This is a genomic window from Tardiphaga sp. OK246, from assembly GCF_900188215.1.
GTDB lineage: Bacteria > Pseudomonadota > Alphaproteobacteria > Rhizobiales > Xanthobacteraceae > Tardiphaga > Tardiphaga robiniae.
Map to the genome: position 1 here is coordinate 55692 of NZ_FZOX01000003.1, position 461373 is coordinate 517064.

General features: G+C 61.1%; 424 protein-coding genes, 4 tRNA genes, 10 pseudogenes and 1 riboswitch. Of the genes and pseudogenes, 181 read left to right on the plus strand and 257 right to left on the minus strand.

The window, feature by feature from the left end; translation table 11 throughout:
• The 21 genes and pseudogenes from CHC01_RS13200 to soxY form a co-directional block, all read right to left on the minus strand.
• A complete protein-coding gene (locus tag CHC01_RS13200) occupies nt 1-1830 on the minus strand; it encodes a putative porin (RefSeq protein ID WP_089264779.1) in 1830 nt (609 codons plus the stop codon).
• Nucleotides 1831-1891: 61 nt separating this feature from the next.
• Nucleotides 1892-2614, minus strand: coding sequence for a TonB C-terminal domain-containing protein (locus CHC01_RS13205; protein WP_089264780.1), 723 nt, complete (start codon nt 2612-2614; stop codon nt 1892-1894).
• A complete protein-coding gene (locus tag CHC01_RS13210) occupies nt 2611-3096 on the minus strand; it encodes a hypothetical protein (protein ID WP_244558350.1) in 486 nt (161 codons plus the stop codon). Before CHC01_RS13210 ends, CHC01_RS13205 begins: the two co-directional genes overlap by 4 nt.
• Before the next feature lie 7 nt (nt 3097-3103).
• Entirely contained in the window at nt 3104-3508 is a 405-nt protein-coding gene (locus CHC01_RS13215) for an ExbD/TolR family protein (RefSeq protein WP_089264781.1), read from the minus strand.
• A gap of 5 nt (nt 3509-3513) precedes the next feature.
• Complete coding sequence (locus CHC01_RS13220) at nt 3514-5484, minus strand: DUF2341 domain-containing protein (RefSeq protein WP_089264782.1); 1971 nt, start codon at nt 5482-5484, stop codon at nt 3514-3516.
• A 20-nt stretch (nt 5485-5504) separates the two neighbouring features.
• Nucleotides 5505-7196 (minus strand): ShlB/FhaC/HecB family hemolysin secretion/activation protein, encoded by a 1692-nt coding sequence (locus CHC01_RS13225; RefSeq protein WP_244558351.1) that lies wholly within the window; start codon nt 7194-7196, stop codon nt 5505-5507.
• A gap of 333 nt (nt 7197-7529) precedes the next feature.
• Entirely contained in the window at nt 7530-8165 is a 636-nt protein-coding gene (locus tag CHC01_RS13230) for a FecR family protein (protein ID WP_244558402.1), read from the minus strand.
• A gap of 195 nt (nt 8166-8360) precedes the next feature.
• Nucleotides 8361-8468: pseudogene (locus CHC01_RS33320) on the minus strand (FecR/PupR family sigma factor regulator); the annotation flags it as partial.
• Between the two features lie 318 nt (nt 8469-8786).
• Nucleotides 8787-9332, minus strand: coding sequence for an RNA polymerase sigma factor (locus CHC01_RS13235; RefSeq protein WP_349636616.1), 546 nt, complete (start codon nt 9330-9332; stop codon nt 8787-8789).
• Nucleotides 9333-9462: 130 nt separating this feature from the next.
• Nucleotides 9463-10152, minus strand: coding sequence for an energy transducer TonB (locus CHC01_RS13240; protein ID WP_176454580.1), 690 nt, complete (start codon nt 10150-10152; stop codon nt 9463-9465).
• A 26-nt stretch (nt 10153-10178) separates the two neighbouring features.
• Nucleotides 10179-10964, minus strand: coding sequence for an STN domain-containing protein (locus CHC01_RS13245; RefSeq protein ID WP_089264787.1), 786 nt, complete (start codon nt 10962-10964; stop codon nt 10179-10181).
• Nucleotides 10965-11420: 456 nt separating this feature from the next.
• Nucleotides 11421-22478: a filamentous hemagglutinin family protein gene (locus CHC01_RS13250; RefSeq protein WP_089264788.1), complete on the minus strand. Its 11058-nt coding sequence runs from the start codon at nt 22476-22478 to the stop codon at nt 11421-11423.
• A 161-nt stretch (nt 22479-22639) separates the two neighbouring features.
• Nucleotides 22640-23614 (minus strand): FecR family protein, encoded by a 975-nt coding sequence (locus tag CHC01_RS13255; protein ID WP_244558352.1) that lies wholly within the window; start codon nt 23612-23614, stop codon nt 22640-22642.
• A gap of 1 nt (nt 23615) precedes the next feature.
• Complete coding sequence (locus CHC01_RS13260) at nt 23616-24176, minus strand: RNA polymerase sigma factor (protein WP_089264789.1); 561 nt, start codon at nt 24174-24176, stop codon at nt 23616-23618.
• A complete protein-coding gene (locus tag CHC01_RS13265) occupies nt 24169-24864 on the minus strand; it encodes a TonB C-terminal domain-containing protein (RefSeq protein ID WP_089264790.1) in 696 nt (231 codons plus the stop codon). Before CHC01_RS13265 ends, CHC01_RS13260 begins: the two co-directional genes overlap by 8 nt.
• 344 nt (nt 24865-25208) lie before the next feature.
• The gene (locus CHC01_RS13275) at nt 25209-25598 is read right to left on the minus strand and encodes a c-type cytochrome (RefSeq protein WP_089264792.1); all 390 of its coding nucleotides are present in this window, start codon (nt 25596-25598) and stop codon (nt 25209-25211) included.
• A gap of 73 nt (nt 25599-25671) precedes the next feature.
• The gene (locus CHC01_RS13280) at nt 25672-26373 is read right to left on the minus strand and encodes a c-type cytochrome (protein ID WP_089264793.1); all 702 of its coding nucleotides are present in this window, start codon (nt 26371-26373) and stop codon (nt 25672-25674) included.
• Complete coding sequence (soxC, locus tag CHC01_RS13285) at nt 26357-27637, minus strand: sulfite dehydrogenase (protein WP_089264794.1); 1281 nt, start codon at nt 27635-27637, stop codon at nt 26357-26359. Before soxC ends, CHC01_RS13280 begins: the two co-directional genes overlap by 17 nt.
• 40 nt (nt 27638-27677) lie before the next feature.
• A complete protein-coding gene (gene soxB, locus CHC01_RS13290; RefSeq protein ID WP_089264795.1) occupies nt 27678-29375 on the minus strand; it encodes a thiosulfohydrolase SoxB in 1698 nt (565 codons plus the stop codon).
• A 102-nt stretch (nt 29376-29477) separates the two neighbouring features.
• Nucleotides 29478-29807 carry a thiosulfate oxidation carrier complex protein SoxZ gene (gene soxZ / locus CHC01_RS13295; RefSeq protein WP_089264796.1) on the minus strand — a complete coding sequence of 110 codons (330 nt, stop codon included), beginning with the start codon at nt 29805-29807 and terminating at the stop codon, nt 29478-29480.
• Between the two features lie 48 nt (nt 29808-29855).
• Entirely contained in the window at nt 29856-30320 is a 465-nt protein-coding gene (gene soxY / locus CHC01_RS13300) for a thiosulfate oxidation carrier protein SoxY (RefSeq protein WP_068732003.1), read from the minus strand.
• A 165-nt stretch (nt 30321-30485) separates the two neighbouring features.
• Between soxY and soxA the strand changes: the two genes are divergently transcribed.
• The 3 genes from soxA to CHC01_RS13315 are packed head-to-tail and all read left to right on the plus strand — an operon-like array spanning nt 30486 to nt 32470.
• On the plus strand, nt 30486-31310 hold the full coding sequence (gene soxA / locus CHC01_RS13305) for a sulfur oxidation c-type cytochrome SoxA (protein ID WP_089264797.1): 825 nt from the start codon (nt 30486-30488) through the stop codon (nt 31308-31310).
• A gap of 10 nt (nt 31311-31320) precedes the next feature.
• The gene (soxX, locus tag CHC01_RS13310; RefSeq protein ID WP_089264798.1) at nt 31321-31947 is read left to right on the plus strand and encodes a sulfur oxidation c-type cytochrome SoxX; all 627 of its coding nucleotides are present in this window, start codon (nt 31321-31323) and stop codon (nt 31945-31947) included.
• 22 nt (nt 31948-31969) lie between these two features.
• Complete coding sequence (locus CHC01_RS13315) at nt 31970-32470, plus strand: GlcG/HbpS family heme-binding protein (RefSeq protein WP_089264799.1); 501 nt, start codon at nt 31970-31972, stop codon at nt 32468-32470.
• Nucleotides 32471-32483: 13 nt separating this feature from the next.
• On the opposite strand, the gene CHC01_RS13320 is transcribed toward CHC01_RS13315, so the two are convergent.
• Entirely contained in the window at nt 32484-33080 is a 597-nt protein-coding gene (locus CHC01_RS13320; protein WP_089264800.1) for a SoxW family protein, read from the minus strand.
• Between the two features lie 20 nt (nt 33081-33100).
• Complete coding sequence (locus tag CHC01_RS13325) at nt 33101-33895, minus strand: cytochrome c biogenesis CcdA family protein (RefSeq protein ID WP_176454581.1); 795 nt, start codon at nt 33893-33895, stop codon at nt 33101-33103.
• Here CHC01_RS13325 and CHC01_RS13330 point away from each other — a divergent pair.
• The 3 genes from CHC01_RS13330 (at nt 33894) to CHC01_RS13340 (ending at nt 35884) form a co-directional block, all read left to right on the plus strand.
• Nucleotides 33894-34292, plus strand: a complete 399-nt coding sequence (locus tag CHC01_RS13330) for a thioredoxin fold domain-containing protein (protein ID WP_176454582.1) — start codon at nt 33894-33896, stop codon at nt 34290-34292. The genes CHC01_RS13325 and CHC01_RS13330 overlap by 2 nt on opposite strands.
• 35 nt (nt 34293-34327) lie before the next feature.
• Nucleotides 34328-34705: an ArsR/SmtB family transcription factor gene (locus tag CHC01_RS13335; RefSeq protein WP_068731992.1), complete on the plus strand. Its 378-nt coding sequence runs from the start codon at nt 34328-34330 to the stop codon at nt 34703-34705.
• A 69-nt stretch (nt 34706-34774) separates the two neighbouring features.
• Nucleotides 34775-35884 carry a YeeE/YedE family protein gene (locus tag CHC01_RS13340; protein WP_089264801.1) on the plus strand — a complete coding sequence of 370 codons (1110 nt, stop codon included), beginning with the start codon at nt 34775-34777 and terminating at the stop codon, nt 35882-35884.
• 6 nt (nt 35885-35890) lie between these two features.
• Here CHC01_RS13340 and CHC01_RS13345 read toward each other — a convergent pair whose 3' ends face one another.
• From CHC01_RS13345 to CHC01_RS13355, 3 genes are all read right to left on the minus strand, one after another.
• Complete coding sequence (locus tag CHC01_RS13345) at nt 35891-36343, minus strand: DsrE family protein (RefSeq protein WP_089264802.1); 453 nt, start codon at nt 36341-36343, stop codon at nt 35891-35893.
• A gap of 30 nt (nt 36344-36373) precedes the next feature.
• On the minus strand, nt 36374-36802 hold the full coding sequence (locus CHC01_RS13350; protein WP_244558353.1) for a DsrE family protein: 429 nt from the start codon (nt 36800-36802) through the stop codon (nt 36374-36376).
• 133 nt (nt 36803-36935) lie between these two features.
• Nucleotides 36936-37985 (minus strand): YeeE/YedE family protein, encoded by a 1050-nt coding sequence (locus CHC01_RS13355; protein WP_089264804.1) that lies wholly within the window; start codon nt 37983-37985, stop codon nt 36936-36938.
• 468 nt (nt 37986-38453) lie between these two features.
• Between CHC01_RS13355 and CHC01_RS13360 the strand changes: the two genes are divergently transcribed.
• The 4 genes and pseudogenes from CHC01_RS13360 to CHC01_RS13380 all read left to right on the plus strand — a co-directional run bounded on the left by CHC01_RS13360 (nt 38454) and on the right by CHC01_RS13380 (nt 42214).
• Nucleotides 38454-38819 (plus strand): hypothetical protein, encoded by a 366-nt coding sequence (locus CHC01_RS13360; RefSeq protein WP_089264805.1) that lies wholly within the window; start codon nt 38454-38456, stop codon nt 38817-38819.
• Between the two features lie 729 nt (nt 38820-39548).
• On the plus strand, nt 39549-41096 hold the full coding sequence (locus CHC01_RS33065) for a site-specific integrase family protein (RefSeq protein WP_244558354.1): 1548 nt from the start codon (nt 39549-39551) through the stop codon (nt 41094-41096).
• Nucleotides 41097-41148: 52 nt separating this feature from the next.
• Nucleotides 41149-41325: pseudogene (locus CHC01_RS33070) on the plus strand (IS630 family transposase); the annotation flags it as partial.
• Nucleotides 41326-41818: 493 nt separating this feature from the next.
• Nucleotides 41819-42214 carry a cupin domain-containing protein gene (locus tag CHC01_RS13380; RefSeq protein ID WP_089264807.1) on the plus strand — a complete coding sequence of 132 codons (396 nt, stop codon included), beginning with the start codon at nt 41819-41821 and terminating at the stop codon, nt 42212-42214.
• Between the two features lie 381 nt (nt 42215-42595).
• Here CHC01_RS13380 and CHC01_RS13385 read toward each other — a convergent pair whose 3' ends face one another.
• The 6 genes from CHC01_RS13385 to CHC01_RS13410 are packed head-to-tail and all read right to left on the minus strand — an operon-like array spanning nt 42596 to nt 49246.
• Nucleotides 42596-44578: a flavin-containing monooxygenase gene (locus tag CHC01_RS13385; RefSeq protein ID WP_089264808.1), complete on the minus strand. Its 1983-nt coding sequence runs from the start codon at nt 44576-44578 to the stop codon at nt 42596-42598.
• Nucleotides 44579-44626: 48 nt separating this feature from the next.
• Complete coding sequence (locus tag CHC01_RS13390) at nt 44627-45376, minus strand: ABC transporter ATP-binding protein (RefSeq protein WP_089265647.1); 750 nt, start codon at nt 45374-45376, stop codon at nt 44627-44629.
• Entirely contained in the window at nt 45369-46136 is a 768-nt protein-coding gene (locus CHC01_RS13395; protein WP_089264809.1) for an ABC transporter ATP-binding protein, read from the minus strand. Before CHC01_RS13395 ends, CHC01_RS13390 begins: the two co-directional genes overlap by 8 nt.
• Nucleotides 46126-47157, minus strand: a complete 1032-nt coding sequence (locus tag CHC01_RS13400; protein WP_089264810.1) for a branched-chain amino acid ABC transporter permease — start codon at nt 47155-47157, stop codon at nt 46126-46128. The genes CHC01_RS13395 and CHC01_RS13400 overlap by 11 nt, the downstream gene beginning before the upstream one ends.
• Entirely contained in the window at nt 47154-48020 is an 867-nt protein-coding gene (locus CHC01_RS13405) for a branched-chain amino acid ABC transporter permease (RefSeq protein WP_089264811.1), read from the minus strand. The genes CHC01_RS13400 and CHC01_RS13405 overlap by 4 nt, the downstream gene beginning before the upstream one ends.
• 35 nt (nt 48021-48055) lie before the next feature.
• Nucleotides 48056-49246, minus strand: a complete 1191-nt coding sequence (locus CHC01_RS13410) for an ABC transporter substrate-binding protein (RefSeq protein WP_176454583.1) — start codon at nt 49244-49246, stop codon at nt 48056-48058.
• Nucleotides 49247-49481: 235 nt separating this feature from the next.
• On the opposite strand from CHC01_RS13410, the gene CHC01_RS13415 reads away from it, so the two are divergent.
• Nucleotides 49482-50249, plus strand: a complete 768-nt coding sequence (locus CHC01_RS13415) for an alpha/beta fold hydrolase (protein WP_176454584.1) — start codon at nt 49482-49484, stop codon at nt 50247-50249.
• 76 nt (nt 50250-50325) lie between these two features.
• Here the strand turns inward: CHC01_RS13415 and CHC01_RS13420 are convergent, their stop codons facing one another.
• Nucleotides 50326-51225, minus strand: coding sequence for a dihydrodipicolinate synthase family protein (locus tag CHC01_RS13420; RefSeq protein ID WP_089264814.1), 900 nt, complete (start codon nt 51223-51225; stop codon nt 50326-50328).
• A gap of 234 nt (nt 51226-51459) precedes the next feature.
• Here CHC01_RS13420 and CHC01_RS13425 point away from each other — a divergent pair, with 234 nt between their 5' ends.
• The 3 genes from CHC01_RS13425 to CHC01_RS13435 all read left to right on the plus strand — a co-directional run bounded on the left by CHC01_RS13425 (nt 51460) and on the right by CHC01_RS13435 (nt 53980).
• Nucleotides 51460-52245, plus strand: coding sequence for an SDR family NAD(P)-dependent oxidoreductase (locus CHC01_RS13425; protein WP_089264815.1), 786 nt, complete (start codon nt 51460-51462; stop codon nt 52243-52245).
• A gap of 20 nt (nt 52246-52265) precedes the next feature.
• Nucleotides 52266-53027, plus strand: a complete 762-nt coding sequence (locus tag CHC01_RS13430) for an SDR family NAD(P)-dependent oxidoreductase (protein WP_089264816.1) — start codon at nt 52266-52268, stop codon at nt 53025-53027.
• 83 nt (nt 53028-53110) lie between these two features.
• A complete protein-coding gene (locus tag CHC01_RS13435) occupies nt 53111-53980 on the plus strand; it encodes a LysR family transcriptional regulator (RefSeq protein WP_089264817.1) in 870 nt (289 codons plus the stop codon).
• 210 nt (nt 53981-54190) lie between these two features.
• Here CHC01_RS13435 and CHC01_RS13440 read toward each other — a convergent pair whose 3' ends face one another.
• The 13 genes from CHC01_RS13440 to CHC01_RS13505 all read right to left on the minus strand — a co-directional run bounded on the left by CHC01_RS13440 (nt 54191) and on the right by CHC01_RS13505 (nt 68269).
• Nucleotides 54191-54433: a DUF4403 family protein gene (locus tag CHC01_RS13440; RefSeq protein WP_089264818.1), complete on the minus strand. Its 243-nt coding sequence runs from the start codon at nt 54431-54433 to the stop codon at nt 54191-54193.
• Nucleotides 54434-55262: 829 nt separating this feature from the next.
• Nucleotides 55263-55730, minus strand: coding sequence for an SRPBCC family protein (locus CHC01_RS13450; RefSeq protein WP_089264820.1), 468 nt, complete (start codon nt 55728-55730; stop codon nt 55263-55265).
• Between the two features lie 120 nt (nt 55731-55850).
• Nucleotides 55851-57050: an ABC transporter substrate-binding protein gene (locus CHC01_RS13455; protein ID WP_089264821.1), complete on the minus strand. Its 1200-nt coding sequence runs from the start codon at nt 57048-57050 to the stop codon at nt 55851-55853.
• A 30-nt stretch (nt 57051-57080) separates the two neighbouring features.
• Nucleotides 57081-58064, minus strand: a complete 984-nt coding sequence (locus CHC01_RS13460) for a zinc-dependent alcohol dehydrogenase family protein (protein ID WP_089264822.1) — start codon at nt 58062-58064, stop codon at nt 57081-57083.
• 14 nt (nt 58065-58078) lie between these two features.
• Nucleotides 58079-59047: a polysaccharide deacetylase family protein gene (locus CHC01_RS13465; RefSeq protein WP_089264823.1), complete on the minus strand. Its 969-nt coding sequence runs from the start codon at nt 59045-59047 to the stop codon at nt 58079-58081.
• A 73-nt stretch (nt 59048-59120) separates the two neighbouring features.
• A complete protein-coding gene (locus CHC01_RS13470; RefSeq protein WP_089264824.1) occupies nt 59121-61595 on the minus strand; it encodes a xanthine dehydrogenase family protein molybdopterin-binding subunit in 2475 nt (824 codons plus the stop codon).
• Nucleotides 61592-62074: a (2Fe-2S)-binding protein gene (locus CHC01_RS13475; RefSeq protein ID WP_141137099.1), complete on the minus strand. Its 483-nt coding sequence runs from the start codon at nt 62072-62074 to the stop codon at nt 61592-61594. The genes CHC01_RS13470 and CHC01_RS13475 overlap by 4 nt, the downstream gene beginning before the upstream one ends.
• Complete coding sequence (locus CHC01_RS13480) at nt 62071-62949, minus strand: FAD binding domain-containing protein (protein ID WP_089264825.1); 879 nt, start codon at nt 62947-62949, stop codon at nt 62071-62073. The genes CHC01_RS13475 and CHC01_RS13480 overlap by 4 nt, the downstream gene beginning before the upstream one ends.
• A gap of 10 nt (nt 62950-62959) precedes the next feature.
• Nucleotides 62960-63658 (minus strand): ABC transporter ATP-binding protein, encoded by a 699-nt coding sequence (locus CHC01_RS13485; RefSeq protein ID WP_089264826.1) that lies wholly within the window; start codon nt 63656-63658, stop codon nt 62960-62962.
• The gene (locus CHC01_RS13490) at nt 63651-65405 is read right to left on the minus strand and encodes a branched-chain amino acid ABC transporter ATP-binding protein/permease (protein WP_089264827.1); all 1755 of its coding nucleotides are present in this window, start codon (nt 65403-65405) and stop codon (nt 63651-63653) included. The genes CHC01_RS13485 and CHC01_RS13490 overlap by 8 nt, the downstream gene beginning before the upstream one ends.
• Entirely contained in the window at nt 65402-66271 is an 870-nt protein-coding gene (locus tag CHC01_RS13495; protein WP_141137100.1) for a branched-chain amino acid ABC transporter permease, read from the minus strand. The genes CHC01_RS13490 and CHC01_RS13495 overlap by 4 nt, the downstream gene beginning before the upstream one ends.
• Nucleotides 66272-66299: 28 nt before the next feature.
• Nucleotides 66300-67424 (minus strand): ABC transporter substrate-binding protein, encoded by a 1125-nt coding sequence (locus tag CHC01_RS13500; protein ID WP_176454586.1) that lies wholly within the window; start codon nt 67422-67424, stop codon nt 66300-66302.
• Between the two features lie 56 nt (nt 67425-67480).
• A complete protein-coding gene (locus CHC01_RS13505; RefSeq protein ID WP_089264830.1) occupies nt 67481-68269 on the minus strand; it encodes a cyclase family protein in 789 nt (262 codons plus the stop codon).
• A 114-nt stretch (nt 68270-68383) separates the two neighbouring features.
• Here CHC01_RS13505 and CHC01_RS13510 point away from each other — a divergent pair, with 114 nt between their 5' ends.
• From CHC01_RS13510 to CHC01_RS13535, 5 genes are all read left to right on the plus strand, one after another.
• Entirely contained in the window at nt 68384-69088 is a 705-nt protein-coding gene (locus tag CHC01_RS13510; protein ID WP_089264831.1) for a TetR/AcrR family transcriptional regulator, read from the plus strand.
• Between the two features lie 40 nt (nt 69089-69128).
• Entirely contained in the window at nt 69129-70391 is a 1263-nt protein-coding gene (gene fahA / locus CHC01_RS13515; RefSeq protein WP_089264832.1) for a fumarylacetoacetase, read from the plus strand.
• Between the two features lie 1093 nt (nt 70392-71484).
• The gene (locus CHC01_RS13525) at nt 71485-71799 is read left to right on the plus strand and encodes a DUF3817 domain-containing protein (RefSeq protein WP_089264834.1); all 315 of its coding nucleotides are present in this window, start codon (nt 71485-71487) and stop codon (nt 71797-71799) included.
• On the plus strand, nt 71796-72203 hold the full coding sequence (locus CHC01_RS13530; protein WP_089264835.1) for a CopD family protein: 408 nt from the start codon (nt 71796-71798) through the stop codon (nt 72201-72203). The genes CHC01_RS13525 and CHC01_RS13530 overlap by 4 nt, the downstream gene beginning before the upstream one ends.
• A 125-nt stretch (nt 72204-72328) precedes the next feature.
• Complete coding sequence (locus CHC01_RS13535; RefSeq protein WP_089264836.1) at nt 72329-72604, plus strand: DUF1467 family protein; 276 nt, start codon at nt 72329-72331, stop codon at nt 72602-72604.
• 599 nt (nt 72605-73203) lie between these two features.
• Here the strand turns inward: CHC01_RS13535 and CHC01_RS32560 are convergent.
• The 12 genes and pseudogenes from CHC01_RS32560 to CHC01_RS33075 all read right to left on the minus strand — a co-directional run bounded on the left by CHC01_RS32560 (nt 73204) and on the right by CHC01_RS33075 (nt 87507).
• Complete coding sequence (locus CHC01_RS32560; RefSeq protein ID WP_176454587.1) at nt 73204-73353, minus strand: hypothetical protein; 150 nt, start codon at nt 73351-73353, stop codon at nt 73204-73206.
• A 129-nt stretch (nt 73354-73482) separates the two neighbouring features.
• On the minus strand, nt 73483-74808 hold the full coding sequence (locus CHC01_RS13545; RefSeq protein WP_210421669.1) for an MFS transporter: 1326 nt from the start codon (nt 74806-74808) through the stop codon (nt 73483-73485).
• A gap of 105 nt (nt 74809-74913) precedes the next feature.
• On the minus strand, nt 74914-75924 hold the full coding sequence (locus tag CHC01_RS13550; RefSeq protein WP_210421670.1) for a GlxA family transcriptional regulator: 1011 nt from the start codon (nt 75922-75924) through the stop codon (nt 74914-74916).
• A 1101-nt stretch (nt 75925-77025) separates the two neighbouring features.
• Nucleotides 77026-77481, minus strand: a complete 456-nt coding sequence (locus tag CHC01_RS13555) for an acyl-CoA thioesterase (RefSeq protein ID WP_089264839.1) — start codon at nt 77479-77481, stop codon at nt 77026-77028.
• Nucleotides 77482-77511: 30 nt separating this feature from the next.
• Nucleotides 77512-78213: pseudogene (locus tag CHC01_RS13560) on the minus strand (SDR family oxidoreductase).
• A 148-nt stretch (nt 78214-78361) separates the two neighbouring features.
• The gene (locus tag CHC01_RS13565; RefSeq protein WP_089264840.1) at nt 78362-78979 is read right to left on the minus strand and encodes a MarR family winged helix-turn-helix transcriptional regulator; all 618 of its coding nucleotides are present in this window, start codon (nt 78977-78979) and stop codon (nt 78362-78364) included.
• On the minus strand, nt 78979-79293 hold the full coding sequence (locus tag CHC01_RS13570; protein WP_502695653.1) for an XdhC family protein: 315 nt from the start codon (nt 79291-79293) through the stop codon (nt 78979-78981). The genes CHC01_RS13565 and CHC01_RS13570 overlap by 1 nt, the downstream gene beginning before the upstream one ends.
• A gap of 105 nt (nt 79294-79398) precedes the next feature.
• Complete coding sequence (locus tag CHC01_RS13575; protein WP_089264842.1) at nt 79399-82569, minus strand: efflux RND transporter permease subunit; 3171 nt, start codon at nt 82567-82569, stop codon at nt 79399-79401.
• Nucleotides 82570-82601: 32 nt separating this feature from the next.
• Entirely contained in the window at nt 82602-83852 is a 1251-nt protein-coding gene (locus CHC01_RS13580) for an efflux RND transporter periplasmic adaptor subunit (RefSeq protein WP_089264843.1), read from the minus strand.
• Nucleotides 83853-84708: 856 nt separating this feature from the next.
• Nucleotides 84709-85056, minus strand: coding sequence for a DJ-1/PfpI family protein (locus tag CHC01_RS13585; protein ID WP_089264844.1), 348 nt, complete (start codon nt 85054-85056; stop codon nt 84709-84711).
• Between the two features lie 279 nt (nt 85057-85335).
• Entirely contained in the window at nt 85336-86076 is a 741-nt protein-coding gene (locus CHC01_RS13590) for an SDR family NAD(P)-dependent oxidoreductase (protein WP_089264845.1), read from the minus strand.
• Between the two features lie 1092 nt (nt 86077-87168).
• The gene (locus CHC01_RS33075; RefSeq protein ID WP_244558355.1) at nt 87169-87507 is read right to left on the minus strand and encodes an NO-inducible flavohemoprotein; all 339 of its coding nucleotides are present in this window, start codon (nt 87505-87507) and stop codon (nt 87169-87171) included.
• A gap of 531 nt (nt 87508-88038) precedes the next feature.
• On the opposite strand from CHC01_RS33075, the gene CHC01_RS13605 reads away from it, so the two are divergent.
• On the plus strand, nt 88039-88638 hold the full coding sequence (locus CHC01_RS13605) for a cytochrome c oxidase assembly protein (RefSeq protein ID WP_089264847.1): 600 nt from the start codon (nt 88039-88041) through the stop codon (nt 88636-88638).
• Nucleotides 88639-88792: 154 nt separating this feature from the next.
• Here the strand turns inward: CHC01_RS13605 and CHC01_RS33495 are convergent.
• Nucleotides 88793-89379: pseudogene (locus CHC01_RS33495) on the minus strand (SCO family protein).
• 1257 nt (nt 89380-90636) lie between these two features.
• On the opposite strand from CHC01_RS33495, the gene CHC01_RS13620 reads away from it, so the two are divergent.
• Nucleotides 90637-92313 (plus strand): hypothetical protein, encoded by a 1677-nt coding sequence (locus CHC01_RS13620; protein ID WP_089264848.1) that lies wholly within the window; start codon nt 90637-90639, stop codon nt 92311-92313.
• Nucleotides 92314-92353: 40 nt separating this feature from the next.
• Here the strand turns inward: CHC01_RS13620 and CHC01_RS13625 are convergent, their stop codons facing one another.
• The 4 genes from CHC01_RS13625 to mobF all read right to left on the minus strand — a co-directional run bounded on the left by CHC01_RS13625 (nt 92354) and on the right by mobF (nt 98236).
• Nucleotides 92354-94075, minus strand: coding sequence for a type IV secretion system DNA-binding domain-containing protein (locus tag CHC01_RS13625; RefSeq protein WP_089264849.1), 1722 nt, complete (start codon nt 94073-94075; stop codon nt 92354-92356).
• A gap of 37 nt (nt 94076-94112) precedes the next feature.
• Complete coding sequence (locus tag CHC01_RS13630) at nt 94113-94592, minus strand: hypothetical protein (RefSeq protein ID WP_089264850.1); 480 nt, start codon at nt 94590-94592, stop codon at nt 94113-94115.
• Complete coding sequence (locus tag CHC01_RS13635) at nt 94592-95413, minus strand: nucleotide-binding protein (protein WP_089264851.1); 822 nt, start codon at nt 95411-95413, stop codon at nt 94592-94594. Before CHC01_RS13635 ends, CHC01_RS13630 begins: the two co-directional genes overlap by 1 nt.
• A 189-nt stretch (nt 95414-95602) precedes the next feature.
• Nucleotides 95603-98236, minus strand: coding sequence for a MobF family relaxase (mobF, locus tag CHC01_RS13640; protein ID WP_089264852.1), 2634 nt, complete (start codon nt 98234-98236; stop codon nt 95603-95605).
• A gap of 191 nt (nt 98237-98427) precedes the next feature.
• Here mobF and CHC01_RS13645 point away from each other — a divergent pair, with 191 nt between their 5' ends.
• On the plus strand, nt 98428-98814 hold the full coding sequence (locus CHC01_RS13645; protein ID WP_141137101.1) for a hypothetical protein: 387 nt from the start codon (nt 98428-98430) through the stop codon (nt 98812-98814).
• 455 nt (nt 98815-99269) lie between these two features.
• Here the strand turns inward: CHC01_RS13645 and CHC01_RS13655 are convergent, their stop codons facing one another.
• Together CHC01_RS13655 and CHC01_RS13660 are read right to left on the minus strand one after the other, a co-directional pair.
• Nucleotides 99270-100046 (minus strand): HNH endonuclease, encoded by a 777-nt coding sequence (locus CHC01_RS13655; protein ID WP_089264855.1) that lies wholly within the window; start codon nt 100044-100046, stop codon nt 99270-99272.
• The gene (locus tag CHC01_RS13660) at nt 100043-100372 is read right to left on the minus strand and encodes a hypothetical protein (protein WP_210421672.1); all 330 of its coding nucleotides are present in this window, start codon (nt 100370-100372) and stop codon (nt 100043-100045) included. The genes CHC01_RS13655 and CHC01_RS13660 overlap by 4 nt, the downstream gene beginning before the upstream one ends.
• A gap of 379 nt (nt 100373-100751) precedes the next feature.
• Between CHC01_RS13660 and CHC01_RS13665 the strand changes: the two are divergent.
• Nucleotides 100752-101243, plus strand: a pseudogene (locus CHC01_RS13665) (efflux RND transporter permease subunit); the annotation flags it as partial.
• A 232-nt stretch (nt 101244-101475) separates the two neighbouring features.
• On the opposite strand, the gene CHC01_RS13670 reads toward CHC01_RS13665, so the two are convergent.
• Together CHC01_RS13670 and CHC01_RS13675 are read right to left on the minus strand one after the other, a co-directional pair.
• On the minus strand, nt 101476-102201 hold the full coding sequence (locus CHC01_RS13670; protein WP_089264856.1) for an aspartate/glutamate racemase family protein: 726 nt from the start codon (nt 102199-102201) through the stop codon (nt 101476-101478).
• Nucleotides 102202-102222: 21 nt separating this feature from the next.
• Nucleotides 102223-102855, minus strand: coding sequence for a VOC family protein (locus tag CHC01_RS13675; protein ID WP_089264857.1), 633 nt, complete (start codon nt 102853-102855; stop codon nt 102223-102225).
• A gap of 466 nt (nt 102856-103321) precedes the next feature.
• On the opposite strand from CHC01_RS13675, the gene CHC01_RS13680 reads away from it, so the two are divergent.
• A complete protein-coding gene (locus CHC01_RS13680) occupies nt 103322-103774 on the plus strand; it encodes an Lrp/AsnC family transcriptional regulator (RefSeq protein WP_176454588.1) in 453 nt (150 codons plus the stop codon).
• 295 nt (nt 103775-104069) lie between these two features.
• Here the strand turns inward: CHC01_RS13680 and CHC01_RS13685 are convergent, their stop codons facing one another.
• The 23 genes and pseudogenes from CHC01_RS13685 to CHC01_RS13795 form a co-directional block, all read right to left on the minus strand.
• Nucleotides 104070-105599 (minus strand): porin, encoded by a 1530-nt coding sequence (locus tag CHC01_RS13685; RefSeq protein ID WP_089264859.1) that lies wholly within the window; start codon nt 105597-105599, stop codon nt 104070-104072.
• A 284-nt stretch (nt 105600-105883) separates the two neighbouring features.
• Nucleotides 105884-106072 carry a hypothetical protein gene (locus tag CHC01_RS13690; RefSeq protein ID WP_089264860.1) on the minus strand — a complete coding sequence of 63 codons (189 nt, stop codon included), beginning with the start codon at nt 106070-106072 and terminating at the stop codon, nt 105884-105886.
• Nucleotides 106073-106410: 338 nt separating this feature from the next.
• Nucleotides 106411-107382, minus strand: a complete 972-nt coding sequence (locus CHC01_RS13695) for a quinone oxidoreductase family protein (protein ID WP_089265649.1) — start codon at nt 107380-107382, stop codon at nt 106411-106413.
• Nucleotides 107383-107420: 38 nt separating this feature from the next.
• The gene (locus tag CHC01_RS13700; protein ID WP_089264861.1) at nt 107421-108947 is read right to left on the minus strand and encodes a class I adenylate-forming enzyme family protein; all 1527 of its coding nucleotides are present in this window, start codon (nt 108945-108947) and stop codon (nt 107421-107423) included.
• An 8-nt stretch (nt 108948-108955) separates the two neighbouring features.
• Nucleotides 108956-110191: a thiolase family protein gene (locus tag CHC01_RS13705; RefSeq protein ID WP_089264862.1), complete on the minus strand. Its 1236-nt coding sequence runs from the start codon at nt 110189-110191 to the stop codon at nt 108956-108958.
• Nucleotides 110192-110599: 408 nt separating this feature from the next.
• Nucleotides 110600-111355 (minus strand): SDR family NAD(P)-dependent oxidoreductase, encoded by a 756-nt coding sequence (locus CHC01_RS13710; protein ID WP_089264863.1) that lies wholly within the window; start codon nt 111353-111355, stop codon nt 110600-110602.
• Nucleotides 111356-111913: 558 nt separating this feature from the next.
• Complete coding sequence (locus CHC01_RS33500) at nt 111914-112135, minus strand: VOC family protein (protein WP_502695665.1); 222 nt, start codon at nt 112133-112135, stop codon at nt 111914-111916.
• Nucleotides 112122-112421: pseudogene (locus CHC01_RS13720) on the minus strand (Re/Si-specific NAD(P)(+) transhydrogenase subunit alpha); the annotation flags it as partial. The gene CHC01_RS33500 and the pseudogene CHC01_RS13720, both read right to left, overlap by 14 nt.
• Nucleotides 112422-112586: 165 nt before the next feature.
• Nucleotides 112587-113003 carry a PaaI family thioesterase gene (locus tag CHC01_RS13725; RefSeq protein WP_089264865.1) on the minus strand — a complete coding sequence of 139 codons (417 nt, stop codon included), beginning with the start codon at nt 113001-113003 and terminating at the stop codon, nt 112587-112589.
• Nucleotides 113004-113034: 31 nt separating this feature from the next.
• Nucleotides 113035-114045 (minus strand): zinc-binding dehydrogenase, encoded by a 1011-nt coding sequence (locus CHC01_RS13730; RefSeq protein ID WP_089264866.1) that lies wholly within the window; start codon nt 114043-114045, stop codon nt 113035-113037.
• A gap of 242 nt (nt 114046-114287) precedes the next feature.
• Entirely contained in the window at nt 114288-115319 is a 1032-nt protein-coding gene (locus CHC01_RS13735; RefSeq protein ID WP_089264867.1) for a helix-turn-helix transcriptional regulator, read from the minus strand.
• A 288-nt stretch (nt 115320-115607) separates the two neighbouring features.
• Nucleotides 115608-116486 (minus strand): NAD(P)-dependent oxidoreductase, encoded by an 879-nt coding sequence (locus tag CHC01_RS13740; protein ID WP_141137102.1) that lies wholly within the window; start codon nt 116484-116486, stop codon nt 115608-115610.
• Between the two features lie 116 nt (nt 116487-116602).
• Nucleotides 116603-117667, minus strand: a complete 1065-nt coding sequence (locus CHC01_RS13745) for an ABC transporter substrate-binding protein (protein WP_176454589.1) — start codon at nt 117665-117667, stop codon at nt 116603-116605.
• 95 nt (nt 117668-117762) lie between these two features.
• Nucleotides 117763-118470, minus strand: a complete 708-nt coding sequence (locus CHC01_RS13750; protein ID WP_089264870.1) for an ABC transporter ATP-binding protein — start codon at nt 118468-118470, stop codon at nt 117763-117765.
• Between the two features lie 3 nt (nt 118471-118473).
• Entirely contained in the window at nt 118474-119229 is a 756-nt protein-coding gene (locus tag CHC01_RS13755) for an ABC transporter ATP-binding protein (protein WP_089264871.1), read from the minus strand.
• The gene (locus tag CHC01_RS13760) at nt 119226-120122 is read right to left on the minus strand and encodes a branched-chain amino acid ABC transporter permease (RefSeq protein ID WP_089264872.1); all 897 of its coding nucleotides are present in this window, start codon (nt 120120-120122) and stop codon (nt 119226-119228) included. Before CHC01_RS13760 ends, CHC01_RS13755 begins: the two co-directional genes overlap by 4 nt.
• On the minus strand, nt 120119-121054 hold the full coding sequence (locus CHC01_RS13765; RefSeq protein WP_210421673.1) for a branched-chain amino acid ABC transporter permease: 936 nt from the start codon (nt 121052-121054) through the stop codon (nt 120119-120121). Before CHC01_RS13765 ends, CHC01_RS13760 begins: the two co-directional genes overlap by 4 nt.
• Before the next feature lie 60 nt (nt 121055-121114).
• Nucleotides 121115-122908, minus strand: a complete 1794-nt coding sequence (locus CHC01_RS13770) for an acyl-CoA dehydrogenase family protein (protein ID WP_089264874.1) — start codon at nt 122906-122908, stop codon at nt 121115-121117.
• A gap of 7 nt (nt 122909-122915) precedes the next feature.
• Nucleotides 122916-125270, minus strand: coding sequence for a 3-hydroxyacyl-CoA dehydrogenase/enoyl-CoA hydratase family protein (locus CHC01_RS13775; RefSeq protein ID WP_210421674.1), 2355 nt, complete (start codon nt 125268-125270; stop codon nt 122916-122918).
• Between the two features lie 10 nt (nt 125271-125280).
• Nucleotides 125281-126462, minus strand: a complete 1182-nt coding sequence (bktB, locus tag CHC01_RS13780) for a beta-ketothiolase BktB (protein ID WP_089264875.1) — start codon at nt 126460-126462, stop codon at nt 125281-125283.
• 458 nt (nt 126463-126920) lie between these two features.
• Nucleotides 126921-127370, minus strand: a complete 450-nt coding sequence (locus CHC01_RS13785) for a hypothetical protein (RefSeq protein WP_089264876.1) — start codon at nt 127368-127370, stop codon at nt 126921-126923.
• 43 nt (nt 127371-127413) lie between these two features.
• Nucleotides 127414-127605 (minus strand): hypothetical protein, encoded by a 192-nt coding sequence (locus CHC01_RS13790; protein WP_089264877.1) that lies wholly within the window; start codon nt 127603-127605, stop codon nt 127414-127416.
• Nucleotides 127602-128093 (minus strand): hypothetical protein, encoded by a 492-nt coding sequence (locus CHC01_RS13795; protein WP_176454590.1) that lies wholly within the window; start codon nt 128091-128093, stop codon nt 127602-127604. Before CHC01_RS13795 ends, CHC01_RS13790 begins: the two co-directional genes overlap by 4 nt.
• A gap of 383 nt (nt 128094-128476) precedes the next feature.
• On the opposite strand from CHC01_RS13795, the gene CHC01_RS13805 reads away from it, so the two are divergent.
• The gene (locus CHC01_RS13805) at nt 128477-129046 is read left to right on the plus strand and encodes a hypothetical protein (RefSeq protein WP_089264879.1); all 570 of its coding nucleotides are present in this window, start codon (nt 128477-128479) and stop codon (nt 129044-129046) included.
• A gap of 69 nt (nt 129047-129115) precedes the next feature.
• Nucleotides 129116-129709, plus strand: a complete 594-nt coding sequence (locus tag CHC01_RS13810) for an AbiU2 domain-containing protein (RefSeq protein WP_089264880.1) — start codon at nt 129116-129118, stop codon at nt 129707-129709.
• 338 nt (nt 129710-130047) lie between these two features.
• Here the strand turns inward: CHC01_RS13810 and CHC01_RS13815 are convergent.
• Nucleotides 130048-130133: transfer RNA gene (locus CHC01_RS13815), tRNA-Tyr, on the minus strand.
• 244 nt (nt 130134-130377) lie between these two features.
• Between CHC01_RS13815 and rlmB the strand changes: the two genes are divergently transcribed.
• On the plus strand, nt 130378-131229 hold the full coding sequence (rlmB, locus tag CHC01_RS13820; RefSeq protein WP_141137103.1) for a 23S rRNA (guanosine(2251)-2'-O)-methyltransferase RlmB: 852 nt from the start codon (nt 130378-130380) through the stop codon (nt 131227-131229).
• A gap of 123 nt (nt 131230-131352) precedes the next feature.
• Here rlmB and CHC01_RS13825 read toward each other — a convergent pair whose 3' ends face one another.
• Complete coding sequence (locus tag CHC01_RS13825) at nt 131353-131985, minus strand: hypothetical protein (RefSeq protein WP_089264881.1); 633 nt, start codon at nt 131983-131985, stop codon at nt 131353-131355.
• A gap of 49 nt (nt 131986-132034) precedes the next feature.
• On the minus strand, nt 132035-132460 hold the full coding sequence (locus CHC01_RS13830; RefSeq protein WP_089265651.1) for a hypothetical protein: 426 nt from the start codon (nt 132458-132460) through the stop codon (nt 132035-132037).
• A 290-nt stretch (nt 132461-132750) separates the two neighbouring features.
• Here CHC01_RS13830 and CHC01_RS13835 point away from each other — a divergent pair, with 290 nt between their 5' ends.
• Both CHC01_RS13835 and CHC01_RS13840 read left to right on the plus strand, forming a co-directional pair.
• A complete protein-coding gene (locus CHC01_RS13835; protein WP_089264882.1) occupies nt 132751-133014 on the plus strand; it encodes a hypothetical protein in 264 nt (87 codons plus the stop codon).
• Between the two features lie 93 nt (nt 133015-133107).
• Nucleotides 133108-133311: a hypothetical protein gene (locus CHC01_RS13840; protein WP_089264883.1), complete on the plus strand. Its 204-nt coding sequence runs from the start codon at nt 133108-133110 to the stop codon at nt 133309-133311.
• 9 nt (nt 133312-133320) lie between these two features.
• On the opposite strand, the gene CHC01_RS31930 is transcribed toward CHC01_RS13840, so the two are convergent.
• The gene (locus tag CHC01_RS31930; RefSeq protein ID WP_141137104.1) at nt 133321-133542 is read right to left on the minus strand and encodes a hypothetical protein; all 222 of its coding nucleotides are present in this window, start codon (nt 133540-133542) and stop codon (nt 133321-133323) included.
• A gap of 150 nt (nt 133543-133692) precedes the next feature.
• Between CHC01_RS31930 and CHC01_RS32565 the strand changes: the two genes are divergently transcribed.
• Both CHC01_RS32565 and CHC01_RS13850 read left to right on the plus strand, forming a co-directional pair.
• On the plus strand, nt 133693-133836 hold the full coding sequence (locus CHC01_RS32565; protein ID WP_175367983.1) for a hypothetical protein: 144 nt from the start codon (nt 133693-133695) through the stop codon (nt 133834-133836).
• A 174-nt stretch (nt 133837-134010) separates the two neighbouring features.
• Nucleotides 134011-134322, plus strand: a complete 312-nt coding sequence (locus CHC01_RS13850) for a hypothetical protein (protein WP_089264885.1) — start codon at nt 134011-134013, stop codon at nt 134320-134322.
• A gap of 60 nt (nt 134323-134382) precedes the next feature.
• Here CHC01_RS13850 and CHC01_RS13855 read toward each other — a convergent pair.
• The 4 genes from CHC01_RS13855 to CHC01_RS33080 all read right to left on the minus strand — a co-directional run bounded on the left by CHC01_RS13855 (nt 134383) and on the right by CHC01_RS33080 (nt 138109).
• A tRNA-Thr gene (locus CHC01_RS13855) sits at nt 134383-134457 on the minus strand.
• A gap of 1448 nt (nt 134458-135905) precedes the next feature.
• A complete protein-coding gene (locus CHC01_RS13860) occupies nt 135906-136625 on the minus strand; it encodes an outer membrane protein (protein WP_089264886.1) in 720 nt (239 codons plus the stop codon).
• Nucleotides 136626-136946: 321 nt separating this feature from the next.
• Nucleotides 136947-137378 (minus strand): hypothetical protein, encoded by a 432-nt coding sequence (locus tag CHC01_RS13865; RefSeq protein WP_244528494.1) that lies wholly within the window; start codon nt 137376-137378, stop codon nt 136947-136949.
• Nucleotides 137379-137599: 221 nt separating this feature from the next.
• Nucleotides 137600-138109: a His-rich protein BRANT gene (locus CHC01_RS33080; RefSeq protein WP_244558357.1), complete on the minus strand. Its 510-nt coding sequence runs from the start codon at nt 138107-138109 to the stop codon at nt 137600-137602.
• 67 nt (nt 138110-138176) lie between these two features.
• Between CHC01_RS33080 and CHC01_RS13875 the strand changes: the two genes are divergently transcribed.
• The 5 genes and pseudogenes from CHC01_RS13875 to CHC01_RS13900 all read left to right on the plus strand — a co-directional run bounded on the left by CHC01_RS13875 (nt 138177) and on the right by CHC01_RS13900 (nt 143129).
• Nucleotides 138177-138737: a tetratricopeptide repeat protein gene (locus CHC01_RS13875; protein ID WP_089264889.1), complete on the plus strand. Its 561-nt coding sequence runs from the start codon at nt 138177-138179 to the stop codon at nt 138735-138737.
• Nucleotides 138738-138852: 115 nt separating this feature from the next.
• Nucleotides 138853-140240, plus strand: a pseudogene (locus tag CHC01_RS13880) (serine hydrolase domain-containing protein).
• Nucleotides 140241-140362: 122 nt separating this feature from the next.
• A complete protein-coding gene (locus tag CHC01_RS13885; RefSeq protein ID WP_089264890.1) occupies nt 140363-141142 on the plus strand; it encodes an NAD kinase in 780 nt (259 codons plus the stop codon).
• Nucleotides 141143-141979: 837 nt separating this feature from the next.
• Nucleotides 141980-142525: a response regulator gene (locus CHC01_RS13895; protein WP_068731951.1), complete on the plus strand. Its 546-nt coding sequence runs from the start codon at nt 141980-141982 to the stop codon at nt 142523-142525.
• A 22-nt stretch (nt 142526-142547) separates the two neighbouring features.
• Nucleotides 142548-143129 carry an Hpt domain-containing protein gene (locus tag CHC01_RS13900; RefSeq protein WP_089264892.1) on the plus strand — a complete coding sequence of 194 codons (582 nt, stop codon included), beginning with the start codon at nt 142548-142550 and terminating at the stop codon, nt 143127-143129.
• Between the two features lie 114 nt (nt 143130-143243).
• Here CHC01_RS13900 and CHC01_RS13905 read toward each other — a convergent pair whose 3' ends face one another.
• A complete protein-coding gene (locus CHC01_RS13905) occupies nt 143244-144416 on the minus strand; it encodes a DUF2336 domain-containing protein (RefSeq protein ID WP_089264893.1) in 1173 nt (390 codons plus the stop codon).
• 296 nt (nt 144417-144712) lie between these two features.
• The gene (locus tag CHC01_RS13910; protein WP_089264894.1) at nt 144713-145702 is read right to left on the minus strand and encodes a transglycosylase SLT domain-containing protein; all 990 of its coding nucleotides are present in this window, start codon (nt 145700-145702) and stop codon (nt 144713-144715) included.
• A gap of 226 nt (nt 145703-145928) precedes the next feature.
• On the opposite strand from CHC01_RS13910, the gene CHC01_RS13915 reads away from it, so the two are divergent.
• Nucleotides 145929-146738 (plus strand): hypothetical protein, encoded by an 810-nt coding sequence (locus tag CHC01_RS13915; RefSeq protein ID WP_176454591.1) that lies wholly within the window; start codon nt 145929-145931, stop codon nt 146736-146738.
• Here CHC01_RS13915 and hisI read toward each other — a convergent pair.
• Nucleotides 146634-147074: a phosphoribosyl-AMP cyclohydrolase gene (gene hisI / locus CHC01_RS13920; RefSeq protein WP_089264895.1), complete on the minus strand. Its 441-nt coding sequence runs from the start codon at nt 147072-147074 to the stop codon at nt 146634-146636. The genes CHC01_RS13915 and hisI overlap by 105 nt on opposite strands.
• Nucleotides 147075-147177: 103 nt before the next feature.
• On the minus strand, nt 147178-147900 hold the full coding sequence (folE, locus tag CHC01_RS13925) for a GTP cyclohydrolase I FolE (protein ID WP_089264896.1): 723 nt from the start codon (nt 147898-147900) through the stop codon (nt 147178-147180).
• A gap of 487 nt (nt 147901-148387) precedes the next feature.
• On the opposite strand from folE, the gene CHC01_RS13930 reads away from it, so the two are divergent.
• Together CHC01_RS13930 and CHC01_RS13935 are read left to right on the plus strand one after the other, a co-directional pair.
• Entirely contained in the window at nt 148388-148918 is a 531-nt protein-coding gene (locus tag CHC01_RS13930; RefSeq protein ID WP_089265652.1) for a hypothetical protein, read from the plus strand.
• 337 nt (nt 148919-149255) lie between these two features.
• Complete coding sequence (locus CHC01_RS13935) at nt 149256-149720, plus strand: iron-sulfur cluster assembly scaffold protein (protein ID WP_089264897.1); 465 nt, start codon at nt 149256-149258, stop codon at nt 149718-149720.
• An 11-nt stretch (nt 149721-149731) separates the two neighbouring features.
• Here the strand turns inward: CHC01_RS13935 and CHC01_RS13940 are convergent, their stop codons facing one another.
• Nucleotides 149732-150670 (minus strand): COG3904 family protein, encoded by a 939-nt coding sequence (locus CHC01_RS13940; RefSeq protein WP_244558404.1) that lies wholly within the window; start codon nt 150668-150670, stop codon nt 149732-149734.
• Nucleotides 150671-150907: 237 nt separating this feature from the next.
• Here CHC01_RS13940 and yidD point away from each other — a divergent pair, with 237 nt between their 5' ends.
• Nucleotides 150908-151246 carry a membrane protein insertion efficiency factor YidD gene (gene yidD / locus CHC01_RS13945; protein WP_089264898.1) on the plus strand — a complete coding sequence of 113 codons (339 nt, stop codon included), beginning with the start codon at nt 150908-150910 and terminating at the stop codon, nt 151244-151246.
• On the opposite strand, the gene CHC01_RS13950 is transcribed toward yidD, so the two are convergent.
• Complete coding sequence (locus tag CHC01_RS13950; RefSeq protein WP_244558358.1) at nt 151243-151677, minus strand: DUF3574 domain-containing protein; 435 nt, start codon at nt 151675-151677, stop codon at nt 151243-151245. The two genes, yidD and CHC01_RS13950, sit on opposite strands and share 4 nt — an antisense overlap.
• A 139-nt stretch (nt 151678-151816) precedes the next feature.
• Between CHC01_RS13950 and CHC01_RS13955 the strand changes: the two genes are divergently transcribed.
• A complete protein-coding gene (locus CHC01_RS13955; protein WP_089264900.1) occupies nt 151817-152143 on the plus strand; it encodes a GrlR family regulatory protein in 327 nt (108 codons plus the stop codon).
• Here the strand turns inward: CHC01_RS13955 and CHC01_RS13960 are convergent.
• Nucleotides 152140-153264 carry an MFS transporter gene (locus CHC01_RS13960; protein WP_089264901.1) on the minus strand — a complete coding sequence of 375 codons (1125 nt, stop codon included), beginning with the start codon at nt 153262-153264 and terminating at the stop codon, nt 152140-152142. The genes CHC01_RS13955 and CHC01_RS13960 overlap by 4 nt on opposite strands.
• Before the next feature lie 197 nt (nt 153265-153461).
• Here CHC01_RS13960 and thrS point away from each other — a divergent pair, with 197 nt between their 5' ends.
• The 3 genes from thrS (at nt 153462) to CHC01_RS13975 (ending at nt 156403) form a co-directional block, all read left to right on the plus strand.
• A complete protein-coding gene (gene thrS, locus CHC01_RS13965; protein ID WP_089264902.1) occupies nt 153462-155495 on the plus strand; it encodes a threonine--tRNA ligase in 2034 nt (677 codons plus the stop codon).
• A 4-nt stretch (nt 155496-155499) separates the two neighbouring features.
• On the plus strand, nt 155500-155712 hold the full coding sequence (locus tag CHC01_RS13970; protein WP_068731927.1) for a hypothetical protein: 213 nt from the start codon (nt 155500-155502) through the stop codon (nt 155710-155712).
• Nucleotides 155713-155836: 124 nt separating this feature from the next.
• A complete protein-coding gene (locus CHC01_RS13975) occupies nt 155837-156403 on the plus strand; it encodes a nitroreductase family protein (RefSeq protein ID WP_089264903.1) in 567 nt (188 codons plus the stop codon).
• 7 nt (nt 156404-156410) lie between these two features.
• Here CHC01_RS13975 and CHC01_RS13980 read toward each other — a convergent pair whose 3' ends face one another.
• Both CHC01_RS13980 and CHC01_RS13985 read right to left on the minus strand, forming a co-directional pair.
• Complete coding sequence (locus tag CHC01_RS13980; RefSeq protein WP_089264904.1) at nt 156411-158879, minus strand: putative bifunctional diguanylate cyclase/phosphodiesterase; 2469 nt, start codon at nt 158877-158879, stop codon at nt 156411-156413.
• Nucleotides 158880-159118: 239 nt separating this feature from the next.
• On the minus strand, nt 159119-160189 hold the full coding sequence (locus CHC01_RS13985; RefSeq protein ID WP_502695654.1) for an RgsD C-terminal domain-containing protein: 1071 nt from the start codon (nt 160187-160189) through the stop codon (nt 159119-159121).
• A 226-nt stretch (nt 160190-160415) separates the two neighbouring features.
• On the opposite strand from CHC01_RS13985, the gene CHC01_RS13990 reads away from it, so the two are divergent.
• The gene (locus CHC01_RS13990; RefSeq protein WP_170849844.1) at nt 160416-161468 is read left to right on the plus strand and encodes a patatin-like phospholipase family protein; all 1053 of its coding nucleotides are present in this window, start codon (nt 160416-160418) and stop codon (nt 161466-161468) included.
• An 11-nt stretch (nt 161469-161479) separates the two neighbouring features.
• Here the strand turns inward: CHC01_RS13990 and CHC01_RS13995 are convergent, their stop codons facing one another.
• Complete coding sequence (locus CHC01_RS13995; protein WP_089264906.1) at nt 161480-161908, minus strand: CBS domain-containing protein; 429 nt, start codon at nt 161906-161908, stop codon at nt 161480-161482.
• Between the two features lie 237 nt (nt 161909-162145).
• Nucleotides 162146-162922, minus strand: coding sequence for a rhomboid family intramembrane serine protease (locus CHC01_RS14000; protein ID WP_502695655.1), 777 nt, complete (start codon nt 162920-162922; stop codon nt 162146-162148).
• Nucleotides 162923-163501: 579 nt separating this feature from the next.
• On the opposite strand from CHC01_RS14000, the gene CHC01_RS14005 reads away from it, so the two are divergent.
• From CHC01_RS14005 to CHC01_RS14015, 3 genes are all read left to right on the plus strand, one after another.
• A complete protein-coding gene (locus CHC01_RS14005; RefSeq protein WP_089264908.1) occupies nt 163502-164059 on the plus strand; it encodes a PAS domain-containing protein in 558 nt (185 codons plus the stop codon).
• A 149-nt stretch (nt 164060-164208) separates the two neighbouring features.
• On the plus strand, nt 164209-164823 hold the full coding sequence (locus CHC01_RS14010; RefSeq protein WP_089264909.1) for a PilZ domain-containing protein: 615 nt from the start codon (nt 164209-164211) through the stop codon (nt 164821-164823).
• A 331-nt stretch (nt 164824-165154) separates the two neighbouring features.
• Nucleotides 165155-165778, plus strand: a complete 624-nt coding sequence (locus CHC01_RS14015) for a transglutaminase-like cysteine peptidase (RefSeq protein ID WP_089264910.1) — start codon at nt 165155-165157, stop codon at nt 165776-165778.
• Between the two features lie 247 nt (nt 165779-166025).
• On the opposite strand, the gene CHC01_RS14020 is transcribed toward CHC01_RS14015, so the two are convergent.
• From CHC01_RS14020 to CHC01_RS14030, 3 genes are all read right to left on the minus strand, one after another.
• Entirely contained in the window at nt 166026-166265 is a 240-nt protein-coding gene (locus tag CHC01_RS14020) for a hypothetical protein (protein WP_089264911.1), read from the minus strand.
• A gap of 65 nt (nt 166266-166330) precedes the next feature.
• On the minus strand, nt 166331-166702 hold the full coding sequence (locus CHC01_RS14025) for a hypothetical protein (protein WP_089264912.1): 372 nt from the start codon (nt 166700-166702) through the stop codon (nt 166331-166333).
• 155 nt (nt 166703-166857) lie between these two features.
• Nucleotides 166858-167154: a hypothetical protein gene (locus CHC01_RS14030; protein WP_089264913.1), complete on the minus strand. Its 297-nt coding sequence runs from the start codon at nt 167152-167154 to the stop codon at nt 166858-166860.
• A gap of 108 nt (nt 167155-167262) precedes the next feature.
• Between CHC01_RS14030 and CHC01_RS14035 the strand changes: the two genes are divergently transcribed.
• The 3 genes from CHC01_RS14035 to CHC01_RS32570 are packed head-to-tail and all read left to right on the plus strand — an operon-like array spanning nt 167263 to nt 167973.
• On the plus strand, nt 167263-167544 hold the full coding sequence (locus CHC01_RS14035; RefSeq protein WP_089264914.1) for a hypothetical protein: 282 nt from the start codon (nt 167263-167265) through the stop codon (nt 167542-167544).
• 8 nt (nt 167545-167552) lie between these two features.
• Nucleotides 167553-167831: a hypothetical protein gene (locus tag CHC01_RS14040; RefSeq protein WP_089264915.1), complete on the plus strand. Its 279-nt coding sequence runs from the start codon at nt 167553-167555 to the stop codon at nt 167829-167831.
• Nucleotides 167800-167973 (plus strand): hypothetical protein, encoded by a 174-nt coding sequence (locus CHC01_RS32570; RefSeq protein ID WP_170849843.1) that lies wholly within the window; start codon nt 167800-167802, stop codon nt 167971-167973. Before CHC01_RS14040 ends, CHC01_RS32570 begins: the two co-directional genes overlap by 32 nt.
• Nucleotides 167974-168097: 124 nt before the next feature.
• Here CHC01_RS32570 and CHC01_RS14045 read toward each other — a convergent pair whose 3' ends face one another.
• Entirely contained in the window at nt 168098-168628 is a 531-nt protein-coding gene (locus tag CHC01_RS14045) for a gamma carbonic anhydrase family protein (protein WP_089264916.1), read from the minus strand.
• Nucleotides 168629-168676: 48 nt separating this feature from the next.
• Entirely contained in the window at nt 168677-169006 is a 330-nt protein-coding gene (locus CHC01_RS14050) for a DUF6949 family protein (RefSeq protein WP_089264917.1), read from the minus strand.
• 229 nt (nt 169007-169235) lie between these two features.
• On the opposite strand from CHC01_RS14050, the gene CHC01_RS14055 reads away from it, so the two are divergent.
• Nucleotides 169236-169943, plus strand: coding sequence for a hypothetical protein (locus CHC01_RS14055; RefSeq protein WP_089264918.1), 708 nt, complete (start codon nt 169236-169238; stop codon nt 169941-169943).
• Between the two features lie 780 nt (nt 169944-170723).
• On the opposite strand, the gene CHC01_RS14065 is transcribed toward CHC01_RS14055, so the two are convergent.
• Genes CHC01_RS14065 through CHC01_RS14075 form a run of 3 tightly spaced genes read right to left on the minus strand, consistent with a single transcriptional unit; the run spans nt 170724 to nt 172730 of the window.
• Nucleotides 170724-171329: a hypothetical protein gene (locus CHC01_RS14065; protein ID WP_089264920.1), complete on the minus strand. Its 606-nt coding sequence runs from the start codon at nt 171327-171329 to the stop codon at nt 170724-170726.
• A 4-nt stretch (nt 171330-171333) separates the two neighbouring features.
• A complete protein-coding gene (locus CHC01_RS14070) occupies nt 171334-171972 on the minus strand; it encodes a hypothetical protein (RefSeq protein WP_089264921.1) in 639 nt (212 codons plus the stop codon).
• Entirely contained in the window at nt 171969-172730 is a 762-nt protein-coding gene (locus tag CHC01_RS14075) for a MotA/TolQ/ExbB proton channel family protein (protein ID WP_231080120.1), read from the minus strand. The genes CHC01_RS14070 and CHC01_RS14075 overlap by 4 nt, the downstream gene beginning before the upstream one ends.
• A gap of 194 nt (nt 172731-172924) precedes the next feature.
• On the opposite strand from CHC01_RS14075, the gene CHC01_RS14080 reads away from it, so the two are divergent.
• Both CHC01_RS14080 and CHC01_RS14085 read left to right on the plus strand, forming a co-directional pair.
• Nucleotides 172925-174304 carry a sensor histidine kinase gene (locus CHC01_RS14080; protein WP_089264923.1) on the plus strand — a complete coding sequence of 460 codons (1380 nt, stop codon included), beginning with the start codon at nt 172925-172927 and terminating at the stop codon, nt 174302-174304.
• Nucleotides 174301-174951, plus strand: a complete 651-nt coding sequence (locus tag CHC01_RS14085) for a response regulator (RefSeq protein WP_089264924.1) — start codon at nt 174301-174303, stop codon at nt 174949-174951. The genes CHC01_RS14080 and CHC01_RS14085 overlap by 4 nt, the downstream gene beginning before the upstream one ends.
• Before the next feature lie 78 nt (nt 174952-175029).
• On the opposite strand, the gene CHC01_RS14090 is transcribed toward CHC01_RS14085, so the two are convergent.
• The 4 genes from CHC01_RS14090 to CHC01_RS14105 all read right to left on the minus strand — a co-directional run bounded on the left by CHC01_RS14090 (nt 175030) and on the right by CHC01_RS14105 (nt 178505).
• Nucleotides 175030-175248, minus strand: coding sequence for a DUF3126 family protein (locus CHC01_RS14090; RefSeq protein WP_068736180.1), 219 nt, complete (start codon nt 175246-175248; stop codon nt 175030-175032).
• A 174-nt stretch (nt 175249-175422) separates the two neighbouring features.
• Nucleotides 175423-176250, minus strand: a complete 828-nt coding sequence (cysE, locus tag CHC01_RS14095; RefSeq protein ID WP_068736178.1) for a serine O-acetyltransferase — start codon at nt 176248-176250, stop codon at nt 175423-175425.
• 226 nt (nt 176251-176476) lie between these two features.
• Complete coding sequence (locus tag CHC01_RS14100; protein ID WP_089264925.1) at nt 176477-177229, minus strand: alpha/beta fold hydrolase; 753 nt, start codon at nt 177227-177229, stop codon at nt 176477-176479.
• Between the two features lie 67 nt (nt 177230-177296).
• Nucleotides 177297-178505 (minus strand): hypothetical protein, encoded by a 1209-nt coding sequence (locus CHC01_RS14105; RefSeq protein ID WP_244558361.1) that lies wholly within the window; start codon nt 178503-178505, stop codon nt 177297-177299.
• Nucleotides 178506-178734: 229 nt separating this feature from the next.
• Between CHC01_RS14105 and CHC01_RS14110 the strand changes: the two genes are divergently transcribed.
• Nucleotides 178735-178980 (plus strand): zinc-finger domain-containing protein, encoded by a 246-nt coding sequence (locus CHC01_RS14110; protein WP_089265655.1) that lies wholly within the window; start codon nt 178735-178737, stop codon nt 178978-178980.
• 9 nt (nt 178981-178989) lie between these two features.
• Complete coding sequence (locus CHC01_RS14115; RefSeq protein ID WP_089264926.1) at nt 178990-180156, plus strand: FAD-dependent monooxygenase; 1167 nt, start codon at nt 178990-178992, stop codon at nt 180154-180156.
• 11 nt (nt 180157-180167) lie between these two features.
• Here the strand turns inward: CHC01_RS14115 and CHC01_RS14120 are convergent, their stop codons facing one another.
• The 10 genes from CHC01_RS14120 to CHC01_RS14165 form a co-directional block, all read right to left on the minus strand.
• Entirely contained in the window at nt 180168-180584 is a 417-nt protein-coding gene (locus CHC01_RS14120) for a twin-arginine translocation pathway signal (protein ID WP_244558362.1), read from the minus strand.
• Nucleotides 180585-180666: 82 nt separating this feature from the next.
• Nucleotides 180667-180753 (minus strand) — tRNA-Leu (locus CHC01_RS14125).
• 77 nt (nt 180754-180830) lie between these two features.
• A complete protein-coding gene (locus CHC01_RS14130; RefSeq protein ID WP_089264928.1) occupies nt 180831-181595 on the minus strand; it encodes a DeoR/GlpR family DNA-binding transcription regulator in 765 nt (254 codons plus the stop codon).
• Nucleotides 181596-181743: 148 nt separating this feature from the next.
• Nucleotides 181744-182745 carry a 4-hydroxythreonine-4-phosphate dehydrogenase PdxA gene (gene pdxA, locus CHC01_RS14135; RefSeq protein ID WP_089264929.1) on the minus strand — a complete coding sequence of 334 codons (1002 nt, stop codon included), beginning with the start codon at nt 182743-182745 and terminating at the stop codon, nt 181744-181746.
• Entirely contained in the window at nt 182742-184004 is a 1263-nt protein-coding gene (locus CHC01_RS14140; RefSeq protein ID WP_089264930.1) for a four-carbon acid sugar kinase family protein, read from the minus strand. The genes pdxA and CHC01_RS14140 overlap by 4 nt, the downstream gene beginning before the upstream one ends.
• Nucleotide 184005: 1 nt before the next feature.
• Complete coding sequence (locus tag CHC01_RS14145) at nt 184006-185034, minus strand: 2-keto-3-deoxygluconate permease (protein ID WP_089264931.1); 1029 nt, start codon at nt 185032-185034, stop codon at nt 184006-184008.
• 286 nt (nt 185035-185320) lie between these two features.
• Complete coding sequence (locus CHC01_RS14150; protein WP_089264932.1) at nt 185321-186277, minus strand: PDR/VanB family oxidoreductase; 957 nt, start codon at nt 186275-186277, stop codon at nt 185321-185323.
• Nucleotides 186274-186789 (minus strand): MOSC domain-containing protein, encoded by a 516-nt coding sequence (locus tag CHC01_RS14155; RefSeq protein WP_089264933.1) that lies wholly within the window; start codon nt 186787-186789, stop codon nt 186274-186276. The genes CHC01_RS14150 and CHC01_RS14155 overlap by 4 nt, the downstream gene beginning before the upstream one ends.
• Nucleotides 186790-186944: 155 nt before the next feature.
• Nucleotides 186945-188201: an MFS transporter gene (locus CHC01_RS14160; RefSeq protein WP_502695666.1), complete on the minus strand. Its 1257-nt coding sequence runs from the start codon at nt 188199-188201 to the stop codon at nt 186945-186947.
• A gap of 221 nt (nt 188202-188422) precedes the next feature.
• Nucleotides 188423-188770, minus strand: coding sequence for a RidA family protein (locus CHC01_RS14165; protein ID WP_089264935.1), 348 nt, complete (start codon nt 188768-188770; stop codon nt 188423-188425).
• 329 nt (nt 188771-189099) lie between these two features.
• Here CHC01_RS14165 and CHC01_RS14170 point away from each other — a divergent pair, with 329 nt between their 5' ends.
• A complete protein-coding gene (locus tag CHC01_RS14170) occupies nt 189100-189663 on the plus strand; it encodes a helix-turn-helix domain-containing protein (RefSeq protein ID WP_089264936.1) in 564 nt (187 codons plus the stop codon).
• 5 nt (nt 189664-189668) lie between these two features.
• Here the strand turns inward: CHC01_RS14170 and CHC01_RS14175 are convergent, their stop codons facing one another.
• Nucleotides 189669-189866 (minus strand): hypothetical protein, encoded by a 198-nt coding sequence (locus CHC01_RS14175; protein ID WP_089264937.1) that lies wholly within the window; start codon nt 189864-189866, stop codon nt 189669-189671.
• Nucleotides 189867-190078: 212 nt separating this feature from the next.
• Nucleotides 190079-191704: an ABC transporter substrate-binding protein gene (locus CHC01_RS14180; RefSeq protein ID WP_089264938.1), complete on the minus strand. Its 1626-nt coding sequence runs from the start codon at nt 191702-191704 to the stop codon at nt 190079-190081.
• A 169-nt stretch (nt 191705-191873) separates the two neighbouring features.
• Here CHC01_RS14180 and CHC01_RS14185 point away from each other — a divergent pair, with 169 nt between their 5' ends.
• The gene (locus CHC01_RS14185) at nt 191874-192104 is read left to right on the plus strand and encodes a hypothetical protein (protein WP_089264939.1); all 231 of its coding nucleotides are present in this window, start codon (nt 191874-191876) and stop codon (nt 192102-192104) included.
• Here CHC01_RS14185 and CHC01_RS14190 read toward each other — a convergent pair.
• Nucleotides 192101-193720, minus strand: a complete 1620-nt coding sequence (locus CHC01_RS14190; RefSeq protein ID WP_089264940.1) for an ABC transporter substrate-binding protein — start codon at nt 193718-193720, stop codon at nt 192101-192103. The genes CHC01_RS14185 and CHC01_RS14190 overlap by 4 nt on opposite strands.
• A gap of 330 nt (nt 193721-194050) precedes the next feature.
• On the opposite strand from CHC01_RS14190, the gene CHC01_RS14195 reads away from it, so the two are divergent.
• The 8 genes from CHC01_RS14195 (at nt 194051) to CHC01_RS14230 (ending at nt 203523) form a co-directional block, all read left to right on the plus strand.
• Nucleotides 194051-195184: a M20/M25/M40 family metallo-hydrolase gene (locus CHC01_RS14195; protein ID WP_089264941.1), complete on the plus strand. Its 1134-nt coding sequence runs from the start codon at nt 194051-194053 to the stop codon at nt 195182-195184.
• 246 nt (nt 195185-195430) lie between these two features.
• A complete protein-coding gene (locus tag CHC01_RS14200) occupies nt 195431-196372 on the plus strand; it encodes an ABC transporter permease (RefSeq protein ID WP_089264942.1) in 942 nt (313 codons plus the stop codon).
• Nucleotides 196373-196385: 13 nt separating this feature from the next.
• Nucleotides 196386-197270 (plus strand): ABC transporter permease, encoded by an 885-nt coding sequence (locus CHC01_RS14205; RefSeq protein ID WP_089264943.1) that lies wholly within the window; start codon nt 196386-196388, stop codon nt 197268-197270.
• Entirely contained in the window at nt 197267-198952 is a 1686-nt protein-coding gene (locus CHC01_RS14210) for an ABC transporter ATP-binding protein (RefSeq protein WP_414716872.1), read from the plus strand. The genes CHC01_RS14205 and CHC01_RS14210 overlap by 4 nt, the downstream gene beginning before the upstream one ends.
• A gap of 30 nt (nt 198953-198982) precedes the next feature.
• A complete protein-coding gene (locus CHC01_RS14215; RefSeq protein WP_089264944.1) occupies nt 198983-200506 on the plus strand; it encodes a M81 family metallopeptidase in 1524 nt (507 codons plus the stop codon).
• Between the two features lie 11 nt (nt 200507-200517).
• A complete protein-coding gene (locus CHC01_RS14220) occupies nt 200518-201678 on the plus strand; it encodes a M20 aminoacylase family protein (RefSeq protein ID WP_089264945.1) in 1161 nt (386 codons plus the stop codon).
• Between the two features lie 274 nt (nt 201679-201952).
• On the plus strand, nt 201953-202843 hold the full coding sequence (locus CHC01_RS14225; protein WP_089264946.1) for a crotonase/enoyl-CoA hydratase family protein: 891 nt from the start codon (nt 201953-201955) through the stop codon (nt 202841-202843).
• Nucleotides 202844-202851: 8 nt separating this feature from the next.
• Nucleotides 202852-203523: an alpha/beta fold hydrolase gene (locus tag CHC01_RS14230; protein WP_089264947.1), complete on the plus strand. Its 672-nt coding sequence runs from the start codon at nt 202852-202854 to the stop codon at nt 203521-203523.
• Nucleotides 203524-203527: 4 nt separating this feature from the next.
• On the opposite strand, the gene CHC01_RS14235 is transcribed toward CHC01_RS14230, so the two are convergent.
• The 3 genes from CHC01_RS14235 to CHC01_RS14245 form a co-directional block, all read right to left on the minus strand.
• Nucleotides 203528-204505, minus strand: a complete 978-nt coding sequence (locus CHC01_RS14235) for an NADPH:quinone oxidoreductase family protein (RefSeq protein WP_089264948.1) — start codon at nt 204503-204505, stop codon at nt 203528-203530.
• A complete protein-coding gene (locus CHC01_RS14240; RefSeq protein WP_089264949.1) occupies nt 204505-205134 on the minus strand; it encodes a 2-hydroxychromene-2-carboxylate isomerase in 630 nt (209 codons plus the stop codon). The genes CHC01_RS14235 and CHC01_RS14240 overlap by 1 nt, the downstream gene beginning before the upstream one ends.
• Nucleotides 205135-205195: 61 nt before the next feature.
• The gene (locus CHC01_RS14245) at nt 205196-205900 is read right to left on the minus strand and encodes a glutathione S-transferase N-terminal domain-containing protein (RefSeq protein WP_089264950.1); all 705 of its coding nucleotides are present in this window, start codon (nt 205898-205900) and stop codon (nt 205196-205198) included.
• A 134-nt stretch (nt 205901-206034) separates the two neighbouring features.
• Between CHC01_RS14245 and CHC01_RS14250 the strand changes: the two genes are divergently transcribed.
• A complete protein-coding gene (locus CHC01_RS14250) occupies nt 206035-207057 on the plus strand; it encodes a methionine synthase (protein WP_089264951.1) in 1023 nt (340 codons plus the stop codon).
• Nucleotides 207058-207113: 56 nt separating this feature from the next.
• Here the strand turns inward: CHC01_RS14250 and CHC01_RS14255 are convergent, their stop codons facing one another.
• The 3 genes from CHC01_RS14255 to CHC01_RS14265 form a co-directional block, all read right to left on the minus strand.
• Nucleotides 207114-207737 carry a hypothetical protein gene (locus CHC01_RS14255; RefSeq protein ID WP_089264952.1) on the minus strand — a complete coding sequence of 208 codons (624 nt, stop codon included), beginning with the start codon at nt 207735-207737 and terminating at the stop codon, nt 207114-207116.
• A gap of 116 nt (nt 207738-207853) precedes the next feature.
• Complete coding sequence (gene gpt, locus CHC01_RS14260; RefSeq protein ID WP_068736116.1) at nt 207854-208378, minus strand: xanthine phosphoribosyltransferase; 525 nt, start codon at nt 208376-208378, stop codon at nt 207854-207856.
• 73 nt (nt 208379-208451) lie between these two features.
• A complete protein-coding gene (locus tag CHC01_RS14265) occupies nt 208452-209186 on the minus strand; it encodes a competence/damage-inducible protein A (RefSeq protein ID WP_089264953.1) in 735 nt (244 codons plus the stop codon).
• Nucleotides 209187-209407: 221 nt separating this feature from the next.
• On the opposite strand from CHC01_RS14265, the gene CHC01_RS14270 reads away from it, so the two are divergent.
• From CHC01_RS14270 to CHC01_RS14300, 7 genes are all read left to right on the plus strand, one after another.
• Entirely contained in the window at nt 209408-210826 is a 1419-nt protein-coding gene (locus CHC01_RS14270; protein ID WP_089264954.1) for a circularly permuted type 2 ATP-grasp protein, read from the plus strand.
• A gap of 156 nt (nt 210827-210982) precedes the next feature.
• Nucleotides 210983-211927, plus strand: a complete 945-nt coding sequence (locus CHC01_RS14275; RefSeq protein ID WP_068736110.1) for an alpha-E domain-containing protein — start codon at nt 210983-210985, stop codon at nt 211925-211927.
• 40 nt (nt 211928-211967) lie between these two features.
• On the plus strand, nt 211968-212810 hold the full coding sequence (locus tag CHC01_RS14280; protein WP_089264955.1) for a transglutaminase family protein: 843 nt from the start codon (nt 211968-211970) through the stop codon (nt 212808-212810).
• A 78-nt stretch (nt 212811-212888) separates the two neighbouring features.
• Complete coding sequence (locus tag CHC01_RS14285) at nt 212889-213635, plus strand: proteasome-type protease (RefSeq protein ID WP_089264956.1); 747 nt, start codon at nt 212889-212891, stop codon at nt 213633-213635.
• Nucleotides 213636-213646: 11 nt separating this feature from the next.
• The gene (locus CHC01_RS14290) at nt 213647-214165 is read left to right on the plus strand and encodes a GNAT family N-acetyltransferase (RefSeq protein WP_089265657.1); all 519 of its coding nucleotides are present in this window, start codon (nt 213647-213649) and stop codon (nt 214163-214165) included.
• A 21-nt stretch (nt 214166-214186) separates the two neighbouring features.
• The gene (locus tag CHC01_RS14295) at nt 214187-214945 is read left to right on the plus strand and encodes an SDR family oxidoreductase (protein ID WP_089264957.1); all 759 of its coding nucleotides are present in this window, start codon (nt 214187-214189) and stop codon (nt 214943-214945) included.
• Between the two features lie 78 nt (nt 214946-215023).
• Entirely contained in the window at nt 215024-216274 is a 1251-nt protein-coding gene (locus tag CHC01_RS14300; RefSeq protein WP_089264958.1) for a NupC/NupG family nucleoside CNT transporter, read from the plus strand.
• 19 nt (nt 216275-216293) lie between these two features.
• Here CHC01_RS14300 and CHC01_RS33395 read toward each other — a convergent pair whose 3' ends face one another.
• The 4 genes and pseudogenes from CHC01_RS33395 to CHC01_RS14315 form a co-directional block, all read right to left on the minus strand.
• The gene (locus tag CHC01_RS33395; RefSeq protein WP_349636618.1) at nt 216294-216431 is read right to left on the minus strand and encodes a hypothetical protein; all 138 of its coding nucleotides are present in this window, start codon (nt 216429-216431) and stop codon (nt 216294-216296) included.
• 74 nt (nt 216432-216505) lie between these two features.
• Nucleotides 216506-217354: pseudogene (locus CHC01_RS14305) on the minus strand (dipeptidase); the annotation flags it as partial.
• Between the two features lie 101 nt (nt 217355-217455).
• Nucleotides 217456-218004 (minus strand): cupin domain-containing protein, encoded by a 549-nt coding sequence (locus tag CHC01_RS14310; RefSeq protein ID WP_089264959.1) that lies wholly within the window; start codon nt 218002-218004, stop codon nt 217456-217458.
• A 107-nt stretch (nt 218005-218111) separates the two neighbouring features.
• Nucleotides 218112-218396, minus strand: coding sequence for an usg protein (locus CHC01_RS14315; protein WP_089265658.1), 285 nt, complete (start codon nt 218394-218396; stop codon nt 218112-218114).
• Nucleotides 218397-218815: 419 nt separating this feature from the next.
• On the opposite strand from CHC01_RS14315, the gene CHC01_RS14320 reads away from it, so the two are divergent.
• The 3 genes from CHC01_RS14320 to CHC01_RS14330 all read left to right on the plus strand — a co-directional run bounded on the left by CHC01_RS14320 (nt 218816) and on the right by CHC01_RS14330 (nt 221463).
• Complete coding sequence (locus tag CHC01_RS14320; RefSeq protein ID WP_089264960.1) at nt 218816-219133, plus strand: co-chaperone GroES; 318 nt, start codon at nt 218816-218818, stop codon at nt 219131-219133.
• Nucleotides 219134-219175: 42 nt separating this feature from the next.
• Nucleotides 219176-220819, plus strand: coding sequence for a chaperonin GroEL (groL, locus tag CHC01_RS14325; protein ID WP_089264961.1), 1644 nt, complete (start codon nt 219176-219178; stop codon nt 220817-220819).
• 152 nt (nt 220820-220971) lie between these two features.
• Nucleotides 220972-221463 (plus strand): hypothetical protein, encoded by a 492-nt coding sequence (locus CHC01_RS14330; RefSeq protein WP_089264962.1) that lies wholly within the window; start codon nt 220972-220974, stop codon nt 221461-221463.
• 291 nt (nt 221464-221754) lie between these two features.
• Here the strand turns inward: CHC01_RS14330 and CHC01_RS14335 are convergent, their stop codons facing one another.
• The gene (locus tag CHC01_RS14335; RefSeq protein WP_089264963.1) at nt 221755-222090 is read right to left on the minus strand and encodes an ArsR/SmtB family transcription factor; all 336 of its coding nucleotides are present in this window, start codon (nt 222088-222090) and stop codon (nt 221755-221757) included.
• Between the two features lie 83 nt (nt 222091-222173).
• Here CHC01_RS14335 and CHC01_RS14340 point away from each other — a divergent pair, with 83 nt between their 5' ends.
• Entirely contained in the window at nt 222174-222926 is a 753-nt protein-coding gene (locus CHC01_RS14340) for an SDR family NAD(P)-dependent oxidoreductase (RefSeq protein ID WP_089264964.1), read from the plus strand.
• A gap of 88 nt (nt 222927-223014) precedes the next feature.
• Here the strand turns inward: CHC01_RS14340 and CHC01_RS14345 are convergent, their stop codons facing one another.
• Nucleotides 223015-223440, minus strand: coding sequence for a hypothetical protein (locus CHC01_RS14345; RefSeq protein ID WP_141137105.1), 426 nt, complete (start codon nt 223438-223440; stop codon nt 223015-223017).
• Between the two features lie 55 nt (nt 223441-223495).
• Nucleotides 223496-224323, minus strand: coding sequence for a transglutaminase domain-containing protein (locus tag CHC01_RS14350; protein ID WP_089264966.1), 828 nt, complete (start codon nt 224321-224323; stop codon nt 223496-223498).
• Nucleotides 224324-224600: 277 nt separating this feature from the next.
• Here CHC01_RS14350 and CHC01_RS14355 point away from each other — a divergent pair, with 277 nt between their 5' ends.
• From CHC01_RS14355 to CHC01_RS14375, 4 genes are all read left to right on the plus strand, one after another.
• Nucleotides 224601-224864: a hypothetical protein gene (locus tag CHC01_RS14355; protein WP_089265659.1), complete on the plus strand. Its 264-nt coding sequence runs from the start codon at nt 224601-224603 to the stop codon at nt 224862-224864.
• Nucleotides 224861-225157 carry a hypothetical protein gene (locus CHC01_RS14360; RefSeq protein WP_068736086.1) on the plus strand — a complete coding sequence of 99 codons (297 nt, stop codon included), beginning with the start codon at nt 224861-224863 and terminating at the stop codon, nt 225155-225157. Before CHC01_RS14355 ends, CHC01_RS14360 begins: the two co-directional genes overlap by 4 nt.
• 257 nt (nt 225158-225414) lie before the next feature.
• Complete coding sequence (locus CHC01_RS14370) at nt 225415-225690, plus strand: DUF1488 family protein (protein ID WP_089264967.1); 276 nt, start codon at nt 225415-225417, stop codon at nt 225688-225690.
• Between the two features lie 69 nt (nt 225691-225759).
• Nucleotides 225760-226674, plus strand: coding sequence for a tetratricopeptide repeat protein (locus tag CHC01_RS14375; protein WP_089264968.1), 915 nt, complete (start codon nt 225760-225762; stop codon nt 226672-226674).
• Between the two features lie 47 nt (nt 226675-226721).
• Here CHC01_RS14375 and CHC01_RS14380 read toward each other — a convergent pair whose 3' ends face one another.
• Nucleotides 226722-227858 carry a DUF2778 domain-containing protein gene (locus tag CHC01_RS14380; RefSeq protein WP_244558363.1) on the minus strand — a complete coding sequence of 379 codons (1137 nt, stop codon included), beginning with the start codon at nt 227856-227858 and terminating at the stop codon, nt 226722-226724.
• Nucleotides 227859-228335: 477 nt separating this feature from the next.
• A complete protein-coding gene (locus tag CHC01_RS14385; protein ID WP_089264970.1) occupies nt 228336-229037 on the minus strand; it encodes a DUF899 family protein in 702 nt (233 codons plus the stop codon).
• A gap of 167 nt (nt 229038-229204) precedes the next feature.
• Between CHC01_RS14385 and CHC01_RS14390 the strand changes: the two genes are divergently transcribed.
• Entirely contained in the window at nt 229205-229732 is a 528-nt protein-coding gene (locus CHC01_RS14390) for a DUF6886 family protein (RefSeq protein ID WP_089265660.1), read from the plus strand.
• 163 nt (nt 229733-229895) lie between these two features.
• Here CHC01_RS14390 and CHC01_RS14395 read toward each other — a convergent pair whose 3' ends face one another.
• The gene (locus CHC01_RS14395) at nt 229896-232445 is read right to left on the minus strand and encodes a diguanylate cyclase (RefSeq protein WP_089264971.1); all 2550 of its coding nucleotides are present in this window, start codon (nt 232443-232445) and stop codon (nt 229896-229898) included.
• 180 nt (nt 232446-232625) lie between these two features.
• Here CHC01_RS14395 and CHC01_RS14400 point away from each other — a divergent pair, with 180 nt between their 5' ends.
• On the plus strand, nt 232626-233129 hold the full coding sequence (locus tag CHC01_RS14400; protein ID WP_089264972.1) for an RrF2 family transcriptional regulator: 504 nt from the start codon (nt 232626-232628) through the stop codon (nt 233127-233129).
• Between the two features lie 31 nt (nt 233130-233160).
• On the plus strand, nt 233161-233625 hold the full coding sequence (locus tag CHC01_RS14405; RefSeq protein ID WP_089264973.1) for a carboxymuconolactone decarboxylase family protein: 465 nt from the start codon (nt 233161-233163) through the stop codon (nt 233623-233625).
• 111 nt (nt 233626-233736) lie between these two features.
• On the opposite strand, the gene CHC01_RS14410 is transcribed toward CHC01_RS14405, so the two are convergent.
• Nucleotides 233737-234711: a Bug family tripartite tricarboxylate transporter substrate binding protein gene (locus tag CHC01_RS14410; RefSeq protein ID WP_089264974.1), complete on the minus strand. Its 975-nt coding sequence runs from the start codon at nt 234709-234711 to the stop codon at nt 233737-233739.
• Between the two features lie 294 nt (nt 234712-235005).
• Here CHC01_RS14410 and phhA point away from each other — a divergent pair, with 294 nt between their 5' ends.
• On the plus strand, nt 235006-235893 hold the full coding sequence (gene phhA, locus CHC01_RS14415; protein WP_089264975.1) for a phenylalanine 4-monooxygenase: 888 nt from the start codon (nt 235006-235008) through the stop codon (nt 235891-235893).
• Here phhA and CHC01_RS14420 read toward each other — a convergent pair.
• Nucleotides 235879-236328, minus strand: coding sequence for a helix-turn-helix transcriptional regulator (locus CHC01_RS14420; RefSeq protein WP_068736063.1), 450 nt, complete (start codon nt 236326-236328; stop codon nt 235879-235881). The two genes, phhA and CHC01_RS14420, sit on opposite strands and share 15 nt — an antisense overlap.
• 369 nt (nt 236329-236697) lie before the next feature.
• Between CHC01_RS14420 and CHC01_RS14425 the strand changes: the two genes are divergently transcribed.
• Entirely contained in the window at nt 236698-238074 is a 1377-nt protein-coding gene (locus tag CHC01_RS14425; RefSeq protein WP_176454593.1) for an outer membrane protein, read from the plus strand.
• 51 nt (nt 238075-238125) lie between these two features.
• Here CHC01_RS14425 and CHC01_RS14430 read toward each other — a convergent pair whose 3' ends face one another.
• Nucleotides 238126-239634 carry a glycosyltransferase family 39 protein gene (locus tag CHC01_RS14430; protein ID WP_089264977.1) on the minus strand — a complete coding sequence of 503 codons (1509 nt, stop codon included), beginning with the start codon at nt 239632-239634 and terminating at the stop codon, nt 238126-238128.
• A 7-nt stretch (nt 239635-239641) separates the two neighbouring features.
• The gene (locus CHC01_RS14435) at nt 239642-240775 is read right to left on the minus strand and encodes a glycosyltransferase (protein WP_089264978.1); all 1134 of its coding nucleotides are present in this window, start codon (nt 240773-240775) and stop codon (nt 239642-239644) included.
• A gap of 455 nt (nt 240776-241230) precedes the next feature.
• On the opposite strand from CHC01_RS14435, the gene CHC01_RS14440 reads away from it, so the two are divergent.
• Nucleotides 241231-242538: a M20/M25/M40 family metallo-hydrolase gene (locus CHC01_RS14440; protein WP_089264979.1), complete on the plus strand. Its 1308-nt coding sequence runs from the start codon at nt 241231-241233 to the stop codon at nt 242536-242538.
• 35 nt (nt 242539-242573) lie between these two features.
• Nucleotides 242574-243377, plus strand: a complete 804-nt coding sequence (locus CHC01_RS14445; RefSeq protein WP_089264980.1) for a DUF72 domain-containing protein — start codon at nt 242574-242576, stop codon at nt 243375-243377.
• Between the two features lie 16 nt (nt 243378-243393).
• Here CHC01_RS14445 and CHC01_RS14450 read toward each other — a convergent pair whose 3' ends face one another.
• Complete coding sequence (locus tag CHC01_RS14450) at nt 243394-244356, minus strand: Bug family tripartite tricarboxylate transporter substrate binding protein (RefSeq protein WP_176454594.1); 963 nt, start codon at nt 244354-244356, stop codon at nt 243394-243396.
• Nucleotides 244357-244501: 145 nt separating this feature from the next.
• On the opposite strand from CHC01_RS14450, the gene CHC01_RS14455 reads away from it, so the two are divergent.
• Both CHC01_RS14455 and bcsS read left to right on the plus strand, forming a co-directional pair.
• Nucleotides 244502-244966: a DUF488 domain-containing protein gene (locus tag CHC01_RS14455; RefSeq protein WP_089264982.1), complete on the plus strand. Its 465-nt coding sequence runs from the start codon at nt 244502-244504 to the stop codon at nt 244964-244966.
• A gap of 194 nt (nt 244967-245160) precedes the next feature.
• Nucleotides 245161-245943 carry a cellulose biosynthesis protein BcsS gene (gene bcsS / locus CHC01_RS14460; protein WP_176454595.1) on the plus strand — a complete coding sequence of 261 codons (783 nt, stop codon included), beginning with the start codon at nt 245161-245163 and terminating at the stop codon, nt 245941-245943.
• Nucleotides 245944-245951: 8 nt separating this feature from the next.
• Here bcsS and CHC01_RS14465 read toward each other — a convergent pair whose 3' ends face one another.
• From CHC01_RS14465 to CHC01_RS14510, 10 genes are all read right to left on the minus strand, one after another.
• The gene (locus CHC01_RS14465) at nt 245952-247271 is read right to left on the minus strand and encodes an adenylate/guanylate cyclase domain-containing protein (protein ID WP_089264984.1); all 1320 of its coding nucleotides are present in this window, start codon (nt 247269-247271) and stop codon (nt 245952-245954) included.
• 53 nt (nt 247272-247324) lie between these two features.
• Nucleotides 247325-247651: a DUF4189 domain-containing protein gene (locus CHC01_RS14470; protein ID WP_089265661.1), complete on the minus strand. Its 327-nt coding sequence runs from the start codon at nt 247649-247651 to the stop codon at nt 247325-247327.
• A 154-nt stretch (nt 247652-247805) separates the two neighbouring features.
• A complete protein-coding gene (locus tag CHC01_RS14475) occupies nt 247806-249410 on the minus strand; it encodes an NTP transferase domain-containing protein (RefSeq protein WP_089264985.1) in 1605 nt (534 codons plus the stop codon).
• Nucleotides 249407-250123 carry an XdhC family protein gene (locus CHC01_RS14480; RefSeq protein WP_089264986.1) on the minus strand — a complete coding sequence of 239 codons (717 nt, stop codon included), beginning with the start codon at nt 250121-250123 and terminating at the stop codon, nt 249407-249409. Before CHC01_RS14480 ends, CHC01_RS14475 begins: the two co-directional genes overlap by 4 nt.
• Complete coding sequence (locus CHC01_RS14485; protein WP_068736040.1) at nt 250120-250449, minus strand: XdhC family protein; 330 nt, start codon at nt 250447-250449, stop codon at nt 250120-250122. The genes CHC01_RS14480 and CHC01_RS14485 overlap by 4 nt, the downstream gene beginning before the upstream one ends.
• An 11-nt stretch (nt 250450-250460) precedes the next feature.
• A complete protein-coding gene (locus CHC01_RS14490) occupies nt 250461-251678 on the minus strand; it encodes a vWA domain-containing protein (protein WP_502695656.1) in 1218 nt (405 codons plus the stop codon).
• 139 nt (nt 251679-251817) lie between these two features.
• Nucleotides 251818-252726 (minus strand): AAA family ATPase, encoded by a 909-nt coding sequence (locus tag CHC01_RS14495; protein WP_089264988.1) that lies wholly within the window; start codon nt 252724-252726, stop codon nt 251818-251820.
• Nucleotides 252727-252764: 38 nt separating this feature from the next.
• Complete coding sequence (locus CHC01_RS14500; RefSeq protein WP_089264989.1) at nt 252765-253571, minus strand: FAD binding domain-containing protein; 807 nt, start codon at nt 253569-253571, stop codon at nt 252765-252767.
• A gap of 46 nt (nt 253572-253617) precedes the next feature.
• Entirely contained in the window at nt 253618-254103 is a 486-nt protein-coding gene (locus tag CHC01_RS14505) for a (2Fe-2S)-binding protein (protein WP_089264990.1), read from the minus strand.
• Nucleotides 254104-254274: 171 nt separating this feature from the next.
• Nucleotides 254275-254721, minus strand: coding sequence for an SRPBCC family protein (locus tag CHC01_RS14510; RefSeq protein ID WP_089264991.1), 447 nt, complete (start codon nt 254719-254721; stop codon nt 254275-254277).
• 210 nt (nt 254722-254931) lie between these two features.
• Between CHC01_RS14510 and CHC01_RS14515 the strand changes: the two genes are divergently transcribed.
• The 3 genes from CHC01_RS14515 to CHC01_RS14525 are packed head-to-tail and all read left to right on the plus strand — an operon-like array spanning nt 254932 to nt 257486.
• Entirely contained in the window at nt 254932-256281 is a 1350-nt protein-coding gene (locus CHC01_RS14515) for a 3-carboxy-cis,cis-muconate cycloisomerase (RefSeq protein ID WP_089264992.1), read from the plus strand.
• A gap of 22 nt (nt 256282-256303) precedes the next feature.
• Entirely contained in the window at nt 256304-257083 is a 780-nt protein-coding gene (pcaD, locus tag CHC01_RS14520) for a 3-oxoadipate enol-lactonase (protein WP_089264993.1), read from the plus strand.
• A 13-nt stretch (nt 257084-257096) separates the two neighbouring features.
• The gene (locus CHC01_RS14525) at nt 257097-257486 is read left to right on the plus strand and encodes a carboxymuconolactone decarboxylase family protein (protein WP_089264994.1); all 390 of its coding nucleotides are present in this window, start codon (nt 257097-257099) and stop codon (nt 257484-257486) included.
• A gap of 12 nt (nt 257487-257498) precedes the next feature.
• Here CHC01_RS14525 and CHC01_RS14530 read toward each other — a convergent pair whose 3' ends face one another.
• Together CHC01_RS14530 and CHC01_RS32575 are read right to left on the minus strand one after the other, a co-directional pair.
• Entirely contained in the window at nt 257499-258110 is a 612-nt protein-coding gene (locus CHC01_RS14530) for a hypothetical protein (protein ID WP_244558364.1), read from the minus strand.
• A 237-nt stretch (nt 258111-258347) separates the two neighbouring features.
• Complete coding sequence (locus CHC01_RS32575; protein ID WP_170849538.1) at nt 258348-258500, minus strand: hypothetical protein; 153 nt, start codon at nt 258498-258500, stop codon at nt 258348-258350.
• A 318-nt stretch (nt 258501-258818) separates the two neighbouring features.
• Here CHC01_RS32575 and CHC01_RS14535 point away from each other — a divergent pair, with 318 nt between their 5' ends.
• The 6 genes from CHC01_RS14535 to CHC01_RS14560 all read left to right on the plus strand — a co-directional run bounded on the left by CHC01_RS14535 (nt 258819) and on the right by CHC01_RS14560 (nt 265213).
• Nucleotides 258819-259736 carry an ABC transporter permease subunit gene (locus CHC01_RS14535; RefSeq protein ID WP_089264995.1) on the plus strand — a complete coding sequence of 306 codons (918 nt, stop codon included), beginning with the start codon at nt 258819-258821 and terminating at the stop codon, nt 259734-259736.
• A gap of 10 nt (nt 259737-259746) precedes the next feature.
• The gene (gene livM / locus CHC01_RS14540) at nt 259747-261069 is read left to right on the plus strand and encodes a high-affinity branched-chain amino acid ABC transporter permease LivM (RefSeq protein ID WP_089264996.1); all 1323 of its coding nucleotides are present in this window, start codon (nt 259747-259749) and stop codon (nt 261067-261069) included.
• Nucleotides 261066-261896: an ABC transporter ATP-binding protein gene (locus CHC01_RS14545; protein WP_089264997.1), complete on the plus strand. Its 831-nt coding sequence runs from the start codon at nt 261066-261068 to the stop codon at nt 261894-261896. The genes livM and CHC01_RS14545 overlap by 4 nt, the downstream gene beginning before the upstream one ends.
• 11 nt (nt 261897-261907) lie before the next feature.
• Nucleotides 261908-262630: an ABC transporter ATP-binding protein gene (locus CHC01_RS14550; RefSeq protein ID WP_089264998.1), complete on the plus strand. Its 723-nt coding sequence runs from the start codon at nt 261908-261910 to the stop codon at nt 262628-262630.
• A gap of 147 nt (nt 262631-262777) precedes the next feature.
• Entirely contained in the window at nt 262778-263887 is a 1110-nt protein-coding gene (locus tag CHC01_RS14555) for a branched-chain amino acid ABC transporter substrate-binding protein (RefSeq protein WP_089264999.1), read from the plus strand.
• 210 nt (nt 263888-264097) lie between these two features.
• Nucleotides 264098-265213, plus strand: a complete 1116-nt coding sequence (locus CHC01_RS14560) for a branched-chain amino acid ABC transporter substrate-binding protein (protein WP_089265000.1) — start codon at nt 264098-264100, stop codon at nt 265211-265213.
• 154 nt (nt 265214-265367) lie between these two features.
• Here CHC01_RS14560 and CHC01_RS14565 read toward each other — a convergent pair whose 3' ends face one another.
• Nucleotides 265368-266042, minus strand: coding sequence for a TetR/AcrR family transcriptional regulator (locus CHC01_RS14565; protein WP_068736006.1), 675 nt, complete (start codon nt 266040-266042; stop codon nt 265368-265370).
• A 230-nt stretch (nt 266043-266272) separates the two neighbouring features.
• On the opposite strand from CHC01_RS14565, the gene CHC01_RS14570 reads away from it, so the two are divergent.
• Nucleotides 266273-266842: a DUF2147 domain-containing protein gene (locus tag CHC01_RS14570; protein WP_089265001.1), complete on the plus strand. Its 570-nt coding sequence runs from the start codon at nt 266273-266275 to the stop codon at nt 266840-266842.
• Nucleotides 266843-266926: 84 nt separating this feature from the next.
• Complete coding sequence (locus CHC01_RS14575; RefSeq protein ID WP_089265002.1) at nt 266927-267589, plus strand: DUF3313 domain-containing protein; 663 nt, start codon at nt 266927-266929, stop codon at nt 267587-267589.
• A 205-nt stretch (nt 267590-267794) separates the two neighbouring features.
• Here CHC01_RS14575 and CHC01_RS14580 read toward each other — a convergent pair whose 3' ends face one another.
• A complete protein-coding gene (locus CHC01_RS14580) occupies nt 267795-268460 on the minus strand; it encodes an outer membrane protein (protein WP_244558365.1) in 666 nt (221 codons plus the stop codon).
• Between the two features lie 196 nt (nt 268461-268656).
• Here CHC01_RS14580 and CHC01_RS32580 point away from each other — a divergent pair, with 196 nt between their 5' ends.
• Nucleotides 268657-268797, plus strand: a complete 141-nt coding sequence (locus CHC01_RS32580) for a hypothetical protein (RefSeq protein WP_176454597.1) — start codon at nt 268657-268659, stop codon at nt 268795-268797.
• Nucleotides 268798-268857: 60 nt separating this feature from the next.
• Here CHC01_RS32580 and CHC01_RS14585 read toward each other — a convergent pair whose 3' ends face one another.
• The gene (locus CHC01_RS14585; RefSeq protein ID WP_176454598.1) at nt 268858-269592 is read right to left on the minus strand and encodes a cytochrome c biogenesis CcdA family protein; all 735 of its coding nucleotides are present in this window, start codon (nt 269590-269592) and stop codon (nt 268858-268860) included.
• 138 nt (nt 269593-269730) lie between these two features.
• Here CHC01_RS14585 and CHC01_RS14590 point away from each other — a divergent pair, with 138 nt between their 5' ends.
• Together CHC01_RS14590 and CHC01_RS14595 are read left to right on the plus strand one after the other, a co-directional pair.
• Nucleotides 269731-270723, plus strand: coding sequence for a P1 family peptidase (locus tag CHC01_RS14590; protein WP_089265003.1), 993 nt, complete (start codon nt 269731-269733; stop codon nt 270721-270723).
• A 65-nt stretch (nt 270724-270788) separates the two neighbouring features.
• Nucleotides 270789-271040, plus strand: a complete 252-nt coding sequence (locus CHC01_RS14595; RefSeq protein WP_089265004.1) for a KTSC domain-containing protein — start codon at nt 270789-270791, stop codon at nt 271038-271040.
• On the opposite strand, the gene CHC01_RS14600 is transcribed toward CHC01_RS14595, so the two are convergent.
• On the minus strand, nt 271005-271754 hold the full coding sequence (locus CHC01_RS14600; RefSeq protein WP_089265664.1) for an EF-hand domain-containing protein: 750 nt from the start codon (nt 271752-271754) through the stop codon (nt 271005-271007). The two genes, CHC01_RS14595 and CHC01_RS14600, sit on opposite strands and share 36 nt — an antisense overlap.
• Before the next feature lie 278 nt (nt 271755-272032).
• Between CHC01_RS14600 and rpe the strand changes: the two genes are divergently transcribed.
• The 3 genes and pseudogenes from rpe to CHC01_RS33090 all read left to right on the plus strand — a co-directional run.
• On the plus strand, nt 272033-272734 hold the full coding sequence (rpe, locus tag CHC01_RS14610) for a ribulose-phosphate 3-epimerase (RefSeq protein ID WP_089265006.1): 702 nt from the start codon (nt 272033-272035) through the stop codon (nt 272732-272734).
• A 541-nt stretch (nt 272735-273275) separates the two neighbouring features.
• The gene (locus CHC01_RS14615) at nt 273276-274064 is read left to right on the plus strand and encodes a DUF2259 domain-containing protein (protein ID WP_089265007.1); all 789 of its coding nucleotides are present in this window, start codon (nt 273276-273278) and stop codon (nt 274062-274064) included.
• A pseudogene (locus CHC01_RS33090) lies at nt 274064-274245 on the plus strand (ribulose-phosphate 3-epimerase); the annotation flags it as partial. The gene CHC01_RS14615 and the pseudogene CHC01_RS33090, both read left to right, overlap by 1 nt.
• Nucleotides 274246-274325: 80 nt before the next feature.
• Here CHC01_RS33090 and CHC01_RS14620 read toward each other — a convergent pair.
• The gene (locus CHC01_RS14620) at nt 274326-275084 is read right to left on the minus strand and encodes a DUF3800 domain-containing protein (protein ID WP_089265008.1); all 759 of its coding nucleotides are present in this window, start codon (nt 275082-275084) and stop codon (nt 274326-274328) included.
• A gap of 206 nt (nt 275085-275290) precedes the next feature.
• On the opposite strand from CHC01_RS14620, the gene purB reads away from it, so the two are divergent.
• The 7 genes from purB to CHC01_RS14655 all read left to right on the plus strand — a co-directional run bounded on the left by purB (nt 275291) and on the right by CHC01_RS14655 (nt 281687).
• Nucleotides 275291-276601, plus strand: a complete 1311-nt coding sequence (purB, locus tag CHC01_RS14625) for an adenylosuccinate lyase (RefSeq protein ID WP_089265009.1) — start codon at nt 275291-275293, stop codon at nt 276599-276601.
• Between the two features lie 82 nt (nt 276602-276683).
• On the plus strand, nt 276684-277238 hold the full coding sequence (locus CHC01_RS14630; protein WP_089265010.1) for an MOSC domain-containing protein: 555 nt from the start codon (nt 276684-276686) through the stop codon (nt 277236-277238).
• 309 nt (nt 277239-277547) lie between these two features.
• Nucleotides 277548-278339 carry a glutamate racemase gene (murI, locus tag CHC01_RS14635; protein ID WP_089265665.1) on the plus strand — a complete coding sequence of 264 codons (792 nt, stop codon included), beginning with the start codon at nt 277548-277550 and terminating at the stop codon, nt 278337-278339.
• A 79-nt stretch (nt 278340-278418) separates the two neighbouring features.
• Nucleotides 278419-278826, plus strand: coding sequence for a cupin domain-containing protein (locus CHC01_RS14640; RefSeq protein ID WP_089265011.1), 408 nt, complete (start codon nt 278419-278421; stop codon nt 278824-278826).
• 17 nt (nt 278827-278843) lie between these two features.
• Entirely contained in the window at nt 278844-279614 is a 771-nt protein-coding gene (locus CHC01_RS14645; RefSeq protein ID WP_089265012.1) for an HpcH/HpaI aldolase family protein, read from the plus strand.
• A 284-nt stretch (nt 279615-279898) separates the two neighbouring features.
• Nucleotides 279899-280516 carry a 30S ribosomal protein S4 gene (gene rpsD, locus CHC01_RS14650; RefSeq protein WP_089265666.1) on the plus strand — a complete coding sequence of 206 codons (618 nt, stop codon included), beginning with the start codon at nt 279899-279901 and terminating at the stop codon, nt 280514-280516.
• 103 nt (nt 280517-280619) lie between these two features.
• Nucleotides 280620-281687 (plus strand): threonine aldolase family protein, encoded by a 1068-nt coding sequence (locus tag CHC01_RS14655; RefSeq protein ID WP_089265013.1) that lies wholly within the window; start codon nt 280620-280622, stop codon nt 281685-281687.
• Between the two features lie 161 nt (nt 281688-281848).
• On the opposite strand, the gene CHC01_RS14660 is transcribed toward CHC01_RS14655, so the two are convergent.
• The 4 genes from CHC01_RS14660 to grxD are packed head-to-tail and all read right to left on the minus strand — an operon-like array spanning nt 281849 to nt 285332.
• On the minus strand, nt 281849-283129 hold the full coding sequence (locus tag CHC01_RS14660; RefSeq protein ID WP_089265014.1) for a serine hydrolase domain-containing protein: 1281 nt from the start codon (nt 283127-283129) through the stop codon (nt 281849-281851).
• Entirely contained in the window at nt 283110-284408 is a 1299-nt protein-coding gene (locus CHC01_RS14665; RefSeq protein WP_089265015.1) for a serine hydrolase domain-containing protein, read from the minus strand. The genes CHC01_RS14660 and CHC01_RS14665 overlap by 20 nt, the downstream gene beginning before the upstream one ends.
• A 46-nt stretch (nt 284409-284454) precedes the next feature.
• On the minus strand, nt 284455-284997 hold the full coding sequence (locus CHC01_RS14670) for an O-acetyl-ADP-ribose deacetylase (RefSeq protein ID WP_089265667.1): 543 nt from the start codon (nt 284995-284997) through the stop codon (nt 284455-284457).
• Entirely contained in the window at nt 284997-285332 is a 336-nt protein-coding gene (gene grxD, locus CHC01_RS14675) for a Grx4 family monothiol glutaredoxin (RefSeq protein WP_068736311.1), read from the minus strand. The genes CHC01_RS14670 and grxD overlap by 1 nt, the downstream gene beginning before the upstream one ends.
• Before the next feature lie 359 nt (nt 285333-285691).
• On the opposite strand from grxD, the gene egtB reads away from it, so the two are divergent.
• Together egtB and egtD are read left to right on the plus strand one after the other, a co-directional pair.
• On the plus strand, nt 285692-286927 hold the full coding sequence (egtB, locus tag CHC01_RS14680; RefSeq protein WP_089265016.1) for an ergothioneine biosynthesis protein EgtB: 1236 nt from the start codon (nt 285692-285694) through the stop codon (nt 286925-286927).
• Nucleotides 286928-286970: 43 nt separating this feature from the next.
• On the plus strand, nt 286971-287936 hold the full coding sequence (egtD, locus tag CHC01_RS14685; RefSeq protein WP_089265017.1) for an L-histidine N(alpha)-methyltransferase: 966 nt from the start codon (nt 286971-286973) through the stop codon (nt 287934-287936).
• A gap of 160 nt (nt 287937-288096) precedes the next feature.
• On the opposite strand, the gene CHC01_RS14690 is transcribed toward egtD, so the two are convergent.
• Together CHC01_RS14690 and CHC01_RS14695 are read right to left on the minus strand one after the other, a co-directional pair.
• Nucleotides 288097-288408 (minus strand): endonuclease domain-containing protein, encoded by a 312-nt coding sequence (locus tag CHC01_RS14690; RefSeq protein WP_349636619.1) that lies wholly within the window; start codon nt 288406-288408, stop codon nt 288097-288099.
• Nucleotides 288409-288472: 64 nt separating this feature from the next.
• A complete protein-coding gene (locus CHC01_RS14695) occupies nt 288473-288709 on the minus strand; it encodes a BolA family protein (protein WP_068735968.1) in 237 nt (78 codons plus the stop codon).
• A gap of 181 nt (nt 288710-288890) precedes the next feature.
• Between CHC01_RS14695 and CHC01_RS14700 the strand changes: the two genes are divergently transcribed.
• From CHC01_RS14700 to CHC01_RS14710, 3 genes are all read left to right on the plus strand, one after another.
• Nucleotides 288891-289253 (plus strand): DUF427 domain-containing protein, encoded by a 363-nt coding sequence (locus CHC01_RS14700; protein ID WP_089265668.1) that lies wholly within the window; start codon nt 288891-288893, stop codon nt 289251-289253.
• Nucleotides 289254-289362: 109 nt separating this feature from the next.
• Entirely contained in the window at nt 289363-290535 is a 1173-nt protein-coding gene (locus CHC01_RS14705) for an acyltransferase family protein (protein WP_089265018.1), read from the plus strand.
• A gap of 58 nt (nt 290536-290593) precedes the next feature.
• Nucleotides 290594-291553 (plus strand): 2-hydroxyacid dehydrogenase, encoded by a 960-nt coding sequence (locus tag CHC01_RS14710; RefSeq protein WP_089265669.1) that lies wholly within the window; start codon nt 290594-290596, stop codon nt 291551-291553.
• A gap of 175 nt (nt 291554-291728) precedes the next feature.
• On the opposite strand, the gene purL is transcribed toward CHC01_RS14710, so the two are convergent.
• Nucleotides 291729-293936 carry a phosphoribosylformylglycinamidine synthase subunit PurL gene (gene purL, locus CHC01_RS14715; protein WP_089265019.1) on the minus strand — a complete coding sequence of 736 codons (2208 nt, stop codon included), beginning with the start codon at nt 293934-293936 and terminating at the stop codon, nt 291729-291731.
• 222 nt (nt 293937-294158) lie between these two features.
• Between purL and CHC01_RS14720 the strand changes: the two genes are divergently transcribed.
• The 4 genes from CHC01_RS14720 (at nt 294159) to CHC01_RS14735 (ending at nt 297796) form a co-directional block, all read left to right on the plus strand.
• On the plus strand, nt 294159-294638 hold the full coding sequence (locus CHC01_RS14720; protein WP_371419948.1) for a PaaI family thioesterase: 480 nt from the start codon (nt 294159-294161) through the stop codon (nt 294636-294638).
• 196 nt (nt 294639-294834) lie between these two features.
• The gene (locus tag CHC01_RS14725) at nt 294835-295581 is read left to right on the plus strand and encodes a helix-turn-helix domain-containing protein (RefSeq protein ID WP_176454599.1); all 747 of its coding nucleotides are present in this window, start codon (nt 294835-294837) and stop codon (nt 295579-295581) included.
• Nucleotides 295582-295694: 113 nt separating this feature from the next.
• Nucleotides 295695-296603 (plus strand): PhzF family phenazine biosynthesis protein, encoded by a 909-nt coding sequence (locus CHC01_RS14730; RefSeq protein WP_244558366.1) that lies wholly within the window; start codon nt 295695-295697, stop codon nt 296601-296603.
• Complete coding sequence (locus tag CHC01_RS14735) at nt 296600-297796, plus strand: serine hydrolase domain-containing protein (RefSeq protein ID WP_089265023.1); 1197 nt, start codon at nt 296600-296602, stop codon at nt 297794-297796. The genes CHC01_RS14730 and CHC01_RS14735 overlap by 4 nt, the downstream gene beginning before the upstream one ends.
• A 63-nt stretch (nt 297797-297859) precedes the next feature.
• Here the strand turns inward: CHC01_RS14735 and catC are convergent, their stop codons facing one another.
• From catC to CHC01_RS14755, 4 genes are all read right to left on the minus strand, one after another.
• Entirely contained in the window at nt 297860-298150 is a 291-nt protein-coding gene (gene catC / locus CHC01_RS14740; protein WP_089265024.1) for a muconolactone Delta-isomerase, read from the minus strand.
• 3 nt (nt 298151-298153) lie between these two features.
• On the minus strand, nt 298154-299329 hold the full coding sequence (locus tag CHC01_RS14745; RefSeq protein ID WP_089265670.1) for a muconate/chloromuconate family cycloisomerase: 1176 nt from the start codon (nt 299327-299329) through the stop codon (nt 298154-298156).
• A 91-nt stretch (nt 299330-299420) separates the two neighbouring features.
• Entirely contained in the window at nt 299421-300626 is a 1206-nt protein-coding gene (locus tag CHC01_RS14750; RefSeq protein WP_089265671.1) for an ABC transporter substrate-binding protein, read from the minus strand.
• A gap of 91 nt (nt 300627-300717) precedes the next feature.
• The gene (locus tag CHC01_RS14755) at nt 300718-301716 is read right to left on the minus strand and encodes a Bug family tripartite tricarboxylate transporter substrate binding protein (RefSeq protein ID WP_089265025.1); all 999 of its coding nucleotides are present in this window, start codon (nt 301714-301716) and stop codon (nt 300718-300720) included.
• A 145-nt stretch (nt 301717-301861) separates the two neighbouring features.
• On the opposite strand from CHC01_RS14755, the gene CHC01_RS14760 reads away from it, so the two are divergent.
• Complete coding sequence (locus CHC01_RS14760) at nt 301862-302758, plus strand: LysR substrate-binding domain-containing protein (RefSeq protein ID WP_089265026.1); 897 nt, start codon at nt 301862-301864, stop codon at nt 302756-302758.
• Nucleotides 302759-302868: 110 nt separating this feature from the next.
• Here CHC01_RS14760 and CHC01_RS14765 read toward each other — a convergent pair whose 3' ends face one another.
• The 7 genes from CHC01_RS14765 to purC form a co-directional block, all read right to left on the minus strand.
• Nucleotides 302869-304413 carry a L,D-transpeptidase gene (locus CHC01_RS14765; protein ID WP_089265027.1) on the minus strand — a complete coding sequence of 515 codons (1545 nt, stop codon included), beginning with the start codon at nt 304411-304413 and terminating at the stop codon, nt 302869-302871.
• 224 nt (nt 304414-304637) lie between these two features.
• Nucleotides 304638-306092 carry a GntP family permease gene (locus CHC01_RS14770; RefSeq protein WP_089265028.1) on the minus strand — a complete coding sequence of 485 codons (1455 nt, stop codon included), beginning with the start codon at nt 306090-306092 and terminating at the stop codon, nt 304638-304640.
• Nucleotides 306093-306096: 4 nt separating this feature from the next.
• Nucleotides 306097-307116: a patatin-like phospholipase family protein gene (locus CHC01_RS14775; protein ID WP_089265029.1), complete on the minus strand. Its 1020-nt coding sequence runs from the start codon at nt 307114-307116 to the stop codon at nt 306097-306099.
• A gap of 346 nt (nt 307117-307462) precedes the next feature.
• Nucleotides 307463-308422, minus strand: coding sequence for a tripartite tricarboxylate transporter substrate-binding protein (locus CHC01_RS14785; RefSeq protein ID WP_502695667.1), 960 nt, complete (start codon nt 308420-308422; stop codon nt 307463-307465).
• A gap of 8 nt (nt 308423-308430) precedes the next feature.
• Complete coding sequence (gene purQ, locus CHC01_RS14790; RefSeq protein ID WP_089265032.1) at nt 308431-309132, minus strand: phosphoribosylformylglycinamidine synthase subunit PurQ; 702 nt, start codon at nt 309130-309132, stop codon at nt 308431-308433.
• 14 nt (nt 309133-309146) lie between these two features.
• Nucleotides 309147-309386, minus strand: a complete 240-nt coding sequence (gene purS / locus CHC01_RS14795) for a phosphoribosylformylglycinamidine synthase subunit PurS (RefSeq protein ID WP_089265033.1) — start codon at nt 309384-309386, stop codon at nt 309147-309149.
• A gap of 9 nt (nt 309387-309395) precedes the next feature.
• The gene (purC, locus tag CHC01_RS14800) at nt 309396-310163 is read right to left on the minus strand and encodes a phosphoribosylaminoimidazolesuccinocarboxamide synthase (RefSeq protein ID WP_170849540.1); all 768 of its coding nucleotides are present in this window, start codon (nt 310161-310163) and stop codon (nt 309396-309398) included.
• Between the two features lie 347 nt (nt 310164-310510).
• Between purC and CHC01_RS14805 the strand changes: the two genes are divergently transcribed.
• From CHC01_RS14805 to CHC01_RS14815, 3 genes are all read left to right on the plus strand, one after another.
• Complete coding sequence (locus CHC01_RS14805) at nt 310511-310834, plus strand: DUF1476 domain-containing protein (protein WP_089265035.1); 324 nt, start codon at nt 310511-310513, stop codon at nt 310832-310834.
• 502 nt (nt 310835-311336) lie between these two features.
• On the plus strand, nt 311337-313577 hold the full coding sequence (locus CHC01_RS14810; protein WP_089265672.1) for a TonB-dependent siderophore receptor: 2241 nt from the start codon (nt 311337-311339) through the stop codon (nt 313575-313577).
• Between the two features lie 23 nt (nt 313578-313600).
• Nucleotides 313601-314632: an extracellular solute-binding protein gene (locus CHC01_RS14815; protein ID WP_089265036.1), complete on the plus strand. Its 1032-nt coding sequence runs from the start codon at nt 313601-313603 to the stop codon at nt 314630-314632.
• A 194-nt stretch (nt 314633-314826) separates the two neighbouring features.
• On the opposite strand, the gene CHC01_RS14820 is transcribed toward CHC01_RS14815, so the two are convergent.
• Nucleotides 314827-315849: an LLM class flavin-dependent oxidoreductase gene (locus tag CHC01_RS14820; RefSeq protein ID WP_089265037.1), complete on the minus strand. Its 1023-nt coding sequence runs from the start codon at nt 315847-315849 to the stop codon at nt 314827-314829.
• A gap of 271 nt (nt 315850-316120) precedes the next feature.
• On the opposite strand from CHC01_RS14820, the gene CHC01_RS14825 reads away from it, so the two are divergent.
• Nucleotides 316121-318145 carry a phospholipase D-like domain-containing protein gene (locus CHC01_RS14825; protein WP_089265038.1) on the plus strand — a complete coding sequence of 675 codons (2025 nt, stop codon included), beginning with the start codon at nt 316121-316123 and terminating at the stop codon, nt 318143-318145.
• Nucleotides 318146-318181: 36 nt separating this feature from the next.
• Here the strand turns inward: CHC01_RS14825 and CHC01_RS14830 are convergent, their stop codons facing one another.
• Complete coding sequence (locus tag CHC01_RS14830; RefSeq protein WP_089265039.1) at nt 318182-319246, minus strand: alpha/beta fold hydrolase; 1065 nt, start codon at nt 319244-319246, stop codon at nt 318182-318184.
• Nucleotides 319247-319366: 120 nt separating this feature from the next.
• On the opposite strand from CHC01_RS14830, the gene CHC01_RS14835 reads away from it, so the two are divergent.
• Complete coding sequence (locus tag CHC01_RS14835; RefSeq protein WP_244558368.1) at nt 319367-320131, plus strand: hypothetical protein; 765 nt, start codon at nt 319367-319369, stop codon at nt 320129-320131.
• A 12-nt stretch (nt 320132-320143) separates the two neighbouring features.
• Here the strand turns inward: CHC01_RS14835 and CHC01_RS14840 are convergent, their stop codons facing one another.
• A complete protein-coding gene (locus CHC01_RS14840) occupies nt 320144-321022 on the minus strand; it encodes an AraC family transcriptional regulator (protein WP_089265041.1) in 879 nt (292 codons plus the stop codon).
• Between the two features lie 133 nt (nt 321023-321155).
• Nucleotides 321156-321563, minus strand: coding sequence for a hypothetical protein (locus tag CHC01_RS14845; protein WP_141137106.1), 408 nt, complete (start codon nt 321561-321563; stop codon nt 321156-321158).
• 269 nt (nt 321564-321832) lie between these two features.
• On the opposite strand from CHC01_RS14845, the gene CHC01_RS14855 reads away from it, so the two are divergent.
• A complete protein-coding gene (locus CHC01_RS14855; RefSeq protein ID WP_210421675.1) occupies nt 321833-323470 on the plus strand; it encodes an RNA/DNA-binding domain-containing protein in 1638 nt (545 codons plus the stop codon).
• A gap of 91 nt (nt 323471-323561) precedes the next feature.
• Here the strand turns inward: CHC01_RS14855 and cynS are convergent, their stop codons facing one another.
• The 4 genes from cynS to CHC01_RS14875 form a co-directional block, all read right to left on the minus strand.
• Nucleotides 323562-324050 (minus strand): cyanase, encoded by a 489-nt coding sequence (gene cynS, locus CHC01_RS14860; protein WP_089265045.1) that lies wholly within the window; start codon nt 324048-324050, stop codon nt 323562-323564.
• 40 nt (nt 324051-324090) lie between these two features.
• A complete protein-coding gene (locus CHC01_RS14865; RefSeq protein WP_089265046.1) occupies nt 324091-324993 on the minus strand; it encodes an ABC transporter ATP-binding protein in 903 nt (300 codons plus the stop codon).
• A 226-nt stretch (nt 324994-325219) separates the two neighbouring features.
• Nucleotides 325220-326059 (minus strand): nitrate ABC transporter permease, encoded by an 840-nt coding sequence (gene ntrB / locus CHC01_RS14870; RefSeq protein WP_089265047.1) that lies wholly within the window; start codon nt 326057-326059, stop codon nt 325220-325222.
• A gap of 196 nt (nt 326060-326255) precedes the next feature.
• Nucleotides 326256-327641, minus strand: a complete 1386-nt coding sequence (locus CHC01_RS14875) for a CmpA/NrtA family ABC transporter substrate-binding protein (RefSeq protein WP_089265048.1) — start codon at nt 327639-327641, stop codon at nt 326256-326258.
• Between the two features lie 166 nt (nt 327642-327807).
• On the opposite strand from CHC01_RS14875, the gene CHC01_RS14880 reads away from it, so the two are divergent.
• Nucleotides 327808-329712, plus strand: coding sequence for a sigma 54-interacting transcriptional regulator (locus tag CHC01_RS14880; RefSeq protein ID WP_089265049.1), 1905 nt, complete (start codon nt 327808-327810; stop codon nt 329710-329712).
• Nucleotides 329713-329999: 287 nt separating this feature from the next.
• Nucleotides 330000-330707 (plus strand): hypothetical protein, encoded by a 708-nt coding sequence (locus tag CHC01_RS14885; protein ID WP_089265050.1) that lies wholly within the window; start codon nt 330000-330002, stop codon nt 330705-330707.
• A gap of 77 nt (nt 330708-330784) precedes the next feature.
• Here the strand turns inward: CHC01_RS14885 and CHC01_RS14890 are convergent, their stop codons facing one another.
• The 5 genes from CHC01_RS14890 to CHC01_RS14905 all read right to left on the minus strand — a co-directional run bounded on the left by CHC01_RS14890 (nt 330785) and on the right by CHC01_RS14905 (nt 335247).
• Nucleotides 330785-331735: a restriction endonuclease gene (locus tag CHC01_RS14890; protein WP_244558405.1), complete on the minus strand. Its 951-nt coding sequence runs from the start codon at nt 331733-331735 to the stop codon at nt 330785-330787.
• 61 nt (nt 331736-331796) lie between these two features.
• Nucleotides 331797-332552, minus strand: coding sequence for a reverse transcriptase domain-containing protein (locus tag CHC01_RS14895; RefSeq protein ID WP_089265051.1), 756 nt, complete (start codon nt 332550-332552; stop codon nt 331797-331799).
• A complete protein-coding gene (locus CHC01_RS32870) occupies nt 332476-332670 on the minus strand; it encodes a hypothetical protein (protein WP_210421686.1) in 195 nt (64 codons plus the stop codon). The genes CHC01_RS14895 and CHC01_RS32870 overlap by 77 nt, the downstream gene beginning before the upstream one ends.
• Before the next feature lie 327 nt (nt 332671-332997).
• On the minus strand, nt 332998-333828 hold the full coding sequence (locus CHC01_RS14900; protein ID WP_089265052.1) for an isocitrate lyase/PEP mutase family protein: 831 nt from the start codon (nt 333826-333828) through the stop codon (nt 332998-333000).
• 204 nt (nt 333829-334032) lie between these two features.
• Nucleotides 334033-335247, minus strand: coding sequence for a TrmJ/YjtD family RNA methyltransferase (locus tag CHC01_RS14905; protein WP_089265053.1), 1215 nt, complete (start codon nt 335245-335247; stop codon nt 334033-334035).
• Between the two features lie 312 nt (nt 335248-335559).
• Between CHC01_RS14905 and CHC01_RS14910 the strand changes: the two genes are divergently transcribed.
• The 5 genes from CHC01_RS14910 (at nt 335560) to CHC01_RS14930 (ending at nt 342285) form a co-directional block, all read left to right on the plus strand.
• A complete protein-coding gene (locus CHC01_RS14910) occupies nt 335560-337284 on the plus strand; it encodes a carbamoyltransferase C-terminal domain-containing protein (protein ID WP_089265054.1) in 1725 nt (574 codons plus the stop codon).
• Between the two features lie 206 nt (nt 337285-337490).
• Nucleotides 337491-338705 (plus strand): NADP-dependent isocitrate dehydrogenase, encoded by a 1215-nt coding sequence (locus tag CHC01_RS14915; RefSeq protein WP_068735892.1) that lies wholly within the window; start codon nt 337491-337493, stop codon nt 338703-338705.
• A gap of 95 nt (nt 338706-338800) precedes the next feature.
• A complete protein-coding gene (locus tag CHC01_RS14920) occupies nt 338801-340867 on the plus strand; it encodes a prolyl oligopeptidase family serine peptidase (protein WP_089265055.1) in 2067 nt (688 codons plus the stop codon).
• Nucleotides 340868-340912: 45 nt separating this feature from the next.
• A complete protein-coding gene (locus CHC01_RS14925; RefSeq protein WP_089265056.1) occupies nt 340913-341440 on the plus strand; it encodes a DUF3455 domain-containing protein in 528 nt (175 codons plus the stop codon).
• 140 nt (nt 341441-341580) lie between these two features.
• Nucleotides 341581-342285 (plus strand): SDR family oxidoreductase, encoded by a 705-nt coding sequence (locus CHC01_RS14930; RefSeq protein WP_089265057.1) that lies wholly within the window; start codon nt 341581-341583, stop codon nt 342283-342285.
• 22 nt (nt 342286-342307) lie between these two features.
• On the opposite strand, the gene ybaL is transcribed toward CHC01_RS14930, so the two are convergent.
• Both ybaL and alaS read right to left on the minus strand, forming a co-directional pair.
• A complete protein-coding gene (gene ybaL, locus CHC01_RS14935; protein ID WP_089265058.1) occupies nt 342308-343999 on the minus strand; it encodes a YbaL family putative K(+) efflux transporter in 1692 nt (563 codons plus the stop codon).
• A gap of 258 nt (nt 344000-344257) precedes the next feature.
• Nucleotides 344258-346939, minus strand: coding sequence for an alanine--tRNA ligase (gene alaS / locus CHC01_RS14940; protein WP_089265059.1), 2682 nt, complete (start codon nt 346937-346939; stop codon nt 344258-344260).
• A 271-nt stretch (nt 346940-347210) separates the two neighbouring features.
• Nucleotides 347211-347304, plus strand: a riboswitch (glycine riboswitch).
• 140 nt (nt 347305-347444) lie between these two features.
• Here alaS and gcvT point away from each other — a divergent pair.
• The 3 genes from gcvT to gcvP all read left to right on the plus strand — a co-directional run bounded on the left by gcvT (nt 347445) and on the right by gcvP (nt 351911).
• A complete protein-coding gene (gene gcvT / locus CHC01_RS14945) occupies nt 347445-348608 on the plus strand; it encodes a glycine cleavage system aminomethyltransferase GcvT (RefSeq protein WP_502695657.1) in 1164 nt (387 codons plus the stop codon).
• Between the two features lie 11 nt (nt 348609-348619).
• Complete coding sequence (gene gcvH, locus CHC01_RS14950; protein ID WP_089265060.1) at nt 348620-348985, plus strand: glycine cleavage system protein GcvH; 366 nt, start codon at nt 348620-348622, stop codon at nt 348983-348985.
• Nucleotides 348986-349046: 61 nt separating this feature from the next.
• A complete protein-coding gene (gene gcvP, locus CHC01_RS14955) occupies nt 349047-351911 on the plus strand; it encodes an aminomethyl-transferring glycine dehydrogenase (RefSeq protein ID WP_089265061.1) in 2865 nt (954 codons plus the stop codon).
• Nucleotides 351912-352111: 200 nt separating this feature from the next.
• On the opposite strand, the gene CHC01_RS14960 is transcribed toward gcvP, so the two are convergent.
• On the minus strand, nt 352112-352609 hold the full coding sequence (locus CHC01_RS14960; protein WP_089265675.1) for a YciE/YciF ferroxidase family protein: 498 nt from the start codon (nt 352607-352609) through the stop codon (nt 352112-352114).
• Between the two features lie 113 nt (nt 352610-352722).
• Nucleotides 352723-353895, minus strand: coding sequence for a M20 aminoacylase family protein (locus CHC01_RS14965; protein WP_089265062.1), 1173 nt, complete (start codon nt 353893-353895; stop codon nt 352723-352725).
• A gap of 165 nt (nt 353896-354060) precedes the next feature.
• Between CHC01_RS14965 and CHC01_RS14970 the strand changes: the two genes are divergently transcribed.
• From CHC01_RS14970 to CHC01_RS14990, 5 genes are all read left to right on the plus strand, one after another.
• Nucleotides 354061-355677 (plus strand): GMC family oxidoreductase, encoded by a 1617-nt coding sequence (locus CHC01_RS14970; protein WP_089265063.1) that lies wholly within the window; start codon nt 354061-354063, stop codon nt 355675-355677.
• 77 nt (nt 355678-355754) lie between these two features.
• Complete coding sequence (locus CHC01_RS14975; RefSeq protein WP_089265064.1) at nt 355755-356705, plus strand: metallophosphoesterase family protein; 951 nt, start codon at nt 355755-355757, stop codon at nt 356703-356705.
• A 12-nt stretch (nt 356706-356717) separates the two neighbouring features.
• Nucleotides 356718-357047: a cupredoxin domain-containing protein gene (locus CHC01_RS14980; protein ID WP_089265065.1), complete on the plus strand. Its 330-nt coding sequence runs from the start codon at nt 356718-356720 to the stop codon at nt 357045-357047.
• 79 nt (nt 357048-357126) lie between these two features.
• Nucleotides 357127-357690, plus strand: coding sequence for a sigma-70 family RNA polymerase sigma factor (locus tag CHC01_RS14985; RefSeq protein WP_089265676.1), 564 nt, complete (start codon nt 357127-357129; stop codon nt 357688-357690).
• Nucleotides 357687-358439 (plus strand): anti-sigma factor family protein, encoded by a 753-nt coding sequence (locus tag CHC01_RS14990; RefSeq protein WP_089265066.1) that lies wholly within the window; start codon nt 357687-357689, stop codon nt 358437-358439. Before CHC01_RS14985 ends, CHC01_RS14990 begins: the two co-directional genes overlap by 4 nt.
• Nucleotides 358440-358442: 3 nt before the next feature.
• Here CHC01_RS14990 and hpnO read toward each other — a convergent pair whose 3' ends face one another.
• A complete protein-coding gene (hpnO, locus tag CHC01_RS14995) occupies nt 358443-359834 on the minus strand; it encodes an aminobacteriohopanetriol synthase HpnO (protein ID WP_089265067.1) in 1392 nt (463 codons plus the stop codon).
• Nucleotides 359835-359933: 99 nt separating this feature from the next.
• On the opposite strand from hpnO, the gene CHC01_RS15000 reads away from it, so the two are divergent.
• The gene (locus tag CHC01_RS15000; protein ID WP_089265068.1) at nt 359934-360641 is read left to right on the plus strand and encodes a DUF2147 domain-containing protein; all 708 of its coding nucleotides are present in this window, start codon (nt 359934-359936) and stop codon (nt 360639-360641) included.
• On the opposite strand, the gene hpnN is transcribed toward CHC01_RS15000, so the two are convergent.
• Nucleotides 360631-363219 carry a hopanoid transporter HpnN gene (gene hpnN / locus CHC01_RS15005; RefSeq protein WP_089265069.1) on the minus strand — a complete coding sequence of 863 codons (2589 nt, stop codon included), beginning with the start codon at nt 363217-363219 and terminating at the stop codon, nt 360631-360633. The two genes, CHC01_RS15000 and hpnN, sit on opposite strands and share 11 nt — an antisense overlap.
• 393 nt (nt 363220-363612) lie before the next feature.
• On the opposite strand from hpnN, the gene ispH reads away from it, so the two are divergent.
• Both ispH and hpnH read left to right on the plus strand, forming a co-directional pair.
• Nucleotides 363613-364578 (plus strand): 4-hydroxy-3-methylbut-2-enyl diphosphate reductase, encoded by a 966-nt coding sequence (gene ispH, locus CHC01_RS15010; RefSeq protein WP_175367947.1) that lies wholly within the window; start codon nt 363613-363615, stop codon nt 364576-364578.
• Between the two features lie 21 nt (nt 364579-364599).
• On the plus strand, nt 364600-365769 hold the full coding sequence (gene hpnH, locus CHC01_RS15015; protein ID WP_089265071.1) for an adenosyl-hopene transferase HpnH: 1170 nt from the start codon (nt 364600-364602) through the stop codon (nt 365767-365769).
• A 199-nt stretch (nt 365770-365968) separates the two neighbouring features.
• Here the strand turns inward: hpnH and CHC01_RS15020 are convergent, their stop codons facing one another.
• From CHC01_RS15020 to CHC01_RS15045, 6 genes are all read right to left on the minus strand, one after another.
• Nucleotides 365969-366703 (minus strand): phosphorylase, encoded by a 735-nt coding sequence (locus tag CHC01_RS15020; protein ID WP_089265072.1) that lies wholly within the window; start codon nt 366701-366703, stop codon nt 365969-365971.
• On the minus strand, nt 366700-368673 hold the full coding sequence (gene shc, locus CHC01_RS15025; RefSeq protein ID WP_502695658.1) for a squalene--hopene cyclase: 1974 nt from the start codon (nt 368671-368673) through the stop codon (nt 366700-366702). The genes CHC01_RS15020 and shc overlap by 4 nt, the downstream gene beginning before the upstream one ends.
• 42 nt (nt 368674-368715) lie before the next feature.
• Complete coding sequence (hpnE, locus tag CHC01_RS15030; RefSeq protein WP_089265073.1) at nt 368716-369966, minus strand: hydroxysqualene dehydroxylase HpnE; 1251 nt, start codon at nt 369964-369966, stop codon at nt 368716-368718.
• Entirely contained in the window at nt 369966-370820 is an 855-nt protein-coding gene (gene hpnD / locus CHC01_RS15035; RefSeq protein WP_439066587.1) for a presqualene diphosphate synthase HpnD, read from the minus strand. The genes hpnE and hpnD overlap by 1 nt, the downstream gene beginning before the upstream one ends.
• On the minus strand, nt 370817-371698 hold the full coding sequence (gene hpnC, locus CHC01_RS15040) for a squalene synthase HpnC (protein ID WP_089265074.1): 882 nt from the start codon (nt 371696-371698) through the stop codon (nt 370817-370819). Before hpnC ends, hpnD begins: the two co-directional genes overlap by 4 nt.
• Before the next feature lie 231 nt (nt 371699-371929).
• Nucleotides 371930-372172 (minus strand): cysteine rich repeat-containing protein, encoded by a 243-nt coding sequence (locus tag CHC01_RS15045; RefSeq protein WP_068735855.1) that lies wholly within the window; start codon nt 372170-372172, stop codon nt 371930-371932.
• 439 nt (nt 372173-372611) lie between these two features.
• On the opposite strand from CHC01_RS15045, the gene CHC01_RS15050 reads away from it, so the two are divergent.
• A complete protein-coding gene (locus tag CHC01_RS15050) occupies nt 372612-373112 on the plus strand; it encodes a hypothetical protein (protein WP_089265075.1) in 501 nt (166 codons plus the stop codon).
• An 85-nt stretch (nt 373113-373197) separates the two neighbouring features.
• Here CHC01_RS15050 and CHC01_RS15055 read toward each other — a convergent pair whose 3' ends face one another.
• From CHC01_RS15055 to CHC01_RS15110, 12 genes are all read right to left on the minus strand, one after another.
• A complete protein-coding gene (locus CHC01_RS15055) occupies nt 373198-375537 on the minus strand; it encodes an efflux RND transporter permease subunit (protein ID WP_244558369.1) in 2340 nt (779 codons plus the stop codon).
• Between the two features lie 213 nt (nt 375538-375750).
• Nucleotides 375751-376569, minus strand: a complete 819-nt coding sequence (gene eutC / locus CHC01_RS15060; protein WP_089265077.1) for an ethanolamine ammonia-lyase subunit EutC — start codon at nt 376567-376569, stop codon at nt 375751-375753.
• A gap of 16 nt (nt 376570-376585) precedes the next feature.
• On the minus strand, nt 376586-378169 hold the full coding sequence (locus tag CHC01_RS15065; protein WP_089265078.1) for a B12-binding domain-containing radical SAM protein: 1584 nt from the start codon (nt 378167-378169) through the stop codon (nt 376586-376588).
• 225 nt (nt 378170-378394) lie between these two features.
• Nucleotides 378395-379777 (minus strand): ethanolamine ammonia-lyase subunit EutB, encoded by a 1383-nt coding sequence (locus tag CHC01_RS15070; protein ID WP_089265079.1) that lies wholly within the window; start codon nt 379775-379777, stop codon nt 378395-378397.
• Nucleotides 379778-379809: 32 nt separating this feature from the next.
• Nucleotides 379810-381009, minus strand: coding sequence for a BaiN/RdsA family NAD(P)/FAD-dependent oxidoreductase (locus CHC01_RS15075; protein ID WP_089265080.1), 1200 nt, complete (start codon nt 381007-381009; stop codon nt 379810-379812).
• Nucleotides 381006-381884 carry a transglutaminase family protein gene (locus tag CHC01_RS15080; RefSeq protein ID WP_089265081.1) on the minus strand — a complete coding sequence of 293 codons (879 nt, stop codon included), beginning with the start codon at nt 381882-381884 and terminating at the stop codon, nt 381006-381008. Before CHC01_RS15080 ends, CHC01_RS15075 begins: the two co-directional genes overlap by 4 nt.
• A complete protein-coding gene (locus tag CHC01_RS15085; RefSeq protein ID WP_089265082.1) occupies nt 381881-384388 on the minus strand; it encodes a circularly permuted type 2 ATP-grasp protein in 2508 nt (835 codons plus the stop codon). Before CHC01_RS15085 ends, CHC01_RS15080 begins: the two co-directional genes overlap by 4 nt.
• A 31-nt stretch (nt 384389-384419) precedes the next feature.
• Nucleotides 384420-387707, minus strand: a complete 3288-nt coding sequence (locus tag CHC01_RS15090) for a transglutaminase family protein (protein ID WP_089265083.1) — start codon at nt 387705-387707, stop codon at nt 384420-384422.
• Nucleotides 387708-387941: 234 nt separating this feature from the next.
• Nucleotides 387942-389465, minus strand: coding sequence for a UxaA family hydrolase (locus tag CHC01_RS15095; protein WP_089265084.1), 1524 nt, complete (start codon nt 389463-389465; stop codon nt 387942-387944).
• Nucleotides 389466-390368: 903 nt separating this feature from the next.
• Nucleotides 390369-391367, minus strand: a complete 999-nt coding sequence (locus CHC01_RS15100) for a Bug family tripartite tricarboxylate transporter substrate binding protein (RefSeq protein WP_244499825.1) — start codon at nt 391365-391367, stop codon at nt 390369-390371.
• Between the two features lie 175 nt (nt 391368-391542).
• A complete protein-coding gene (locus tag CHC01_RS15105) occupies nt 391543-392493 on the minus strand; it encodes a polysaccharide deacetylase family protein (RefSeq protein WP_244558370.1) in 951 nt (316 codons plus the stop codon).
• Nucleotides 392472-393632, minus strand: coding sequence for an FAD-dependent oxidoreductase (locus CHC01_RS15110; protein WP_089265085.1), 1161 nt, complete (start codon nt 393630-393632; stop codon nt 392472-392474). Before CHC01_RS15110 ends, CHC01_RS15105 begins: the two co-directional genes overlap by 22 nt.
• A 297-nt stretch (nt 393633-393929) precedes the next feature.
• On the opposite strand from CHC01_RS15110, the gene CHC01_RS15115 reads away from it, so the two are divergent.
• Genes CHC01_RS15115 through CHC01_RS15130 form a run of 4 tightly spaced genes read left to right on the plus strand, consistent with a single transcriptional unit; the run spans nt 393930 to nt 397072 of the window.
• Complete coding sequence (locus tag CHC01_RS15115) at nt 393930-394898, plus strand: ABC transporter substrate-binding protein (protein WP_089265680.1); 969 nt, start codon at nt 393930-393932, stop codon at nt 394896-394898.
• Nucleotides 394898-395719 (plus strand): ABC transporter ATP-binding protein, encoded by an 822-nt coding sequence (locus CHC01_RS15120; protein ID WP_089265086.1) that lies wholly within the window; start codon nt 394898-394900, stop codon nt 395717-395719. Before CHC01_RS15115 ends, CHC01_RS15120 begins: the two co-directional genes overlap by 1 nt.
• A gap of 2 nt (nt 395720-395721) precedes the next feature.
• Nucleotides 395722-396474 (plus strand): ABC transporter permease, encoded by a 753-nt coding sequence (locus CHC01_RS15125; RefSeq protein WP_089265087.1) that lies wholly within the window; start codon nt 395722-395724, stop codon nt 396472-396474.
• Nucleotides 396475-396478: 4 nt separating this feature from the next.
• Complete coding sequence (locus CHC01_RS15130) at nt 396479-397072, plus strand: MarR family winged helix-turn-helix transcriptional regulator (RefSeq protein ID WP_089265088.1); 594 nt, start codon at nt 396479-396481, stop codon at nt 397070-397072.
• A 162-nt stretch (nt 397073-397234) separates the two neighbouring features.
• On the opposite strand, the gene CHC01_RS15135 is transcribed toward CHC01_RS15130, so the two are convergent.
• The 7 genes from CHC01_RS15135 to hpaR form a co-directional block, all read right to left on the minus strand.
• Entirely contained in the window at nt 397235-398011 is a 777-nt protein-coding gene (locus tag CHC01_RS15135; protein WP_068735824.1) for an HpcH/HpaI aldolase family protein, read from the minus strand.
• Between the two features lie 140 nt (nt 398012-398151).
• Nucleotides 398152-399237, minus strand: a complete 1086-nt coding sequence (locus CHC01_RS15140; RefSeq protein ID WP_089265089.1) for a malate/lactate/ureidoglycolate dehydrogenase — start codon at nt 399235-399237, stop codon at nt 398152-398154.
• Between the two features lie 51 nt (nt 399238-399288).
• Nucleotides 399289-400032 (minus strand): ABC transporter ATP-binding protein, encoded by a 744-nt coding sequence (locus CHC01_RS15145; RefSeq protein ID WP_089265090.1) that lies wholly within the window; start codon nt 400030-400032, stop codon nt 399289-399291.
• Nucleotides 400032-401810, minus strand: a complete 1779-nt coding sequence (locus CHC01_RS15150; protein ID WP_089265091.1) for a branched-chain amino acid ABC transporter ATP-binding protein/permease — start codon at nt 401808-401810, stop codon at nt 400032-400034. The genes CHC01_RS15145 and CHC01_RS15150 overlap by 1 nt, the downstream gene beginning before the upstream one ends.
• Nucleotides 401807-402682, minus strand: a complete 876-nt coding sequence (locus CHC01_RS15155) for a branched-chain amino acid ABC transporter permease (protein WP_089265092.1) — start codon at nt 402680-402682, stop codon at nt 401807-401809. The genes CHC01_RS15150 and CHC01_RS15155 overlap by 4 nt, the downstream gene beginning before the upstream one ends.
• 220 nt (nt 402683-402902) lie before the next feature.
• Nucleotides 402903-404051, minus strand: a complete 1149-nt coding sequence (locus CHC01_RS15160) for an ABC transporter substrate-binding protein (protein ID WP_089265093.1) — start codon at nt 404049-404051, stop codon at nt 402903-402905.
• Nucleotides 404052-404210: 159 nt separating this feature from the next.
• A complete protein-coding gene (gene hpaR / locus CHC01_RS15165) occupies nt 404211-404732 on the minus strand; it encodes a homoprotocatechuate degradation operon regulator HpaR (RefSeq protein ID WP_244558371.1) in 522 nt (173 codons plus the stop codon).
• 137 nt (nt 404733-404869) lie between these two features.
• Here hpaR and hpaH point away from each other — a divergent pair, with 137 nt between their 5' ends.
• The 6 genes from hpaH (at nt 404870) to CHC01_RS15195 (ending at nt 411325) form a co-directional block, all read left to right on the plus strand.
• Nucleotides 404870-405676: a 2-oxo-hept-4-ene-1,7-dioate hydratase gene (gene hpaH, locus CHC01_RS15170; RefSeq protein ID WP_089265681.1), complete on the plus strand. Its 807-nt coding sequence runs from the start codon at nt 404870-404872 to the stop codon at nt 405674-405676.
• A 16-nt stretch (nt 405677-405692) separates the two neighbouring features.
• The gene (locus CHC01_RS15175) at nt 405693-406091 is read left to right on the plus strand and encodes a 5-carboxymethyl-2-hydroxymuconate Delta-isomerase (RefSeq protein WP_089265095.1); all 399 of its coding nucleotides are present in this window, start codon (nt 405693-405695) and stop codon (nt 406089-406091) included.
• Nucleotides 406084-407625, plus strand: a complete 1542-nt coding sequence (gene hpaE / locus CHC01_RS15180; protein WP_089265096.1) for a 5-carboxymethyl-2-hydroxymuconate semialdehyde dehydrogenase — start codon at nt 406084-406086, stop codon at nt 407623-407625. The genes CHC01_RS15175 and hpaE overlap by 8 nt, the downstream gene beginning before the upstream one ends.
• A gap of 174 nt (nt 407626-407799) precedes the next feature.
• Nucleotides 407800-408783 (plus strand): 3,4-dihydroxyphenylacetate 2,3-dioxygenase, encoded by a 984-nt coding sequence (gene hpaD / locus CHC01_RS15185; RefSeq protein ID WP_089265097.1) that lies wholly within the window; start codon nt 407800-407802, stop codon nt 408781-408783.
• 28 nt (nt 408784-408811) lie between these two features.
• A complete protein-coding gene (locus tag CHC01_RS15190; RefSeq protein WP_089265098.1) occupies nt 408812-409681 on the plus strand; it encodes a fumarylacetoacetate hydrolase family protein in 870 nt (289 codons plus the stop codon).
• A 15-nt stretch (nt 409682-409696) separates the two neighbouring features.
• Nucleotides 409697-411325: a thiamine pyrophosphate-dependent enzyme gene (locus CHC01_RS15195; protein WP_089265099.1), complete on the plus strand. Its 1629-nt coding sequence runs from the start codon at nt 409697-409699 to the stop codon at nt 411323-411325.
• A gap of 236 nt (nt 411326-411561) precedes the next feature.
• On the opposite strand, the gene CHC01_RS15200 is transcribed toward CHC01_RS15195, so the two are convergent.
• The 7 genes from CHC01_RS15200 to CHC01_RS15230 form a co-directional block, all read right to left on the minus strand.
• Entirely contained in the window at nt 411562-412779 is a 1218-nt protein-coding gene (locus CHC01_RS15200) for an ABC transporter substrate-binding protein (RefSeq protein WP_089265100.1), read from the minus strand.
• A gap of 203 nt (nt 412780-412982) precedes the next feature.
• Entirely contained in the window at nt 412983-414230 is a 1248-nt protein-coding gene (locus CHC01_RS15205) for an MFS transporter (protein WP_089265101.1), read from the minus strand.
• 81 nt (nt 414231-414311) lie between these two features.
• Nucleotides 414312-414962 (minus strand): DNA oxidative demethylase AlkB, encoded by a 651-nt coding sequence (gene alkB, locus CHC01_RS15210; RefSeq protein WP_089265102.1) that lies wholly within the window; start codon nt 414960-414962, stop codon nt 414312-414314.
• A gap of 21 nt (nt 414963-414983) precedes the next feature.
• Nucleotides 414984-415730: a 2OG-Fe(II) oxygenase gene (locus CHC01_RS15215; protein ID WP_089265103.1), complete on the minus strand. Its 747-nt coding sequence runs from the start codon at nt 415728-415730 to the stop codon at nt 414984-414986.
• Nucleotides 415731-415989: 259 nt separating this feature from the next.
• Nucleotides 415990-416679, minus strand: a complete 690-nt coding sequence (locus CHC01_RS15220) for a DUF2848 domain-containing protein (protein ID WP_089265104.1) — start codon at nt 416677-416679, stop codon at nt 415990-415992.
• An 82-nt stretch (nt 416680-416761) separates the two neighbouring features.
• A complete protein-coding gene (locus tag CHC01_RS15225) occupies nt 416762-418126 on the minus strand; it encodes an amidase (protein WP_089265105.1) in 1365 nt (454 codons plus the stop codon).
• Nucleotides 418127-418166: 40 nt separating this feature from the next.
• Nucleotides 418167-418499, minus strand: a complete 333-nt coding sequence (locus CHC01_RS15230; RefSeq protein WP_068735784.1) for an AtuA-related protein — start codon at nt 418497-418499, stop codon at nt 418167-418169.
• 213 nt (nt 418500-418712) lie between these two features.
• On the opposite strand from CHC01_RS15230, the gene CHC01_RS15235 reads away from it, so the two are divergent.
• The 4 genes from CHC01_RS15235 to CHC01_RS15250 all read left to right on the plus strand — a co-directional run bounded on the left by CHC01_RS15235 (nt 418713) and on the right by CHC01_RS15250 (nt 422952).
• Complete coding sequence (locus CHC01_RS15235; RefSeq protein WP_089265106.1) at nt 418713-419126, plus strand: Zn-ribbon domain-containing OB-fold protein; 414 nt, start codon at nt 418713-418715, stop codon at nt 419124-419126.
• A 4-nt stretch (nt 419127-419130) separates the two neighbouring features.
• A complete protein-coding gene (locus tag CHC01_RS15240; protein ID WP_089265107.1) occupies nt 419131-420270 on the plus strand; it encodes a thiolase C-terminal domain-containing protein in 1140 nt (379 codons plus the stop codon).
• Nucleotides 420271-420491: 221 nt separating this feature from the next.
• Nucleotides 420492-421415, plus strand: a complete 924-nt coding sequence (locus CHC01_RS15245; RefSeq protein ID WP_089265108.1) for an SDR family NAD(P)-dependent oxidoreductase — start codon at nt 420492-420494, stop codon at nt 421413-421415.
• A 235-nt stretch (nt 421416-421650) separates the two neighbouring features.
• Nucleotides 421651-422952, plus strand: coding sequence for an MFS transporter (locus CHC01_RS15250; RefSeq protein ID WP_089265109.1), 1302 nt, complete (start codon nt 421651-421653; stop codon nt 422950-422952).
• Nucleotides 422953-423009: 57 nt separating this feature from the next.
• Here the strand turns inward: CHC01_RS15250 and CHC01_RS15255 are convergent, their stop codons facing one another.
• Nucleotides 423010-424242 (minus strand): tetratricopeptide repeat protein, encoded by a 1233-nt coding sequence (locus CHC01_RS15255; RefSeq protein ID WP_176454600.1) that lies wholly within the window; start codon nt 424240-424242, stop codon nt 423010-423012.
• Nucleotides 424243-424548: 306 nt separating this feature from the next.
• On the opposite strand from CHC01_RS15255, the gene CHC01_RS15260 reads away from it, so the two are divergent.
• Nucleotides 424549-425664, plus strand: coding sequence for an SMP-30/gluconolactonase/LRE family protein (locus CHC01_RS15260; RefSeq protein ID WP_089265111.1), 1116 nt, complete (start codon nt 424549-424551; stop codon nt 425662-425664).
• 201 nt (nt 425665-425865) lie between these two features.
• Here CHC01_RS15260 and ppc read toward each other — a convergent pair whose 3' ends face one another.
• The 6 genes from ppc to CHC01_RS15290 all read right to left on the minus strand — a co-directional run bounded on the left by ppc (nt 425866) and on the right by CHC01_RS15290 (nt 434222).
• Nucleotides 425866-428643, minus strand: a complete 2778-nt coding sequence (gene ppc / locus CHC01_RS15265) for a phosphoenolpyruvate carboxylase (RefSeq protein WP_439064662.1) — start codon at nt 428641-428643, stop codon at nt 425866-425868.
• A 266-nt stretch (nt 428644-428909) separates the two neighbouring features.
• Nucleotides 428910-429833 (minus strand): NAD(P)-dependent oxidoreductase, encoded by a 924-nt coding sequence (locus CHC01_RS15270; RefSeq protein WP_089265113.1) that lies wholly within the window; start codon nt 429831-429833, stop codon nt 428910-428912.
• A 5-nt stretch (nt 429834-429838) separates the two neighbouring features.
• Entirely contained in the window at nt 429839-430813 is a 975-nt protein-coding gene (locus tag CHC01_RS15275) for a tripartite tricarboxylate transporter substrate binding protein (RefSeq protein WP_089265114.1), read from the minus strand.
• 60 nt (nt 430814-430873) lie between these two features.
• A complete protein-coding gene (locus CHC01_RS15280) occupies nt 430874-431680 on the minus strand; it encodes a transporter substrate-binding domain-containing protein (protein ID WP_244558372.1) in 807 nt (268 codons plus the stop codon).
• 10 nt (nt 431681-431690) lie between these two features.
• Nucleotides 431691-433235 carry an acyl-CoA synthetase gene (locus CHC01_RS15285; RefSeq protein WP_089265115.1) on the minus strand — a complete coding sequence of 515 codons (1545 nt, stop codon included), beginning with the start codon at nt 433233-433235 and terminating at the stop codon, nt 431691-431693.
• Nucleotides 433236-433412: 177 nt separating this feature from the next.
• Complete coding sequence (locus tag CHC01_RS15290) at nt 433413-434222, minus strand: crotonase/enoyl-CoA hydratase family protein (RefSeq protein ID WP_089265116.1); 810 nt, start codon at nt 434220-434222, stop codon at nt 433413-433415.
• Nucleotides 434223-434334: 112 nt separating this feature from the next.
• Here CHC01_RS15290 and CHC01_RS15295 point away from each other — a divergent pair, with 112 nt between their 5' ends.
• Complete coding sequence (locus tag CHC01_RS15295) at nt 434335-435207, plus strand: SDR family oxidoreductase (RefSeq protein WP_089265117.1); 873 nt, start codon at nt 434335-434337, stop codon at nt 435205-435207.
• A gap of 66 nt (nt 435208-435273) precedes the next feature.
• On the opposite strand, the gene CHC01_RS15300 is transcribed toward CHC01_RS15295, so the two are convergent.
• A complete protein-coding gene (locus CHC01_RS15300) occupies nt 435274-435678 on the minus strand; it encodes a hypothetical protein (protein WP_089265118.1) in 405 nt (134 codons plus the stop codon).
• 129 nt (nt 435679-435807) lie between these two features.
• Here CHC01_RS15300 and CHC01_RS15305 point away from each other — a divergent pair, with 129 nt between their 5' ends.
• The 4 genes from CHC01_RS15305 (at nt 435808) to CHC01_RS15320 (ending at nt 440497) form a co-directional block, all read left to right on the plus strand.
• The gene (locus tag CHC01_RS15305) at nt 435808-436611 is read left to right on the plus strand and encodes an AraC family transcriptional regulator (protein WP_089265119.1); all 804 of its coding nucleotides are present in this window, start codon (nt 435808-435810) and stop codon (nt 436609-436611) included.
• Between the two features lie 109 nt (nt 436612-436720).
• Nucleotides 436721-438298 (plus strand): fatty acid--CoA ligase, encoded by a 1578-nt coding sequence (locus CHC01_RS15310; protein ID WP_089265120.1) that lies wholly within the window; start codon nt 436721-436723, stop codon nt 438296-438298.
• Between the two features lie 213 nt (nt 438299-438511).
• Nucleotides 438512-440044 (plus strand): SUMF1/EgtB/PvdO family nonheme iron enzyme, encoded by a 1533-nt coding sequence (locus CHC01_RS15315; protein ID WP_089265121.1) that lies wholly within the window; start codon nt 438512-438514, stop codon nt 440042-440044.
• Between the two features lie 27 nt (nt 440045-440071).
• Nucleotides 440072-440497, plus strand: coding sequence for a DUF4399 domain-containing protein (locus CHC01_RS15320; protein ID WP_089265122.1), 426 nt, complete (start codon nt 440072-440074; stop codon nt 440495-440497).
• A gap of 104 nt (nt 440498-440601) precedes the next feature.
• On the opposite strand, the gene CHC01_RS15325 is transcribed toward CHC01_RS15320, so the two are convergent.
• On the minus strand, nt 440602-441090 hold the full coding sequence (locus tag CHC01_RS15325; RefSeq protein ID WP_231079957.1) for a phasin family protein: 489 nt from the start codon (nt 441088-441090) through the stop codon (nt 440602-440604).
• 491 nt (nt 441091-441581) lie between these two features.
• On the opposite strand from CHC01_RS15325, the gene CHC01_RS15330 reads away from it, so the two are divergent.
• The 4 genes from CHC01_RS15330 (at nt 441582) to CHC01_RS15345 (ending at nt 448615) form a co-directional block, all read left to right on the plus strand.
• Entirely contained in the window at nt 441582-443123 is a 1542-nt protein-coding gene (locus CHC01_RS15330) for a WS/DGAT/MGAT family O-acyltransferase (RefSeq protein ID WP_089265124.1), read from the plus strand.
• A 9-nt stretch (nt 443124-443132) separates the two neighbouring features.
• The gene (locus CHC01_RS15335) at nt 443133-444128 is read left to right on the plus strand and encodes an alpha/beta fold hydrolase (RefSeq protein WP_089265125.1); all 996 of its coding nucleotides are present in this window, start codon (nt 443133-443135) and stop codon (nt 444126-444128) included.
• Nucleotides 444129-444237: 109 nt separating this feature from the next.
• Nucleotides 444238-447471, plus strand: coding sequence for a bifunctional cytochrome P450/NADPH--P450 reductase (locus tag CHC01_RS15340; protein WP_089265126.1), 3234 nt, complete (start codon nt 444238-444240; stop codon nt 447469-447471).
• A 166-nt stretch (nt 447472-447637) separates the two neighbouring features.
• The gene (locus CHC01_RS15345; RefSeq protein ID WP_089265683.1) at nt 447638-448615 is read left to right on the plus strand and encodes an alpha/beta fold hydrolase; all 978 of its coding nucleotides are present in this window, start codon (nt 447638-447640) and stop codon (nt 448613-448615) included.
• A gap of 8 nt (nt 448616-448623) precedes the next feature.
• Here the strand turns inward: CHC01_RS15345 and CHC01_RS15350 are convergent, their stop codons facing one another.
• On the minus strand, nt 448624-448878 hold the full coding sequence (locus CHC01_RS15350) for a DUF6489 family protein (RefSeq protein ID WP_089265127.1): 255 nt from the start codon (nt 448876-448878) through the stop codon (nt 448624-448626).
• A gap of 116 nt (nt 448879-448994) precedes the next feature.
• Nucleotides 448995-450248, minus strand: a complete 1254-nt coding sequence (locus CHC01_RS15355) for an NAD(P)/FAD-dependent oxidoreductase (RefSeq protein WP_089265128.1) — start codon at nt 450246-450248, stop codon at nt 448995-448997.
• Between the two features lie 253 nt (nt 450249-450501).
• On the opposite strand from CHC01_RS15355, the gene CHC01_RS15360 reads away from it, so the two are divergent.
• The 5 genes from CHC01_RS15360 to CHC01_RS15380 are packed head-to-tail and all read left to right on the plus strand — an operon-like array spanning nt 450502 to nt 456112.
• Entirely contained in the window at nt 450502-452109 is a 1608-nt protein-coding gene (locus CHC01_RS15360) for an ABC transporter substrate-binding protein (protein ID WP_089265684.1), read from the plus strand.
• A gap of 31 nt (nt 452110-452140) precedes the next feature.
• Nucleotides 452141-453121 carry an ABC transporter permease gene (locus tag CHC01_RS15365; RefSeq protein WP_089265129.1) on the plus strand — a complete coding sequence of 327 codons (981 nt, stop codon included), beginning with the start codon at nt 452141-452143 and terminating at the stop codon, nt 453119-453121.
• A gap of 9 nt (nt 453122-453130) precedes the next feature.
• The gene (locus CHC01_RS15370; protein WP_089265130.1) at nt 453131-454069 is read left to right on the plus strand and encodes an ABC transporter permease; all 939 of its coding nucleotides are present in this window, start codon (nt 453131-453133) and stop codon (nt 454067-454069) included.
• A 25-nt stretch (nt 454070-454094) separates the two neighbouring features.
• Entirely contained in the window at nt 454095-455102 is a 1008-nt protein-coding gene (locus CHC01_RS15375) for an ABC transporter ATP-binding protein (protein WP_089265131.1), read from the plus strand.
• The gene (locus CHC01_RS15380) at nt 455099-456112 is read left to right on the plus strand and encodes an ABC transporter ATP-binding protein (RefSeq protein ID WP_089265132.1); all 1014 of its coding nucleotides are present in this window, start codon (nt 455099-455101) and stop codon (nt 456110-456112) included. Before CHC01_RS15375 ends, CHC01_RS15380 begins: the two co-directional genes overlap by 4 nt.
• 182 nt (nt 456113-456294) lie before the next feature.
• Here CHC01_RS15380 and recA read toward each other — a convergent pair whose 3' ends face one another.
• The 3 genes from recA to CHC01_RS15395 all read right to left on the minus strand — a co-directional run bounded on the left by recA (nt 456295) and on the right by CHC01_RS15395 (nt 458961).
• Nucleotides 456295-457398 (minus strand): recombinase RecA, encoded by a 1104-nt coding sequence (gene recA / locus CHC01_RS15385; RefSeq protein WP_089265133.1) that lies wholly within the window; start codon nt 457396-457398, stop codon nt 456295-456297.
• 332 nt (nt 457399-457730) lie between these two features.
• Nucleotides 457731-457925, minus strand: coding sequence for a hypothetical protein (locus CHC01_RS15390; protein WP_089265134.1), 195 nt, complete (start codon nt 457923-457925; stop codon nt 457731-457733).
• Nucleotide 457926: 1 nt separating this feature from the next.
• Nucleotides 457927-458961 (minus strand): P63C domain-containing protein, encoded by a 1035-nt coding sequence (locus CHC01_RS15395; RefSeq protein WP_210421677.1) that lies wholly within the window; start codon nt 458959-458961, stop codon nt 457927-457929.
• Nucleotides 458962-459124: 163 nt separating this feature from the next.
• On the opposite strand from CHC01_RS15395, the gene CHC01_RS32585 reads away from it, so the two are divergent.
• Nucleotides 459125-459232 (plus strand) — tRNA-Val (locus tag CHC01_RS32585).
• Nucleotides 459233-459393: 161 nt separating this feature from the next.
• Nucleotides 459394-460297 (plus strand): annotated as a pseudogene (locus CHC01_RS15400) (IS1 family transposase).
• Here the strand turns inward: CHC01_RS15400 and CHC01_RS15405 are convergent.
• On the minus strand, nt 460298-460741 hold the full coding sequence (locus CHC01_RS15405; protein ID WP_089265136.1) for a hypothetical protein: 444 nt from the start codon (nt 460739-460741) through the stop codon (nt 460298-460300).
• Nucleotides 460738-461319: a Panacea domain-containing protein gene (locus CHC01_RS15410; RefSeq protein ID WP_089265137.1), complete on the minus strand. Its 582-nt coding sequence runs from the start codon at nt 461317-461319 to the stop codon at nt 460738-460740. Before CHC01_RS15410 ends, CHC01_RS15405 begins: the two co-directional genes overlap by 4 nt.
• Between the last annotated feature and the right edge of the window lie 54 nt (nt 461320-461373).

A 461373-nucleotide genomic window follows, 5' to 3' on the forward strand; every position in this document is an offset into this window, starting at 1 on the left:
TCAGAACCTTGCATTCAGATCGAACTGAACCACATCGACGCTATACGGCGAGCCGGCGATGTTGTTAGCGCTCATCCAGCGCAGCGACGCCCAGACATTGTCCGAAATACCGAGATTGCCGCCAATGAAATAGCCCTTGAGGTTGGTACCGCCGAGGCCGAAATCGGAATCGACGAAGGCATCCACGGTCGCGTCGGATTCAAGATACTTGTATCCGGCGTGAACATTCCAATCCCACAGTCGTTTGACTTCCTTATGACCAACCGTCACACGGCCCATCCAGCCCTGGTTTCCGCCGTCATATACACCCGGAGGGCCACCGGCGACGCTGGGGCCGATGTTGTTCTGAGCTACTGCAGCGATCGATGCCCGATCGAAGGCTGTGTTGTTGACATACTCGCCATCGAGAACGACGTGCACGGGATGGAACTCACCGAGGTCCAATTGACCACTGACAACGACCGGCCGAAACTGGCTCGCCAGACCGAAATACTGATATCGGGTACCGTCAATATTCGAGGCATCCACGAAAATATTACGCAACGTCCTGTAGGTATTGCCCTTCTGAGCGAAAGATGGTCGGGTCATATCCGTATCGCAAATGTCGCTGCTGCTCACGACGACGCAAAGTGAAGACTGCCGACCCTGGGTGTTGGTGAAATCATAATAGGCAGCGCTCAACCGCAAGGCCGAGTACGGCGCAAACTTTGCTCCAACGCCAATCTGGGCACCAAACAGCCACTTATCGTTGCTCGGGACCTTCTCGTACTGCCCGCTATTTACATTTACGAGATTGATACCCGCGTTCAAATCGCTGTTGTAGGTCGGGAATGCACCGGCGACGATGAACGGCGTGATACCTTCGGCAACCTCGTGCTTCGCCTGCACAGCAAATCCGTCGAAGCCAAGATCCTTGTGCCAGGCAAGATCCGTCGGCGACCAGAACGGATTGTCGAAGCGGCCGATCGAAAACGTCAACTCATTCCACGGCTCATAACGTGCATAGGCACGATCGATCCAGAGCGCATATTTAGAAAAATTGCCGCCAGTTGTTCCAAGTGACTGGTTCGTCGAAACCGGCGAATTGCTGTCACCGCTCGCCAGGCGAATTCCAGCCGTGAACTGATCGTTGATATCGATGTCGGCACCCAGCCGCATACGGAGACGCGCGCGATCCCGGTTTTGCGACGCGTTATAAGTCGGTGCATTGTAGGAGGAGTTGGTCTGGTCCGAGATATCGTAGGGCGAACCAGTATTGATCGCGTTGAAATTGTAAGCGCCCCCCTGATCGTTTCCGGTCGGATAGAATTGGCCCTCGTAACGTGCCCGCAGATCGCCGTAGAAACGGATGCGCTGGGCCCATTCAGGATACTTCCCAGGCGATGCCCAGTTCTCCGTCTGCGCCTTCGCCATCACGTCGCGCTTTATCTCTTCGCGTAGCTGACGCTTCACGACCTCCGGCACATAGGTGACGTGCTTGGTGCCGGGCGGAGATGCCGCCGCTGCGGCGGCGCCGGCAGTCTTTGCCGCTTCCTCGGCGCGCATCGTGGCGCCCTTGGCTGCTTCGCGAGCGACATAGGCTTCGTCGTCGGCTTGCTTGATCAGTGCCTCGGCCTGCTCTTCCTTCAGCACACCCTGCTTGACCAGCATGTTGACGAGGTTGATCGTCGCGTTCGGCGACGTCGCCTTCACACGCGAGACCGTGGGACGCTTGGCATCGGCGCGGTTGCCAGCATCCTGCGCCAGCGCAGGAACGCTACAGACAAGTGCGCACATCGATACAGCGAGCGGCGTCAGGCGCCAGGCGGTATCGGATTTCTGGTGAAACATCGGTCTCAAGTCCCCTACTGATCAATATTCGTCGTGTCTCATTGGCCCGTTAAGCGCGGGCCTAACTCGGTCGTCGCATGGTGACGCGTGTCACCATCGGCATCGGCATGTCATTGGGTGGTGGCTCGCGCAGCGTCAGCCGCCCGAGCACGTCGTTACGGATCGTGGCGTCGAGTTCAGCACTCCCGGTCGACGATGCCAGTTCGACCCGGTTGATGCGGCCGGTTCCGTCGGCCCAGATTCGCAGCTGCACCTGCGTCGCGGCATTCCTGGTCTTCTCGTTGGCGCGCAGCGCGGCCTCGATCTGCGTCTGCACCATGGACGCGTACCAACCCCAACGACTGCCACCGCCGCCACGACCGCCATACGGGCTGCCTCCAACCTTGCTGCCCAAATTGAAGAGATCTCCAGGACCTGTCGCCTTGGCGTCGAGCGCCAGCGGGCCCGGAGGCTCCTCATTCTTGGCGTCCTTGACCGGCTCGTCCGTCGGCTTCTCCACCGGCTTGTCTTCGAGCATCTCCTGCTCGACCATCTTCGGCTGATCAATCACCTTCGGCTGTTCGATCATCGGAGGTGGCGGTGGCGGCGGAGGTGGTGGCACAATGTTGACGACGGTCATTTCGCGCACCTGGCGCGGTGGCGGCGTATCGCTGCCGCCGGACAACATGAACCAGGCGCCTCCGAACAGTGCAGCGATGACCACGAATGCGCCGCCGTAACGCAACAGCGACTTGCGCTCGCTACCACGCCCCGATGGCTTGCCGTTTTCGGAATCCATCGTCATGACGCGACCTCGAGAGGCGCGCTGTCGGAGAGCCGTTCGATCACATATTGCAGTACGAAGGTGACGAGGGAATCGAAGTCCGTGGTCTGAATGATCATTCGCGTGCCACTCGGCGCTTCAATCACCAGATCGTATTCCGACGTATGAGCATCGAACTCGATATACGCATCGTCATCGAGTGACAGGCGCAAATAGGGAGTGTGCGACAATAGCAACGTCAAGCTGTCCGATGGTGAATCGAGCTCCGCGATCCGGCGGCGCAGCAATTCTGCGAGTTTCACCAGCAGCGCCTCTCCGCGGATCGGGAATGGCAAGACGATACCGGGCTCACGCGGACCTGTATCGATCGCCGTCCCGCCATCGATAGCTGGGCCCCTCGCGGGTGCCGCTGCCCCTGCGCCCTCACCTGTCCGGCGCAGCCATGACCACAAGGTCTTGAACGCCTTCTTGGTATCGTCCTGAATTTGCCCGGGGGTGTGCATCGGCCCGTTACTTCACGAGAGGTTTGGTCGCGAGACCGACTTGTGTGACACCGATTCGACCCAGTAGATCGAGCACATCCATCACGCTCTGGTACTGCGTCTGCGCATCACCGCGCAGAACCACCGGAAACTCCGGCGTCAGCGCCTTCTGCTGCACCAACCGCTGCTCAAGTTCCGGCAGCGTGACGGGTATGGTGTCGAGGAAGATCTTGCCGTCATTGGCGACGGTGATCGCCTTGGTGGTCTGCGTCGCCAGACTTGGCGCCGCAGACGCTTTCGGCAGATTGACCTTCTGTCCCTGCACCGTCGCTGTGGTCATCACGATGAAGATGATGAGCAGCACGTAAGCCAGGTCCAACATCGGCGTGATGTTGATATCGTCATAGGGCTTGGATTTGCTCTGAACCTGCATCGTTCTTACTCCGCAGCCTGGCGGTGTTCAGCCGGCAGATCGGACGAATAGAACTCAGCCATCTTGGTGACGAATTCGTCGATGAAGACCTGCATGTCGCTGGTCAATTCGCCGATACGCGTCACCAGATAGTTGTAGGCAAACAGCGCCGGGATAGCGACGACCAGACCAGCCACGGTGGCGACCAAGGCCGCCGCAATACCCGGTGCGATTGCGTTGACGTTGACGTCGCCGCTTTCAGCGATAGCCGCGAAGGTGATCATGACGCCGACCACCGTGCCGAGCAGGCCGAGGAAGGGGCCGCCGGAGATCGCGATGGTCAGGACGACCATCAAGCGGTTGAGACGCTGGGTTTCCTTGACATAGGCGCTGTCAAGCGCTGCACGGATCGCCGCGATGGCGGCGCCGCTCAGGCGGATCGCATCGCCGTTGCCGAAACGATGGCTAATCTGTTCGGCACCCACATGATAGATGCGGTACAGAGACGAGGCGCGAACCATCTGGGCTTCGTCATCGCTCAGCTTGCTGCCGAGGACCGCGGAGGCATCGTCTGCTTCGCCACGATCGAGCGCCGTCAAATTCGCCGCCAGCTTGCGGAAGCTCTTCATGAAGCGATCGTTGGCCTTGGCCTGCTTGTTCAGGTAGCTGACGCGATCGACCGTCACCATCCAGCTCGCAATCGCCATGATGATCAGCAACCCGATGACGACCCAGCCGTCGATCGTGACCGACTTCAGAATGATGGCGAAGTAGCCCGAGAGCCAGCTCGCGGTCTCCTCGTCGGCGCTGAACGAGATCAGCTTCGTGGGCTGTCCACCTTGCGTAACTGCGGCATATTTGATGAAGCCGGCCGGGCGAGCGACCTTGGAGATCTGCAATTCATCGATATCGCCGACATAGCCAGCCATCGCAGCCGCGGCGACCGGTGCAGGTGCTGCTTCGACAGGAGCTGCAGTCCCGTCGGCTGCAGGAGCCGCAGGGTCAGCGGCGGGAGCGACAGCCGCCGGCGCGGCGGCAACGACATCGCCACCGAGGCGGGCAACGCTGTTCAGCGCGGGAAGCGTCGCATTCAGAACCGCATACGACACGCCATCGAGATACACCGTCACGGTGCCGGCATTGGCGACTACGGCCAGGTGGTGCCAGGAATTGACTGCGACCGGCGCGCCAGCGCCACTGCGCTGGGTGCCAGCCGCATTGCTCACCTCGACGAACGGGGCACCGTTGTCGAGACCGATAATGACTGCATTCGCGGCGTCGCGGCGGCTGTACAGCGCAGCGTTTGGCTGCAGGGCGGCCGGCTTGATCCAAGCGGACCAGGTGAACGGCGCACTGTCGGCCATCGCAAGCGAGGACGATGCGGGCAACGTGACCGGCAGGCGGCCATCGAGGCGCAAGCCGGTCCCGATCAACGAACCATCCGCGGGCTGCCCGACGCTCTGCGCATTGCCGGCCCAGACCGTCGAGTCGATCGCCGGCGTACCGCGTTCATTGAAGTGATAGACCAGCGCCGTATCCGGGTCGTAGGTCCCCTTGGCGTCGTTGGTGGCGACGGCTTTCTTGTTGCCGTAATAGAGCCAGAACTCGGACTTCGCGCCAGGCGCGACGTTTGGAAGCGCAACCCACACCAGAGCTTCACCAAGCAGCGAATCCCACTTCTCGATGTGATGCTTCAACGGAGTCTTGTCGTCCGACGCCACGAAGCGCAGATCGCTGCCGTCATCTTTCGCAAGACTGAAGCGGAAGTTGCCGACGTGCAAACGAACCAGGGTTGGCGCAGTGCCGATTGGATCGGTGATATTCGCTCCCGTCGCGCTGGAATCGATATTGATTTTCTTGCGCAGCTGCCACTCGTCATTCCACCACGCCTGCGCCGACGATGGGAACAGTGTCACCGCTGCAGCAAAACCCAGCAGAAGTCCTGCGACCGCATTCTTTGCGCGTCGTCGCAATGTCGAATGGCGTTCGCCGTTCATGTGCCCACACCCCATAGCCATCAGAATTCACCCCAAAGTCGGAAATTGACGCGGCCAGCCCCGGCCTGCGAATAAGTTTGGCTGATCATCGGCACCGAATAGGCGACCATGCCGTTGACGCCATCGAACACCTTGAAACGCGTTCCCGCGCCGTAGCTCCAGACGTCGAACTTGGACTGCTGTTCGGGCAGCGGACGCTGGATGCTCACATGACCTGCGTCGGCGAAGCCGAAGAAACGCCATTCGTTGAATGTGACGAAGCGCGGCGTCCCCTGCCCGGTCTCGTCTTTCATCTCCTTCTGCAGCATCGGACCGAGATCCGGCGTGCGCAGTTCGAGATTGCCGACGATGCCGTCGTCGCCGAGGACCTCGGATTCGAGATAGCCGCGCACGGTATCGAGGCCGCCGATGCTGAACTGTTCGCTGGACACAAGCGGTCCGTCCGAAACCTGCCCCTGCATCTTGCCGTAGAGCTGGAAGCCCTCCGGCAATTCCTGAGTATGGGCGACGTCGACATTCAGATGGGCAAAGCTCGCCGATGCGTAGGCGCGCTTGTTATCGAATGCGACCCAGTCGCTGCTGGGCGTCCGCATGTTGTAGGTCACCGAAGCGTTGAGCTGGGTGGTCGATTTCTCCAACTGGAATGTCGCGCCGTAACTGGCAACGAACGGATAGTAGGTGACCGGTGACGAGAACCCGGTCGCCGCACTCTGTACCGTCTGATCGAAGTGCTTGTAATCGAGACCAGCCGAGATGGTGTGGAACAGATTCTCGCGGGCTGGCAGCGTGATCACGGCGCGGCCGCCGAGAATCTCACCGGGGCCGACGACGTTCATACCGCCGATGCTGGCGACATTGCTGCTCGACTTCACGGCATAGAACAGCACGGTCAGCCAGTCGACATCCGGCACACGCGCCATGTACGATCCCGAGAACACCTGCGCATGATCGGGATTTTCCGGAGCGACCTGATAGCTGAAGCTGAACGAATGACCGAGCTGCCACAGGTTATCGTAGCGCACCGTACTCAGCAAACGCGTCGCCGTAGTGTTTGGAGACTGCCGGTTATTGACCTCGATGCTGGCATGCAAAGGCGCCTTGTCCTCGACATTCAGATCGACATCGACAGTGCCGGGCGTCACGCCAGCCCGCAGTGCGGGCGTGACGCGACGATCGGGCCACTGGTTGAGACTAACGATATCCTTCGTCACGTCATTGAAGTTAGGAACGGTGCCCTGCTTCAGCGAAGGCGCCCGCCCCGTGATATTGTTGAGATCGAAGTAGCGCGAATTTTTCACACGCAACTGACCGACCTTCAGCTCCGAGACCTTCAGGACGACCCTGCCTGTCAAGGCATTCTGCTGCGGAACCGAAACACTGACGGTCTGGAAGCCCTTGTCGTGATAGGCCTTCTCGAGCGCGGCACGCGCCTTCTCGACGTCGTCGGCAGATTTGTTTGGTCCGAGAAACGGATAGATGGCTTCTTCGACCTCGATTTGCGGCAGCGTATCGGCCCCCTGCACGGCAAAATCGTCGATGTCGAAACGCTGAAGCGGCGCGCTTGGCGCTGGCTTCGCTTCGGCTGCAGGCTTTGCGGCAGCCGACTGGCCAGCATCGGAAGACTTGCCATCCGCCTGCTTCTGCGCGCCCTGCTGGGCCGCCTTGGCCTGCGCTGAACTTGTTGCGCCACAGAAGCTACCAATTGCCAGCATGAGCGCTGCTGGAGCTACACAACGAAGCAAATTCAATCGGATACGAGCTGTGCCGACATCATCGCGATAACCAAGAAGCATGTTTCAAGCCCATAAGAGGGCACACCGAACGCAGGCCGCTTGCCTCCGATCAGGTCCCTATGTCTTGAAGACGTTTGGAAGCGGTCCAACCCGCAAAAGAAAATTAAGGGATCGGTGCAAGCCGAATCACTGGCAACTTGTTCCGCAATAATGATTGGGCAAACAGAGTGTCCTGCGAGCACGCCCGAAATCATTGACGGCGCTCAAGACGAAACGCCAGGCTCTCTGAGATAAGCTCTCTGAGGCGTGTGATCAGCTCAGCAGAACGATGCCGCCAGGCAATGAGCGCACATCGGCGCTGAACAATTGCCGGACCTGGGCAACAAAATCATCAAGCTTGTCAGTATGGAAGGTGCCATTGACCAGTCGCTGGCCGAGATCGGAATTGGTCACAACGATCTTGCCGGGTCGATAGCGGTTGACCTCACTCACCACGCTCGCGAGCGGCTGATCACGGAAAATCAGCAATTTTTCCCGCCACGCAGTTACACGCTCCGCATCAGTGACAAGCGTCGGCACACCGATCGCTTCTGTAGATGAATAGGCAACCTGCTGGCCGCGCAAAAGCTGAACGCTGCGGCCATTTTGCGAGACGGTCATGGCCCCGTCCATGCAGATCGCAAGAACCGCACCGTCGATACAACGAACATTAAATTCGGCATAGGCCGATGAAATCTGCCCGTTGGCGGCGGTGAGGATCAAGGGATCCGATGCCTGCCGTTTCGCGGTGATCGCGGCCTCGCCGGTGATCAACTCGACACGCGGAGTGTTTCCCTCCGACCGCACCGACAGGCTGGTCTGGGTATTCAGCTTGGCGGACACATTCTCGGCCAGCAGGACATCGCGCTGCTCGCCTTTGGCGGTGCGATAGTCGGCCGACAATTCCACCAGCGACGGCCACATACCCAAAGGTGGGTTGACCAGCATATAGCCGGCTGCGGATGCCGCGATGGCGCCTCCGATGAAGCCGCGCCGGCTGACCATCTGGCGCGCACCGCTGGAGATGTGCGCAGCGACTGGCCGCACGTTGCGGCCCTCCAGTTGCGCGCCTATGGCACCAAGATCGCGGAACATTCTTGCGGCTTGAACAAAAGCCTGCTCGTGCAAGTCGCTCTGGTGACGCCATCGCTGCAGTGCCTCGGCATCATCCGTCGTCGCCTGGCCAGACCTCAACAAGAGGACCCAATCCATGGCGCGATCGTGCAAGGCAGGATCAACTAGTCCGGGATCATTGATCGGCTCGGTCACGCCACAGGCACCCGTCTCGCAGACGCGACAAGGCTACCGGTTGCGCCAATAAAAGCCTGGATATGTCGCAAGAGATAAATCATGTGCGGGACAGATCTACAATTCTGATGAATGCAAGCCAATGCAACACCTTCTAGATATCTAGACGGTTGAGGCAAGGCTATCCCGCAATTCATTCTGAGAAAAATGCAACAAAGGGGAGTCTTTAGCTGACGGCCATCGATAGAAACACGCTCGAAATACTCGAATGGCCAAATCGGCTCACGATTTTGGCCGCGGTCCCCCGGCACGCCGGATCAGGGTGCGGCCCAAACGTTCGGCGCAATGTTTCAAAGCATTTTTGAGATCGATCTCGACCGTACGCACGCTCACCCCAAGAAGCGTGGCGATCTCGTGATCCGGCATCTTCTTGACGACAGCGGCCATAAAAACCTGCCGCGATCGGGACGGAAGCTCCGCCAGCGCCCGATCCAGCGCTTCAATCTCCTGACGGCCCTCGACAATGGTCGATGCATCCGGCGTGTCGTCCGGAATATTGAGCAGGGCATCGACGGCATCCAGACTCAAATGGCGGCGTTCGACCCGCCTGCGGTCCGTTGCGACGTTGAGCGCGATACGAAACAGGAAGTCATTGGGACTGTGTACCAGAGTCGCATCGGAGACGCGTTCGACGCGCAAGAATGTCTCCTGCAACGCTTCGCCGGCAAGCTCGGCGGACCCCAGACGGCGGGTCAGACGCTTGAAAAGGCCGCCGTAATCAGCAGCGAGAACAGAGCGCAACGTTGTGCGATTAGACCCGGTCAACACTTACAGCCCTTGTACGCACAGTGGCGAACTCAACAACCCGTGATGCTAGTTACCGGTAGCCCGTGACAGATTAATTACAGACATCGTGACGACGAAGCCGAACTCTCCCGGACCGTAGTTCGGCCGTGCATCAGAAATCGACCGGGAATAGAACCGTGAGCAACTCCGGCATGTCCGCCGGGATTCGCGGCAAAGGCTGGGCTCGGCGGATCAATTCAACGGCTTCTTGATCGAGAACGGGCCGCCCTGAACTTGCCTTGACGCCAACATGGACCAGACTGCCGTCACGCCGCATCGAAAACGCGACGAGCACTCGCTCCCGCTGTCCATCGCGATTGGCCGCTTTGGGAAAGCGCTGATAGCGCTCGATATGCGCATTCAGCATTTTCTGGAAACGAAATGTTGCTCCGGCTGGAACGGGCTGCGCCTGGCCGGAGCTTGCCGGCTTCTGTTGCGGCGAAGACGCTGGACGCGGTGGAAGCACAGGCTCAATCGGCTGAGCCTCTTCTTTATATGACGGCTGGGATGGCGCTGCGATACTGGGCACAGTCTGGAAATCCGCGATTGGCGGACTGGTCTGAACTGATGCCTGCTTGAACTCCGCAGTTGGCCCCGGCGTCTGAATGAGTTCGACATGGATTGTCGCTTCACCGCTATGAAGTGCCGAGCCGCTAGGCTGCTGATGCAGCCAATAGACACCAGCGGCAAGCAATATGGGCACCAGCACAATGGTGCCAGCGAACCAGCGCCACTGCCCGGAGAATCCGGCAACCGCCTCGCCCTGAGGATCTACCTGGGCGGCCGCCTTGATCTGATCCATCCCCTTCCAAATGATCGGTAATCCCATCACATCGACCGAACATTGATGATAATCGTCACAGGCTGCGGTGTGTTGGCCGGAGGCGCCTGACTGATCTGAAGTCCATCGAGCAGCCGCGAAATGGCATCGTCTCTTTCTTGGTCGCCTGACGAACGGAACAACTCGGTCTTCTGCACAGTGCGCGGTCCATCGATCCACAATTTGATGCCGGCGCTATAGCTGCCGCTTCGCGTTTTGGCGTCCTTACGGAGCGCCTGCTGGATATCCGCCCTGATGATCCCGTTATAGGCCTGCAATTGCGAGCCGTCATTGCGATCCGTGGGACGGCGGATCCGCAGGGGTTCAAGAATGAGATCCGCCTTGTTGAACAGAGCTGCGGGCGGGTCGTCAGGATTGCTCAAAGCCGGCGCCAGCGTAACCGAATTGACGCGCGTGTAATGAATGGTCAGGTCGGTCTCGGACAGCAGAATCCGCAAAGCCGCATCGCGCGTCATGTCGCCCTCGACGCCGGTCGAATAGCGGCCGTTTGCGACGCCGCTCTCGTAGAGCAGTTGGACTCCCGTAGCTGTACTATAGGCCTGCAACGCCGACGCCAGCGGCTGGCTTGGAATGCTGAATCGCAGCGGCGCGAGATACTGCGGGTCGTCGTTCGCCGCCATGGCAGAGACCATCGCGCCAAGCGCTGCAACGATAGCGGCGACAATCATCAATCGGCGCGGAAATCCGCAGCGATACGTCCTCAGCCATGACGCCCTGGCGCCAAGGCGCTGTTCCGGACCCAGTTCGCTCCATTGCTGGCTGATACGCATCATACAGACCTTGATTGGCTCTGATCGTTACGAACTCGTGTCACGAGGCGCGTGCATCGACCCCGTCGGCATGTCTTATCCGGGAGCCATGTCGATCAGCAAGCCCGCTTGGAAATCAGACGACCGCCGCCATCGATTTCCCGATACGTGTTACCCGCATGCCGCTTTATGAATTTTTTGCGACAAACATCTTTCGGGCCGATGGTGATCGTGACGGCGACGATAACTGATTGTTGCGTCGTTCGCAGCAAATAGCGCATCGACCGCGCGCCGACGATCGATGCCTGCTTTCGCCCTTCAATCAGCGTTCAACGTCCGAGCTTTCTGTCCTGGCAGATCCGTGCCTCGATCCGAACATCGGACAACCGACCGGTCCTGAACTCCACCGGCCAGCGAACGACGCCCTGCCCGAATTCGCCGTGACAGAACGAGCATTCCTCCTGAAACCGCTCGCCGCAGCTAGCGACCCGCAAGTTTCAGCCTCTCCTCCTCGGTGAGCGCCTGCTTCTGCGTGTCGTTCAGCGCACCATTGCCAACAAGCTGAATGACACTGTTCATATTGTAGCTGCGCTGTTCATTGGGCTTACGACGGTCTTCATTGGAGCCGCCGCCATAGCCCAGAACTTCGACGATGATGACCGAAGGTCGATCGCCGGGGCCAGTCTGAGTCGCTTCCTTGACGGCGTCGGCAGCGGATTTGTCCTTGGTTTCCACCGTGAGATTGACCGGCGGGGCGGCGACCTTCGGGACGCCCTTGGATTCGCCGCCGACCTTGATGTTCTCGGCGTTGAGCACGACCAGCGCCGCTACTGTGAAGTTGCCGCTGACGCGAATGCCGGCGTCACCGGCGTCCACCGTACCGAACGGAGCGATCAGCGTTACATCGCCCTCCTTCACGCCACCGAAACCAATGATGGTACCGATGCCGCTACCTGAGATGTCCGGCCGCTCGGTTACTCTCGTCACAGCGTCCGTGTCGGTCATGACATCTGGCGCCGAGGGAACGCGCGCGGTCTTGGAGCCACGACCGGCGTCAATATCGCCCAAGGTGGACCAGATCACTTCGTCGCCGCCGCCAAATGTCAGGATGCGCGAGCGATTCACCGTCACGCTATCCCGGGCGAAGATGTTAATATCGCCGTCTCTAAAGGTGACGAGGCCCGCCCCGTCCGGCACCACTGCACCGAGCGCCGCAACCTGCAAGCCGCCACCGGGCGTCAACGTCTCGATGCTGCCGCCCGCCATGGTGCGGAAGGTCGCGTTGCCGATCTTGACGTCACCGCTCCAGTCCTTGCCCGGAAACAATGTCTCGATCGCTGTGTAGCCGCGGCGGTAACCGCCATTGATCGGCCGATCATTGGCATCCAGCGTGAGTTGGTTATCGCCGGCAGCCTTGAGTTCCTGGCTGTAGACGTCGCGCAGGAAACGCTGCTGCGTGAACGACGGCGACGATTTGAAGCGCGACCACGCATCGAGCGGCGACAGGTTTTCTCCGGTGATGCCCTTCATGAACGACACCAGGCCGGAGCGTGCCGTGTGCTCCTCGCCACGGCGCATCTCAACGAGATCGAACAGATAGATCGGCAGAACCTTCCCATCGACGGTGGTCTTCAGATAGTCAGGCATCGCGGACACGTTGGCCGGGTCAAGATAAGCGGCAATCATCGCGTCATAGGATGGCTGCTTGCCTTTCAATCCCGCCATGACCGAGATCGATGCGCCATCCCGGGGAAGTCCCTGCACTTCGCTGAGGGCGTCGGCCCGGACACGATCCGTGGCTTCGGGCGTGCTACCATCATACTTATCGAAATTGCCGCCACTGAAGATCTGAAACGCAGTGCCATAGACGTCGCGCCCCGCGGCGAGCGCGACGGCGCCCGGCCCCTGGATGTCGATGTCGCCGCCGATGATATCGGTGCCGGATTCCAGCAAGGAGACATCGGTGCGATGCAGGTTGCGCAGATTGTAGTTGATGTTGCGGATGTCCGTCCCGGCGCGGAACCAGGTCTGTTCGTTGGTTGTGACCCTTCCGAGGATTGGACCCTGCGGGCTATCAATCAATGATCCAACGATCGAGCCGCTCCGCGCGAAAATGCGGCTGGGCTCGGCGTCGCTCTCATTAACTAACTGCTGCGGATTGCGCACGCCAGCAAGATAGTTGCGCAATACAGCACTCGTGCTGGGCGCCCATCTACCCTCCAGTTGATTGAGCAACAGAGCCGCAAAGCCGCTTTCCTCGAGGGATTGAAAATCCCTCGTTAAACTTGGCTCGCGCAGTTGCAACGCGCCGTTACCCCCTCCACCGAAGGGCCGCAACGGGGTCGGCATCATCTCGGGATTGGCCCGCGACATGGTGATCTCGCCGAGCACGACATCCCGCTCGGCCAGGATGCGCAGTTCCGGCTTCGCTCCCGTCGAGGTGAACATGCGGTTCTGATTGGTCACCGATCCGTTCAGCGCGGCAATGCGCGTGACCGATGGATAGAGATTTGTCGCCAACAGGCCGATCACCGAATAGTCTTGATCACTGTCAATGGTGACGCCGGACACATCGAGCTGCTTGGAAAGGAAGCGCCCCTGGTTGGTCAGCGAAACGCTTCCGCCGACGGAGACCAGTTCGAGAGAGGTCCGGTCCGTGTACCCACTCATGTAAGCGTTGTAGCGCCCAATGCCGCCCGACTGATAGGTGTCGGAATTCAGCAGCAGCGGGTCCATCACGGTCTGCAGGACCAGGTCGCCTGCGGTTTTCACCGTCATAGCGGCATCGCCCAGCGCAAGCACAGGTGCGATATTGTAGACGACATTGCCTTGGGCAAATTGCGCGGAGACCGTGCGGCCATTGGCGAACTCGCCTGCGTTGATGAGACCTTCACCGCGGCCGACATAATAGTAGCCCGCACGAACGGTGCCGCCCGCTTCGACCTGCATCAGGCCACCATTGCGCATTTCGAGACGCATCGCTTCGCCGCTCGATCGCCCGCCCCGGACGCGACCGTTGGTCGGCAGTGCGACCAGCATGTTGACGAGGTCGCCGCCGGTCTTCACGACCACATTGCCGCCGCCGAGAGCGCCGACGCCTTGCTGGAACTTGCTGTAGTCGATCCACCACGAGCTTTGCCGGTCGGTCTCGAAGACGAAATTCGCATCGAGCGAGCCAACCTTCTTCAGCCATTCCATGAAAAGCTGATTGTCATCGGGATCGGCAGGCAGCACCGACGTGGCGTTGCCCTGCGCCGCGATCCGCAGATTGCCGCCGCCGATGCCATAGGCCGCGTCGGTCGGCGTGACGAAGTCCGCATAGACGGTCGGATCCGCACGACCTGCGGTGTAGACGGCCGATGTGTTGTGCGCGAGCAGCAGGTCGCGGCCGGCAACGATATCGATGTCGCCGGTGCCGGTGCGGACAACCTTGCCGGACGTGCTGTTGCCGATGGACAGCGTACCGCTGCCCGCCGCGAGCGGCTTGACGGTAAGCGCACTCGCCGAGGTCAGGTCTGTGCCCGAGACGAGGCGCAGATCCCACGATGCCGTGTTTTGCAGCAATCCGGCGCTCGTCGCGGACGAGAAGCCGTCGCTGATATTGCCGAGGATGGTGAGATTTCCGGCGGCACGCAGCGTGAGACTGCCCATGCGGGCGGACGCGAAATCCGCGGCCAGATTCCAGTCGGTCGCCGCAACGAGATCGCCGGTGCTGCGAATTTCGATGCCGGGCATCACGGCGATGCCGGGACCGGCATTGAGCCGCGCCGCAATCGCCGCTGCATGGCCAGCAAACGTATTGGCGTCGGTGATCGCATCGCCGCGAACGGCATCGACCGACCCGTTGGTGTAGGTGCTGACGCCCTCCAGAACGCTGGAGCCCGCGCCGACGATGCCGACCTGCAGGCTGGTGACCTTGATCTCGTCGTGTCCCGCTGCTTGCTGCGCGCGGAACCGGACGCGACCACCGTCCGCGCCGGCAACGTCGATCACGCCGCCACGAATATCGAGCTGGCCGTCGCTGGCCTCCAAGATAACCCGACCGCTGCCGAACTCGCCGGTCGCGCCGGCCTGCAGCAACGCCGAGCCCAGCATCGTCAGACCATTGCCGGCACTGACCGATATCCTGCCGCCATATCCGGAGTGAGCATCGATCGTGCCTGCCAAAGTCACGGAGCCCTGGTCTGCGACCAGCGTGAAATCCGCGACCTGCGTCAAGCCATCGATCATCACATTGCCGGAGCGAATGCGGAATTGACGCGATGCCGAGAAACCGGCGGCGTTCAGCAACTGGCTCTGTGCCGCAAAGTCCGGAAGTGCTGCGATATCCAGTGCAAAGGAGCCGCCCGTCTGGCCAGCACCGGCATGTGCCTCGATGCGTCCGCCGAGCACGACGGTACCGCCATTCGACGCCACCAGAGACAGCTTGCCCGCAGCGCCGCCATCCGCATGGGCGGACAGATTGAGATACCCGCCCGGCGCCACGACGACCGACCCCGCCGCCGTCAAACCGATACTGCCTGCATCGGCATATTGCGCGACATCGAAGAACTGCTTCCTGAAGCCACCGACATCGATCGCGCCGGTCTGGTCGATCACCACATCGCCGGCCGTCGCCGCGAGATTGACCGAACCGCCGAGGACCACGATCCGCCCGCCGAGTTCGACACGGGTGCCGGTGAAATTAAAACGTGAACCGAGGCTGGCTTCCGGATTGTCCAGAGGCGTATCGCCGCCCCCGAGAACGCGGATCGTATTCTGCGCCGTCAGCGATTGCGACGCGCCGCCGCGCCCGGTCACCACCGGGCTCGCCAGCGTGACCGCCGCGGTCCCCGCATCGATCGAACCACTGCCCTCGCCGGTGATCTGACGGTTTGCAGTCAACGTGACGGTATCGAAGCCGCGCAGCGCCTTGGCGCCGCTGCCCAGCACGATTTCATCGGCATTCAGCGCCAACTGGACCGTGCCGACCATACCGGGATTGCCGAAACTGCCGCCGCTGTTCTGCAAGGCGATGGTCTTGCCGGCGACGCTGATCGTGCCCGTACCGTAACCGACAAAACCGGCGGCATCGAACACGACCTTGTCGAGACCGGCGCTGACCAGATTGAGGGACGTGTAGAAGTCCATCGTGCTGTAGCTGCGCAATGTCAGCGCCTGGGTGTTGGCGAGCTGTGCCAGCGACGTGGCATCAAGCACGAGGCCGCTGCTGCCACCGCCAAATCCGATACGACCGCTCGCCAGCGACATCGCCGCGCCGGACAGCCGCGCGCTGCCGGCGACGACGGTGTTCCGCGTGGCATCCAGCAACAAAGCATTGCCGCCGGAAATGGTCGCGTTGGCACCGACAGTGATGACGCCGCCCGTCGATGTGTCGACATTCTGGCGCAACACGTTCACGGCGTTACTCACCGACACCCGGAGCAGCGCGCCATAGTCGCGCATGGGGACGAGCAGGACGTCGTTGCTTGGATCGTAGTCATTGTTGCCGTCAGCATCGCCATAGACCGCCGCTTGCTGGGGCGCGATCACGAGATCGACACCGCTGCCCGGTGAATGGCCCGCAGCCACGATGACGCTGCCTTCGGCGAGACGGACCTCGCCGCTCGCGGCAAGCAGGATCTCCGGTCCGCTGAGGCTGCTGGATGCGTCGTTGCGAACCAGAACGTCGGTCGCCGTGACATCGATGCGCAGACCGCGCAGATCACCGCTGCGCACGCCGCCAATCAACAGGCTCCCCGCGCCGAAATTGCTCAGCGACGTGGCATCGATGATCAGGTAGCCCGACAGATCGGAGCGATCCTGCCCTGCACCGACGATCGCGATCTTGTTGCCGGCAATATCGACGAGCCCGCCGCGTCCGCCTGCTGCGGGTTGAGATTGCAGCGTACCGTCGAGAACGAGGGTCGACGTGGCCTTGAAAACCACCGATCCACCATCCACCGGCATGCGCGGCGTTACGACATCGACGCCCGTGAGGCGATACTGGCTGAGCTTGAATGCGTCCGATGCGAAATATGTATTGGCGTAGGCCTCGTTATACTCACTGTAGCTGCGCAGCGTCGTTCCCGACATCACCCGCCACGACGACCAGAGCTGGTCGAAGCCGCCGCCATAGCTGTCGGCCAGACGACCGGCCATGGTTGTCGCGCCATCCGGCATCGCCATCGTATTCGGCGTGCGAGCGTTTGCGGATCCTTTGACCATCGACACGGCGAAGGCACCGGGCAGCAATGCGTAGCGCGCCGGAAGCAGCGCGTACCAGCCGGCGGCAAGCCCGTTGCCGCCCGCCAGCCAGACCTTCTGCTGTGATGCTGCCGAGACATTCTGCCCCGGCATGACGGCGTACATACCCGACTGGGCAAGCACATCGTGCGAACCGCCGGGACCCGGTACATGCTCCCATGCATAGAGATCGCCACCACCACGAATATCGACCACCGATCCCGCAGCAAGCACCACTTTCGGGCCTTGCAGAACGATGTTTTTCTCCGGCAGCCGGCTCAGCGGAGGCGTCTCCGCCGTCAGAGACTGCGTTACGGCCGGACCGTTCCAGAATTCATTATTGCCCAGCGTGCCGTATGGCACGATCAAGCCGTCGCCCGAGACCGACGTGATGCTGCCGGCGCCGAGCGTGAGACTGTCGGTTGCCGTCATCGTGATGCTGCCAAATGGTGCGCGCACCACACCGCCCTGCACGATGACAGGAGCCAGAAGCTTCAAGGTACCGGCAGCGGACAGCGGCAAGCCACTATCGCCATTGCCCAGAATATCGAGTTCCGGGCCCGCCTTGATCGATGCGACGATGCCCGTCGCGGGATAGACCTGGGCAGCTTTGAGCGTCAGCTTGCCGTCTGCAGTCAGATAGGAGCTGCGATCCGCGTTGATGTCGGCGTCGGCGATGAACGCGCCAAGACGTAGATCGCCGGTTACCAGCGTCGTCTCGGCAAAGCCGGAAAATGTCGCGCGGGTGACGTCGATCATGTCCGCCGTCAGGGTGAGCTTGCCACTGCCCGCTACACCCGCGGCGCCGTTGCCGGACAGCATTTTGATGTAAGGCGCGGTGATGCTCGCAGCACCGGCACCACCGCTGACGATCGGGCTTCCGATCGAGATGGATTTTCCGACCGTGAGATCGACGCCCGGCCCGACCATGAACACCGAAGAATTGGTGGTGAGCGTCCCGAAGCCGCCGCCATTGACGGCATCGGCGGACATCTTGGTCATCTTCACGGAAAGATTGGGCAACTCCCGAGACAGTGGAATCGTGGCGGCGGGATCGACGTAGAAATGTTTCCTGAGCAGATCGAGCTGATCGATCAAGTCCGGCGAGAGCAATTCCAGCGGCTGGTTCACAGACGAGGGAGTGGTATCGGATTTGAGATTTACCAATGCGAGGCCGCCGGTGCGGCTCAGGCCGATCAATCTCTCGATTTTCGAAAGGACATTGTAAAATTCAAACGCAAGATCTCCGCCTGCACTGTACTCATGATAGATGTCCAGATCGAGATAATAGCCCAGATTGAGATCGAGGGCCTTGATCACACCGTCCCGGCGATCGCGATAGTACAGCGTGTAGGGCAGCGAATAGAAGTTGTCGTCTTTGGAGACCGACGCGACGCTGATATTCAGATGGCCGCCGCTCGCCCCGGCGCCACCGGCCTGCGCGAGCAAGGTGGCATCGACAATGTCTCTCGCTTCACCGCTGAATTTCAGAGAAATGCTGCCGCCATTGCTCGCCAGCGTGTAAGCCTCGGCGCCATTGCGTCCACGGTCGATATCGAACGTCCCACTCGCGCCGGAGACATCTATGAGCGACCCGCTTTCGAGCGTCATCTTCACAGCCTTGTCGAGGCTCACGGCACCACCGGCCAGAACGGTTCCCGAGCGCACACCACGGGTGTCGGTCTCGCCCACCGCAAGGCCGCGCGCGAGAAGCTGCGCATTTGCAGCGAGTTTCAATTCACCATTGGCGCTGAGCGAGATCGTGCCGGCCGGCGCTTCGAGCGTGCCGCGAACGGTCAGATTGCCCGACACGGGTATCGTTGACGTACCTGGATCGCCCGTGGCGACCAGAGTGATCGCGCCGAGCACGTCGGTCTTCAGGACTGCGCCGGCACCGATCGAGACATTGGCGCCGGTGAGGCTCAACGTCGTTGACTTGAAATTCACTCGCTGTTCCAGCGGCAGAACCGTCAACGGAGCGATGTCGCCGATCCGGGCACCGGACGCGATACCGGCCAGATTGACACCGCGCAGATCAACGCTCAGCGGAGTCTGCGAGATCATCGTGCCGTCTGCTACGATGACGTCACCTGTCGTCGTCAGCGCAAATCCACGGAAACCGCGCTCGCCGAACAACGAATTTGGCAGCCAGCCGATGGCCGGATTGGTCGGCATTTCTCCGCCGATCCGTATCGATCCGGTGGACACGACGGTGATGGTGCCGCCCGAGGCGGCGGAATAGCCGCGCAGGTCGAGGGCCGCCAATTGCGCGGTCGTCGTCGGCGAGATCGTCAGCGCGCCCGCGTCGCCGAGCTTCAGCTTTCGCTTGTTGCCCACGGTGTCGTACGAGCCACCGCCGGACACATCGAGCGTGACGCCCGGCTTGAAATCGCCATCGACCGTGATGGCGCCGCCCTTGATGACGGGTGGCAGTTCACCATGCGGCCCGTTGAACCACACGCCGCTGACATCGATCCTGGCCGTGGAGCCGTAAGTGGCCTTTTCTGTACCTCCCAACCAGACGGAGCCGCCCGCGATGCGGATGCTGCCGTCGATCTCGAAACTGGCTGGATTGAGCGCACTGACATTGGCAAAGACGCTGAAATTAGTGGCTGGCGCCAGCTCGAGCTTCTCGTCCTTCGCCAGTCTAAAGCCGGTCGAGACATAGAAAGTGAGATTGGACATGCCTGCGTCGGCAAGAATGTCGGAGTCAAGATAAGTAGTTTTCTGACGTACAGACGGATCGTTGGCCGGAAGTTCGACATACCAGATAGGGTCGAGGGCGCTCCTGGAGGTGAAGCTGGTCGGCAGCAGTTTCGGCTTGTCGACGATGATCAGATCGCCGATCAGCCACTGGCGGTGTTCGTCGCTGCCGCCACCGATGGTGAACGATCCTGCGGTCGCAAGCTTGCCCGACGCCGCCTGACGCTCTCCCGCAATCGTACCGCCCCAGTAGCCGCCCTCGAGCACCATAGCTTCGGCGGCAAAAAACTTGATCGAGCCTGCCGCTCGGCCTTCGGTATAGCCGCGCTCGAACCGCCGCGTCACGTTGCGGTCAAGGGCGGTCGTCCAGGTCTCGGTCAGCCGCGGATCGATGTTTCCCTGAACGTTGTGCGTTCGCGAGAACGAGCCGGCGAAACCGACATAGAGCTGGTTCGGCATCGCCTGGCCGATATCGTAAATGCGACCATCGGCGCCACGCAGCTTTGTGGTGGTGATCCAACCGTCCTGGTAGCGCACAGAACCACCGGAGACGTCGAGCAGCGAACCTTGCCGCGTGATGATCGACCCACTCGACTTGATTGCAATCGACGCTTTCGCCGCATTGGCAGACAACTCTCCCAACGTAGTTTTTCCGACTCCGATCCAGCCCGAGAAGTCGCCGAGCGGCGTACCCACCCAGGCGCCCGGCGATCCGGAGATCCATTGCACGTCGGACATCGGAGCATCGGTGAATAGACCAGCAACGCGCTTGTCGACGCTAACGGTTTTGCCGCGCAGCCAGGAATCCCGGTACAGCGGCGAATCGCGCAATTCGTTCAGACGAAACTCGCCGGTGACAGTATTGCTCTCCATTGTCAGCAACATGTCTTGCAAGCCGCCGACGCTCAGAAAGGCGTCTTCGCCGATATAGACGCGGCTGCCGTCGCGCTTGGCCGGCTCGCCGACGATCGGCGTCTCGCCGGAAAGCGTCGATGTGCTGGCGACGATGCTGATGGTGCCCGTCGGCACGATGACACTGGCCTGGGCTTCGATGTCGATCAGCTTCCCGCGCATTTCAATGCGGCCGGGATTGTAGCGTGTCGCCAGCGACGTCTGTTCGATCTCGCTGGTATCCGTCAGGTCGGGCATCGCCGTAGTAACGCTGCCCGAGCCGAGCGTCAGCGAACCTGCCGTCCAGTAGCGCAGCGAACCCGGCTGTATATCGCCGCCATAGGAGGCCATGCCGTTCTCCCACGCGCGCAGCCGGATCGAGCCGTCGCGATTGTTCAGCGCGGTCGAGGCCTCGAGTGCACCGTTCTGGGTGACGGCACGCGAGATCAACGTGATATTGCCGTGATCGGCTTTCACCAAGCCGTCATTGACGACGCTGTAGCCGACCGTCGCTGCACGCGCAGCCATTTCGGGGAATACGATTGCATTCAGGCCGTCCTGAAAGGCACCGAAATTGCCCGGGGTCGAACTGGCCCAGCGTTCCACCTGGAAATAGGTGAACACCCAGCGCATCGGCGCCGACACGGCGACATCCAGGCCGCGAATGCCGGAAGTATCGGTCGCCAAATAAACCTGCTCGCCGGCCCCCATGATCACCTGACCGTCGACCGCGGAGATGCGGCCGCTGTTGACGACATGCGGCGCAAACACCAGCGCCTTGCCGCCGGAGGCCATGGTCAGTTGCGCGCCCGCCTCGATTCGCACATCGCCCGGCACGTCGCCGGGCGCGACGCCCGCGACCTGACCCGGGTCATTCAGGCCGATATACCGGTTCGGGTTTTCCTGGCCGTTATAGCCGAACTGCGGCTTGGCGATGCTGCCACCCGACGGATCGTCGAAGATCAGGAGTTGCTTGTTGATACCGGCACGGAATTGCTCGTCCGACAGGCTCAGCGACGACGCAACGAACGTGTTGACGTTGACCTGGCTGGCGCCGCCGAAGATGATGCCGTTCTTGTTGATGACATAGACCTGTCCGTCGGCCTTGATGGTGCCGAGGATCCGGCTGGGGGCAAGACTCGGGTCGGTGATGCGATTGAGCGCGATCCAGTTGGAGGCGTCGGCGCCGCCCGCCTTTTGATTGAAGTACAGGTCGGTCTCGCGGCCGACATTGAAGCTCGACCAGTTGAGGATAGCCTTCTGTTCGGTCTGCTTGATTTCAACCTGGGTCCGGCCGTCGTTCTTGCTTTCGGTCGGCAGATTGGCGCCGGTCCAGACACCCGGCGTCGTCCCGCCCCCCGGCGCGACAACCAACCCGCCGGATGTCAGGCCATTGGGAACGAGATTGTTCTGAGTCGCGAGTGCCGAGCCGCGGGCTGCGCCTTGTAACGATCTCATACTCTCGAGCGCGCGCGCCGCACGCGACATCGACTCCAGCGCCTGTCTTGCGGTTGCCGACGACTGCTGCGCACTCAACGCCGCGGCCGTCGCTGCGATCGTCGCCGGGTTCGTCGTTGCCGCAGCATTCCCAAGACTCTTTGCCTCTGCCACCCCGAAGGAGCCGAGCAATGCCATGACACTCACGCCGACAAGGAGCTTGCTGCGATCAAGAGACTTGCGGGAATACGACAGGCACGAAGCGACGGAACGAACGACCATGAGGGCTCTCTACATCCAGGGCACGCACGACGATGTCAGGCCATGCCTGACGATCGCGAGCTCACTGCTGAGACACCCGGGTACTGCCCTGCCCTCAATGGATTTTTGTGAATGTTTCATGTCAGCTTGTGCGGTGACGCGATTACAACCGCGCCGTCCCATCAGCTGAGCAGGATCAATCCGCCCGGCAAGGTTCGTCGGCGCACGCCGAAGCCCAGCTCGATCTGCGCCAATGCGTCATCGGGGCGGTCGATCTTGAACTGGCCGTTGACCGGGCTTTGTGCCAGGCTCGCATTCATCAGAACGATCCGGCCGGAACGATAACGGTTCAGCTCGTCGATGACTTCAGCGAGGGGGGTCATGTTGAAGATCATCAATCCGCGTTGCCAGGCCGAAGCCACCGCGGGGTCGATCGTCACCACATCTTCAATCGCATCGGGGCGATAGTTCACCTGCTGTCGTGGCCCGAGCATGACGGTGCGGTCGGGATGTTCGACCTGAACCTCATTTGCCAGACATGTCACGCGGATCATCGCGCCCGTATGGCGAACATCGAAATGAGCATTGACCGCTGAGGTTCTGCCTGTCCCCGCCACGACGCTGAATCGCTTTGAGCTGTCGTCGGGCATGGCGAATGATGCTTCACCGGCAATCAATTCGATCGCATCGGCGGCGATGGAAATGCTGGTTCGGGCATTCATGTCGATCGACAATCCGTCGGTGACGGAAATCTGGCGCCGTTCGCCGGCACCGGTCCGAAAATCAGCCTGCAGTTCGGAATAAGACGGCCATAGCCCCAGTGGAGGACGGGCGATCAGCACCCCGGCCGCAGAGGCAGCCAGCGCGCCGCTAATGAATGCGCGGCGTCCCATAATCCCGGGGCGCGCGAACCGCGGCCGCGCGAGTGCGGCTCGTTCATCCGCAGCCAGACTCTCACCGACAGGACCCAAGGCTTGCCAGAACTGGCTCGCCGCTGAAAACGCTGCCGCATGTGCGGCGCTCCGGCCGCACCACTGCCGAAGCGCCGTTGCATCCGTAGCAGTGGCCTCCCCCGACGTCAGTCGCCTGACCCAGGCGTGAGCCTCACGATCCAGCGGCGACAGTTCGCCCGCGTCCTGTTCGGTCTCGACCATCATCTCAGGCCTTCTTCCGGCCAAAGCGCGTGGCGCAATATTCCTGTGCCTGTCTCAATTCCTTCTCGACCATGCTGGTCGAAATTCCAAAACGCTCCGCGATTTGCTGTCGGGACAAACCTTCCAGGCGCACCGCCAGGAGGATGGCGCGCTGGCGCGGCGGCAATGTCGCGATGACGCCCTTGAGCCGCAGCATGTCGGCCCTGCCCTCGAATATCTGCAATGCGTTCGGCGCATCGTCTGCGATGTGAAGCAGGTCTTCGACGTCAGATGCCGAAAGACGACGATTTTCGGCGCGCAGGCGGTTGACGGCAATATTGAATGCCGTGCGAAACAGATAGGCTGTCGGATTCCGGATCGTGCCGACAATCTCGGCGGCGCCGAGCCGCAGATAAGTGTCCTGCAGCGCCTCCTCCGCCCACTCTTGCGAGCCGAGACGACGCGCGAGGCGCATTTTCAGATCGCCATAACGGTCGATCAGAAGCGTCTGCAACCCCGCCAACGCAGACACGTTCTGCCCGGAGGGAAGCTCGTCATCACCAAGCGGATCCGGCCTCTCACCCATGGCGTTGACCGGCTTCGACCGAACGACATTCCACTGTGCCGCCTGCCGACCGTGGCAGAATGATCATCGTGAACGGCTGCGCCATCGGCGCTGGCGGCGCTTCGCCGACAACCATTCCTTGCAAGGCGCCCACGATGGCACGGTCGCGCCGGTCGGTACCGGAAGATCCAAGCAGCCTCAACTGCAGGATATTTCCTTCCGTGCCGATTCGGAAGCTGAACGCAATGCGATAGTCGCCGGGCCGGGTTTCCGTTTGTGCGCACAATGAATCATTGATCTTTGCCTGCAACAGCCCGGAATAGCGCTGCTGCAGGGTGTCCTGCTGTGATAGCGCAGCATAGGCGATGGACGACGCTGCTTTCATCACCGGGGCTTCATCTCGCGCTGGAACAATCACAAAGGCATTGGGCGCTGCATATTCAACAATGAGATTGCTGTCCTGCAACAGTAACAAGAGAGCGGCGGCAGGGGTAAACTGGCCCGCGACCGCCTTCGACATGCGCCCTATAGCAAGATTGCCGCGATAAAGACCAACGATACCTGTCGCCGCGCTGTATTTTTCGAGCGCAGACCCAAGTGGCTGTGACGGAATATCGAACCATAATTCGGTGTCCCGCGCAGGCGTATCCGACAACGCCGCACTGGGGAGAATGATCGAAGCCAGGATATTGAACCAGAGAGCGAGCACCCGGAACTGCCGTAAGGGTTTCGGGCAGACATTTCGCGTTGTCGCCTTGCGCGAACACACCTCGCAACACCCCAAAACGCGCAACTTCGTTCAACCCCACGATCGGGCGCCCCCGATCATCCCGTACCTTACTATTGTTTTTGTGATGGATTGGTGACGCCAGATGCAAGGCATCATTTCGGATCGGGCACGACGAAGCGTGACGTCGGGCATTCCACGACCGGCTCTGCTGCGCAGGAGGTGCTGGGCTCAGCGACAAAACTCCCGTCGCAATCGGAAGTGCTGCGCAACGAAGTCGACCGCTTCCTGGCGAGCATCAGGGCCGCTTAAGAAGTGACAGCGCTTTAGCTGCCCTTCTTGCCATCCGCCGCGAACTGCTTCAGGAACGCGGTGAGATCCTTGATCTCCTGCTCGTTCTTGATGCCGGCAAAGCTCATCTTGGTGCCGGGGATCTTGCCCTTCGGGTCCTTGATGTAGTCGGTGAACACCTGCTCATCCCAGGTCAGGCCGGAATTCTTGTTGGCGTCGGAATAATTATAGCCCGCAATAGTGCCGGATTTACGCCCGAACAACCCGTTCAGGATCGGCCCCACGGTGTTCTTCGCGGTCTCGCCGACCTGATGACAGGCGCGGCACTTGTTGAAGGACTTCTCCCCGGCTGCAACATCCTGCGCCATGGCATCCGTTGTCATCAGTACGAGCGACAGAGCGAGCAGCGGAAAGCGGAACGTCATCCTGGTCAAACCTCAAATGTAGTGATGGTTATGGTGTGTGAGCCATCGTGCCAAAGACGAGTGCCCTCGCCTGCTACTCGACCTTGGGGCCGGACTTGCCGTCGGGCGTGACGTCGATGGCCATGGCCCGCCCGGTGACCTTCGGCGCCGGCCGGCAATCCTTCATGCACGGGTTCTTGTTCCAGAAATGTTTCTCGGACGTCTCGCGGTCGTCCTCGAAAAATGCTGCAGCATTCGGCATCTTGATCGACGTAAAATTCTTCTCGTTGAGTTCGAATTTCTCGTTCTTGACGATATCGTTCATGCTGAGAATGTAAGCCGTCAGCGCATAGACCTCATCATTGGTCAGCGACTGCGCATTGCCATAGGGCATCGCGCGCTTGATGTAGTCGAACACGGTGGACAGATCGGGCCAGAACGAGCCGACGGTCTTGTCCGGCCGATCCGCCTTCAATGTCCCGGCGCCGCCGGCAAGCACCGGCCATCGACCGACGCCCTGTCCGAATTCGCCGTGACAGGACGCGCACTTCTCCTGAAACAGATCGTCACCCTGCTTCACAGTGCCCTTGCCGACCGGAAGACCGCGCCCGTCCGGCCGCACGTCGGTGTCCCAAGCCGCGATTTCCTCAGCAGTGGCCGCCCGCCCCAGCCCGAGCTTCGCAGAGGGCTTGACCACGTCGCGGCCCGCCATCTGCTGGGCAGCGCTTGGCGCACTCGTGCCGCCGAGCAGACATGCCGCCAGCACCAGTGTCAGGGCATTAGCCGATTTCGACATTTTCAGTCTCCCCGCCCGAACGCACCAGCCAGGTCTGAATGCCGTTATTGTGGTAGATCGAATTGACGCCGCGCACCTTGCGCAGATCGTCCTTCGACGGCTGCACATAGCCGGTGGAGTCGATGGCGCGGGACTGGATCATCAGCTCCTGTCCGGTCCAGTCGAAATCCACATAGAAGCGCACGACGGACTTGTCGAAGACCGGCCCATCGATGCGCGCGGTCTGCCAGTTGCGCCCGCCATCCATCGAAACATCGACGCGCTTCACGGTGCCGCGCCCGGACCACGCGAGCCCGCTCAGCACGTTGCGGCCCTTGTGCTTCAATGGCGCCTGCGGCGACGGATTGGTCACCACCGATTTCGCATCCATCACGAATGTATGCTTGCGGGAATTTCCATCGGCCAGCAGATCCGTATATTTCGACGTCTCCTCGCGAGTCTGCCACGGCTGGTCGCCGGCCTCGATACGACGCAACCACTTGACCCACAGATTGCCTTCCCAGCCGGGAATGACCGCGCGTAGCGGATAGCCCTGTTCCGGACGCAGCGCCTCGCCGTTCATCGCGAAAGCGATCATGACATCGCTCAGCGCCTTCTCGATCGGCAGCGAACGGTTCATGCCGGCGGAATCGGCGCCTTCCAGCATCAGCCACTTGGCATTCGGCTTCAGCCCGGCCTCATCCAGCAACACTTTCAGCGGCACGCCGGTATACATCACGTTGTGGATCATGCCGTGGGTGAACTGACAGCCATTGAGCTGGCTGCCGCGCCATTCCATGCCGGTATTGGCGGCGCATTCGAGGAAGTACACCTTGTTGACGCGCGGCATCCGCTTGATGTCATCCATGGTGAACACCAGCGGCTTGTCCACCAGCCCATTGATCATCAGGCGATGATCTGCCGGATTGATCTCGGCGACGCCGCCATGATGCCGCTCGAAGCACAGACCGGATGGCGTGATGATGCCGTCGAGGTCGTGCAGTGGCGTAAAGTTCACCGACGATTCAGCAGACGCCGTCAGCCACGGTACGTCGCGGCGGATCACATTCTTCTCGAATTTCGAGGGAGTGCCGTAGGGATGCTTGTCGACGCCATCGCCGAGATAGCGCTGCCAGTCCTGCACGTCCGTAATAAGCGCTTCGGATTTCGCCGTCTCACCCGCGAGCGCCGGAATCGCCGACAATGCCGCGCCGGCACCGGCCAGGCCTGCCGCGCCGAGAAAGCGGCGGCGATTGAGCGTTTCGGTTGAGGTTCGATCAGTCATGCGACCAGCTTTCGTATCTCTGCAATGCAAGGGCCTGCGATCAGGCCCCGGTCACCTTGACGGCGGTGTTGGGTTCGATTCTGACGGTTGAGACCTTCGCCACATGCGCCGCGACCACGTCCCAGATCGGCGGTCCCTGCGTGTTCTCGTTGATGCTGGCCCAGCCCGAGACCGTGTAGGTCTTGCTGGCCTCGATCGGCTTGCCCGACTTCAGGTGGGTCATCCCGGAAATGCGCGATCCCATCGGTTTGGAAATATCGATCGCGTAGCCCATGCCGCCCATGCGGACCATGTCGCCGCCACCCTGGAAATAAGGATCGGGGTGGAAGATGTTGTCGGCGACATCCTCCAGCACTTCCTTGATCTGGGTGCCGGTCATCTGGTTGCGATAACAGTTCGGATAGGTGATCGCGGTGGCGTTGGTGATCTGCTCCCAGGTGATCGCATCGCCGGGGATCAGCGTGCCGCCCCAGCGGAAGCCGGGCGACAGCACGATCTCCGCATCGCGCTCGGACATCATCGCGTTGCAGATCAGATCGTCGAAGGTGCCGTTGAAATTGCCGCGGCGATACAGCAGCGAATCCGTCTTGCCGATCTCGCGCGCCAGATCCCCCGCGAAAGGTGCCCTCACCTTCTCCACCAGCGCAGTCATCGCCGCATCAGGTTTGATGGCATCGGCAAAGACCGGCATCAGCTTGAAGCGGACATCCGAGACCTTCTTGTCCTTCACCTCGATATCGAGGCGCGACACGAACTTGCCGTGCGAGCCGGTGGCGACGAGCACCGTATTGCCGACCTTGATCAGGCCGGGCATCGCGTCATGGGTGTGCGCCGTCAGGATAACGTCGAGCCCCTTCACGCGGCCAGCCAGCTTGCGATCGACATCGAAACCGTTATGCGACAGCAGCACCACGATGGAGGCGCCGGCAGCGCGGGCTTCATCCACCTGCTTCTGGATATCCTCTTCGCGAATGCCGAATTCCCAATTCGGGAACATCCAGCGCGGATTGGCGACGGCCGTGCGCGGCAGCGCCTGACCGATCACCGCGATAGTAGCGCCGCCGCGCTCGAACATCTTGCGCGCCTCGAACACCGGCTCCTGCCATTCGTTGTCGCGAATGTTCTGCGCGAGGAAGGCGAACGGCGCGCTATCGGCGATCTGCTTGACGCGCTCGGCGCCGTAGGTGAATTCCCAGTGCCCGACCATGGCGTCGAGCTTCAGCGCCGACATGACGTCGACCATGTCCTGCGCCTTGGTCTGTAGTGACGTCCAGCTTCCCTGCCAGCTGTCGCCGCCATCCAGCAGCAGCACCTTGTCGTCGCCGCGCTCGGCGCGGACCGCGCCGATCAATGTCGCGATACGGTCCATGCCACCCATGCGGCCGTAGTTTTTGGCGAGTGCCACGAAATCATCGGCGGTCAGCGCGAAGGCATCGGCGGAACCGGCTGCAATCTTGAAGTAGTTGCGAAACTCGGCATCCGTGAGATGCGGCGGCATGCCTTTCACTTCGCCGACGCCGAGATTGACCGACGGCTCGCGGAAGTGCAGCGGCATCAGCTGCGCGTGTGTATCGGCAACATAGAGGATCGTCACCGTGCCCAGCGGATCGAACCGCAGGATGTCGGCCTGTGTCAGGCGTTGCTGTGCCGCCGCGCGGCCGAGCGGGCCAAGGCCGCTTCCGATCGTGAGCGCAGACGCAGCCGCCGTCGCTTGCAGGAAATCCCGCCTCGATATCATGATCCACCTATGATCCCTTCCGGTATGGAAGGGTGAATGTTCAGAAGAACGTCAGATCCAGGATCTTCAATTCAGGATCTGCAATACAAAGTCTGCAATCCGTCAGGCCACGGTCAGCTTGTTGGTCGCAACATAATCGGAGCCGTCGTCATCCTTCCAGGTGAAGGTGAATTCGCCGGACTCGGCAGCCTTGTAGAAAAACGACTGATAGGGATTGGCCGAGATCGCAGGATTCCAGTCGGCCTCGAACACCGTCTTGCCGTTGAAGGCGGCGGTGAACTTGTTGATGATCTTGCGCGGCACGACCTTGCCGGCCGCATCCTTGCGCTGGCCGGATTCCATTTCGTGAGAGATCAGCGTCTTGATCTCGATCAGTTCACCCGGCTTGGCCTGGGTCGGAACGCGAACGCGCGGGGTTGGTTTGGTTGCCATGGGAAAGTCCTCGCCTGATAAATCTGTTCTGTGAACGAAGCTGCGCGACTAGCCGCCGCAACCGCCGATCGTGACTTTCACATTGGCCTTCGCCATGTGCAGCTTGCCGTTGGACATTTCGGCGATGCAGACGATGTTCTGGGTTTCCGCAAGACGCATGCGCGTCGAGGCCGAGGCCTTGCCGCAAGCCGGCGTGAAACGGTAGCTGACGACGGCCGGCAACGGATTGCCTTCGGCAAACACATGCACCGACTTGACGTAGTCGGCATCGGTCATCGGGCTTTCAATATCGACATTGACCGGGACCACGAGGCCGTTTTCGGCGATCTCGGGCACGTCGAGCTTGATCTTGCCGCTTTCGAATTTCTTGTCGCCGTATAGCTTCTTGATTTCGGCGGCGACGGCCTGCTCATCGGCCAGCGATAGTCTGGGAGCAAGGATTGCTGCGAGACCAGCGATCGCGGCCATGGCCAGCGTTTCGCGACGGGTCTTCTCGACCGACTTCAAAATCATGAGTGCTTCCTCCTGCGGGATTTGAGCAATCCCTTTACAATAGTATCGCTTGACGATTCCAAGTCTGATCTATCTTATCTGGGACATATCATTATATTCTTTTTCTTGAATGTAAAGATCTGAAATGCACAAGTGCCGCAGAGACGGCGATGTGGGAGGGGACAGATGAGGAAGACCGTCATTCGGTCAGCAGCAGCGGCCATTCTGGTACTCTGCGCGGGGAGCTTCGGCAGTCATGCGCAAGACGCCAGCGAGAAAGAGATCGAACGCTATCGCGAGATGATCTCGGACCCGATGTCCAATCCCGGTTATCTCGCCGTCGATCGCGGCGAAGCGCTGTGGGGCGAAGCCCGCGGCAGCAAGAACGTCTCGCTGGAAACCTGCAATCTCGGTCTCGGCGCCGGCAAGCTCGAAGGCGCCTTCGCGCAATTGCCGCGCTACTTTGCAGATGCCGACAAGGTCATGGACCTTGAGCAGCGCCTGTTGTGGTGCATGCAGAACATTCAGGGACTCGATACCAAGGATGTCGTCGCGCGGCGCTTTTCAGGCCCGGGCCGTGCGTCGGACATGGAAGACCTCGTCGCTTACATCGCCAACAAATCGAATGGCATGAAGATCGACATTCCGCTGAGTCATCCCAAGGAGCAGGAGATGGTGGCGGTCGGCGAAGCGCTGTTCTACCGCCGCGGCGGCGTCAATGATTTCTCCTGCGCCACCTGCCATGCCGACGAAGGCAAGCGCATCCGGCTGCAGGGACTGCCGAACTTCTCCAAGCCCGGCAAGCCGGCGCAGGAAACCATGGGCGGCTGGCCGACCTATCGCGTCTCGCAGGGCGCGCTGCGCACCATGCAGCATCGTCTGTGGGATTGCTTCCGCCAGCAGCGCTGGCCCGTGCCGGAATACGGCTCGGACGCACTGACCGCCCTCACCTCTTTCCTGCAAAAACAAGCGGCGGCCGGCGAACTCAACGTTCCGTCGATCAAGCGATAAGGAGCCCGGGATGAAACGCGTTTTGACACTCGCCGCGCTCGTTCTCGCAGCAGGCTCGCTCACCACGACCACATACGCGCAGACCGCCGCCAAGGCGCCGGATCCAGCGCTCGTCGATGCCTATATGAAATCCACCTTCGGCAAGGCGCCGCCGGAGTGGCAGGCGCGCATCGAGCCGGACGAAACGCTGAAGACTTGCAATGCCTATCACAACGAGGTGCCCAGCGCCGAGGCCGAGAAGATCATCGCGCGCGAAATGGCGCGGGTGGTCTATCCCGCCGACGGCAAATTCCTTGGCAACTGGAAGGAAGGCGCGAAGATCGCCAATAACGGCCGCGGCGGCCAGTTCTCGGATCCGCCTGACACCGTTGCCGGCGGCAACTGCTACGCCTGTCACCAGATGGAACAGAAGGAAGTCAGCTACGGCACGCTCGGCCCGAGCCTGACCAATTACGGCAAGGACCGCAAATACGATCCGCAGGAAATCAAGAACGCCTTCACCAAGGTCTACGACTCGCAAGCCATGTTCGCCTGCTCGAACATGCCGCGCTTCGGCGTCAACAAGGTGCTGAGCGAACAGCAGATCAAGGATATCGTGGCCTTCCTGTTCGATCCGGAATCGCCGGTGAACAAGTAACGCGAACCGGGAGTGGATCGATATGACGAAGAGAAACGTGTGGTTTGCCGTCGTCCTGTCGATGCTCGCATCATCTGCAGTGAGAGCCGAGGAACCTGTCGTCGGTTACAAGTCCCTCGGACTTGAGCTGGCGCTCGACGCCGCCCGTGCGGCGCTGAGCGACTGCCAGAAGCGCGGCTATCAGGTGGCGGTTGCCGTGGTTGATCGCTTTGGCACGCCGCAAGTCCTGTTGCGCGACCGCTTTGCCGGGCCGCACACGCCACCGACGGCGACCGGCAAGGCATGGACCTCCGCGACCTTTCGCAACAGCACCACCGAACTCAATGCGATCAGCCAGCCCGGCATGATGCAGGCCGGACTGCGCAACCTGCCTAGTGTCGTGATCATCGGTGGCGGTATGATGATCGAAGGCGGCGGCGCGATGCTGGGCGCCATCGGCGTCTCGGGCGCGCCGGGTGGCGATGCCGACGAGGCCTGCGCCAAGGCGGGCATTGCCGCGATCCAGGACAAGCTGGATTTCTAGTTCGACAGCGCGCCTACGCCTGCTTCTTCAGCCACTCCGGGAACGTCGCGGTCTCGTAGCCCTTCTGGCGCACGTAGCGGAACATCGCCAGAAACTCGTTCGGCTCCAGCAGCCCGGGCATGCGCGCGACTTCCCGCGCCTGTCCGCTTTTCAATGCCAGTCCCGCGACGGTCTCCGGAAAGAACTGGATCGTCGGCGTGAAGCGAATGCCGTAGGATTCGCCGAACGATTTCTCGCCACGCTTGCGACCGTCGAAATCGGTTACCTCACGTGAGCCGATATGATTGAGATGCAGGATCTCGAAATTGTCGCGGACATAGGTCTCGATCTTCGGATCGGTCATGTAGCTTTCATGCATGCGCTTGCAGGCGGGACAGCCTTTGAGCCCCCACATGATGGCGAAGCGCTTGCCCTTGGCACTCGCACCCGCCAGATCCTCGGAGAGATCGAGGAAGCTCTCCAGATACCAGTCCATCTGATAGAGCCCGTCATCGCCGAGCGTTGCTTTTGCCGATGCAGATGCAGCGCGTAACCCGACCACACCGAGGCCGATAGCCGCGAGCGCATGCCGTCTGGTGATCACGCCAGTTATGGACTCTCGCTTGGACATTCGATCCTCCCGATCCCGCGTCATCCGATGGTGCCGAAGGCCGGAAAGGTCTCCAGCATCCAACCTGAAATGCGCGGCATTGCGCCAGTCAAAAACAGAACACCAGTCAGGACAAGGCCGGCGCCGATCACCTTCTCGATAGCCAGCATATGCTGACGCAGCCGCGCCATCAGCCGCATGAACGGCCCCGAAAACAGCGAAGCCAGCATGAAGGGAATGCCGATCCCCATCGCATAGGCCGCGAGCAGAAGTGCACCCTGCGCCGGTGCGCCTTCAGCACCTGCGACCATCAGAATAGCCGCCAGCACCGGCCCGACACAGGGCGTCCAGCCGAAGGCGAATGCGAGGCCGACCAGATAGGCGCCAAGAAAGCCCGCCGGTCTGCGCACCGCCTGAAAGCGCGCTTCGCGAAACAACAGCCCGATCCGGAAGACGCCGAGAAAGTGAAGTCCGAGAATGACGATCAGCAGACCGGCGATGACGGCCAGCGTATCGAAATAGGCAGTGATCGCCTTGCCGATCAGCGACGCTGACGCCCCCAGCGCGACAAAGACCGTGGCGAAACCCAGCACGAACGCGAAGGACAATGCGACCACGCGTCCGTTCGGGCGCCAGCCGGTCTGACCACCGCGATCGTCGAGTTCGTCCAGGCTGACGCCTGCCAGAAAGCAGAGATACGGCGGCACCAGCGGCAGAACGCATGGCGACAGGAACGACAACAGCCCTGCGCCCAGCGCACCAAGGAACGAGATTGAGGACACGACGGCGGATCCGGTTCTGGCATAAATATTCGAATTCGTGTATATGTAACACATGACGTGGAAATTGCCTCTGAAAACCTCGTTGATCGCGACTTTGTTGGTGATGACTGCGGCGCTGTCGCCGCGCATCGCTGATGCGTCCGAGCTACTGATGTTCGAGCGTGACGGCTGCGTCTGGTGCGCGCGCTGGAATCGCGAGATCGCGCCGGTCTATGACAGGACCGACGAAGGCAAGCTTCTACCGCTGCGCCGCATCGATATGGACCGCGACAAATCGCCGGGCGTCGCACTGGCGTCGCCTGTGCGTTTCACGCCGACCTTTCTGATCGTCGACAACGGCCGCGAGATCGGCCGCATCACCGGTTACATGAACGACGAATCCTTCTGGAGCCTGCTCGGAAAGTATGCGGCCAGACTGACTACCTCACAGCCCAACGCCAATCGTTCCTGATCCTCTTCAAACATTCGCGGGACACGCACGCTGCCATGGCTTCTATCATCCCATCCGAACTCGAAGACGAACTGCGCGACGGCGCGGAGTATTCGCCCGAACTCGACCAGTTGATGCGCAAGGCCCGCAAGGCCAGCAATTTCCTCAAAGCGATCTCGCACGAAAACCGCCTGCTGCTGCTGTGCCTGCTAGCGGAGCGGGAGCGGTCGGTGTCCGAACTGGAAAACATCCTGTCGCTGCGCCAGTCGGCCGTATCGCAGCAGCTCGCGCGTCTGCGCTACGACGGCATGGTGGAGACCCGCCGCGACGGCAAGACGATCTATTACAGCCTGGCCAATGACGACGTGCGAAGCGTCATCTCGGTCATCTACGATATCTTCTGCGCCACACCGGCGCCGACCAAGAAAAAATAACGCCGCCGATCCGGCAGGCGGAGGCGCGCGGCCCGTAAGGCCAGCGCTCCTCACATCGGGAGGAAATCCATGCAGAACATGTCTGCCTGGTTATCGGCGCTGGCTGGCTTTGCCATCGGCGTTGCTGCGGGATTTGCCGTGCGACGCGCGCGCCTTTGCACATTTGGCGCGATCGAAGATGCGTTGATGGGCGGTGACAATCGCCGCCTGAAGATCTTTGGGCTGGCGCTGGGTATCGCCGTGCTCGGCACGCAGGCGCTGATCCTGTCCGGCTTTCTCGCGCCCGAACACACCACTTACGTTCCCATTGCATTGCCCCTCATTGCGATCGTCATCGGCAGCATCATGTTCGGCACCGGCATGGCGATGGTCGGCACTTGCGGCTTCGGCTCGCTGGTCCGGGTCGGCACCGGCGATCTCAGGAGCCTGATCGTGATCCTCGTGCTGGGCGCGACGGCCTATGCCACTCTGCGCGGACTGTTCGCCGATCTTCGCATTAGCGTGCTTGAGCAGCTAGCGATCCGGATGCCAGACGGCATACGCTCCGACTTTGCATCGCTGCTGACGCAAGCGACCGGCCGCGATCTGCGCGTGCCGCTCGCCATCATTATCGGCAGCGGCCTTTGTTGGCTGGCACTCAGCGACAAACGCCTGCGCCGCGCGCCGCGCCTGCTCACTGCCGGTGTCGCACTCGGATTACTCACGATTGCCGGCTGGATTGTCACGGTGGGATTGAACGACGATTTCGCTGGCCCGCCCCGCCCACAAAGCCTGACATTCGTATCGACGATCGGAAAAGCACTGTATGCCGGGGTTCTGAATGTCGCGAACTTCGCCGATTTCGGCGTCGGCAGCGTGTTCGGCGTCATTGCTGGTGCATGGGCCGCAGCGTGGTTGGCCGCAGAACTGCGCTGGGAAGCCTTCGACGACGATCACGAAATGCGCCGCCATCTTATCGGCGCCTGCCTGATGGGCGTCGGCGGCATTCTGGCGGGCGGCTGCACCATCGGTCAGGGCATCACCGCGGGATCGATGCTGGCGCTGTCCTGGCCGATTGCCGTCGGCGGCATGATACTTGGCGCGCGCATCGGCATTGCGATCCTGGTCGATGGCTCGCCGCGCGACCTCATCCAGCGCAACTGGATGCTGCTGGCGTGGAAAGCGCCGCCGTCGAAGTGATCAAACTCAAGGCTTGAGATAGCTCCAGCCGGCTTCCTGCAATTCGATCAGCCGAACCGCGCCCGATGGCACCACCGTCGCCTCGGATACGACACTGATAGCCTTGCCCTCGCGCTTCTCCATGCCCTCTTTGGTATTTCCGCAGGCGATGAATTTGACGCTGGACGGAAAGCTGGCATCGACGATCTGCTTGATGCGGTCCTTCACCGGCGACGTGTCGTCGCGCAGCATGTGCAGACCTGGCCCATAAGTGACGATCTCGATCTGAACGTCCTCGCCCTTCGCCTTGTAGAATTCCATGACATTGGTTGCGTTGTTCAAAGCCAGATTCATCAGCGCGGGATCGTTCTGACTGACCTGAATGGCGACGCGATGCTCCTTCGCGCCTGCTGCATAAGCGGACAACGTGATCAGCGACAACAGGACGGCTCCGGCAATCGATCTCAACAATGATCGCATCTCAAAACTCCTTTTCAGGGACATACAATTTCAGGGACGCACGATCGTAAAACCGCGCTCTGTCAAATCCAGCAGATGGCCGACGCCGACCTGCACTTCCACCGCATGTGGATTGATCGCCGGCCGCTTGCCGGTGTCCCGCTCGATCGTATCCAGCGTGTTGCCACAGACGCTGAAGCGCACGCCTTGAGTGACCAGACTATCGACCAGTGCGCGGTGTTCGTTGGTGTCGCGCAACAGATCGATGCCGGGACCGAAGGTGACGACTTCAACCGCCACCTTGTCCGGTCCATAGGCTTTCAGGAGATTGCTGGCGACGCTGAGAACGAGGCGTTCTTTCTTCGGATCGGAATCGGACAGCTGCAAGGCGATGAAATGCTCGGCGAAGGGCTTGTCCGGCGCGGCATCCTGCTTGGCGGGCCGTGTCTGCGCAGTGACCGCGCCCGTTGCAAATGACATCAGCGCAAGGACCGACAAACAGAAAAACAGTCCTCGCTTTTTCATTGCGCACAAAACCTCTGACGATCAGGGGATTGATTAGCAATCGCCCTGCGCCGGTGCAATCAAACTAACGAAGCGGACTAGAGAGGATTTATTGCGTCGCAAACACAGGACGCAGTGCCAGGCCGCGGATCGCAACTGCAGCGCCCGCAAAGATACCCGCAGCCGCAACGAAGGATGGCAGTGCGAGCGTGGACACACCTGTCAGCCCCTGCCCGATCGAGCAGCCATAGGCCATCGCGCCGCCGATCCCCATCAGCGCGGCACCTGCCATCGAACGGCCCGTATGGCGCGCCGACGTATAGCCCTCAAGCTCAAAGCGTCCGGTTAGCAAGGCCGTGAGAAGACTGCCGACGAACACACCCGCTACCAGCGCGATGCCGAAATTCAGCGTCATGCCGGTCGACAGCATGATGAATTGCAGCGTATCGGCAGCCGGCGACACGAATGTCAGCGACGCCACCGGAATCGGATCGAACTCATCGGCACCAAGCCAACCGGTCGTCAGCCAGCCGGCGATCACCAGGAGGCCCATCACAAGACCGGCCGCGAGTTGCCCCGGCGAACGTCGGAACGCACGATGCGACAGTGCGAAGACCAACAGCGCAACGCCGACAATCAAAGTTGCTACGACGCGCGCCGTCGCGTCAGACAGGCCGAGCGTTCCGAACAGCGACGGGAGAGAATTCACCCCAGGCGTCGTCTGCGTCCATTGCAGGATCGACAGCCGCATCGGCGCGAGCAGGCCCTTCAATGTCATCTGCGCGGTAACGCCAATGATCGCGATCACGACCAGCGATCGTAGATTGCCTTTGCCCAGCAGCACCAGCGCACGCGACGCGCAGCCATTCGACAACACCATGCCCAAGCCGAACAACAGCCCGCCGACGAAGATCAACGGCGCCGAGAATGATGGTTGCAGATAAAGCGACTTCGCGATCTCGACCACGCCGGTGCCGGCGATGAACTGCGTGCCGAACACGGCAACGGCAACCGCCAGCGCGTAGCTGCGGATCTTCCGCCCATCATCATGCGTCCACCAGTCGCGCAGGCTGCTCATGAGGCAGAACCCGCTCAGCAGACCGACCACGCCGAAAACGGCGCCAATCGCAAAACCCGCGATAACCGGGAGCGCAAACATCGAATGATCCGAACGTGATTTTGAGGTGATGACGCCGGATTACTACTGGCAGTTTCAGAAGCGGTCCAGTTGACGCATGATTTAAGGAGGAAGTTCTACGGACGCTGAAAAACGGGAAACATAATTCCATAAGATCCGGAAACACGATGCAGAATGACTATCGCTCTGGGAGCGGCAGAGATCGCCACACGCGTGTTTCGCACCCAATTTTCGAAACGGCATTTTCGATCTTGCCCGGCTCAACACGGGGCATAGCGCTCAGTTCTTTGGAGGACGCGGCAAGCGGATCTGAAGCTTCATCGATCAAAGCAACATCAAGGGCTAGGCTCCCGCGCTCCCGAATAAGGATGGCGGGGCTCGGCGGTGCACGCCACCGGTCGCACGGCCGTGCAACGCTGAGTTCATGCGACTGAGAAAGTTGAACGAAAACTTCTCCAAGTCAGACGAAAAGATCTTGGAGATGATTTTATGAAGCGACTACTCGTTTTCACGACGCTGTTTCCGCCACTCGTGCTGTTCGTCTACATCACAGCCGATCAGTTGTTGCGCGATGGTTTTCCCGACATCGGGTTCCTGGCGTGGCTGGTGGGAATTGCGTATGTGCTCGCCGTCATTCCTGCTTGGTTGACGGCAGGAGTGGACTGGGCGCTTTCCGGCCAGCCGCTTTACGTGCGGCTCATCGCGACGATGCCGGTAGCGGCTATCCTGGCCGAGCTTGTCGCACGCAACATGGGCCAACCACATTTCGATGTGTCCGTTGCGATAGCCGGAGCAGTTCCAGCCGCGGTGTGTTCGTGGCTGTCAGACGAACCAATGAGAAGCGTGCATGCGTGAGCGAGCTTAGCACCACCACGGTCATGACCCATCTGCGCAAGTCTTCGGCCACACGTGTTGATGCAGCCGCCCGCCAACAAGTTGTCTATTTTTATAGACAACAAGCCAATGACTGCGGTAGCGTTTGCAAACCTTTCGCAGCAATCACGGGGTGTGCTTCAGTCGTGGCCTACAGTATCTACGGGACCCCTCACGGGCAGCCGGAGAAGGTCTGCTACGGAACCGTACAGACCCTCGATCAGACGGCGAGCGAGCTACGGAAGCTGCGTGAAGCTGGCGTCTTGGACGTCTACGCTATTGGCTTCGATCCCGAGACCGCCAGCCTGCGGAAGCCACCGTCGGACCCCAAATCGAATTAGGCAGGCGCGTTCGGAACCAGGCAAATATGCGCTGCTTGAAGCGAACAACACCGAAAATGGAATTGCTTACAGGATTGCTGACAAGCCGCCGCCCCGCAGGGCCAATTCGTCAATGATGTGAAGATGGTGGGGGAAGAAGGACTCGAACCTTCGAAGTCATAAGACGGCTGATTTACAGTTAGCGCGCTTGGCAAGAATCAGTTCCTCGGAACAGTATTCTAGAGAAGCTAAAGCCAGTTAACTTCCCAGAAAATCCAACGTTTTAAGCATATTTCCTCGATTTCCACAGCAGCGGCGGGCCTCCGCTTGCCGATTGCGCGGTTTGCGGCGACTGTGACCCAGTTGTGACCCAGTTAACCGTGTGACCCAGATGCCGAAGACTATCACCGCCGTTGTCCTCAAAGCCGCCTTCCGTAAGCACCGCGACGGTGGCCGGGAGGACATCAGAGACGCGAAGGTGACGGGATTGGAGTTACGCGTGAAACCGCGGGCGGTCCGATGGTCGGTCCGCTGTCGCCTTCAGGGCCGTCAGGTCCGGTTCGACCTCGGCCCAGCCATCGAGGGCGACGAGGACATTGAAGGCGTTTCCCTTCAGACAGCCCGAGAGCGGGCAACGCGCGTGATCGAGATGGCCCGCCGGGGGCACAATCCCGAATCCTTCGTGCGCGCGCTCTCGACGGGCTTGTCACCGGTGGCGCAGGAGAAGGCCGATGCGGCGCGTCCCAAGGCATCGTGGACCTGGGAGGACGCAAGGACTCGATTTCTGGCTGAGGTCGAGCGGACGAACCGCGGCGACACCCTGCGCGACTACCGCGGAAAGCTGCAGCCCGCCGAATTGAAGCGGTTCGAGGGTCGGATGGTGGCCACTATCAAGCGCAACGAGATGGCCGCTGCGATCGAGGATATCCACCGGCGAGGCAAAGAATCGATGGCCGCCGGCGTGGCACGTGTCGTCAAGCGGTTCTTCGCCTGGCTGTCGGAGCCGGCCCAGCAGGACAAGTCGAACGTCGCGGACGGCGTCATGGTCAAGCTAAAGGCTCCGCCCCCTACCCGCGCCGAAATCGGTCAGCCGACCAAGAAGGGCGAGGCACTTGACGAGGACGACGAGAACGGAGATGCCCCGCCCGAGATCGAGATCGGCCGCGCCCTCCTCATCGCCCGCTCCGGCTTCCTCCCGGAACGCATTGGCCTCGGCCTGCAGCTGCTCATCGGCACGTGCCAGCGCCGGCGCACCGTCACCGGCGCCCACGACAGCCGCTTCCGGACGATGCCGATGTACACCAGCGAGCATGCTTGGCTGATCCCGCCCTACTTCCGAAAATCCGGGACGAAGCGTGGCCGTCGATCGCATCTGGTCCCCGTCGTAGGCTTCGCAGCCGAGGCCGTGACACGTCTCGAAGCGCTGGTGAACGCGGAGGGCGGCGACGGCTGGCTGTTTCCCGTCGGCAAGACGGCCCGAGCCGACCGGCCGCATGCGGCGTCGGATCTGTTCAACGATTATTTGGATGTGATGCCCGGCGTGAACTGGACACCGCATGCCATCCGGTACGCACTGGCGACCTACGGCGAGAGAGACCTGGGCTTCGCCAAAAGCGAGGCAAAGATCATTCTGGACCACATGGAAGGAACCGAGACAACCGATGTCACTGGAGCATTCTACAGTTCCGATCCCGCCATCGCTCGCAAGCGCGCGATGTTGCGCGCCTGGACGAGTTGGTGCGACGGATGGGCCGCCAAGGCGTCCGCTGCCGACGTGACGCTGCTCGACCGCGAACACATGATGGCGACGATGTTCGCCGCCCGGTACGGCGAGGAGCAGCTCGAAAAGCGGATCGCCTATCGGGCAGCGCGCCGGTGGCCCCTATGGGGGCCCAACGAAGCCCTGATCGTCGAGGAGGAGCTGCAGGCAGGGCAGTGATCCGCGTTCACCAGACGCGGGGACGAGCCGACCAGACCTTCTGCGCACGCCTCATAGTCCGGACCTCAACCCGATCGAGCAGATGTTCGCCAAGCTGAAAACCCTCCTCCGCAAAGCGGCCGAGCGAACCGTCGAAGCGACATGGCGCAGGGTCGGAACCCTTTTCAACACCTTCAATCCGCAAGAATGCGCGAACTATCTCGCCAACTCAGGATACGCTTCAAAATAGAACGATCACGCTCTGGTGTCATCGGAACCGGTTGGCGCTCACAATGAGCAATGAGGCTCGATGGCTTGAGATTGAAATCGATCGCCATCGATTGACTCATCATCAGCGGTCGCGAACAGCTGCAGGCCCTCACTACTTCGCTCTTTACTGCAGAATTGAGATCACCTCTCAGCAAGGGGGCGGGCGCATAGTCCCGGCAATCGATACTACCGACGGCGAGGTTGATCTCCCCTCAAAGGCCGCAATGAAATCCCACATGGGAAGATAACTCATGCTGAAGTTAGAGATATTACTTCACGAGCGCACTCTACCGGACTGCATTCTAGTTTACGCCGCCTCTGACGCGGGTACCCTGACGATGAGAATATCTCACGAGCCACCGTGATTATTTTTTGCGTTGCCGCGCATAAACGAGTGGAGCATTTTGTCCATTCCGGTCGAAGTGACACGACTTTGCTTCGCCGCAATTGTCACCCACCCAAAGGCGAATTGAATGTCAGTTTTAATCCACGACGAACAACCTCTCGAAAAGTGGCGCGATGGCGTCATGACCCGCATGCGCATGTCGGCGATTCTTGACGGAAAACAGCTATGCATCTTCGATCAATTCTGCGATTTTGACCTCGGCGCTCCCACACACATTCATGCTGTTGAGGAAGTTCTTGAGGTAATCGACGGAACTGCCGAAATTTGGTTGGACGATGAGAAGATGATCGTCAAATCGAACCAATCCGTTCTAATTCCAGCAGGCGCAAAGCACGGTTTTCGTAATTTGGAGCAGAAGGTTCTGCACGTCCGTGCGACACTTGCGGCTTGCATTTTTGAAGCCTCGTATGAGAATCGTGCCGAATTGTCGCGCCGGTGGTCGCCCGACTTTAGGAAGGTATAACGCATAAGAAAGACGGAGAGCGTCACGCGTGTCTGCATAGAAAAACGGGCGGTTACTGCTCTCGGGTGACCGCCCTTTTTCTATCGAATTGACGGAGTGGCCCGCTTCAGAACCGAACTAACGGTCAAAGAATAGAACCCGCCTTTGGCCTTATTGGGCTCTGCATATCGACAAAATCGACTACGAAGCTTCCGGCGCGACATTATAATGCATAGTGCCGCGCAACATCACGCGTGATATCCTTCGCAGCGCTCGCTTTTGGCGATCGAACGCCCCTCAATTGCGTAACGTATATCTCTGTCGTTCATACATCACTTTTCGACGTCTTGTTCTCATCGATTACTAGTTGAGTTCAATCGGGTTAAATGGCAACACCCAACTCTAGCCCCACACATATTCATCTGGATTCAACTTCTTCGTCATCGCCCAGTAGTCCGCGATACGCCAGGGCGAGTTTGCAACGACCCTCCCCTTGCTGTTCCGGTACCAGTTCTTCATGCCTTTATGGGTCCAAACCATACGACTATGCGCTTCATCGACACGGTCATTATACTGCATGAACGGCTCCGACTTGCACTCGACCGTGTCATGGCCATTTTCGACCATCTCCCTTAAAATCTGCATGATGTACCGGGTTTGACACTCGGCGTAGAAGAACAGTCCTCCACCGTGGGCAAGATTAGTATTCGGGCCATACAGCACAAACATATTCGGAAATTTTGGCGCGGTCATACCCATGTAGGCGCGCGGATCGTCCTCGCCCCAGCTCTTGCGAATGGTATGCCCGTCGCGTCCCTCAATATCCATCGGCCACAACATCCGACCTGCTTGAAAGCCGGTTGCCAGGATGATGACATCTGCTTCGTGGCGTACACCATCGGAATCAATAACCTCCTTCCCTTCGATCTTGTCAGCTCCTGCGTCGATCAGTTCGACGTTGTCTCGCGTCAGCATCCTGTACCAGTAATTGTCGCGCAACATCCGCTTACCGTAGGGAGGATAAGACGGTATGATCTTCGGCAGCAAATCCTGCCGATCACCAATTTCTCGCTTGATGTATGCGATCAGGTTTTCGCGGAGCGCGTGGTTGGCAGCGTTCAGTGAAATATCCGGTGTGGGCCAATTCGGGTCAACCTGTATGGAGGTGTGCATAACATCACCAGAGGCCCAAAACAGTAAGAAGCGATACCACTTTGAGAGGAACGGCACATTATCAAGCGCCCATTTCATGCCCGGCTTCACTACGCGATGGTAGTTAGGGTTCTCTCCCGCCCAGTTGGGTGAGCGCTGAAATACCATCAGCTTCGCAACGTGATCAACGATAGTGGGCCCAACTTGCATGCTGCTCGCGCCAGTACCGATCATAGCCACGCGCTTGCCTGACAGATCGACCTTGTCATCCCACTTGGCGGTGTGGAACATCGGACCTTCGAAACTCTCAAGACCCGGGATATTCGGAATGGAGGGCCTATTGAGCTGCCCGACCGCACTCACGAAAATTTTCGACGATAGTATTTCCTCGTGGCCTCCTGGCGTTCGCAACCGGACATTCCATGTAGATTTTTCTGCGTCGAATGTGGATGACATAACCTCAGTGGAGAACCGTATAGAACGGCGTACATCATATTTGTCAGCGCACAGATTGAGGTAGGTCCACAACTCACGTTGCTTGGCGAAGTCATCCGCCCAGTCATGTTTCGGCTCAAAGCTAAATGAGTAGACATGATTGGGAATATCCACCCCGCTTCCCGGGTAACGGTTCTCATACCAGGTCCCGCCGACTGCATCGTTCTTCTCAACGATCGTGAAGGGGATGCCTGCCTCCCGCAACTTGATCCCAAGACATAGCCCGAACAAGCCCGCTCCCACGATTAGGACCGAGCACCGTTGCTTCTCTTGGTCCGACACATCGCGTCGCCACGGAACACTCCGGGTATCGAGCTCGGGCAACGATAATTCTTCGCGCAGAAGGTCAACATAGTCGTCTGGTGCGGCCTGCCCGATTCCAGCAGTTAGAATCCGCTTAAACTCGTCGCGGCTGATCTCTGAGACGCTTGGCGGGGTTGTATGCTCCGCCCTCATCCGAAGCGCTTCTACAAGTCGCTCGCGAATCTCCGCTCTCAGGTGGTCTGGGATGGCTTCCAGAAAGCTCCATCCACCCTTGATGAATGGTGATGCCCTCTCCAACAAATTCATATCACCGGTCAAATGCCCGATGACCAATAGCTGCGGTACGATATCGGCCTGCTCCAGCGCGCCTCGCAACATATCCTCATCTGCCAATGCCCGGCGACAAGCAGTACGCACTGCGTCTTTTGACAACAGGCCATTCCTACCGATTTTCTCACTCAATTTCGGTTCCATTATCTCTTATCCCATCTAAAGCGCTAAGTTTCCGAGCTGCGTGGAGCGTCATCCAGCAATTTTGTCGATGCCAACCATCGCTTTGATCATCTCTCGATCGACTGCACCCGATCCGTCAGACCCGTCGAATATGATCGCGCCCCGGTCGAGAACGATCATTCTGTGCGTAAGATCGAGCGCGATATCGACGTGTTGCTCAACCATCAGGACGGTCATGCTGGCTTCTCTCAAGACCTTCTGAACCGCCGCGAGAATGATATCGACGATGACCGGCGCGAGACCTTCAAACGGCTCATCCATGAGCAACAACGTTGGATTTCCCATCAGCGCCCTTCCAAGGCTCAACATCTGCTGCTCGCCGCCAGAAAGTTGCGTTCCCCCCAAATCGCGACGTTCGTACAGGCGAGGAAACAGCTCGTAAATGCGTTGCAGCGTCCATTGCTCAGCACTCCTGCTGTCCTTCCTCTCGGCGACGAGTAGGTTCTCTTGCACGGTCAACGAGGGAAAGATCTCTCGCTCCTGAGGAACGTATCCTATTCCCATCCTTGCCCGGGCGAAGCCAGGCAGCCGAACAATGTCGCTTCCGTCGTAACTAATTCTCCCTTTATGCAACCGGGCACGGCCCGCAATTGTCGAAAGCAAAGTCGATTTTCCCACGCCGTTCCGCCCGAGTACGGCAAGCGCCTGGTTTTTCGGCAAGCTGAAAGTAATGTCAGAAAGAACGTGCGTTTCGTCCCAGCCAGCGTTAATCGCCTCACATAACAAGCCCGCACTGTCTCCAATTGATACGTCAACCATTGCGGCCATGCCCCAAATAAACCTCGCGAACGTACGGATCCTTCGCAATCTCCTCGGGACTTCCTTCTCGCATGATCTCACCCGCGACCAAGACACTGATGCGTTGCGCAAAACGCGCTACCAGCTTCATGTCGTGCTCGATGAACAAAACTGAGATTGACGATGGAAGAGCCTCGATCAGGTCAAAAACCAGATAGGAATCTGCTGGCGGCACACCAGCAGCAGGCTCGTCCAGCAGCAGGATCGTCGGTTCACGCGCCAGTGCAATCGCTATCTCGACCAATCGTTGTCGTCCGTAAGGGAGCCGCTGGACAAAAGAACTGGCGTCAGAAGCAAGACCTAAGCGTTCAAGAAGATCGTAAGCACTCTCCGCGGCCGCACGCTGCGCCTTTCGTCCACTGAGCAGCAAACTTCCTTGAGTACGCCGCTCGAGTACCGAGAGTTGCACGTTCTCTAGAACTGTCATCTCCCTTAGTAGAGAGTTTATCTGAAAGGTCCTCGCGATTCCCTGTCGCACGCGCTCATTAACTGAAAGAGCGGTGACGTCCTTGTTTGCAAAGTGCACAGTGCCCGACGAGGGAGAGAGATTGCCAGTTAACAGATTGATAAAGGTCGTCTTACCCGCACCGTTAGGCCCGATCAGAGCGTGCCGCGCGCCCTGCGGCAGCCGAAAGTTAACATCTGACGAGACTCTCACCGCGCCGAAATAGCGATTGAGGCCTCGCGTCTCAAGAGCGAGCACCGGATTCTCAGTCTGCATGTGAGGTTGCTCCCTTGACCGGAGCGGCCGCAGGCGCACCCAACCGGCGTCGAAGCAGAGCGGTAATTTGGTCCAAGAGCCCGAGAAGTCCGTTGGGCGCGAACAGCACAACCACAATCAAGATCAAGCCAAGCCAGAAGAGCCAGTACACGGGATCATCTTTTGCCAGCATGTCTTGCACGATCATATAAGCAGGCGCACCGATAAAGGCGCCGTAAAGCCGACCTCGGCCGCCGATCACCAGGATGAGGAGAATTGCTCCCGCCAGTTCAAGCCCGAAGACATTCAATGAAACGAATTGCGAAGTCTGCGCCGTCAGTCCGCCTGCCAGGCCAGCAATAGCCGCGCTGATCGTGAATGCCGCCAGTTTGCGATTACGGACGCTTACGCCCAGTGCTTCCATGCGAGTGGGATTTTGCCGGATACCTATCAGGCTTCTGCCAAATGGAGCGCCTAGCATCTCACGTAGAAAAAGCCACGCGATAAACAAGACGGCGATCGAATAGGCAAAAGCCACGCGACCATATAGATCAAATGAGAATGCGCCCAGGATTGGTGACGATACGATCCCTTGAAGCCCGTCCGCTCCTCCGGTTATCGAGGAGAATCGGTTCATGACCTCGCCCATCAATAAGGTGAGCGCCATTCCGAGCACAACCAATGGAAGGCCTGATGTTCGAAGTATCACTATGCCTGCTACAGCGCCGATGACCCCGGCCACGATTGTCGCGATAAGCAATCCCAAAAGTGGATCGGTCCAGCCCGCCACGGCCAGCAAGCCTGCGGCATAGGCCCCAGCCCCGTAGAATGCGGTGTGGCCGAGGATAACGATGCCAGTGTAACCGACGACGATATCGTATGACATGGTCAAGAGAACCATGATGACGATCTGGGTAGCAAACGGCAAATAGCTCGGAAGAAGGAGCCATACAGCTCCTGCGGCCAGCCACGGCGTCAATTCCCAAACCTTGAAGCGCCGCTCTCGCAGCACAGTGGCAATCGTATCCTTCTTGGTCATCATTTGCGTTGTCCAGCAAAGAGGCCAGCTGGACGAACCAGCAAAACAGCAAAAAGTGCGACGTAAATAAAGAAGGCACCGAACTGGGGAGCCAATATCTTGCAAGCGCTGTCGCCCAAACCGAGCAATAGGGCTGCTGCGAACGGCCCCTTAACGGAACCCATCCCTCCAACAGCGACGACAATCAAAAAGTAGGTCAAGTGCTCAAGTGGATAACCGGGCACGAGCGGCACCAAATTCGCACCCAACGCTCCTCCCGCCGCCGCCAGAGCGCTGCCAAACGCGAACACCACCATGAAGAGCCGATTGGTATCGATTCCCACAGCTTCGGCCATAGGGCGGCTGTCAACAGCTGCCCTTATCTTCATTCCGATCCGCGAGCGTTCGATTGAAAGCCAGAGGGAGATAAAAGTTACGACCCCAAACGCAATGAGAAATAAGCGATAAGCCGGAAACTTCCTTGAGCCAACGCTTACCTGAGCCAACAACGAGCTCGGAAGCTCTACCGCTCGAGGCAACGGTCCGTAGACGGAGTGAGCAATCGCAGTAGAGACAAAGATAATTCCGACGCTCAAGAGAATCTGATCGAACTCTCCCCTTTTGTAGATCCTTCGGTAGAGCGTGCGTTCCAAAATAACGCTGAATGCACCAACCACCAGAGCCGCTGCTGCCAATCCCAAACCATAGGGCAAGCTCAGCCGTGCCATGAGTTCGATGAGAAGGTATCCCCCAGCCATCGCAAACGCGCCGTGCGCGAGGTTCATCACTCCAAGAAGGCCCATAGTCACAGACAAGCCGACCGAAATAATGTAAAGCACCATGCCGTAAGCTAGGCCAGTGAAGATAATACTGATCGCTATGTCCATCGGTGCTCTCGAATATCCGGTCGGCGATCGATTGATTACTGTGGATTCGCGTCTTTCCAGGGATCCTTCACAGCCGGAATTGACTGCTGGATCACATTGGTCTGTTTGCCGTTCACAACTTCGACGCGGGTGATGTAAATCGTCGGCACGATATCCCGGGTCGCCGGATCGATCGCGATAGCCCCGCGAGGGCTGCTATCTGTCTTATAGTTGGAGAGGAATGACATCGCCTTCTCTCCGTCGAACTTGCCCTTGGTTTCTTTTATCAGAGCAAAGATGGCCGCCATTCCGTCCCATCCGTCGGCAGCGAGTGTGTTCGGCAGAGTGTTTTCGCCGTACTCTGCTTTCCAGGCTTTAACGAACTCGACATTTGCCGGAGCAGGGTTACTGGACGCATAAACACCCGCTGCCGTTGCACCTACGATTGTCTTTGGCATGTTCAGAAGTTCGTCATCCTGAAGGTTGTCGCCGGGCAAGATCAACTTCACCCCGGCTTCCTTCAACCCTGCTTCGTCATAGGCTTTCATAAGACTGCCCATCCGCCCTGCATTGATAAAGATGAACAGCGCGTCTGGCTTTGCTGCTTTGATCTGCTCCATGAATGGCAAATAGTCAGTCGTTGCCATCGGAACACGAATGGCGCCGACCAGCTGACCGCCGGACCTCTCTACAGCTTGCTTCACCGCGGCCTCAGAGTCTTGACCGGCCGAGTAATCGGCGACCATCGAGAAGACCTTTTTCATTCCATTTTCGCCGGCCCATTTGCCGATGGAAGACGCCATATGCCACTGCGTGTAGGAGACTCGCACGAAATAAGCCGAGGCACGGGTCAAGCTCGCTGTCGTCGCATTCATAATGACAACGGGAATCTTCGCTTCCGTCGCGATTGGCGCAATAGCGAAGCCTTGTGGGGACAGCGCAACGCCTGTGATCAGCTGCACTTTGTCCCGAACGATCATCTCTTGAACGATACGACGCGTATTGTCCGGACTTCCCGCATCATCGCGCCGTACGATATCAACCTGCAGGCCAGGCAGATCTTTCTTGTGAAGCTTTTCGAAAAGGCGTGCGCCTTTGTCGATTCCCTCACCGTTGGCCGCCTGAGGTCCAGAAAGAGGAAGAACCATTCCCACGCGAACGGTCTGAGCGGAAGCCATTGTGGATATTATCGAAAGCGGAATCGAACAAGCAAGTCCGAGCGACAAACGCAGCGTATGCAATCGCATAATCGTCCCCATAGCTGACGGGCTGCCGCATCATCGCGGTTACCGCTTTATGACGAGCAGGTTACGAATAAGAATGCTTTTAACAACACTCAAAAACTCACGATTATCTGTGCGGGAAACTTGTGACCGCGTTCGTGAGATCACCGAATGGACACTCGTGACATTATTATAGCTTTCGCAATCTCTTTCCGCCTTGTACCCGTGCATGAGGTACTACTGTCGCGAGCACAAGCCTATGCCTTACGCCGATAATAATGGATTTTCACTCTTCTACGACGACAACGAAGCCGGATCAAATCCGCTTATCTTTGTACCCGGCTTCGGCGGCGTTGGCTCTTTCTGGAAGGCGCAGCAGAAGGAATTCTCGACCCGAAATAGGGTAATACTGGTCGATCATCGTGGAACAGGATCGAGCAGTAAACAACAGTCCGAGTATTCGATCGAACAGATGGGTCAGGACGTGATTGCCGTCATGGATCACGCGGGCATCGCGCAGGCAACGATTGTTGGGCACTCAACGGGCGGCGCGATCGCGCAACTCATCGGGACGAAATGGCCGACCCGCGTTAATAAGCTCGTTTTATCTTCCACATGGTGCAGGCCTGGAAACTACTTCCGTCGTGTCTTTGAATTTCGTCGATCACTGCTCGTGCTTGGTGACTTGGATGGATATCATAAAGCGGGCATTGTTTTCCGGTATCAGCCTGAGTTCGTGGAAACGAATGATCATCTGTGGGAAGTGTCCGGGCCGGTTGATATTGACATCACCATTCGGCGGATCAATGCGGTGCTCGACTCAGATCAGTTTGATCAGTCAGCGTCATTGCGGCAGCCAACTTTAATCGTGGCGACAAAGGATGACCTCCTCGTACCAAAATTCTTGAGCGATGAGTTGGCTTCGGTCATTAAAGGATCAAACTATATTGCCCTCGAAAGCGGCGGGCATTTTCATCCGGAGACGCGAAGCAACGCATTCAATAATGCAATTCGCTCGTTCGTGTAGTAAACGACGCCGCCTGTCAGTTCCATTGGTTCCTGACGGGCGGCTCTTCGCTTGCCGCGCGGATGCAGCTGGATCGCTAGGCGACATTGCGTCCACTGGCGATTGGCATCGATCGGAGCGCCTCGATTATCTCCAAGCGCGCCTGTGGCGAGACTGGACCCTGCGGGGGGATCGGGTCTCCCACGTCGTACCCTTGCGACTCCAGAGCCGCTTTCACGCAGGCAGCCAAGTTATACCTTGCGAAGACCTCGTTGAATCTCCACACGCCTTTCTGAAGAACCGCCGCTTCATCCCATTTGCCGCGCGAACACAGATCGTAGAGCGCAACTAGCTGTCGCGGTATCACGCAGCCCGGTCCAGCAAACCATCCCTTCCCTCCAAGCATTAGGACACTTAGTGCAATATGGGAGGACGCAGCGAAAACATTTAGAGTGGAACCACATCTGTTTATGATCGATAACAAGCGACCAGTATTCGTGGACGCATCTTTCAGACCGATGATATTTGCGTGCTTGCCCAAACGCTCGATAGCATCGATCGAGAGCTCAAACCTTTGGAAATTTGGATTCGTGTAAATGATCACCGGGACAGTGACTGCATCGGCTATGGAGAGAAAATAGCGCTCTGCCTCCTGCTCCGTTAGGGGGAAATATGCTTCGAGTACAGCGACAATTCCTGAAGCCCCAGCCTCCTCGTAGCGCTTTGCCTTATCAATGGCGTCTGCGACAGATGTACTTGCTACACCTGGAACCACCGGCACTTGACGGTTTGCGGCATCGACAACAGTCTCCACCACTCTCATTCGCTGTCGGTCGTTCAAATAGGCGACTTCGCCGGTGCTACCCAATGGGGTCAATCCATGAACCCCAGCCTTAACGAGATCCTCACAGAGTGACTTCAGAACCCCCGAACGGATCATGCCTGCAGCGTCAATCGGTGTCACAACATATGGAAAGATGCCGGCGAACTCAGTCATACGTTTCTCCTAGCGAGCATGCCGCGTCTGCGACTTAGTCTCCTTTTAGACGCCTATAGCGTCAGCGATAACGCCGAAAAAGATCACGAATATTCATTAGTATTCACGCGGCGGTGCAGATTTGCGGCATGTCCGTAAAAGCAATGCCTTTCGTGAGCTTTTCAGTATTGTGTCCACCTGGGCGGGATGTTCTATGAATACGGTCAAGGTTTGCAACACGGTTAGGACGAGCTCATGTCGACGTTATTCGATCTTTCTGATCAGGTCGCCTTTATCACTGGGGCCGCCAAGGGCTTGGGCTTTGCAATGGCAGAGGTCGCGGCTGAGCATGGAGCAGTTGTTGTAATGGCTGACAACGACATGCCAAATCTAGCCAGGGCATCAGAAAGCCTCTCGGCGCGTAAATTGAGAGTGCACACTCGGCAACTTGACGTGACTGATCTAGATGCTTTGAAGCGCTCGATCGACGCTTCGGCTAAGGAATTTGGTCGCCTGGACATTCTCTTTGCGAATGCAGGCCTCTCCGCAGGACCGGGGCCATTGTCGGACGTCGGCGGCATGGACGATGTCGACCTCACCCAATGGAATGCTGTTCTGCATGCCAACTTGACAAGCACATTCGTCGCGATCAGGACTGCCGCGAACCACATGCGCCCGCGCAAACAAGGTCGAATTGTTGTCACCGCATCGATAGCTGGAATCCGCGCGGAGCCAATGTGCGGCTACGCCTACGCGGCGACAAAAGCAGGCATCATCAACCTTGTGCGACAATTCGTGATTGAGTTGTCGCCGGACAACATCATGATAAATGCCATTGCTCCCGGCCCGTTCAAGACGCACTTCGGAAGCGGCAGAATGCAACGAGATGACGTTGCCGTGGAATTTTCCGAAACGGTTCCGCTTGGACGCATCGGAACTCCGAACGAGATCAAAGGCGCGGCTTTGTTGCTGGCGTCGCCAGCTGCCAGCTTCATGACAGGCGCAATTATTGCGGTCGATGGCGGCGCCACTTCGCACTAGCGGGACACCGGAGCACATTGATGCCAGACAGTTTGAAAGGCAAAGTCGCCCTCATTACCGGCGCGGCGCAAGGTTTGGGAGCGTTGTTCGCCACGTCTCTCGCTGAAGTCGGCGTGGCGGTAATTCTTGGTGACGTGGCTCCCACAGACGACACGTGTGCTAAGATCTTGGCGAAAGGTGGATCAGCAGTGGGCACGCAGCTTGATGTAACAGACAGCGCATCGCTCCGCGCCGCGGTTGCCCTCGCCTCCGATCGTTTCGGAAGCTTGGATATCCTTGTGAACAATGCGGCAATCGCAGCGCAGATCGCATTCACGCGGATCACAGATCTCAGCACGGAAGATTGGGATCGTGTCATGACCGTCAACGCGCGCGGAACGTTCGAGGCAATTAAAGCGTCAGTGCCTATCATGAAAAGAAATGGCTACGGAAAAATCGTTAACCTTGCTTCAGGGACGGCAATCAAGGGATCGCCCGGCCTTCCCCATTATGTTGCCTCGAAGGGCGCAATCATCTCTCTCACGCGTGCGGCCGCCCGTGAGCTCGGCGCGGAGGGTATTCGAGTGAATGCTTTGGCACCCGGCTTGACGATGAGCGAGGGCTTTCGGGATCATCCGAGCTGGTCTGGCGACGCTTCTACGCTCAATATCGCCAGCCGATCGCTGAAGCGCGAAGCGCTGCCAGAGGACCTGGTCGGAGCTTTATTGTTCCTTTGTTCTCCCGCAAGCGACTTCATGACCGGGCAGACCGTTTGCGTGGATGGTGGCTCAGTTATGATTTAACACGGTGCTGGCGCGCCAGCGGCGCGTTGATATTGTAGCCGACGGCGACCAATATTGGTCGGTGTGATCGGAACAGAGGCACTATGGCGACCGAACTTGAGATCTTCGTTCTCGTTGCTGAAAGTGGTGGGTTCGCCAGTACGGCTCGCGTCCTTCGCCTGACACCGTCCGCGATCAGCCGTCGTATTGCGATATTGGAAGACCGAGTTGGGGTCCAATTGCTCTCCCGGACTACCCGCAAGGTTGAATTGACCACGGCCGGCGAAGTGTATTTTCAGAAAATCAAGCCGTTGCTGGCGGCCATTTCTGCTGCAACACGTAATTTAGAGCAATTCTCGCCGGTTCCGTCCGGGCAACTACGCATAGGCGCGCCCGCCGCGCTTCTCGAACGCCGTTTAGTCGCACTTGTTAGTCGGTACCTTGACGATTACCCTCAAATTCGCGTCGAGATGTTGCCGACTGAGATCGGCATCAACGGTGAAGAATTCGACTTCGTCATTCAATCATTGCCGTCGTCAGACAAAGGCAAAGTTTCCATTAAGCTCGCTGAAAATCCGTGGATAATTTGCGCAGCTCCTTCGTACCTGGAGGAGAATGGTATTCCCGAGCATCCGCTCGACCTTCAAAACCATCGCTGCCTTGCGATAACGACCCATCAACACTGGCAATTTCTAGTTGACGGACATGAGCTGGCTCTCGTTCCGCCAGCGCGCTTTCTCAGCTTCGGCGGTGCCGTTTACAAAGCGGCGATTGACGGCCTTGGAATCGCTCAACTCGCCGCCTTTTTGGTGAACGAGGACCTTCGGACCGGCAAGCTAATTCGCGTACTCGAGCAGTTCAAAAACTCGAGCGAGAGATATCTATATCTCATAGCCGATAAAGAGAAGTTGGATCTGGTCAAGCATTCTAGCTTTGCCGACTTCCTACAGCAGAGTTTTGAAGCTGGCTTCTAGGAACGGTGCTGCCCTCGGAAGTTCAAATTGGATATGTATTTGAGATGCATATTCTCCGCTTGTGCGCCGACTTTGCCGCGCTCAAAGTCCGTAACTGAGACGAAGGTCAGAGGCGGCGAGGAAGTCGATGCGGACTTGATCGGCGAGCAGGTTTACGCTCGAAACTCCTGCAGTTGACAACTGACCCTCGCTGCAAAAGCCATCGGCGAGCTATCGATTCATTTTCGCATTTACTGAGGCCATAATTACCTGCACCCTGTTCTGCACCGACAAGCGGATCTTTTGCTGCAATGCCTGCAGCAAGCCGGGATCGTTGGCGAGCGAGGTCAGGGCGTCGCCTGCGGCAGACTGGCTATCCGTCGTAACAGCGATGTTAGCGAGCAACAGCACCTGCGCGTTCGCGTCGATCTGCGGAGTCGCCGTGACATAGATTTTAAACGGTCTGTTCGGCATATTCAGACCAGCACGATCTGCCGGCAGATGGATAAACGCTCACTTCGGCCGTGTGGGCTCCGCTAGGCGGCAGCCGCGCAGCCAGCACATCCTGTACATTCATGATCGCAGTAGCCCGGCAGGTCGTCGAACAGCACCTGCTCCTCACCCAGCGCACGGATGCCGAGCAGCGGCATCAGGACGAACAGTCCGAACAGGCCCAAGCGCGATAAGGAGCGGCGCCGCCCCGACGATCAGCGTGACCGCGTAACCGTAGATGGGGTGACGCACGACGGCGTAGGGGCCAGTGGAAATCGCCGTCTGGCCGCGGACCTTCTGCACGCGCACTTCCGCCGAACGAAGCTGTTCTAGCGCATGATGCCGATCCAGCCGACGATCGTGCCGATGATCAAGGTGGCGCCGATCGCCTGCACTCAGAGCGGCGTGCCGGTTCAGTGAAACCGCTTAGGATATATCGAGACGGCATCAAAAACTTCGGCCAATTTGATTCTATGATCGATTTGCATGAGACCCTCGTGGCTGAGCAATGGCGCTTATTGACGAATGGCAATTTTGCGCCAGAGGCACAGATTCTTGGCTCACGCAGGCAATGCTTGCCCGACGGCAAACGGATCAACTTGTTTCTCATTACATCGTTGCTGCTTAGATTGCGGTGGGGCTCTATGGAATTTCTTACTTGATGCGGTTTTTGGGCAGCTGCGCACTTGGCGAGGAGCCATTAATAATGAGCAGCCTGCCGGGCTATCGCGCATACGCAGAGAAATTCAAGTATCGGTTCATTCCAAGCCTCTGGTGAACGGCCGCCCCTGCGCCAGGAGCGGTCGTCGTACTATGCGGTTGGGGGTCGTCGGTCTTCACTAACTGCTTTAGCGAAATTGTCGAAGAATTCGTCGGCAATTTTCTTGGCGGAGCCATTAATGAGGCGCTGACCGAGTTGGGCTATTTTTCCGCCAATCTGGGCCTCCACATCGTAGGTCAGGACCGTGCCGTCTCCGTCCTCCTGCAGGACAACCACAGCCCCGCCCTTGGCGAAGCCGGCGATGCCGCCCTCCCCCACGCCCGTTATGCGGTATCCATTGGGCGGATCGAGATCACTTAGGGCAACCCTCCCTTTGAAACGCGCTGATACGGGTCCGACTTTGATCTTTGCAGTCGCACGAAAGCCGCCGTCCTCCGTCTGCTCCAACTCTTCGCAACCGGGGATGCAAGCCTTAAGTACTGCCGGGTCGTTGAGCTTTGCCCATACCGCTTCTCGCCCTGCCCCTAAGCGAACCGAGCCGTTCATCGTCATTGCCATCAGTTTCTCCAGATTATTCGGTCTATAAATTGCGAGAGTTCGCCATGGCCGTCGATTGATCGTCACAACGGGCTGTGTCCAACTACCTCGACCACGATCGAGCGATGCAAGGTCTTCAGGCTACTTCTTCACGAGTGGGCATCTCGAAAGCGACAGCGGTTGGAAGGCTGTCTCGCCGGGTATCGTCGCCAGAAGTCTGTAATTGTCCCATCGGCCCTTAGACTCCGAAGGTTTTTTGACTTCGAATAAGTACATGTCGTGGATCAACCGGCCGTCTTCCCGGATATAGCCGCCCTTGACGAACATGTCGTCGATGCGGGTTTTCTTCATCTCTCCCATAACGGCAGCGGCTTCGGTGCTCTTCGCGGCCTTCACAGCTTTCAAATAGGTTAGGACGGACGAATAGATGGAGGCCTGTGCTGAGGTCGGCATGCGGTTTATTTTTGTTTGGAAACGCTTCGAGAAAGCGCGCGTTTCATCGTTCAAGTCCCAATAAAATCCTTCGGTCAAAATCAAACCTTGTGCCGTGTTCAACCCCAAAGTGTCGATATCGGTAATGAAAGCGAGAAGCGTCACAAGGCGCTGCTTTCCTGTAATGCCGAATTCCGCTGACTGCTTGATTGCGTTCACAGTATCGCTGCCTGCATTTGCCAGCCCGATTACCTTCGCGCCCGACGCCTGTGCTTGCAGCAGGAAGGAGGAGAAATCCGATGTGTTCAGCGGATGTCTCACGCTGCCGAGCACCCGTCCGCCCGTCGCCTTCACGACATTCGTCGTATCCTTTTCGAGATCGAGGCCGAACGCATAATCGGCCGTCAGGAAAAACCAGCTGTCAAATCCCTGCTTAACGGCGGCAAGACCAGTGCCGTTCGCCAGCGCGAACGTGTCGTAGTTATAGTGGACAGTGTAAGGACCACACGCCTCGTTCGTCAGCCTAGTCGCGCCCGGACCACTCAGCATGATAATTTTGCCGCGGGCCTTCGCGACTTCATTGGCCGCGAGTGCGGTAGCGGAGGCAGCGACGTCGATAAGCGCTTCGACGTTCTGATTGTCGATCCATTCACGTGCGATATTGCTGGCGAGATCGGCCTTGTTCAGATGGTCCGCCGACAGAATTTCGATTCTGCGGCCGAGCACTTCACCGCCGAAATCTTCGACCGCCATCTTCGCCGCATATACGCTGCCTTCACCCGTAATATCGGCATATGTCCCCGACATGTCGAGGATCGCACCGAGTTTCAGAGGTGCGGTGTTTTGCGCCCATGCCACCGGCGCGAAGAGTATTGCGGCGACCGCAGTCGCAAGTCGTAGCGTGTTCATGATGATGAATCCTTGGTGCTTTGCAACGCGTCAATGATCGCTGGGGGCGACCAGTATTTTTCCGCTATGAGCAGCCCGCTGGGCATGCGTCAGCGCGGCCTTGATGTCGTTGATCGGATAGACCCTTTCGATCACCGCATGGGATTGTCCGCGCATTATTCGCCGAGTGATGGCGTCGTAGATGGCGCCAATCTCCCCGGTCGACCGGCGGTCCAGGAAGCGGCCAAGCAGGAACCCTTCATAACGAAGGCCGCGATAGACCAAATCGGACGGCGGAATGACGATGCTTTCGCCAGACATTGACCCGTAGGTGCAGACCGTACCGCCGTCCATGACGCACGACGCAATGCGGTGGGTCGCTTCACCGGCTACGGCATCGATGCCGAGCTTGACCCGGGCGCCGCCGGTCGCTTCGGCGACCACCGTGTCCAGGCCGGGTTGATCGACGACACAGACATCCGCGCCGAGCGCTTTGAGCTCGTCGAAGACTTCCGGACGACGAACAACATTCACGGTTTTGACGCCCTTCTCGACTGCGAGAGCGACGATCAGCTTGCCGACGGCGGAGTTCGCCACGTTCTGGATGATCCAATCCCCCGGTCCCGTATCCACCAGATCGAGCAGCAACATCGCAGTCGGGGGATTGATCCGAATCATCGCTGCCTGGTGGATATCGATCTCCGCAGGAAGGACAATGACACGATCGCCCTTCACTTTTCTCCGCTGCGCCCAGTTCTCGCGATCGAGATTGATGACGAGATCGCCGGGACTGACTCGCGAGACCGAGGCCCCCACGGCTGCAACACGGCCGACGCATTCAGCGCCCGGTGTCGCGGGCAGCGGAGGCTTCAGCCGATAGTTTCCCTTGCAGAAGGAAATGTCAGCAGGATTGATCGGAAATGCCAGTACGTCGAAAACAACTTCATCCGAAGCTGGCTCCCCAACATCTGGCGCCTCGGCGCAGCGCGCGACCTGAGCGGGATCGCCGTAGCTATCGAGCAGGATCTTCTTCAATTGTGCGTCCCCAATCAGTACATCTTCGGAAAAAACACGCCTTCGGCCTCGTCCGAGATCGCCTTGAAGACCCGGTACATAAATTCAGGCGTGGCGAGCCCGGGCATCGGATGGATCTTTTCGATCTCGGTGATCGCGGCAGGCGGACAATCCTCGATTCCCACGGAGCGGAGATCCGCCCATTTCTGGATATGATTCAGGAAACGTGGCGTGATCAGTGGCACAGGCTGGCTGTTGAATGGATCCCGCATCGCCTCTTCAAGGCCGATGAACTCCACCCCCGCGCGCTCGAACTCCTCAAGGATCCGATCGATGCAGTCCGCTGCGAGGGGGGTGCCATGGATGAGCCAAATGTATGCTGGGTCCCGCCCGAACATGGTCCGGGCCGCTGCCGACTGGTGTCTCAGTTGGTTTACGGCTGTCTGGACGAACGTGTCGCGCAATCCACTCAGGGCCATCTGGTCTCCGGCCAGCACGGCGCGATAATGGGCACCGATGAATTCGGTGTCGTAGAACCAGACATTGATTGGCGCGGCCGTGTAGTTGTTCAACTTCAAATACGTCGCGACGGCATCAAACTTCTGCTGGGTGTTGCCCCAATTATCCATCGCGTAACGGAAGTATTTCACCGGCGAACAAGCCGACCATCGGTCTATGACGGCCTCGGTCCGCTCGATGTCTTCGACATAATGGTGCTCATCGAGCCAATTCAGGTTCGCGTGATAATGGGTATGGTTGGATATCCAGTGCCCCTCCTCTGCCCAGTGATCGAAGACGCGCAACAGAGCGGGGTCGTCGGTCGCGGGCGCGGTTCCGGAGAATGCATAAACGCCCTTGAGGCCGAAGCGCGCAAATGCTGACGTCAGTGATCTGGTGACCGACAACGGATTATAGCCTGTTGCCCAGGGTATCCCCTTCCAAAGCAACAAATCGTCGACCGTGACGGCCAGCTTCACTTTCCCGAGGGGAGAGATTGGGCGCATCGCAAGCGTTTCCTCGACTTCGCCTCGACGATCCACGGCCGTCAGGGTCGTTATTTAATTCGTCCGCCGTCGCCTATATCGCTGGTGGATACATCGCACCTGGCTCGTAGTACCGCGTGGTTGGCTTCGGCGACGGGGCGCTGACCCGTCCCCTCAACTCATGCAAGAACGAGGGAGTGACCGGTAATTCATCGACGAATATCCGTTCTTCGGAGAACGCGTCGTCGATGGCCGAGGCGATGGCGGGCATCGCTGCCAGTCTGCCGCCCTCCCCGCACCCCTTGATACCAAATTCTGTGAAGGGCGATGGCGTCTCCACGTGATCTACAACGATGTCCGGCACCTCGTGTGAGGTCGGCACCGCATAATCACCAAGGGTAGCCGTTACGAGCTGCCCTTGTTCGTCGTAGTGATACTTCTCGTAGAGTGCCGTCCCGATGCCCTGCGCGATGCCGCCCCGGATCTGGCCATCCACTGTTTTCGGATTGACGATCGTGCCAGCGTCATGGACGGCTACATAATGCAGGATCTCGGTCTTGTTGGTCGCCTCGTCGATCTCGACGACGACGACGTGGCAGGCATGGCCGACGATCGGATAGAAGACGCCGAGGTCCGAGCGATCCGCGTTCGGCATCGTGGTGTACGGGTGGTCGTATGTGTATTGCGCGACCAGCCCACTCCGGAAACTCTCATCGGCCGGAAATAGAAGTCGGAAGCTGTGCGCGGCCCGCGAGACCTCGGCGAATGAAAGACCCTTTGTCGGCTCATTTCGCGCGAAAATCCGCTCGTCGTAACATTCCAGCTCCTCGACCGCGACACCGGTGCGATGAGATGCATAACGGAACATCTTCGCCTTCAGCTCGCGGCACGCGCCTGCGATCGCGCCAGCCAACATGACGGTGTAGCGGCTGCCAACCGGCCCTTTCGAGATCAGTCCGTTATCTGTTGCAGCGTAGTTGATCGTGATGCGCTGCGGATCGATGGACAGGTTTTCCGCAACAAGCTGAGTAGCCATCGTCTCTGGATTGTTGCCCCAGTGCGGAGCGTAGAGCGTTACAATCGCGACACCGTCCGGATTAAGTTTAATCTGGACGCTTTCAGGGCTGCTGGACTGCGGCAGGATCGGATTCTTGTCGAGAAACCACAACTCGGTCACGCTGAGCACGCTGCGCTCGTTCACCGTCGAGATGCCTATCCCGATGCGCTTGCCGCGTTTACTGGCAGCAGCCTTCTTGGCGCGCCAGCGCGGAATATCCGCGAGGCTCAGCGCGCGGTCGAGGACCCGCGCGTAATCGCCACTGTCATAGATGTTGCCGTTCGGAATGCGATACGGAAACTGCTCTTTGGCAATGAAATTCTGACGCCGGAGCTCGATCGGATCCCGCCCGAGCCTCCGCGCCGCTTCATCGACTAACCGTTCGATGACGAAGTTTCCGACCTCGCCGCCGAAGCCGCGATACGGCGCCTGCTGCGTCTTGTTCGTGACGACCGCGGTCAGGTCGTATTCAAGGGCCTCTATCCGGTACGGACCGGTGGCCTGGGCCAGCGCGTTACCGTGCGAGCCCGTGTTCATCATGAAATAGGCCCCGTAGTCGTCGAGCACCTTGAGGCTGAGACCGGTGAACCTGCCGTCCTCATCGACCGCAAGCGCAGCGTCGTAGACGCGGTCCGACGCGTGCTGGTTCCCGTTGGCCATGTGTTCGAGGCGGTCTTCCAGATATTTCACGGGACGGCGGACCTTGCGTGCCAAGGCGGCGGCGATCAACGGCACGTGATATAGTGAGGACTTACCTCCGAAACTTCCACCCACGTCGCGGATGTGGAAGTTCATCTGGTACGGCTCGACACCAAGCGCGCGGGCCAGCCTTGCACCGATCACGCTCTGCTGAGACATATTGGAGTAGACGGTGAACTTGCGTTCCGCCGGATCGTATTCGACGACGGCGCCGCACGTTTCGATCGGCTGCGGCGACACACGGGGCCAGCGGAAGCGGCGGCGAATGACGTGTTTGGCATTCCCGAAGGTCTCGTCCACCGGTCCCCACTTATAGTGGCTCCGATGAACGACATTGCTGCCGAATTCCTCGTGAAGCACCGCGTCTCCGGTCGCGGAGACCGCCTGCTCGGGATCCACGACTGCCGGAAGCGCCTCGTAATCGACCTGGATCAGCGCCACCGCATCTTCGGCGATGTACCTGCTCTCGGCGACAACCGCGACAACCGGTTCACCGACGTGACGGACCTTGTCAATGGCGATGCAATGCTGAATGACGGGCGGATTGCTGAGCGTTGGCAGAGGACCGGTGGTTTCCGCCAATTCGCGGCCGGTGACAACCGCGAGTACCCCCGGCAGGCGGCGCGCTTCTTCAACATCGATCGACACGATATGCGCGTGGGCGTGCGGGCTCGCAAGAATGGCCACATGAGCCATCCTCGGCAGCGCAACGTCATCGACATATTTGCCGCGCCCCATCAAGAAGCGCGCGTCTTCCGGACGCTTGATGCTCTGGCCGATCCACCGAAAATTCCGTCCCGAAGGGCTATTCATGGCTGATCTCCTCCCGCAGCCCGGCCAGCGGCCTCTACTGCATCGATGATGGTCTCGTAACCGGTGCAGCGGCACAGATTTCCGGAAAGAGCTTCGCGGACTTGCTCGCGGCCAGGGGACCTGACGGCCCGCAACAATTCTGTCGCGGTCATCAGGAAGCCTGGCGTACAGAACCCGCACTGAAGACCATACGCATCACGAAACGCGTTCTGCAGCGGCGAAAGGGCATCGTCTTGTGCGAGACTTTCTACGGTCTCGATCACGCATCCGTCCGCCTGGACGGCGAAAGTCAGGCAAGAACGGACCGAGACACCGTCGAGCAGGACCGTGCATGCACCGCAGACGCCGTGCTCGCAACCGACATGTGTTCCGGTAAGTCCGAGATCACCCCGTATGAAATCCGAGAGAAGCAGCCTGGGTTCCACACTGTGGGTCATGGCCTCGCCGTTAACGGTGAGCTCAATGGTCTTTTTGGTCACGAGGCATCCTCCGACGAACGGTCCCGGGCATTTGTGAGCGCGCGCACGATCAGGGCCCGGGTCAAATCCTTGCGGTAGGTGGCGCTCACACTTGCGGTGGAATGAAACTCCACCTCCCTCACAACGGCTTCTGAGGCGGCGGCAATCTCTTCCGTCGATAGTCGTGTACCTTCGAGCTTCCGGTCCGCGCGCGCGATCCTGACGGGCTGGTCCGAGACCCCAGTCAGATATACAACCGCGTCGTCACACCTGCCGTTCGACATGCGGAGCTTGGCCGCGACGGCCGCCATCGCGAAGTCGCCCTTTCGCAGATTCATCTCTTCGAAAGCGCACCATTCTCCAGCGGTCCGCTTCGGTATCCTGATTTCGACAAGTAGCTCATCTGCCTCCAGCGCCGTCGTGAACACCCCCAGAAAGAAGTCGCGGGCTCGGACGGCCCGGCCTCCTCCATGGCTGCGCAGCACCATCGTGGCGTCCAAAGCGCACATGACCGCTGGCATTTCCGAGGCAGCGTCCGCATGCGCAAGGTTTCCGCCGATCGTGCCGCGGTTGCGGATGGTCGCGTGCGCAACATGTTCGTACGCCGCGGTAATCATCGGGGCGTGCTTCGCAATCACCTCGCTCGACTTGAGCGCAGCATGCCGGGTCATCGCGCCGACGACGAGCTCGTCGTCGCTCTCGCGGATATATGCTAGATCATGAAGTCGGTTGATGTCGATGATGATTGCAGGCCGAAGCACCCGGAAATTCATCATCGGCACGAGGCTTTGCCCCCCCGCAAGAAGCTTCGCATCGTCGTTGAGGTGGGCGCGCAAGGCCTGCAACGCCTCGTCCACGGTCGCTGGACGCACATATTCGAACGGAGCAGGTTTCATTTTTGCTTCCTCAGAATCCGAGATAGGCTTTTTGAATCGCCGGATCGGCAGCGATCGTCGCGCTCGGTCCCTCTTTCACAATAGCACCTGTCTCCATCACATACGCCCTGTCAGCCATCTCAAGCGCCATTTCAGCGTTCTGCTCCGCTAACAGAAGCCCGAGTTTGCGCTGCCGAAGCTTGACCAAAAGCTCCGCTATCTGATCGACGATGATCGGGGCCAAGCCAAGGGTGGGTTCGTCAAGGATGAAGATCTTCGGCTCGGACATCAGCGCCCTGGCGATCGCGAGCATCTGCTGCTCTCCACCCGACATGCTACCCGCCCGCTGCGTAGATCGCTCGCGCAGCCTCGGGAACAGCTCGAACATCTCCTCCACCAGCGCAGCCTGCCGGGACTGGGTCCGGGCGACCGTACCCAACTGCAGATTCTCGAGAACGCTCATCTGTGCGAAGACGTGACGGCCTTCCGGAGACAGCGCGATACCGTCACCGACGCGCTGCGTGCTCGACGTCTCGGAGATGTCCTTGCCGTCAAAGCGGATGCTGCCCGTCGCCTCAGCCAGGCCGACGATGGCCTTCATGGTGGAGGACTTGCCTGCCCCGTTCGCCCCGACCAGCGCGACGATCTCGCCGGCGCCGACCGTGAGGGATATCTCGTTGACGGCGCGTACCGGGCCGTAATTCACCGATAGCTTTTCGAGCTCAAGCATGGGCGACCTCCTTCTTTAGCCGCTTTTCGCCGAGATACGCCTTCACCACATCGGGCATGTTGCGCACGGCGACAGGATCACCCTCCGCCAGTTTCTTCCCGTGATGCAGAACTACGAGTCGATCGCAGAAGCTCATCAACATGCGCAAGTTGTGATCGACGACGGCGAGCGTCATTCCCTCGTCACGGAGCTTGCGCAGCACATCCGCGAGCCGCAGGGCCTCGGTGTGATTCAATCCGGCCGCAGGTTCGTCAAGAAAAAGGGTGTCAGGACGCGCCGCGATGGCGACCGCAATGGACAACATCCTCTGTTCTCCGTAGGCCATCGTGCCCGCCGGTTCGTCAGCGCGCGCCGAGAGCCCGACCTTGTCAAGACATGCTGTCGCCCAAGCAGCCCGGGCCCGCTCCCGTGTGACGAAACCTCCGGAACGAAAAAGCGCAGCAAATAAGGTCTCCTTGAAGAGGAGATGGCTGGCAATCATTACGTTTTCGAATGCGGACAAGCCCGGGCATAGCGCGGTGTGCTGGAAGGTCCGGACGAGACCGAGCGCAGCAATCTCGTGCGGAGGCAGGCCGCCGATCTGGTGTGCGCCGTAGGTGACGCTTCCCGACGTCGGACTGACAAAGCCGGAAATCAGGCTGAGGCTAGTCGTCTTGCCAGCGCCATTGGGTCCAATGATCCCAACAATCTCGCCGGGCGTGATGGAGAAGGATACGTCCTGCACAGCCTTCAGGCCACCGAAGCTCCGCGACAGCCCTTTGATCGCCAAGGTCTGCCGTTTCGGTTCGGATGCGGGAATGGCGACATCTGACTTCCCACGGGGATTGCCCGCCGGAGACCGCACGGGAAGCAACGACAGCAGGCCTTCGGGCCGTAGGCGGACGACGAGAAGCAGGATGAGCGCGAAGATCGCGATCCTGTATTCATCGACGAAGCGCAGCGTTTCCGGAAGAATGGCAAAGATAATGCCACCGACGACCGGCCCCAGGAGCATGCCGCGGCCCCCGAGAATCGCAGCCAGAAGTCCCGTTGACGACTGCGACAGGCCAAACAGATCGGGGCTAAGAACGAGGATCTTTGGCACCAGAAGCGCACCTGCGAGCGCCGCGATTCCGCCAGAAAGTGCTATGGCAAGGATTCTGAACTTGAGTCCGGCGATCCCGATGCTCTCCGCAAGATTGGGCTGGTCGCGCAAAGCGAACCAGGCTCTGCCATAGGGACTGTTGACGAGCCGCTTCAACGCCAGCAGCACGAACGCCACCACGATCAGGCAGATGATCAGGTGATATTGCGCGAAGGTCAGACCGGCCGCTTCGAAAGCCGGTATCCGTGGACGCGGCACGATGATGCCCAGAGGGCCACGCGTCAGACTGACCCAATTAAGCGCGACGAGGCGGAAGATCTCGGCCGTGGCGAGCGTGGCGATAGCGAAATACGGCCCAGCCAGGCGCAGCGAGGCGAAGCCGACGAAAACGCCAAGGATCACGCCGGGAATGATCGCGATTGGAATCGCCGCCCAGTAATTCAGGCCCAGATTGACCGAAAGCAGCCCGGCCGCGTAAGCGCCAACGCCGAAGAACGCCGCATGTCCAAACGAGATCAGACCAAGATAACCCAGCGTGACATTCACCGACAGACCGAGAAGAGCGAGCACCGCGGCATACGTCGCAAGCCCTGCATAATAGGTCGGCGTCAGACCTGCAGCGATGACAAGGCCGACAAGTACGAGTGCTGGAATGAATTTCATGAGAGACCGCCTGAGAAGAGCCCGCGTGGCCTGACCAGCAACGTCACCAGCAGCAGACCGTAGATAAACGCGGACGCGACTTCCTGTGGGAGCCAAATGCTCGACACTGACTCGACGATACCGAGCAGCAGGCCGCAGACAACTGCGCCCGACACACTGCCCATGCCACCTACGACGACCACGACGAAAGCATTGATAATGGCATGCTGGCCCATAGCCGGACTGAAGGCGACCGTGGGTGCGAGAAGAGCGCCTGCGAGGCTGGCGAGTGCGGCCGCGATGATGAAGGTCGCCGTCCTTATCTTCGGCACGTCGATACCGACCACCTTGGCAGCGAAAGCGCTCTGCGCCACGGCGCGGAGCTTTCTTCCAAAGGCGGTGCGCCGGAGCGACCATTCGAGAATAGCCAGCAGGCATATGCCCACTACGATCGCAAACATACGCTGGTAGGTCAGCGTCACCGACCCGAGCACGAATGTGCCGGGCACACCATCGACGCGGATAGGCTGTGGTCCGTAGGTCGCCAGTATCGTTTGATAGACAAGTATCCCGATTGCGAAGGTGCTTATCAGCACGATCGAGTCACCGTCCGGCCCGTCGAGGACCGGTCGTACCGCGATCCGGTCAACAAGTAGTGCGAGCAGGACTACCGCCACGACCGCCGCCGGGAGCGACAGGAGGTAAGGAAGGCCGAAGTAAGAGGTCAGGATGGCGGCGACAAAGCCGCCGATCATGTAGAATTCGCCGTGCGAGAAATTAATCACGTGCAGCACGCCGAATATCAGCGTCAGGCCCAGCGCCAGTAACGCATACGCCATCCCGACTGAAAGGCCGTTCGCCATCTGTTGGAAGATAAGAGTGCTCACGCTAATTCCCCGTCCTTACGATCGCGCGTCAGGATTTCACTTCCACGACCCTGCCACCGCGCACTTCGACCCGGACAACATTGTCGCCGGAGGCCTGGCCTGAGGCGTCGAACCGCACGCTGCCTCGCGGGGTTTCCCACGTGCCTGCACGGATGGTCTCGGCGACCTTATTTGCATCCTTGTCACTGGCCGCCGCCTGGATCGCGTTAGCGGTGACCCAGACCGTCTCGAAGCCCAGGACCTCGACCTTGCCGGGCGTCTCGCCATACTTCTTCTCGTAGGCGGCCACGAACTTCTGGTTGAGCTCGTTCTTGAGCGTCGGGCTGTAAACGTCCTCCGAGAACACGCCTTCCGCTGCCGCGCCGCCGATCTTGGGGGTGTCGTTGTTGAGCAGCCCGGGCGTGATACAGCGCTTGGGATTGTATCCGAGGTCCTTCATGCCACGCAGGATGTTGCCTGACTGCTCTGGATTGCTCGCGACGATGCAGACCAGATCCGCACCCGATCCGCGCAGGTTGCTGGCCATCGCCGAGAAGTCACTCTGCGTCATGGAGAAGAGGTCCGAGTAGACCAGCTTGTCTCCGAATAGGGCCTTGAAGTTCGCGACGTTCAGCCTGCCGTAGTCGTTGTTCTCGGCGACAAGTGCCACCTTCGAGGGCGCGACAGTATCAATGAGATATCGATCAAACGATTTTGCATCCATTGCCGAGGTCGTGTTCAGCCGGAAGATGTTTCCGCCGCCTTGCTTGGTGACATCGGGATGCTTCGGCACTGCCAGCATGAGGAGCGCATCTTCCGACTTAATCACCGGGATCACGGCCAAAGCGACCGTGCTGCTGATCTCGCCGACGACGAACTTCACATCATCCTGTGTCAGCAGCTTCTGGACGGCCGAAACACCTTCGACCGGTGCGTAATTTGTATCGTAGGTGACCAGCGAAACCGGGCGGCCCAGGATGCCACCCGCCGCATTCAACATCTCGACAGCGATATTACTGCCCTGCACGCCCTGCTTTCCGATTACAGACTTCGTCGGATAAATCACGCCGATCTTCACAGGCTTTCCGGACTGTGCACACACTTCGATCGAGTGACTTGCCGTCAGCAAAGCACCGACAGCCAACGCGGCAAGCCCTCTACGAAAAACTACCATTTCAATCTCCCTAAACATTCTTATTGCGGGACGTCTTCGTTCCCGTGTCGCTCGATTTACTGGTCGTCAAAAATCGCAACGGCTCGTGTCCAGCCCGCCGAAGCGGCGCGAATTTTCACCGGGAAACAGGCAATGCGAAAACCGGATGGGGGCAGCTTCTCGAGATTATGGAGCTTCTCGATGTGGCAGTATGCGCGCTCGCGTCCAGCCTTATGGCCCTCCCACACCAGACCGTAATCCTGTGTCTCTGCGACGCGCTTGGCTGTATATTCGAACGGCGCATCCCAGCTCCAGGCATCCGTACCGGTGATCTTGACCCCTCGCTCGGTCAAGAACAACGTCGCCTCTCGTCCTACACCACAACCGGCTGACACGTAGTCAGCCTGTCCGAGACGCTCGCCCGCGCGCGTATTGACTACAACAATGTCCAAGGGCTGAAGGTCGTGACCGATACGCCGCAGTTCGGTTTCAACGTCGTCCGCTGTGGCAACGTAGCCGTCGGCCAGCGACCTGAAGTCGAGCTTCACCCCACGCTGGAAGCACCATTCGAGCGGCACCTCGTCGATCGTGAGAGACCTCTCTCCACCATCCTTCAGCGCATGGTTCATTGTTGGATGGAAGTGATAAGGCGCATCGAGATGCGTCCCGTTGTGCGTGGTGAGCTCGACCTTCTCCATCGCCCAAGCAGCTCCATCCGGAAGCTTGCTGTTGTCGAGGTCGGGAAAGAACGCCTGCATCCGGTCGATGGTCATCGAATGATCGAGATAGGCGATGCGCGGCCGCGCGAACGGGGGGTCACTCGCCACATCGTTCTCGATAGGCACCGATATATCCATCACCCGCATCTGGTCGCTTCCCGTGTTTCCCTGCCCTCCCCATTACTCATGCAAAGCCGTCCAGTCAATCGCTTGCTTGAAACAGCTGCTTGACTGAATTGGATTGTTCGGCAATGGTCGGTCATGAGCACAAAAACAGATGCACTTACCGCCCAACTGCCTGCCGACACGGCCGACAAACTTCTCGATGCTGCCGAGAGGCTCTTTGCAGAACGGGGCTTCAACGGCGTATCGACTCGGGCAATCACGGAAGCAGCCGGGGTAAACAATGCCGCCGCGCACTATCACTTTGGTTCGAAGGCTGCTCTCATCTCCGCGGTCTTCGAAAGGCGCCTGGGTCCAATCAACCGCCACCGAGAAGAACTAATTGCTCACGTGCTGAACGCTGGCGGCTCCGCCCCGGATATCTCGGCGATCCTGAAGGCGTTCATCGGTCCTACGCTCGGAATCGGCAACTCACCTGGAGAACAGAGTTTCAAGATTCTGGCTGCCCGTTCCTCGATGGATCCATCACCAGAAGTCAGAAAAACAGTATTCAGTTTCTACCACTCCGTCGGAAAGGCTTTCATCGACGCAGTCACCAAGGCTTGCTCGCATATAGACCGAAAGGAACTCGCCTGGCGCCTCGCCTGTGTCTACGGCGCAATGCTGTACATCCGCGGCGACAACGGGCGGATCCAGGAAATTCTGGGGGATGACATCTCATTTTCAGACCCGGACGAAGCCCTCGAACACGTCATTCCATTTCTCACCGCCGGGCTGTCGTTGCCTCCGGTGAAATCCGGAAGTCCCATAAAGCCCGCACGAACTTCGAAGAAGACACGCTAGGAGAGCGAAGTTCGCGGACTCCGCCTCATCAGGAAACATCATGCATCCTAACGATCCCTCACTACGATCCTTTATCGACGTCTCGCCCACTTCAGACTTTCCGATTCAAAATCTCCCTTATGGCGTGTTCTCAACAGAAACGTCCCCCTCGCGGAGGGTGTGCGTTGCGATTGGCGATTTCGTTCTAGATCTTCACGCGTTGAAAGTCGCAGGCTTGATCGGCCCCGCGGACGTCTTCTCCGAACCGACGATCAACGCGTTCATGGCATTGGGTCCCGACGTTTGGTCCGCAACGCGAGCCCGGATCAGTAAGCTTTTGCGGCACGATAATCCAGTTCTTCGCGACGACGAGAGCCTGAGGGCCCGCGCCCTCTTCGCCCGCAGCGAGGCGAAATTACATCTTCCGATCCGCGTGTCCGGTTTCACCGATTTCTATTCCTCGCGCGAGCACGCTACTAACGTCGGCATGATGTTCCGCGACAAAGAGAACGCACTCTCACCCAACTGGCTCCACATCCCGATCGGCTACAACGGGAGAGCATCGACAGTCGTTGTGAGCGGGACCAAAATTAGGCGGCCACGAGGTCAGATGAAGCGTCCATCCGATTCGGCACCGAGCCACGGCCCCTGCCAACGATTGGACTTCGAACTTGAGATCGGAACGGTGATCGGACAGCCCTCGGCTATGGGCACCACTTTGAGTGAAAAGCAGGCTGAAGCGATGATATTTGGCTTTGTCCTGTTGAATGACTGGAGCGCGCGAGACATCCAGCAATGGGAATACGTGCCGCTGGGTCCATTCCAGGCGAAAGCTTTCGCCACTTCATTGGGGCCTTGGGTCGTCTCTCGGGAAGCGCTCGAACCATTCCGGGTTCACGGGCCAACGCAGTCCCCGGAGCCACTTCCATATCTGCACCAAACCGTTGCAAATAATTACGATCTCGCTCTCGACGTAACGCTTTTAGGATCAGGGATGAAAGATCCTGTAGATATCTGCAGCACTAACTTCAAATATATGTACTGGTCACCCATCCAGCAGCTTGTGCATCACGCGTCTTCCGGATGCGCCATGGAAATCGGCGACTTGCTCGGCTCCGGCACGATCAGCGGTCACGGCCCAAACGAGCGCGGCAGCTTTTTGGAACTCAGCTGGAACGGTACAGCTCCCATCAAACTCACCCCTTGGGTTAAGCGATCATTCCTCAACGACGGAGATTCGCTCAGCATCCGGGGACATTGTTCCGGCGAGGGTTACAAGATCGGGTTCGGAGAAGTCGAGGGAACAATTCTGCCAAGCATCTAATCGCGGGACGCAGTAGCGTACTGCGATGCTCGCTCTCTTATCGCAACGTCACTCCTTACATCGCTGGCACACACGCCAATAGTCTTTTCGATTCTCCTAGTCCGCACCATCGACCTGCAAAACAAGCCCGATATCGGCGATGTCCGGTTCCCACCAGATGCGGCCAATCAGAGCTGATAGCAAAGTTTAGGGCCTACAAGCTCACGCAGCGCCTGTTCGATCACTTCACAGACCCTGTTTCTCTATCGCAAAGATCTAGACAATTGAGTCGCCAATCTCGTACGCGCGATCGGACACTCGACCAAGCGACGTCGAGCGAGAACAGCCGGCCCTAGCAACCGTCGCGCCGTTTATGTACCGTACGCAGCTACGCACCGAATCTCGATCTTCAGTTCCGGCAACGCGAGCCCTTCGACACCGATGAGCGACCAGGCGGCATAGGGCGCTCGGTGTATACTTTTTCTACCGGCATGAAGTCGGCTGGATTTTTCTTGATATCGACGTGGTAGCTAACGACCTCAACGAGATCGACCATGGCAAGGCCTTCGAGCTTGAGCAGCTCGATTGTTCGACGCAGCGCCCATTCGGCCTATTATGTGATTGTGTCGGCCGCCTTCGATCATTACCCAGCGAAAAAACAGGTTGCCGCTGCGGACGCAGGCCAATAGCCGTAGTTGCCATAATTTTCGTGATCCGTTCCGAAGAGCGGATGATCCTTGGGTGGGATAATGGAACGCTTCGAGAGCGGCGCCGCCGAACTCGTATCGGAGTCTCCGCCCTGTGCTGGTGCAACGCCGCTCATTGCGATGCTCGCCGCTCCTGCAAGCGCAAGTGAGGCCCAGCGGCTAATCTGGGCGACACTTTCATCGAGTCATCAGGCTAGAGAACGACCTCGCTCGGACAACGACGTATATCCCTCGAATCTAACCGGCCAGAAACTGTTAGGGCTGCAATTTTATCGCGCAACATCCTCGCACCGAAGAACGACGTGAAATGAGGCATGTCTGTCGCTCCCTTACAATCCAAATCGGCTACGGTTGGCCGAAGTTTACGCAGCTCATAGGCTCTAATCATTGTGCCTGACGTCACTGAAATGGATGCCGCCGCGCTCCGCCGGGTGAAACTGGCATCGGCAACGGAGGCTTCAACCTTGGTTCTTCTGGTTTGCATCGCGATGCCAATAAAGTATATCGCGGGTCTCCCGGAAGCCGTCCGCATTGCGGGACCGATTCACGGATTGGCATTCCTCTACTATGCATGGTGTCTGCTAACCACCTTTTCTGCTGGACTGTGGAGCCGACGACAGGCCGCGCTACTTGCGTTAGCTGCCTTCCTCCCGTTTGCAGGCTTTTTCAGCTGTCGTTTCCTTAAACGCCGGATGAGCCGGATCGGCAGTGGCGAGCGATGAGCGATCTCTATCCTTGGATCAAGGCAATCCATGTTGCGGCGGCGTTGCTGTTCGTCGGCGGACTTCTGGCATCTTCAATGGTGCTTTTGTCGCTGAAGGCTGCTCCAGAGCGAGCCATCGGATTCATCTCGGTATACGCGAGGTATGAGCGTCTAATCACGGTTCCGTCGATGCTCATCGTGTGGGGCCTCGGCCTCATGCTTGCTTCATCGGGGGCTTGGTTCGTCCACGGATGGCTGCAGATCAAGTTGATAATCGTCGTTCTGCTCTCGGGGCTTCACGGGATCCAATCCGGACAGATGCGCAACGTAGAGGCCGGCAACGACATCGCGCGGGTCCGAACGCTGCCTATTATAGTGCTGGGATCTATCGCGATTGCGATACTTGTTATTGTAAAGCCTTAACATTGCGCGTTTCACACATTTCGCAAGGTCGTCGCCTGCAGTAGATTTTGAAACTCATTTTCTGTGTTTGGACGCGGCACTGATGACAGCGTGAACTGAAATCCTGAATCTATGGCGATGGACAGATGGCCTATACGATCTCAACATCACTCGCCATATACTTCGTGTTTTGGTGGGTAACGCTATTCTTGACGCTGCCGTTCGGCGTTCGTAGCCAGCATGAAGACGGATACTTCATGGACGGCACCGATCCCGGTGCGCCCGTGGTATCGAGAATGGGTAGCAAACTGATGTGGACGACGCTGATCTCTGCAATTTTGTTTGCCGGCGCAAATGTTGCTCATCAGATTGGCCTGCTCAACATCAATCAAATCGCCACGGTCGTGGGTCTTCCGATTTGATCTCGCATCATTGTCAGGCCGCCCGCCACGAGCAGCCCCATTCTTGAAACAGTATTCCACACAACAGCCGCGCTTACGTGCAAAAGTCGGCAATTCATGAGCACTACCAGATTTGTCGATGACTACCTGGCAATCATGGCCGTCATCGACAAATACAACGAGGGATGCGCAGAAGGCGACAGCTCGATCATGACATCTTCGTTCCCCAAAGGAGTGAATATCTTCGGCGAGAGGACGGTCGACCTTCGGTGGCCCGATACAGATGTCTTTTGATGCCACCGACGCCCTCGAACCATCTCCGGATGTGAGGGCAGGCGTGGGCCAGCTCGATATCGTTGGAAGCGCTGCGAGCGCGCGCATTGATACAGACGGTCTTGCCTATCTCGATACACTGACTTCCTTAATCTCGTGAAGGTCGGAGATCAGTGGACCATTTATCAGCAAGGTTTGGAACTCCAATCCAGCCGACTAGAACGATCGGGTTGCCTGCGAATTAAGACACAGGCTTGCCGACCCCGTCGTCGAGTGCTTGCGCATTTTTGAGAAGCGCCAGCCCATGTCCTAGATCTAGCGGCATACAGTCGTCGGCCGAGGCGAAACTATTGCGGCGCCGCCTCACGTGGAGCATTGACCGCGGGCTCGAAATGATCGGGCGTCTTCCCATCATTTTTGTAAATTAAAACCAGCGCAAACGTAAGACAGACCAGCATCGCTACGACGACGTTGAGACCGCGCCGAAAGGCTTCCATGCGATTTCCTATCTTTTCTGTGTGTTCGAACGCATCGACGGCGATGCATGTGAGTGAGGAATAGCGACGGGCTCAGTGAGCGCTCACGTGCAGATTGCCCAAATCACTGCAACTCTGGTGCAAAAGCGGCTACGCCGGCGCGATCCGTGCGCCTGTCCGTACCCATAGATAGGTCAGCAGCGCGGCGACGATGATCAGAGGAATGATCGCTAGGTTCAGCTCGGCCCAACCAAAGCCTTCAAGAACGGGCCCGGCAGCGAGGGTCGCGATCGCGGTGAAGAAACCTCGGATTAGTTCTGATGTGCCTTGGACGGAAGCGCGTTCGTGCGGAAGATGAGAGGCAGCGAGCAACGTCGTCCCGCCTACGAACATGAAATTCCATCCGATTCCGAGGCAAAGCAAAGCGATGTAAAAGGCAAGCAGGCTCGTGGACAGAGCCGCCACCACGCCGCATGCGGCGCTCAGGAGCATCCCGGTGTAGAGCACTGCGGGCATGCCAAAGCGTGTTATAAGCCGGCCAGCGACGAAGGACGGCGCGAACATCCCAACCAGATGCCATTGAATGATATTGGCGCCGTCATCGATCGAGTGACTGCAAGCGACCGCAGCCAGAGGAGCGGCCGTCATGACGAACATCATGACCACGCTTCCGATCACATTGTTAGCAAGCGCCGCGAGCGAGATTGGACGCGAAAAAACGACCGCCAGACTGCGCGGCGCGGCATTGGGAATCACTGTCGATGGATGCCAATCCTGCGTATCGCGATAAGCGACGCCAAGCAAAAGAGCGCTCGCGACGCACAGCACAAAGACGACGAGATAGGAGCCGGCGAATAGCGGAGGGAACAGGTCCTTGCTCCAGGCGGCGATGGCCGGTCCGATGACTGCGGCGATAACTCCGCCTGCAAGCACCAGCGAGATAACCGTTGCCTTGTTGTCTGCGTCCACAGCATCTGCCGCCGCCAGACGATAGAACGAAGCAAACGACTGAAAGATGCCGACACCGGCAGTTCCGATGCAGAACAGCCAGAAATTGGCATGGATCACCGCCCAAACGGAGACCAACCCGCCTGCGGCACCTACGATTGCGCCAAATGTAAAACCGGCACGGCGTCCGACGCGCTCCATCATGAGTGAGGCGAATAGCGACGTGATTGCGCCAGCGACAGTGATCATTGCAAACGGAAGCGTGGCGAGCGATTTGTCGGGCGCAAGTTGATATCCGGTCAATCCGGTAAGCGTTAGGTCAATCGCGAGTGCCCCCGTGAAGAGTCCCTGCGCAACCGCCAGCACAAGCGGGTTACGGCGTCCAGCGGTTAAGGCGGAGGATATACGTGACGCACTTTGATCGTCGATGTGCCCGCTCATCCGGAATTCCAGCAAAAAAGGCGGACAAAATGTCTTGCCATGTATGCTGGTGTAGCTCGGTCGCCGGCTTCGACGAATGACGAACATCCCACGAATCCGGACATCGCACAGCCAACGTCAACTTGCCTCCCGACGAACGCCTTCGCGTGTCAGAAATCCGAAACGACTCAATCGAATCGTACAAACAGGCGTTCAGGCGTCCGTCATGATTGACTGAGACGGTGTCCGCCACTTCTGTGTAATGTTCCCAGTGATGTCATGGGCTGTCATCCGGCGCATGCTTTGTGGAGGATGACCGAATATACGAACAAAGGCGCGGCGCATCCTCTCAGGATCGATGAAGCCGACATTGCGGGCAATCACCTCGAGCGGCTCGCTCCCGTTTTCAACTCGATCCCGAGCGACTTCGGCGCGGACTCGCTCGACCGCCTTGGCCGGCGTCTCTCCTGTTTCTGCTAAAAACGCGCGTCCGAATTGCCGCGGACTGAGGCACGCCACGTCCGCCAGCCTGTCGATCGACAGAGGCTCGGTAAGATGCTCGCGTATATAAGTTAGGACGTTACGGATGCGATCAGAGCCCGGCTCCATTTCCAACAATGCGGAGAACTGCGACTGCCCACCAGGGCGGCGATGATAGACGACCAACATCTGGGCCGCAGCGCGCGCGATGTCGGGGCCGAAGTCTTCCTCGATCATGGCAAGCGCCAAGTCCAGCCCGGCGCTAACTCCCGCGGAAGTCCAAGTGTCGCCGTCCTTGATGAAAATCCGATCGCTGTCTACTTTGATCTTCGGATACGAACGCTGAAGTTGTGCCGCATGCTTCCAATGGGTGGTCGCTGACCGTCCGTCCAACAAGCCCGCAGCGGCGAGGACGAACGCGCCGGTGCAAACGCTCGCGGTGCGCCTCGCCCTCTTGGCTCCGATCTTCGCAATTTCAGCTAAGTCATCCAGTTGGGCGAAGCTCGTACTCGGCACGCTCCCACCGACAACTAGAAAAGTGTCGTACCGATGCGGGATATAGGCATCTGTCGCCACGCCGACCCCGACGGCGCTCGGAACCGTTCCGCCTTTCTCCGAGACCAAAGTCACTTTGTAGAGTTCGCGACCACTCGCTTGATTAGCCATATGGAAGGCATCGGCGGGTCCGCTCATATCAAGCAACTGGAACTGGGGATAAACGAGAATTCCGATCTGGCGCGTCATTCTGGACAACCTTACTGCGCCGCTGTTGGCTACCGGGCGCAGCGGCATAATCCCTCATATAAAGCCGCACGGTAAGCCTACGCCACGATCACATAATCCGGCGGATGGCGCAATTCGAGGCTTATGCGTCGACTTTTGAGGCCTGGGCCCGGTCAGGCCAAAAAAATCCACAAGCTTGTCGACGGCATTGTGTCACGTCGGTGAGGTAGCCGACGGCGCCTCCGATCGGCGCCGCCCAAATGGTAACGTGCACCATCATGCCGTCACCGGGGCGCGCCTCCATCGCTCGGCATTAATCCGGGCCGCCTCAAGCGAAATCGGCCGCGCCACGTTGACGAGCGTCATGCGATCTCCGCGCTGATTGTCGTTCGCCGATGTCCCGACTTCGCCGATCGCGATGCTAGACCGCTCGCCGCCAAGCACGTCATGCGCGGGGTACGCGCTCCAGATAGTTGCGATAATTTTCTGGTACTATCACGCGGTCTTCGAATTTGACCCTCAAACCGTTGGCCGCGCTTAAGCCGACAATAAACCCTCGCGGCCTGCATATTTTGGGTGGCGTCGCAGGCCGACAGAGTTCATTCTCACGCGGTCTCCATATGTAATCTGGTCGGGATCGACCTCTCTGTCGCGAAAGCGCGGAGCTCGAGAAGTGTGTTCGAGCGGGCATTTCTGTGCGTATTGCCAGGCATTTCAGTTTTTTGGCGGATGCGACTCGCGGGGAGCCGAGGTTCATCGTGATTGGACGGATGTCGTCTACGCAATTTCTTGCAACAGTCGGCGTAATCACAAAAGGTATTCCGGTCCTCATAACACGCCATCAGTCCGTTACGACGTCGCCGACGGTCGATCCGCCTACCACAAGGCTTCTGTTCTCGAGAGCAGAGGCAGCAAGCGAGATGCGCCGGCAAGCTGTCACGCCCGCAGATGCAATGTTCACTCCGGCAACCTCTGCGCTGAGACGAGCACCGCCAAGATAACGATCCTGCTATAGCTCTTTTCGCGTCCCTCGACCCAGCGAGAACCGAAGTACACACAAGCCGATATTCGGGTGCTTGGCGAAACGTGGTGCACAGCGCCTCGCGGCCATCGCCAACCGCTTTATTCGTCTCCAGCGGGTGGCATCTGCGCCTCCGCAAGCACCTCAAGGAGCCTGCCAGAAATGGGCTTCGGCCGTCTCGTTACCCGGTCGACATAAACATGCACGAAATACCCCTCCGCGGCGGCATTGCTGTCTTCATTACGAAACGAACCGACCTCGTAGCGTGCGGACGAGCTCCCTATTCTTTCGACCCTAATGCCGACGGCCACCTCATCGGGAAACGCGATCTCGGCGGAATAGCGGCAGCCCGTCTCAACCACAAGACCGATACGGTCGCCTTTTAATATATCGAGCGCGCCTGTCTCAATCAGCCAGCCGTTGACCGCAGTGTCGAACAGCGAGTAGTAGACTACGTTGTTAAGGTGACCATAGATGTCGTTGTCCATCCATCGCGTTGTTATCTTCCGCCACACGCGATAAGCCGATCTGTGAGAAGGTAACCGTCGTTCGGTCATGGCGTTTTCTTTCGTTCGCCCACAATGGCATCAGAGTTGGTGGTAGCCATTTATATGGATTTCAGTGCCGTTCAAGTAAGATGCTGTTTCCGTGCAAAGGACGTAGACAATTTTGGCGACCTCATCGGGTGCCAAGCCGATGCATGGGAATTTGCTGATCGACGATGGTCTGCGTGCCCGGCGACAGGATCGACGTGTCGATCTCGCCCGGCGCGATCGCATTCACGCGCACGCCGACAGCAACTAAGTCGAATGCCATCTCGCGGGTAAGCGCTGCGCGCGCGGCCTTCGATGTCGCGTAAGCCGCCCCAGCAAACGGATGCATGCGCGACCGGCGATCGAGGTGACATTTACCACCGAGCCTTAACGGCCTCGAGTTGTTCGATCAGTCCGCGCGCGATCATAATCGGCGCAAAGAATTGACATTGAAAACATGAATTCAGGTATCGACGTCTGTGTCGATAGACTCCATGCGTTTGCCGCCTTCGAGCTTCGGCAAGATGGCGGCATTATTCACAAGTGCATGCAGCGCTCCGCCATCAAGACGTTCCTTGATGGCGGCGATGGCACGCGCGGTGTCATTATGATCGGCGAGATCGATCTGGATGTGATCTTCCGGTCCAGCATCCCACGGACAGACTTCTGGAAACGGATGACGCGAGCAGGTCAGCACGCGCCAGAAACGCATCACGGTGGCATGCTCGATGCCACGGCTTGCGCCGTAAGTCGCATCGTTCGCTTGGGCTCGCTCTATCCGTGACTCGTCATGACGTGCTCCGCATTTAATACCAAGATATTACATCGGTCTACTTGCTTCCGATGGCGCTTCTCTTGCGCTGAAGTTGGACCTACCCAGAATTTCCAATCTGGGTCAGTGCCCTTAGCCACCAGGCTGATAGAGCGACACCAGGCGGGAAGCTTTCGAGATATTATCCCTCACCTGCGCCAGACTTTCAAAAAACTTCTGAAGAGCTTCGTCGTCGAATTGCCCGAACATGAAATTCCTTATCAATTCGCGCTCACCGGCAATCGCCTTGATTCCTGCCAATGCCGTTTCTGACAACGACATCAGGATCACACGCGCATCAGTGGGAGATTGAACCCTGCGTACCAACCCTTTTACTTCAAGCATCTTCGATTGAGTTGTCACGAACGAAGCATCCACTGCCATACATTTCGAAACGTCGCGCACGGAGACGCCCTGCCCATTGTCGCGGTCTTCCAGAACCGACATCAATACCCATTGCGGCACGCTGACTTTCAGCTTCGATGCCAGATGAGCGCGGATCTCGGCGAGGTGCGCATCAATGGTGATCATATCCCAGCAGAAGCGCTCTGCCTCTAGCGAGCGCGACACATTGGTTTGCGAATCCATACCGACAATCCACATGACCGCTTCGAATGAACCGATCGCGAAAGGGGCGATGTTTAGATCTCGTTCGGCGGAAACAACCGCCTCGGCTTCCATTTTAGCGATTGATCGTCGAGGTTTTGTCATTATCCCACCTTTTCAACGAACACGCGGATCGTACCTCCACATGTAAGTCCCACCTTCCATGCGGTCTCGTCCGCAACGCCGAATTCAAGAAGGCGAGGAGCTCCTGTTGCGATCACTTCGAGCGCCTCAGCGACGACCGCCCCTTCGACGCAACCTCCGGACACGGATCCGAGGAACGCCCCTTCATCGTTGATGGCGAGGTTTGATCCGGCTGGCCTCGGTGCCGACCCCCATGTCTCCACCACCGTGGCAATCGCAACGCCATTCCCCGCAGCTACCCAGTCCTCAGCGGCTTTCAGAGCATCCTGCTGCATTTTCATCCTCCTATCTATGCGCGCTCAAAAGGGCACGATGTTCCGCAACACCGGACGATCCGATGATAAATTGCGGCGTGTCGGGGTGGAGCGTCGTTCGCGTGCCTACTCCGCCGGTGCGATAACAGGGACCGAGCGCGAACGACGCGCAAGGCGATCACCCAGCGACCGGCACACAACGTAGAACACGGGCGTGAAGATCAGACCGAATCCGGTCACGCCGATCATGCCGAAGAACACCGCGGTCCCAAGCGCCTGGCGCAGCTCGGCACCGGCTCCGGTCGCCACGAGCAGCGGAACGGCGCCAAGAATGAAAGCGAAGCTCGTCATTAGTATCGGGCGCAAGCGCGTCACCGCGGCCTGAACTGCTGCCTCAGCGGCACTCAAGCCGTCGCGCTCCTCGGCCTGCTTGGCAAATTCAATGACGAGGATGGCGTTCTTGGCCGCCAGGGCGATGAGCACCACGAGTCCAATCTGGGTAAGGACATTGTTGTCCATTCCACGGAGATTCACGCCCGCCATCGCAGCGAGGATACACATCGGCACGATGAGGATGATTGCAAGCGGCATGGTCAGGCTTTCGTACTGTGCCGCAAGCACCAGAAACACCAGGACGACAGCGAGCGCGAAGACCAAAGCGGCAGTATTGCCCGCGATCTTCTGCTGAAACGCAATGGCGGTCCATTCGAAGCCGTAACCGGGAGGAAGAGCTTCGGTCGCCAACGTTTCCATTGTGGCCAGCGATCGGCCGGTCGAGTATCCCGGTGCGGTGTCTCCATCGACTTCCACCGCGGGGAAGAGATTGTATCGCACGACGCGATAGGGACCGGTTTCATCAAGAAAGGTTGCAACCGAACCGATTGGCACCATGGCGCCGCTTGCCGATCTCGTTTTTAGATTGGCTATGTCGGATTCCGTGCGCCGGTTTGACTGATCGGCTTGCGCGATGACCTGAAACGTTCGCCCGAGGAGATTAAAGTCGTTCACGTAGGCTGAGCCAAGATAAACCTGCAGCGCTTCAAAAACGCGCTCCGGAGGCACGCCGAGCATGTCGGCCTTTGGCCTGTCGATGTCGGCGTAGATCCGGGGAGTTGCTGTATTGAAGAACGTGAAGACCTGCGCCAGTCCGGGCGTTGCGTTCGCCTGAGAGATCAGCTTTTCGGCCTGCACCCCGAGGGGCTTGTAACCGTGTCCGCCGCGATCCTGGACCATCATGCGGTAGCCACCCGCCGAACCAATACCGTCAATCAAAGGTGGCGGGATCACAAGCACACGGGCGTCGTCGATGTCGGTGACGCGCTTGCGCGCTTCTGCGAGGATGTAATTTGCGGAAAGTTCGTGCCCCTTGCGTTGATCGAAGGGATTCAACGGAATGAATATCGTGGCCGAGTTGGGCGCGCTCGAGTCCGAAGCCGCGTTGTAACCGGCGAGCATAATGGTGCCCCTCACCCCAGGTATCGAGAGCAGGCGCTTGGAGACCTGCTGAAGGACGTCATCCGACCGCGCGAGCGACGCGCCGGGCGGCAACTGGATGATCGTGATGAGATAACTTTGGTCCTGAGCCGGTACAAAGCCGGTCGGCGTGACCCAAAGGATGGCACCCGTTGCGACGATCAAAGCGCCGTACACGACCATCATCGTACGCCAGCGCTCTATCAGCCGCCTTGTCAGGCGCCCATATCTTTCACTCATGAGATCGAATTGTCTGTTGAAGGCGTCGCCGGCTGCGGACAGCGCGCGACCCGCGCGCCCTTTCGATTGGGAGGACGTTTCATGCCGGAGCAGGAGCGCGGCCAAGGCGGGCGAGAGTGTCAGCGACACGATCAGGGATACGACCGTCGCCGCGGAGATCGTGAGGGCGAACTGCTTGTAGAAGGCGCCAGACAAGCCTGTCAGGAAGAAGGTCGGCACGAACACGGCGCATAACACTAGCATGATCGCGACAAGCGCCCCCGACACCTCGTCCATGGACACGCGGGCCGCCTCGATTGGTGGAAGGCCGCGCTCAAGGTTGCGCTCGACATTCTCGACGACGACGATGGCGTCATCAACGACAATGCCGATGGCGAGTACCAGGCCGAACAAGGATAGGCTGTTCAGGCTGTATCCGACGATCGCCATGGCTGCGAACGTGCCCACGAGAGATACCGGGATGGCCACAACCGGAATAATGGCTGCCCGCCAATTCTGCAGGAATACGAAAATCACGATGACTACAAGGCCCGCTGCCTCGAACAACGTGTTGCGGACGGCCTCGGTCGACTGCGCGATGAATTTGGTCGAATTCCACATGATCCGAAATTCGAGGCCCTTCGGAAAGTTCTTTGCTGCCTCTTCCATCTCCTTTTCGACCGTGAGGCCGGTCTCCAACGCATTGGTGCCGGGGCGTTGGAAGATGCCGATCATGATCGATGGATCACCGGACAGGTAGGCGTTGGTTCCGTAGTCTGCCGCTCCTAGCTCGACGCGGGCAACATCGCGGATGCGTACCTGGTGCCCGTCCGCATCGGTCCGCACGATGACGTCAGCGAACTGGCCCGGTTCGGTCAGGCGCCCCTGCGTCCGGATATTGAGCTGGAACGCGTCGCCAACCTCTGTCGGAGGCTGGCTCAGCGCTCCGGAAGCAACCTGGACGTTCTGCGCCCGCAGCGCCGCGACGATCTCGCCAGCGGTCAGATTGAGCGTGGACGCCTTCCCGGGATCGATCCATACACGCATGGCGAGCTCGCGGCTGCCGAAGATGCGCGCGTCTCCCACACCCTCAATGCGGCTCAGCCGATCGCGAATCTGGGTGAGCGCGTAATTGGATAAGTAGCTCTGGTCGAGAGACCCGTCGGATGAAACAAGATTCACCGCCATCAATGCACTTGGCGCTGTCTTGCGCGTAGTCACACCCAGCCGTTGAACGGTCTCGGGGAGACGCGGTACCGCGGTCGCGACTCGGTTCTGCACGAGCATCTGGGCAGCGTCGAGATTGGTCCCGACCCTGAACACGACCGATATCGCGACCCTGCCGTCCGCGGTCGACTGGCTCGTCTGGTAGAGCATGTTGTCGACGCCGTTGATCTCCTGCTCGATCGGCGACGCGACCGTCTCGGCGACAGTCTCGGCCGAAGCGCCAGGATAGGTGGCGGAAATCACGACCGTGGGCGGAATGATGTCGGGATACTGCGCCACCGGCAGCTTAAAGTAAGAAATTGCGCCGGCAATCGTGATGACGATGGCGATAACTGCGGCGAAGATCGGCCGGGTTATGAAGAACCGCGAGAAGCGCATGCGTAACTATCCTGACTGTCTACGGAGGTTGTTCAGCGCGCGAAGGTAACTTCGCCGCTTGTGGCGAGCACCGGGGCCTTCGGCGCGGAGGTGATCGGAGCGATCTCTCCTGGCTTCGTTGCCACTTGCGCGCCTGGCACGGCCGAGAGTATCCCCCCGATGATGACGCGGTCGTTGCCGTCTAGGCCGCTCCTGACGATCCGAAGTCCGTCTACCACCGCTCCGAGTTGGACGGGTTTGGCGACGACGGTCCCGTCGGCGCCGACAGTCAGCACCGTCTTGCGGGCCTGATCCGTCTGCACGGCTGAATCGGGAACGAGCAGTGCGGTCGACGCCGAGCCGTTCGCAAGGCGCATGTTTCCAAACATCCCAGGTGTCAGGAAAAAGTCAGAATTTTTGAGCACCGCGCGCGCCCGGATCGTTCCGGATCGCGGGTCAAGCCCAGTATCGATGAAGTCGAGCTGCCCGCTCCAAAGATATTCCGCTTCGTCCTGAAGGCGCACCTCGACGCGTGATGACTCCGCGCCGGTCTGTTGAGCGCGCTTGGTCTTCAGGAATACCGCTTCGGAAGCATCGAAGTTGAAGTAGATCGGATCCAGTGCGTTGACCGTCGTGAGCAGGGTGCTGCTGCCGCCGTCACCTGCCATGACAAGATTGCCTGGGTCGACGCGGCGATCGGACACGCGACCTTCGATAGGCGCCCGGACATCAGTGAATTCCATGTCGAGGGATCGGGATTGCACCCGCGCTTCCGCAGCGGCGACCGATGCGACAGCAGCCTGCATTTTCGCGCGGCGTCGGTCGACCTCGCTTTTCGAGATCGCTGCGTCGCTGAGTTGATCAGCTCGCGCGACGTCGGTTCGAGCCAGCGAGAGATCGCTCCTCGCGCTTTCCAGGCCAGCCTGCGCCTCGGCCAATGCGGCCTCGAAAGGACGCTTGTCGATGGTGAATAACAATTGCCCCTGCTTCACGATCGCGCCGTCCGTGAAATGAAGCGAAGTGATCTGGCCCGAGACACGCGGGCGAACATCGACGCTCTTGCTCGGCGCGAAACGGCCGACATAGGCGTCCCATTCGTTAACTGTGCGCGACATCGGCGCAGCAATTGACACCGTAGGTGGGGGCGAAGCCGCAACTGCGGTCTTGGGGCCGCGACCAAGGAGCATGTAAGCGACGGGCATTCCCACAACAGCAAGAGCCGTGAATGCGGTTAAAATCTTGCGACCGCTGCGGCTGTTCGATGATGTCTGTGTCTCGAGGTTTTGCGTGAATGCACTCATCATCGTTGTGTCTCTCGTATCGGACCGATTGAATGGAGGAGCGTCGCCAATCTCTGACGGCGTTGTTCATAGTTGCCATGGCTGGCGGACTTGTTCGAATGGACATGCGAAATCTGCACTCGAAACGCCGTTGGCAGGTCGTCTACGCTGGCCGGCGCGCGATTTCGCATTTTGATCGGGATCGACATTTCTGTTGGCTGCTATGGCAATCGACGCGATCGATTCTTTTCACAAATGTGAGCGAACGCGCGACCACTCGGCAGATAGGGGAGCAGTCATGCTTCCAACATCGGGATTTCGTTTTCGTAACATGCGAGAACAATCGATCGCCGCGCTGCACAAGTCCATGACAGAGATACCTCGAATTCCGCCACTACAAGACTCGTGGACCGGTGCGTCTCCACGATGTGCCGGACAACGTCCGGATGCGCCTAGTCGCACGTTAAGGTTTTTAAATCACCTACTCGCCGACGGAGCGAGCACCGACCGCATGATCGGCTCGTCGATCGCCGCAATCGAACGGACGCAAAGTGGCCGCGTCGTGCATGCGTTCATCGGACGATACGTCAGGTAAGCGATGCGAAGATCGGACACGACACGGACAACCAGATCGATACGCAACATCTGATTGCTCCCGCCATGTCGATGACGAGCAACACCGTGCCGATGAGCAACGTTTTCCTGCGAGAGCGGAGTGCCGCCTTTTGGAGTCGCATTGCTGCTACTTTGGTGCTTCTCCAAAGTGTTCGAGAGACGAAGATGGCCTAGAAATCTCTACGATCATCAAGCTCAATTACGGAATTCGAATAAGCGAGGTTCGACAGAATATCGAGGCTAAACATCCCTCAAATCTCGACATTCATTGCTTCTGGACCGCCTCGGAGCGCTCCGCGCCGGCTTCGGCGGGCGTCCCGTTTCTGAAGGGCGGAGTTGGAGAATATTCCATGAATAGCTGCACGTATCGCGCGGAATCCTCGCCTTTCAGTAATGCAGCAAGAGTAAGCCCGAAATCCGGTCCTGCCGTGACTCCGCCGCCGGTGAGGCGATTGCGTTCGTGTACGACCCGCCGATCGACGTACTTCGCGCCCGTCATCGGAAGCAAGTCCGCCACGGGCCAATACGCCGTCGCTTCGTGACCTCGGAGCAAGCCTGCGGCTCCGATTAGCAATCCACCACCCAACACCGAAAGCGTGTCCGCGAATGCCATGCCAGAAAAGGCGGGTTGCCGCGGTTTGTTGGAGATCCGACGCGGTCGGCACGCCGAGCAGGTTCGGCGCGGAAACCTGGGATAGACGGTCGATGTTCGAGGGAAACGCAGGAACGAATTGGACGAGACCCTGAGGTTCTGGTCCCAGACGGTGCCAGAAAGCGAGCGCGATCGTCCACGACCTTTCCGAAAGGCTATCTTGAGCTCTCACTCCTCGCACGGGACGTCCGATGCCGCTGGCGCATCATGGAAGGTGTCTGTGAGGAAATGATCCGGTGCTCAGGCGTTCATGCCGCCATCGATCGTGAGGCCGGTGCCGGTGATGTGCCTGCCCGCCGGGCCCACGAGAAACGCCACCGACTTAGCGACGTCCTCCACAGCGCCGAACCTACCAAGCGCCATCTGAGCCCGCAAGCCTTCTGCACCTTCAGCTTCGGCGGGGTTCATGTCCGTGTCGGTCGGACCAGGGTGGACGAGATTAACCGTGATCCCGCGCGGACCCAATTCCCGCGCCAACCCCCTCGTGAAGGAGAGCAAGGCGGACTTCGACATCGAATAGACCACTACATTCGCGATGGCGACACGTTCCGCGAGACACGAGCCGACCGAGACGATGCGGCCGCCGTCACTCAGCAGAGGAATGGCTGCTTTCGTCGCCAGCACCGTGGCCCGCACATTCACTGCGAGCAATTCGTCGATCAGCTCCGTCGGCATCTCGGCGAGAGGCCCGTAGTGAAGGACGCCCGCATTGTTGACGAGAATGTCCAAGCCACCGAGCTGGTCTGCCGCAATGTCGATGGATCGCGATACCGCTTGCGCGTCGGCGCTGTCTGCTTGAGCAGCAAGCGCCCTCCGACCCAACCCCTGAATGGTCCTCACGACTTCATCGGCGCGATCGACCGAATTTTTATAGGTGATCGCGACGTCTGCGCCACGTCGCGCTAGTTCGACCGCGATGGCAGCTCCGATTCCTCTGGCGGCACCGGTGACAAGAGCTTTCTTGCCGGCGAGATCTTGCATAAACGAAGTCCTTTACCAAGCGCCTTAGGCTGCCTTGTCGCCATCGGTGGGTATCCAGCAACAACCGATCGGCATGCGTGAGAACGAACCAGTTGATGACCCAGCTGACTCACATATTCTCCGACCGAATAGGAGGACGTATCTCCCTCGTTTCAAGACAAGTAGAGGGGCCACAACGGCCTATCGTTACGCACCATCAAATGCGGCGAGGGACCGAGGCGTTACGTCACGCGAACGCCTCGACTTTTCTATCACGCCACTAGTAGCTCGTCGGCCAGGCCGAAAGATTCATATTGGATGCGATTGGCCTGCTGCACACCGTGAAAGGCAAGCCCGCTCACGAAGGTGCGGAGGAAAGGCTTCGGACCGCATAGAAGCACGTCCGCCTCCAACAACGGCGTATGTTCTGCCAGCCGGTTGACGGAATAACTCCCTCGCCGAGGTGCATTTCGCCGAGTATGTCAGTAATCAAGGGCTCGTGCTGTAACAAGTCGTCACTTTGACGTTCGAAGCCTGTGAAGCGCGTGTGGGTACATGCACACATCCATCGCGTGCGTGTCGCTGCTGATATTGCAGTGAATGTAGTAGGCTTCGCGACTTGAGTGCTCGCGCGCGATCGTCTCCGCCATGCTTCATTGGCGCGAGTTCAACACCGCCAGACAACATGATAAATAGCCGTGCCTGGGTTTGGGGAGGGAGAAATCGCTCGACGGCGGTGTCGTTTCCGGAACCGTTCCTACTTGCACCTCGTTATGCGGGAAGCGAGATCCGCCATTCCATCCGCTTCGCGCTTGACTGAGATGCGATAGAATTTGCCATTTGGTGCGCATGAAATTGAGTAATTCCGTTACAGCTCCTCCTGCACCGACGGTCGAAGGCGGAACGTGAGATATTGCTCAGATTTGTGCCGCAGTACCGCACCGCGATCTTCAGGACGAAGCACGAGTGAGTGATCATGCTGCTTTCGCGGATCTTTTCAGCAACTCTTAATCGTCGCCAGCCGCTCCAGCTGCCATCGGGCATTCTGATGTCATCGCAAAGTACCGCTTCCCTCGCTTTCAGTATCTCGGCCAGGAACCAGTATGCTCCGGTTCACGCAACGATCGCCTCGTCATTCGCGGTGTCTCCCAAGACCTGTCGAAGCTCTGGAGGAATGTGGAGACCGGTGTGTTTGTGCGCGATGCGCTCGACGGTCGGAGCGAGCGCATCGAGCGTCTTGGGGTTCCTTGCGTAAGCCACGATCGCGGTCGCCAGCTCGCCCACCTGCGCGCCGCTTTCGCCAAGATCTGCACGATTAAAAAGCGCCCGGATGTGATAGTCTTCCTTAAGAAGCTCATACATGATTTTCGTGATCTTAGGCCCATGTCGCTGCAGTGCGGGCACGGTAGATTTCACGATCGCGGTCACTGTTGGGCTCAGCGGTTTAGGCATTGCCTTCAATCTCCTATCGAACTTGTTCGAGCCGCCTTTCTGCGACCGACAAGTACTCCTCTCACAGCGGCGCTCCGAAACAAATTGTGCAGATTAACCGCTGAAACGATGCATTCTGGGCTTAAGCTCTCCCAAATACACTCGACTGCTGCGTTCAAACGCCCCCACAGCGTGCAGTAATGGCTTCTTCCTTGTTCGCCGATATGACGCGAAGTCGTAGCATCCCTCGCATACGGACTTTGCTCGGTTATGAAGCGCTGTCACATTGCGATCATTGTACCCGTCACCTACCATGCGGGAAGTTCGGATACGTCATCTTGCTGATGACGTCGTAGTCGAAAGAATAAATGCTATGAGCGATATCACCGGCCGACAATGGGCGCAGAGGCAACCCAAGCGGTCCGTTTGGACAGCTCTCATGATCTTAGCCGCCGTCTTGATTATCTCGCAGTCACTTTGCAGAAGGGCCATCCGTAATCATGAGGCCGCTGTGAACGTAGCAAACATGTTTGCAGTCGATGGGAGAAAGCGATGAGCAAAGAAAGCCACGGAAAGCTCGGGAGAGACACTGTCGTCGCGTCCATCTGTGGCGTAGCCGTCGCGGCGATGCTTGGAGCGTCGTACGCGGCGGTGCCCTTGTATAATTGGTTCTGCCGCGCCACGGGTTTCGGCGGGACAACGCAAGTGGCGACCGCGGTTCCCGCAAACGAACCGCTTGGCCGAAAAATCGCCGTACGGTTCGATTCAAACGTAGGACCTGGGCTGCCGTGGAAGTTCGTGCCTGAGCAACGTGAGATCGATGTTCGTATCGGCGAGGTGGTCACGGTCTTCTACACAGTAACCAATCTTTCCGCTCGCATGACCACTGCTCTTGCATCCTACAACGTCGCACCAATGACGACGGGAGCATATTTCCAGAAGATCAACTGTTTCTGCTTTACCGATCAGACGCTCGCTCCTGGTGAAAAGCGCGAGATGCCGGTTGTGTTCTACGTCGACCCGGCGTTACTCCAAGACAAGGAAACGGCAAATCTCAAGTCCATCACGTTGTCCTATACATTCCACTTGCAGCGAGATCCTCCGAAATCCACGGCCGCGAGCGCAATTGAAAAATCTAAGAGCAACCTGTGATCGGCGATCGAGAGCCTTCCGATCGATTAAAGCACGACAAAGCTTCTCGTGGAGCCGCGGGGCCTATTGGTTTCTTCGTGTTCCAAAAACAGCTCATGGTGTTCCAAGCTCGTTCCTATCGAAGACCTCACACGCTCGCAATAAAACGAATAAATTAGAGGTACCGACGCAAATCAAGCAGCGGATTCGTCCGCGCTTGGGCTTGATATTGAAGGACGACACGAACTTTCCGTCCTTACTCACGAGATAAATGAGAGTGGTATGGCATATCGTATAGTCGCCGTCCCTAGTTGGCCCTGTTTTGATGAGTACGCGGTATCCCGAAACAATTTCAGCGACCTTTTCGGGCGATCCAGTTAGGCTCTTTAGATGAGGATCCAATCTTGAAAGATCGTCTTTCATAACAGATGCCGTATCACGCTCCGGATCTACTGACCAAAGAAGGCATTCAAACGACTAGCGTCAGGACCGAGCGCGTTTGGTATTTCCGAAATTTACAGCGATGTGGGACAGATGTCCGGGCAGTGCGTAAATCCGAAGAAGATGAGAGTCGGCTTTCCGAGAATGCTTTTCTCGGTCACCATTTCTCGGACTTATCCAAAACTCGGAAAGGCCACCGATCTCGGCTTGTGCAGCGACGCTGCTTATCCCGCCGGACAACGAGACTACTAGGACGGCACCGAAAGACACGATTGCTAAGAATGCTGCGATCAACGTGATCGGGAAGAGCTTGGCCTTCATAGCTGATCTCCAACTGTTGAGCGCCAGCCAACCGATGAAACTCGCCCCGAGCGACTGGAAAGATCTACTGCACTTTCAGTCCCTATCTCAAAGCCTTACCCGCATCAATTTCAGACATCTCAGCGTTTAAAGGAGGTCGCATGGCCGTAGATCGTCGGCGAACCCCAATCCAATTGAGCGATGTACCGGACCTACTGTATATCAAGACAGCCTTGGCTTTGCAGCCACGACCAACCCACAGAATCTATCAACCTTTTCTGTTCTGATCGGCTCCTAATCGGCACTATCGTCAGCAAGCGCGGATCACCGTACTGGAGACCTCAACCGCGAAACCATAGTCACTCGCCACTCGTGATCTGGGGCCGAGTACACGCGGGGCGCAAGCGAGCAGATTAACAAGCACAAGCGATACGAGCGGAGCGCGCTCGATATCCCAATTTCTTCTGGATGCATCACAACATATTCACCACTTATGGTCACCAATGAGTACGTAAGTAGCGACTGTTGCTAGTCGGGCCACAGTTGCGCGATGCGTTGAGATAATCGATTTCAAGGCAAGTGAAGAAGTAAAATGCGCTCGTTTCCACTTGGAGAGTACATTACTCTCAAGCTGAAACACCGCATTGAGATGCATAGGTGTGAGAAGAATAACCTGTACCTTCCTGTAGCAACACAGAGCATTTTGTATTCGCTTCAAATTGCTCGGTTCTGCTTCAAATTCTGGCAGGTTCCAGTCGCTAACCTGCCCTCATGGGAATTGATCCGAAATCTTGGGCGGAGACGTTTGCGGCTGAGCTCACGGTTGCAGGCGAGCGCGTGCCGTTCGACCGCGTATTGGCCCGCCATCTCGATACTGTAACGACGCTCCGGACGGAATCGGGTTTGACGTGGCGGAGCCTCTCTTCGCTTCTGTCTCGCGCCGGCGTTCGACGTGCGGACGGGCGTCTCATTTCTCTCGACCAAATCCGGGTTAGCTATGCCCGCTTGACCCGCGTAGCCTCGGCAAAGGACGCCCGAGCGGTTGCATCATCCTCCGAGCAACCAGGACGGTCGATCCCACAGGAAAAACCTTCTGAGCCACTCGCGAAGGCACGCACGCCGCGTCTCCGGCTACGTCCAGACAACACGGTTCGATCTGCGGCCGTGACAACTCGATTGCTTTCCAACATCGATGACGACGAAGTCTCCAGCGACGATATTGCTGTAGCTCTTGCGCGCCTTAACAAACTCCCGACCGGAAAATAGGGAATTCTTGAGATGACAGATGCCTATATGCCGGAAGAAGAACCGGCACCTCAGCCACGTCAGGGCGGCTTTGCGGCCCTCCAACGGCTGGCTCAGTTGCAAGACGAACGGCAGTTTGGAGATCCGTTTGAGTATCCAAAATTCGACTTACCTGCTCCTTCTGTAGAGCCCATCATATATCCGTCCGACCTGCGCTACTGCGTCACGGTTTATTACAATCCGGAAGTCTTTGCGGACGATGCCGCTGTGCATGCCCTTTATGATCGCATGGAGCGTGAATACGGCCACCGAGGGATTTATCTGAGCAAGCTGACAACGCGTTCGCTCGATTACAGGCGACTTTCGTCGTTTCCCGAGACCGAAGCGCGGTTCATGCGTCGAGGATACGTCACCGACGTCGAAGGGCGTCGTTTTGACCGGGGTGGCATTGCACGATCACGCTATGTCAGACGCAACATCGCAGGTCTGAACATGAATGCGATGATGATGGCGACGTTTCTCCAGAAAGCCCCCCTCAATATCGCGCACGCACGGCTCTCCGCGCCTGAGCGCTGGCAGCAAACCTGGCAAACAATGGCAGCAGTTCTCGGCAAAGAGACGGTTGGCCGCGATGAACGTGACGGGCGCCTGCTTCAGCCGTTCGAAGACAATGGTAACGATATGGATGACGATATTGTTGTCGATTCTCGTATCTACCCTTTGGTGGAGCATGGTCGTCTTCTGCTCGGTACACGCTCCACCACGGCGATCCGAAAGATCCATTGGGCGTATGCGACGAGCCCGAAATTTTCCTGGGACGGTGCACATGACCGCTTCGCTCGCGATGCCATGTTCGGCTGCCATCCGACCGAGGTCAAAAAGCAGATCACGTTTGAAGCCCGTTACGCCTATAGGTTATTTCAGCCACGGCTCATTCAGCCGGAAATCGGGTTTGTCGACATTACGCCACACATGATCTCGACCTGGTATAGCCAGGTGATCGCAGCCATTCGGAAGATCTGCTGGCTGGTTGAGACAGAAGAGGAACCATCACTGGCCGCTCATCGGCTACGTCAGGAACAACTGGTTCATGATCTTGTGCTCGGCGCAGATCGTATTCCGGATAATCGGACGACGTGGGATGATCTGCTGAGACAGCGAGAGGTAGAGCTCGAGGAGACTCTGCTGGAACAGGATGCGCCGGTCCATCTTGAGCGCACTTACTCGCATAAGATTCCATTTGGGGACGAGATTTTGGCCGGACTGATGGGCAGCACCTACGATTCGCATGATGAGCCAAATGAAAGCCCCTATTCCAACCCGGATATTTTCACGGCCAGCCTCGCGCGCTGGATCGGCAGCCTGAAGCGTAATCGCCAAGAAGTCCTGGATACCTGGACGGCCGACGCAATCCTGTCTTTCTGGCGCTACTCCCGGGATCAAGAATCCCTCCTCCTGAGTCAGTTTCCGCTGGAAACTTGGTGGCACCTGGTCGGGATTGCCGAGGCCATGGAAGCAAACTCATCCCTGCCACCTATTCCGGTGACCTACCGATGGACACGGGATCTCCTGCAACCTTACAAATGCAACGAAGAGGGCGACACGCTTGCGCTGGAAGGACCCCTGCTTGGCTTTCCAAGTCTGCAAGCTGAGCTGTGGCGCGAGAAGTCAAACACGATCCTGGCTCTCGGCGGTTTCGAAGCCCGATAGCGAAAGTGCCTTGGCGGCGTGCTGCCGCCACGGCACTTTCTCACGTCTGCGGCGGCCCGCTTTTAGAAACGTATTGCGTCCACTTAGCAGGGACAAAGCCTTCCCCGACCTTCTTCCAGACAGTTAGAGGCCAGTCGAAACGGTAGACGGCGCCGGAATAGTGGATCATGGCTCGGACATATTCCTTGCCTTCATCATTCTCGAAGACGCCGAGGTCACGCGTCAACTGCACCGCCGAGACGACCGGAACCTTCTCCTCCCGCTTCAAGAACTTACGGACATCATCCTTGCCAGGATGTCGGTTGGGCACTGACCAGATGATGTCACGCTGGCCCATCGTCTTTTCCGCAAGCTCAGCACTCGGTCCTGCAACAAGGCCGGTGTAGATTTTCATCTGGAACATGTCCATCAGAAGCTCCGCCTCGTCGCCGTAGAGATCGTTGAGCTGATACTGGGTCTGGAGTGCTGCAACACACACCAATCCTTTTTCACGGCCTACCGACAGTGAACGCGCCAGATCCTCGACGCGGCCCAAGGAGTACATCTCGTCCAGCACCAGGTTGACGCGCCGGTTCGGGTCGATATGCATGGACGGATCGGACATTGCGGTACAGATGCGGCGCAGAATGCCGCCACACACCGTGGTGGACATCTCAGCGAAGTTGGGCGATGTCTGAACGATCAGGATCCTCGACAAGAGGCCGTCATCCCGCAACCACGCCTTGATGGAAAAGCGCTTCTCGGGCGGTATATTGGCCCAGGCATAAGCCATCGGCCGCAGTGCATAAGTCGCTGCCGAAAACAGTGTCGACATGATGCTCTTAACGGTCCGATCAAGCGCATCACTGTCGTCGCCCTGCCCAAACAAAGGACTGACGTTGAGGTCGATCTGCGAGATCTGCGCGCGTAGTTTCTGGGGATCGCCGTACAACGCGAGCAGTAGATCACCAGGGCTCCAGCTTGTTCCTCTCTCTGCATTCATGGCCGAGATGGTGTCGGCGAGTATAAGGCGCGCCGAGTCCGACCAGAACGGCTGATCGGATGCGGGGATGACGTCCTTGGCAAATTCGGCTGCAGCAGCCGGCCCGTCGATATCCGCCGCAATGTCCCAAGCCCACCCGTTGCGATGGGCTGGCGAGATCAGGATGACGTCGTTCAAATCGAAGGATTGTGTTACATCGCCCTTGTTGCAATGGAGACCAACGAGGTCGCCACGCCGGATCATTTGATCCGCATGTGCCCGGACAATGTTGGACTTGCCGTGCCCGCTCGCGCCGACAACCATGATGTTGCGCGTTTCCAGCCGGAACGGCATGTTCAGATGCGGGGCAAGCCAAATACCATCACCAGCGCGGCGACCGGCTTCGCGTTCGAAACGCGCGCGCAGCTTGAGGCGCGCATCCTCATCATAGTAGATGCGTCCATCGGCAGGGTTCGGCGTGTCGAAGGGCTCGATCAGAGGAGCCTGTACCCACGCATCGTATGCAGCATAAGCCCCTGCCGCGATGCTGCTGGCAATTGTGGCGATAAGCACGATCCAACGCTCCTGCAACAACGAGAGAGACTTTCGATAGTCAAGCAACCGCGTCACGCCGCTTATCCAGCGGTTTGCAACAAAAAAATCGGCACGCGGTGGCGCGACCAGTACAAACAGCATGCAGGCGAACATTGCGAGCAGCGTCACCGTCACGCCGGTGTAGACGGCCTGCGCCTTCATCGGACGGGGGGTGAGACCGGGATCTGTTGCGAGTAGGTCAGTCATAGCGCATGCCTTTTTTGAGAAGAAGTGAGAGCTGTGGTTAGTGCTGGAATACTGTGACGGCGAGGAGCAGGAACGCCGTGGCTGCCATTAAGCCGCGGACCATGGCGCCCTTTGTAATCGACCAGCGGTCACGCTCACGGTCGATCCAGTCCATCTCGGTCGTGATGATCGGCTTAGCGACTTTCGCTGACTTAGCAGACGTTGAGTTGCCGCTCACCGGCTGGGCTCGCTTCCATTTCTTGACCGCCTTGGTGATAGGCGCCGTCATGACCGTGCGATCTGGAGCGTGCGGTAATAGTTCGCCGAGCAGTCGTCTCGCGAAGTATTTTTCCCCGGCCTGCCCCCATTTGCGTACCCGGGCGGGGTCGACCGGAACGCCCGAAGCCACGACCTCGGTGACGGCGGCATCGATCTGGCGGATAATCTCCTCGTTGCCTTCATCGATGATGCTTCGCAGGCTCGGGATCAAAATCGAGCGTTTGCCCGGGCGGCCGCCATCTTTTGTCGGAGCCGCCATTACACGCCTCCCTTGGGCAGAGCGATCAACTGCGACAGTGCGGCGTGCATCTTCGCGAAATACACAGCGACTGCCCGCCGCGCGATTTTGACATCTCCGACTTCCATCTGGAGGCGCTTTGCCCCCTCCCTCGGATCCATCGCGAGTGCGCGCAAAAATCGCAGGCCGGCATTTTCATACGGTTCCCAGAAATCGGACAAGATCGCCGGCATCGTGATGCAGGTGACATCCACCAGCAGCGGCTTGAGATCCTTCTCCCACTGCTGACGTGCAGGACCAGCGGCCCGCAATGAAGACAGCGCTCCACGCTCGAACTGGTTCTCGACGAGGACCAGCCGCGCACTCGGCACTGCCGCACGGAATCGGCGGATCGTCTCCGCAGCGGACGCAATTGCATCCGTCTCGGCCTGGACCAAAACGAACACGATCATCGGCAAATGCCAAGCGACGAGATCTTCGTCCATTTCGACGTCGGTCAGGAAGTTCGCGACATTCTCAACTTCGTCGGCACCGATATCGAAGAGCACAGACTTCTGGCTATCGATCGCCTGGCTGCAGGCGGTATGGAGCGGCGTGAATGCCTTGCGGACAAGCGCGGGATCGCCCATCAACAAGTCGGGATTGGGCCGCAAGTCGACGACCTTTGTCCCGAGTAACGAGGCGAGCCGTCGCTTGTCATCGGCCTGGAAAACGCTATATGCGTATCCATTCACGGCCAGCATATCCGCGATCGTGGCCATCAGGAACGTCTTTCCCGTCCCGCCTTTCTTTGACGTGGTGATACATGCAAGCGGCGGGTTAACAGGTGTCGTTGTGGTCATCTGTGGATCCTCACTTCGAGACGGCGCCAATCACCGACGTGATGTGAGAAAGCATGCTTCCGGGTCTGTGAGTTCAAGGCCGGAAAGTCCGCCAATTCACTCACTGAAAAATAGATCGAGTTTGAATAGAAACCCGATTAGCTATTCAACGAAGCCGAGCGAGCGCACGTTCATCTGCGCTCAAGCTAGCTATCGTCCCGGCATAGATCGCTGCTTTTGCTCGCGGATCCGTTCGCTCCTTCGTTCGACGTGACCGAACGCCAGCGTAGACGTCTTCAAGTTGGCACGGCCGATGCTGTTTGCGAGGAAGGTAAGGCGTTGCTGCTCGGTCGGAACACTCTTCGCGGCATTCAACTCCTGCGCGCCGGCAAGCTTGGCGGCGAGCAAATCCCCGTCGTAAAACACGCTTGTGTCGCCACGGGAGCGGCTCATGGCGACATAAGTGTCATGACGATCGAATCCGGTATCCAGAACGACAGTGGCGGTCTCTGCCGTCAGCCCCTGGCAACTGTAGGCCGTCACCGCGTAATTGTGACCAAGGCGAACATAACCCGACTTGTCCCGGAGCGCCGCGGTGGAGAACGCCACCTGCTTGCCATCGATCTGAGCCCTGACCTGGAGATTGCCATCATCGGCCTGGGTCACCTGCAGCACATGGCCGACCGTTCCGTTGATGACACCAGCGCCGATATTGTCCTGCCGGACACCGAAACGGATGTCGTCGCCGACAGCCAGCGCAAGCTGGAACGGACGTCCGGAAGCGTCGCCGGCCTTGACCACGAAGTCCGGGCCTTGCAAGAGACCTTCGTCTCTCCGGCGCTTGCGGAGTTCCGCGTTAAGCGCGCGAACGACCTTGTTAGATTTCGCGATCAGCAGATGTTTGTGACCCGGTAGCGCACGCTTCGCGGAGAGATGCTGATCCACAGCCGCAATCACAGTTGCCTCGCCGCCCGCGCAGGGCTGCAATCGGTCCCGTTGGTCATAGGCATCCAAGCCTTCGGCCGCGAGGCCAGCGGCAAATGACCGCGCGGCATCGCGGGCCCACTGCTCGCGCTGGCGGATAATCTTGTCAATGCGGTTGGGCTCGATGACGCTCGACAGGATTTTCAGTGCCGGTCCTGCAGAGATGGGCTGCAACTGTTGCGCGTCGCCGACGAGAACGACCTTCGCCCCAGCTTTTGCGGATGCTTGCAGCAACTCGTGCATACTGCGCGAACCGATCTGACCGCATTCGTCGATCAGAAGAACCGTGTTCTTGTCGAGGAGCGGTTGCCCTATCCTGATCCGCGCGAGCAGACTGTCGATCGCAAATGCTGGGACGTTCAGTTCTTCATTCAACATCCGGGCCGTACGCCAGGCAGTTGCACTCGCTAGGATTTTCTTATCTTTGTAGCAATTGACGACGATCTTCAACGCCGTCGTCTTGCCCGATCCGGCCGCGCCGGACACGATCGTTAGCGCGTCCGCGGACGTCGCAGCAAGTACGGCGCTACGCTGCTCGCCCGACAAACCTCGGCGGATACATTCCTGCTCGATAACGGCGGGATCCACGCCCGCCCATCGTCGCTTTGCCTCGCGTCGGCCGATTTTCAGAAGATCACGCTCAATGGCGACCATCTCCGGCGTGGAATAAAGGCCATGTCCGTAGATGTCGGAGCTCAACTCAAGAATCGCTTTCGACTCCAACAAACGATCCGTCTCGAATTCGATCCGATTTACATCGGCGCCGGTGCCGACCAGAGCACTTGCGATCGCAGCAAGTAGCGTGCGTCGTTCGAATACCGACTCATGCTCGGTGAGCTCGCGCGGAAGCGCCGCCAACCTTTCTTCGATGAGCTTCTTAGCCTCACGCTTGGTGCGCCGGCGACCCACCTTCAATATGACCGAAAGATCGGCGATTTCGATGCCCTGCTCGGCGGCCCGTTCGGCCCACATCTCAAAACGATCTTGCGTGACATCCGCCTTCGATAGACGGGTGGCGCGCCCAACCGCAGCAGCGAGTTGCTGAGCACTAGCGCTATCGACATCGTATTCTGCGAGCCGCCTCTCGATCTGGCTACGGCGCGCTGAGAAATAGCGAGCGGCGTGTTCGGCGATGACCGGATTGCCGTCGGGGTGGCGTAGCTCGAAAATGCCGTTCTTTCCGCTCACCTCGGTGCGAAATCCCAGCCGTTCGAGCCCAGATGACAGTGCGAGGTGATAGACGCTGCCGGCGACCATCTTGTGTGCGAACAGCGCGCGCCCGTCCAATGCCCCCCAGGAAATGCCATCGTCTGGCCCACGTCGCGGCCGCTCAGCAAGATTTGCGATACATAAATGTGTATGCAAATCCATATCGGAAAATAAACGACCATCCGCATGCGGCGCGGGCCGCGATTCACTGTGCTGGAAGGCCGCAACGATCAGTGACGCCTTTTCCAAGATTAGGCCATCTTTGCCGCGACGTGTGAATGCCGCTTCACGGATCAACGCCGCGACCACGGCCTCGCTCGCCTCCAGTTGCACATTCTCGATCGCCTTGCGCGTCGCAGGATCTGCAAGCGCATACAAAACGCTGACCGACTTTGGCGCACTCAGGGTAATGTCGTAACCCGACACGCGCCCTTTTCTGCCGCCATCGTTGGTCAGCAGCAACTTGCCGTCCGGCCCCAGCCCCTCGTGAACACGTTCAAACAAGCCTGCTTCGACCGTCTGACCGGCAACGATGCCAAGGGGGGACGACGAGCTCAGCCAGACCCCGTCGGGCTCTTGTCCAGAGAGATAGTATTCGGTCCGCCGCAGATAATAGCCGGCAGAAATGCCCTTCCCAATACTCGCAACCACGACAGCCTCCTCGAAAGGAGGTTGTTCTGCGCTGGTTTCGGGTCATGGATTTAAGGGAGTGAACCGGCCTTCTTCCGGCCCCTAAACTGGGGGGCCGATCCAGTCCTATTGGGTAAGGCGTGCTGCAAATGACGTTTCAACTTGAAGGTCATCGGTAGCACGCAAACGCAACCAGTAGAAGGAACGGACCCATGAAGTCCATCAAACTCCTCACCTCTCTCTGCCAGAGGCCTGACCTCGCCAACCAGTTGATCGGCGGTGCTATTGCCTCCGTGAGGCACATGCCCACACCGGTCAACGGCCAAATGATCCCGGCCAAGGTCGCGATCATGGATCATGATCTGGTGGTGGTCTCGCTCTTCGTCAAGATCGAAGACCGGGCCGCCGCCGAAGAGACGTACCGCCTCTACGATCTGGGGCGGATCGCTCTGCGGCCCGGCGCGATCGTGAACCTCTCGAACGGTCACACCCGTCTGGCTGTCTTGGGTGTCACGGGTGAGCGAGTGGGCGTCGAAGTCACTGCCGATCCCGGTGGTGACAGGCTGCGGCTCTCGTTCCGCAACGAGGCGATGGTCTAACGAGAAAGCCGGCGCGATCGCAATGATCGCGCCGGAAAATCGTCAATTCATTTTCAAAAAAGGTCTTCGTCACTTGCCGCCAACAATGCAGTTCGACGCGCGCCTTCACATCGGGGGGTCCGATCATACACGCGAGATTTCAAATTTTCTCGGATCGCATCACGTCCCATGGATCCAAGCGTTCTAGCGTTCGAACGGGCTGATACGCTGAGCGTGACGTTTCTAGACGTCATAGCGCTCGGATGACTCGATTTGAGCGATGATGGCCTTAGACATCTGCTCGATCGTATCGCGACCCCTGACACCGCAGCACGCGTAGCGCAACGTCTCGCGTATAATCGCGGATACGATGGTCGCTGGGATAGGGTCGAAGGTCTGGCGAATCACTTCGATGGAGGTGGAAGCGGTCAATTCATCCGGAGAAGATTGATCGGCATTTCTAGCGGTGCTTCAGACTATACATGTTTCCAGACGTATCTCCGATGATAGGCCAAATATCCCTTCTGCTCGTTACGAAGATCGATCTTCCGCACTTGAGTACCGTCAAGCGCATAACGCGCAGCTAGGTCTAAATGGGGCGAGAACAAAACGTTGCCATCGTCATTGAAAGACACCAGGCCTGCATCGAAAGCTGCGTCCCATAGCGCTGACAATAAAAGCCCGTTATGTACGTCGAGTCGCTGCGCATCGGTCGCACAGTCAGACCACGGCATCATATGGGAGGCTCTCAACAAAGCTGGGGTCGCAATGCCACTCAGCGGGCACATTCCGTTCCAGTATTGAATTAGCGCATCTCGAAATATGTTCTGCCCAATCCTAAATTTTTCAGCACGCTCGCCTTCGGTCTGGCCAATCCCCGCGACCGCCCTTTCATATTTTTCAAGAGGATAATCGGGCAAGCTCACCGATAAGCGATACACCGCCTGGACTCCGATATGTAGGTCATTAAGCGTAGCAAACAGGAAGGCTCCTGCATGGCCCCTGGCGCACGGGGTTGCTGGTTGGAAGTCTATCGTCCTAACTACGCTCGCCAACATCAGGGAAAGAAAGAACGGACCGGACGCATTCGAGGCGGCCAATCCGATCTCTCCTGGCGCGCTGGCCGATCGGAAAAAGATCCATCCACCGGCCTCTTCGGGACCGATGCGATAGCCATGCTCATTCGCGGCATCTCGCAGCTCAGAGAGAAGGACGAATGGATAAGCAGCGAGACGGCCTTCCGTGCGAGTCACAAGTCCACCCCAAGCAAGCGTTGCGCAGGCGGATCGCCATGCAGCTTGAGCTGCAGGTACGGACGTTCCCTGAACTCGGCTGGAGGCGCTGTCGTCGTCGTTACGATGTACTGAAACAGAGGCTTTCCACCCACACGCTCCAGCTCCTGACCGATATCGAAGAGCCTTCCATAGATTGACAAGCCAAGGTCGGCCTCACGGGGGCTGTCATGAAGCAGGAATGAAGGCACGCGAGTCGCGCCCTCAATGCTGACGCACATCGCTGCAAGGTCGAAAGCAAGGATCTTGAGCGAGTCGATCGCGGCCGTCCTGCGGTCTCCGCCCATGTCTACCGACAGATCAATACCATTCCCGGTAAGGATAATCCGTCCCCTTGCATCGTGCCCAACCAACCGTCGAATGATCGGGTCGAACTTCTCGCTTATGCGGCTAAAAGCACGGGCCTGTCTGTCGCGAAACGCGCCTATCCGTCTTTTCGAACGTTAGGAAAGATTCTGGGCTCTCGCGACGCTTCAATACAGAGATGGCGCCGTTCCCGGCGGGGACCCGGATGCGATGAGAGGCATCCTGGGTGTTAAACGGCATTGGACGCCGGGCAACAAGTCATTGCCTCTCGATTTTACTCTCATATCCCGCCAGAGCGAACTGGGTGGCCTTGGCGCGTACCTGTCATCGCTGCGGGATACGGTCTGATCGTCGAGGGTTATCATCTACGACTCGACCGATTTCGTAAACGCCACGATCGAGGCCGTCATTCACACCCTCGTCGAGGCGTTCGTCCTCGTCGCCCTGGTCGTATTCATCTTCCTCGGCAATCTCCGCGCCACGATCATTCCCATCGTGGCGGTGCGGTCAGCCTCATCGCCACCTTCGCGTTGCTGCTGGCCCTCGGCCATTCGGCGAACCCCGTGTCGCTGCTCGCGCTGGTCCTTGCGATCGGCATCGTCGCCGACGACGCGATCTTCGTCGTCGAGAACGTCGAACGCGTCACGGTAAAGGAGCCTGGCCTATGGTCGGCGCAGGCGACGAATCGGCTTCATTCCAGGCATATCAGGCGAACTATTCCGCCAGTTCGCCGTGACGATCAGTGTCGCGACGCTGATGTCCGCGATCAACGCACTGCCGCTGTCTCCTGCGCTTTGCGCCGTCATCCTGCGACAGGCCGGGCCGGAGCGCCGCCTGATGGGTTGGATAATCGAGCGACGTATGGTCGCACTTCAGGCGCATTAATCCATGAACGGGGCATGACGAGATGACATGGACATACAAGAGAAACTGAGCTGACCAAGCCTCAGGGCTTTGCATTCTGATTTGAGCTGTTTTTTACCTTAGTCGCGCTGGATCGGGCTCGGGCCAAGCGTGTCCCTCATCCACAACAGCTCGCATATTCAATTTACTCTAAGTACGCCCTATGGCTCGACAGCCATCGTCAATAGTACGTTCGGTCTGATGACTTTGCATCGTCTCCGAGCATGAAGTTTAGGCACATTTCGATATGGAGGGCAGTTGAGTCGAGCAGCGGGATCGGAGAGGAGCTATCGAGCGCCAGCATCGGCAATTCCGTGCAACCGAGGATCACGGCTCCGGCCCCTTGGCGATGAAGGTCGCCGATCATATCCAGAACGCGCGAGCGGGCTTTGTCATTGACGACACCTTTGCTCAACTCATCATAGATGATCTGATTGAGATCGGCCGCCACCTGCTTCTCAGGAACCAGAACACCTCCGCCGGCCGCATCCTCGAGATGGCTGCGGTAGAAGTCTTCCTGCATCACATAGCCCGTTCCGAGGAGGCCGCTGACCACGATGTTTTTCGACCGCAAGTCTTTGGCGATTGCATCGCGGATATCTAGAAACGGGACTTTCACGGCTGCGGCGACGGCGGGCGCAACTTTGTGCATTGTGTTGACGGCGAGAGCAATCCCCTCAGCGCCCGCTGCAACCAGCTTCGTTGCGATGTCGGCGAGAAAGATACCCGCCTCATCCCAGTGCCCGCTTTGCTGAAATTCCACGATCTCTTGGAAATCTACGTTCGCAAGGACCATCTTCGCGGAATGCAGTCCGCCTAACCTCGCTGAGACTCCGCGATTCAACCCGCTGTAGTAAAGCGCCGTTGACTCCCAACTCATGCCGCCGATTAAACCTAGCGTCTTCATTATGTCGCCTCTGAACTCTAACTATGAAAGGGTGCGCTGTCCGACCGGTGTCCTAATTGTCGCCAGAAGGCGCGACTCGCCCGACGCGTAACTCAGCCGTGCGTCGCCGAAATTCAAGCTATTAAGCGCATCTGTGATGCGGTTCGCTTGTGGATGAGACACCTCAAGCCGCTCGAGCGAGCAACCGCAATCGCCCATTTTTTCCGCGGGATGCGGGCCGTGCGGCCATTGAATAAACGTCGGAAACGCTCCGCCTAACGGCATCGATCCATCTGGAGCAACCGATATCAACCAACTAAGCGTACCGCGCGAAACGCGTACGGCTTCTGCGTCTTTGTCATTAAGCTGCTTAATCACCCTGGCAACATCATCCGTCCGGATGACCCAGGTGATAAGCCGTGGCGATCGCTCCAGCTGAGCTCGAAGCTCTTTGCCATCAAGACCGAACCAACGAGGTCGTTGAGGGGTCAATGCTGGGTCCGGAGCGATCACTTCGAGGAAGAGGCCTTTCCCCAATTGCATGAGGTGATTGTGCGTTCCCATGAGCGCGTGCGAGCCCCCCTGCGGCACTTTGATACCCAAGGCTTTCTCGACGTAATCAAGACCGTCCTCGAGCGTGAGCGCTCCGACGGTAATGTGATCCAATGCAAACATAGTTCCTCGGTGTCTTTGGCGGGGTGCGATATTTGGCGCGAACAATCGCCTCGGTGAGCCCAAGTTAGGGTGTCTTTGCTTCACATTTCCAGTTAGTTTTTCCAATCAGGGGATGATCGGAAAATCGATTATTGCACTACCCGCAGTGACGCGCTCCGATTGAACGAGTCCACTGTTGAGCAGTCACGTCGCCTCCCGACTCATACCTTCAGGTCTGGATCTTTAAAGACACGTGCTCATCCACTCGCATCAAATGATCTATTGCTCCATCAACGGATGGGCTCCACGCCGCGGCACACGAACAGTTACCTCTCGGTGACCCCCCCGCATCGACCGTGAGCCCGGCAACAGTTAGCTTTTCCGGTGAGTTCAGCACCTCCTTGCTGCCACTATTTAATCAATGCTCACACGATATTTCTTAGCTATAATAGCTTTGGTTGGGCCACATTCGCTAGGAACGCACGCGATGGACGAGATGGATAAAAAGATTCTTCGCATCCTGCAGGACGAAGGAGACCTCACCGTCGCTGAGTTAGGAACGCGTGTTGGTCTTTCGCAAATGCCTGCTTGGCGTCGATTGCGCCGTTTAAAGGAAACGGGCGTTATCTCCCGTATTGTTGCGATTGTGGACAAGCGGCTCGTCGGATACACAACGATCGCGTTCGTCATGTTAAGGACCCGTCAACACGACAAAGCCTGGTTCGCGAAACTTCGCACTTTCGTCGAGCGCGAAACAATCGTTGTTGAATTTCACAGACTCAGCGGAGAAATTGACTTCTTGCTAAAGGTCGTGCTGCGCGACATGGACGATTATCGCGGTTTCTATGATCGACTCACGTCTGCTGTTGAGTTGCTTGATGTATCGACGGCCTTCGCCTTTGAAGGATTGAAGGAGCAAACACGCGTACCAATCTCTTGAGCGCATCCTCGATGGAAGCGCCACATGAAGTCCACGTTCGCTTCGGTTCATTTTGCGCGGTCTGCATGCGATAAGGCATAGCCGCCCAGATCAGCGACATCGCATCCGGTCCAGAAGTTTCCAGGCGGCTCACCTCATCACGGCGCCTTTTCAAATAACGCGCGGGGCCTCCACCGCATTGAGCTGCAACTCTCACCCGAGGGCGGCAGCGTGCTCCGTAGAGCACGCTTTCAGGAATGGACGATGGAGCCATCCCGGGCTCGGTTGGCGGCAATCGCCATACTTCCTGTTACATTCAGAACGAGCGCAGAATTTGCATTGTTCCATTAAACAAGTTCTGGTCCCGGAGCACGTACGTGCCATTTGCCTTCGCAGCACCGGCCGTCTGTGTATAGGCGCCAGTCAGGTTTTGATCCAACCGACTGAACATGACTGATGCAGATAGGGTGAGATTGCGCACGGGCGTCCAGGCGGTTCGCGTGCCCACCTGAGCGACTGCAAAATCAAAGCTACCAGTTGTCCCGGGCACCAGAAAACCCGCGCTTGTTCCAGCAGGAAGTGCCGTCGAGCTCGTTCCAAAACCGGCGGAAGTCCCGCCGAAAGCTGCCGCAAGAAGCGCATTCCCGGCTGCACCGTAAGAAATCGCCGTATAACTACCAAATAAAGAGGTTCGCCAGGCCGTATTCCAGTAGTGCTCGTAGAAGGCGCTTACTTCCCAAGATTTGCTCTTTTGTATCTGGCCGCCGTTGTTGAAAACGCCATCCAATACGTAACCGAACGCGAGCGAATTGCCATCAAACTTTGCATATCGGCCGGCGCCGATCGTATCGATCGTACCACCCCACACATATTTCGCCGCGCCCTCCGCATAGGTTGCGGAAATCTTAAGAGTGTCGCCGTTACCAGTTGGTAGGTTCTTGAACTCGGCTGCGCCATTAAATGCGAACCCATAACTTGCATCCGGGTGGCCCGATGTCTCAGTACTGCCGTAGAAGTTTGGATTAGCCGAATGCATTGCCGCAGCAACGTGGAGCGTACCCCACGCTCGGTCGACCCGAACATTTGCAACAACGTCCGGAATATGATCCCCCGCAGCCGCGTTGCCTAAGAAGGTGTTTGAATTCGAGCCGTAAAAGGTACCGGTGAACGAACTAGAAGCTGGTCCGACAATGTAAGTGTTCGTGTTGTAAAGACCCGCGTTGCGATACGGCGATGCATTCTCAAATCCGAAAGTCGTCGAGATTCCGTTCTCAAAGGACGCGGTATAAGCGAGTTGAGGAATACCAGATAGGTTGTTAGATCCCGCCTGCACCCCAGACGAGATAATCGGCTTGGAGAGCGCCCATTGCGGATCGAACTGTGATACGGCCTTTCCAAACGTGAAACCTGCGAACTGAATGAATGCGTAGTCTACTTCAACAACCCCGCCTGCGATTGATTCGCGGTTCTGAAAGAAGTCAAACTGCATATTGGCGTATGTGCGAAGCACTCCCCATTCAGTCGCGGTTCGCGTGTCGGTCGTTGCGTTTACGCGCTCTCTCGTGGCGAAATAATCTTTTGTCCATAGGTCTTGTCCACCCGCTCCGCCGCTCCAGTACGGAACTTCGTAACCATTCGAGTTAATTGAGAGATCTAGGCGAATCGCACCCCCGATTTTTATGCAAGTGTCCGTACCCGGCACGTAATAGAACCCGGCGCCGTATAACGAGCAGACCTTTACGTACTCGACCCCCTTCGCTTTTACCGGAAGGTCGGACGCCCTCGCCGCACTAACAACAGTCAGACTTGCGATAGAGCTTAGCAGAACACTTACTATTCTCACCATTTAAGCACCCCCCATGTTTTGGAGAGATCTACGCCTCGTTGCGCTCTCTCTCGCGCACCAACGTAGTTGGCAACGCGAGATATTTTTTATCTAAGATGACGTTCGCATAGGTCAAATCGTTAAATCTTCTCGTTTTGCGATTGTCAAACGTCTCATTCCTTTACGTGCGCTTGTGGGCTCCATGGCGCTCGAGACGCCTACGCGGCACTTACTGTTGGAAGCCTCGATTCAGTCCACGCAGTTCTAGCGGTCGCACAGCCAGCTGCTCAACCATCGCGTGACGGTCAGGATGCTGACGAGCCCTTGCAGTACACGACCGCAACCGCACCGACGGTGGCTGACCCACCGGAGCCGGCAGCGCGATCGGCGCGGCCGATGCCGCCGAACTCGGGAAATATCACGAACTGCTGAAGGCCGAGGAGTTCAACAGAGTAGAGTGCTTTGCCACTTTCGGACACGACGATACGCCGCAATTGGCAATCTTTGGTCGAAACTGCGGATTTCTAATCAGCTTACGCCGGCTTTGATATCTCAACGTGGCCGCATCGCAAGCATTTGAAAATAGAGGCTGGCGTTGTCATACCACGACGGCCACGCTTGATCGTCCAGATTCACATTTCGCACAGACGACAGGGAGGCCTCTCGGCTTCGCTAGGAAGCAACGGCCTGTCAGATGCCATCAGAAGGCGCCGTCGGCGAATTTTTCACCGTATCTGAAAAAAACTCGAAAATTCAGCATTCGGTAATTTGTGCAGATCCTCGCTATTTATCGTCATCGGCCGACGCTACTCTGTTGGGGGAAGCCTTCCGCTTATATGTTGATGATAATTTTGCCAAAATGCAGATTCTTCGCCATGATATCGAGGGCGGAAACGGCATCGTCGATGCGGAATTGCGAATAGATTGGAATTGTAATTTTTCCGGCCTCGACAAAGGACCATAGATCCTTTCGCATGAGACTATTTACTTCCCTAATCTCATCGAGGCCTCGCGTCCGAAATGTCACACCGATATAGTCTATTCGTCGCTCAGCGTGTAAATCGAAGTTAAAATCGCCAGTGAAGCCGCCGAGGCGGCCCACATTGACAATGCGTCCCAGTACCTTAGTGGCCCTCAGATTTCCGTTGGCAACTCCACCGGAGATCTGATCGATAATGAGGTCAACCCCCGCTCCTCCAGTTGCATTGAGAACGCGATCTACCCACTGAGGGTCCCTCGTACTGATCGCAATGTCGGCTCCGAAATTAGCGAGTTTCGCCAGTTTTCCGGCATTGGTTGACGTGCCTATCACAAGCGCCGCTCTGGAAAGCTTTGCGATTTGCAACGCCGCCAAACCGACCCCCGACGACGCGCCCTGAACCAAAATCGTTTCGCCTGGCTTGAGCCGTCCTGCGGTCACAACGGCATTATGCATCGTTTGCAACGCAACTGGCAGTGTGGCGGCGCTGGCATATGTGACCCGATCGCTGACGATCTGATGAACGCGGCCCATATCGGCCACCGCGTATTCTGCGAATGCGGCTTTACATGAGCACATCACGCGATCACCGGTTTTGATTCCGGTGACCGCGTGACCCACAGCAATCACGTCGCCGGCGCATTCTGCGCCGAGGATTGTCCCCGGTCCGCCAGTTTCACCATGTTTATGGCCGGCTGCCATCAAAACATCAGTGCGGTTAAGCGCCGCTGCGCGCACACGGATGAGAACTTCCTCAGGCCCGAAATTCGGTGTCGCGACCACACGGAGTTCGGCGCCGGCCTCGCCAACGACCACAGCTTTCATTTTCGGCTTCCTCGTCTCAACGGACATTGCCGGGATAGTTACTTGCTGAAGTGCCGACGCAGTTCCGATTTCAAGATTTTTCCGTAGGCGCTCTTGGGAAGAGCTTCCAAGAAAACGTAGTCTTTTGGCCGCTTGAACCTAGCGATATGATCGAGGCAGATTTTGTCCAGCTCGTCGGCCGCTATATCGGCCCCACCGCGCGGAACAACGAAGGCAACAACTTCCTCTCCCCAATCCGGGTGTTTCCGCCCGACGATGGAGACTTCCAGGACATTTGGGTGGAGGAGCAAAACCTCCTCGACCTCTCGTGGGTAGATATTGGATCCGCCGGAGATGATGAGGTCTTTAGATCTGTCCTTTAAGGTGAGATAACCATCATCGGAAAGAACACCCAGATCGCCAGTGTATAACCAGCCATCGCGCAGAGCTCTCGCTGTAGCTTCACTGTCCCCCCAATATCCGCTCATGGTGATATCGGAACGAACGATGACTTCTCCGATTGTGTTGGGACCGACAGCTTTACCATCATCCCCGACTATACGGACTTCAAGTCCGGTGCGCGGTATGCCTACCGACGAGAGTCTCTCCTCGTAGCGCGGATGATTAACGGCTTTATGCTGAGACTTGGAAAGATAGCTGATTGTATTCGGTGTTTCACCTTGGCCGTAAAGACCGATTAGCCTTTGGCCCATAACGGAAAGAGCACGCTTTAGATCCTCAACATACATGGGCGCGCCTGCATAAAAGACCGACTTGATCGCATCGAGCCGAGCTGAGGCGACGTTCGGGTGGTCAACAAGCCGCATCAACATCGTTGGCGCTGTAAAGAATGACAAGTTATTAAACGTGTGCGTGAGTTCGAAGACTTCATCGGGATCGAAACCTTGGCTTTTCGGAACGATCTGGTGAGAGGCATGCGCAACATGCGACAAGGAGAACAGCCCACTAGCATGCGAAAGCGGCGCGCAATGGAGAATAGCATCTTCTTCCGAAATTGAATCGATATCGGCGTAATAGCGCAGAGACATAGCGAGCAAATTTTGATGCGAAATCGTTGCTCCTTTCGGCCGCCCGGTTGTACCACTTGTATAGAAGAGCCAAGCGGGATCGGTCGCAGCGACCTCTGCGACCGCGAGCGGATCAGCCAAGAAGAGCCCCTCGAATTCAGCACTTTCGGCCGAAAGAACATGTTGCAAGATGCCTACGCCGGTGGCGTAGGAATTCACCGCATCGTTAATCTCGTCAGATACCCAGCAGAGCTTTGCCCCAGAGTTCTCTAATATGAAGGCGATTTCCCGGGCATGCAGCTTGACGTTGATCGGCACCGCGCAAAGTCCCGCGTGCCAGATCGCATAGAGTGCTTCGATGTAAGCTGGCGAATTTTTCATCGCGAGTGCGACCCTGTCACCAGGTTGTAGGCCAAACTTATCCCGATAGGTCGTCGCCAGGCTGGCGACGCGGTGAAGGAACTGCCCGTAATTGGCGTGCAGTTCCGTTCCGAAGGAGATTGCAGGCCGATCCGCGAATGACCGAGCAGCCGCACTGAGGAGATTTGCAATGTTCATCGTTTTTCTCAGCGACCTAGAATGGTGATGCAGGCAACGGCTTCTTCATATCCGTAGAGACCACCGCCGTTTTCAGCGATGGCGAAGCGCGCGTCAGTCACTTGACGGTTTCCAGCCTCATGCCGAAGCTGAACAGTGAGTTCGTAGATCTGTGCCAAACCGGTCGCCCCGATAGGATGTCCCTTAGAGACGAGACCTCCCGAGGGATTGACTGGAATCCTGCCACCAAGCTTGGTGTCGCCGTTCTCCGCGAGGCGTCCGCCTTCCCCAAAATCGCAGAAGCCGAGGTTCTCGACCTGTAGAATCTCACCAAACGACGAAGCGTCGTGAACCTCTGCAACAGAAATATCTTCTGGCCCTATTGAGGCCTGCTCATAAGCTTTAAGAGCGGCGATCCTACACATATGCTTGTCATATTGCTCAGGTTGTCGATTGGTGCCGGTTCCCATGACGCTTGCGCAGACCTTCACGGCGCGGGTGCGGTCAAAGCGATCTAGCGCCTCTTCACGCACTAGAATGGCGGCAGCGGCTCCATCGCTGATGGGTGCGCACATTGGAAGCGTCAGCGGCCAAGCAATCATCCGAGCTGCCAGTACTTCGTCTACCGACATGTCAAAGCGATACTGAGACAGCGGATTGAACGTCGAGTGAAAATGGTTCTTGGCAGCCGCAGCGGCGATTTGCCTCTCCGTCGTCCCGAACGTCCTCATATGAAATTTTGCGAAGGCTGCGTAAACATCCATGAACACGCTATAAGGACCGGAGGACGTAGGTCGCCCCGGGGGTGGGAACACACCTTCGCCCATCTTGGCCAACCGCTGGCTTGTTTCCACAACTGTATGAACGTCCCAGGCACCATCGAATACTGACATACTCCTTACCTTGTCGGGGTGCGTCATCTTCTCGGCGCCTACAGCAAGCGCCACGTCGCTTAGTCCCGCTTTAAGGTGAGCATATGCAAGGTGAAAGGCTGTGCTGGCACTGGCGCACGCATTTTCTACGTTTACCACCGGAATTCCGGTAATGCCCATTTCGCGCAGGGCGATTTCGCCGCCAATCATATATTGGGATTCAAGCGGAGACTGTGAAGTGTTAGAGAAAAAGGCTGAAGAGAGGTCCTGCCGGCTCGCATTCGCGTCCGTCAAAGCCTGCGAGACGGCCTGGTTCGTTAGAGCCTTGACACTTGACTCAGGCATTTTTCCAAAAGGCGTCATACCAACGCCGACGATGTAGATGTCGCTCATCTCGTTTCTCCGCTTATCTATCGGTTCGCCCGCAAAATGACCGCATGCCCAGCTCTCACAGAAGCGTTTGAGCGATCCAATCGTTGTATACTTCGGCGTCAACGTTGCCTCTCGTCAGAAGCACACTGACCTTCTTTCCCCGGTTTGCATCACGGTATTTGCACGCATGCTGGCATTCGTCTCGCGACGTCTTCCGACCGGGACCGCGATTGTCACATGTCTTTGGTAGAGCGCCACAGCGAATACGATGCTTCGTCCTTGGTTTCGGCGGGTGGCCGTGACCAACCGCCTATGAGGCCGTCGCTCTACGAGGCGATCGACATCACCACTGACGTTGAAAACTCTCCGCCTCGCACAAGCTCGCCGGTCAACAGCAATGACCAACGCGTTGTGAGATTCTGCGAGAAGTCAGGAAATCAGCAGACCACTATCGACGGTCAGTACATGACCCGTGGTTCGGGCCGACTCGTCCGACGCGAGGAAAACGACAGCCATGGCGACATCGTCCGTCTCAGCCAGTCCCAACAGATGCTGATCGGCGAACTTCCGTACCGATTCCAGTTTGTCGATTTGTTCGACGAGGCGCGGGGTGCGGGTAATACAGGGCGCTACAGCGTTCACGCGCACCTTTTTCGGGGCGAACTCCACAGCCATTGAACGCGTAAGTGCCGTCACCGCTCCTTTTGCAGCAGTGTAAGCGTCTTTGCCCGGAAAACCCAGGAAAGCGTCAACTGAAGACGCATTGATCACTGATCCGCCCCCTGCCGAGATGATCGCAGGAATTCCATACTTGCAGATATTCCAAGTTCCGAAAAGATCCAGCTTGATGGCACGCCAGAATTCGTCCGTCGGGCATTCGGTCACCGGTCCATCAGCCAAAGTCGAACCGCCCGCGTTATTGAACAGAATGTGCAAAGCTCCATACGTGCTGAGCGCCTTCTCAACACACCCACGAACACTTGCTTCATCGGTCACATCAGTGGCGACGAACAGCGCAGACCCTCCGACGCCCTCGATAAGCCGCACCGTTTCGGCGCCGGCTTCTTCGTTGCGCTCAGCGACAACGACCTTGGCACCCTCGCGCGCGAAGATTTCGGCAGTCCGACGACCGATGCCCGATCCAGCTCCTGTAATCAAAGCCACTTTGCCGGCAAGTCTTCCCATTTCCGTCTCCAACTTTGCTTCACCTGTCCCACACGATTGCGCTGGCGCGCTTGAGTACAGAACAGATCCACCATCCGCCTGGATTGGCATCGCAGACATGTCTTCTGGTACTCCAGTTTAGCGTCTTGAGCTGCCAGTGGAAAAGGCACGAACGGCTAAAAGAATGTCAGAATTCGGGAGTCGCGGCGAAAAGGAACGGCTCAATAGAGAACCCGTAATCCCCGTGGGCTATCGATGACAGCACGATAGCGAAACACTGGTCCGTGGATAACCGTTGGGTGGGCGGAGATCTGGAACGCGCTATACATCTCTATCACGCTGGTCGGATCTGGATCCTCGATCCCGAATGTATGCAATCTGGCTTCGACATCGGCATGCTGCTGCCAGGATTCCCGCGTGCTTGCCAATCGATGACCGAGGGCGCGACGACACCTGACGGCAAAGATCCACCCGACGGGACGGCAAACAGCCAACTCCGATCTCCACGCGATATGCGCTTAGCCTCTCCTACGGTCTCTCGGCGCCCCGCAATGGCCTGGGCCATATCGTTTGTTCGTGCTACCCTGGCCCCATTCGCCGGCCCTCGTCCCATAACCTCTCCAGCAGCTCCTTATTGTCCAACCCAAACCAGCGCGGATGTGTCACTGGCCCAACGTCTGGATCTACCGAAATCACTTCCAGAAACACATCTTCACCCAGCCGCATCAAGAGGTTGTGAGTGCTCATCTGCGGTGTTGCTGCCTTTGGCTTGTTCGAGCAAGTGTTAGTTTTGCGCCGGATAGACTAGCGAAATTAGCGTCTTGCCCGACGTAAGCAGCGCCTCTTCGGCACGTTTCGGCGGCCGCACTTTAGCGATGATGTCGGAAGTCGCCCAAAGAGCCTCGGCGGACGGCACCAGTTCGACGCCGGCCTTGGCATCAGCTTCATCAGAGAAGCCTGCGGCCCGTCCCGCGCCGGACTGGATAGCGCAGGAGTAACTTAGCTTCCTCAATTGCAACGCGCTGTCGGGCGTCATAGCGACACGCGCCTCGCCCGCAAACGCCTCCTTGGGAGTACCGACCTTCACGCTGTTTCCCTTCATGGTGACCGCAGTAAGCTCACGGGCGACACAATGATCTGGGACGCCGCACACTGGGCCGGTGCGACAACACAGAAGAATGTCGTGCTTCAGCGGGACAGATCGATAGATCGTGGTGGGCTTGCAGATTACGGCGGCTCGGATCCCTCCACGCTAACCCTTAATGGCGCTGTAGCAGCCACGCCCGATGGCGCACAGCTTACCCCCGCTATCGAAGACGTCCACATCGGCGATGCCGACTGTTCTCCCATTTTTCCGAGAAGTTGCCACAGCCTTCAAGAAAGCCCCCCGCGCCGGCCTCAAAAAATCCACGCTGAAGTTGATAGTCGGGACGATGCCTCCCGCATGCAACGCTATCGCCAGATCCCCCGTTGTGTCGATGAGCGCCGCAATAGGGCCGCCGTGAAACATATCGTCGCCTTCGGTCCTCATCAGTTCTCCCCGTTTCGGCATCAACACGATTACGCGGCCCAGATTCAGATCGACAGATTGGATCTCCAAACCCATGAATCGAATTAGCGGAGACGTCTCGATGCTTGCGGTCAGCATGTGGAGTAGTTGATCAGTCATTACGTCCGTCCTGTTTCAGCTCAGATACTCGTCATGCAATAGTGAGGACCGCTTTTCCGAAATTCTTGCGGTCAATCATATCCTGCAACGACGTCGCGAGCTCTTGATATGGGCGAAGGGATGCAATCTCGGGCTTCAACTGGCCTCGCGCTGTCAAATCCAACAGACTTTCGATGTCCGAACGATCCCAGCAGTTCGAGCCCATAATGTTAAGCTCGAAAGACCATATGTATCGAATATCCGTTTTCGGGTCGTACCCATTGGTGGCCCCGCATGTCAGCATTTTTCCACCACGCTTTACGCAGCGCAATGCCTTGGCCCAATCGTCGCCGCCGACAAAATTAATTACGATGTCAGCGCCGCCGCTCTCGTCAAAGACTCGTGGCTTCCCCCAGACTTTATGAATCTGCTTTACGAAATCGCCTTCACTCGTATTGATAATATGATCGGCACCAAGATTTCGCAGCTTCTCGGCTTTTTCGCCGGAGCTTGTGCATGCAGCGACTTCGGCGCCTGCTAGTTTAGCCAGTTGTACGCAACAGGTTCCCACCCCACCCGTGGCGCCGAGGATCAACACGCGGTCTCCCGATCGCACTTCCGCGCGCTTGATTAGCATGCGGTGGGCCGTACCGTAAGCGATGGGCAAGGCGGCGGCGTCCTCGAATGACACAGCTGCTGGCATGGATACGATATTTTCCAGTGGAGCGCAGACAAACTCGCAGGCGCCCCCGCTAATCGTCTCTCCATAAATTCCCTTCCCGACAACCAGCGGATTTATAACGACGCGGTCGCCGATCTCCAGCGTAGAGCTTCGCGCTCCCTCGCCAAACGCCACGATCTCGCCAGCGATGTCGCCGCCCGGAACCATCGGTAGTGGTGTCTTCAAGCCAGGAATACTAGCGAGCACCATTGGATCGAAGCCGTTCAGGGAAATCGCCCGGACTTTCACCATTGCTTCTCCGACCTGCGGGACAGGCTCGGGCAAATCACCAAATTTGATGTTGGTGACAGGTCCATGATCGTTAAAAAAAACGGCTTTCATATTTGGCCATACCTCAATGTCGAGTAGCGGACAGGTAGACCATTATTAGTTGGAGCATGGACCATGCAGGAAGGCGCGAATGGTCAAAAGATTGGCACTTCGGTAGACCCGAGTCACTTTAATGCGAATATTGGTCGCACGACATGATGACGCCTCCGGCTCGACACGCTCCGGAATGCACCTGCATTCGCTATGTGATTTTTGTTGACGAGATCGTCGCCGGACGTCCGAAGATTGGTTCGTTATCGCGGGACGCGCTTCGTAACGACATCAGACACGTCGTCGCTATGGCGAGGCCGTCCGCGGTCGCGGCGAAACTCGTGCGGCGAAACCTGGTACATCTCACGGAAAACGCGGGCGAAATATCCTCCATGAGCGTACCCGACCCCAAGCGCCACCTCGCCGACGTCATAAGACGCCGCCAGAAGATCCGCCGCCTTACGAAGCCGTTCTACACGCACAAAGTCGCCGATGTTCAGCCCCGTGACCTCCTTGAACACGCTCTTGAACTTGCCTTGGCTCATTCCCGCGTTCCTTGCCAGGCTTTCGGTCCGAAGCGACAAGCCCAGGTTTCGCTTCACAAACGATTCCACCTCGCGGATGCGATTCACATCGCGTGGGTGGATTTGGCGCATCGCTCTTTTAGCACTCCAGGCCTGGCCCACCATCGAAAGACTGCTGGCCAAAACATCCAGCAGTCGCGCTTCGCGCACAATGCTTTCAATCCCCCGATCGTCATAGGAGAACACATCGTCGATCAGGGACGCAAGCGGCGGTGTAATCTGCATCCTTTGATGGTCTCCGGCCCTGAAGGCGGCGCTCGATAACTCGATCGCGCGCTCACCTAGAAACAACGTCGCCGCCTCTGGAGGGATCCCGAACAGGATGCTGCGGGCGTCCGCGCCTTCATCCTCAAAGACTTCCTTGAGCCAGGGCTGCTCAAAGCAGTACACCTGCATTTCAACGTTGCCGCCGTTTATGAGATCGCGCTTGTTGATGGCGTAGCGCCCCGTTCCACGGCGACGAAGGTGAATATGCATCCCCTTGCGCCCTGCGAAGCTCAATCGCGATGGCTCTTGCGCTTTGTAGTCTACGAAGTAAGCGTGAACACCACGCACGCTTGTATGCTGCAATTTGTTTATATTCACAAAGGTCTGATTGCCGAATCCATGGCTCGCTCCATCACCAGGACAGTCCTCGGGCCTGAAGTGCGGCTGCGGCCCGTCGAACTGACGAGACACGGCGACAAGCTCGGACGCGATGAATTCTCTCATACTTTTGACCCTTCACGATGCGCTCAAGTTGCGTCCGTGCAGTCGCATTCTGCACAAAGCTGGACCTAATGTCTTAGCACTCCGGCTTGGCCCGACGGACCACGGGCATGCGTCCTTTCTGTTATTGCCTGTTTAAAAGGATAGATATACTCTGGCGGGTGCGCAAGCGGAACTCATCCGACATGCGTTGTCTCGCTTGCCTTCATTGGAGTAGAAGGCCGCCAGTCACAGCAAGCCTCACCGGCACTCATGGGGCGCCAACAAGGTAGCGGCTAAAAAACCTAGGCTTCAATACGAGCCGGAAGCAGCAATCTCCTGCCAGCGTTCGAAAACATTATTGTCGAGGCTACTGACGCTTTGCGCCAAGGCGCCCAACACCGGCAAAGACAGTCCGACGTCTTTCGACAATTGCTGACCGAGGCTTAAATCCTTGCGAATGATGTCGCCAAGCGAATCAAAATTCGCTCGCTCGTCCGCCCAGACACCGAACTCTTGTGCTATGTTCGTTCCCTCGACAGTGAAAAAATTGCGACCGGAGCTGACCTCCAGGACCGGAGCAATTCGTTCCAGTGATAAGCCGTGCCGCAAGGCAAGCTGAAACGCCTCCGCGCCGAGATAGTATATCGCAACACTGATTACATTATTTATCACCTTGACCAACGCGCCGCTGCCTGTCCCACCACACCGGAATATGCGCCGGCCCATTATCTCAAAAATGGGAGTGACGGCGTTTATGGCCGCATCGTCGCCTCCTGCCATGATGGTTAGCCGCCCGTCCTCCGCTCTGATGAGGCCTCCGCTAACAGGAGCGTCGATGACTTGCACGCCCGCACTTGCGAGTGCGCTTTGTACATCCCGGACGATATCGGGCGTGACAGTGCTCATGAGTACAACGATCGGCGGATTGTCCAAATCAACACCCGTCAGAAATCCACCCGTCGCCAGTAGCGCATCTTTTATCTGTTGGCCTGTGGCGACCATCACGATCACGACTTCGCAATCGGCGCAATCTCGCGGTTCCGCAGTTACTTGAGCCGTGTGGCGCGCGAACTGATTGCGAACCATCGGATTCAGATCACAGATTTTTACCGAGAGGCCCGCGTCTATCACACGCCTTGCCATTCTCCCCCCGATGTTTCCGGCGCCGATAAAAGCAATTTTATTCACGACCCTTCTCCGTCATGAAATCCAGATTGGTTTATGGGATCGTCATCTCGCCGGAATGCCGGGCCGCTGCTTCCACCTGAACCGCAGCGGCCGAAACCTATGCGAATTTGCAGTCTTTAGTTAGGCTTTACCGCTTTACCGTTTTTCAACTGAAGGATGACGGGAGCGAAGTGAGGAACGCGATCCTTGTCGACTGAATAGCGCCCGAACTCGCCGATGACGACCGGAACATCCTTCGCGTTGGCCATGGCCTCGCGGACTTGATCCCGGGTCGGCCTTCCACCCGCATCATTGGCCGCCTTTCGGATAGAATGGGCCGCAACTTTCAGCATGGAGTAACCTATTGCTGCCCACGTATCTGGAGGATTTCCGTAGCTTTTCGTATACTTCGTGATGAAATCCGAGGTGACCTCATTCGGCGTGAATGGAGAGAACTCCGCGATGAAATAGGTCCCCTCCACGGCGGCGCCGCCCGTTTTTATGAACGGCGCACCTGCCGCGTTCTGTGTGCTGACAATGATAGCGTCATCGGGAAGGCCGGCCTGGCGCAATTGGATAATGAAGTTCGCGCCGGGCTCCGGCAATGTCGAGACGTAGACGCAATCGGCGCCGGAATCGACGATCTTAGTCGCCAGTGAGGTAAAATCACTTTCCGTCGTTACGATCGTATCGTTGCCGTTGACCCTCGTCGCTCCCGCCTTGAGGCCCTCCGCGAACGCTTCTGCATATTCTTTGTACGCGACATTATCGCGGATAGAGACCAGATAGCAGGACTTCGGCTTCAGCTTTCTTGCGATGTATTCGCCTAGGGGCTTGACGAAATTCTTGGCATTTTCGGAGGATTTGAACGACCACGGCCCGGCGGCTAAAATTCCCGAGTGAGTGCCGTTGCTGTAAAGCGGGATTTTTAGTTCATTTGCCGCAGGTGCCGCTGCCAGCGCCTCGGCTGTTGAAGTCGGGCCGATAAAGATCAGTGTCGAAGGATCCTGCGCGAATTTGTTGAGCAGGGTGATGGCCTCCTGCTTGTCCGAGCGATTATCCTGATAGCTGACCTCGAACTTGTTGCTCCCCCAATAGCCTTCTTTCTCGAGGTCTTCCTGGGCGATCTTCATGCCATTCACGATGGGCACGCCCGCAAAGGCATAGGAGCCGGTCAGGCTCATCACGACAGCTGCCTTCATCTCTGCTGCACTAACCAGACATGGAGCTAGGCCTATCGAAATCGAGGCGACGGCGGCAACGCAACGTAAATTCATAAAACCTCCTAATTGGCTTGTCAGTGAACGTCCCCAAGGTAATGCGCGACCATCTGTGGGCTATCCGCGAGCGACTTGCTGTCTCCCTCAAAGACTATTCTTCCACGATCGAGAACATAGGCACGCGCTGTCATCTCAAGTGCCTTGCGTGCATTCTGCTCTACAAGGAGTATGGTCACCCCATTCTCGTTGATGCGCCTCAATGCATCGAAAACTTGCGTAATCACAATCGGCGCCAGTCCAAGGCTGGGTTCGTCGAGCAATAGCATCTGTGGCGATCCCATCAGGCCGCGGCCGATCGCCAACATCTGCTGCTGTCCACCGGAAAGCGAACCGGCGAACTGGCTGCTCCGCTCCTTCAGGATGGGAAACAGGTCGAAGACGTAGCCGAGCGAGTAGTTACGACTGCGCCCGTGCAACGCGGTTTCGCCGATTTCGAGATTTTCAAGCACAGTCATGTCGGCAAGTATCTGTCGGCCTTCTGGAACCTGGAGCAGGCCGCATCCTGCCGTCGTCCAGGGGTTGTTACTAGCGATGTCCCTGCCACCAAACTCAATCTTTCCGGATCGACTTTTTACGATCCCGCTGATGCTGTTCAGTAGTGTCGACTTTCCGGCGCCGTTCGAACCGATCAGCGCGACCATCTCGCCTTCCCCGACGTCAAGGCTGACATCCTTGAGCGCTTCGATTCCGCGGTAGGACGTGTAGAGATTTTGAACCTTCAACATCGTTCACGCACCCAGGTAAGCAGCAATCACATCTGGATTGCCAAGAACGTTTTTTGGACTGCCTTCGGCGATGATCTTTCCGCGGTCGAGGACGTAGAGGTAATCTGAGATGGAGGAGATGAATCGCATATTATGCTCGATAATAAGCACCGCTGCCCCACGGTCGGCCCAGCCACGGAAGACCTTCGCCATTTCGTCGGACTCAACCTCGTTCATCCCCGCCACCGGTTCGTCCAGCAGGATGACTTTCGGATCGGATGCAATCGCCCGCATCATCTCGACGCGCCGCTGGTGCCCGTAAGAAAGCGAGCCTGCTGGATGGTAAGCCAGGCCGCCCATGCCAAATTTCTCAAGCAAAGACATCGTCCGGTTGCGCGTTTCGTGCGTTTCTTTGCGGGATGCCGGCAATCCGAGCAAGTCGCTGACGATGGACGACCGTTCGAGGCGGTTGAAACCGACCATAACGTTGTCGATGACGGTTTCATCCGGCAACAGGCGAATATTTTGGAAAGTCCTCGCGACACCGCGCTCACCGACCACTGCTGCCGGGGCTTTTCCGAGGTTTTCTCCATCGAGAAGAATCTCGCCACTGGGAAGCGTCAGCATACCGGTGATCAGATTGATCAGCGTGGTCTTCCCGGCACCATTCGGGCCGATCACCCCGGTCACTCTCCCGGGCGGAACGTCCATGCTCACCTTGTCAGCTGCGACGACACCGCCAAACGCCTTGCTGACGTCCTTGAGTAAGAGTCCGCTCATGGCCGCGCCTCACTTGTTCCTGGCGATACCCGAGATGCTTGTGCAGCACGTCCGACGCGGCGGTGATGCAGGTAGTGCAACGCGCTGTCGACGACGCCACGCGGCAGGTAGCCGATCACGACGATCAGCAGCGCCCCGTAGATTAGCATACGGTACTCAGCCAAAGGCCGGGCGATCTCGGGAAGCGAAACGAGGATGACGGCGCCGGCGATAGGCCCCCATAGAGAACGCCTGCCGCCGAGAACCACGTAGGAAAGAACCGCAACCACCAGATGAAATCCGAACTGGTTCGGGTCAAGCGCGTAACCATGAAAGGCTTCGAGGGAGCCGAAGAGTGCGCCGATCGCTCCGGAAAGGGCGAAGGCGATTGATTGCTGGCGGATGGCAGAGATGCCTAGCGACGCTGCAACCGCCTCGTTCTCACGGACCACATTCGCAGAGCGCCCGAGTCGGCTCGATCTCCACGAAAGGATGACATAGCCCACTGCAACGAAGGCGAGTGCCAAATGGTGCAGTTCGACGACCTTCGGAATGCCGTTGAAACCATTAGCGCCACCCGTAACTCCTTCGAGAAAGAAGTTGAGCGAAAGCACGACCTGGACAAATGCGAGGGTGGCGATCGCCTGATAGACGCCGCGCAAACGCGCCAGCGGCACCGCCAGCAAAAGACCTAGCGCACAACCAGCGACCAGCGCGATCAGGATTGAGGCCAGAGGCGGGAACCGGTAGGTTACGGTCAAAATTGCCGCGCCGTAGCCGCCGACGGCGGCAAAGCCGGCGGTTGCGACTGAAAATACGCCCGTTCGCAGCACAACATACTGACTGAGCGCGTATCCGGCGTGCAGGATCATAAATTCGAACAGCGGACGGTAGGCGGTAAAGAAGTCGATCATCTCGCGTCTCGCAGGGCACCGGCCTCGTCCCGACCGAACAAGCCATTCGGCCTAACAAGCAGGATGAGAAAGAGGGAAGAGAAGATGACCACATCGGTCAGCGAAGTCGGAAGGTAAGCCGTGCTAAGCGTTTGTACCACGCCCAAAAGGAGCGCAGCCACGAGTGCGCCGGGGATGCTGCCTAGACCGCCGAGTATGATTACGATAACGGCGCGCAGGAGATACCCCTCACCCATCATGAAATGTATGGAGTTGAAAGCCAGTCCGACGAGGACGCCGGCCGCGCCCGCAAGCGCCCCGGCGAGAAAGAAGGTTTGCAGGTAGATCAACTTCGGATTGATGCCCACTAGTGTCGCTGCGCGCTCGTTACCTGCAACGGCTCTGATTTGTTTGCCGAAGCGGGTGCGCTTTAAATACCACGCAAGCAGTCCAACAAGTACGACCGCACAAACGGTTATGAATAGTTGCAGAGCCGACAGCCGCAGCCCAAAGAAGCGATATATCTCGACCGGAAACGTTCCGAAGCGAAACCTGAGAATTTGCGTTTGGGTCAGCTGCTGAGCAATTGTAACGAGGATGAGATTGGCACCAATTGAGGATACAATCGCCCCAAACTCCTCTTCCCCAGTGTTGCGAAGCGGCCGAAAGCAGATTTGCTCAACGACGACCGAAAGAAGGCCTCCGGCCACGATTGCGAGGAGGACGCCAAGCCATAGGGGCAAGCCGCTTTCAACAGCGTACAGCGCCACAAAGGTTGACGCCATGAAGACGCCCCCATGAGCCAGATTGAGAATTTTGTGAATACCAAAGATGAGGGTCAGTCCAACAGCAAACAGCGCGTATACGCCGCCGACAACGATCCCATTCAGCAATTGCTGTAGAAACATTCTTTCCCGCCTGTCCTGCGCCTTGCGCCAATGCGAGTTGGCCACGGCATTTTGCTGACATTATTATCAGGGAAGCAGCTTCCCTTAAGCAAGAAACGAAGTGCGTCACGCGACCGACCGCGAAATGGACTCTCCTGCCGGAAAGAAACTTCGCGCGACCGAAGTCAGCGTTTCCCCCGATGCGACGAGGTGCTCGAGAGCCTGGCATTCGGGCAGTAGCGATTGGGCGAAGAAGATGAAGCAGGAGGCAAAATGCCCCTTCAGAGGTGCTTCGTTTGGACAGTCGTAATAAGCACGACCGAGCAGCGCGCAGCTCGCAATCAACGCAAACAATTTGAGATAGTGGGTTGCACCGAAAAGAGCTGCTGAAGGATCCCGTTGGAACAACCGCAAGGTGGTCTCGGTCGCGCGGTCCAGCATCGCACACGTATCGGCAAGGGTTTTGCCTGAATTTGCCGCTTCAACATTGTCAGACTGCCCGACGCGTGTTGCAGTGTCTCGAAACTCTGCCGTCATCCGTCGCGCGATTTTGCCATCATCGGCCCTAAGTTTGCGCGATATGAGGTCTATTGCTTGAATGCCGTTCGTTCCCTCGTAGATGCTCGCAATTCTGACATCTCGCCATAGCCTCGCAACGCCGGTTTCTTCGACATACCCGCTTCCGCCGTGTATCTGGATGGCAAGCGATGACACCTCTATGCCGACTTCAGTGCAAAAGGATTTTGCCACTGGTGTAAGAATGTCAGCTTCCAAGGAAGCCGAGGCACGGGATTCTTCATCATGACCGGTCCTAGATCGATCAATCGCGTCAGCCGTGGCGAGTGCAAGTGCTCTTGCGCCGGAGGTTAACGATCGCATCGTCATCAGCATTCTCATCACGTCTGGATGATAGGCAATCGGCGACATTTTGATCTGGCTTTCACCTTGCGCCCTGCCCTGACGACGATCCATCGCGTGTGCGTAAGAAGCTTGGCAGGCTCTCTCAGCGGCTGCGACGCCCTGAGTAGCCACCGCCAACCTCGCCCGGTTCATCATAGTGAACATTGCGGCGAGACCTTTGTTGGGCTCACCGACCATCCAGCCGACCGCGCCCTCATGTTCTCCAAATGACATGACACAGGTGGGCGAACCATGCTGCCCAAGCTTCTTTTCAACGCCGCGACACCAGACATCATTTCGGTGTGGCAGAAGACCGTTGTGCAACATTTTAGGCACAAGAAAGAGGGAGATACCGCGGCTTCCCGGCGGCGCGTCGGGAAGCCTCGCCAATACGAGATGAATGATGTTCTCCGATAAATCGTGTTCGCCGTACGAAATGAACATCTTTGTACCGAACAGGCGAAAACTGTTGCCTTCTGCGGGTTCGGCGCGCGTCCTGAGACTGCCAAGGTCTGATCCAGATTGGGCCTCGGTCAATGCCATCGTTGCAGGCCATTCCCCGGAAACTATTTTAGCAAGATACCGCTCTTTCAGCTCGGCTGAAGCATGAGCCTGTAAAGTTTCGGCGGCGCCCATGGTGAGAAGCGTTCCCATTGCGAACGCCATCGAACCCGAATGCCAGAATTCGAGGCAAGCGGCGTTAACCGCGAGAGGGAGTTCTTGCCCGCCCCATTCGCCGGGCAATGCCAGCCCCATCCAGCCCCCCGCAATGAATTCGGCATAAGCTTCGCGGTGCCCGGGCGCTGTCCTAACCACTCCATCAGCGAAGTGCGTACCTACAGAGTCTAGTGCGTCATCAAGTGGAAGCAAAGTATCGGCGGCTAACTTGCCTGCTTGCGTGAGAATGACCCGTATCGTTTCCGCATCCACGACATTGCCGTCGACTGCACCTATCGACGAGCGCGCGGCGAATGCAGAAAGATGATATGCCGCCTCGTCCACCGGAGCTGTGTAAGCCATCTGTGCCTCAATTTCGCAGAGGTTTGTTTGTGGCCCGCATGTGCTCTAACCGTGCGAGTGTCACGGGTTCGCGCATGAGCTCCATAAAGGCCTGGAGTTCGAGGCGCATAAGCTCTTCCTCAGACAGCGCATCGGCCGATTGTTTTCCGCCAGAGATGACCCACGCTAATTTGCGCGCGATGATGATGTCTGTTTCGGTAAAACCCTCTAAACCCGAGAGGATCGATATGTTTTCCTCGAGCCGCTCGCGGACCTCGCTCCCGCCCGTTGGAATAGATACGATGGCTGGTGGCGCGTAAGCGCGTGACGCCGCAATGGCGCGCTCGCGCGCTACGGTAAAAACCCTATCGCGGTTCATTGCAATCGCATCTTTAGGACGAAGTATCCCTCGTGCTTTTGCGATTATCGCCGAACTCGTGACATCCGCTCTAGCAATCGTGTCGAATGCCAACTGAGCAGCTTCCGAAGCTTTCCCTGTGCGTTCGTACCCACGCAACAGCATTTGCGTAATGCCTCCCCAGCCTGGAATGATGCCGACGTGGCGTTCAGGAAATCCGGCATTGAGCTCGGAGTGAGCGACGATCTCGTCGGAATGCATCATGAGTTCGCAGCCGCCACCCAACGCCAGCCCCCCAGCCGCCGCAATCACAGGGAATGGCGCGTACTTAAGTCCGAGCCAAGCCTTCTGGCCTCGCGCAACGAACTGTTCCAAAGCATTCCAGTTGCCGTTTGAGGCGTGTTCGATGAAAACGTCAAGCTTGGCGCCGGCTGAAAATGCCCGACGGTTATCCGAGCCAATGACCAGCGCGGTGAACCCCTCCGGAATGCGAGCTAGTGCGATTTCAACCTGCTCAACGACGCCAAGGTCACACGCATTCATTTTGGTATGAATTTCAAATCCAGCAACACCGTTACCGAGATCCCAGATTGATGCTGATCCGTTGCCTGAGATGAGCGCGCCCGCTTTCTTGACCGCAGCGAAGCTTAATTGATCGACCTCTTCCCCAGATTCATACAGGTTGCCATCGGATCCGAGCGGTATACCTCCTGGATAAAAACCACCAAGCTCATTTGCACGCGTCAACAGAGCCGGAACCGTCCACCCTTGCGCATTAAAGCGATCAATTAACCAAGACAGTCCCACCTTGTCGGCAAGTTGGAACGGACCTAGCTTCCAGTTGTAACCAAGCCGCATCGACAAATCGATCGCAGCAACATCGTCGCTGATTTCGGGAGCCATCTCGGCTGAGTAGTGAATGAGGTGGGACAGCACGGCCCATGCGTATCGCCCAGCCTCATCTTCGCTCTCACAAAGCGCACGAAGATCACCACCACGCGCTTTGATATCGAACTGCGGTTTGGCTCTGCTACGATAACTCCGAGACGGCAGATCGAGAACTTCATCGATGCGACTGCCGTCAGCAGCTTTACGGCGATAGAACCCACCGGGTCCGAAGCGCCCGATCAACCCACGACTTAACAAGTCCATGAAGAGGGGCTCGACTGTTATATCATGTTTGCGGTGCGCATCCTCGGGCGCGAGCGTCCGCATTAGACTTCCCCATACAAGCGGCACGAGGTTGATACCGACGTAGTCGAAGAGCCCGAAGATTCCGGTCCGTGGAATGCCGAAAGGCTCGCCCATGACGGCGTCGGCTTCTTCCACTGACAGTTTTCGTCGCTCTGCCTCTACGGCAGCGACAGACATCCAGTAGTTGCCGATGCGGTTTGCGATGAAGCCAGGGGTGTCGCGGCATATGACGGTATTCTTGCCAAGAACAATCTCGCCGATTTCCTTAGCTCGGGCGAAAAGGTCGATTGCAGTCGCCGGGCTCGATACCAGCTCGAGAAGAAGCATATGTCGTGGTGGATTGAAGAAATGCGTGATGATGAAATCGCGCTGAAACGCTTTAGACGCGCCTTCGATAAGCTGCGACAATGGAATAGTTGACGTATTCGAAGATACGATCGACCCCTGTCGTCTAACTGCGTCGACCTTTCTATAGAGTAGCTGCTTAACTTTGAGGTCTTCGAAAACTGCTTCAACAATCCAATCAGCTTCAGCGAGTCTCGACAAATCATCTTCAATGTTGCCGGTCTCGACAAGGTTCGACAGGTCGGAGTGCATGAACCCACCTGCTTTAAGCTGTCTTTCGACGCCGTCTTTGGCAAGTGCGCTACGATCGGAAGCTCCTTCAGGCACAACGTCCAGCAAAAGCACAGGAATTCCGGCGTTTGCGAATTGAGCAGCGATACCCGACCCCATTGAACCTGCACCGATTACTGCAGCCTTCTGGATCAATGGAGTTCGGTTCATTTCTGCATAAGAGATGATCTGGGAAATTGGCTTGTTTTTGGTCATCGTGCTCAACTCAGTTTACTCGCTCTATAACCAACGCGATACCTTGACCGCCGCCGATACACATCGTTACGACGCCGTACCGCCCGCCGATGCGGCGAAGTTCGCTTAGCGCCTTTACTGTAAGAATAGTTCCCGTCGCGCCCAACGGATGTCCAAGCGCTATAGCACCGCCATTCGGATTAACCTTTTCAGTGGGAAGACCAAGAATGTCATTCACCGCTATCGCCTGTGCGGCGAACGCTTCGTTAGATTCGAATACATCAATGTCCTTGATTGTGAGCCCGGCCCGCTCTAATGCCAACGGAACTGCCTTGGTCGGGCCGATGCCCATGATCTCCGGTGGCACCCCTGCCACGCCCCACGAGACTACACGGCCAAGGGGTTCGAGGTTGCGACGCGCTACCTCTTCCCCCGAAGCAAGGACCACAGCGGCGGCGCCGTCATTAATGCCGGAGGCATTTCCTGGCGTAACGATGCCATTCTTGCGGAACGCGGGCTTCAGTTGCGACAAATCCTCAAGACTTGTGTTGCGGGGATGCTCGTCGGTATCGAAGACCCTGGTACCGCCTCGTACCTTCACGTTCACAGAAACAATTTGATCCTTGAAGCGTCCTTCGGCAATCGCCTTCGCTGCCTTTTGCTGACTGGCGAGAGCAAATTCATCAAGCCGTTGGCGGGTGATTTGATACTTTTCCGCGACATTTTCCGCCGTATCGCCCATCGCGCCATGGCCAAACGGGTCGGCCAACGTGTTTAGCAGCCAGTCATAGACCTGCCCGTTCCCCATCTTTCGGCCAAAACGCAGACCGTCAATCGAAAATGGTGCACGGCTCATCACCTCAGACCCACCCGCCACACAGACGCGAGAGTCTCCGGACTGGATCATCATTGCCGCCGAAATAATTGCTTGCGCACCTGAACCACACAGCCGGTTCAAAGTGAGCCCCTGCGCTTCCACAGGCAGGCCTGCTTCAATAGCAATTGTGCGGCCCAAAAACAGGTCTGCCGCTTCTGTTGGAATAACTGTACCGAAAACAGAATTATCGACGTCTTCAGCCGCGAGCCCGGCGCGCTCTATTGCGGCTTTTGTCACAACCGCGCCTAGTTGAGTGGGAGATAGCTCTTTCAGGCTTCCGCCGAAGCCACCAATTGCGGTCCTGGCTCCAGATAAAATGAAAACGTTAGTGCTCACTGTCAAACCTCATAACTTGATTGCCCATGACGGGCCGCTGATTATTTGCACGCGCACCGCCATAAAGCGGCGATCTGGCGTGCTTAGCTTCTGCAAACTAGTTCTGATGGTATCGAATGTCGGATGATCGGGGAAAGGCACGAACGGTTAAAAAACTGTCATAAACAGACAGCTTAACATTCGACTTCGTTGACGTTTTTTTTCGGCCACACTTATCAAAACGGAGTTTCGTCAAGCGGTGTGCTCTAATCGATCTTTCAAATGATCTGGTGCCGAACATGCGACGACCGGAATTGCTCTACCGCTACCGAAAAGCGGCCATCTACGGCTCGTCGGCGAGTCGCCGCAGACCGGCGTTCTTATGCTTCGACGTCGGCACCCGCAGGTCTTGAAGTTGATGACGAAGAATTCGAGCTGGGATCCGACGATGTCCTGCTCCTCGATGGCCAGGATCTTCCCTAACCATGCTCCGGATAGACGACGTGCTCGCCGACGGTGAAGCCGTAGGCCGCGGACTTCGGCTTCGGCGGCGCAGGCCGCGGTGCCGGCGGCGGCGGTGCGGGACCGGGCTCAGGCGCTCTCCCGCGCCTCTCGACGTGGACGCTCGTCGCATGGTGCCCGTTCGGCGATTGCGTGTTCGCCGGCAGCTTCATGCCCAAATCGATAAGGAACGTGATCGGCATCGACCATGGGCCGCGCTCGTTCAGTAGGACGTAGGTGTCCTCACCCTCCTTGCGGTGCGCCGTGCACTCGTAGGACAGCCCGCCGATGGTCTCGCCGAACAACTGGATGAACTCTTCGCGCCGCTTTTGCTTGTTCAGGAATTGGAAGTAGTTGCGATGCCAGTCGTCCTTGGACGGGATCGCCACGAAATGCTGTAGCCGCCATCCCAGCAGAGGGTTCATCATCTCCTCGATCTCGAGGGACCGCGCTTGAACCTGTCGAACCAGCTCATGACGCTTTCTCCCGGTTAGGTGACAGGAAGTCCTCCCAGACCAGGTAGAGTCCGAAGAGCGCCGGAAAGGCGCCGAGCTTGAGTGCGATGCCCTTGCCGCCGTTGACCAGCCACTCGAAGGTGGCCCAGCCACCGCCGACGATCAGGATGAGATAGAAACCGAGCGCGACCTGTCTTCGCGTGGTCATCTGCTGACGATCCCCTTGGCCGCCGAGATGCCCCATTTAAAGTTCTGTTTCTTGACGTCGATGTTCGTCTGCGGCGAGACGCGCCGGAAGAGGACAGAGCCGTGCCGCGGGATCTGCATCGTCTGCGTAGGGTCCGGAGGCAGCCCGGTGTAGATGACGCCCGGCGTCGGCGACCAGAAATCGTCGATCTGGATGAACTGGTTGTCGCCGACCCCGGCATGCACGTCGATCGTCACGGAAGTGATGATGTAGGCTGTCTTGTTCTCGATTTGGAAAAGGAAGCCCTTGCCGTACTTCTCGCCGAAGTTGGCATATTCGGCCCGTCCCCTGATTCCTACGAGATCGTCCTTCGGGATGTCCACCGACGACGTCCGGAGGCAGGCGACCTTGATGGATTTGGCGGCCAGGTCGGAGGTGACGCCTTTCATGTTCGTCAGAACGCAGTCGTCGAATGCCGTGGCACGCGCCTGCCCGGCCGCGCACGGCATCATGGCTCCGGCCCCGTTTCGGTACGTCCATCCCCTCGATTCCCACCCTTGAACCGGCAGTATGGCTGCAACCTGGGGAAGAGTCATGGGGTGGCAATGGCCAAGAGGACGAGCCGTACCGGTATTGCATCGTCGAGAGCTACTACCCGGCCAACACGGCCGGGCTCCATGGTCCGGTCCATATCAGACCGATTGCCGGCCAGCCTTTCCCCCCGCACCTGCACTGCACGTCGAGTGCTCCAAGGAGCTGTCGGACACTTACCGCTATAAGGTCGGCACCCGGTTTCGGATCGAGCCAAGCTGACCGATCGGCACGGCAGCGGCGATTTCGTCTATTCTTACTTCGGATGGCCCCTCGACGTCGTTGGGACGAACGAGACCTGATGTCGGTGACGCTGGCTCACATGGGCATGACGGTCCGGCCGGCTCTCCGCGCCTACATAGCCGCCGAACAAGGCTATACGCACGCCCAGATCGCCGTGACGCGCTTGCCTGTCGACGTAGAGACCGAGCGGGCCGACGCCATGCGCACCGCCCGCACAGCCGCCATGGAGCTGCACCACCTCTGCGACGTCGCCGCCCACGACCAGACGCTCGCCCTGGCCGATCCGGCGTCGGTCCGGACCGCGGTGCAGTCGCGCGTGCTCTTCCTCCGAGAGCCCAAGGCGCCGGTCCCCGACGACTTCCAGCTGCTCCGGGACGTGGTCGAAGCGTTCAAGCATTTCAAGATCGATAGACCCAGGGCCACGGTGACGTCGGCCGACGACATGGCAACCATCGGCACTGGGTGGGGCGTCGCACGGTATGGCGAAGGCAAGTACGGCGGGATCGATCAGGTAATGGTGACGAGGAAGGCCGGCGACAAGCGAGCGCTGTCGTCTATTCTGCAGAACGTTCACGACGCCTGGACGACGTTGCTCGGCGAACCGCTCCTGAAGATCGGCGAATACTGACCTTCCGACGCCGGGTCTTCATTTCTCGGGGGCGCATCATACGTTGAGTTGTAAAGAGAATGATGATTGATGAGCGATTTCGCCGACGAGCTCGAGCTGTTCCGGACCGAAGAGGAAGTCGCACAGCAGTATTTTTTCGGATACCTGGCGCTTCAAAGCATCCCGGGCCGAAATCCCGCCGTCCTCGACCGCATGAACGACCACCCGCTGTTCTGGATCACGACCCGTCACGCCCTCCTACTGTCGGCGTTCGTGGCTCTCTGGAGGATCTTCGACCAGGACCCTCGGTCGATCCACCACAGCGACAAGCTCCTGCGCTCGGTCTGGCACAACATCGGCGAATTCACGCGCGCGGAGCTGGCGAAGCGGAAGATCACCGGCGGTCTCGATCCCGCCGCCGCCTACGTGGTCGCCAAGTGCGACCTGACGCCGAAGGACGTCGGCGCAATGCGGAAGGAAGTAGCCGCCTGGCGGAAGGTCTATGAGGCCCGGTACCGCGAGATCCGCCACGGCGTCTTCGCTCACAAGGGCCTCATCAGCGCCGACTCGAACCTCCTGATGGCCCAGACGAACATCGAAGAGATGAAGCCGATGTTGGGGTCCTGCACGCCCTCCGCAGCGCGCTATGGGAGCTCTACAACAACGGTAGGCCGCCGGACCTGACGCCGGTCGCCTTCGCGACGCATCCGCAGATCCGATACCCAAGCAGCCACATGAAGCCGGGGGAAACGCGTCTTCCACAACGGTGTCGAAGTGCTGTTCGAAATGATTCCGCCGGACCGCCTTTGGACGGCCGTGCCCGGTCACCGTCGGGCATGCCTGGAACGCAGGCTCGATCTTGCACGGCACAACCTGGGTCTCCGGCACCCGGGAGAGATTCGCCGCCGGGGTGTGACCCAGTTGTGACCCACCCTATTTTGTGACCCAGTTCCACGCGAAACGCCGGTAAAAAAATACTCCCTGCCGGGAGTTTTCTCTACTCAGATCAGTGCCTTGCGGGATGGTGGGGGAAGAAGGACTCGAACCTTCGAAGTCATAAGACGGCTGATTTACAGTCAGCTCCCTTTGCCACTCGGGACACTCCCCCGCCTGACGCCATCGGAACCAAGCCCAACAAGACCTTGGCCCAACACGGCAGTCCCACCAAATCAGTGGCTGGACGGCCATGGATGACGTTAAAACGCGCGCCCGTAAACGGGCTCCCGGTTGGCGCGTTTATGACGGAAGCCATGGGGCAAAGTCAACCGACCCTGGCAGGAATATCCGCCCTTCCCGACCTCTTTCCGGGGCCCCAAATTGCCATTATTCGGCATGCGTGAGACAAGCCAGCCATGAGCGATCGAGAACGAAAACAGCGATTCCAGCGTGGACCTGACAAGGGACGCGACGGCCAAAGCAGTCAAAACCGGGATAAACCGCGCGATCAGGGCCGGCGGCCGCCCCGGCGGGGCCGGGAATCCGGCGGCGATGGCCCGGCCATCCTCTATGGATGGCATACCGTCACCATGGCGCTGGCCAATCCGCAGCGGATCATTCGCAAGCTGATTCTGACCGAGAACGCCGCCCGGCGCCTCGCCGAGGAGAAGATCGACACCCGCGTGGCACCGGTCCTGGTCCGTCCGGACGAGATCGATCGCCGGTTGGGGCCCGATGCCGTGCATCAGGGCCTCTTGGCCGAGGTCGAACCGCTGGAATCGCCGGATCTGGACAGCCTGTCCCAGGACGGCATCGTGCTGGTGCTCGACCAGATCACCGATCCGCACAATGTCGGCGCCATCCTGCGCTCCGCCGCCGCCTTCGCGGTCAAGGCGATCATCACCACGGCCCGGCACAGCCCGGAGGCCACCGGCGTGCTGGCGAAATCCGCCTCGGGCGCACTGGAACTGGTGCCGATGATCACGGTGCCCAATCTGGCGCGGGCGCTGAACGAATTGAACGACCTCGGTTTCATGACCGTCGGTCTCGACAGCGAAGGCACCGAGAACATCAGCGCGATCCCGCTGCAGCAACCGCTGGCGCTGGTGCTCGGTGCCGAAGGCAGCGGATTGCGACGGCTGACGCGAGAGACCTGCAGCGTCGTCGCGCGGCTCGACATGCCCGGCGAGATCAAGAGCCTCAACGTGTCGAACGCCGCCGTGCTCGCGCTCTATGTCGGCGCCAGCAAGCTCGGCCTGATGGGCTAGAGCGTTTTCGAGCGAAGTGGGTCCCGGTTCGCGTCAAGAAAACGCGTCAAATCAAGAATCCCTCTATCCAAACGAAAACGCCCGCCCGCATTGCTGCGAGCGGGCGTTCTTCGTTCGATCAGATCAGTACGCGCGGCGATGCTGCTGCGACTGGTGATAACCACGCTGCGGTCCTGCGGCGCGCGGCGCATACATCACCTTCGGCGCGCCATAGCGATGCGCCTGATGATAACCGGTGCGCGACACGTAGCTGCGCTGCGTAGTGCCGTAACGCGTGCGCGGCTGCATGCTGTAGCCGTAGCGATAGCTCGGGCGCGCACGATACTGGCTGCGCGACGGATAGCTGTAGATCGCCGGCGCGCGATAGGCCGGACCATAGGAGTAGTTCACCGGATTGGCATAGGGGCCGCCGTAATAGCCGCGACGATAGCCGTAACCGTAACCTTGACCGTAACCCTGGCCATAGCCGCGCCAGCCGATCGCGGTTTCCTGATAGGTCGGAACCGGCGCGAACATGCCCGGGCCGCTGAAGGTCGGGCCCTGGTTGGCGTAATAATACTGACGCGTCACCGGCGTCGGATCGGGCAGCCGCTCATAACCGGCGCCGTAGCCGCAGGGGCTGACATAGGCCTGGCCGCAAGGCGAGCAGCCGTTTGAGGTGAACAGGCCGCCGCCGCAGGCCATTGCGGGCGCAGCGCCGGCCGTGGCGGTGACAACGGCAAATGCCGCAACCCATTTTGAAATCACGTTACGCATGAAACTCTCTCCTGTCGGATATCTTTTTTCGTTGTTGGTGATTGGTCGGTCAGCGTCGGAATTCCGGCGGTGCGACGATGACCTCAGGTGGATTGAACGGCACTTCATTATGCCGCTCCATCGGCGCGGATTTCGCCGACCAGTGCTCGTGGAAGCTCTCGGCCGGCTGCGGCAATTTGCGATTGGCCGGCGGCTCGATCTCCAGACGCCCGTAGCCGGGCTTGTGGCCGAGGCTCGGATAGTAGTGGCCGACATTCGGAACCGGATCGACGTAACGACCGCCATAGACTGTCGGTTGAATATGAATGCCGCGCTGCAAGCCCCAATCGCCTTCGATCACGCGATAGGACGCATCGACGCCGTTGATGATGATCGGCACGCCGGGACGACCGGGCACGACGATGTTGAAACCATCGGCGGCTGCAGCCGGAAGCGTGGTCGCGATCACGAAAAGCACTGCTGAAAGGGTTCGCATGGCCATGTCCTGCATCTGGGCGGCACGATATTCGAACGCCTGGCAGGATGGGTTAAGGGCGCGGTCTAAACTGCCGGTAAGCCTAACGCGCAAGCATCAGGCGAAGTTCAAATGCGCGGGATCGCAGCGTGGATTCGTTAACGCAACGCGCTCGCACGGCGACCTGATCCCGGTCGAAAGACGTCAAGCGCGCGCCGCACACATCTTGCGCGTTGCCTTGGCAACGTGGTCTGATCCCTTCAGCCGTCGTTGTCGCAGACATCTGCAGTCGTCATGTCCGGAGAGCCCCGATGAAGTTCCTCAGTGCAGCCATCATCCTGTCGACGCTGGGCGCGACCCCTGCTTTCGCGCGCCACTGGAAACATCATCACAGCGCCGAAACCTTCGTCTTTGCCGCACCCGGCCAGCCCTACCGGATCCAGTTCGGGCACAATTACGGTCCGGGTCTGCAGCCGGGCACCTTCGCCTATTACGACGGTCCCCTCGCCGCCCGCTGCAAGCAATCGGCCGCGGCCTATCGCGGCCAGGACGGCCGGGCGTATCCCTGCTTCTGATTGAGGTTCCACAGGCCGGTTGACGGGTGGGCAGATTGGCCACTGCGATCGAACTACTCAACCTCTGCCGCGTTGCCGCGCCGGAGGTGGCACATGCCCTACGCGCTATTCGAAGACGACCAGAAGCTCAGCCAGGAATTCCCGACCGAGGAGGACGTCTGGCAACATGCCGACGAAGCCGGGCTCGTTGATGTTGTGGACGGCAAGACGGTGCTGGAGGACGGCTACACTATTCAGCCGTGCAGCACCGAAGAGGACACGGGCAAGCCGATCGCGGTACCGCCGGCAGTGACCTAGGAACGACTCTCACAATCCTTGGTTGGAAGACTGAGCGTCCTGAGCGCAGGATGGACGTTCCGAAAGTCCTGCCACCTCTCCAGGGGTGGTGGGGCTTTTGCTGTCGTAGCCATTGGTATGCAGTAGCCGCACGAACTCATCCATGGACGCGTTCAGTCGCCTGGCGCGCTCTTCAGATTCGGGCGTTGAGGTGCTGCCGAAAAGCCGGGTGATGGATTCGCGAAAAGTCATGCGATTCCCCTTACTCATTGAGACGCGCTTTGGTCGCGCGAACGGCAAATTGGTTCAACTCGCCGCGGGGCTTATTTAACAGTTTAACACACACGCCGCTTGACGGCGAATCACATGAAGGATTCTCTATCCCCGTTCAGGGAGGCGGAGATGGAAGACCACTTCACTCACCAGTATTTCAGCCGGCAGTGCTTCGAGCGACATCACGCACGCGAGGTTTGGGAGCGCGCCCTCTGCGCAGGCGCCCTGCTCTTCGGCCTGACGGCCTCGTTCGCAGCCTGTCTGTTTATTTGACGCCCGTTCGCCTTCGGCGAACCTCCCACAGCCAGCCGCCCAAAGGCGTCAGCAGGCCGCTTGGAGACGCATGGGCGCTGACACGACGACGGAGCCAGATTCTGCACTGTGCCCCGTTAGGCTTAACCCGCTGACGCGCTTGCACTAACGTCGCTCAATCTAAATGATGACGCCATGAATTGGGTCGAAGAGCGCGATCGTTTAATCGCGGAGACATTGGCATTTGTAAAAGAGGTCTCGGGCAACCAGCCCGAGCTGGCCGCGAAGTTGACCGTTGCGGTAGACGCCGAGATGAAAGCTGCTGAAAATCCGAAGCAGATCGTCCCGGAACCTGCGCAGCCGATGAAGCTGACTGATCTCCGGGAAGACATCCGCAATCGCGTGGCATCATTCAAGGCACGGCAGCAGGAAATGCAGGACAAGCGGGAGGCCGATTATCAGGAGGTCATCGCAAAAGTCCGGGCTACCTTGGAACAACGTTCATAGGTTGAACCCACCGATGGCGAGCCGGTGCGAAAAGACCGTTTTGACAAGTTATTGAAATGGTGGTGCCGGTTGAGAGGATTGAACTCCCGACCTTCGGTTTACAAAACCGCTGCTCTACCGCTGAGCTAAACCGGCAACAAGATCAATGGGTTAATTGATTACCCGAGATCGAAATAGGACGTCCGGATCAGTCGCCTGCCCGCGTCGCGCAGTCAGATATCAGAGTTGCCCGGCAAGGGCTACTCCCGCGCGCGCCAAACCGGCGCATGCGCTTACAGCCACGCGTAAAGCAGCAGCAGATTGACCGCACAGGCGGCCATCAGGGCGACCGTCAGTGCCACCTGCACCCCGTCGCTGCGGATATTGTCGATCATTCTCATCGCCCGACAACCATCAAGCGATTCTGGCAAGGGAGTCTCGAACCTTATTTTTCCCGGGATTCAGGACTCGTTTACTTTCGATTCCTGGTGCGGGGGCAGCGGAGAGCTCGACTGTCTAATGCCCCGCGCTCGTCATTCCGGGGCGCGCGTCGCCGGCGAAGCCGGCAGAGCGCGAACCCGGAATCCCGCTGTGTTTGGCGCGATCGTAGACTCCCACGCTGAGATTCCGGGTTCGCGTCCGGCAAGTGCCGGCCGCGCCCCGGAATGACAATTTGTGGCCGGGGACGCGCTAAACATTTTTTCCTATCTAGTGTTGACAATATCCCCGTCAGGTTTATATTCCCCTCTGTCCTGCCCCACCGAGAGGGGCGATCGCGATCGTCACGTTCGCGGGGTGGGATGCGGTGGACGCCGGAGATGCGGCGTTACGCGGTTTGGGGGTGACGTCTGTCTTCGGGCAGGACGGATCTGCGCCAGCACTGCCACTGGCAAGGAGACGGCCGACCTTGGGATGGAAAGAGCCCTGGACAGTGTGACGGACGACCAAATCGAAACGCGTTCGGCCAAGTGCTTTGCGGCTACCCTGTCCCTCCGCCCTGGGACATTAATTTTGGCGATGGGACCGTTCGCCATGGCAGATGTGCAGGCAACCGAAAAAACACCGCAGGCGGAACGTCGGGCACTTGCTCGGCGCCTCCGAAAGTCCTGATGCACACTAGATTGCGGAAGACCGCATCGCATCAGGCCCAAGGGTGCAACGGGCACCCGGCGTTCCGCACGCCCTCTCACAAGGGGGCGGGAATGCAAGCGACGACGGCGCCCCCGCGCCGCAAACAATGGGGGCGATGACGCATGTCTGAAGGGCCGTGGCTGTTTGACAGTTGAATCCGCGATGGCGCGCAGGCGCCGGAGGCATCCCTCCCTCAAGCATTGCGTAGCAATGCGCAGTGGGGTCTGGCGGACGAACTCGTCCGCCATGGGTCGGCCGAGCGAGGCGATGCGAAGCATCGACGAAGTGGAGGCCGGGGTGGGGTGCCTCCGCAAGCGCTGAGCCAGTGGAAGCACCCCACCCGTTTGGCCTTCGGCCAGCCACCCTCCCCACTGCGCGGCTTGAGGGAGGGAAAGAAAGACAACGACCCCCAAACAAAAAGGCCGGCGTGATGCCGGCCTTTCCGTCGAAGATTGAAGCGGCTTCGTACTTGCTCAGTACTTGGCGACCACCGGGCCGCCCCAGCCGAAGCGATAGTTCAGACCGGCCTTGATGGTGTGCTCGTCGTTGTTGAAGCTGGTCGAGCCGCCGGGAATGGCCGTCGAGGTGATCGTGGTGTTGCCGAAGTTGTAGTACTGATATTCGACCTTGCCCGACCAGTTCGGCGAGAACATGTATTCGAGACCGCCACCGACCGTGTAGCCGTCCTTCTTGTTGCCATCGATGACAGCAACCGCGGGAGCCACGGCGGCAATGGTCAGATTGTTGTTATCCTTCCAGGCGTAACCGCCCTTGGCGTAAAGCAGTGCCGGACCCCAGGTGTAACCGAGACGACCGGTGACCGAGCCGAGCTGATCGTTACCGCCGCCCGTGATGGTCGTGCCATTCGGGAAGACGAGGCTGGTATTGCTGCTCGCCAGCCAGCTGTACTGGGCTTCGACACCGACCACCCAGTTGGTGGCGAACTGATAGTCGAAGCCGCCCTGCACACCGCCCATGAACCGGCCGCTATCGCCGACGAGGCTGTTGCCGTCACCGAAGGCGCCGCCGAGATGGCCGCCGATGTAGAAACCGGTCCAATTGTAGACCAAAGCCGGCGCCGTATAGGCCGGGGCCTTGGTATAGGTCCGCGCCGGAAGGTCGGCAGCGAAGGCTGAAGACGAGATCGCGGCCACGGCAACGATGGCCGACGCGCTGAGCAAAAGCTTCTTCATGGTTGTTCCCCTGTGTTGCGTAATGACCATCGAAAAACAACGTGGCGGCAGTTTGGTTGCTTCACGGCAGGCGTTGCCACATCGATGTTTGCCGACTGCGACAAAGCAGCAACACTTTTGGATTTATTCATTTTCAGGCGGTGCGAAATGGCTTTTGGTTCAGCGCTCACGTGAACTTGATCGGGTTTTTCAGTGTCCAGATACCCACGTCGGGCTGCGGCAATCTTGTGGCGACGTTGCGGTCAGTTGAGGGCGCCAACGCCGGCATCGTGCGTGCTCGCATCGAGCACCGACAGCAGATCTAAAGAGCTGCCAACAACGCTACCGCGTCATCTTTTCCATTTCGGGGAACGGCGCGTAGGTGGCGCCGGCGCAGGCTTCGGTGACATTCTCGACAATGCGATCGAGGCGCTTGTCGACATAGGATACCGCCCGCTCCTGCGGCGCGGTGTATTTGCCGTCGAAATCCTTCGCCGTGTAGCGCACGCAGCTGACATAGCGCAGCCGGCCGCCCACGGTGCGTTGCACCGGCTCCGCCATCATGGCGTCACGAACGCCGACCGGATTGTTCAGATAGGTCTTGAAGAACGCCAGAAGGTCCACGCGATAATTGGTCGGAAATGGCTGCGCGGCAACGCCCTGGTCATCCGTGAAGCTGATGCCACCGGCGCCGCCTCCTCCGCATGCTGCAAGCCACAGCGGCAACAGCACCGCTGCTGCCTGTTTCGCCGATATTCCCAAATGCCGTCTCATCCGTCGTGCCGTCTCAATTACGCAGGCGTGTCCCCGTCATGCCTGTCCTAGACGGTTCGCCCGGGAATTGGAATTCGCATCTCGGTGACGGACACGCGCGAACGAACCAGCCTGCTGCACCTCAGGGATGTTATGCATCCCAGGGGATAGGCGCAGCAGGCCGGCCGTTGAAACTCCGCGATCGCGGCTGGGCAATATGAGGCCGCGACCGCGGAGCCCCCTCAGCCGCGCTTGTGCACGACTGTGGTCTGGATGGCGGTGTGCTTGTGAACTTTGTGAACGCTCATCTTCTTGTGGAAGCGATGATGAGGACGGGCATGGCGGTGATGATGGCGGACCATTTTCGCATTTGCGTTCAGCACGCCCGGCTTGGCCTGCACCTTGTTATCGGCCGACGTCACCGGCTTGGTGATCGGCGCCGGCGTGGTCTTGGCGATACCGGCAGCCATCGCGGGAGCGGCAAGCATGGAAACTACGATCAACGCGGTGGAAATTTTCTTCAACATGGTCGTCTCCTGTCGGTCTCGATCACGAAGTTGACCGGTCGGTTGGCCGGGCTTGTCGATCAATGCAGTCAGACTAGCGACGCTGTGCTGAACCCACTCTGAGGAAGCCGGACAGGCTTCGTTCATCTCGGTGACATCCTCGTCATGATCGGCTGGGTCAGGCGTCCTGCCCCAAGTCTGCTGCCACAAGTCTGCTCCCATGCCGGCAAAGGCGGGAATGAACACCCACGCCCGGTGTTCACAACCTGAGACTTCCGTGTCAGATTATTGCTGTTGCAAACAGGAGCGCTGCATGACCCACCTCGCGATCAGGCTGACGACGCTGGCAATGTTTTCCGTGGCCGTTGCCGCCACGCCCTTCATGACCTCGGCCTATGCCGCAGGCGGCGATACGCCTTCCGCACCGCCGGCGTCCGACACCAAGGGCACCAAGGACAAGAAGAAGAAAACCGAGACCAGGAATCCGAACAGCGAGAATGCCGCGTTCCTCGCCGACTATCGCGCCGCCTATGCCACAGTCTATGACAAGCAGGACTACACGGCCGCCATCGCGCAGCTCAAGGCGCTCAGCCAGGACGATCGCGCCGATGTCGCCAATCTGATCGGCTACTCCTATCGCAAGCTCGGCGACTACAAGGTCTCGCAGATCTGGTACGAGCGCGCGTTGAAGGCCGACCCCGCCCATGTCCGCACCTGGCAGTATTACGGATTGTGGCAGGTCGAACAGGGCAACCGCGATCAGGCGCAGTATCATCTCAACAAGATTGCTTCGCTGAGCGGCAAGGACTCCGCCGAATATAAATCGCTCGCTGCTGCGCTTGAAAAGGCGCCCGGCTCCGGTCCCACCTACTGATCCCATTCGCGGATCAGTCAGCCGGTGCAATCCTTCGGATTGTGCCGGCTTTGTTATGGCTGAGAGATCTGTTCATATTCGCGGCTGCGACGCTCTCCTCACATTGAGACCTCTGATGGATCCTTGGCTGAAGCCCGCGCTCGACTACATCCACGACTGGCTCTCATTCCAGATGGCAACGACGCAGCAACCCGGCTGCCTCGTGGCCATCGCGCATCGCGGCAAGATCGTCGCTGAATATGCCTTCGGTCACGCCGACCTCGCGACCGGCGAGAAGCTGACGCCGCGGCATCGCTTCCGGATCGCCTCGCATTCGAAAAGCTTCACATCTGCCGGACTGATGAAGCTCCGCGAGCAACGCAAATTGCGCCTCGACGATCCCGTTGGCGACCATGTGAAAGGCCTGCATCCGCAGGTCGCTGCAACGACTATCGGACAATTACTGTCGCATAGCGCCGGCCTCACGCGCGACGGCGTCGATGCCGGACAGTTCATCGACAGCCGCCCCTATCTCGACAAGAAGGAGCTATTGTCCGAGCTGCAGCAACCGCCCGCGATTGCGCCCGGCACGCGGCTGAAATATTCCAACCATGGCTTTGGCTTGCTCGGCCTCGTCATCGAAGCTGTCACCGGCGAGCCCTATCGCGACTGGATCAGGCGCGAGATCATTGATGCGGTCGGCCTGCGCGAGACCCAGCCCGACATGCCGCTGACAAAGGGCGCGCCCCTCGCGCAAGGTCATACGCCGCGGCTTCCGCTCGACCGCCGTCTGGTCATTCCCGGCGACACGCAGTGCCACGCCATCACGCCTGCTGCGGGCTTCGTCAGCACCGCAGCCGACGTCGCGCGGTTCTTCGCGCAGCTTGCACCCAATGCAAAGCACAGCGTGCTGTCTGCGGCGGGCCGGCGTGAGATGACGCGGCGGCACTGGCGCAATCCGCACGCAACTATCGAGAGCTATTACGGCCTCGGCACCATGAACGGCACCACCGCCGGCTGGGACTGGTTCGGACACAATGGCGGATTTCATGGCTATATCTCGCGCACCGCCGTGATCCCGGCCTGCGAGCTGACGATCTCGGTTTTCACCAATGCCACCGACGGCTGGGCGCCCATCTGGGTTGATGGCGCCATGCATATCCTGCGTGCATTCGCCCAGCGCGGTGCACCGCAGAAGCGCGTCCGCGACTGGACGGGACGCATGTGGACCTCAGGGAGCGCGTTTGATCTGGTGCCCATCGGAGACCGGGTGCTGGTCGCCACGCCTCGGCGATCAATCCCTTCATGGACGTCGCCGAGATCGAGGTGACCGGCAAGGACAAGGGCACGATCGCCGCGGCCGCAGGTTATTCCAGTTATGGGGAAGCAGTCCGGAGAGTTCGTGGCAAGACCGGGAAAGTGACCGAGGTTTGGCTCGCCGGCAGCAAATTAAGGCCCGAAAAGGCGGTCGCGGAGGAGCTGACCCGCAAATATGGAGCAACCGGGCGCCGCTCGCCCCGTTAACGATGCGGCGCTCCCTGCAGCCCGGCCGTCTCAAAGACCTGCTATCCTTTCGCTCGACAAGCCCCAGCGAGGTCGGCTAGACGACCCCGCGCAATCACGCAGCATGAGCCGGCGATCCCCTGATGAACCCGTCCAAGCGCTATGACCGGATCGCCTTCGTGGCCAGTACCAGCGGTGAAGCGCAGGCAGCGCTCGACCAGCTGACGCAGCTCTATGGCAATGCCGATCCGGAAACCGCCGATATCATCGTAGCCCTCGGCGGCGACGGGTTGATGCTGAAGACGCTGCACGACTTCATGCGCACCGGCAAACCGATCTACGGCATGCATCGCGGCACCGTCGGTTTCCTGATGAACGAGTTCTCGACGCTTGATCTGCATGCGCGCCTCGCTGCGGCGCGCGAGACGTTGATCAATCCCCTGCTGATGCGCGCCACGGACGTCCATGGCGGCGTGCACATCCATCACGCCATCAACGAGGTCTCGCTGTTTCGCCAGACGCATCAACTGGCGCGCCTGCGCATCCTCATCGATGAACGCGAACGGATGGCCGAACTTGCCGCCGATGGCATCCTCGTGGCGACGCCGGCCGGCTCGACCGCCTATAACCTGTCGGCGCAGGGTCCGATCCTGCCGATCAATGCCGCGCTGCTAGCCCTGACGCCGATCAGTGCGTTCCGCCCGCGGCGCTGGCGCGGCGCGCTACTTCCCAATACGGCGATCGTCGCAATCGAGGTGCTGGAAGGCGAAAAGCGCCCGGTGGCCGCCGTCGCCGACAACGAGGAAGCCCGCGACGTCCGGCGGGTCGAAATCATCTCCGACAAGTCGATCTCGATGCGCATGATGTTCGACCCCGGCCACAGCCTGGAAGAACGCATCCTGAGCGAACAGTTCGGATACTAGAATTCATCCAACTGATACCGCCGAGGGACTTATGCCGTTCGATTTCGTCCTTGTGGCAGGCCCCTTGGTCCGAGGATCAAGTTGGGAGTCGACGGCCGAACATCTGCGGGGGGCAGGATGCCATGTCCAAGTACCGGACATATTGGCTTACCATGCCTCGCCACCTGCATGGAACGCGTGGACCCAAAGTCTTCTCGATCATATCGTGCCGAGCAGCCAACTGATTGTGGTGGGACATAGTTCTGCAAGTCATCTTGCTGTCGATCTGGCGACCAGGCTGCCCATGCGTGGCGTCATCATTGTCGATGGCGATGTGCCCCCATCGCATGGCGCAGCCTCACCCATCAGACCCGCCTTGCACGACCACGTGAAAAGCCTCGCCGGTGCCGACGGGACGCTTCCGATTTGGTCACAATGGTTTTTTGGGGATGCCCGTCGCGCATCTCTGGTTGGCATTGATATCTTGGCCAGAGATCCCGTAGCCTTCGCGCAATTCGAAAGTGAACTTCCCAAAATGCACGTCGATTGGTTCGATGACACGATCGAACTCCCGCGCTGGGATCATGTGCCTGCCGGCTTCATCCAGACTTCAACAATTTACGATCATGCAGCCGCAGAAGCTCAGCGACGCGCCTGGCCAGTTACGAGGCTAAATGGCACGCATTTGCATCCCATGCTCCGCCCCGCAGAGACCGCGGACGCGATTCTTGGAATATCGCGTCGACTTGGGACGTCCCCATAGCGGACTGGGCTCCTGCAGTGCCTCAACCATTCGTTAAGACGCAACGCGGTATGGTTAACGTCGGGTAACGGTCCCAGCCCGGTTCGAGCCGCATCATGTTCCGTATCGACTTCAACAAGCTGCGTTTTCTGGTCTGCGACGACAATCCGCACATGCGGCGCATCCTGCGCACGCTGCTGCATTCGTTCGGCGCCCGCGAAGTCTACGAAGCCGAGGACGGCGCCACGGCGCTGGAAATGTACAGCCACTACGTGCCTGACATCGTGATCGCCGACTGGGCGATGCCGATTTTCGACGGGCTGGAACTGGCGCAGATGATCCGGCAGCCGGATTCCAAGGGCAATCCCTACGCGCCGATCATCATGCTGACCGGCCACTCAGAGAAGCGCCGCATCACCATGGCGCGCGATGCCGGCGTCACCGAATTTCTGGCGAAACCAATTTCGGCCAAGGGTCTCTATCTGCGCATCATGAGCGTGGTCGCGCATCCCCGCCCCTTCATCAAGACGAAGAATTATTTCGGGCCCGACCGCCGCCGCAACACCACCGTCGCCTATATCGGACCGGAACGCCGCAACGGCGGCGAAGCCGAGGTTCTGCAGCAGCCGTCGCTGCTGGATAAAGCCCGTGTCACTGGCTAGCGCAATGTTCGGAGAAACGACCATGGCCAAGAACAAAGCGCCGGCGCCGCCGAAGGTGCAGGCTTTCGCCGATCACCAAGTCATCACGCCGCCGAACACACTGAAGCACGCGATCCGCCGCGTGATCGATCGCGAGCTCGACGATCCCGTCGCGCGCGCCGAACAGGCTCTGGCCAATCTCTCCGGCGAGTTCAAGACCTGGATGCGCAGCGAATGCGACCGCCTTGCCGCAGCACATGCCGCGATCCTGAAGAAGGGCTTCGATACGCACACCCGCGGCGAGCTGTTTCGTGCGGCTCACGACATCAAGGGCGACGCCTCGACCTTCGGCTTTCCCGCAGCTGGCGCGGCCGCCGAGAGTCTGTGCCGGATTCTCGAACACGCACCCGATCTCGATGCGGTGCCGCCGGATCTGATCCAGCACCATATCGATGCGATCCAGGCCATCGTGCGCGAGCACAACACCATCGAGAAGGCCGGCGTGGCCAACGAACTCAGCGCCCGCCTGCGTGCCGTCGCGGATGATTATCTGACGGTAGTCAATCGCGATCGGCCAGACCATCTCGAGATGATCTCGGCGCCGAGCATCGTGCCGAAAGAATAGCTGCTTTCGTAGGATGGGTAGAGCGCAGCGAAACCCATCACAGCAATTCCAGAAGATGATGGGTTTCGCGAAGACGCTCTACCCATCCTACGGCTTCATGGCGATTTTGGATACTTACGCCGCGATCAGCTGATACTCGTCGCGCGCATTCGCCTGTTCGGCCAGTTCATCGCAGAACACCCGCGCTTCCTCGCGGGCCGATTCCGTTGCGAAACGCCGCAGCAGGATCAACAGCGGCTCGGACGCCGCCTCGTCGGTTTCGCAAACCGTCAGCACACGCTCAACCATGCGACGACGCAGCCGCACGGCGCCGCCGACAGAGCCGATGAAACCGATTTCATTGCGCGCAGCCAGCGCGGCGCGGAAGGCAGGGAATGTCGACTCCGGCAGGCCTGCGCGGGCAAGCAATGCGTTCAGCCCGGCACCGACGCCGTCATAGACCAGCGCGGCCACGCGGCTCTGCGGCAGGCCGGACAGCTCCACCAGCGCCTGGTCGAACAGGTCGAGATTGCCCGACAGCAGGGCGCGGAGGATCAGGCCGACGGTCAACTGCCCGGCTTCGCGCAGGTGATGGACGAGATCGCGCATCTCGTCGCCGCGCGAACGCGACGCAATATTGACCGTGGAGCGCGCCATCGCCTCGTCGGCAATGCGCTCGGCACGATCCGGCGACAGCCAGTTGCGCGCAACGACGAAGCGGGTCAGTGTTTCGGAGAGCTTGGCCACCAGCGCGAGACGCGTCGTCGCCGGCAGGTCGCTAAGGGCCAGCATCGCTTCGCGGATGGCGGCGAGATGACCGTGACGCTCGACGATACGGTCCCAGGAGAATTGCGCCAGTTCGGCATACGGATTTTCAATGAGTTCGAGCGCCGCAGCGGCAGAGCCGACTTCGGCAATGGCGGCGCAGATCGAAATCGGCAGATTGATGCGGCGCGCGACCGCGCATTGCAGTTCGCTGTTTCCCGTCGCGACGATGTCGACCAGATCGGCATCGATCAGCAGCGGCGAATATTCGAGCACTGGAAGCGACACACAGGGCTGATCCACCGACAGCGCCTGCACGATGGCCGGGGGCGCCGACGGCGCGCGGGCAAAAACCTGCGCCATGGCCTGGCGCACCAGCGGCGATGCGTCATCAAGCAGCATCAGCAGCGCGCCTTCGGCGGCGGCACGGTCGTCGTCTGAAAGATCAGAAAAAATCCAGGCCCGCGCCAAAGAGCGCGTTGCCTCTGCCCGCTCGCTGGCTGGAGCGGTCCGTACCCAACTGATGAACTGCCGAACAATCATGGTTCTGCCAGCCTACGCAACAAGATCAACACCGAAACGCGATGCCACTGTCAGAGAAAATAAACCATCCCACTTAACAAACGGTTCACCATAAGCTTATGGGTTTGTTGAGGTTTTATTAAGGGATCGGACACGCGGGGAAATCTGTGGCTCCCGGTGAATATCACACACTCCGCCCTCATCCTGAGGAGCGCGCCCTTGCGCGCGTCTCGAAGGATGGCCACTAGCGGCGATGCCTGCCAACAGCTCATGGTTCGAGACGGCGCTGCGCGCCTCCTCACCATGAGGGGACGGAGCTAACTACTAAAGGTCCCGGCGCGATCGCTGAACAGATCGAGCGGCTTGGGCACGCCGACTTCAGGTGCCTTCGGCAGCGACGTGGACGTCAGTGACGTGCGGTTGCCCCACAATTCCTGAACGGCCGGCGAAACAGGTTGCGCACGATCACCGCCCTGGAAGAGCGACCGGAATATTGGCTGTTCCTGCACGGCCGTCGATGACTGATCGGACGCAAAGCTTGCGACCTGCGCCGTGCTCAGATCCGGGAAGCGCGACAGGAACGTCGCATTGCTGGCAGGCGTCAGTGGCGAGACTGCCTGCGCCGTCACCACACCCGCGGATGCCATCGCCGTCCGCGTCGCCGTGGAATTCGCGGCACTATCATAGCGCGCCGACAGCACCGAATAGACCTGCGACACGCTGCGCGCACTGCCGCTCTGATCGTAGAAGATTGGCCGGTTCGCTGCGGCGGCATTCGGAAACAGTGCAGCGCCCGATGCGCTCGGATTGTTCGCCGCATTGTTGATCAGCTTGGAGGCGCCGCTGACGCCCATGAAATGCGCCATGTATAGTTCGGAGTCGCTGGGACGGCGCCCGATCTCACCGGTGAGCTTGAAACTGTTGGACTGCGTCAGCACACCGGCCATCGCTGAACTCGCGACGGGATCGTCACGCAGTTTCAGGATCTCAGCCTTCGCAGCGGGATCGCTCACCGAATAACTGCCCGACGGCGACTTGGTGATGGCGTCGGCATATTTGCCGTAGCCGAGCTGGGTGCCGGCTTCCTTCACGGTGCCGAGCCAGGTCTGCTCGATGAACTGGAACAGGCCCTTGGCCGAGGATGTCGAAGCCGTGGCCGAGGGATTGAAATTGGATTCCATCTTGGCGGTGGCGAGCAGATATTCGAAGCTCGTGCCCGTGGTGCCGGCAGCATTCTTGATCGCGCCAGTCACCTGACTGCGCGTTGACGAGAGTGCTGATGCGAGGTTGGTCGCGTCGACCGCCATAGTGAGGTGCCCCGCTGCCGCGACATGACCACCGGGAATCGTGCCCTGTCAGCCCTGCGGAAGCCGCGGACACAGTGGGACATTCATGGTTAACGAAACGCTAAGGCGATTTTGGCGCCCAACACCTCCATCCGTGGTTGAATATTTTACAGAGCATTAACGCGAGGGTGTTTCCGTATGTGTCTGACGGAGATTCGCTCTGTCGGCAGCGGGAATGGAGCTCACGATGGTTGCGGTCGCAAACGCGAATTCGACGTCGACCCAACCGCGGGACAAAGCGGCCCCCGCCGCCGTTGCGCCCGCCAAGCCATCCGTCTCATCCGACAAGCCTGCATCTGCGCCGACAGCCCCTGCCGCCTTCGTATCGCTGTCAGACCGCGCCAAGGCGATTATCGAAAAGGCCAAGGCCGATCAGGCCGCGACCGAGGGACTCACCGATACATTCGACGAAATGCTGACGAAGCGGACCGACGCCCTGGCCGACCGCCTCTCCAAAGCGTTCGAGAAAATGAACATCCCGCCGGAGTATGCGACGCATATGAAGGTCGACAAATTCGGCAACGTGACTGCCGAAGGCCCCTGGAAGGCCAAGATAGAGAAGATGTTCAGCGACGATCCGGCGCTCGCCAAGGAGATGAAGGAAGTCTCGGGCCTGAATGCCCTGAAGGCGGCGCAAGCTTCGCTCGATCTCTATAACGAGCAGAAAAAATCGACCAATAGTGAAGCGAAACAGGCGGAAGCCTGGAAGAACTACAATATCCGTTCGATGAACATCCAGACCCTGTCTGGCGTCATGACCATGAAGGATGGCAAGCTCCGGTCGGCGGCTGTCGATTACATGGACATGATCGCCGATCCGACCGGCATCAACGCCGCCGAATCCCGGCAGGATTTTGCCAGCCGGCTGGCGTACACCAAGATCGGAGCCAGTTCAGCTTCCGTAGACCGACGCCGGATCGAACACCTTGTCCGCATCGATGAACGAGACCTTCGCCGCCCCAGCCTCGCCCCTGGTGATCGCGCGGTAGAAGCATGAGCGACGGCCGGTGTGGCAGGCAGCTCCGCCGATCTGCTCGACCTTGATCCAGATCGCATCCTGGTCGCAATCCATCCGCATCTCGACCACGCGCTGGGTCTTGCCTGAGCTCTCGCCCTTGCGCCATAGCGCCTTGCGCGAACGGCTGTAATACCAGGCATCGCCGGTTTCGATAGTGTTGCGCAGCGCCTCTTCATTCATATGCGCCACCATCAACACGTCGCCATTCGCCACGTCGGTCGTCACGACGGTAACGAGACCGGCAGCGTCGAATTTCGGCGTGAGCACGAGGCCTTCTTCGAGATCATGGCTGTGCGCGTGCGATGTATTGGACACGGGAAAATCTCTCGCTGTGGTCGTCAAACGAAAATCGGGCGCCTGATGCGCCCGACACTCTAGCAACAAATCGCGATCGTCGCGCGATCAGCGCGACAATCGTTTAACGAGACATGGACTGGATCATCGACATGAACCGCGCCTGCTCGGCAGGATTGTCGCGGAAGTTGCCGGTGAAACGCGTGGTGAAGGTGCGCGAGCCTTCCTTGCGGATGCCGCGGGCCGACATGCAGGTGTGCTCGGCTTCAACCATCACGGCAACGCCGCGCGGCTTCAGCACTTCATCGACCGCGGCAGCAAGCTGCGCGGTCAGATGCTCCTGGGTCTGCAGCCGATGGCCAAAGATATCCACGAGACGCGCCAGCTTGGAGAGACCGACGACGCGCTCCACCGGCGTATAGGCAATATGCGCCTTGCCGTAGAACGGCATCATGTGATGCTCGCAATGGGAGACGAAGGCCATGTCGCGGATCAGCACGAAATCGTCATAGCCCGCGGTCTCGCCGAAGGTTCGATTCAGAACCTCGGCCGGGCACTGATGATAGCCCTGGAACAGCTCGTCATAGGCCTCGACCACGCGGCGCGGGGTGTCCATGAGGCCTTCGCGCTGCGGATTCTCGCCGATATAGGCGAGCAACGTCTGCACGGCCTGCTCTGCCTCGGCGCGCGAGGGCCGCAGCTGGTCGGGATTAACCGCCGCAGCCAGAAATTCGGCGGGATCGAGCTCCGCCGGCCGGAATTCCTGCACTTTGCTCTCGGCAGATCTGACTTCAGAAGATTTGCCATCCGGGGATTTGCCGCGAAGCGGCTTGATCACAGCGTCCATCTTTACTCCGTTCGACCGGCCCCACGGGAGGCCGGAGTGTCACCGGGCAGACGGGGCGGCAAGGCCGCCGGACGCCTGAGTCCGTCAATAAAACATCGTCTTGCGACAATAACACCGAGGCCGCCGAACTGAATTCTCAAATTCCGGCGATCTGGAGAACGCCCGGCGCTCTGTTCGCCGGGCTCCGCCCTATATAGTGGACCATTACGACTGTTGCCAGCCATCAGGCTACCCACTCATCACATTTAAATCGTTGGTCTTTTTCCTATTATTCCCAGCACGCCATTCAAGGGCAATGCGGGCAGTTCCCATGTGAGCCTAGGGTGATGACCCGATACTTCAGAACGGCACGGAGGAACAATCTTGGCAGCGCGCATCGCGTCAAACAGCTCCCCGCGCGACTCTTTTGGAGGACGCTGGTTCGGAGGGAGGTGCGAGAAACAGCGCGAACGATCCGTAACCCAGGCATTGGTTGGAGGAAAAGGCGATGGCGGCATCCTGCAAGTATGAAATCAGCATTCTGAAACACGACGAGCAAGAAATCGTTCTTGCTACTCATCATCCCGCCATCGGCGAATTAACGCGCGACAAGCTGGAGAGCCTTCGTTCGAGGCTACGGGATTTTCATGGCAAGGAGCACACCCTAGCGCGGCATCGACAGCGCGAAGCAAGAGGAAAAGCCGAACCGAGGGGCAGCAGCTTTTCGGGAACAGCCGAGCATGCAACTCAGCGCAAGCAAGTCTTCGTCGCTGCCATAAAACGCGTTAGCAAGGAGCTAAAGCGCCTGCAGAACTTCGAAGTGAAAAAGGAACTCGGAGAGGCCGCCAGGCGCGCATTGGCCCTGCGACGGGCACAGCAATTCTCTCGACCGCAGAATGATCTTCGCCCTGGTGAAGGAATGCGCTCCATCCCTAGCCGGCGCCGGAATATCAAGATTCCGCCTTCACGGATTGGGAGGGTGTCGCAGGCGAACAAGCGCGCGCAGGTTCGGCGCGACGTCAGCCGCGGAAGCGATTAAGCGGCGCGGAGGATCCGAGATTCTTTCTGTCTGTCCCAAGGATGAGCGCCGGCTGATCGGAGGCATCGAGCCTTTGGATCTGTTGCCCTCACGGATCGCATGTGACCCGATCGGCGCGCCTTCCTTCTGAAGATGTTGGGCGGTCGCTCAAGTGTCCCTACATGAGGGGGACGGCTGCGACGGGCAAAATCCGTGCATCACCAAAAACATAACTGCTCACAGACCATTGAAACTGCTGATCTTTTATTTCATGGAATGGACGCTATATAGACTCCAGTTCCTCGCGCGCCAAGGACGTGATCCCGGTGACCGATGGCACAGTTAAGGTCCGAACCAGATGCTGAACGACATCTATAACAAGCGCATCATCGAGCTCGCCGGTAACATTCCCCGGCTGGGCCGCCTCCCTGCCCCCGATGCGTCAGCCACCGCCCATTCCAAGCTTTGCGGATCGACCGTCAAGATCGACCTCACGATGGATGCCGATGTGGTCACCGACTTCGCCCATGACGTGAAGGCTTGCGCGCTTGGCCAAGCCTCGTCGTCGATCATGGCGCGTCATGTGGTGGGCTCGACTGCCGAAGAATTGCGTGCGCTGCGCGAGACCGTGCGCAAGATGCTGAAGGAAAACGGCGCACCGCCATCGGATGGAAAATGGGCGGATATCGCCCTGCTCGAACCGGTCCGCGACTACAAGGCGCGCCATGCCTCGACGCTTCTCACATTCGATGCGGTCGTGGACGCCATCGGGCAGATTGAAGCCAAGTCAAACACCGGGGCCAGCCAGCCGACGCCGGCGTAACGCCAGCGTGGCTATTTCCCTGACGGTGCCGATGCGACGCCGCCAGTCGGCACCGAGGCCTCGGCCGTCTTGGTTGACTTCGTCGAAGACACGACAGGCGCCGAAGCGACCGGGGTGTTTTCATTCTCTGGCCCGCTCACGAAACGATCCTGTACCGACTTCGGCACCAGTGATGCGACCGGCGCCTGCTGCTCGCGAGGCTCGGGCAACACATCATCGACACTATGGCTGGTGACCAGATTGGTCAGCTTCAATTCGGCTTCCGTAAGCCGATGTAGATCGTCCCACGGCGGCACGCTGAGCGACAATGACAAGAGATCGCCCGTGCCTCCCATGTCGAAGGTGTATTTGGCAAGACGGCCGATATCCCGCTCGACGATCATCAGATCATTTGCCGTATAGCTCGCAGCCTTCGGGTCGTCGGCGCGGTCGCCCATCCAGATTTGATGGACGCGCACAAGGGATTCTTCGGCCACATAGCGGGTCTTGCCCGCCAGCAGCAGGAACACGCACATGGATTCGCAATAGGCCTGCGGCACGACCGCCGGCTTCATGACGCCCGAGGTTGATTGCAGGTCGACCGTGATACCGACTGTGGTGCGCAGACCAAGCTTGCGCCAGCGCCGGCCCATGGTGATGGCGTCATTGACCGAGCCGCCGCTGGAATCCAGCACCACTGTCGCGTCAGTCAGATCGCGGCCTTTGGAAAACTCGTCGAAATCCCTGACGGTGTCGCCGGTGACAATCCCCACCGCGCCGATCCAGCCACGGCAATTCGGCTCGCAGGCCACCCAGGTGAAGCGCATCGGGAGTTTGCGTTCTTCGAGAACGGCTGCAGCTTGGGCAGAGGACACGGCCGAAGCCAGCAGGCCCGCCGCGAGTCCGGGAAGAACGATGCAAAAGGCCGCGGCGCGAAACAGCGCCGAACTACCTGATCGAAGCGACCTCATACGTCCCAAGTCGGTTCCTTCCCCGCACTCTCATGAGCAATGGCAACGGCCCCAAACAACGCTCATGATTCTGTCACACGGGCGTTAAGTGAAAACCTAACGAGCTTCGCCGCAGCGTCCAGTTACTTTTGCTGCACTGCATGCAATAAATTGGCAGGTGTGTCTCCAATGCATAAGTAGATGGGTTCCATGCAAAGGAACCGGGCAAAACCCGACTGATCTGATAGCAATCCGACCATGAAACATTCATCCATGTGCCCGAACTGCGTCGGTACTATTCAACGGCTGCCGCGCAATGCCGGTCGCGGCATGATCTGGATATACCGCCACACGCTGTCTCCGCTGGTCGGATACAATTGCCGTCATCTCCCGACCTGCTCGGTCTATGGCGACGAAGCGATCGAGCGCTACGGATTGTGGGCCGGCGGCTGGATGACACTGGCCCGACTGCTCCGCTGCCAGCCATGGGGCACTTCGGGTATCGATAACGTGCCGGCCAAGCTGTCGCCTGATGTCCGTTGGTACACACCGTGGCGCTACGCGCGCTGGCGCGGCGTCAATGACGACGCAAACTAGAAGCTTACGCAGGCATTGCCGACCTTCGTGAGCACCGACTGCTGACTGAACTGCCACTTATAGCTTTCCGCGATGGCAACGAGGTCGGCACGTTTCTGAGCGTCGTCGGAGAAAGTGATCAGAACGACCTTTGCCCTTTCGCGAACATCAACATTACGCACGCCATCGCGCCACTGCCCGTCTCCATCGATGACGGTGAGACCATCGGGAAAGCGGGGCGTGATTTCCCTTGCGACGAAATTTGCAAATGCAGATTCGCTGATACCAGGCCGATCGCCAATGTTGCGGCCGAAGATCATCTCCGCAGACACCATGATGCGCGACGGCGGCAGACACGCTTGCGGCGGCAGCCATGCACAGCCGCTCATCAGCACACTGACTGTTAATGTAGCAAGGCATGCGGAGAACAGTTGGCGGATATGTCGCGGCACACCGAACCTCAAATTATCAAAGCTATTTTTACAAAATGCCTACTGGTGGGATTGTTGAATAACATTTGATACCATAGGGTGCCGCCACTTCATCTCGCCAAATTCATCTTCACTTAACATCACTGCCCGGGGCACTCAGGTGGAAGACGGCCTATACGAAGTACATTTTCATACTATTCATGGCACCGGGACCGGCGTCGTCTATGCAATCGGCGGAAAGCTGCGCGGCGGCAACTCCGCTTTCGCCTTCATGGGCAACTATCAAAACAGAGGCGAGACCATCTCTGCCAAGGTGTCATCGAAACGCTACAACCCGGATCAGAGCTTCAAGTCGGTGTTCGGCTTTGAAGGTGTCACACTGGCATTGACCGGCCGCGTCAATGGCGACCTGCTCGATTTCGAAGGCAGTGCGCTGCAATTGCCCGGCGTGCCGTTCAAAGCGCAACTGACCCGCATCTGCGACTAAGCGACACGTCCCGACATTTTACGGCTGAACGCGATGGCCACCAGTGCCGTCGTCAGGAAACCCATGGCGACAAACCCCGACGCGTGGAAGTATCCGCCGGCGAACAGCGCGCCACCGATGCCCGATCCAATCGCCTGGCCGACATAGAGCATCGATGTATTGAGCGAGACCGACGCCGCTCCGGCCGACGGTGCCGCCATGATCAAGCGGACCTGCTGCATCGACGTGATGGCGCCGAAGCCGAGCCCCCAGATCGCGACGCCGAGCGCCATCACGGGCAGATGGCCTGCGCTGAAACTCCACACCGTTATGCCCGCAAGCGCCAGCGACGTAGACAGGATAGACGTATTGAGCGGGCCCCAGCCGTCGACAATCCGCGTCGCGGTCATGATGCCGAGAAAGCCGCAGGCGCCATAGATCGCGAAGACCGACGCTGCCGCATCGTGCCCTGCCCCGGCGAGCCGCTCGAGGAGCGGCGCCATGAATGTGAAAATCGCAAACTGCCCGGAAAGCTGTAGCGTCGTGATAATTAGCAGCAGCACGACCAGACGATTTCGGGCCAGTGAAGACCAGGTGCCGAGATCGACAGGCGCGCCGAACAGCCCGCGCGGCAATCGCCATGCCAGCAGCATGAAGCTCAGACAGCTCATCACACAGACGGACGCGTAAACTTCGCGCCAGCCATAGCGGCTGGCAATGAAGGTCACCAGCGGCAGACCGACCGCAGCTGCCAGCGTCCAGCCGAGAAACACATAGGCGACGCTGCTGCCACGCTTGTCCGGAGGCACCAGCATCCCGACCGCGCCCGCGGCCTGCGGTGTGTAGGGCGCGGCAGCGATGCACATCACCAGGCGGATCGCCAGCAGCACGGCAAAATTCGGCGCGAAGGCCGATGCGAGATTGGCCGCCGCGACCACTGCGATGATACACAGCAACAGATGCCGCCGCTCGATCCGGCTGGTCAGCCACGACATCAGTGGCGAGCAGATGCACAGCATCACTGCGCCGAAGGTGATCAAAAGCCCCGCCTCGCGGATGGTGACACCCAGCCCCGCCGACAACTCGCCGAGCATCGCCGTCGGCCCTATCAGGCCAATGCCGGTGACGAAATTGCCGATCATGAGTGCGGTGGGGGTGTAGGGGCGAGCGACTGTCAAGATGTCGCATCTTATGGATGCAATTGCATGCAAGTCAAACCTGCCCGCCAGGCATGCAAATCCGGTCAGCCAGACTGGTGTTGCAACGCCCGAATCGGCTGCTATACCGCTCGTCCGCTTACCTGCGCCCGTGTGCAGGAGTGAGCCACAGGAGAGAAGACATGACTGAGAATGAAGGCTCGGGATTCAAGTTCGGCCTCGCCAACCTCACCCCCGCCGAAACCAACAACATCACCGTGACTTTCCCGGACGGCGCCAAGCGCGAATTCGCGAAGGGCACGACCGGTTTCGAGATTGCCAAGGGCATCTCGCCGTCGCTGGCCAAGCGCACCGTTGCTATGGCGCTGGATGGCACCGTCTCGGATCTCTCCGATCCGATCGACGACGACGCCAAGATCGATTTCATCAACCGCGACGACCCCCGCGCGCTGGAGCTGATCCGGCATGACGCGGCGCATGTGCTGGCCGAAGCCGTGCAGACGCTGTGGCCGGGCACCCAGGTGACCATCGGTCCGGTGATCGAGAACGGTTTCTATTACGACTTCTTCCGCAACGAGCCATTCACGCCCGAGGACTTCGGCGCGATTGAGAAGAAGATGCGCGAGATCATCGCGCGCGACAAACCGTTCACCAAGGACGTCTGGGATCGCGAGAAGACCAAGCAGGTATTCCGCGACAAGGGCGAAGCCTTCAAGGTCGAGCTGGTCGACGCCATTCCCGGCAACGAGCCGATCAAGATCTACTACCAGGGCGACTGGTTCGACCTCTGCCGCGGCCCGCATATGACGTCGGTCGGCAAGGTCGGCAACGCCTTCAAACTGATGAAGGTGGCCGGCGCCTATTGGCGTGGCGACAGCAACAATCCGATGCTGACACGGATCTACGGCACGGCCTTCGCCAAACAGGAAGACCTCGACGCGTACCTCAAGCAGATCGAGGAAGCGGAGAAGCGCGACCACCGTAAACTGGGTCGCGAACTCGACCTCTTCCACTTCCAGGAAGAAGGCCCGGGCGTCGTGTTCTGGCACCCCAAGGGCTGGACCATCTTCCAAGCGCTGATCGCCTATATGCGGCGTCGCCTCAATGGCGACTACAGCGAAGTCAATGCGCCGCAGATCCTCGACAAGGTCCTGTGGGAGACCTCAGGCCACTGGGAATGGTACCGCGAGAACATGTTCGCAGCGCAATCCGCTGGCGATGAGGCCGAGGACAAGCGCTGGTTCGCATTGAAGCCGATGAACTGCCCCGGCCATGTGCAGATCTTCAAGCACGGGTTGAAGAGCTATCGCGACCTGCCGCTGCGCCTCGCCGAATTTGGCGTCGTGCATCGCTATGAGCCGTCGGGCGCCATGCACGGCTTGATGCGCGTGCGCGGCTTCACCCAGGACGACGCCCATGTGTTCTGCACGGAAGCTCAGCTCGCCGAAGAATGCCTCAAGATCAACGATCTGATCCTGTCGACCTATTCCGACTTCGGCTTCGGCGACATCGTGGTCAAGCTGTCGACGCGGCCGGAGAAGCGCGTCGGCACCGACGAGATGTGGGATCACGCCGAACGCGTGATGGCCACCGTGTTGTCGGTGATCGAGAGCCAGTCCGGCGGTCGCATCAAGACCGAGATCTCGCCTGGCGAGGGCGCGTTCTACGGACCGAAGTTCGAATACGTGCTGCGCGACGCCATCGGCCGCGACTGGCAGTGCGGCACCACCCAGGTCGATTTCAACCTGCCGGAGCGTTTCGGTGCGTTCTATATCGACGCCGACGGATCGAAGAAGGCGCCGGTGATGGTGCATCGCGCGATCTGCGGTTCGATGGAGCGCTTCATCGGTATCCTGATCGAGCACTTCGCCGGCAACTTCCCGCTCTGGCTGTCGCCGGTACAGGTGGTGGTCACCACGATCACCTCGGAAGGCGACGAATATGCCAAGGTCGTCGCCGCAGCCGCGCGCAAGGCTGGCCTCCGCGTCGAGATCGATCTGCGCAACGAAAAGATCAACTACAAGGTCCGCGAACACTCGCTGGCCAAGATCCCTGCCCTGCTCGTGGTCGGCAAGAAGGAAGCCGAAACCGGCCAGGTCTCGGTGCGCCGCCTCGGCAGCGACGGCCAGAAGGTCAGTTCGCTCGAGGAAGCCCTTGCCGCACTGGTCGATGAGGCGACACCGCCCGACGTGAAGCGCACACTGGCGGAGGGCTGAGCCGATGAGCGACGATGAAGAGATCGAGATCGAAGCCTATCCGCTTCGGTCCTATCAGCTGATCGCCGATCCCAACCGGCCGGACGTGGTCGCGCTGGCATTCGAGACGGAGCGTGGCCATAGCCTCTATCTGGCCTCGCGGGCGGTGCTGGAGGATCTGGGCCGGGATCTGCTGGACCGCGCCTCCAAGATGCCGGAGCACAAAACGGTCAGCTGAGCGGATGCGCGCGGTCACAATCCGTCTAAATCAGCAAGGCTCGCCTCGTGGCGGGCCTTTTCGCGTGGTAAGCGGTCATTCAATTCCTGCAAATTCTGTGCATCCTCATCTGTGAGAACTGCCCGTGCCCGACATCATCGACTTCCTGAAGACCCGTCGCTCCGTCAAGCCGCGCGAAATGACCGGCTCCGGCCCCTCATCCGCCGAACTCGAAACCATCCTGACCATTGGGGCACGCGTGCCGGACCACGGCAAGCTGGCGCCATGGCGCTTCATCATTTTCGAGGGTGACGCCCGCAAACGCGCGGGCAACGTCATCGCCACCGTGTTCGCACGGAAGAATCCCGATGCACCGGTCGAGGAGATCGAGGCACAGAAACACAAGCTGACGGAAGCGCCGCTGGTGATCGGCGTGGTGAGCATCATCAAGCCGCATCCGAAGATTCCGCCATGGGAGCAGGAACTGTCCGCAGGTGCGAGCTGCTTGAATATTGTGTCGGCCGCCACAGCCATGGGTTATGGCGCCAACTGGTTGACCGGCTGGATGGCCTATGACCGCGACGTGCTCGAAGGTCTCGGCCTCGCCGCCAATGAAAAACTGGCGGGCTTCATCCATATTGGCGGCAAACCTGACAAGGTGATCGAGGACCGGCCGCGGCCAGAACTCAAGGACGTCGTGACCCGGTTCTGAACCGGATTTACGCAGCCTGCGACGCTTGGCTACCAAACCGGCGCAGCAGGTTCTCGATTTCCGACGCCGGTTTGGCAGGGCTGAACAGAAAACCCTGCACCTCGTTGCAGCCTTCCGCGCGCAGCCAGTCCAGCTGATCGATCGTCTCGACGCCCTCAGCCGTCGTGGTGATGTTCATGCTGCGACCAAGCCCGGAGATCGCGCGCACGATGGCAACGCAATCCGGCCGCTCGATCAGATCCTTCACGAATGACCGATCGATCTTGATCTTGTCGAACGGAAAACTCCGGAGATAGCTCAGGCTGGAATAGCCGGTGCCGAAATCGTCCATCGAGATGCGGACGCCCAGCGCGCGTAGCTGATGCAGGATAGCCAGGTTGGCCTCGGTTTCCGCAAGAAAGACCGACTCGGTGATTTCCAGCTCAAGACGATGCGGCGACAGGCCGGAATAGGCCAGCGCAGCGACCACGACCTGCACCAGGTTGCGGCTGCGGAACTGCACCGGCGAGAGATTGACCGCGACCTTGATATCGTCCGGCCACTTGGCAGCTTCGGCGCAGGCCTTGCGCAGCACCCACTCGCCGAGCGTGACGATGAGGCCGATATCCTCGGCGACCGGGATGAAATCCGCCGGCGAGATCATGCCCTTCTCGGGATGTTTCCAGCGCAGCAGCGCTTCGAATCCAGTGATGCGATCGGCGGCCAGATCGACCAGCGGCTGGTAGTGCAATTCAAAGTCACCATCAGCGAAAGCGCTACGCAGATCGAGCTCCATGTCGCGGCGCTTCTGCGCCTGACGATCCATCTCGCGCTCGAAGAAGCGATGCACACCGCCACCTTCGGACTTGGCCCGGTACAATGCCATGTCGGCATTGCGCATCAGCTCTTCGCTGGTATCGCCATCGCCAGGTGACATGGCGATACCGATGCTGGCGCCGATCACAACCTCGACGCCGTTCATGTCATAGGGCGCGCTGATGATCTCGATCAGCCGCGCGGCAAAATCGTTGGCTTCGTTGGGTGTGATATCGGCTGCCAACACCACGGCAAATTCGTCGCCGCCGAGCCGGGCTGCGAGATTGTTGCCGCGGACCTCGGCGCGCATCCGCGCGGCGACCATCTTCAGCAGCCGATCCCCCATCGGATGACCGAATGAGTCATTCACGTTCTTGAACAGATCGAGATCAATGCAGAGAACCGCGACATGTTTGGTCGGATTGTCGTGATCCAGCGCCTGGGCCAAACGCTCCTGATAAAAAACACGATTCGGCAAATCCGTCAGCGCATCGTGATGCGCCATATGCGCCACACGCGCCTCGGCCTTGCGACGCTCGGTAATGTCGACGACAGCCACGAGGAAGCCGTCACGGCCTTCGAACATCACGCGGCGGCCATAGGTCAGCACTTCGATCTCGCTTCCGTCGGCCTTCAGGTGGCGCCAGTTGCGATCCGACTGATAGATATCTCCGAGCTGCATCAGCGCACGCGTGTGGAGCTCCCATTCATCGCGCGGCCAGATTTCCTTGAGTTGCATGCGCAGGAAAGTGGCGCGATCGTATCCGTAATGCGCGACAGCCGCGTCATTGACGCTGAGAAAATCCATCGTCTCGGCATCGAACACCCACATCGGCATCGGATTGCTGTCGAACAGCAGCCGGAACGAGGCCTCGCGGCGCTTAATGTCGGTGACGTCAGACACAGTCAGCGACACCAAGTCGCCGAAAGCGGTGGCGCTGAGCCGAAGGTTGCGATCATCGCTGTCGATTTCAAGCTGACCGCTCTGGCCATTGGCGATCATGGACAGCAGCCATTTCGTCACGCTCGGCAGCGACAATGCGTGGCCGCCTGCACTCAGCTTGCGCCACTGAAGGTCGGCGGGTGATACTTTCAGCAGGCGCGAAGCGCCCTGATTATGATGCACGATCTGGAAGTCGAAAGCCTGGCTTGCGGAATCCCGGATTGCCGCAAGCGACACGATGCCTTCGTCCGTCGACGAGAAGATCGCATCGACCAGATTGTAACGGGTGCCCTGCTCGTTGACATAGACGCCGACCAACCGGCCACCCCAGCGTGACGCTGTCGGCAGCGCCAGAATGTCATAGGTGTGGACGAGACCGTCACGCACGCAATGCGCCACCATCAGATGCGGCCTGTTGGCCTGCAACGCGCAGTTTGCGGCTTCCGTTAGCGCACGCACGCAATCAGGTGCCAGCACGTCGAGCGGAATGCCCCAGCGATCGTCACCCAACCACTGTTGCACATAGCGGCCGCTGCGTGACACTTCGAGCGTCTCACCTTCGACCTTCAGCAGGACGATGTGATCGGCCATCCGCCCAAGACTGCCGAGCATCACTTCTTCATAGCCGGGCAGAATCTGGCCGGGACGAACGGCCGCCCGCCATTTGCGTTGCAAGGCGGGAATGTCGTCGAACAACTTGACGTCCGGGCTTCCGGATAACTGTCTGGCCGCGATCACGACATCCCCTTCGGAACACTTGTAGCGATACTTGCTATTCGGACTATGGGGATTAACGTCATGTAAACGTTCCGCGGCCGCGGACGGCAACGACCTGTTATAACGCGACAAACTGGCACGATGGTTAGTTGGCGATTCAGGACCATGACACGCGCATGACAATTCATTCGCGTTTGAAGCGTGTTGTCTGCAACGAGATCTTTGTTCTGGAAGATTGTTGAGTAGCTTGCGAGCAGTAGTTAGCGCGCGACGACTTCGATCTCGCCGTCGACACCGTTCACAACGTTGAAGGGGCGCTCGAACACCTTGCCTTCGTTCTTGGCGATGGCGCGGTACTCGCCTTCCGCCAGTGTGACGCGCGGGAAGGCGCCGATCGATTCCTTGATGACGTCGCCGGCCGGCGTGATCACCGACCATGCGGTGTTGGCCAGGGCCTCACCACCCTTGTCGCTCACCAGCTTCATGGTGATGACTGCCGCACGATGCGTGATCGTCACGTCGGTGAGTTTGCTCGCCTGCACGCGGATGTCGGAGCGCACCACCGAATTGGCGTCACCATAATTCGAGATGATGTAGTAGGTGCCTTCCTGCAGCAGCACGACATCGCCGGCGGGAACGCTCGGCAGCAGCGGCGTGCGCTCGCCGCCTTCGAACTGGCTGCCTTTGTAGATCGAGAACGAGATCTGGTTTTGCGGAATCTTCGTGGTGCCGACGCGGCCCTCGATCCGCAATCCGCCGGCGGGCAGCACAAACGCTTCACGATCGGTCTCTGACTTGATGGTCACCGGACGAACGGCGCTCACAAGGCCGAGCGCCACATGCACCACATAGCTGCCCGGCGGCAGCACGATGTTGGGTGTCGCGCCGCGATCCTCGCGGATCAGCTTGAAGGCACCGGTCTCGTCCGGCCGATCCGAATAGACCCGCCAGACCAGCCCGCTATTGATGACCGGCATATCCTTGCCATAGCGCGCCGTCAGTGCCAGCACGCCCTGCGCGGGCCCCGTTGGAGCAGCCTGGACCGGCGACGGCACAGGCGGGGCGACATTGGCAACCGGCGGCTGCGTCAGCGGCGCCGGCAACAAGGGGGTGGAAGCAGGACCGGACGGCGGCGCGAGGCTGATGGCCGGACCCGACGGGACATCCGGGATCGAGCCCGGCGGAACCGGTGCCGGACGGTCCGAAAAGAACTGCGCAGATGCGGTTTGGGGCAAGGCAACAGCCTGCAGCAGAGCGAGGGCCAGCACCATAGCCAGCCGTCCGCTCCGGCCGGATGTTCGCAAATCATGGCCCCGTGCAGTCATGGTCATGCTTTTCACCCAAAACGCGACAAATTCAAGCCTTGACGCGGCTGTCTCGCCGCCAGACCCACAATCGCGTGAGGCCCCCAGGAACCGGTGCGCCGTGCGGTAACGGGTCGCTCTGCAGTCACATTTGGTGCCTAAACCTCGCAAACGCGACATAAATCATGAATTAGCTACCGTCTGGAATGATGGCGCAGCTGCATTTAATATCGGCGGCGTCGAGGAGCTTAGTGTGCTGGAGATTTTGATGGGGCGCGGCCAGAATGGCGCGAACGGTCGCGACAAGCCTGGTTTGGGAAGCGTTCGACGTCCGATCATCGGTCTGGCGCTGGGCGGCGGTGCCGCGCGCGGTTTCGCCCATATCGGGATCCTCCGCACTTTGCTCGCCCATGGCATCGTCCCGAACGTCGTGGTGGGCACCTCGATCGGTGCCGTAGTTGGCGGATCCTACGCCGCCGGCCACCTCGATACGCTCGAGGAATGGGCGCGCAGTCTGCAGCCCCGCAATATTCTCAGCTATCTCGACATTCGCCTGAACGGCTCAGGCCTGATCGGCGGCAACAAGCTGGCCGCACAGCTCGAAGCGTCGCTGGGCCATACACTGATCGAAGATCTCCCGCTGAAATTCGCCAGCGTCGCCACTGAAGTTCGCACCGGTCATGAAATCTGGCTGACTCATGGTCGCCTGGTCGATGCAATGCGTGCGTCCTATGCGCTGCCGGGCATCTTCTCTCCGGTACTGGTCGGTGATCGCTGGCTGGTCGATGGCGCGCTGGTCAATCCGGTGCCGGTATCGGCGGCGCGCGCGCTGGGCGCTGAGATTGTCATCGCAGCCAATCTCAGCAATGACGTGTTTGGCCATTCGACCACGATTTTCGACCATGGCACGGGACCTGAAATGGCCGAGCCCATCATCGAAGTCGAAGAGCCGAAGCGCGGTTTCAGCAAGTTCTTCTCGGCCGAGCGCACCATGAAGCGCGAGTTCTTCGGCGGCGGCGGACGGCCGGGCATCTCTACCGTAATGGTCGATGCCTTCAACATCATGCAGGATCGGATCACCCGCGCGCGCCTTGCCGGCGATCCGCCGGATCTCCTGATCGCACCGCGCGTTGGTCGCATCGGCTGGTTCGATTTCCACCGCGCCGAAGAAATGATCACGCTCGGCGCGCGCGCCGCAGAACGCGCCGTCGAGTCTATTCAAGAGGCGATCGAAATCCTCGCCCCCGAAGTGGCAAACTCGCCTGCGCCCGTCGTTGCGCAGAAGCCGACCACTTCGCAGAGTTGAGCGCGGCGGGCTCAGGCCGTCGCAATATATTCGCGCAGCGCTTCCTGTTCGCGTTCGAATTCGCGCAAGCGAAATTTGACGACGTCACCGATCGAGATCAGGCCAACGACCTTCTCGTCCTCGATAACGGGCAGATGCCTGAATTTTCCGGTCGTCATCTTTTCCATGATTGCACCGACCGTATCAGCCGGTTTGCAGCCAATGACCTTGCGCGTCATCACGGCGCTCACGTCTTCATCCAGCGCCGCGGCGCCGCGTTCTCCGATCACCCGCACGATATCACGCTCAGACAGGATACCATCGATGTGGTGATGGCTCATCACCAGCACGGCACCTATTCTTCGCTGTGACAGCATCTGCACTACCGACGAGACCTTATCGTTCGGCGAGACGCTGATGATCTGGTGGCCTTTGGAATCGAGAATTGCACGTACCGTCATTGTCGCCTCCTAAGTCGACCATGCCCTTTGTCGGGCGTGGTCTTTCATTCTAGGGTCGTCAGACAGATGCAGTGTAACAGCGCAGTTCAATAGTCGTTCAGATGTGGTGATCGCACTGAAACACCGTTCGCGCCGGGAACGGGATCGACCTCAAGGGCCGAACCTGCCAACGTGGGTCACCTGTCGAATACATAAGATGGATCAAATGCGTCGGCCTCGCAAGAAGCCGGTACGCCCTTAATGCAGGTCGGAGATGTCCGGAGACGACGTTTGCGAGCCCGTGCGCTGCAACCTCGGAATAGGATCGAACAGCGAGAACAGCAGCAGCCCGGCGAAGAAGCCGCCGATATGCGCCTGCCACGCAACGCTCGCCCCTTCCGCGCCGATCGCAATCGAGCCGACGCCGAAGATGATATTGACGCCGAACCAGACCGCCAGAAATCCGATCACGCGCGGATCGCGCAACGAACGCAGCAGCGGAAGCGCCGGCACACGTGCCGCTTCATCGGCATCGCCGCGGTTGAATGACAGGAAGCTGCCGCGCACGAAGGCAAAACGGATGGCCGCGGCCATGGCGCCGGAGACCGAAGCCGAGGCGCCGATCATCGGTGCGAGCGCGTGTTCATGGGTAACCAGATGGGCAGCGGCGCCAGCCACAGCCGTCACCGCCATGAAGGTGAAGAAGCGGACCGCGCCGAAGCGCCGCGCCAGCGCGCTGCCGAACGGCAGCAGCCACAACACGTTGAAGCCGATATGGCTGAGATTGGCGTGCAACAGGGAGTAAGTGACGAAACTCCATACCTTGGCGCCATTGCCGCCGGGAAACGGCATCGACAGCAGCGTCTGGTCGTAGCGCTTCGGAATGAAACCGAAGACCTCAATGGTCCAGTATTCCAGATCCACCGGCAGCAACATGCGGATAATGTGGATCACGGCAAGCAACCCGACATAGGCCGTCAGCGCCCCCGGCAGGGTCAGGATCGGTTCGCGCGGGGGGGAATCCAAGGTGTCCAAGGGGATAACGGCCTGTCAGCGGCTCTGGCGAGCGATGCCCCAGATAGTCGGCTTTGCCGGTACCGCGCAAGCTCAGGATCGCCGCAGGACAGCAAACCCGCTTGAAAAGAAAAAGGGAGAGCCTCTGAGAAAGGCTCTCCCGGGTCCGTCTTGATCTTTTCCCGCGGATGGATGTCCCGGTGTGCCGGACGAGCCGACATCCCCACCCCTCCCCGCGTGACGACCAATTCTGTTTTCAGCCACCTGTTTATCGAAGCGCGTCACGAACTGCTGGAGACAGTCCGCTCCGCTCTGGAGTGAGCAGGAGACTACCGGCAATCCCCGCGTTGCCAAGCGCATGCTTAACTTAGAGTTAACGGCGAACCGGCCCATTCGCTCCGAAACCGGATGGTTAATGAGATCCTAACAATCATAGTAAACTTAACCTTAACGGCGGATACCCGCCCGAACGCGGTGGAAAACGCGCCTTCGGCATGGACGCTGCAATGACTGATCTGCACAACATGTAGCGGCGAGCGATGGATGGATTCGGGACAGAAATGTCCCCGATCCACTGCAAGCCGGGTCAGGATCAGGCGAATGAAACATCCATCCAGCCGCGCGTTCTTCGCCTATTGGGACGACAAACGCGGTTTTGCGCGCGCCCCCGATCGGAGTGAGCTGGAACCCGGCCCCGTCCGGGAGCTGCTCGGCGACATCTTCGTGCTGTCCTATGACCAGCCCGTCGAATTCCCGTTTCGCGTGGCCGGCACAAGAGTTTGTGCCCTGCTCGGCCGCGACCTGAAGAACCAGCCGTTTCCGTTGCTGTTCGCGCCCGAGTGTCGCGACGAGATCCGGGACATGATCACCGTCGTATCCGAGGAGCAGCTCGTTGCCGTCGCTGGCGTCACCGCCATGACCGAATTCGGTCAGAAGGCGCATCTGGAACTGCTGTTGCTGCCATTCGCGACGCGCGCGCATTCCCCTATCAGCCTGACCGGCCTGCTGGCGCCCATGTATGAAGTCCGCGGCCGGCTCGGCGCATTCCAGCTGACGTCGTTTCGCTATCTCGCCCACCAGCCGCAGCGCTTTGCGCCGCGCGCCCTGCGCAAACTGCAGGTTGCCCGCGGCCTGATGGTCTATGAAGGGCTGCGCTGAGCAGCCTTCTACGGACGCTGCTCATTATAAGTGTCGCGCAGAATAATCACGCCAACTGGTTGCGCCAGTTCGGTATTTGCTAACGCGGCGTTAACCCTACGGGCCGTAGGGTCGGTCGAAACTCGACCAGCATGACCGGCACGACACTGATGGCGTTCGCGCAAACAAAATCGATTCTTCCGTCTGCAGAAGAACGCCGTCGCTTTCAGCGGGTGAAAGTGCACCTGCTTGGCCGCTATATGCTGCCGGATCGCCGCGAATTTCCGTGCCAGGTCATCAATATGTCGCCCGGCGGCCTCGCGCTGCTCGGTCCCGGCATCGGCAATGTGGGCGACCGCGTCATCGCCTATCTCGACCATATCGGCCGCGTCGAAGGTAAAATCACCCGGATCATCGACAACGGGTTCGCCATGACCGTGGGTGCGACACCGCGCAAACGCGACAAGCTGGCAGCCCAGCTGACCTGGCTGGCCAACCGCGACATTCTCAATCTGCCGGAAGACCGCCGCCACGACCGTATCGTGCCGCGCAACCCGATGGTGCTCCTCACCCTCGAGGATGGCGTCCAGATGAACGGCCGCATTATCGACCTGTCGCTGTCCGGCGCCGCCATTGCAGCAGAGAAGCGCCCGCTGCTGAATTCGATTGTCATGCTCGGCCGAATCCAGTCCCGCGTGGTCCGCCATCTCGAAGAAGGCTTCGCGCTGGAGTTCTTCCACGAGCAGTTGGCAGAGACGCTCGAAGACAGCGTCAACGCCCGGTAAACGGCCGAACGCCCCCGATCCTCGTTTTTCAATGTCCTGAAGGCGCTATGCGCGTCAGCGGATACCGTTGCGCGTCATCTGCACGCGGTCGCGAGGGGTTAATTTCACGCCGCTTTGCGCACGCAAGTTCCTGAATTGCAGCATTCAAGCCATTAACGCGTAAAATTTGAATCAAATACAATTAGCTAAAATTTGAATCGCATTCGATTCAAGTATAGTTCGAATTCGCCGCGCCTTTTACTTGTAATCGCTTCAATTGTACTTGAGCGATTTAGCGGCGACGAAAATCCTTTGTGCGAAACATGGTCCCAACAAGAAAACGGGGGCCACAATGTTTGGTAACAAGGGGCGATACTTCGGACTGGCCGTTTTAGCAGTCCTTCTTGGAGTGACTTCGTCGGCACGTGCCGGCAACGAAAAACTCTACGCAAGCCTGGGCGACAGCACGCGCGCACCGATCGGCTGGGTCGAGTTCTGTTCAGATAATCCCGCGGACTGCCGCGGCGGTGCGACGCAAGCACGTGACATCGTCATCACGCAGACTGCGTGGAAGGATCTGGTGCGGGTCAATCGCTGGGTCAACGAGACCATCAAGCCAATGACCGACATGGATCATTGGGGCGTGATCGAAAAGTGGTCGCTGCCATCAGATGGTTACGGTGACTGCGAAGACTATGTGCTCCTTAAGCGCAAGATGCTGATCGAAGCAGGCTGGCCACGCGAGGCGCTGCTGATCACCGTGGTGCGTGACAAGAAGGGCGAAGGCCACGCCGTGCTCACGGTGAAGACGGACAAGGGCGAATACGTTCTGGACAACCAGAATGAGAACGTCCTCGCCTGGACCGAGACCGGCTACCGCTTCGTCAAACGCCAGTCACAGAGCGATCCGAATGTCTGGGTCTCGCTCGGCGACAACCGTCCTGCAGTGGCTACGGCCAGCGCGCGGGATCGCTAAACAACAACACGAATTGGAGACACGCGACCCGGTCACATCCCCACCCCTCCCCGTCCCAGACCGGATCGCGCGCGGCCAGCCTCCCCCAAGGCTGGCCGCAACTTTTTGGAGTGGTGCTCGCGCAGCTTCCGACAGGAAGCGGCCAAATGGGTGGGAACAGATGCAGGCTTAGCTGACGAAGTACAAAGCGCTGGGCTGATCTCAGACTGCCGTCTGAGAAACCCGAACCGACGAAGAAATCGCCGCGCTAGTCGCGGCGATTTGCGTCTCGGTCGATGGTGCCGTCGGGCCGATAGCCGAAGCGCACGAGTGCAATCGCCGTCAACCGCTTTCCGAACCGGCGCTCGAACTCACAGAACATCCAGACGAAAGCCATCACCAGCGCAAAGACGGTGGTGACGAACAGTAGCGTGAGACTGGCAATGTCGAGGGTCATGGTCATCGTTTCGATTTTGCAAAACGCGTACCAGACAATCTGACCAGCCATGATGTGGCTCCAGCACAGCTATGCTGGAGCCGACGAGGTAATCAGGTGGCGTCGCTCAAGGCCGATCAGTCACAAACCTCGACACGACGCACCCGATATCCAGCCGGTGTCCGTACGCGCTTACGCGTTATGTAACATCCGCCTTCGTCATCATAACCGCCATAAGCGTAGGGGTACCCACCGTAATACGCATAGGGGCCGTAGCCGTAGTAGCCGCCATAAAGGCCGGCGCCGGCGAGGCCAAATCCCAATCCTATTCCAGCACCGCGAAATCCACGGCCGAAGCCGCCGCCATGCCAGCCACCACCACCATGGAATCCGCCGCCGTGGAATCCGCCGCCACCATGCCCGCCGCCACCGCGCGCCGATGCGGCTGTCGGCGCGACCAGCGCGACTGCGGCAAGGGTCAACAGACCAAACACCAATTTGCGTAACATCAACTACACTCCGTCACGGGTCACTCAAAGCGCGCCCCTGTCAGATAGGTAGCTCTTTCGTTCGCGAACCGCCACGGTGCGACGATCAATAGCCGTCACTTGTTCGCGACTGTCGGTTACGGTGTGTTGCTGAAAGCCTGTCGCGCAACGTTGCGCTAGCACCCCTTGCAGATGCTCTTCACCTTGCGATCGACGGCACGATCCTGCGCATCGACCGCTGCATCGCCTGTCGCCGGCTTGCCATCCGGCGACGCCTGTCCGGTCCCGCTCGCGCCTGCCGTGATCCCGGTCGCGGCGCGTCCACCACTCGCATTCGCCGTGCCTGCACTATTGGTGCCCGCAGCGCCGCCCGTCGCGCCGCCACCTGCACTGCCGGATTGGGCGAACGCCGCGACTGACGACAACAGGACGGTAGCCGTTACAGCCGCGGTGAGTTTCGAGGAATGCGCCATTGGAAATCTCCTTTGGCGTTCAACGAGACCAGCGGAAACGGGTTCCGTTGCGGGAACGAATTTGGCGCCGGCGGCTTGAATCCCTGACATTGCCGAGGAGAAGCCTGCGTGTCCTGGGACAAGCCGTTTCGCGAACCGATCGAATTGCCCGACGGCAACACGCTGGTGTCGCTGCGCGACGCCGGCGCTTACATCACACAGCTGTCACCATCTGAACACGATGCAAAGGAGTGGCAGACCGCGATGCATTGCCTGATCGAGGCGGCCGACTACGGCGGCCCCATCAGTTTCGCGCGGCTCGGCGTTGCACAGGCACTGCATCGCCGTCAGGAGAAAGTATTCGACCCGACGCGCAAGCGATCGCGCTGGCGCGAGCCGGGCCTCAGTTAGCAGATGTCATGCGCAAGCTGATCGACTTCGACGACGAGACCCTCGACAAGCTCATCCAGCTTGGCCGCGACCGCATGGCGACGACGCAAGAACTCGCGGATGAAGCCTTCGCCGACCTCCTGAAGAAGCACGGCGTTCCGATCGATCTCAAGGATGCGCTCAGCAAGAGCGTGAAAGCCACCGGTCCGTCATCCGCATCAAGCCGCAACACTGCGATGCGCCCCGCCTCGTCACGTCCAGCAAGGAAGAAGGCCCATGCCAAACGATCCGCAAAAAGATCCATTTGAGGAAGGCGAGCGTGCCGCCAGCGAGGGCATTCCTGCCGAGGCCAATCCCTATCAGGACGGCACCGAGGAGCATTCGCTATGGAGCGCCGGCCACGAGCGCGTGGCCGGCGAAACAGAAGCCAATGAGTCCGAAGGAACGTGATCGCGCTGCGTGCGATCACAACGAGAGCCCTTTCGGTTCTGATAGAATCAGAACCGAGGCTCTGGCTTTTTGTTGAGACGCGTTTTCTTGATGCGAACCGGTACCCGCTTCGCTCGAGAACGCTCTAGCCGATCTTCTTGAGACCTTTCTGGAAGCGCGGGCCGTTGGCCGCGTAGAAGCGCGCCGCGCTGCCCATTGCCGTCACCTGCTCCGGCGACAGCGTGCGAATGACGCGCGCCGGCGATCCGATGATCAGCGAATTCTCCGGAAATTCCTTGCCCTCGGTGATCACCGAGCCGGCGCCCACGATGCTGTTCTTGCCAATCTTCGCGCCGTTCATCACGATCGAGCCCATGCCGATCAGCGCGCCATCCTCGATGGTGCAGCCGTGCAGGATGACGTTGTGGCCGACGGTGCAGTTCTTGCCGATCGTGAGGGGAAAGCCCTTGTCGGTATGGCACGTGCAGTTGTCCTGCACGTTGGAGCCTTCACCGATTTCGATCCACTCGTTGTCGCCGCGCAGCACCGCGCCGAACCAGACACTCGCCTGCTCCAGCAAACGAATCTTGCCGATCACATCGGCCGTGTCGGCGATAAAGTAATTTCCGCTAGCCGGAAGATCCGGTCCCTGCCCGTCGAGTTCGTAGATTGCCATGATTGAGTGGTCTCCCTTTGCGGGAGACACTGCCACGGATTCTTGTGCCTAGGCCAGTATGCCCAGCGCTTCCAGCGTCATCACGATGAAGGTGCCGGACATCAGGCTCCAGATGCCCGACAGCACTGTCGCGATCATCACGAACTGAACGCGATGCTGCTCGGCCGCGCCGTTGCGCAGGGTGTTGCGCATGATGATGAAGGGCGCCGTGAAGACCAACAGCGGCACAGCTGCGAAGGCTTCAGGGGACGGCCCCTGCTGCAGCAGGCTGAAGCTCGGGGGACGTTTGGCAAAGGCCTGATAGGCGCTTGCAATGGCGCCTGCGAGCGCGAAGCCAATGCATAGCTGGAAGAATGAATTCAACGCATCGGGGGACATCGAAGCTCTTTCACGGCACATACAAACACCGCCCTGCATCGCAAAACGCGAGGCTGCACGCCAGCATAACGTTAATAAAGGGTTAACGGCGCGATCGGGAACCGCGCGCGGTGCATGGCTCCCGGATACCGCCTGCGGCGAGGCGCGCGAGGCCGTTAACCATCGGCTGGCATATTCGCGGTTGATTCGCCCACCCGGTACACCGTCCCAGTTCCAATTTAGCGTGCGCATGTCTCTGCTGTTTCCGACCCATCCGACGACGCGGCCGCGGCGCCGCCACCGCCGCAACCACGTCGTACCGATGCTGATCGGTGCAGCGCTGGCAGCCCCCGCTATCGCAGTGGTGGCGTATCTGTTGTGGCCGACCTGGCAGAGCCAGAAGCCCGGCGATCCTGACCGCATTCCGGTGAGCGTGGGCGCCACACTGTTCAACGTCCCGACGCATGCGTTTCGCCGCAAGGTGCAGAAACATTCAGGGCCGCAGGAACGCGTCGATCTGAGCTATGTCTATCCCTCGCTCGAAGCGAGCAATCAGCCGAGGCATGTCAGCGTCGAGAATTTCGATGAGAACGCGCAGCCGATCGATCGCATCTTTGTCTCGATCTCTGCGCATCACGATGCCACCTCGCCCGACACGCGCTTGCGCACCATCTATCCGCGTTACATTGACCGCGCCGCGGGCAGCGAAGACGGCCTGACCGTCCAGCCATTCCGCGACAACTCGCCCTACAGCAATGAAGATCTGTATCTCGGCACGACGCCGGCGCTGGTGGCGCGCTGTACGCGCGACGGCGCCACGCCCGGTATGTGCATGAGCGAACGCCGCATCGGCGGCGCCGATCTCATTTTCCGCTTTCCCCGTAGCTGGCTCGCGCAATGGCGCGATGTCGGCAATGCGATGGATCGACTGACGATCCAGCTCAGCGGGCTGCGGTAAGACATGCGTCATCGCCCCCATTATTTGCGGCGCGGGGGCGCCGTCGTTGCTTGCATTCCCTACCCCCTGTGAGAGGGCGTGCGGAACGCCGGGTGCCCGTTGCACCCTTGGGCCTGATGCGAATGCGGTCTTCCGCAATTGAGAGTGCATCAGGACTTTCGGAGGCGTCAGGCAAGTGCCCGACGTTCCGCCTGCGGTGTTTTTTCGGTTGCTTGCACATCTGCCATGGCGAACGGTCCCATCACCAAAATTAATGTCCCAGGGCGGAGGGACAGGGTAGCCGCAAAGCACTTGGCCGAACGCGTTTCGATTTGGTCGTCCGTCACACTGTCCAGGGCGCTGTCCATCTCAAGGCCGGCCGTCTCCTTGCCAGTGGCAGTGCTGGCGCAGATCCGTCCTGCCCGAAGACAGACGTTCCCCATGAACCGCGTAACGCCGCATCTCCGGCGTCCACCGCATCCTGCCCCGCGAACGTGACGATCGCGATCGCCCCTCTCGATGGGGCAGGACGGAGGGGAATATAAACCTGATGGGGATGCTGTCAACGCTAGATAGGAAAAAATGTTTGGCACCTTTCCAGCCCCAAACTGTCATTCCGGGGCGGCTGCGCACCTTCGCGCAGGCGAACCCGGAATCCCGGCGTGCTTTGCGCAAAACATTCCGGGATTCCGGGTTCGCGCTCTGCCGGCTTCGCCGGCGACGCGCGCCCCGGAATGACGAGATCCGACCATCACTCCAGGTGGAGCTGCGCGGAGCTGACCTTCGCGCCGGCCATCGCCGCTACGGCACATCTTTGGCTGGCAGGACGGGCACGGGCAGCGGGGCGAATGTGATGGATTGGGAGTCGCCGCGCATGAAAGCGGGGTCCAGCAGGCCACCGCCGGACGGATCGCCGCCCGGTTCGCCGCTGGCGAACAGCGCACCGGGCGGCCCGCCAGGTGGCAGCTCGCCCTCGCCGGATCCGAATTGCGCGGCACGCCCGCCTTGCGGATGACCCGCGGCGATCTCAGTGCGTGCGCGCTCGGCCTTGCGCGCCAGCGCGGTGGAGTAAGGCCGCCGATAGGCCCGCGGCGCCCCGCTCGGCAGATTGTCATCGTCGAGGGCCTCGACCCACATGTGGATGGCACCGGGCTCGCCCTGGGCGATGTTGGGCTCGACGCTGCGCACCCACAACAACTGGAAGTTCGGCGGCAGCGGATCGTCCGCCGACCAGCCGAGCAGGCCCTGGGTGCGGAAGAACACCAGCACGTAAAACGCCGAAGTCACCGCCACCGCGCCGGCCTTCACCGGCCACGGCAGCCGCGTCCGCACCACCGCCAGCAACAGCAACAGGCCGAGTAGCACGTAGCCGAGCGACAGACCGATAATGCTGGTTTGCAGGCTCATCGCTTCATCCAGCCTTGCGCTCCCTGTACCGCTTGTTCAGCATCTGCACGAGCGATGTCTGGTCGTGATTGACCTCGGTAACGTTCCCGGTCTTGTCCATGATGAAGCGCACCGCGGTTGTCTCGGCGCCGCCATGATCGACATTGACGGTGTCGTAGTGCACCACCTGTACTTTCGGATTCAGTTTCTCGACCTTGACCGTCACTGGCACTGGCTGTCCGGTCAGCGCGGCGAAATGGTAGATGTTGACGATGTACTCGCCGGCCACGATGCCGCGCAGGCTAACGATCTCCTGGCGGATCGGCGACCGCACCTTCTGGCCGTTGACCATGATGAAATCGTTGAGCCCGCCGCGGTCATCGCGGTCGAGCACCATGAAGCCGGTCTCGCGCCGCCGGTACCATACAATGTTGCCGAGCGGATCCTGCACGAACATGTCGATGTCGTCCGGGTGTTTGTCGGGCCAGCTCACCGTGATCATGAATTCCAGCTTGGGATCGACCTTGCCTTCGTCGTCCTTCGTCTTGATCGCCAGCAGCGCGATGAAGAACAGGAAGGCGATCACCTGCAGCGCCTTGAACAGCATGACGCCGAGCGGATCGAACGGTGCTTCCTTGCCAGAGAATTCAAACTCGTCGATCACTTCGCGTGCTCCGCTTCACGTTCGAGCAGCGACACGGCGTGGACGTCGATGACGCCGACGGCAAAGGCGAACAGTTTGGCGGTTGCGTCCTCCAGCATGTAATACTGGATGCGGATCAGGATCGAACCGATCAGCCCCGCCAGCGTGGTATACATCGCCACCGCCATGCCCTCGCTCATCAGGTTCATGGAGGCCTTGATGGCGCCCTGATTGCCGGTGTCGAGGCCGGCGATCGGCGCCAGCATCATGATGAAGCCAACTATCGTGCCGATCAGGCCGAGTTTCATCAGCGTGTCCCCGGCAAAGCCGCCGAATCCGTTTGAGCCGCGCAAATTACCGGCGAGACGACGCAGCAGCAGCGTCTGGTCGAGCTGCCGACCGCTTTGCAGTGCGGACTTCACCGCGAGGTCGCGGATATGCGACGCCATCAGGCCTTTCGGTAACGCACCGACGCCGTCGATCGCGACACCGTCGCCGGCCACGACGATGCGTTGGCCGCCCTCCGCGAATAGCTCCGCTGCCCCCCGCGCCGCGTCGGCTTCGCGCGACACTGCGATCAGGCGCCACAGGCAATGCAGCGACGCACCGAAATAGAGCAGTACGATCACTGACGAGATATAGGTGCGATCGACGGCAAGCATCTGCCGCACCAGGCCATAGTGCCAGAGCAGAACCGCGGCGAACAGACAGAGCCCGGTAAAGATCAACCAGTGCAGCAGCGGCGCGCGATCTGCCGGATCGAGATGATGCCGGCTCACCACATGTCCCTCCTGCTGGTTGTTTCACCGATCACGATCGGCGATTGGCTTCAATCTGCCGCCTGTACGACTGAGCCTCCAAGGGCATCGCACCCGCGACATACCGGGCAAATTGCCCAAACGATGCAGAACCGCTTGCCAGACCACGGCGCGTGCCGCTTTAATATCAATGTCTCACCGCGGGGAATGCGATCATGCGCCTGCTGATACATCTCGTTCTTCGTCTCGTCGCCGTGGTGCTGCTCTGTCTGGCCTGTACGATCGGATGGATTCTGGTCGATGCGCACCGCACCATCGAGGCCGACACCGCCGCCTCCGCCGACCGCGTCGCGACAACCCTGCAGAACCTGTACTGGCGCGAATTGCTGTGGCGCGACGGCACTTACCGCGATGCACTGCTGCCGCTGCCGGACTGGAAATCCATTGCGACCATGAAGGTGATCGCGCCAGGCGTGTGCATTGACTTCCGGCTTGGCAGCGCGCCGCCCTTCGACCTGTGCAGCCAGACCGAAGACATCGGCAGCCCGGCGCCATCATGGTTCGTCAGTCTCTACGGCGCGCTGTTCGGGCCACATGCCACGGAGACGCGGCCGCTGACCGTGCGGCAGCGCGATGCCGGCACCGTGCAAGCCCGTGTCGAACCTGTCGCCGCCGTGCGTCAGGCATGGCGGCAGGTGACCGTGATGGTCAGCATTGCCGCGGCGATGGCGCTGGGCATCAGTCTGCTCGCGATCCTCCTGATCGGCCATGCGCTGATGCCGGCCCGGAGCATCGTACGCGGCCTGCGCCGCCTCGAACATGGTGACCACCGCCATCGCCTGCCCGCTTTCGGCGCCACCGAATTCAGCCATATCGCCCGCGCCGTCAACGATCTCGCCGGCCGTCTCGCGGCCACCACTGCCGAACGCGTCGCGCTGACCAAGCGACTGTTTCAGGTACAGGAAGAAGAACGCCGCGCACTGGCGCGCGATCTGCACGACGAGTTCGGCCAGTGCCTCACCGCCACCGCGGCGCTCGCCGCAGCCATCGAGACCGGCGCCACGCCGTCCCGTCCCGATCTGGCCGACGATGCCCGCGCCGTCGCCCGCATCACCGGCCAGATGATGACGACGCTGCGCAGCGCCCTGGCGCGGCTGCGCTCGCAGGATCTCGAGGAACTGGGATTGCAGGCCAGCCTTGTGCAACTGGTGGCGCAGTGGAATGCCAGCACGACGCGGCGCGCGGTGTTTCATCTCGACGTAACCGGCGATCTCACTGCCGTCCCCGCAGAAGCCGCCGTCAACATCTACCGCATCGCGCAGGAGTGCCTCACCAACGCCGCACGTCACGGCCGGCCGCAGCACGTTCATCTCCGCGTCAGCCATGGGGAAGAGGTCTGCGACGCCGTCGCCCTCAGCGTCGAGGATGACGGCGGCGGCGACGCCACGAAGGCTCACACCACCTCCGGCCACGGCATTCTCGGCATCCGCGAACGCATCGCAGCGCTTGGCGGCAGCCTGTCGATCGCCCCCGCGGCACGCGGTATCCGCGTGGCCGCGGTGATTCCGCTGCTGCCACGACAAGCGGCGGCATGACCGCCGTCAGCATCCTGCTGGTCGACGACCATCCGGTGGTGCGCGAAGGCTATCGCCGGCTACTGGAGCGGCAGGCCGGTTTTCGCGTCAGCGCCGAGGCCGAGGATGCCGCTGCGGCCTATCGTGCCTATCAGGCAGAGCGCCCGGACGTGGTGGTCATGGATCTGTCGTTGCCCGGCCCCGGCGGGCTGGAAGCGATCCGGCATATCCGGCAATGGGATCGCACCGCGCGCCTGTTGGTGTTCACCATGCATGCGAGCGCCGCGTTCGCGCTGAAAGCGTTCGAGGCTGGCGCCTGCGGCTACATCACAAAGAGCAGCGCGCCGCACGAACTGGTGCGCGCCATCGCCACCGTCGCCCGCGGCGGACGCGCATTGAGCGAAGACATCGCGCGCGAAATCGCCAGCGAGCGGCTCGGCAACGAACGGTCGCTGGTGGAAGATCTCGGGCCGCGCGAAACGGAAATCCTGCGGCTGGTGGCGTCAGGCTGGACCACGGAGCAGATCGCGACGTCGCTCAATCTGAGCACCAAGACCGTGCAGAATTATCACTACCAGATCAAATCGAAGATCGGCGCGCGCACCGACGCGCACCTGGTCTGGCTTGCCACCGCCGCCGGCCTAGTCGCGCCGGACAACGCGGCCTAGCGTGTGGTGCACAAAGCGCGACGACCCACGCAGCGCTTGCGCTGATCTCGCCGCCGCCAAGCGGGGCAAGGTGCCTGCTCAGCCGTTATCGACGAGGTCTTCTTCCAGGATCGCCATCTGGAACTGGAACGAGCGATCATCGTCTTCGTCATCGACGAACAGCACGCCGATGAATTCTTCGCCGATATAGACTTCGGCGGAGTCGTCCTTCTTCGGGCGCGGCACCACGCGGAGCTTCTGGTTGCCGAACACGCGCTTGAGATAGGCGTCGAGCTTTCTGACTTCCTGAACGTCCACAGGTGTCTCCAATGCAGTTGATGTCTGTTGAGCTGATGGAGAGAAGCTTTAATGCGAGATGACGGCCACGGCTAGGCCGTTTCTCGAAAAATCACGCCATCCCACAAGTGAACGAAAACGCGTGCAATATCAGCGCTTGCAAATCGCAAGCCCAGAAGTCTCAGCCCCTGAAAATCAGAGCCCGATCGCGTTCAGCATCTGGTTCATGGTGCGCGACGGCTCCGAACAGCCGGCTTCGCCGACGATCTTCGCCGGCACGCCGGCCACGGTGACGTTGTGCGGCACTGGCTTGACGACAACCGAGCCCGCGGCAATCCGCGCGCAATGGCCGACCTCGATATTGCCGAGAATCTTGGCGCCGGCGCCGATCAGCACGCCGTGGCGAATCTTCGGATGGCGGTCCTCGTTTTCCTTGCCGGTGCCGCCGAGCGTCACGCCGTGCAGGATCGACACGTCGTCTTCGATCACAGCGGTCTCGCCAACGACAAAGCCGGTCGCGTGATCGAGAAAGATTCCGCGGCCGATCTTGGCGGCAGGATTGATGTCGGTCTGGAAAGCGGCCGACGAGCGGCTCTGCAGATACCACGCAAAGTCCTTGCGGCCCTTTTTGTGGAGCCAATGCGCAAGACGATGCGCCTGGATGGCATGAAAGCCCTTGAAGTATAGCAGCGGATCGATGAAGCGCGTGGTGGCAGGATCGCGGTCGAACACGGCGACGAGGTCGGCGCGGAACGCATTGCCAAGATCTGGCTCGTCGCGCAGCGCTTCGTCGAAGGTCTGGCGGATCAGGTCGCCGGACAGCGCTGCGTGATCGAGACGTTCGGCAACGCGGTGCACCACCGAATCTTCCAGACGGTTGTGATGCAGCACGGTCGAATAAATGAAGGATGCGAGTTCAGGCTCGCGATGGACGATGTCTTCCGCCTCGGAACGGATGCGATCCCAGATCGGATCCAGCGTTGCGAGTTTTGAATTCTGCGGATTGATGCTCTGCACGGCCATGGCGGACTCGCAATTTCCTGAATAGTGCATCGGTTATAGCACAAGACGCGTCGCTGTCGTGACACGGCTCCTGCCATCGTGAACGGTGGCTTACCCGGCAATCCTCCGCTAACACATTGAAAGCGCAGACATTCCCGGGACGACCCCACCCCGCCCACAAACCGGGCGTGCATCAGAAGTGGGCGCTCGTGTGATCAAAACAAGGTGCGCCCCTCGCCAATTGTCATCACGGGCGGCGGGACAGGAAATCCAGCACGCCTTCCTTGTAAACGCGATCGCCGACCGCCCGCATATGATCGCGGTTCGGGATATCCAGCACTTCTGAGCCGGCGATGACCTTCTGCAACTCCTGCGCGGAGCCGCTGATCTCGTCCGTCGTTCCAACCGCGATCAGCAGCGGCACCTTGATGGCGGCGGCTTCCTCATTCGTCATCAGCCGGCGCGAGCCGCGCAGACAGGCTGCGAGCGCGCGGCGATCAGAGCGGGTCTGATCGGCGAAAGCGCGGAAGGTGCGGCCGACGGGATCGGTGACGTCATCGAGCGAATCCGCCTCGAGCGCGAGGGCGACGTTCTCGCCGGGACCACCACCCTTGATGAGGCCGATGCCCAGCCCGCCGAAGATCGCGCTGCGGATCAATTCGGGATGGCTATAGGCGATATAGGCAGTGATGCGCGCGCCCATCGAATAACCCATCATGTCGGTGCGCACGATACCAAGATGCGCGAGCAGCGCGCGCACGTCGGCGGCCATCGCACCGATGCTGTATTGTTCGGAATCGTAGAGCTTGCTGGAATCGCCATGGCCGCGATTGTCGAGCGCGATGACGCGGCGATTGTGCTTCTTCAATTCCGACACCCAGGTCGGGTAGACCCAGTTGACGTTCTTGCTCGATGCAAAGCCATGCACGAGAACGATCGGATCGCCCTCGCCTTCATCGAGATAAGCAATTTCGACAGCGCCGTTGTGAAAGCTCGGCATCCAGAATTCCGTTACGATTGAGAGATGGGGTGATTGAGAGAATGAATGGTGATGGGAAGCGCGCAGTTTACCCGTGGACGAGCACCGGCGCCAGTGAGTGAGCCGGCGCTGGATGGCGGAGAGCCATGTCCCTGAGTAATGCGTCCTTGCGTGAGATCTCCTGCAGCAGAGCATCCTGTCGGACCGTCAGATCACGCTGCGCGCGCTTCGCCTTGGAGCGCTGCAGCCACGACCAGGTGATGCGCTCGGTGGTTGCCTTGATCGACACAACAAATCCAAGCAGCGCGAACAATGCCCAGAACACCCACATCGAAAGATTGAACGCGCCAGCCGCCAGCAGCAGCGCGCCGCGGCCGAACATCTTCATGATCGCGCGGGTCTGGCCGCCCTTGGCCGTGGCCAGACGCGCCGCGCGCGTGACATCTTTCGGGCTCTGGGCGATACGCAGCGTATCGAGCGCGCCCCGCGTGCCGGCCTTCTCGCCGACACGGCCGACATCTCCGGCGAGACGCACGATGCCGCCGGCCTTCTCGGTGCGGAACGCCGCCTTCACCGCAGTGATGGTCTGGCCCGGGCGCAGCAGCGAGGCATCGGCCACGGCAGCGCGCAGCATTGGCCCATCCACCACGCCGCGCGCCGAGCGCGCCGCCCAGGTGGTGAGTCCCTCGCCGATCCGCCCGACCTTACGCGCATCCTTCACCAGCGTGAGGCCGGCACGCACGGGAGCCACACCGCCAACGCTGACATAGGTCGCGGCGGTAACAGCGAGGCCTGCGGCAGCAAGGCCGAGAATAAGGTGATCGGTGTCCTCACCCATCGCCATGTGCTTGCCCTCGCGCACCACGTCGCGAATATCGCCGAACACAAAGAGATCGCCGGCAACGGTACCCGACAGGCTGCCGACATCGTCGGCAGTGCCGGTGACAAAGCCAGTCGCAAAGCGGCTGGCGAAATGGGAGGCGGAATTCTCGTCCGCAACCGCATCCGTCACACGCTTGGAAAGATCGTCCGGCAGTTGAACATTTCTGGCAGCCGCAACGTCGGCAAAACTCTTGGCGAGGTCCGCATCCCTGGCCGCGAGCGCGTCTTCGATATTGCGGGCGAGCACCGCGGGATCATTCCGCAATGCAGAGCTGAGTTGCGCATCGGCCAGAGCGACGGGGTCGTCCTGCGCGGCGAGCACGGCACCGGCGTCGCGCGCATGCGGCAGCAACAGCAGGCCGGCGGTCGCGCAGACCGCTACCCCCGTCAAAGCTGTGTCGAGCCGGAACCACATGGCGGGAAACCCTATCCTTGCACCTCTTTAGAAATGGTGCGTCACACCGTGGACACAACTGCCCCGACGAAAGAAGGGCTATTCGGAGACACCCGAATTGTGTCGAATTTGTACGAATGAATGACCCCTGCGCGGTCTAGGAATCATGGTTCCGGACCAGTATGGTGCGACGCACTGAATGGCGCGCCGGTTCATACGCCCGCGGCTGTTGCGAGCAAAGGTAGAGAAGATGTCCGACCACGTGGTTCCGCACTTTCACAATGACGCCGGCGTTCCGATCATCGAGATCGGCTCGCAGGAATTCATGTGCGTGGGTGCAAATCCGCCGTTCGATCATCCGCATGTCTTCCTCGACCTCGGCAACGACAACGAGATCATCTGCCCGTATTGCTCGACCCTGTATCGCTTTGCCGCCGATCTCGGCGCCGGCCAGTCACGTCCGCCGGAATGCGTGGTGAAAGACAAGGTTGCCTGATTTCCGGCCGTGACGGCGCGGCGCACCATCGTCATCGCTGGTGCGGGCATCGGCGGACTTACGGCCGCACTCGCGCTGGCCGCCCGGGGTTTTCGCGTCCTCATCTGTGAGAAGACCGGACGGCTTGAAGAAGCCGGCGCCGGGCTGCAGCTCTCGCCCAATGCGACCCGCATACTAATCGGCCTTGGCCTGCAACCACGCCTTGCGCCCCATGTCACGACGCCGGCCAGTGTGAGCATCATGACCGCGCGCAGCGGCGGCGAAGTGATCCGCCTGCCACTCGGCAGCGCCCGCGATGACGCACCCTACTGGCTAGTGCATCGCGCCGATCTGCAATCGGCATTGCTCGGCGCGGTCATCGCGCATCCCGACATTGAACTGCGCCTCAGTTGTCCCGTGGACAACCTCCGCGCCACGCCCGCCGGTATCATCGTCAACGGCGAGTCGGTGCTGGCCTTGATCGGCGCCGATGGCGCGTGGTCTTTCGTGCGACGGCAACTGTTTCCCGAAACGCAGCCGCACTTCTCCGGTCTCATCGCCTGGCGTGGGACGCTGGAAACGAGCCGGCTGAAAAGCGACCTGGTCCCCCATGGCGTCCAGCTCTGGATGGGGCCGAAAGGCCATCTCGTTGTCTATCCGGTGTCATCGGGCGAGCGGATCAACATGGTCGCCATCATGCCCGGCGCCGCGATGCAGCTGGGCAGCAGCGACATCGGCGACGCCAGCGAGATCCGCCAACATTTTGCAGCGTCGCGCTGGCCCGCCAATGCACGCGCCATGATCGAGAGCGTCGATAACTGGCGGCGCTGGCCGCTGTTCACGATGCCGGACGGCGGCATGTGGCACGAGGGATCCGTGGCGCTGCTCGGCGATGCCGCCCATGCGATGCTGCCTTTCGCCGCGCAAGGCGCGGGCATGGCCATCGAGGATGCGGCGGTGCTGGCGGAGTGCCTTGCCGCCGCTGGCCACGATGCCGCAGCGATCGCGCCCGCATTGGCGCGCTACGCCGCGCTACGCCAGCTACGCGTCGGCCTGATACAGCGCACCGCCCGGCAATCCGGCCAGATTTATCATCTGCGTGGCCCCATGGCGCTGGCGCGCGACCTCGCCATGCGCGCGCTCGGTGCAGAGCGTCTACAGGCGCGGCAGGATTGGATCTATGACTGGAAACTCTGATCCTGACAGGCTCAGGAGCGGGCGCCAGCGCGCTTGCGCGGCGTAATGGGTTCTGACGCTGCCGGCGCTTTCGGCGGACTGGCCACACACTTGCTCTTCTGCCAGTTCTCTTCCGCCAGCTTGGCCTGCGCCCGCGTGGAGATGTAATCGTTGCGATAAGCGAGTTCGCTGACCACCGCTCCACCCGTGCCGGTCTGCGCCTTGTCGATCAGCCCCTGCAATTCGGCCGTCCGCGTCGCAAGCGTCTTGCGCTCGGTCTCAAGCTGCGGGCAATCATAAAGGTCATATTTCGCAGGATCGACGAAAGCGCCCGACACCATGCCATCGCCCATGCTGGCGCAGCCGCCGAGATAGCCGGCCAGAACGAGCAATGACGCCATCGCAGCAGCGCGCATCGGCAGGCGGGAACGGGAAGGACAAACGATCATCGGGACTTTCTAGCCGGGCAGGATTGACGTTGCGTAAAGCAGCCGCCGGTGGCCGGATTGAGGCTGAAGTTCCCCTGAAGGCTGGTGCGGACGGCGGGAATCGAACCCGCACGACGTTGCCATCGAGGGATTTTAAGTCCCTTGCGTCTACCAGTTCCGCCACGTCCGCGCTGGCACCTACTTAGCCGGTTTTCGCCGCAAGTCGATCCCATATCCGCCTGGCGCCAGAACACGCATAAAGCCCCGCTACGCCCCCGCCACGACGATATGCGCCCCTGCATGCTCCATCAGCTTGCGCTGCTCCGCCGAGGCGCCAGCGCCCGTCACCAGCGTCCAGCGCGGCGGGAACGGCGCCCAGGCGTCCTGTTCGGCGCGGCCGAGCTTGCCGGCGTCGGCGAGCACGATGACCTCCTTGGCCTGCTGCATCATCAGGGACTTCAAGGCGACCTGATCGAGGTCGGCCTCGCACAACCCGCGGCCGCTCACGACACCGTCGGCGCTCATGATGGCGCGGTCGGCCGTGAGCCGGCGCAGTCCCTCGCTGGCCAGAGGTCCCATGGTGCTCATGCTGGTTGAGCGCAGCGCGCCGCCGAGCACCACGAGTTCGATGCTTGGTGCCTTGGCGAGAAACGGCAGCAGCGCGATATTGTTGGTGATGATGCGCAGGCGGCGCTGCAACAGCAGCTTGCCGAATGCCGCGACCGTCGAGCCGGCATCGAGGATCAGCGTGTCGCCGTCCTCGATCAGGTCGATCGCGGCCCGCGCGATGGCCTGCTTCTCCTTGCCCTGGACCGCGAAACGCTGGTCGAGCGTGGTCTCTGCGACATGGCCGGTGAGAATCGCGCCGCCGTAAGTACGGCGCACCGCGTTGTTCTTCGAGAGATGCTGCAGGTCGCGCCGCACGGTGGACCCGGACACACCGAAGCGCCGCGCGAGATCGTCGACATCGATCTCGCCGGCATTCAGCGCGTCCAGCAGGCGTGAGCGACGTTCCTTGTTGCGCATCGACATCGAACCTCAGCCAATCAAGCTGGTATTTACCAGCGTTTCGTCATGGCCGGGCAGCGCGAAGCGAGCTTCGCTTGACGTCCCGGCCGTCCACGTCTTCGAAGTAACAAGACGTGGATGCCCGGCACAAGGCCGGGCATGACGGAGATTGTCAGGCCGCCTTGGATCCCGGTGCGAGATCCACCGCCTGCCGCAAGGCCTCGAGAAGGCTGCGCTCATCGGCAATGCCCTTGCCGGCGATGTCGAAGGCGGTGCCGTGATCGACCGAGGTGCGGATGACGGGAAGTCCGACCGTGATGTTCACGCCGGATTCCAGACCCAGCACCTTGATCGGGCCATGGCCCTGATCGTGATACATCGCCACCACCATGTCGTAGTCGCCGCGCCCTGCGAGGAAGAACAGCGTATCGGCCGGCAGAGGGCCGCGCACGTCCCAGCCCTTCTTCTGACAGGCTTCGACCGCGGGCGTGATCTTCTCGGCCTCCTCGCCATAGCCGAACAGGCCGTTCTCGCCGGCATGCGGATTGATGGCGCAAACGCCGATCTTCGGATTCTTGATGCCGGCCTTCACCAGCACCTCATGGCCGCGCGTGATGACGCGTTCGACCAGGCCCGGCTCGATCTTCTTGATGGCATCGATCAGGCCGATATGCGTCGTCACGTGAATCACGCGCAGCTTCGGCGACACCAGCATCATCGACACTTCAGGCGTGCCGGTCAGATGCGCGAGCAGTTCGGTATGCCCGGGATATTTGTGACCGGCTGCATGCAGCGCTTCCTTGGAGAGCGGTGCGGTGCAGATACCCTGGGCGATGCCGGCCTGAACGATCTCGACGGCCTTCTCGATGAAGCGGTAAGCCGCCTCGCCTGCGATCGGGGAGTTCTGCCCGAACGGCAAATCGTCGGGAACGATCTTCAAGTCAACGCATTGGACGTTCTTCGACGCAAAATTCGCAGCCTTTGCATCGCTGAGCGAGTCAACGCCGATCCTGGCGCCGACGATCTCGCCGGCCTTGCGCAGGCGATTGGCATCGCCAATCACCAGCGGATTGCACATCGCGAGCATTTCCGGATGCGCGAAGGCCTTCATAATCACTTCGGGCCCGATGCCTGCGGGATCGCCCATGGTGATCGCAATGGTCGGACGGGTCATGTGAAGCTTCCTTGAGTTCGGACGATGTGAAGACGTTCGCGAATTTTGATCAGGCTGTTCTCGTCGCCGAAGGCGCCGGCCTTGGTGGCGATCGGCACGGACAATGCGCCGAGCGTAAGCCCGAGCGAAACGCCGGGCTCGATCTCGTCCGCCAGACGGATTCCGTTGACACCGAAGCGCGACAAGAGTGCTGCGGCAGTCTCGCCGCCAGTTGCTGCAAAGGCGCCGATGCTGGACGCCACCGGCACGAGCGCATCGGCAAGATTCTGCGCGAGCTGCGGGCCGAGCGACATTTTCGGATTGTCATCCATCACGATCTCGACCAGGACATCGCCGCCTGCGATCAAGCCTTCGGTCACGCGCGCGGCCAACGCCGCCTGCCCTGCCTTGTCGCCAAGCAGGACTTCAGGTGTGACAGGCAGATGAGTGACGGTGCCACTCGCGACAAGCTTGCGCGCTGCGGAGCGCGACGCGCCGGCGAGCGAGCCGACCACGATCAGCGTGCCGTAGATGCTGGGCGGAATTTCCAGCTTCTCGGCGGCACTGGTGTCATCGAGCGCCGCCAGCGCATGTGCAAGGCCGGCGCTACCGATGAACACTGTCGCCGGCGAAATCTTCAGGCTGGCTTCGGCGATCAGATGCAGGTCGTGCTCGGTCTCCGCATCGCAGATCGCAACGACGCTGTCCTCGGACGCGATACGCGCAAGGTGAGTCTCGAGATGCTCGCCGCGGATAGTCGCAAGCAGGACCTTCTCGCTGCGAACACCTGCAGATGCGAGCACGTCGGCGATATCGGCATTGTCATAGGTGTGATCGCGCTTCCACACTTCGGCTTCTTCCAGCGGACGGCCGCCGACCATCACGCGGCCATCGATGGTGGTGCGGTTGGTCGCCGGAAAGGCCGGCGCGAAGATGCCGAAGGCCGAACCGGACTGCGCCTTGAGATGCGCGAGCGCAGCCGCCGTCTCGGAAGCTGGCTGACCGCGCAGCGTGGAGTCGATCTTCTTGAACAGGAGCCGGTCCGGCTCCATCAACTGTTTCAGCACGTCAACATGACGGCTCGCAGCGGCCTCGGCCGTGAGGCCGCGGCTCGCTGCATCATAGGAGATAACCGGATGCTGGCGATCCCCGGCACTTGCCCCGGCGCCTGCGATCTCGCCCCAGGTCACGGCAGCCGCAAGGCCCCGACGACCGAAGGCGATGGCGCAGTCCGCTGCACCGGTAAGATCGTCAGCGAGGATCAGCCAGCGACCCGTCATCTTAGCGCCCAGCCACTGGTGCGGGTGATGCGACGCTTGGCGCAGCAGGCGTCGTCGCCTCCGCTTCCGGCTCGACATCACGGCCGACGATGCCGGCAACCCACGAGGTCAGGATCGGCGTCAGGATCGCCGTCACGACCACGCAGGCCGCGATGAGGATGGTCGCCGGGCCGGCAGCAGCCGCATAGGCCGGATTGGCCGCAGCGACGATTGCAGGCACAGCCGCCGCATTGCCGGCGGTCGACGCCGCAGCAACACCCGCAACGCCGTTGCCGCCGGTGAGACGGTCAACGAAGAACAGCGGGATGCCGGTCACGATCACGACGGCCACGCCCATGCCGACGCCGAGCAGACCCGCCTGCCAGACCTGCGTCAGGTTCAGGCCGGTGCCGAGCGCGAAGGCGAAGAACGGGATCATCACAGGCACGGCCTTGCTGAGGAAGTCGCGCAGTTCGCGGTCGAGATTACCAAGGATCATGCCGGCCACCAGCGGGAGGATTGCGCCGACGAGCGCGGGCCACTGGAACGACGACAGACCGGCAACGCCGAGCGTAACCATGGTGAGGAACGGACCGCTTTCCAGCGTCATGATGCTATAGGCACCCACGTCGCGCGGACGGCCATACTGGCCCATCAGCGCCATGTAGAGACCGCCATTGGTGTCGTTCATGGCGGCGACGATCGCCAGCGTCGACACGCCTGCGAAAATGCCGGCGGTGACCGGCGCTTCACCGAGGAAGCGGCCGAAGATCAGGCCGAGGATGATGGCGGTACCGACCTTCACGATCATCAGGGCGCCGCCCTTCTTCACGATGTAAGGCGTCGCCTTGAAGTCGATGCTCGCACCCATGCACACATAGAACACGGCGAGAATGCTGAGAGCGCCGCCGGAGAACAGCGCGCCGGTGAACGAGCCGAAGAATTTCGGGGTGTTGGGGGCAAAGGTCGCGAACAGCGCGCCGATCAGCAGCGGCACCGTCATCATGCCGCCCGGCACCTTCTCAATCGCCCGCTTAATTGGAATCTGCATGGTTGTTTCCTTCCCGCGCCGTGCGCATCACTGATTATTCTGCGCAATTTCCCTCAGGAGCCCCTGCGCACACCGCCCGATATGCGCAAATTACGCAGACATCAAACACTTTTTGCGCAATTTGCGCAATTTCTAAAAATTAGTTAAGCGGTCAAGGTATGCTTGTAAGCCATTCAAAGCGGGCGTTTCGCTGACCGGAACGTCGCGCGTTCCGATGCGCTGCATGAAACGCAAACAGGCGGCAACGGATGAACCGTTGTCGCCTGTTTGGCCGTCAGATCGGATGTCAGAGATCGAGAACCAGACGATCCCCAGCGGAACCTGCCACGCAGACCAGGAGGCTGCGTTCGCGCTCCGCCGGCGACAGCACGCGGTCGCGATGCACCGGCTGTCCTTCGAGCCAGTCCACCTTGCAGGAGCCGCAGATGCCGCCGCAGCAGGATGCCGGCACGTCGATGCCGATATCTGTCAGCGCTGACAGCATGGTCTGCCCCGCGGCCACGGTGATTTCCCGCTTCGACTTCGCCAGCGCGAGCACATAGGGCTTCGCGTCGGGGTCGACCGGCAGCGGCGGTGGCACGAAGCGCTCGATATGAACGCGATCGGCGGGCCAGTCGCGTGACGCCTGTTCGAAGTCGTCGATCATGCCGTCGGGACCGCAGCAGGCGAGAGCGACGTCCGACAACGGCCGGCCGACCAGTGCCGCGATATCCGGGCGTTGCCCGCTCGACGTGTCGTGAATCACCACATGACCGGACTTGCGCAGCGCCGCGAGGAGATCGGCGAGTGGCGGCTCACCGCGCGCAATCATGTGCAGCGTGAATTTCGAACGGCCCATACGTTTGAGGAAGGCCGCCGCTGACAGGAACGGCGTCACACCGATGCCACCGCCAATGAAGGTGAAGCGCGTCACATCCGCGGACAGATCGAGCCCGCCGCGGGGCAGCGTCACGCCGATGGTGTCGCCGACCTTGACCTCGTCATGCAGCACAATCGAACCGCCCCGCCCTTCGGCCTCGCGTTTCACCGCAACGACATAGCGCTTGTCATCGGCGGGGTCGTTGCAGAGCGAGTAAGTCCGCACCAATCCACCGGGCAGATGCAGATCGATATGCGCACCCGGCCGGAACGGCGGCAGCTCCCAGTGATCGGGATCGACCAGCGAGAACAGCTTGATGCCCCGGCCGCCGTCCTCGACCGTGTCGACGATGGTCCTGACTTTAGTAATCGGCACCGCGCTCATTGCATGTTCCGCACGGCATCGCCGACGCGCACGGTACCACCCTGCAGGATCCTGCAGTTAAGGCCCGAGCGATTGATCAGCGGATCGAAGATCGCCTTGCCGGTGATCTCCTCGATGTGTCGGCATGGGATCGAGAGCCGTGTTGATTCCAGCAGCGTCTCGCCGAGCCAGAACTGGCGACCGACCAGATGCGTTAGCGGTACGCCGGATACGGTGACATTGCGGCGATGCTCCTCGGGACCGAGATCGATATTGTGATCGCGCTTCAGGGCTACCAGCGTCTCGTATTCGAACAACGTGACCTGACGCCCCTCTTCGGGCTTGTGCGAATAGAACCCCTCCTCGCGGCCGATCATGTAGCGATCGCCCTCGATGCCCTTGCCGGCAATCAAAGTGAGTTCTGGCATTTCACGCATCGGCAGGAACGCGCGCGGCGTGATGTGGAGATAGCGCACCACGCCGGTCCATGACGGGACCAGAGCAATGGATGCGGAAGTAATGGTATCGAGCATTGCTTTCGTCCTTGTAGAGGCTTGGGCGACACATCACTCCGTCATGGCCGGGCAAAGCGCGAAGCGCGGCTTCGCTGGATGTCCCGGCCATCCACGTCTTCATGCGGTCAAAGACGTGGATGCCCGGCATGCGCCGGGCATGACGAAGACTGCGTTCAGGTCAGTTCCTTGTTCGCCATTTCCGGCGCAAAGGATGTCGCGATCGCGGTGATGCAGGCGCAGAAGATCAGGAACACGGAGACCGGCCAGGTCGCACCGGCCCAGGTCATCAGCGAGGCCGCGATCAGCGGGCTGAGACCGCCCGAGATGGCCGCACCGACCTGGAAGCCGAGCGACGCACCGCTATAGCGCAGCTTCGCGGTGAACAGCTCCGAGTACCAGGGCGCGCCGATGCCGAACATCACCATCTGGCCGAACGAGATCGCGACAACGATGGTGAGGATCACGATGGTCGGATCGCGCGTATCCAGCAGCCAGAACATCGGGAATGCGAAAGCCGCGCAAAAGAGGCAGCTCGCATAGAACATCGCCTTGCGCCCGACCTTGTCCGACAGCCAGCCGAAGAACGGGATCGAGAACAGTGCAACGAAGGATGCGATGAAGGCGCCGTTCAGCACCAGCCCGCGCGACAGGCCGAGCTTCGACGTCGCATAGGACATGATGAACACGCCGGCGATCGAGGCATAAGCGATCTCCGAGATCTTCAGACCGACGGCCGTGAAGAACGGACGGCGGTGATACTTGAAGATTTCAACGATCGGCATCTTGGCGACTTCATTCTTCGCCTTGAGCGCGCGGAAGGCCGGAGTCTCTTCCATGCTCATGCGGATCCAGAGGCCGACGCCGACCAGCAGGATCGAGATCAGGAACGGAATACGCCAGCCATAGCTCATGAAGTCTTCTTCAGGCAGTTGCGACACCAGCGCGAACATGCCGATGGCTGCGAGATTGCCGACGGGATTGCCGACCTGCACCATGCTTCCGAGGAAGCCGCGTTTATGTGTCGGACAGTTCTCGACCACCATCAGCACCGCACCGCCCCACTCGCCGCCAAGGCCGATGCCCTGCAGGAAGCGCAGTGCGATGAGCAGGATCGGCGCTGCGATGCCGATCTGTGCATAGGTCGGCAGCAGGCCGATGGTGAATGTGCCGAGACCCATCACCATGATCGTAATAGCGAGCATCGCCTTGCGGCCGACACGGTCGCCATAGTGACCGAAGATCGCCGCGCCGAGCGGACGCGCGAGGAAGCCGACAGCATAGGTGCCAAAGGCTGCGATAGTTGCGAGTGCCGGATCGCCGGCGGCGAAGAACACCTTGTTGAACACCAGCGCGGTTGCCGCGCCATAGATCAGGAAGTCGTACCACTCGACGGCGGTGCCGATCACGCTCGACCAGACGATCTTGCGCATGGCCGCATCGTCGGGATTCTCCGCCGTGGCGGTGACTGTATTGAATTCTTCTGCGACGGTCATGTTCACTCCTTCAAAAGACATGTTCAGTTTCAGGCGCGTGGGCTCGTTCCGTGCCGCGACATCTCGCGGCGCAGTCCGGGTCTTCTCGTGAACTTTCGCTGTTGCTTCAGTCGCCTCAGCGCAGGCGGTGGTGATGCCTAAGGAATGGCAGCGATTCCCTAGAGAATCGCAGCGATGGCTGCGATCTCGACTCTGATCGAGGGATTGGCGAGCCGCGCTTCGACACAGGCGCGTGCAGGCGATGCGCCTGCCGGCACCCACTCATCCCAGACCGTATTGAAAGCCGCGAAATCCGCGATGTTTGGCAACCACACCGTGGCGCTCAGGATCGATGACTTGTCGGTGCCGGCTTCGCTGAGCAGTGCATCGATCTTGGCGAGCACTTCGGCGGCCTGCGCTTCGACACCGACAGACAGATCGTCCGGCGCTTGCCCTGCGAGATAAACGAGACCACCATGCACCGTGGCCATGCTGAGCCGCTTACCGGGCTTCAAACGCTTGATCATATATCTGCCTTCGTGTCGTTTTCTGAGGACATATTCCCGTCATCAAAATCCAACAGGTTTACTGACAGAAATCAACGTCACGAAAATCGGCATCTGACGCCTAAATCGGCAAAAGGCAGCCGATGCACATAACGCAGGCTAAAAATCGGCGTTCTCCGGCACTTTTGCCTAAATTATCCTTGCCCGTGCTGGAAATATCTGCAGCAATGTTTTCCTGTAGAAACACTCCGGCATCGTTCTGGAGCTCTTTCAAAGACATCAGCGAGACGGCCCTTCCACCATCGCCGCGCGCCCTCTAAAAGAACAAGCACCTCATCAGGAGATCGACGTTGCTCGACGTCAGCAAGAATGCGGTTGGCTTCAACCTGCGCCAGCTACGCACCACCAAGGGACTGACGCTGGATCAGCTCGCCGCCCAGAGCGAACTGACACGCGGCTACATTTCCCTCGTCGAGCGCGGCCTGAAAACGCCGTCGGTCAATGCGCTGCTGCGCCTCGCCGCCGCGCTCGATGTCAACGTCACCTATCTGTTCGACCCCAACCCAACGCCGGCCCCGCGCTACACGCTGTTCCGGCAGGACGAACAGCAAACGCCCATGCAGGACGACGGCGTCGATCTGCTGGCGCTGGCTGCGGGACGCACACGCAAGATGATGGAGCCGTTCCTGATCCGGCCGCCGCTGAAATTCGCGCCGCGCGCATCGCATGCGGGCGAGGAATTCCTGTTCGTCATATCAGGCAAGATGGCGATCAAGATCGAGGACGAAGAGATCGTCCTGAAGAAAGGCGACTGCCTGTACTTTTCCGGAGAGACCCCGCACTGGGTGCGCAGCATCGGCAAGCCCAAGGCCGACGTGCTGCTGGTCGTGTCCGCCGCCTCGCCCGAGCGCTGAGTTTCCTAGACGCGTTCAATTCTTCCGCTGAAAAGCGCGCGCGGCGCGACCTTCTTGCGCAAGGCCTGTGCCTGCATTTTGCAGACGCACATCGGCTCGCCCCTGCGCGTGGTGCATTTGCAGGGATAACCATAAGCAAATTCAATCAACGCATCGACGTCATGGGCCATGATCGCCTGCTCAACGCGCTCGTCATACGTCATGTGGCCATCTCTTCTTGCTAGCGGCTGCTGGCTGGGCTTTGCGCTTCGTTCCCATAGGCATGTCGAACAGATCGGGCGTGGGCGAGAGCAACTTTAAATCTGTTTATACCAACACCGCAGGACGGGCAAAGCCTGCCTCAAAACAAAGACGCCGGCCTGATCACTCAGGCCGGCGCTCTCTTATTCAAACCTGCCCGCCGCAGCGGCGCCGGTTACTCCTTCTTGTCGATGTTCCAGAACACCGGAGTGGCGGCGCCCGGCAGCACGCCGGTCAGCGACTTCCGCCATATGCTGGGGATCCGGTATTCGCCAAGCGGCAGATACGCGACCTGCTCGAGCGCACGGGCCTGGACTTCCGCAGCGGCAGCCTTCTGTTCCGCAGGCGTCGCTGCGCGCGCATACTTGTCGCGCAGTTCTTCGATCTTGGCGTCCTCGAACCATCCGAACCAGCCGCCATTCTTGCCGCGGCCCGACGTCGAGACGTTGGAAACCGGGTTAAGAATATCAGCAGCGACCCAATTGGTGAAGAACATGTTCCAGCCGCCCTCCTTGACGGGCTTCTGGCTGGCGCGGCGCGTCACCACGGTCTGCCAGTCGGTGGCCTGCACTTCGACCTTGAAGCCGGCATCGCGCAGAAGCTGCGCTGCAACGATCGGCTGCGCCTTCAGCGACGACACATCGGTGGGCGCCATGATGACCACGGGCGTGCCATCATAACCGGATTCGGCCAGCGCCTTCTTGGCTTCCGCCATGCCGCTGCCCTTGACCATGGTTTCCGAGCCGACGTCGGTGTCATTCGGCGTGCCGCAGCCGAACATGGCACCGCAGATTTTCATGTAGTCGGGATTACCGACCAGCGCATCGAGCACCGGCTTCTGGTTCATCGCGAGGAATGCCGCGCGGCGCACCTTGACGTTGTCGAAGGGAGGCAACAGGAAGTTCATACGCCCCAACGTCTGGTAACCGAGCTCGTTCAGAACCTCGATCTTGAGGTCCTTGTCCTTGACGAGAATCGGCAGCAGATCGTAGGGACCGTTCTCCATGAAATCGATGTCGCCGGACTGCAGCGCGTTCACCGCGGTCTGCGCATCGGGCATCGTGACCCATTCGACGCGGTCGACCTTGACGACCTTGCCACCGGCCGCCCAGCTCGCAGGCTCGGAGCGCGGCACGTAGTCCTTGTTCTTCTCATAGACGGCCTTCACGCCCGGCTGGAATTCAGCCTGCACGAACTTGAACGGACCCGAACCGATCTGCTCCGGAATGGCCTTGCCGGCGGGCGTCTCGGCGAGACGCTTCGGCATCATGAACGGCACCAGCGACGATGGCTTGGCGATCGAGTCGAGCACGAGGCCATAGGGCTCCTTGAGCGTCAGCACGATGGTCTTGGCGTCGGGGGCTTCGATGCTCTTGGTGAAGTCCATGAGCTTCTGGCCCATGCCGTCATTGCGGCCCCAGCGCTGCAACGAAGCGGCGCAATCTTCCGCAGTGACAGGCTTGCCGTCGTGCCACTTCAGGCCGTCGCGCAGCGTGAAAGTATAGACCATCTTGTCATCGGAGACTTTGTACTCCGCCATCTGCGGCTGGACTTTGAAGTTTGCGTCCATCGCCAGCAACGTGTCGTAAACCATGTAACCGTGATCGCGCACGATATAGGCCGTGGTAATACCCGGATCGAGCACGCGCAGATCCGAGTGCATCACTGCGGTGATGGTCTTGCCGGCAGCATGCGCGGGCGACGACAGCACCGGCAGCGCCAGCGCAACGGCTACCGCCAGACCTGGTAGCGTCAATTTCGTGAAGGCCGCAGAACGCTGCCAACGTGACATGTAGGACATTCGATCTCTCCTGACTTGAAACTGACCATCGGTCGATGATTGCTTGTGCAACGCGATAGAAATTTAGGCGCCGCCACGCGTTGGCTTTATCTTTTAGACATCAAAGACTTGCATCAAGTGTGATGCGCGTCAATCGCGTTTTCCACGCGCTACATCCACATGCTGCAGAATGCATTCCAATGCACATCGTCAATTTGCAAAGGAGATTGCCTGCTGCTGCCAAGTCACGCACGCAGTCAACGGCATGCTCGACCCCGCTGCACGCGACATGGCAATCATGGGTGCGACCATCGAACGCATCGCTCGTGGAGAGGTCATTCGCAAAAACAAGAACGCCGGCCTGATCACTCAGGCCGGCGTTCTGTTACTTCACACGAACCGCGACAGCGGCGCCGGTTAGTCCTTCTTGTCGATGTTCCAGAACATCGGAATGGCAGCGCCCTGGGTGACGCCGGTCAGCGAGGTGCGCCAGATGCTCGGCACCTTGTATTCGCCGAGCGGGATGTAGATGACCTTGTCATAGATCTCCTTCTGGATCTCGGCGGCGAGCTTCTTCTGCTCTTCCGGCGTGGTCGCGCGTGCGTATTTGTCGCGCAGCACTTCCAGCTCGGCATCTTCGCTCCAGCCGAACCAGCCGCCATTGCTCTTGCCGCGGCCGGAGGTCGCGACATTGCTGATGGGATTGAGAATGTCGGCGCCGACCCAGTTGGAGAAGAACATGTTCCAGCCGCCTTCCTTGATGGGCTTCTGGCTCGGACGACGGCTGAGCACCGTCTGCCAATCGGTGGCCTGCACTTCGACCTTGAAGCCGGCATTGCGGAGCAGTTGCGCCGCAACGATCGGCTGCGCCTTCAACGTGGTCACGTCGGTCGGCGCCATGATCACCACCGGCGTGCCGTCATAACCGGCCTCGGCGAGCAGCTTCTTGGCTTCCTCGACGCCATTGCCCTTCACCAGGCTTTCCGAACCGACATCCGTCGCATTCGGCGTGTCGCAACCGAACACCGCGCCGCAGACCTTATAATATTTGGGATCGCCGACCAGCGCATCCAGCACCGGCTTCTGGCTCATTGCCAAAAACGCGGCACGGCGAATCTTCGGATTGTCGAAGGGCGGGTTAAGGAAGTTCATGCGACCGAAGGTCTGGAAGCCCAGAGGGTTGAGCACTTCGATCTTAAGCTCCGGATCCTTCGCCAGGACCGGCAGCAGGTCGTAGGGACCATTTTCCATGAAGTCGATGTCACCCGACTGCAGCGCATTCACCGCGGTCTGTGCATCGGGCATGGTGATCCATTCGACGCGATCGACCTTCACCACCTTGCCGCCGGCCTGCCAGTCGGTCGGCTCGGAGCGCGGCTTGTAGTCCTTGAATTTCTCGTAGACCGCCTTCACGCCGGGCTGGAATTCAGCCTGCACGAACTTGAACGGACCGGAGCCGACCTGTTCGGGGATCGCCTTGCCTGCGGGGGTCTCGGCGAGACGCTTCGGCATCATGAACGGCACCAGCGACGACGGCTTGGCGATCGAATCCAGCACGAGGCCGTAGGGCTCCTTCAGCGTCAGCACGATGGTCTTGGCGTCGGGCGCCTCGATGCTCTTGGTGAAGTCCATGAGCTTCTGGCCCATGCCGTCATTGCGGCCCCAGCGCTGCAGCGACGCGGCGCAGTCTTCGGCGGTGACCGGCTTGCCGTCATGCCACAGCAGGCCGTCGCGCAGGGTAAATGTATAGACAAGCTTGTCGTCGGAGACCTTCCAGTCGGCCATCTGCGGCTTGATCTCGTATTTCGAGTTCATGCCGAGCAGCGTGTCGTAAACCATGTAGCCGTGGTCGCGGACGATATAACCGGTGGTGATACCGGGATCGATCACACGCAGATCGGAATGCATCACTGCAGTGATGGTCTTACCTGCAGCATGCGCGGGCGACGACAGCACCGGCAGCGCGAGCGCAACGGCGACCGCCAGACCGGGCAGCGCAAATTTCGTGAAGGCCGCAGAATGCTGCCAACGTGACATGTAGGACACTCAATCTCTCCTGACTGGAATCTGACCATCGATCGATGATCGATTATGCAACGCGATAGAATTTTAGGCGCCTTCGCGTATTGCCTTTATCATTTAGGCTTCAAGGACTTGGCATCAAGCGTGATGCGCGTCAATCGCGTTTTCCACGCGATACATCCACACGGTGTAGAATGCATTGCAATGCACATTGTCGATTTGCAAAGGCGATTGCGCTGCTGCTAAGTCATGCGCGAACTCTCGCCGACAAACTCTCGCAATGTGCGCAGGCACGGAGCGCCTTGATCATCCGTGACGAAATTCTCATCCAAGAGGAATGACTTGATGAACCCCGCCGAACTCCCGTTTGATCTCGAGAACATGTTGCAGGGCCTGCGCATCTGGGTCGAATGCGAGAGCCCCACATGGGACGCGAATGCGGTCAACAGCATGCTCGACCTCGCTGCACGCGACATGGCAATCATGGGTGCGACCATCGAGCGCATCGCGGGACGTCAGGGATTCGGCGGCTGCATCCGCGCCCGTTTTCCACATCCGAAATTCGGCGAACCCGGTATCCTGATCGCGGGCCACATGGATACGGTTCATCCGGTTGGCACCATTGAAAAGCTGAAGTGGCGCCGCGATGGCGAGCGCTGCTACGGCCCGGCGATCTGCGACATGAAGGGTGGTAATTATCTATCGCTGGAAGCCATCCGCCAGCTCGCACGTATCTCCTATGCGACGCCGCTACCCATCACCGTACTGTTCACGCCCGACGAGGAAGTCGGCACGCCATCGACCCGCGACATCATCGAAGCTGAAGCCGCGCGGAACAAATACGTGCTGGTGCCGGAGCCCGGTAGTGCGGGCAACGGTGTCACCACTGGCCGCTATGCGATCGCCCGCTTCAATCTCGAAACCATCGGCCGGCCCAGCCATTCGGGCGCGACGCTGTCGAACGGCCGCTCTGCGATTCGCGAAATGGCGAAGAAGATCGTGCAGATCGACGAGATGACCGGACCGGACTGCACGTTCAGCGTCGGCATCGTGCATGGCGGACAATGGGTCAACTGCGTTGCCTCGTCATGCACCGGCGAAGCGCTGAGCATGGCCAAGCGTCAGGAAGATCTCGATGCCGGCGTCCAGCGCATGCTCGCTCTCTCAAGTACCGAGAATGACGTGACCTTCAACGTCACCCGCGGCGTCACCCGCCCGGTGTGGGAACCGAACGCGGCGACCATGGCGCTGTTCGAGAAAGCCAAGGCCATCAATGGTCGCCTCGGCCTGCCCGAACTGACCCATGGCAGCAAGGGTGGCGGTTCGGATGGTAATTTTACCGGCGCAATGGGCATCCCGACCCTCGACGGCCTCGGCGTTCATGGCGCCGATATGCACACGCTCAACGAATATATCGTCGCGCAGAGCCTTGTTGATCGTGGCCGCCTGATGGCGGGATTGCTGGCAACCCTCGATTGATGCAACGTCGCCCGGTTTGCACATGCATCGCATGGCGCAAATCGGGCGGTGGCACAGGACTTGCTACCTTTACGTTTAAGTTTAGCGAACTTCGGGTTGAGGCAAGTTGCGACAGTGAATCATTGTTTCTCGAAAAATCTGTGTTTCTCGCGGACCATGACGACCAAGAGCAGCGAGCCCGTGACGTTTCCGGTTGACCGACGCGGTCCAGTTACGTTCGATCAACACCACCACTAGGAAAGCGCCATGCTCGGATACCTCATTCGCCGGATTCTTGCGGCCATACCCGTTATGGGTGTGGTGGCCCTGTTTGTCTTCCTGCTGCTTCGGCTGACGCCCGGCGATCCTGCCGCGATCATCGCCGGCGATAACGCGACGGCCGAGCAGCTCGACCGCATCAGGACGCAGCTCGGTCTCAACGAACCGCTCTACACGCAGTTTTTCAGCTGGGTCTGGCGGCTGCTGCACGGTGACTTCGGCACCTCGCTGATCTCCAACGTGCCTGTGCTGCAGATGGTCAACCAGCGCATCGAGCCCTCTTTGAGCATTGCATTGAGCGTGATGCTGGTTTCGATCCTTGTTGCGATCCCGCTCGGCGTCATCGCCGCATGGAAACACGGCACATGGATCGACCGTTTCGTGATGGCGCTGTCAGTGATCGGCTTCTCCGTGCCGGTGTTCGTGATCGGTTACGTGCTGGTCCAGGTGTTCGCGATCGAACTGCGCTGGTTTCCGGTGCAGGGTTTCCGCAGCATCTCGCGTGGATTCGGGCCGTTCTTTGAGCGCATCACGCTGCCGACCGTCGCGCTGTCCTTTGTCTATGTCGCGCTAATCGCGCGCATGACCCGCGCGGCGATGCTCGGAGTGCTCGGCGAAGACTATGTCCGCACCGCGCGCGCCAAGGGCATCAACGAGAGCGGGGTGCTGTTCCGCCACGCGCTGCGTAACGCCGCCGTGCCGGTCATCACGGTGATCGGTACCGGCTTCGCACTGCTGATCTCCGGCGTCGTCGTCACCGAAAGCGTGTTCAACCTGCCCGGCATCGGTCGCTTGACGGTCGATGCCGTGCTGGCGCGGGATTTTCCCGTGATCCAGGCCATGATCCTTTTGACCTCGGGCGTTTATGTCGGGGTCAATTTGCTTATCGACCTTGCCTACGCACTGCTCGATCCCAGAATTCGTTACTAGGAATCTGTATCTGATGGCGATCGAATCCCTTCCCAACCCGGCCCTCCCCTCCCGCAGCGGTCCGTCGCTCGGCTTTCTCACCGCGACGCCGATTATCGCCTTGGCAACGATTTGCCTGACGCTGGTGATCCTGTCGGCGATCTTCGCACCGTGGCTGACGTCGCACGATCCGCAATTGCTGGCACCCGCCTTGCGGCTGAAGCCGGCCAGTTCGGAATATCTGCTCGGCACCGACGCTTACGGCCGCGACGTGCTGGCGCGCATCCTCTATGGCGGTCGCATCTCGCTCCTGATCGGCCTCGGCGCCGCCGTCACCAGTATTGTCATCGGCCTGTTCATCGGCCTGTTCTCGGGCTTTTTCAAATTGGCTGACGCTGTGATGATGCGTGTCATGGACGGCCTGATGGCGATGCCCGGCGTGCTCCTGGCCATCGCCGTCGTGTCGCTGTCAGGCGCCACCCTGACGACGGTGCTGATTGCGATCACTATTCCGGAAATCCCCCGCGTCGCGCGACTGGTGCGTTCCGTGGTGCTGTCGGCGCGTGAGGAGCCCTATGTGGAGGCGGCGATCTCGCTCGGCTCCAGCATGCCGAAGATCATGTTGAAGCATCTGATGCCCAACACGGTGGCGCCGCTGATCGTCCAGGGCACCTTCATCGCCGCATCCGCCATTCTCACCGAGGCGATCCTGTCGTTCCTCGGCGCCGGCATCAGCCCGGAAACCCCGACCTGGGGGAATATCATGGCCGAGGGTCGCGCCTTCTTCCAGGTCAAGCCATCGCTGATCTTCTGGCCGGGACTACTGCTCTCGATTGCCATCCTCTCCGTCAATCTGATCGGTGACGCTGCCCGCGATGCGCTCGATCCCCGCATGAAACAGCGTGAGGCCGGCAAGTGAGTGAACTAGTGAACCCCACCGTGAATACCCGCCCCGTCGCACTGGAAATCGAAAACCTCGTTGTCGGCGTCGGCAAGAGCGGCACCGGCAAGAAGATCATCGACGGCATTTCTCTCCAGGTGCGCCAGGGCGAAACGCTCTGCGTGGTCGGCGAAAGTGGTTCCGGCAAGTCGGTGACCTCCCTCTCCACCATGGGCCTGCTGCCGCGAGATTCACTCAAAGCCATCGGCGGCAGCATTAAGTTGGTCGGTGAGGACGTGCTGCAAGCCAGCGACCGGCGGCTGCGCGAACTCCGCGCCACCACCATGGCGATGATCTTCCAGGAGCCGATGACGGCGCTCAATCCAGTCGTCCCCGTTGGCAAGCAGATCGACGAAGTACTACGCACCCACACCAGTCTCGGCGCCAGCGCCCGCCGTGCGCGCATTCTCGACATGATGGAGCAAGTGCGGCTTCCCGATGTGAAGCGCATCTTCGCGTCCTATCCGCACCGCCTGTCGGGCGGCCAGCGCCAGCGCATCATGATCGCCATGGCGCTCGTGCTGGAGCCGAAACTGCTGATCGCCGATGAGCCAACGACAGCGCTCGACGTCACCACCCAGGCGCAGATTCTCAAGCTGATGCGCGACCTTCAGAAGGATCACGGCACCGCCGTGCTGTTCATCACTCACGACATGGGCGTGGTGGCCGACATCGCCGATCGCGTCGCCGTGATGCGTCATGGACGGTTGGTGGAAACCGGAGCATTGAAGGATATTCTGAGCGCGCCCACGCAGGACTATACTCGTAACCTGCTGTCGTCGGTGCCGAGCCTCATTCCCCGCGCGGCTCGCGAGGAAGTGGGCTTCAATCCAGTCGTGCTCGAAGCGAATGAGCTCGGCAAGGTCTATCGCGAGCGTTCCATGTTCGGGAAACCACGCGAGGTCCACGCAGCCCAGGACGTCACGCTGACACTGCGCAAGGGCCGCACGCTCGGCATCGTCGGCGAAAGCGGCTCCGGCAAATCGACCGTGGCGCGCTGTATCGTCCGACTGATCGATCCAACCTCGGGCGGCATCCGTCTCGCCGGACGCGAAATCTCCGACCTGTCACGTCATGCGTTGCAGCCGCACCGCAAGAAGATACAGATCGTCTTCCAGGACCCCTATCGTTCGCTCAATCCGCGCATCACCATCGGCGAGTCCATTTGCGAAGGTCCGATCAATTTCGGCACCAAACATTCGGTGGCCATGGCCAGGGCGCGCGAACTGCTCGAACTGGTCGGTCTTCCACCTGACGCAGTGTCGCGCTATCCGCACCAGTTCTCCGGCGGCCAGCGCCAGCGCATCGCCATTGCGCGCGCGCTTGCCCTCGATCCGGAAGTGCTGGTGGCCGACGAAGCCGTCTCGGCGCTCGACGTCTCGGTGCAGGCGCAGGTGCTGCGGCTGCTCGACGACATCCAGACCCGCCTCGGCATCGCCATCCTGTTCATCACCCACGATCTGCGCGTCGCCGCCCAGATTTGCGATGACGTTGCCGTGATGCAGCATGGCCGGGTGGTGGAACAGGGCCCGGCAGCGGAAGTCCTCGCAAATCCGCAACAGCCCTATACGCGCCAGCTGCTTGACGCGGCGCCCGGACGAGGATGGGATTTCGCCAACTTCCGCGCGGTCGATGGCAGCACCACCGTGCCGGCGGCCTGAGCCCATACCGAAACTGACCCTGGATTCTGAATGACCCGTATCGCTGTCGGCGGCTTTCTGCACGAGACGAACACGTTTGCGCCGACCAAGGCGACCTATGAGGCCTTTGTACATGGCGGCGGCTGGCCGTCGATGACCCATGGCGCCGACGTCCTCAAGGTGATGCGTGGCATCAATGTCGGCCTCGCCGGCTTTGTCGAGGAAGCAGAAATCCGCGGCTGGGAGCTGATCCCGACCATCGCCTGCGGCGCGAGCCCTTCGGCGCATGTCACCAGGGACGCGTTCGAGCGCATCGTCGGCGAGATGATTGACGGCATCAGGGCAGCGCTGCCCCTCGATGCGGTCTATCTCGATCTGCACGGCGCCATGGTCACCGAACATCTCGACGACGGCGAAGGCGAAATCGCGCGGCGCGTGCGTGAGGTGATCGGGCCGGACATTCCGTTCGTGGTCAGCCTCGACCTGCATGGCAACATCTCGCCGGAGACGGTCGAATACACCGACGCGCTGATCGCCTATCGCACCTATCCCCATGTGGACATGGCCGACACCGGCCGCGCCTGTGCACGCCACATGGACTTGCTGCTCGCCGGCAACCGCTTCGCCAAGGCATTCCGGCAATTGCCGTTCCTGATTCCGATCAGCTGGCAATGCACCAATGACGAGCCGACCAAGAGCATCTATCTGAAGCTGGCCGCGCTGGAACATGACCAGGTGCCTACGCTGTCGTTCTGCCCGGGCTTTCCTGCCGCCGATTTCCCGCATTGCTGCCCGAGCGTGTTCGCCTATGGCGTGACGCAGGCTGATGCCGACGCCGCAGCGGACACCATCGTCAAGCTGGTGATGGGCCACGAGGATGATTTCGACGGCAAAATCTACAGGCCGGACGAAGGCGTGCTGCATGCCATGGAGCTGGCGAAGACCCTCACCAAGCCGGTCGTTATCGCCGACACCCAGGACAATCCCGGCGCCGGCGGCGACAGCGACACCACCGGCATGCTGCGCGCGCTGGTGAAGAACAAGGCGATCAAGGCCGCCCATGGCGTGATCTACGATCCCGCTGCAGCGAAGGCTGCCCATCAGGCCGGCGAAGGCGCTACGGTCAAACTCTCCATCGGCGGCAAGTCGGGCATCCCCGGCGATGCGCCTTACGAGAACACGTTCGTGGTCGAGAAACTGTCGGACGGCAAGTTCGTCGCCAATGGCCCCTATTATGGCGGTCGCGACATGGATATGGGCCTCTCGGCCTGTCTGCGTATCGACGACGTTCGCGTCGTCATCTCCTCGCACAAGGCCCAGCTCGCCGACCAGTCGATGTATCGCTATGTCGGCATAGAGCCGACCGAGCAGAACATTCTGGTCAACAAGAGCTCGGTGCATTTCCGCGCGGACTTCGAGCCGATCGCCGGCAAGCTGCTGATCTGCGCCGCGCCCGGCGCGATGCCCGCGGATACGTCGGTGCTGCCCTGGAAGCATCTGCGTCCGGGCATTCGGCTGAAGCCGAACGGCGAACCATTTACGCCCCAGACCTCATCACCTGCCCTCGTGCCGTGAACGGATAACTTATGCCCACACTCGAACGTATCGACGCTTTCGCCGACGAACTCACCGCCATCCGCCGCGACCTGCACGCGCATCCGGAAATCGGCTTCGAGGAAGTCCGCACCTCCGGCATCGTTGCCGACAAGCTGACTTCATGGGGCGTCGAAGTGCATCGCGGCTTAGGGGGGACCGGCGTCGTCGGCGTGTTGAAGGGCAAAGGCTCGGGCACCAAGCGCATCGGCCTGCGCGCCGACATGGACGCGCTGCCGATGGAAGAGAACACCAATCTCGCCTGGCGCTCGACCATTCCGGGCCGCTTCCACGGCTGCGGCCATGACGGCCACACCACCATGCTGCTCGGCACCGCACGCTATCTCGCCGAGACCCGCAATTTCGACGGCACCGTGCATTTCATCTTCCAGCCCGCCGAAGAAGGCCTCGGCGGTGCGCGCGCGATGATCAAGGACGGTCTGTTCAAGCAGTTTCCTTGCGACGAGATCTACGGCCTGCACAATGCACCGGACATGAATCACGGCGAAGTCGGCATCTTCCCGGGTCCTGCAATGGCCGCCGCTGATTTCTTCGACATCACCATCCGGGGCTATGGCGCCCACGGCGCGATGCCGGAGCGCTCGAAGGACCCTGTCGTGATCGCGATGTCGCTCGGTCAGGCAATGCAGTCGATCGTCAGCCGCAATGTCAATCCGTTCGAATCCGCGGTGCTGTCGATCACCCAGATCCATTCCGGCTCGGCCTATAACGTCATCCCGGATGATGCGAAGCTCTGCGGCACCGTGCGCTGTTTCTCCGAGAAGGTCCGGATGCAGATCCGCGAGCGGATGCATGCGCTCGCTGCTGGCATGGCGACGGCATTCGACTGCGAGATCAAGGTCGATATCCGCGACGGCTTCAGCGTGCTGGTCAATCAGGAAGAGCATTCGAAGGCCGTCGAAGACGTTGCACGCACGATCGTCGGCGACGCCAATGTGATCACCCGCGCGAAGCCGAAAATGGGCTCCGAAGATTTCGCCGACATGCTGCATGCCGTGCCCGGCGCCTATTTCTGGGTCGGCCAGGAAGGCTCGGTGCCGGTGCACAATCCCGGCTATTATCTCGACGATAAGATCCTGCCCATCGGCGCCAGCATGTTCGCCCGCATCGTCGAAACCCGGCTGCCGGCGTAGGAAGCGGCAGCCAACGCTGCAGGCATAATTCCGCAGGATGGGTTGAGAGCAGCGAAACCCGTCACGCTTGTGTGCGAAGGATGGGTTTCGCAAGAGCCCTACCCATCCTACAATCCTGCACCTAGCACGTCATTCCGGGGCGCGCGCATCTTCGCGCGCGAACCCGGAATCCAGTAGTAATGAAAACACGTCGGGATTCCGGGTTCGCGCCAAGTGGCGCGCCCCGGAATGACGATTTCAACGACAACAAAAAATAAACAGGGAAGAAACCATCATGGCCTATGAGACCATCCTCTACAGCGTCGACGAGCAGATCCTCACCATCACGCTCAACCGCCCTGAAAAGCTCAATGCCTATAACGCCAGCATGCAGGCCGAGCTGATCGACGCCTTCGACAAGGCCGATGCGGACGACAACGTGCGCGCGATCATCGTGACCGGTGCCGGACGTGGCTTCTGCGCGGGTGCTGATCTCTCCTCGGGTGCTGACACCTTCGATCGCGACGCGCGGCGCGGCCCGGTGAAGCGCCTCGCCAGTGGTGATGTCGATTACAGCGACCCGATGGTGCGCGATGGTGGCGGTCAGGTGACCCTGCGGATCTTCAAATGCCTCAAGCCGGTCATCGCCGCGGTGAACGGCCCGGCCGTTGGCATCGGCGCCACCATGCAGCTCGCGATGGACATCCGCATCGCCTCGGAAGCCGCACGCTTCGGCTTCGTGTTCTCCCAGCGCGGTATCGTGCCGGAAGCCGCCTCGAGCTGGTTCCTGCCGCGCCTCGTCGGCATCTCGCAGGCGCTGGAATGGTGCTACTCCGGTCGCGTGTTCCCGGCGCAGGAGGCCCTCGCCGGCCGACTCGTCAGCAAGGTTGTGCCGCCCGAAGAGCTACTGCCGACCGCACGCGCGCTGGCCAAGACCTTCATCGACAAGACGGCGCCGGTGTCTGTCGCGCTGATCCGCCAGATGATGTGGCGCATGATGGGCGCCGACGATCCCATGGAAGCGCACAAGATCGACAGCCGCGGCATCTATACGCGTGGCCGATCCGAAGACGTCAAGGAAGGCGTCGTGGCCTTTCTCGAGAAGCGCCCGGCCGCGTTCAAGAACAAGGTCAGCACGGACATGCCGAGCTATTTCCCCTGGTGGGACGAGCGCGGTTACAAATAGGACGACGAATGAATCCGACGCCCTCTGGTCGTCCACGCGAGGGCGTCATTTTCCTGCACGGCATTAGCCGGTCGTTCCGATCTTTCATCAAGATGCAGCAGGCGGTCGAAGCCGCAGGCTTCGCCACGCGGAACATTGGCTATCCCAGCCGGCGCAAGACGCTGTCTGCACTGGCCGATGACATCCATCCCGCCATCGCGCCGTTTGCCGAAGCCAACGAAGGCTGCACGCATTTCGTCTGCCATTCGATGGGGGGCCTGCTGGCGCGTGTCTATCTGGCGCGCCACCGTCCATCACGTCTGGGCCGCGTGGTGATGCTGGGTACGCCGAATGGCGGCAGCGAAATCGCCGATCTGTTCAAGAACTGGCTGCCCTATCGCCAGTATTTCGGCCCGGCGGGGCAACAACTCGTTACGATGCGGGATGACGTAACTGAGGCGATGCTTCCCCCAGTTGACTATCCGGTCGGCATCATCGCCGGCGATCGTACGCTCGATCCGATCGCTTCGCGCTTGATGTTGCGTGGCCCGAATGATGGTCGTGTCACCGTCGCGCGCACGAAACTTGAAGGCATGACCGACCACCTCGTCATCCACGCGTCACATGCGACGATGATCCGGAATCGGGAAGCAATCATGCAGACCATCGCCTTCCTGCAGGACGGCCAGTTTCGGCGCTGAGCGCTCAGCCCATGGTCAGCGCCACACGGCCGATCGCCCTGCGCTCCGTCAGCAGCCGCATAGCAGCCGCGACATCCGCCAGCGGCAGGCGATGCGAAACATTTGGCCTGATCTTTCCTGCTTCTGCCCATGCGAGGAGCTGCGCGATGCGGGCTTCGCCGATCTTCGGATCGCGCCGCGCCGCCTCGCCAGCGCGGATGCCGAGCACGCTGGCGCCTTTGATGAGCACGAGATTGGTTTTCGCCACGCCGATGCCGCCGGTGAAGCCGATCACCAGCAGGCGGGCGCCCCAATTGATGCAGCGCAGGCTCTGCTCGAATATCTCGCCGCCGACCGGATCGAACACGACATCGACGCCCTTGCCGTCCGTGAGACGTTTGACGGCATCCCTGAACGGTCCGGCGCCATATAGCACGCCGTGATCCGCACCGCGCGCCTTGGCGACTGCAAGCTTCTCCTCCGATGATGCAGCCGCGATTACCGTGGCGCCCAGCAGCTTCCCGATCTCCACCGCTGCCAACCCCACGCCGCCGCCGGCACCATGCACCAGCAGCACTTCGCCCACCCCGATCTGGCCGCGATCGACCAGCGCGTGATGCGCGGTGCCGTGGGCGGCAAGAAACGTCGCCCCCTCCGCATAGTCGAATGTCGACGGCAATGGAGTGAGTTGTGCCGGCGTCACCACAACTTCGTCCGCATAGCCGCCATGACGCAGCTTGACGATGACGCGATCCCCGACCGCGATGCCGGGCACATCGCTGGCGACTTCGCTGACGTCGCCGGCCGCTTCCATGCCCGGCGTGAACGGCAGTTCGGGCTTGAGTTGATACTCACCGGCCGCCATCAGGATATCCGGAAAATTGATTCCGGCGGCGCGCACGGCAACGCGGAGCTGCCCCGGCTTTAGCGCCTTTGACTCGAATTGTTCGAGGCGCAGGCCTTCCGGCGCTCCGAGCTCACGGCAAACGATTGCTTTCGGCATCAGGCGGCGCTCTCGGCGCTTCCAGCGCCAACGTGGCGACGCTGCAGCGCCTCGCGGATCAGCGGCAGGCGGTCATTGCCGAAATACATGTCGGTCTTGTCGAGATAGATGGTCGGCGAGCCGAAGCCGCCCCTTGCGATCACGTCATCCGTATTGACCTTGAGCTGGTCCTTGATCGCCTGATCGCCGATGCCCGCGAAGAATTTCGCGGGATCGATGCCGGTGCGCGTACAGATCTCGGTGAGAACATCATCTTTCGAGATATCCTTGTCGTCGCCCCAATAGGCTTCGAACACCGCGCGCGCGAACGGTACCATAGCGTCGTTACCGAGCCAGATGCAGGCGCGCATCGCCTTGACGCTGTTCACCGGAAACACCGTCGGCGGCATCTTGATCGCCAGGCCCGCCGAGCGCGCCCAGTCGCCAAGGTCCTTCTTCATGTAGCGCGCCTTCGCCGGCACCGGGGTTTCTCGCGAGGCATAGACGCTAGGATTGATCGAATTGAAGATGCCGCCGACCAGAATGGGCCGCCACGAGATTTCCTCGCCGAAATCCTTCGCCAGCGGCTGAATGTTGTGGAAGGCGAGATAGGTCCAGGGGCTGGAACAGTCGAAGAAGAATTCGATCATGGGTGTTTCCTCGTGTTGTTATTATTTTCTTCGTCATGCGCGCGCCCCGAAATGACGAGCTCTATTGCTGCGCCTGCGCATGCGCCGGTGCATCGACACCGAACATGATCTTCCTCGCCTGCTCATCCATCGGCTTCTTCTCCTGCTTGCCGACGGCAAGCCCCGCCTGCACCTGCGGCCGCGCGCGGACCAGCGCAAACCAGCGCTTCACGTTCGGGAAATCATCCAGCGTCAGCCCCTGCGCCTTATGGGTCATGATCCACGGAAAGCACGCCATGTCGGCGATGGAGTAGTCGCCGGCGATGTAATCGCGGCCTTCCCCGAGATGCGCATCGAGTACGCCGTACAGGCGCTTGGCTTCGCGGGTATAGCGATCCATCGCATAGGGAATCTTCTCGGGCGCATAGAGCAGGAAATGCCCGTTCTGGCCGAGCATGGGGCCGAGCCCGCCCATCTGCCACATCAGCCATTGCATGACGTCGAAACGCTTTCGCATCTCGGCCGGCATGAAACGGCCGGACTTCTCCGCGAGATAGATCAGGATTGCGCCACTCTCGAAAATCGAGACCGGTGCGCCGCCATCGGCGGGCGCATGATCGACGATGGCCGGCATCCGGCCGTTGGGGCTGAGTTTCAAAAACTCCGGCTGGTGCTGGTCGCCGCGACCGAGTTGCATCGGGACGACCGTATAGGGCAGCCCACATTCCTCCAGCATGATCGAGATTTTCCAGCCGTTCGGCGTCGGTGCGTAATGCAGGTCGATCATGTAATTTTCCCGGCGTCCTCGATACGTTTTGGCCGATCCTAGCCCTCCCTTATGGATGCGCCAATCCCATATACGGAGGGTCAGGAACGTGGCAGATAGGCCTCCGCAAAACACAATTTCCGGGGAGCGAACAAATGCTGTTTCCAACCACCATCGCCGGCTCGCTGCCGAAGCCCGAATGGCTCGCCGAGCCGAACAAGCTGTGGCCGACCTGGCGCTCCTCCGGCGACGAACTGGTACGCGCCAAGCGCGACGCGACGCTGCTGGCGGTGAAAGTGCAGGAAGATGCCGGCGTCGACATCGTCACCGAAGGCGAACAGGCGCGGCAGCATTTCGTCCATGGCTTTCTGGAAAAGGTCGACGGCATCGACTTCGCCCACAAGGTCGAGATGGGCATCCGCAAGGATCGCTACAAAGCCATGGTGCCGCAAGTGACCGCACCGCTGCAGCTCAAGGGCCGCGTTCACGCCTTCGAGGCGCAGGCTGCCCGCGCGCATACGACGAACAAGCTCAAGTTCACACTGCCCGGTCCGATGACCATTATCGACACCCTGTCGGACAGCTATTACGGCGACCGCGTCAAGATGGCCTTCGCCTTCGCCGAATTGCTGAACCAGGAAGCGCTCGCACTGCAGGCCGACGGCGTCGACATGATCCAGTTCGACGAGCCGGCCTTCAACGTCTTCATGGACGAAGCCGCCGACTGGGGCGTCAAGGCGCTTGAGCGCGCCGCGCAAGGCCTCACTTGCGCCACAGCCGTTCACATCTGCTACGGCTACGGCATCAAGGCCAATACCGACTGGAAGGAAACCCTCGGCAGCGAGTGGCGACAGTATGAAGAGATCTTCCCGGCCATCGACGCCAGCCCGATCCAGCAGGTCGCCATCGAATGCCGGAACTCCCGCGTGCCGCTGGAATTGCTGGGACTGCTGAAGAACAAGGTCGTGCAGGCCGGCGTGATCGATGTCGCGAGTGACACTGTCGAGACGCCGGAGGATGTTGTCGCCACCATCGAGGCCGTGATGAAACACGTGCCGAAGGACAAGATCGTGCCGACGACCAATTGCGGCATGGCGCCGATGCAGCGCGATATCGCGGAAGCGAAGCTGCGGGCGCTGGGTGCAGGTGCGAAGCTGGCAAGGCAGAAGCTGGGATAAGACGTTCCCCGCAACAAACGCCGTCATGCCCAGCCTTGTGCCGGGCATGACGAATTCTAGTTTCCCGCGGCAGCACTCGCGTGCAGCACCGGACGATAGCCGGCGCGAAATGCATTCAGCGTCGATGGTGGCGTCAGCAGCTGCGCGTCGACGAGTTCGACATCCGCCGCGCGATAGCCCGCAAACGACCACTGCAGCGCCTGCCCCTGCGCGACCAGATAGCTCTCACCACCCGCCTGCACCATCGCCCCATCCGGCAATGCCTCGATAGGCCCATCCACCGGATGCAATCGCTTCTTCCTGTTATCCAGCCGCTCCCGATGCAGCACCGCATCGATCTCCGTCGCCCGCACACGCGTAACGCCGTTGCCCTCCTCCCACGCCGCGCGAAAGCGGTTGGCATCGTCGCGGCGGCAATAGAAGCATGGGCGGTGACCGGCGGCGAAGGATGTGGCCTCGTCGAGGAAGAACAGCTCGGTCCAGCTGCGCGTCGCCATGACATCGCGGCGCCGGCCGCGAAATTCGCAGACACAGGTGATCCAGGCCGGGTTCGACCAACGCCTGTTCAGGAGTGTTTTGGTCGAAGGATCATGGACGATGCCACGATTGCCGGTGAACGTTCCGCGCTCCGGTGTCGCCACGATATCGCCTGACGGCGTGACACGATTTTGCAGCGGCATATCCCTGTCCTCTCCACGTCATTGCGAGCGCAGCGAAGCAATCCAGAAGCAACAAGCCAAGACTGGATTGCTTCGTCGCAAGTGCCCCTCGCAATGACGGCTGAAGAGCTGGTGCCCTAGCCTGCGCCTTCGCGCATCGGCGGCTGGAACGACAGGCCGAGATCCCACGGAAAGAAGATCCATGTGTCCTGCGACACTTCGGTGATGTACGTATCCACCAGCGGCCGGCCCATGGGCTTGGCATAGACAGTCGCAAAGTGCGCTTTCGGCAGCATGTCGCGAACGATGCGCGCCGTCTTGCCGGTATCGACGAGGTCGTCGATGATCAAGAGGCCCTTGCCGTCGCCGCCGCCGAGTTTCAACGCATCGGCCGAGAGCCCCTTCAGTACCTGCAACTCGCCGCGCTTGTTGTGCTCATAGCTGGCGATGCACACCGTATCGATGACGCGGACGCCGAGTTCGCGCGCCACGATCGCTGCCGGCACGAGACCGCCGCGGGTGATGGCGATGATCGCGTGAAATGGACCGGCGCTGTTCAGCCGCCAGGTCAGTGCGCGGCAGTCGCGATGGAATTGATCCCAAGACACCGGGAATGCCTTGCCGGCGCGCTCCTCAGCACTCAATTCCGGATGATCGGCCATGTTCGTCTCCTCACATCGGTCGCCCTCAGGCGGCCGGACTTATGTTGATCCACTCGTTAGTTCACTCTTGATTTCACTTGGGCGCGTTGATTGTCGCCAACATCGCCTTGACGGCCTCCATTGCCGCATTGAGCTTATCCTGATCGCGCGAACGCACCACCAGATTGGTGTTCGGCTTGCCCTGTTCGTCCATGAACGGATAGCTGCCGATGATCGTATCCGGATGCGCCTTCGCGATATCGCGTAGCGGACCGCCGACATCACCTTCACGCGCATTGGCCTTCACTGTGTCGGACAGCATGCGTACGCCGGACTTCAGCTTTGGCGCGACGATGTCCATCATCGCCTGCATGATCGTCGGCACGCCGGCCATCACGATCACATTGTCGATCTTGAAGCCGGGCGCCAGGATGGTCGCGCTCTGGATCAGGTCGGCGCCGTCGGGGATGCGTGCCATCCGCAGTCGGGCTTCGTTCAGGTCGGCGCCGAAGCGCTCCTGGAAGCGCGCGACCACTTCGGGATGGTGATCGATCTTGACGCCGAACGCCTTGGCTACCGCATCCGCTGTGATGTCATCGTGGGTGGGGCCGATGCCGCCAGTGGTAAAAACGTAGGTGTAGCGTTTACGCAGCGCATCGAGTGCCGCGACGATATCCGGCTCATCATCGGAGACGACGCGGACTTCCTTGAGATCGATGCCGATATTGGTGAGGTACTCGGCAATGAAGCCGATGTTCTTGTCCTTGGTCCGACCTGACAGAATCTCGTCGCCGATCACCAGGATGCCCGCGGTCACAATCTCGGTCATTTGTCGTTCCTCACCATTCCCGGGACCATGCGCAGGCAAAGTCCTGATGTCACGGGGTTTTGCTGCCGAAACGAGCAGCGTCCAGCCGTTTTTTCAGGCAGCTTTACACGCATCTCATACGAATTGCTCTTGTTGAATGCATATCGTGCTGGCCCGCCCCTTGCTACCATCCCTTTCAGTCGTGCAATCTCCGTACGGCCTCGAAACAACAGTCAGGGTACATGGCAGTCGCGTTCGACGAAATGAACGGGCCCCAAGGCGAACTCCGCCCGGCCTATGAAGAACTCTCCCGCTGGCTCAAGGAGACGCCTCCGGACGCTTTGGAACATCGCCGCCAGGAAGCGGAGTTGCTGTTCCGCCGGATCGGCATCACCTTCGCGGTTTACGGCGACTCCGAATCCACCGAACGGCTGATCCCCTTTGACGTCATTCCGCGGATCATTTCCGGCAAGGAATGGACCCTGCTGGAAAAGGGCCTGAAGCAGCGCACCCGCGCCATCAACATGTTCCTCAAGGACATCTATCATGGCCGTGAAATTCTCCGCGCCGGCCTGATCCCCGATGACCTGATCTTCCAGAACCCGGTGTTCCGTCCGGAGATGAACGGCCAGGACGTCCCGCACGACGTCTATGTCCACATCGCCGGCATCGATATCGTCCGCACCAATCCGGATGAATTCTTCGTTCTCGAAGACAATGCCCGCACGCCTTCCGGTGTCTCCTACATGCTGGAGAACCGCGAGATCATGATGCGGCTTTTCCCCGACCTGTTCGCGCGACATCGCGTCGCGCCGGTCGAGAAATATCCAGACGAGCTGCTGTCCTGCCTGCGCTCCGTCGCACCGCGCTCGGCCTCGACGGAACCGACCGTCGCACTGATGACACCCGGCGTCTACAACTCGGCCTATTACGAACACTCGTTCCTGGCCGACAAGCTCGGCGTCGAACTGGTCGAGGGCCGCGACCTCATCGTCAAGAACGATGAAGTCTTCATGCGCACCACCGAAGGCCTCAAACGCGTCGACGTGATCTATCGCCGCGTCGATGACGATTTCCTCGATCCCCTCACCTTCCGCCCGGATTCAGCGCTCGGCGTCCCCGGCCTGATGTCCGCCTATATGGCCGGCAACGTTACACTGGCCAATGCGGTCGGCACCGGTATCGCCGATGACAAGGCGATCTACAGCTACATGCCGGAAGTGGTGAAGTTCTATCTCGGCGAAGAGCCGATCCTGAAGAATGTGCCGACCTGGCGCTGTCGCGAACCTGGCGATCTCGCTTATGTGCTCGATCACTTAAGCGAACTCGTCGTCAAGGAAGTCCACGGCTCCGGCGGCTACGGCATGCTGATCGGCCCTGCTGCTACAAAAGCAACGATTGAAGCTTTCCGCGACAAGCTGAAGCGCGAGCCGGAAGGCTTCATCGCCCAGCCGACGCTGGCGCTGTCGACCTGCCCGACCTGCACCGAGTCAGGCCTCGCGCCGCGGCACGTCGATCTTCGCCCCTTCGTGCTCACCGGCAGCAAGAACGTCTCCATCGTCGCAGGCGGTCTGACCCGCGTCGCGCTGAAGGAAGGCTCGCTGGTGGTGAATTCCAGCCAGGGCGGCGGCACCAAGGATACATGGATACTGGATGAGTAATTTAGGTTTGATAGCATTACTGACCACCACCGCCGGTGCGCTCCCCTCCCCCTTGCGGGGAGGGGTCGGGGGTGGGGGTCCACAATTGACGTCGTCCCGTGTTGTTACCCCCCTCCCCAACCCTCCCCCGCAAGGGGGGAGGGAGAAGAGCTGAGCATGCTGTCGCGCACCGCCGAGAACCTTTACTGGCTAGCCCGCTATGTCGAACGCGCCGAATATCTCGCGCGCACGATCGAGGCGACACTGCGCGTCACCGCGCTGCCGAATACCTATATCGGCCAGACCAACGAATGGGACTCGGCACTCCTGACCGCAGGTGTCAGCGCGGCCTTTTACGAGATCTATGAGGAAGCCAACGAGACCAATGTCGTCGAATATCTCTCGTTCTCGACGGCCAATCCCTCCTCGATCCGCAATTGCATCGAAGCCGCACGCCTGAACTCGCGCTCGGTCCGCACCGCGCTGACCGGCGAGATGTGGGACACCATCAACAGTGCGTGGCTGGAGCTGCAATCCGCCTGGAGCGGCGGTGCCAAGACACGCGAGCAGCTGGCGAATTTCCTGCGCTTTGTGCAGGAGACATCGCTGCGCTTCGACGGCTCAGCCTACCGCACCATGCTGCGCAACGATGCCTACTGGTTCTCGCGGCTCGGCCTGCATCTGGAACGCGCCGACAACACCGCGCGCATTCTCGATGTGAAATATCATCTGCTGCTGCCCGAAGACGAACATGTCGGCGGCCCGCTCGACTACTATCAGTGGACCTCGATCCTGCGTTCGGTCTCCGCACTGACGGCCTATCACTGGGTCTATCGCGAGACGCTGAAGCCCTGGCTGATCGCGGATCTGCTGATCCTCAATGACACGCTGCCGCGCTCGCTGGCGAGCTGCTACGGCAATCTGGTCCGCAATCTCGACCAGATCGGCGTATCCTATGGCCGTCAGGGCGCCGCGCAGCGCCACGCCCGCGGCGTCCGAAACCGCCTCGAACACAGCAACATGCAGGATATTTTCCAGCATGGGTTGCATGAATTCATCCAGGAATTCATTGCAGATAACAGCCGTCTGGGCGACATCATTGCCAAACAATACCTGATTTGAGCTAGCGTCCCGGCTCATCTGCAGATTCGGACACGTTGCCATGCGCCTGCGTATCGCCCATTCGACCACCTATCGCTACGAGCCGCCGGCTTCGGGCGTGATCCAGATTTTGCGGATGACGCCGGGCAGCCATGACGGCCAGTATGTCGCCGAGTGGCAGATCGATGTCTCCACGGATTCGCGTCTGGATTTGCATGAGGACGCATTCGGCAATGTCACCCATGTGCTGACCCATGGGCCGATCGCCGACCTCACCGTGACCGTCGAAGGCCTGATCGACACCCAGGACACCGGAGGCGTGCTGAAGGGCACCGATGAGCGCTTTCCGCCAAGCTTCTTCCTGCGCCAGACCGATCTCACCGACCTCAGCGCAGCGATGCAGACCTTTGCCAAGGATCTGTCACCAAACGCGGAGACCGACGTACTCGGCTTCCTGCACGCGTTGATGATGGCCATCAACGAGCACATGACCTTCGACGTCGATCCGACCAGCACCGGCACTTCGGCCAGCGAGGCCTTCATCGGCAAGCGTGGCGTCTGCCAGGATTACGCGCATATCTTCATCGCCTGTGCCCGCTCGGCCGGCGTCCCTGCCCGCTTCGTCTCCGGCCATTTCTGGCGTGCCGATGGCGAGACCAACCAGCAGGCCGGCCATGCCTGGGCCGAGGCCTACGTGCCGGATCTCGGCTGGGTCGGCTTCGACCCCGCCAATGCCATCTGCACCACCGACGCCCATGCCCGCGTTGCCATCGGCCTGGATTACCTCGGCGCAGCCCCCGTCCGCGGCACCCGCTATGGCGGCGGCACGGAAACCCTGACCGTCGCCGTCAAGGTCGATCAGGCCAATGGCCGCGGCCAGTCCCAATCGCAGAGCCAGTCCTGAACAACCTCAAACTGGTTTTCCGAGGTTGCCCGGTCGATACCCACCGCGTAAGACGCTTCCCTGACCAAGGGACCGACGATGACCTATTGCTGCGGAATTCTCGTCAATGACGGCCTGGTGATGATCGCGGACACGCGCACCAATGCCGGGCTCGACAACATTTCGACCTTCCGCAAGCTGCACATCTTCAACCAGCCCGGCGACCGCATCATGGCGGTGGCCTCCGCGGGCAATCTGGCCATCAGCCAGTCGGTGCTCTCCACCCTGAGCGAGGGCCTCGAGAACCCGACCACCGGCGAGCTGGAGACCCTGCTGAACGCGCCCACGATGTTTCAGGCTGCGCAGCGCATCGGCCGCGCCATCCGGCACGTCAACGCCACCGAGGGCAAGGCGCTGGAGGCCGAGGATATCAATTTCGACGTCTCGTTCCTGTTCGGCGGCCAGATCAAGGGCGCCAAGATGCGGCTGTTCATGATCTACCCGGCCGGCAATTTCATCGAATGCACGGTGGACACGCCCTATCTGCAGATCGGAGAGCACAAATACGGCAAGCCGGTGCTCGACCGCGCAATGCATTACGACGTCGAACTCTATGAGGCACTCAAGACCGGCCTGATCTCGATGGACTCGACCATGCGCTCCAATATCGGCGTCGGTCTCCCGATCGATGTGCTGGTGGTGCGTACCGATGTCTGCGACGCCGATCTCAATCACCGTATTGAAGCCGGCGAGCCCTATTTTCACGACCTGCGCTCGCGCTGGTCGGCAGCACTGCGCGCGGCCCATCAAAACATTCCGCGCCCGCCCTACAAGAAAGACAATTGAGCGCGGCCGCGATGACCGCAGCCCCGATGAAATGGCGCATCATGACGGAGGCCGACCTGCCGTCCGTCCTCGCCATCGCCGATGCCGTTCATCCGGATTTCCCCGAAGATGAGGTCGTGTTCGCGAACCGCCTGGCGCTCGATCCAAACGGTTGCGCCGTGCTCGAGGCCCAGGACGGGATCAAGGGTTATCTCGTCAGCCATCCCTGGCAATTCAGGGAGCCGCCGTCGCTGAACAGCCTGCTGACAATGCCCGCTGCGCCGTCGACCTTCTACATTCACGATCTCGCATTGCTGCCCGAAACCCGCAGATCCGGCGCGGCGACTGTGGCCGTCGATATGATGGCGGCACGCGCCAGGCTGATGCAACTGCCCAACATGACGCTTGTTGCCGTCAACAATTCAGTTCATTTTTGGCAGCGACACGATTTCACCATCATGCGCGATTCCGAATTGGATCAGAAACTGCAAAGCTACGGCGACAACGCACGTTTCATGGTCCGGGACCTCACTCAAAAAGACCTCTCGTAAAAAGAAACAGGGACGAAACAGATGACCAACAAGATCGCACTTGTGACCGGAGCTGGCACCGGCGTCGGCCGTGCCGCATCGCTTGCGCTGATGAATGCCGGTTTCACCGTCGTGCTCGCCGGTCGCCGGCTCGAACTGCTGCAAGAGACCCAGAAGCTCGGCGCGGCCAATGGCGGCAAGAGCCTCCCCGTGAGCGCCGACATGGCCGACCCCGCCTCCATCGCCGCGCTGTTCGCAAGGATCATGCAGGAATTCGGCCGGCTCGACGTGCTGTTCAACAATGCCGGCATGGGCGCGCCCGCGCTTCCGTTCGAAGACCTCGGCCTCGAACAGTGGCAGGCTGTGGTGAACACCAATCTCACCGCGCCGTTCCTGTGCACGCAGCACGCCTTCCGCATCATGAAGGATCAGACGCCCCGCGGCGGCCGCATCATCAATAACGGCTCGATCTCAGCGCATGCGCCGCGCCCGTTCTCCGCCGCCTATACCTCGACCAAACACGCCATCACCGGCTTGACCAAGGCCAGCAATCTCGACGGCCGCGCCTATGACATCGCCGTCGGCCAGGTGGATATCGGCAATGCCGCCACACCGATGACCGACCGCATGGTCAACGGCCCCGGCGTGCTGCAGCCCGACGGTACCTCGAAGCAGGAGCCGCGCATGGACGCCAAAGCCGTCGGCGACGCTGTCGCCTATATGGCCGGCCTGCCGCTCGACGCCAATGTGCTGACCATGACGGTCATGGCGACGAAGATGCCGTTCGTCGGACGCGGCTAAAACGTAATCCGCCTCAGCGGCATTGCGATTGCATGACATGGGAAGCCGCGGCATCATCGCCGCGGTTTCGGGGGATTTATGCTTCAGCTACAATCGGCGTTCGGCGTCATCGCACTTTTGGGGATCGCCTGGGCGCTCGGTGAAAACCGCAGCAGGGTGTCGCTGAGACAGGCCGCGATCGGTCTCGCATTGACGATCGTCGCTGCCGTGATCCTGCTGAAGCTTCCCGTCGTGACGCACGCCTTCAGCAGCATCAACGATGCCGTCAACACCATCGCCGCAGCGTCGCGCGCCGGCACCTCCTTCGTGTTCGGTTATCTCGGCGGTGGCGCATTGCCGTTCGATCTCAAGAATCCCGGCGCGGATTTCGTGCTCGCGCTGCAGGCACTCCCCGTGGTGCTGGTCATCAGCGTGCTGACCAGCCTGCTCTTCTACTGGCGTATCCTGCCGCCGATCGTGCGCGGCATGGCGTGGCTGCTCGAACGCACACTCGGCATCGGCGGCGCGGTCGGGCTGTCAACGGCCGCGAACATCTTTCTGGGCATGGTCGAGGCCCCGCTGTTTATTCGCCCGTACCTCGCACAGCTCACGCGCAGCGAACTGTTTCTGGTGATGACGGGTGGCATGGCGGGGATCGCCGGTACCGTGCTGGTGCTCTACGCCACTTTCATGGCGCCACTGATCCCCGATGCGTCGACGCATTTCGTGATTGCTTCCGTGCTCTCGGCGCCAGCTGCGATCCTTGTCAGCCTGATCATGGTGCCTGAGACGGAGGATCGTCGCACCGGCGGCTTGCTCGCCAATCCGGACGCATCGGCCACGAGCACGATAGATGCGATCGTCAAGGGCACGAGTGCAGGCATGGAACTGCTCGTCAACATCATCGCCCTGCTGCTGGTCTTCGTGGCGCTGATGTATCTCATGAACGCGATCCTCATGATGATGCCGACCGTGGGAGGCAACACGCTGTCCGTGCAGCGCATGCTGGGTTACGTGATGGCACCGGTGTGCTGGCTGATGGGCCTGCCGTGGGACCAGGCGCTGACCGCAGGCTCGCTGATGGGCGTCAAGACGATCCTCAACGAGTTGATCGCCTATGTTCAATTGGCGAAGCTCGGTCCCGATGCGCTGGATGCACGCTCGCGCCTCATCATGCTTTATGCGCTGTGCGGATTTGCAAATTTTGCCAGCCTCGGAATTATGATCGGAGGCATGGGCACGATGGCGCCGGAGCGTCGTAACGAAATCAACGCGCTCGGTGTGAAGTCGATCGTCTCGGGGACGCTGACGACCTGCCTGATGGGCGCGATCGTCGGCATGCTCACCTGAGACACGCCGCCAGCGCCGGTCAGCCGATCGTCCGCTGCAGCAGATCGAGCCAGTTGCCCGCGCCGAGCTTGCCGAGCAGCGTCTCGGAATAGCCCTTGGCGCCCAAGGCCACGAACAGCACCTGCAGGCCCGCGGCGGAGTCGATGGCCTCGGGCACCACCGCGCCGTCGAATCCGATCCCAGCCCGACATGATCCTCGCCCAGCTTCTCCAGCAGATAGTCGATCTGCTGCACCATCAGCTCGATGCCGGTGTCGGGCCGCATGCTGCCGTCGGGGCGCAGGAAGCAGGTCGCGAAATTCAGGCCGACCATGCCGCCGGTGTCGCGGATCGCGGCGAGCTGCCTGTCGGTGAGATTGCGCGGCGACGGGCACAGCGCATGGGCATTGGAATGGGTCGCCACCAGCGGCGCCTTCGACAGCCGCGCCACATCCCAAAAACCCTTCTCGGTGATGTGCGACAGGTCGACCAGAATCTTCAGGTCATTGCAGGCGCCGATCAACCGCTCGCCGGCCGCGGTGAGACCGTCGCCGAGATCCGGCCCGGACGGGAAGTGAAACGGCACGCCATGGCCGAAGATGTTGGTCCGGCTCCACACCGGCCCGATCGACCGCAACCCCGCCGCATAGAGAACGTCGAGGAATCTGAGCTCGGCGTCGATGGCCTCCGCGCCTTCCAGATGGACCACCACGGCCAGCGCCTTGCGCTCAATGGCGGACCGGATTTCGGCGGTGGTGGTGCAGATCGCCACCGCGCCTGCGGAAGCGCGTTCGAGCTGCAGCAGGATGGCCAGTTCGGCGACGACGGAATTGCGCGCCTCGTCCATCGTCAGCGGCTCGGGGAGCGGCACGGCGTAGCGTCCGCCCGTCATCTGAGCCATGAATCCCGATGACGCCTGAGCTGCCGGCGAATACAGCGCGAACAGCCCGCCGACGAATGCGCCGGCCTTCGCCTTCGGCAGGTCGATGTGACCGGCGGCTTCCCCGGTCAGGAAGTCGGATACCGGATCGTGCGATTGCGATTTGTACAGCCGCAGCAGCACATCGTTGTGACCGTCGAAAACCGGAACGGATGCAGTCATGAGATACTCGTTGAGGGCCAGGGCAGCGACGGGCTCAGCATAGCTGATTCAACGCCACTGCGACGCGCGAACAAGGCACGCGTCGCATTTCCGCACGCGAACTACCGGACTTCCACCGTCTTGAACTCCGCCGGAAGGATCACTTCCAGCAGTTCGCAATTGTCGGAGTAATCACGGATCAGATGCCTGATGCGTGGCGGCTGGGTCCAGCATGACCCCTGACGCATGGTCATCTCGCCCTCGCCTTCCATATAGGCCTTCACCCAGCCGTTCAGCACATAGACCAGCTGAAACTCGGCATCGTGATAGTGAAGCTTGGAGACCTCTTTCGGATCGCAAGGTCCGATCAGCCGGATGACATGCGCATGCGCCAAACCGCCGGTCGCAGCGGCAACGCCGAGATCGCGATACTTTGCGTAGGCACGCAGGCCGTCGCCGAGAAATGCTTCTTCCTGATAGTGACTGATCGCGACGCGCTGCTTGCGGCGCTGGCCGGGTTTCGCCGCGGCCTTGGCGACAGCTTTTGTACTCGCCTTGGCCGGCTTGCTAACCGCGAACTTCTTTGCTGCTTTCGCTACCGCCCGTGTTGCAGGCTTCTTCGTCGCAGCCGTTTTCGCCGCGCTCTTTGACGTTCGCTTCAGCTTCGCCATGTCGTGTTTCCCACCCGGCGCAATGCCAAACAAACGGCCAGCGCGTCCGGGAACCTAGCTGTAGTTCAGCACAGCGGCAATTCATCCGGCGCGTTGAGAGGCGCGGACTAGTGCAACCGGAAGACGCCATCCACGGCACGAAGCTCGGCCGGCTTGATCAGTTTCGAATGCGCGACGGTGACCGCAAAGAGCGGGCCATCGAGCTTCTCCTGCCAGAAATCCAGGAAATCCTTCAGCGCGGGGAACTTCGGAAACAAATCATAGTTCTGCCAGACGTAGGTCTGCAGCAGCGAGGGGTGATCGGGCATGCGGTAGAGAATCTGCGCCGTCGTCAGTCCGTAGCCAAGCACCTGCTTCCTGAAATCGTCAGAAACTGCATTTCTCGAGACCATGTTCAACCTCCATGGACAGAGCGCATTCGGCTAAGTGGATTCCGGTTTGACGTCGAACTTCGCTCTGCTCTCCTGTGACCGTGCTGACTGCAGCGAACCGGCTTCCACTTCGCCCATGACAACACGATGCATGAAATGTGACGCAAGCAACGTCCTCATCACAAGCTTAAAAGTTTAATAATGGGTTGAAAGCCGAATGTTAGCAGCCACTTACCGTGGATGCTAACGGATTCGAGAACCGGTATCGGAGGGTCTTAACCAATTCTGGCACCCGTCATATTTGAGTGCCAAAATATTTGGTAAAGACCCTTGCCGGTGGGGAACGTTCGGCCTATGTCCGGACCAGCTGCGCTGGCACTTGTTGGCTCAGACTGCCAATTTAAATTTCTCAAGCATCTACAGAAACTTAGGAGGACTGCATGAAATTCCGTCCGCTTCACGATCGCGTTGTGGTCAAGCGTATCGACGCCGAAGAGAAGTCCGCTGGCGGCATCATCATTCCGGATAGCGCCAAAGAGAAGCCCTCCCAGGGCGAGATCGTCTCCGTCGGCCCGGGCGGCCGCGACGAAGCCGGCAAGCTGATCCCGATCGATCTGAAGGTCGGCGAGCGCGTGCTGTTCGGCAAGTGGTCGGGCACCGAGGTCAAGATCGATGGTCAGGACCTGCTGATCATGAAGGAAAGCGACATCATGGGCGTCCTCGAAGGTGCCGCTCCCGCCAAGAAGAAGGCCGCTTAAGCGCCTTTTCCCCACCCATCCTGATTTTCAAGGAAGCAAAACATGTCAGCTAAAGAAGTGAAATTCGGCGTTGATGCCCGCGACAAGATGCTGCGCGGCGTCGACATTCTCGCCAACGCCGTGAAGGTGACGCTCGGTCCGAAGGGCCGCAACGTCGTGATCGACAAGTCGTTCGGCGCGCCCCGCATCACCAAGGACGGCGTCACCGTCGCCAAGGAAATCGAGCTCGACGACAAGTTCGAGAACATGGGCGCCCAGATGGTGCGCGAAGTGGCCTCGAAGTCGGCCGACGCAGCCGGCGACGGCACCACCACTGCTACCGTGCTCGCCCAGGCGATCGTCCGTGAAGGCGCCAAGTCGGTTGCTGCCGGCATGAACCCGATGGATCTGAAGCGCGGCATCGACCTGGCTGTGGAAGCCGTGGTTGCTGACCTCGTCAAGAACTCCAAGAAGGTCACCTCGAACGACGAAATCGCTCAGGTCGGCACCATCTCGGCGAACGGCGACGCAGAAATCGGCAAATTCCTCGCCGACGCGATGAAGAAGGTCGGCAACGAGGGCGTCATCACGGTTGAAGAAGCCAAGTCGCTCGAAACCGAACTCGACGTCGTCGAAGGCATGCAGTTCGACCGCGGCTACATCTCGCCCTACTTCGTCACCAACGCCGACAAGATGCGCGTTGAATTCGACGACGCCTACATCCTGATCAACGAGAAGAAGCTCTCCTCGCTGAACGAGATGCTGCCGCTGCTCGAAGCTGTCGTGCAGACCGGCAAGCCGCTCGTCATCGTCGCGGAAGACGTCGAAGGCGAAGCTCTCGCCACCCTCGTCGTCAACCGTCTGCGTGGCGGCCTCAAGGTTGCTGCCGTCAAGGCACCGGGCTTCGGCGATCGCCGCAAGGCCATGCTGCAGGACATCGCGATCCTGACCGGCGGCCAGGCGATCTCGGAAGATCTCGGCATCAAGCTCGAGAACGTCACGCTCGCCATGCTCGGCCGCGCCAAGAAGGTGATGATCGACAAGGAAAACTCCACCATCGTCAACGGCGCCGGCAAGAAGGCCGACATCGAAGCACGCGTGGCGCAGATCAAGGCGCAGATCGAAGAAACCACTTCGGACTACGACCGTGAGAAGCTGCAGGAGCGTCTCGCCAAGCTGGCTGGCGGCGTTGCCGTCATCCGCGTCGGCGGCGCGACCGAAGTCGAAGTGAAGGAGCGCAAGGACCGCGTTGATGACGCGATGCATGCGACCCGCGCTGCGGTTGAAGAAGGCATCGTCCCCGGCGGCGGCGTCGCTCTGCTCCGCGCTTCGGAACAGCTGAAGAAGATCAAGACCGCGAACGACGACCAGAAGACCGGCGTCGAGATCGTCCGCAAGGCCCTGTCGGCTCCGGCTCGCCAGATCGCCATCAACGCAGGCGAAGACGGTTCGGTCATCGTCGGCAAGGTCCTCGAGACCGCGACCTACAGCTACGGCTTCGACTCGCAGACCGGCACCTACGGCGACATGCTCAAGAAGGGCATTATCGATCCGACCAAGGTTGTCCGTGCAGCGATCCAGAACGCAGCTTCGGTTGCCGGCCTGCTGATCACCACGGAAGCCATGGTTGCCGAACTGCCCAAGAAGGGCGGCGCAGGCGGCGGCGGCATGCCTCCGGGCGGCGGCATGGGCGGCATGGACTTCTAAGTCCAACGCTTCAAGCAACTATCAGAATGCAGAACCCCGGCAGCGATGCCGGGGTTTTTGTTTAGGGCTGGTCATCGCAGACAATCGCGGAAGCCATTGCGGGTTGCGTGGCTACGGATCGTCTACTTGGTGGAAGCATCAGGGAAATAATCATGCGCATACTCATCGCTCTTTCTTTCATCGGCCTCAGCACCGCCGCGCATTCAGCTGCACGCAGCGTCTTTGAGAGTGCCAAGCACGTGTATGCGGTGATGGATTTGCGACAGAATCTTTTGAGTGAATGCGCAAAACAGGATCCGGCGAACACGGGCAAATACAACGCCGAGACTACCCGCTACCGACAGCGGACCAAGGTGCTGAGCGAAAAGGTGCGACAGCTTATCGTCGCCGAAGTGCCATCGACTCCGCCGGAGCAGAGCATAGGGGTCATCGCAAAATGGTCGGAAAGTGAATCGCGGCGCAATCTGAATTTTCAGCTTCAGCCGCAGCACCGTGCGCAATTCATGCAGAAATGCAGCTACATCATCGATCCCGATAACCGCCCGCGATCCAACGCCGCCAAGGCGCAGCACAACCAGATCATGGGTCTTCCCGAGGATGAATGGCCAGCCGATGTCCGCGTGATTAACGCATGGAAGCCATAGCGACCGCATCCCTTGGGCAACGCTTGCTGTGTGTTCTGTGCAGACGACAAAAGTCGTAGCACCAATCACCGATTTCTCATCGCAGCGCTATGTGTCCCGCCGCACTGTCATATGCCGTGGACCTGTCTGCACCATGCGCACGGTTGTCCGTCACGGGCCAATGGGCCGCTGCGTCGTGACCAAGACGCGGGTCTACCGTTAAGACGCGATCTCCGTCCGCAGTCTGAGGACTTCAGCTCGATCATGGCATTCAAAGCCTGGCAGTGATGCCGGGCATTTTTGTTGGCTGCGTCAGGCAACTGCCGCCGCGGACGGCTCGACGGAGCACGCCAGGATCGCCATCAACAGCCCGGGAAACCGCGCTTCGATATCGGCCGCCCGCACTGCGTTTTGATGCTCGACGCCCTTTTTGCTGGTCTGGATCAGGCCGGCCTCGCGCAACACGCGAAAATGGTTCGACAAAGTGGACTTGGCGATGGTCGGACATGGCGACGCCGCCGTGCAGGACAGGCAACCGCTCTCCTGCAGCAAGCCCCGGACGATCTGCAGCCGAATGGGATCAGCCAGCGCCGAGAGCACGCCGGCCAGCGTGATGTCCTTGGTCGCGGGGTGAACGAACTGAACCATAAAAAAGATATAGACGCCCCCTTGCGCTGGTTCAATAGTCCCATACTTCCGAACTATTGAAGCATCCAAGAGGGATCACGACCATGACCAAGACATTCGAAGGCAAAGTTGCGCTGGTGACCGGCGGCTCCAAGGGCATCGGCGCTGAAATCGCTATTCAGCTCGCCGCCGAGGGCGCTGCCGTCGCCGTCAATTACGCATCCAGCAAGAAAGGCGCCGACGAGGTCGTCGCGAAGATCACCGCCAAGGGCGGCAAGGCCATCGCGGTGCACGGCAATCTCGCCGAGCCGGACGGCGCCAAATCGGTGGTGGCCGAGACCGTCAAGGCGTTCGGGCCGATCGACGTTCTCGTCAACAATGCGGGCGTCTATGAATTCGCCCCTCTCGACAGCATTACGCCGGAGCACTTCCACAAACATTTCGATCTGAACGTGCTCGGGCTGCTGCTCGTCTCGCAGGAAGCGGCCAGACACTTCAACGCCAACGGCGGCAGCATCGTCAACATCTCATCGGGCGTCTCTACGATTACCCCACCGGGCTCGGCGGTCTACACCGCGACCAAGGCGTCGGTCGATGCGATCACGTCGGTGCTGGCGAAGGAGCTCGCGCCGCGCAAGATCCGCGTCAACGCCGTCAATCCTGGCATGATCGCGACCGAGGGCGTGGTGTCAGCCGGATTCCATGAAGGCGACATGCGCAAGTGGATCGAATCCGCCACGCCGATGGGCCGCATCGGCAAGGTCGAGGAAATAGCTTCCGTCGTCGCATTCCTCGCTTCTGATGCTGCATCTTACGTGACGGGCGAAACACTGCACGCCACCGGCGGCTTCAGGTAACCCACGCGCTCTGCTCAACAGTCTATCCGACATAGGCCAAGGGCGGTGCAATCAGCACCGCCCTTGCGAGGCCAGATCTCTCCTTGCCTCAATCATCATCACCGGCGGCCGGCGGCATCTGCGGCATAGACGGTGTCTGCATGCGATCCGCCGCTGATGGCTTCATGCGTTCGCGTGACGGAGCTTGCCCACGCATCATCTGAGCCTGATCGTGCTCGATCTGCGGAAAGAACACATCATAGCAAGCGCGGCTCAATCGCGGTCCTGCGCTGCGCAAGCAATTTTCTACCCGCCCCTCATCCGGCATTGCCGATGTACAGAGGCGAAACGCATCGGGCGTGCAGGCTTCGCGCTGTGCCTCCGTGCCGCTGCCCAAAGCCGCGACGCTGGAACCCGCAATCAATGCCACGGCGGTCGTCAGGCTTGTCAGAGTGTTTGCCATCGGTCCTGTCCTTACGAAGTTATGACAGGTGAAATTCTCAGTGGCGCGCTCGGTTCCTTCCTGGCCGCTCACATGCTGCTGAAAATGCAGGCTTAAGCGGGTGTAACGACAGTGCCGACAAAGCGAGTCAGTTGACCGCCTGCGTGCTTTCGTCGATCTCGTCGGTCCACACCTTGAAACTCACCAGCGTGTTCGGCCCAAAAGTTTGCGTGATCGGCACATCCGCGGCATCGCGGCCCTGCGCGATCAACACGCGTCCGATGCGCGGGATGTTGTTGCGGGCGTCAAACGTATACCAGCGGCCGCCGATATAGGCTTCGAACCAGCCGGCGAAATCGCCGTCGGCCCATGGCTTCGGCATACCGATGTCACCGAGATAGCCGGTGCAGTAGCGCGCGGGGATGTTCATGCAGCGACAGAACGTGATGGCCAGATGCGCGTAGTCGCGGCAGACGCCCTTCCCCTCGTTGTAAGCGTCCCAGGCGGTCTTGGTCGCGCGTGCGTGCTCGTAACCGAACTGAATATGGTTATGCACGAAATCGCAGATTGCCTGCACGCGTGCCCAGCCAGGCACAGTCTTCTCGAACAGCTGCCAGGCGACGTCCGACAGCCGATCCGTCTCGCAGTAACGGCTACCGAGCAGATAGACGATCGTCTCGGCCGGCAGATCCTCTACCGCGTGCTGGATGGCTGACGGCACGATAACGTCCGGCTTGCCGCTATCGTTGACGATCCCGTCGGCTTTGAACGTGATGCGGCCCGTCGGCGCAACAATGCGGCTGCACCAGTTGCCAAAGCCATCCCGATAGGGCGTGATCGGAACTGAGGGATTTATCGTGAGATAGTCCGGCACCACCACGTCGGAGGCACGCGTGAAGTGCATGCCCATCACGATCATGACAGGCGTCGGCTGCGGGAAATCATAGATCATCTCGTAGCCAACACGGATCTTCATGCAAAACACCTCATCCCGGCAAATCGTTGATTTCAAAAGCGAGACATCGCAAGCGTTGCACATTGCGCGACGATCTTGCGAGAAAAACCCAGCACAAGCGTCGACCAGAATGTCATCGATGTCAGATACATCCTCGAAATGGCGACAAAACGTCCAATAACAAGACAATCATAGCGAAATTCGACGAAACACCGGATCGCTCAAAGAAATCGATGGCTAATGTCTGTGAATAGGCGCACGCTGAATGGATGCCGGATCTCAGCAGCGACATGCGCGCGTGACCACGAGATCGCGCCGTGAGACCGTTACTTTCAAGCATCCTTTCCAGTTGAAGGGCCTTGGTCGTTTGATCCCGGCAGGGTCGTATGACGTCATCACCGATGAGGAGATGATCGAGGGACTGTCCTTCGCCAGCTATCGGCGCACGGCGACCATGATGATCGTGCCCGGTGCACCACCCCATACAAGTTCCATGGAGATGATCTCCATTGGGTCGCTTGAGCTGGCAGATGCGCAGCGCATCGATGCGAGCGCACCATGACCGACACTCCCGTCGAGCTGGATAGCCGCCGCGGCATGGCGGCACAGAAAGCTACCGATATCCGGCGCAGTCTCGCCGAAGTCGAATCCAATGCCGCAGCACTGCGTGAGCGGCAGCTGGCACTCGAAGAGCAGTTACTGACCACGCCGGCCACCACATGGCCTGAGGCTGCAGCGAAGGCGCGCTACGTCCTCAATCTCTACGGCGCATCGCTCAGCGCACAGGATACCCAGCACCGCGATCTAATCGCCATCGTTCTGGACGATTTTACGCGGCTTGCCGCCAACGACTGATCCCATCATTACGCAGGTCGCAGCGATCCCGCAGCAGCCAGCGCTCAACCGAAAGCATCCTCATGCAGAACCTCTTGCACCGTCACGTTCAAGTCGCAGAATCTCTCCGCCTCGGCGTCGAGTCCGGCTGGTACAGCACCAAGATCAGCGGAACCTTTGTTACGGGCCCACATCCCACCGAGGCCGAATGCTTGCGCAAGATCGCTGAACTCAACCCTGTTGTGCCAAAGCGCAAGGCCTAACGCGGGAAGACGACGATGGCGCTTACACACGGTGTTTTCCAAAGCTTCGAATATAATCGCATGGTTGTCCTGTTCTCGATGATGAATGACGCGACCGAAGTCACCTGCGCGATCAGCACCAGCGCGATGGACGAGCTTGAAAAGGCGAAACGCACCAAGCCCGAACAACGCGAGGAGCAGTTCGTCCGGCTGCGCGATCGCATCGAGGCCTGCGCAGCGCGCAAATTCGCGAACGCCGAATTTGAGGGCAAGCCGCCCGGTATCGTGCTGCGCAGCATCGATTTCCGGTAGCCTCTCCCACCATTGAACCCTTCCTCCTCGCGGTGTGACCAACGCCTGTCACACGCGAGAGGTCGAGCCATGCGCCACTTTCCAAGCCTGAACCGTTGCGCCATCCGCGTCCTGTTCGCTGCCATGCTGGCGAGCGCAGCAATGCCGATCGCGCAAGCTGCCGCCGACGATGCACAGCAATGTACCGATGCCTCCGGCGTCCTGGCGATCGCGGCCTGCGACCGCGCCATCGCGTCAGGCAACTACCGCGGCCGCCAGCTTGCTGAGCTGCATTTCAACCGCGCCTTCGAATATAATGAACGGCACGAGAGCGGCCCTGCCATGGCCGCTTTCGATGAAGCCATCCGCCTGAACCCGGATTATGCCCGCGCCTATTTCATGCGCGGAAATCTCTGGCTCGCCCGCGGCGATAACGACCGCGCCATCAGCGACTTCAGCGTGGCGCTCGGTCTCGATCCCAACAATACCGATGCCTATGTCAATCGCGGTGTCGCCTGGTACGCCAAGGACGATAACGACCGCGCTATTGCCGACTACGACATGGCGATCCGTCTCAATCCGCAGGAAGGCGGCGCCTATAGCAATCGCGGCGGCGCCTGGCTGGTGAAGGGCGATCATGCGCGCGCCATCGCCGATTTCGGCGAAGCAATCCGGATCAATCCGAACGATCCCTGCCCGGTGTTCAACCGCGGCTTCGCCTTCAGCCTGAAGGGGGACAACGATCGTGCCATCGCCGACTACAACGAGGCGATCCGCATCGCACCGACCTATGTGGCGGCGCTGACCAATCGTGGCAGCGTGTGGTCCGACAAGGGTGACAACGACCGCGCGATGGCCGATTTCAATGCGGCGCTGCGCATCAATCCGAAATACGCCAAGGCGCTCTATCTGCGCGGCATGACACGGCTTGAAATGGGCGACATTACGGGCGGCGCAGCAGACGTCGCCAGCGCACGGAAGATCGATCCGAAGGTCGGCTCATAATGACTGAACACGCATCGCCGTCACGGGCGGCACGTCAGTCATATCGATCAGTCGAGTTTGGCAACCACAATGAGGCGCTTCACTTCACCGTTGCGATAGGCCTGCAGGAACTTGTTGTAGTCCCGGAACGAGACGCAGCCGTTGGAATCGCCATTGGGGCCGAGCATGTAGGTATGCGCGAGCAGACCCGTGCGGCCATGGATCGCGCCCTCGCCGCCCACCGGCGTCAGGCGCAGCGCGGCCACGCCGTGGAACAGAGCCTCGCGCGGCTTCAGATCATAGATGTGCGGCGGCGTCACGCCGCGCATCTTCTCATGGGCATAAGCGGGATTGTCGAGACGGCTGCCGAGGCCGGAATGCGCTTCCAGCTTGGTGCCGTCGGGCATGTACACTTTACGCGCGGAGATATCGTAGACCGCGGTGGTGCGATCGCTCAGGGTGGGCTCATTGCTGGCCGCCGCATCGGTGCCGTTGCTCAGCACGCCGCCGTCGGAGCCGGCATAAGCGAGCACGGGGCCTGACTGCGGAGCGCTACCGCCGAACAGTTTCTCGAAGACGTTGAAATTGCCGGACTTGGGCTGCGCAGCCAGCGCCAGCCGCGCCTTCTGAACCAGTGAGTCGTGGCCATAGGCACCGCCCCTGGCGGCGCTGGCCTGTGCGACCGGCTGCGACGGCGCTTGTGTTGCCTGCTGCGGCGCGGACGGCGTACGGGCATCGGAGGGCCGTGCGGCCGGCATCGGAATGCTGTCGACGAGCTGGCGCACCGTCGGTGCCGGCTGCATCAGTGCGACTTCCTGCGGCTTCGCGGCTGGTGCAGGGATCACAGCTTCAGAAGCCGCGTTGCGCTTGACGAAGCGCTCGGGCGCGGCGCCCATCGAATAGGTCGGGTCGAACCAAGCGACCTGACGCTTCGGCTCGGGCTGCGCGGCAGCGAGCGGCGCATTAACGGCCGGCTCGAAACGCTCGGAGAAGGATGTGCGGTGTTCGGTGCGTGAGAAGCGGCTGTCGAAGCGCTCGGCGAAAGACGACTGGCCGACGCCCGCATCATTGCCGAGATTGGCGGAGACCATCGCAGGCTGCACGCCGTTCTGGAAAAGCTTGCCGGCGAGCGTCCATCCACCGGTCAATGCGACGGCGGCAAGAGCAGCGCCGATCACGAACATGCGTGAACTGGATTTCGACACTTGATGCTGGCCTCGGCGTGAGGGGGCAGAATGGTTCAACGCACGTTTACTGCTGCTCATACGCCTGACGTCCAACACACGTTTACTAAGCTCCCTGCCCGTTGTGCCTGACGAGACACACAGGTCTCGAAAAGCACCGCGCAGGGATGCGAAACGCCATTAAGGCGAGTTTTAGTTAAATGCGAATTAATTGGAGGTCCCCCACCGATTGCCTACCTAAAGGCCTGCCAATCATGGCCTTTTTGAGTAACCGACAGGACGAATTCGGGGAACCTGCGAGAGCTTTGTGGGCTCTCGCAGGCCGGTCTCAGGCGCGCTGGGGTTTTGGGTCACGCCCGGCCCGAACTATTGGCGCGCTGTGATTAGGCCATTGGCCTAGTGCGAGGCTGGTGCGCGGGGAACCACATTTCCTTTTGGGGTATTTAGGTAATCAAAAAGATCAATTTGTACCGGCTAAGGCGTCAAATGATCACGACCTCAGTAGTTCAGCTTCGGATACCAATCGGTGCCCCGCCCTTCCGGCGTAACGTCCAGAATCGTCCAGAGCGGCATCAGGTCCGGAGCGCCGCGCGGGTCCTGGCCGGGATCCGCCGTAGACCCATCCATCTCGCCGCTCCAGAAATGGCGAATCTTGCCGCTGCGGCGGGTGAAGACGTTGAAGGCAGCGTCGTCGCCACCGTCCTTGGTCAGCCCACGATAGTCACGGCTGAACGCGCCGGAGGTGTCCGAGAACAAAGGCAGGTAATGCCAGCCACGCTGCTTCTTGAAAGCGACCAGCCGCTCGATCGGCGAGCGCGCCACAACGGCCAGCGCCACGCGCTGCGTAACGTCAGGCACCTCGCCGTCCCAGGCCGACAGCAGCGATGTGCACATCGGGCACGGCTTCTCGCGCTGCGGCCCGTACATGTAGGAGTAAACGACGAGCGTCTGCTTGTCGCCGAACAGGCCCGCGAAATTCACGGGGCCCTTCTCTCCGATGAAGTCGTAGTCCTTGGTCACCTCGCCGCCATCTGGTAGCGCACGACGCAGCTCCGCGACGCGTTCGATCTGACGCCGCAGTTCGATCTCCTCGACAAGCAACGCATTACGCGCATCGCGGTATTCACGGCTCTCATTGGGATAGCGAAAACTGGCCTTCTTCACGAGTTCGGGCGCAGGCGTCAGGCTGGAACCGGTCATGACATGATCCTCCCTTGGTGAATTTCAACGTGTTCCGTCTGAAAGACGTTCCGGGAGCGGCCGATCCGACATGACGATCCACAAATTCATCATGCGCAGCTTCGTGAACGGCCAGAACACGCATGACGGTTATTGACGCGCCGAGCATGGACGCACATGAGTGCGCCATGCGCCTGTTTCATTTCAGCGAAGAGAACAACATCGAAGTCTTCATGCCGCGGCAGGTGGAGGTTGCGACGCCTCGCGCCCAGGGACAGGAGTGGCTCAATGATCCCCTGATCTGGGCCATCGATGACTGGCATGCGCCGATGTATCTGTTCCCGCGCGACTGCCCGCGCATTTTTGTCTGGCCGACAGCGAGCACGACGCCGGAATACCTCACCGCCTACAAGAAGATGACCACCTGCCGCATGGTTGCGCATATCGAGCTCGGCTGGCTGGACAAGCTTTCCCAGACGACGATCTATCGCTACGAACTTTCGGCTGACGGGTTCGAGGATCTCGGAGATGCAGGCGCGTGGGTATCGCGCGCACCATCTATGCCGCTCAATGTCGAGCGGATCGACAACATCGAAAAGGCACTGGAAGCCGCCGGCGTCGAATTGCGCGTCCTGCCATCCCTGAAGACGCTGGCGCCCCTATGGGACACCTCGCTCCACGTCAGCAGCATTCGGCTTCGCAATACGTTGGATTGACCGATCGAGCTGCCTCAAACGCACGAAGCATGCCTGGACGTTCGGGAGTCATAGAATCGTAGAGCGTCTTCGCGACATTCATCGCTCGTTGTCATGATGTGCGACGAGTATCGCTTCGGCGCAATGCGCCTACGTTCTACCCATCCCATAATGACCCACGAGCTCAGGCCGCGGTGTCGGCCTTCGCACGGCGATGACTGACCACGACGCGGTTGCGGCCCTCTCGCTTGGCCTCATAAAGCGCGGCGTCGGCGGCCGCGAGCAGGTCATCGCCCTCGGCGACGTGCACCGGCATCACCGCCAGACCAATCGACAGCGTGACGCCGTCGAGCATGGCCGTTGGCAGCGTCACCTGCATGCGATGCACGGCATCGAGCACCTGCTGCGCCCGCTGCGCGGCAACCTCGACCGTGACGCCCGGCATCAGCATCAGGAACTCCTCGCCGCCGAAACGGCCAATGATATCCGAGGCGCGCGTCGTCTCGCGCAATATCCTGCCGAGGCCGCGCAGCACGGCATCACCGGCCTCGTGGCCGTGGCTGTCATTGATACCCTTGAAGTGATCGATGTCGAGCATCGCCAGCGCGAGCGGCTTGCCGTCCTGCTGGCTGCGCGTGGTCTCGCGCACCAGGGCATCTTCGAGGTAGCGGCGGTTGTGAAGATCCGTCAGCGGATCGCGCACCGCCTGCTGACGCAGCAGCTCGCGGAGTTCGAGATTGGCCATCGCCAGCGACACTTGTTCGGCCAGCATCGTCGCCAATTGATCCGCCCCCTCACCGAACACAGAAGTATGCTCGCGATACAGCAGACCAAGCAGGTTGTTCTGCGCGATCAGCGGTTGACAAACGAACCCTGTACCGGTGACACCGCAGGGACCGGCATGATTGCAGACCAGTCCCTGACTCGCCTCGGAAATCGGGAATGTCGTGCCACGACGCAGCGCCCAGCAGTCATCGACCGGAAACGACACCGCATCGGCCTGTAGTGCGCCCCAATGGGCGCCGCGCTGAACTGCGTTACGCGCTTTATTCAGATAGTACAGCGCGCCCGCCTCCTCCGTGAACAGGTAGCCTGCATAGGTCTGAACCGCCGCGAAAATCTTTTCGCGCGACTGACACGACTGCAGCACGCCCGAGAGTTCAGTGAGCAGGACGATTTCCTTGGCGCGGATTTCCGCCAGTTGCAGCGAGGTCGTCAGCCGTTCGTTGGCCTCCTCCATAGCGTGCGCATGCGCGCGCCGCTCCGCCTCGACAGCGAGTGCGTCGGTCTTGTCCTGGATCACCCAGAGGATATCGCCGGTCGCCAGCGGCTTGCCATAGGCATCGACCAGCAGCGTGGAACCGTCGCTGCGGCGCAGATGCAGTTCGACTTCCGTCGCCATGGCGCTGTCACGAATACGATCCAACGCGGCATCGAACGCCTCCCCGTCCTCCTTCGTCGCAACCAGCTCGTCGATCGTGTTGCCGAGAAGCGCAGCGGAGCTGCGACCGCAGAGTTCAGCGATCCGGCGATTGCCGCGCAGGATCCGGTGGCCGGCCGTAAACAGGATGCCTGCCAGCGGATTGTCGACCAGCGCGCGCTGCTCGGCATCGAGCGTGCTGAGATTGCCGGACAACCGGCGCGATCTCATCGTGATCACGGCGAGCAGCATCATCAGGAGGCTGATGGCGGTGCCGCTGGCGAGGACGACGTTCGGCACTGTATGGCTGACTTCGTAGATCGAGCCGGGATTGGTGGTGAACAGCACGCGCCAGACGCGCTCGCCGACAACCAGCGAACGATCCGCCGAGATCCCCGCCGACATCACCATTTGCGTCACGAGACCGAGATTGGGCTCAAGACTGTCATACATGAGGGTCGGAGTGACGGTCGCATCTTCCGGCTCGCCAATCATGACGCCTTCCTGCGTCGGCTTGGCATAACCGCGATCAACCACCTGGATATGCATCTGCTGCAGCGTGCGCGGATCGAGGATGCCGCGCATCAGGTCATTGGTGCGATAGACCGATGCAACAAAACCGTGGAGCGCTGCGTTTCGCTGCGAGACGGTCTGCGTGGGCTCGCCGGCCCGGTAGATCGGCGCACGGATGATGAAACCGAGGCCACCCGAGGTGTCCTGCACCAGTTTGACCGGCGGCGTCGCGACAATCCGGCCGGTCTCCGCGGAACGCCGCAGCGAGTCCAGTTGCGCAGGATTGGCACCGGCATCGAAGCCCAGCGCATTTTCGTTGCCACGCATCGGCTCGACGAATTCGACTACGTTGTAGATTGATCGTGGCCCCGGCGGACGCACGGCGAAATCCGGCTGTCCGGAATGCTCGATGCTCTTGTCGGCACGAACTTCCGCAATGAAGGCATCTAGATGATCCGGCGTCACATGACGCAGCGACTGCAAGGCCTGGAAGCCGGGATAGCGGCGGCCGAGATCGAGCACATCGATGTAGCGTCGGAACTGGGCGCGATCGACACGGCCGATCGAGGCGTACAATCCCTGCATGCTGACCAGTACTTCGGCGTGGGTGCGCAGCCGTTCGCTGATCGCATTGGAAATATCAACCGCGTCGACTGCGAAGCGACGCTGCATATCGGCCGCTATCAGGCGCTCCGAGAATTCGCGAATGGCGAATGTCGCGGCGAGGCCGGCTCCGAGAATGGCTGCGGCAACGAAAGTCGTCCGCCGCGCCTGCGGCGCCAGCAAGTCACGCAATGCCATGTCGAGTTCCCTGAACTGACCCGGCCCCCGGCTTCGGATCACAGTACCTAGGTCGGGTGATACCGGCATCGGGATTTAGATTCTGTTGCGCTGCCCACCAGCGAACCACCTCAGGACCAGACACTTGACGACATCCTTAGTCGCGGATAATAATTATCCACGATAGAGGTGAAATAAGCCATGAAGATGAGCGACGGGGTTGAGCAGGCGATCCACAGCGTGGCGATGCTCGCAGGCCTGCAATCGAACGGCGTGTTGTCCGCCGGCGCCCTCGCCGAATTCCATGGCGTGTCCACCAGCTATCTCCTGAAACACCTGCAGGCGCTTTCGGGCGCCGGCTTGCTCATCGCACAGCCTGGCCCGACCGGCGGCTATCGCCTTGCCCGGACGCCAGACCAGATCACCCTGCTCGATGTCGTCCTTGCCGTTGAGGGCGATGCACCCGCCTTCCGCTGCAGCGAAATCCGCCAGCGCGGCCCCAATCCCCTGCCCGGCAAACCCACGGCGCCCTGCGGCATCAATGCCGCGATGTTGCGTGCCGAGCGCGTCTATCGCGATGAGCTGGCCAAGGTGAGCATCGCCGATGTGCTCGGCGATCTCCGCGCCAAGGACACCGACGGCGCCATCGCCGCCCGCGGCTGCGCCTTTCTGGAGCTCAACGAACGACGCCGTAACGCCAACTGAAACCTGAAACCGCACACCAAGGAGAAAGACTATGCAAGCCCGCCTCAACATCGGCAAGGCCGCCCCCGACGCCTACAAGGCCGTCGCCGCGCTCGATCAATATGTCGTCAAGGAAAGTGGCCTCGAGCCTGCGATCGTCCACCTCATCAAGCTCCGTTCGTCGATCATCAATGGCTGCGCCTTCTGCGTCGACATGCATGTGAAGGAATCCCGTCACGACGGCCTCAGCGAACAGTGGATCAACATGATGTCGGTTTGGCACGAATCCACGGTCTATACGCCGCGCGAGCGTGCCCTCCTCGGCTGGGTCGATGCCGTCACGCTGATCGCGCAGACCCGTGCACCCGATGCCGATTATGAAGCGTTGCGCGCGCATTTCTCGGAAGAGGAATGCCTCAAGATCACCGTAGCGATCGGTGCCATCAATGTCTGGAACCGTCTTGCCGTCGGCTTCCGCGTTCCGCATCCGATCGAGAAGCCGAAGGCTGCTGCCTGAACACAGGCTTCAGCAGATAATCGATAAGCGAAAGGCCGGGTTGAAAATTCAACCCGGCCTTTCTTAGCTTCTACTTTGCCCGACCGATGTGTCAGGCAATATGGCTAGTGGTCAGAAAAGCTTCGCGCCCGACGCATCGACGACGCGTCCCCAGCGGGCGTAATCGTCCTTGATCGTCTTGGCGAAAGCCGCCTGGGTCGAGGTCGTGATGCTCAGGCCCTGCTTTTCGAGACGCTCGCGAACATCCGGCAGCGCGCCGATGCGCGCCACTTCGACGTTCAGGCGATCAACAATGGCATCGGGCGTCCCTGCAGGCACGACGAGGCCGAACCAGGAGTCGACGACGAAGTCAGCCACGCCAGCTTCCGCCGGCGTCGGCACATCGGGAAGCTGCGACGAGCGCTCGCGGCTGGTGATCACGAGACCCTTGACCTTGCCGTCGCGGATCTGCGGCGCCAGCACCGTCAGCGTGTCGAAAGACAGGTTCACCTGATTTCCGAGCAGCGCATTCACGGCGGGAGCGCTGCCCTTGAACGGCACATGCAGCAGATCCGTCTCGGTCAGGCTCTTGAACAGCTCGCCGCTCAGATGGCAGAGCGTGCCGGGTCCGCACGACGAGTAGGTGAATTTCCCCGGCTCGCGTTTCGCAGCAGCAACGAGCTCCTTCACTGATGACACCGGCGTATCGGGGCTAGCCGCGAGCACGTAAGGCACCGACGTCAGCATGGCCACCGGCGTGAAGCTCTTGAAGGGGTCGTAAGAGATGGTCTTGTTGATATGCGGCAGGATCGTGAGCTGCCCTGCAGGCGCCAGCGACAGCGTGTAGCCATCCGGATCGGCCTTGGCGACCGCGTCGGCAGCAATAGCCGTACCGGCACCAGCCTTGTTCTCGACCACAATGGTTTGCTTCAGCGCCTCGCCGAGCTTGTCGGCATAGACCCGCGCCGTGATGTCCGCAGCGCCGCCCGGCGGGAACGGAACGATCAGCTTGATCGTCCGGCTCGGCCAGCTGTCAGCGAGCGCCCCCGTCGCGCCGGAAACCAGCAGCACTGCCGCGAAAGCACCTGAGAGGAGTCGAGAAGACATGACGGACCGCACGGTCGTATTCCTTATGATCGATGATGAGAGTGTTTTGCCCGCGGTTCCCGCGAGGTTTCGCCGAAATTTCGCAATCATTTCAGCGATGTGGGACCACGTTTGTTACCACTGAAAATGTCATCGAGACGGGTGTCCGACAAGGAAACGCCTTTGCAAATAAGATCTGGACGATGGTGGATTGCTATCGTCGGACGGGCGGATGCGAGAAGTTGCTTCTTTTGACGGAACTATTCGGCAGCGGAACCTTATGCTCTGATCGGACCGTCGGAGTCGGAGAGCGTCATGACCGAGCTGAACCAGTCGACCGAGAAGAGCCGTTACCTCAGCGCCCCGAAACGCCCTGACTTCACGCTGGACCAGGACTGGGGCTCCTACTCCGCCGCCGAGCACGATCGCTGGGACCGCCTGTTCGCCCGCGCACAGACCGTCCTTAAAGGCCGGGCTTGCAACGAATTCCTCGCCGCACTGAACACGCTGCAGCTGTCCGAATCCGGCATTCCCGATCTGGAGAAACTGAGTGCCCGTCTGACGCCGCTGACCGGTTGGCAGGTCGTGCCGGTCGCCGAACTGGTGCCCGACGAGATCTTCTTCGATCATCTTGCCAATCGCCGCTTCCCGGCCGGCGCCTTCATCCGCCCCGAACACGAAATGGATTACCTGCAGGAGCCTGACATCTTCCATGACGTTTTCGGGCACGTTCCGCTATTGGCGAACCCGGTCTATGCCGACTTTATGGAGGCCTATGGCAAAGGCGGCCAGCGCGCGATGGCGCTCGGCCAGTTGAAAAACCTGGCACGATTGTACTGGTACACGGTGGAGTTCGGACTGATGAAGAGCGCGGAGGGGTTGCGCATCTTCGGCGCCGGCATTCTGTCGTCAGCAACAGAGTCGGTCTTCTCGCTGGAAGACTCCTCGCCGAACCGGATCAGGTTCGACCTCGAGCGCGTGATGCGGACGAACTACATCATCGACGATTTCCAGCAGAGCTATTTCGTCATTGAGAGCTTCGAGAAACTGCTGCAGGACAGCTATCAGGATTTTGGCGCACTCTATACCCGCCTGGCCAAAGCAGACGACATCGCGGCCGACGAGGTGACCCCTGAGGATCACGTCATCAGCCGCGGGACGCTGGACTATTTCAAGCGCAAGCGCGCGTCAGCCATTCATTGACTGGATGCGGAATTTAGCCGGCGACGCGCCGAAGCGACGACGGAAGCTGCGGTGGAAATAGGATAGTTCGTTGAAGCCGCAGGCGGCCGCGACTTCACTGATCTTCAGGCTGCACTGCCGATCGCCGGTCAGCATGCTGCGGGCCTTTTCAAGCCTCAGCTCCATGATGCGATCGGTGATGCTGAGGCCGGAACCCTGCAGCAAATCCTGAACGTAGCGGACGGACAGGCCGAGCTTCTCGGCGACCACCCGGGTCGAGAACTGCTGGTCGGCAAAGCTCTCATTGATCTGGTTGATCACGCTGGCGATCCGCGCTCCGCGCAGGCCGCCGACCTCGGTGAGGTTCACGGGGTCCGGCTTTTCGATGCTGTGCACCTTGGCACGGTCGGATCCAAAGTCGGAGTGGCTGCTGAATGCGAGATTTGTGTTTTCCATGTTCCCAATCACCGCCCATTTCAATGTGTGCGGAGATAGGTCGTCCGGACCCCTGACTTTGGTTCAACGCCGACGACGATAATTTATCGTCTTTCGAAACCATAGCGGCGCACTGCGCCCCGATGGTGACCATAAGTCGTTGGCCGGTGGTCGTCGTGTGGTCCCAAGATCGCGTTCCCCAGTAGTACTTTCAGGTGAGACCGAGCGGCGACAGCCGCTCACAATGCGACGCCAAGAGCGCGATCCAGCACAAGTCACGCGCTTACGACCACGACGAGAGCGGTATTTTTATACATGGTCGCTGCCGAAATGACGCGCGAAGCAGCTCCGATTCCTCGAGGGCCGCCAGCGCACCTGCAAGGAAACGACATGAAACAGCTTCTCCTCGGCACCATCGGCATCCTCAGCCTCGGCAATGCCGCCATCGCCGCAGACGTGCCGGCCCACGCCTTTACCAAGGCCTCCGCCATCGATCCCGCCTATAACTGGACCGGCTTTTATGCCGGCGTTCATGCCGGTTATGGTCTCGGCGGGACCGAATGGCAGATCCTGAATATCCGGACCGACGGCGCGCTGGGCGGCATTCAGGCCGGCTACAATCAACAGATCGGCAATCTGCTGCTCGGCATCGAGGCCGACATCAGCTTTAGCGGCATCAAGGGCAATCGCACGGTGAGCATTCTGAACCAGGCTACCCTGTCCCAGACGTCGCAAATCAACTGGCTGTCGACGGTGACCGGACGCGTTGGCTTCGCCAATGGCCGCTGGCTCACTTACGCCAAGGGCGGCTTCGCCTGGGCCAATGAAGATCACGGCTACGACGTTCAGGTTTCGGTGCCGGGGCCGGACCGGCTTACACTGTCCGGCGGCGAGACACGGCGGGGTTGGATCGTCGGCGCCGGCATGGAATATGCGCTTGCCAACAACTGGTCGCTGCGCGGCGAGTATAATTTCATCAGCTTCCCCGACCACGAGTTCGATTTCAGCGGTACGCGGGCATCCACCGGGCCGATCGTCTCCACGGCTTCGACTAAGCAGACGCTGCATCTCATCAAGCTCGGGGCGAACTACCAGTTCGGCGCTCCCGATACCGCCAAACCGATTCCGCCGCTGCAATACGCACAGTCAGGATTCAATTGGACCGGGCTCTATCTCGGTGCGCAGGCAGGCTACGGATCGGGACACGGCGACTGGCGCGACTACACGCCCGATGGGAAGTTCTCGATGACCGGAGGCTTTGGCGGCGGCCAGATCGGCGCCAATGTGCAGCTCGGGGTGATCGTCATGGGTGTTGAAGGTGAACTGGTCGGCGGCAATATCGGCGGCGGCACCCGCACCAACTTTGACAACAATCTCGAGATGCGCTCGCGCACCGAATGGCTCGCAATGGCCACCGCACGTATCGGCATGGTGACCAACGAGCGCTGGCTGACCTATCTCAAGGGCGGCGTCGCCCTCGCCGGGGATCATCACGCCATATCGCTGTCGTCGGGTCCGCAATACGCAAATCTCGACGGATCCCGCCTTCACACCGGTTACGTGGTCGGTGCCGGCGTGGAATACGCCTTCGCACCAAACTGGTCCGTCAAGGCGGAGTACAACTACATCGGCTTTGGCCATGACAAAGCGAGCCTCGAAGGCGTGATCAATGCCCCTCCGATGGTCGGCCCTTATTATCTGAATGCCGATATTGCCCAGACCATGCAGCTCGGCAAGATCGGCGTGAACTATCACTTTGCGCCATGAACGCGACAGCCGACCACCATCGCGCTATCAAGCGCATGGTGGTCGCGCCTCCTAGCGCGGCAGCATCTCGGGTGGCGGCGAACGGTCCAGTACATCGCCTTTCGCGCCTTCCAGCAGATTCAGCTCGACATTCTCCACGACCAGCGGGCCACGTTTGCGTTTGAGGTCAGCCACTTTCTCGATATTCGCAAAAGCCGCCCGCCATTCCGGATTGGCCGCAGCATTTTGCTCACCCACCAGCAAAAGGTTGCCGGATAGCTGCTCGGCACTCGGCTCCGGCATGTTCACCCAGCGAATGCGCTGGGTGCGCTGGAAGACACAGGTCCCCTTAGGCAAATAGAAAGTGAGCCAGCCCGTGGTGCCGTAATCGGGCGCCACCACGCATGTGGCCCCGACACGGGCGCGAACCGCCTCGACGTCGGCCGCCAATTCGACGAAACCCACGCCGATGCTGCGGACTGTCGCGTCACGCTTGTAGCCAGACAGCAGACCCGTATTGGCCTGCACCACCAGTGCCGTGAACATGACGACGCCGGTCGGCCCCGCCCAGCGCAGGCAGAAGTCCACCGTGCGCTGCTCGCGCGGCTTCCATTGCACGATGGTTGCCGCGACGGCAGCAATGATGGCCAGCGTCGGATAGACTGGCGCGAACCAGTTGGCCTCGACGCGGCTGTGCAGCGCATGCCAGCCGAAATACAGCACGATGACCCAAAACATCGCATTCAGCAGCACCCGCGCCGGCCACGCTCCGGGCCTGCGGACCGCCAGGGCATAGAGGCCCATCACGCCGAGAATGAACACCAGCGGTGTCGCGAAGGCGAATTGGGTCGGGATCAACTCGGCGATGAAAGCCGGATTGAAGTGATCGATCCGGGCGCGTCCGAGTTGCTTGATGAAGGACACCCAGCCATGTTCGGCGTTCCAGAACAGCACCGGCGAGAACACCGCCAGTGCGACGAGGCCGCCGAGATAGGGCCATGGCGAGATCAGCCAACGCCGCATTTTCGGCACCGCAATCAACCAGATCAGGATCGCCGGCCCGAAAAACAGTGCGGTATATTTCGATAGCAGCGCTACGCCGACAGCCAAGCCCACCGCGAGCCACCACGCGCCCTGCCCGGTGGCCAGCACCTGGGCCAGCGTCAACAACACGAAACTCGAGGCGACCAGCACCGGCGCGTCCGGCGTGACGATCATTAATCCGACCGACGTGATCATCGTCGCATTGAGCAGGATCACCGCCGTTGACGCGATCCGCTGACCGCCGAACAGTAATTCGGCCGTGCGATACACCGCCCAGCTCATCGGCAGCGCCAGCAGGACCGAGACAATACGGACGCCGAATTCGGTATCGCCGGCAATCATGGTGCCGAGCCGGATCACCACCGCGACCATCGGCGGATGATCGTAGTAACCGCCGGCCAGATGTTTCGACCACATCCAGTAATAGGCTTCGTCGAAGGTCAGCGGCGTCCATGCGGCCGCCGCGAGCCGCAGCAGCACCAGACCGACGACCACGGCCGCGGTGCCGCGAACCAGCCGCAGTTCCTGCGTGGTCATCCAGCGATCACCGTTTCCGCCACACGAACAGGCCCGACATCGCGTAGTTCCAGACCACGCCCATCAGCGCGCCGGAAGCGCCCGCCAGCCACCAGATCGGCTCCTGGTCGAAGACCGACCAAGCCACGCCGACATTGGCGAGCAGACCCACGCTGCAGACCACATAAAAGATCGCCAGACCACGCAGGATGCCGAAACCTTTCAAACGCTGGTCGCGATAGGTCAGGAAATTGTTGAGCAGGAAGTTGCCGGTCATCGCGCAAAACGCCGCAATGGCCTGCGCCTCTGCGAATGGCGGATCGAAAACTTCCAGCGTGACGAACAACACGGCGAAATGCACAAACAGGCCGATCGAGCCGACCATAGCAAACAGCAGGAAGCGCAGCGACACGGTATCGTTGGTCAGCTTCGCCAGCACCAGGCCCAGGAAGTCGAGCGCCACCATGGAATCGAGCTTGCTTTCACCATGCAGCCGCGAGCCGAAGGTGTAGGGCACCTCGATAACGCGCAGATCGCCTTCTGCCGTCGCGACGACATCGAGCAGGATCTTGAAGCCCTGCGTTGAGAGTTTCGGCGCCAGTTGTTCAAAGCGATCGCGGCGGATCATGAAGAAGCCGCTCATCGGATCGGCGATCTCAACCTTCAGCACCCGCTGCGCCACAGCGGTCGCGAATTTACTGGCGCCGAGGCGCTGCTGGTTGAAACTGTCGGCACTGCCGCCCTCGATATAGCGGCTGCCGATCACCAGTTCGGCGGCGCCGCTTTCGATCAGACCGAGCATCTTGCCGAGCTGGGTCTCATCGTGCTGCAAGTCTCCGTCGATCACCGCTGCGCAGGGCGCGCTGGAGGCCAGCATGCCCTCAATGCAGGCGCCTGACAGGCCGCGCCGGCCGATGCGGCGGATGCAGCGGACACGCGAGTCACCCCGTGCCAGCTCACGTACCGCGTCGGCCGTGCCGTCCGGCGAATTGTCGTCGACGAAAATGACTTCCCAGGAAATGCCGACCAGCGCCGCGTCCAGCCGCTGCACCAGGGTGGCGACATTGCCGCGTTCGTTAAAAGTGGGGACGACGACGGACAGCTGCAGCGGAGCGCCCGCCTGCAATATCTGTCCGGGCCCCGGTCTGATGGCTTCGTTCATGGCGCCAGCATATATCTGCCGCGCCGGACCATGCCAAGGCGGACAGGGAACGGCGAGCCCTTAACTGGTGCGGGAACAAGCCATCAGAGGGGGAATGGCCAAAAGTGGCCCAAAAATGCCAACGACCCCGAACAACAGGCGCACGTACATCCGGCGCACCGAGCTATTCAAGGTCGTTCCAGCGCCGGAGCTATGAAGCATCATCGTCGCCGTTGGAAACAAAATAGGGACGCTGGAGACGTTCCGCAAGGGTGTCCGGCGCTGGTTTCAACGCCACAGTCCGGCCGCAAACACCGCACCCTGGCACCATTCTGTTGCTGGCGAGCTATAGCCAGTTCTGCGGGTGCCCGCTACCTTACCCGATCAGCAGCGGCGCGTTCGCGCGGTTTTCTCGAGGCGGAAGTCCTCCTGAACCGCGACCACAATCGTTTCCGCGCGTGACAATCGGAGACGCCATGCGACGCTCGCTCGGACCATGCCTATTCGCTGCATCGCTGACGCTGGCATCCTTCGGCGCCAGCCATGTCACCGCGCAGACGATTGATACCGTCACGACGAGGCTGCTGTCCGATTCGCGCGTCATGGCCGCGCTCGATGCCATCAAGGCCGACGACGCCCGCGCCCTGAAAGAGCAGATCCGGATCACCGAAATTCCCGCGCCTCCGTTCAAGGAGAACGTGCGCGGCAACTACATTCTGTCACGGTTTCAGGAACTGGGCTTCAAGGACGCCGTGATCGACGCCGAGGGCAATGTGATCGCCCGGCGCAAGGGCACCGCCGGAACGCCGAAGCTGGTCATCTCCGCACATCAGGACACTGTCTTTCCCGAGGGGACCGACGTCACGGTGAAGGAAAAGGACGGCGTCTATCTGGCGCCGGGGATCGGTGATGATGCCCGTGGGCTCGCGGCCCTGCTGTCTTTGATGCAGACCCTCAACACGCAGCAGATTGCGACGGTCGGGGACGTCATGTTCGTCGCCAGCGTCGGCGAAGAAGAGCTGGGCAATCTGCGCGGCGTCAAAGCCCTGTTTCGCGACAACAAGGACATCGACGGCTTCATCTCGATCGACGGCCTCGGTGTCACGCGGATCGTCAATCAGGGAACGGGAAGCCACCGCTACGAGATGATCTTCAAAGGTCCGGGCGGTCACAGTTTTCAGGAATTCGGCCTGCCGAGCGCGACCCATGCGCTGGGTCGCGCGGTCGCGAAAATCTCGGAGCTGCAGACACCCGCGGATCCAAAAACCACCTTCACGGTCGGAACGGTAAGTGGCGGCACATCCGTCAACGCCATCGCAGCGGAAGCCCGCATGACGATCGACATGCGATCGAATTCGACCGAAGAGCTGTTGAAACTCGAAGCGAGGCTTCTGGATCAGGTGAAGGACGCGGTTGGTGAAGAAAACAAACGCTGGGGATCGGACAAGATCACTGTCGAGATCAAACTGATTGGCGACCGTCCGGCGGGCGTTGTCGCAGAGGACTCTCCCCTCGTGCAGGCGACCGCGCGCGCCGTAAGCGCGCTGACCCGTGCGCCCCATGTCACCTTTGCCGGCTCCAGCACGGACTCCAATCTCGCGATGTCGCTCGGCATCCCCGCGGTGACCATCGGCGGCGGCGGCCAGGGCGGCAACTGGCATTCGCGCAATGAATGGTACAAGCCCGTCGACGCTTATATCGGGCCGCAGAATGCACTGCTGACGATGCTGGTGCTGACCGGCGTGGAGGGCGTAACCAAGCCGGTGCTGCCGGCGCGGCACTGAGTAACACGGCGAATACTGAAAGGATCGGCCTCACAATGGTTGCGAAATCCGGACAAATCCGTATCGGCATCGGCGGTTGGACTTTCGCGCCGTGGCGCGGGGTGTTCTATCCGGAGAAACTCACGCAAGCGAAGGAGCTCAGCTATGCCGCATCCAAGCTGACCTCCATCGAGATCAACGGGACCTTCTACGGTTCGCAGAAGCCGGAGAGCTTTCGCAAATGGGCGCGCGAGGTGCCGGAAGATTTCGTATTCTCGCTCAAGGGCCCCCGCTTCGCAACCAATCGCCGGGTGCTCGCCGAAGCCGGCGAGAGCGTGAACCGGTTCTATGATTCCGGCGTGCTTGAACTCGGCGGCAAGCTCGGCCCCGTTCTGTGGCAATTCGCGCCGACCAAGAAATTCGACGAAGCCGATTTCGGGAAGTTTCTCGAATTGTTGCCGACAGAGCTCGGTGGGCGCAAGCTGCGCCATGTGGTCGAGGTCCGCCACAACAGTTTCTGCGTGCCGGCCTTCATTGCGCTGCTACGACAGTTCAAGATCCCCGTGGTATTCTCCGAACACGCCACCTACCCGGCCATTGCCGATGTCACCGGCGACTTCGTCTATCTGCGTTTGCAGAAGGGTGAGGACAGCATCAAGACTGCCTATCCACCGAAGGCGCTGGATGCCTGGGCCAAACGTTTCGAGACCTGGGCCGGCGGCGGCGAGCCAACCGACCTGCCGCGCGTCGACGACGCCAAGATCAAGAAACAGCCACGCGACGTGTTCGCCTATGTCATCCACGAGGCCAAGGTACGCGCACCACACGGTGCCATGGCGTTGATCGAGCGGGTGACGTAGCACCCACGCGCGTTGCTCAATCGAGCTTGATGCCAGCCTCGCGGATCAGTTTTGTCCAAGTCGCGTGTTCTGATGCGATGAAGCCGTCGAGCTTGTCGTCGGGCATATCCCAGGGCTCACCGCCGCTCTTCTCGAACCGCTCCTTCAGATCGGGCAACACCGCCCGAATATCCTGACGGAGTTTTACGATCACCGCCGGCGGCGTCTTCGCCGGCACGAAGATGCCAAGCCATGAATCGACATCGAGGCCGGGCACGCCCGCTTCCGCCATGGTCGGAACGTCAGGCGCCAGCGGGCTCCGCTTCGACGACAGCACCGCGATACCCCGCACCTGCCCCGTCTGCACATAAGGCAGCCCGGCGGCGATCGAGTCGAAGAACAGGTCGATGCGGCCTGCCAGCAGATCCGCGAAGGCCGGCGGAGATCCCCTGTAAGGCACCTCCTGCAGCTTGACGCCGGCGGACTTCATGAAAGCCGCGGCCACCAATTGCTGTCCGGTCCCGACACCCGCGGTCGCTACGGTGATCGACCCCGGCTTGTCCAGTGCGGCCGCGACGATCTCCTTCGGCGTCTGCTGCGGCAGATCCTTGCGGCCAACCATGACATACCCAAACTTGTAGACCAGTGCGACCGGCACGAAATCCTTGAGCGGATCATAGGCAAGCTTGGCGTAAAGCGCGGAGTTGAACGCCATGTTGGAAAGGCCGCCGACCATCAGCGTATAGCCATCGGCCTCGCTCTGGGCCGCAGCCTGCGTGCCCACGACGGTGCCCGCTCCTGGCTTGTTCTCGACAAAGAACGCCTGCCCCGTTCGCTTCGCCAGCGCATCGGCGAGATGTCGCCCGACCAGATCGTAGCTGCCGCCGGGCGCGATCGGCACGATAATTCTGACCGGACGATCCGGATATGCGCCTTGCGCCAGAGCTGTGGACTGAAACGACACAAGCGCGAGCGCGATTACGCCCAACGCACCAACCATGCGAGCCATCATTCCCCCGGTGATATCGGCCATTGAACTGGCGGAGTTTGTTGAGTTGACTATGTGCCATGTTGCAAATGGGAGCAACGCCTCGCGGCCTGCCGCGACATTGTGCCAATCATTTGTCGATCACGGGGATGCTCACATGGCCCGAAAAGCGCCTCAACTCTTCACCGTCGGTTACGAGCAGACGCCCGCGAAAGCCGTGCTCGATGAACTGCAAAATGCCGGCGTCAAGCTGCTGGTCGATGTGCGTGCCGTCGCAGCATCGCGGCGACCGGGCTTCTCCAAGAATCAGCTCGCTGCCGGCCTCGACGAGCGCGGCATCGGCTACATCCATCTGCGCGGACTGGGCACGCCCAAGGACGGCCGCGAAGCCGCACGTAGCGGCAAGCTCGCAGCGCTCGAGAAGATCTATATGGCTCATCTCAAGACCCCGCAGGCGCTGGAGGAGATGGATGAGCTGGCGGCGCTGGTGACGAAGTCCGGACCGGTCTGCATCCTCTGCTACGAGCGCGACCACGAGCACTGTCACCGGCGCTGGATCGCCGAGATCATCGAGGAGCGCGAAGGTGCCAAGGTTCAGAACCTGCTGCCGTCGCAGCTTTGAAGCCGCGCGACGATCTCACAGCAGTTTTTTTTCAGATTATTACTTATCCACACTGGACGTAGGCTTATCCCCAATATAATCTACCTTAAGTTGCATATTTATGTTGCGTTTCTGTTGCGTTGGGTGGGGGCTCGATGCGTTGGGGACTAGCGTTACGCGCATTATGCGTTGCAGCGGCCGCATATTCCTGCGGCATGGCTTCGGCTCAGGATGTCGGCGAGATCGATGCCACGATCGAGCCGGCATCCGGCTCATCGAACTTCTGGTCGCCCCTCTTCGACACGCGTATCAAAAAACGGCGTGCCTTCGATTTTCTCTCCGGCGGCATGCCGGACCGTCTGATGTATTTCGGCGGTGTCGATGCGTCGCATTGGAGCCTCGGCGCCTATGGCGGCCTGCAATGGGCTCCCGCCGGCCTTAACAAGGACGGTTTCATTCTGCGTTTCTTTCTGTCGGAAAACCTCGAACGCTACACGACAGGCACGCGCTCCGACTACACCCAGATCAGCCGCGCGGCGATCCTGCCGGGCTACCTCATCCGAACCGGCAATCTGGAAGTTCAGCTATTGGCTGGCCTCGATATGGAAGCCGACTATTTCTACCACGATCAGCACCGCTCCCGGCTTCGCGCGATGCTCGGCGCGCGGGGCACGATGGATGTCTGGTGGGAGCCGACACGCGAGCTGATGCTGCAATATGCCATCTCAGGCACGACCATCGATACTGGCTATACCACGCGCATTGCAGCCGGCTGGCGCCTGTTCGATTTGTTCTGGATCGGCCCGGAGGCCGCACTGTCGAACGACTATTTCAGCCAGCAGACCCGGATCGGCGGCCATCTGACTGGCTTGCGCACCGGTCCTTACGAATGGTCATTCGCCGCGGGACATGTGCGGGACAATTTCGAGCGCCAGGGAGTCTATGCGCGCTTCGGCATGGTCATGCGCCCGCCGCGTGCGCCATTCTTCGAGAACTGACGCAGCACTCAGCCCAAGCGCCAGATCGCCTGAGGCAGGTCATAGCCGCGGATCGGCACATCGCCGAGCAGCTCCGCATCGCCGCAAGTGTCGCCCAAGGCATCGCGTATGGAGGCAGAGATCAGTAATTGCGAGCCGAACTGTTTGTTGAGCGCCTCAAGCCGAGCCGCGAAGTTCACGGTATCGCCGATGACGGTGTATTCCTTGCGGCGCGGGGAGCCAACGTTGCCGGCAATCACGGCCCCAATATGAAGCCCGATGCCGATGCGCAGTGGCCATTCGCTGTCCTGATTGCTTTGCTCGACAGCTATGAGCATCTCACGTGCCGCCTGCACGGCGCAATGCGCCGCATTCGGATCCTCAATGGGCGCTCCGAACAGCGCGAGAAATCCGTCACCGAGAAACTTGTTCACGATCCCGGAATGTCGATCCAGCACATCGACCAGCAATGCAAACGTCTCGTCGAGCCGCTCCACCACCTGGCGCGGCGAATGCACGCGGGTCGCTGCGGTAAAGTTACGGATATCGACGAACATCACCGCGACCTGACGCATCTCGGTCGTGGAGCTCGTTCCCGACGCCAGCAACCGCTCCACAACCTGCGGCGAAACATGCTGACCGAACAGATTGGTGACACGATCGCGCGCTGAAGTTGCCGCGATGCTCGCCTCGAACTGGCGACGGAGTTGCAAGCCGACGGCGCCTGCAAGAATACCGCAGAGCAGGACCATGGCGCTGCGGATAAGCTGAAACGCAAAATCCGGTGCCGGTTCCGAGGCGAATTGCACCGGATGATACAGCATGGCCAGCGCGAGCATCTGGGCGGCCGCGACAAAGCCGGTAAACGTCGACAGCCAGAAATCGAGCCGAAGCGTGGATAGAATGATGAAGATGAAATAGGACAAAGGCGCCGCAAATGCTAACGCCGCCGCCGGCCCCATCCAGCCCATATGGAGATGCAGTGCTGCCGTCGGAATGCTGGTCTCGATGAGTGCACTCAAATAGCGCCGCCCCTGCGCAATATCCTGCCCTGCAGCGATGCGCTGATTGACCTTGTAAAGAACGAAGAACTCGAACAGCAGCAGCGGCCCCGTGATTATAAAAGACGATGCGAGATCGAACTGGCCATTAGATATGCGCGCGAAGCTCGACGGCGCCAGCAGATAGGCGATGGACAGCGACAGCGTCACGATCGCCACGGTGCCAATGACCGTCTTGACCCGCAACCGTTCGGTCAACAGCATCTCGCGGCTCAGCGCCTTGCGAAATTCGCGAACGGACGGATCGGCGTCGGCAGGCTTCAGAAATGTCCGAAAAAACTGAATCATCGCAGCACTCTAGCTGCCGCAGGCGCATTGAACGAGATATTTGTCGGGGAGCTCTAACCCTTGGCGTCGCAGGCCCAGGCCCGGATAACGCATTCCTTGCCGCCATAGTCATAGCATTTCTTGGTCGCCTGATTCAGCGAACTCGAAATACGGGGCGCCACGGCATAGCCGTGTGCGCCGCAGGGATTCTTCATATCCACGGCGAAGGCTGCACAGGCGCGGTTCATCGTGACGGTCGTGCATTCGCCCTTGCACTGCTTCTTAGCGGCCGCCAGCGCCGCCCCCTGTGCCGGATAGTCGAAGGCCTGGCCATAGGCACCGCACTTGCCCACGGCGAGGGCACCAGCGGCCGAGGCCACGCCTATGGCACCGACGCTCATCAACAAGGCAACGGCGATAATCGCGCGACGGCGCGCGGCAGCAAACAGTGACAATTTCCCCTCCCCCGAGGTCGATCGCGGCAGACGCTACAGGGAGGGCGTTTCAACTTGGTGAACGAAAGCGAAATGCGACGGCCCGCCGCATCCGGGATGCTTAGCCGCTCCGCGCGTCTTCCAGCGCCTGCGGTGTATCGATATCGAGGAAGGCGCCGTGACCTTCGACCGCCACATCGGCAACGGCTTCGGCGTGCTTCATGATCAGGTGCCGGGCACCGATATCGCCGTCCAGCGTCATCAACTCATTGAAGAAGCGCCGAGACCACAACACGGGATTACCGCGCCGGCCCTCGCTTACAGGGACGACGATGAGGTTGCCGCGATCCGGCGCGAAGGATTCGATCAACCGGTCGATCAAGCGGGCATCGATCAGCGGCATGTCGCCAAGACAGACCACAGCTCCGTTGGCATCGGCCGGGACTGCCGCGATGCCGGCTTTCACCGAACTGGCAAGGCCATCAGCAAAATCAGGGTTGTAGACGAACGTGACTTTGAGTCCGGCCAGCGCCTTCTCGACCTCGGGCGCCTGATGACCTGTCACCACCGTTACGCTCGATGCTTTCGATGCGATCGCCTGTTCGACGACTATCCGGACCAATGCCTTACCGTTGAGTTCGGCGAGCAACTTGTTCGGCCCCCCCATCCGGGTCGAACGGCCCGCGGCCAGAATAACGGCGGCGACACTGCTGTTGCCATCGCTGCCGACGGGCACACGCGGCTGTGGCCGGGTGACGATTTCCATCAGCAAACCGCCGACGCCCATGCCTGTGAGATCCGAACGCGTGACCTTGAGGCCGGCCAACAGCCGCATCAACACCCAATCGAAGCCGTTCTCGACTGGGGAGCGCGCACAGCCCGGCGCACCCAGCACCGGCACGTTGCCGGCCCGGCCGATCAGCAGCAGATTGCCGGGATCGACCGGCATGCCGAAATGCTCGATGGCGCCGCCGATTTGCTCGATCGCCGACGGGATGACGTCACGGCGGTCGGCAATGGCCGAGGCGCCGAACACAATCACCAGTTCAGCGCCAAGCCCGAGCAGTTCCTTGATTGTCTTCGCCAGCACCTTCTCGTCGTGCGGCACGCGGCGCTCGGCGATGATCTTCGCACCGGCAGGCGCAAGGCGCTCCTCGGTGACACGCAGCGTCTTGTCGATCACCTTCGGCGACAGCCCCGGCAACAGCGTCGAGACGATGCCGACTTTCTTGACCGTGTAAGGCGCGATTCTCATTGCGCCGCCCGAGGCAGCCTGGACGGCCGCGTCGCGCAGCGTACCGGCGACGCCGAACGGGATCAGCTTGACGGTCGCGATCATCTCGCCTTCGACCACCGGCTTGTAGGCCGCCAGCGTTGCAAAGGTGATCGCTTCATCGACCGCATTGATGCGATCGACGATGGCGCGATCGACGACCAGCACGCCCGGCGTCCCCGCAAACAGATTGGCGCGGCCCGTGAAGGCACGCTCGACATTAACGCCCTCGCCCGCCACCGCCCGCGCGATACTGGCTGCAGCGACGTCTTCGGACACATCGCCGTCCTCGAGACGAACGACGACCACGTCCTTGACGCCCGCGCCGGTCAACGCGGCGACTTCATCGGGACCGATAGTGGTGCCCTTCTTGAGAACGAGCGAACCCTGACGCAGCGTATGGACGGTCACGCCGCCAAGTGCATCCGCCGGACTGGCGGGACCGAACTTCATGGGTTGCTCACTTTGGCGGCATCCTGCGGATTCCCCTTGGGCATGCGCAACTCGGCGGTGATCTCGGCCATGATCGAGACCGCGATCTCCGATGGCGAAACAGCACCGATATTGAGACCGATCGGCGCCTTGATCCGCGCGAAGTCAGCCTCGCTGACGCCCTGCGCTTTCAGCCGATCGCCGCGCTTGGCATGCGTCTTCCGCGAGCCCAGTGCGCCGATATAGAAGCAGTTCTTCTCGAACGCGTGCAGCAGCGCGGGATCGTCGATCTTCGGATCATGGGTCACCGCGACGAAGGCTGTGTAGTGATCGATGTTGAGGCCCGGCAGCGCCTCTTCGGGCCATTCAGCGATCAGCTTCACGTCCGGGAAACGCTCGGGGCTGGCAAAGGCCGTGCGCGGATCGACCACGGTGACGTCGTAATCCAGCGAGCGCGCCAGCGGTGCCAGCGCCTGGCTGATATGGACGGCGCCGATGATCACGAGCCGCGCGGTCGGCGCGTAGACATTGAGGAACAGCTTCTTGCCGTCGGCCTCGACCATGGCGCTCTTGCCCATGCGGAGCTGCTTCTCGAGCTCGGCATGCAGGGGATCGGCGCCGAAATCGGCGGCCTTCACCAGGCGTTGTGTTCCATCGGATATATCGGTGATCAAAATAACGGGGCGCCGAGCGGCGCGTTCCGTGTTCAGGGTGGCAAGTGTCTCGGCTTTCACGACTGACCGACCTTCTCAACGAACACGCGAATGGTGCCGCCGCAGGACAGGCCGACATTCCAGGCGGTCTCGTCAGCCACGCCGAATTCGAGTAATTTGGGCTCGCCACTCGCAATCACATCCAACGCCTCGGTGACCACGGCGCCTTCGACGCAGCCGCCGGAGACTGAGCCCAGGAAGGTGCCATCGTCGTTGATGACGAGGTTGGAGCCCGCCGGACGCGGCGCCGAACCCCAGGTCTCAACCACGGTGGCCAGCGCCACGCCGTGCCCGGCCTTCTGCCACGCCTCGGCAGCCTGCAGGATGTCTTCATCGCGATTGAGCATGGAAGCCTCTCTTAAGCTGCGGGCCGGATCAGGCTGCGGTGATGGACCGGGGGCGCCGATGACAGCGCCTTGATCAGTCCGTCGATCGAACTCAAATTATGCACCGGGCGGAATTCGTCAACGTGCGGGAGCATCATTTTGATGCCCTGCGCTTTCGGCTCGAAGCCGTCGAAGCGCAATAGCGGGTTGAGCCAGATCAGCCGCCGGCAGGACCGATGCAGCCGGTCCATCTCGAAGGCCAACTGCGAATCCGCCTCCCGCTCCAAACCGTCGGAAATTAGCAGCACGATGGCGCCCTGGCCGAGTACGCGGCGTCCCCAGAGCTTGTTGAAGTTGTGCAGCGACGCGGAGATGCGCGTGCCGCCGGCCCAGTCTTCCACCGAGGCCGAGCATGAGGCCAGCGCCTCGTCGGGATCGCGCGAGCGCAGCGCCCGCGTCACATTGGTCAGCCTTGTGCCGAACAGGAAGACCGAGACGCGCTTGCGGGCGTCCGTAATGGCATGAAGAAAGTGCAGGAACAGCCGGGTGTATTCACTCATCGAGCCGGAGATATCGAGCAATGCGACAATCGGCGCCGGCTTGTCGATCAGGCCTAGCCTGCGGATATCGATGATATCGCCGCCCGTGCGCAGGCTGCCGCGCAACGTGCGCCGCAGATCGAGCCGCGCGCCGCGTTTGTCCGGCTGGGTGCGGCGTGTGCGCAGTTCAGCCTGCGGCAGCCGCATATTCGCGATGGCGCGCGTGACCTCGGCGATCTCCGCCGCGCTCATCTGCGCAAAATCCTTCTTCTGCAAAACCTCTCGGTCGGAGACCGACAGCCTGATCTCCTGCTCCTGCGGCGCCTCTCGCTCTTGGCCCTGCACCGGCTGCGCCATCGCCTCCTGCACGCGGCGCGAGGCCGGCGGCGGCTTGCGCTTGGCATCGTCGGGCAGCGGCACCGAATCCAGCATCTGCTTCCATTCGTCGGCCGCACGGAAGAACAGATCGAAGGCCTGGGCAAACACCAATGCATGCTCGTGGCGTTTGACGAAGATTGCTTCCAACGTCGTGTACACGTCAGCGCGCTTGCCGATCTCGATCAACTGGATGGCATTCAGCGCATCGATCACCGCCCCCGGCCCGACCGGCAGGCCGGCAGCGCGGAGCGCACGCGCGAAGCCGATGACATTGTCTGCCATCTGGCCGGTCGGTGGGTAGAGATGGTCGATGGGCAATCCGGTCTCCGTCATTCCGGGGCGGGCGCGCCTCTTGCGCGACCGAACCTCAGCCACTCCAATTGGAGTGGTGGGGAACCTCGATGTGTTCAACTACTTCGGGATTCCGGGTTCGCGTTCGGCTATCGCCGCCCGCGCCCCGGAATGACGAGTGTTAATCGCTCGTCGCTTCCTTGATCACCTTGGCCAGCGTATCGCCCTGCATGCGCTGGATATCGTCCTGATACTTCAACAGCGCACCCAGCGTATCGCCCACCACCTGCGGCGTCAGCGAGCGGGCGTCGAGTTCGGTCAGCGCGGTCGCCCAATCCAGCGTCTCGGCAACGCCCGGCGACTTGTAGAAATCCTGGTCGCGCAGTGCCTGCACGAATCTCACCACCTGCTGCGAGAGCTTTGCGGAGATGCCCGGCACCCGCGACTTGACGATGGCGAGTTCGCGCTCGGCGTTGGGATAGTCGACCCAGTGATACAGACAGCGCCGCTTCAGCGCGTCGTGAATCTCGCGGGTGCGGTTCGATGTGACGATAACGATGGGCGGCACCGGCGCCTTGACCGTGCCGAGCTCGGGGATCGTCACCTGGAAGTCGCTGAGGATTTCGAGGAGATAGGCTTCGAACGCCTCGTCCGCGCGATCGAGCTCGTCGATCAGGAGCACCGGCGCGCCGTTGACGTCCGGCTCCAGCGCCTGCAGCAGCGGACGCTTGATCAGGTAGCGCTCCGCGAAGATGTCGCTGGCCAGCTGATCGCGGTCGGTATCGCCGGCCGCTTCCGCCAGACGGATCGCAATCATTTGCGATGCGCTGTTCCACTCATAGACAGCGGAAGACACGTCGAGGCCTTCGTAGCACTGCAGCCGGATCAGCTTGCGACCAAGCGCGGCCGACAGCACCTTGGCGATCTCGGTCTTGCCGACGCCGGCCTCGCCTTCGAGAAACAGCGGCCGGCCCATCTTCAATGCCAGATAGGTAACTGTCGCCAGCGAACGCTCGGCGAGATAGCCGCGCGATGTCAGCAATTCCAGCATGCCATCGACGGAAGTGGGGAGCGCCGATGGCTTAGTCATGAGAGAACCAATCCGGAAAAGTGCGGACCTGACAAGTATCAGGCCCGGTTGTTGGCGGCCTCGACCGCACGCTTGGCCAACACGCCGATCAGATGCGCCCGATACTCGGCGCTGCCGTGGAGATCGCTGTTAAGCCCTTCGGCAGGCACCGTAAGCCCGTCCAGCGCCTTTGGCGAGAACCGCTTCTGCAATGCAGCCTCGAACTCCTCGACGCGGAACACACCATCCGAGCCCGCACCGGTGACGGTGACGCGCACGCCCGAGGGCAGACGCGCCACGAACACCCCGACCAGCGCGTAGCGCGAGGCCTGGTTGCGGAACTTGATATAGGCGGCCTTCTTCGGCACGGGGAAGGAGACCTTGGTAATGATCTCGTCGGCCTCCAGCGCGGTCGTGAACAAGCCCTGGAAAAATTCTTCCGGCTTCAGCTTGCGCTTGTTGGTGGTGATGGTGGCACCGAGGGCCATTACAGCTGCGGGATAGTCCGCCGTGGGATCGTTATTGGCGAGCGAACCACCGATGGTGCCCTTGTGGCGCACAGCGGGATCGCCGATCAGGCCGGCGAGTTCGGCCAGTGCCGGAATGGCTTCACCAACGATCGGCGATGCCGCGACGGCGGCATGCTTGGCCAGTGCGCCGATCACCAGCGAACGGCCCTTCATTTCGATGCCGTCGACACCCTCGATATGCGAGAGATCGATGATATGCGGCGGTGCCGCCAAACGCTGCTTCATGACCGGTACCAGCGTGTGACCGCCGGCAATCAGCTTGGCGTCCTCGTTCTTGATGAGGAGATTGGCGGCCTGCCGCACGGTCGACGGACGATGATATTTGAATTCGTACATGGGTGGGGATCCCTGATTCGCGGTGCGCGATTATCGTTGTGCGTCGTTATGCGAGATCGGACTTCGCCATCGCCTTGGCGCCGGCTGCGATCGACGCCACGATGTTCTGATAACCGGTGCAGCGACAGAGATTGCCTTCGAGTTCTTCGCGGATCAGGTGATCGCTGAGATCATGCCCCTTGCGATGCACGAGGTCGACCGCGGTCATGATCATGCCCGGGGTGCAAAAGCCGCACTGCAGGCCATGATGCTCGCGAAACGCCTCCTGCATCGGATGCAGCGGCGCACCGTCGGCGGCGAGGCCTTCGATGGTCTTCACCTCGTGACCGTCGGCCATGACAGCGAGCGTGGTGCAGGACTTCACGGCCTTGCCGTCGAGATGCACAACGCAGGCGCCGCATTGCGACGTGTCGCAACCCACATGGGTGCCGGTGAGCCGCAGATTCTCACGTAGAAACTGCACCAGCAATGTGCGCGGATCGATATTGCCGGTGACGGGATTGCCGTTCACGATCATCGAGATTTTGGCCATATGCACTCTCTTGGTCCGCGTCCCATTGCGTGGCGACACGGTCATTAAAATCATTCCAAATGCATAATATGGCCCATCCCGGCAATGAGCAACCTCAAGTCGGGACGGTCTCTGGTGTGTTTTTCTGCGGTATCAAGCACACTTGATCGCCGCTATCAGACGCTCCGCACCTTAGCCTTGAACGGCTTTGGCGAAGTTTGCGAAGAACTCGTCGGCGATCTTCTTGGCTGAACCGTTGATCAGGCGCTGACCGAGCTGGGCCAGCTTGCCGCCGATCTGGGCTTCCACATTGTAGGTCAGGAGTGTGCCGCCGTCCTTGTCGGTCAGACCGACGACAGCGCCGCCCTTGGCAAAGCCGGCGACGCCGCCCTCGCCCTCACCGGTGATCTTGTAGCCATTGGGCGGATCGAGATCGCTCAGCGTGACCTTGCCCTTGAAGCGGGCCGAGACCGGGCCGACCTTGATCTTGGCCGTGGCGCGGAAGCCGCCCTCCTCTGTAGTCTCGAGCTCTTCGCAGCCCGGGATGCAGGCCTTCAGCACTGCGGGGTCGTTGAGCTTTCCCCATACCACTTCGCGGGGCGCGGCAAGCTGGACTTCACCGCTCATCGTCATGGCCATGGGTCTGTCTCCTGAATTTGTCGCCGTCCGGAATTGAGGCTGTCATCCCCAAGGGATTGAACCCTCAATCCCAAGTAATGCACGGACGGCGCAAAGGAAAGACCGTCCGGCGAGATGGGGCGATGCCTATTCGCAGTGCAACAGACGACGGCGACAAGAAGATTGCGGGGGATTGGCAGACTCTCGCCGGAATGGTTAGGTCCCGCACAGATGAGCACATCCCTGTCCCCTCTGCTGGCACCCTTGTTGTCGAGCCCCGCGATGCGTGCGGTTTGCGATGATACCGCCCATTTGCAGCATATGCTCGACTTCGAAGCCGCACTGGCGCGCGCCGAGGCCACGGTCGGGGTGATTCCCGCAAGCGCCGTGACGGCCATCGAGGCCGCCTGCAAAGCCGACCAGTTCGATCTCGCTGCCCTCGCCGAGGCAGCCACGCGTTCCGGCAATCTCGCCATCCCGCTGGTCAAGACGCTCACCGCCAAAGTGGCGAAGGCCGATGCCGAAGCCGCGCGCTACGTGCATTGGGGTGCCACCAGCCAGGACGTCATCGACAGCGCAACCATGCTCGGCCTGCGCGCCGCCATCGACGCTCTGCTCGCGGATCTCGACCGCGCCATCGCCGGCTTTGCAGCCCTTGCGGTCAAGCACCGCAACACCGCTGTGGTCGCCCGCACCTGGCTGCAGCACGCGCTGCCGATGCCATTCGGGCTGAAGCTCGCCGAATATGCCTCGGCACTGCACCGCTCGCGCCTGCGCCTGAAGCGATTGCGCGCCGAAGATCTCGCACTGCAATTTGGCGGCGCCGCCGGCACGCTTGCTGCGCTCGGCGACAAGGGGCTCGTCGTTGCAGAGCAACTCGCCAAGGAATTGCAGCTGCCGCTGCCCGATGCGCCATGGCACACCCATCGCGACCGTATCGCCGAAGTGGCTTCCGTGCTGGCGATCCTGTCCGGCAGTTGCGGCAAGATCGCCCGTGACGTCTCGCTGATGATGCAGACCGATGTCGGCGAGGCGTTCGAGCCCTCTGGCGAAGGCCGAGGCGGCTCCTCGACCATGCCGCACAAGCGTAACCCCGTGGCATCGGCCTCTGCGCTTGGCGCCGCGACTATGGCGCCGAATCTCGCCGCAACGATCTTTGCCGCTCAGATCCAGGATCACGAACGCAGTGCCGGACCGTGGCACGCGGAATGGCCGACCCTGCCGACGCTGTTGCTGGTGACATCGGGCGCTCTCGCCGCCGTCGTCGACATCGCCGAAGGGCTCGAGGTCGATGCCGAGCGGATGCTGCTGAACCTCGATACGACCCACGGACTCATCATGGCGGAGGCCGTGACCTTTGCGCTCGCCGAAAAGCTCGGCAAGAGCGACGCCCATCATCTGGTCGAAGCCGCCACCAAGCGCGCCGTTGCCGAGAAGAAGCATCTGCGCGATGTGCTCACGGCCGATCCCAAGGTCAGCGCGCAGCTCAACGCTGCCGCCATCGCCAAACTGTTCGAGCCGATGGATTATCAGGGCGTCTCGCAGGCCCTGATCGACCGCCAGCTCGCCTCACTCCGTTAAGAAGAAACTCGGGAGACACACCATGCCCATGATCGATGCCGACGGCTGCCTGCTGAATGTCTCCGTGGAGGGCCGCGACAGCGGGCCGACGCTGATGATGTCGAATTCGCTTGGCTGCACCATGGCAATGTGGGAGCCGCAGATGCCGGCGCTGACAAAGCTGTTTCGCGTGATCCGCTACGATCGCCGCGGCCACGGCAAGTCCGGCATGAACGGCCCGACCTCGATGGAGCGCTACGGCAAGGACGTGCTGGCGATCCTCGACGACCTCAACATCGATAAGGTGCATTGGTGCGGGTTGTCGATGGGCGGCATGGTCGGCCAATGGCTCGGCGCCAACGCGCCTGAGCGTTTCAACAAGATCATCCTGGCCAACACCAGCTGCTACTATCCGGATCCGACCAACTGGCACAACCGCATCAAGGCGGTGCGCGAGGGTGGCCTGGCTTCGGTTGCGGACGCAGTGATCGGCGGCTGGCTCACCGCCGATTTCCGCGAGCGCGAACCCGAAACCACCGCGAAGATGAAGGCGATGCTGATCGCCTCACCGGTCGAAGGCTATCTTGCTGCCTGCGAGGCGCTGAGCACGCTCGATCAGCGCGCGCTGCTGCCCAAGATCAAAAGCCCAACGCTGGTGATCGCCGGCCGTCAGGACAACGCAACACCGGTTGCGGCTGGTGAACTGATCCGCAGCAACATCCCCGGCGCCAGCATGACGCTCTTGGATGCCGCACACATCTCGAACGTCGAACAGCCTTACGCCTTCACTGACGCCGTAGTTGGCTTCCTGACGCAGCGCTGAACGGAGACCTAAGATGGACGAGCAACAGCGCGCCGCCGAAGGCACCACAAAACGCCGCAAGGTTCTCGGCAATGCCTGGGTCGACAAATCGGCCGCCGGCAAGAACGCATTCAATGCGGATTTTCTCGACCTGATCAGCCGCTACGCCTGGGGCGAGATCTGGACGCGGCCGCATTTCGATGACCGCACGCGCCGCGTATTGGTGATCGGCACTATGCTCGCGCTCGGCCAGTGGGACGAATTCCGCATGCATGTGCGCGCCGCCCTCACCGAAGGCGGCTTCACACCGGATGACATCAAGGAAATCCTGCTGCAGCAGGCGATCTATTGCGGCGTCCCGGCGGCCAATCACGCCACCAAGGAAGCCGGCGCGATTATTAAAGAGCTAGGGCTGGCCATTTAGGCGACCTTTTATTTAGGCGACCTTCTGTAAAAGCTCCGCGTCGTTGGCTGCCTTGCCCGGCTGCCCGGGATCGAGCTCCTGCGCCGCCTCGCGACGCAGCGGCGGCTCGATCGCCATCAGCACCGCGGTGCCCAGCAGCAGCAGCAATTCTGTGATGTGCAGCCGCATAGCGACGATCTCGCCGACCTTTGATGCCATGATCATGCTGGCGAACGAGATCACGCCGCCGATACCGAGCGCCATCATCAACGCCTCATCGCAGCCGCCCGTCTTGCGGATTTTCGGCCGTGTGATGAACACCAGGAATACCGTGAAGAAAGCAACCACCGTCAGCTTGCCGACGGCGAGCAGCCACGCATAGCGCACCGTGCCCATGCTGGAAAATTGCATGTAGTCGCTGAGAAACAGCGCCAGTGAAATATTGGGGCGCTCATAGAAGCCCTGGATCGGCGAGACCATGATGCGGAATGCAAAGATGGTCCAGGTCGGGATGAAATAGCAGGCGATCAGCGCGCCCGTGAACGTGCTGATCCGCCAAGTCTGAAACGTACCGGTCTGAAACGTGCCAGCCTGGAGAGTTCCACCCTGATGGGCTCCGGTCTGGTCTGCGCTTCTCTGATCCATCACGTCGTCCACCGCTCTGCCGGCGACTCGCAGGAGTCGCACGCCTGCGCCGACGTAACGCCCGTTCAATCAGACGGACAATGTAAACCAATTGGTAACCTTAATTCGAAAATTGCCGGGATAACGGCGGGGGAATACGATCAGGACTTGCCAAACGAAAAGCCCCGCCTTTCGGCGGGGCCTTCCACATGGGTCGCTGAGAACGACCCAAATCTCGATTGATGTCTGCCTGACGGCCTATCTCTGGCCCTGCCGGCCCGGGTCCTGCTCGTGGTCGGGCTTCATTCCACCGCCCTGCTGCTGACCGGGCTTCTGGCCCTGCTGCCCGGGGTTCTGGCTCTGCTGGCCTGGCTTCTGCTGACCGGGCTTTTGCTGGTTCTGATTGGACATTCTTCAATCTCCTGTGTTGAACCATTCAACGCCCAACAACGTGCAGCCCCGATCTTCGTTTCGGTTCCCGCGTGATGATTGCAAGGCCGTTGCGCGGCGCAACTGTGACACCGGAACAGCCGCAAATAAGGCGCGGATTTGTGTGCGCTGCGGCGCAAGCGAACGGACGCCAATCGCCGCGAAAAACAGCATGTACAGGCTACTTTAGCCGCACCAGCCCCTGTTGCCGCCTCCAATGGCCGCTGTTAGAAAACGATACAACGACGCAATGATCCGGCTGCCGGATCATGGTGGCGCCTCACTCGAATTCGGCAGCGCATGGATTATTTCGCCCAGCAACTGATCAACGGTCTCGTGCTCGGCTCCATCTATGGCCTGATCGCGATCGGCTACACGATGGTCTACGGCATCGTCGGCATGATCAATTTCGCCCATGGCGATATCTTCATGATCGGCGGCTTCATCGCGCTGATCACTTTTCTCATCCTGGTGTCGATCGGCCTTACCGCGGTGCCGGTGATCCTGCTGCTGGTGCTCCTGGTCTCGATGGCCATCACCTCGCTCTATGGCTGGACCATCGAGCGCATCGCCTACCGTCCCCTGCGCCATTCCTTCCGCCTAGCGCCGATGCTGTCAGCGATCGGCATGTCTTTTGTGCTGACCAATTTCTCGCAGGTCGCACAGGGCGCCCGCGTCAAGCCGGTGCCACCGATCATCACCGGCGGCTACACACTGCATGAAGGCGCCGACGGTTTCGCCGTACGCTTGTCCAACATCCAGATCATCGTCGTCATCACCACCATCGTGCTGCTGGCGCTGTTCACCTGGCTGGTCGCGCGCACGCGCCTCGGCCGCGACATGCGCGCCTGCGAGCAGGACCAGACCATGGCCTCGCTGCTCGGCGTCGATGTGGACCGCACCATCTCCATGACCTTCGTGATCGGCGCAGCCTTGGCTGCGGTCGCGGGCATGATGTACCTGCTCTATTACGGCCTCGTGGATTTCTTCATGGGCTTCGTCGCCGGCATCAAGGCCTTCACGGCCGCCGTGCTCGGCGGCATCGGCTCGCTACCTGGCGCCATGCTCGGCGGCTTGCTGATCGGCCTGATCGAGACATTGTGGGCCGCCTACTTCTCCACCGAATACAAAGATGTCGCCGCCTTTTCGATTCTGATCGTGGTGCTGATCTTCCTGCCGACCGGCCTGCTCGGCCGTCCCGAAGTCGAAAAAGTCTGACGGGATCCAAGTGGCAGCAAACGCATCACAAGCTAAGACTGCCCGCGGGCCGGACGCCGCATTCATCCTGAAGAAGGCCGTGATCTCCGCACTGGTCGCGCTGGTGCTGTTCTCGCTGATGATCGGCATCCGCACCGAGGCCGGCTCCGACGGGCAACTGACCTGGTGGACGCGCTTCGGCGATCTCGCCGCCATGGTCGCCGTGGTGTTCGGCGGCAGTATCGTCATGGAGTTGCTGCGCCACTGGTGGGGACCGGTGGACACCGTGCGCGTCGTGCCGCCATCGGCGCAGAAAGTATTTTCCTTCGCCGGCCGTGCGCTGGTGCCGGCGCTGTTGATCTTCACCTTTCTCGTCCCGGTGATCTTCTACGACGAGCGTTACATCCTCGATCTCGGCATTCTCGTGCTGACCTACGTGATGCTTGGCTGGGGTCTGAATGTGGTGGTCGGCCTCGCCGGTCTTCTCGATCTCGGCTATGTCGCCTTCTATGCCGTCGGCGCCTATTCCTACGCGCTGCTGGCCACCAATTTCGGCCTGTCGTTCTGGATCTGCCTGCCACTCGCCGGTATCCTCGCGGCGTTCTTCGGTGTGCTGCTCGGCTTTCCAGTCCTGCGGCTGCGCGGCGACTACCTCGCCATCGTTACACTGGCCTTTGGCGAGATCATCCGCCTCGTCATCATCAACTGGCAGACTCTCACCGGTGGTCCCAACGGCATCTCCGGCATTCCGCGTCCAACCATGTTCGGCATTCCGCTGACGCCGGGCGATGGCGGCCTCGCTGACCACCTTGGCATCGAGTTCTCGCCGACCCACCGCATCGTCTTCCTGTTCTATCTGATCCTCGCGCTCGCACTGCTCACCAACTGGGTCACCATCCGCCTGCGCCGCCTACCCATTGGCCGGGCCTGGGAGGCGCTGCGCGAAGACGAAGTCGCCTGCCGCGCGCTCGGCATCAATACGACGACGACGAAGCTCACCGCCTTCGCCACCGGCGCCATGTTCGGCGGCTTCGCCGGCGCGTTCTTTGCGACCCGTCAGGGTTTCATCAGCCCGGAATCCTTCACTTTCCACGAATCCGCACTGGTGCTGGCCATCGTCGTGCTCGGCGGCATGGGCTCACAACTCGGCGTGGCCCTCGCAGCGCTCGCGATGATCGGCGGCTTCGAACTGTTCAGAGGCCTTGAGCAATTCCGCATGCTGGTGTTCGGCGGCGCCATGGTGCTGCTAATGATCTGGCGCCCGCGCGGCCTGATCGGCCACCGCGCGCCAACCGTCTTTCTCGAACGCAACACGGTGATCTCGTCCGACCTCGTCAAAGAGGGGCACGGATGAACATCAACGACATCCTCAGCGTCGAGAATCTGACGATGCGGTTCGGCGGCATCGTGGCCGTCAACGATCTCTCCTTCACCGCCGAGCGTGGCAAGATCACAGCGCTGATCGGCCCCAACGGTGCCGGCAAGACCACCGTCTTCAATTGCATCACCGGCTTCTACAAGCCGACATCCGGCACCATCAAGCTGCGCCACAGCGATGGTGAATGGCGGCTGGAGCGGCTGAACGACTTCCGCATCTCGAAGATCGCCAAGGTCGCGCGCACCTTCCAGAATATCCGGCTGTTTCCCGGCATGACCGCGCTGGAAAACCTGATGGTGGCGCAGCACAACACGCTGATGCGCGCTTCGGGCTTCACTCTTCTCGGCCTGTTCGGCGTGCCCAGCTATCGCGCCGCCGAGAAGGCTGCGATCGACCTCGCGCGCTACTGGCTCGATCAGATCGGCCTGCTGGAGCGCGCCGACGATGCCGCCGGCAACCTGCCTTATGGCGACCAGCGCCGCCTCGAAATCGCGCGTGCGATGTGTACCGAACCCGCACTGCTCTGCCTCGATGAACCCGCCGCCGGCCTCAATGCCCGCGAGAGCGCGGCACTCAATGAGCTATTGCTCAAGATCCGCGCCGAACATGGCACATCGATCCTGCTCATCGAGCATGACATGTCCGTCGTGATGCAAATCTCCGACCATATCAACGTGCTCGATTACGGTGTGAAGATCGCCGACGGAACGCCGCAGCAGATCCGCGACAATCCCAAAGTCATCGCCGCCTATCTCGGCGCGGATGAAGAGGAAGCCATTGCGGTGATGGAGGGCGAGACGTGAGCGCTGCCCCCATGCTCGCCATCGCCGGCCTGCACGCATCCTATGGCAAGATCGAAGCGCTGAAAGGTGTCGATCTCGATATCAAGCACGGCGAGATCGTTGCACTGATCGGCGCCAACGGCGCCGGCAAGTCGACGCTGATGATGACCATCTTCGGCAAGCCGCGGGCGCGCTCGGGCGTGATCACCTATCACGGGACGGACATTACCGACCTACCGACCCACGAGATCGCGCGGATGCGCATCGCGCAGTCGCCGGAAGGCCGCCGGATTTTCCCGCGTATGAGCGTGGCGGAAAATCTGCAGATGGGCGCCGACGTCAATGAGAGCAGTCCTGCCGAGCGCGCCGTCAGCCTCGACAAGGTGTTGACGCTGTTTCCGCGCCTCAAGGAGCGCATGACCCAGCGCGGCGGCACGCTGTCCGGCGGCGAGCAGCAGATGCTGGCCATCGGCCGCGCACTGATGAGCCGCCCGCGCCTGCTGCTGCTCGACGAGCCGTCGCTGGGTCTGGCACCGCTGATCGCCAAGCAGATTTTCGATGCGATCCGCGTGCTCAACAAGCAGGACGGCCTGACCGTGCTGATCGTCGAACAGAACGCCAATCACGCGCTGCGTCTGGCCCATCGCGGCTACGTCATGGTCAACGGGTTGATCACCCTGTCAGGCACCGGCGCCGAATTGCTGAAGGCCCCGGAAATCCGCTCCGCCTATCTCGAAGGCGGCCGGCACGGCTGACGGATCGATATGCTTCATCGCATGACGATCGAACACGCACAGCGATGCAAACAATCGACACTATTTTGAAGGTAGAATGATGCGCCAATCGCGATTCCGTCACGGCGTCGCGTTTGTCTGCATTCGAACGGAACACGGGGACTTCCTATGAAATTCATCAAACTCATCGGCCTGACGGCGGGTGCTTCGATTGCGCTGGCGTCCGTTGCACTGGCACAGGATATTCCTGTCGCCGTCGCATCATCGATGACCGGCAGCGAATCGGCGTTCGGCCGGCAGTTCAAGAATGGCGCCGAACTCGCCGTCGCCGATATCAACGCCGCCGGCGGTCTGTTGAACAAGAAGCTGGCGCTACAGGTCGGCGATGACGCGTGCGATCCCAAGCAGGCGCGCTCGATTGCCGAGAAATTTGCCAGCGCGCGCATTCCGTTCGTCGCCGGTCACTATTGTTCGTCGTCGTCGATCCCGGCATCGGAGGCCTATGCCGACGGCAATGTGCTGCAGATCTCGCCGGGCTCGACCAATCCGCTGTTCACCGAACGCAAGCTCGCCAATGTGCTACGCGTCTGCGGCCGCGACGACCAGCAGGGTTTTGTCGCCGGCGAGTACATTGCCAAGAACTACAAGGGCAAGAATATCGCGATCCTGAACGACAAGACGACCTATGGAAAAGGCCTCGCCGACGAGACCAGGAAGGCGCTGAACAAGGCCGGCGTTACCGAGAAGATGTTCGAGAGCTACAACAAGGGCGACAAGGATTTTAATGCTATCGTCTCGCGCCTGAAGCGCGACAATATCGATCTGGTTTACGTGGGCGGCTATCACCAGGAAGCCGGCCTCATCGTGCGCCAGATGCGCGATCAGGGCCTCAAGACGGTGCTGATGGCGGGCGACGCCATCAACGACAAGGAGTTCGCCTCGATCACCGGCCCGGCTGCGGAAGGCACGCTGTTCACCTTCGGCCCCGACCCGCGCAACAAGCCGACCGCCAAGGCGATCGTCGACCGCTTCAAGGCCAAGAACATCGATCCCGAGGGCTACACGCTCTACACCTATGCGGCGTTCCAGGTCTGGTCGCAGGCCGTCGCCAAGGCCGGCACCACAGACACCAAGAAGGTGATGGACACGATCAAGGCCGGCGAATGGGACACCGTACTCGGCAAGCTGGCGTTCGACGCCAAGGGCGACATCAAGGCGATCGACTATGTCGTCTACAAGTGGGACGCCAAGGGCGACTACGCCGAACTGAAGCAATAAGCCTGCAGGCCGCACCTCTCTGCGCACAGCCAGAGGTGCGGCTCGGCTCGCGAAAGCGCTTGCGACGACCTGCCGCAGTCGGAGTCACAGGCAGGCTGTCTGCGGCCGAAAATTGCCGATGACTCGGCATCAAAATAAGTTGAGAATGATCCTATCGTTCGGGCGGCCGATTGCGTTTGTGGCCGAAAACTCTTTGCGAGGATCATCCCCATGAAACCATTGAATGTAATCGGCCTGGCCTTTGCCGCGTCGCTGCTCTCAACCGCAGCTTTTGCGCAGGACATCAACGTCGCGGTCGCCGGCCCGATGACGGGCGGCGAATCGGCCTTCGGCCGCCAGATGAAGAACGGCGCCGACCAGGCTGTGGCCGATCTCAACGCCGCTGGCGGCGTGCTCGGCAAGAAGCTGGCGCTACAGGTTGGTGACGATGCCTGCGATCCCAAACAGGCGCGCTCGATCGCCGAAAAGTTCGCGAGCTCCAAGGTGCCGTTCGTCGCCGGCCACTTCTGCTCGTCATCGTCGATCCCGGCCTCCGAAGCCTATGCCGATGGCAATGTGCTGCAGATCACGCCGGCTTCGACCAACCCGCTGTTCACCGAACGCAAGCTCGCCAATGTGCTGCGCGTCTGCGGCCGTGACGACCAGCAGGGCCTCGTTGCCGCCGATTACATTGCCAAGAACTTCAAGGGCAAGAACGTCGCGATCCTCAACGACAAGACCACTTACGGGAAGGGTCTCGCCGACGAGACCAAGAAGGCACTCAACAAGGCCGGCTTCACCGAAAAGATGTTCGAGAGCTACAACAAGGGCGACAAGGACTTCAACTCGATCGTCTCGCGCCTGAAGCGCGACAATATCGATCTGGTTTATGTCGGCGGCTATCACCAGGAAGCCGGTCTCATTCTGCGCCAGATGCGCGACCAGGGCCTTAAGACCATATTGATGGCCGGCGACGCCATGAACGACAAGGAATTCGCCTCCATCACAGGCCCCGCGGCAGAAGGCACGCTGTTCACCTTCGGCCCGGACCCGCGCAACAAGCCGACCGCGAAGGCGATCGTCGAGAAGTTCAAGGCCAAGAACATCGATCCCGAAGGCTACACGCTCTACACCTATGCAGCGTTCCAGGTCTGGTCGCAGGCCGTTGCCAAGGCCGGCTCCACCGACACCAAGAAGGTGATGGATGTGATCAAGGCCGGCGAATGGGACACCGTGCTCGGCAAGATGGCGTTTGACGCCAAGGGCGACATCAAGGCGATCGACTACGTCGTCTATAAGTGGGACGCCAAGGGCAACTACACCCAGATCGACGCGAAGGGAACCTGAGGCGCTTTTCTAACCTCTCCCCGCCTGGCGAAGTGAAGCTTCGCCAGGCGGGGCGAGGTAAAGAAAGCCTCACTCAAAATTCTGCAACACTGGAAACGTTTCCAGCAGCCAGATGCCTGCATTGGACACCATGCTGGCCGGAGTCCGGACTGATCTAGCTGTGCCGCGCAGGACGATCGCGACATCCATCCAGAAACAGCCTGACGGCGGCGGTGACACGCTCGCGCAACTCCTTCTCCGATTTGACGATCTTGCCGCTGAGGACCATGGCTCGCACAGGCCCATCGGCCACCGCGTAGACGAACTGCTCGGCGATGAAGCTGGCATCCCCTGATCGTATCTGTCCGTCGCGCATGGCGTTGGTGAAAATGCCGGCGATCTGCTCTCGCACGTGAAGGCCAGTCCCGTGATAGGCAGACGCCAACTCCGGGAATTGATGTGCTTCGGCCATCACCAGCCGTTCCAGCGCGATGGCCGCCGGCGCGAGTGCACGCTTTGAAAGCTCCAGTCCGAGTTTGACCAAGGTCGCTTCGATCGGACCGTCGCGATTGGAGTCGGTGACCGCCGGCTTGAGAAGATCATTCGTTCCCTTCCGGATCACCGCCGCATACAGCGCCTCCTTGGAGGCAAAGCGGGCATAGAAGGTCTGCTTCGAGATCCGCGCTGTCGCCGCGATCAGATCGACGCTGATCGCCTCGAAACTCGACTCCAGGAAGAGCCCTCTCGCCACCTCGACGATGTGGTCGGTAATGCGCCCGGCCTGTTCCTTCGTCGGCCGCCCGCTGCTTCGTGGCGCGGCTTTGCTCGGCTTGGCCTTGGCAACAGTCATCTTGGCTTTCTCTCCGGGCATTCTCTGCACGCTTCCCGACTGCTTTTACCACCCGGCCCGCGCAATCGATCATTCGATTTCACCGCATATAGGCTTGCGACGGCGCACGGTAGAGTATAAATAGTACGGTATCGTTTGATTAATCTTGTAGAGGTAACGAAAGAGCGGCAGCCCTCGCGGGAATACGGGCTCCAGCGCTTTTCGTGATCCGAGGACCAGATATGAGACAGATGACATTGGTTTCCCGAATAGTCGTGCGTACCGCTCTCGCCATATGCCAGATGGCTCTCGTCAGCCCCGTCGCGGCAGCACCAGCCGATCCGAGCGGCACATGGCTCACAGAAGATGGCCGCGCGCGCATACGCATTGAACGCTGCGGATCGAAGCTGGAGCAGATTTGCGGCTATATCGTCTGGGCCAAAGAGCCCAACGATGCGAACGGGCAACCACTCAAAGACCTGAACAATCCCGACAAGACGAAGCAATCCCGACCCGTTCTCGGTCACCAATTGATCATGGGCCTGAAGCTCAACCCGGCGGGGCGCTTTGAAGGCCAGATCTACAATGCAGAGAACGGCAAATCCTACGAGATCTCGCTGTGGCGTGAGGCGATCGACCTGAAGGTCAAGGGCTGCATGATGTCGATTTTCTGCGCCACGCAGACCTGGACTCAAACCACGAATGCCGTGCCCGGACAGTTGGTGGGCATGACAGGCGATCCGAACGGTCCCAAGGCCGATAAGGAGTGGATGCCGACGGCCCAAGCAAAACCGCCGACCACGACACGCGCCAGCAAATAGCGGCTGCGGAGCTTCCGATACCACGTCGTATCGGTGCGACCGCCTTCATCACATTGACCCAAAATATCTAAACTGGAGCTTGAGATGTACACACTCTCGCGGGTGGATCGTCTGGCGGTCCTCGCGTTCTGCGCTGCCTTGGCGGGATGCGCAAGCATAGCGCCGGTGCCCTATTCAGATGTCGCTTCGTCATCCCAACTGGCACCGAATCCGTCCGATACGTCCGGTCGTATTCCGTATCGTTACTCCACCACAGTGGACTGGCGCTCCTACAACAAGGTGATCATCGAACCGATCGTGATCTACCGGGGTCCGGACCAGCAATTCGGTGACATGACCGAAGAGGACAAGGCATCGCTTGCGCGCACCATGCAGGCGCGTTTCGCGGAGAAGCTGGGCAGCCGCTTCGCGCTCGCAAATCAGCGAGGGCCAAATACACTACGTGTGAGGCTGACGCTGACCGGCGCCGTCAAGACCACGCCGGTGCTCGGCACCCTGTCGCGGATCGACGTTGGGGGCCTCGTCTACAACGGCGTACAGGCGGCCCGCGATGGCGAGGGATCGATGACGGGCTCTGTCATCTATGCCGTCGAGATCTTCGATGCCGCCACTTCCCGCCTGCTTAGCGCGTTCGTCACCAAGCAATATCCGAAGCCGACCAACATCAAGGCAACCGTCGGACCATTGACCGCGGCAGAAACCGGGATCGACCAGGGCGCAGATGCGCTGATCGCACAAATGAGATGATGCCACATCGTATCGGCTTCGTCGCTGTCGCGTGATCAGAACAACGTTGAACGAGCGTACGGTTTCATCTGTTACCGACAAACCGTCGGGTCCCGATAACGACGACACGCCGATGACCAAGAGCCAGCCTCGCAGCCAGGCTCTTGGTCTCGTCACGTTTGGCGCAGATCAATCGCAATCGGCCAAAGACATCAGCTTGAACAGATCAGAAATGATAGTTCACACCGACGGTGATCGTTTGGAATTTCTGGGTGCGATCCGGCAAGTCATCCTTTTTGAGGTTCCTGTAGAGGTCGGTGTAGAGATATTCGACCTTGGCCGACCAGTTCTGCCGAAAAGCCCATTCAACGCCGCCACCAGCGGTCCAGCCGATGCGCATCTTGTCGATCCCTGAGTCCTTCACCTCTCCGAAAGCCATGCCGCCGGTGCCGTAGACGAGCAGATGTGAATCCATGAACGTGACGCCCGCACGACCGCGGCCCGTCCCGTAGAATGGCAAACTCACTTCGTTGATGCCATTGCGGCCCGTCTTGAGGCCCGAAGCCATAAAGTCGTTCTCGATACCGACCACGAACCGCGACGACACCTGATAATTGTAGCCGACCTGAAGGCCGCCAACGACGCCATCGGCCTTGCCGCCGCTCGCTCCCAGATAGCTGTTGAAAGCATCAGTGCCGCTGAAACCGCCGCCCACACTGGCACCGGCATAGAAGCCGGTCCACGAAAAGGCTGGTGGCAGCGCCGGCGCATAAACCGGATCGGCCTTGCGATACGGCAGATCCGCCGCATGCACGGCGCCCGCAGCAATGGTAACCGCCAGGACCAAAGCAGAAGTCGTCTTCCAGTTATTCATCGAGTTTTCGAGGGTCATGGACCCGATCTCCCCACATTGCTGATCACCCAAGCCCGAAAATGACCGCCGGCCATTAATCAAACTATATCGTACTATTAATCTCAGCCGTCTGAGACTGCAAGCCGAAATGCAAGGGATCGGATGATCGAACGCAATTCGGTCGAAGGTCGCGTCGTCGGCCCTGCCGGGCGCCGAGGCCGTCCGATGCATCGTGATGGATGACATTCCGGAGCAGACGAGACGTCGCTTCCCGATCACCGCGCACCCATACGCGACGCATAAGGCTGACGCCGACGGCACGGCCACGCCGAAGCTCGGCACGCTGTCGGCATTCGACATCGGGGATCTGGTCTAGAACGGTGCGCAGAACGCCGTGATGGCGAGGGACCGATGACAGGCTCGGCGATTGATGCGCCTAGCCGAAATTCTGCAGCGCGGGAAACGTCTCAAGCAGCCAGATGCTGGCATTCGACACGGCGCCGGTGAGAAACGCGATGCCGGTGATCACCATCAGCACGCCCATGGCGCGCTCGACATGGACAAGATGCTTCTTCATGCGTGCGAACATGCTGGAGAATTGCTCCACCATGAAGGCCGCGATTAGGAACGGGATGCCGAGGCCGAGGGAATAGACCGCGAGCAATCCCGCGCCCTTGGTCACCGTTGCTTCTGCCGCCGCCACCGACAGGATCGCCGCAAGGATAGGTCCGATGCACGGCGTCCAGCCAAACGCAAAAGCCAGACCCATCACATAGGCGCCCCACAGCCCCACGGGCCTGGGCATGCTCAGGCGTCCCTCGCGCATCAGCAGCCCGATGCGCGTGAGGCCGAGGAAATGCAGGCCCATCAGGATGATCAGGATGCCGGCAACGATTGACAGTTCCGCCGCATAGGAGCGGACTACGCTGCCGACCAGGCTGGCGCTGGCGCCGAGCGCCACGAACACCGTGGAGAAGCCCAGCACAAACATGCCAGCCGAGATCATCACCGCGCGCCTGGAGGCCGCTTCCTGCTCGTCATTGGCGACGTGCTCGATGGTCGCGCCCGTGAGATAGATGAGATAGGGCGGCACCAGCGGCAGCACGCAGGGCGACAGAAACGAGACAATGCCGGCAATCAATGCGGCGGGGATCGTGACATCGGAGATCATGCGGCTAGATGCACTGCTGACATGACGGGATGCAAGCGGGATGGATCAAATGCCCGCCACTTCCGGCTGTTGTGATCATGCGTGATCGGTTGACCGGGCAGCCTTGCTGCGGTCTGGTCGGGCCAAGAGGGAACCGCCATGAAGAACCTGCTCACCGATATCCCCGGCGTTCGCGTCGGCCACGCGGACGACGCCCAACTGGCCTCCGGCGTCACCGCCATCCTGTTCGACGAACCGGCCGTGGCCTCCGTGGACATACGCGGCGGCGGACCGGGTACGCGCGAAAGCGCCCTGCTCGATCCTGTGAACACTGTGGACGCGATCCACGGCCTCGCGCTGGCCGGCGGCTCGGCCTTCGGCCTCGAAGCCGGCGGCGGCGTACAGGCCTGGCTCGCCGAACAGGGCCGCGGCTACCAGATCGGCAATGCCGTTATCCCCATCGTGCCAGGCGCGATCCTGTTCGACCTGCTCAATGGCGGCGACAAGGCCTGGGGCCGCTTCCCGCCCTATCGCGATCTCGGCTACGCCGCCGCGGCGGCCGCCAGCGATGGCTTCAAGCTCGGCAGCGTCGGCGCGGGGCTCGGGGCCACGACAGTCAACTACAAGGGCGGCCTCGGCTCGGCCTCCGCCGTCACGCCATCGGGCGTGCGCGTCGCCGCACTCGCGGCAGTCAATGCGGTCGGCAGCGTCACCATCGGCGATGGCCCACACTTCTGGGCGGCGCCATTCGAAGTCGGCAATGAGTTCGGCGGACACGGCATGCCCGACAAGTTGAAACCCGAGATGCTGGAGATGCGTATCAAAGGCGGTCCGGCGGCAACCTCGATCGAGAACACGACACTCGCCGTCATTGTTACCGATGCAATCCTGACCAAGGCGCAGGCCCGGCGTCTCGCCATGATGGCGCAGACCGGATTTGCGCGCGCGATCTATCCGGTGCATGCGCCGCTCGACGGCGACATCGTGTTTGCGGCCGCGACGGGCGAGAAGCCGATCGATCCGCTGGTGGGCTTGACCGAGCTCGGCATGATCGCGGGCAATATGATCGCCCGCGCCATCGCGCGTGGTGTGTATGAAGCGACAGCACTGCCGTTTCCGGGCGCGCTTCCAGCGTTTCGCGACCGGAACTAGGTCATCGCTGCGCAACCAATCGCTCCGGTAATCGTTTCTACCCAAGAGACATTCGGAGGATTGCGATGCCGTCGACTGCGATTCGACATGTCACTTATGATGCGGTGAGCCGCGAACTACGCATCACCTTCACCAGCGGCCGCCGGTATGCTTATGCGCAGGTGCCGCCGGAAGTTCACGCGGCCTTCAGCAGCGCCGCGTCACGCGGCGCGTTCTTCAATCATCGTATTCGTGATCGCTTCGCCTATCGCGAACTGGCGCGTTCGGGATCGGAACGCAGATCAGGCGCTGATCGCCAGCGTCGACTTCGCGTTTGAGATCTGCTGCGCCTGACGCGCGATCATCTTTTCGATCGCGTTATAGGACGAGCTTGCGGTTGATGACGTGGACGACGTGGGGACGGCCGTGGTCGAACTCACCGTCGATCCGTCCGCATATGCGATAGACGTCGTGGTGCTGCCATCAGCATTTACCGTGGTCGTTGTGGTCGAACCAGCAGTGTCAGAGCCACCACCAGATCCACCGCCCATACCGCCGCCGCCGGCGTGATGTGCCTTGCCGCCATTCAGCGCCGGGCTCAGTTCATCGATATTGACCGAGCCGTCACCGTTCTTGTCGAGTTCGGCGAATACCTTGTCGGCATTGGCAGTGTTGGTGCCGCCGGCGCCGAGCTTCTTCTCGAACTCCGCCTTGCTGATGCCGCCGCTGCCGTCGCTGTCGAGCATCCCCATCAGTCTTTTCAGCGAGTCGGCTCGTTTCGCCTCAGAGGCTGCCGTTGCGGGCTGGCTCTGGGCATCGAGCAGCGTGCTCATGGTGCCCGGGGCCAGCTTGTAGGAACTGTTCGTGCTGCTGGTGGCGGAGGTTGCCGTCGATGACGTGGCGCTCGCCGCCGTCGACGTGCTGGCGACATCGAACGGGCTGGCGGTCTTCTGGGTGACACCGGTCGTGGTGGTCGCGGCCTTCGACTTCGACCTGGTGAGTGCCTGCAGCGCATCGATCGCGGTGGTGGCAGCAGCAAGGGCTGGCAGCATCGTCAAATTCCTGATCATGCCGCAGCGTGCGGCGTGAATTCCCTGGGGAACATGGAGCAAGCCCCATGCCAGCGAAAAAAGTTCGATAAAACAACGGGCTTGGTCGCACGGGCCACGCGCGTTTCCCGGCAAATCGTGCCCTTGCGGCAGAATGTGCCGGGACTATCCTGCTGCAGCGCGTCGATGGCGCGGCCGTGGCTGGCGCGTTGCCCGTCCCCCGGCCCCATGTTACGCGAGGCGGTCCATTCGCCGCCGCCCAAAAACGTTCAGGAAACCCGATGTCCCAGAGCTTCACGCCCCGCCCGCTGGTGATCGCCCCGTCCATCCTGGCGGCTGATTTCGCGAGGCTTGGCGAAGAGGTCCGCGCCGTGGATGCCGCCGGCGCCGACTGGATGCATCTCGACGTGATGGACGGCCATTTCGTGCCGAACATTTCCTACGGCCCCGACGTCATCAAGGCGATGCGCCCGCACACAAAGAAGATCTTCGACGCGCATCTGATGATCGCACCATGCGATCCCTATCTCGAAGCCTTCGCCAAGGCCGGCTGCGATCACATCACCGTCCATGCCGAGGCGGGCCCGCATCTGCATCGCTCGCTGCAGGCGATCCGCGCGCTCGGCAAGAAGGCCGGCGTCTCGCTCAATCCCGGCACGCCACTCTCGGCCATCGAATATGTGATCGATCTCGTCGATCTCGTGCTGGTGATGTCGGTCAATCCCGGCTTCGGCGGTCAGGCCTTCATTCCGTCCGCGCTCGGCAAGATCTCGGACCTGCGCGCGATGACCGCGGGCCGTCCGATCGACATCGAAGTTGACGGTGGCGTGTCCGCTGCAGTCGCCGGGCAACTCGCCGCAGCGGGGGCCAATGCCTTCGTCGCCGGCTCGGCCGTATTCAAGGGCGGCACGGTGGAGAGCTACAAGGCCAATATCGACGGCATCCGCGCGGCGGCAGCGAATGCGCGCGGCGAGATGGTGTAGTCGCTTCTCCCGATTCAAATTTCAAACAGCCACGCTCTCGCATTCTCGCGGCGCTTGCGCGTCCGAGGTGTGAGCAGTCCCCCTCAAACGATGAGGGGTGGCAGCGCGCCGTGAGGCGCAAGGGGTGGTTTCTGTCGCGATCCGCTCCGCCGGAACGCCGGCAAGCTGCAACCGCGCAACGCCTCACGGCGCGCCACCGCGGCGATTTCTGTCCCCGGGACCGTTCTTCCGGGCAAAGGCGCAGACCTCCGCAGTCCGCTTATCCCGACGGTTTCCCGCCGTTCACCAATGCCACGTCCAGCCAGCATGAGTGGCAGACCCCCGTAGTGGGGCCGGACGGTGACCCAAGGCCTCCCGAGTGCGTGAGGGAACGTCTCCCTCCCGCCCGCAGGCGCCGCGTCCCTGTTCCACCTCAAGACGCCTCTAGAAGCGCCCCTCGCGAACCGGACAATTCGGATAATAATCCTTAAAGGAATGTTGTCAATACCTGCGAAGACCCATATAGCCATGAACTTCGCGGCGCGTGGTGCGACCAACCGGGATGACACAGCATTCAATCGCCGGCTTTCACCGCCTCCTGCTCGTTCCCCTGCTCTCGCTCGCCTTGCTCGGCACGGCGCAGGCCGGTGATGCCGCCGCGCGCAAAGTGATCGGCTTCTCGCCGGACAGCGCGCATTTCGCCTTCGAGCACTATACGCAGCTCTATGATGCGACCGAGATCGTCGCCGAGATCCAGGTGATCGACACGCGCACCGACGACTTTGCGAAGGGCACGCCCTTCTCCATCCGTACTAAGGACGATGACGAGCGCGAGGTCGATGCCGTGCGCGCCGAGCTGATGGCCAAGGCCAAGCCGCTGCTGGGCAAGCTTGGTATTACCGAGCCCGGCACGCGCTTCGCTGGTAAGCCCTCGATGAATCTCGACGAGATCGGCATCTATCAGATGGACCCGCAGCCGCTGGCGACCCGGCAGGACATCACGCTGCGCGATGGCCGCAAGCTGACACTGACGCTCTCCGATCAGGCCCTCGGCAAGGCGTCATGTTACGGCGCCGGCGGCCGCGGCACCTTTGGCAGCGTCATCGTCACCGGCATGACACTGCAACTGAGCATCGATGGCACCGCGCCCATCACGCTGCAGCAGGACAAGCAACTGCCGAAACGCCGGCGCTGCGTGACCGCCTACGGAATTGCCGATGTCTATCATCACCACGCCAAAGACGGCACGCAGACGCTGGCGGTGCTGGTGGAGACCGTGGACGCCCATCAATTCCATGCAGGGCCTAACCGACGGTTCATGGCGGTGACAACGAGGTTGGCGCCGCGATAGCGGAAATGCCGTCGGCCGTCGGCATTATCAGAGACCTCTTCGCTGTAACCGCGGCCAGACCAATGGACATCGAAGTCTATGGCGGTGCGTCGGCAACCGTGGCCAGACAGCTTGTGGCGCCGGCGCGAATGCGTTCGTCGCGGGCTCCGCCGTATTCAAAGGCGGTACGATGGAGAGCTAAAAGGCGAATATTGATGCGATACGAAGCGAAGCGCTGAAGGCGCGTGGGGAGATCGTGTGAGAACCACGTCCGCTTAAATTTCAGTGTGATATCCAAGTTCGCCGCGAGAGTATGAATTTTGCAGCGCCCTCCAAGTGAGCGTCTGTCCACTTACATTCGACGCGCTCACAATCTGAGAAGAGCTCACGATCAATAACGCTCGTGTCCGAACGGGGGGTCTTTCGTTGAGCTTCGACGTAAGCCCTTCGAACGTGCCAAGCCAATAGGTCCGCCGCCTGCAATGGCAACACGTCCTCATCTTTGCGAAAAATAGGAGCTCCGCCGAGATAAGGCCTGAAATGCGGTGGCGCCGTTCTTACAAAATCAGCGTACGTCGACTGAATCTCTGCAATCGGCTCGGCGTCTTCGGAATCAAATACGAAATCAATCTTGGTATTCATGCCTTTGAAATGGGCATACTTGACCAAGGTGGCCATCAAATTATGAACAGCGAAGTAGTAAGGGCGATCATGATAGCCCCTATCTAACTTGCCTTTGAAATGCTTACGCCAAGACTCTACCGGCACGACAATATTTATTGATCCCAGAACATGTCGATTGATGACAGTCGCCAACACCTTCAATTTTTGATCACGTTCGTCGGCGCTCCAACCCTTGAAAGCCTTGTCACAGGCCATCAGATGCGACGCCTTGATCACCTGAGCAGACCGCGGAGTTTCTAAGGCAACCCGCCAATCTCGCGAAAATGTCTCCCACGAATTAACAGGCGCGAAATAGCCAGCCATGACATAAACTGGCTGCTGCCCCATATTCCCGCTCGCATCAATATGGGCCAGCATTCAACCGATCTCCTTACTTAAAAACGCCGGAACGCGGGACGTTCGGAGGCTGAGACCGTTTTCTTCAACAGCCGGTAGATTGCGTTCGGCTCAATAACTAGCAGGTATTTCAGGCGTTATCCGAGTACTTGTGCTCCTTCCCGGTTTCCTCTCCCGGTCCCATCTGCTAAACCGCGGCCGAAATCCCTCATACGTCCGAGTTGCCCATGATCCCTCGCTATACCCGTCCGGAAATGGCCTCCATTTGGGAGCCGCAGACCCGCTTCAAGATCTGGTTCGAGATCGAGGCGCATGCCGCCGATGCGCTGGCGGAACTGGGCACCATTCCGAAGGATGCAGCGAAGACGATCTGGGCCAAGGCCAAGGATGCCACCTTCAATGTGGAGCGCATCGACGAGATCGAGCGCGAGACCAAGCATGACGTCATCGCCTTCCTGACCCACCTCGCCGAGATCGTCGGCCCGGAAGCGCGCTTCGTGCATCAGGGCATGACCTCGTCGGATGTGCTCGACACCTGCCTCAATGTGCAGCTCACGCGCTGCGCCGATATCCTGATCGCCGATATCGACCGCCTGCTCGCGGCGCTGAAGACCCGCGCCTTCGAGCACAAGATGACGCCGACCATCGGCCGATCCCATGGCATCCATGCCGAGCCGGTCACTTTCGGTCTCAAGCTCGCTTATGCCTATGCCGAATTCACCCGTAACCGCGAGCGCCTCGTCGCCGCGCGCAAGGAAGTCGCCACCTGCGCGATCTCCGGCGCCGTCGGCACCTTCGCGCAGATCGATCCGCGCGTCGAAGAGCATGTCGCGAAAGCGATGGGCCTCGTGCCGGAGCCGATCTCGACCCAGGTGATCCCGCGCGATCGCCATGCGATGTTCTTCGCCACGCTCGGCGTCATCGCCTCGTCCATGGAACGCCTCGCCGTCGAAATCCGCCACATGCAGCGCACCGAGGTGCTGGAAGCCGAGGAGTTCTTCTCCGAGGGCCAGAAGGGCTCGTCGGCGATGCCGCACAAGCGCAACCCGGTGCTCACCGAGAACATCACCGGTCTCGCCCGCATGGTGCGCGCCTATGTGACGCCGGCGCTGGAAAACGTCGTGCTGTGGCACGAGCGCGATATCTCGCACTCCTCGGCCGAGCGCATGTTCGGCCCCGACGCCACGGTGACGCTCGACTTCGCGCTCAACCGCATGGCCGGCGTGATCGAGAAGCTGCTGGTCTATCCCGCCAACATGCAGAAGAATCTCGACCGCCTCGGCGGCCTCGTGCATTCGCAGCGCGTGCTGATCGCCTTGACGCAGAAGGGCGCATCGCGCGAGGACAGCTACAAGCTGGTGCAGCGCAACGCCATGCCGGTGTGGCGCGGCGAAGGCGACTTCCAGACACTGCTGAAGAACGATCCCGAGGTGAAGAAATATCTCACCGACGACGAGATCTCCGAGAAGTTCGACCTCGGCTATCACCTCAAGCATGTGGACACGATCTTCAAGCGCGTGTTCGGTACCTCATCCTGAGGAGCGACGTCTTCGTCGCGTCTCGAAGGATGAGCGCCACACGCCATGGTTCGAGACGGCGCCGAAGCGGCGCCTCCTCACCATGAGGACGGAGTCCACTGGCTACATCGTCGCCGTATGTCTGCGGCGCGGTCATCACTTCAGCAAGACGCCAAGCCTGAGCATTCGCCTGCTCGCGGGTCTCGGCGTCGAAGGCGACGGCCATATGGGCGCGACGGTGAAGCACCGTTACGACCGTCGCCGCGATCCCGGCAAGCCGAACCTGCGCCAGGTGCATCTGATCCCGTGCGAGCTGTTCGACGAATTGCGCGCCAAGGGCTTCACGATCCAGCCCGGCGATCTCGGCGAGAATGTCACCACATCGGATATCGACCTCGCCGCACTGCCGACCGGCACGCGGCTGCATCTCGGCGCGAGTGCCGTGATCGAACTCACCGGGCTGCGCGAGCCGTGCGTGCTGATGGATCGCTTTCAGCAGGGATTGAAGGCCGCGACGCAAGATCGCGATGCTGATGGCCACGTGATCTGCAAGGCCGGAGTGATGGCGATCGTGGTGTCGAATGGCGAGGTTGCGGCCGGCGATGCGATAGACGTTGAGCTGCCGGAAGGTCAGCGACGGCCGTTGGAGCCGGTGTAGCCAACCGCAAGCGCCCGTGTGCTCCTTCTCCCCGTTCTGCACGGGGAGAAGGTTGGGATGAGGGGCGAGGCAATGGCCTCTCCCACGCGGTTCGCTCGCGGGTCGAAGATTGCGCTTCGAAAGAGAACGATATGGGGCTGGCCGCGTGCCATGCCCCTCACCCGCCGCGAAGTCGCGGCGACCTCTCCCCGCGCAGAGCGGGGAGAGGTTAAGAACGCGCCGCCCTTCCCGAAAAAGCCCGAATGCCCCTGTCTTGATTGCCAGACCCGCAGCAACTCCGCAGTAACCATCCTCCCCTAGGCTCTCATGATGCCGACGCGTCCCACCATCCTTGTGTTCGACTCCGGTCTCGGCGGCCTCACCGTCCAGCGCGAGATCGCCAAGGCGCGTCCGGATGCCCGCTATGTCTATGTGGCCGATGACGCGTTCTTTCCCTACGGCCAGCACACCGAGGAGGCGCTGATCGGCCGCGTGGTGCCGCTGATGGGCGAGCTGATCGTTGCGCACCAGCCGGATCTCGTGGTGATCGCCTGCAACACCGCCTCGACGCTGGTGCTCAGCCATCTGCGCGCCGCCTATGCCGTGCCCTTTGTCGGCACCGTGCCGGCGATCAAGCCGGCCTGCGCGCGCTCGGTCAGCAAGCGCGTCTCCGTGCTCGGCACGTCAGGCACCGTGAAGCGCGAATATACCCAGACGCTGATCCGCGAATTCGGCGGCGGCTGCATCGTCACGCTGGTCGGCTCCGCCGAACTCGCCGCACTGGCGGAAGGCGCACTCGGCGGCCAAGGCATCGACGACGCCGATCTGTTTCGCGAGATCGCGCCCTGCTTCGTGCAGGACGCCGCCGGTGCCCGCACCGACACCATCGTGCTGGCTTGTACGCATTATCCGCTGTTGCTCGACCACCTCAATCGCATCGCGCCGTGGCCGGTGGCATGGATCGATCCGGCCCCGGCAATCGCACGCCGCGTGGTCGGCCTGATCGGCGATCATCAGCCCGGCGTGCCACCCGGCGATGCCGTGCTGCTCTACACCTCCGGCAAGCGCCATGCCTGGCCGGAAGCACTGGCGCCGTTCTTCGGCGGACAGGTCGCGGCCTAGCGAGCGCTCGACTTTCCCTTGCGCGCTGCTAGCCTTGCGGCGCGCCGTTCCGAAAAGAGAACGGCAAAGGGAGACCAGCATGCTCGAGACGAATTTTCTGAAGAATGGCCTTCTCAAGACACTGCTCGTTGGCGCGGCGATCACGGCCTGCGCCGGCGCTGCCAGTGCACAAGGCATCAAGCGCACGCCGCTGCAGGACGTCAAATATCCTGCCGGCCATCGCATCGTGACGGTCGTGGCTGAGCTCGGCCCGAACCAGCTCGCCGGCCGCCATACCCATCCGGGTGTCGATACCGGTTACGTCCTCGATGGCGACGCGACGCTGATCGTCGAGGGCCAGCCGGACCAGGCGCTCAAGGCCGGTGATTCCTATGCCGTCCCGGCCGGGATTCCGCATGACGTGAAGACCGGCGACAAGGGCCTGAAGATCATGGCAGTCTATGTCGTGGAAGACGGCAAGCCGGTGGCGACGCCCGCGCCGAAATAACAGGATCCCATGTGACGATGACGACCCCCGCGCCATTTCACGATCTCAAACAGAAATGGCGCGAGGGCCGCCCTACTTTCGGGGCCATTGCTACCATCCCGTCGATCCAGACCGTACGCATCATGGCGCAGACGCTGGACTGGATCATCGTCGATCTCGAACACGGCCCGATCGATCTCAACACGGCGCATGGCATGATCATGGCCACCGCGGGCACGCCCTGCACGCCGCTGGTGCGGATCGCCGCCAACGAGCCATGGCTGGCGAAAGCACCGATGGATTTCGGCGCGATGGGCATCAACTTCCCGATGATCAACAGCGCCGACGATGCCTACAAGGCCGCGCGCAGCCTGCGCTATCCGACCCAGGGCGAGCGGCTGTGGGGACCGTTCCACGCGCCGTTCCGCTGGAACGTGGGCATGCCCGACTATATGGCGCGCGCCGACGACAGCATGATCTGCATGATCACCATCGAGCATGTCGATGCGGTGAACCGGATCGGCGAGATCATGGCCACACCGGGCATCGATATCGCGGTGATCGGCGTCGGCGACCTCGCCACATCCATCGGGAAACGCGGCCAGCCGGGCGATCCCGAGGTGCAGGCGCTGGTTGCAAAGGCCGAAGCGGGAATCCTCAAGTCAGGCGTGCCGCTGGGCGGCGCGGCGCTGAACGCGGAGATGGGCAACGCCATGATCGAGCGGGGCTATGTGGCGCTGGCGTTGGGATTCGACTGGTCACTGTTCCAGCGCGGAATCGCCGCCGGATTCGAGGGCATCAGGCGGTGAAACGGCCATTTCGAGGCCGATTTTGCGCCAAAACCGGCCGGATTGGCGCTATAAGCCCGCCAAACGGCAAAAAGCCTGTCTTTCAATTGACATAACCGGGCCTTCCCCCTAGAAACCGCCTTGCTCGCGGGCCGTTTTCGGCCCGCGAAGCGTTTCGCACCCGTGGTTCTCCGCCCAGCTTTGGGAATGAACCTGTCGGTGCCGAGATTTTCCAGACTCTGGACTGATCACGGTACACAGGAGGGCGCGTCTCCTCACATTGACCATTGAACATCGAGGACGCGATGACAAAGCGTAGTGAAGCTAAATATAAAATCGACCGCCGTATGGGCCAGAACATTTGGGGTCGTCCCAAGTCTCCGGTCAACAAGCGTGAATACGGCCCCGGCCAGCACGGCCAGCGCCGCAAGGGCAAGCTCTCCGACTTCGGCACGCAGCTGCGCGCCAAACAGAAGCTGAAGGGCTATTACGCCAACATCTCCGAGCGCCAGTTCCACTCCATCTATGTGGAAGCCGGCCGTCTCAAGGGCGATACCGGTGAAAACCTGATCGGCCTGCTCGAGCGCCGCCTCGACACCGTCGTGTATCGCGCCAAGTTCGTCGCCACCATGTTTGCGGCCCGTCAGTTCATCAACCACGGCCACATCAAGGTGAACGGCAAGCGCGTCAACATCGCGAGCTATCTCGTGAAGGTTGGCGACGTCATCGAGATCAAGGAATCCTCCAAGCAGCTCGCTTTCGTTCTGGAAGCCAGCCAGCTCGGCGAACGCGACACCCCGGATTACGTCGAAACCGACCACAGCAAGATGACCGCCAAGTTCATCCGCATTCCGCAGCTGTCGGACGTTCCTTTCGCCGTGCAGATGGAACCGCATCTGATCGTCGAATTCTATTCGCGCTAATTTCTGACAGCGCAGACGAGATCAAGGCCCCGGATTTTCCGGGGCCTTTTTTGTTACCCAACTGACGGGTTAAGCTGTCGCGCGTAACAACGTGGATTTCCCAATGCCCTTCACCCCTGCTCGCCCCGACCCATCACAGCCGGCGGTTCGCATCAATCTGCTGTCGGACACACAGACGAAGCCCACGCCCGCGATGCGCGCGGCGATGGCCTCGGCAGATGTCGGCGATGAGCAGGTCGGCGACGATCCCACGGTGAATGCGCTCTGCGACCGCGTCGCCGAACTGCTCGGCAAGGAAGCCGCCGTGTTCATGCCATCGGGTACCATGTGCAATGTCGCCGGCCTGCTGGCGCATTGCCGGCCCGGCGACGAGATCCTCGCGCATCGCACCGCGCATATCCTCTCGCGCGAGGGCGGCACCCACGCCGCGCTTGGCGGCTTCCAGATTACCGGGCTCGACGGCGCCGACGGCAAGTTCACACCAGATACGCTGCGCGCCGCATTGCATCCGCGCACGCGCTACGAGGCAGCGCAGACCGTAGTCAGCGTCGAACAGACTGCCAATATCGGCGGCGGCACCATCTGGTCGAAATCCGATCTCGAAGCGATCGTCACCATCGCGCGTGACCGCGGCCTTGCTACGCATATGGATGGCGCGCGACTGATGAATGCCTGCGTCGCCACCGGTATCGGTGCGAGCAGGATGTCCGACGGCTGGGACTCGGTGTGGATCGATTTCAGTAAGGGGCTCGGCGCGCCGATCGGAGCCGTGCTCGCCGGCACGCGCGACTACATTGATGCAGTGTGGCGCTGGAAGCAGGGATTGGGCGGCTCGATGCGCCAGGCCGGTATCGTTGCCGCCGCCTGCATCCACGCGCTGGACCATCACGTCGAGCGCCTCGCCGACGATCACGCCAATGCGCACGCGCTGGCGCGCGGGCTGGCCCAGATCGACGGGATCGCCGTGCAGCAGCCGGAGACCAATCTCGTCTTCTTCGATCCCGCGGGCGCAGGCATCAGCGGTGCTGCTATGGTGAAAGCCTTGCGCACGAAAGGCGTACTGCTCGCCACCATGGACGGCCGCATCCGCGCCTGCACGCATCTGGATGTCAGTGCGGACATGATCGAGGAGACGCTGGGATTGATCAGGGACGTGGTGCGAGCGGTTTAGCCTTATCCCGACGGCCCTCATGGTGAGGAGGCGCCGCTTGGCGCCGTCTCGAACCATGAGATGTTTGGCCCATCCTTCGAGACGCGCGCAAGAGCGCGCTCCTCAGGATGAGGACTGAGTATGTGGAACAGGCACCACGATGACCTGCCCTGCCCTGCCGCTTACTCCAGCGCCTCGGCGATGATCTTCCGCACATCCACCTCCATCCGCACCCGCTGCGATGGCGATTGCGCCATGACCAGCACGAACATGTCGTTCTTCGGATCGACCCAGAAGAACGTGCCGCCGACGCCGTCCCAGCGATACTCGCCGACCGGACCGGGCTCGCTGGCGAGCTCTTTCGTCCGCACGGCGAATCCAAGGCCGAAGCCGCTGCCGGCGCCCGGGAAATAATAGTAATCGCGCTTCACGCCGCTATCAGGCCCGACGTGATCGCGCGTCATCTCCGCCACTGTTTCCGGTTTGAGATAGCGCTTGCCGTCAAGCGTGCCGCCATTGAGCAGCATCTGCAGGAAGCGCGCGTAATCCGCCGCCGTACCGACCAGACCGGAGCCCCCCGCCTCCCATTGCATGACCTCCGCGGGATCATGCATGCCGACCACCGGGCCGACCATGCGATCTCCCGGGAACGGCTCGGCCACACGCGAGCGCCGTTCGCCATCGGTGATGTAGAACGAGGTGTCCCGCATCCCCAATGGACCAAACAGCCGTTCCTCCAGGAAATGATACAGCGACTGCCCGGACACCACTTCGATGACGCGGCCGAGAATGTCGGTGGAATGGCCGTAGTCCCACAGCGTGCCGGGCTGCTCGGCGAGCGGAAGCTGCGCGATACGGTCGGCCCAGGACGCGTTGTCCCAGTCGCGGCCGAAGATATCGAGCTGCGCATAACGTTTCCGCGCGGGATCGTCGCCATAGAAACCGTAAGTGATGCCCGATGTGTGCGTGAGCAAATCGGCGATGGTGATCGGCCGCTGCAACGGCACGAGGCCGAATGTGGCGTGTTCGTCGCCGCCTTTGACGTCGACGCCCACCTTCGTCTTCGCGAAAGCCGGGATGTATTTCGCAACGGGATCGTCGAGGCGCAGCTTGCCATCCTCGACCAGCATCATCGCGGCCACCGAGGTGATCGGCTTCGACATCGAATACAGCCGGAAGATCGCATCCCTCGTCATCGGGTGCCCGCTGTCGAGATTGCCGAACGTATCGAAATAGACAGGCTTGCCGTGCTGTTGCACCAGCACCACCGCGCCGGGAATCTTCCGCTCCGCGACCATGTCGAGAAAGTAGCGATCGAGCGCCAGCAGCTTTTCGGCAGAGAATTCGCGCGCAATGGATTGCGGTTTTTCGGCCCGGACCGGCGGCGAAGGCACGATAACGGTGCCGACGCAGCAGAGCGTCAGCAGCAGGAGTACGGCCCGCCTATTTCTCCAGCGCTTCATAGACCAACAGCTTCAAAGACCTTTGAATGCGCTGTCGCTCCGACGGCGTCTGTTCGAGCAGGATGAAGAAGAAGTCCTGTTTGGGATCGATGATGAAATAGCAACCGCTGGCGCCATCCCATTTCAACTCGCCGAGCGATCCCGGCGGCGGCGGCTTGGCATTGCCGGCATCGGTGCGCACGGCAAAGCCGTAACCGAAACCGAAACCGTCGCCGGGGAAATACAGATAGTCACGACCGACCCCGGAATCCTTGCCGATATGATCCGTGGTCATGTCCTTGAACGTGGCCGCGCTCATGAAGCGCTTGCCATCATATTCGCCGCCATTCAGCAGCATCTGCGCGAACTTCGTGTAATCCGCCAGCGTCGACACCATGCCGCCGCTGCCGGATTCCCATTTCTGATAGGTGTCGGGGCGGCCCTGTCGTCCGGTGCGGAAATCGCGATCCCAGGCCATCGGCTTGGCGAGCATGACCTCCTTCGACTTCTCCTTCACGAAGAAGCCGGTGTCCTTCATCCCGAGCGGCCCGAGAAACGCCTGCTCCTCGTAACCAAGCAGCGACTTGCCGGTGACGACTTCGATCACACGGCCGAGAATATCGGTGGAGTGGCCGTAGTCCCACATGGTGCCGGGCTGGTGCTCCAGCGGCAGTTGCGCGATGCGGTCGGCGAATTCCTTGTTGTCGAAATCGCCGCTGTAGATATCGGCATTGCCATAGGCGCGGCGCACCAAGCTCTCGCCATAGAAACCGTAAGTGATGCCGGACGTGTGCAGCAGCAGGTCGCGGATCGTCACCAGGCGATTGGGCGGCACGATGTCCAGCGCCTTCTCGCCATTCTCCAGCTTCTTCTCGACGCCGACCTTGGCCTTGGCGAAAGACGGAATGTATTGCGAGACGGGATCGTCGAGCTTGAGCTTGCCCTGATCGATCAGCATCATCGCCGCAAAGGACGTGATCGGCTTCGACATGGAATGCAGCCGGAAGATCGTATCATCCGTCATCGGCTGCTTGGTGTCGGGATCGCGGACGCCGAAGAATTCCTTGTAGACCGGCTTGCCATGCTGCTGGATCAGCACGATGGCGCCGGGAATCTTGCCGTCGGCGATCTGCTTGCGGAAGAACTCGCCGATCTTGGCGAGTTTCTCCTGCGAGAATTTTGCGCCGGCGGGAATGTCGAAGGTGCCTTCGGCAGCAAAGCGATCCTGTGCGATAGCGGGCGATCCGGCGAGCAACAGCGCTCCGCAGAGCAGCGCGCGTAGTCTGTGCCGCAAATTCATCGCCGCTCCTTTTGCCTGATCACAGGAGTGTAACGGCGGGGCGCTCTCAGACAAGGGGAAGTACGCGTGTGAGCGCGAGGCGATGCAGATCCGCAGACGGCTCCGAAAAGCAGCAGAAAGTGACGGCCGTGACCACCGGCGCATCCTTCAACGCCTCGATGACCGAGCCGACCGCAATGGGAGCCGCACGCGCGGCCGGAAAGCCATAGACACCGGTGGAGATGGCCGGAAACGCAACGGAGGCCAGACCATGCGCCTGACACAACATCAGCGCCCGCCGGTAGCAGGACGCCAGCGCCTCATCCTCACCGCTCCGGCCACCATGCCAGACGGGACCGACCGCATGGATGACATACGCTGCCGGTAGCTTGTAACCTTTGGTGATTTTGGCATCGCCGGTCTCGCAACCCTTGAGAGTGCGGCATTCAGCGAGCAAGTCGGGGCCGGCAGCCCGATGGATGGCGCCGTCCACGCCGCCGCCTCCGAGAAGCGACGCATTGGCCGCGTTGACGATGGCGTCAACGCGGAGGGTCGTGATGTCGGCCACGACGACGTCGAGCGTCGCCGTGCCTATTTGTCGACTTGAAATCAGGCGGAGGCCGGGGCGGCGATCACGCCCTTTTCGGCCAGCAGGCTCTGCAACTCGCCAGCCTGGAACATCTCGCGGATGATGTCGCAGCCGCCAACGAATTCGCCCTTCACATAGAGCTGCGGAATGGTCGGCCAGTTCGAGTAGGTCTTGATGCCGTCGCGCAGATCGGCGGATTCGAGAACGTTGAGGCCCTTGTAGCCGACACCCACGTGATCGAGGATCTGGACCACCTGGCCCGAGAAACCGCACTGCGGAAACTGCGGCGTGCCCTTCATGAACAGCACCACGTCGTTGGTCTTCACTTCGTTCTCGATGAATTGCTCAATGCTCATGTCACGTCCCTGTTCAAGGTCCAGATTCAAGGTCTGGAGTTGGCGGCCCAGCCATCGGGCGCTCGCCCGGTCAGACTTGTCATATATGTAGCCGAATCCGTTCCGCACCCCAAGTCTTATGGACGTGATCAAGAGCCTGAAATCACAGGCATTGGGGCTTATTGCCGGCCCGCCACGGTCACTTTTCCGCAGTTTTTGCCAAGTCCGGTCCGGCCAAAGATCATATGACGACAGGCCTTTTATAACCCATCGGATGACCTATTTAGGACAGGCTGCTCGGGAACCCATCACCAAGAGCAACGTTCTCTCCAAAATCGGAGACTTTCGTGACGAATCCAGCTTTCGCCAAGAGTTCAGGCATGAGTTCAGGCACCGCGTCCCCCGCCTCCGAATCCGCCCCCGCAGGCGCACTGGCCCAAAGACTGGGCGACGCCTTCCTGACGGTCCGCAACGAAACCGAACGCCGCGCCGCGCCGCTGTCCCCGGAAGACCAGTTGGTGCAGTCGATGCCCGACGCCAGCCCGGCGAAGTGGCACCGCGCCCATGTGACCTGGTTCTGGGAGCAATTCCTGCTCGGCGATCACGCCCCCGGCTACACGGTCTACCACCCCGATTACGCCTATCTGTTCAATTCCTATTACGTCTCCGCCGGCCCGCGCCACGCCCGCGCCCAGCGCGGTCACCTCACCCGCCCCGGCGCCGACGAAGTCACCACCTATCGCAAACATGTCGATGCGGCCGTCATCAAATTCTTCAACGAGACGTCAGACGAGAAACTGACTTCGCTGATCCCCCTCCTCGAAGTCGGCTTCAATCACGAGCAGCAGCATCAGGAGCTGATGCTCACCGACATCCTGCATGCCTTCGCGCAGAACCCGATCCCGCCGGCCTACGATGCCAACTGGCGCTTCCCGACCTCGACCACATCGGGCGAAGCATGGACCACGCTCACCGAAGGCATCCACACCATCGGCCATCAGAGCGAGAGCTTCCATTTCGACAACGAGAAGCCCGCACATCGCGCGCTTGTCGGTCCCGTCAAGCTCGCAAGGAATCTCGTCACCAACCGCGAATGGCTCGCCTTCATGGAGGCCGGCGGTTACGACGAAGCGACGCTGTGGCTGATGGATGGCTTTGCCGCCGCGGCCCGCGAGGAATGGCAGGCACCTGGCCACTGGCGCAAGGTCAATGGCGAATGGCAGATCATGACCCTCGCCGGCTTGCAGCCGATCGATCTCGACGCGCCGGTGTGCCACGTCAGCTATTACGAATGTGACGCCTTTGCGCGCTGGAGCGGCAAGCATCTGCCCACCGAAATGGAATGGGAAGTCGCAGCGCGGGCCGGTCAGCTCAACGACGCCTTCGGCATCGTCTGGCAATGGACGCGCTCCGCTTACGCTGCCTATCCGGGCTACCGCGCCATCGAAGGCGCGCTCGGTGAATACAACGGCAAGTTCATGATCAATCAGCTGGTGCTGCGGGGCTCATCGCTGGCGACCCCGGACGATCACAGCCGCGTCACCTACCGCAATTTCTTCTATCCCCACCATCGCTGGCAATTCACGGGCCTGCGGCTGGCCGATTACGGCAACTGACTTCCTGACATCACGGCGCTTCGAAAGCGTTGAGGAGACTGACATGAACGTTCATGCCCCGTTGGCACTGTCGCTGCTGAATGCCTCGGCCTCCGCATTTGCCGCGGATGTCGCCGAAGCCCTGTCGCAGCACCCGAAAAAGCTGTCGCCGAAATACTTCTATGACGAAGCCGGCTCGGAGCTGTTCGAACAGATCACCAAATTGCCGGAATATTACCCGACCCGCACCGAGCTCGGCATCCTCCGCTCGCGTGGCAAGGACATCAACGCGATCATTCCGAAGAATGCCGCCTTGATCGAATTCGGCGCCGGCGCCACCACCAAGGTGCGGCTGCTGCTGGATGAATGCGACGTCGGCGCCTATGCGCCGGTCGATATCTCAGGCGACTTCCTGCAGGCGCAGGCAGCCGAGCTGCGCAAGGATTTCCCGGGCCTGAAGGTGCTGCCGGTGAATGCCGATTTCACCGCACCGTTCGACCTTCCCGCAGATATCCGGATGATGCCGAAGGTCGGCTTCTTCCCGGGCTCGACGCTCGGTAATTTCGAGCCGCACGAGGCCTGCGCCTTTCTGCGCTCGGCCCGCGCCATTCTCGGCAAGGACGCCCTGATGCTGATCGGCATCGATCTGGAGAAAGACGAGAAGCTGCTGCACGCGGCCTATAACGACGCGGCAGGGGTCACCGGCAAGTTCAACATGAATGTGCTGGTGCGCATCAACCGCGAACTCGGCGGCGATTTCGATCTCTCGGCCTTCACGCACCGCGCGATCTACAACAAGGAACGCCACCGCATCGAGATGCACCTGATCGCCAGGAAGCCGCAGACCGTGCATGTGCTGGGTCGCAGCTTCGCGTTCCGTGCCGGCGAGAGCATCCACACCGAGAGCAGCTACAAATACAGCATCGAGCGTTTTGCAACGCTGGCCCGCGGTTCGGGCTGGGAGCCGAAGGCGTCATGGACGGATGCTGACAAGCATTTCTCGGTGCATGCGCTGATGGCGGTGGAGTAGCCTTCTTAACCTCTCCCCGTCCTTTACGGGGAGAGGTCGGATCGCCCTTGCGATCCGGGTGAGGGGCCGGGCAGACAATTCCAACGAAGGCATGTTCTCGGGTCGGGTCGGCTCTAATCCGCTGTTTGGCCATCTGCACGTAACGCCTGGTCGAGCAGCATCAGCACGCCGTCGATATTGGACAAGACGTCGTTATTCCAGAACGCACCACGCCATAGCCTTCCGCCCGCAGATACGTGTCGCGAATTTCATCTCGTTTGGATTCTAGGTGTTGGCCGCCGTCGACCTCGATCACGAGGCGCTGTTCCCGACAAACGAAGTCGCAGATATAGGGGCCTATCGCTTCCTGCCGGGCAAATTTAAAACCGCCGACTTGCCGGTTGCGTATGCGATGCCAGAGCTTGGTCTCGGCATCGGTCTGGTTAGCGCGAAGTTTTCGCGAGATCTGAGTGCTACGAACACGACCTCGCATCGCCCCTCACCCGTCTTCGCTGCGCGAAGCCACCCTCTCCCCGCAAGAGCGGGGCGAGGGAAAACTACGCCTCCGGCACGCCCGTCTGCAGCGCCAGCGCGTGCAGGACACCGCCCATCTGGCCTTTCAGCGACTGATAGACAATCTGGTGCTGGGCGACGCGGGATTTGCCGCGGAAGGATTCCGAAATCACGGTTGCCGCGTAATGGTCGCCGTCACCGGCCAGATCACGGATCGTCACCTGCGCGTCGGGAATCGCGGCCTTGATCATGGTCTCGATATCGCGGGCGTCCATCGGCATTAATCGGGTCTCCAGAAAGGTTCGAATCGCGGCCACTCGGTGCCGCCTCGGATTGCGAGCCTATCGCGGCTGCCGCATGACGTCACGGCTTTCTAACGATAATCCCTCGCATGCCCCTTTTAAAGGCCGGATGGATCGCACATCTGAAGAAGTGAAATATGACCGTCACAAGGGTTTAACCATGAAGCTTCCCGGCCCGGACCACCCGATCACCATTGCGCCCGCCGGCAAACACATCCGTGTTTCTGCCGGGGACGTCGTGATCGCCGACACGACCAATGCCCTGAGCCTCAAGGAGGCCAGCTACCCCGCAGTACTGTATATCCCCCGCGCGGACGCCAATATGGACGCGGTAGCGCGCACCGACCGTGTGACGCATTGCCCGTACAAGGGCGACGCGAATTATTACAGCATCAAGACCGGCGAGAAGGTTCTCGACAACGCGATCTGGACCTATGAGACGCCGTTTCCGGCGATGGCCGAGATCAAGGATTATCTCGCATTTTATCCAGACAAGGTGAAAATCGAGGAAGTACCTGCGTGATCCTCGGCTGATTGCCGAAGCGGCTTTCGACATTTATCATGACGGCGCGCATCACTGATGCGCCCGGCGACGCCTGTTGCGCGCGGAAGCGAGGGGGCTCGCCGTTCACATGTCGGACCGTAACGCTGCGCTCGATCGCGCCCGCACCTTTGTCACGCTGCTCGTGCTGGCGAACCACGCGGCGGTCGCTTACACCGCCTTCGGGCGCTATTACCCGAACCACTATCTGTGGTCGACCGCGCCAATCGTCGACAGCCAGCGCTGGATCGGCTTCAACATCCTGACGCTGTTCAACGACACCTTCTTCATGTGTCTGATGTTCATGCTGTCGGGCCTGTTCGTGTGGCCGAGCCTGAAGCGCAAGGGCATCGCCGACTTCCTGCGCGACCGCGCGCTGCGCCTCGGCCTGCCCTTCCTGGCGATGATCTTCGTGCTGATGCCGATCGCCTATTACGCGTCGTTCAGCCTGTCGACGCACAAGACCGGCTTTTTCGAATTCTACGTCAACAATTTCAAACAAGGCCAATGGTTCGCCGGCCCCGGCTGGTTCATCTGGTATCTGTTGTTTCTTGATCTCGTCGCGATCCCGGTTTTCCTGCTCGCGCCGCGACTGGTGGACGGCATCAACCGGCTGTCGATCCGTGCCTTCGAACGACCGTGGTTGTTCGCCGCCGTGCTCGCCGTCATCGCGGTGATCTCCTATGTCCCATTCCTGTTTACGGTCGGCGCTGTCCGCTGGTTCAGCTGGGGCCCGCTGCAGGTGCAGTTCAGCCGCATGGCGATCTATGGCGTGTTCTTCTTCGCCGGCATGGGCATCGGCGCCGCCAATATCGACCAGGGCCTGCTGGCCCGCACCGGCGCACTGGCGCGGCAATGGCTGTGGTGGACCATCGCCGCCGCTGCCTCCTTTGGCTCGCTCGCTTTTCTCGTCAATTTTCGCCGCATGAAGCTCGCCAATCTCACCGGCGCGCCGCCTTTCTGGTGGCAGTCGAGCTACGGCGTGATCTACGCGGTCGCCTGCACGCTGATCTGCCTCGCGGTGCTGGCGCTGTTCCTGCGCTTCGGCCAACGCGAGAAGAGCATCTTCGATCCGCTGCGCGGCGATGCCTATGGCATCTTCGTGCTGCACTACATCCCGATGCTGTGGCTGCAATATGCGCTGCTGAACGCGCCGCTCGGCGCCGGATCGAAAGCACTGATCGCCTTCGCGGGTACGCTGGCGGCGAGCTGGGCAGCGACAAGGGCGCTGCGGGCGATCCCAGGCGTGAAGCGGGTGCTGTAGCTTCATCACACCGTCCTTTCCGCCTTCCAACATGAACGACGATCTGCAGGACACCAGCATGCGCGCACACAACGGTGACAAGGCGATCAATCTTCTTTTCAACGTCACGCCGGCGCTGTTCGAGGACTATCACGAACCCATTCTGGATGCGCTTCGGCGCCGGAGCATCGACGCGCGAGCCAATCTCCTGGGTGACATTGCGCATCAGGACGTGGACTACATCATCCACGCGACCGGCGGTCCCATCAGTGATTTCGCCCCTTTCAGCAATGCGCGCGCCGTATTGAGCCTTTGGGCCGGTGTCGAGAAGATCGTCGGCAACGCGACGCTGACACAGCCGCTGTGCCGCATGGTCGATGACGGCCTCCGGCAGGGCATGGTCGAATGGGTCGTCGGTCATACCCTGCGCTTGCATCTCGGGATGGACCGCTACGTCTGTGAAAAACCTCTGACATGGTCGCAGCATGTTCCGCCGCTTGCCACGGACCGATCGGTGACAGTGCTGGGTCTCGGCGAATTGGGATCGGCTGCAGCAACAGCACTTGTGCAACTCGGCTTTCGCGTCACCGGCTGGAGCCGTCGCGCGCGCGAGGTGGCCGGCGTCCGCTGCCTCGCAGGGATGGAGAAGCTGCCGCAAGCGCTGGCCGCGGCGGAAATCCTCGTGGGGCTTCTGCCCCAGACGCCGGAGACCATCGACCTCCTGAATGCCGAACGGCTCGCGCTTCTGCCCAAGGGAAGTTTCATCCTGAATGCCGGACGCGGCACGCTGATCGACGACGATGCGCTGATCGCGGCACTCGACAGCGGACGCGTGGCGCAGGCGACGCTCGATGTCTTCCGCACCGAGCCCGTACCATCAGGCCATCCGTTCTGGTCGCATCCGGGTGTCACGATCTCGCCCCACATCGCAGCAGCAACGCGTGTTGGAACGGCAGCGGAAAACATCGCCGACAATATCGCACGCGCGGAATGCGGCACGCCGCTGATGAATTTGGTCGATCGGACGCTGAGCTACTGAGACGGTTGCACGAACGCTCATGGCCTCCCTCCCCCAAGCGAAGCGCAGTGGGGAGGGTCGGCCGATAGGCCGGGGTGGGGTGTCTCCGCAAACGCCGTCGCTTGTGGCACCCCCACCCGTCCGGCCTTCGGCCGGCCCCCCTCCCCGCAAGGGGGAGGGAAAAGATCAGCGCCTGTTACGACGCCTTGCCGCTCATGTAGTTGGGCAGCCAGCTCTCATGCGCATGTACGAGTGCCTTGATATCGACAGCGCGTTCACCGGCAATCGCCACCGCATGTCCGCCAGTCTTGCCGATCTGCACGCAGGGCACGCCAACATTCTTCAGTTTCGACAGCACCGTCAGCAACTGATCTTCCGCGACAGTCACGATGTAACGCGCCTGATCCTCGCCGAACCACCAGGCATGCGGCACCGTCGATGATGGCGCGGCATCGAGCTTGGCGCCGATGCCGGAGGCCATCGCCATTTCGGTGAGTGCCACCAGCAAGCCGCCATCGGCAATGTCATGCACGGCGGTCGCGGTGCCTGCATGGATCATGCCGCGGACCACGTCGCCGTTGCGCTTCTCAGTGGCGAGGTCGACTGGCGGCGGAGCGCCCTCTTCCTTGCCGCAGATGTCGCGCAGATAGACCGACTGGCCGAGCCAGCCCTTGGTTTCGCCGATCAGCAGGATCGCTTCGCCCGGCGCCTTGAACGCCAGCGTCGCGGACTTCGTGAAATCGTCGAGCACGCCGACGCCGCCGATCGACGGGGTCGGCAGGATGCCGCGGCCGTTGGTCTCGTTGTAGAGCGAGACATTGCCGGACACGATCGGGAAATCCAGCGTGATGCAGGCTTCGGCGATGCCCTTCAGGCAGCCGACGAGCTGGCCCATGATCTCGGGCCGCTCCGGATTGCCGAAGTTGAGATTGTCGGTGACCGCCAGCGGCCTGCCGCCGACCGCGGTGATGTTGCGCCAGGCTTCGGCGACCGCCTGCTTGCCGCCCTCGACCGGATCGGCCTCGCAATAGCGCGGCGTGACATCGACCGACATCGCAAGACCCTTGGGGCCGTCCTCGATGCGCACCACCGCGGCGTCGCCGCCAGGGCGCTGCACGGTGTTGCCGAGAATGACGTGGTCATACTGCTCCCACACCCAGCGCTTCGAGCATAGTTCGGGCGTGCCGATCAGCTTCTCCAGTGCATCCGGGATCGACGACGGCGCGGCAATATCGCGCGCATGGATCACCGGCAGCGCCGGCGACGGCACATGCGGACGATCGTAGAGTGGCGCTTCGTCGCCGAGTTCCTTGATCGGCAGATCGGCCATCACCTTGCCGCCATGCTTCACGACGAAGCGAAGCGTTGGCGTGGTGTAGCCGACGATGGCGAAGTCGAGGCCCCACTTCCGGAAGATATCCTCGGCCTGCTTTTCCTTCTCGGGCTTCAGCACCATGAGCATGCGCTCCTGGCTTTCCGAGAGCATCATCTCGTAAGCGGTCATGCCCTCTTCGCGGGTCGGCACCGCATCGAGATTGAGCTCGACGCCGAGGTCGCCCTTGGCGCCCATCTCGACGGCCGAACAGGTCAGACCCGCAGCGCCCATGTCCTGGATCGCGATGACGCAATCGGCGGCCATGATTTCGAGACAGGCTTCCAGCAGCAGCTTCTCGGCGAAGGGATCGCCGACCTGCACAGTCGGGCGCTTCTCCTCGGAATCCTCGTCGAACTCGGCAGAGGCCATCGACGCGCCGTGAATGCCGTCGCGGCCCGTTTTGGAGCCGAGATAGACGATCGGCATGTTCACGCCCGACGCCGCAGCGAGGAAGATCTTGTCGGCATCGGCGAGACCGACGGCCATCGCGTTGACGAGGTTGTTGCCGTCATAGCGGGTGTGGAAACGTGTCTGGCCGCCCACGGTCGGCACGCCAAACGAATTGCCATAGCCGCCGACGCCGGCGACGACGCCCGACACCAGATGGCGGGTCTTCGGATGTTCCGGCGCGCCGAACGACAGCGCGTTCAAACAGGCGATCGGACGCGCGCCCATGGTGAAGACGTCGCGCAGGATGCCGCCGACACCGGTGGTCGCGCCCTGATAGGGCTCGATATAGGACGGGTGGTTGTGGCTCTCCATCTTGAACACGATGGCCTGATTGTCGCCGATATCGATCACGCCGGCATTCTCGCCCGGCCCCTGCAGCACCCACGGCGCCTTGGTCGGCAGCCCCTTCAGATGGATGCGCGAGGACTTGTACGAGCAATGCTCGTTCCACATGGCCGAGAAGATGCCGAGCTCGGTGAAAGTCGGCTCCCGCCCGATCAGCTTGAGAATGCGCTCATACTCGTCGGGCTTGAGGCCGTGGGAAGCGACGAGTTCGGGAGTGATCTTTGGCTCGGTCATGGGGTCTCTTGGCTCTGTAAGGCTTCTTCATAGGGAGATCGGAGCATGCGGAAAAGGCCTATTCCGGCCCGTTCCCCGCATGTCCCAAGCTTTGCCCGGGCAACGCCCGTGCTGCTCGAAAAACAGCCTGCATAAGGCCCTGCGCCGGCGCCGGATTGCGCCCGCCGGATGGATCGGATTTAACACTTTTCGCAGCCAATCCAAGGAGTTCAGACCGTGAATGTGCCCGCCGATGCCACCATCCCGTTCCATGCCGACGCCTATACCGCGACGGAGGGGGAATTTGCGGGCTGGACCACCTGGAAGCGGGATTCCTTCGAATCGGTCTCCGGCCCGTTCTGGCACAAGGTCGAGGCCGACGGCTCCGTCCGCTGCGCCTTCCGGGTCGAGAAAAAGCACCTCAACGGCATGAAGAACGTCCATGGCGGCTGCTTCATGACCTTCGCCGATTATTGCCTGTTCGCGCTGGCCTCCCGCGAGCTGCAGGGCCCCGGCATCACCGTCTCGTTCGGCTGCGAATTCCTTGATGCCGCCCGCGAAGGCGAGCTGGTCGAATGCCACGGCGAAATGACCCGGATCGGCGGCTCATTGATCTTCCTGCGCGGAATCCTGAAAGCCGGCGAACGTTCGCTCCTGACCTTCTCGGGCACCATCAAGCGCGTGAAGAAGCGCCCGAAGCCGGCGGCCATCGCGGCGGAGTAACCGGGCGCGGGTTCGCGGGCATGGGTGCATCCTGCTAGGTTCGTCGACAACACATGTGGGCCCGAACATGCTGAGTTCATTCGAACGGCTACGTCATCCGGCAAACGCAGATCTCCTGATCGCCGCGGACGACGAGCACGCGGCTGTCGCCGGTCGCGGCGATTACGCCATGCCGTGGCACTGGCATGATTGCCTGATGTTCATCCTGCCGAGCCGCGGGACGATCGAGCTGAAGCACGAAGCCGGCCGCGAAGGCAGCTGGCTGTCGCAGGACCGGTTCGCGATCGTTCCGCCGAACCAGGCGCATGAGACGCGCGCGGGTATCGGTGCACATAGCCACGTCGCCATCTACGCAACCGGCTCCGTCCTGAAGCGCCTCGAAAGAGAGAACGGCTCGCTGAGCGAATTCCGCAGACGAACCACCACGACCCGGCTGTTTCGCCGGTCAGACAGACTGCGCGCCCTGCAGGCGCTGCTGGTCGGGGATGGCAGGCACGCCTATGGCAATGCCCATGTCCGGCACGGACTGTCCTCTGCCCTGCTCGTTCAGTGCATCGCCGAGGCTCTGACCGGCGATGCCGTATCCAGTGCCTCGCATCGCGAACACGGCATGACGTTGGTCGCGGAGCTGAGGGACTATCTCACCCTTCATGCCGACCGGGATGTTCCGCTCGACGCCCTGGAAGAACGGTTCGGCGTTTCGCGGCGTCACATCACCCGACTGTTCCGCGCGGGGACCGGCGCGTCGATCGGCGAATTCCAGCAACGTGTCCGCCTCGACAATGCAAGCGAGCTGTTGAAGGCAACCGATCTCCCGATCGGCGAGATCGCGCTCCGCGTCGGCTTCGACAGCGGTGCGGCGCTGGCCCACGCGATGCGCCGGGCCGATGGCCAGTCGCCGACCCAGATGCGCAAGCGCATGGCCCGGCCGATCAAAATCTAGGGCCCGCCGGAACGCGCGCCGCAGCAACATCCTCCGTACTTGATGCCGGTGAATTCCGTGCAGCGTTGGCTGAAGCGTCTTGCGAACGCGCGAGGCTGCTAGAGGGTGCAAACATGATGACGACATCTCCCGAACCGCAGGTTCGATTTGTCAGTGTCTTTGCGGCAGGTCCGCAGGGCGGCAATCCCGCCCCGATCGTGATCGACGCTGCCGGCATGAGTGATGCGGAGATGCAGCAGGTCGCACGCGACTACGGTCACGAGAGCGGATTTGTCCTGCCACCACCACCAGGCTCGGACTGCGATTTCGAATTTCGCTTCTGGGTGCCCAATCACGAGATGTCCATGTGCGGACACGCCACCGTCGGCGCGACATGGCTGCTTCAACGGCTGGGCCGGCTGCAGCGCGATCGGATCATCATCCTGACAAAGAGCGGCCGCGTCCATGCGCGGATCAGCCAATCAGACGAACAGGATATCTCGGTCGAGGTCTCGCAGCCTGCAGGGATCGTCGAGCCGCTTCCCGATGCAGGCCAAAGCACCAACGACATTCTCGACGTCCTCGGTATCGGCTCCGACTGCCTCGCGCCCTTCCCGATCCAGAATGCACGCACCAGCCGGGTCAAGACCCTCATTCCGTTGAAGAGCGTCGCGATTCTCGACGGGCTGAAGCCTGACTTCTCGCGGATGGAGCGGCTGTGCAATGGCATCGACTCCACCGGTCTCTATCCCTACGCCGTGTCCGACCGGGACGCCCAGGTCATCGATGCCCGCCAATTCCCGAGTTCATCGGGTTATCCGGAAGACGCCGCGACTGGCATTGCAGCCTCCGCCTTGTCATTCGGTCTCCTCGCGAACCGGATGGTGGATGCGTCGGAGCGCCAGATCACCATTCGCCAGGGACGCGCCATGAAGCGCCCTTCCGCGATCAAGGTGCGCTTCAGCTTCGATAACGGCGATCTCAACGGCTGCTGGCTCGGCGGCGCCGTTCAGCCCACCGAATGCGAGAAGATTGCGTCATGACGAGCAAGGGACAGCCCTCGGCTTTCGAAGCCGACTATGGCTTTGCGCGAAGCGACGTTCATCTCGATAACTGGCGTCAGGCGCCCTGGAATGTCTGGGCATTCCGTCACGTGTCCGAACTCATTCCGACGGCAAGCATCGCAGCGACGCCGGGACTGATCGAGGATCCGTCCGTCGACGCCGGAGACTTGCTCAGGCAGACATTCTCTGTCGGTGGAGAAACAGCTGCTGTCGTAGATGTGCTGCGCAGGACCTCGACCGATGCGCTCGTGGTGATGAAATCCGGCCGTGTCGTGGCAGATTACCATGCGCCGAATTTTACTGCGCAATCGCGGCACATTCTGTTCTCCGCGAGCAAGTCGGTGACATCGATCGTCGCGGGAATTTTATACAGCGACGGCCTGATCGATTTTGACGAGACGGTCTCGCACTACGTTCCCGAACTCAAATCCTCCGCTTTTGCGGATGCGCGGATACGCGATGTTCTCGATATGCGGGTGAGCCTCGATTTCGAAGAGACCTATCAGGATCCGCGCGGCGATTTTGCGAGGTACCGCCGCGCCGGCCTGCTTGAGCCGTCGGTGCCGGGAGATACTCCGGACTCACTGATCGCCTTCCTCGCTACGCTGCAAAAGGGCCCCGGCGACCATGGCGGCCCCTTTCACTACTGCTCACCGAATTCCGACGTGCTGGGTCTGGTGATCGAACGCGCCTCGGGCCAGCGTTTCGCGGACTTTGCCGCCGCGCGTTTGTGGCAGCCGCTCGGCGCGCGGCAGGATGCCTATGTCACCGTGGATGCGACCGGCAGCGCCCGGACCGGCGGCGGCTTCTGCATGACCCCGCGCGACCTCGCGCGCATCGGCGAGATGATGCGACTGGGCGGCATGGCAAACGGCTGCCGGATAGTTGCACAGGATTGGGTGTCGGATACGATCACGAACGGCTCCGCCGAGGCCTGGCGCGCGGGCAAATTCGTCGAATGGCTGCCTGAAGGCCGCTATCGCAACAAATGGTACCAGACGGGCGATGCGAGCGGCGTATTCTTCGCGCTCGGCATTCACGGACAATATCTCTATGTGAATCCGCGCGCCGAAATGGTCGTCGCAAAATTCTCGTCCCAGCCGGAGCCGGCGGACAACGACCTGAAACGGCTCAACCTCGCACTGTTCGATACGCTTGCGAGATTGTACTGATGAAGCTGCTGTGTGAGCCGCCCATCTCGCCGCAATACTGCGTTGGCGAAGGTCGGCCCGCGCCTAGCTGTCGTCCGAACGAACCGACGACGGATGCCGGCACAACGGTGTCACGCTGACGCGCATGAAGGGGAAGAGCGGCAATGTCGACAGAATGTCGTGCAGCGCCTCATTGCTCGCCACATCGAAAATGCTGACATTGGCGTAACGTCCGGCGACCCGCCAGAGATGGCGCCACTCGCCTGTCTTTTGCAGTTCCTGCGCGCGTTCACGCTCGGTCTTTTTCAGTTGCTCGACCACGTCCGGGGCGAGACCCGGCGGGATCTGAACGTCCATTTCCACCTGAAAAAGCATCGATCAAACTCCTGTTGTTGCGCCGGCCGGTTGAGCGCGTGGCGCGTAACCATCGCGGCGGAAGAATGCGACGCGATCCATGTCCAGCTCGACGCCGATGCCGGGCGCCGTCGGCACCTGCAATACAAAGTCGCCATAGCGCAGCGGCGTTGCGAGAATCTCCTCGGTCAGAAGCAGCGGACCGAACAGTTCGGTGCCCCATGCGAGCTTCGGCAGCACGGAGAACACCTGGGCCGACGCCGCGGTGCCGACACCGCCTTCCAGCATCGTGCCGCCATACAGGCCGATGCCTGCAGCGTCGCCGATCACAGCCATCTTCACGGCATCGTACAGACCACCTGCCTGGTTGATCTTCAGAGCGAACACGTCAGCAGCGCCCCGCGAAGCAACATCGAAAGCATCGGTCGTGCCATGCAGTGCCTCATCCGCCATGATGGGGACGGCATAGCGACCGCTGAGGCGGGCCTGTGCCCCGCGATTGTCACGCGACAAAGGCTGCTCGATGAGGTCCACGCCGGCCGCCTCTAAGGCGGGAATGCCGCGGCGTGCGTCGGGCTCGCTCCAGGCCTGGTTGACGTCGACCCGCACGCTGGCGCGATCTCCGAGGGCGCGCTTGATGGCCGCCACATGCGCCACGTCGTCGTCCACGGACCGCAGGCCGATCTTGAGCTTGAAAATATTATGCCGGCGCGCGTCGAGCATCCGCTCGGCTTCCTCGATGTCGCGTATGGTGTCGCCGCTGGCCAGCGTCCAGGCCACCGGCAACGTGTCGTGCTGGCGTCCGCCGAGCAGCTCCGACACTGGCAGGCCCAGGCGCTTGCCGAGCGCGTCCAGCAGCGCCGTCTCCACTGCGCATTTGGCGAAGCGGTTGCCCTTCACCCGTCGCTTCACGTCGGCCATGAGCGCGGCGACGCGTGACGCATCCATGCCGATGATGGCCGGAGCGATATAGGTATCCACGGTCAGCTTGATGCCCTCGGGACTCTCCTCGCCGTAGCTAAGGCCGCCGATGGTCGTGCCCTCGCCGATTCCGATCGTTCCGTCGGAGCAGCGGATGATGACCAGGACCAGGGTCTGGCTGTTCATCGTATGCATCGACAACCGATGGGGGCGGATCGTCGGCACATCGACCAGGATGGTCTCGACCTGGTCGACGCGGACTGCCACGCTGGTGCTCATGAGGGGCATCTTCCTGTTGTCCATGGATGGGGCCTTGAACGGATCGCCGCTACCTTCCCGGCGACCCGTTGCTTTGCCATCTGCCGCTGCGCTACTTCTTGATGAGCGGGCAGCGTGACGCCGATAGCGGCTGGAACGCGTCGTCGCCGGAGGCGGTCGCCAGCAGCTTGTAGTCATCCCAGCGCGCCTTCGATTCCGACGGCTTTTTCACTTCGAACAGGTACATGTCGTGCACCATGCGGCCGTCCTCGCGAATCCGGCCGTTCTTGGCGAACATGTCGTTGATCGGCGTGTCCTTCATGACCTTCATCACGGCCGCTGAATCGGTGGTGCCTGCCTTCTTCACCGCGTTCAGGTAGGTCGTCACGGACGAATAGACGCCCGCCTGCGCCGATGTCGGCGCGCGCTTGGTCCGCTCCATGAAACGCTTCGCGAATGCGCGCGTTTCGTCGTTGAGATCCCAATAGAACGCTTCGGCCAGCAACAGGCCCTGCGCGGTTTCAAGTCCGACGCTGTCGATGTCAGAAATGAAGGCCAGCAAGGGCGACAGCTTCTGTCCGGACTGGGTCAGGCCGAACTCGGCGGCCTGCTTGATCGCATTGATGGTATCGCCGCCCGCATTGGCCAGGCCGATCACGCTGGCCTTGGTGCTCTGCGCCTGGAGCAAAAACGACGAAAAATCCGAGGTGTTGATCGGGTGCTTCACATTGCCGACAACCTTGCCGCCCGCCTTGGTAACGACGTTCGAGGTGTCGCGCTCCAGCTCCTGGCCGAATGCGTAGTCGGCCGTGAGGAAGAACCAGCTATTGAGGCCGCGCTTCACCGTGGCCAGGCCGGTGACGCTGGCCAGCGCGTAGGTGTCGTAGGTGTAGTGGACGATGTAGGGACCGCACGCCTCGTTGGTCAGCCTGACCGCGCCGGGACCATTGAACATGATGATCTTGCCGCGCGTCCTGGCCATTTCCGCCGCAGCCAGCGCCGTGGCGGAGCCAGCTACATCGACGATGGCCTCGACACCCTGGTTGTCGAACATCTCACGGGTGAAATTCGCGGCCAGATCGGACTTGTTGAGATGGTCGGCGACCACGATCTGGACCTTGCGCCCGAGAACCTCGCCACCGAAATCCTCAATGGCCATCTTGGCTGCGGTCTCGCTGCCCGGCCCCGTAATGTCGGCAAACAGGCCGGACATGTCGAGGACGGCGCCCAGCTTCAGCGGCGCGGTGTTCTGCGCCATGGCAGCCGAAGTGGTGACGAGCATGACGGATGCCGTCAGACCTGAAAGTAGCTTCTTCACATCATTCTCCATCAGCGCCCTCAGCATGAGCGCTCGTCTATCGCTTGATATTCGTTAGTGATCGATCGCCGTATGTGTCAGACGTCTGTCGTCACTGGCTGCCGCGAATGCCTGCCGTCTCGACGATCTGCTTCCATTTGGCGCTTTCCTGCGCCAGATGCGCAGCAAGTTCCTGGGGCGACGACGCGATGACGCGCCCGCTGACATCGGCGAAACGCTTCTGCACGTCGGGATCTGCCAGAACCTTGCGGATATCGCCGCTGATGCGCTCCGCCAGCGCCGGCGGCATCTGGCCCGGACCGAAAATGGCCCACCAGTTGGCGAGCTCGAAGCCCGGCAGACCGGATTCGCTGATCGTCGGCACGTCAGGCAGTGCGGCGATGCGCTCCTTGGTGGTGACGGCAATGGCGCGAAGACTGCCACCCTGCACCTGCGGAAGCGCCGTCGAGGCGTTATCGAACATCAGGTCGATCCGGCCGGCCATCAGATCTGTCAGCGCCGGCGATGAACCGCGATAGGGAACGTGGGTCATCTCGACCTTGGCCTGCTGCCGGAAAACTTCCGCCGCCAGATGCAGAGAGGAACCGACGCCGGCGGAGCCATAGGTGGCGCCGCCCGATGCCGCCTTTTCTTTCGCAAAGGCGATCAGATCCTTGATGTTCTTGATCGACGACGAAGGCGGCACAAGCACCACGTTCGGCGTCTCGAGCGCCAACGTCAGCGGTGTCAGATCCTTCACGGGATCGTAAGGCATCGACTTGAAAAGCCACGGATTGACGGCCACGGCGATCGACGCGAGCACCAGCGTGTAGCCATCGGGAGCGCTCTTGGCGGCAGCGTTGATGCCGATATTCGATCCGGCCCCGCCCCTGTTCTCGACGACGACCTGCTGGCCCCAGGTCTGGCTCAGCTTTTCCGCAATCGTGCGGCCGATGATGTCGGCGGCCCCGCCGGCGGCGAAGGGAACGATCAACTGGACCGGCTTGGTCGGATATTCCTGCGCCGTCGCACGGTTTGCGCCCATGGCGATGCAGCAAGCCGCCACCGCGGCGTGGGTCGCCCGGGCAAATAAGGTGCGTCGTGACAGCATGAAAGAGCCTCCCAGTCGGTTCTTATGTTTCGACGGCCGCACAAAAGCGTGCCGGCCAGGTCCGATATTGACAAACACTGGCACAGGACGCGTGATAGGCCAACACAGTCAAAACTATAGATGCGATAGAAGATTGTAATCGGATATGGATCCCAGACGTCTCGGCTATTTTCTGGCAATCGCCACCCACAAGCGCATGGCGAAGGCTGCAGAAGCCCTCGGCGTCGCCCAGCCAACGCTGTCGCAGCAGATTCGCGCCCTCGAGCAGGACCTCGGCACCGTTCTGTTCAACCGGACGCCCCAGGGCATGCAACTGACCGAGACAGGACATGCACTGCGCGAGCATGCACAACGCCTGATGGTTCAGACTGAAGCGGCGCGCACCGCAATCGCCGAGCTGGAGGGCGGCATGGCCGGCACGCTTCGTGTCGGCGTCATCTACACCTACAGCACGACATTCCTGCCGAAGATCATCGGCAGCTTCGGCGAGAAATATCCTGACGTTCGGCTCAGTGTGGAGGTCGGCTCCGCAAACGATGTCGAGCGACGCATCCTATCCGGGGACCTTGATCTCGCGATTGCTTTCGCGCCGCCGCAGCACGCGGAATTGGGCGTCGACCTGTTGTTCGAGGAACGGCTCGTCCTGGTGCTTGCGAAGTCACAAAGTCAATCACGGCAACAGTCGATCACGCTGCCTGAACTCGCCCGCCGCCCGTTGGCACTTTTGACCCCCGCCTTTGCGACCCGCCGCATTCTCGACCAGTCACTGCCGCCCGATATACAGCTCGACGTGCGCGTCGAGATGAACTCGGTCGAGGCCTTGATCGAACTCGCGAAATCGGGAGGGCTGCCGACGGTTCTTGCCGACCGAAGCCTGAACGCCCGAAAGGACCTCGCGATCATTCCGATCGGGCCTCCGTGGATACGCCGTTCCGGTGCCTTGCTGTGGGATGCCCACCGCTACCAGACAGCGGCCGCGCGCGCTTTCATGGCGATCGCCCGCAAGACGACCAAAAGCGCACAGACCACGCGCGCGTCATAGCGCACAATGGTGGACATCGGCATGGCGCGAGGAGCGCTGGCTGATGGTCCCGCGCGCGTCGATGCGATCAGGCCGCTCAGCGTCCCAAGCGAGCAATGGCTTGGCGCGACCTACCACCAGCCGGTTTGCGGCTGGCGCTGATACGGCGCGACCCTGCGGCGAGCCTGCACGGGCGCGGGGTCCGCATTCCAGCGCTGGAAGAACGAGCCAAAGCCATCGCCATCCGCATCGTCGCTGCTCGCCATGAGATCGGCAGGCGGCGTCGGTTTGCGCGTGATGAAGCCACCTTGCGGCTGGTTGCTGAGCACCACAACGAATTCGGTGCGATAGTTGGTTTCGCTGCTCAGCGGCTCGTCGGAAATAACGATCGACGACCGCGGCAGCGCAGTCGCGGCGATCCGGTCGAGCACTTCCTGCGGAATGGTGATGCGGTCGAGGGCTGCCTTCGCGCTATCGCCTTCATCGATCGAGACGGCGCTCCAGCGCAGGCCTGCGTCGTTCCGCGCCATTGCCGTAAACACATGCGTGCCGATCGGCTTGCCGGGGTCGCGGATGGTGATGGGAACTTCGATGCTTGAATCGAACACTTCGCCGCCGCCGTCCGGCGCCGGCTTGTGCGTATTGCGCCGAACGTAAAGCATCTGGGTCTCGCGGCTGATATAGATCGAGACCGGCTCGAGCGCGAGTTTCGCATCGCTCGCTGCCTTGGCGGTGGCGGCCTTTTTGGTCTCCGCGGCCTTGGCGGCGTCCTTTGCGGCGGCAGCGGCATCGAGCTTCGACGCCGTATCGGCCTTTGCGGTCTCGAATTGCGCGCCGAGTTCCGCGGCTCTGGCAGCAGCCTTCTGCTTCGCGTCCTCAGCCCGCACCTTGGCCTCATCGGTCTTTGCCGCAACGACGGCCTTGTCGGCGGATACGAGCTCAACATCGGCGCGCGCCTTCAGCGATTGCAGCTTGCGCAGGGCTGCCGGCAGCGGCTTCGTCTCGCGCGCCGAGGTCGCTGCGAGTTTCTTCGTCGCGTCCGCGGCAGCAGCGGCCTCCGCAGCCTCGCGGGCGAGCACCTCGACACGGCCCGGAGCAGCGGCGATGGCTTCCGCTTTCGGCATCAGAAGCGCCGGATGGGAGAACTCGACGGGCGCCGCGTCATTCGGCGAGATGATCACCCGCATCCCGATCCGCGTCTTGTCGAACAACCTGTCCGCGAAGCCGTAGGGCATCCGCACGCAGCCGTGCGACGCGGCATAGCCGGGCAGCGGCCCGCCATGCAGTGCGACGCCGTTCCATGTGATCCGCTGCATGTTCGGCATGGCAGCATCGTCATACATGTTGGAGCGATGGTCCTTGTTCTTCTCGAGAACGGCAAAGACGCCTGCCGGCGTCTCACGACCGGACACCCCGGTCGAGACCGGCGCACGCGTAATCCAGCCATCGGCGTCGTAGAACGTGACCTGCTGGCTCTTGATCGACACGATCGCCATCATCGGCTCGCCTGCTTCGCGCGGCGCAGTCGCCTCGACGACGCGGGCGGGACGCGCCTGCTTTGCGGCGGCTCCGGCCGCCGGAGCGGCCACCGCAATCATTGCTGCCAACACCACGACGGGAGATATCCAGTGCCGCATCCCGACGTTGGGTTGCGCCGTCGCCAATCGATTTGCCATTCAGTGCCCCGGTCAAATGCCTTCCGATCGCGAATCGTACGGGCGTTTGATTGCGATTGTATCAATTCGCCGCCGCTTCGCTTGCCCGATGTCTCGTTGACGCGGCGAGCGCGGCGAAAGTTCATTCGTAGCCGAGAAACGGCGCCGGACAAAGGTGGCTCACTGCCACACCCGGCACGTGGTCGACTACGAAATCTGGACAAAACGGCGGTTGGGGCCGGAGTTCAAAATGAGCCCAGTGCGGAGCCCATGGCAATCACGGCGGCAAGAGCGACAACCGAGCTCACGATGCCGACCATCACAATGTCGAAATAACTTTGGCGGTGTGTCAGGCCGCAGATCGCGAGCAGGCTGACGACCGCACCATTGTGAGGGAGAATATCCAGGGTGCCGGAGCCGATCACAGCTACGCGGTGCAGCAACCCGGGATCGATCCCTTCCCGCGTGGCAACGTCCATATAGGTCTGACCGAGTGCATCAAGCGCGATTGTCAGTCCGCCGGATGCCGAACCTGTCAACGCGGCGAGCAGGTTCGTGGAAACGGCCAACGACACCAGCGGGCCACCTTTAATGCCCAGCGCCCAGTCCCGCACCATGTCAAATGCAGGCAGCGCTGCGATAACAGCGCCAAAGCCAACGAGGCTCGCGACAGTCAGCGCTGGCAGCACGGATGCATTGGCCCCGGCATCCATCGTCTGTCGTAGCGCAGGCAATCGCGTCCAGTTGCAGATGACGACTGTCGCAGTCGCTCCTGCGAGCGCGACGACAACGGACCACACGCCGGCAACGGCAGATAGAGACGTGCTGCCCCAGCGCTGCTCGGCCAGGAAGGAGACATCAAGCCGGGGCAGAACAACGAGCGACATCACGAGATTGACGACGACAACGACAACCAGGGGAAGAATGGCATTGACGATAGGCACTTCCGCCTCGCTGCGATGCCCATGGGATATTTCGGCCGGATCGAATTCGCGCGCCGTCGTAGCACGCCCGCGCAAGCGCTCGTCATCGGCAGCGGCGCTGGTCGCGATCGACAATTCTTCGCCATAACCTTCATTCGCTTGTCGTGCCGCCTTCTCGGCGCGAAGCAACCACCACAGTCCAATACCCAGCATGATCAATGACGCGATCATGCCGAGGCCCGGCGCCGCGAAGGGCGTGGTGCCAAAGAAGGGCATGGGTATCGCATTCTGAATCGATGGTGTGCCCGGCAAGGCTGACATGGTGAAAGTGGACGTTCCAAGAATGACCGTCGCGGGCACGAGGCGGCGCGGAATCCCCGCCGCGCGAAACAGCGACTGGGCCATCGGAACGATCACAAAAAATGCGACGAAAAGGCTGACGCCGCCATAGGTGACCAATGCCCCCGAGAGCACCACGGCGAGGATGACCCGGCGCTCGCCAAGGCGGCGGGTGATGAAGTTCGCGACCGCGGTGACCGCACCGCTGTCGTCCATCAGCTTCCCGAATACGGCGCCGAGCAGAAAGATGGGAAAGAACTGAGCAAGAAACTGGGCTGCGCTGCCCATGAAGGTCTGCGTCCAATTGGCAAGCAATGGCTCTCTGCCGAAAGCCGCCGCAACCAGTGCGGAGAGCGGAGCAAGCAGCAGAACACTCCAGCCCCGGAAAGCCAGCCAGATGAGAAGACCAAGCCCGACGAGAATGCCGAGAAGCCCCATGACGTCAGCACTCCGCCAACAGGATGTCGAGATCGGCCGTCGAACGCTCGCCAAGATCGGCGCCATGCGCGTCGAGAAAGCCACCGGCCGCTTGCCGCCCCTCGTCGCGCAGCTTGGATAGGAAGGCCCATTCGGCGTTGAGCTTGGATGACGCAGCGAAAGTCGCGAGCAGATCGCTCTTGATCCGGTGCGTCTTCATTTGAGCCCAGCGGGCGCCCTCCCCGGTGCCGGGATCCGCCACCTGACGAAGCAGCGCAATCATCCGCAGTTCCTTGGCCAGCGGCGAGTTGAATGAAATTTCATTGAGACGATTGAGGATGTCTGCAGCCGTGCGCGGCTCCTCCAGTCGCTCGGTCGGATTGATCTGCACGACGATCGTGTCCTGCGCATCTGTCTCGCGAACAAGCGGCGTGATCGTGGGATTGCCCGCATAGCCCCCGTCCCAATAGGCTTCGCCTTCAATCTCGATCGCGCGGAACATCGTTGGCAGGCATGCCGACGCAAGCAGCACATCCGCGGTGATCTCGGCGTTACGGAAAATTCGCCCGCGACCTGTTCGTACCCGCGTGGCCGTTACGAAGAGTTTGATCGGTGCACCGGCGAGACGCTCGAAATCGATGCTCTCGGCCAGTATCTCGCGCAACGGATTGTAACCGAGCGGATTGAGATCATAAGGCGACAGAACGCGCGACATCAGATCGGCGAAGAGATAGGCCGGAGAAGTGTCGAGCGACCAGCGTCCCATGAGGCGGTCGAGGGGTGAGCGTTGAAACGGACTGAAGGCCGCCGCACGCGAGACGCGCCGCCAGTATTTGTCCAGGGCCTCGCGTGCTCCGTCGGCACCGCCGGCAGTCCAGCCGTCCGCCAGAACGGCGGCATTCATCGCTCCTGCCGATGTTCCGGATATGCCGGCAATTTGTAGCCACGACTCCTCAAGCAGCCGATCGAGGACACCCCACGTGAATGCGCCATGCGAGCCTCCGCCCTGGAGCGCCAAATCCACGAGTACCTGCCTTCGGTTCATCATGCAGCTTCTCCAACTGCCGAGACACGCTGGTGGCCAACCGTCGAGCACTTCAGAAACCACGCGCCGCAATAGACGTGGCCATCATAGACTTGGAAAGTCTGCTTCAGGTCGCCTTCGACCGAGCCCTGCGACCTCTGCGTGCTATTTGATGCCCACCTCGCGCCAAAAGCAACCTGCCGGGGCCTGGCCAGAAACATCGTGCTGGACCCGACAATCGCAGGCGGCGACCTGCAGAAGGACCTTGGCAGAGGCAAATACCAGGCCGACGCTCCGTGAATGAGGCAATGGGCGGCGCTGAAAATTTGAGCCGTACCGAGATGGCACAGCTTCGAGCAAGGGATGATTACGGCGTCAGGAGCTTGTTGTATTTCGCCACATCGCGCGTCACCAGCTGCTGCAGCACCTCCGGTGCATGCTCGTTGGCGTCGGGCGCCACGGTCGACAGATCCTGGAAACGCTTTTTCACCAGATCGCTTTCAACCGACGCGCGAGCAGCAGCGTTCAGCTTGGCGATGATCTCAGGCGGCGTGCCCTTCGGCGCGAACAGGCCATTCCAGCCCTGCGCCTCGAAGTCGGGCAGCCCTGCTTCTGCCGAGGTCGGCAAATCAGGCAGCGTCGCCAGCCGTACCGTCGAGCCGACCACGATGCCCTTCACCAGCTTGTCGTCGATGGCCTGCGAGACGGAGGCTGCAGAATCGCAGACGCCGTCGATCTGCCCGCCGATGGCATCGGTGAGCGCGGGCGCCGCGCCGCGATAGCCGACCAGCGTGACGTCGATGCCGGCGGCCTGCACGAAGCTCTTGCAGATCAGGTAATTCGACGAGCCGATCCCAGCATGGCCGAGATTGACCTTGCCGGGATTGGCTTTGGCATAGGCAATAAAGCCCTTGAGATCACTCGCCGGGAAATCCTTGCGCAGCGCCACGACGCCGAAGGTCTTGGCCACCATGCCGATGGAGGCAAAGGAGCCCGGCGTGAAGGACAGTTTTGGGTAAATCGTGTAGGTCGCCGCACTGGTGCCGGCATTGCCGATGGCGATGGTGTAGCCATCGGGCGCAGACCGCGCGGCCCGGGCCAGCGCCGTGGAGCCACCGGCGCCGACGACATTCTCGATGATGATGGTCTGGCCCAGCGTCGCCGCCATCTGCTCGGCCACCGCACGCGCGATGACGTCCGACGTACCGCCGGCCGCGAAAGGCACGATCATGGTGATGGGGCGCTTGGGATAATCATCGGCAGATGCCGAGACGCTCGTAGCCAGCACGAGCGCAAGCGTTGCGGCGAGCTTCGACAGCCGCGCCACAGCGGCGATCACGCAGCGCGCTCCAGATGCTCGACAAGACCAGCAAACAGACCGCGGCCGTCGGTGCAGCCCATGATGTCTTCGACGTGATTTTCCGGATGCGGCATCATGCCGAGCACGTTGCCCTTCTCGCTGACGATTCCGGCAATCGACGCAGCAGCGCCGTTGATGTTGTGCAGATCACCAACCTCGCCCGTCGGCGAACAATAGCGATACAGCACGCGGCCATCGCCTTCGAGGCGCTTCAGCGTTTCGGCATCGGCGGTGTAGTTACCCTCGCCGTGTGCGATCGGCACGCGGATCACCTGACCGGCATTGTAGCCGCGGGTAAACGCCGTGTCGGAACGCTCGACGCGCAGATGCACGTCGTGGCAGAGGAATTTCAGCTTGGCATTGCGCATCAGGATGCCCGGCAGCAGGCCAGACTCGCACAGGATCTGGAAGCCATTGCAGACGCCCATCACCAGGCCGCCGTCAGCCGCGAACGCCCGCACCGCATCCATCACCGGCGAGCGTGCCGCGATGGCGCCGCAGCGCAGGTAGTCACCATAGGAGAAGCCGCCGGGGACGACGACGAGATCGGTGCCCTTGGGCAGCGAGGTCTCGGCATGCCAGACCATCGTCGAGTCGTTGCCCGACGCCAGTTTGAGCGCCCGCGCCATGTCGCGTTCGCGGTTGATTCCGGGGAAGACGAGAACGGCGGATTTCATAGCGATAACCTGGCTCAGAGCACTTCGACGCGATAGTTTTCGATCACCGTATTCGCCAGCAGCTTGTCGGCTGCGGCTTTCAGCGCTTCCTCGGCTTTCGCCTTGTCGGCGCCATTCAGTTCGATGTCGAACACCTTGCCCTGCCGCACAGAGGCAATGCCATCGACGCCGAGCGATTTCAGCGCGCCTTCGATGGCCTTGCCCTGCGGGTCAAGGATGCCGTTCTTCAGGGTAACAGTTACGCGGGCTTTCACGTGATATCCTCAGCTCTTGACCAGTACCGGGCCGGTGCCCATCGGGCGTTCGTTTTCGGAGAGAATGCCGAGACGCTTGGCGACCTCGGTATAGGCCTCCAGCACGCCGCCGAGATCCCTGCGGAAACGATCCTTGTCCAGTTTCTCGTTCGACTTGATATCCCACAGCCGGCATGAGTCGGGCGAGATCTCGTCGGCGACGATGATGCGCATCATGTCGTTTTCGAACAGGCGACCGCATTCCATCTTGAAATCGACGAGGCGGATGCCGATGCCGAGGAAAAGACCGGTGAGGAAGTCGTTGACGCGGATGGCCAGCGCCATGATGTCATCGATTTCCTGCGGGGTGGCCCAGCCGAAGGCCGTGATGTGCTCTTCCGACACCATCGGGTCGTTGAGCTGGTCGTTCTTGTAATAGAACTCGATGATCGAGCGGGGCAGCTGGGTGCCTTCCTCGATGCCGAGGCGCTGCGACAGCGAACCCGCCGCCACGTTACGGACCACGACTTCCAGCGGCACGATCTCGACTTCGCGAATCAGCTGCTCGCGCATGTTGAGTCGGCGGATGAAATGGGTCGGCACGCCGATGTCGTTCAGATGCTGGAACAGGTATTCCGAAATCCGGTTATTGAGGACGCCCTTGCCCTCGATCACCTGGTGTTTCTTGGCATTGAACGCGGTCGCGTCGTCCTTGAAGTGCTGAATCAGGGTACCGGGCTCCGGGCCTTCATACAGGACCTTGCCCTTGCCTTCATAAATGCGACGTCGACGGCTCATGGGGATGTACCGGGTGTTGTTGAAATCCATGGATGTGGTGTGCTCCGAATAACGGGATCGACCCACGACGGAGCTGCCGTGAAGGCCAGGAACGGGAAGAAACAGAACGAGAACCGGGCCTAGCGGCAACCTACCCGATCGGCCCTGCCAGTACAATCGACCCGGGGCGCCCAGTGGGGGTTTACCCCAACCTCGCGCAAGCCTGGTCCGATAAGCCTCGCCCGATACCGTCTTGCCTGCGACCTTGCGGCCGATTGTTCCAACGGTATCTCGACCTTATTTAAGCTCCGAACCGGCGTTTACAACGTCGTCCTGACCGCCCAACAACCCCGACGGGAACTTTAACCATGTCATCATTCGACAAGCGCGGCGAAGCCTTCGAGAACAAGTATGCGCTCGACGAAAGCCAGAAGTTCAAGGCCGAGGCCCGCCGCAACAAGCTGCTGGGCCTGTGGGTCGCCGAGCAGCTCGGCAAGTCCGGCGACGAGGCCGCCGCCTATGCCAAGGAAGTCGTCGCAGCCGATTTCGAGGAAGCCGGCGACGGCGACGTGGTGCGCAAGGTGCTCGCCGATCTCACCGCCAAGGGCATCGCGATCACCGAGCCGCAGCTGCGCGTGAAGATGGATCAGCTGACCGCTGAGGCCGTCGCGCAGGTGAAGGCGGGCATCTGAGGTCCACAGCTTCGAGTTGCAGTGAAATATCTCGCTGCAACTCACAACGTTTCATAGAGCCGCGCATCGCATGATGGCGCGGCTCTTGTCTTTTGAAACGTTCCAGACTCGCAGAGCCTGACTCAAGATTCCGAATTGCGATGTGTAAATTCTGAAACAGAGTCGCACAGCGTGCCGATGACGGCTCGCATACGCGTGCTATAAATTGCTCAAAGTGCACGTCGATTGTTCAATCGTGTCGCGACTCACCTTGCGACTGCATCACCGAAGACACACAGGCTCGCCAATCTCGTCGCTTTAGAGCGATTCAACCTCCCATTCGAAGTTTTCATTCAAAGCTACTGCTAGATCGCCTGCGCATGTTTCTCAAACGCGAAGGCGACACAACGTGACGACGGACAACCATTGCAATCTCGACAGCAACGCGCGCAGCATCTTCAGGGTGCGCCGCGCGTATTGGTTGATCGGCGCGACGTTCCTGCTGGCTGATCTCTCCACCGACATGTCGGTCGCCAACGCACAATCGAGCACGGCACTGCCGCCGGTCACCGTCGAATCGCCCACCGAAGCGCGCCGGCCCGCACGTGCTGCGAGCACCACGCCGAGCCGCGCCCGAACGGTTGCTGCCCGGCGCAACGCCAATCCGCCGCCCGCCCCGCCGACGCCGACCGAGCGCGCGATCGCTGCTGCGGCAGCAAAATACGAACAGATCCTCGGCTATCGTGCGATGCCCGATGCGACAACCCTGCGCGGCGCGACGTCGCCGCTCAATACGGCGCAAAGCGTAGCCGTGGTGCCCGAGCAGGTGCTGAAAGATCAGCTGCCGCGCAATCTCGACGATGCGCTCATCAATGTCAGCGGCATCACCCAGACCAATACGCTCGGCGGCACCGAGGACGCCGTAATGAAGCGCGGCTTCGGCGACAACCGCGACGGTTCGGTCATGCGCAACGGCATGCCGGTGGTGCAGGGCCGCTCGCTCAATGCCGCTGTCGAGAGCGTCGAGGTGCTGAAGGGGCCGGCATCGCTATTGTACGGCATCATCGATCCCGGCGGCGTGATCAACCTGATCAGCAAGCGCCCCGACCTGTACCAGCATGGCTCGATCTCGGTGCTGGGCTCGACCTTTGGCGGCGGCAAGAACGGCAGCAGCGCCACCTTCGACATCACCGGCCCGATCGGCGATAACGGCCTCGCCTATCGCTTCATCGCCAACGGCATCGACGAAGACTACTGGCGCAATTTCGGCAAGACCAAGGAGATGCTGATTGCGCCGTCGCTGGCCTGGTATGGCGACGACACCACCGTGCAGTTCAACTACGAGCACCACGAATTCCTGTATCCGTTCGATCGCGGCACCGCGCTCAACAGCCTCACGAAGGCACCGCTGGCGATTCCGGCGACGCGCCGGCTCGACGAGCCCTATGACAACATGTGGGGCGTGTCCGACCTGACCCAGATCTCGGTCGAGCACCGCTTCAACGCCGACTGGAAAATCAACGCCGCCTACAGCTACAACGCGGAAACCTACGGCGCCAACCAGTTGCGCGTCTCGGCAGTCAACCCGACCACCGGCATCGAGACCCGCAGCAATGACGGCACCCTGGGATCACTGGCCACTTCCAGCTATGGCACCGCCTATGTGCAGGGCAGCCTGTTGCTCGGCGACCTGCGCAACGACGTGCTGTTCGGCGGCGACGCGCAGTACCGCGTGTTCTACCGCAAGGACCTGCTGCGCCAGACCCTGCCCAGCGTGTTCAACATCTACAATCCGGTCTACGGCCTGCTGCCGCCGCCCTCGCTCAGCTCGCCGTCGTCGGCGCAGGACAGCGAGCAGACCGACAAGCTGAGCACCACGGCGATGTTCTTCCAGGACACGCTGCATCTGACCAACCAGCTCGCCGTGGTCGGCGGCGTGCGCTACATGCAGTACGACCAGCTCGCCGGCAAGGGGCGCCCGTTCGTCACCAATACCAACCTCAGCGGCGGCAAGGTGCTGCCGCTCGGCGGCGTGATCTACAAGCTCACCGACCAGGTCTCGCTCTATGCCAGCTACACCCAGTCGCTGCGGCCGACCTCGTTGATCGCGGGGTTCAACACCGGCACGACCGTCGTCGCGGTCGGTTCCGACTTCGCGCCCGAGGAAGGCACGCAGTGGGAAACCGGCGTCAAGTTCGACATCAACAAGCGGCTGTCGGGCACGGTGGCGCTGTACGACATCGAGAAGAAGAACGTGCTGGTGTCGCAGCTCAACACCGCCACCGGTTTCAACGAGGCGCGCACGGCGGGCAAGGTGCGCTCGCGCGGCATCGAGGTCGACGTCACAGGCAAGATCACCGACAGCGTCAGCCTGATCGGCAGCTACGCCTATGACGACGCGCGGGTCACCGAGGATCCGCAGTTCAAAGGCAACGCCCTGCAGAACGTGGCGATGAACACCGGTTCGCTGTACATGGTCTACGACTTCGGCACCACGCTGCCGGGCCGGCTGCGCCTCGGCGCCGGCGGACATTATGTCGGCAACCGGGCCGGTGACGCCGCCAACACCTTCGTGCTTCCCTCCTACGCCGTCGCCGACGTCTTCGCCACCTACGAGACCAAGTACCAGAATTTTCCAGTGGTTTATCAGCTCAACGTCAAGAACATCTTCGACAAAGTGTACTATCCGTCCGCCGTAAGCTCGATCTTCATTGCCGTGGCCGACGCGCGTCGCGCATCGCTGTCTGCGACGCTGAAATTCTGAGGCGGATAGCTCAAGGCAACACGATGCCCCCATCACAACGAGGCAAAGGCCTGCTCCTCTGGCTGGCACTGGCGACGACGTGGCTTTGCCTCAGCGTGGCCACAAGCCGCGCCGAAGAGATCAATCTCTATTCGACGCGCGAGCCGCAACTCGTGGAGCCGGTCATCGCATCCTTCACGGCGACGACCGGGATCACGGTCAAGCTCACTTATATCGAGGACAATCTCGTCACGCGCATGAAGGCCGAGGGCGACGCCTCTCCCGCCGACGTGCTGATGACCATCGGTCTCGACAAGACCTCGCAATTCGCGGCGAATGATCTGTCGCAACCGACCACGTCTCCCCTGCTTGAGAAGGCAATCCCGCCGCAGCTGCGCGGCGCGGAGTGGATCAGCCTGTCGGTGCGCCCGCGCGTGGTCGTCGTACGCAATGACTCACCACAGGGCGCAATCCGCTATGAGGATCTCGCCGATCCCCGCTTTCGCGGCCAGCTCTGCATCCGCTCGCCCTTGCATCAGAACAATGTCGCACTGATTGCGGCCTATCTCGTGCATCACGGTGCCGATGCCACGGAGACGTGGCTCAAGGGCATCAAGGCCAATCTCGCGCATGCACCGGAAGGCAAGGACAACGACGTCATTCGCCAGCTTGCGGAAGGTCGCTGCAGTATCGGCATCGCCAACACCGTGGCGCTGGCGCAGCTGCGCGACGGCCGCGAAGGCGCGGACTGGACCGCCTGGGCGAATAAAGTGAAGACGGTGCCGACGACATTCGCGACATCAGGCACGCATGTGAACCTCACCGGCGCAGCGCTGGCGAAACATGCGCCGCATCGCGACGCTGCGCTGACATTTCTGGAATTCCTGGTGACGCCGGCCGCGCAGAAAATCTATGCCGCGGCTGAGCTAGAATATCCGGTGACGGCAGGTGCCGAGAGCGCACCGCTGGTCGCCGCGATGGGGACGTTTCCGAGCGATACGCTTGATATCGATGCGATCACTGCCAGCCAGAAGGCAGCGATTGCGCTGATCAGGAAAGTTGGCTTCGAAAAGTAAGGCCAAAGCGTGCCGTGATCTTACCCTCCCCCTTGCGGGGAGGGTGGCCGGCCCAATTCTTTCTTATTGGGCCGGTCGGGTGGGGGTGCCACAAACTCCGCCCTAGTGTGGGCACCCCCACCCCGGCTCACTTCGTTCGCCGACCCTCCCCGCCTAGCGAAGCTTCGCTTCGCGCGGGGGGAGGGTAAGAAAGATCACCGCCAGCCCATGCCGGGCGCGACGTGTTTCAGGATCGCCTCGATCACATGAGCGTTGTAGTCGACGCCCAGCTGGTTCGGCACCGTCAGCAACAACGTATCCGCCTCCGCAATCGCCTCGTCGCCCTTGAGCTGCTTGATCAGTGCATCCGGCTCTGCTGCAAAGCTGCGGCCGAAGATGGCGCGCTCGGTGCCGTGCAGGTAGCCGACCTTGTCCTCGCCCTCGTGGCCCCGGCCGAAATAAGCGCGGTCGCGGTCGTCCACCAGCGCGAAGATGCTGCGGCTGACCGAGACGCGCGGGTCGCGCGTGTGCCCTGCCGCCTTCCAGGCGTCACGATAGAGCCGGATCTGTTCGGCCTGCTGCACGTGAAAGGGCTTGCCTGATTCATCGATCTTCAGCGTCGATGACTGCAGGTTCATGCCCTGCTTCGCCGCCCATTCCGCCGTCGCATTGGTGGAGGCGCCCCACCAGATGCGCTCGCGCAGGCCTTCGCTATGCGGCTCGAGCCGCAGCAGGCCGGGCGGGTTCGGAAACATCGGATTGGGATTGGGCTGCGCAAAGCCCTTGCCTTGAAGGACGTCGAGAAACACCTCGGTATGCCGCCGCGCCATGTCGGCATCGGTTTGGCCCTCAGGGGGCGCGTAACCGAAATAGCGGTAGCCGTCGATCACCTGCTCCGGCGAGCCCCGGGAGATGCCGAGCTGCAGCCGCCCGCTTGCGATGAGATCGGCGCTCCCGGCGTCCTCCGCCATATAGAGCGGGTTCTCGTAGCGCATGTCGATCACGGCGGTGCCGATCTCGATCTTCTTGGTGCGCGCGCCGACCGCGGCCAGCAATGGAAACGGTGCGGCGAGCTGGCGCGCGAAATGATGCACCCGGAAATAGGCGCCGTCGGCGCCGAGTTCCTCGGCAGCAACGGCGAGATCGATGGACTGCAGCAGCGCATCGCCCGCCGAGCGCGTCTGTGACGAGGCCGACGGGGTCCAGTGGCCGAAGGAGAGAAAGCCGATGTTCTTCATGGGACGGGTACTCGGGGTGGGTTTGCTGACCACCTATTTAGCCGTGAATGGGAGCAAGAAAAGGAAAACCATGGAAACGCATCGTTTCCAATGATGCGACCATGTTCGCAGACTGCAGATCCGTGTCCACTTTCGCGCACCCGGCACGACGTCACACAGCCCCTCGCCCGCACCCCTTAAGCGTGCATCCTGTCACAAATCTTCTATAGGTTGACCAAAATACGGCGTTGGGCGAGCATCAGCGTCACATCGAAAACGGGGGGACAGGGCCATGCGCGTCACGACGTCTGCCGGAGCTTTCGAAGCGAGCGCGATCGCGGGCACGCGCGCAATCATGATCGCCCTCAATTGCGACGAGGCAGCTTGCAAGGGGCTGCTGGGATTTGCGTTCCAGCGCGCCAAGGGGGCCGGCAGACCGGAATTCCTGCGCTCGCTGAAAGTGTTCGAAGAGGTCGAGCCAGAGCCCGACACCGAGCACGGAGAGTATTTCACCGACAAATTTCCGATCCAGAGTTTCCTCTGGAGCGACTACACCGCGGAGCCCGGCACGACCTATCACTTCGAGGTCATCCCCGTATTTGGCGATCCGACCGCGCCTGAACTGCGCGACGCCGAAAAGCTCGCCTTCACCGTCACGACGGAGAAGGAGGACGATGGTCAACACGGCATCTGGTTCAATCGCGGCGCCATCGCCAGCCAGGCCTATGCGCGCAAGTTCAAGAACCACAAGCCGACCGACGCGGAGATGGACAATCCGAAGGACAAGCACACGGTCTGGCTCTCGCGCGGCCTGCTGGAGGCCTGCCTGGACTATATCGACACGACGAAGAAGAGCGAGGCGCTGCGCGCCTGCATCTACGAATTCACTTACGCGCCCATCATCGAAGCGTTGAAGGCCAAGATCGATGACGGCTTCGACGTCCGGCTGATCGTGCATGACGACAAGAAGGGCAAGAACCGCAAGGCGATGAAGGCCGCCGGCCTCGACGTCAAGGCGAAACACAATGGCGAGCCGGTCGTGATCTGGCGCACGCGGCCGCCGATCCCGCACAACAAGTTCATCATCAAGCTCGACGGCGACGCGCCGCAGAAAGTCTGGACCGGCTCGACCAACATCACGCCGTCCGGCTTCCTCGGCCAGTCGAATGTCGGCCACCTCGTCCATGACAGCGACGTCGCCGAGCAATACCTGAAATACTGGACGATCCTGAGCGACAATCCGACCGGCAAGCCGGCGAAGGAAGGCGTCGCGGAGATCTCGCCCTACCCGCCCGCGCTCGTGAAGGAGGGATCGCAGACCTGCATCTTCTCGCCGCGCCAGACGGCGTCGATGCTGAACTGGTATGCCGACCGGATGAGCGACGCCACGTCGTCGATCATGTTCACGGCCGCGTTCAACGTCGCCGCCGATTTCATCGAGCCGCTGGCGCGCGACCGCGACTTCCTGCGCTTCGTGCTCAAGGAGAAGCCGCCCACCGCCGACGAGCGCAAGGCGCTCAAGGGCGACCGCGACCTGCAGATCTCGTTTGGCGCCGTGCTCGGCGCCGAGTTCAAGGTGGTCGACGGCAAGCTGGTCGCCAAGCGCAAGGTGAAGGAGTTTCCGCTCGACCGCTGGTTTCTCAAGGAGGAGCTCACCCGCGACGAAGGCAACATCTTCTTCGTTCACACGAAATATCTGCTGATCGATCCCCTCAGCGACGATCCCCTGATCTGCACCGGCTCGGCGAATTTCTCGGAGGGGTCGCTGACCACCAATGACGAAAACATGATCCTGATCCGCGGCTCGACCCGCGTGGCGGACATCTACATGACCGAGTTCGACCGCCTGTTCCGGCATTTCTATTTCCGCGATGTCGCCAATGACGTGGCCAGCAAACGCAAAAAAGGCGAGAAGCCGGAAAAGGTGTTCCTCGATCCGGACGACAGATGGACGCAGAGCTATTTCAAGCCCGGCGGATTCAAGTCGCGGCGCCGCGAGATGTTCTTCACGATCCCGGCGTCCAACTGGACCGTCAATGCCGCAACCCACAGCGATGACGAACCGGTGCGTCCGCCGAAAAAGAAGAAAGCGGCGAAGGCTGTAGCGAAGAAGGCGAAGACGAAGACAGCCAAGAAGAAAACAACGAAGAAGACGGCAAAGGCCGCGTCGGCCAAAAAGGCAAAAGCCAAGACAACCAAATCCAAGAAGGTCGCGAAGGCAAAGGTCAAAAAAGCAAAGACCAAACCGACCAAGGCGAAGAAAGCCAAGACCAAGAAGTCAAAGACCAAGAAATCAAAAGCCAAGTCGAAACGCTGAGCGGGGCAACACGCCGGAGCCCCCCCGCGCCCGGCGCTAGCTCAGCACGCCCGTCCCGTCGCGCGGCGCGCCGCCGCGGGTGGCGGCGGCCTTGATGCCCCAGTCGGCCATGAATTTCGGCCGCGGTCTGTCCTGCAGCACCAGCGCCCCGGCGACCAGTGCGCGTGTCGGGATCGCGTCGCGGTCGATGGCGCCTTCGAGGGTCATGGCGAGGTCGCGCGCGAAGACGCGGTTGCCGATGTGCCAGGAATGGGTGAAGTCGCCGAAGAACGTGCTCTTCTTCGGATCGAGCGTGGCGAAATAGTCCCCGCAATTGACATTGGTGGCTTTCGAATGCGCGTCCGCCGGCAGGCCGACGCGGCCCGCGCGCGGCGCCACGCCGAGCCGCTTGGCATTGGAGGCTGCCAGCACGCTGTCATAGGGGTTGGAATAGTTGGTCAGGCGCAGGATGCGCTTGAACATCGGCCCCGACCAGGAGTCATTCGCCGACAGGCTCGACGACGCCACGTCGCCGGCAATGAAGGCGACCTGGCTGACGCGCCAGTTGCTCTTGAACAGCGCGCCGTCCTTCTCCGCCTGCACGAAGGCTTCCATGGCCACATAGGCGCCGGTGGAATGGCCGAGCAGATGGACATTGGTGACGCAGTCCTTCTCCTGCCCCTGCGCCAGCACGGTGATGCAATCGCTCACCAGCTTCACCGCCACTTCGGCGCCCTTGGAGCGATCCTGCCAATAGGCCAGCGTCTCGTTGTCGCTCGGCCAGTCGAAGCCGATGACGAGGCCCTTCCAGCCCTCGGCCTTGAGATCCTTCGCCAGTTGGCGCTGGCGCTTCATGATGATGTCGAGATCGTTGTTGTAGCCGTGGATGAAGACGAGGATGTCGCCGGCTACGCTGATCGAATTCTGGTTGGGATCGCCGTCTGCGATATCGCGCACCTCCTTCACCCATTTGGCGAGATCGGTCTTGCTCGACGTCGCCATCGCCGGCGTCGGGATCGCCACATTGGTCGGCACCCGCAGATAGCGGATGGTGCCGACATTCTCGTTGAAGGCAGCGCCCGAAATGCCGCGCGCGGTGATCAGATAATCGACACCTGCCATGAAATCCCCCTGCCGTTCCCGCCGGGTTTCCTCCGCATCGCGCCGCCCCCTCTTTGTGAGCCAGGCACGATCGACGTGTGCCAGCCTATCGCGCCATCACAGGTGCAGCCAAGTGACCGGATGCGCGCCTCCCACGATATCGGCGACGACGGACGGCGATGCACCGGACGCCGCACGCCCGGCTTGCGCAATCCTGTACATAGGTATATATTCTTTAACATGACCCATCCCTTCTTCGGCCCCATCCTCCGCCTTCGCGTCACGCCCGATGAGCCCGAGGCGCCGGATGCCTTTGTGGGCGGCCCGCGCGTGCGCGGCTCAAAGCGGCCGCATGGGGATGCCAAATGCGCGCAGGTGCGCCGCCTGATCGAGACGACGGTGCTGACCTATGGCGAGATCGCGAAGCAAACTGGCGTCGGCCGCGCCTCGATCTGCCGCTGGACGCGCGACGGCGGCTGGCAGCGTCCGCTCTTCGCGCCGCGCGCCACCGACACCGTGCCCTCCGCCCGCGCCTCGCAGAAGCTCAAGCTGCGCAAACTCGCCGAGCGGCTCCACGCGCTGGCGGAGCGCGCGGTGCGCGAACTGGAAGCGCAGCCCGATGTCGATATCGACCGCCTGATGCAGGCCCTGCAGGTGCTGAAGATGGCGCGGCTGGAGGCCATGGGCCGCCGGCGCCCGCGTCGCCCCATCGACATGCCCGCGCGCACCGGCCGCGAGATGATGGAGCGCGACGCTGCGATCCGCACCGCGCTGAAAGAGATGCGCCGCGGCGGCGTCGATGTGACACAGATTCCGGACGACGCGATGGCGCTGCTGGAAGCGGCGCATACGCCGCCGGAGCGGGATCATCCGGCCCTGCGGCCAAGGGGGAGCAGGCGGAGATGATGGCCCCGCCCCTCACACCTCCACCGGCAGATAGAAATCGATCACCGCGCCCTTCTTGGTCGGCGCGAACTCGCTGTCATAGCGCTCGAAATCCGGCCGGTCGGCGACCGTCAGGCCAGAGGCCGGCACAAGCTCGCCCCAGATTGTCGCCATCGCGTGCTTGATCTGCGGATGCACCGCGCCGCCATTCAGCACGATGCGAAACACCGCATAACGCGACGCTTCGATACGCTTCGCCGCAAAGCCCTCAGGCAGCGCCGCGTCTTCCGCGACACCGACGCCGGCCATGTAATCGAAACTGCCTTCGGCACGGTCGACATTCCAGACCACGCCATAGGTGGTCCAGCTCGGCGCCTGCCCTTCAAACGGCAATGCGCCCATCAGCTTCGACCACAGTTGCGGAATCTGAGCCTTGTTCGCCTCATCGAACCGCGCTGCAGGACCTGCGACGGTGAAACCGTCCAGCGCCACCAGGTCCGGCAAGCGGGTGACAGCGACGGCGACGTCATCGGGCATGGTCATCGGATATTGTCCTTCGATGGGAGTGACACTGAAGCCGCGGCGAAACCGCCCGGGCGACACGCCGAACAGGCGGGCAAACGCGCGGGTGAACGCCTCCTGCGAGTCGAAGCCGCAATCGAGTGCGAGATCGACCAGCCGCAGATCGGGATCGGCCGTCAGCCGCTGCGCCGCGCGCACCAGCCTGCGCCCGCGCACATGGGCCATCACGCCCCGCCCCATCGCGGCCGAGAACAGCCGCGAGAAATGATAGGGCGAGAGACTGGCGCGCGCGGCGATCGTCTCGACGCTCAGGGGATCGTCGAGATGCTGCTCGATCCAGGCGAGAACGGCGACGAGGTCAGGCGTGCGGTGCGGGACGGGCTGGTTCATACGGTCGATATGGCACGGGCGGATGGGGGTGTCTTGACCGGTCTTGCTGTCTCACAGCGCTAACCGAAAGCATAGCCCGCTGGTCGATGGCCTCGGCAGCAGGTCTCCCGCTCGTGAAACTGATCTGTCCAAGTCACCAACGAGGCATGTAATTTTTAAGTGCTAAGACGTTAGCGTCGATAGCTGCGGATCGCTGTGCGGCACCGACGATTTTATATGTCTCGATCAAGTGAACAGAGACTTTCGTCTTCCTCGCAAAGCGCTCAACCTCTCGCAAAGTTTCCCCATGAGAGCGGCTAGCAAAAACCATGACCCTAAGCCCGCTATAGCGGGTGAGAAATTTACGACCCGCAATGATGAAATCGATATTGTCTCCGCTGCCGCTAACGCCGACAGCGTAACCATATCGAGGCATGGGAAATATGCCCAAGACATCGCCTTTGGCTCTCTCATACTTGAGATATTTGGCGGTAAAGCTTCGGATGATAGTGCTTTTTCCAGTTGAGCCTGGTCCCGTCACGCAAACGATACTCAAAGCCATCTTCATGCATCCAATAAAAAAATGATTGAGCGCGAAAACTTCGCAAACGTCATTTGGACACGCTACGCAGCACCCAAAACTGGCGGGCTAAATCAAATTCATATCGCTTTGTTCATGCGAGCTACTCGTTTGATAGACCCTACCGAGCTCTCAATGGAAATACACAAAACTGACGCGACTTTCCGCAGCCAACGGATAGATAAAAATGCGCTTAAGTTGCACAAGGCTCTGTATCGAGTATTCTTCCTTAAGTTGCAATGATATTTTGATTGGTCCCGACCGAAATGGTTGAACAAAAAACAACAGTGCCCACCGAAGCCGAAAAAATCCTTCAACTCGAAGAGAGTCACTACCTCGACATGAAGGCGGCTGAGATCAAACCCGCTAAGCTGTCAGAAACCATCTCCGCATTCGCCAACACTTCCGGCGGTGAGATTTTCGTTGGCGTAGGAGAGAAGCGACAAGAAGACGGCTCCCGGCTGAGGTATTGGTCGGGCTTCCCAAACATGGAAGCAGCCAACGCTCACATCCAAATACTGGATGGCATGGGCGCACTCGGTAATCACTATCGCGCCTCATTTATTCACGTTCCAGGCCGCGAGCATAGCCATCCAGGTTACGTTCTGCATCTTACGATTGCCAAAACAAGAGACATACTTCGAGCAACAGATAATTTCCCATATATCCGACGAAACGCATCGAACCTCCGAGTAGCTACAGAAGACGGCGTTCGCCGACTGCAATTGGACAAGGGCATTGCTACCTTTGAGGACGAAGTCGTGGCGGTGAAAGCCAGCACAATAACGAACTCCAAAGTTATGCTAAGTTTTGCCCTGGCTGTTGTACCAAGTGCCGAACCCGAAGAATGGGCAGAATCTCAATTCATCACGTTAGATGATCGACCTACGGTAGCAGGTGTTCTGCTTTACGCAGACCAACCCCAAGCAGCTCTTCCGAAACGATCTGCTATCAAAATATTTCGCTACAAGACGCGAGAGGAGGAAGGCACGCGGGAGACCCTTGCCTTCGACCCCGTCACCGTGGAAGGGCCGATTTACAATCTGATTTCTGACGCCGTGAGCGGGACAAAGAAAATTGTCGAAGGGATTCAGCGCCTCGGCGTGAACGGCTTAGAGAACATCACCTATCCGCATGAGACTTTGCACGAAATCGTCACGAACGCAGTCCTCCACAGGGACTACAGCATAGCGTCTGATATTCAAATTCGAATTTATGACAATCGCATTGAAGTCGAAAGCCCCGGTCGACTTCCTGGTCATGTAACGACAGAGAATGTGCTCCGCGAGCAGTCTGCAAGAAATCCGAAGATCGTTCGGCTAATTAACAAATTTCCCGACCCACCAAACAAGGACGTCGGAGAAGGATTGAATACAGCGTTCGAAGCCATGAAAGCGCTGAGGCTAAAGGAGCCTGAGATTGAAGAGAATGAACATTCCGTCGTCGTTTATGTGAGTCACAGCTCACTCGCATCACCAGAGGAAACGGTGATCGAATTTCTTAAGACTCACAGCGAAATTACAAATCGAATTGGCCGCGACTTAACCGGCATTCGGTCCGAAAACTCTATGAAGGACGTCTTCCTACGTCTCAAGAAGCGCGCTCTAATCGAGCCAGTGCCAGACAAGCGAGGCAACCTGGCTTCGTGGCGCAAGTGCGTCAAAGACATGCCGGAGAGACACGATAGAATCGATACGAAGAAATTGGATCAGCCAAATTTCGAGGGACAGATCTCGTCGAAATCTCTCCAGACTCCTTCTATTGAGCCGGACAAAGTGTGGCCCGGCATGTGGCGCGTCCAACTTCCGGATGGCACGTTTAGCGATCTTACAAACAGGACAAGAGCTAAAGATCTACTCATTTCGCTAGGTCGATCCACGAACAAGTAGTCGCGAGATCGTGGCGACGCCCTGGGTAGCCCATGGTTCGAGACGGAACTTCGCCGCTCTTACCATGGGCACCTAAAGGGATAGCTGTCGCCTACCCCTCCTTGAACCCATATTCCGGCACATTGCCGCTCGCCCCGTAATACTTGTACGGCAGGAACTTGCCGGACATCGTGATCTGGACGCGGTCGCCCTTGGGATTGGCGATGCGCTGCATCACCATGTCGAAATCGATCGCCGACATGATGCCGTCGCCGAATTCCTCCTCGATCAGCGCCTTCCAGGCCGGGCCGTTCACCATCACCATCTCGTAGAAGCGATAGATCAGTGGATCCTGCGGCGGCATCTGCACGTTTTCGGCGCGCATCGGGATCTCGTTGAGCATCGCGGTCTCGCTCTTCGAGAGGCCGAACAGCTCGCCGGCATTGGCCGCCTGCGGCTTGGTCAGCTTCATGTTGCCGAGAATGGCGCCGACGATCAGCACTTCGCTGTAGCCGCCGATCTGCTCGCAGATATATTTCCAGGTCCATTCCTTCTCGCGCTTGATGTCGAGCAGCTTTTCGGTGAGGTCGGATCGCAGCATGGTCGTTTCTCCTTGGGTCTTAAGGCTTCGGTTGACGCGGCTAGCGCGTCGCGCTGTGAAGAGACGGCATCACCGATGTTTCAGTGAGTGGCGCCTCGGGGAATGCGGGCCGGACCACCGGCACATGGCGCGGGTCGTGGTGCGGCGTGGTGGCGGTGAAGGTCTTGCTGCGCGTCACCAGGAAATCGATGATGTGGTTGCGCAGCGCGTAATAATGCGGGTGCTTGTGCAGATCGATGCGCGAGCGATCCCGCGGCAGCGGGTTCTCGACGATCTCCGCCAGCACGGCGCCGGGGCCGTTGGTCATGAGGAAGATCTTGTCGGCGAGATACATCGCCTCGTCGACGTCATGGGTGATCATGAAGGTGGTCTGGCCGGTCTCCAGCGTCACGCGCCGCACCTCGTCCTGCAGCGTGCCCCGCGTCAGCGCGTCGAGCGCCGAGAACGGCTCGTCCATCAGCATGATCTTCGGCGTGATCGACAGCGCGCGCGCGATGCCGACGCGCTGCTTCATGCCGCCGGACAGTTCCGACGGCCGCTTGTGCTCGGAGCCCGTGAGGCCGACCTTGTCGATATAGGTCTGCGCATGGGCGCGGACTTTTGTTTTGTCCCACTTGCGCCATTTGGACGACACCGCATAGGCGATGTTGCCCATGACCGTCAGCCACGGCAGCAGCGCGTGGCTCTGGAAGATCACCGCGCGGTCGAGGCTGGTGCCTGATATCGCCTGGCCGTCGACGATCACGGTGCCCTCGGAGGGTTCATCCAGCCCGGCAAGGATGTTCAGCACCGTGGTCTTGCCGCAGCCGGAATGGCCGATGATGCAACCGAACTCGCCAGGTGGCATCGACAGCCAGAGATCCTCGAAGATCGTGGTCGCGCCGCCGGACGCCGCCGGATAGCGCTTGGCGATGCCTTCGATGGAGATGAATTTGGTGGTCATGACGATACTTTCAGCGACGCGCCACTCCTTCTCCCCGCTTGCGGGGAGAAGGTCGGGATGAGGGGGAGTCGCAGCGACGTCGTGCTGCCGAGAGTCCCCCTCACCCGACTTCCACGCGCTGCGCGCGTTACAGTCGACCTCTCCCCGCCTGGCGAAGCTTCGCTTCGCTGTGCGGGGCGAGGTAAGGAAGGAGCGGCATTCATCAAGATTACAAATCCCATCGCATTCACTCCGGAAACGTGACCATGCGGGTGAAGCGTGCCAATATCTGGTCGAGCAACATGCCGACGATCCCGATCAGCAGGATCGCGATAATCACATTTGTGATCGATAAATTATTCCATTCGTTCCAGACGAAGTAACCGATCCCCGTCCCGCCGACCAACATTTCAGCGGCAACGATGACGAGCCATGCGATGCCGATGGAAATGCGCATGCCGGTAAGGATCGTTGGCGCGGCTGCAGGAAGAATGACGGTGAAGGCGCGGCGGAAGGTGCCGACTTCCAGCGTGCGCGCGACATTGATCCATTCCTTGCGCACGGCGGCGACGCCGAAGGCGGTGTTGAGCAGCATCGGCCACACCGAGCAGATGAAGATCACGAAGATCGCCGACAGGCTGGAATCCTTGATGGTGTAGAGCGCCAGCGGCATCCAGGCGAGCGGCGAGATCGGCTTCAGCACCTGGATGAACGGATCGAGCGCCTTGTTCATCAGCGGCGACATGCCGATCAGGAAGCCGAGCGGAATCGCGACGATGACGGCGATGAGATAGCCGAGCCCGACGCGACCGATCGAGTAAGCGAGCTGGATGCCGAGCCCCTTGTCGTTCGGCCCGTTGTCATAGAACGGCCGCTTCAGGTGCTCCCAAAGTTTGGCGCCGACATCGAGCGGACCGGGCATCGCGGATTTGCCCGAGGTCGCCGTGAGGCCCATCAGTTTCGCGTATTCGGGCGACATGGTGCCGACGCTAGCAGTCTGCCGCGTGGCGAGGTGCCACACGCCGATGAAGGCGAGGAAGATCGCGATGGAGACGACGGCGGCGCGGAAGCGAAGGGATTGGATCACTGCCTTCTCCCCGCTTGCGGGGAGAAGGTGGCCCGGCATAGCGCAGCGACGCCGGGTCGGATGAGGGGGACTCTCCGCAAACTGCGGAGCGTGTGGAGAGTCCCCCTCACCCGACTTCCACGCGCTGCGCGCGCTCCAGTCGACCTCTCCCCGCAGGCGGGGAGAGGCAAGGAAGAAGCGCTCGCGACAACCATTCTCACGTCGCCTTCCTGATCTTAAAACTCGCCAGATACTCCTTCGGCTTCTCCGGATCGAAGGTCTTGCCCATCACCGCGAACGATTTGTAGCTCGTCGCCGGCGGGGTCAGGCCCATCTCCTTCATCACCTTGGCGGTGTCGGTGGCGAGATAGATCTGTTCGGCGACGCCCTTGTAGTCGACGTCGCCCTTGATCTGGCCCCAGCGCTGCATCTGGGTCATCATCCAGACCGCGAAGGACTGCCACGGGAACGGATCGAAATCGACGCGCTTGGCGTCGGTCTTGATGCCGCCGAGGCCGTCGGCATAGGTGCCGGTCAGCACCTGCTCCAGCACCACCGGCGGCGCGTTGAGATAGGCCGCCGGCGCGATGGCTTCGGCGATGGACTTGCGGTTCTCCGCCTTCGACGCATAGGCGGTGGCATCGACGATGGCGCGCGTCAGCGCGGCGAAGGAATTCGGCGACGTGGTGATGAACTCCTTCGAGGCCGCAAAGCTGCAGCACGGATGGCCGTCCCAGATTTCCTTCGACAGGATGTGCATGAAGCCGACGCCGTCATAGATCGCGCGCTGGCAGATATTGTCGGGCGCGAGGAAGCCGTCGATATTGTCGGCGCGCAGATTGGCGACCATTTCCGGCGGCGGCACCGAGCGGAGCTGCACGTCGGTATCGGGATCGATGCCGTGCTCGGCGAGATAATAGCGCAGCAGATAGTTGTGCATCGAATAGTCGAACGGAATGGCGAGCTTGAAGCCTTTCCAATCCCGGGGGTCGCGCTTGTCCTTGTGCTTCATGGCCAGCGTGATGCCCTGGCCGTTGATGTTCTCGATCGCCGGCACGGTGTAGGGGATCGGCTGCGAGCCGAGGCCCAGCGAGATCGCGATCGGCATCGGCGCCAGCATATGCGCGGCGTCGTATTCCTTGTTGATGGTCTTGTCGCGGATGACGGCCCAGCCGGCGGTCTTCACCACTTCGACATTGAGGCCCTGCTTTTTGTAGAACCCAAGCGGATCGGCCATGATGATCGGCGTCGCGCAGGTGATCGGGATGAAGCCGACCTTGAGATCGGTTTTTTCGAGCTTGCCCGCTCCCTGCGCGAACACCTCGGTCGCCGTCTTGATCGGGAAGAACTGCGACAACGCCGCCAGCGCGCTGGACGCGCCGACCGATTTCAGGAAGGCGCGGCGCGCGACCTCTTTCGGGAACACCGCGCGCATCACCGCCGAGGCGACGACGCCCTCGTAGCGTTTGTCCTCGGTCTCGGGAATGTCGCAGCGAAGCTGCAGCGTGGCCTCATGCTCGGACTGGCTGGCGTGCTGGCCGCAACTGCAGGCGCCGGCGCGCAAGCGGCGGGCGGGATCGAACGGATTGTCGAATGTGGACATGTGACCTCCTCGGTGACGCTCCGGTCAATTACGCAAGGAGTGTGCCAGCCCGGCGCGCGCCGGAATGTCCAATCGCCGCAGGCATTTCGGGCCTGCATTGGCGATTACGAGAATTCGTGCTACACGAAAATTCGTAGCCTGATTACGATTTTTCGGAGTTTCGCCGATGGATTTGGCAACCGCCCAGCCGCCTGATTTGCGCACCATCGCCTTCGATTATTCGGTCGAGCCGACGCTGCTGCTCGATCCCCATGCCGACCAGATCATCGACGCCAATCCGGCTGCCTGCACCCTGCTCGGCTATGACCGCGCGCTGCTGCGCCAGATCAAGATCAGCGCGCTGCATGCGGGCCAGTTGCCGGCGCTGATCGTGTTCACCCAGGCGGTGCTGGCCAAGGGCTCCTACTGGACCAACACGCTGACGCCGCGCCACGCCACCGGCGAAGCGTTGCAGCTCGAATATGCGGGATCGCTGGTGCCGCAAGGCGAACGCGCGCTGCTGCTGCTCACCATGAGCGATCTCGAGCAGCGTCGCCGCCGCCATGTGGACGCCGCCGCCGAGGATCACATGCGCGGCGGCATTGCCGCCTGGCAGCGCGTCGAGCGCGTGTTTCAGGACATCGAGCGCGAGAACCAGTTGATCCTGCGCGCCGCGGGCGAAGGCATCTACGGCGTCAATGCCGACGGCAAGACCACCTTCGTCAATCCCGCGGCGGAGCGCATGCTGGGCTGGACCGCCGATGAACTCGTCGGCAAGGAAATCCACCCCATCGTGCATCACAGCCATCACGATGGCAGCCACTATCCGGATCACGACTGTCCGATCTATGCGGCGTTTCGCGACGGCGCCGTGCACAATGTCGACAACGAGGTGTTCTGGCGCAAGGACGGCTCGCCGGTCTGGGTCGAATACACATCGACCCCGATCCGCGACCGCCACATGGTGGTCGGCGCCGTGATCGTGTTTCGCGATGTCAGCCAGCGCCGCGAAGCCGATGAAAAGCTGCATGCCGCATTGGCCGAAGTCGACCGGCTGCGCGAGCGTCTCGAACTCGAAAACGCCTATCTGCAAGAGGAAATCCGCATCGAGACCAATCCGCGCGGCATCATCGGCCAGAGCGAGGCGATCCAGAAGACGCTGCGGCAGGTCAAGCTGGTGGCGCCGACCACCGCGGCGGTGATGATCACCGGCGAGTCCGGCACCGGCAAGGAACTGATCGCACGCGCGATCCATGAAGCCTCCGGCCGCCGCGACCGTCCGCTGATCCGCGTCAATTGCGCGGCAATCCCGCGCGAATTGTTCGAGAGCGAATTCTTCGGCCATGTGCGCGGCGCCTTCACCGGCGCCGTGCGCGACCGCATCGGCCGGTTCGAGCTGGCCGATGGCGGCACGCTGTTTCTCGATGAGGTCGGCGAGATCCCGCTGGAGCTGCAGGGCAAGCTGCTGCGCGTGCTGCAGGAAGGCAATTTCGAACGCGTCGGCGAGGAACGCACCCGCTCGGTCGACGTCCGCGTCATCGCCGCCACCAACCGCAACCTGAAACAGGAAGTGGCGCGCGGACGGTTTCGCGAGGACCTGTATTTCCGGCTCAACGTGTTTCCCGTGGAGTCGGTGCCGCTGCGCGACCGCCGCGAGGACATTCCCCTGCTGGCGCAGCACTTCCTGCTCAGCGAGAAACTGAAGTCCGATCTGCGATTGTCCGAAGGCGATGCGCGGCGGCTGTCGCGCTACGACTGGCCCGGCAATGTGCGCGAATTGCAGAACGTGATCGAGCGCGCGGTGATCCTGTCGCAGAGCGGCCGGCTGCGGATCGACCTGCCCGATGCGCCCGGCCCGCACCATGCCGCAGGCGCGCATCGCGTGAAGTCCGACGCCCGGCCGGCGGTGATGACATCAGCCGAACTGCGCGATCACGAACGCAGCAACATCCTCGCTGCGCTTGCCGCGACATCCGGCAAGGTGTTCGGCCCCGGCGGCGCGGCGGAGCTGCTGGACCTCAAGCCGACGACGCTGGCGTCGCGGATGAAGGTGCTGGGGATCGAAGGTGCGCGCGGGCGGATGGGCGCGTAAGGCCCCACACCGTCATTCCGGGGCGCGCGGCAAAGCCGCGCGAACCCGGAATCCCGAGATAGTTGAAACTCCGATTGCAAAACACTCGGAGATTCCGGGTTCGCGTCCGGCTGACGCCGTCCACGCCCCGGAATGACGAGCCTAGTTTTGCGAAAACAGCGCGCTCAGCTCGCCGCCGCAGCCGTGACGGCAGCGGCCGCAGCAATACCGCTGCAGCGCCCGCTTGCGCTCTCCCAAAATAGGTATATATTCCACTCCCGATTGACCGCGCTCTGAAGGGAGTCAGCATGCGCTATCCTGCCTATCCTCTGTTTCCCTCCAACATCCGCATCATCGACTCCTCAGCGGAGCCAGTGACACGCCTTCGGGTGACCGATGATGTGGACAACGGACCGCCGCCCGTTCCGGGCGGCCGCCCCAAGGGCTGCAAGAAGCTGCACACCAACGCCACGGTGGCCGCGGCGCGCCGCCTGATCGAGGAGACGACGCTGACCTACAAGCAGATCGCGGCGAGGACCGGCGCAACCCACGGCACCGTCGGGCGCTGGGCCCGCGAGGGCGGCTGGCAGCGTCACCCCTTTGCGCCCGTGGCCAGCGATACGCTACGGGGCGCCCGCGCTGGTCGCCGGCTGAAGCTGCGCGTGCTGCGCGAGAAGCTGCAGGCGCTGGCCGAGCGCTGCGTCACCGAGCTGTGGAACAGCCCCACGGTCGATCTCGACCGGCTGATCCAGGCCATGCAGGTGGTGAAGATGGCGCGGCTGGAAGCGATGGGCAACCGGCGCCCGCGCCGCCGCCCCGATGCGCCGGCGCGCACCGGCCAGGACTGGATCGACCGCGACACCGCGATCCGCAATGCGCTGAAGGAGATGCGCCGCGGCGGCGTCGTGATCGACCGCATCCCCGATGAAGCGATGGCGCTGCTGGAAGAGGCGCATACGCCGCCAGAGCGGGATCACCCGGCGCTGCGGCCGAGGGGGAAGCGAAGGAGGGTGTAGGAGCTGGGGCGATGGTCCGAAGCGCGTTTCGACAGCGTCTGGACGCCCCGCAAACGGACCTACGGTTCGGACGCTCTTTATTGGGCCGAAAATTCGTAACGCATTTGAATTGGAATTTGAGTTTTAAAGACGTGTTCGCCGCCGATGATGTTGGGCCGCATGTTGACCACGCGACCGGCATCTACCGCAATCGTCTCGAAGCAACAATTCTCGGGGAGCTTAATGGCGCTGAGATCGACAGTCATAGCAACATCATCACCGCTTTCAATAAATTCAGAGGCACCCAACTTGAAAGTGCCCATTTCTGCATGACTCGCAACTGTTAGAGGGTCAACATACTCTACCACTGACGCAAGGGTCACCATTTCGATCACGCGCCGTACTTTCGTCGCCAGCTTGATCGATTTGGGATGTTTGCCGTTGACTAAGAGTTCAGCACCAACATCGATATTGACCGTTGCCGAGGCACCGGTCCACTTTTGCTCGTCCAATAGATGCATGATCTGTTGAAATAGCATGTACCAGAGAGACGGACTGATCGGGTTACCGTTGCCGTCGGTTACTTTTGGAAGGGCACCGTCTGGGGGCTCTTTCATAAATAGCGTTACGACCACTTGGGTAAATTCACAAAAAGCAACTCTAAGCGTGCGCCTCCGCCCCCAGTTCTGTATTTCCTCGCTTGATAGCGTGGCAAAATCTCTCAGATGGATGCCGAAGCTGGCAGCCTTTTTCTGGGCCGTTTTGGTAAATCCGGAAGCAGAGACCGCAATAACCGCATCAGCCCCAAGACTGACTCTGCGCCCCATCAATTCTTCGATCCACTGGACATCCTGCGGCCTCGAATGAAGCCGACATTCAACTAACGTTAGACAGTCGTCACGGCGGATCGACACATCAATCTGACGCATTTGGTCCGGAGCATCGGGATCAGGAATGCGATCGTTCCATGTAACGATAGACCCCTCCACCTCGAGCAGCCGATGAATACGTTCGACTTTTCGCTCGAGTTCCGTGTGCGCTCGCGACACTTTCAATACCAAGCTCCCATTCGGCAAGTCGTTAAAATCTTGCACTGCAAAAGGGTGCTACTCATTCAATGTTCTCAGCTAATTCGGGGGCATTTTTCGAGCTAACTAAATTACAGTACTGCAAGAACGATGCATCGGATTGCGGCGTTCGATTATGCCGAGCTTCGTATTTTGCAATCCGCTCCGCAGTGACGGAGGCTCGTGCGAGCTGAAGATCGCAATTGAATGCTGTAATGGCATCTGTAGGAGCAACGAGCTTTGCCGGATTTGGCAGCAATCCTGCCTCGACCGCCGAGTCCCGAACATCGGTGTAAGCGGCTTGCAGAACCTCTAGATCGTCGTGCGACCCAACGAAATCGTCCATGAAGACCGAAATGCGCACCCCATTTGTAACGGCTCGCTCCATCGCGCCCGCGACCGCGGACTTCATTAACACTAGGCTAGCCAAAAGCGGCGACTGGACAAACCCGATGGGAAGAACATGGTCAGGTCCACCAACGATGGGATTCCGTACTGTCGACCATGTTGCCAGCGTGTTCGCTCCACGATATCCAAAAGACCGCAGAGCGCGGGTCACACGCATCCTAGCTATCGAATAGTAGAAGTCCTGGATATCGACCTTAAAAAATAGCCGACTTTCAAGGTGTGCGTGCATGGCGGCTACATGGCCGCCTTCAGCGTAATGATAGTAGTACTCAGGGAATTCGAACTTCGAAAAATACTTCAGTATCCGGCGGCCTTTACGTTCGCACTGCCCGGTAGGAACGAAAATATATCTGCCGCGTGTTCGATACTTGAATTGATAGTTTACGAGCATTGCAGTTGGCGACCTTATTCACGATTTCAATCAAGAGCTTGATAACGGTCAGTACCGGAACCAAAAACTTGGCGATCTCGCGAATAAGGGTCACCATACGTGCAAATTGCTTGCTCATACGGCGTCTCCATCATTTACACCGCCAGCTACCAGCGACACCAAGAATATGGAGCCGACAACCGAGAAGGAGCCCCTCAGCTATTCGCCTCGGAGTGCTTCGAGCCGGAGCGCCTTGCCGCCTAAACGTCTCAGCGCGCCGGGGTCGCTAGGTCTTCGCCAGCGGATGACCAAACATGGGGGATACACAAACAATCTTCAAGAGAAACGTTTAAACTACTCTACCTGACTACGTTAGCCTCGCGCCTGCTGTCTGCTGCGAGCCCGCCCCTTAAGCACTTCCGGGTGTCCTCGCGGGCGGCAGTCACCCTCCGCAGACTGCGTCTCCCTACTTTCCCGCCCTTTCCGCAAACAACTTGTTCAGCTCCCCACCCTTCGCCCCCTGCGCGAAGGCCGTGAACGTCCCTTGCCCGGCGATCTCCTGCGCCGCCTGCATAAAGCCGGCCCAAGCCACGCGTGCGAGTGCGCCGCCGACGCTGATGCGGCGGACGCCGAGGCTGGCGAGGTGCTGCACGGTCATGGTCGGCTGCACAGTGAGGACGTTGAGCGGCTTGCCGCCGATCGCCTTCACCAGCGTGGTGATCTCCTCGTCTGTGGCGACGCCCGGCGCATAGAGGCAATCGGCGCCGGCCTCCGCAAAGGCTATGAGCCGCGCCGTGGTCTTCTTGAGGTCGCGCTCCCCATGCAGAAAACCTTCGCAGCGCGCCACCAGCATCACCGCGGGATCGACGCTGTCGATGGCCGCGCGGGCGGCCTTGATCCGCTCCACGGCGAGATGGTCGTCATAGAGCGGCTTGTCCGGTTTGCCGGTGGAGTTCTCGATGGAGAGGCCGGCAATGCCGCTCTTCACCGCGCGGGCGACATTGGCGGCGACGCCGGCCGGGTCATCGGCAAAGCCGGCCTCGAAGTCGGCATTGACAGGCAGATCGGTGGCGGCCGAGAGCAGCGCGAGATGCTCGATGACGTCGTCTGCAGTGACCTTGTTGTCGGGGCGGCCGGTGGACCAGGCATAGCCGGCTGACGTCGAGGCCAGCGCCTTGAAGCCGAGATGCGCGAGATAGCGGGCGCTGCCGACATCCCAGGGATTGGGCAGCACGAAGCAGCCGGACTCATGGAGCTTGCGGAAGTTCGCGCGCTTCTCGGCGGTGGAGATGGTCATTGGGCCTCCCTTTGTTTTTAGTTCGGATCGCGTTGCTCGCGGTCCGCGACGAACCTCTCAGCCGTCATTGCGAGGAGCGCAGCGACGAAGCAATCCAGAAGCCACAAGGTAAGGTCTGGATTGCTTCGTCGCCAAGAGGCTCCTCGCAATGACGGTTATTCAGGTTCGTAGCCCGGATCGCGCGAAGCGCCACCCGGTTTCAGATCAGCCCTGCCCCGGCATCCCGCTGGCCAGCAAGGCCTCAAGCCGATCCAACTCCGCCGCGATGTCTGATGTCACATCATCCGCCCGCATCGCGATCACGCGGTAGCCGCGCTCCTGCAGCCAAGTCTGACGGGCGGCGCGGTCGCTGACGATCACCTCGGTCTCGCCGGGATTGACCAGCTCGATGGCGATCCGCTCCGGGAAGGAGACGAAATCCGGGATGTGGCGGCCCACCGGGGTCTGGCGCTTGAACTGGCCGGCGAAGCGGCGGTCGGCGCGGAGCTGATCCCAAAGCAGCCGTTCGGCATCGGTCGGGTTGCGGCGGAGCATGCGCGCCAGACCGCGGACAGTGCCGCTCTCATGTGCCTGCGCGCCCTGCCCGTGTTCGGCCAGCAGCGCCCGCAGCCGGGTCGCCTGTTCGCCGTCGAGGACGCCGCCCTTGGCCGGGCCCTTGCGCCCCTCGGCGATGGCCATGACCACGCCGTGCAAGGTGTGCATGTCCTGCTTGGTCGGCTCCATCCGGGTGAAGATGTTGCGCAGGTTGACCAGCATGGTGTCGCGCTTTTCCGGCGGGCGCAGGAATTCGACCTTGTCGAGCTCGCCGACGAGGTTGTCGAAAAAGGCGCTCATCTGGTGCTGCGACGCCGGCTCCGACCGCTCCGGCATGGCATAGGGCAGCGCGTTCGCGGTTGCCTGCTTGAACCATTCATAGCCGCAGAGGAGAACCGCCTGGGCGAGGTTGAGCGAGGCGAAAGCCGGGTTGACCGGGAAGGTGATGATCCGGTTGGCGAGCGCGACCTCCTCGTTCTGCAGCCCGTAGCGCTCGCGGCCGAACAGGATGCCGGCGGTCGCGCCGGTGGCCACATGGGCGATGGTCTCGGCGGCCGCGGCCTCGGGGGCGACCACCGGCTTGGCCTGATCATGCGCCCGGGCGGTGGTGGCAAACAGCAGCGTGCAATCGGCGACCGCCTGCTCGACGGTGTCGAACAGCTCGACCTTGTCGAGGATGTGATCGGCGCCCGACGCTGCCCGGCGGGCATGGACGTTCGGCCAGCCGTCACGCGGATTGACGATGCGCAGCCGGGTCAGGCCGAAATTGCCCATGGCCCGCGCGCACATGCCGATGTTCTCGCCGAGCTGCGGTTCGACGAGTATGACAACGGGGCCGACGAGGTCGGTATGCGCCTTGGTAGAGTCGGTGCCTGAACCGGACATACACTTCACTTTCTGATTCAATCTCTGAAGATCTTGAATCAACCCGTGAAGGTTTTGATTCAACACCTCATCCGGGCTCCCTGCCGATCGCTACATTGTTGAGCGATACAAGGGACTTAGCCGGGCATCTGGATGCGAATAACCCGCTCTCCGGGGCTATCTGCGATGCAGCCCTACGACGAATTGCCGGCGGATGCCAGACGTGGCCTGACAATCCGGATGAAGGCGGGTTCCCGGCCAAGCGTTCGTGAATTGCGGGTCGTAGCGGGGGGTAGGTAATGTGCCGCTCCCGGGAACGACCTTGCAGCCTTCATGCCTCAGCTTATCCTCAGCGTTCACTCCGGCGTCCATGACGCCGCCGTCGCCATTTTCGAAGATTACGATCTGAAGGCCGCCATCGCGCTGGAGCGACTGACCCGGCGCAAGAGCGATGGCAGCGTCCACCCCGATGCGGCCATCGACGAGGTGCTGTCGATCGCCGGCGCCACACGGCGCGATGTCGACGTCGTCGCCTATAGCCGGGCGATGTTTCCCAAGGCCTATTTCCCGCGCCTCGGCGGCCTCCGCTGGCTGCACGAGCAGTATCGCAGCCGGGTCGGCAAGGACCGCCTGCTGCTCGGCGCCGAGCAGTATCGCTACCGCGCGCAGCGGGCAGAGGACGTCTTCGATGCCGCGGCGTGGCGGCGCGACGGCGGTTTCCGCGACGACGCCGCGGTCCATTTTTACAACCACCACGAAGCGCATGCGCTTCCCACTTTGTTCTACAGCCCGTGGCCGGATGCCCTGCTGGTGACGGCCGATGGCGGCGGCGACAATGTCAATTACAGCTACCGGCACTTCGCCGAGCGCCGCCTGACGACGCTCTATGGCGACGACACCTGTCTGTTCCTGCCAAATCCCGTCGACAGCCTGGGCCGCGCCTATAGTGCGGCGACCAAGTCGCTCGGATTTCGACCCAACCGGCACGAGGGCAAGCTGACCGGGCTCGCGGCCATGGGCAAACCGACAGCGGCCGAGACGATTGCCGGGTATTTTTCGGTCACCCAGGACGGACGCATCCAGTCCAGCTTTCGCAGCTATCACCAGATGAACGCGTTGATGCGCCGGCTCGCCAAACAGGCCGGCCGTGCGGATTTTGCGGCGTCGATCCAGAAGGTGCTGGAAGACACCATGCTGCTGTCGCTGCAGCGGCTTTTGCAGCGGCATCCGGCGCGACATCTCGGCCTGTCGGGCGGCGTGTTCGCCAACGTCAAGCTCAACCGCCTGCTCGCCGAGCAATTGCCGATCGATGAACTGTTCATTTTCCCGGCGATGGGCGACGACGGCCTGCCGATCGGCGGGGCGCTGTCCTACCTGATGCAGCGCGACGGCCTGGCGCCGTGGCTGGGCCGCCGCCGCGATCTCGGGGATGTCTATCTCGGCCGCGATTTTCAGGCCGGGCTGGACGCCGGCATCGCAGCCACCCCGGGGATCCACCGCGTCGACGAGGCGCCGGTCGACGGCGCGGTGACGCGGCTGGTGGCGGGCGAGATCGGCGCGATCTTCAATGGCCGGATGGAATACGGCCCCCGCGCGTTAGGTGCCCGGACCATCCTCGCCAATCCGGCCCGGCGCGGCACCCACGACCTCTTGAACGAACGGCTGAGCCGTTCCGAATTCATGCCGTTCGCCCCCGTCATCACCACTGAGCGTGCCGCTGACGTGTTCGACGTCAATCCCGTCAATGCGCGCGCCTGCCGCTACATGACCATCGCCTGCGATGTGAGGCCGGAATGGCGGGGCCGCATCCCCGCCGTGGTCCATGTCGATGGATCGGCGCGGCCGCAGGTGATCGCGCGTCCGGACAACCCGCTCTATTATGACATTGTCGAGGGGTTTGCGCAGGCCAGCGGATTGCCGGTGCTGGTCAATACCAGCTTCAACGTGCACGAGGAGCCCATCGTCAACAGTCCGGACGAGGCACTGCGCGCGCTGCTCGACGGGCGGATCGATTTCCTGGTGACCACGGGCGGCCTGTACCGGCGCGACGCGGCGTAACCGCGCGGCACGGCAGCCTGCCGGTGAGCTGGTACGTGGTGGCGGGCACTGCGGCGCAGGCTGCATTTTGAGCAAAAACAGCCTGCGTTTTGGGCTGAAAATTGCGCCGAAACTGCATGACGCCCCGGCTTTCGCCGGGTCCTGCGCGGTGCTATAGCCCCCCTACAAACCATCCCTCCCGCAACGCGCTAAAGGCCCGAACCACCATGGCAAAAATCAAGGTAGCCAACCCCGTCGTCGAACTCGACGGCGACGAGATGACCCGAATCATCTGGCAGTACATCAAGGACAAGCTGATCAACCCCTTCCTTGACGTCAACCTGATGTATTTCGACCTCGGGATGGAATACCGCGACAAGACCGACGATCAGGTCACCATCGACGCGGCCCACGCGATCAAGAAATACGGCGTCGGCGTGAAGTGCGCCACCATCACTCCCGATGAAGCGCGCGTGAAGGAATTCGGCCTCAAGCAGATGTGGAAGTCGCCGAACGGCACCATCCGCAACATCCTCGGCGGCGTGATCTTCCGCGAACCGATCATCTGCAGCAACGTGCCGCGTCTGGTCCCCGGCTGGACCAAGCCGATCATCATCGGCCGTCACGCTTTCGGCGATCAGTACCGCGCCACCGACTTCAAGTTCCCGGGCAAGGGCACCCTGACGATGAAATTCGTCGGCGAAGACGGCGCCGTGATCGAGCGCGAAGTGTTCCAGTCCCCCGGCGCCGGCGTCGCGCTGGCCATGTACAACCTCGACGACTCGATCCGCGACTTCGCCCGCGCATCGCTGAACTACGGCCTGTCGCGCGGCGTTCCGGTCTATCTGTCGACCAAGAACACCATCCTCAAGGTCTATGACGGTCGCTTCAAGGACATCTTCCAGGAAATCTTCGACGCCGAATTCAAGACCAAGTTCGAAGCCGCGAAGATCACCTATGAGCATCGCCTGATCGACGACATGGTGGCTGCCGCCATGAAGTGGTCCGGCGGTTACGTCTGGGCCTGTAAGAACTATGACGGCGACGTGCAGTCCGACACCGTGGCCCAGGGCTACGGCTCGCTCGGCCTAATGACCTCGGTGCTGCTGACGCCGGACGGTTCGGTTGTGGAAGCCGAAGCTGCCCACGGCACCGTGACCCGTCACTACCGCGAGCACCAGAAGGGCAAGGAAACCTCGACCAACTCGATCGCGTCGATCTTCGCCTGGACCCAGGGCCTCGCCCACCGCGCCAAGCTCGACAACAATGCCGAGCTGGCGAAGTTCGCCAAGACCCTCGAAAAAGTCTGCGTCGACACCGTCGAAGCCGGCTACATGACCAAGGATCTGGCGCTGCTGGTCGGCGCCGATCAGCGCTGGCTCTCGACCACAGGCTTCCTCGACAAGGTCGCGGAGAACCTGACCAAGGAACTGGCGGCCTGATTTCCGCCCTCTCCTGACTGCACCATCCGAAAGTCCGGGTTGCCTCAGGCACCCCGGACTTTCTTTTTGAGACGTTCCGTTTTTCGAGGTGACCCATGACTGCGCCAAATCCCGCCGACGGCAGCAATGATTCATATGTCTGGCTCGAAGAAATCGAGGGCGAGAAAGCCGTGGCCTGGGTCGAGGCACAGAATGCGCGCACCGATGGCTTCCTCTGCGACGATAGCTACAAGCGCGATTTCGACGCAGTCATGAAGATCCTCGACGCCGACGATCGCATTCCCTTCGTCGGAAAGTCTGGCGACTATCTCTATAATTTCTGGAAAGACGCCGCTCACCCGCGCGGGCTTTGGCGCCGCACGACGCTGGAGAGCTACAAGACCGATACGCCCAAGTGGGACGTGCTGCTCGACATCGATGCACTGAACAAGGCGGAAGGCATCTCCTGGGCCTTTGCAGGTGCTGCGCGTTCCCCGGACAAGACCCGCGCGTTGATCAGCCTGTCATTCAACGGCACCGACGCCATCGAGGTTCGTGAGTTCGATATTCCCAGCAAGAGCTTCGTTGCCGACGGCTTCATCATCCCAAAGGCCAAAACGCAGGTGAGCTGGGTCGATCAGGACACGCTGCTGCTCGGCAGCGCGCAGACGCCCGAGGACAGCACGGAGGCCGGCTATACCCGCACCGTACGCAAATGGACGCGCGGCACGCCGTTAGCTGCGGCTGAAACCGTCTTCGAGGTCGAGAAGCAGGACGTCGCCGCCTGGTTCGGCGTCAATCGCCGGCCAAGCCACGAAGGAGTGATGTACTGGCGTGCGCTGGATTTCACGCGCTCGCATATATCAGTCGAGCGCAAGCATGGCCCGCATGCCGGAAAGCGCCTGCGCCTCGAACTGCCGGAAGAAGTCTCGGTCTCGGCAGAAGCGGACGATCTCCTGATCAGCCCGAAACAGGACTGGACCGTCGGCGACCAGACGATCCCGACCGGCGCACTCGCCGTCATCGACCTCGATCGCTTCCTGTCTGGCGCACGCGATTTCGAGATCGTCTTCATGCCGACACCGACCCGCGCGCTGCAGTCATTGTCGGAGACCCGGCACGGCATCGTGCTCGAAATCCTCGATAACGTCCGCGGTCGCCTCGCTCTGCTGCAGCGGAGCGAGGCTGGCTGGCGCGAGACGGCACTTCCGGGATTGCCCGATAACGCCACGATCTCGGCGCAGAATTTCGGCGGCGAGGACGATCCCGATCTCGGCACCGACATGCTCTTCACCGTCACGGGCTTCGACCGGCCGACAACGACGGCACTGTGGACAGGCCACGGCGCACCCGAGCCGCTGAAGAGCTCGCCGCCCAATTTCGATCCCGAGGGCATCGAGGTGCAGCAACGCCATGCAGTGGCCGCTGATGGCACCAGGATTCCCTACTTCCTAATCGGCAAGAATCTTTCTGCCGACGCCCCGCCCCGGCCGACGATTCTCTATGGCTATGGCGGCTTCGAGATATCGCTGACACCCGCCTATATGGGCATCGCCGGCAAGTTGTGGCTCGAAGAAGGTCATCTCTACGCCATCGCCAATATCCGCGGTGGTGGTGAGTTCGGCCCGGCGTGGCATCTGGCTTCGCGCAAGATCACCAAGCATGTGGCCCATGACGACTTCGCGACTGTCGCGCGAGATCTCGCTGCATCAGGTATAACAACGGCGCAGAAACTCGCCTGCCACGGCGGCAGCAATGGCGGCCTGCTCGTCGGCAACATGCTGACGCGCTATCCGGAACTGTTCGGCGCCATCTGGTGCAGCGTGCCGCTGCTCGATATGGCGCGCTATACCAAACTGCTCGCCGGCGCGAGCTGGATCGCCGAATATGGCGATCCGGAAATTCCCGACGAGTGGGCCTATCTGCAGAAATACTCGCCCTATCACCTGATCGCGCCCGGCAAGACCTATCCGCCGATCTTCATCACTACCAACCGCACCGACGACCGCGTCCATCCCGGCCACGCCCGCAAGATGGCGGCGAAGCTCGAAGAGCTCGGCTATCCCGTCTGGTTCAACGAGACAGTGGCGGGCGGACACTCCGGCGCCGTCGACAATACCAAGCAGGCACAGAGCCAGGCTCTGGGATTTGCGTTTCTACGGCGGACGATTGGAGCTGCGTAAAACGAACGACAGAGCAACTACCAACTAGAGCAAGAGAGGGTTCACATGACCTGCAATACGCCACATGTTTTCAAACGCCCGATCCTGACCACGATTGTCACGCTCTCGCTCAGTGTCGCGGGCCTATTCTCTGCTTCGGCGCAGGTGCCGGATGCGATTGCAGCCCCCGGCGAGACGCAGATCGCCAAGCTGCATGCTGAAGGCGCGCAGGTCTATGAGTGCAAGGCCGACGCTTCAGGAAAGCTGACATGGACGTTCCGCGAGCCGATCGCCACGCTGATGGCCGATGGCAAGACCGTGGGGCGGCACTATGCCGGACCGAACTGGGAATACAGCGATGGCAGCGCGGTGGTCGGTAAGGTGACCGGCAACGCACCAGGCACCACTGCCAAGGACATTCCGTGGCTCCGCCTCGAAGCCGCCTCGCATCGCGGCAGCGGCATGTTGAGCGGCGTGACCACGGTACAGCGGATCAACACAGTCGGCGGCACGCTCGCCGGCACCTGCAGCGGCGCCGGCACGTTACAGAGCGAGCCCTATTCGGCCGACTACGTGTTCCTGCGCAAGGGCTAAGGACATTTCGCCGGTGGACACTCCGGTGCCGTGGACAATAACAAGCAGGCACAGAGCCAGGCGCGAGGTTTGCGTTTCTACGCCGAACGATTTGCCGCTAGAGCAGAGAAGACCAGAAAAACAGTCAGGGAGACCGCCTCATGTCATCTAGCAAAGTCGCCATCATCACCGCGGGTGGAAGCGGCATGGGCGCCGCATCCGCGCGCCGCCTTGCCGCCGACGGCTTCAAGGTCGCGATCCTGTCGTCGTCCGGCAAGGGAGAAGCGCTTGCGCAAGAGCTCGGCGGCATTGGCGTCACCGGCTCCAACCAGTCGAGCGACGATCTGAAGCGACTGGTGGATGGCACGCTGGAGAAATGGGGCCGGATCGACACGCTGGTAAACAGCGCCGGTCACGGCCCGCGTGCTCCGCTGCTCGATATCACCGACGAGCAGTGGCACACCGGCATGGATGTCTACCTGATGAACGTGATCCGGCCAACGCGGCTGGTGACACCGATCATGCAGAAGCAGAAGTCTGGCGCGATCATCAACATCTCCACCGCTTGGGCATTCGAGCCCTCAGCGATGTTTCCGACTTCCGCCGTGTTCCGCGCCGGTCTCGCCTCTTACACAAAATTGTTCGCGGATAGTTTTGCCGCCGACAATGTACGGATGAACAATGTGCTGCCCGGCTGGATCGACAGCCTGCCCGCCACCGAAGAGCGGCGCCAGAGCGTCCCGATGCAACGCTATGGCAAGAGCGACGAGATCGCAGCCACGGTCGCATTCCTCGCATCGGACGGCGCAGGCTATATCACCGGCCAGAACATCCGCGTCGACGGCGGCATGACGCGGTCGGTGTAATGACCTGATCGCAAAGGCGCGACTAAACGGCCGCCGTCGCGCCGATCTGCAGCAGCATCGCCTTGGCGATTTCCTGCTCGCCCATGATCACGACATTGGCGCCGTGATGCTTGAGATGCGCGATCTCTTCTTCGGAATGGGCGCGGGCGATGATCGGAAGCGTGGGGTTGAGCGCACGCGCCTTGGCGACGATCTGGCCACCTTCGAAAGCGTCGGGAATCGCCACCAGCAATCCCCTGGCGCCCATCACGTTCGCCGCCTGCAGCATATCAGGCGCCGCGGCATTGCCGGTGATCACTTCGACACCGAGGCTCTGCAGGCGCTCGACGACACCTGGCGTGTCCTCGATCACCAGCAGCGGCGTGTTGTTCAGGCGTAGCGCCCTGCTGACCACGCTGCCAACGCGGCCGTGTCCGACCAGCACGACGTGGTCCTTGAGCTGGGTCTCCGACAACGGGACGCGCGGGACCGCCTTCTCCTTGCTGTCCGCAGCAGCGGCTTCGCTCGCTGCCGCTGCTTTCGCGTCCTTGTCGGCCAACAAACGATCGAGCAATGCGAAGAACAGCGGGTTGAGCATGATCGAGATGATCGCGCCGGCGAGCACGAGATCGCGACCGCGATCGGGCAGCAGACCGAGGCCCACACCGAGACTGACGAGAATGAAGGAGAATTCGCCGATCTGTGCCAGCGAGGCGGAGATCGTCAGCGCCGTCGAGGTCGGATAGCCGAACAGCCGGACGATGCCGAAGGCAGCCGCCGATTTGCCGAACAGGATGATGAAGACGGTGGCGAGCAGCGGCAGCGGCTCGCGCAGGATGATCGCCGGATCGACCAGCATGCCAACCGAGACGAAGAACAGCACCGCAAACGCGTCGCGCAGCGGCAGCGTCTCATTGGCAGCGCGCTGGCTGAGTTCGGACTCGCTGAGGATCATGCCGGCAAAGAACGCACCGAGCGCGAACGATACGTCGAAGACGAGGGCTGCGCCGAAGGCGACCCCGAGCGAGATGGCAAACACCGCAAGGCGAAACAGTTCGCGCGAGCCGGTGTGCGCCACATAGTGCAGCAGCATCGGGATGACGCGGCGGCCGACCACCAGCATGAAGATGACGAATCCCGCGACCTTGCCGAGCGTGATCAGCACCGGCATAGCCAGCGACGACATGCTGGCACCATTGCCCTCGCCTTTAAGCAGGCCAGCAATCGCCGGAAGCAGCACCAGCGTCAGCACCATTGCGAGATCCTCGACAATCAGCCAGCCGATGGCGATGCGGCCGCGCTCGCTGTCCACCAGCCGTCGTTCCTGCAACGCGCGGAGCAACACCACCGTCGAAGCCACCGACAGCGCGAGGCCGAACACAAGGCCGCCACCGAACGACCAGCCGAGTGCCTCGCCGAGACCGATGCCGAGCAGCGTCGCCACGGCGATTTGCACGATGGCGCCAGGGATCGCGATATTCTTGACCGAGAGCAGATCCTTCAGCGAGAAATGCAGGCCGACGCCAAACATCAGCAGGATGATGCCGATCTCCGCGAGTTCATTGGCGATATTCTGGTCCGCCACATAGCCGGGCGTAAATGGACCCATGAAGACGCCGGCGAGCAGATAGCCGACCAGCGGCGACACGCGAATGCGCTGTGCGATCAGGCCGAGGATGAATGCCAGTACGAGGCCGACGACGACGGTGGAAATCAGCGGGGTGTTATGCTCCATGCCGCTTTTTGCCGCATGGGCGCGTGGGATGCCACCCTTAACGAGGGCTACTCATGGTCGCAGGCGCGAGCGGTCACGTCATCGCGAGATGGGGTTGTGTGACCCACACTGCCATTCCGGGGCGCGATCTCAGCGAAGCTGAGAGCGTGAACCTCAGCCATTCCAGTTGGAATGGCGGGGAATCTCGACGTAGTAAAACACTACGGGATTCCGGGTTCGCGCCCGCCTGGCGGCGTTCGCGACACCGGAATGACGAGATTAGTTGCCGATCGCCGCTTCGATCGCCGCCAGCGCAGCATCGGCCTTGGCGCCGTCCGGACCACCGGCCTGCGCCATGTCCGCCCGCCCACCGCCGCCTTTGCCGCCCAAGGCTTCAGAGGCGAGCTTCACCAGATCGACAGCGCTGAAGCGCTTGGTCAGATCCTCGGTGACGCCGACCACGACGCCGGCCTTGCCGTCTTCACCGACATTGATGATCGCGACCACGCCGGAGCCGAGCTGCTTCTTGCCGGCATCGGCGAGGCTCTTGAGATCCTTCATCTCGATGCCCGAGACGCTCTTGGCCATCAGCTTGACATCGCCGACGGTCTTGACGTCTGCGGATGCGCCACCAGCGGCCGATGCGCCAGCCGCAGCACCGCCGCCCATGGCGATGGTCTTCTTCGCCTCGGAGAGCTCACGCTCCAGCTTCTTGCGCTCGTCCATCAGCGCAGCGATGCGCGCCGGCATGTCGTCGAGCGTCGTCCGGAGCTCGTTCGCAGCGGTCTTGGCGAGCTGCATCGTCTCGTTGGCGTGATGACGCGCATGATTACCGGTCAACGCCTCGATGCGGCGCACGCCGGAAGACACTGCGCTTTCGCCGGTGACCGAGATCATACCGATGTCGCCGGTGCGCTTCACATGGGTGCCGCCGCAGAGTTCGACCGACCAGCCGAGCGCGTTGCTGCCGCTCTCGCGTGGCATCTTGCCCATCGACACGACGCGGACCTCGTCGCCGTATTTCTCTCCGAACAGCGCGCGGGCACCAGCTTCGCGGGCATCGTCCACCGCCATCAGGCGCGTGGTGACTGCGTCGTTTTCCAACACCACATTGTTGGCGATGTCCTCGACCCGGCGGAGCTCGTCGGCCGTGATCGGCTTCTGATGCACGAAATCGAAACGTAGCCGGTCCGGCGCCACGAGCGAGCCGCGCTGGGCGATGTGATCACCGAGCACCTGACGCAGCGCTTCATGCAGCAAATGCGTCGCCGAGTGATTGGCGCGAATCGACGAGCGACGGGTGTGATCGACGTCGAGCGCCAGCGCAGCGCCGACTTTCAGCGTGCCCTGCTCGAGCGTGCCGACATGCACGAACAGATCGCCTGCGCGCTTCTGAGTTTCTGTGACACGGAAGGTCACGCCCTCGCCGGTAATCACACCAGTGTCGCCGACCTGGCCACCGGACTCTGCATAGAACGGCGTCTGGTTGAGAACGATGGCGCCGGTGTCGCCTGCCTTGAGGCTGTCGACTTCCTTGCCATCCTTCACCAGTGCCGTAACCGCACCTTCCGCAGACTCGGTCTCGTAGCCGAGAAATTCCGTCGCACCGAGTTTTTCACGCAACTCGAACCAGATCGCTTCGGTCGCGGTCTCGCCGGAGGAAAAGCGCGACGCGCGGGCCTTCTGTTTCTGCTTCTCCATCGCATCGGTGAAGGACGCGATATCGACCGAGATGCCGCGGTTGCGCAGCGCATCCTGGGTCAGATCGAGCGGGAAACCGTAGGTGTCGTACAGCGTGAACGCGGTCTCGCCGTCGAACATGTCGCCCTTCTTCAGCGACGCGCTCTTGTCGTCGAGAATGCCGAGACCACGATCCAGCGTCTTGCGGAAGCGCGTCTCTTCGAGCCGCAGCGTTTCCTCGATCAGGCTCTCGGCGCGCACCAGCTCCGGATAGGCCTGGCCCATCTCGCGCACCAGCGCCCACACCAGGCGCCACATCAGCGGCTCCTTGGCGCCGAGCAACTGGCCGTGACGCATGGCGCGGCGCATGATCCGGCGCAGCACATAGCCGCGGCCTTCATTCGACGGCAGCACGCCATCGGCAATCAGGAACGACGAGGCGCGCAGATGGTCGGCGATGACGCGCAGCGAGGCCTTCATCGGGCTCTGCGGATCGGCCCCGGTGAGATCGGCGATGGCGCGGATCAGTGCGACGAATAGGTCGATGTCGTAATTGTCGTGCTTGCCCTGCAGCACCGCAGCGATGCGCTCGAGGCCCATGCCAGTGTCGATTGACGGCTTCGGCAGCGAGATGCGGTTGCCCGGCGCAAGCTGGTCGAACTGCATGAACACCAGGTTCCAGATCTCGATGAAACGGTCGCCGTCTTCGTCGGGCGAGCCGGGAGGGCCACCGGGGATCTTGTCGCCATGGTCGAAGAAGATTTCCGAACACGGACCGCACGGGCCGGTGTCGCCCATCTGCCAGAAATTGTCCGAGGTCGGGATGCGGATGATCTTGGAATCCGGCAGGCCGATCTTCTTCCACAGCGCGAAGGCTTCATCGTCCTCGGAATAGACGGTGACCAGCAGGCGGTCCTTGGCGAGGCCGTACTCCTTGGTGATCAGGTTCCAGGCGAGCTCGATCGCACGTTCCTTGAAATAGTCGCCAAACGAGAAGTTGCCAAGCATCTCGAAGAAGGTGTGATGGCGCGCGGTATAGCCGACATTGTCGAGGTCGTTATGCTTGCCGCCGGCACGGACGCATTTCTGCGACGTCGTTGCACGCTGGTAAGGCCGCTTCTCGACGCCGGTAAAAACGTTCTTGAACTGCACCATGCCGGCATTGGTGAACATCAGCGTGGGGTCGTTGCGCGGCACCAGCGGCGACGACGACACGATGTCGTGACCATTCGCCGCGAAGTAATTCAGAAATGCCGACCTGATCTCGTTAACGCCGCTCATATCAGTCCCATTGCGCCCAAGACTTGTTCGTTCAAGACTTGGCACCTAAAAATCGCCCACGGCCAAATTGTTTGAAGATTTGCCGCCGGCCAATGCCACAACCGGTTGCTTTTAGACCGGCGGCACTAGGCCTGTCCAGAAACTGTGCAAGGGGATGACAAGGGATCATTCAAGCGGATCAGGGGCTTGCCGCAGCAGCACAGGGCCGTTGATAGGTGCCGGAACCGCGTTGACAGATTCAGGGAACGCATGCTCTTGTGCCGGCGTTGAAAGACGTCACGTCGGGAGAGACCGGCCCCGTTTGGGCCGGCGCCGAAGGAGCAACCGCCCCGGAAACTCTCAGGCAAAAGGACCGCGTGACAGGTTAGCATCTGGAAAGAGATGCCTTTGAGCCCAAATGGGCCGATGGCGTCCGCCGACGGGATAATACTCTCAGGCACAGCGACAGATGGGGCTCGTACAGGCACTCCGGGAATGGTCCCGGGGAACCGCGAGGACCCGTCACATGTCTGCTGTCGATATGCTAGCGACCGCTAAACCCTCAACTTTAAAACAAACGCCGCTGCACGCCCTCCACATCGCCCGTGGCGGCAAGATGGTGCCCTTCGCCGGCTATGACATGCCAGTGCAATACGCCACCGGCGTGCTGAAGGAGCATCTCCACACCCGCGCGGCGGCGGGACTGTTCGATGTTTCCCATATGGGCCAGCTCACCTTGCGGGCGAAGTCCGGCAAACTCGAAGACGCCGCTTTGGCGCTCGAAAAGCTGGTGCCGATGGACATTCTGGCGCTGGCGCCTGGCCGCCAGCGCTACGCTCAGTTCACCAATGACGCCGGTGGCATTCTCGACGACCTGATGGTGGCGAATTTCGGCGATCATTTGTTTCTGGTGGTCAACGCCGCCTGCAAGGACGAGGACGAGGCGCATTTGCGCACGCATCTCTCCGACAGCTGCATTATCGAGACCCTGCCCGACCGTGCACTGATCGCCCTGCAGGGTCCGAAGGCGGCGGACGTGCTGGCAAAATTCTGCCCGGAAGCGCCGGCGATGAAGTTCATGGATGCGGGCCCGCATCAGGTGAACGGCATCGCCTGTTTCGTCTCGCGCTCCGGCTATACGGGTGAAGACGGCTACGAGATCTCGATCCCGAACGATCAGGCCGAAGCGCTGACCTCTGCCCTGCTCGACCATCCCGACGTGCTGCCGATTGGCCTCGGCGCCCGCGACAGCCTGCGTCTCGAAGCCGGGCTGTGCCTCTACGGCCATGACATCGACACGACAACCACGCCCATCGAAGGCGGGTTGAACTGGTCGATCCAGAAGAGCCGCCGGACCGGCGGCGCCCGCGCCGGCGGTTTTCTCGGCAGCGACAAGATATTGGCGCAGCTCGATGGCGGCGCGCCGCGTAAGCGCATCGGCCTGCTGCCGGAAGGCCGCGCGCCAGTGCGCGAAGCTGTGTTGCTGTTTGCGGATGCGACCTCCACCGAATCGATCGGCAGCGTCACCTCGGGCGGTTTCGGCCCCAGTCTCGGCGCGCCAATTGCAATGGGCTATCTGCCCAGCGCGCAGGCAGCCGACGGCACCACCGTTTTCGCCGAACTGCGCGGCCAGCGCATGCCGATGAAAGTGTCACCCATGCCCTTCGTCCCCCACAGCTACAAGCGTTGAGGAACTGATCCATGACCACCCTGTACACCGAAGACCACGAATGGCTCCTGATTGACGGCGACGTCGTCACCGTCGGCATCACCGATTACGCACAGTCGCAGCTCGGCGACGTCGTGTTCGTCGAACTGCCCAAAGTCGGCCGCGCACTGAAGAAGGCCGAAGCCGCCGCCGTGGTCGAATCGGTCAAGGCCGCCTCCGACGTCTATGCGCCGATCACCGGCGAGGTCGTCGAGATCAACGACGCGCTCGCCGCCGAGCCTGCGCTGGTGAATTCCGATGCCGACGGCAAGGCGTGGTTCTTCAAGCTCAAACTCTCCGACAAGAGCGAGCTCGAAGGCCTGATGGATGCCGACGCCTACAAAGCCCACACCGCCTAGTCGTCATGCCCGGCGAATGCCGGGCACGACGAGCTTCTGAAATTCGTTCGAGGAACAACAGATGACCCTGAACAAATCTTCCGGCGACGTCGCCACCGATTTCGTCCGCCGCCATATCGGCCCTTCGCAAGCCGATATTCGTGTGATGCTTGAAACGGTCGGCGCGAAAAGCCTGTCCGCACTGATGGGCGAGACGCTCCCTGCCTCAATTCGACAGAAGACGCCGCTCGATCTCGGCCGCGCGCTCAGCGAAACCGAGGCGCTGGCGCATATGACCGAGATGGCGGCCAAGAATGCGGTGTTCACGTCACTGATCGGCCAGGGCTATTCCGGCACGGTTCTCCCGACGGTGATCCAGCGCAACATCCTGGAGAACCCGGCTTGGTACACGGCCTATACGCCGTATCAGCCGGAGATCAGTCAGGGCCGACTCGAGGCACTGTTCAACTTCCAGACCATGATCTGCGATCTCACCGGTCTCGACGTCGCCAATGCATCGCTGCTCGATGAAGCGACTGCTGCTGCGGAAGCCATGGCGCTGGCCGAGCGCGCCTCAAACGTTCAGACCAAAACCTTCTTCGTCGATCATGAAGTTCATCCGCAGACCCTCGCGGTGCTGCGCACCCGCGCCGAGCCGCTCGGCTGGAAGCTTCAGATCGGCAATCCACTCACTGACCTCGATAAAGCCGATGTGTTCGGCGCGATCCTGCAATATCCCGGCACGACGGGCATCGTGCGCGATTTCAAGCCGGCCATCGCCGCCCTTAAAGCGAAGGGCGCGCTCGCCGTTGTCGCCGCCGACCTGCTGGCGTTGACGCTGCTGGCCTCGCCGGGCGAACTCGGCGCCGATATCGCCATCGGCTCAGCGCAGCGCTTCGGCGTGCCGATGGGATACGGCGGTCCGCATGCCGGCTACATGTCGGTCCGCGACGCGATCAAGCGCTCGATCCCGGGCCGCCTTGTCGGCCTCTCCATCGATTCCCGGGGCGAGCCCGCCTATCGTCTGGCGCTGCAGACCCGCGAACAGCATATCCGCCGGGAGAAGGCGACGTCGAATATCTGCACCGCGCAGGTGCTGCTCGCCGTCATCGCGTCGATGTATGCGGTCTATCATGGCCCCGAAGGCCTCAAGCACATCGCCCGCACGGTCCATCGTCGCACGCTGGTGCTGGCCGCCGGCCTGAAGAAGCTCGGTTTCGCGCCGGAGAGCGAAGCGTTCTTCGATACGCTGACCGTGACCGTCGGCGACAAGCGCGACGGTATCATCTCTGCTGCGCAGGCCGAGAAGATCAACCTGCGCATCGGTGACGGCACGATCGGCATCGCGCTCGACGAGACCACGACGCCGGAAACCGTCGAAGCCATCTGGCGCGCCTTCGGTGGCAAACTTGGCTATTCAGACGTCGAGCATGGCGTCAGCGAAGCCCTGCCCGCCTCGCTGAAGCGGAGCTCGGCCTTCCTCACCCATCCCGTCTTCCACAGCCATCGCTCCGAGACCGAACTCCTCCGTTACATGCGGAAGCTCTCGGATCGCGATCTGGCGCTCGACCGCGCGATGATCCCGCTCGGCTCCTGCACCATGAAGCTGAACGCCACCACCGAAATGATGCCGTTGACCTGGCCCGCCTGGGGCTCGCTCCATCCATTCGTGCCCCGTGAACAGGCCGCCGGGTATCACCAGCTTTTCGCGACACTGGAAAAGTGGCTATGCGACATCACCGGCTACGACGCTGTATCGCTGCAGCCCAATTCCGGCGCGCAGGGCGAATATGCCGGCCTGCTCGCGATCCGCGCCTATCACGCGGCGCGCGGCGACAACCATCGCAATATCTGCCTGATCCCGTCATCGGCGCACGGCACCAATCCAGCCTCGGCCAGCATGGTCAATATGGATGTGGTTGTCGTCGCCTGCGACAAGCGCGGTGACGTCGACGTCAACGACCTTCGCGTCAAGGCGGAGAAGCATGCCGCCAATCTCGCCGCGATCATGATCACCTATCCGTCGACCCACGGCGTGTTCGAGGAGCATATTCGGGAGATCTGCGAGATCGTCCACGCCAATGGCGGTCAGGTCTATCTCGACGGCGCCAACATGAATGCGCAGGTCGGCCTGTCGCGTCCGGGTGATTACGGCGCGGACGTCAGTCATCTCAACCTGCACAAGACGTTCTGCATTCCGCATGGCGGCGGCGGCCCCGGCATGGGCCCGATCGGCGTCAAGGCGCATCTGGCGCCGTACCTGCCCGGTCATCCCTCGGCCAACGGCGATGTGCCGGTGGGGCCGGTCTCGGCCGCGCCCTACGGTTCGGCGTCGATCCTGACCATCTCCTACATTTACATCCTGATGATGGGCGGCGCGGGTCTCACCTCGGCCACCGAACTTGCGATCCTCAATGCGAACTACATCGCCACCCGGCTGCATCCGCACTTCCCGGTACTGTATCGCAACGAAAAGGGTCGCGTGGCGCATGAATGCATCATCGATCCACGCGCATTCAAGACGTCTGCCGGCGTCACCGTCGACGATATCGCCAAGCGCCTGATCGACTACGGCTTCCACGCGCCGACCATGAGCTTTCCTGTCGTGGGAACGCTGATGATCGAGCCAACGGAATCGGAATCGAAACTCGAACTCGATCGGTTCTGTGAGGCGATGATTGCGATCCGCAAGGAGATCACGGATATCGAGAGCGGTCGCTGGAACGTCGAGGCGTCGCCGCTGCGTCATGCACCGCATACGGTGCACGATATCGCGGATGACGACTGGAAGCGCGCTTATACGCGCGCCGAAGGCTGCTTCCCGGCTGGGACCTCACGCACCGACAAATACTGGTGCCCGGTTGGCCGCGTTGACAACGTCTATGGCGATCGCAACCTCGTCTGTTCGTGTCCTCCGATGGAAGACTACGCACAGGCCGCAGAGTAAAGTTCAACGCCAAGCGACGGCCTCGAGCACCCTCGCCCCGCTCTTGCGGGGAGAGGGCTGGGGTGAGGGGCTCTTGCGATCCGCAAATTATGTAGTCGAGGTGAGCACCTTGCCATGCCCTCACCCGCCGCGAAGACGCGGCGACCTCTCCCCGCGCAGAGCGGGGAGAGGTTAAGCAAGCGCCACCGATGCAAATTAGTCTACGCCGCAGCAGCCAGATTGACCGCTGATTTCGCCAGCACCGACAGTGATTCATCGGTCTTCTTTTCCTGATTGAGCGTCTCGTCGAGCAGCCGCACCGCGTCCTTCATGCCGAGTTCCGTGGCCCAGGCCTTCAAGGTGCCATAGCGCGAGATCTCATAGTGTTCGACGGCCTGTGCCGCAGCAAGCAGGCCGGCATCGAGCGAACTCGTCCCCTTGTACTCGTCCATGATCTCCTTGCCTTCGTCGAGGATACCCAGGATGGCGTCGCAGGTCTTGCCGCGGGCGGGTTTGTCGAGCAGCTCGAATATCTGTTCCAGGCGCTCGACCTGGCCTTCGGTTTCGTCGTGATGCTTTTCGAAAGCGGCGCGCAATTTGTCCGAGGTTGCGGCCTTGGCCATCTTCGGCAGGGCCTTCAGGATCTGCTTTTCCGCGAAGTAGATATCCTTGAGCGTATCGAGAAAGAGGTCGTTGAGGTCTTTGTCCTTAGTCGCCATGACGCGCACTCCGTTAAGCCAGGGGTTGTTTCCCGCGGCTCAACGTCACCTGTTGTGTCTTGTTCCTGAGGTTGTGACGCAACTATTAAAAATCATTGCGTGGACGCCCGCTGTCAGGCCGCCAGCGTGGTCTCCACCAGCTTCACCCAATAGGACGTGCCGTAGACGATGGCGTCGTCGTTGAAATTATAGGCGGGGTGATGCAGCCCGGCGCTATCGCCGTTACCGCAGAAGATGAAGGCGCCGGGGCGCGCTTCCAGCATATAGGCGAAATCTTCGGCGCCCATCACCGGCGGCATGTCGACATTGACCTTCTCGGCCCCGGAGATTTCGCTGGCGACCCGCACCGCCATGTCGGTCTCGGCGCGGTGGTTGACCACGACGGGATAGCCGCGGTCATAGTCGAGCACGATCTTCGCACCGGTCTGCAGCGCGACGCCGTTGACCACCTCGTTCATGCGCTTCTCCATGAGATCGCGCACTTCGGCGTTCAACGTTCGCACGGTGCCGCGCAGTTCAGCGGTCGCCGGGATGACGTTGCTGGCATGCCCGGCATGGAATTCACAGATCGACAGCACCGCGGATTCCAGGGGATTGACGGTACGGGAAACGATCGTCTGCAGCGCCATCACGAGCTGCGAGCCGACCAGCACGGAATCGATGGTCTTGTGCGGATAGGCGGCATGGCCACCCTTGCCCTCGATCTGGATCGAGATGCGGTCCATCGCCGCCATGATCGGACCCGGACGCAGCGCGAAGGAGCCGACGGGCATACCGGGATTGTTGTGCATGCCATAGACCTGATCGATCTTGAAGCGGTCCATCAGGCCGTCCTTGATCATCGCCGCAGCGCCCGCACCGCCCTCTTCGGCCGGCTGGAAGATGACGACGGCATCGCCGGCGAAATTGCGGGTCTCCGCGAGATATTGCGCCGCGCCCAGGAGCATGGACGTGTGACCATCGTGACCGCAGGCATGCATCTTGCCCGGGGTCTTCGAGGCGTAAGGCAGATTGGTCTCTTCCTCGATCGGCAGCGCGTCCATGTCGGCGCGCAGCCCGATCACCTTGTGCTCGCCCGAGGCCGGCTTGCGGCCCCTGATGACGCCCACGACACCCGTTCGTCCCAGGCCCGTCACAACTTCGTCGCAACCGAACTCCTTCAGTCGTTCCGCCACGAAGCCCGCGGTCCGGTGCACGTCATACATCAGCTCGGGATGGGCATGCAGGTCACGGCGCCAGGCCATGATTTCCGGTTGCAGATCGGCGACACGATTGATGATGGGCATGGGTCAGGGTCTCGATGCAGTGGGACGGCGATATCCTTGTCTAGCATGTCGCGTGCCAACGGCCCACCCCACCGGTCCCATCACACGCTGTACAGACGCCCGCCGCGTCGTTAATCCCTTTCGGCACGGCAGGTGAGACCGTGAAACGGATGCGGCAGGGAAACGATGACGACACGGCTCGGTGATTTCGATTATATCGTGGTTGGTGCGGGTACCGCCGGTTGCATCGTCGCCAATCGCCTTTCGGCAGATCCCAGCAAGCGCGTCCTCATTCTCGAGGCCGGCGGCAAGGACAATTGGATCTGGTTTCACATTCCGGTTGGCTACCTTTTCGCCATCGGCAACCCCCGCTCCGACTGGATGTTCCGCACCGAGCCCGAGCCCGGCCTCAATGGCCGCGCACTGGCCTATCCGCGCGGCAAGGTGATCGGTGGCTCCTCCGCGATCAATGCCATGATCTCGATGCGCGGCCAGGCGGCCGACTACGATCACTGGCGACAGCTCGGCCTCAATGGCTGGGGCTATGACGATGTGCTCCCGGCGTTCAAGACATTGGAAGATCATTTCCTCGGCGCTAGTGAACATCACGGCGCGGGTGGCGGCTGGCGCATCGAAGAACCACGGCTGTCCTGGAAAGTACTCGACGCCGTCGGCGATGCAGCGGCCGAAATGGGCATTCGCAAGACCGCCGATTTCAACACCGGCGACAACGAAGGCATCGGCTATTTTCACGTCAACCAGAAGCGCGGTCGGCGCTGGTCATCGGCCCGCGGCTTTCTCAAGCCCGCGCTGCACCGCCCGAACCTGCGGCTCGAAACCAAAGTGATGGTCGATCGCCTGATCGTCGAAAACGGACGCGCCGTCGGCGTACGCTTCACCCAGAACGGCCAAGAGATCGAGGCACGCGCCAGGGGTGAAGTCGTCCTGTGTGCTGGCGCGGTTGGCTCACCGCATCTGTTGCAGCGCTCCGGCATCGGGCCCGCGGAGTGGCTGTCCGCCGCTGGTGTCGACATCACACTCGATCGTCAGGGCGTCGGTCGTAACCTGCAGGACCACCTGCAGCAGCGCGCGATTTACAAGGTCTCCGGCGTGCGCACGCTGAACGAGACCTACTACAATCTGTTCCGCCGTGGCTGGATGGGCGTCGATTACGCGCTTCGCCGCCGCGGGCCGCTCACCATGGCGCCATCGCAGCTTGGCATCTTCACGCGCTCCGATGCCCATCGCGAACGCGCCAACATCCAGTTTCACGTGCAGCCGCTCTCGCTCGACAAATTCGGCGATCCACTGCATCGCTTTCCGGCGATCACCATTGCTGCCTGCAATCTGCAGCCCACATCGCGCGGCGAGATCAAACTGCGCTCGGCGAAGCCCGATGACGCACCGGCAATTGCCCCCCACTACCTCTCGACAGACGACGACCGTCAGGTTGCCGCCGATGCGATCCGTGTCACGCGCAGGCTGATGAAGCAAAGCGCGCTGGCGCCTTATCGTCCCGAAGAATATCTGCCGGGGCCATCGGTTGGCGACGATGCGGCATCGCTGGCCAAGGCCGCCGGCGATATTGGCACCACCATCTTCCATCCCGTCGGGACCGCGAAAATGGGCACGGCCTCGGACCCGATGGCCGTGGTGGACGAACGGCTGCGCTTTTACGGGATCGCCGGATTGCGCGTCGTGGACGCCTCGGTCATGCCAACGATCACGTCAGGCAATACCAACACGCCAACCGCAATGATCGCGGAAAAAGGCGCGTCGATGATCATCACGGATTCGCGATAACCTCATTTCGCGGGAATAAACATCCGCCTTCGTCGATCCAGTCCCCATAGCCCAATCCAGGGCGATGGAGATTGGCGATGAGTGCATTCGATCACGATCATTCCCAGGACGACCCGAGACTTAGCCGTCGAAAGGTATTGGAGTGCATGACCTGGGCCGGCACCGGCGTGCTCTGGAGCATTTCCGGCGGCGTCCCGCACGCCCTTGGGCTGATTGATTCGGCACAAGCGGCAGAGCTCACCGGCCTGACGTTCCTGCAGATTAGCGACAGCCATATTGGCTTCGACAAGCCCGCCAATCCCAATGCCATCGGCACGCTCGAGGAAGCCATCGGCCGGATCAAAGCCATGCCGGTCAAGCCGTCGTTCATGATCCATACCGGCGATATCAGCCACCTCTCCAAGGCGTCCGAATTCGACGATGCCGACCGCATCATCTCGCAAGCGCGGCTCGATGTGCATTACGTTCCGGGAGAGCATGATTTCATCGACGAGGAGGTCAAGCTCTACCGCGAGCGCTACGGACGTGGGACCAAGGGCTCCGGCTGGTATTCCTTCGACGCAAGCGGCGTACACTTCATCGGGCTTGTGAACGTCGTCGATCTCAAAGCGGGCGGACTTGGAAACCTCGGCGCCGAGCAACTCGCGTGGCTGGAAGACGATCTTCGCGGCCGATCGAAATCGACACCTATCGTGGTGTTTGCGCACATCCCGCTCTGGACGGTCTATCCGACCTGGGGATGGGGCACCGAAGACGGAGCACGTGCGCTGGACTACCTCAAGGGCTTCGGCTCGGTCACGGTGCTGAACGGCCATATCCATCAGGTGATGCAGAAAGTGGAAGGCAACGTCACGTTCCACACCGCACGCTCTACTGCGTTTCCACAACCGGCACCGGGGACAGCGCCCTCACCCGGCCCCATGAAGGTGGCCGACGACAAATTACGCGGCCTGCTGGGCATCGCCAGCATCATCTTCAAACCCGGCGATGAACGCCTCGCCATCATCGATACCCCGTTGCAAGGCTGAGGGCATCGCAACATGACATCCGTCGCCTTACGCAACATCTGCATCCGTGTCGCCGTTCTTGCCGTCATGACCGCTTGCATGACAGCGGCGCGGTGCGAAGACCTAGCGGTGATGATCGACAACTTCACCTTCGAGCCGGCGCAGCTCACTATCAAGGTCGGCACGACCGTCACCTGGAAGAACCGAGACGACATCCCGCACGCCGTGGTCTCAGCCGGAAAATTCAGGTCGAAAACGCTCGACACTGACGACAGCTATTCCTTCACGTTCACGTCACCAGGTGACTACGCGTATTTTTGCTCGCTGCATCCGCATATGACGGGGATGATCAAGGTTGAGTAACCGCCAAAACCAAGGCATCACAACGATGCCCGGCCTCTGGAAACCCGGCAGCCGGGCATCGGCCGGCAAGGACAAGTCGATGCCAGCGCACAGAGCTGACGACGATGGCGAAAGGACGCGCCGTTTTCGCGACGCCGCGCTGCCATGCCTCGACGACGTCTATACGCTGGCCCGCTATCTGCTGCGCGATGCCGACGCCGCCGAAGACGCCGTCCAGGAATGCTATCTGCGCGCGCTGAAACATTTCGACAGCTATCGTGGCCCTGCAATCAAACCATGGCTGTTCGCCATCCTGCGCAATATCTGCCATGCGGAGTTCGCCCGTCGCATGAACTCACCAACCGCGATCGCCGAAATCGCCGAGGCAGAGTCGCAGGAAGCCGCGCCGCTCTGGCATGAAGCACAAGCTTCACCGGAGGCGGAATTGCTCCGACGTCGCGATGCCACGACGATCCAGCGTCTCGTAAGCGCGCTTGCCGAACCATTCAGGGAAATCCTCGTGCTGCGAGAAATGCAAAACCTGTCTTACCGCGAGATTTCCGACATCGTCGGCGCACCCATCGGCACCGTGATGTCACGCCTCGCCCGCGCACGCGCGATGCTCCGGATCGCGTGGATGGCTGAAGAGGAGCCGTACAAATGACCTGCGACGAGGCCGAGATTCTTCTTCACGCATTGCTCGATGACGAGCTCGACGCCGGGCATGTCCGTGAGGTCGAGGCGCACATTGCCACTTGCCAGCGCTGCGCTGCTCGACTGAACGCCTATCGCGATATGCGATCCGCAATGGCCGCCAGCGATCTGCATTTTACGGCGCCTCCACAGCTACGCCAGCGCATCGAGGCGGCGCTCCCCAAGGCTCACACGCCAAATCGTCGCGCTGTGCTGAAAGGCTTCGCGATGGGATCGGTGTTGTCCGCCGTGGCTGCGACCGGCCTCGTCGTGGTCGTGCTTCGCCATGAAGACGAGCAGCGCATTCTTTCGGAGGTGGTGTCGGCACATCTGCGCGCGCTGCAGGCCGGACACCTCACCGACGTGCTCTCCACCGATCAGCACACGGTGAAGCCCTGGTTCAACGGTCGGCTTGACGTGGCGCCGCCGGTTGTCGATCTCACCGCGCAAGGTTTCACGCTGATCGGCGGACGACTTGACTATGTTAATGGACGAACGATCGGCGCCATCGTCTACCGGCGGCGCACCCATGTGATCAATCTGTTCGTTGCACAGACGACAAATGCGGAATCACGCGTGGCCAGGATCGAGACCGTTCAGGGCTTCAACATTCGCCACTGGAGCGAGCGCGGCCTGACCTATTGGGCAGTCAGCGATTTGAACGCGGATGAACTTGCTGATTTCGGCAGCAAGGTCGAACTTGCAACAGGAGCGAGCTGAAACCTAGGCTGACTTCCGCACGGCGTTGTCGACCAGCGTCTTGCCGAGCGACCAGATCGCACCAGGAACCTTATGGCTATCGGCGATCACGGTACGGAACGAGTTCTCGATCCACTTTCCGTCGTCCTCGGTGACCACCAGCGGCGGCAGTAGCTTGATGGTGTGACTGCCGTGGCCGGAGACCTGGGTCAGGATCTTCTGCTCCTTGAACAGCGGCACGGTGATCAACTGGCAGAACAGGCCTTTGCTGGCCGACTCCAGGATGTTCCACGATGCCTTGAGGCGCAGCGACTTCGGCGGGCCGAATTCGACACCGATCATCAGGCCCTTACCGCGTACTTCTTTCAGAAGCTCGAATTCGGGAATCATATTCTGCAGAGCGAGCCGCAATTCGGCACCGCGCTTGGCCGCGTTCTCGACCAGCTTCTCGTGCTTCATGATCTCCAGCGTGGCAATACCGGCGGCCATCGCCAGATCGTTCTTGCCAAAGGTAGAACCATGGACCAGCGAACGATCCATCCGGTTGAAGATCTTGTCGAAGATGCTTTTTCGCGTCAGCAGCGCGCCAACAGGAACATGACCTCCCGATAAAGCCTTTGCGAGAAGGATCATGTCGGGTTCGACATTCCAGTGCTCGATCGCCAGAAATTTTCCGGTGCGTCCGAGGCCGGTCTGGATTTCATCGGCGATGAACAGCGTGCCGTATTTGCGGCACAGCGCCGCGGCGCCCGACAGGAATTCGTCGGTGGGCAGGTTGACGCCTTTGCCCTGGATCGGTTCGACGATGAAGCCGGCAACCTGCTTGGACGACAGCGCCTTCTCCAGCGCTTCGAGGTCGTTGAATGGCACCGTGGTGCAGCCCGAGAGCAGCGGGCCGAAGCCGGTGCGGAAATTGGTGTCGTCGGTCAGCGACAGCGCGCCATAGGTCAGTCCGTGATAGGCGTGATCGCAATATACGATCCCGTCGCGGCCGGTCGCATTGCGAGCAAATTTGATCGCCGCCTCGACGGTTTCCGCGCCCGAGTTCGCAAAAAACACCTTGTCCATATAGGGGACGTTTTCCAGCAGCTTCTCTGAGAGGATACCTGCGAGTGTGGAAACATCCATTTGCACCAAATTGGGCATGTCGGCGTCGAGCACGCTTTTGAGCGCATTCCGCATCACCGGATGGTTCCGGCCAATCGCAAAAACGCCAAATCCGCTCAGTAGATCGAGATAACGGGCGCCGTCCCGGTCGAACAAATACTGGCCGATGCCTCGCTGAAAGCCAACGTCATATCCGATGGTCTTGAGGACTCGAACGAGCTGTTCATTAAGATGGCGCGTATGCATCGAGCTACGCTGCGCCTCCCGTTCAACAAACATCTCGGAAACGTCTAGATTCGGATATACCATGAGTTACATACGTCGGTTGATGGTCGCTTCGTCAACTGAAAACCGTAAATGCGGCGATTTGACTTCGCCGAGAACCGCTACTTAAGCATAGGTCTAAACATGTTGCAGCGCCCACGCATTACTACGCGTACTCTTACATATTGCGGAATCCTTTTTTCGGCAGGCTTGTTTTCGGCAGGGCTGGCTCCCGCATTTGCAGCTGATCCGACCGGCGATTGGAAGGTCGAGGACGGCGTCGCGCATATTCGTGTTGCCGAATGCGGTGGCAGCATGTGGGGGGCCGTAGCTTGGGAAAAGACCCCCGGCGGGATCGACAAGAACAATCCCGATGCCACCAAGAAGGCGCGCCCCACTCTGGGCATCGTGACATTGCTGGACATGAAAAAGAATGCCGCAAACGACAAATGGGCGGGTCAGGTCTACAATGCCAAGGACGGAAAATTCTATAAATCGACGATCAAGCTCGGTGATACTGCTGACGAACTTGAAATCGAAGGATGCGTCCTTGGTTTCCTGTGCGGCGGTCAGACCTGGACGCGCGTAGGCCCGTCGATTCCATCGAGCCCCTCGAACGTCACCGCCAAGGGCGCCCTGCCCAAGGCAGGCGCCGCCACCGGCGGCAAGATGGCCCCAGCGGCTACTCCGACAGCTGCTGCTGCACCCAAGGCTGCACCAGCTCCCGCTGCCGGCGCCCCCAAGGCCGCCGCTCCTGCCGGTCAGAAAACCGCTGCAGCGCCGGTGCCGGGACAGCCGGCCGATATCGGCGATATCTGCCTGCTGCCCGAAATCAACAAGGTCACTCACTAGTCTCGCGCGGTTTACCCATGAGAGCCGGCTGGAATAGCAGCACGGCCGCCAGCGTCACGACAAAGGACATCGCGAGCAGTTTACCCATGCTCGCGGTGCCCGGATGGTTCGACAGCCACAGGCTGCCGAACGCCGTGGCAGTCGTCAGCGCGCTGAAGAAAATCGCGCGTGTCAGCGATGACTGCAGCAAGTTCTTGTAGCCTGCCCGCCAGGCCGTCACATAGTAGATCTTGAACGCCACGCCGACGCCGAGCAGCAGCGGCAGCGCGATGATGTTGGCGAAGTTCAGCGGCAAGCCGATCAACACACAGATCTCCAGCGTAACCGTTCCCGCCACTAGCAAGGGAACGATAGTCAGCAGCACGTCGCTAATGCGCCGCAAAGCCAGCCACAGCAACAACGAGATCGAAAGCAGCGCCCAGATGCCCGCATGAATGAAGGCGGTGACAATGGTGTCGCCCGACTTCAGGATCGAGATCGGACCACCGACGGCGAGCGGCTCGGACTTCAGCACGGCATCGGCGAACTTGCGCAATGTGTCGTTATCGTTCGGATCGCCGTTGGGCTGCGCCTCGACGCGGATCTGGCCATCCTTAGTCTTCCACGAATTCACCAATTCGGCTGGCAAGGTCTGCAAACTGATCGGGCTCGCCTGCATCAGATTACGCAATTGCCCCAACGCAAGCTTGAGCGGCACCACAAAGGTCGCCTGCACCTGATCGCGAACAGGCTGGCTTGCATCGGCGGTCTTGGCCAACGCATCCGCCAGACGCTTCGCGGCGACGGCGCCGGGACTGGTCTGCGTTCCCGCAAGTTTGCGCAGGCTCGCCGCCGAATCCTTCAGAGAAGTGACATTTTCCGCATCGGTTGGCGCCTTGTCGATCGACTCGGGATTCAAAGCCGGCTCGAGAATTTTCGCGCCTTCCTGAATCGCCTTCAGCTTGGCGGGCTGATCCTCAGGAACGAAGCTGCCGAGCGAAATCGTACGAGCAACTTCCGGGACCTTGGAGAGACGTTCTTCGACCTGTTTCGCAGCGGCCTCGTTTGGCGCCATGATGTTGACCGCATTGGCGCCGGTGTTCGGATCCTTGCGCAGATCGAGGAAGGTCGCGATCGACTCGACGTTCGGATTGCGCAGGTTGATCGGATTGAAGTCGAACTTCAGGAAGTAGAGCAATGGCAGACCGGCGATCGTGAGCGCCAGTGTGATGCCGATAATCCAGAAGCGCTTCTCTTCCAGGAAACGGTCGACAGGTGCCAGGAACGCATAACCGACGGGCTCCTTTTCGCCCGCGGGATTCAAGAGGTCGAGCAATGCCGGCAGAACGGTGATGCTGGTCAGGAACGCGATCATCATGCCGGCGCCGGCGATCTTGCCGAGTTCGGACACGCCTTTGTAATCGGTCGGCAGGAACGACAGAAAGCCGGCAGCCGTTGCGAAAGCGGCGAGCGACAGCGGCACGGCGCAATATTCGGCCGCCTTCGTCAAAGCGAGCGGCAGGTTGTCGTTCTTGTAGCGCTCGGAGCGGTAACGCACGCTGAACTGGATGCCGAAATCGACACCCAAGCCGACGAACAACACGGCAAATGCAATCGACAGCAGGTTCAGCGAACCCACCATCATGAGACCGACGGCGGTCGTTGTGGCGAGGCCCACGAATAGCGTTGCGAACACGGCACCGATGATCTTGGCCGAGTGCAGCGCCATCCAGAGGATGACCAGCACGATCAAAACCGTACCGATCCCGTTGACGATGGCTCCATCCTGCACGGTGGAGAATTCCTCGTTTGCGATGGGGACCGGGCCGGTCAACCGCACGCGTGCGCCGTATTCGCCAGCGATGTTCAGGTCGATGGCAGCCTGCCGGATCGCATCTGTCGCGGTCTTGCCGGGCTCAAGCGCGTTGAAGTCGAGGATAGGCTTGATTTCGATGAAGCCACGCTTGTCGCCATCCGTCAGAGGCTTGTCGCTGACCAGCCCGCGCCATGAGAAGGTGCCCTTGCCGTTTTTCAGCACGTCCTCAACGGTCTGCGAGACGGCGTTGAAGGTCGGCGCCGCAGCGTCGAGCTGAAGCTGCCCACGGCGAATGCCGGTGAGGCCGGTCTCCAGCGCGCCGGTGAGACCGCGCAGACTGGGATCGCCGGCCATGATTTCGATCAGGGGAGCAGCCTGCTGAAACTGGCCCGTCAGTTGCGCAACTTCCTTGGTCGGCAGGAATAGCAAGCCGTTCTTCTCGAAGAACGCTCCGCCATCCAATCGGCGAACCGAGTCGAAATCCGTCTTGTTGGTCACCAGCTTCGCTTCCATCGCATTGGCTGCGGCATTGGCGAATTCAGGCGTGGGCGCCTCAACCACCGCGATGATCAGACGCTCCTGGTCGAAGGCCTTATCGAAGGCAATGTCGCGCTGACGCCAATCGAGATTGGGCGAGATCAGCTTGTTGATGTCTGTATTGATCGAGAAATTCTTCGCCGTGTAATAGCTCGCGCCAATCGAAAGAAGCACACAAACGAGCACCACCGGCAGGGCAAACCGGGTGCAGAAGTTCACGACCGAGACGACAACTCTTGTCAGCACGCTTTTTCTTTCTATTTGGGCGAGGCACGCAAAGAATGCGGTTCACGAGGGAGGGTTCCGCAAACCATTACTTTCGCATTGGATGCGCTTTGCTTTCAGCAATGTGATGGGATGGCATAAAACGTGCTGATCACCGTAGCAACGGCCGTGTTAGCGACGCCTCGTCGCGCCGTAAAGTGACGAACAAGTGAGAGTTTTCAGGTTCTTGGGCGCAACCGCAAGATATTACCGCAACCCGGCCAGTTGTCGCAAACCACGTTTTCGGTTCGTGATTGCATACTGAGTGATTTTTGTCACACAGAACGGCTCAAATATCCAGCTGGGCTGGATATGTGCCTGATTGTGGTACAGAATTAAGGATTATACCGGAATCGATTATGGACTTTGTACCACGTGCTTGATCGTCGTCCCCTTGAAATCTTTCTGGCTCAGCCGCGCGGCTTCTGCGCGGGCGTCGTGCGTGCCATCGAGATCGTGGAGCGTGCTCTCGAGCGCTACGGGGCGCCGGTCTATGTCCGCCATGAGATCGTCCATAACAAATACGTGGTCGAGAGTCTGAAGGCCAAGGGCGCCATTTTCGTCGAGGAACTCTCCGAAGTACCTCCGAATGCCATGACCGTCTTCAGCGCCCACGGCGTCGCCCGGAGCGTCGAGGAAGAAGCGGCCAGCCGTGGCCTGCCTGTTTTGGATGCAACTTGCCCGCTTGTCACCAAGGTCCACAACCAGGGCAAGCGGTACATGTCCAAAGGCCGTAAGGTCATCCTGATCGGCCACGCAGGCCATCCGGAGGTCGACGGTACCATGGGACAGGTACCCGGCCCGGTTTACCTTGTTCAGAGCGTTGAGGACGTCAAGGCACTAACACTGCCACCGCAGGAACCGGTCGCCTATATCACCCAGACGACCCTCAGCGTGGATGACACCAAGGACATCATTTTAGCCCTGGAACAGCGTTTCAGTGACATTGAGGGCCCCGATACCCGCGATATCTGCTATGCAACACAAAACCGCCAATCTGCGGTAAGAGACCTCAGTAAACTTGTAGACGTCATCCTGGTCGTCGGGGCGACCAACAGTTCCAACTCGAACCGGTTGCGCGAAATCGGCACCGAAGTCGGTGTCGCAAGTTACCTCATTGCCGATGGCAGCGAACTCAACCCCGCCTGGTTGAAGGATGCGCGTGCCGTAGGCATCACGGCTGGCGCATCCGCGCCAGAAGTGCTTGTAGATGACGTGATCGAGACCTTACGGCGGATCGGACCGGTTGCGGTGTCGGTGTTGCCCGGACGTGAAGAGAATATCGAATTCAAGCTACCCGCCGAACTGACCGCGGTTCGATCCACCTTCGTCACGATGTGATGCGCAGAGAGAAAATTCGAAATGGCCATTCCGTTTTTTAAAGAAATGAAGATCGGCTCCTATCTGTTGAAGAAGAAGCTGACTGGCCAGAAGCGCTATCCGCTGGTGCTGATGCTGGAGCCACTTTTCCGCTGCAACCTGGCCTGTGTCGGCTGTGGCAAGATCGACTATCCGAACGCTATCCTCAACCGCCGCATGTCGGCGCAGGAATGCTGGGATGCTGCGGACGAGTGCGGCGCGCCGATGGTTGCGATCCCGGGCGGCGAGCCGCTGATCCACAAGGAAATCGGCGAGATCGTGCGCGGCCTGGTCGAGCGCAAGAAGTTCGTCTCACTCTGCACTAACGCACTGCTGCTCGAGAAGAAGCTCGACCTGTTCACGCCGTCGCCCTACCTGTTCTTCTCGGTGCATCTCGACGGCCTCAAGGATCATCACGACAAGGCCGTGTCGCAGGAAGGCGTGTTCGACCGCGCCGTCTCCGCGATCAAGGCCGCCAAGGCCAAGGGCTTCGCCGTCAACGTCAACGCGACCATCTTCGACGGCCACGCGGCCGAGGACATCGCCAAGTTCCTCGACTTCACCGTGGAGCTCGGCGTCGGCGTCTCGATGTCGCCGGGCTATGCCTATGAGCGTGCACCGGATCAGGAGCACTTCCTGAACCGCACCAAGACCAAGAAGCTGTTCCGCGACGTCTTTGCACTCGGCAAGGGCAAGAAGTGGAACATCATGCATTCTGGCCTGTTCCTGGACTTCCTCGCCGGCAACCAGGAATACGAGTGCAAGCCGTGGGGCATGCCCGCGCGCAACATCTTCGGCTGGCAGAAGCCCTGCTACCTGCTCGGTGAAGGCTACACCAAGACCTTCAAGGAACTGATGGACACCACCGATTGGGACACCTACGGCACCGGCAAGTACGAGAAGTGCGCCGACTGTATGGCCCATTGCGGCTATGAGCCGACTGCCGCGGATGCAGCGATCAGCAACCCGTTCAAGGCCATGTGGGTGGCGATGCGCGGCGTGAAAACGTCGGGTCCGATGGCGCCGGAAATCGACCTTACCAAGCAGCGCCCGGCGCAGTACGTGTTCTCGTCGGAAGTTCAGAAGCGCCTGTCGGACATCCGCAAGGAAGAAGCTATCGCCGCTGCCGCCAAGGCAGAGGAAAAGGCGCAGAAGGCTTCGACCGCCGCCTGAGCGATTCCAAGCTGAATACAAAAAAAGGGCGCGATGCAGATCGCGCCCTTTTTCTAATCCCATCGTCATTCCGGGGCGCACTGAAGCGGCAAAGCCGCGTAAGGGCGACCCCGGAATCTGGAAGTGTTCAGCCATGCTGAGATTCCGGGTTCGCGTGCGCGAAGTGCGCCCGCGCCCCGGAATGACCGCGTATCGTCAGCTACGCGTCCGCGGAAACGAGGTTCGTGTGCCCGAGCAGATAGCTGCGGCAGTCGCGCAGGCTGCGTAGCGCGCGATTGAAGTCGCGCCCGGTCGAAACCAGCGCCCGAATCACCAGCGGATTGCGGGCAATGCCGCGCAGCACCTTGCGCAGATCGACATCACCATTGGGTTTGATCGCAGTGGTGGCGATTTCCGGCAGGGCGCGATGGGCGGGATCGCTGACGACGCGCAGTGCGGCGAACGGCAGTCCGGCCATGGCGGCAAATTCCGCGGCGATGTGGCTTTCCATATCGACGGCAGCGGCGCCGAATTCCGAGCGCAGCGCGGCCTTGCCGGCCTGCCCCGTCACGACCTTTTCGACACCAACCAGACCGCCGCGAAACACCTTCTGGCGGCCGACGCCGGCACCGGCGATCAGTTCGTCGCTAAGGACCTCGGACGCTGACCAACGGCTGTTACCGGCCACCACTTCCGTGGCCACAACGACAGCGCCTGATTTGAGATCGGGATCGAGACCGCCGGCGACGCCGAAGCTGATAACGCCGCGGATGGTGGCGGGGTCGAAGTCAGCCAGCAGGCTGCGGAGCTGGACAGGGTCACTTGAACTGCAAATCACGGTCATTCCCGGCCCGGCAGCGATCTTCGCTTCCTGGACCAGCCCCGTGACGATCAATACCGGCCGCGGGTCGGTTGTATCGCCCGCGGTCGAAATGCCCCCATCGCCCAAAATCACATCCCAACCCCTACCGTCTTGCTGTTGGTGCTCTTCAAATTCCGGAACCGCGCCAACGCCCAGAGCGGGAAGAATTTCGAGTAGCCATGATAACGCAGATAAAACACGCGGGGGAAGCCGGTAGCCGTGTAACGGGCCTCGTCCCAGAGTCCTTTTTCCGTCTGTGTGTCCATCAGGTACCGCGTTCCACGGGCGACAGCCGGATTATCGACCTCGCCTGCCGCCATCAGGGCAAGCAAAGCCCATGCCGTTTGCGACGACGTGCTCGGGGCCGCCTCGAATCCCTTGTAATCGAGTCGGTAGCTGACCGCATCTTCGCCCCAGCCGCCGTCCTCGTTCTGGATCGACAGCAGCCAGGCCACCGCCTTGCGAAACGCCGGATCCTGATGGTCAATGCCAACAGCATTCAGCGCACACAGCACCGACCAGGTACCGTAGATGTAGTTCAGGCCCCAGCGGCCATACCAGGAGCCCTCCGCGAGCTGGGTACGGCGCAGATATTCCACACCGTCTGCCAGCGGCTTTGAGGTCTCGAAGGTGTCACCAAGCTGCGCCAGCATCGAGACGCAGCGCGCGGTGACGTCCTCCGTCGGCGGATCGAGCAGTGCGCCATGGTCCGAAAACGGGATGTTGTTGAGGTAATATTCGAGGTTATCGACCTCGAACGCCGCGAAGCCGCCGTCGCTGCTCTGCATGCCCAGAATCCACTCCCGGCCGCGATCGAGCGCAACGTCGTATTCCTTGCCGCCGGTCTGACGGCGCGCGCGGTCCATCGCCATCATCACCACGGCCGTATCGTCGAGATCCGGGTAATAGGCGTTGTTGTACTGGAACGCCCAGCCGCCCGGACGCAGGTCCGGCCGCTTCACCGCCCAGTCGCCCTTCACGTCGAGCACCTGCTTGGTCGCCAGCCAGTCGAGCCCTTCTTTCGCCGGACCGAACGCTTCATCGCCGCCGGTCTCCAGCATCGCATGCGCGGTCAGCGCGGTGTCCCACACTGGCGATACGCAAGGCTGGCAATAGGCTTCGACCTCACCGACAATCAGAAGCTTGTCGATACCGCGCCGCTGGATGGCGCGGGGCGGATAGTCGGCGGGGAAGCCGAGCACTTCATACATCATGACCATATTGGCCATCGGCGGATAGATCGCGCCGAGACCGTCTTCGCCGTTCAGGCGCTCCTCGCAAAACTCGACGGCTTTCGCGATCGAATGGGCGCGGAGTTTCTTTGGGAAATACGGTTCGGCGGCGCGGAGCAGAATATCGATACCGGTGAAGAAGGCGAACATCGCACGACTCTGATGCGGCGCGCGTTTAATGCCACCGATCCTGGATGGATCTTCCAGGAACAACTCGTCGATGCCGACGCCCTTCTTGTTCTGCGCGCGCGGCTTCAGCGCCGCGAGCACCATGAGCGGCACGATCGTGGTGCGCGCCCAGTAGGACATCTTGTTGAGGTGAAATGGAAACCACATCGGCAGCAGCATGATCTCAACCGGCAGCACCGGAGTGGCGCGCCAGGAGAGGATGCCGAACATCGCGAGCAGGAAGCGCGTGAAGACGTTGACGTTGACGGCGCCGCCGCGCGAGCGGATCGCTTCGCGGGCGCGGACCATATGCGGCGCGTCGGTCGAATCGCCGATCATCTTCAGCGCGAAATACACTTTCACGCTGGCGCTCATATCGAAGTCGCCGTCCTGCACCAGCGCCCAGCCGCCATGCTTGCCTTGGGTGCGGCGCAGATAGTTGGCGATCTTGCCTTCAAGCTCGGCATCGACGGGCTCGCCGAGGTAGTGCCGCAACAACACGTATTCTGACGGGATCGTGCCGTCGGCTTCGAGCTCAAATACCCAATGGCCGTCAGGCTGCCGGAACTTCAGCAGGCCCTGCTTCGCCGAAGCAATGCTCGTCTCGAGCGCCGCGTTCTGAATTGTGATCTCTGGACTGACCGAATGCATCTCGCTCGCCATATCTCCGTACTCGTCGTAAATAATCGTCTGGCTGCGCAACGGTCAGCGCATCGCCAGAACGAGATCGGCCGCGCGGTCACCCGACCGCACCGATCCCTCAATAGTCGCCGGCAGACCGGTATCGGTCCAATCGCCTGCAAGAAACAGGTTCTTGAAATCGGTGCGCGTGCCCGGACGCAGAGCATCTTGGGCAGGCGTAGCCGCAAAAGTGGCGCGGCGCTCGCGCACGATCTGCCACGCCGGCAGTGGCGCCTGGATATTCGAAATCTTGCAGATCTCGTCCCAGATCTGTTGCGCAAACTGTTCGCGCGGCGTGTTCACGAAACGATCGCCATTGCTGATCGTGATCGACAGGCGATTGTGGAAAGCAAACAGCCATTCCACGACACCGCCGACAACGCCAATCAGCGGCGCGTGGCCTGCTGGCGGAACATAATTGAAATGCGCATTCACGATCGCACGGAATTCGGTCGGCGTCTTCACACCAGGCAATAGCGACTTCGCGGCCCATGGCGGAACAGCCATCACCACGACGTCGTCCGCACCAAGCGTGATGACGTCATCAGCGCCAAACTTCAGTTCGGTTACGCGATCACCACTCATGGTGTAACCGCGCAGCTCATGACCAAAATGAACGCCGGCGCCCTTGGCACGCAGCAATTCGATCGCAGGCTCGACCAGAACATCGCTAAGACCAGCGCGCGCGATCAGCGGTCGGCACGCCTGGCCGCCTGCCAGCAGCGTTTCGCGCACGATGGCGCCGGCCAGACCAGCCGACCCTTCCGGCGGATCGACATTGAGCGCGGCCAGCAACAGTGGCTGCACCAGACGATCGTAGAGGACGCCTTCACAGCGAATGGCATCGCCGACCAGGCGACTATTCGATGACCAGATCAGCGGCGACAGCGCGAGATAATCGGCAACTGATGTGTCCGGGACGCGGCGCGTCTTGTCGAACAACCATGTCGGGATCTTGCCATCGCCGAGATCGAGCTGCCAGCGCTTGCCAGTTTTGGCATCGGCAAATGCGAATTGTGCCCGCTGCGGACCAACGAGCCCGGCTTCGGTGCCGATCGACTTTGCATAAGCGACGACATGGCTGTTGCCCGACAGAACCAGATGGTTGCCGTTGTCGATCTGGAGCTGTGTCTGCGCGTCGAAATACGACCGGCAGCGGCCGCCGGCCTGCTGCGTCGCCTCATGGACGTGGACCTTGAAGCCGGCATTGACGAGACGCACGGCGGCCGACAGGCCGGAAACGCCGGCACCAATGATATGAGCGGTCTTTTGCATCAGATGATCGCGTATCGCAGCAGGATCGCTATCTTGGAGGCCTTGCCGAGACGAACGGGGTCGCGCGGCAAAGCAAAGCCGCGCGCCACCAGCAATTCCAGGATGGCGTGATAATATTTCGACATGATCCGCGGCGCGCGCACCACGCGGCGCTTGTTACGCGCCATGATCTCGTCGGATTTTTCGAAATGCGCCTGCGCCCGCTTCACCAGCGGCACACAGACCTTCGGCAATGCCGGGCTGGCGCGCACCACGTCGGGATCGCTCGACGTGATGCCGGCGTGATAGAGCAGCTCACGCGGCAGATAGAGACGACCGATACCGGCGTCTTCGTCGATATCGCGCAGGATATTGGTGATCTGCAGCGCACGGCCGAGATGATGCGCAAGCAGAATGCCATCTTCGTCCGGCATGCCGAACACCTTCACCGATAGGCGGCCGACGGCACTGGCAACACGATCGCAATACAGATCAAGCGTTGCGTCATCGGGCGCACGAATATCTGCAGGGATATCCATCTCCATGCCGTCGATGACGGCGATGAAATCCTCCTTGCGCATGCCGAATTGCTTGATCGGCCCGACATAGTCGCGCACACGCGCCGGCGGATTGCCTGCATAGAGCGCATCGATATCTGCGCGCCACTGCTGCATGTCGGCGAGCCTGACGTCGCGCGGACCATCGGAATCCGCGATATCGTCGACCTGACGGCAGAAGCTGTAGATCTGGAACATCGCATCGCGCTGGGCACGCGGCAGAATGCGCATCGCGGCATAGAACGAGCTCCCGGCAGCAACGCCCTGAACCTCGCTCTGAGATTCACTATTATTCACCTGGCTCGTCATCTGGTTCATGCGCCCGGCGTCGTCGAACGAGGCATCGGCGCGCTGGTGGTCGCGCGGCGCCACAGCCCGCCGGCAATGCCGGCCAGCGCGTAGCCTGCCATGCTGGCCTTCGAGAGATGGACCTTCTCGCTGAGCGGATCGCGCACTTTCAGCATCTTCAGGATCTGCCAGGCAAAAGTCTCGATGACGGCGACATCGCAGCCAAGCCGGACGTCCGCGATATGAACCGTCAGCGTCTCGCTCTCATGCATCAGGGTTTCGGTCTTGGCGACCAGCTCGCGAATACAGGCCAGCAGCGCCGGCGACGCCTTTGCCTGCTTGAGATCGTCCACCGAGGCGCCGTGCCGGTCCAGCGTGTCCTGCGGAATGTAGACCCGATCGAGATCGCGATAGTCGTTGCCGCAATCCTGCAGGTGATTGTTGATCTGCAACGCCGCGCACAGCGCATCCGACGCCGGCCAGGTGGCTTTGCTTTCGCCGTGCACGTCGAGCATGAAACGTCCGACCGGCATCGCCGAGAACGAACAATAATGAATGAGCTCATCCCAGTCGGCGTAGCGCAGCTTGGTCACGTCCATCCGAAAAGCTGTCAGGACGTCGAGCGCATGACGCGGGGGCATCTCGCGCATCTGGAGCGCCTCGCGCAGGACGACGGCTTCGGCCTGGCCATCACCCTGACCGAGCAGGTCGGCCTCCAGCTCGTCGAGCAGGGCCAGTTTCGCCGGCGCATCGAGCAGCGCGTGATCGGCAATGTCGTCTGCGGTCCGGACGAAATTATAGAAGGCAAGAATCAGCGCCCGGTGGCGCGGATGGATAATCCACGACGCGACAGGAAAATTCTCGTCACGATCGGTCTTGCCGGATCGCAGTTCGCTCGCAGGGGTCATCCAGAACTGGCTACGTTGGATTTGAACAGGGTGGCTCGGGGGCCGCCAAGGTCCGGTAATACCGGCAGGCGGGGTCGGCCGCGAGCCCCCATATAGGGCAAATTGGCCCGTGAGACCAATGCCAATATGCCACTTTCGGCCGCAGCCAGTGCCGGGCCGGATCACGTCTTGGCGGGCTCGCGGCGAGACCAAAACGGCGCCACGAGCCCGGAATCTCGCATTAGGGCGGGGTTATTGGCCGTGGCTGACCAGCACGTCGTTGCAGGCCTTGCTGATCTTGGGGCGGTTTTCCTTCAGGCAGGACAGAACAACGAGGTCGCCCTGATCCATGACGGCGCGGCAGAGCTTCTGTACGTCGCGGGTGCAGGCCTTCTGCTCCGCGTCGGTGCCGCTGCGGGGCTGGTTTTGCTGGGCCAATGCACCGGTCGAGGCAGATGCGGAAAGCACGGACAGTACCAGGAGAAATTTACGCATTGTCTTCCTTCAGTATGGTGACGAGATCACAGCCCGTGTGGTGCATAGCATAAACTGAAACATTCGCATCGCCGGGAAGGCTTTATCTTCAGGTACATCGGCGAATTCGCGGCGATGGATGCAATCAGGACACAGAACATTCCCGCCCCCACAGACACGAATAAATGCGGCGAAAACTTGCGCACATGGCCGCACTGGCTGCAGGGCCGGCCGATGCCACCCCCGCAGGACAAGATAAGGTTTTAGGACAATTGTTCAGACGCGCATGACCTCCACCCGTTCCGCTCCGGGAACCTTCGCGCTTGTGGGCGGTGACATGTTACTTTTACAATCGTCCAATTATGATCGCTCTATTGAACCTAAAGATGTGCAGCGACACTTAAGCTTCGATGAGGCGCGGCATAACTCGGTTACACAGCGCTATTTTGGGAAAACTTACATGACATTCCATTCTGCAACGCGGTTCGGGCACGCCCTCAAGGCCGCTGGCGCTGGCGCGATCCTGCTGCTGTCGGTATCCGCAGGCCATGCCCAGTCCGGACCGTTCGCCGGCTTCGACGGGGCCTGGAGCGGTACCGGAACGGTCTCCATGTCGGACGGCTCCTCGGAGCGGATTCGCTGCCGGGCGACGTACAAGGTGGATGGCGGCGGCAGCGCCCTGGCGCAGACGCTGCGCTGCGCCAGCGACAGCTACAAGTTCGACCTCTCCAGCAATGTCACCAGCCAGGGCAACAATGTTTCGGGCAGCTGGAGCGAAGCCAGCCGCAACGTCTACGGCAATCTGGTCGGCAAGGCGGGCGGCGGCCAGATCGACGTCTTCGTCGAGGCCGCGGGCTTTGCGGCCAACATCACGCTGACGACCCGCGGCAACAAGCAGTCGGTGTCGATCAGCTCCAAGGGCGAAATTCGCGGCGTCTCGATCAACATGGTCAAGAGCTGACGCCGGCTTCCACGCCATTCACAAAAAAGCCCCCGGAGCGATCCGGGGGCTTTTTTATTTGATCGTCCTTGCTATGCGCGGTTGATTACTTCTCTTGCTTCGCAAGAACCGAACTGCCCGTAAGGCGCTGCTGCAGATTGATCAGCCACATCGCGGTCGGGCGCAGGATGAACAGATCGGCCACCAGTGCCGCGACCATCGAGAAGGCGCTGAGCCAGCCGAACAGCCGCAGTGACGGCAGATCCGAGAACACCGTCACCACGAGGCCGCAGGCCAGCACCACCGTCGTCAGGATCAGCGCGGGACCAACGAGCACAGTCGCACGCTCGACGGCGATCGCGGGATCGGTGCCGGGCGCGTCTTCCAGACGCAAGCGGTTGAGGAAGTGGATCGTGGCGCTGAGGCCGAGACCGAAAGATACTGTCAGTGCCACCACACTGGCGAATTGCAGCCCCTCCCCGAGCAGCCACAATACGAAGCCGGCCAGCACCACCGGGAAGATGCCCGGCAGGATACAGGCCAGCATCACCACCCACGAGCGGAACGCGAGGCCGATGAAGACGGCGACCAGACCGAACTCGATGGTCAGGCCGTGATTGAGCTTCTCGATCATCCCGGCGCTGTTACGCGCCGCGATCGCAGAGAGGCCGGTCACCGCGATCTCATAGCCCGGGTGCTTGGTGCGAACGGCATTCAGCGCATTGTCGAGCTTGTCGACCACCGGCAGGATCTTGCTCGAATCGCTGTCGGGCACACGGCCAGACACCACCACCGCCGTCTGATCCGCCGAGATGAAGCGGCGCACCAGATGTTCGGGTATCACGCTGACATATTCCTTCAGCGTCGCGACATCCGACGAACCGGCCTTCTCCGCCAGCCAGCGCCGCAACGTCTCCAGCGACCAGACGTTACCCACACCGGCCTGCTTCTCGACCATGGCGTGGACTTCGGCGATGGTCGCCAACGTGTCCGGCGAATAGAGATCCGCGCCCTTCGGAAATTCGATCAGCACGTCGATCGGATTGGCGCCGGTCAGCTTGGCGTCGAGCCGTCCGCTGGCCGCGACCGCCTGCTCCTTGTCCGGCACCTGATCGGCCAGCCGATAGCGCGGCTCGAGATTGGCATAAACGATCCCGAGACCAACGACGACGACGAGCGAGATCAGGCTGAACAGGCCAGGACGGCCGACCATGCGCACCGCGATCCAGTAGCAGAAGGCGCGCAGCGCCTGCACGCCGGCATCGGCGGTCTGAAACTTGGCGGCGAAGATCTTCTCGTTGCGCACCAGCAGCACGCCGAACACCGGCACCAGCGACAGCACCGCAACCAGCGCGATGATGGTGGCCGTGAGACCGGCCTCGCCGAAGGCGCGGATCAGGTCCGAGTCGGAGAACTGCAACGCCAGGAACGAAATGCCGGCGGTGCCATGGGTGAGGACGCAGGCCGGACCCACGACACGAACCGCATTCGTAAATGCTGAATACTTGTCCTCGCCTGCAATCAACCGGTCACGCGCCGCGAAAGTGAGCTGCATCGAGTCGGCAAAACTGATCACCATGATCAGCGGCGTCATCACATTGAGGAACATGTTGAGGCTGAAGCCGGCCCAGCCGAGCGCGCCGAGCGACAACAGGATCGCCAGCAGCGGCGGAAACGCCGCGATGATCATGAACGAGATCTTGCGGAAGAAGATGATCGCAATGACGCAGCCGGCGAGAATGCCGGCGATGTTATAGATCAGGCCGTCGCGCTCGACCGCGTTGCGGATTTCGAGCTGCATCACCGGCACGCCCGACAATTCCTTGGTCAGACCGCTATTGGCTAGGTCCTCATTCATGGTCTTGCGGATATCGGCAACTACGGTGCTGAGCTTGCTGTTGCTGACCACGGCCGGGTCGAGCGACAGCACCACCAGCGCTAGAGTTCCATCGTCGGACAAAAGCTTGCCGCGGATCAGCTCGTTCTGCTTCACCGTCTCGATGAACTTGTCGTAGTCGGCGCCTTCAGGAAGATCGTTGGGAAACAGCGCTGCCGGCAACTTGCCGGGGGCCGGCGTCTGACGCGCCGAGAAGATCGAGATCAGCCCGCGGACCCCATCGACCAATTGCAGGTCGGTGACGAGGTCGCGCATCTTTCCAAGATTGTCGCGCGCAAGCAGCGTCTTGCCTTCGAGCACCACGAGCACGTCGAATTCGGTGGACGGGAAGCGCTTCGTCACTTCCTCGTATTGCTTGTATTCCTTGCTGTCAGAACGAAATAACTGGCTTAGCGAATCGTCGATCTTGATGCGCTGGATGCCGAAGATCGCACCGATCACCAGCGCGAGCAGGATCACGCAGGACAGGATCGGCGCCTTCACCGCGATCAGACCGATGCGCTCAAGCCCGAAGGCGATGCTGATCGGCCCCTTGCGCAATTTATTCATATCCGCGTCGTGGGGGGGAACCGTATCGTGCATACCCTGTCCAGTCCTGTCGTCAGCGGCGTCTGCCTAGCAAGCGTCGCGGGCAGTAGTAAGGCTGGAATCGGCGAGACCGAACAGCGCTAGCCCTTGAAAACATGCGGTAAATTTGCCGCGGGCAGATGTAGCAGGTCTGTATGACACATCGCAAGGCGGCGAGCGCGCCGAGGTTGCGTTTCAGGTCACAAAATGGAGCGCAGAGGCTGTTGTTTCATCTGGTGCAACGAGCGGTGCTACCAGTTGCAGACCGCTTTCGTCTTTCAGAGCCACACCGGTCATGTTGCGATTCAGCCCTTCGCGCGCCAGCCAGGCAATCTTGCTCGCTGCCTCCTCGAAGGACAGACCGGCCACCTGGATGTTCGACACGCAGTTGCGCGCAGCGTCCGTCAGACCCGGCCGCGGTGCGAAGGTCAGGTAGGCACCGAGACTCTGCGGCGCCGAGAGACCCGGACGTTCGCCGATCAGCATGATCGTCATCCGCGCCCTCAATAACGCACCGATCTCGTCGCCGAGCGCGACTCTGGCCCCGCCGGCAACCACGACAGCGCCGATCCCGACCCCCGCCAATTTGGGCATTAAGGCACCCAGCAGGCCAAGCGCGTGCGCATTGACCGCAGCCGGAGACAGGCCGTCCGCAATCACGATCACCAGATCGCACGCGGCGCTGTCGCGACCTTTAAGCATCTCCTGTGACTCGCGAGACAGTCGGCGGCCGAGATCGGGGCGCTTGAGATAGTCGGCCCGATCCGCGACCTGGCTCGTCACCACCAGCGCGCTCGTCCCCAGCCCGGCCAGTGCGGCCGCGATGGCTTCGGCCTCGAAGGGCGCATGGACCGCGTCACGTGCGCGGGCATGGTCGAGCGTGAAATCAAGCAGGGCCCGCGTGGTCAGACTGGCTCCGGCCCGGCCGAGCCCGACACGCGCCGGCGTCAACGCCCGCAGCTCCGCGAGGGAGCGCTGCGGCACCGGCGGCGTCACATCATTCCGATCTGTCATGACGCCAACCTATCGCTTATTCGGCCGGAACGGCAGCGTCCTGCAGTTTCAGCGAATAATAGGACGCGTTGGTCTGACCACCGGACGCATCGCGGGCAAAGTTGATCAGGTGGTGCGCCACCATGATCCCGCTGATGAGATACTCGATCTCGCCACGGGCCAGCCGACGGAGCGCAAATTTCCAGAACGCTCGCTTGTAATCGCCGAGCACACCGACCTTCCAGAAGATGTTGCGCAGCATGACCAAACCGAGACGAATGCTCTTCCAGGTCAGCATGGCGCCGATCGGCGGCTTGATCCGGTTGGGATATGTGTGGCGGATCTGGTATTCGAAACGCTCGAGCAGTTTTTCTGGCACATAGGCACTGCCCATGGCGCGCCGCCAGCTTTTCACCACGTCCTCATACGGCAACAGGAAGTCGACGTTGGAATCGCGGCCCTCGTCCTCGTTCAGGCGTCCTTCCTTCTTCAACCTGTCCCAAAGCGGCGTCTGCGGCAGCGCCTGCAGCAGGTTGATGGTCAGAAGCGGAATCTGTGACGTTTCCACGAACTCGAGCAAATGCTGGCCGGTCTCGGGCTTGTCGGTATCGAGGCCGAGGATGATGCCGGACACGACTTCCATGCCAAAGCTGTTCAGCGTCTCGATCGCCTCCATGATGGGGACCATCATGTTGTGATCCTTCTTCATCGCCTTGAGGGCGACGGGATCGGGCGTCTCGATGCCGCAGAAGATCGTGCCGAACCAGGCTTCGCGCATCAGCGAAAGGATTTCCGGCCGCTTGGCGATGTTCAGCGTCGCCTCGCAGGACAGGCGCAAGACAAAACCGGTCCTCTTCTGCCACTCGACGAGATGCGGCAGCAGATCGAGTGCGGCTTTGCGGTTGCCGATGAAGTTGTCATCGACGAAATAGACTGAGCCCATGATGCCGCATTCGAGCAGCTTGTCGAGTTCGGCGGTGATCTGCTCCGGCGACTTCAGGCGCGGATTGCGACCATAGAGGCCGGGGATATCGCAGAACTCGCACTGATATGGACAGCCCGAAGAATACTGGATGCTGCCGAGGAAGTAGCGCGGAATATCAGCCAGTTCATAGGCCGGAATCGGAAACCTGGTCATGTCCAGACGGTCGGTGGTCTTCAGCACGACCTGCTGGTCCGGGCGCGACGTATCCTTTTCCAGGATATCGATCAGTTGATCGGTGGCATCACCGAGTTCGCCGATATGGAGATAGTCGAAAGCCGGGTAGTAATCGGGGCATGACGAGACCGACGGCCCTCCGATCGCCACCGGAAGATCGTAGGAATGCGCGCGGTAGCAGATGTCGTTCATCTGCGTGCGCTGGATGTGCATGCCTGACACCAGCACAACTTCGGCCCACAGGAAATCATTGGGCGTGGCGGCGCGGATGTTCTCGTCGATGAAACGGACTTCCCAGTTCTCGGGCATGTAGGCGGCAATCAGCAGCAAGCCCTGGGGAGGCATGAAGGCCTGAACGCCGTCGGTCAGAGGATATGAATATTCAAACGTGCCAAATGAAGACGTGTATCGCGGAAAGACGCACAGGATGCGCCGGACCGTCTGCCTGCCCTCAGCTCTCATCAAAATTCCTCTGTGAATGCATCAGCAGTCCCCATAAGCGCTGAACCTTCAATAACGTCGCCGAGATAAAACCGTTCCACTCCTGCCGAATACTTTGAGCGATCTAATCACGGCGTCCGAATCTGGGCCAGAATTTCTTCAAGATTGTGGCGGGCGGTGACAAGGTCGTGACCAGCTCCGCACAAGTGCGCACAAAGCGCCAAGCCTTATGACGGTTTATTGACGTCAGGCGATCAGACGCGCGGCCAGATCGGGCAGCAGGTCGTCCTGATCGCGGATGCGAAGGTCCGCTCCGGAGAGCCCGACCCGTTGCAGCCAGTCGTCGAACTCCGGTGCGCGTTTGAGCCCAAACAGGTCGCGGATATAGAGCGCATCGTGAAATGACGTCGACTGGTAGTTCAGCATCACGTCGTCAGCGCCGGGGACGCCCATGACGAAAGTCACACCGGCCGCGGCCAGCAGCGTCAGCAGATTGTCCATGTCGTCCTGATCGGCTTCGGCATGGTTGGTGTAACAGACGTCGACGCCCAGCGGCAGGCCAAGCAGCTTGCCACAGAAATGATCCTCCAGCCCGGCACGGATGATCTCCTTGCCGTCATAGAGATATTCGGGGCCGATGAAGCCGACGACGCTGTTCACCAGGAGTGGATCGAACGCCCGCGCAACTGCATAGGCCCGTGCCTCCAAAGTCTGCTGATCGACGCCGTGATGGGCGTTAGCCGACAGAGCCGAGCCCTGCCCGGTCTCGAAATACATGACGTTCTGGCCAAGCGTGCCGCGTTTCAGCGAAAGCCCGGCGGCATGAGCTTCCTTCAGGATCGCCAGATCGATGCCGAAACTTCTATTGGCGGCCTCTGTCCCGGCGATCGACTGAAACACCAGATCGACCGGAGCGCCCTGGTTGATGAGATCAAGACTGGTCGTGACATGGGCGAGCACGCAACTCTGGGTCGGAATATCCAGCTTGGTGATGACATCGTCGAGCAGCCGCACCAACCCGCCCAGCACCGCCGGATCGTCGCTCGCCGGATTGATGCCGATACAGGCATCGCCCGAGCCCAGCATCAGCCCGTCGAGGATGGATGCCGTGATGCCCCTGATATCGTCGAACGGGTGGTTCGGCTGCAACCGCACGCTCATGCACCCGCGCAACCCGATCGTATTGCGAAAGCGCGTGATCACCTCGCACTTCCTGGCCACCAGGATCAGGTCCTGATTGCGCATCAGTTTCGAGACAGCGGCGGCCATTTCCGGGGTGATGCCGCGGGCGACGGTCTGAAGGACTTGCGGCGTGGCCGCGTCTGACAGCAGCCAGTCACGAAAGCCGCCGACGGTCAGCGACGAGATCGTGGAGAATGCGGCGGCATCATGCGTATCGACGATAAGACGCGTGACCTCATCGTCCTCGTAAGGCACCACCATTTCCTGCAGGAACTGTTTGAGCGGCACATCCGCGAGCGCCATCCGCGCGGCGATCATCTGCTCGGCGGTCTCGGCTGCAATCCCGGCCAACCTGTCGCCGGAGCGCGGCGGCGTTGCCTTGGCCATGAGGTCGCGCAGATCCGCGAAGACATGCGTATGGTCACCGATGGCGTGGCGATAGATCATGGCCGGATTGTTGGATATTCGCCGGAGGCTGTCTAGACGTGCCGCCCCGCGGCAACGCCGGAAGACCACGCCCACTGGAAGTTGAAGCCGCCGAGATGGCCGGTGACATCGACGACTTCGCCGATGAAATACAGCCCCGGCACTGATGTCGCTTCGAACGTTTTTGATGACAGTTCTGTGGTGTCCACACCGCCAAGGGTTACCTCGGCCGTGCGATAGCCCTCGGTGCCGTTCGGCCGTACGCGCCATTCCTTCACCGCTGCCGCCACCGACGCCAGAAGCTTGTCCGAAAAATCCGCCAGCCGCGGCGGGCCGACGATCCTGTCCGCAACCATCTGGGCCAGTCGTTTCGGCAAGATATCGCCGAGCACGGTCGCCAGCTCCTGCCGCGGTCGTTCGCGGCGTGCGTCCTTCAGGGCGGCGAGCACATCGCGCGTCGGCGCCATGTCGATGACGACATCGAGCCCGTCGCGCCAATAGGACGAGATCTGCAGGACCGCCGGACCGCTGAGACCGCGATGGGTGAACAGCAGTGCCTCGTCGAATTTGGTCTTGCCGACACTGACGACGGCATCAACAGCAACGCCTGCGAGATCCTTGAATTGCGCGAGCGCTGCGACATCGAAGGTCAACGGCACCAATGCGGCGCGCGGCGCGATCATCTTCAGCCCGAACTGCTGCGCCAGCTTGTAGCCGAAGGCACTTGCACCCATTTTCGGGATCGAGGGCCCGCCAGTCGCGACGACCAGCGACTGACTGCGATATTCGCCCTGATCCGTAGCGACGACAAAACCACTCTCGTTCTTCGTCACACCGAGAATGCCCACGCCGAGCCGCATCTGCGCATCGCCGCGGCGGTTTTCGTCGAGCAGCATGTCGATGACCTGCTGGGACGAGCCGTCGCAGAACAGCTGCCCGCGCGTCTTCTCGTGATAGGCGATGCGGTATTTCTCGACCAGCGCGATGAAGTCCTGCTGAGTGAAGCCCTTTAGCGCCGATTTGCAGAATTGCGGGTTCTGCGACAGGAAATTCGCCGGCGTCGTATGCAGGTTGGTGAAATTGCAGCGTCCACCGCCGGAGATGCGGATCTTCTCGCCGGGCGCCCTCGCCTGCTCCAGCAGCATCACCGAACGACCGCGTTGCCCCGCAATGCCGGCGCACATCAGGCCGGCCGCACCGGCGCCGAGGATGATGACGTCGGCCGTGTTATGCGCGCGACGGACGATGGTCATTCCAGCAGCAGCACGTCGACGGCGACAGCGAGCTTCTGCTTACGTGCGCCGACGATCACGCCATCGACCGGTGACACGTCGGAGAAATCGCGGCCGATCGCCAGCACGATGTGATCGTTCTCGACCAGGATATCGTTGGTCGGATCGAAGCCGATCCAGCCGAGTTCCTCGCCGCACCAGACCGACACCCAGGCATGGGTCGCGTCGGCGCCCTGCAGGCGTTCCTTGCCCGGCGGGGGAATGGTGCGCAGATAGCCGCTGACATAGGCGGCAGGCAGACCGAGGCCGCGCATGCCCGCAATCATGATATGCGCAAAATCCTGACAGACACCGTGGCGCTTATCCAGCACCTCCTGCAACGGCGTCGAAATCACCGTGGCCTTCGGATCGTATTTGAACTGGGTGCGGATGCGATGCATCAGGTCGACGGCGCCCGCGAGAATCCCGCGGCCTTCAGTAAAGCTCATCGCCGCATAGTCCGTGACGGCATCGATGATCGGCACCAGCGGACTGGCGAAGACATAACCAATCGGCGACGCACCGCTGAGGTCGCTGGAATCGAACGCCGCCTCGCGGACGCTCTCCCAGGAAGGGCTGTCGTCGCCGCGCCCCGGCGCAAAACGTTCGACATAGACCCTCGACCGGCTATCGATCCGCAGCACCCGATGCGGGGTTTCGATCAACACGCTTTCCGTCGGCGTGCCGAAGAAATCCGTCCGCATGGCGCGGGCCGCCGGCAGCGGCTTGATATCGACGCTATGCGAGACCAGTTGCTGACCGGCGCTGCTGTTGGGCTGCAGCCGCAGCGAGCAGCGCGCATAGCTCACCGGGCTCTCATAGCTGTAGGTCGTGACATGGCGGATTTCGTAGATCACGCCAGCCCCGTCAGCTTTTCAGGACGCGATGCGCTGGCGCCGTGCGGGAAGTAATGCAGGCCGATCGAATCCGCGAGCGTCAGCAGATCCTGCTCCAGCGCAAACAGTGACTTGGTATGAATCTCGGATGCCTCGCCGGTGACGAGCGACGAGCGCAGCGCCACCGCCAGCCGCTGCGGCCGTTCCATCAGGCCGTTCTCCTTCAGCGTCGGCAGGCTGGCGATGTGATCGTTCAGTGCCGAGACCTGGAATGCCACCGAGCGCGGGTTATAGGGATCGAGCACCACGAGATCGCGCACCGGCGCGAGTAGTGGGCCAACGAGATAACGCGAGCGATAGGTGATCTGGCAATCCACCAGCGTCAGCAGGATGTCGAGATCGTCGCTCGTCGCCTCGTCGGACGCGAATTGCCGCGCAAAGCGCGTGGTGTTGATGGCGCGTTCGGCACGGCGCCCCATTTCGAGGAAACGCCAGCCGGCGGCACGGTTCATGTTTTCCTGCGCGAGACCAGCGAAGCTCGCCAGTTCCTGCAAGGTCAGCTCGGCCGCACTGACGACGTCATCGTCATCTTCGACCTCATGCGCAAGCCGCTCGGCCATTTCGGTGATGACCTGCCAGGCGTCGGGGGACAGCCGTTCGCGCAGCGAGGTTGCGGTCCGCAATGCGGAGCGCACCAGCGATAGCGCTGAGCCAAACTGCTCTTCGCTCTGCAAGGCTTGCGCGGCGACCTTCGCCGGCTGCGAACGTGATGTCAGCGATGTCGCGCCCCAGGTCATCAGCATGCGCTGGATGCGCTCAATCGATTGCTGCCCAGTGGCGCCGCCCTTGCCGGGATCGCGCTGCGGCACGCTGAGTGCACGGATCAGACGCAGTGTGGATTCGGCGCGCTCGAGATAGCGCCCGAGCCAGAACAGATTGTCGGCGGCCCGGCTCGGCACCCAGCCGGCAATGCGGCGAATACGAACATTGTCGACGGCCGGCAGCAGCGTCGATGCAGCAACGGCCTTGTCGGCCACCACCCAGACGTCGGCTGCGCGCGCGCCGGCGCCCATAGAGACTGCGCGGGCATCCGGTTGATCCGCAATACGGCAGAAGCCACCCGGCATAATGGTCCAGCCGTCCGGTGTCGCCGCCGCGAAGACGCGCAGCACGAACGGACGCGGCGCGAGCCGGCCATTGTCCCAGACCGGCGTGGTCGACAGCTGCACCAGCTCCTGTCCGACATAATCGACGCCGCGATTGGCAATCGCCGCCTTCAGACGCTCGCGCTCGCTTGGCGAGAGCTGCGACGGAAGCACCGGCGAGTAGCCAGGGAAACCGGGCACCGCTCCGCCATAGGCGCCTTCGATGGCAAAGTCATCGAGCCGCGCCAGCACTTCCTCGCGCGCCGATTTCTGGCCGCACCACCAGGTCGCGATATGCGGCATCTTGAGTGGTTCGCCGAGCAGCTTCCGGCTCAAGCTTGGCAGGAAGCCCAGCAGTGCGCGCGCTTCCATCACGCCGGAGCCGGGCATGTTGGCGACGACGACGCCATTCTTTCTGACAACGTCGATCAGCCCGGGCACGCCGAGCTGCGACGACGCATCGAGCTCCAGCGGGTCGAGCGAATTGGCATCCACGCGGCGCAGCAGCACGTCCAACCGCTTCAGGCCTGCGACGGTGCGGATATGCACGCGGTCGCCGGACACTGCGAGGTCGTCACCTTCCACCAGCAGGAAGCCGAGATAGCGCGCCAGCGTCGCGTGTTCGAAATAGGTCTCGCTGAACGGCCCCGGCGACAGCAGGCCGACGCGCGGTTCGTCACGATCGGCCGACGCGCGCAGACTGTCGCGGAAGGCTTCGAAGAACGGCGCGACGCGCTCGACATTCATCGACTTGTAGAGGTCGGTGAAGGCGCGCGACAGCACCAGCCGGTTTTCCAGCGCATAGCCCATGCCGGACGGCGCCTGCGTGCGATCGCCGAGCACCCACCAGCGGCCATCGGGACCGCGGCCGAGATCGGCGGCATAGACGTTGAGATAGCGGCCACCGGGCGGTTTCACGCCGCGCATGGCTCGCAGATATTCCGAGCTGCCGGCAATCGCCGCCGCCGGGATCGCGCCGGACGCGACGAGGCTGGCATCGCCATAGAGATCGCCGAGAATCTTCTCCAGCAACTCGGCGCGCTGGGTCATTGCCGCCGAGATCTGCAGCCATTCGGATTCGTCGATCAGGAGCGGCACATGGCTGAGCGGCCAGATCCGGTCTGCGATTTCGCCGGGCGCGCGGTAGGTGACGCCAGCTTCCCGGAGATGACGGTCGGCAGAGCCGAAGCGGCGTTCGATCTCGACGGGCGCCATGGCGCCGAAGGCCTCGAAGAACCGCGTCCAGACCTCCCGCGGCGTGCCGTCCTGGGCGATGAATTCGTCGGGAATCCCGGGCAGCCGCTCGTAGTCGCGGGTCCATTGCGCGACTTTACGATGTCCCGGACGGGGCTTTTTCCCCTGACCGGCCTGTCCCGTCATTCCGACTCTCCAGCCCAAACTGCCTGCATTCTCAATGCAGGAGAGGCGTTCGCAAGTCGAGGGTCAATGGGAATTCAAGTGTGCGTTCTGCCCTTGGCGGAGCGATTTCGCCGGGCGTGTGGCCGATCTCCTCGAAACGGGCCAGCCGGCGAGCTTCCGCCTCGTAGGCATTGACCGGTTTTGTCTCGTAATTACGGCCGCCGGGATGCGCCACATGATAGACGCAGCCGCCGAGCGACCTGCGATTCCAGCTGTCATAAATGTCGAAAACCAGCGGCGCATGGACCGGGATCGTCGGATGCAGGCCGGAGGCCGGCTGCCAGGCCTTGAAGCGGACGCCGGCGACCACCTCGCCGGCCCGGCCGGTGTCGGTCATCGGCAGCGCCCGGCCGTTGCAGGTAATGACGTGCCGGCCCGGCGTGAAGCCATTGGCCTTGAGCTGTAACCGCTCTACCGAGGAATCCACATAACGGACGGTGCCGCCGGCCGAGCCCTCCTCGCCCAGCACATGCCAGGGTTCCAGCGCCTGCCGGACTTCCAGCGTCACGCCGCCATAGGTGACGTGGCCGAACACGGGAAAGCGGAATTCGAGCTGCGCCTCGAACCACTCCTTGGAGAATTCATAGCCGGAGCGGCCGAGTTCGGTGAGTACGTCCTGGAAATCCTCCCACAGGAAATGCGGCAGCATGAAGCGATCATGCAGCGCCGTCCCCCAGCGCACGAATTTGCCGTCCTGCGGCTCGCGCCACATTTTTGCGATCAGCGCGCGGATCAGCAGCTGTTGCGCCAGCGACATGCGCGGATCGGGCGGCATCTCCAGCGCACGGAATTCGACGAGGCCGAGACGACCCGTCGTGCCATCGGGCGAATAGAGCTTGTCGATACAGATTTCGGCGCGATGGGTATTGCCGGTGATATCGACGAGGATGTGCCGGAACAGCCGATCGACCAGCCACAGCGGCGCCTTCTCGCCGGGCGGCGGCACCTGCGCCAGCGCGATCTCCAATTCATAGAGACCGTCATGCCGTGCTTCGTCGATGCGCGGTGCCTGACTGGTCGGACCGATGAACATGCCGGAGAACAGATAGGACAGCGATGGATGGCGCTGCCAATACAGCACGAGGCTCTTCAGGAGATCCGGCCGGCGCAGGAAGGGCGAGTCCGCCGGCGAGCTGCCGCCGACCACCACGTGATTGCCACCACCGGTGCCGGTGTGACGACCATCGAGCAGAAACTTGTTGGCGCCGAGCCGCGTCTTCGCGGCCTCCTCATAGAGAAACGTCGTGGTATCGACGGCCTCGCGCCAGCTCGCGGCGGGATGGATGTTGATCTCCAGCACGCCGGGATCGGGCGTCACCTTGATGACCTCGACGCGCGGATCGAACGGCGGCGGATAGCCCTCGACATGCACCTGCATCTGCAGTTCTTCGGCCGTCGCCTCCAGCGCCGTCACCAGTTCGAGATAATCCTCAAACTTCTCGACCGGCGGCATGAAGGCACAGAGAATGCCGTCGCGAATTTCAATCGACATCGCCGTGCGTACGCCGCCGGAACGAATCTGCTGCTCCTGGACGTATTGTGCGGCGGGCTGGTTTTCCGCCGACGCGATTTCGTCGAACACCGGCATGTCGCCACGCGGCTCCAGCGGATCCTGCTCCACGATGAACGGATATTCCTCTTCGGTGAGATGCGGCAGCGACGACAACGGCAGGCGCAGGCCCATCGGTGAATCGCCGGGTGTCAGAAACAGGTTGCCGCGGCGGAGCTTCCACCGCTCGGACCGCCAGCGTCTGTCCGCGGCCGTCTCCGCATTCCAGCGCTGGATCGGCAGCACGAACCCCTTCGGCCTGTCGAGGCCATGTTCGAAGACCCGCGCCATGCGCGCACGTTCCTCCGGATCGGGCAATTTGGAGTCGCCGGGCACGACATTGTTCGGCAGGTTCGATTCCTTCTGCTCCCAATAGACGGGATCCTCGAAGGCCGGAATAACATAGTCCTTCGGCAGGCCAAGCCGCCGCGCGGTGCCTTCGGCAAAACGCTCGGCACCGCCGATATCGGCGCTGCGCGGGCCTTCGATCCGTGAGATCAGCGCGTCGTTCTTCCAGATCGGCACGCCATCCTTGCGCCAATAAAGGCCGAACGCCCAGCGCGGCAGACTTTCGCCGGGATACCATTTGCCCTGCCCGTAATGCATCAGGCCGCCCGGCGCGAAGCGCGTGCGCAGCCGGCGGATCAGATCGTCGCCGAGGCCGCGTTTGGTCGGGCCGACGGCGGCCGTATTCCACTCCGGCGATTCCATATCGTCGACCGACACGAAGGTTGGCTCGCCGCCCATGGTGAGACGCACGTCATGCGCCTTCAGATCGGCATCGACCTTTTCGCCGAGTGCGTCGAGCCTGGCCCAGGATTCATCCGAGAACGGTTTGGTGATCCGCGGTGCCTCGCGAATGCGTTTGACGCCCATCGCGAACGCGAACTCGACTTCGGCGAAGCCCGCCATGCCGGAGATCGGCGCCGCCGAGCGGAAATGCGGCGTCGCCGCCACGGGGACATGCCCCTCGCCTGTCAGCATGCCCGACGTCGCATCGAAGCCGACCCAGCCGGCACCGGGGATATAGACTTCGGCCCAGGCGTGCAGATCGGTGAAGTCCGCTTCGACCTCGGGCGGCCCTTCGATCGGATCGATGTCCGGGCGCAACTGGATCAGATAGCCGGAGACGAAACGCGCGGCGAGGCCGAGATGGCGCAGTGTCTCGATTAGGAGCCACGCAGAGTCGCGGCATGAGCCCGCGCCGGACAGCAGCGTCTCTTCCGGAGACTGCACGCCGGGCTCCATGCGGATGATGTAGTTGACCTTCTCGCGCAGGCGCGCATTGAGATCGACGAGGAAGTTCACCGTGTTGGGCGCTTCCTTCGCGATCTCCGCCATATAGGCCGTGAAACACGGCCCTGGCTCCGTCGTCGCCATATAGGGCGCGAGTTCGCTCTTCAGGTCGTCGGTATAGGCGAAGGGAAATGTCTCGGCATAGGGCTCGACGAAGAAGTCGAACGGATTGATCACCGTCATTTCGGCGGTGAAGTCGACCTCAATCTTCAATTCGTTGGCCGGTTCCGGAAAGACGAAGCGCGCCAGCCAGTTGCCTTGCGGATCCTGCTGCCAGTTCACGAAGTGATTGGTCGGCGTGACCTTCAGCGAATAGCTCAGAATCGGCGTGCGCGCATGCGGCGCGGGTCGCAGCCGGATGGTCTGCGGCCCCAGCGTGATCGGCCGATCATATTTGTAATGGGTGACGTGGTTCAGTGCGACGAAGATCGACACAGTGGCGCAACTCCAGCAGCTTTTTTAAGCAGAACACCGGAGGTGCCAGGGATCAAGCTCTAACAACGGGCACGATGTGCCTCGATTGGGGGCGCTTCACCTAACTCAGCCCTCATGGTGAGGAGCGCGCCGCTTGGCGCGCGTCTCGAACCATGAATCGGAGTGCTGGGCCATCCTTCGAGACGCGGCGCAAGTGCGCCGCTCCTCAGGATGAGGACGGAGCAGCGGTCACCCTCACATCGTCGCGCCGAGCACCCAGGGCGCGAACTCCGCGCCGCCGAAATCGAAGCTTTCGCTCTTGGTCGGCGCGCCGGACGCGGTCTTGAGCATCAGCTCAAAGATGCGCTGGCCGCATTCCTGCACCGTCTCGTCGCCATCGAGGATGGTTCCGCAATTGATGTCCATGTCCTCTTCCATGCGCTTGAACATCGGCGTGTTGGTGGCGAGCTTGATGGACGGCGCCGGCTTGCAGCCGAACACGCTGCCGCGGCCGGTGGTGAAGCAGACGAGATTGGCGCCGCCGGCGACCTGCCCTGTCGCGGCAACGGGGTCGTAGCCGGGCGTGTCCATGAAGACGAAGCCTTTCTTGGTGATCGTCTCGGCATAGTTCAGCACGTCGACGAGATTGGTCGAGCCGGCCTTGGCCATCGCGCCCAGAGATTTTTCGAGAATGGTCGTGAGGCCACCGGCTTTGTTGCCGGGGCTCGGATTGGCGTTCATCTCGGCGCCCTCGCGTTCGCAATAGGCGTCCCACCAGCGCATCAGCCCGACCAGTTTCTCGCCGACCTCGCGCGACACCGCGCGGCGCGTGAGCAGATGTTCGGCGCCATAGGTCTCCGGCGTTTCCGACAGCACCACGGTGCCGCCATGACGCACCAAGAGATCGCTCGCCGCGCCGAGCGCCGGATTGGCGGATATGCCCGAATAGCCATCGGAGCCGCCGCATTGCAGAGCGACCGTCAACTCGCTGGCAGAGACTTCCTCGCGCGTGACGTTGTTGGCATCGGCCAGCACTTCATTGACGAAGGCGACGCCCGCTTCCGTTGTCTTGCGGGTGCCGCCGATCTCCTGGATCTGCATCTCGCGCAGACGTCCTGCGAGCTTCTGCTCCTGCATCAAGCCACCGATCTGGTTGATCTCGCAGCCGAGACCGAGCACAACCACATGCGAGAAATTCACGTGCCGCGCATAGCCGCCGAGCGTCCGCCGCAGCAGCGTCAGCGGTTCGTCCTGCGTCATGCCGCAGCCCGTCTTGTGGGTGAGCGCGACGACGCCATCGACATTGGGATAGTCGGCGAGCGGATTGTGCCCGGTGAAGGGATTTTTCTTGAACACATCGGCGACCATGCTGGCGACATGCGCGCTGCAATTCACCGAAGTGAGGATGCCGATATAGTTGCGCGTGGCGACGCGGCCATCGCTGCGCTTGAGACCCATGAAGGTGGCGGGCAGATCGAAATTCGGCGTCGGCTTGACGTCGACACCGTAAGCATAGTCGCGATCGAAATCGCCCATGCCCATGTTCTGCGTATGGACATGCTGGCCGGGCGCGATCGGCTGCGTGGCAAAGCCGATGATCTGCCCGTAGCGGCGGATTTCCTCGCCGGTGGCGATGGGCCGGATCGCGACCTTATGGCCCGCGGGGATGCGCTCCGACGTCACGACGCCTGTCGTCACCTCGATACCGGGCAGCAGCGTGGTGCGCGCGATCAATACGGCGTCGTTGTCATGCAGACGAATGACGGGGGATGGAGCCATCGGGATTTCCTCGCGAGCGTTTTGTGGTCTGGCAGACCTCTTGTTTGGAATGACTCTAGCTGAAAGACGCAGGCGGCGTCAGCCCCGCTGTGGCCCATGATGACGCCGATCAGACATGCGTCATCACCCCCATTGTTTGCGGCGCGGGGGCGCCGTCGTCCTTTGCATTCCCACCCTCTTGTGAGAGGGCGTGCGGAACGCCAGGTGCCCGTTGCACCCTTGGGCCTGATGCGATGCGGTCTTCCGCAATTGAGAGTGCATCAGGACTTTCGGAGGCGCCGAGCAAGTGCCCGACGTTCCGCCTGCGGTGTTTTTTCGGTTGCTTGCACTTTGCCTCGACGAACGCTCCGATCGCGAATTAAAGTCCCAAGGCGATGGGAAGGGAGCCTCAAGCGAGTAAGCCGAACGCGTTTTGACTTGGTCGTCCGTCACACTGTCCAGGATTCTGTCCATCCCCAAGGCCGACCGTCTCCTTGCCAGTGGCAGTGCTGGCGCAGATCCGTCCTGCCCGAAGACAGACGTTATCCATGAACCGCGTCACGCCGCATCTCCGGCGTCCACCGCATCCTGCCCCGCGAACGTGACGATCGCGATCGCCCCTCTCGGTGGGGCAGGACGAAGGGGAATATAAACCTGATGGAGATGCTGTCAACGGGATTTAGGAATAAATGTTTTGGTGCGTATTACCCCCACTGTCATTCCGGGGCGCGGGCGCGCCTTCGCGCACGCGAACCCGGAATCCCGACCTGCTTTGCGCTGAACACTCTGAGATTCCGGGCTCAGTCCGGCCCGCTTCGCGGTCCGTCCTGCCCCGGAATGACAGTGGGGGCACCCCCGGAATGACGAGCATGGCTCCGCGCTCGCGTGCGGCTTGCGCCGCGAACACGCCGGAATGACGCCCAACTATTGCGGCTGCGGACCCAGGCTCGCAGCGAGTTCGGCCCAGACCGGCGCCTCTTCCTTGTAGAGCGCCTGGCTCGCCTCCAGTGTCATCGGGCCCTCGTCGATACCCTGGCTCTTGAGGAGTTCACGCACGCGATCGCTCTTGCCGGCGCCAACAAACAGCGCTGACAGTTTTGCGACCACCTCCGGCGGCGTCTTCGCCGGAGCCACGCAGCCCTGAAAGGTCAGCAGGCTGTGCGCGCGTGAGGTTGCGCCCTGTTCGAGGAATGTGCCGACGTCGGGAAGATCCTTGATGCGGCGGCGCGACACCGCAACGGCGCGCGCTTTCCCGGTTTGCAGCACCGGCAATGCCGCGGCGTAACTGCCGATGCCGGCATCGATCGACCCACCGGCGAGATCCTGCCACATGGGCGCCTCGCCGCGATAATGCACCGCCTCCATCTTCAGCCCATACTGCTTGTTGAGCTCGACGATGACCATATGCGCGAAGGAGCCGGACGCATATGTGCCGACATTCACCTTCTCGGTCTTGCGCGCATAGTCGATGAAGTCCTTCAGCGTCTTTGCGCCGACCTTCTCGCTCACCATCAGCGGCAGACTGCCGCCCGGCATCACCGCGACCCAGGCGAAGTCCTGCGGGACACTGTACTTGATGTCCTTGATGAGGACGGGATTGAGCATATAGGCGGTGGTGTTGCAGATCATCAGCGTGTGGCCGTCGGGATCGGAGCGTTTCAGCTCCATCGCCGCAACGGCGCCACCCGCACCGGCCTTGTTCTCCACCACCACAGTCTGCCCGAGTTCACGCGACAGATATTCGCCATAGACGCGGGAGAATTGATCGGTCTGGCCGCCGGCCGCGGAGCCCGCGAGAATCTTGATCGGCTTGGTTGGCCAGCTGTTGGCGCGGACGAGTGACGGCGCACTCAACAATGCAGCAGCGCCTGCGCCCGCAGTGACGAATTGGCGTCGATTGAGCAGACGCAAGTTGTTTCGCACGATCGTTCTCCCGATTTGATCTTATCTCTGCGGATAAGTGTATCGAGTATGACCGGCTTCGCCTGCGAAGGCAAAGCAGCAGTGACACGTACAGGCGTTCGGAAAACACATGCGGCAACACCGCCTCTGGCGTGCATGCCATCAGCCGGAATATTGCCCGGCCGTCAGCGGCGCGTCATGGCTTCGGCGGAAAATGCGTTCGCCAATGCTGCGCGACATCGATGCCGCGGCAGAACCATACGCCATCATGCGCGCTCATGTGTTCGAGCATCCTGATGAGGCCGCCAACACGGCCAGGACGGCCGATCAAACGGTCATGCAAACCGATGGACAGCAGTTTCGGCGCGCCGGCGACGCCTTCCGCGTGGAGAACATCGAAGGCATCGCGCATGTAAGTGAAGAACTGCTCGCCGGTCGAGAAGCCGGAATTCTCGTTGAAGCGATTGTCGTTGGATTCATAAGAGTACGGCACGACGAGAAACGGGCCGTGCTCGGTCTTCACCCAGTAGGGCAGCTCATCCGCGAGCGAGTCGCGGTCATAGAGAAAGCCGCCCTCCTCCGCGAGCAGGCGCCGCGTGTTGGGACCGGGACGTCCGGTCATCCAGCCGAGCGGGCGGCTACCGGTCAGCTCGGTAAGTATCTCGATCGCCTTGCGGATATGCGCACGCTCGGTCGCTTCATCCACATGGCAATAGTCGATCCAGCGATAGCCGTGGCTGACCATCTCGTGGCCGCGCGCGACGCAGGCTTTCGCCAGCTCCGGATTCTGCTCCATCGCCCGCGCGACGCCGAGAATACTGACAGGCACCTTGAAGCGATCGAGAATATCGAGAATGCGCCAGGCGCCGCGACGGCTGCCATATTCGAACACGGACTCCACCAGCGGAACGCGAACGCCCTCTTTCGTCGGCACGCCGATATCGTTGAGCATGCCTTCGGAGACCGCATCGCCATTCACCAGCGTGGACTCGCCGCCACCTTCGATATTCAGGCTGATGCTGACCGCGATCTTCGCGCCGTTCGGCCAGCGCGGGTCGGGTGACGTGGCGCCGTAACCGACGAGATCGCGCGCCTGCATCGGTTCAGGACGGATGTCGCCGGGCTTCATCGCTGCAAATTCGGACATAGGGCCTCCGGAATGGCTCGGTCGAGCGGCACGGTGCAGGCATCATAACCGAAGAACCAGTCGGTCTCGGTCGGGCCATGCATCCACGAATTGGCGATGGAAATCTGCTGGATGTCGGCGACGCGCGGGATGCGGATCATCGTGTAATGCGCGAAGGCCGTGGCGGGGTCGCCGAACTCGGCGATGCAGCGACCGAGGATCGCGGCGTCCTCGATGGCCGCCGAGCCGCCAGCCGCCATGAACGGACGCACCGCATGGCAGGCATCGCCCATCAGCACCACGCGACCCTTGTGCCAGGTGTCGTTGCGCGGCCGATCGAAGATCGGCCACACGGTGACGTCTTCCGCCGCTTCCGCCGCGCGCCTGAGATCGGGATGCGCGCTGTCGAAGGCGGCAATGAATTCGTCGCGGTCGCCCTTCACCGGCGAACCGTCGCCGTCCCAGCGCGCCATCGGCAGCGCCGCCATGACATAGACCTCGTTGCGGTCGGGCGTCATGTAGTAAGCCAGCGTATGCCGGTCGGGCGCCCACCACTTGGTACAGTCGTCGATGGGGTCACCCGTGATGCGGCTCGCCGGAAACACCGCGCGCGGTGCAGAACGCCCGATGAAGCGTGGCTCTTCCGCGCCAAGGATGAGTTCGCGGGTGATGGAGCGAATGCCGTCAGCGCCGATGGCGATATCGGCCTCCGCGCTTGTGCCGTTCTCGAAGCGCAAGGTGAGCGCGTCGCCGCGCTCCTCGATGCCGGTGAGCTTGTGGCCGAAACGGATGGTGCCGGGCGCGAGCGGTCGCTGCAGCAACTGATGCAGATCGGCGCGGTGGATATTGACAAAGGGGCCGCCAAAACGCGCTTCGCATTCCGCGTCGAAATCGAGCCTGTAGAGCTGTTCGCCCGTATCCCATGCACGGCTGAGAAACGCATCGGGGCGAATGCCGGTGGCGGCGAAGGCGTCTTCGAGATCGAGCCGTCGCAGCACCTTGGAAACGTTGGCGCCAAGAATGATGCCGGCGCCGATGCGCGAAAAACGCGGCGACTGCTCATAGACCGCAACCGGAAAGCCGGCGCGCTGCAGCAGCCCCGCCACCGTCAATCCGGCGAGACCCGCGCCGAGAACGGCGATCCGTGTTCCGCGATCCATCTCTCACCTCGTTCCAGCGGCGCCACAGCGTCCAAGAGCGCATCATTCGATAGCGAATGATTTCGCTTAGAACGGGCTGCTCGCAGCTGTCAAGCAACGGCGTGAGCCGCCTCAGAAACGAGCCACATGCGCGGATATTACGCGGAATTTCGTTTATCTCGATGAGTTTTTGGGCAGCGTCGCCGTTGATCTTCCTCAAATCCGCCCTTAGCATTTATTCGACCGCGAACGAATTTGGGTGCGCCGCTTGCGCAGCGAAAGCCGGCCTCCTCCTCACCCGTCACTGAAGGTCAGACCATGAAATTCCGCGCTCGCCTCACCGCCGCCCTGCTTGCGACCCTGGCCACGGCCGGCGTCTCCAGCGCGCAGGCTGCCGAGATCAATTTCATCACCGATTTCGGCTTCAACGGCCGCCACGCTTATTTCTACGTCGCCCGCGAGAAGGGCTACTACAAGGCCGAGGGCTTCGACGTGACCTTCGTGCGCGGCCAGGGCTCGGCCGACGCCATCAAGAAGGTTGCTGCCGGCGTCGCCACCTTCGGCTTCGCCGATGCCGGTTCGCTGGTGCTGGCGCGAGGCAATGACGGCGTGCCGGTGAAGCTGGTCTCGGTGGTCTATGCGAAGCCGCCGCAGGCGATCTTCGCCATCAAGGGCAGCGGCATCAATTCGCCGAAGGATCTCGAAGGCAAGACCGTCGCCGACACCGCATCAAGCTCGGTGCGCCTGCTGTTCCCGGCTTTCGCCAAGGCCGCCGGCATCGACGCCAGCAAGGTGAAGTGGGTGGTCGCCGAAGGCTCGGCGCTGCCGTCGCTGCTCGCCAACGGACGCGCGGATGCGATCTGCCAGTTCTCGGTCGGCGAGCCGCTGATTGCGGCAGCCGTGGCGCCGAAGGAAGTCACCCGTATCAACTACGCCGACTCCAATCTCGATTATTACGGCAACGGCCTGATCGCCTCCGAGGAGATGATCGCAAAGAGCCCGGATCAGGTGAAGGCCTTCGTCCGCGCCACCATCAAGGGCATGAAGGACGCCTTCGCTAATCCGGCGGAAGCCGCCACCATCATGGCGAAGTATCAGAAGGAGCTCGCGCCTGCCGTGATCGAAGGCGAGACCAGGCTGGTGAAGGAGCTCGCCGAAGTGAAGGGCGCGCTCGGCCATATCGAGCCGAAGAGCATCGCCAGCACCGTCGATGTGATGTCGGCCAACTTCACGCTGAAGAATCCCGTGAAGCCGGAAGACCTGTTCGCGCCGGGCTTCATCGACTGATGACGGCGATTTCCGCACACAATGATGCGCCGTCGCGGACTGCCGCGGCGGTGGTTCCTGCAATCGACCTCAAGGGCGTCACCAAGACCTATCCCGGCAAAGGCGGCAAGGCGACCCATGCACTCGGCCCGGTCGATCTGCGCATCGATCCCGGCAGTTTCGTCTCGGTGGTCGGCCCGTCAGGCTGCGGCAAGTCCACGCTGCTGCGCCTCGTTGCAGGGCTGGAAATGCCGGACACCGGTACCATGCAGCGCTATGGCACGCCGCTCGAGGGCCCATCGCATGAAGTGGGCATCGTGTTTCAGGAGCACGTGCTGTTTCCGTGGACCAGCGTGCTCGACAACGTCTTGCTTCCCGCCGACGTGCTGGCGCTGCCGAAAGCCGCCGCGCGCGAGCGCGCGCTGAAACTGCTCGAACTCACCGGCCTGAAGGATTTCGCCCATCAGCGCCCGCAGGCACTGTCCGGCGGCATGAAGCAGCGCGCCGCCTTCTGCCGCGCCATGATCTCCGATCCGCGCCTGCTACTCCTCGACGAACCCTTTGGCGCGCTCGACGCGCTCACCCGCGAGGAATTGTCGCTCGAACTCTCGCGCCTCTGGCAGGAGCTCGGCCGCGCCGCGCTGCTCATCACCCATGACATCGAGGAGGCGATCCTGCTTGGTGACCGCGTGCTGATCATGTCGGAACGCCCCGGCACCATCCGTGCCGACATCACCATCGATCTGCCGCGTCCGCGCGATGCCGACACCGTGAAGCTGCCGCGCTTCCAGGAGATCAAGAACCAGATCCGCGACATCATCTTCAACCGGATGGGTGGCTGATCATGTCCTTCCCGCGCTTCATCGAACGCGCCGCCACGCCACTGATCTATCTGGCGCTATTGATCGGCTGGGAACTCATCTGCGACGCCCTGAAAATTCCGACATGGATCCTGCCGGCGCCCTTGGAGATCTATCATTCAGCCGTAAAGTGGGCGCCGGAGCTGGCATCGAATGCCCTGGTGACACTGCGCGAGACCGTGCTCGGCTTCGTGCTGGCGATCGCGCTGTCGCTGCCGCTGGCGATCCTGATCAGCCTCAATCCACTGGCGCGCCGGATTATCTATCCGATCCTGCTCGGCCTGCAGTCGGTGCCGAAGGTCGCCGTGGCGCCGCTGATCATCCTGTGGTTCGGCCTCTCCGAATGGCCGAAGATCCTGGTCGTGGTGCTGGTCTGCTTCTTCCCGATCCTCGTCAACATGGTTGCCGGCTTCGAGGCTGCGCCAAAGACCATGCTCGACCTGATGCGCTCGCTCGGCGCCTCGCCGCATATGGTGTTCCGCCGGCTGCGCGTTCCCGTGGCGCTTCCGCACTTCTTCACCGGCTGCAAGGTGGCGGTGACCTTCGCCGTGATCGGCGCGGTGATCAGCGAATTCGTCGCCGCGCAGGACGGGCTCGGCTATCTGATCCTGACCTCCACCGCGCAGTCGCAGACGCCGCTCGCTTTCGCCGCCATCGCGCTGCTCACCGTGCTAAGTATCGCGCTGTTTCACGGCATCGAGTTTATCGAACGACGTGTGATCGACTGGACGCCGTGACGCCATGACTGACGAGACATCTGGATCGAAACCACCCTCGCGTCGCCCGACACGCGCGCGCGCGGCAATGCGCGAACAGGTCGAGGCCATTTTTGCGCAGTGGCAGACGGAGCGACCGGATATCGACCCCAGCCCGGTGCACATCTACGGCCTGATCGGCCGGATTCAGATGCAATGCACAGCCCTCATCGACGAGGCGCTCGCGCCCTTCGAACTGACGCGCGGCACCTATGACGTGCTGACGGCGCTGCGCCGCGCCGGCGCGCCCTACAGCCTGTCGCCGAAGCAGATCGCCCAATCGCTGCTGCTATCAGGCGCCGGCCTGACCAGCCGGCTCAACAAGCTGGAAGCGCAGAACTACCTGGCGCGGCTGCCGGAGCCGAACGATCGCAGGACGCTGCGCGTGCAGCTTACCTCGGCGGGCGAGACCGTGATCAATGAAGCGATCCCGCGGGTGTTCGACGTGCAGCGGGAGTTGCTGGCACCGCTCGGACTCGAAGGACAGCAGCTCTTGATGCACGAACTCACGCGCTTCGCCGACGTGATCGACGGCCGGCAGAGCGAGATCAAGACAGACACGGCGCCGGTGGTGGGGTGATCCTTCCTTCTCCCCTTGTGGGAGAAGGTGGCACGGCCGAAGGCCGTGACGGATGAGGGGTCCGGCCGGGCGCTCGGAGCTTGTGGCTACCCCTCACCCGTCTCGCCGCTTCGCGGCGATCCACCCTCTCCCACAAGGGGAGAGGGAAGAGAGCCTGTGGCGTTACGCCTTGCCGCCCGAGCCCTTGCGGGTGTCGTTGACCCAGCTCTTCGCGCCGGTGGCGAGAATGCCGCTGTCGTTGAGCAGTGTCACCAGCTTGAAGCCCATGCCGATGTTCTTGGCGGCGCCGACCGGGCCCGAGCAATGGATGCCGGGATTGAGGCCGCGCTTGTCGCATTCCTTGATGAGCTTGTCGTAGATCTTGAGGATCTCCGGCTCCTCGCGATCGAGCTTCGGCACGAGGCCATAGGAGAAGCCGAGATCGCTTGGGCCGACATAGACGCCGTCGATGCCTTCGACATCAAGAATGGCTTCCATGTTATCGACCGCGGTCTTGGTTTCCAGCATCGGCAGGCAGATGATGTCGGCGTTCGCCGTCTTCTGGTAGTCGCCGGCGCCGCCATACATGCCGGAGCGGATCGGACCGTTGCTGCGGGTGCCGCGCGGCGGATACTTGCAGTACTGCACGAAATTCTCGGCTTCTTCCTTGGTGTTGACCATCGGGCAGATCACGCCGTAAGCGCCGCCGTCGAGCACCTTGCCGATGATGCCGGGCTCGTTCCATGGCACGCGGACCATCGGCGTCACCGGATGCGCACCCATCGCCTGGAAGCACTCCACCATCGACATGTAGTCCTGCACGCCGTGCTGGATATCGACGGTGACGCTGTCGAAACCGCACTGCGCCATCACTTCGGCAGAGAAGCCCGACGGAATCGCGAGCCAGCCGTTGACGGCGACCTTGCCCGCCTTCCAGATTTCCTTGACTTTGTTTGCCATCGATATTTCCTCCGCTCTTCATGAGACGTCATGGCCGGGCTTGTCCCGGCCATCCACGCCTTTTCAGTGATTGATAGTAAAGACGTGGATGCCCGGGACAAGCCCGGGCATGACGACGGTGAGTGTTGCGTGACGCATGACTACGACGTCGCCTTCTTCACGGCGTCTTCGCTGACGCCGACGTCGCGGGCGGTCTGCACGATGGCAGCCCAGGTCTCATCCGGCAATGGCACGCCATTCGCAGTGCGCTCGGCACGAGTCTTGGCCTCGTTGTCGCCGGGGATCAGAACGGCATCGACGCCGGCGGCCGGCTTGGCGCTCTTGAAGAAGTCGACATAGCGCGCGACTTCGCCGTCGAAGAAGTTCGCGGGGTCGATGACCTTCGGATCGATATAGATCGAGAACATGCCATTGGCGAAAGGCCGATCATACTTGGTGGCACCGTTGCCGGTGAGCGCTCCGCCGAGCAGTTCGCAGATCAATGCGAGGCCGGAGCCCTTGTGATCGCCGAAGGCGCGGATCGCGCCGGTGCCCTTGGAGTGATCGCGCGGACCTTGCATCTCATGCGGGCCGTAGAGCAGTGCCGGATCTTCGCTCAGCGTGCCATCGGGAGCGATCAGCGCGCCCTTCGGCAGCTTCTTGCCACCGCGCGAGGCGACCAGCACCTTACCTTCGGCGACGACCGAGGTCGCGAAATCGAGCACCACCGGCATCTGTCCGGGACGCGGAATGCCGACGCAATAGGGAGCGGTGGACAGACGGCGCTCGACGCCGCCATAGGGCGCGACCAGCACGGAGCCTGCCGCGGTGACGAAATGGATCGAGACCAGGCCCTCGGCCGCGGCCATCTCGGCCCAGTCGCCGATGCGGCCGATGTGACCGGAATTCTTGGTGGCGATGGCGGAGAGACCGGCCGCCTTGCACTTCTCGATGCCGAGCTTGACCGCCTGCGGGCCGACCGTCTGGCCATAGCCGAAGCGGCCATCGACGACGGCGAGCGACGGCGTATCGACGGGGATTTCGATGGTCTGGTTCGGGGTGATCATCCCGTTATTGCGCCAGCGGATATAGACGGGCACGCGGATGACGCCGTGGCTGTCATGGCCGGTGAGGTTCGCTGTCGTGAGATAGGTCGCGATGCGCCGGGCTTCTTCCGGAGAAGAGTCGGCATGGGCGAACACGTCGGCAACGAAATCGATGAGCTTATTGACTTGAACTGTAACCATGGCGGGACATTCGTCCTTGTTGATGGGCAGCGAGGCCGTCGGTGCAAGCCCTCAATGGGCCGCAAGACCCGCTGCAGGTTTGCCATGACCGCCGAGATAGGCGGCCGCGATGGCCTCGTTGGCCCAGAGATCCTCCGGCTTGCCGCCAAGCACGATACGGCCGGTTTCCAGCACGTAACCCTGATCGGCGACGGATAGTCCCATGCGCGCATTTTGCTCCACAAGCAAGACCGTGGTGGACAGCCGAATTTCCGTAATGATGCGGAACACCGCCTGCACGATGACCGGCGCGAGGCCGAGGGAGGGCTCGTCCAGCAGCAGCAACCGCGGCTTGGCCATCAGGCCGCGGGCGACCGCGACCATCTGCAACTGACCACCGGACAGCGTCCAGCCGAGCGCACCAGAGAATTTCCGTATGTCGGGAAACAGATCGAACATCGCGTCGGCTTCGCGCGAGAGCTCGGCCTTGCTCGCTTTGCGATTGGAGCCGCCGAGCATGATGTTCTCTTTCACCGTCAGGCCGGGAAACACCCGCCTGCCCTCCGGCACATGGGAGATGCCCATCCGCACGATGGCTTCCGGGCCCAAACCTGCGATCGACTTGCCGTCGAACAGGATGTCGCCCGAGGCCGGCTTGGCGAGACCCGAGATCGCACGCAGCGTGGTCGACTTGCCGGCGCCATTGGCACCGAGCAGCGTCACCACCTGCCCTTCCTCGACATTGAACGACACACCGCGGAGCGCGACGATTTCGCCGTAGCGGACATTGAGATCGTTGATTTCAAGCAGCGGCATCAGTCTGTTCCGAGATAGGCCGAGACGACATCGGGATGGCGCAGCACCGCCATCGACTCGCCATCGGCAATGCGCCGTCCGAAATTCAGCACGGTGATGTGCTGCGCTGCTTCCGACACCAGCGTCATGTCGTGATCGATGATCAGGATGGTCAGCCCCTGCGCGGCGATGCGCTTGAGCAGTTCATGCAGTTCGAGCTTCTCGGTCGAATTGAGGCCGGCAGCGGGCTCGTCCAGCAACAGCAGCGTCGGATTCGCCGCCAATGCGCGCGCGATCTCGATCAGGCGCTGATGGCCGTAGGAGAAGCTGGAGATCAGCTCCATGGCGCGCGGGCCGAGGCCGACGAAAGTGAGCGCCGCCAGCGCCCGCTCGGTCAGCGCGGCTTCATCGCCCTTGCCGGTCAGCGTATTGCCCGGACGCTCGGCGCCGATGATGACGTTTTCCAGTGCGGTCATCGAGCGGAACAGGCGGATGTTCTGGAAGGTGCGGCCGAGCCCCGCTGCTGCGCGCAGATGCGGCGGCATCGTGGTGACGTCGGTGCCGTCCAGCACCACCTTGCCGGAGGTCGCGTTGTAGAGACCCGAGAGCACGTTCAGCGTCGTGGTCTTGCCGGAGCCGTTGGGACCGATCAGCGCATGCACGCCGCCGCGACGCACGGATATGTCGACCTGATCGACAGCTTTCAACCCGCCGAAATGTTTCGACAGGCCGGTGACTTCGAGCACCATGTCACCACCGGTCGCGGCCGGCTTGAGCTGCAGCGGCGCGCTGGTCACGGCCACCTTCTTGCTGCTGCGCATGCGATCATAGGCCGCGGTGACGAAGCCCCAGATGCCGTCGGGCATGAAGCGGATGATCAGGATCACCGACAGGCCGTAGATGGCGAGATAGAGGCCCGGCACGCTCTTGAGGAAGCGCAGCCATTCCGGAATCAGGATCAGAAGACCCGTGCCGATGGCGGAGCCGATCGGCGACGCCACGCCGCCGAGCAGCGACATGGTCAGGAACACGATGGATTCGGCGAAGGAGAACTGATCCGGCGAGATATAGGCGAAGCCGCCGGCGAACAGACCGCCGCCGAGCCCGCCGAGCACGGCCGATATGGCGAAGGCATAAACCTTGGTGCGGAACACATCGATGCCGTTGACGCCGGCTGCGAGTTCATTGTCGCGCACCGCGCGCATGGCGCGGCCGAGCCGCGTCTCCGGCAGATGCCAGACGATGTAGCCGACCAGCGCCAGCATCGCCACGCAGAAGGCGAGATAGGACTGCGACGACAGGAACAGCGACGGGCGGCCGATCTTCGACACGCCGTCCGGCCCCTTGGTGAGCCAGATCGCATTGATCATCACCAGCGTGACGATCTGCTGGAACGAGATCGTCACCATCGCGAGGTAATGGCCGCCGAGCCGCAGCGTCGACAGGCCGAGCACCGCGCCGGCGACCAGTGCCATCACGCAGCCCGCCACCAGACACAGCCAGTAGCTGAGCTGATAGTCCGTGGTGCCGATGCCGACCGCATAGGCGCCGAAGCCGAAGAATGCCGCCTGCGCCAGGTTGATCTGGCCGCACAGGCCGAGCACCACCGACAGGCCGAACACGGCGATGGCGAAAGTGGTGGCCTGCATCAGGATGTTGAGAATGTAGCCATCGAACTGCATCGACGCGGCGAGGAAGACCACGATAGCCGCGCCGATGAAATACGGCGCGTGACGCAGCAGCAGCGGCTTCGGACGCGTGATGACCACTGCCGGGATGTTGTCGCTGGAGGTGCTCATGCTTTCTCCGCGACACGTTCGCCGAAGATGCCCTGCGGACGGAACACCAGGAACAGCACCAGCACGAGGAAGGCGAAGCCATCCTTGTAGGGCACAGAGATATAGGCGGCGCCGAATGTCTCGATGATGCCGAGCGCGAGACCGCCGATGATGGCGCCGGTGACATCGCCGAAGCCGCCGATGATGGTGGCTGCAAACGCCTTCAGCGCGATGGTGGAGCCCATCTGGATCGACACGAACAGGATCGGCGCAACCAGAAGCCCGGCGAGACCGCCGAGCACGGCCGAATAGATGAAGGTGACCATGATCATGGTCGAGACGGAAATACCGAGCAGCGACGCCATCTCCTTGTCCTGCGAGGTCGCCTGCAGCTTCTTGCCGATCATCGTGTGTTCGAAGAACCAGTAGTTGAAGATCACCAGCGCGATGGTGACCACGATGATCAGCAGATACTGGCTGTCGAGATAGACCGGACCGAGCTGGATGCCGGGCGTATCGAACCAGCCCGGCAGCACCTGCGGCTGCGGGCCATACAGCGCCAGCACGCCATTGGCCATCAGGATCGAGGCGCCGATGGTGGCGATGATGACAGGCAGATAGGTGCGGTGGCGCAGCGGATAATAGACGCCGAGATTGAAGATGACGCCGATGACCGCCATGCCGGCGAGCGCAATGATGAAGGACAGCCAGTAAGGCAGTTCCAGATCGACGGCGCAGACCACCATGAGATAGGCGGCGACCATCGAGAACTCGCCCTGCGCGAAATTGACGACATTTGTCGCCCGGAAGATCAGCACGAAGCCCAGCGCAACCAGCGCATAGACGGCGCCGATGCCGATTCCCGTAAACAGTAACTGCAGTACCAGATCCATCAGGCGTGCTCGGTGGGAGGGTTACTCGTCATTCCGGGGCGGACGACAGCGGCGAAGCCGTCTGGCGGACGAACCCGGAATCCCGACATGGTGTGCGTGGCAACGGGCGCTGAACATTCTGGGATCCCCCGCCACTCCAATTGGAGTGGCTGAGGTTCACGCGCAAAGACGCGCGTGCCCCGGGATGACGGTGAAGGCCGTCGGACGACGGCCCTCACCGTCAGTTATCGAATTCGATGTGCTTGTCGAAGACGATGTTGCCCTTCTCGTTCTTCACGATGTTGTAGCCGTGCAGACCGTCGCCGTTCTTGTCGAAGTTGTATTCGCCTTCGGCTCCCGGATATTTCTTGACCGTGAGGATCGCCTCGCGGATCTTCTGCGGATCGGTCGAGCCGGCATTCTTGATCGCCGTTGCCAGCACGTTGATCGCATCATATGGCCAGGAGCTCTGGTTATCCGGTGCAACCTTGTAGGCATCGCGGTAAGCCTTGCCGAAGGCCTTCGACGCCTCGGAGGAATCTTCCGCGTAATCGGCGACGCCATAGGTGCCGTAGAGCGCGGGACCGGCGAGCTTCAACGCGGTGACGTTGACGATCGAGGGTGAGCCGACCCACGGAATGTTGACGCCGAGCTGACGGAGCTGACGGGCAAAAATGCCGAGATCGTTTTCGAAGGTGAAGTATGAGCCGAGAATGTCGGCGCCGGACTGCTTGATCGCGAGCACGACCGGCGTGAAATCCTGGCTCTGATTGGCATAGCCCTGATCGAGCGCGACGGTTGCACCCAGCGGCCCGAGCGCTTCGGTCAGTGCCTTGCCGCCCGCGGTGCCGAAGGCATCGGTCGAATGCAGCACGGCCCACTTCTTCTTGTCGAGATTCTTGACGCCGTATTCGGCGATGACGCGGCCGGAATAGCTGTCATTCGGACGGAAACGGAACAGCCAGGGATTGCCGAGCTTGGTGAGGTTCGGATCGGTGCCGCCGAACATCACCGGCTTGCCGAGTTTGAGCACGTCGGGCGCCATCGCATGCACCTGAGTCGAGCGGATCGAACCGAGGAAACCGACGATGTCGGGATTGGCAGCGAGCTTGGAGAAGGCCAGCACGATGCCGGGATTGGTGGTCTGGTCGTCCTCGATGATCAGTTCGATCTGTTTGCCGAGGATGCCGCCCGCCTTGTTGATGGCCTCGACTGCGAGTTTGGCGCCGCCGGTCGCATATTTGCCCGCTTCCGCCGCCGGTCCCGTAATCGGCGCGCACATGCCGATCTTGATCGTTCCGCCGCCCTGGGCGCGCGCGCTGCCAATAATGTAGGGGGCGGTCAGACCAGCGGCCAATCCTGCCGTGAATCCACGTCTCGTGAGCGTCATCGTTCTCTCCCTAAGAGGCCGGACTTGGGCGCCAGCCTTCTTTTGATGGCGGGAGTTGAGCGAAAAATTCTTCTCCTGTCTACAGCCCAGCGAAATTCGTACGACGAATTAACGCTCGCGTGACGTGCGACGGCCTTGCCGCAAAAATATGCAGATCAGTTATTCACCAGCGTCATCGTCTTCCGCGCCATCGGCAGCAGGCATGGCCAGCAGCGCGGCTTCCAGCTCATGCAACAAAGCCTGCAGGTCCGACAATTTGCGCGCGCCGAAGCGCTTCGTCATCTCGGCGTAGATTGCCTCCGATGTGGGCGCGACAGCTTCGATCAATTTAAATCCCTTTGACGTGATCGAAACAATGCTGCGGCGCAAATCGGCCTTCAGCAAGCGCCGCTCGATCAGCTTGCGCCCTTCGAGATCGCGCAGGATGCGCGACAGGCTCGGCCCCAGCAGGAAGGCGACACGCGCGAGTTCCGTCACCTCGATCTCGCCCGATGCCGCGAGCGCGCGCAGGATGCGCCATTGCTGTTCGGTGAGATCATGCGCCCGCAGCGACGGGCGGAAATGTCGCATCACCGATTCCCGCGTTCGCAGCAGCGACATCGGCAGCGACTGCGAGAAGTCGCGCATGGGGATTTTAGCGACGGACTTGGCGGCGGTCCGTGGCTTTGATGCTGTCGTCATGGTCGCCTCTATAGAATGATTCTGGCGCATCCCAGTGTGCAACGCACAATCGAATTGTCACGGCCGGGGTTTGATCGCAACAACTTAACATGTTAATCACTTTTCCGCGCGGCTTTTCTGCGCGGGATGACGACGCGATGGCACTCACCTCTTCAGACATATCAAGCGCTGCGCAGCGCCTGCATCACGCCGAGAAGACGCGGACGCAGATCCGGCAACTGTCGCTGGATCATCCCGGCATCACCATCGACGATTCCTACGCGATCCAGAAAGCCTGGATTGCAATCAAGATCGGTGAAGGCCGCGTGGTGCGCGGCCACAAGATCGGCCTCACCTCCAAGGCGATGCAGAGCGCGCTGAATATCGACGAGCCGGATTCCGGTGTGCTGCTCGACGACATGTTCTTCGCCGATGGCGGCATCGTTCCCACCGATCGCTTCATCGCAACCCGCGTCGAGGCCGAACTGGCTTTCGTGATGAAGACACGGCTCGAAGGGCCTGATTGCACGATGTTCGATGTGCTCAATGCCACCGACTTCGTGGTCCCGGCGCTGGAGATCCTCGACACGCGCGTCGAGCGCGTCGATGCGGCGACGAAAGCCACGCGAAAGATTTTCGACACCATCGCCGACAACGCCGCCAATGCCGGCATCGTGCTCGGCGGCCGGCCGATGCGGCCGCTGGAGACCGATCTGCGCTGGGTCGGCGCCATGTGCCACCGCAACGGCCAGCTCGAAGAAACCGGCCTCGCCGCCGGCGTGCTCAATCACCCCGCCACCAGCGTCGCCTGGCTGGCCAACAAGATCGCGCCGCATGGGCTAGCGCTGGAACCCGGTCAGGTCGTTCTCGCCGGCTCGTTCATTCGCCCCATCGAGACCCGCAAAGGCGACACGATCCAGGCGGACTATGGCCCATGGGGCACCGTGAGCTGCTACTTCGGCTGAACAGGGATCACGCACCATGCCGCATTTCACCATCGAATATTCGGCCAATCTCGACGGCGCGATCGATATCAGCGCGCTCTGCGAGGTCATCCGCAATGCTGCGGTGCAGACCGGCATCTTTCCGCTCGGCGGCATCCGCGTCCGCGCGATCCGCTGCGAGCATTATGCCATCGCCGACGGCCGCGCCGGCCTCAGCTTTCTCGATATTCTGCTGCGGATCGGCGAAGGCCGGTCGCTCGAGGCTCGCCAGACGGCCGGTGCGCATATCTTCGATGTGGTCTCGACCCATCTCGACAACGTCTTTGCGTCCGGCAGATTCGCATTGTCCTTCGACATGCAGATCAATGACAGCGCGACCAGCTGGAAGCGCAATCCCATTCACGACCTGCTGAAAGCCGAGGCCAACAATGGCTAAGACCCCTGCCGATCCCGCCGCCGTCCTTCAGGCCAACACCGAGCGCGCCGCGCCGCTGCTGAAGAAGCTCTCGGTCGACGGTATCGGCAATATTATCGATGGCCGGATCGTGCCGTCATCGTCGGGTGAGGTGTTCGAAACGACGTCGCCCATCGATGGCACCGTGCTGGCACAGGTCGCGCGCGGCACGGCAGCGGATATCGACAAAGCCGCCAAGGCCGCCCAGCGCGCCTTCAAAGAATGGCGCGACATGGCGCCGACCGCGCGCAAGAAGCTGCTGCATCGCGTCGCCGATGCCATCGAGGACAATGCCGACGACATCGCCGTGCTGGAATGTATCGATACTGGCCAGGCGCATCGCTTCATGGCCAAGGCCGCGATCCGCGGCGCCGAGAATTTCCGCTTCTATGCCGACAAATGCCTGGAGGCGCGCGACGGCCTGAACATGCCGGCCGATGAGCACTGGAATGTCTCGACTCGCGTGCCGATCGGCCCGGTCGGTGTCATCACGCCGTGGAACACTCCGTTCATGCTGTCCACCTGGAAGATCGCGCCGGCGCTGGCGGCCGGCTGCACGGTGGTGCACAAGCCGGCGGAATGGTCGCCGGTCACGGCTGACCTGCTGGCGAAGCTTGCCAAACAGGCCGGACTTCCCGACGGCGTGCTGAACACCGTGCACGGCTTCGGCGAAGAATCCGGCAAGGCGCTGACCGAGCACCCCGCTATCAAGGCCATCGCATTTGTCGGCGAAAGCGCCACCGGTTCCGCGATCATGGCGCAGGGCGCGCCGACGCTGAAGCGCGTGCATTTCGAACTCGGCGGCAAGAATCCGGTGATCGTATTCGATGACGCCGATCTGGACCGCGCGCTCGATGCCGTGGTGTTCATGATCTACTCGCTGAATGGCGAGCGCTGTACCTCGTCCAGCCGGTTGCTGGTGCAGGCGAGCATTGCCGATACATTCATCGAGAAGCTCACGGCCCGCGTGCAGGCACTGAAGGTCGGGCATCCGCTCGATCCCAGAACCGAAGTCGGCCCGCTGATCCATGAGCGGCATCATGCCAAGGTGTGCAGCTATTTCGACATCGCGCGGCAGGACGGCGCGACTATCGCCGTCGGCGGCAAGCCTTATGACGGCCCCGGCGGCGGTCATTACGTGCAGCCGACGCTGGTGACCGGCGCGCGCAAGGACATGCGCGTGGCACAGGAAGAAGTGTTCGGCCCGTTCCTCACGGTGATCCCGTTCGGCAACGAAGCCGAAGCCATCGAAATCGCCAACGCCGTGCAATACGGCCTCACCGGCTATGTCTGGACCAATGATGTGGGCCGTGCGCTGCGCGTGGCCGACGCGCTGGAGGCCGGCATGATCTGGCTCAATTCGGAAAATGTCCGCCACCTGCCGACGCCATTCGGCGGCATGAAAGCCTCCGGCATCGGAAGGGATGGCGGGGATTATTCGTTCGAGTTTTATATGGAAACCAAACACATCTCGCTGGCGCGCGGGACGCATAAGATACAGAGACTTGGTATCTAGACTGTCATTCCGGGGCACGTGCGCCCTTACGCACGTGAACCCGGAATCTCGTGCGGTTCATCCCCCTCTGAACCGCCCGGCATCGAGAAGTGATGAACATATCGGGATTCCGGGTTCACGTGCGCTAGTGCGCACGCGCCCCGGAATGACGAGATAAAAACGCAGGAAACGCCCATGCCCGTGCCGACCCACGTGTTCGATCCGCCCTTCAACATCCTGCGCTCCAGCCATGTCGTGCTGGATGTCACTGATCTCAAGGCCAGCCGCGCATTCTATGAGAACGCGGTCGGCCTGCATGTCGAGGACGCCGACAGCGACACCGTCTATCTGCGCGCCGTCGAGGAGCACCAGCATCACTCGCTGGTGCTGCGCAAGGCGGCAACATCAGCCTGCCATCGGCTGGGCTTTCGCGTCGCCAGCGAGAACGATCTCGACAAGGCCGCCGCCTGGTTCGCCGCCAACGGCATCACCTATTCCTTCGTCGAGCGCCCGTTTCAGGGCCGTACGATGCATGTCACCGATCCGTTCGGCTTCCAGATCGAACTTTATGCGACCATGGAGAAGCGTCCGCATCTGCTGCGCCGCTTCGACCTCTACAAGGGTTGCCATCCGCAGCGGCTCGATCATTTCAACGTCTTCGCCGCCGAGGTGCAGGACACCGTCGACTTCTATGCGCGGCTCGGCTTCCGGCTGACCGAATATGGCGAGGAGGACGGCGAAGGCGGCCGCATCGCCGCTGCCTGGATGCATCGCAAGGGCAATGTGCACGACTTCGCCATCACCAATGGCAAGGGGCCGCGGCTGCACCACTTCGCCTATTGGGTGCCGACCGCGATGAACATCCTGCATCTCTGCGACGTGATGGCGTCATCGGGCTATCTGAAGAACCTCGAACGTGGCCCCGGCCGCCACGGCATCTCCAATGCGTTCTTCCTCTATGTCAGGGATCCCGACGGCCATCGCCTCGAACTCTACACGTCAGACTATCAGACCATGGACACCGACCACGAACCGCTGCGCTGGTCGCTGAAGGACCCGCGCCGCCAGACCCTGTGGGGCGCCCCTGCGCCGCGCTCGTGGTTCGAACAGGGATCACCGTTCAATGGGCAGGCGGTGCGCGAGCCGGCGTTTGTAGCGGATGTGACGATTGCGGATTGATGACAATAGAGTCTGAGGAACACGCGCGATGACCCACTCCCGCCTCGCCACCTTCACCGTCAACGGAGCCCTGAAATACGGCGCCGTCACTGACGATGGGATCGTCGATCTGTCGGCGCGCTACGGCGGGGATTATCCGACGCTGCGCGAGGCCATCGCGCATGGCGCCTTGCATCGCCTCGCCGATGCCGCGGCCAACCAGCCTGCGGATTTTGCACTGGAGAGCATCACCTGGCAGCCGCCGATCCCCGCCCCGGAAAAGATCATCTGCATCGGCGTCAACTATCCGGACCGCAACGCCGAATACAAGGACGGTCAGGACGCGCCGAAATATCCTTCGATGTTCATGCGCACGCCGCGCTCCTTCGTCGGGCATGAGGCGCCGCTGGTGCGGCCGCGCGTATCCAGGCAGCTCGACTATGAAGGCGAAGTGGTGCTGGTGATCGGCAAGGCCGGGCGACACATCGCCGAGGGCGATGCGCTGGACCACATCGCCGCGCTGACGCTCTGCAACGAAGGCACCATCCGCGACTGGGTGCGCCACGCCAAGTTCAACGTCACCCAGGGCAAGAATTTCGAGTCCACCGGCAGCCTCGGGCCGTGGATCGTGCCTTATCACGACGAGAGCCAGATCGCTGACATCCGCCTCACCACGCACGTCAACGGCGAGTTGCGGCAGGACGATCGGACCTCGCGGCTGATGTTCGGCTTCCGCTATCTCCTGAGCTATATCTCGACCTTCACGACTCTCGTGCCCGGCGACGTGATCGTTACCGGCACGCCGACTGGCGCCGGCGCGCGCTTCGATCCGCCGCGCTATCTTGCGCCCGGCGATGTGATCGAGATCAAGGCGGACGGCATCGGCACGCTGCGCAATGGCGTCGTCGACGAACACTAACGGATTGGAATACGCATGACTGTTCTCACCGGTGGCGAAGCCATCGTCAGCGGGCTCAAGGCGCACGGCGTCGACACGGTGTTCGGCCTGCCCGGCGCTCAGGTCTATGGCCTGTTCGATGCCTTTCATCAGGCGAAGCTGAACGTCATCGGCGCACGCCACGAACAAGCCTGCGGCTATATGGCCTTCGGCTATGCCCGCGCCTCGGGTAAGCCTGGCGTGTTCAGCGTGGTGCCCGGCCCCGGCATTCTCAATGCCAGCGCGGCAATGCTGACCGCTTTCGGCTGCAACGAGCCGGTGATGTGCCTCACCGGTCAGGTGCCGAGTGATTACCTTGGTAAGGGCCGCGGTCATCTGCATGAAATGCCCGATCAACTCGCGACGCTGCGTAGCTTCGTCAAATGGGCCGAGCGCATCGACTATCCCGCGGACGCACCGACAAAAGTGGCGCGCGGATTTCAGGAAATGATGTCCGGCCGCCGCGGCCCCGTGGCGCTGGAAATGCCATGGGACGTGTTCACGCAGCGCGCGGAAACCGCCGCAGCGACGACGCTTGAACCCTTCGCCGCGCCCTCGCCCGATCCTGATCGGATCAAGGCCGCCGCTGCGCTGATCAAGGCCGCCAAGGCGCCAATGATCTTCGTCGGTGCTGGCGCGATGGATGCAGGCGACGACATCCTCGCACTCGCCGAGATGATCGACGCGCCCGTTGTCGCGTTCCGCTCGGGGCGCGGTATCGTCAGCAATGCCCATGAGCTCGGCCTCACCATGGCCGCCGCCTATAACCTGTGGCCGCAGACCGATCTCATGATCGGCATCGGCTCGCGGATGGAATTGCCGACCACGTTTCGCTGGCCGTTCCGGCCGGATGGCATCAAGTCCATCCGCATCGATATCGATCCCGTCGAATTCAGACGGCTCACGGTTGATACGCCGATCGTTGCCGATGCGACCGAAGGCACGCGCGCGCTCGTCGCCGCCGTCAGCAAGGCCGGATATACGAAGACATCGGGCCGCCGCGAGACGATCCGCGCGGCATCGGCGAAAGCGCAGAAGGATATCCAGGCGATCCAGCCACAGATGGCCTATCTCGACATCCTGCGCGACGTGCTGCCGGACAACGCCATCGTCACCGACGAGCTGTCGCAGGTCGGCTTCACCTCATGGTTCGGCTTTCCGGTCTACCAGCCGCGCACCTTCATCACCTCGGGCTATCAGGGCACGCTCGGCTCGGGCTTTCCCACAGCGCTCGGCGCCAAGGTCGCGCAGCCGGACCGGCCGGTCGTGGCGATCACTGGCGATGGCGGCTTCATGTTCGCGGTGCAGGAACTGGCGACGGCCGTGCAGTTCAAAATCGGCGTGGTGACGCTGGTGTTCAACAACAATGCCTATGGCAATGTCCGCCGCGACCAGTTGCAGGTGTTCGACGGCCGCGTAGTGGCCGCCGATCTGGTCAATCCGGATTTCGTCAAGCTCGCGGAGTCATTCGGCGTCGGTGCTATCAGGGTGACGTCACCGGCGGAATTCAAGCCGGCGCTGGAGAAGGCCCTCGCGGATGGCGGGCCATATCTGATCGCGATCGACGTGCCACGCGACTCGGAAGTCAGTCCGTGGGCGTTCATTCATCCGAAGAAGCCTTCTTAACCTCTCCCCGCTCTGCGCGGGGAGAGGTCGACCGGCGTAGCGCAGCGAAGACGGTCGGGTGAGGGGCGAGGCAAGAAAGACGACACATGCTCAACCTGTCGGGTCGAAGATGTGCGATCCGATAGGAATAGTTCGCAGCAACTGCAGTGGATGCCCCTCACCCGCCGCGCCCCTCGATGCTGCGCATCGAAAGGCGCGTCGACCTCTCCCCGCAAATGCGGGGAGAGGTTAGCGCGTTACTGCTTCACCGGCGGATCCAGCAGCGTGCATCCGCCATCCGCAATCGGCCGCATGATGTCTTCCGCCTTCACCTTGCCCTTGATGCTGAGCAGGTCCCACTCGCCTTTGACCTCCGACGGCTTCTTCACTTCTGCCAGCAGCATGTCGTTCATCAGCCGGCCGTCCTCGCGCACGCGGGCGCCCGGCGCGAAGAAGTCGTCGACCGGCATCGCCTTCATCTGACGCATCACCTTCAGACCGTCATTCTCGTTGGCGGCTTCCGCAGCGCGCAGATAATGTTTCACGGCGCTATAGACGCCGGCCTGAGCATGGGTCGGCATCTTGCCGTGCTTGGCCATAAAGCGCTTGCCGAATTCGCGGCTCTTGTCGTCATTGTCCCAGTAATAGCCCTCGAGATATTGCACGCCCTGCGTGGCTTCGGAGCCGAGCGCCTTCACCGAGGTGAGATAGAAGATCAGCACGGCGAGCTTCTGCTTGCCCTCACCGATCTGGAATTCGCGCGCCTGCTTGATATTGGTGACGGTGTCCCCGGACGCATTGGCGAGCGCGATCACCTTGGCGCCGGAGGATTGCGCCTGCAGCAGGAAGGACGAGAAATCCATCGTGCCGACCGGATGTTTCACCGCGCCGAGCACCTTGCCGCCGGCGGCTTCCACCACTTTCGAGACTTCCGCCTGCATGGCGATGCCGAACGCGTAATCCGCCGTGATGAAATACCAGGTGTCGCCACCCTGCTTGACCACGGCCTTGGCGATTCCCTGCGCCAGCGAATAGGTGTCGTAGAGCCACATCGCAGCGGTCGGCGCGCATTGCTTGCCGAATACGTCGGCCGTGGCCGAGCCGACATGCACCAGCACCTTGCCGCGCTCGCGCGCCATGTTCTGCACGGCCAGCGAGATCGCCGAATTGCCGATGTCGAAGATCGCATCGACACCCTGCTGATCATAGAGATCGCGCGCCAGCGACACGCCGATATCGGTCTTGTTCTGATGATCCGGGCCGAGCAGTTTCACCGGCTGGCCGCGCACCTTGCCGCCGACATCGTCGATCGCAAGCTGCGCCGCGACCACGCTGCCGGTGCCGCCGGCGTCGGAGAACACCGAACTCTTGTCGTTCAGTACGGCGATGGTGAGAGGCTTGGTGATGGGGTCGGCAAGCGCCGAACCGTTCAGGCAAGCAACAGCAATGGCAGCCAATATGCCCATTCGGGTCATTGTCGTTTCCTCGTTCTGGTTTTTATTGAGGAAAGCGTAATAGCGGCCGAATGCCTTGGCCAGCGAAATTTAATCGATCGATTAAACTTGCATCACGCTGTCATTCCGGGGCGCGGCCGGCCCTTGCCGGACGCGAACCCGGAATCTCGACATGAGAGTCCCTACAGCGCAAAACATCTCGGGATTCCGGGTTCGCGTCCGGCTTATGCTTCCCGCGCCCCGGAATGACGAGTTGGCTGCAGCCGAACCGCAGCAAGCGCCAGTAGTCCAGCACCGGCGACCGCCCAGCATGCGACGGGCGCCCAGTGCAGCAACGGCGCGTAGTCCGGCAGCTTCTGCAATCCGCCGGCGACAGCGGCCATGCGTGCGAAGGTTGCGAGCGCGAACGCCGAGAAGACGAGACCGATGACCTTGCCTTCCGCGCCGGTCTCGCCGATCGCCATCGCCGCCGACACCGCGCTCATCATCATGCAGCCCCATGCCGCGCCGGCGATGAACTGCGCCGCGATCAGCATGTTCAGATTAAGCGCGAACTCGGCACCGATCACCGCAAGCGCGCCGAGCAATCCGGCTACCCCGATGACGAGGATTCCGCCCTGACGCTTGACCACCGCGCTGGCCGGAAACATCGCAATGCTGAAGCCGATCCAGAATATCGGCATCAGCCATTCTAGATCGGCCGGCTTGGCGAAGCGCAGGAACATCGGTGCGCTGTTGATGCTGAAGTGAAGCTGGAAGCCCAACGCGAGAATGACCATGGCAGCGATAAAGAGCTGCGGCATGCGGCCGAGCGCCTTGCCTTGCGCCGGCGAGGCCTTCGCTTCACGCGCGCTGACCTGCACGAGGCCGCGCTCGACGCGCGACAGCGCCAGCGTCACGATCAGCAAAACCACGCCGGCAAGAACGAAAGGCAGCCGCGGATCGACGCCGCGCAATGTCGCGCCAAGATAGGGCGCGAGCGCACCGGCGACGCCATAGCCGAGCATGGCCAATGCCGCGAGAAACGGCCGCGACGGGCGCGCGGCATATTTGCCGAGCAATGTCAGCGGCGGCGCGCGCAAGGCGGAGGATGTCGCCGACCAGATCACGATCAATGCGATCAGCGCGACTTGCGCCTTCGGTCCCTGCCCGGCAACGAAAGGCAGCGCAACGAAGGCTGCACAGGACACCGCGGTCAGGATGCCGACAATGAGACCGAGCCGCCCGACCACGCGCGCGATCCTGTCGGCAACCAGACCCATCGCCGTATCGGTGACGGTGAAGATCGCCTGATCGAGCATCAAGATGAAGATCACGACGGTCGGCGCAATGCCGACATCGGCGGCGAGCTTCGGCAGATAGATCACATAGGTGACCCAGCCGAGCGTGAAGACCAGTTGCAGCACGGCGAGATAGACGCCCGCAGCATTGCTGGTGGCGGCCTGTGCGCCGGTTCGTTCCTGCTCGCTCATGGTCCCCTCGCGCCGCCCGACCATAGAATGGTCGCGGCAGCCAAGGAAAGCGTTCAACGCGCAGCGCTCAACAGGTCCAGTTCAACAGGTCTTGCGGAAGGTCAGATTGATGCGCTGGCCGCCCATGACCGGATGCTCGCCATCCGGCAGCGGCGCAACGCCATGATAGACCAGCCGCGACGGGCCGCCCCAGACCACGACATCACCATGGGTCAGACGATAGCGCTTCTGCGGCGCGCTGCGGGTGAGACCGCCGAACAGAAATGTCGCCGGCAGGCCGAGCGACACCGAGACGATGGGCGCGCGCAGATCCAGCTCGTCCTTGTCCTGGTGCAGCGAGAGTTTGGCACCGGGCTTGTAGCGATTGATGAGACAGGCATCCGGCACGAAGGCCTCGAAGCCGGCCTGAACCGCCGCGCGCGCGGCGAGATCGCGAAACGGCACCGGCATCTCGGGCCATCGCTTACCGCTGTCGGGATCGACGGGGTCGTAGCGATAGCCCCGGGGATCCGACACCCACCCGACACGGCCGCAATTGGTCATGGCGACCGACATGGTGTGACCGCCCGGCGTGACCAGATGGCGGAACGGCGCCGCCTTCACGATCATACGCAGCGCGGCGATTACATCCGGCTGTTCGGCGGCGAAGAAGTTGCGCAGCAGCACCGCCCCCTCGGCGAGCTCTTCACACGCGGGCTGGTCATCCCTGATATCGGCGAACAGGTCGGTCATCTCGGTTGTTCAGTCGTCCCATCACTTCGCATCGTGAAAGATCACCCCGAGCGTATGGCGCCGGCCCGACTTCACGCGGCTGACGCCATGCCGGAGATTGACGCGGTAGCTGCCGCGCGTGCCGGCAACCGGCCGGTGATGCACGGCGAACACCACGGCATCGCCCTGCCGCAAGTCTACCACTTCGGCGCGCGACTGCATGCGCGGACGCTGCTCCGTCAACACGAATTCTCCGCCGGTGAAATCCTCACGTGGCGCCGACAGCAGGATCGCGACCTGCAACGGAAACACATGCTCACCATAGAGGTCCTGATGCAGGCAGTTATAGTCGCCGGCTTCATATTGCAGCAGCAACGGCGTCGGCCGTGTCTGGCCCGCCTCATGGCAGCGCTTGAGGAAGGCGGCGTGATCGGCGGGAAAGCGGACGTCGATCCCCATCGCCTCATTCCAGCGATTGGCGATCGTGCTCAATGGTCCGTAAAGCGCCGGACGCAGGCCGGCGATGGGATCGGGCAGCGGATAGTTGAAATACTTGTATTCGCCGCGGCCGAAGCCGTGGCGGCCCATGACGATGCGGCTGCGGAAACGGGAATCGTCGGGATAGAGCGATGCGAGATGACGGCACTCATCGGCGGTCAGCAGTTTCTCGAACACCGCGCAGCCCTGGGCGTCGAGTTCGGCAGAGATGCGCTGCCAGTCGATGGCGTCGATACGCGCCTGCGGCGTGGCGTCATTGTTTTCCGGGCGCTTCTTCGCGAGTGAAACCATGTCATCGCCTCCGTCATCCGGCCGCGATCAAGGTGTCATGGCCTGTTGGCCATTTTGGGGAGATGGGCGGGTGAAGCCACCCGATTTCCGGATGCCTCTCAATGTCATTCCGGGGCGCGAGCGCCACTTGGCGATCGCGAACCCGGAATCTCGGCATGGGGGTCTCCGGGAGCCAAACACGTCGGGATTCCGGGTTCACGCGCGCGAAGATGCGCGCGTGCCCCGGAATGACGAGTGTCGGACTACGACGAGCGGGTGGTTACCCCACCGCCGGCAATGTCTTCACATCATAGCCATGGCTGATCTTGCGCTTCAGCACGGGGTCTTCGATCTCGTAATCGAAACGCTCCGCCGGGCGGATGCCACCTTTGGCGGCGAAGGTGCCGCCAAACATGGCGGTGCCGTCCGGCAGCTTGTCGCTGTCAAAGCCCTTCTTGATCAGCTCGGCCACCGGCAGCATGCCGCTCAGCAGGCCTTCCTGATACAGCACCTTCTCGCCCTTGATAGTGGCCCAGGAGCGCAGGATGATCTGGTCCCAATGCGGAAGCAGCTCGGAGAGCTCCCACACGACCGGCGCGATCGGCTTGTCGCACATCTGCTTCGACACGGTGATGTTGTAGGTCTCGACCTTGCGGTCGGTGTGGTCGGAGCCGACACCGACATAGGTCTTGCCGCCCGACGCGATCAGACAGAACTCGACTTCGCCCGATGAATTCTCGTCGGTGCATTCGATCATGCCGTCGGTGGTGAAGCGGCGGGCCGAGCAGCGGTAGTAGATCGGCGTCGAGGCCGGCGGCGCGATGCCGAGCGCCTCGAGTTCCTTGATGTGATGATCGCGCGCGACGGGATCGCGGCCGGTCCAGCCGGCGATGACGCCCTGGGTGATCTTGAGCGTCAGCGGCGACTTGGTGCCTTTTGCGTCCAGCGTGAACGCGATCTCGGTGGTCATATGGTTCTTCCTTGCTTGCAATTGAAAGTGAGCTCCGGCGTCGCGCTCCCTCTCCCCGCAAGCGGGGAGAGGTTAGAAAACATCAGCCACGAACGAGCGTCTCCATCCCCGCGGCGAGTTCGAAGATGCGATGGTCGGAGCCGCCGGCGGCGGCCAGCATCAGCCCGACAGGCGCTTCGTCCTTTGCGTGGATCGGCAGCGAGATGGCGCAGCCATCGATCATGTTGATCAGCGTGCAGTTGCGCAGCGCCATCAGGTTCTGCTTGGAGAACACCTTGTCGTCTTCCATGTCGGCAATCGACGGCGGCGTGATCGCGCAGGTCGGCAGCACCAGCGCATCGTAAGGCGCGATGCGCTTTTCGGTGCGCGCGATCAACGAACGGCGCATCGGCAGGAGGTCGAGATAGTCGGCAGCGTTCTGGGTCTCGCCGCGCTGGATGCGCAGCGCGACTCTGGGATCATAGACGTCACCCTTGCTGGCCAGGAGATAGCGATGCCAGGCGTAGCTCTCAGCCGCCGTAAAGCCGCCCTTGGTGCTCATCGGCGCGATGTCGTTGAACTCAGGCACTTCGATGCGCTCGATGATCGCGCCCTTCTCGGCGAGCTTCTTCAGCGCGCGTTCGAAGGCCGAGGCGACGACCGGATCGAGATCGTCCATCGCCAGCGTCGTCGGCACCGCGAGACGCATGCCTTTGATGGGGCGCGGGGTAAGCTCAAATTCGGGCTCGCCGGCGAGCACCGCATCCATGGCCGCGCAGCAGGCAACCGAGCGCGCCAGCGGACCGACGCTGTCGAGCGTAAAGGACAGCGGCACCGCGCCGTCGAGCGGCACGCGGCGCTGGGTCGGCTTGTAGCCGACGATGCCGTTGAAGGCTGCCGGAATGCGGCAGGAACCGCCGGTGTCGGTACCCAATGCCGCATGCGCCATGCCATCGAGCACGGAGACGGCGGCACCGGAGGACGAGCCGCCGGGCACATGGCCAACCTCGCGCTTCCACGCCCCCTTCGGCGTGCCGTAATGCGGATTGGTGCCGATGCCCGAATAGGCGAATTCAACCATGTTGGTGCGCCCGATCACCACGAAACCGGCGCGGCGCAGACGTGCGACAGTCGGCGCATCGGCATCGGCCGGCGCCGAGTCGTCCAGCGCGCGCGAACCGGCGCGGGTCACCTGGCCCTTGATGTCGAACAGGTCCTTGATGGAGACCGGAATGCCGGCAAAGCGCGACGGCGCGGCATTGGCCTTGCGCAGCGCATCCATGGCATCGGCGGCGGCCAGTGCCGCGTCCTTGTCGACGTGAATGAAGGTGCGCTCGCCCTCGCCGTTCGGATCAGCGATTTTGGCCAGACAGGCTTCGACCAGTTTGCGGGAGGTGGTGCGACCGGCGGCAAGGTCGGCGGCCAGGCTGGCGAGGGTCGGTGCGGTCTGGTGGAAGTCGTTGCTCATGGTCGCGGCATCCTGTGTGTCTTGCCGGACCCGCAGGTGGTCACGGCGCCCGGTCGGTATCGCCGAAAGTGTCCTCGATTTCCAGATCGAGCAGCGCGGAGCTGAGCGATTTGCCATGCGCATCGAGCGCCAGCGATCGCGTCACCCCACCGCCAAGCGCCTGATCCATGACAAAATTCAAGGCCGCCAGATTGGGCAGTTCATAGCGGACCACCTCGCCCGCGACGATGCCCGCAAACAGGGCCTTCACGCGCGCGGCGGTCACTTGGGATACTATCAACGGATATAGCTTTGCGTCAAAGGCAATTACCGAGATGTTGGAAATGTTGCCTTTGTCACCTGTGCGGGAATGGGCGATCTCGCGCAGCTTCACGTCATGCTCCCTGAACCTCCGTACCAACCTACCCTGCCTGGTTGCAGCGGGACAAGCCTCGCACGTATTTCAACCTGAATTCCACGTCGTCCCGCAGTGAGCAGATACGGCCATGCAGCACGCGCGCTGGACCGCCCCCGGTGGAATGTGGAATGTCCATCCAGAGGACAACGAACGGGGCCAAATCCCCGTCCAAGGGAGAGAACACCACACATGGCTGAACCAGCCCGCGCGCGGCCGAAACCGACACCGGAAACCCAGCATTATTGGGACGGCGCCAAAGCCGGCGAACTCCGCCTGCAGCGCTGCGACGATTGCAGCAATGTGTATTTTCCACCGCGGCCGTTCTGCCCCGGCTGCGCCTCGCGCAAGGTGTCGGTGTTCAAGGCCTCGGGCAAGGGTTTCCTCTACAGCTACGTCATCAATCACCGCCCCGCTGCGCCGGGTTTCACGCCGCCTTATGCGATTGCCGTGGTCGAGCTTGAGGAAGGTCCGCGGCTGATGAGCAACATCATCGATTGCCCGCAAACGCCCGAAGCGCTCGAACTCGACATGAAGCTCGAGGTCGCCTTCGAGAAGCTCGACGACGTCATCACCCTCCCCGTATTCCGTCCGGCGAAGGGCTGAGATCATGCGCAGAAACGCAGTCGCCGTTGTCGGCGCAGCCGAGACCACCGAGCTCGGCGTCATCCCCAACATGTCGCAGATCCAGCTTCATGCGGATGCGGCCCTCAACGCCATCAAGGATGCCGGGCTGAAGCTGTCCGACATCGACGGCATCGCCACGGCCGTCGAGACGCCGCAGCAGATCGCGCATTATCTCGGCATCACCCCGACCTGGGTCGACGGTACATCCGTCGGCGGTTGCTCGTTCATGCTGCATGTTCGCCACGCGGCCGCGGCGATCGAGGCCGGCCTGTGCAAGACGGTTCTGATCACGCACGCGGAGTCCGGCAAGTCGATGATCGGCAAACTGCCGCGCTCGATTCCGGCCGACAGCCTGCAGGGCCAATTCGAGGCGCCCTATGGCGTCTACGGTCCGCCGAGCATGTTCCCGATCCCCGTGCTGCGCTACATGAAGACGCATGGCATCACCCACGAGCAGATCGCGTCGGTCGCTGTGTTCCAGCGTGAATGGGCCGCGAAGAATCCGCGCGCGATGATGAAAGCGCCGATCACCGTCGAGGACGTGCTGAACTCGAAGATGATCGCCTATCCGTTCCGCATCCTGCAATGCTGCCTCGTCACCGACGGCGGCGGTGCGCTGATCCTGACCTCGGCGGATCGCGCCAAGGATTTCCCGAACAAGCCGGTCTATATTCTCGGCACTGGCGAAAGCGTAGAAACGCCCATGGTCAGCCAGATGAAGACTTTCGATTCATCGCGCGCCTTCACCGTGGCCGGACCGACCGCATTCCACGAGGCAGGAATCGCGCACAAGGACGTCGATCACCTGATGATCTACGATGCCTTCGCGCATCTGCCGCTCTATGGTCTCGGCGATCTCGGATTCATGCCGCATGAGGAAACCGGCAAGTTCATTGCCGACGGCAACACCCGCCCCGGCGGCAAGCTGCCGATGAACACCAATGGCGGCGGCCTCAGCTATATGCATTCCGGCATGTACGGCATGTATGCGCTGCAGGAGAGCGTGCGCCAGATGCGCGGCATTGCGCCGGCACAGGTGCCTGGCGCGAAGATTTCCGTCTGTCACGGCGTCGGCGGCATGTTCGCTGCGTCGGGGACGGTGATTTTTACCAACGAGAAGTAAACGCGGTGCCTTCTCCCCGCTTGCGGGGAGAAGGTGGCTTGAATGCGCGAAGCGCGTTCGAGACGGATGAGGGGGACTATCCGCAAGCACGGAGCAAGCGGATAGTCCCCCTCACCCGCCCCGGCTTCGCCGGGACGACCTCTCCCCGCCTAGCGAAGCTTCGCTTCGCTAGGCGGGGAGAGGTTAGAAAACATCAATCACACCACCAAAAGGAAAACCACATGGCATCTACCAAATCACTCGACGGCAAGGTCATCGTCGTCACCGGCGCGGGTCGCGGCATTGGCCGTGGCATTGCGCTGCTCTGCGCCGCTGAAGGCGCAAAGGTCGTCGTCAACGATCCCGGCGTCGGCACCGACGGTTCGGGCGGCGACGGCGCGGCACCGGCCGAACAGGTCGTCGAGGAAATCACCAAGGCCGGCGGCACCGCCGTTGCCAATTTCGAGTCGGTCGCCGAAGCGATCCCCGCCAGCAAGATCATCAAGCAGGCCGTGGACACCTACGGCAAGATCGACGGCGTGGTGAACAATGCCGGCATCCTGCGCGACGCGATCTTCCACAAGATGTCCATCGATGCCTTCGAGATGGTGATCAAGGTCCATCTGATGGGCTCGTTCTATACATCCCATGCTGCCGCGCGATATTTCCGCGAGCAGAATTCCGGCTCGTTCGTGCACTTCACCTCGACCTCGGGCCTGATCGGCAATTTCGGCCAGGCCAATTACTCGGCGGCCAAGCTCGGCATCGTCGGCCTGTCGAAGTCCATCGCGCTCGACATGGGCCGCTTTGGCGTCAATTCGAACTGCGTCTCGCCCTTCGCCTGGAGCCGCATGATCGGCAGCATCCCGACCGAGACCGAAGCCGAGAAGGCCCGCGTCGAACGCATGCAGCGCATGGGTCCGGAAAAGATCGCACCGCTGGTGGCGCATCTGCTCTCTGACGATGCCAAGGAAATCTCCGGGCAGATCTTTGCCGCGCGCATGAACGAGATCTTCCTGATGGGCCAGTCGCGCCCGCTGCGCTCGATCCACCGCGCCGAAGGCTGGACCCCGCAGAGCCTCGCCGAACACGGCATGCCGGCGCTGAAGTCGTCCTTCTACAAGCTCGACCGCTCGGCTGACATTTTCAGCTGGGATCCAGTCTAAGCGTTTAAGTCGGCTCGCGGGAGCATCACTCCCGTGAGCCGATTTCTACAACCCAGAATTTAAAACGAAACAATATTACTCAAATAGCTATGCATAGCGGTCTTATCTGACCCGAGATCGCGCTAATTTCGTCATAAAGAATTCAAACGCCGGCCAAGACCGGCTATGTCACCAGCAATCAACGGGTTTGACGTCACGCATGTGCGGACGAAACCGCATTTGCTGGACGAACACCATGACAGATCACGCGGGCGCGATGCCCTCCGCGGCCATGCCGCATTCCAAGCCGCTGAATTCCCCCGCCCGCGTTTTGCTGGCGAGCCTGATCGGCACCACAATCGAATTCTTCGACTTCTACGTCTACGCCACCGCCGCGGTGCTGGTGTTTCCAAAACTGTTCTTCCCAGCCGGCAACGACACCGCGGCGCTGCTCGCGTCCTTCGCGGTGTTCTCGATCGCGTTCTTTGCGCGTCCGTTCGGCGCTGTCGTGTTCGGCCATTTCGGCGATCGCGTCGGCCGCAAGACCACGCTGGTCGCAGCATTGCTCACCATGGGCATTTCGACCGTGCTGATCGGCCTGCTGCCGACGCATGCGCAGATCGGCCTCGCAGCGCCGCTGCTGTTGGTGCTGTGCCGTTTCGGCCAGGGCTTTGGACTCGGCGGTGAATGGGGCGGCGCAGTGCTGCTCGCCACCGAGAATGCACCGGAAGGCAAGCGCAACTGGTACGCCATGTTCCCGCAACTCGGTGCGCCGCTTGGCCTGTTCCTCTCGTCCGGCACATTCTTCATCCTGCTGCATTTCGTCTCGCCGGAAACGTTCCTGAGCTGGGCGTGGCGCGTGCCGTTCCTCGCCTCCATCGTGCTGATCGCCATCGGATTGTGGGTGCGCCTGTCGATCACCGAGACGCCGGAATTCCAGAAGGCAATCGAGAAGGCCGAGCGCGTTGCCGTCCCCAGCATGGAGCTGCTGCGCAAGCACAAGCGCAGCCTCGTGCTCGGCACGCTGGTCGGTCTGATGACCTTCGTGTTCTTCTATGTCTGCACGGCCTATCTGCTGTCCTACAATGTCGGGATCGCGAAGATGTCGCTGCTCGACGCGCTCAAGGTGCAGATCGCCGGCGCCGTCGCCTTCGGCACCACCAACATCCTGGCCGGCCTGCTCGCCGACAAGATCGGTCGCCGCACGCTGCTGATCGCCAATTGCCTGATGGTGATCGTGTTCTCGTTCTTCCTGGCGCCGCTGCTGTCAGGCGGCGTGGCGGGCATCTATGCCTTCGCGCTGATCGGTCTGGCGATCTTTGGCATCAATTACGGCCTGATCGGCGCCGCACTCGCGGCCCCGTTCCCGACCACCGTGCGCTATACCGGCGCGTCGATGACGTTCAATCTGGCGAGCATCTTCGGTGCCTCGCTGGCGCCCTATATCGCCACCTGGCTGCAGGCGAATTACGGGCTCGCTTACATCGGCTATTACGTGCTTGCCGCCGCGGTGATCACACTGATTGCGATCTTCGCGTCGGACAGACACGAGGTCTGATTTCGCCTGCTGGCGAATGTCGAAGGGGCAGCGGTGACGCTGCCCCTTTTTTATTGATCAGCGCGACGCCTGCTGTCGCTTGAGTTCATTCCGCGCCGCATCGCGCTCGAATTCGCCGTCGCCCCGGCACACCTCAGCTGCCTGTTTCAGATAGGGCAACGCTTCCTGCGGCTTGTGCTTCACCATCAGATACTGACCGAGATAGAACGACACGCCGCAAGGGCCGAAGTCGTCGTCGAGCCGCATGTCCTTCATTTTGGCGAGCATCTCGTCGCGGGTCATCTGGCCGAGATAGACCGCCACCATCGGCCATGGCCAGCCCTTGCGATCGAGCGTATCGGTATTGCGTTTCAGCTCGCCCATGTCGTAGTCGCCGCTGCGTGCCCGCGCGATGTAGCGCAGCAGCTTGCCCAGCTCGTATTGCGGCGTCTTCTCGACCACGTCGCCGAAGTCGGCGGCAGCCTCGGCGAAATGTCCCTCGATGAAGTTCATATGCGACCGCCGGTTACGGGTGTCGGGATCGTCCGGCCTCAGCTTCAGCGCCGCGTCCAGGTCCGGGATCGCGCCGGCAAAATCGCCCTTGCGCGCAAAGGCGATGCCGCGGTCAACATGGGCGCCGACGTCGTTCGGATCGCCGGCCAGAACGACGTCGAAATCCGCGATCGCGCCGTCATTGTCGCCCCGTCGAATCCTGACGTCAGCGCGACCACGGTGGGCATAGGTGTCGCCGGGCTTGATCTGCAGCGCAGCGTCGTAATCGGCCAGCGCCTTGCTAAAGTCTTTCTTGGCGGCACGGCTGTTACCGCGCAATGCGAACGCCGCATAGTCTTTCGGATCGACGCGGATGGCTTCCGAGAAATCTGCGATCGCGCCATCGATGTCGGCCAATCTCTTGCGCAACATTCCGCGTCCGCGATGGTAGGACGAATTGCCCGGCTGCAGGCGAATCGCCTTGTCATAATCGGCGCGCGCCCGCACGAAATCGCCCTTGGATTCATAGGCGCTCGCCCGCGAGCCGAAGCCCGAGGCGTAAGTGGGATCGAGGGCGATCGCCTTGTTAGCATCCGCGATAGCCAGATCGAATTCGTCGAGGCGGTTGTGGACCATGGCGCGCGCGCCATAGCCTTTCGCAAAGTCAGGATTGAGTGCGATGAACGCAGTAAAATCCGCGCGCGCCGCCTCCATATGGCCGAGTTCGAAGTTCCCGATGGCGCGAAGGCGAAGCGCTTCGGAGCGCTCGGCATCCGTTGCGCCGGGACGATCGATGATATCGCTACAGCCTGCGATCATCCGCTGATCCATCGGCGGACGACATCCATTATCCGCGTGCGCTGACAATGATGTGGCGAACAGCAATGCTGCAGAAGCGACTGCAACACATATGTGACAGCGAAACGACGACATGGGGAACCGCGCATCAAATGAGAGCTTTGGTCTTGGTCGCATGGAACTATCAAAACGTTCACTGCGCTGCGATGCGCGCTTGTGCACCGCCATGACCGCGCGGCAGCATCGAATTGTGTAGCATCCCCGTCGCAACGGTATTTAAACTCCCGGCAACGGCTGGAGAAAACCAGAAAAGCCGGGAGGACGACGATGCCAACTCAGCTCACGCAAGACTCTGCTCACCCCGCCGCAATATCCAACTCACTCAATCGCAGAAATATCCTAGGCAGCGCCGCTGCATTGGCAGCAACGACGCTGATCGCACCCGATGCGCTGGCGCGAAATTTCGGCCGCGGCGCGGAGCCGCAGCGCTACCCCGACCCCGACATCGTCATCATCGACGCCAATCGCTTCAAAGCGAGAGTCGGCAACACCGTCATCAAGCGGCTCTATACGGGCTGCCTGTGGGCGGAGGGACCGGCGTGGAATGCACAGGGTCAGTATCTGATCTGGAGCGATATCCCTGCCAATCGCCAGTTGCGTTATCTCGACGATGACGGCCACATCTCCGAGCGCTTCCGCTATCCATCCGAGGAGAGCAACGGCAATTCGTTCGACACCGAGGGCCGCCAGCTCAGCGCGCAGCGCACGCGCCTGGTCCGCTTCGAGCACAATGGCAGCGTCACGACGCTGGCTGAACAGGCAAACGGCAAGCCGCTGAACGGGCCGAACGACATGGTGGTCAATCCGATCGACAAGGCGATCTGGTTCACCGATCCCGGCTACGGCGCCATCAATCTCTATGAAGGACAACGCGCGGCGGCGGGCGTCACGCAACCGCACCAGAAGGAAGCGGTGTATCGCATCGATCCTACGAGCGGCCAGATCAGCAAGGTCGCGGACGATCCGTTCAAGCCGAACGGGCTCGCCTTCAGTCCGGATTACAAGAAGCTCTATGTCTGCGACACCGGCATCACGCATTATCCCAATGCCAAGAATGTCGTCTGGCAGTACGACGTGGACGGCGGCAAGCTCTCGAATGGCAAGCCGCTGATCGACATGACGCTGGATGGCAAGTCCGGCTTCCCTGACGGGCTGCGCGTCGATACCGAAGGCAATATCTGGGTCGGCGCCGGCTGGGTCGGCGAGGGCTATGACGGCGTGCAGATCTTCGCGCCGGACGGCCAGCGCATCGGACAGATCAAGCTTCCGGAGACCTGCGCAAACGTGTGTTTCGGCGGCAAGAAGCGCAACCGGCTGTTCATGACGGCAAGTCAGTCACTCTATGCGGTCTATGTGGAGACGCAGGGCGCGCATTTCTGTTGAGGGCTTTCTTCACCCTCCCCCTTGCGGGGAGGGTGGCGCGTTGCGAGCGGAGCGAGCAAACGTGACGGGTGGGGGTGCCACAAGCGACGGCGCCTGTGGCACCCCCACCCCAGCCTCCACTTCGGCGATGCGTCGCATCGCCTCGTTCGGCCGCCCCTCCCCGCAAGGGGGAGGGAGGCCACTCACATCTGCGCGCTCCCCCTACCCGCTATTCCTGAGCCCCGCCGAGATGCCATTGATCGTCAGCTGAATCCCGCGCAGCACCTGCTCGTCCGGATTATTCGCGCGGTGCTCTTTCAGCAGCTCGACCTGCACATGGTTGAGCGGATCGAGATACGGAAACCGGTTGCGGATCGAGCGGTCGAGCAGCGGGTTGTTTTGCAGCAGGCGCTCCTGCTCCATGATGTCCAGCAGCGTCTCGATGCACAGATGCCATTCGCCGCGGATGCGGCCGAAGATGGTCTCGCGCAGCTTCTGGTCGGCGACGAGCTCAGCATAGCGCGAGGCGATGGCGATGGAGCTCTTGGCCAGTACCATGTCCATGTTGGACAGCAGCGTGCGGAAGAACGGCCATTCGCGGTGCATCTCCTGCAGGAAGACCATGCCCTTGTCGGGATGATTGGCGAGCCACGCCTCGATGGCGCTGCCGAAGCCATACCAGCCCGGCAGCATCAAGCGGCACTGCGCCCAGGAGAACACCCACGGGATCGCGCGCAAATCCTCGATAGCACGGGTCTTCTTGCGCGAGGCCGGACGGCTGCCGATGTTCAGCGTCGAGATCTCATTGATGACGGTGGATTCCCAGAAGTAATCGACAAAGCCCTCGGTCTCATAGACCAGCCCGCGATAGGCCTTGAAGGCCAGTTCGGAAATCTCCTCCATGGCTTCGAGATATTCGCGGCGCGGCGCGCTGTGCTTCGGCGCCAGCAGGCTTGCTTCCAGCGTTGCAGCGGCGAGGATTTCCAAATTGTTGCGGCCGACTTCGGCGTTGGAATATTTGCTGGAGATGATCTCGCCCTGTTCGGTGATGCGGATCTGGCCGTCCACCGCGCCGCCGGGCTGCGCCAGAATCGCATCGTGGCTCGGCCCGCCGCCGCGGCCCACAGAGCCGCCGCGGCCATGGAACAGCCTGAGCCGGATGTGATGCCGCTCGAACACTTCGATGAGCTCGATCTCCGCCTTGTACAGCTCCCAGCCGGAGGTGACGAAGCCGCCATCCTTGTTGCTGTCGGAATAGCCGAGCATGACTTCCTGCACCGCGCCGCGGCTGTCGACCAGCTTGCGATAGTCGTGCAGCGAGAACATGCGGTCCATGATGGCTGCAGAAGCCTGCAGATCCTCGATGGTCTCAAACAGCGGCACGATATTGATGCCGCTGCGGCCGGAGCAATCGACGAGCCCGACTTCCTTCAGCAGCACCGCGACTTCGAGCATGTCGGAGACGCCCTTGCACATCGAGATGATGCATTGAGGGATCGCCGCCGCGCCGAATTTCGCATGGACCTGCGCCGCCATACGAAATAGCGCAAGTTCCCCCAGCGTCTCGTCGCTGTATTTGACGAACAGCGAGCCGAGCGGCCGCGCATTCTTCAATTCATTCGTCAGCAGCGCGATGCGCGCTTCCTCGCCGAGCGCGAGATAGGACGTGCCGGGCATCGCGGCATCGATCAATTCAGCGACGGTGCGCTCATGCACGGCCGAGTTCTGCCGGATGTCGAGGCTGGCGAGATAGAAGCCGAAACAATCCACCGCGCGGCGCAGTTGCCGCAGCCGGCCGCGGGCGATGACTGCGGAATTATCAGCGATCAGCGAACGATCGAGCACATCGAGATCGGCCTTGAACTCCTGCGCCGATGCGTAAGCCGGGGCATCGCCCACGGCCGCGCGGCGGTTCGGCAATTCGAGCGCATGGGCCGTTGCCGCCATGCGGGCATAGACGCCGGAGATCGCCAGACGATAGGGCTCGCCGGCGCGGTGCGGCGATGGATCAGGGGAGCGTTCGGCCAAGGCGCGCAGCTCATCGGAGACATCGGCGAGATGCGCCGCCATGGATAGTTCTGCGCCCAGCGCGTGAAGTTCGTCGAGATAGAAGCTGAAGGCGCGCCTGCTCTGCAGCATCATGGTGCCGCGCATCACATCTGCCGTGACGAACGGATTGCCGTCGCGGTCACCGCCGATCCAACTGCCCATGCGCAAGAACGAGCCGAGTTCGGCCGCGCCGCCCTGCGCGCGCAGGCTGTCTTCCAGCACACAATGCAGCCGCGGCACTTCGCGCAGGAAGGTGTAGTCGTAGAATGATAGTCCGTTGGCGACCTCGTCGAGCACCGTCAGCTTGCTCCGGCGCAGCAGATTGGTCTGCCACAGGGTGACGACGGCGCGGCGCAATTGCTCTTCCGACGCCTCGATCTCCTCGGCGGTGAGCTGCATGCGCTCGCGCCGGTCCAGCAATGCCGCGATTTCCATTTCGCGGTCGATGGTGCTCTTGCGGCGCACTTCCGTGGGATGCGCGGTCAGCACCGGACTGATCAGCGCCTGTCCGAAGAACTTGCTGAGCAGCGCGGCATCGATGCCGGCCTCGCGCGCGCGCTTCACCGCATGGGCCAGCGTGCCCGATGCATTGGCCGCATTCGCGCGCTGCGCCCGCATCCGGCGGATGTTGTTCTGGTCTTCGGCGATATTGGCGAGATGGGAGAAATAGCTGTAGGCGCGAACGATGCGCACAGTCTCGGCGATCGACATGCCGTCGAGGATGGCTTCGAGTTCACGCCGCGCCAGCTTGTCCTCGTCGCGGTGAAAACGGACCGAGGTCTGCCGGATATTCTCGACCAGGGCGAATACCGCCTCGCCTTCCTGATCCCGCACGGTGTCGCCAAGGATGCGGCCCAGCAGCCGTATATCCTCGCGCAACCGGGCATCGGCCTCCTGGTGAGCAGGATCGTCACCGCGCTGGGATGCGGGTTCTTCGGTGGACAGGGTCAGGGACACAAGGACGCTCCAGGAAGTTGCCGGCGCCCCATTTGGTCGCAACTCATGCTGCGATGCAAGACGAAGTTGTGTGACGATGTAATCAACAGGCCCCTCAGTTGTCGTCCCCGCGCGGGCGGGGACCCATACACACCGAGGCCATAGTTAGAGCCGGATCGCCGCGACTCTGTCGTTTATATTTCTTTGTCGGAGGTCATGGGTCCCCGCCCCGCGTGCGCCGAAGGCGCACTAGGCGGGGACGACACCATAAATCGTGGAACTCAGCCCTTCGGCTTCACCTTCGCCAGAATCCGATCCGCCTCTGTCCGCCAGTCCGCGCTGCGCGCGAAACCCGCCTCGCCCTTGGTGCCGAACAGGCCATCATCGGCGAGATCCGCGACCCAGCCCTGCCGCTCGGCCGTGCCTTCGGCCGACCATGGCGTGAGCCCAATCTCGCGCACCGTCTCGGCGACTTCGCGGACTTCCTCGCTGCGGCGGCGGCCGTGTTCGATGACGCGCTGGAAGAAATAGGCGCCCTGCTTCTCCCAGTCGATGCTTGGAAACGTCTCGACCAGCGACGCGATCACCGCGTCCTCGACGCCATAGGCGCGTGCAGTCGTAAAGCTCTCGATCACCATGGCCTCGAGGCCCTTGATCATGATGCTGCGGCACATCTTGGTGGCCGAGGCGACGCCGAGCTTGTCGCTGGCGACTTTCGCATCGAAGCCGATGGCGTTGAGCAGTGGCGCGAGATCGCGCGCGCCGGTACCTCCGAGCAGCAGCGGCACCCTGATGCGGTATGGCGGGATCGAGGTCATGACCGCGCCCTCGACATAGCGCCCGCCGGCGCCATCGATCAGCCCAGCCGCACGTTGCTTTGCGCCGGGAGATGCCGAGTTGAAATCGAGAAACCACGCCTGCGGCTTCAGACCGGGCACGCAGGCCTGCGCGGCTGGCACTGTCTGGCTTGCGGTGACAGCGCAGACGATGAAGTCTACGCGTGACGCGAGATCGGCATGCGAGGATGCGAGCGTGACACCATGGGTCTCGGCATGGTCGCGGAGCGCCCCGGCATCTTTGCCGTCGAGCTTGAGATCATAGGCGCTGACGCGGATATCCTGCTTGCGCAGGTCTTCGGCGAGAATGCGCCCGACTTCGCCATAACCGATCAGGCCGACGTGCCACTGGTTCGAACGTTCAGTCATATTGCTTACTGGACCTTGATGTTTGCCGCCTTCAGCACCGGCCCCCATTTGTCCGCTTCGGCATGCATGAACTTGTCGAAGTCTGCGGGCGAGGAACCTACCGGCGTGGCATCGATCTTCTTCAGCGCCGCCAGCACCACCGGATCCTTCAGGGCTGTCACCAGATCCGCATGGATCTTCGCCACGACATCGGCCGGCATGCCGGCAGGTCCGAGGAAGCCCCACCACACCGCCGTATCATAACCGGCGACACCGGATTCGGCGACGGTCGGCACATTGGGCAGCGCCGCCGAGCGCGTCGCTGTCGTCACGGCCATGGCGCGCACCGCGCCGCCTTCGAGCTGGCCGACGATCTCCGGCAGCGGATTGATGCTCATGGGAATGTCGCCGGCAATGACGGCCGTGAGCGCCGGCGCACCGCCCTTGTAGGGGATCGAGACGATCTTGGTGCCAGCCATATGGTTCAGCAATTCGCCGGCGAGATGCGCCGAGGTACCGTTGCCGGACATGCCGTAGGACAACGAGTCCGGCTTGGCTTTCGCCTGCGCCAGCAGCTCTTGCAGGTTCTTCGCCGGATTGTCCTTCGACACCACGATGGCCAGCGGCGAATAGGCGACTTCGCTGATCGCGGTGAAATCCTTGAACGTGTCGTAGGGCAGCTTTGGATAGAAGAACTGATTGAGCGGATGGCCCGATGCCACAAGGATCAGCGTATAGCCATCGGGCGGCGACTTCGCGAGCGCCTGCGAGGCGATGATCCCGCCGGCACCTGGACGGTTGTCCACCACGGGCTGCTGGCCCCAGGTCTTCGACAGCGATTGCGCAAAGGTCCGCGCCAGCACGTCGACCGCACCGCCGGCCGCATAGGGCACCAGGATTGTCACCTGCTTGCTGGGAAACGTCTGGGCGTGCAGCGACGGGCTGGTGAAAGACAGCAATGCAGCCGCCGTGGCGATGGCCAATTTCATAGGCGCAGGCATGGATCGTCGTCCCTCTTGTAATATCGCGCAACAATCTCGTGTCGTTGCTAATTGATATAGCTACTTGGCTGTGGTCGCAGCGCGCAGTCCGGATCGTGCGATGGCCGCATCGACCAGTCCTTGCGCCTTCACATCCTCGGTGAATTTGCGGATAAATGCCATCCCCTCGTCGCGCCCCTTGGGGATCGCGATGGCATGCCGCTCGACACCCCAGCGACCGTCCAGCACCTTCGCGCCCGGCGCCTGCTCGGCGAGTTCGAACAGTGTCGCCTTGTTGGTAGCAAACACATCGATGCTGCCGGCCATCAGCAGGCCGGGCGCAAGCCTGATGGCCGGCACGCGAACGACCTCGGCATTCTTCAAATCGCGCGACAGAACGGCATCGGATGAACTTCCGGCGGTGACGCCGACATGGACGCCTTTGACATCGACATCATCGGGCCCCGCAACCCTGGACTCTTTCGCGACGAGATACCCAAGATCACTTTCCAGATAAGACGGGCCGAAATCCATGTCCTTCGCACGCGCGGCCGACGCATTGGTGAAGGCGGCATCGACCGCGCCTGTCTTCACCGCTTCGAGAACCTCGGCATTCCTGGAGAACACCACCGGCTCATAGGGCACGCCCAATTGCCGCGCGAGCTCCTTGCCGAGATCGTAGCCGACACCACGCGGGCCTTCGGTTTGCGATACGAGAATAGACGTCGGTGTTCCCGGATAGAGCCCGACACGCAGCTTACCGGATGGTGCGAGGATCTGCTTCGGCTCGAGGTCGACGGCAACTGCAGGACCGGCAAACGCCGCCATCAGAAGCGTGATTGCCGCGATCTGCGCGGCAAGTTTGTTTCCAATCATTGCCACGCGCATCATCGTCCTCCTAGATCGTCCGTCCCGCTTTTGCCCAATAGGGATCGCGTAGCCTCCGCTTGAAGATCTTGCCGGAGTCTTCTCGCGGCAAGTTCGACTGGATCTCCATCTGCTTCGGCACCTTGTAGTCGGCCAGCGCCTTCTTGAGGTCCGCACGCACCGTCGCCAGGTCAAGCACCACGCCGGGCTGCGGCTCGATCACCGCCATCAGGGACTCGCCGAATTCCTCGTCGGGAATACCGAACACTGCACAGTCATGCACACCGGGCACGGCATGCAGTGCGGCTTCGATTTCGGCGGGATAGATATTGACGCCGCCGGAGATCACCATGTCGCGCTTGCGATCGCAGATGAAGACATAGCCGTCGGCATCGAGATAGCCGACATCGCCCGAAGTGATGAAGCCGTCGCGGTCGATCTCGGCGCGCTTTTCCGGCTTGTTGTGATAGGTGAAATCCGGATTGCCTGATATGCGCGAATAGATCTCGCCGATCTCGCCTTGTGGTAGTATCTGGCCGTCATCGCCGAGAAAACGCAGTTCGGCGCCGGGCGCGATCTTGCCGACAGTACCCGGCTTCTTCAACGCGTCTTCGGAATTCGCGAAGGTCACCGCGCCGGATTCGGTGGAGCCGTAGAATTCGTAGATCACCGGGCCCCACCAGTCGATCATCGCGGTCTTGACGTCGGCCGGGCACGGCGCGGCGGCATGGATGATGTGGCGCAGCGACGACATGTCGTATTTCTTGCGGATGTCCTCCGGCAGCTTCATCAGCCGGATGAACATAGTCGGCACCATGAAAATCGTGTCGATCTTCTCGTCCTGCACCACGCGCAGGAATTCTTCAGGATCGAAGCGCGGCGTCATCACCAGCGCGCCGCCGAGGCGCCCGGCACGCAGCGCAAAGGCATTGGGCGCCGAGTGATAGAGCGGCCCGGGCAGCAACGCGCGTGCGCCGGGCTTGAGGCCATAGACGCGTGCACGCATCTGGTCGGCGGACGCCGCCTGCTCCGGCGTTGGCGCGAAACGGCGCACGCCCTTTGGATGGCCGGTGGTGCCCGATGTGTAGATCATGTTGTGCGGCTGCGGCAGCGCGGGGCCGTCATAGGGCGCCTGTTCGGTCAGCCAGCTCTCCAGATCGATGGCGCCATCCGGCGTGCTGAGCCGTGCCGGATCGACCTTGTAATTGGCAATGATCTCCGGCGGCGTCGGCACGCTCAGCGACACGATGCCCTGCGGGATCGCCTCGCGCAGCTGATGCAACATGTCGGCATGGGCGATCAGGACGTTGCTGCCGGAGTCCTTGATCACATAAGTGATCTCTTCCGGCTTGAAGTGCCAGTTCACCGGTACGCCGTACGCGCCGAGCTGCGCCACCGCATAGGCCGCTTCAAGAAACGCAATGTCGTTGCGCATCAGGATGCTGACGCTGTCGCCCTGCTTGACGCCAAGCCGCGACAACCCGCCGGCAATGCGGCTCGCACGTTCGGTCAATTCGGCAAAGCCGCGGCGGCGATCACCTGAGATGACGCCTTGAAACAGGGAATTTGTCGACATGGATACGTTTCCGGATTTTTGTTTTTGATTTTTGATGAACTCTTCGCCGTCATTGCGAGGAGCCCTTGCGACGAAGCAATCCAGTCTTCGTTTGTGACTTTCTGGATTGCTTCGCCCAAAGAAAGTTGGAAGTCCAACTTTCTCAGGGCTCACAATGACGGCTGAGAACGTCGCGGGCTAATCCACAAATTTCGGCGCACGCTTCTCGATATTCGCGCGCACGGCTTCGGTCTGGTTCGGTCCACCCATCAGTTTCATCTGCTCGACGGATTCGGCGAGCAGCGCCGGACCGGGATCGACCGCAAGATTGTTGAGCATGCGCTTGGCGGCGCGGATCGCATCGGGGCTCTTGCCGGCGATCTCGCGCGCCGTCTCGAGTGCCGCGGCACGCGGATCGTCGCAGATGCGCGTGGCGAGGCCGTAACTCAGGGCTTCCTGTGCCGAGAAGATGCGGCCGGTGTAAGTGAGGTCGCGCAGGATGTCGTCGCGCACGAGGCTGGCGAGGATCGGCGTGCCCGCCATGTCGGGCACGAGACCCCATTTGATTTCCATGACTGACATTCGCGTGTCCGGCGCGAGAAACCGCATATCGGCGCCGAGTGCGACCTGGAATCCGCCGCCAAAGGCGACGCCATGAACCGCCGCGATCACCGGCACCGGCAATTGACGCCAGCCCCACACGGCCTGCTGGGAATGATTGCAAAGACCGTGTGTGCGCAGTGACAGGTCGCGCTTCTGCGCGCCGCCAATACCGTCGCCGCCGCCCTCATTCATCGCGGCGAATCGTCCCATGTCGAGGCCGGCGCAGAACGCCCGGCCCTCGCCGGACAGCACCACCGCGCGCAGGCCCTTCTCGTGGCTCAGGCGCTCGGCGGTATCGACCAATGCCGCAAACATCGCCGCATCCAGCGCATTCATCTTGTCCGCGCGGACCAGCCGAACATCGGCAACGCCATCCGTCATGGACACAGAGATGCGGTCTTCCATGGGTGGTTTCCTTCCTAGACTTGTTTTTCTTCCCGCTTTACACGCAAGCGGTATCGGGTTTAGTCAATCAACTAATTAACCCGTCCGCATCCTCTTAAAGCAGGACCCTCCCATGTTCAATCAGCAGCTCCTCGCAGGCCGAAAAATCCTCGTCACCGGCGGTGGCACCGGTCTCGGCAAATCGATGGCGGCGAAATTCCTCGAACTCGGCGCCGAAGTGCATATCTGCGGTCGCCGCAAGGCTGTATGCGACGAGACCGCAACCGAGCTGATGGCGGAATTTGGCGGCAAGGTCTCCAGCCACGGCGTCGACATCCGCGACGCCGCGGCGGTCGATGCGATGATCGAAGGCATCTGGGCCGATGGTCCCCTCACCGACCTGATCAACAACGCCGCCGGAAATTTCATCTCGCGGACGCAGGACCTGTCGGCGCGCGGCTTCGACGCGGTCGCCAACACGGTGATGCACGGCACGTTCTACATGACCCATGCGGTCGGCCGCCGCTGGATCGCCGACAAGGTGCCGGGCAATGTGGTCTCGATCACCGTGACTTGGGTGCGCAATGGCAGCCCCTATGTGGTGCCCTCCGCCATGAGCAAATCGGCGATCCATGCCATGACCATGTCGCTGGCCACCGAATGGGGGCGCTATGGCATCCGCCTCAACACCATCGCGCCCGGTGAAATTCCCACTGAAGGCATGAGCAAGCGCATCAAGCCCGGCGACGAGGCCGGCGCGCGCACCCGCGCGCAGAACCCGATGGGCCGCGTCGGCAAGATGGAAGAGCTGCAGAATCTCGCGGTGTTCCTGATCTCCGGCGGCTGCGACTGGATATCAGGCGAGACCATCGCCATGGACGGCGCGCAGGCGCTCGCCATGGGCGGCAACTTCTATCAGCTGCGCGACTGGTCCGATGCCGAATGGATCCAGGCACGCGACAGCATCAAAGCGCAGAACGAAAAGGACAAGGCGCAGCGGGGGTAAGAGCCGCAAAATAATTCGACCGGCAGCGAGGCTCTCCCACGCGGGAGGCCTCGCTTTGTTTTTTGATCAACGCGCAACCTGCAACCGCTCGCGCGCAACCCTCATGGCCTCGTCTTCGGATGCGACCACCGCGGAACTGATGCCGAACGCCTTCGTCGCAAGTGCCGACTGGGCCTCCACGAGAACGCGTGTGACGGCATTCGGCTCGACGGCAATGATGGCACGGCAAAGCAGCGCGAGCGTCGCTTTGTTGCGCTTGAGCCAAAGCCCCCTCGCTTTGCGATCTTCATGCGCCTCATCATGATGATGACTGGCCATGATCATGACGAAAGGCTGCTTGCGGCCGATGAGATCGTCCATCTCGACCTCCCACTGCGCCGCACTTCCCGGCTGAAGCTCATCATGCCGGACCCACACAATCGGGAAGGCCGCAACATCGTGAATGAGAAAGGCACCGCTATCGAGGCTCATCGTCGTCTCCTGACTGTTCGTTGATCTGCATGCGGAGATAGACCCGGTCGCTCAAACCCGTTAACGACATTCGGACGCAAAATAGTGAGAACCGGCCAGGCTGGAGCGGTTCTGAAAAGGCATGGTGTCATGACCTCGCTCACCGAGCGCCTCGACGGACCATCCGCAATCGCTATCTGGGGCAGCGATGAGCCCGGCGATGCATTTCGGCTCGGCACCCGCGAACTCGACTGGCATCATCACCGCCGCGGCCAGTTGTTCTGTATCGAAAGCGGATTGATCCGCCTGCACACGAAACAGGGCTCGTGGCTACTGCCGCCGCAGCGCATCGGCTGGCTGCCGCCCGGGCTCCATCACAAGGTGACCCTGAGCGGTGTGCTGAGCGGATGGGGCGTGCTCCTGACGCCGGCCGCGAGCCGGACATTGCCATCGCAGCCCTGCGTCATGGGTGTCAGCGATCTGCTGCGCGCGCTCGTCAGGCGCGCTGCGGGTTGGACGAATGCGGATCGGCTCACGCCGGCGCAGACGCGCGTCGTGGCCGTGCTGCTCGACGAAATCCGCGGTGCGCCGCAGGAGCCGCTGCATCTGCCGATGCCGACGGATATCCGCGCTTTGCGTATCGCCAATGCGCTGATCCGGCGGCCGCATGACGCGCGCACGCTGCATGAGCTTGGCGAATGGGCTGGCCTGTCGGAACGAACGGCACGTCGCATCTTCATGACGGAGACCGGCATGGGCTTCACGCAGTGGCGGCAGCAGGCGCGTCTCACGCTGGCGTTGGAACGGCTGGCCGCCAATGAACCCGTCGCGGATGTCGCCGAAGCGCTCGGCTATGCCACGTCCAGCAACTTCATCGCGATGTTTCGTCGCGCCTTCGGCGAGCCGCCCGCGCGTTATTTTGCAAAACAGCGTAGGACGCGCAACGTCGGCTGAACGACCTCCCGGCACCTGTCTCACCGCACCGCAGCACCTTTCCCGTCTTGTCAGTCCTCCCGGACGCCCGCACACTCGCCGCAACTAATAAACTGAGGGAGGGAGACACATGTCCGTTGCGGAAGCGGCCACGCTGGCCGATGTCATTCGCGTGCAAGCACAGACGCGCGGCGATTCAATTGCGCTGGTGTTCGAGGGCCGCGAGGCCAGCTACAGATCACTCGATCGCAATGCCAACCGGGTCGCCAACGGGCTCATTGCCCTCGGCATCAAGCCGAACGAACGCGTCGCCTATCTCGGCAAGAACAGCGACCTCTTCATCGAACTGCTGATCGGCGCCGTGAAGGCCAAGGTGGTGACGGCGCCGGTGAACTGGCGCCTCGCCGGACCGGAGATCGCCTTCATCATCGATGACGCGAAGGCACAGGTACTGTTCGTCGGACCGGAATTCGTCGACCTCGTGCGCAGCCTCAAGCCGCAAATACCGGGCGTGCGTATCGTCATGACCATGGAAGGCGGCGCAACCGAGTGGCAGGACTTTACGGCCTGGCGCGACGCGCAGAGCGAGCGCGATCCTAACCTCACAATGGCTAAGGACGATGTCGCGATCCAGCTCTACACGTCGGGCACCACAGGAAAACCAAAAGGCGCGATGCTGTCGCATCAGAATTTCCTCTCACTGCTGCGCATCGGCGGCACCGACGAGAACCCCGACTGGAACGTCTGGACCGCCGACGACGTCTCGCTGGTGGCGATGCCGGTATTTCATATCGGCGGCGTCGGCTGGGCGGTGTTCGGCCTCTATCACGGCGCCAAGAGCGTGATCGCCAGGGAGTTCGATCCCAACAAGGTGCTCGATTTCTTCCGGGACTACGGCATCAGCAAACTGTTCCTGGTGCCGGCAGCGATGCAGTTCATCGTGCGGCAGCCGCGTGCGCGGGAGATGGATTTCAGCAAATTGCGCTACATCATGTATGGCGCATCGCCGATCCCCGCCGCCCTGCTCAAGGAATGCATCAGCGTATTCGGCTGCGGCTTCGTGCAGATGTACGGGATGACCGAGACCACCGGTACCATCGTGGTGCTGGCCCCGGAAGATCACGTCGAGGGCCGCGACTGCATGCGTTCCGCCGGCAAGGCGCTACCGGGAATCGAGATCGCCATTCTCGATGTCGACGGCAAGCCGCTTGATGTGGGCGAAGTCGGCGAGATCGCAACGCGCTCGGCATCCAACATGGTGGGCTACTGGAATCTGCCGGATGCGACCGCGCGCACACTGGGTCGCGACAACTGGCTGCGCACCGGCGATGCCGGTTATCTCGACAAAGACGGATTCCTCTACATCCACGACCGCATCAAGGACATGATCATCTCCGGCGGCGAGAACATCTATCCCGCCGAAGTGGAGAGCGCGATCTGCGATCATCCGGATGTGGCGGAGGTCGCCGTCATCGGTATTCCCGACGATACCTGGGGCGAAGCGGTGAAGGCCGTGGTCGTGCTGAAGCCCGGCAAGGAGCTCGGCGCAACCGACCTGATGAAGTTCACGCGCGAGCGCATCGCGGGATTCAAGGCGCCGAAGACCATCGACTTCATCGCAGCATTGCCACGCAATGCGTCGGGCAAGATCCTGCGACGACAGTTGCGCGATCCCTATTGGGTCGGGAAAGAGCGGCAGGTGAACTGAGAACCTGTGTAGCTGCTGCCGTATTCTGTCTGCGCCGGGTATATCAATACAGCGAATGCGAGGAACTTCGTCATCTCGCTACCGCGCGGCTCCTCCGGGATCAGCCAATTTGCGTTTTCAGCTAATTGTCTGACAGGGACGTTGAGCGTAGCGTCATGACGGTCGACTGAACGGCTAGTGAACCTCGTGTGTCCGTTGTAGAGGCGCGAAGTCATGCGCGGCGAGATTCGTGACATCAGTTCAGGCAGGGGTAAGGACCCTGCCACCCCGCGCGTCGGAACGCCGCGTCGCCTTGCGGCGATCGTTGTGGGGGACATCTGCGGATATAGCCGCCTCATGGAACTCGACGAGGAAGAAACGCATGCGCGCGTCAAGCGCATCGAGCGTGACCTCATCGAGCCGAGCATTACCGAGCACGACGGCAAACTCGTCAAAAGGACTGGCGATGGGTTCATTGCGATATTCGATAGTCCGGTCGAAGCCGTTCGATGCGGTATCGTCATCCAGCAAAGCATGATCGGACGCAACGCCGCGCTGCCAAAGAGCTCTTGGATCGAATATCGCATTGGCGTCAATCTGGGAGACGTGATCATCGAGCCCAATGATGTCTTCGGCGATGGCGTCAATATCGCTGCGCGCCTCGAGGGGATCGCCGACCCCGGCCAAGTGTACATCTCGGGTGGCATCTACGAGCAGATCAAGCACAAGCTCGTCTGCGGCTACGAGTCGCTTGGAGACCGCAAGATCAAGAACATTACCGATCCGGTGCGCGTTTACCGGGTGCTTCCTGATCCCGCGGCATTCAACAAGGCGCGGAAGCGGCGTGAACATGTTCTGATCGTTTCGTTTTGCGCCATCCTGCTGGCTCTCGCAGGCGCCGGCGTCTGGTACATGAGGGCTTACCCGCGCGGTGAAATCGGCAATCAGGCGTCAGCTCCCGCGGCGCCTCCGCAAGAGACAGGAAATGCAGGCACCCGATCAGCGCCCGCGCCCGTCGCCAAGCAAGCCCGGCCTGAACCTGCTCCGGTGGTAACGCCTGCCCCGCCCCCGCCGCCAGCACCACCAAAGCCGGTCATAGAGCCCGTCATGGTCCCGCTCCCTGGCGGGACCTTCGCCATGGGCAGCAATGACGACATATCGGAAAAGCCGATACACCAGGTCACGATCAAGCCTTTCGCGATAAGCAAGTATCCGGTCTCGGTTCGGGAATGGAACGCGTGCGCTGCTGCGAATGCATGCGCGTTTCTGGTGACAGGGCGGGACGACATTCCGGTCACGGATGTGAGCTGGACCGATGCCAAGCAGTTTGTCGCATGGCTCGCGAAGGAAACGCAAAAAGCCTTCCGGCTCCCGAGCGAGGCTGAATGGGAGTATGCCGCGCGTGGCGGCACGCAAACGAAATACTGGTGGGGCGATCAGCTGCAGCCCGGCATGGCCAACTGCAAGAACTGCACGGATGCCGCCGCCGAACAGCCGCTCAAGCTCGGCAGCCTGAAGCCAAATCCATTCGGACTCTACGATATGGGTGGCGGCGTCAATCAATGGACAGAGGATTGCTGGCACAAGAACTATCAGGGTGCCCCACAGAACGGCGCGCCATGGGTCGAGAACGACTGCGTCTCACACGTCATTCGATCCGGCTCCTGGAAAAACGATGCGCGTTACGTCCGACCCGCAAGCCGCGATGGCTACGACACCAATGTGCGATATCCGACCCACGGCTTCCGGATTGCCATTTCGTCCTGAGACCGCCCCCGAAGGAAAGGCTGCGTCATGAGGATCACCGGGCTCATCGTGTTGTCCGCCATGCTGTCAACGGCGCCCCTTGCAGTCCATGCGCAAGGAAAGTCCGCACCGAAGGATGCGGTCCTCTATTTCGTGTGGCCGCAGGACAAAGCGGTGATCAAGGGCGGGTTCTGGTGTCGTTTCGGTTTACGCAACATGGGCGTCACTCATGCAGGCGATAATTTCCAGAACAGCGGCCATCATCATTTGCTGATCGATGTGAATGACCCGCTCGATCCCAAGGAGCCGATCCCGCAGGACAAGTCGCATCTCCATTTCGGAGCCGGCCAGACCGAAGCACGCATAGAATTGCCCCCCGGCAAACATACGCTCCAGCTCGTGCTGGGAGACGGCGCTCATTATCCCTTCAACCCGCCCATCGTCTCGAACAAGATCACCGTGACAATCAAGTGAGCGTGCTTCCGATGCCGGGACGCACGGCCTGCTCTGGCGGAACGACGAAAAAAAGGCCCGCTTGCGCGGGCCTTTCGAATTCATGTCGCTTGATCGCGTGTGGATCAGGCGGTCTTGGCGAACGACGTCGCCTTCGAGAAGTTGTCCTGCGCGCTCTTGGCGCCTTCCGACACCAGCTTGCCGAGATATTCGGTCGACGCCTTGGCGCGCGAGCTCAAAACTTCGCCATGGGCACGCACGAGATCGGTCTGCACCTGGAAGGCTTCGGTCAGCGATTTCGCCGAAGCGAGCTTGTCGATACCAGCGAAGAACGACTGGACGTCGGCATAGAACGCGTCCTGAACGTTGCGGCTGATCTTGGTCGCCTCGGAGACCGAGTTCGACACAGCGGTTTCGATGGCGGAGGTCACCTTCTCGGAATTGGCCTGGAAGTCGGCGGCCTTGTCCTTGGCAGTGCCGGCGGCGCGCTTGACGAAGTCACGGGTCGCTTCGGGCACTTCCAGATTCTGCAGCTTGGTGAACGCCTCGGTGACGGGCGCGAAAGCCTGCTTGACGTTGTTCAGCACGGAATTGGTTTCGGTTTCGATCGTCATGTTCGTCTCCATCCTCGGGTTGGGCCGCCTCTGCAAAGCTCATGCTTGCACTCAGGCTCGGCTCACCCCGTCCCGCCGTTGTGGGCCCGGGGTGCAACTTCTATGACATAGTAAATAATGCACTGCAACATCGATGGTGCATCGCAACATCACAAACCCGTGATATGCCCGGTAATCAGGCGGCGCCTGATGCATTAACGGGCTACCGCCAGAGATCTGAAACAGGAAAGTAACCGACGTGTTGATTTAGCTTTATAATTTAGCATTTCGAGCCGCGGATTCTTCGGATATCCAACTGGGCAAGGCAAATGGCACCTGCCCTTTAAGTCGGCAAACCGACCTCCCAACGCCTCGACGACCCCAGCCTTAAGTCGTGGGCCTGGCCGGTGTCCGGCCTCGCCTTTGCCATTGCATATTCGCCCCGCGCGCAGGCACACTCATCGGTAGAGCGCCGCAAAGGCGTCGGTGACCATGCGAGGGAGGGACGTATCATGGCGGAAGCCAGCAGGAAGCTGTCCTCAATGGACGCGTCGTTTCTGTATCTGGAAACGCCGGAGATGCCGATGCATGTCGGCAGCATGGCGATCTTTCGCCTGCCCGAGGATTACAAGGGCGACTTCTTCGAGGACTTCAAGGCGATGATCGCCTCGCGCCTGCATGTGGCGCCGATCCTCAAGGCCCGACTGGAAAAGGCCCCGCTAGATATCGACCATCCCTCCTGGGTCGAGGACGACCAGTTCGACATCGACCGTCACATCTTCCGCGGCAGCCTGCCCGCGCCCCATGACCGTCCCACGCTGGAGCGCATCGTCGGCTGGATGCATGCCAAGCTGCTGAACCGCGCCCGGCCATTGTGGGAGTTCTATGTTTTCGAGGGCATGAAGGACAACGAGATCGGCCTGTATTCGAAGATGCACCATGCCTGCATCGATGGCGGCGCCGGCGCGGCCCTCACCAGCATGATCTATGACGTGACGCCGATCCCGCGCGAGATCGAAAAGCCGGAAGTGCGCGCGAAGCAGCGTCAGGAGCCGCGCGATATCGCAGCGAGCTTCATCGACTCCTACCAGCAGCTCTGGCGTCAGCCGCTGGAGAATTCCGGAAAAGGCATCGAACTACCGCGCTCCGGAAAGAGCGATATCGGCTCGATCCTATTCGACAACGCCATGTTCCAGATCGAGAGTGCGGTGAAATTCGCCGGCTCGATCCCGACCATGGTGAAGAGCGCGTCCGACGTGATGGCGAAGATTGCCGATCCGAAATCGCGCGACAGTCTCAACAGTATGCTGTCGCCGCCGACGCTGCTCAACAAAACTATCTCCTCGGAGCGCAGCTTTGCCGGCGTGTCGGTGCCGCTGTCGGCGGCCAAGGCCGTAGCCAAGCAGGCGGGCGGCAAACTCAATGACGTGGTGCTGGCGCTCTCATCAGGCGTTGTCCGGCGCTACCTCAAGGAAAAAGGCGCCCTGCCCGCCAAGTCCCTGACTGCCGCGGTGCCGATCTCGCTGCGTGAGGAAGGCAACACCGATTCCAACAATCAGGTGTTTGGCATGATCTGCTCGATCGCCAGCAATATCGAGGACCCAAAGGAGCGGCTGGAAGCGATCATCGCGCAATCGACCAAGTCCAAGGAGATGTCGCATCCGCTGCGGGCATTGATGCCGCAGGTCTCCAACATCTCCATGCTGGGCGCACCGATCATGGTGCAGATCCTGGCGCTGCTTTACAGCCGCACCAACCTCTCCGACGTGTTGCCGCCGGCGGCGAACATCACAGTGTCCAACGTGCCCGGGCCGCGGCAGACACTCTATGCGGCCGGCGCCGAGCTCTTACACATCTTCCCGGTCTCCATCGCCACCCATGGGCTGGCGCTGAACATCACCGTGCAGAGTTATCGCGACCAGCTCGATTTCGGCTTCATTGCCGGCGCCAACATCATCCCGCATGTGCAGGTGCTCGCCGACATGATGCCGGACGAATTCGCGCTGCTGCAGGGGGCGTTTGCGCCGCCCGACGTTCTCAAGACCGCTAGCTAGGGAATAACCATGATTGAAATGCCCCCGTTGCAGTTCGCCAAGCTGAATGGCATTCGCATGGGATATTACGATGCCGGCCCCATGAGCGACACGCCGCCTGTGGTGCTGTGCCATGGCTGGCCGGAAATGGCGTTCTCCTGGCGGCATCAGATCAAGGCACTGGCCGCAGCCGGCATCCGTGTCATCGCGCCGGACCAGCGCGGCTATGGCGCGACGTCGCGGCCCAACGCGGTCGAGGACTACAGCATCGAACATCTCACCGGCGATCTCGTCGCATTGCTCGATCATCTCAAGATCGACAAGGCGATCTTCGTCGGCCATGACTGGGGCGGCTTCATCGTCTGGCAGATGCCGCTGCGGCATCGCGACCGTGTCGCCGGTGTGGTCGGCGTGAATACGCCGCATACCGACCGCGCGCCGGTCGATCCGTTGCAGATCTACAAGAAGCGCTTCGGCGAGACGATGTATATCGTCCAGTTTCAGGATCCCGCACACGAGCCGGACCGCATCTTCGGCGAGAATGTCGACAAGGCCTTCGACTTCTTCATGCGCAAGCCGATGCCACGCAAGCACGCCAACGTTGGCGAAGCGCCGGTCGGCGGCATCGGCGCGTCGTCGAAGACCAATCTGGCATTTCCGCAGATGGTCGCTGCTTACGATCCCGCGAAGGACCCGCGTCAGAAGATTCTCTCCGACGAGGAAAGGAAAATCTTCGTCGACGCCTTCAAGGAATCCGGCTTTACCGGCGGCATCAACTGGTATCGCAACATGAGCGCCAACTGGGCCCGCGCCGAAGGGCTCGATCACACCGTGCGCGTGCCATCGCTGATGATCATGGCGGAGAACGACGCGGTGCTGCCGCCCTCCTCCGCAGATGGCATGGAAAACATCATTCCCGATCTGGAGAAATATCTGGTGAAGGACAGCGGCCACTGGACCCAGCAGGAGAAGCCCGACGAGGTCAGCCAGGTGCTGATCGACTGGCGGCGAAGACGGTTTGGATGATCCGTAGGATGGGTAGAGCTCTTGCGAAACCCATCACGGCCGGGTGCAGGATTTTGATGGGTTTCGCGAAGACGCTCTACCCATCCTACGCAACAGGAAACGCTTGAGAATGTCCTCCACCAACAAACTCGCCCCGATCCCGCATCCGCCGAAGAAACCGGTGGTGGGCAATATGCTGTCGCTGGACGCCAATGCGCCGGTGCAGGATCTGGCGCGGCTGGCCAAGGAGCTTGGGCCGATCTTCTGGCTGGACATGATGGGCTCACCCATCGTGATCGTCGGCGGCCACGATCTGGTGGACGAGCTCAGCGACGAGAAGCGCTTCGACAAGGCCGTGCGCGGCGCGCTGCGCCGGGTGCGTGCCGTCGGCGGCGACGGACTGTTCACGGCGGACACGAAAGAGCCGAACTGGACCAAGGCGCACAACATCCTGCTGCAGCCGTTCGGCAACCGCGCGATGCAGTCCTATCACCCGAGCATGGTGGATATCGCCGAGCAGCTGGTGAAGAAGTGGGAACGCCTCAACACCGACGAGGAGATCGACGTCGTCCATGACATGACGGCGCTGACGCTGGACACGATTGGCCTCTGCGGTTTCGACTATCGCTTCAACTCGTTCTACCGCAGCGACTACCACCCCTTCGTGGAATCACTGGTGCGCTCGCTCGAAACCATCATGATGACCCGCGGCCTGCCGCTGGAAAGTCTGTGGATGCAGAAGCGCCGCCGCGATCTCGCCGGCGACGTCGCCTTCATGAATTCCATGGTCGACGAGATCATCGCCGAGCGCCGCAAGAACGCCGAGGCGACCGAGGCCAAGAAGGACATGCTCGGCGCCATGATGACCGGCGTCGACCGCGCCACCGGCGAACAACTCGACGACGTCAACATCCGCTACCAGATCAACACCTTCCTGATCGCCGGCCACGAGACCACGTCGGGCCTGCTGTCATGTGCGATCTACGCGATGCTGAAACATCCGGAGGTGCTGAAGAAGGCCTATGAGGAAGTCGACCGGGTGTTTGGCCCCGATGTGAATGCCAAGCCGACCTATCAGCAGGTTACGCAGCTGCATTACATCACGCAGATCCTGAAGGAGTCGCTGCGGCTGTGGCCGCCGGCACCGGCCTATGGCATCGCGCCGGTACAGGACGAGACCATCGGCGGCGGCAAGTACAAGCTGCGCAAAGGCACCTTCGTCACCATCCTGGTGTTGGCGCTGCATCGCGACCCGTCGGTGTGGGGACCCAATCCGGACGCGTTCGATCCCGAGAATTTCTCGAAGGAGGCCGAGGCCGCCCGCCCAATCAACGCCTGGAAACCGTTCGGCAACGGCCAGCGCGCCTGTATCGGCCGTGGTTTCGCCATGCACGAAGCTGGGCTGGCGCTCGGCATGATCCTGCAGCGCTTCAAGATGACGGACCACAAGCGCTACCAGATGGTGCTGAAGGAAACGCTGACCATCAAGCCCGACGGTTTCAAGATCAAGGTGCGCCCGCGCCACGATCACGAGCGCAGCGCCTTTGCCGGACGGACGGCTGCTGCCACCTCTGCTGCTACGACGCTCACGCCCGTCGCCACGGGTCGCGCACGGCCCAGCCACAACACGCCGCTGCTGGTGCTCTATGGCTCCAATCTCGGCACCGCCGAGGAACTGGCAACGCGCGTCGCCGATCTCGCCGAGGTCAACGGCTTCGCCACCAAACTCGCGCCGCTGGATGACTTTGTCGGCAAACTGCCGACCGAGGGCGGCGTGCTGATCTTCTGCGCGTCCTACAACGGCGCGGCACCGGACAATGCCACGCAATTCGTCAACTGGCTCGGTACCGACCTGCCGAAGGATGCCTTCGCCAAGGTGCGCTATGCCGTGTTCGGCTGTGGCAACAGCGACTGGCTGGCGACCTATCAGTCGATCCCCCGCATTATCGACGACCAATTGCGCGCGCATGGTGCCACCAACGCCTATGTGCGCGGCGAAGGCGATGCGCGCGACGATCTCGACGGCCAGTTCGAGGGCTGGTTCGCGAAACTGCGCCCGCTCGCGGTGAAGGAATTCGGCCTCGACACCGGCTTCGAGCGCAGCGCCGACGATGCACCGCTCTATCAGATCGAACCTGTCGCGCCGAGCGCGGTGAACACCGTCGTGGCGCTCGGCGGCGTGGTCCCGATGAAAGTGCTGGGCAATCGCGAACTGCAGAACGGTGCGTCCGATCGCTCGACGCGGCATATTGAGATCGAGCTTCCTGCCGGGACCAGCTACCGCGTCGGCGATCACCTCAGCGTGGTGCCGCGCAACGATCCCGCTTTGGTCGACGCCGTTGCGCGCCGCTTCGGCTTCCTGCCGGATGATCAGATCCGGCTGCAGGTCGCGGAAGGTCGCCGCGCGCAATTGCCTGTCGGTGATGTCGTCTCGGTCGGTCGCCTGCTCACCGAATTCGTCGAGTTGCAGCAGGTCGCCACCCGCAAGCAGATCCAGATCATGGCAGAGAACACCCGATGCCCGATGACCAAGCCGAAACTGCTCGGCTATGTCGGCGACGATCCCGCGGCAAGCGAGCGCTATCGCAACGACATCCTCGCCAAACGCAAATCGGTGTTCGACCTCCTCGAAGAACATCCGGCCTGCGAATTGCCGTTCCACACCTATCTGGAAATGCTGTCGCTGCTGGCGCCGCGCTATTACTCGATCTCGTCGTCACCGCAAGGCGAGACGTCACGCTGCAGCGTCACCACAGCCGTCGTTCAAGGCCCAGCGCATTCCGGCCGCGGCATCTATCGCGGCGTCTGCTCCAACTATCTGAGCGGCCGCCGCGCCGGCGATACCGTGCATGCGATCGTGCGCGAGACCAAGGCCGGCTTCCGCCTGCCCGCCGATCCCGCGGTACCATTGATCATGATCGGACCCGGCACTGGCCTCGCGCCGTTCCGCGGCTTCCTGCAGGAGCGCGCGGCATTGAAAGCGCAAGGTGCTACGCTTGGCCCTGCGCTGTTGTTCTTCGGCTGCCGCCATCCCGATCAGGACTTTCTCTATGCCGAGGAGCTGAAGGGTTTCGCCGCCGATGGTATCTGTGAACTACACACCGCTTTCTCGCGCGGCGATGCACCGAAGACCTATGTGCAGCACCTCATCACCCAGCAGAAGGACCGCGTCTGGGATCTAATCCAACAGGGCGCCATTACTTATGTCTGCGGCGACGGCGGCAAGATGGAGCCGGACGTCAAGGCGGCGCTGATGGCGATCCAGCGCGAGCGCAGCGGCGGCGATGATGCTGCAGCGCTGACCTGGATCGACGACCTCGGCACCCGCAATCGCTATGTGCTCGACGTCTGGGCCGGGAGTTAGCGAGAGGCTGATACCAGTTCCATTGTCACAATCGCTGTCACAAAAGCCCGCGCGCACTGTCACAATTGCCATACGCGCAATCTCTCATTAATCGCTGCGACGATTTGTTTTGCGCATGACGCGGTTGTCACTTTTTCGCAGGGACTTTCCGTGTCATATGTTTGACATGAGCCCACGTTCCGCCCGATCCCCCGAACCGATTGATGTCCCGTACGAGCCGCCACAGCTGGCGCGCGCGAACGGGATCGATATCTGTTACGATATCTTCGGCTATTCGGACGCGGAACCGATGGTGATGATCATGGGTCTCGGCGCCCAGATGATCCACTGGGACGACGACTTCTGCCGCGAATTGGCCAGCAATGGCTTTCGGGTGATCCGCTTCGACAACCGCGACATCGGCCTGTCCTCCAAGATGGCCGGCGGCAAGCCGTTCACTCTGTACGAACTGGCCAAGCTGCGTTTTCTCGGTACGCCCGTCTCCGCCCCCTACAAGCTGAGCGACATGGCAACCGATGTGGTGGCCCTGCTCGACGTGCTGCGCATCCGCTCCGCGCATGTAGTCGGCGCATCGATGGGCGGCATGATCGCGCAGGAAATGGCGATCACTTATCCGGAGCGCCTGCGCTCGCTGACCTCGATCATGTCGACCACGGGCAATCCGCGCCTGCCGCAGCCGAGCCGCGCGGTGTCATTGCTGCTGCTGAAGCCGCAGCCGACCGGTTACGAGGCGTTCCTCGAACGCTTCAAGCAGACCTGGCTGTTCCTGCGCGTCGGCAGTTTCCCCGACGACGAAGCCCGGGATCTCGACCGCGCCGAGCGGACCTATGCGCGCGGCCTGAGCCCGGCCGGCGTTGGCCGGCAACTCCGCGCGATTTTGGCTTCGGGCAGCCGTAAAGAGAGGCTCGCCGCGGTCACCGCGCCGACGCTGGTGATCCACGGCAAGATCGATCCCCTGGTGCATCCGGCCGCCGGCCGCGACACGGCCGCGTCGATTCCCGGCGCAAAGCTGATGATGGTCGACCGGATGGGCCATGCTCTGCCGATCTCGATGTGGTCGCTGGTGATCGACGCCATCTCCCGGCATGCGCATGGCGCGAAGCTGCAGCAGCCGCTGCAGGCCAACGCGCGCCGCGCGGGCTGAGCCCGCGTCTACTTCTTGTCCTTCGGCCGTGCAGCGCCAAGGCCCGCCATGTTGGCGAACATCTCCTGGAAGCGCTCGCCCATCTTGGGGTCGAACGAGAACCAGCTCTGCATGATCGACTCCGGCGAAAACTTGTCGATGTTGTCCATCATCTTCTTCTGCATCTGATCCATCATCGCCGACTGCATCGGCTGCACATCAGGCAGCCCCAGGAATTCGCGCGCCTCGAGCGGCGTGCAGTCCACGGTGACGATCACTTTCATTATCAGCTCCTGAGGCAAACCGGCCGCTCACGCGAACATGGCGGCGCAGTGGCAGTATCGCCGCTGACGCCTGCCCGATGCAAGCGATGTGACATCTACATTGCAGTTGCGAGATGTCAGCCGAAGCGTTCGGCCGCGAAGGCCTTGGGATCGGTGAAGGGCGTGACGCCCGTCACCATGTCCGCAATCAGACGGCCGGTCACCGGCCCGAGCGTGAAGCCATGATGCTGGTGGCCGAAATCGAACCACAGGCCCTTGTGGCGCGGCGCCTTGCCGATCACCGGCAGCATGTCCGGCAGGCATGGCCGCGCGCCCATCCAGGGCTTCGCCTCGACGGGATTGCCGAGCGGGAAGGTCTGCCGTGCGATCGGCAGCGCCCGTTCGATCTGCGCCGGCGTCGGCGGCGCATCGCGGAGCGCGAATTCGGCGCCGGTGGTCAGCCGGATGCCGCGATTCATCGGCGCCAGCAGATAGCCGCGATCGGCATCGAGAACCGGATGGCGCAGCACCGCATTGCCGGATGGCGCCAGATGGATGTGATAGCCGCGCTTGCTCTTGAGCGGGATGTTGTAGCCGAGCGGCCGAAACACCTGATCCGACCATGGCCCGAGCGCGACCACGACATCGCGCGCGACCAGAGCGCCGTTCGGCCCGGCCACGCGCCATTTGCCGTCGCTCTGCTCCAGCGTCCGGGCGTCGGCGGCGATGAAGCGACCTCCCTTGCGGATGAACAGCGCGGCATAGGCTTTTGCGAGGCCGCCCGGATCGGGCACGAAGCCCGGCGATGTCCAGTGGATGGCACCGGCAAAATCGGTGGACAGGTTCGGCTCCTGCTCCGCAATGGCGGCGGCGTCCAGAACGTCGCCCGGCACGCCATAGGCGCGATGGCGTTCGAGATCTGCGATGCCTTTCGCCAGCGTAGCCTCGGAGCGAAACGCGTTGATCCATCCCATCCGGCGCAGAAGCTCCGGCACGCCGGCCTCCGCGATCAGGGCCTCGTGCTCGGTCAGGCTACGCTGGATCAGCGGCAGCGCCGCCATCGCACTGCGGAGTGCTCCCTCAGGCGACGAGTTCAGGAAATATCTGACGATCCACGGCAGCATGCCGGGCAGCGCGTTGAGATGATAGTGCACCTCCGGCGCGCGGTTCAGCGCATATTTAAACAGCTTGCTGAGGTCGCGCGGCAGCATATAGGGAAAAATCGAACAGCACTGGATCAGCCCGGCATTGCCATAGCTGGTTTCCTCGCCGGCCTTCTCATGCCGGTCGACCAGCACCACGTTGCGGCCGCGCGCCTGCAGATGCAGCGCCGCCGACACACCGACCATACCTGCGCCGAGCACAAGCACATCAGCCTTGAGTTCCGCCATTCCTGCTCCGAAATCTTGCCGTTCTGGCGGTTCTGTTAGCGCTGTGTCGTGACCGAATGATGCACGCACGCAATGCGTAGAATTGCTTATATCCAATCCTAGCAAGGATTGCGCCAGCCACTTCATTGTGCAGCGCATAGCTGACAAATGCTGCTTGCGCGGCGTGCAATCTCCGCCAACAATGTGACACTCGCTCAACTGTCGGGCGGCCGCGTGGTGATGCAATCGCGGCAATGCAATGGAGAAGCTCAGTATGTCGATCCGTCAGACGTTCATTGCCGCCGCTGCATCGCTGATCGCCTTTGCCACAGTTTCTGCCTCCGTACTGCCCGCCTCCGCACAAACGCTGCGCTATGCCAATCAGGGCGACCTGAAATCGCTCGATCCCTATACGCTGCGCGAGACCACGACGATCGCCCATCACGGCCAGGTCTATGAAGGCCTCGTTGGACGCGGCAAGGATCTGCAGATCATCCCGGCGCTTGCCGAGAGCTGGGAAACACCGGAGCCGACGCGCTGGCGCTTCCATCTGCGCAAGGGTGTCAAATTCCACAATGGCGACCCCTTCACTGCCGATGATGTCGTGTTCTCCGCCGACCGCGTGCGCGCCAAGGGTTCCGACTTCACGACGGTCATTCCGGCCGATGCCAAGGTGCTCAAGATCGACGACTACACCGTCGATTTCGTGCTGACCAAGCCCAATCCCATCCTGACGTCGCAATGGGACGTCTGGTACATCATGGACAAGAAATGGGCGGAGGCGAACAATGCCAACGCGCCGACGCCTGCCGCGGCGACGTCGCCAAGCTTCGCGTCGTTGAATGCGAACGGCACGGGCCCCTTCACCATCGAAAGCCATCAACCGGGCGTGAAGACAGTCTTCAAGGTCAACCCGAACTGGTGGGGCAAGCCCGAGCATAATCTCAAGGAGATCATCTTTACGCCGATCGCCTCCGACGCCACCCGCGTCGCGGCGCTGCTGTCCGGCGAAGTCGATATCATCGAGCCCGTGCCGGTGCAGGACATCGCCCGCGTCAATGGATCAGCCAACGCCGCCGTGATGGCCGGGCCGGAGCTGCGCACCATCTTCCTCGGCATGGACCAGATTCGCGACGAGCTGCTGTTCTCGAACATCAAGGGCAAGAATCCGTTCAAGGACATCCGCGTCCGCGAGGCCTTCTACAAGGCCATCGACATCGAACTGATCAAGAGCCGCGTCATGCGCGGCCTGTCGACACCATCCGCCTTGATGATCGCGCCGCCGCTGTTCAAGCTCTCCGGCGACTTCACGCGGCCGAAATACGACGCCGACGGCGCCAAGAAACTGCTGGCCGATGCCGGCTATCCCGACGGATTCGAAGTCGGCATGGACTGCCCGAACGATCGCTATGTCAACGACGCCGCGATCTGCCAGGCGGTGGTCGGCATGCTCGCGCGCATCGGCGTCAAGGTCACGCTGAACGCGCAGCCGAAGGCGCTGTATTTTGCCAAGGTCTTCAAGACCGGCGGCTTCAACACCTCATTCTATCTGCTGGGCTGGACACCGGGCACGCAGGATTCGCACAATGTGATGCATGACATCATGGGCTGCCGCGACGATCCCGCGAGCCCGCGCGGCGCCACCAATCTCGGCGGCTATTGCAACAAGCAGTTCGACGCGTTGACGGATCAAGTGCTGCAGGAGACCGACACCGCCAAGCGCGACCAGCTCATCAAACAGGCCTATGAGATCGCCGCCAAGGACTGGGCCTATATCCCGCTGCATCAGCAGGCGCTGGCCTGGGGCGTCTCCAAGAAGGTGAAGATCGTGCAGCGCCCGGACAACCAGGTGCTGCCATACTGGGCGGTGAAACAGGACTAGGCGGCACCCAAGCGGAAAGCGAAGGTCACGCATGCTCGCTTTCATCCTGCGCCGCGCATTGCAGTCCATTGGTGTGATGATCGCTGTTGGCATCATCGCTTTCACCATGTTCCGCTTTGCCGGCGATCCGGTGAACCAGATGGTGGCCATCGACACCACGCCGGCGCAGCGCGCCGAGGTGCGCGCGTCGCTTGGCCTCGACGACCCCGTCGCGGTGCAATTCGCGCGCTACTTCATCAATGCCGTGCAGTTCAAGTTCGGCGTCTCCTACCAGTTTCGTCAGCCGGTCTCGGCGCTACTGAAGGAGCGCATGCCGGCGACGCTGGAGCTCGCCACCTGCGCCACCGTGATCGCCATGGTGTTCGGCATCCTGATGGGCATCTATTCGGCGCTGCGGAAGGATTCGTTCTTCGCCAAGGTGCTGCAGGCGGTGTCGCTGATCGGCATCTCGCTGCCGACCTTCCTGATCGGCATTCTCCTGATCTATCTGTTCGCGGTGACACTCGGCTGGCTGCCCTCCTTCGGGCGCGGCGATGTCGTGAAATTCGGCTGGTGGACCACCGGCCTGCTGACACTCTCCGGCCTGAAGGCGCTGATCATGCCGTCGGTGACGCTCGGCCTGTTCCAGATGACGCTGATCATGCGCCTTGTCCGGGCCGAGATGCTGGAGGTGCTGCGCACCGACTATATCCGCTTCGCGCGGGCCCGCGGGCTGACGACGCGCGCGATCCATTTCGGCCATGCGCTGAAGAATACGCTGGTGCCGGTCATCACCGTGGCCGGGTTGCAATTCGGCTCGGTCATCGCCTTTGCGATCATCACCGAGACCGTGTTCCAGTGGCCGGGCATGGGGCTTCTGTTCGTACAGGCCGTGCAGAATGTCGATATACCGATCATGGCCGCCTATCTCCTGGTAGTGTCGCTGATCTTCGTCACCATCAACCTGATCGTGGACATCCTTTACACCATCGTCGATCCGCGCCTGCGCGCGACGATCAACCGGCCGGCATGAGGGTGTGACATGACCGACTTGCCCATCCCCCGCACACCCTCCCTTCTCGCCCGCGCCATCGACAGCGACATCTTCTATTCGTTCCGCCGCTCCAAACTCACCATGGTCGCGGCGGTGATCGTGTTCGTGCTGCTGATGATGGCGCTGTTCGCGCCTGTGCTGGTGGTGCAGAATCCGTTCGACCCGGCGCAGCTCGAACTGATCAACTCCCGCATCTCGCCGCTCTGGACGGCGGAGGGCCAGAGGCCGTTCCTGCTCGGCACGGACGAACAGGGTCGCGATATCTATTCGGCAATCCTCTACGGCATGCGGATCTCGCTGGTGGTCGGCGTGCTCGGCGTCAGTTTTGCGGCGGTGCTCGGCATCGGGCTCGGCCTGATCGCTGGCTATGTCGGCGGCGCCGTCGACAGCCTGATCATGCGCATCGCCGATGTGCAGCTCACTTTTCCAGCGATCCTGATCGCGCTCTTGATCGACGGCGTGGTGAAGTCGGCGCTCGGCAATCATCTCGATGCCTCGACCACGCTGATCGTGCTGGTGGTGGCCATCGGGCTGAGCTTCTGGGTGCAATATGCCCGCACCGTGCGTGGCTCGGTGATGGTGGAGAAGAACAAGGACTATGTCGCTGCGGCGCAGCTGATCGGCCTGCCCGCCCGCGTGATCATGATCCGCCATGTGCTGCCGAACACCATGGGACCGATCCTGGTGATCGCCACCATCAATCTGGCGCTCGCCATCATCACCGAGGCAACGCTGTCGTTTCTCGGCTCCGGCATGCCCGACACGATGCCGTCGCTGGGCACGCTGATCCGCATCGGCAACAACTATCTGTTCTCCGGCGAGTGGTGGGTCATCGCCTTTCCCGGGCTCGCACTGGCCTCGCTGATCCTGTCGATCAATCTGCTCGGCGACTGGCTGCGCGATGCGCTGAACCCGAAGCTGCAATGATGTCTCACCTCAAGCAGTGCCCGACATGAGCGTGCCCGTCCTCTCCGTGCGCAACTTGTGCGTTGAATTCGCCAGCCGGCGCGGCGCGCTGCGTGCCATCGACGGCGTGTCCTTCGACATCGCCAAGGGCGAGGTGCTGGGCGTGGTCGGCGAATCCGGCGCCGGCAAATCGGTGACGGGACTTGCGGCCATCGGCCTGATCGATCCGCCCGGACGGATCGCGGGCGGCGAGATCCTGCTGTCCGGATTGCGCATCGACAATCTGCCGCCGGAGCAGATGCGCCGGATTCGCGGCAAGCGCATCGCGATGATCTTTCAGGATCCGCTGACCAGCCTCAATCCGCTGTATCGCATTGGCGACCAGCTGGTGGAGACCATCCGTACCCATCTCAACATGAACGAGACGCAGGCACGCAAGCGCGCGGTGGATCTGCTCGCCGAGGTCGGCATTCCCGCCCCTGACAAGCGCGTCGATGCCTATCCGCATGAATTCTCCGGCGGCATGCGGCAGCGTGTGGTGATCGCGCTGGCGATCGCGGCCGAGCCCGAACTGATCATCGCCGACGAACCGACTACCGCGCTCGATGTCTCCGTGCAGGCGCAGATCATCGCGCTGATCAAGCGGCTCGGCCGCGACCACGGCACGGCGGTGATGCTGGTCACCCACGATATGGGTGTGATCGCCGAGACGTCCGATCGCGTCGCCGTGATGTATTCCGGGCGCATCGCCGAGATCGGACCGGTGCGCGACGTGGTGCAAAACCCGCTGCACCCCTATGCCAAGGGATTGATGGGCGCGATCCCGACGCTGACGGGCGACGCGTCGCAGCGGCTGGTGCAGATTCCGGGAAGCATGCCGCGGCTGTCGGCCATTCCGCAGGGCTGCGCGTTCAATCCGCGCTGCAGTTTCGCGTTCGACCGCTGCCGTATCGAGCGGCCGGAGCCGATCGCTGTCGGCGCGCAACAGGTCGCCTGTCATCTCTATGATCCCGATCATCTCCATGATCATGCCCATGCGGAGAGCGCGGCATGACGGCGCTGGTGCAGGCCCGCAATCTCAAACGCGCATTCGACGTCTCGAAGCCGTGGCTCAACCGCGTCATCGAGCGCAGTCCGATGGAGTTTCTGAAGGCCGTCGACGGCGTCTCGTTCGAGATCAGGCGCGGCGAGACCTTTGCGCTGGTCGGCGAATCCGGCTCGGGCAAGAGCACGGTGGCGCGGATGGTGGTCGGGCTGCTGCCGCCGACATCCGGCGACGTGATCATCGACGGCGTCTCGATGAGCGATCCCGCACAGGCCGGCGCGCGCAAGCTGCTGCGCAAGCGCATCCAGATGATTTTCCAGGATCCCTATGCCAGCCTCAATCCGCGGCTGCGCGTCGATGCCATCATCGCCGAACCAATCCGCGCCTTCGATCTCATTCAGGGCGAGCGCGACATTCGCGCGCGGGTCGGCGAATTGCTGACGCTGGTGGGCCTGCATCCCGATGACGGGCAGAAATACCCGCATCAGTTCTCCGGCGGCCAGCGCCAGCGTATCGCGATTGCCCGCGCACTCGCATCGGAGGCCGAGTTCATCGTCTGCGACGAGCCGACCTCGGCGCTGGATGTCTCGGTGCAGGCGCAGATTCTCAACCTGATGCGCGAACTGCAGGACAAATTCGGCCTGACCTATCTGTTCATCAGCCACAACCTTGCTGTGGTCAGGCATATGGCTGACCGGATCGGCGTGATGTATCTCGGCCGCATCGTGGAGATCGCGGAAGGGCGCGAACTCTTCCGCGCGCCGCGCATGCCCTATACGCGCATGCTGCTGGGCGCAGTGCCGGATCTGGCCATGTCAGGCCGCGCACGCATCGCGGTCTCCGGCGAGATTCCCAATCCGATCGATCCGCCCTCCGGCTGCACGTTTCATCCGCGCTGCCCGGAAGTGTTCGATCTCTGTCGCAAGGTGGTGCCGGATCTGGTCGACGGCGTCGCCTGTCATGCGGTCAACAAACTGATCGCACCGCCGGCCGAGGCCGTTCCCGCCGCGCGGCGATAGTTGCGATCAGCGCGCTCAGATCAACATGCCCTGAAACGACAACGCGGCAGGCACCGCAGGGTATCGGCAACAGACCCCCACAGCACCCACCGCGAAATCATTCAGCCGAAAATCTCGGCTGCAAGATCGGCCCGGCAAGATCACTGCGCATGAACGTCAGTGCGTCTCCGGACCCGATCCGATCAATCTTCTGCCGGCTCCTCGCCGTCACCACCGTCTTCGTCGCGCTCGATGGGACCGGCGAGAATCTGTTCGGCGATCAGGCCGGAATTCTGCCGGATCGAGGCTTCGATCTTGGCGGTCATGTCCGGATTGGCCTTCAGGAAGGCCTTGGAATTCTCACGGCCCTGGCCGAGACGCTGGCTGTCATAGGAGAACCAGGCGCCGGACTTCTCGACGATTCCCGCTTTCACGCCGAGATCGAGGATCTCGCCCATCTTGGAGACGCCTTCGCCATACATGATGTCGAATTCGACCTGCTTGAAGGGCGGTGCCAGCTTGTTTTTCACGACCTTGACGCGGGTCGAATTGCCGACCACTTCGTCGCGCTCCTTGATCGCGCCGATGCGGCGGATGTCGAGACGGACCGAGGCGTAGAATTTCAGCGCATTACCGCCGGTAGTGGTTTCCGGCGAGCCATACATCACACCGATCTTCATGCGGATCTGGTTGATGAAGATCACCATCGTATTGGATTTGTTGATCGAGGCAGTCAGCTTGCGCAGCGCTTGGCTCATCAGACGGGCCTGCAGGCCGGGCAGCGCGTCGCCCATTTCGCCTTCGAGTTCGGCGCGCGGCACCAGCGCTGCCACGGAGTCGATGATCAGCACGTCCACCGCACCGGAGCGCACCAGCGTGTCGGCGATTTCCAGCGCCTGTTCGCCGTGATCCGGCTGCGAGATCAGGAGCTCATCGACATTGACGCCCAGCTTGCGGGCATAGACCGGGTCGAGCGCGTGTTCGGCGTCGATGAAGGCGCAGATGCCGCCCTTCTTCTGGGCTTCCGCGGCGCAATGCAGCGCCAAAGTCGTCTTGCCCGAGGATTCCGGTCCGTAAATCTCGATCACGCGGCCCTTGGGCAGCCCGCCAACGCCGAGCGCGATATCGAGGCCGAGCGAACCCGACGAGATCACCTCGATATCCATCGACCGGTCGTTCTTGCCGAGCTTCATCACCGAGCCCTTGCCGAACTGGCGCTCGATCTGGGAGAGCGCGGCCGACAGGGCCTTGGTCTTGTCCATGGAGGATCCTTCAACGATACGCAGGGCAGTCGGAGTGGTAGCCATTGATCTAGCTCCTTATGAAGGGATTCGCGACAGGACAAACGGCAAGCGCCAAAGGATGGCGGCGCTGTTCGGATTGAGAACAATGTACCCTATCTGTTCTATGTTCGCAATATGTTCTTTTGAGAATTTCGGTACTGGCCTGTTTCCGGCGTCAGTGGCCTAGTTTGAAAAGATCAGTGGCCTAGTTTAGAATTGGCTCGACAGAGGGGAAGGGTCCGGCTCCGGCAACGGAGCTTCCAGAGGCCGCAAGGCTGACCGAGCCCAGGGACTTGGGCACCGTCTGGGGAAACAGGATCAGGCCCAGACACTACCTCTGTCGCAGTAAGGCCGCCTCAGTGGGCGGCCTTTTTTCCATCTAACCATTCATCAATGCAAAACCGGGCTGCTCTCTTGGCCTCGGCCTCGGTTGGGCCACTTAGGCCGCTAAACTTTGCGCCTTGCTCGACCTTCGGATAAGCAATCCATTCCCACTTTTCTTCAGTCAGGGAGTGCACGTCGAAGGACACATTGCGGTGTTCGAATTTCATTTTACAGGCCCTTGCCGTCATCTTTTTCCGGCTCGTAATCGAATGGAAGCACGTACTGCTCACCATATCTTGGGCGGTACTTGTTGAGCTTTTCCATAAAGTCCGGATAATCCTTACTCACGGTCATGTATGCGACAGTCGCGCCAAGATGCTCTCTCAGCTTTGGATAGCCGACATTTTTAGTAAGCGCCTGTGATAGCGCTGCCTTACGCCTCCCTGCTTCCGTTTTCGGGATCACCTTCTTTAGTTCATCCAAAACGCCCGGAGCCAACCGTTTATAAACGATATCGTTGGTGAGTGTTCCAAAGTACTGAGGCCGCTTCACTGAGTCGGCGGCATAGGTAAGACCCCTCAAACGAAATAATTGCGCATAGTATTCGTCCGGAAAAGTTTTGACCCAAGGCTGCAATTCCTTCGCGACAAATGCCTCTAAAATACGGGCAAGAGAATTTCGCGTCCGGTCGTATTGGAAGCCCGTCGCTTCATCGACTAGAGCAATGATGCCGACCCGAGCAAATCCCCGAACGAGAATTTCGCATCGGTCTGCAATATGCTCTTGCTGCTTCTGCAGCGCCCCGGCCTTCCGAGCGGCTAAAACAAGGTCGCAAAGGTCAGCAAGAATCGTCGCAGGATATCCAAATGCAATTCCACCGCCACTGGTATGACGAAATCTAATCGGGTTATCGACCACCGCCAGCAACTCCTTAGAAACAAAAGGAGAAAGGCGAGAACCGTTCAAAAAACCGGCTAGTCCAACACCACCACCGCCGCCGGAGCCGCGCGATCCCCACGCCATCCCCATCCCAGTGACCATTCCACGGTGCGAAAGGACGCGGGTTTCGTCCTCAAGAACGTAGCAGGGGATCTCGATATCGCCGATCTTCAGCGGATGGTCGTCCGCCCCATGTGTCGCTTTCTTAACATCGCCTGACCAACGCGCCTCCGCAGCCTTCGTGGCTCGCGCCTTGCGCTCTTTTGGGGTCATTGAGGCGGCCAGCGCGGCGCCGCCTTTAGCTCTTCCCGTCAGCTTCGCCATCATGCATCTCCGCTTTTATGCAAGCATAATGACATCCTTTCCGTATATTGCAAGAACATGCTTGCATTATGCTCAAATGGGCCCATTATGCTTGCATGATGACGGATATGCACATACGCAAACGCCCCACCTGCTTTTCAGCGGGCGAGGCGTTTTTGTGTGCGGAAGTTTGGCAGAGCGGCCTATCGCACCGAGCTTACCCCTCGGCGGACGTTTGGGTTTCCATCCCCCTCGCAACGTCCCGTGAGTTCGAATCTCACAACTTCCACCACTATCATTCAAGTGGGGCCGTCGCCGTTGGCGCGGAAACGACCCCCGATCACCACTCCGGGGATGAGCCCGAAGCGACAACCGTTCTGAGCAATATACGCCTTGGCGGGCGTGTCTGCCAGAGTCGCCGAAGCCATCCCTTCAACCCGAAGGATGAGCTTCGTGAACGTACTCCCCCGCGAAAAGCAGATTGAAGTCATTGCCGCCCTTTGCGAAGGCGTCGGCATCCGTACCGCCTCGCGCCTTACCGGCGTCAACCGCGGCACCGTGGGCGCGTTAGCGCTGCGCGTCGGCCTTGGCTGCATGGAGTTGCACGACCGCCTGATGGTCGGCATCCGCACCGAGCGCCTGGAATTGGACGAAGCATGGTCCTTCGTTGGCAAAAAGCAGAAGAACGTCAAAAAGAACGAGATCAACGCCAAGGGTGATCAGTACGTTTTTATCGGCATGGCCGGCAATCAGAAGGCCATCATTAGCTGGGGTGTCGGCAAGCGTAACACCGACAGCACCATGGACTTCCTGCACGATCTGCGCGGCCGTGTGATCGGCCAGCCTGAGATCAGCACCGATGGCTTCCACCCGTACCGCGCGGCGATCCGCGACGCCTTTGGTGACGGCGCATCCCATGGCGTGATCGTAAAGACCTACAGCGTAACGCATCTGGCCCGAGATGCCGTCACGCGGTACTCGCCCGCTGCCGTAGTAGCTGTAAGCCGTGAGGTAATGTCCGGCGATCCGGAGCAGTATGTCTCGACCAGCTACGTTGAGCGCCAGAACCTCTCGCTGCGCATGGGATCGCGCCGCTTCACCCGCCTGACTAAACGGCTTCTCGAAGAAGCTGGACAATCACATCGCAGCGGTCGCGCTGTATGTCGCTCATTACAATCTGTGCCGTAGCCACGAAGCCCTACGCACGACGCCTGCCAAGGCTATCGGTGTCGCGGATCGGGCTTGGAGCATTGCGCAGTTGGTGGACGCCGCGCTTGCTGTAGCGCCTGCGCTGCCGACCGAGACGCCGCCGGATCGGCGTCGGAAGTTCACAGTAATCGACGGCGGGAAAGTTTAGTTATTTTTTCTTGGCTTGGGGCTGGATGGCTGGCCCCAACAGCCCCCGATGCAAATCACTTACATCGTCACATTTACGCATGCAGTTGCAGATTGCATTCGCAATATCCGGCCTAAGCTTGCCAACAAGCTTTACTTCGTTCTTGAACTTAGCGGCGAGCAATTCAGCCGCTGAAAGTTCTCGTGGCTCTTCGAAAAGTAGCCACGTATCCTTTTTGAAAAAATCCTTGCCGCCACCCGGGATATGATACCAACCGCCATCGACGTTTCCACCCGGGACAGCGGCACGACCACGTTTCATCTGCGAAGTGGCGACAACGGCTAGGAGATTCTTACCCGTATGGGCGCCAACTATTACAAGGAATTTATCGGCCTCAGCACCATCAGCGAACTTGAATCCTTCCCAATGAAGGATACTGCCCGGCTCAATGGCGTCATCACTCATGCAATGTCTTTCAGAAGATTCCTTCGATCCTCCAATTCATCGCGCGAAATGATTGGCGCGTCCTTAATTAGCGGCTCCGAGTCTAGGCTAAGATCTGGGGCTATCAATCGGCCCGAACCTTCCCCCTTCTGCCCGTAGACTTTGCGCCACGGCTCCCCCTTCTGGTGAGAGAATTCGCTCATGTCTTCCGCCTTAAGATCGCGGAAAAGTTCAGCAATTCGTTCGATAATTTTGATTTCACGCTTCGAAAAATACTGCTTATCGAACTTCGCTTTTGCCTTGAGGTCACGACGGAGCAGAGCGTCATTTATGTCGTCTTTGACAGGCACAACTGCAATTGCAGCTTTCAAATCTCCATCACCGCCGCGCTTTAGCTCTTCGAATAGCTTAGTCGGAACTGGCCCCATGGGCAGAGCACGGTAATCCAATCCAAAGATTGTGCGCCCAGCCTGTCGGAAATGCTCAAAATCAGCGAAATTTAAAAGCTTGAACAGCTTTAGCGTATGGGCATGCTTGGTCGCACCCAAGAAGTAGATGATCGCATTAATGAGCTTTTCCCGATCGCGCGAAACAAACATGATGATAACTAGGCGGGAGGGAACGAGAGCGGACTGATCATTGCACTTATTGGG

Excerpts from the sequence above, each read along its gene's own strand:
- hpnC (WP_089265074.1), bottom strand. The coding sequence starts at position 371,698 with ATGACCCCTGCGAGCGAACTGCGATCCGGCAAGACCGATCGTGACGAG.
- CHC01_RS13420 (WP_089264814.1), bottom strand. The coding sequence starts at position 51,225 with ATGACTGAGTTCGCCGGCATCTTTCCATATGTTGTGACACCGATTGAC.
- CHC01_RS13385 (WP_089264808.1), bottom strand. The coding sequence starts at position 44,578 with ATGGAACCGAAATTGAGTGAGAAAATCGGTAGGAATGGCCTGTTGTCA.
- CHC01_RS14910 (WP_089265054.1), top strand. The coding sequence starts at position 335,560 with ATGCCTCAGCTTATCCTCAGCGTTCACTCCGGCGTCCATGACGCCGCC.
- CHC01_RS14560 (WP_089265000.1), top strand. The coding sequence starts at position 264,098 with ATGAAACCATTGAATGTAATCGGCCTGGCCTTTGCCGCGTCGCTGCTC.
- CHC01_RS13430 (WP_089264816.1), top strand. The coding sequence starts at position 52,266 with ATGCCAGACAGTTTGAAAGGCAAAGTCGCCCTCATTACCGGCGCGGCG.
- CHC01_RS14055 (WP_089264918.1), top strand. The coding sequence starts at position 169,236 with ATGTCTCTGCTGTTTCCGACCCATCCGACGACGCGGCCGCGGCGCCGC.
- CHC01_RS14990 (WP_089265066.1), top strand. The coding sequence starts at position 357,687 with ATGACCTGCGACGAGGCCGAGATTCTTCTTCACGCATTGCTCGATGAC.
- CHC01_RS13330 (WP_176454582.1), top strand. The coding sequence starts at position 33,894 with ATGACGTGGAAATTGCCTCTGAAAACCTCGTTGATCGCGACTTTGTTG.
- CHC01_RS14970 (WP_089265063.1), top strand. The coding sequence starts at position 354,061 with ATGACGACACGGCTCGGTGATTTCGATTATATCGTGGTTGGTGCGGGT.
- CHC01_RS14045 (WP_089264916.1), bottom strand. The coding sequence starts at position 168,628 with ATGGCAATCTACGAACTCGACGGGCAGGGACCGGATCTTCCGGCTAGC.
- CHC01_RS14205 (WP_089264943.1), top strand. The coding sequence starts at position 196,386 with ATGGCGATCGAATCCCTTCCCAACCCGGCCCTCCCCTCCCGCAGCGGT.
- CHC01_RS13245 (WP_089264787.1), bottom strand. The coding sequence starts at position 10,964 with ATGATGCGTATCAGCCAGCAATGGAGCGAACTGGGTCCGGAACAGCGC.
- CHC01_RS15325 (WP_231079957.1), bottom strand. The coding sequence starts at position 441,090 with ATGACGATCGAAACCGAAACCAATTCCGTGCTGAACAACGTCAAGCAG.
- CHC01_RS13435 (WP_089264817.1), top strand. The coding sequence starts at position 53,111 with ATGGCGACCGAACTTGAGATCTTCGTTCTCGTTGCTGAAAGTGGTGGG.
- CHC01_RS13325 (WP_176454581.1), bottom strand. The coding sequence starts at position 33,895 with ATGTGTTACATATACACGAATTCGAATATTTATGCCAGAACCGGATCC.
- cynS (WP_089265045.1), bottom strand. The coding sequence starts at position 324,050 with ATGCTGCGATCCGACCTCACCGAAAAGCTGCTCGACATCAAGCGCGAG.
- CHC01_RS13695 (WP_089265649.1), bottom strand. The coding sequence starts at position 107,382 with ATGAAAGCTGTGGTCGTTGGCGAGGCCGGCGCCGAACTCCGTGTGGTC.
- CHC01_RS14395 (WP_089264971.1), bottom strand. The coding sequence starts at position 232,445 with ATGGCATTGCGTGACTTGCTGGCGCCGCAGGCGCGGCGGACGACTTTC.
- soxZ (WP_089264796.1), bottom strand. The coding sequence starts at position 29,807 with ATGGCAACCAAACCAACCCCGCGCGTTCGCGTTCCGACCCAGGCCAAG.
- hpnD (WP_439066587.1), bottom strand. The coding sequence starts at position 370,820 with ATGAACCAGATGACGAGCCAGGTGAATAATAGTGAATCTCAGAGCGAG.
- hpaD (WP_089265097.1), top strand. The coding sequence starts at position 407,800 with ATGCCCGTGCCGACCCACGTGTTCGATCCGCCCTTCAACATCCTGCGC.
- CHC01_RS14065 (WP_089264920.1), bottom strand. The coding sequence starts at position 171,329 with ATGAGCCTGCAAACCAGCATTATCGGTCTGTCGCTCGGCTACGTGCTA.
- CHC01_RS14660 (WP_089265014.1), bottom strand. The coding sequence starts at position 283,129 with ATGAAGCGCTGGAGAAATAGGCGGGCCGTACTCCTGCTGCTGACGCTC.
- CHC01_RS13400 (WP_089264810.1), bottom strand. The coding sequence starts at position 47,157 with ATGATGACCAAGAAGGATACGATTGCCACTGTGCTGCGAGAGCGGCGC.
- CHC01_RS13835 (WP_089264882.1), top strand. The coding sequence starts at position 132,751 with ATGAAGTTCCTCAGTGCAGCCATCATCCTGTCGACGCTGGGCGCGACC.
- fahA (WP_089264832.1), top strand. The coding sequence starts at position 69,129 with ATGCATCCTAACGATCCCTCACTACGATCCTTTATCGACGTCTCGCCC.
- CHC01_RS13985 (WP_502695654.1), bottom strand. The coding sequence starts at position 160,189 with ATGACCATGACTGCACGGGGCCATGATTTGCGAACATCCGGCCGGAGC.
- CHC01_RS15220 (WP_089265104.1), bottom strand. The coding sequence starts at position 416,679 with ATGACCACCGAGATCGCGTTCACGCTGGACGCAAAAGGCACCAAGTCG.
- pcaD (WP_089264993.1), top strand. The coding sequence starts at position 256,304 with ATGCCCATGATCGATGCCGACGGCTGCCTGCTGAATGTCTCCGTGGAG.
- CHC01_RS14555 (WP_089264999.1), top strand. The coding sequence starts at position 262,778 with ATGAAATTCATCAAACTCATCGGCCTGACGGCGGGTGCTTCGATTGCG.
- CHC01_RS13645 (WP_141137101.1), top strand. The coding sequence starts at position 98,428 with ATGAAGTCCATCAAACTCCTCACCTCTCTCTGCCAGAGGCCTGACCTC.
- CHC01_RS13810 (WP_089264880.1), top strand. The coding sequence starts at position 129,116 with ATGAGCGATTTCGCCGACGAGCTCGAGCTGTTCCGGACCGAAGAGGAA.
- CHC01_RS15285 (WP_089265115.1), bottom strand. The coding sequence starts at position 433,235 with ATGTCGACAAATTCCCTGTTTCAAGGCGTCATCTCAGGTGATCGCCGC.
- CHC01_RS13935 (WP_089264897.1), top strand. The coding sequence starts at position 149,256 with ATGCTGAACGACATCTATAACAAGCGCATCATCGAGCTCGCCGGTAAC.
- CHC01_RS15120 (WP_089265086.1), top strand. The coding sequence starts at position 394,898 with ATGACGGCGATTTCCGCACACAATGATGCGCCGTCGCGGACTGCCGCG.
- CHC01_RS14500 (WP_089264989.1), bottom strand. The coding sequence starts at position 253,571 with ATGTACGAATTCAAATATCATCGTCCGTCGACCGTGCGGCAGGCCGCC.
- CHC01_RS15270 (WP_089265113.1), bottom strand. The coding sequence starts at position 429,833 with ATGACTGAACGTTCGAACCAGTGGCACGTCGGCCTGATCGGTTATGGC.
- CHC01_RS14245 (WP_089264950.1), bottom strand. The coding sequence starts at position 205,900 with ATGATCGACCTGCATTACGCACCGACGCCGAACGGCTGGAAAATCTCG.
- CHC01_RS14030 (WP_089264913.1), bottom strand. The coding sequence starts at position 167,154 with ATGGCGCATTCCTCGAAACTCACCGCGGCTGTAACGGCTACCGTCCTG.
- rlmB (WP_141137103.1), top strand. The coding sequence starts at position 130,378 with ATGAGCGATCGAGAACGAAAACAGCGATTCCAGCGTGGACCTGACAAG.
- CHC01_RS13355 (WP_089264804.1), bottom strand. The coding sequence starts at position 37,985 with ATGTTTGCGCTCCCGGTTATCGCGGGTTTTGCGATTGGCGCCGTTTTC.
- CHC01_RS14805 (WP_089265035.1), top strand. The coding sequence starts at position 310,511 with ATGTCATCATTCGACAAGCGCGGCGAAGCCTTCGAGAACAAGTATGCG.
- CHC01_RS13340 (WP_089264801.1), top strand. The coding sequence starts at position 34,775 with ATGCAGAACATGTCTGCCTGGTTATCGGCGCTGGCTGGCTTTGCCATC.
- CHC01_RS13590 (WP_089264845.1), bottom strand. The coding sequence starts at position 86,076 with ATGCAAGATCTCGCCGGCAAGAAAGCTCTTGTCACCGGTGCCGCCAGA.
- CHC01_RS14570 (WP_089265001.1), top strand. The coding sequence starts at position 266,273 with ATGACATTGGTTTCCCGAATAGTCGTGCGTACCGCTCTCGCCATATGC.
- CHC01_RS14265 (WP_089264953.1), bottom strand. The coding sequence starts at position 209,186 with ATGACCGAGATTGTGACCGCGGGCATCCTGGTGATCGGCGACGAGATT.
- CHC01_RS13410 (WP_176454583.1), bottom strand. The coding sequence starts at position 49,246 with ATGCGATTGCATACGCTGCGTTTGTCGCTCGGACTTGCTTGTTCGATT.
- CHC01_RS14025 (WP_089264912.1), bottom strand. The coding sequence starts at position 166,702 with ATGTTACGCAAATTGGTGTTTGGTCTGTTGACCCTTGCCGCAGTCGCG.
- CHC01_RS14015 (WP_089264910.1), top strand. The coding sequence starts at position 165,155 with ATGTTTGGTAACAAGGGGCGATACTTCGGACTGGCCGTTTTAGCAGTC.
- CHC01_RS14400 (WP_089264972.1), top strand. The coding sequence starts at position 232,626 with ATGAAGATGAGCGACGGGGTTGAGCAGGCGATCCACAGCGTGGCGATG.
- murI (WP_089265665.1), top strand. The coding sequence starts at position 277,548 with ATGCCGACGCGTCCCACCATCCTTGTGTTCGACTCCGGTCTCGGCGGC.
- CHC01_RS14340 (WP_089264964.1), top strand. The coding sequence starts at position 222,174 with ATGACCAAGACATTCGAAGGCAAAGTTGCGCTGGTGACCGGCGGCTCC.
- rpe (WP_089265006.1), top strand. The coding sequence starts at position 272,033 with ATGTCCCAGAGCTTCACGCCCCGCCCGCTGGTGATCGCCCCGTCCATC.
- CHC01_RS13215 (WP_089264781.1), bottom strand. The coding sequence starts at position 3,508 with ATGCAGGTTCAGAGCAAATCCAAGCCCTATGACGATATCAACATCACG.
- alaS (WP_089265059.1), bottom strand. The coding sequence starts at position 346,939 with ATGAGCGGCGTTAACGAGATCAGGTCGGCATTTCTGAATTACTTCGCG.
- CHC01_RS14270 (WP_089264954.1), top strand. The coding sequence starts at position 209,408 with ATGGCAGTCGCGTTCGACGAAATGAACGGGCCCCAAGGCGAACTCCGC.
- CHC01_RS14285 (WP_089264956.1), top strand. The coding sequence starts at position 212,889 with ATGACCTATTGCTGCGGAATTCTCGTCAATGACGGCCTGGTGATGATC.
- CHC01_RS13530 (WP_089264835.1), top strand. The coding sequence starts at position 71,796 with ATGAGCGATCTCTATCCTTGGATCAAGGCAATCCATGTTGCGGCGGCG.
- CHC01_RS15250 (WP_089265109.1), top strand. The coding sequence starts at position 421,651 with ATGACAGATCACGCGGGCGCGATGCCCTCCGCGGCCATGCCGCATTCC.
- CHC01_RS15310 (WP_089265120.1), top strand. The coding sequence starts at position 436,721 with ATGTCCGTTGCGGAAGCGGCCACGCTGGCCGATGTCATTCGCGTGCAA.
- CHC01_RS14160 (WP_502695666.1), bottom strand. The coding sequence starts at position 188,201 with ATGCGCAAGATCGTCTGGTCGAGCGTGATCGGCACCGCCGTCGAGTGG.
- CHC01_RS14230 (WP_089264947.1), top strand. The coding sequence starts at position 202,852 with ATGAATCCGACGCCCTCTGGTCGTCCACGCGAGGGCGTCATTTTCCTG.
- CHC01_RS14640 (WP_089265011.1), top strand. The coding sequence starts at position 278,419 with ATGCTCGAGACGAATTTTCTGAAGAATGGCCTTCTCAAGACACTGCTC.
- CHC01_RS13395 (WP_089264809.1), bottom strand. The coding sequence starts at position 46,136 with ATGCAGACTGAGAATCCGGTGCTCGCTCTTGAGACGCGAGGCCTCAAT.
- CHC01_RS14880 (WP_089265049.1), top strand. The coding sequence starts at position 327,808 with ATGGATTTGGCAACCGCCCAGCCGCCTGATTTGCGCACCATCGCCTTC.
- CHC01_RS15295 (WP_089265117.1), top strand. The coding sequence starts at position 434,335 with ATGTTCAATCAGCAGCTCCTCGCAGGCCGAAAAATCCTCGTCACCGGC.
- CHC01_RS15370 (WP_089265130.1), top strand. The coding sequence starts at position 453,131 with ATGACCGACTTGCCCATCCCCCGCACACCCTCCCTTCTCGCCCGCGCC.
- CHC01_RS14495 (WP_089264988.1), bottom strand. The coding sequence starts at position 252,726 with ATGACTAAGCCATCGGCGCTCCCCACTTCCGTCGATGGCATGCTGGAA.
- CHC01_RS15085 (WP_089265082.1), bottom strand. The coding sequence starts at position 384,388 with ATGACGGGACAGGCCGGTCAGGGGAAAAAGCCCCGTCCGGGACATCGT.
- CHC01_RS14350 (WP_089264966.1), bottom strand. The coding sequence starts at position 224,323 with ATGAAGATCCGTGTTGGCTACGAGATGATCTATGATTTCCCGCAGCCG.
- CHC01_RS14895 (WP_089265051.1), bottom strand. The coding sequence starts at position 332,552 with ATGCTCGTAAACTATCAATTCAAGTATCGAACACGCGGCAGATATATT.
- cysE (WP_068736178.1), bottom strand. The coding sequence starts at position 176,250 with ATGGCCGTGCAGAGCATCAATCCGCAGAATTCAAAACTCGCAACGCTG.
- CHC01_RS14100 (WP_089264925.1), bottom strand. The coding sequence starts at position 177,229 with ATGCCGAGCTTTCACAACGGCGCTGTCGAAATTGCTTATCTCGATGAA.
- CHC01_RS15315 (WP_089265121.1), top strand. The coding sequence starts at position 438,512 with ATGCGCGGCGAGATTCGTGACATCAGTTCAGGCAGGGGTAAGGACCCT.
- CHC01_RS13785 (WP_089264876.1), bottom strand. The coding sequence starts at position 127,370 with ATGATGAACCCTCTGCTGGGATGGCGGCTACAGCATTTCGTGGCGATC.
- CHC01_RS13380 (WP_089264807.1), top strand. The coding sequence starts at position 41,819 with ATGTCAGTTTTAATCCACGACGAACAACCTCTCGAAAAGTGGCGCGAT.
- CHC01_RS14580 (WP_244558365.1), bottom strand. The coding sequence starts at position 268,460 with ATGACCCTCGAAAACTCGATGAATAACTGGAAGACGACTTCTGCTTTG.
- CHC01_RS14490 (WP_502695656.1), bottom strand. The coding sequence starts at position 251,678 with ATGACGGAGACCGGATTGCCCATCGACCATCTCTACCCACCGACCGGC.
- CHC01_RS14585 (WP_176454598.1), bottom strand. The coding sequence starts at position 269,592 with ATGATCTCCGATGTCACGATCCCCGCCGCATTGATTGCCGGCATTGTC.
- CHC01_RS13280 (WP_089264793.1), bottom strand. The coding sequence starts at position 26,373 with ATGTCGAAATCGGCTAATGCCCTGACACTGGTGCTGGCGGCATGTCTG.
- CHC01_RS13685 (WP_089264859.1), bottom strand. The coding sequence starts at position 105,599 with ATGGTGAGAATAGTAAGTGTTCTGCTAAGCTCTATCGCAAGTCTGACT.
- CHC01_RS14915 (WP_068735892.1), top strand. The coding sequence starts at position 337,491 with ATGGCAAAAATCAAGGTAGCCAACCCCGTCGTCGAACTCGACGGCGAC.
- CHC01_RS14840 (WP_089265041.1), bottom strand. The coding sequence starts at position 321,022 with ATGAACCAGCCCGTCCCGCACCGCACGCCTGACCTCGTCGCCGTTCTC.
- CHC01_RS13710 (WP_089264863.1), bottom strand. The coding sequence starts at position 111,355 with ATGGGAAGACTTGCCGGCAAAGTGGCTTTGATTACAGGAGCTGGATCG.
- CHC01_RS13970 (WP_068731927.1), top strand. The coding sequence starts at position 155,500 with ATGAGCGACGATGAAGAGATCGAGATCGAAGCCTATCCGCTTCGGTCC.
- CHC01_RS13670 (WP_089264856.1), bottom strand. The coding sequence starts at position 102,201 with ATGAAGACGCTAGGTTTAATCGGCGGCATGAGTTGGGAGTCAACGGCG.
- shc (WP_502695658.1), bottom strand. The coding sequence starts at position 368,673 with ATGGCGAGCGAGATGCATTCGGTCAGTCCAGAGATCACAATTCAGAAC.
- gcvP (WP_089265061.1), top strand. The coding sequence starts at position 349,047 with ATGACCCTGAACAAATCTTCCGGCGACGTCGCCACCGATTTCGTCCGC.
- CHC01_RS15070 (WP_089265079.1), bottom strand. The coding sequence starts at position 379,777 with ATGATCTATCGCCACGCCATCGGTGACCATACGCATGTCTTCGCGGAT.
- CHC01_RS13415 (WP_176454584.1), top strand. The coding sequence starts at position 49,482 with ATGCCTTACGCCGATAATAATGGATTTTCACTCTTCTACGACGACAAC.
- CHC01_RS14225 (WP_089264946.1), top strand. The coding sequence starts at position 201,953 with ATGGCCTATGAGACCATCCTCTACAGCGTCGACGAGCAGATCCTCACC.
- CHC01_RS13505 (WP_089264830.1), bottom strand. The coding sequence starts at position 68,269 with ATGCGGGTGATGGATATATCGGTGCCTATCGAGAACGATGTGGCGAGT.
- CHC01_RS15350 (WP_089265127.1), bottom strand. The coding sequence starts at position 448,878 with ATGAAAGTGATCGTCACCGTGGACTGCACGCCGCTCGAGGCGCGCGAA.
- CHC01_RS14485 (WP_068736040.1), bottom strand. The coding sequence starts at position 250,449 with ATGCTCAATCGCGATGAAGACATCCTGCAGGCTGCCGAGGCGTGGCAG.
- CHC01_RS14530 (WP_244558364.1), bottom strand. The coding sequence starts at position 258,110 with ATGGATCAGAGAAGCGCAGACCAGACCGGAGCCCATCAGGGTGGAACT.
- CHC01_RS14575 (WP_089265002.1), top strand. The coding sequence starts at position 266,927 with ATGTACACACTCTCGCGGGTGGATCGTCTGGCGGTCCTCGCGTTCTGC.
- CHC01_RS14250 (WP_089264951.1), top strand. The coding sequence starts at position 206,035 with ATGCTGTTTCCAACCACCATCGCCGGCTCGCTGCCGAAGCCCGAATGG.
- CHC01_RS13205 (WP_089264780.1), bottom strand. The coding sequence starts at position 2,614 with ATGACGATGGATTCCGAAAACGGCAAGCCATCGGGGCGTGGTAGCGAG.
- CHC01_RS14595 (WP_089265004.1), top strand. The coding sequence starts at position 270,789 with ATGCCGTCGACTGCGATTCGACATGTCACTTATGATGCGGTGAGCCGC.
- hpaH (WP_089265681.1), top strand. The coding sequence starts at position 404,870 with ATGGCACTCACCTCTTCAGACATATCAAGCGCTGCGCAGCGCCTGCAT.
- CHC01_RS14390 (WP_089265660.1), top strand. The coding sequence starts at position 229,205 with ATGCGCCTGTTTCATTTCAGCGAAGAGAACAACATCGAAGTCTTCATG.
- CHC01_RS15160 (WP_089265093.1), bottom strand. The coding sequence starts at position 404,051 with ATGACGCTCACGAGACGTGGATTCACGGCAGGATTGGCCGCTGGTCTG.
- CHC01_RS13865 (WP_244528494.1), bottom strand. The coding sequence starts at position 137,378 with ATGAGACGGCATTTGGGAATATCGGCGAAACAGGCAGCAGCGGTGCTG.
- CHC01_RS15390 (WP_089265134.1), bottom strand. The coding sequence starts at position 457,925 with ATGAAATTCGAACACCGCAATGTGTCCTTCGACGTGCACTCCCTGACT.
- CHC01_RS13580 (WP_089264843.1), bottom strand. The coding sequence starts at position 83,852 with ATGATGAGTGCATTCACGCAAAACCTCGAGACACAGACATCATCGAAC.
- egtB (WP_089265016.1), top strand. The coding sequence starts at position 285,692 with ATGAGTTCAGGCACCGCGTCCCCCGCCTCCGAATCCGCCCCCGCAGGC.
- CHC01_RS14845 (WP_141137106.1), bottom strand. The coding sequence starts at position 321,563 with ATGGCTTTGAGTATCGTTTGCGTGACGGGACCAGGCTCAACTGGAAAA.
- CHC01_RS13225 (WP_244558351.1), bottom strand. The coding sequence starts at position 7,196 with ATGCTGGCAATTGGTAGCTTCTGTGGCGCAACAAGTTCAGCGCAGGCC.
- purC (WP_170849540.1), bottom strand. The coding sequence starts at position 310,163 with ATGAGCCGTCGACGTCGCATTTATGAAGGCAAGGGCAAGGTCCTGTAT.
- hpaE (WP_089265096.1), top strand. The coding sequence starts at position 406,084 with ATGGCTAAGACCCCTGCCGATCCCGCCGCCGTCCTTCAGGCCAACACC.
- CHC01_RS15225 (WP_089265105.1), bottom strand. The coding sequence starts at position 418,126 with ATGAGCAACGACTTCCACCAGACCGCACCGACCCTCGCCAGCCTGGCC.
- CHC01_RS13840 (WP_089264883.1), top strand. The coding sequence starts at position 133,108 with ATGCCCTACGCGCTATTCGAAGACGACCAGAAGCTCAGCCAGGAATTC.
- CHC01_RS14770 (WP_089265028.1), bottom strand. The coding sequence starts at position 306,092 with ATGGGGCTTCTCGGCATTCTCGTCGGGCTTGGTCTTCTCATCTGGCTG.
- CHC01_RS13555 (WP_089264839.1), bottom strand. The coding sequence starts at position 77,481 with ATGACCGAACGACGGTTACCTTCTCACAGATCGGCTTATCGCGTGTGG.
- CHC01_RS14775 (WP_089265029.1), bottom strand. The coding sequence starts at position 307,116 with ATGAACCGAAGGCAGGTACTCGTGGATTTGGCGCTCCAGGGCGGAGGC.
- soxY (WP_068732003.1), bottom strand. The coding sequence starts at position 30,320 with ATGATTTTGAAGTCGGTCGAGAAGACCCGTCGCGAAACGCTGGCCATG.
- CHC01_RS14120 (WP_244558362.1), bottom strand. The coding sequence starts at position 180,584 with ATGATCGTTTGTCCTTCCCGTTCCCGCCTGCCGATGCGCGCTGCTGCG.
- CHC01_RS31930 (WP_141137104.1), bottom strand. The coding sequence starts at position 133,542 with ATGACTTTTCGCGAATCCATCACCCGGCTTTTCGGCAGCACCTCAACG.
- CHC01_RS13535 (WP_089264836.1), top strand. The coding sequence starts at position 72,329 with ATGGCCTATACGATCTCAACATCACTCGCCATATACTTCGTGTTTTGG.
- CHC01_RS14920 (WP_089265055.1), top strand. The coding sequence starts at position 338,801 with ATGACTGCGCCAAATCCCGCCGACGGCAGCAATGATTCATATGTCTGG.
- CHC01_RS15335 (WP_089265125.1), top strand. The coding sequence starts at position 443,133 with ATGATTGAAATGCCCCCGTTGCAGTTCGCCAAGCTGAATGGCATTCGC.
- CHC01_RS14630 (WP_089265010.1), top strand. The coding sequence starts at position 276,684 with ATGAGGACGGAGTCCACTGGCTACATCGTCGCCGTATGTCTGCGGCGC.
- CHC01_RS13260 (WP_089264789.1), bottom strand. The coding sequence starts at position 24,176 with ATGGGTGAGAGGCCGGATCCGCTTGGTGATGACGAGCTTCCCTCCGGG.
- CHC01_RS13465 (WP_089264823.1), bottom strand. The coding sequence starts at position 59,047 with ATGCGCCCAATCTCTCCCCTCGGGAAAGTGAAGCTGGCCGTCACGGTC.
- CHC01_RS14335 (WP_089264963.1), bottom strand. The coding sequence starts at position 222,090 with ATGGTTCAGTTCGTTCACCCCGCGACCAAGGACATCACGCTGGCCGGC.
- ybaL (WP_089265058.1), bottom strand. The coding sequence starts at position 343,999 with ATGGAGCATAACACCCCGCTGATTTCCACCGTCGTCGTCGGCCTCGTA.
- CHC01_RS13905 (WP_089264893.1), bottom strand. The coding sequence starts at position 144,416 with ATGATTGTTCGGCAGTTCATCAGTTGGGTACGGACCGCTCCAGCCAGC.
- CHC01_RS13795 (WP_176454590.1), bottom strand. The coding sequence starts at position 128,093 with ATGCCGTGCGCGGCCGGGCAGGCGCGTGCCACGGCATTCGACGACTGC.
- CHC01_RS14410 (WP_089264974.1), bottom strand. The coding sequence starts at position 234,711 with ATGTCTTCTCGACTCCTCTCAGGTGCTTTCGCGGCAGTGCTGCTGGTT.
- CHC01_RS14690 (WP_349636619.1), bottom strand. The coding sequence starts at position 288,408 with ATGCGAGGTCGTGTTCGTAGCACTCAGATCTCGCGAAAACTTCGCGCT.
- CHC01_RS14425 (WP_176454593.1), top strand. The coding sequence starts at position 236,698 with ATGAAACAGCTTCTCCTCGGCACCATCGGCATCCTCAGCCTCGGCAAT.
- CHC01_RS13490 (WP_089264827.1), bottom strand. The coding sequence starts at position 65,405 with ATGAAATTCATTCCAGCACTCGTACTTGTCGGCCTTGTCATCGCTGCA.
- CHC01_RS14465 (WP_089264984.1), bottom strand. The coding sequence starts at position 247,271 with ATGATTCAGTTTTTTCGGACATTTCTGAAGCCTGCCGACGCCGATCCG.
- CHC01_RS13360 (WP_089264805.1), top strand. The coding sequence starts at position 38,454 with ATGAAGCGACTACTCGTTTTCACGACGCTGTTTCCGCCACTCGTGCTG.
- groL (WP_089264961.1), top strand. The coding sequence starts at position 219,176 with ATGTCAGCTAAAGAAGTGAAATTCGGCGTTGATGCCCGCGACAAGATG.
- CHC01_RS14295 (WP_089264957.1), top strand. The coding sequence starts at position 214,187 with ATGACCAACAAGATCGCACTTGTGACCGGAGCTGGCACCGGCGTCGGC.
- CHC01_RS14330 (WP_089264962.1), top strand. The coding sequence starts at position 220,972 with ATGCGCATACTCATCGCTCTTTCTTTCATCGGCCTCAGCACCGCCGCG.
- CHC01_RS14155 (WP_089264933.1), bottom strand. The coding sequence starts at position 186,789 with ATGCTCGATACCATTACTTCCGCATCCATTGCTCTGGTCCCGTCATGG.
- CHC01_RS14420 (WP_068736063.1), bottom strand. The coding sequence starts at position 236,328 with ATGGAAAACACAAATCTCGCATTCAGCAGCCACTCCGACTTTGGATCC.
- CHC01_RS14020 (WP_089264911.1), bottom strand. The coding sequence starts at position 166,265 with ATGGCTGGTCAGATTGTCTGGTACGCGTTTTGCAAAATCGAAACGATG.
- CHC01_RS15105 (WP_244558370.1), bottom strand. The coding sequence starts at position 392,493 with ATGTCCGAATTTGCAGCGATGAAGCCCGGCGACATCCGTCCTGAACCG.
- CHC01_RS13630 (WP_089264850.1), bottom strand. The coding sequence starts at position 94,592 with ATGGCGGCTCCGACAAAAGATGGCGGCCGCCCGGGCAAACGCTCGATT.
- CHC01_RS14195 (WP_089264941.1), top strand. The coding sequence starts at position 194,051 with ATGAACCCCGCCGAACTCCCGTTTGATCTCGAGAACATGTTGCAGGGC.
- CHC01_RS14240 (WP_089264949.1), bottom strand. The coding sequence starts at position 205,134 with ATGATCGAATTCTTCTTCGACTGTTCCAGCCCCTGGACCTATCTCGCC.
- CHC01_RS14180 (WP_089264938.1), bottom strand. The coding sequence starts at position 191,704 with ATGTCCTACATGTCACGTTGGCAGCGTTCTGCGGCCTTCACGAAATTG.
- CHC01_RS15255 (WP_176454600.1), bottom strand. The coding sequence starts at position 424,242 with ATGATCGCAGGCTGTAGCGATATCATCGATCGTCCCGGCGCAACGGAT.
- CHC01_RS14255 (WP_089264952.1), bottom strand. The coding sequence starts at position 207,737 with ATGCCGCTGCAAAATCGTGTCACGCCGTCAGGCGATATCGTGGCGACA.
- CHC01_RS14825 (WP_089265038.1), top strand. The coding sequence starts at position 316,121 with ATGCGCGTCACGACGTCTGCCGGAGCTTTCGAAGCGAGCGCGATCGCG.
- CHC01_RS13550 (WP_210421670.1), bottom strand. The coding sequence starts at position 75,924 with ATGACGCGCCAGATCGGAATTCTCGTTTATCCCCAGTTCCAGTTGCTT.
- CHC01_RS14590 (WP_089265003.1), top strand. The coding sequence starts at position 269,731 with ATGAAGAACCTGCTCACCGATATCCCCGGCGTTCGCGTCGGCCACGCG.
- CHC01_RS13705 (WP_089264862.1), bottom strand. The coding sequence starts at position 110,191 with ATGAGCGACATCTACATCGTCGGCGTTGGTATGACGCCTTTTGGAAAA.
- CHC01_RS14470 (WP_089265661.1), bottom strand. The coding sequence starts at position 247,651 with ATGAGCGTCGGTGCCATAGGCGTGGCCTCGGCCGCTGGTGCCCTCGCC.
- CHC01_RS15290 (WP_089265116.1), bottom strand. The coding sequence starts at position 434,222 with ATGGAAGACCGCATCTCTGTGTCCATGACGGATGGCGTTGCCGATGTT.
- CHC01_RS14535 (WP_089264995.1), top strand. The coding sequence starts at position 258,819 with ATGGATTATTTCGCCCAGCAACTGATCAACGGTCTCGTGCTCGGCTCC.
- CHC01_RS14615 (WP_089265007.1), top strand. The coding sequence starts at position 273,276 with ATGACACAGCATTCAATCGCCGGCTTTCACCGCCTCCTGCTCGTTCCC.
- CHC01_RS14280 (WP_089264955.1), top strand. The coding sequence starts at position 211,968 with ATGCGCCTGCGTATCGCCCATTCGACCACCTATCGCTACGAGCCGCCG.
- CHC01_RS32575 (WP_170849538.1), bottom strand. The coding sequence starts at position 258,500 with ATGTCCAATCAGAACCAGCAAAAGCCCGGTCAGCAGAAGCCAGGCCAG.
- CHC01_RS14300 (WP_089264958.1), top strand. The coding sequence starts at position 215,024 with ATGCTTCAGCTACAATCGGCGTTCGGCGTCATCGCACTTTTGGGGATC.
- CHC01_RS14665 (WP_089265015.1), bottom strand. The coding sequence starts at position 284,408 with ATGAATTTGCGGCACAGACTACGCGCGCTGCTCTGCGGAGCGCTGTTG.
- CHC01_RS14190 (WP_089264940.1), bottom strand. The coding sequence starts at position 193,720 with ATGTCACGTTGGCAGCATTCTGCGGCCTTCACGAAATTTGCGCTGCCC.
- CHC01_RS14215 (WP_089264944.1), top strand. The coding sequence starts at position 198,983 with ATGACCCGTATCGCTGTCGGCGGCTTTCTGCACGAGACGAACACGTTT.
- CHC01_RS14985 (WP_089265676.1), top strand. The coding sequence starts at position 357,127 with ATGCCAGCGCACAGAGCTGACGACGATGGCGAAAGGACGCGCCGTTTT.
- CHC01_RS14760 (WP_089265026.1), top strand. The coding sequence starts at position 301,862 with ATGGATCCCAGACGTCTCGGCTATTTTCTGGCAATCGCCACCCACAAG.
- soxX (WP_089264798.1), top strand. The coding sequence starts at position 31,321 with ATGAAACGCGTTTTGACACTCGCCGCGCTCGTTCTCGCAGCAGGCTCG.
- CHC01_RS14220 (WP_089264945.1), top strand. The coding sequence starts at position 200,518 with ATGCCCACACTCGAACGTATCGACGCTTTCGCCGACGAACTCACCGCC.
- CHC01_RS15200 (WP_089265100.1), bottom strand. The coding sequence starts at position 412,779 with ATGACCCGAATGGGCATATTGGCTGCCATTGCTGTTGCTTGCCTGAAC.
- CHC01_RS15075 (WP_089265080.1), bottom strand. The coding sequence starts at position 381,009 with ATGACCATCGTCCGTCGCGCGCATAACACGGCCGACGTCATCATCCTC.
- CHC01_RS13775 (WP_210421674.1), bottom strand. The coding sequence starts at position 125,270 with ATGACCAAAAACAAGCCAATTTCCCAGATCATCTCTTATGCAGAAATG.
- CHC01_RS14475 (WP_089264985.1), bottom strand. The coding sequence starts at position 249,410 with ATGAAGTTCGGTCCCGCCAGTCCGGCGGATGCACTTGGCGGCGTGACC.
- CHC01_RS15340 (WP_089265126.1), top strand. The coding sequence starts at position 444,238 with ATGTCCTCCACCAACAAACTCGCCCCGATCCCGCATCCGCCGAAGAAA.
- purQ (WP_089265032.1), bottom strand. The coding sequence starts at position 309,132 with ATGAAATCCGCCGTTCTCGTCTTCCCCGGAATCAACCGCGAACGCGAC.
- CHC01_RS15300 (WP_089265118.1), bottom strand. The coding sequence starts at position 435,678 with ATGAGCCTCGATAGCGGTGCCTTTCTCATTCACGATGTTGCGGCCTTC.
- CHC01_RS14820 (WP_089265037.1), bottom strand. The coding sequence starts at position 315,849 with ATGAAGAACATCGGCTTTCTCTCCTTCGGCCACTGGACCCCGTCGGCC.
- CHC01_RS14310 (WP_089264959.1), bottom strand. The coding sequence starts at position 218,004 with ATGGCGAAGCTGAAGCGAACGTCAAAGAGCGCGGCGAAAACGGCTGCG.
- alkB (WP_089265102.1), bottom strand. The coding sequence starts at position 414,962 with ATGACCGACCTGTTCGCCGATATCAGGGATGACCAGCCCGCGTGTGAA.
- CHC01_RS14705 (WP_089265018.1), top strand. The coding sequence starts at position 289,363 with ATGTCGGACCGTAACGCTGCGCTCGATCGCGCCCGCACCTTTGTCACG.
- CHC01_RS14165 (WP_089264935.1), bottom strand. The coding sequence starts at position 188,770 with ATGATCAAGCGTTTGAAGCCCGGTAAGCGGCTCAGCATGGCCACGGTG.
- CHC01_RS14290 (WP_089265657.1), top strand. The coding sequence starts at position 213,647 with ATGACCGCAGCCCCGATGAAATGGCGCATCATGACGGAGGCCGACCTG.
- CHC01_RS13900 (WP_089264892.1), top strand. The coding sequence starts at position 142,548 with ATGGCCAAGAACAAAGCGCCGGCGCCGCCGAAGGTGCAGGCTTTCGCC.
- CHC01_RS14815 (WP_089265036.1), top strand. The coding sequence starts at position 313,601 with ATGCCCCCATCACAACGAGGCAAAGGCCTGCTCCTCTGGCTGGCACTG.
- CHC01_RS13220 (WP_089264782.1), bottom strand. The coding sequence starts at position 5,484 with ATGAACGGCGAACGCCATTCGACATTGCGACGACGCGCAAAGAATGCG.
- gcvT (WP_502695657.1), top strand. The coding sequence starts at position 347,445 with ATGTCTGCTGTCGATATGCTAGCGACCGCTAAACCCTCAACTTTAAAA.
- CHC01_RS13450 (WP_089264820.1), bottom strand. The coding sequence starts at position 55,730 with ATGGCAATGACGATGAACGGCTCGGTTCGCTTAGGGGCAGGGCGAGAA.
- rpsD (WP_089265666.1), top strand. The coding sequence starts at position 279,899 with ATGACAAAGCGTAGTGAAGCTAAATATAAAATCGACCGCCGTATGGGC.
- CHC01_RS14830 (WP_089265039.1), bottom strand. The coding sequence starts at position 319,246 with ATGGCAGGTGTCGATTATCTGATCACCGCGCGCGGCATTTCGGGCGCT.
- CHC01_RS14975 (WP_089265064.1), top strand. The coding sequence starts at position 355,755 with ATGAGTGCATTCGATCACGATCATTCCCAGGACGACCCGAGACTTAGC.
- CHC01_RS14905 (WP_089265053.1), bottom strand. The coding sequence starts at position 335,247 with ATGTCCGGTTCAGGCACCGACTCTACCAAGGCGCATACCGACCTCGTC.
- CHC01_RS14430 (WP_089264977.1), bottom strand. The coding sequence starts at position 239,634 with ATGACCACGCAGGAACTGCGGCTGGTTCGCGGCACCGCGGCCGTGGTC.
- CHC01_RS14695 (WP_068735968.1), bottom strand. The coding sequence starts at position 288,709 with ATGCCGATGGACGCCCGCGATATCGAGACCATGATCAAGGCCGCGATT.
- CHC01_RS15345 (WP_089265683.1), top strand. The coding sequence starts at position 447,638 with ATGAGCCCACGTTCCGCCCGATCCCCCGAACCGATTGATGTCCCGTAC.
- CHC01_RS14735 (WP_089265023.1), top strand. The coding sequence starts at position 296,600 with ATGACGAGCAAGGGACAGCCCTCGGCTTTCGAAGCCGACTATGGCTTT.
- CHC01_RS13805 (WP_089264879.1), top strand. The coding sequence starts at position 128,477 with ATGTCGGTGACGCTGGCTCACATGGGCATGACGGTCCGGCCGGCTCTC.
- CHC01_RS14010 (WP_089264909.1), top strand. The coding sequence starts at position 164,209 with ATGGCGTTCGCGCAAACAAAATCGATTCTTCCGTCTGCAGAAGAACGC.
- CHC01_RS14145 (WP_089264931.1), bottom strand. The coding sequence starts at position 185,034 with ATGCAGATTCCAATTAAGCGGGCGATTGAGAAGGTGCCGGGCGGCATG.
- CHC01_RS13315 (WP_089264799.1), top strand. The coding sequence starts at position 31,970 with ATGACGAAGAGAAACGTGTGGTTTGCCGTCGTCCTGTCGATGCTCGCA.
- CHC01_RS14525 (WP_089264994.1), top strand. The coding sequence starts at position 257,097 with ATGGACGAGCAACAGCGCGCCGCCGAAGGCACCACAAAACGCCGCAAG.
- CHC01_RS14835 (WP_244558368.1), top strand. The coding sequence starts at position 319,367 with ATGCGCGCCTCCCACGATATCGGCGACGACGGACGGCGATGCACCGGA.
- CHC01_RS15320 (WP_089265122.1), top strand. The coding sequence starts at position 440,072 with ATGAGGATCACCGGGCTCATCGTGTTGTCCGCCATGCTGTCAACGGCG.
- CHC01_RS14865 (WP_089265046.1), bottom strand. The coding sequence starts at position 324,993 with ATGACCACCAAATTCATCTCCATCGAAGGCATCGCCAAGCGCTATCCG.
- CHC01_RS13525 (WP_089264834.1), top strand. The coding sequence starts at position 71,485 with ATGGATGCCGCCGCGCTCCGCCGGGTGAAACTGGCATCGGCAACGGAG.
- CHC01_RS32580 (WP_176454597.1), top strand. The coding sequence starts at position 268,657 with ATGGATGACATTCCGGAGCAGACGAGACGTCGCTTCCCGATCACCGCG.
- CHC01_RS13390 (WP_089265647.1), bottom strand. The coding sequence starts at position 45,376 with ATGGTTGACGTATCAATTGGAGACAGTGCGGGCTTGTTATGTGAGGCG.
- CHC01_RS13745 (WP_176454589.1), bottom strand. The coding sequence starts at position 117,667 with ATGAAGGCAGCTGTCGTGATGAGCCTGACCGGCTCCTATGCCTTTGCG.
- CHC01_RS15395 (WP_210421677.1), bottom strand. The coding sequence starts at position 458,961 with ATGGCGAAGCTGACGGGAAGAGCTAAAGGCGGCGCCGCGCTGGCCGCC.
- grxD (WP_068736311.1), bottom strand. The coding sequence starts at position 285,332 with ATGAGCATTGAGCAATTCATCGAGAACGAAGTGAAGACCAACGACGTG.
- CHC01_RS13895 (WP_068731951.1), top strand. The coding sequence starts at position 141,980 with ATGTTCCGTATCGACTTCAACAAGCTGCGTTTTCTGGTCTGCGACGAC.
- CHC01_RS14620 (WP_089265008.1), bottom strand. The coding sequence starts at position 275,084 with ATGCTGGCCCATATTGATGCGAGCGGGAATATGGGGCAGCAGCCAGTT.
- CHC01_RS14320 (WP_089264960.1), top strand. The coding sequence starts at position 218,816 with ATGAAATTCCGTCCGCTTCACGATCGCGTTGTGGTCAAGCGTATCGAC.
- soxB (WP_089264795.1), bottom strand. The coding sequence starts at position 29,375 with ATGATATCGAGGCGGGATTTCCTGCAAGCGACGGCGGCTGCGTCTGCG.
- CHC01_RS14080 (WP_089264923.1), top strand. The coding sequence starts at position 172,925 with ATGCGCCTGCTGATACATCTCGTTCTTCGTCTCGTCGCCGTGGTGCTG.
- CHC01_RS14405 (WP_089264973.1), top strand. The coding sequence starts at position 233,161 with ATGCAAGCCCGCCTCAACATCGGCAAGGCCGCCCCCGACGCCTACAAG.
- CHC01_RS13875 (WP_089264889.1), top strand. The coding sequence starts at position 138,177 with ATGACCCACCTCGCGATCAGGCTGACGACGCTGGCAATGTTTTCCGTG.
- CHC01_RS13350 (WP_244558353.1), bottom strand. The coding sequence starts at position 36,802 with ATGTCATTTGCAACGGGCGCGGTCACTGCGCAGACACGGCCCGCCAAG.
- soxA (WP_089264797.1), top strand. The coding sequence starts at position 30,486 with ATGAGGAAGACCGTCATTCGGTCAGCAGCAGCGGCCATTCTGGTACTC.
- CHC01_RS14050 (WP_089264917.1), bottom strand. The coding sequence starts at position 169,006 with ATGTCCCCCGATGCGTTGAATTCATTCTTCCAGCTATGCATTGGCTTC.
- CHC01_RS13425 (WP_089264815.1), top strand. The coding sequence starts at position 51,460 with ATGTCGACGTTATTCGATCTTTCTGATCAGGTCGCCTTTATCACTGGG.
- CHC01_RS14655 (WP_089265013.1), top strand. The coding sequence starts at position 280,620 with ATGCCCTTCACCCCTGCTCGCCCCGACCCATCACAGCCGGCGGTTCGC.
- CHC01_RS14645 (WP_089265012.1), top strand. The coding sequence starts at position 278,844 with ATGACGACCCCCGCGCCATTTCACGATCTCAAACAGAAATGGCGCGAG.
- CHC01_RS13885 (WP_089264890.1), top strand. The coding sequence starts at position 140,363 with ATGAACCCGTCCAAGCGCTATGACCGGATCGCCTTCGTGGCCAGTACC.
- CHC01_RS13635 (WP_089264851.1), bottom strand. The coding sequence starts at position 95,413 with ATGACCACAACGACACCTGTTAACCCGCCGCTTGCATGTATCACCACG.
- CHC01_RS13480 (WP_089264825.1), bottom strand. The coding sequence starts at position 62,949 with ATGAAACCTGCTCCGTTCGAATATGTGCGTCCAGCGACCGTGGACGAG.
- CHC01_RS15140 (WP_089265089.1), bottom strand. The coding sequence starts at position 399,237 with ATGGTTACAGTTCAAGTCAATAAGCTCATCGATTTCGTTGCCGACGTG.
- CHC01_RS14960 (WP_089265675.1), bottom strand. The coding sequence starts at position 352,609 with ATGGCGACTAAGGACAAAGACCTCAACGACCTCTTTCTCGATACGCTC.
- CHC01_RS15125 (WP_089265087.1), top strand. The coding sequence starts at position 395,722 with ATGTCCTTCCCGCGCTTCATCGAACGCGCCGCCACGCCACTGATCTAT.
- CHC01_RS13675 (WP_089264857.1), bottom strand. The coding sequence starts at position 102,855 with ATGTTTGCATTGGATCACATTACCGTCGGAGCGCTCACGCTCGAGGAC.
- CHC01_RS14600 (WP_089265664.1), bottom strand. The coding sequence starts at position 271,754 with ATGCTGCCAGCCCTTGCTGCTGCCACCACCGCGATCGATGCGCTGCAG.
- CHC01_RS13735 (WP_089264867.1), bottom strand. The coding sequence starts at position 115,319 with ATGAGAGAATTCATCGCGTCCGAGCTTGTCGCCGTGTCTCGTCAGTTC.
- CHC01_RS13790 (WP_089264877.1), bottom strand. The coding sequence starts at position 127,605 with ATGACCACGCGAAGACAGGTCGCGCTCGGTTTCTATCTCATCCTGATC.
- CHC01_RS15205 (WP_089265101.1), bottom strand. The coding sequence starts at position 414,230 with ATGAGCGAGCAGGAACGAACCGGCGCACAGGCCGCCACCAGCAATGCT.
- CHC01_RS14455 (WP_089264982.1), top strand. The coding sequence starts at position 244,502 with ATGGCCCGAAAAGCGCCTCAACTCTTCACCGTCGGTTACGAGCAGACG.
- CHC01_RS15405 (WP_089265136.1), bottom strand. The coding sequence starts at position 460,741 with ATGAGTGATGACGCCATTGAGCCGGGCAGTATCCTTCATTGGGAAGGA.
- CHC01_RS13605 (WP_089264847.1), top strand. The coding sequence starts at position 88,039 with ATGAGCAAAGAAAGCCACGGAAAGCTCGGGAGAGACACTGTCGTCGCG.
- CHC01_RS14765 (WP_089265027.1), bottom strand. The coding sequence starts at position 304,413 with ATGGCAAATCGATTGGCGACGGCGCAACCCAACGTCGGGATGCGGCAC.
- CHC01_RS14040 (WP_089264915.1), top strand. The coding sequence starts at position 167,553 with ATGCGCAAGCTGATCGACTTCGACGACGAGACCCTCGACAAGCTCATC.
- CHC01_RS14130 (WP_089264928.1), bottom strand. The coding sequence starts at position 181,595 with ATGTCGATGCGCAACAAGGAACGTCGCTCACGCCTGCTGGACGCGCTG.
- CHC01_RS15375 (WP_089265131.1), top strand. The coding sequence starts at position 454,095 with ATGAGCGTGCCCGTCCTCTCCGTGCGCAACTTGTGCGTTGAATTCGCC.
- CHC01_RS15045 (WP_068735855.1), bottom strand. The coding sequence starts at position 372,172 with ATGCGTAAATTTCTCCTGGTACTGTCCGTGCTTTCCGCATCTGCCTCG.
- CHC01_RS33075 (WP_244558355.1), bottom strand. The coding sequence starts at position 87,507 with ATGCCTAAACCGCTGAGCCCAACAGTGACCGCGATCGTGAAATCTACC.
- hpnE (WP_089265073.1), bottom strand. The coding sequence starts at position 369,966 with ATGCAAAAGACCGCTCATATCATTGGTGCCGGCGTTTCCGGCCTGTCG.
- CHC01_RS14235 (WP_089264948.1), bottom strand. The coding sequence starts at position 204,505 with ATGCCGAAAGCAATCGTTTGCCGTGAGCTCGGAGCGCCGGAAGGCCTG.
- CHC01_RS14900 (WP_089265052.1), bottom strand. The coding sequence starts at position 333,828 with ATGACCATCTCCACCGCCGAGAAGCGCGCGAACTTCCGCAAGCTCCAT.
- CHC01_RS13440 (WP_089264818.1), bottom strand. The coding sequence starts at position 54,433 with ATGCCGAACAGACCGTTTAAAATCTATGTCACGGCGACTCCGCAGATC.
- CHC01_RS13940 (WP_244558404.1), bottom strand. The coding sequence starts at position 150,670 with ATGAGGTCGCTTCGATCAGGTAGTTCGGCGCTGTTTCGCGCCGCGGCC.
- CHC01_RS13725 (WP_089264865.1), bottom strand. The coding sequence starts at position 113,003 with ATGACTGATCAACTACTCCACATGCTGACCGCAAGCATCGAGACGTCT.
- CHC01_RS15110 (WP_089265085.1), bottom strand. The coding sequence starts at position 393,632 with ATGGATCGCGGAACACGGATCGCCGTTCTCGGCGCGGGTCTCGCCGGA.
- CHC01_RS14565 (WP_068736006.1), bottom strand. The coding sequence starts at position 266,042 with ATGACTGTTGCCAAGGCCAAGCCGAGCAAAGCCGCGCCACGAAGCAGC.
- CHC01_RS14505 (WP_089264990.1), bottom strand. The coding sequence starts at position 254,103 with ATGGCCAAAATCTCGATGATCGTGAACGGCAATCCCGTCACCGGCAAT.
- CHC01_RS15245 (WP_089265108.1), top strand. The coding sequence starts at position 420,492 with ATGGCATCTACCAAATCACTCGACGGCAAGGTCATCGTCGTCACCGGC.
- CHC01_RS14700 (WP_089265668.1), top strand. The coding sequence starts at position 288,891 with ATGAAGCTTCCCGGCCCGGACCACCCGATCACCATTGCGCCCGCCGGC.
- eutC (WP_089265077.1), bottom strand. The coding sequence starts at position 376,569 with ATGACAGATCGGAATGATGTGACGCCGCCGGTGCCGCAGCGCTCCCTC.
- CHC01_RS14385 (WP_089264970.1), bottom strand. The coding sequence starts at position 229,037 with ATGACCGGTTCCAGCCTGACGCCTGCGCCCGAACTCGTGAAGAAGGCC.
- CHC01_RS14440 (WP_089264979.1), top strand. The coding sequence starts at position 241,231 with ATGCGACGCTCGCTCGGACCATGCCTATTCGCTGCATCGCTGACGCTG.
- yidD (WP_089264898.1), top strand. The coding sequence starts at position 150,908 with ATGAAACATTCATCCATGTGCCCGAACTGCGTCGGTACTATTCAACGG.
- CHC01_RS14315 (WP_089265658.1), bottom strand. The coding sequence starts at position 218,396 with ATGGTCTCGAGAAATGCAGTTTCTGACGATTTCAGGAAGCAGGTGCTT.
- CHC01_RS13585 (WP_089264844.1), bottom strand. The coding sequence starts at position 85,056 with ATGGCATTCGCGGACACGCTTTCGGTGTTGGGTGGTGGATTGCTAATC.
- gpt (WP_068736116.1), bottom strand. The coding sequence starts at position 208,378 with ATGGCCGATCATCCGGAATTGAGTGCTGAGGAGCGCGCCGGCAAGGCA.
- CHC01_RS15145 (WP_089265090.1), bottom strand. The coding sequence starts at position 400,032 with ATGCCGCTGCTTGAAATCAACGATCTCAATGTCCGCTACGGCGAAATC.
- CHC01_RS14510 (WP_089264991.1), bottom strand. The coding sequence starts at position 254,721 with ATGGCCATGACGATGAGCGGTGAAGTCCAGCTTGCCGCGCCCCGCGAA.
- CHC01_RS15260 (WP_089265111.1), top strand. The coding sequence starts at position 424,549 with ATGCCAACTCAGCTCACGCAAGACTCTGCTCACCCCGCCGCAATATCC.
- CHC01_RS15215 (WP_089265103.1), bottom strand. The coding sequence starts at position 415,730 with ATGGTTTCACTCGCGAAGAAGCGCCCGGAAAACAATGACGCCACGCCG.
- CHC01_RS13760 (WP_089264872.1), bottom strand. The coding sequence starts at position 120,122 with ATGATCGACTTCTTTACCGCCTACCGTCCGCTGTTCGAATTTATGATC.
- CHC01_RS14965 (WP_089265062.1), bottom strand. The coding sequence starts at position 353,895 with ATGCCCATCATCAATCGTGTCGCCGATCTGCAACCGGAAATCATGGCC.
- CHC01_RS15240 (WP_089265107.1), top strand. The coding sequence starts at position 419,131 with ATGCGCAGAAACGCAGTCGCCGTTGTCGGCGCAGCCGAGACCACCGAG.
- CHC01_RS13470 (WP_089264824.1), bottom strand. The coding sequence starts at position 61,595 with ATGAATAGCCCTTCGGGACGGAATTTTCGGTGGATCGGCCAGAGCATC.
- CHC01_RS15330 (WP_089265124.1), top strand. The coding sequence starts at position 441,582 with ATGGCGGAAGCCAGCAGGAAGCTGTCCTCAATGGACGCGTCGTTTCTG.
- CHC01_RS15275 (WP_089265114.1), bottom strand. The coding sequence starts at position 430,813 with ATGCCTGCGCCTATGAAATTGGCCATCGCCACGGCGGCTGCATTGCTG.
- CHC01_RS15280 (WP_244558372.1), bottom strand. The coding sequence starts at position 431,680 with ATGCGCGTGGCAATGATTGGAAACAAACTTGCCGCGCAGATCGCGGCA.
- CHC01_RS13625 (WP_089264849.1), bottom strand. The coding sequence starts at position 94,075 with ATGACTGACCTACTCGCAACAGATCCCGGTCTCACCCCCCGTCCGATG.
- CHC01_RS15305 (WP_089265119.1), top strand. The coding sequence starts at position 435,808 with ATGACCTCGCTCACCGAGCGCCTCGACGGACCATCCGCAATCGCTATC.
- pdxA (WP_089264929.1), bottom strand. The coding sequence starts at position 182,745 with ATGACCCGTCCGACCATTGCGATCACCATGGGCGATCCCGCAGGCATC.
- folE (WP_089264896.1), bottom strand. The coding sequence starts at position 147,900 with ATGGACGCTGTGATCAAGCCGCTTCGCGGCAAATCCCCGGATGGCAAA.
- hpnH (WP_089265071.1), top strand. The coding sequence starts at position 364,600 with ATGGCCATTCCGTTTTTTAAAGAAATGAAGATCGGCTCCTATCTGTTG.
- CHC01_RS13730 (WP_089264866.1), bottom strand. The coding sequence starts at position 114,045 with ATGAAAGCCGTTTTTTTTAACGATCATGGACCTGTCACCAACATCAAA.
- CHC01_RS14150 (WP_089264932.1), bottom strand. The coding sequence starts at position 186,277 with ATGAGCGCGGTGCCGATTACTAAAGTCAGGACCATCGTCGACACGGTC.
- CHC01_RS13255 (WP_244558352.1), bottom strand. The coding sequence starts at position 23,614 with ATGATGGTCGAGACCGAACAGGACGCGGGCGAACTGTCGCCGCTGGAT.
- CHC01_RS14005 (WP_089264908.1), top strand. The coding sequence starts at position 163,502 with ATGAAACATCCATCCAGCCGCGCGTTCTTCGCCTATTGGGACGACAAA.
- CHC01_RS13620 (WP_089264848.1), top strand. The coding sequence starts at position 90,637 with ATGACAGATGCCTATATGCCGGAAGAAGAACCGGCACCTCAGCCACGT.
- CHC01_RS13700 (WP_089264861.1), bottom strand. The coding sequence starts at position 108,947 with ATGAACATTGCAAATCTCCTCAGTGCGGCTGCTCGGTCATTCGCGGAT.
- CHC01_RS32870 (WP_210421686.1), bottom strand. The coding sequence starts at position 332,670 with ATGAGCAAGCAATTTGCACGTATGGTGACCCTTATTCGCGAGATCGCC.
- CHC01_RS14550 (WP_089264998.1), top strand. The coding sequence starts at position 261,908 with ATGCTCGCCATCGCCGGCCTGCACGCATCCTATGGCAAGATCGAAGCG.
- CHC01_RS13960 (WP_089264901.1), bottom strand. The coding sequence starts at position 153,264 with ATGATCGGCAATTTCGTCACCGGCATTGGCCTGATAGGGCCGACGGCG.
- CHC01_RS13575 (WP_089264842.1), bottom strand. The coding sequence starts at position 82,569 with ATGCGCTTCTCGCGGTTCTTCATAACCCGGCCGATCTTCGCCGCAGTT.
- CHC01_RS13755 (WP_089264871.1), bottom strand. The coding sequence starts at position 119,229 with ATGAGCGGACTCTTACTCAAGGACGTCAGCAAGGCGTTTGGCGGTGTC.
- CHC01_RS13345 (WP_089264802.1), bottom strand. The coding sequence starts at position 36,343 with ATGCGATCATTGTTGAGATCGATTGCCGGAGCCGTCCTGTTGTCGCTG.
- CHC01_RS15135 (WP_068735824.1), bottom strand. The coding sequence starts at position 398,011 with ATGGCAAACAAAGTCAAGGAAATCTGGAAGGCGGGCAAGGTCGCCGTC.
- CHC01_RS13500 (WP_176454586.1), bottom strand. The coding sequence starts at position 67,424 with ATGGTAGTTTTTCGTAGAGGGCTTGCCGCGTTGGCTGTCGGTGCTTTG.
- CHC01_RS32570 (WP_170849843.1), top strand. The coding sequence starts at position 167,800 with ATGCCAAACGATCCGCAAAAAGATCCATTTGAGGAAGGCGAGCGTGCC.
- CHC01_RS14925 (WP_089265056.1), top strand. The coding sequence starts at position 340,913 with ATGACCTGCAATACGCCACATGTTTTCAAACGCCCGATCCTGACCACG.
- CHC01_RS14725 (WP_176454599.1), top strand. The coding sequence starts at position 294,835 with ATGTTCATCCTGCCGAGCCGCGGGACGATCGAGCTGAAGCACGAAGCC.
- CHC01_RS15360 (WP_089265684.1), top strand. The coding sequence starts at position 450,502 with ATGTCGATCCGTCAGACGTTCATTGCCGCCGCTGCATCGCTGATCGCC.
- CHC01_RS14755 (WP_089265025.1), bottom strand. The coding sequence starts at position 301,716 with ATGCTGTCACGACGCACCTTATTTGCCCGGGCGACCCACGCCGCGGTG.
- CHC01_RS13545 (WP_210421669.1), bottom strand. The coding sequence starts at position 74,808 with ATGTTCGTCATTCGTCGAAGCCGGCGACCGAGCTACACCAGCATACAT.
- phhA (WP_089264975.1), top strand. The coding sequence starts at position 235,006 with ATGACCGAGCTGAACCAGTCGACCGAGAAGAGCCGTTACCTCAGCGCC.
- CHC01_RS32560 (WP_176454587.1), bottom strand. The coding sequence starts at position 73,353 with ATGGAAGCCTTTCGGCGCGGTCTCAACGTCGTCGTAGCGATGCTGGTC.
- CHC01_RS15130 (WP_089265088.1), top strand. The coding sequence starts at position 396,479 with ATGACTGACGAGACATCTGGATCGAAACCACCCTCGCGTCGCCCGACA.
- CHC01_RS13510 (WP_089264831.1), top strand. The coding sequence starts at position 68,384 with ATGAGCACAAAAACAGATGCACTTACCGCCCAACTGCCTGCCGACACG.
- CHC01_RS15190 (WP_089265098.1), top strand. The coding sequence starts at position 408,812 with ATGACCCACTCCCGCCTCGCCACCTTCACCGTCAACGGAGCCCTGAAA.
- CHC01_RS13825 (WP_089264881.1), bottom strand. The coding sequence starts at position 131,985 with ATGCGTAACGTGATTTCAAAATGGGTTGCGGCATTTGCCGTTGTCACC.
- CHC01_RS14200 (WP_089264942.1), top strand. The coding sequence starts at position 195,431 with ATGCTCGGATACCTCATTCGCCGGATTCTTGCGGCCATACCCGTTATG.
- CHC01_RS13830 (WP_089265651.1), bottom strand. The coding sequence starts at position 132,460 with ATGCGAACCCTTTCAGCAGTGCTTTTCGTGATCGCGACCACGCTTCCG.
- CHC01_RS15150 (WP_089265091.1), bottom strand. The coding sequence starts at position 401,810 with ATGAGCACCTCCAGCGACAACATCCCGGCAGTGGTCATCACGCGTCCG.
- CHC01_RS14810 (WP_089265672.1), top strand. The coding sequence starts at position 311,337 with ATGTCGGTCGCCAACGCACAATCGAGCACGGCACTGCCGCCGGTCACC.
- hpnO (WP_089265067.1), bottom strand. The coding sequence starts at position 359,834 with ATGGTATATCCGAATCTAGACGTTTCCGAGATGTTTGTTGAACGGGAG.
- CHC01_RS14175 (WP_089264937.1), bottom strand. The coding sequence starts at position 189,866 with ATGACGTATGACGAGCGCGTTGAGCAGGCGATCATGGCCCATGACGTC.
- CHC01_RS14980 (WP_089265065.1), top strand. The coding sequence starts at position 356,718 with ATGACATCCGTCGCCTTACGCAACATCTGCATCCGTGTCGCCGTTCTT.
- CHC01_RS14105 (WP_244558361.1), bottom strand. The coding sequence starts at position 178,505 with ATGTGGTTCCGGCTCGACACAGCTTTGACGGGGGTAGCGGTCTGCGCG.
- CHC01_RS13910 (WP_089264894.1), bottom strand. The coding sequence starts at position 145,702 with ATGGCGGTCGACGCGACCAACCTCGCATCAGCACTCTCGTCAACGCGC.
- soxC (WP_089264794.1), bottom strand. The coding sequence starts at position 27,637 with ATGACTGATCGAACCTCAACCGAAACGCTCAATCGCCGCCGCTTTCTC.
- CHC01_RS13680 (WP_176454588.1), top strand. The coding sequence starts at position 103,322 with ATGGACGAGATGGATAAAAAGATTCTTCGCATCCTGCAGGACGAAGGA.
- CHC01_RS13750 (WP_089264870.1), bottom strand. The coding sequence starts at position 118,470 with ATGTTGAAGGTTCAAAATCTCTACACGTCCTACCGCGGAATCGAAGCG.
- CHC01_RS15065 (WP_089265078.1), bottom strand. The coding sequence starts at position 378,169 with ATGAGAGCTGAGGGCAGGCAGACGGTCCGGCGCATCCTGTGCGTCTTT.
- CHC01_RS15175 (WP_089265095.1), top strand. The coding sequence starts at position 405,693 with ATGCCGCATTTCACCATCGAATATTCGGCCAATCTCGACGGCGCGATC.
- CHC01_RS15410 (WP_089265137.1), bottom strand. The coding sequence starts at position 461,319 with ATGTTTGTTTCGCGCGATCGGGAAAAGCTCATTAATGCGATCATCTAC.
- CHC01_RS14730 (WP_244558366.1), top strand. The coding sequence starts at position 295,695 with ATGATGACGACATCTCCCGAACCGCAGGTTCGATTTGTCAGTGTCTTT.
- CHC01_RS13485 (WP_089264826.1), bottom strand. The coding sequence starts at position 63,658 with ATGCTTGAGCTCGAAAAGCTATCGGTGAATTACGGCCCGGTACGCGCC.
- CHC01_RS15235 (WP_089265106.1), top strand. The coding sequence starts at position 418,713 with ATGGCTGAACCAGCCCGCGCGCGGCCGAAACCGACACCGGAAACCCAG.
- CHC01_RS13200 (WP_089264779.1), bottom strand. The coding sequence starts at position 1,830 with ATGTTTCACCAGAAATCCGATACCGCCTGGCGCCTGACGCCGCTCGCT.
- CHC01_RS13240 (WP_176454580.1), bottom strand. The coding sequence starts at position 10,152 with ATGGATCAGATCAAGGCGGCCGCCCAGGTAGATCCTCAGGGCGAGGCG.
- CHC01_RS14450 (WP_176454594.1), bottom strand. The coding sequence starts at position 244,356 with ATGGTTGGTGCGTTGGGCGTAATCGCGCTCGCGCTTGTGTCGTTTCAG.
- gcvH (WP_089265060.1), top strand. The coding sequence starts at position 348,620 with ATGACCACCCTGTACACCGAAGACCACGAATGGCTCCTGATTGACGGC.
- CHC01_RS14515 (WP_089264992.1), top strand. The coding sequence starts at position 254,932 with ATGAGCACATCCCTGTCCCCTCTGCTGGCACCCTTGTTGTCGAGCCCC.
- CHC01_RS13455 (WP_089264821.1), bottom strand. The coding sequence starts at position 57,050 with ATGAACACGCTACGACTTGCGACTGCGGTCGCCGCAATACTCTTCGCG.
- CHC01_RS14110 (WP_089265655.1), top strand. The coding sequence starts at position 178,735 with ATGTCCGACCACGTGGTTCCGCACTTTCACAATGACGCCGGCGTTCCG.
- CHC01_RS14445 (WP_089264980.1), top strand. The coding sequence starts at position 242,574 with ATGGTTGCGAAATCCGGACAAATCCGTATCGGCATCGGCGGTTGGACT.
- CHC01_RS14140 (WP_089264930.1), bottom strand. The coding sequence starts at position 184,004 with ATGACGGGTCGCTGGCTGATCCTCGCTGACGATCTTACCGGTGCAGCG.
- CHC01_RS14185 (WP_089264939.1), top strand. The coding sequence starts at position 191,874 with ATGCATTCCAATGCACATCGTCAATTTGCAAAGGAGATTGCCTGCTGC.
- CHC01_RS33065 (WP_244558354.1), top strand. The coding sequence starts at position 39,549 with ATGCCGAAGACTATCACCGCCGTTGTCCTCAAAGCCGCCTTCCGTAAG.
- CHC01_RS13995 (WP_089264906.1), bottom strand. The coding sequence starts at position 161,908 with ATGACGGTACGTGCAATTCTCGATTCCAAAGGCCACCAGATCATCAGC.
- CHC01_RS13850 (WP_089264885.1), top strand. The coding sequence starts at position 134,011 with ATGAATTGGGTCGAAGAGCGCGATCGTTTAATCGCGGAGACATTGGCA.
- CHC01_RS13570 (WP_502695653.1), bottom strand. The coding sequence starts at position 79,293 with ATGCAGCAGGATGCTCTGAAAGCCGCTGAGGACTGGGTAGCTGCGGGG.
- CHC01_RS14930 (WP_089265057.1), top strand. The coding sequence starts at position 341,581 with ATGTCATCTAGCAAAGTCGCCATCATCACCGCGGGTGGAAGCGGCATG.
- CHC01_RS14435 (WP_089264978.1), bottom strand. The coding sequence starts at position 240,775 with ATGAACGAAGCCATCAGACCGGGGCCCGGACAGATATTGCAGGCGGGC.
- hpaR (WP_244558371.1), bottom strand. The coding sequence starts at position 404,732 with ATGACGACAGCATCAAAGCCACGGACCGCCGCCAAGTCCGTCGCTAAA.
- CHC01_RS13915 (WP_176454591.1), top strand. The coding sequence starts at position 145,929 with ATGGTTGCGGTCGCAAACGCGAATTCGACGTCGACCCAACCGCGGGAC.
- CHC01_RS15355 (WP_089265128.1), bottom strand. The coding sequence starts at position 450,248 with ATGGCGGAACTCAAGGCTGATGTGCTTGTGCTCGGCGCAGGTATGGTC.
- CHC01_RS15155 (WP_089265092.1), bottom strand. The coding sequence starts at position 402,682 with ATGGATCTGGTACTGCAGTTACTGTTTACGGGAATCGGCATCGGCGCC.
- purL (WP_089265019.1), bottom strand. The coding sequence starts at position 293,936 with ATGACCGAGCCAAAGATCACTCCCGAACTCGTCGCTTCCCACGGCCTC.
- CHC01_RS15380 (WP_089265132.1), top strand. The coding sequence starts at position 455,099 with ATGACGGCGCTGGTGCAGGCCCGCAATCTCAAACGCGCATTCGACGTC.
- CHC01_RS13250 (WP_089264788.1), bottom strand. The coding sequence starts at position 22,478 with ATGGTCGTTCGTTCCGTCGCTTCGTGCCTGTCGTATTCCCGCAAGTCT.
- CHC01_RS15115 (WP_089265680.1), top strand. The coding sequence starts at position 393,930 with ATGAAATTCCGCGCTCGCCTCACCGCCGCCCTGCTTGCGACCCTGGCC.
- CHC01_RS14085 (WP_089264924.1), top strand. The coding sequence starts at position 174,301 with ATGACCGCCGTCAGCATCCTGCTGGTCGACGACCATCCGGTGGTGCGC.
- CHC01_RS13335 (WP_068731992.1), top strand. The coding sequence starts at position 34,328 with ATGGCTTCTATCATCCCATCCGAACTCGAAGACGAACTGCGCGACGGC.
- bcsS (WP_176454595.1), top strand. The coding sequence starts at position 245,161 with ATGGCTTCGGCTCAGGATGTCGGCGAGATCGATGCCACGATCGAGCCG.
- catC (WP_089265024.1), bottom strand. The coding sequence starts at position 298,150 with ATGCTTTTTCAGGTGGAAATGGACGTTCAGATCCCGCCGGGTCTCGCC.
- egtD (WP_089265017.1), top strand. The coding sequence starts at position 286,971 with ATGAACGTTCATGCCCCGTTGGCACTGTCGCTGCTGAATGCCTCGGCC.
- recA (WP_089265133.1), bottom strand. The coding sequence starts at position 457,398 with ATGGCTACCACTCCGACTGCCCTGCGTATCGTTGAAGGATCCTCCATG.
- CHC01_RS13405 (WP_089264811.1), bottom strand. The coding sequence starts at position 48,020 with ATGGACATAGCGATCAGTATTATCTTCACTGGCCTAGCTTACGGCATG.
- CHC01_RS15095 (WP_089265084.1), bottom strand. The coding sequence starts at position 389,465 with ATGGCTCCATCCCCCGTCATTCGTCTGCATGACAACGACGCCGTATTG.
- CHC01_RS15000 (WP_089265068.1), top strand. The coding sequence starts at position 359,934 with ATGTTGCAGCGCCCACGCATTACTACGCGTACTCTTACATATTGCGGA.
- CHC01_RS13565 (WP_089264840.1), bottom strand. The coding sequence starts at position 78,979 with ATGACAAAACCTCGACGATCAATCGCTAAAATGGAAGCCGAGGCGGTT.
- CHC01_RS14370 (WP_089264967.1), top strand. The coding sequence starts at position 225,415 with ATGGCGCTTACACACGGTGTTTTCCAAAGCTTCGAATATAATCGCATG.
- CHC01_RS14875 (WP_089265048.1), bottom strand. The coding sequence starts at position 327,641 with ATGTCCACATTCGACAATCCGTTCGATCCCGCCCGCCGCTTGCGCGCC.
- CHC01_RS15195 (WP_089265099.1), top strand. The coding sequence starts at position 409,697 with ATGACTGTTCTCACCGGTGGCGAAGCCATCGTCAGCGGGCTCAAGGCG.
- CHC01_RS14745 (WP_089265670.1), bottom strand. The coding sequence starts at position 299,329 with ATGAGCACCAGCGTGGCAGTCCGCGTCGACCAGGTCGAGACCATCCTG.
- CHC01_RS13660 (WP_210421672.1), bottom strand. The coding sequence starts at position 100,372 with ATGGGCGGAGACCGCAGGACGGCCGCGATCGACTCGCTCAAGATCCTT.
- CHC01_RS14275 (WP_068736110.1), top strand. The coding sequence starts at position 210,983 with ATGCTGTCGCGCACCGCCGAGAACCTTTACTGGCTAGCCCGCTATGTC.
- thrS (WP_089264902.1), top strand. The coding sequence starts at position 153,462 with ATGACTGAGAATGAAGGCTCGGGATTCAAGTTCGGCCTCGCCAACCTC.
- CHC01_RS13860 (WP_089264886.1), bottom strand. The coding sequence starts at position 136,625 with ATGAAGAAGCTTTTGCTCAGCGCGTCGGCCATCGTTGCCGTGGCCGCG.
- CHC01_RS13770 (WP_089264874.1), bottom strand. The coding sequence starts at position 122,908 with ATGGCTTACACAGCTCCGGTGGACGAGGCGGCATATCATCTTTCTGCA.
- purB (WP_089265009.1), top strand. The coding sequence starts at position 275,291 with ATGATCCCTCGCTATACCCGTCCGGAAATGGCCTCCATTTGGGAGCCG.
- CHC01_RS13930 (WP_089265652.1), top strand. The coding sequence starts at position 148,388 with ATGGCGGCATCCTGCAAGTATGAAATCAGCATTCTGAAACACGACGAG.
- CHC01_RS15365 (WP_089265129.1), top strand. The coding sequence starts at position 452,141 with ATGCTCGCTTTCATCCTGCGCCGCGCATTGCAGTCCATTGGTGTGATG.
- CHC01_RS15055 (WP_244558369.1), bottom strand. The coding sequence starts at position 375,537 with ATGAATAAATTGCGCAAGGGGCCGATCAGCATCGCCTTCGGGCTTGAG.
- CHC01_RS14360 (WP_068736086.1), top strand. The coding sequence starts at position 224,861 with ATGACCGACACTCCCGTCGAGCTGGATAGCCGCCGCGGCATGGCGGCA.
- CHC01_RS15050 (WP_089265075.1), top strand. The coding sequence starts at position 372,612 with ATGACATTCCATTCTGCAACGCGGTTCGGGCACGCCCTCAAGGCCGCT.
- CHC01_RS14710 (WP_089265669.1), top strand. The coding sequence starts at position 290,594 with ATGCGCGCACACAACGGTGACAAGGCGATCAATCTTCTTTTCAACGTC.
- CHC01_RS13320 (WP_089264800.1), bottom strand. The coding sequence starts at position 33,080 with ATGTCCAAGCGAGAGTCCATAACTGGCGTGATCACCAGACGGCATGCG.
- CHC01_RS14375 (WP_089264968.1), top strand. The coding sequence starts at position 225,760 with ATGCGCCACTTTCCAAGCCTGAACCGTTGCGCCATCCGCGTCCTGTTC.
- CHC01_RS14885 (WP_089265050.1), top strand. The coding sequence starts at position 330,000 with ATGCGCTATCCTGCCTATCCTCTGTTTCCCTCCAACATCCGCATCATC.
- CHC01_RS13210 (WP_244558350.1), bottom strand. The coding sequence starts at position 3,096 with ATGCACACCCCCGGGCAAATTCAGGACGATACCAAGAAGGCGTTCAAG.
- CHC01_RS14545 (WP_089264997.1), top strand. The coding sequence starts at position 261,066 with ATGAACATCAACGACATCCTCAGCGTCGAGAATCTGACGATGCGGTTC.
- CHC01_RS13275 (WP_089264792.1), bottom strand. The coding sequence starts at position 25,598 with ATGACGTTCCGCTTTCCGCTGCTCGCTCTGTCGCTCGTACTGATGACA.
- CHC01_RS32565 (WP_175367983.1), top strand. The coding sequence starts at position 133,693 with ATGGAAGACCACTTCACTCACCAGTATTTCAGCCGGCAGTGCTTCGAG.